Below are 402,030 nucleotides of genomic sequence, written 5' to 3' on the forward strand. Positions count from 1 at the left end.
GGGAGCCCAAGTCATGGCGAAGATCATTCTCACCACCGACGTGGCAAACCTCGGCGGCCCCGGCGACATCGTCGAGGTCAAGGACGGTTACGCCCGTAACTACCTGCTCCCGCGCGGCTACGCCATCGTGGCCAGCAAGGGTGCGGAGAAGAACGTGCGCACGATCCAGCGCGCACAGGAGTCCCGCCGCATCCGCGACCTCGACCACGCCAAGGAGATCAAGGCGACGCTCGAGGGCCTCGGCCCGATCCAGGTGACCGGCAAGGCGGCGGGGAGCTCGAAGAAGCTCTTCGGCTCCATCACCGCAGCCGAGATCGTCGACGCGATCAAGGCGCAGGGCGGCCCGCTGCTCGACAAGCGCGTCCTCGAACTGCGTGAGCACATCAAGACGGTCGGCAAGCACTCGGTCAACGCCCGTCTGCACCCGGACGTGAAGGTGGACGTACGCCTGGAGGTCAAGGCCGCCTCGGCCTGAGCACCTCCCGAACCACCGGAAGCCGGTGCCTGCCCCCTGCGCGGGGCGGGCACCGGCTTCCGGCTTTTCCGGGTACGCCGCTGATCGCGCCCTGACCTGCGCTAACCTACTCGGACGACAACGGGGTCAGCTCCTCGTGCGCACCAGCCTGGAAGGTTCCGAACATCGAGCGGGAACCAACCGCGGTGCGTTACCATCCAAGCTGCTGATCTCGCCGGAAGAGGAGCGAGAACGGGTTCAAGGGGGTCTTGCGCGATGTCCGATATCCCACCGGTCGCACCGATCATGGTAGGCGGCTACGGGAAAGCCGGCGGCTACCAGTTCAGCGAGGACGAGGTCGACGGGGTCATCAAGCAGTGGGAAGATCTGCGCGATGAGCTGATCAAGGACAAAGCGGACGCGGACATAATCGCAGGTGTGCTGCCACCAGCAGACGAAGTGGCCAGCCACACCTTCGTCGAACAGGGAGCCAACCCATCGGGTAAATCCTTGCAGGACGAGCACCAGAACATGGTCGACTATGCGACCAACTACATCACGGCGCTCCGGGCGGCAAAGAACAAGATCAGTGTCAATGAGCAGGAACAGCGCGAAAAGATGGACACCAAGAGTGGAGCCTGAGCAGCACATGCCGTACCGCACTGCCCGGCTCGCCGCCGGAGCCGTCGCCGTCCTCGGTTTACTCACCGCTTGCAGTGGGGAGACCGGAGGCACTGCCGAGCCGCCCGCAAGCACCAGCGCCTCACCGGGCGGAAACTCGGGTGCACCGAAGGTTCCCGCGTCGCTGCCGACGCAGCAACTGATCAGCGACCCGTGCAGTGCACTCGGACCCGATGACGCCACCAAGGTGGGCTTCAAATCGCCAGGCGAGCTAGACACTTCGCAGCAGTTGCCCATTTGCCACTGGACGTCCCCTAGGACCAGCGGGAATCAGGTAGCTATCGGGCCGCTGACGCCGAACAAGAACGGGCTGAGCGACACCTACGCGTTGAAGCCCAAGCAGGCGTATTTCGAGCCGACCACTGTCGAGGGCTACCCGGGCGTTTACGCATCCCAATCCGACGCCCGGACGAGAGGATCTTGCGCCCTCACCGTAGGCGTCACCGACCAGCTTGCCGTTGTGGTCACCCTGACGATCACGGAAGGACCGAACAAGGCTGATCCGTGCACTCTGACCGCGCGCGTCGCAGCCGCAATGATCGACCATCTCAAGACAGCGTCATGACCTCTACATATCGGTAGCAGGCCCGGAAGGAAGAGTCTCATCATGGGGAATGGGGACAGCGGCGGCGGCATGCTGAAAGAGACAGCCAAGGGCGCGGCAACGGGTGCCACGATCGGTGCCATTGCCGGGCCGGAGGGCGCTCTCATCGGTGGTGCGGTCGGTGGATTGGTCGGCGCGGCGACCAGCTTCTTCAGCGGCGGGCCGAGTGCTCAGCACCTGCAGGCCAACGTGGGCGGTGGGTCGATCGATGCCCACACGATCTACGCGAAGATCAGCCAGGGTCGCACCGACTCGCTCGACAATGGCAAGTCATCCGCGGAAACTCTCCAGCGCACGCACACCGACCGGGCCAACCAGATCGATGCGCTGAACAAGAAAATGGGCGGCGCCTGGCAAGGCAGCAGTGCCGAAGCCGCCACAGGCGGTGCGAACGCGCTCAAGATGTGGCACGACGACTCCGCCAAGAACCTCGGCACGAGCCGGTCGTTCATCACCAACCAGATCGACGCGTTCCACGACGTGCACGGCAAGGTGCAGAAGCTGCCTGACGATCCGCCGTCGATGGGGTGGTCCGACCACTTCCCGTGGAGCGACAAAGACGACGAGATCAACAAGTACAACCAGGACAGCCAGACCAACGTCCAGGCGTACACCGCGTACTACGGTTCCAGTAACCAGAACGCCGGTGGTATGCCGCAGTACAACAACTGGCAGGGCAACAACATCTCCGACGGCGGTGGCAACCCCGGCGGCCCCGGTGGCAGCGGTATCGGCAGTGGGCCCGGCGGGGCCGGCATCGGCGGTGGCGGCGGGGGTGGCTTCTCGCCCAGCGCGAACACGCCCAAGTTCAATACGCCCAGTACGAACACGCCCAAGGTCGATACACCGACGGCCAACAACCCCAAGTTCAACACGCCCAAGACCGACACTCCGAGCTTCACCCCGCCCAACGACAACACCTCGGCGTCGAGCTACGTGCCGCCGTCGATGGACCATGAGTTCGGGCCGGGCGGTGGTGGCTTCGGTCCCGGTGGCGTCGGCGGCGGCGGTTTCGGGCCCGGTGGCAGTGGCAGCGGCAGTGGTTCCGGATCCGGGGCAGGCGGGATCGGCTCGGCCGGGTTCGGTCCGGGCGGGTTCGGGGCCGCAGGCGGCATGGGCTCCGGTGCGGCCGCCGAAGGCGCCGGTGGCGGTGCAGGCAGCGGCATGCGTGGTTCCGGGATGAGCGCCGCCGGCGCAGCGGGCAAGGCCGGATCGTCCGGGATGGGCGGGATGGGCGGAGCCCGCGGCGGTGGCAAGAAGGGCGAGGACGACCAGGAGCACCAGACGAAGTACCTGGTGGAAGAGGACAACAACGAACTCTTCGGGTCCGACCAGCTGACCGTGCCCCCCGTGATCGGTGAATGAGGCCCACACAGTGATCACTCTCGACCGGCCGGTGACGTTCACGGCCTACACGCTGTGCAACCTCATCCGGCGACGCGGCGCGGAACCACACCAGGCCATCGGTGAAACCGCGGCGTTCTACGTGCCGGAAGACCAGCGCAAGCTCGACGAGCAGGTCAACGCCGGGCTGATGCAGGCAGGACTGATGGGCCCCCGGGGGATGGACCGCGATCTGCTCGCGCTGATCGATTCCATCTCCCATCCGCACTTCGAGTACTACGGATGGTTCAACGGCCAGTTCGAGGACGGCAGCCCGGCCAACTTCTCCGCGCTGGTGGGCAGCGGAAACGGTGGTGGCTTCGGGCTCGTGCGCGTCGGCGGCCAGTCGAACATCGCGGTCACCCGGCAGCGACCGGAACTGCTGCTCGAAACCTTCCTCGACATCGTCCCTGCCGCACGGACTCCCTCCGGACAGACACTCGTCACGAGCCGGGCGGAGTACGAGAGCGGAAAGGTCGCGGGAGGCGACGAACCGCGGGGCTCGATCATGCAGTCCGCGCCGAACCGCAACCAGCAGGCGTCTCCGCTGAAGGAGATCCAGCGAATCATGAAGGCGGAACACACCGGTGCCGGTGCGCTGTACGTAGCGGTCCGTCCGCCCAACGGGACCCGCAGGCGGATTCCCAAACCGGTCAACTTCGTCGACACCGCCGAAGGCCGGTGGCTGATGGAGGAGCGTCCTGGCCGGGAATCACTGATCGTCTTCACCCCAGGGTCCCGGCAAGCGATCGCGGAACGGTTGCGGGCAGCGCAGAGCGCGCTGGGCTGATCGTCGAACACTCACTCCGGGTGGAGTTCCCGGCACGGCATCGCGAGATGACCGGCCGGTGAACTCCACCCGGATTTTTTCGTTCCAGCCGTTAACCTGCGCTTTTCCGCTGCCGCTCACGGAGCGCAGCGACACACGGCCACGAAGGCCATCCCATCCTTCGTTCAGCCCATCGGGGTCTCCCTCTACCGTCGGTAGCAACCATCCACAGGCACCGACACCGAGTGCCACGCGACACGCCGAAGAACTCGTTCCACGCGACACGCCGAACGAGTTTTGGCGAAGTTCTCCACAGTCTCTGCACAAGGTCTGACCTGGGGTTTCTTTGGGACTTATGCATACTGTCCCCACTTTGTCCACAGGCTGACGGGCACCTGTGATTGATTGCCCCCAGTCATCCACAGGGTGTCCACAGGACGGTCAACAGCCGGAATTGCGCTCGTCCTTCCGGGGGATCTAGCGTGCGTCCTCGGCCAGTACGCACGGTGGCCTTCGGCGTGGCGATCCGCCGCCGCGCACGGGCCGGTCCATCATCGGGAGAGACCGGGCCTACGACTGGGAAAGCCGGGTCGAGTCCGGCATACTCGAACAGGTGTTCGTACTGCCGGACCCGCTGGCCGGACCGGCACCGGGCGCAGTTCGACGACACGACGAGCGCACGACGAGAGGGGCCGGCCGGTTCTCCGGCCGGGCGAGGAGGTGTCCGGGGCGGTGGCGCTGACCGACGACCGCGGTCCGGTGTACGCGGAGTCCGATCCGGGCCCGAGCGATCCCGGTCCCGGCGGGTTCGACCGGCAACCGCCGCAGGACATCGCCGCCGAACAGTCGGTGCTCGGCGGCATGCTGCTGTCGAAGGACGCGATCGCGGACGTGATCGAGGCACTCGGCCCTGGCGACTTCTACCGGCCCGCGCACCAGGCCGTGTACGACTGCGTCCTCGACCTCTACGGCCGCGGCGAGCCTGCCGACCCGATCACCGTGTCGGCCGAACTGGAACGCCGGGGCGAACTGGGCCGGGTGGGCGGCGCACCATACCTGCACACGCTCATCGCGACCGTCCCGACCGCGGCCAATGCCGGCTACTACGCCGAGATCGTGGCGGAGAAGGCCGTGCTGCGGCGGCTCGTGGAGGCAGGCACCCGGATCGTGCAGTACGGCTACGGTGCGGCCGCGGCCGACGGTGCGAACATCGACGAGGTCGTCGACCGCGCGCAGGCCGCGATCTACGACGTGACCGAGCGGCGTACCAGCGAGGACTACGTGGCGCTGGAGGATCTGCTCCAGCCGACCATGGACGAGATCGACGCGATCGCCTCGCGCGGCGGTCAGTCGCAGGGCATTCCGACCGGGTTCGCCGACTTCGACGAGCTGACCAACGGCCTGCACCCAGGGCAGATGATCATCGTCGCAGCCCGCCCCGGTGTCGGTAAGTCGACACTCGGACTGGACTTCGTCCGCTCTGCGTCCATCAAGCACGGCCTGACCAGCGTCATCTTCTCGCTGGAAATGAGCCGCACCGAGATCGTGATGCGCATGCTCTCGGCAGAGGCCAAGATCCGCCTCGCCGACATGCGTGGCGGCAAGATGTCCGACGACGACTGGACCCGGCTCGCCCGCCGGATGAGCGAGGTGTCCGAGGCACCGCTGTTCGTCGACGATTCGCCGAACATGACGATGATGGAGATCCGCGCCAAGGCCCGCAGGCTCAAGCAGCGGCATGACCTCAAGCTCGTGGTCGTCGACTACCTCCAGCTGATGACGTCCGGCAAACGCGTCGAATCGCGGCAGCAGGAGGTCTCGGAGTTCTCCCGGCAGCTGAAGCTGCTCGCGAAGGAGATCGAGGTACCGGTGATCGCGATCTCCCAGCTCAACCGTGGTCCGGAACAACGCACCGACAAGAAACCGATGCTGTCCGACCTGCGTGAATCCGGTTCACTGGAGCAGGACGCCGACATCGTCATCCTGATCAACCGCCCGGACGCCTGGGAACGCGACGACCCCCGCGCCGGCGAAGCGGACCTCATCCTGGCCAAACACCGAGCAGGCCCGACGAACACGATCGTGGTCGCCCATCAGCTGCACTACAGCCGGTTCGCCGACCTGGCCCACGAATAGGGCCGCAAGGCTTCCCACGATCCGGCCCGGGACGGCCGACGCGGGGGTGGCGGATCCGCCATTTGCTGCCGCAGCGAGTAGCAGCAGGGCGGTGGCGATCCGGACCAGGGTGGATGGTGGTCGAGTCCCCCGCTTATGCGTGCCGACAGGACGCCGCCTGGCAGCTCGTGAGCCGGCAAGGACTCACGTGAACATGTCCACGCGGCTGGCGGACGCACGCCGACGACGCCGAGAGCGCGCGGGCTCTCGGCCGTCAGACGGATCCGCCGCGGCTAGCACTGGACCAGCACCCGCGAACTTCAGGAGATCCAGGAAGCACCTGGCGGGCACGGCGAACCCTGACGCACAATCCACAGCTGTCCACGGCCGTGTGAGCTGCACCGTTCGGTTACACGCACCACCGCGCCGAGCAGGTCGCGCGCCAGGTAAGCAGTACAGCGCTGCCAACGTTCGAGTGTCTTCGCCAACCCGGCTGTGCACTCGTGACCGCGTTGGTCCGCTTCACAACTCCGACCGCACACGCCTGCGCTCCTGATAGTGCAGCTATTCGTGCCGGTGTGGCGCGTGGTTAGCGCAGGTTCTCGTCTCGTGGCTTCCGAGGAATGTGGGATGACGGCGTCGACGCACATCCCTCGTCGTTCGCAGGTTGCGGTACCCGGCCGCGCTCAGACGGACCGCGACCGAGGTGGCCGTGCTGGAAGTGCTCGCGGACGGGCCGACAGAGGTCGAGGTTGAACCCAGCGAAGCCGTTCGGCAACTCGCGGACCTGCTGCGATCAGGGAAGGTGCGCCCGGACCGGCTGGGAACTGCTGCCCGAACGGAACCGGGACAAGCCCGTGCACGGTTGAAGTAGCTGTTGGCGGTGGCCGACATGCCTCATCTGGCTGCTCCCTGTGGACCGTCGGGACGGAGGCTGCCGCGGCGTCGATGCTGAAACTGGATGACGGACCCGGCTGTGCAAGGGCGTCACGGCCCCGGTCCTCAGCTGAGGGTCGTGGGCAAGTCGGTCCCGCCGTGTCCCTTTTGCCGCGTTGCCTATTTGCGGATGAGGAGTGCGGCCAGGGTGATCAGGAGTGCAACGGTGGGGATGATGTGTTCCTTGGTGACGTCCCAGGGGGAGCGGCCACGCATGGGGTCGAGGTAGCGGATGTCGTGTTCGGCAAGGTCAGGGGCGCGGAGGTGGAGCCGGTGGTTGTAGTGCTGGCGGATCCGCGGCAGCAGGTCCGGGCGGCCGGCGATGATGAGGTAAGCGGCGTCGGCCACGAACTCGGCCAGGGCTTGCCGGTAGACGGCGCTGCTGCGTAGGTCGATGTCGTCGGGCATGGTGATGTTCATCAGCGGTAGCGCGAGCTGCGCGGCGCGTTCGGACACCGCCGGCGGCACAGTCCAGGCGAAACTGCCGCCGCGCACGATCGTGAAAACCGACTTCGCCGCCACGCCCAGCCGGGCAAGGATCCATCCTGCGGGGCGTGGTCTGCGGATGGCGTGCTCGTCGAACCGCAGACTCTGCAGGAGTAGTCCGCAGGCGCGTGCGCCGCGTTGCACGGCCATGCTTCGGCCCCACCACATGACGCGGAAGAGCACCGCAGGTCCGACGACGACCGCCACCAGGATCCCGGCGAGCGCGACCAGCCCTCGCGCCAGGGGCCGGGAGTGGCGTCGATGATCGCGCCATCCGCGGCGAGAATCAACAAGGCCAGGACCGGGTAGGCGAACACCACGAAGGCCTCCAAACTGGCAAACACCCACCGGTTCCGCACCGATCGGCGTTGATCGGCAGCAAGGGCTTGCGCTTCTTCCGACGGCATATCGAGCCTGCCGACCAGGCCGCCGACGAACTCGTCATCGAAGCGCGAGTAGGGCGGCCACAGCCGGTTGACCTGTACCCCAGGCACGACATCACTGCCGCGGGCGCGACTCCTCCCGGCCTTGACCACCGGCAACTGTGTTGGTGCCTCGCGGGTGGTCATGAATCCAGCGCCCGAGCAGCGATCTGCATAGTGCGCCCGCCAGGGCCAAGCCATCCGCAGAAGCGGTTGATCACGTCCGGACAGGACAGCGGATCTTCCAGCAGCAGGTGCCGCAACGCACGCGCGGCCGCGAGATCGTCACCGCTGCGATAATGCCGCAGCGCCTGATGCAGCACGCGAGCCACGAACAACGCTCGCTCGTCGATGTCGAGACCGTCGGTGTTGTGTGGGTGCGGAAGTCCGCCCTGTGTGGTGGTGATCATCGTGAGCCTCCCCAGCCTCACGGGCCCAGCAGGGATTCGCCGGGCAGGAACTGTGCCACCAAGGCCTAGTAGGTCGGCCTAGGTGCAGGTGCGCCACGCTTCTTGGCTTCGGCAGTCAGGTGACATCCGGTGCGCAGCAAAAGGGTCGTGTTGACGGCGGGACCGAAGTTGAGCTCGGCCTCGTACTGGTCGTGGAAAACAACCTCGTGATCGCTGGGTCGATTGACCGTGGTCGCCGTGGTGCCGAAGCCGTAATCAGCAGCGATCGCATGGACAGCGTCAACGACTTGCAGCCATTTGCCGTCCGGAATGTTGCCCGCGGCTGTCCAATTGTTGAGGCCCTTGATGACCGCGTCATCCCTGCGAAGGTCGGCGTCGACCGCCGCGAAGTCGTTGCCGCAGGCAGACCCACCGGCCGGGTTCGTGATCTGCCACGCCTTCAGCGACGGAACCGCGGCTGCGACGGCATCACGGATGCGGCCGTACATCTGTTCGTAACGCGCGGTGGCTTGGTCGATGTCAGGGCGCTGCATGAGCTGGCTGAACTGCTGAGCTTGTTCATCCACGGTCGTGTTCTCCGGAGGGGTGTCTGGCCCGGCGCATGCGGTCAGCACCAGCAGCGCCAGTGCCAGTCCTGCGGTGATCGGGCCGCGGATGCGTGTCATGGGTGTTGCAGGTTTCCTTGTCATCGCGGGGGCGGCTGAGGGTCACGACCTGGTGGCGCGGGAATCGGCTGTCCCGACGTCGGCGGGGGCACCGGTGCTTCCCACGGTTGCACGTGCCGTACCGCCAGGTCTGGACGTCCTGCGACGACACTGGCCATGTTGTACTGGCTGGTCGACTTGTCGTCGAGGTACTGGCCGTGTTCGTGGGTGATGTGGTGCGGCCCGTCGACGCCGGTGGCGTCCCCGGTGGACAGCTGCTGGATGTCGTTCAGTTCGCCGCCGAAGATGCCTTGATAGGGCGAGGTGCCGAAGTTGTGGGCGATGTCGAGATGAGGGACCGGGTCCCGATCCGACCACTCGGAGAACATGTGCCCTTCCGGCACCTTCAGATCACTGCGGCTGTTGATGTCGAGGCCGGGCGACCCGAACACCACCGCGTCCTTGACGGGCGTGTCGTGCTGGAGGGCGATGCCGGTGGTCAGACTGCCGTTGGAGTGCCCGAGTGCGGTGAGGTGGAGCTGCTGACCGGAGGCGTTGTGCGCGGCGCCGATGCCGTTGAGGAAGCCGTCCAGCTTCTGCGCACCGATCTTCGCCAGCCCGTCGGACGCGACCGACTTGTCCGGGTTCAGCACATCGGCGGTCTGCGGCGCTTCGTACCCGATCCACGTCACCGCGGCGGCTTGGCCTTGGTCACCGTATCGGGCCGAGAGGTTCTGACTGTGCTGCTGCAAGTTGTACATGTCCTGGTCGTAGCCTTTGAGGCTGCCGTCCACCGTCGAGGTGAACCCCGGCGTGAATACCGCGACCTGCTCGGCAGTGTCGACGTTGCCCACCGCGACGGCTGCCTTCACCCGCTCCCCGGACGTGTCCAGGGTGAGCAACTGCCGGCCGCCTTGCGCCATCGCGGCGTCGATCGCATCCGGCGAGTGCAGTTTCCTGTCGACCTGGTCAAGGTTTCGCAGAGCGTTCGCCAGGACGTTGCCACTCGGGTCGTACAGGTATTTCGCCTGCGCGGCCGTGTGCTGGTCCTCCAAGGCCGCACGTTCACCGGGCAAACGCGCCATGTTGGCCCGGGAACGGACTGCTGCGGGAAGACCGTCGCGGTTGCCGAGCCAGTCCGGGTGGTCGTGCAGGAGAATCGCTTGCCCGGATGGGGAAAGACTCGCCCGCCAGGCCGCGTTCTGCGAGGGTGTTGCGTTCGCGGGAGGCTCCGGGAGTGTGAGACCGGGGTCAGCGACGTCGGCGGCCGCAGCCACGGTTCCCTCGTCACCGGTGCCAAATTCGCCGTGGCTGGCGCGTTGGAACATCGACGTGAGGCCGTTGTCGATGTCCTCGGCGGTGCGCATCGCCTGCGCGAGGTCGTCGACGACTTGCTGGCAGGCACGCCTGCATCAAGGCCTTGTGCACCACGGCCGCCCCGGCTGCCATCTTGTCGATGCGGAACCTCAGATCATCCTGAGCCGACGCCGCGTTGTCGGCCGCCGGACCGGACCAGCCCTCCACCGGGATGATCTTGAGGAAATCGTCTCCCGAATGGACCAGAACCTGCTCACGCTGTTGCATCGTGGTCGCAGTCTTGTTCAACGCGCCCGGATTCCACCGTTTCACGTCCCCGAGCGACACCATCAGCGCGGCCCGGTCATCTTGTGCCCATCCGGCAACGGTTCCCGCGCATGCTCATCACCAGCGACATAAGCGTCAGCCGCGGTGGACAAGGCCTTGGCCTGCGCCTCGACGTCCGCGCACCACGCCTTCAACGTCGCGCCCCACGTATCCGCATGCGTCCGCGCGGCACCAGCAGCGTTCGATCCCGGAAGCGCGCCCGGCACGCCCTCAAGCGCCTGATCACAGTCAGCGCCACGGACCGCACCCACCGCCGAATCACCACTGCGGCCCGCCGCCCGCAACGCATCCGGCACCGTCGTGAACCCCATCAAGGCCTCCCCAGGCCCCGCAAGGTCATCGCTTTCTGTGCTCAGCGAAACACCCGACGCTACAACACAAGGGGCGTGCGATGTCCACTAACAGCTGCTCAGACGACCCAGGTAGCGAAATGAGACTGGGACCCGATGGAGACAACATGAGAAATCCATGATCGACATATCCCGGATTGCGAGACCGGTTCAGGGCTGGTCGCCCGCGCGGGCGATGGCGCGCGTCTCGGGAACTCCCAGCATCAGCAGGCTTGTGATCGCCGCTGCGCGGGCGCCGCGGGTCCCGTTCGACAGGTCGCTCTCCGCGATGGCGAACACGACGCCGTAGGCGACCTGGCTGAGAACGCCTGCCGGCAGGTGCTGTGCGAACACGTCGCTGTCCTGGCCACGTTTCACGAGGTCGGCGAGGAGTTCGTCGACTGGCCCGAGCAGATTGTGGATCGCCTCGCCGTACTCGCCACGGCGCAACGCCAACAGCACTCGGTATCGGTGCGCCACCGGCCAGACGCGGGCGATGAATTCGGCCCACGCCGCGTCCGCTTCCGCGTCGGAGGCGTTGATTTCGGTAAGCATGGCCGTCATTTCGGCGACCGCCCGTTCCGTGAGCGTGCGAACCAGGTCGGGGCGCGAGGGGAAATGACCGTAGACCGTGCGACGGACGACGCCCGCAGCGGAGGCGATCTCGCCCATGCCTGCGTCGGGGTTCTCTCCCAGCACATCGAGGGCGACGTCGAGGATGCGATCGCGTGTCTCGTTCATCGAGCGCACACGGGAGGACTCGGTGGGCACGACACCATCGTTGCACATCGGTGTGCAACGAGGTAGATTGCACATCGGTGTGCAACGAAGAGTTGCGCTGTGCTTCGAAGCTCAGGAGAAGGCAATGACCGCACCGACGGCCTCGACCCTCGTCCGCCCGTTCACCGTCTCGATCCCGGATTCGGAGGTCGACGACGTGAAGCAGCGGCTGGCCAGAACTCGATGGCCGGATCCGGAAACGGTGGGCGACTGGTCGCAAGGGGTTCGCGTGCAGAACGCCAGATCCCTGGTCGACCACTGGGAGCACGGCTACGACTGGCGGCGCTTCGAGTCCGAGCTCAATCGCTTCCCCCAATTCCTGACCGAGATCGACGGGCTGGACATCCATTTCATCCACGTCAGGTCCAAGAACCCGCACGCGATGCCGCTGATACTCACGCACGGATGGCCGGGCTCGATCGTCGAATTCCTGAAGCTGATCGGCCCGCTGACCGATCCGGTTTCGTTCGGCGGAGACGCCGCCGACTCATTCGACGTCGTCGTCCCGTCGCTCCCCGGGTTCGGGTTCTCCCAGAAGCCCACGGAGACCGGGTGGACCGTATCGCGTGTCGCAAGCGCGTGGGTGGAGCTGATGAAGCGTCTCGGCTACTCGAGATGGACCGCGCAGGGCGGTGATTGGGGCGCCGTCGTCACCACCGCCCTCGGAGTCATGCAACCTGAGGGGCTTCTCGGAATTCATCTGAACACCCAGTACGCCTTTCCCGCACAGATACCCGACACCTTGTCGCCCGAACAGCGCTACGCCGTGGAAACCCTCGCCTCCTACACCGATGATCTCGGCGGGTCGAACCACCTGCAGCGCACGAAGCCGGAGACGGTCGGATTCGCCCTGGCGGACTCTCCCGTTGGTCAGGCAGCCTGGATCTACGAGAAGTTCCAGTCCAAGACCGACAACCACGGGCTCGCCGAGGACGTCCTCAGCATGGACGACATGCTCGACGTGATATCCCTCTACTGGTTCACCAACAGCGCAGCGTCGTCCGGCCGCATCTACTGGGAGAACAAGTCGGGCACCCTCGCCGGCCCGAAGCTGACGCTTCCGGTCGCGGTGACCGTCTTCCCGAAGGACATCCCACTCCCGCCACGAAGCTGGATCGAAGACACCTACAGCAATCTGATCCACTACGGCGAGGCCGACAAGGGCGGGCACTTCGCGGCCTTGGAACAGCCCGAGATCCTCGTCCGCGAAATCCGCACCGGCTTGCGCACCCTTCGTTCCTGACGGTGAGACAGCCAAGATCGACATCTCACGGATTGCGAGGACCTACACGCACGCTCCGCGTACAAGGCGGCGCACGTGCTCGGCTTGGTCATCCGGCTGTCCACGCTGCCCGGCGAGTTCTGCCCCACGGCGTCAGGTCGGTTCGGGGGCCGGGACGTATGCGGGTAGCGCTTCGAGGCTCGTGCGCACTGCTTCGGCGCCGTACTCCAGCATCTGTCGCTCGTAGTTGCCGACCGCGGTAAGGAGGTTCTGGCGGCCTTCGGCGGCTTCGAGCAGGCAGCGGCTCAGTAGATCGGCATCGCGCAGGGCGGTGTTCGCACCGTTGCCGCCGGTCGGGGAGGTGGCGTGGATGGCGTCGCCGAGCAGCGTGACCGGACCGGGTGCCCAGCGCTCGCCGGGCTCGATCACGCGGATGGACAGCAGCGCGGCGTTGTCCGGATCGGACTGTTCGATGAGCGCCTGCAGGTCAGGGTGCCAGCCCTGCATCCTGGACAGCGCGGCCTCCGGTGGGCTCAGGTCGGTGCGTGAGCCGTCCGGCGGGAGGATCATCGCCCAGCGCACGTAGTCGTGGATATCGGGGAGGACCACCTCGGGGGCCAGTTGCCCGGCCGCCTCCTTCGGCGGGGTGCGGAAACGCATCGCTCCGAGCAGCAGGCTCACCCCGTCGCCGGCGATCTTCGAGCCGAAGGCCCGCGACAGTCCGGCAAACTCCTCGGTCAGCGGGGTGCGGCCGAGGACGAACCGGACGCCGGTGTCGGTCGGGACGGTCTGCGGCGACAGCGTCGAACGGACGGTGGAACCGACCCCGTCAGCCCCGACGAGCAGGTCGGCAGTGGCCGGGTCCCGGTGCGCGAAGCGGGCTTCGACCTTGCCGTCGGCCAGCACGTCGTAGCCGGTCAGCCCGGCCCCGGTGTGCACCGTGAGCCCGGTCAGCAGCAGGTGCCGGAGCACCTGCCGGTCGACCACGATCCCGCTCCTGCCGGGGCCGAGCGAGCCGATCTCGTTCAGCTGCGGATCCAGGACCAGCCGCTCGACGTAGCTGTCACTGACGACCTCGTCCAGCAGCGGATGCCAACGTGCCGGCAAACAACTGCGCAGCGCCTCGAACCCCGTCGGGTGCAGCACGAGCCGGTACCCCTGGAACCGCGCGGTGATCTCCGGGTCCCGCTCGTACACCTCGGCCTCGATCCCGGCACCACGCAGGCCCTGCGCCAGGCACAGCCCGCCCAGGCCGGCTCCGGCAACGGAAACTCGCATCACAACCTCCAGCACAGACCTGGCGAACACCGCTCAGACACCTGGTGACACGCAGCGAACGAACTTAGTTCGTATAGAACGAACAATGTACCCATAGACGAACTTAGTTCGCCTCGCGGTACGGTATCCACCGTGCCTTCCGGTCCCCGACAACGCCGAGCAGCTCGTCACGCGCAACCGGCCGCCGAAGCCGCAGCGTCCTCAACGCGCAAGACACCCATCACGGTCGGCCGGATCGCGGACGCCGCACTGCAAGTCGTAGCCACCGAGGGGTACGACGCGTTGACCATCCGCCGGGTCGCCGCAGTGCTCGGCACCGGGCCGTCGTCGCTGTACGCGCACATCGTCAACAAGGACGACCTCGACGATCTGCTCGTCGGCAGGCTCTACTCCGAGGTCGTGTTGCCCGAACCAGACCCGGCCAGGTGGCGCGAGCAGATTCTCGACGTGTACGAGCAGATCCGCGACCAGTACCTGAAATATCCCGGAGTCTCGCGTGCCGTGCTGGCCACGGTCCCTACCAACCTCGACACGCTGCGGGTCGGCGAAGGGATGTTGGCGATCCTGCTCGCCGGCGGGATAGAACCGCAGACTGCCGCCTGGGCGCTCGACGCCCTGTCCCTCTACGTCGGCGCGTACGCCATGGAGCAGGCACTGGTCCAGCAGCAGCGCAAACACCCGGACCAGCAATGGGTCCTCGGCCGCGAGGAACTGCTACGCCGATTCACCGCACTGCCTGCCGACACGTTCCCGCAGACCCGGCGCTACGCCGCGGAGCTGACCTCCGGCACCGGACACGACCGGTTCGAGTTCACCCTCGGCCTGATCATGGACAACCTCACCCGGCCCTAGCTGTGTTCGGCCAGGACGTTGGTGGTGGTCGGCCTGGTTGACCCGGGGGAGGGCCGCTGGGTGGTGTGTCCAGGGACCGCTACCAATCGAGGGTGGCGGCCAGTTTCTTGGTCGCGCGGTGGCGCCAGGCTTGGGTGATGAGGTACTGGAGGCGGTTGATCGGGATACGGGCCAGGTCGGCGTCGATCCCGATCAGGGTGGGGCCGCGACGCAGTTCCTGGTAGGTCTGCGGATCGTCGGTTACTGCGGAGGCCACTTCGTCGGCGCTCGTGTGCAGGAACACCCGGGTGCCGTCCTTCGTGACGGTTACGAAACCCTTGTCCTGCACGCGGAAACCCGGCATGCCGAAGTGCGGCTTCTCCACGGTTTCGGGTAGAGCCAGCGCGAGACGCCGGACATCGGCAAGGCTGGGCACGAAGCAACTCCTCCACGGGAACAGGTCAGGACTGCAGTGGCACTCGGCGGGGGCGGATCACCCGGTGGGTGATCTGCCAGCCTTCGGCGCCGCGTTGCACCGTGTCTTCGTAGGTCACGCTGCGGACGGAGCCGTCCATCTGTATGCCGAAACCCTTGGACAGTGCGTGGACTGCGCCGTTCGGTGCCTCGGTCAGCACGATGTTCGTGACGTGGTGGGCGGTCGGGTTCCCCTCGCCCAACGCCAGCGCGGCCGCTCGGACAGCCGCGAGCCCGACTAGCGCCGTGCCGCCCATCGGGCCGACGTCGTAAACGACGTCCTCGGCGAACAGCGCGGACAACCCGTCCAGGTCGCCGCGGTCGACGATGTGCCCGTGCAGGTTGATCAGGTCCTCGATGGCGAACCGGTCCTCAGTGGTCAGCGCCATGTGTACCCCCTTCCGGCCGCAACCGGGGAGCAGGCCGGTCGCGTGCCGTACACTATGTGGGGATGTCCCCGAATAGCAAGCGCGCGCCACGGGCCGACGCGTCCCGCAATGCGCGGCTGTTGCTCGCCGCGGCCCGCGAACTGGTCGCCGAGGTGGGCAACGAGGTCGCATTCGATGAGGTCGCCCGCCGTGCCGGCGTCGGCAACGCCACGCTGTACCGGCACTTCCCCACCCGCGCGGACCTGCTCGTCGCCGTCTACGCCGACGAGGTGGCGACGCTGTGCCGGCACGGCGCGGACCTGCTCGACGCGCAATCCCCGCTGGACGCGCTCTTCTCCTGGCTGGACGAGTTCGTCGTGCACGTGGCCACGAAACGGCCACTCGCGCTGGCCGCGACCGAGGGTCCGGGCGAGCGCCGCACGCCGCTGTTCGACAAATGGCACGCCTCGATCATCGCCAGCGCCGCCGAGCTGGTGCGGCGGGCACAGCTGAGCCTGCGCCCGGACGTCACCACCATCGACGTGGTGGCGCTGGCGAGCGGCGCCGCCCTTGCCACCGACAGCACGCACGCCCGCCGCCTGGTCGCGTTGATGCGCACCGGTCTGGCAGCCGAGGACGAGCAGCCGCCGCAATCGTCCTGACACTGGCCGGGCCGCCACCACGGTCGATAAGGTGCTGGCTCCGGATGAACTGCCGCCGGTCGGCTCGGAGTATCGGGGGAAGTGTGGCCAGGTCTGCCCAAGCGCTGGCTCGGCTGCGACCGCCGGGTGGCGCACCGGCGTGGGCTCGTTTCGGGGTGGCGGCAGCAGGCGTCGCACTGCTCGTGGCGGGCGCGGTAGCGGTCTTCGTGACCACCAATTCCGCAGGCGCGGCTGCTCTGGTGGCGGCGGGAACCGTGCTGATCGCGCTCGCCTTGTTCGCCAACCAGCTCGAAAGCGTCGAGGGTGGCGGGTTCAAGCTCCAGCTCGGTGCGGTGGCCGCGAAGCTGCGGGAGGCCGACGAGGCGGAGGAGGCGGGAGACGCGGAGGGCGCCGGGCAACTGCGCCAAGAAGCCCGGCTGCTGTTCGCCGCGATGGAGCCGATCGCAAACCAGTACGAAGCCATCCGGGAGAGCAGTCCGTATGGACGGGATCGTACGCACGCCATGGGAGACCTGGTCGAACAGGCGAAGAAGATGGCCGAGTTCGACTTCGTCAGCACGGAGGCGGTGGAAGAACTGTTCCGGTCCGGACAGGACGGGAACCGCATCACCGCACTCGGACTGATGCAGGCCAACCCCGAACTCGCTTCGGTTCCCCTGCTGACCGAAACGATCAGACGGCCACGTTCGAGTTTCGAGCAGTGGCACGCACTGCGGATCTCACTGGAGGTGGTTCGCCGGGGCTCCGCGACCGCACAGCACGAGGACATCCGGCAGGCCATCGCGCTGGCGCGAGCCAACGGAACGCTCGGGACCCGGCGCGACCAGTCACGAGTCAGGCTGGCGCAGCGCATCGCGAACGCGATGGAGCAGGACGGCGACCGGCGCACCGAATAGCGGGCTCGCCGTTGCGGCGGTGACGATCAGGGAATATCTCCGGGACCGGGGACGTCACCTACTCTGGTAGTTGAAGTTTCAAACACCTGGAGGCTGCCATGGCGACCCGTACCCCGGTTCTCTACCTCAGTCACGGGGCACCGCCGCTCGCGGACGACGTGACGTGGACCCGGCAGCTCGCCGAATGGTCGGCCGGGCTGGCCGAGCCGAAGGCGATCCTGGTTGTTTCGGCGCATTGGGAAGAGGCACCGCTGACCCTCGGCGCGACCACGACGGTGCCACTGGTCTACGACTTCTGGGGTTTCCCCGAGCGCTACTACCAAGTGCGCTACGCCGCGCCGGGGGCTCCGGAGCTGGCCACGCGCGTGCGCAAGCTGCTGCAGTCCACCGCAACGCCGGTACGCGACGCCCCGGAGCGCGGGCTCGACCACGGCGCGTATGTACCGCTCGTGGAGATGTACCCGGCCGCGAATGTGCCGGTATTGCAGATTTCATTGCCCTCGCTCGATCCTCGGGTGCTCTACGACCTCGGCCGGAAGCTGGCGCCGTTGCGCGACGAGGGAGTGCTGATCATCGGCAGCGGTTTCTTCACCCACAACCTCCACGCGATGCGACAGGTCGACGGAAGCGACGGCGTACCTCCGCAGTGGTCCGCGGAATTCGACCACTGGGGCGAGGAAGTGCTCCGCACCGGGGACCTCGACGCCCTGCTCGACTTCCAGCACAAGGCGCCGGCCGCGGGCATCGCACATCCGAAGATCGAGCACTTCGCGCCGCTGTTCGTGTCGCTCGGCGCGAGTTCGGCCGAAGGGCAGGGCCGCACGGTGATCGACGGGTTCTGGTACGGCCTGGCGAAACGCTCGCTCGAATTTTCCTGACCGGACGGGAAACGGGCCCGGAAGCAGCTGGCTTCCGGGCCCGTTCGGGTTATCCCTGACTCACTTCTTGAAGAAGCCGGTCACCTTCGCGACCAGCGCCTGCACCGCGTTCGCCGGGCCCTGCACCCCGGCGGCCGGAGCCGTCGGCAGCTGGGTCGGCAGCGTGGTCGGCACGCCCGGCAGCGTCGGCAGCGCAGTCGCGGCCGGCAGCTGCTCCAGCGTCGGCAGCGAGGCCTTCACCGGAAGGGCGGGCAGCGCCGGAGCGTCCGAACGCGCACCGTCGGTCGGCAGGGCGGGCACGCCCGGCAGCGCCGGAACCGAGGGCAGCTGCACGCCGTCCTTCAGGCCGGAGATCGACGGCAGCACCGAGGCACCGTTCAGCTGGTTCAGCTGAACGAGCTCGGACAGGCCGCTGATCTGCGGCACGTCGGCACGCTCAGCACCGGGCAGCGCGGGCAGGCCCGGCAGCGACGGGGTGGGCAGTGCACCGGTGGGCAGTGCACCAGTGGGCAGAGCCGGAGCCGGCAGCGTCGTGGCGGTCGGCAGCGACGGCAGGTCCGCACCCGTCGGGAGGGCAGGCAGGGCCGCACCGCTCGGCAGGGCCGGGAGGGCCGCACCGGTCGGGAGGCCGGCACCCGCGGGCAGCGCGGGCGTGCTCGGCAGCGCGGGCAGCTGGTCGGCCCCCATCTCGCCACCGATCGGCACGTTGATCTGCGGCTCGTCCACGATCTGCGAGGCGTTGGTCGCCTCCGCGGTCGCCCGCCCGATCACCTCGAGCGGCACCCCGAAGACCTGCACCACGGCGCCGAGCGGGTGGTAGTAGTTGTAGCCGGACAGTGCGTCACCGGGACCGTCGGTGGTGGGGGTTCCGCCGTTGGTCGCGCTGAGCTGGTTGTCCGCCACCGCGTTCGCCACGCCGCCGACGGCGACCGCGTCGCCGAACACCTGCGCCACCGCGGTGGCCGGGATGTCCAGGATGTCGCCGGAAAGCGCACCCTCCACACCCGAGGTGGTGTCGTCGCCGCCGTTGGTCACCACGGTGCTGTTCGCACCGTCGCCGCCCGAAACACCGGCGGCCGACACTGCGTCGCCGAACACCTGCGCGACCGCGAGCGGGTCCGCACCGATGATGTTGCCCGCGATCGCACCCGCGTCACCGGCGGTCTCCGCGCTGCCGCCTGCGGTCGAGACGATGTCGTTGGTGCCGCTGCCGTTGCCGAGCGCGCCACCGGCGATGCCGTCGGAGAAGATCGTGGCCGCACCGGCGACCGGCGCCTTCACGATGTTGCCTGCGATGGCACCCGCGGTGCCGTCGGTCGAGGCGTCGCCACCGGCGGTCGAGTCGGTCACGTTGTCGGCCGAGCCGGTGCCGATGCCGGCGAGCGCGCCGCCGACGCCGTGGCCCTGCACGGGCAGCGAGACCGGAGCCTCGATGAGGTTGCCCGCGCCCGCGCCGCTCGGACCGGTCGCGTGCACGTCCGAACCGGCACCCGAGGTGGTGTCGTTGGTGGCCGTGCCGTGGCCCTGGCCGACGAACGCACCGCCGATGCCGAACAGCTGCACCGGGGCCGACACCGGGACGGTGCCGAGGTTCGAGCTCAGGAAACCGTTGTCGTCGGCGGTGTTCCCGCCGCCGCCAGCCTGCACGACCTTGGTCTCGCTGGCGTCCGCCGAGCCCTGGCCGATGAACGAGCCGCCCACGCCGAAGACCTCGGCGGGCACGCCGACCGGCACCTGCACGATGTTGCCGGAGCCGGACGAGTCCTCGCCCTGGCTGCCGTCGTAGCCACCGGCGGTGACGGTCTTGTCCTCGGTCGAGGTGCCGGACGCGTTGCCGATGTGGCTGCCGCCGATGCCGTGCACCTCGGGGGCGCCTGCGATCTGGCTGTTGACGACGTTGCCCGCGAGGGTCGAGTCGTTGCCACGGGTGTAGCTGCCGTTGCCGGCGTTCGCGTTGGTGGTGTTGTCGCACGCGGCGTGCGCGTTGCCGATGTAGGTGCCACCGACGCCGCAGGCCTCGACGGGCAGCGCAAGGGCCGGGTCGACCACGTTGCCCGCGCCTGCCGCCTGCTCACCGGTGGTCTTGACGAAACCGCCGGAGTCCACCGTGCTGGAGTGGCTGGAGGACGCACGGTCGAGCGCCTTGCCGGTGGTGGCGTTGCCGATCCACGAACCGGCCACCGACGCCACGTTGGCGACCGGGCTCAGCTGCGCCGCGGCGGCGTTGCCACCGAGGAACGAGCCGTCGCCGTCGGTCTCGAGGTAGGTCGGGGTGTCGGCGAGGCTGCCCGGACGCTTGTCGCCCGCCTTGGCGTCGGCCACGGAGCTGGAGTTTGCGTCCGCGTCCGAGCCCCACACGCCACCGGCGTTGCCGTTGAACTTGACCGGCAGCGCGATCGGCGCGCCGACCGTGTTTCCGCTGGCCGCGGAGCCCTTGCCGCTGGTCAGTGCCGATCCACCGGAGGTGGCGGAGCTGTCCGCGGAGTACTCGCTGTAGGCGTTGCCGAGGATCCAGGACGCGGCGTTGCCGGTCACCTGGACCGGGGTGGCGAACTGGCCCGCGACGACGTTGCCGGAGAGGCCGGAGCCCTTGCCGGTGGTGTCGATGTTGCCGGTTTCGGTCGCAGTCTGCGAGGCCGAGCCCCCGTGCACCGCGCCGCTGCCGCCGGCGAGGCCGACGCCGTTGCCGGCGATCTGCACCGGCAGTGCCCAGTCGAGGGCCACGACGTTGCCTGCCAGGCCGGAGTCCTTGCCCGACGTCGCGATGTCCTGGTTGTGGCTGGCGCTCTGGTCGTGCGAGGTGCCCTCGACGTGCGCGTCGCCGAGCACCCCGACGGCGTTGTCGACGACCTGGACCGGAACCACCAGGTCGCCGGAGACCTTGTTGCCCTTGAGCGCGTCGTTGGTCGGCTTGACCTGTCGCGGGGCTTCGGTCTTCGGCAGCTTGGCGGACTTCGGCAGCTTGTCGGTCACGGCGCTCGCGGCGCCGGTGGGGGCCTTCGCCGAGGACAGCACCTTCTTTGCCGCGGAGGTGACCGGTTTGGTGCTGATCTCGCCCTGGTAACCGGGGACGTCCACCTGGCCGAGCGGGGTGCCGATGGCGTTGTTGTCGACGTCGACCGGAACGGTCACGTTCAGGTCGAGCGGGGAGGCAGGGGTGTCCGGGTTGACGTTCTCGTCTGCCGAGGCGATGCCGGTACCCAGCATCAGCAACCCACCCGTGACCAACGCGGTCTGGAGTCCGCGCTTTGCCCAGGTCTGCATGGGGTTTTTCTCCTTCATTTCGGGTTCCCTTGCGGGCTGGTGGAGTGCGTCGAACGCACTGCGGGTGCGAGCGCAAAAGTGCGCATCGCGGGAAAACCCGCGGAAATGGCCGGTGCTGCCGGAAAATGAGCACAGACAAGTGCTCGCGGCAGATCAACGACCCCGCGGGTGAAGTGAGTCAGTCAGGGGTGACGCCGGGCTGTGCGCCCGGGGTGAACGACGTGTGCCGCACGCCGGCGCGGGCCATGCCCGCCACGGCGTTGTCGACGGCTGCGGCGACCCACGTGGGCACGCCGAAGTTCAGACCGTCGAGGTGACCGCCAGGCGTGGTGGCACCGCCGCCGGGCGCAGTCGGGATGGAAGGGGGCGCGATCGGAAGCTGCGCAGGGGAGAACGGGGTACCGGGCGCATCGCCGTGGTGCTGGTCGTCCGACGGCACACCGGTGCTGTCGGACGGGACGTGGGTGCGTGCGCCGTCGACGGCCGGGAAGACCGAGCGCAGTGCGTCCGAAGTGGACATTGCAGCGGCGCCGAGGTTCTGCTGCGCATCAGCGGGGGCCACGGTGGCATCGGGCGCGGAATCGCCCGGCTGGACCGGAACCACCGGCACGTCGGGAAGCTTCACCAGTCCGCCGGTCTGGCCGGGGTCGAGCAGCGCCCAGATCTTGCGGCCGAATTCCTGCGCCTCCGGCGACGGCGTGGTCGCCTCGGTGATCACCTGCTTGGTGTCCGAAGGCTTGCGCGCGATGTGCTCGAGCGAGCCGAGGCCGCGCTGCACCGGCCGCAGCACCGCGTTCTGCCCGAGGTCGGTCACCGCCTCGCTGACCCGGCCGGACACCTCGTGTTCGGCAGTGCTGCGCGAGTGGTCGCGGTGCCCGTGCAGGTCCGGCGAGCAGCCCGGACGGGACGCGCCCGGCTCGGACCACGTGGTGGCGCTCTGACCGCACTCCGACAGTTTCTGGGTCGCACCTGCCGCCGTGCCCGCGACGTCGCCGGTGAACTTGGACGCACCGTGCGTCACGTCGCGGAGACCGGCGACGGTCGCATCGGTGACCGGGGTGACGCTCGCGTTCAGGCTGTTGTCGGAACCCGCGTCCGGCTGCGGGTCGGCGGATGCGGCGGCGGAGGAGACCGTCCATGCGGCTGCGGTCGCCGCGACCGCGCCACCGAGGACGAACAGTGCACGCGACGCGAGCCGACGGGCGCGGGTGGCGCCTCGCCTCTCGTGCGCAGCAGCGTTCGTCACAGGTATTTCTCCTCGGGCTGAAAATGCATTCGGTTTTGCTGCGGCGGGAACGTCACAAGCAATTCCGCTCGCCGCGCCAAAACCGAGAGAACCAGGCTTACCGCCCGTCGCGCACCTTTGACACGACTTGATGCCACCATCGTGTGAACAACACAGAGTGTGTCCGGGTCTCACCGCGGGTCATCACCGGAGGAGACAGGCGGTTACTCCCGGGTCGGTCGACGGCTTGCTGTCAAGAGTCGATTCAGGCGAATTTCGGCCGCTGCGTCCCGGAACCGCCCGGTTTCCGGCGGCGAGCCCGATCCGGACCGATACGGTGAACCGGTGAGCCAGCCTTGGCGCGAACGGCGCGATCAACCGTTCCTCCCCGATTCCGCCGACGTCACCCCCGTCATCCCCCGCGGGCTGCGGGTGGCCGCGGCACTGTCGTGGCGGTTCATCGTGGTGATCGCCGCGTTGTGGGCGATCCTGTGGCTGCTCGGGTACCTGTCCTCGGTGGTCGTGCCGGTGTCCATCGCGCTGCTGTTGTCCGCGCTGCTCGCCCCGGCGGTGGCCAAGCTGGTGCGGTGGCACGTCCCGCGCGGGCTGGCCACGGCGATCATGCTGTTCGCCGCGATCGTCGTGCTCGGCGGACTGCTCACCTTCGTGGTCACCCAGATCTCGAGCGGCCTTCCACAGTTGCAGGCACAGCTCACCAACAGCCTGAACCAGATCAGGGACTGGCTGATCAACGATCTGCACCTGCGCCAGGAACAGATCCAGGACTTCATCAACCAGGCCATCGGGTTCCTGCAGAACAACCAGTCCTGGATCACCAGCACCGCGCTCACCACGGCGAGCACGGTCGGCGAAATCCTCACCGGGTTCGTGCTCGCGCTGTTCGTCACCATCTTCTTCCTCGCCGGCGGGGAGCACATCTGGTCGTTCCTGGTCCGCGGCGTCCCGCACCAGGTGCGGGCGCGGGTGAACGTGGCCGGGCGGCGCGGATTCGCCTCGCTGGTCAGCTACATCCGCGCGACCGCAGCGGTGGCCGTGGTCGACGCGGTCGGCATCGGCATCGGACTGTGGATCGTCGGGGTGCCGCTCGTGGTGCCGCTCGCCACGCTGGTGTTCCTCGGCGCGTTCATCCCGATCATCGGTGCGGTGGTCGCCGGTGGCGTCGCGGTGCTGATCGCGCTGGTGACCAAGGGGCTGATCGGCGCGGTGATCGTGCTGGCCATCGTGATCGGCGTGATGCAGCTGGAAAGCCACATCCTGCAGCCGCTGCTGCTCGGCCGCGCGGTGAAGCTGCACCCGCTCGCCGTGGTGCTCGCGATCGCCATCGGACTGGTCGCGGCCGGGATCGCAGGTGCACTGCTCGCGGTGCCGCTGCTGGCCGTGCTGAACGCGGGGATCCGCTCGCTGCTGCACGACCCCGACCTCGACCCCGCGGCGATCGACTCACTGCACGGGCGTGTCCCGGAGGTGAAGGAGGACGCCGCGGAGCCGCCGGCGGACGGACAAGACGACGAAGAGGAGAAGTGAGCACCCCGCTCACCCGTGATCCGGCGACGCCACTGTGGCGCGGAGTCGTCCTGCTCCGCGTGCTCACCTGGACGTTCGCGCTCGGAGTGGTGCTCGCGCACCGCACGGATTTCCACCGGCCGTGGCTGGCCTTGACCGTGGTCGGCGTGATGGGGGCGTGGACGGCCTGTTCGAGCCTCGCCTACGCCAGGGAAACCGGCAGGCCCCGATGGCTCGTGGTGCTCGACGTCGTGCTCACGACCGCACTGATGCTCACGTCCCCGTGGATCCTTACCGACGCGCAGTACGCGGCCGCCGCACCGTTGATCACCACGGTGTGGGCGGCGGTCGGGCCGCTCGCCGCGGCCATCCGGTTCGGCGCGCGGGGCGGGGTCGTTGCCGGTCTCGTGGTCGCCGTCGGGACCGGGCTCGCCAGGGAAAGCTTCGACCTCGATGTGTTCCGCGACGGTGTGCTGTTGTGCGCCAGCGGTCTGCTCGTCGGGATGGCGGCCACGCTCGCACGGAGTTCCGCGGAGGCACTTGCCCGCGCGTTGCGCACCGAAGCGGCCACGGCGGAACGGGAACGGCTCGCGCGCTCGATCCACGACAGCGTGCTCCAGGTCCTGGCACGGGTACGGCGGCGGGGGCTCGAGGTGGACGGTGAGGCCGCGGAGCTGGCGAAGCTGGCCGGTGAACAGGAAATCGCGTTGCGCGCGTTGGTGAGCACCGAGCCGGGCGGTGCGGGGGACGGTGGCACCGCCGACCTCCGTTCCGCGCTGCAGCTGCTCGCCACCACGTCGGTGCAGGTGTCCGCGCCGGCCAGTACCGTCGACCTGCCTGCGCAGCTGACCGCCGAACTCGTCGCGGTCACCAGGGAGGCACTGTCCAATGTGGAGAAACATGCCGGAAAGGGCGCGCGGGCCTGGGTGCTGCTGGAGGACCTGGGCACCGAGGTGGTGGTGAGCATCCGGGACGACGGCCCCGGCATCGAGGCCGGCCGGCTGGCCCGCGCCGCGGCCGAGGGCAGGCTCGGTGTGGTGGAGTCGATTCGCGGCCGGATGGCCGATCTCGGCGGGACCGCGGTGCTGGACAGCGCGCCCGGACGTGGCACGGAGTGGGAGGTTCGGGTGCCGAAGGACGGCGGCGGATGACGGAGCGGACGATCTCGGTGATGGTCGTGGACGACCATCCGATCTGGCGCGACGGCGTGGCCCGTGACCTCGCCGAAAACGGTTTCGACGTACGGGCCACCGCGCCGGACGCGCCGTCGGCGGTGCGCATCGCGCGGACGGTGCGCCCGGACGTGGTGCTGATGGACCTCAACCTCGGCGGTACGTCCGGGGTCGAGGCGACCAGGGAGCTCACCTCCGCGGTACCGGACACCAGGGTGCTGGTGCTTTCGGCCAGCGGCGAGCACCGCGACGTGCTGGAAGCGGTGAAGGCCGGCGCGTCCGGCTACCTGGTGAAATCGGCGTCGGCCGCCGAGCTGGTGGACGCCGTGCGCCGCACCGCCGATGGCGATCCGGTGTTCACCGCCGGGCTGGCCGGTCTCGTACTCGGCGAGTACCGGCGGATGGCCGACGCTCCCGCGGGTACACCGGAACCACCGCGGCTCACCGAGCGCGAGACCGACGTGCTGCGCCTGGTCGCGAAGGGGCTCACCGCACGGCAGATCGCCGAACGGCTGGTGCTCTCGCACCGCACGGTGGAAAACCACGTGCAGTCCACGCTGCGGAAACTCCAGCTGCACAACCGCGTGGAGCTGGCCCGCTACGCGATCGAGCACGGACTCGACCAGGAGTGAACCAGGGGAGCACGCCGGGTACCTGCGGAGTCGTCCCGGCGCAGGCCTCGGGCAGTGCGGCCACCGCGCGAAAGTACGGGACCGTTCAGGGTTTTTCCCCGATCTGCCGGTGCAGAACGAGACCTACCATCGATGTCATGAGCGAGGAAGAGACGCACGCCGCGGAGACCAAGACGTTGACCGCGCGCGACATCCGGGTGTCCGATGACGAACGCGAGCACGTGGTCGGCGTCCTGCAGAAGGCGATCGGGCAGGGCATGCTCACCCTCGACGAATTCACCGAACGCACCGACCAGGCGCTGTCGGCGCGCACCCGCGGCGAGCTGAACACGGTGCTCTCCGACCTGCCGGGGCTGGTGCACCCGGAGGCCGCCCCGGCGTACCAGCCGGTCGGCGAGGTGCCCGCGTACGGGCCCGGTCAGCGGCTCGAGCTCAACGCCAAGTACTCCTCGCTGCAGCGCAGCGGCCCGTGGATCGTGCCGCCCGCGCTGGTGGTGCGCAACAAGTACGGCAGCACCAAGCTCGATTTCACGCAGGCAAGGGTGGCCACGCCGGTGGTGCAGATCGAGCTCGACGCGAAGTGGGGTTCGGTCGAACTGGTCATCCCGCGCGAGGCGGCGGTGGACTACAACGCGATCACCGAGATCAAGTTCGGCTCGCTCGACGACAAGACCGGCACCAACGGCGGACCCGGCACCCCGCGGTACGTCATCACCGGCCGGATCACCGGGGGCTCGCTGGTCATCCGTCACCCTCGGCGGGGCCTCTTCGGCTGACCAGCGCCAGGCGCCGGATCCGGTCTCCCTCTTCTCGACCGGGTCCGGCGCTGTGGTGCGTCAGCGGGCCAGCGCGTCCGCCACGGCCTTGCGGGCCGCGGCCGGGTCGGCGGTGCCGAGCGCGGCGGCGGCCAGCTCGCCTGCCTCGGCCAGCGAGACGGCGGCCAGCGTGGCCCCGACGGTGCGGATCGCCGGTGCGTTCATCGACAGGCTGGTCAGTCCGAGACCGGCCAGCACCAGCGCGAGCCGCGGGTCGGCCGCGGCCTCACCGCAGACGCCGGCCGGTTTGCCGGTCGCGGTCGCCGCGTCGCCGATCAGCTTCAGCAGCCGCAGCAGACCCGGCTGCCACGGATCGTTCAGCTTCGCCACCGCGCCGAGCTGCCGGTCCGCGGCGAAGGTGTACTGGGCGAGATCGTTCGTGCCGACGGACACGAAGTCGACCGCCTCCAGGATCTCCCGTGCGGACAACGCGGCGGCGGGAATCTCGATCATCACGCCTGCCCGCGCGATCCCGGCCGCGCGGACGCGTTCGGCGAACCACGCGGCCTCCTCGACGGTGGCCACCATCGGGGCCATCACGGAGACCTGCGCGCCGGATTCCTCCGCCGCGCCTGCGATCGCCGCCAGCTGCCGGTCGAGCACCTCCGGCCGGTCGAACGCCACCCGCAGGCCACGTACCCCGAGCGCGGGATTGGGTTCGGCCTCGGGCGACAGGAAGGCGAGCGGCTTGTCCGCGCCCGCGTCGAGGGTGCGCACGATGACCGGTTTGCCGCGGAACGGCGAAAGCACTGCCGTGTAAGCACTTTGCTGCTCTTCGACGGACGGTTCGGAAGGTGCGTCCAGGTAGCAGAATTCGGTGCGGAACAGGCCGACTCCCTCGGCACCCGCGTCGGCCGCGGCCTTGGCGTCGGCGGGGGAGCCGACGTTGCCGTACACCTTCACCGGATGTCCGTCGGAGGTCGCGCCGACGCCGTTCCACTCGGCCGGGCCGGACGCGACGGCGGTGACGATCGGCGCCGACGGGTCGGCGACCTCGACCACGCCGGTGTCGCCGTCCACGGCGAGCGCCTTGGCGTCGAACGCGAGCAGCCCGCGTACCGCGACCACGGCGGGGATGCCGAGCGCCCGCGCCAGAATCGCGGTGTGGCTGGTCGGCCCGCCCTCCTCGGTGACGAGGGCGAGGACCTTGTCCGGGTCGAGCCCGGCGGTGTCCGCCGGGGCGAGATCACGGGCGACGAGCACGCTCGGTGAGGTCAGCTCGGGCACGCCCGGCGGTGCGACGCCGAGCAGTTCGGCCACGAGCCGGTCGCGCACGTCCCGTACGTCGCGGACCCGCTCGGCCATGTACCCGCCTGCGGCGGCGAGTGCCTCGGCGAACCCTTCGGCAGCCTGGTAGACGGCGCGGGCCGCGGGAAGTTTCCGCGCCGTCACCAGCTGGTGAGCCTGAGTGGCCAGCGCCGGGTCGGCGGCCATCGCGGCGGTCGTGACGAGGATCGTCGCGGCCTCTCCGGTCGCGGTCGCGGCCTGCGCCTCGAGCCGCGCGGCGACGGCCTGCGCGGCCGGCTCGATCCGGGCCGCCTCGGCGTCCGGATCAGCGGGCTCCGGCGTGCTCGCGGGTTCCCCGAGCGGTTCCGCGACCCGCACGACGGGCCCGCTCGCCCGCCCGGGGCTCACCGCGACCCCGGTCAACGGCGAACTGTGCGGACTCGACTCGGCGCTCTCAGACATGGTCTAGACCATATCCCACATAGGCGGCGATATCACGGGCCGCTGCCGGAAGCCCGCGTTCCCGCAGTGCTGTCACGACCGGACTCACCTCCTCGTGCCACCAGGCTTGCGCCAGCGCCGCCCGGTCACCGAGGACGCGGCCCCGCAGAGTCTGCCGGAATCCCCACGCCTCCGCCGAATCCGCGAGCCGGAACCACTCGCCCGGATCGTCCAGCCACAGATCGGTGCGGAGGTCGTCGGCCAGTGGCACCCGTTCGAGGAACATCCGCTCTGCCGTCTTCACCGCCAGGTCCGCGAGAGTGAGGCACCGCATCGCGAAGGCCACCGTGCAGACCGCCCGCACCTCGGCGCGGATGGTCGCTGCGCCGCGCGCCCTTGCCAGCGCCACCCGGTGGTGACCGTCCTCGACGAAGTACATCTCACCCAGCCGCACCAGCCGGACCGGCGGCAGCTCCCCGGCGGTCGCGGCGAGCGCGCACCAGCGGTCCCGCAGGGCGCGGTTGCGCGGCCGGAAGTAGCGGTCGAAGTCGGCCGCTCGCGCGAGCGTCCCCACCACGCCGTCGAGGGGTACTGCACGCAAGCCTTCGTCCGATTCGGTGGTCCGGCCGAGCGCGGAAATGGCTTCGTCGAGCGGGATCAACGCCAGTGCGTCGGTGCCCCGAGCCGCCGCGAGCGACCTCAGCCGCGTGGCGTAGCCCTGCCACCAGGCCGCACCGAACGAATCGCGCATGTGCGGCACAACACAGCACGGCCGTGGGTCATTCCAGTTCGCCGGCAGTGGGATAGGACGGCTGCGCACCGTGCCGGGTCACGCTCACCGCGGCCACCCGCACCGCCCGCTCGGCGGCTTCGACCAGGCCGGCACCGTCGGCGAGCGAGGCGGCCAGCGCACCCGCGAACGCGTCACCCGCGCCGGTCGTGTCCACTGCCTCGACCCGTGGCGATTCGACCGTGGTCGACTTGTCGGCTTCGACCACCACGGCACCCGCGGCACCCCGCGTGACCACGGCAGAGCGGGGGCCGAGGCCGAGCAGCTCGCGCGGGTCGGCGTCGGACGCGCCGAGCAAGTAGCCGGCCTCGTGCTCGTTGACCAGCAGCACGTCCACGGCGGCGAGCATGTCCGCGGACAGCTCGGCAGCAGGCGAGAGGTTCAGCAACGCCGGCACCCCCTTCTCCCGCGCTCGCAGCACCGCGCGTTCGACCGTGGACAGCGGCACTTCCAGCGACGTGACCAGGACGCGGACCCCGTCGAGTGCGTCGTCGGTCAGATCGGCGGGCTGCACCGCCGAGTTGGCACCGGGGGAGACGAGGATCGAGTTCTCGCCGTCCGGGGTGAGCGTGATGTAGGCGATGCCGGTGGGCCGGTCGACGGTGCGCAGGTGCTGCGTGCCGACGCCGGCGCCGGCCAGCGACTCGCGCAGGAGCCGACCGTATGGATCGTCGCCGACCGCGCCGAGCAGGGCGACGTCGGCGCCGAGCCGGCCCGCCGCGACCGCGGTGTTCGCCCCTTTGCCGCCGGGCGACAGGACGGTGTCGCCGCCGAGCACCGTCTCACCACCCGCCGGACGACGGTCGACCGGGACCACCAGATCGGCATTCGCGGACCCCACGACCAGCACAGCACTCATGACGATCACTCTGCCACGCGTCCGGCTGACCCGGTTCGGCCCATTTCCGTGGCCGAAAGTGAAGAACTTTGTAACTTTGCACCCGTTCGGTGCGACAATCAGGCGAGCAGTGGCCGCCCGTCACTCGATCGGGGGATACTTATCCCCCACGCGTCACTTCTGACACGGGCTCCGCTCTCGTCCAGCGTCACTGACTTCAAGCCGGTGGCGTTGCCCGGACCGGAAGCGCACCGGAAAGGGCATCGGGTCGCCGGCGCCGATCACGTAGCCCCCCGAGTGATCGGCGTCGGCGGCGCCCCGGTCCGCGTACGAACCTCGAAACCGGCGGTGGTGCTGTTCCCCCGGTGCGGACCGGCGGATGGGGGATTTCCCTACCCGATTCGACGGCTTCCCCGGTGTTTCCGCTGGTCAGGCTTCTCTAGCGTGCATCGCATGACAACACTGGACTGGCGGCGCGCGGTTTATGCGGTGCTCGCCCTCCCCGCTTACCTCGGTGGTGCGCGGGCGCAGCGGTGGCTCGCGTGGCGGGTACTGGGGGTTCCGCCACGCGAGGGCAGGCCGCGCCTGGCCGCGGCATTGGGGACCTCCGTGCTCGCCTTCGTGCTCGCCATGCTGATCTGGTACCTGGTCGGGCGGATCGCCACCTACGGGCTGTTCTGGGATCCGGCGACGGCAGGCGAATCCTGGGGTGGCCCCGGCCTCGCCGGTGCCTGGATCGTGCACTTCTTCTGCGCGTTCGGCATGACCGTGCCGGCGATGTGGCTGCTGCGGCCGCTCACCGAGGTGCAGCTCCGGTTACTGCCCGGCCGCACCGTTGCCGAAAAGAGGACCGTCGCCACCTAGAATGTCCGGATGAGCAGCCCCACACGCAGGGGTCGCGCGCGAGCGGCTACCGAGCAGGACATCCGCCGTACTGCCCGGAAACTGCTGGTCGACCAGGGTCCGGAGGCGGTGACGCTGCGGGCCATCGCCCGCGAGCTGGGGATCACCGCACCAGCGCTGTACCGGTATTACGAATCCCGGGACGACCTGCTCGAGAACCTCCGTCTCGACGTGTGTGTTGACCTGGCCGCCGAGCTGGCCGAGGACATCGCGGATCTGCCTGCCGAGGGCATGCTGCAGCTGTTCGGGATCTGCAAGGGCTTCCGGCGCTGGGCGCTCACCCACACCAAGGAGTTCACGCTGGTGTTCGCGTCGCCGACCGGCGGGGTCGGCACCACCGCGAGCAGCGCACTGCACCGCCTCGACGAGCCGTTCGGCCGGATCTTCCTCGCCGCCGCCGGGCACGTGCTGGCCCAGCACGAACTGGTGATGCCGCCGAACGACGTGGTCCCGCCCGAACTGCGCGACGACCTCGCCGCGTTCCAGCGTGACCTGCTGGCCGTGCTGGCCGAGTCCGGACGCGAGATCCCGCCGGAAAAGCTGGACGTGGGGCTGACCTACCTGATGATCCAGTTCTGGGCCCGGTTGTACGGCCACGTCACGCTCGAGGTGTTCGGCAACTACCCGATCCCGGTGTCCAAACCGGATGTGCTGTTCGAGGCGATGCTGACCGACCTCGCACGCGACGTGGGCCTGTACTCCGGCTAGTGCCTGTGTCAACCCGTTGATCGCGGCGATATGGACCCGTTGTCCTCGTAGCGAACCGGATGGTCACGCCCCGGATGCGCGTGCGGCGGTGGCCAGGCAACGGCTCAGATCACCACGACCCGGCGCCCGCGGGTGTGGCCTGCCTGGCTGTCGATGTGTGCTGCGGCTGCTTCGCCGAGTGAGTACGACTTCTCGACCGGGATGTGCAGCTTTCCGCGCGAGATGAGGTCGGCCGCCTCGGCGAGTGCGTCCGGCATGCTCCCGGCCACGCCGGAGAATCGGACGCCCAGATCCGGCGCACCGAGATCGGCGATGGAGAGCACCTTGTGCGGATTCCCGGTCAGCTCGACGAGTTCCCGGACCACGCCCGAGCCCGCCAGATCGAGTGCCGCGTCGACCTGGCCGAGCCGGCGGACCCGCGCGACCCAGCCCTCGCCGTACGTCGTGGCGACGGCACCCAGGCTGCGCAGGTAGTCCTGGTTCGCGACCCCGGCCGTGCCGATCACCGTGATGCCGCGGTCGCGGGCGATCTGCAGCACCGCCGAGCCGACCCCGCCGGACGCCCCGCTGACCAGCAGGGTCTGCCCCGGCTGCACGCCGACCTCGCGGATGACGCGCAGCGCGGTCTCCACCACGGAGGGGTAGCCTGCCGCCTCTTCGAACGTCAGTCCCTCGGGCATCCGGGCCCAGGCCGACAGCACAGCGTGTTCGGCGTAGGTGCTCGAACCTTCGCCGAACACGCGATCGCCGGCCGAAACCCCGTCGACGCCCTCGCCGACCTCGTCCACCACCCCGGAAGCGTCGAGCCCGACTCCGGCGGGCAACTCGATCGGATGGGCCTTCAGGACCTGCCCCTCCCGGACCCGCCAGTCGACGGGGTTCACTCCTGCCGCCCGTACCGCGATGCGTATCTGGCCTGGGCCTGCGTGCGGCTCCTCGGCGTCGACGAGTCGCAGCACGTCCGGACCGCCGAACTCGGCGAAACTCACTCTCTTCATACGATCGACCGTAACACTAACGGTTAGCTTTTACTAACTGATATGTATTCATAACTGATAGCATCAATGGATGACCGCCCCGCCTGGACGCCGTGCGCGCAAGAAGGCCGCGACCCGTCAGAAGATCGCCGACACCGCCCTGCGGCTCTTCCTGGAACGCGGGTACGACGCGGTGGGCATCCGGGATGTGGCCGCGGCCGCCGACGTGGCCGTCACCACGGTCTTCGCCCACTTCGCCTCGAAAGAGGCGCTGGTGTTCGAGCAGGACGAAGACTTCGAGCAGCGCTTCACGCAGGCGGTCACCGGCCGCGCCCCGCACGAACCGCTCATCCCGGCGTTGCGCCGCGAAGTGCTGGCACTGGTACGACATTGCACCGCCGAGGGCGCCGCCCCGATCTGGCGGATGATCGACGGATCACCTGCGCTGCGGCAGTACGAGGAGTCGATGCGGCTGCGCCACGCGGAGTCACTGGCCGTCGCGATGGCCGCCGACCCCGGACTGGCCAGGACCACCATGGCCTGCCGGACGATCGCGAGATTCGCGATCGACGCCTACTCGCTGGCCCGCGCGGCGGCCGATCCGGACGCCGCGGTGGACGAGATCTTCCGGATGATCGAGGCGGCTTGGGAGGTCACCGGGCCCGGCGAGTGACCCACCGGGCCCGGAATGCGCCGAGGCACTGCCGTCCGGCTCGCTAGGCGGCGTGCCCGCCGTCGACCGACAGCGTTGCGGCGGTGACGTAGGAGCTCGCCGAGGAAGCGAGGAATGCGACCGTGGCAGCGACTTCATCCGGGCGGCCGTAACGGCCGAGCGCGGTCATCGACGCCTGATCCGCCGCGGATGGGCCGTCGGCCGGATTCATGTCCGTGTCGGTGGGTCCGGGGTGCACCAAGTTCACGGTGACACCGCGCGGTGCCAGTTCCCGCGCCAACGCCTTGGTGAAGCCGGTCAGCGCGGACTTGCTCACCGCGTACAGCACCATCCCCGGTCCCGGTACGCGGTCACTGACGCAGCTGCCGATCGTGATCACCCGCCCGCCTTCGCCGAGGTGCACCGCGGCGGCCTGGGTGATCGCGAAGACGCCGTGCACGTTCGCCGTGAGCACGCGGCTCACGTCCGCCGGCTCGGTTTCCGCGAACGGTGCGACGTGCCCGACACCCGCGTTGTTGACCAGGATGTCGAGCCGCCCGAATTCGGCGACCGCCGCTTCGACCGCCGCGGTGACCGCAGCCGAGTCGGCGTGGTCGGCCGCGACCGCGAGGGCCCGCCGGCCCAAGGCCTTGATGCGATCGACGATTTCGTCCGCCCGCTGCGCGTTGGCCACGTACGTGAGCACCACGTCCGCGCCGTCCTCGGCGAGCCGCAACGCGGTGGCCGCGCCGATCCCCCTGCTGCCGCCGGTCACCAGCGCCACCTTGCCGTCGAGAGTCATGTCCGTCCTTCCCTGGAACCTGTTCTGGTTCCAGGGAAGCGGATCCGGCGGGCACGAGCTGGCGCGTTTCGGCCGTCGCGCTCACCCGACAGTCCACAACCGACGGTGCTACAGCACGATGTTGACCAGCCTGCCCGGCACCACGATCACCTTGCGCGGCGCCTTGTCGCCGACCAGCGCGGCGATCTTCTCGTCGGCAAGCGCGGCGGCCTGCACCGCGTCGTTCGCCGCATCCGCGGGAACCGTGATGCGGGAACGGACCTTGCCGTTGACCTGGATCGGGTACTCCGCCGAGTCCTCCACCAGGTACTTCTCGTCGACCACCGGGAACGGGCCGTGCACCAGGGAATCCGCGTGCCCCAGCCGGTGCCACAGCTCCTCGGCGATGTGCGGGGCCAGCGGCGCCAGCAGCAGCACCAGCGGTTCGGCTACCTCGCGCGGGGTGGCCGCGGCCGAACCGTAGGCCTTGGTCAGGTGGTTGTTCAGTTCGATCAGCTTCGCGCCCGCGGTGTTGAACCGCATTTCCGCGTAGTCCTCGCGCACGCCGGCGATGGTGCGGTGCAGCAGCTTCCGGTCGGCCTCGGTCGCCTCGTCCGCGCCGACCCGCAGCTGCCCGGTCTGCTCGTCCACGACGAGCCGCCACAGCCGTTGCAGGAACCGGTGCGCACCGACGACGTCCTTGGTCGCCCACGGCCGGGACATGTCCAGCGGGCCCATGGACATCTCGTACAGCCGGAAGGTGTCCGCGCCGTAGGTCTGCGACATCTCGTCCGGCGTGACGACATTTTTCAGGCTCTTGCCCATTTTCCCGTACTCCTGGTTGACCTCCTCGTCACCCAGGAAGAACTTGCCGTCGCGTTCCACGACCTCGTCCGCCGGCACGTAGACGCCGCGCTGGTCGGTGTAGGCGTAGGCCTCGATGTAGCCCTGGTTGAACAGCCGCCGGTAGGGCTCCTTCGACGACACGTGGCCCAGGTCGTACAGCACCTTGTGCCAGAACCGCGAGTACAGCAGGTGCAGCACCGCGTGCTCCACGCCGCCGACGTACAGATCGACACCGCCAGGGTCGTCCACGCCGTGCTCGGCCGGACGCGGCCCCAGCCAGTAGGCCTCGTTCTCCGGCGCGCAGAACACGTCCTGGCTCGACGGGTCCACGTAGCGCAGCTGGTACCAGCAGGAGCCCGCCCACTGCGGCATGACGTTGGTGTCGCGGCGGTACTTCTTCGGCCCGTCACCCAGGTCAAGGGTGACCTCGACCCAGTCGGTGGCCCGCGACAGCGGCGGCGACGGTTCGGAATCGGCGTCGTCCGGGTCGAAGGTCCTCGGCGAGTAGTCGTCGACCTCGGGCAGCACCACCGGCAGCTGGTCCTCCGGCAGCGCGATCGGCAGGCCGTCCTCGTCGTAGACGATCGGGAACGGCTCGCCCCAGTACCGCTGCCGGGCGAACAGCCAGTCGCGCAGCTTGTACTGCACGGTGCCCTCGCCGTGGCCGTGTTCCTCCAGCCACTCGATGATCGTCTTCTTGGCGTCGGTCACGCCCATGCCGTCCAGGCTCACCGAATCGTTGGCCGAGTTGATCGCCGGACCGTCGCCGGTGAACGCCTCGCCGTCGAAGCCTTCGCCAGGGTCGACCGTGCGCACGATGTCCAGCTCGAACTTCTTCGCGAAGTCGTAGTCACGCTGGTCCTGTGCGGGCACCGCCATGATCGCGCCGGTGCCGTAGCCCATCAGCACGTAGTCGCCGATGAAGACCGGGATTTCCTTGCCGTTGACCGGGTTCACCGCGTATGTGCCGGTGAAGACGCCCGTCTTGTCCTTGTTCTCCTGGCGATCGAGGTCGGACTTGCGCGCGGCGGCCGCGCGGTACTCGGCAATCGCGTCGGCAGGCGTCTTCGCACCACCGGTCCAGACCTGCGGGTGCTCGTCCGGCCACTGCGCGGCGGTCAGCTTCTCCACCAGCGGGTGCTCCGGCGCGATCACCATGTAGGTGGCGCCGAACAGGGTGTCCGGGCGGGTGGTGAAGACCTCGATCTTCTCCTCGCCTGCCGCGAACGACACCCGCGCACCCTGCGAGCGGCCGACCCAGTTGCGCTGCATCGACTTGACCTTGTCCGGCCAGTCCAGCAGGTCCAGGTCGTCGACCAGCCGGTCGGCGTAGGCGGTGATCCGCATCATCCACTGCCGCAGGCTCTTGCGGAACACCGGGAAGTTGCCGCGGTCGCTGCGTCCGTCCGCGGTCACCTCCTCGTTGGCCACGACGGTGCCCAGCCCCGGCGCCCAGTTCACCGGCGCCTCGGAGATGTAGACCAGCCGGTGCTCGTCGATGACCTTGCGCTGTTCGACGCCGCTCAGCTCGCTCCACGCCCGCCCGTCCGGCGTCGCGCGCGCACCCGCGGCGTAGGCCTTCTCCAGCTCCTCGATCGGACGGGCCTTGCCCGCCTCCTCGTCGTAGTAGGAGTTGAAGATCTGCAGGAAGATCCACTGCGTCCACTTGTAGTAGTCCGGGTCGATGGTCTCGATCGAGCGGCGCTCGTCGTGGCCGAGCCCCAGCCGCCGCAACTGGGCGCGCATGGTGGCGATGTTCTGCTCGGTGGTGGTGCGCGGATGCGTGCCGGTCTGCACCGCGTACTGCTCGGCAGGCAGGCCGAATGCGTCGTAGCCCAGCGTGTGCAGCACGTTCCGGCCGATCATCCGGTGGTAACGGGCGTACACGTCGGTGCCGATGTACCCCAGCGGATGCCCGACGTGCAGACCGGACCCGGACGGGTAGGGGAACATGTCCTGCACGAACAGCTTGTCCGAGGGAACCGGCTCACCTTCGGCGGCGAGCGGACCGACCGGGTTCGGCGCGTGGTAGGTGCCGTGGTCGGACCAGTGGTCCTGCCAGCGCTGCTCGATCTGCCCGGCCAGCTCCGCGGTGTAGCGGAACGGCGGGATGTGCTCGTCGTCGGTCCGGCTGCCCGCCGCGCCGATCTCGCCTGCCCCTGTCATCGCTGTCTTCCTCCGTGTCGAGCCACTCCAGAAACAACTCGACCCCTCAAGCCCGAGGGCATGAGGGGTCCGCCGCGCCGGCCGGGTCGCTGTACCCAGCTCAGCGCGGCCGGCCAAGGAGCAGCCGAGCCAAGTTCACACGGTCAGTCTAACGCCCTGGTCAAAGCCGTTCCGACGGGACCGCCACTGCGATGAGCTGGGTCACCTGGGAGGCGGAGAAGTTGTTGTCGCTCACGAACACCAGGCTGCGCTCGCCACCGGGCAGCGGCGGCCCCCAGGTCAGCCCCTCCACGTTGTCCACGGTGGACACCGGGAGGTCGGAGAGGTCGAGCAGGAGCTTCTTCTTCACCGGCTTGACCTGCTTCGCGTCCGCCAGCGACGGCGTGTGCAGCACGTTGGTGGCGCCCGAGGTGTCGACCTCGAAGACGCGCACCTTGTTGCCGACGCCGGTCACGAAGGAACGCTCCAACATGAGGAATTTGGTCGGGTCGGCCTGGTCCACGGCGAGCATCGAGGACACCCCGGTGTCGGCGAACCCGTCGGCGGGCACCGGCGTGGCGAACAGCTTCTCCTGCGGGTAGGCGTACTGCGCGAGCACCTGGCCGCCACGGGTCTGCAGCGTCATCCGCGACAGCGCACCCGACGCAGGCGTCGGCGGCGGGCCGTCCTGCAGCAGCGGCGCCTCCACCTCGCTGGCCAGCACCGTGCCGAAACCGGTGTAGGCGAGGCCTTCGAGCACGTAGTTGCGCCGTGGCCCGGCATCCGGGGTCATCCGCTCATTCGACGGCAGCGGCAGGTCACGTACGTAGTGGCCATCGCGGGTGGCGTCGCGGATGGACGGCTGGATGAGACTCGGCGGATCCGTCAGCCGATCGCCCTCCTGCGACCAGACGTAGTGCCCGGTCCACGGATCGACACGCAGCTCTTCCGGATCGATGGTCTGCTCGTTCTGCGGAGCCGAGGGATCGTTCTGCTCGAGCGGCGGGTACGGCGTGCGATCCGGACGCAGCAACGGGTGCGTGCCGGTGAACGACACCGGGCCGACGCCGTGGCCGTCGACGGAGAACTTCGCGGTGTAGAAGCGGGCGGGGTTGATCGCCGACCGGTCGTCGCAGACGAACACGTACCCGCCGGTGCGCGGGTCGTAGTCGATCGACGACAGGCCACCGACCGTCGTGCCCGCGAACTGCAAACCGTTCGGCACGAGCTGCTCGCCGAGGAACCGGACCGGCCGTTCGGCGGCGGTCGCGGCGGGAGCCGCGAGCAGAGACAGGGACAGGAGCCCGGCCGTGACAAGCGCCCGGCGACGCGTGGAGGACATGGTCTGCAGCACAGCCGACGAGGGTATCCAGCACATTGCCAAGAGGTCACGCTTATCCTCTTGGAGTGTTCGCAATCGCGCTCGTCCCGATCGTGCTCGGTGCCGTCGTCGGCTGGGGTGGTTTCCTCGGCGTCCGCGAACGGCTGACCAGGGCCGGTGGAACCGGAGTCCGCACGGCGGCTTCGCTGCGCAGCGAAGCCGCGTTCAAGCTGGCGAACCGGGTGGCCGGGATCCCGACCCTGGCCGGAGGCGCGGCCTCGATCGTCGCCGGGCTCGCCGGACTCGCGATGCCGACCACCGCTGGCCTCATCGCCGCGTCCGTGGTGGGCCTGCTCGGTCTGCTCGCGATGGTGCTCGCCGGCGCACGGCTCGGTGCCCGCGCGGCGCTGACCGTGCCCGCTCCCGCCCCGGCGGCGCCGGCCGGGTGCAGCGGCTGTGCGTGCGGTGCCGGTGGCTGCGGCGTGCTCCAGAAGGCCGAAGAGGGCTGAGCCGCACCCCTATCGGTCCACTTCCGGCGACCCGCTAGTTCCGTTGCAGGTCACCGGGATGCGTGGCCAGCAACGCCAGCGGCACGCCCTGCCTGCGCAACACCTGACCCCACAGATCACGCTCCGGCGACGCCAGGATGTCGCTCGGCAAGGCAGGCACGATCACCCAGTCCTCCCGCTCGATCTCACCGGCCAGCTGCCCCGAATCCCAACCCGCGTACCCGGCGAACACCCGCACCCCACGCACCTTCGGCACCAGCACGTCGGGATCGGTGTCCAGATCGACCAGCGCCACCGGACCGCGCACCGCGATCACCCCCGGCACGCTCGCCGCGGTCTCCCCGGTCCGCAACGCGGCAAGGCACAATGCGGTCTTCTTCTCGACCGGCCCGCCGACGAACACCGACTGCGGATCCGCGACGTGCCCACCCCAACCGGGCAGCACGTCGTGCACCGGAACATCGCTCGGACGGTTCAGCACCACCCCGAGCGTGCCCTCCGCACGGTGATCGATCACGAACACCACGGTCCGCTTGAAGTTCGGGTCGAACATCGTGGGTGCGGCGACCAGGAGCGTTCCCGGTTCAACCTCGGCGTCCGCTGGCACGCCGACAATGATCCCATCTCCGGCGAGAAGAAAGCCTCCCGGCACGGGAACACCAGTCACACCGGCCCCGTTGAGAACAGTAGACCGGCGCACTCCGTGTCCCCCGGGCTCACTGAAGAACCGCCTTTGTGGAATACCGTCCGGCTGGAGCCACACTGCGCATAGCCGCCGAGAGGCGACCAAGTGCGCCGGTCGCCCCTGTTCGGCGTCCCCTCCGGGGGCGCCTTCCCTGTGTGGCGCGCTTGGGTGGTACCCGGGGGGCCGAGCCCCCCGGACCCCCACGGTGCGGTTGGTTGCTGACCCAGCATGGTGGCTGTCGGTGCGTGCGGGTGGCTGTCGGTGCGTGCGGGTCGCTGTCGGTGCGTGCGGGTCGCTGTCGGTGCGTGCGGGTCGCTGTCGGTGCGTGCGGGTGACTGCGGGTGCGTGGGGGATGCGCGGTGAGTGTGGTGGGGCTGTTCGACGTCGGTGAGTGGCGGGGTGTGCTGCTTGGCCTCGGTGAGCGTTGGTGGGGGCTGCTTGGCGCCGTTGGGGGCTGCTCGACGTTGGTGGGGACTGCTTGGTCTTGATGGGGACTGCTTGGTCTTGATGGTGGGGGATTCGCTGGCGCAAAGCGTTCGGGATGGTTCGGGGCGTGGCTGGGGGTCGGGCATTAGGGTGATTGTGTAACTCGACCGAGTGAGAATCAGCTCAGTCAACGACACGGGGGGCCACCGTGACTGCTGCCGGCGACGACCGTATCCGGCTCGACGGCGCGGCTGCCGTGCTGACTTCGCCGGACGGGCTGGTCCGGGCGACCGCCGGAATGGCAGGCACGCTCGGACGGCTCGAGTTCGCCCCGGACACCTTCGAGCGCACCACCCCTGCGCAGCTGGCCTTCACCGTCCAGGCGCTGGTGCAGCAGCTGGACGAGGCGCCGGAACGGCCGGAGAGCCCTTCGCAGCAAATGCCCGCTCCCCGGCCGACGCCGCGCCGCGTGCGCCCGCGTGGTGCAGTGCCGCAGAACCGCCGCCGCGGCTGCTGAACGCGTCCCGATTCACGTGGAACCGACCCTCACCGAGAGCGAGCAGCAGGCTCTGCTCATCGAGATCGGACGGCTCATCCGTGCCGGACGAGCCGATCCGGCAAACCCGGCGGGGATCGGGTTCGCCCAGGTCGGCGACCACCTCGAGGTCCGGCCGGGCAACACCGCGGCGGACCACGAGGTCATCGAACGGCTCACCGCACTGCGGGCCGGGATGTACCAGCACGGCAGAGGCACCTGGCTCCAGGCGCGCTATCTGCTGGCCCCGGACGACTCGTTCGACTTCGACTTCTTCACCGACGCCGACCCGCCCTGGACGACCCCGCCCCCGCCGGAGGCCTACCGCGACGAGCTCGCCACCTTCCCCCGCGACGACAAGCACATCCCGGACTGGTGGCGGCTGCGCGCCGGCCTCCCGCTCGGTCTCGAATTCCGGTACGCCCGCCCCGCCGCGGACGGAGAGCAGCGCCGGCCGTTACCGGAGGACGAACTGCCCCTCGTCCTCCAATACCTGGAACGCGAAGCGGAAATCGGTGACGAGCACCGGACCGACGGCACGTGGATCTGGCCGGTCGCGGTGGCCGAGCAGTTGCGCCACGACGGCGTCCCACCGGAAACCGGACTGCTGGCACACATCCGAGACCTGGGTTTCCAGCCCCCACACGTAGCGCACCTGGTGCGCCGCACCGCGGAAGCCGATCTCGCCGGGCGGCCACGGCCCCGCCCGGAACCGGCCGAGCTGGCACCGACCCGCGCCGATCTGGCCGCCGAACTGGAGACGAACCCCGACCCCGGCCTCGACGACGACCGGCTGCTGGCGGTACTCGAAGACCGGTTCGAGTCGTTCGGCGTGTGGCCGGCGGCCTACCGGATCGGCGGCCGCGCACCCGGCGTCTGGAGCCTCGAGCAGGGAACCTCCGGCTGGACGGTGGTGTCTCCGGACGGCGGCGAACAGGTCTTCCCGGACCTCCCCGCCGCCGCGCACCAGCTGCTCGGTGCGCTGCTGCTGCATCCGGCCCGGACGACCGGCGGGCACGAGACCCCGCTGGAAACGGCGAAGGAAGTCGGCGACTGGCCCATCCAGCCGGTCCCGGGTGACCCTCCCCTCACGCTATTGCGGAACAAGAGACTCACCCGGTTGGCGCAAGGTACCGTCGTCCTGCGATTCGGGGAGGAACCCGGAAACCTGGTTCACCGGCGGGAGGTACGGTTCGCCACGACGTCACTGCCACTCGAACGGGAACGAGTGACCACCACTTTTCGGCTCCGAAGGTCACTGTATGTGATCACCGGGGTCACGGTGCCGTGGGCAAATCTGCCCGGCGGCGCGGTGGCGTACGTACTGCCCAAGCCGATCGCGGAGCACGAGTCCGACGGGAGCCTGGAGAGGATCGAGTAGGTGGAAGCGGCGGAAGCGATGGAGAAGGTCGGGAATTGGTTGCGCGCCGTGCACGGCCCGACGGTCGCCGGCCCCGGCGGCCTGCGCGTCGACCACGACCGCGTGCTGCGGGTCCCGGAGGGCTGGTCCATCCCCTACAACACCGTCGCGTTCCTGGACGACGGCCGGCCGGACAAGGAGCTCTTCCCGCCGCCGTCGGTGGTCGTGCGCGAGCCCGACGGCGAGCTGCGCCAGGCACATCCGAACCCCGGCGGGCTCAGCACCCCGGTGGCCTACCCCGGGCAGGAGAGCTGGCGCGAGGTCGTCGACCCGGAGTACGTGAAGGCCGGTCTCGGCGAGCTCGGCGTGCCACTGCCCGCCGTCGCCGGCTGGGTGAAGGTGGACAACGACGGCCAGCAGACCGGTGAGGAGCGGGAGAACCCGGAGTACCGGGCCGGGCCGATCCGCCGCGGCTATCCGAAGCCGGAGAACCTGCTGGAGACACTGCTCGCCTTCGCCAGCGTCGGCTGGCTCTCCCGCGAGCAGCTGCTGATCGGGCTGCTGCGCTGCGAGGTGTTCGTCCCGCTCGACGTCGAGACCGGCTCCACGGACCGGTTCTACTTCTCCGAGGACCGCAACGAGCTGCGTGTGTTCAGCTCGACCAGGAACCTGCCTGCCCGTGAACACGCCTGGTGGCAGGTCGACCTCGCCACCCTCGCCGAGTTCGAGCACCCGCCGAACCTGGTGATCAACGGTGGTCCGGCGACGTTCGAGGACGTCACCGGCGACGAACTCGCCGACGCCGCCAAACGGTTCCCGCGCCACGACGCGCGGATCGACCGGCACGGCCGCAGCCCGGAGGCGGAGCAGGAGCTGGCGCAGCTCGCCGCGGACACCGCGACCAGGATGGGCCTCGCCGCACCGGTGGAACTGCCCCGAACGGCTGCGGAACGGGCCCGGCGCAACGGGTTCGAGCTCACCGCGGAGGAATGCCGCAAGACCGTCCTCGGCCAGTCCTGGTTGCGCCGTCTCGAACAGCCCGAACCGCCGCGCAGCAAGCCGAACGACCTCGGCGCCAACGGGCTCGCCCCGTCCTGGGACAACGAAGGCCGGATCGTGCCGCGGCTGGACACCTTCGGCAAGTACCCGCTGCCGGATCTGGAGAACTTCCGCTACGGCTGGCAACGGGTCGTCGGCGCGTACGTCGGCTTCGCACTCGGCGAAGCGCTCGGCACCGCGGTGGACCGGCTGCGGCTCGACGAGATCGTCGCGCGGTTCGGCCCGGACGGCGTCACCGGCCTGCCGATCGCGTTCGACCAGCCCGGCCGTATCGGTTCACTGACCCAGCGGATGCTGTTCTACACCGAGGCGGTGATCCGCAGCCCGCACCGGGAACAGCCGGAGTCGCGCGACGTCGAACAGCTCTTCCCCGGCGTGGTCCGCGGTGCGCTGCTGCGCTGGCTGCACACCCAGGGCGCACCGCTGGACAACACGGACGGCTGGCTCGTGCAGGTGCCCGATCTGCGCATCCGGCGCGGGGCCGACGACGCCGAGCTCAACGCGTACCACGCGCTGGTCACCCGTGCCCCGCAAGCGACGGCGATGACCGGGCCGACGGCGTTGCTCGGCGCGCTGCCCGCGGTACTCACCGCGGCCGGGCCGGGCACCGGCTTCAGCGGCGGCATCCGCCAGGTGGTGCGGGATCTGGTCACCGTGACGCACCGGCAGGAGGAAGACCTGGCCGCAGCCACCTACCTGAGCTGGCTGTTCGAGCACGCGCTGACGAAGGACTCGTTCAGCTATCCGGTGTGGAACCTGTCGCGCGAGGTGCTGGAGGAACATCCGGAGTCCGGCCCGGAATGGGCCGCGGTGCAGGCGATGGTGAACGAGTCGGTGCCGTTCTTCGGCGAGCACGGCCTGCCGGACCTGCGGATGCCCGAGCTGATCGGCGACGGGCAGAGCACCCTGGCGGTGCTCGGCCGCGCGTTCGCCGCGCTGTCCGGCTTCGAGAACTACCCGGAACAGGCACTGCTGCGCGGCGTGAACCACTCCGGCCGCAGTGCGTTGACCGGCGCGCTCACCGGGGCGCTGCTCGGTGCCAGGGTCGGGATGCCCGGTCTGCCCGCCAAGTGGGTCGAACAGCTGGAGCTGCACCACCTGATCGAACAGCTCGCCACCGACGCGCTGTGGCACTTCGACCGCCGTTCGGCACTGCACCAGCTCGGCACGACCTGGACCGAGCGTTATCCCAGGCACTGAACCGCGGTGCTGACCGACGGTCACCCGAGCGGGTGCTTGTAGGCAGGCACGTGCGCGGGTGGGCGCCGGCGCGACGAGCGCACCGGAACGGGCAGCTGCGTTGCCCGGACCGCCCGCTCCCGAGCCGCAGGCGGCCGGCGGCACGGGCGGCGAAGCGCTGCCGCCGATGTCCGGCCATGTCGCGCTGACCACCCGAAATGCCGCCGACGGCCGGTTGGCCCCACCGGTGCGCGGTGGATCATGGTGGGCACACCGATTCGACCGATTCGGGGTGTGGCAACCTCATCGGTGCGATCCACGGCGACGCGGCTCGGCGCGGCGCCCGGCCGGACCGCTGGGAACTACGCGAGGTGATCACCGGTCTCGCCGACGAGGCGCTCGTCGACTTCGGTACCGACCCGCAGGGTGACGACCGATGGTTCGAGTGTTTCCGGTCGGCTAAGTTCGGTGCCGCTCACACGGGGGATTCCGGGGAGGAAGCAGAGAGTGCGCTACCGGGTAGAGGCAAGCGAACGCCCTGACGGTCTGTACGCGACGCTCGACGACCGCACGTTCGCGGCCGAGCGTTCGACCACCGACGGCACGCTGTTGCTCACCGTGCTGCCGGACGAGGAAGTACCGGAAGGTTTCGACCGCGAGCACGAGGGCCGCCCGGCCCGCGTCGTGCTCGCGAGCGAGGTACCGGCGACGTTCGACCTGCGCAGCCACGGCGAGTACGAGGACGAGCTGTTCGAGGTCGCGCCCGGCGACGGGAGCGACCTGACGCTGCGCTGGACCCGGAGCGATCCGGTGCCCGCCGCGCAGCTCGGTCTCACCGATTTCTCGGTCACGGTGCCGTCGAAGCTGCTCACCGGGCTGTGGCAGACCCGGCACGACTACGCGGAGCCGCAGCCGGAAACCGGCGACGGCGACCACAGCAGGCTGCTGCGGGGGATCGGCCGCACACTGCGCACAGTGCCCGGCGGGTGGTCCAAGGTGGCCGCGCAGTTCCGGCAGATCGGCGACTACTCCGAGCTCGAACTGCGCGCGGTCGGCGACGAGAACGGCCCGGTGTCGGTCGCACTGCCCGCCCCGCCGCGGCTCAGCTCGCTGTTCGCGCAGCTGCGGGCCGCGATGTACCAGCCGGAGACCGGCACCTGGTTCCAGGGCACGTTCACGCTCGACAGCGAATCGCAGTTCGACTTCGACTTCGACGCCGATCGGGAGCCGGACTGGCGGCTGCCGCCGAACGACGGCGGACAGCCCGCACCGCAGTCCTACCGGATCGAACTGACCCGTTTCCCGCGTCCGCCGAAGCAACTGCCGGACTGGCTCGCGACGAAGGCCGGGCTCCCGCTCGATCTCACCTTCCGCCAGGCCCGCGTGGTCGACGGGCACGCCGAGGGGGAGCGGCCGGTGGTCCAGCGCCCGCCGGTGCCGCCGGACCAGATCCGCGGGGTGCTCGACTACCTGTTCCGCTCGCAGGTCGTGTTGCACCGGCCCGTACCGCAGCCGGATCTGTTCGCGCCACCCGGCACTCAGCCGGACGTACCGCAGGCGTTCCACACCGACGGCACCTGGATCTGGCCTGCCGCGGTGCCGCACTACCTGCGCAAGTACGGCGTGCCACCGGAACCGGAGCTGGTGGAGCACATCCGCGCGGCAGGCTTCCGCCCGCCGCCGGTACGGGAACTGGTGCGTGCCACCGCCGAGGCGGACGTGCTCGGCCGGCCGCGGCCGCCGCGGTCGGAAGCCGACCTGCCGGACGACAGTCCGCTCGCTCGCACGCTGCGGGACGGCGACCCGACCCGCGCGCTGCGCGCGGCGGAGACGTTGAAAGTGCTGCAGCAGCGGCTCGCCGAGCACGGCGTGCCGCCGTCGGCGTACCGGATCGGCGCGAACGAGGTGCCCGCGGAGGGCGTGTGGACGTTGCGGCGGGCGGACAACCGCTGGGAGGTCTCGCGTCCACCCTCGGTGGAGCCGGTGCCGTTCGGTGCTCTCGCGGACGCGGCGCGGTACCTGCTCGGGACGTTGCTGATGCTGCCGACGCCCTCGGCCGAGGACACGGATCAACCCGCGGACTGGCCGATCCTGCCGTTGCGTGGCGAGCCACCGCTGTCGTTCTACCGCGGCAAGCGGCTCGTCGCGCTGCCCGCCGGGTCGACTGTGGTCCGGTTCGGCGGCGAGACCGGAAACCTGGTGCACGCCGCGGGCACGCGGTTCGTGGAGACCTCGCTGACCGCCGACCGGGAACGCGATCGGCACGAGTACCGCGTGCAGCGCACCATCCGGGTGCTCACCGGGGTGACCGCGCCGTGGGGACCGCAGCCCGGTGGCGGCACCGCGTACCTGTTGCCACGGCCGATCGGCCAGCACGTGGAAGCGGGAGCGTTATCCCGGATGTGAGCCACGCGCGGTGATCAGCACCGCGGGGGACCACCAGTAGTCGACGAGCGGCGTCACGGTCACGTCGGTGAAACCGGCGGCTTCGAGCTGGGCAACCCAGTCCGTCGCCGGGTGTTCCCAGTTCGTGCGGGCCGCACCGGCCGCGACGCCGAGCAGCACCGGCAGCAGGAACCCTTGCGCGACAAGGGAAGCCTGCTCGCCGTATTCGGCGATACCGCGTTCGTACCGCGCCGCCAGCGACCGGAGGTGCGCGGGCGAACCCTCGTCGTGGGCTGGGACGTCGAACTCGGCCAGCAGCAACCGGCCGGTGCGCGGGCACAGTGCACGCAGCACCTCGGCCCGGTCGGCCGGTGGAATCGACTGCAGTGCGAACGTCGACTCGACAAGGTTCCACGTGGAACCAACCGTCGCGAGGAAGTCCTGCGCGGTCAGCGGGAATCGTTGTGCACCAGGCACTTCGACCGTGGACAACAACGCCGCCGACGGTTCGACCAGGTCGATCCGCTCCGGATGGAAACGTGCGCGAGCGAGTGCGGGGGCCACCGCCAGTCCGTCGCCACAGCCGAGATCGAGCAACGCTGCCGGACGCAGTGTGTCGTATCGTTCGGCCAGTTCGTCGCTCAACCGCCGGTACAGCGGCACATTGCCGCCGCCGCGGATGAAGGCGGTGAACGCGGCCGGCTGGTCGTACACCGGAGCGGAGCCTGCCGACGCGAGGTACGTCGCGAGTTCGGCCCCGAGCCGGGTCCCGGACTGCTCGGCAAGCCCGGCTGCCCCGGCGGGATCCCCGGCGCGATAGGCGGCCAGCGCGCCGACGACCCCGGCATCCTGGTCGCCCCGATTCGATTCCACTCGTGCGACACCCCTTCCCGTTCCTCTGCCGGCGCCGCGCCGTGGTAGCAGGACCGACACGCCCACTGCCGTTCCCGCAATCGGAAGCTCCCCGGCGACCGGGTCAGTCTGCCGAGGTGATGCCCTCGGCCGCAGCCCACTTCTTCAGCTCGGCCACCGCCTCGTCGTGCTCCAGCGGGCCACGGTCGAGGCGCAGTTCCTTGAGGAACTTCCAGGCCCGGCCGATCTGCGGACCCGGCGGCAGGCCGAGCAGCCGCATGATCTCGTTGCCGTCGAGGTCGGGGCGGACCCGGTTCAGGTCCTCCTGTTCCTTGATCCGCGCGATGCGGGCCTCGAGGTCGTCGTAGGTCGCCTGCAACGCGGCCGCCTTGCGCCGGTTGCGCGTGGTGCAGTCGGCCCGCACCAGCTTGTGCAGCCGGGTCAGCAACTCACCGGCGTCGGTCACGTAGCGGCGCACCGCCGAATCGGTCCACTCGCCACTGCCGTAGCCGTGGAACCGCAGGTGCAGGAACACCAGCTGGGAGACCGCCTCGACGACCTCCTTCGGGTACTTCAGCGCCCGCAACCGCTTGCGCGCCATCCGCGCGCCGACCACCTCGTGATGGTGAAAGCTGACCCCGCCGCCCGGCTGGAACTCGCGCGTGGCCGGTTTGCCCGCGTCGTGCAGCAGTGCCGCGAGCCGCAGCACGAGATCCGGTTCGGAGGTCGGCTCGTGCCGCTGTTCGAGGTCGATCGCCTGCGCCAGCACGGTCAGCGAATGCTGGTAGACGTCCTTGTGCTGGTGGTGTTCGTCGATCGCGAGCCGCATCCCCGGCAGCTCGGGCAGCATGTGCTCGGCCAGCCCGGTGTCCACCAGCAGCTCGAGACCCGGCCGTGGATCACCGGAGAGCAGCAGCTTGGACAGTTCGGCCTGCACCCGCTCGGCGGTGACCCGCTCGATCTCTCCCGCCATCGACGTCATCGCCTCGACCACCCGAGGGGCCGCGGTGAACCCCAGCTGGGCGGCGAACCGGGCGGCCCGCATCATCCGGAGCGGGTCGTCGGCGAAGGACTCCTGCGGCGTCGCGGGGGTGTCGAGCGCCTTGAGCCGCAGTGCGTCCATCCCGTCGTGCGGATCGATGAACGTCTTCGTGACCAGATCGATGGCCATCGCGTTGACGGTGAAGTCGCGGCGGAGCAGATCGCCCTCGATGGTGTCGCCGAAGGTGACCTCGGGGTTGCGGCCGACCCGGTCGTAGCTGTCCGCGCGAAACGTGGTGATCTCGAGCGTCTTGCCCTTCTTGGTGACGCCGACCGTGCCGAAGGCGATGCCGACGTCCCAGACCGCATCGCCCCATTCGTTGACGATCGCCAGCACCCGGTCCGGCCTGGCGTCGGTGGTGAAGTCGAGGTCACTCGACATCCTGCCGAGCAGCGCGTCGCGCACGCTGCCACCGACCAGGTACAGACTGTGGCCGGCGCGCGCGAACCGCTCCGCCAGCTCGTCGGCAAGAGGGGACACTCGCATCAGTTCCGTCACCGCGTTCTGCTGGGCGACCAGGTTGCTCACTTGAATCCCACCACGAAATGGGCACCACTACTACGGGCACCGCCGGACACGGACACGGAGAGCCAGAGTACCCGGGCAACCGTTTGCTCTAGCATCGCAGCATGTCTGGATCTGCCGGCCGCGCCGGAGCGCCGAAGCCGCGCAGGCGGCGCCGGCACCGGCGCGACCGGCGGCTGACCACGGTCGACGAGACCTCGGCAGGCGGGCTGGTGCTCGATCCGGAGCGGGAACATGCGGCGCTGATCGGCCGGCTGGACCGACACGGCAAACTGCTCTGGTCATTGCCGAAGGGGCACATCGAGGACGGTGAGACGGTGGAGCAGACCGCGGTGCGCGAGGTGCGGGAGGAGACCGGCATCTCCGCCCGGGTGCTGCGCCCGCTCGGCACCATCGACTACTGGTTCGTGGCGCAGCAACGACGGGTGCACAAGACCGTGCACCACTTCGTGCTCGAGGCCACCGGCGGTGCGCTGTCCGATGAGGACGTCGAGGTCACCGAGGTGGCCTGGGTGCCGCTGACCGAGATGGAGACCACCCTCGCCTACGCGGACGAGCGCAAGCTGGTCCGCAGGGCGGGAGAACTGTTCGCGCCCGACGAGCTCGCCTGAGAGGGAGCGCCCCGAGTGAAGCGGCCCGCCGCCTTCTTGCTGTCCCTGCTGGTCCTCGCAGCGGCCGCGCTGTTCGGCGCGCCCGCCTGGGCGCAGGACGAACCGTCCGCCGAACAGCCACGGCTGCGGGTCGAACTCGACCGGTTCACCCCCCGCGTGCTCACCACTGCCACGACGACGCTCTCGGTGTCCGGCACGGTGACCAACACCGGCGACCGGCGGATCGACCGCCCGCAGGCCCGGCTGCAGGTAGGCGACCGGCTCGGCGGGACGAGGGAGATGTCCGGCGTGCTGGCGGGGGAGCCGATCCAGGACAGCCCGCTCACCGACTTCAGCACGCTCGCCGAAGCACTGGAACCGGGGCAGAGCGCCCGGCTGGACATCACCGTCCCGCTCGCCGGCGAGCGGGCCGCACTGTTCGGCCGCCCCGGTGTCTACCCGCTGCTGGTGAACGTGAACGGGACCCCGGAGTTCGGCGGCACCGCCCGGCTCGCCGCGGTGAGCCTGCTGATGCCGGTGGTGTCGACGCCGGGCCGCGAGGGTTCGGCGACAGCGCGGAATGCGAAGGTCACCGTGCTGTGGCCGATCACCGACAGCACGGTGCACGTTTCGTCGGCCGCCTACGGGGCGCAGATCAGTCTCACGGACGATTCACTCGCGCGGGATCTGAGCCCGAACGGGCGGCTGTACGCGCTGGTCTCCGCGGCGCGTGCGGCGCAGCAATCGAACCCGCAGGTCGGTGATTCGCTGTGCTTCGCCATCGACCCCGACCTGCTGCGCACGGTGGAGGCGATGACCCACGGCTACCGCGCCGGCGGTGCGCCTGGCAAGGGTGCGGGCGCGGCGGAGGACTGGCTGAGCTCGCTGCGTGCGCTGGTCAAGGACCGCTGCGTGGTGCCGATGCCGTTCGCCGACGCCGATCTGAGCACGCTCGGCACAGTGCGTGGTGCGGACGGCAATCCCGACGCCGGACTGATGACCACCGCGCTCAGCGGCACCACGACGATCCGCGACCTGCTCGGCGTCGAACCGCGCCCGGGTGTGCTGTGGCCGGGCGGCACGCTCGACGAGCAGGCGCTTTCGACCGCGTCCGCGGCCGGCTACCGCACGGTGCTCACGGACGGATCGCGGCTGCGGGCGAACCGGGACGCCGAGACGATCACCGGTGCGGTGACACTGCCCGACGGTGTGCGGGCGCAGCCGAGCGACGGGATCATCTCCAGCGCACTGGCCGGGTTCAGCCCCGGTCCGCAGGCGCCGACCACGGTCAGCGGCGCGGCACAGCGAGCCGTCGCCACCCAGAACGGGCTCGCCGCGATCGCGTTCGAGGCCGGTCTCGGCCGCACCGAGGCGGCCAACGGCGCCGAGCTGCTGGTCGCCCCGCCGCGGCGCTGGAACGTCTCGACCGGCGAGCTGACCGCCTTCCTGGACGGACTCGGTGAGCTGAACGATCACCAGCTCACCACCGGATCCTCGCTCACCGAGCTGCTGCAGACCGAAGCGAACGGCTCGGCGGCGTTCACCAAGGACGGCCGCACCCCGCCGGTCGGGGACAGCACCGGGATCGCCGAGCAGCTGTCCGACCTCGACCGCAGGACCACCGGATTGCTGTCGGCGATGCGGATGGACATCACCCAGCGGGTCACGCCGGAAGCGGTCGTCGCGCCGGTGCGGAACGCGCTGGTGCGGGGCAGTTCGACCGCGTTCCGGCCGCCGTCGCCCGAGGCGTCCGCGAACGCGGATTCCGAGCTCGCCGCCATCCGCGACCAGGTCACCGTCGAACAGCCGCGGCAGACGATCGCGCTCGCCTCCGGTGCCTCGCCGCTGCCGGTGTTCGTGAGCAACGAGCTTCCGGTCAGCGTCAGCGCGCAGATCTCGCTGACCAACAACGTGGGTGTCCGGCCGGAGGCGGACCGCGCGCCGAACCTGTTCTTCCCGGCCAAGGCGGGCAAGAACGAGTACCTGCAGATCGAAGCGCTGCGGGCGGGCCGGCTCAGCGTCGATGTGTCGTTGACCACGCCTGCCGGTACTTCGCTCGGCTCGACCGCGCGTTTCGAGCTGACGTCGACCGAGTACGGCCCGATCACGATCATCGTCACCGTCGTCGCTGGTTGTGCGCTGCTCCTGCTGTCCTCCCGGCGGATCTACCGGCGGGTCAAGGAGGGCAGGGCGGCACGCGGCCGTTCCAGCTGACCGACCGGCGGACCGGGTGCGTCCGCCCGTTCCCGATTACCCTGGGTCGACGCTGCCACAATGGCAGGGGACCAGGGGCAGTCGAGGATTGGGCACGCGTTGGACAGAGAGCCGGGCCAACCACCCGAGCGTGCGAACCGTCCTCGGCGGGACGGTGCGCCACCTCGGCGGGATGAGCGAGCCGAACAGCCCCGGCGCGCGGTCCGCGACGCCCGGCATCAGCCACCGCCGCCACCACCGGGCCAGCCGCCGGTGGAGCGCCGTCAGCCACCGCCGAACGGCACGCGCCGGATGCCGGTGCCCCCCGACCGGCAGCCACCCGCGGACCGTCCCCAGCGCAGCGAACGACCGCAGCGTCGCCAGCCACCGCCGAACGGCCAGCCGCGCCCGGCCCGGAACGGGACACCGCAAGCCGCGCCGCCGCGCCGCCAGCCACCGCCGGCCAAGCCACCCCAGGGCCCCCCGCCTGGTACGGCACAGGGCCCGCCACCCGGTACGCCGCCGGCCGGCCGGCCGGTTCTGCCGCAGCCGGGCACGCCGCCTCCGCCACCGGGACCGGTCTCCGGACCGCAGCAGGTGCCGCCGGTGCACCGCGGCCGCGGTGCCCGCCCCGGCACGCCGATCCGGCCGTGGCAGGAAGAGGCGATGCGGGACCCGGACGCCACCCGGTTCATCCCGCGCACCGCCGGAGTGCCGATGGCCGCCTCGCGCTGGCCGACCGCCGACCCGGACGTGCTGCGCCCGTACGACGCGCTGGCCACCCAGGTCATGCCGCGGATCAAGGACGCGCCGACGGCCCGTCCCGCCGAGCCGAGCGCACCGGAGCAGCCGGCTCCCGCGAAGCCGCCGTCCGTGGCGAAGGCCAGCGGACGGATGGCAATCGCGTCGCTGATCAGCCGGGTCACCGGCTTCCTGTGGAAGCTGCTGCTGGCGGCGGCGATCGGCACCGGCGTGGCGAACGACTCGTTCAACGTCGCCAACACGATGCCGAACATCATCTTCGAGCTGCTCATCGGCGGCGTGCTCACCAGTGTGGTGGTGCCGCTGCTGGTGCGTTCGCAGGACGATCCGGACCACGGCCAGGCGTACGCGCAACGGCTGCTGACCGTCGGGTTGACCGTGCTGTTCGGCGGCACCGTGATCGCGGTTCTCGCCGCGCCTGCGTTCACCTCGCTCTACGTCGACTCGTCCGGGCAGGCCAGCTCCGGACTGACCACCTCGTTCGCCTACCTGCTGCTGCCGGAGATCTTCTTCTACGGCGTGTTCGCGCTGCTGTCGGCGATGCTCAACGCGAAGCACATCTTCGGGCCGACCGCGTGGGCACCGGTGGTCAACAACATGGTGGTCATCTTCACCATCCTGGTCGTCTGGCTGGTGCCCGGTTCGATCAACGTCGACCAGCCGTCGATCACCGATCCGAAGGTGCTCATGCTGGGCCTCGGCGTGACCGGCGGCATCGTGGCGCAAGCGGTCATGCTCGTGCCGCCGTTGCTGCGCAGCGGCTTCCGGCCGCGCTGGCGCTGGGGCCTCGACCGGCGGATGAAGGAGTTCGGCGGGCTCGCACTGTGGGTCGTCGGCTACGTCGCGGTGAGCCAGCTCGGCTACACGATCACCACCCGCGTGCTGACCAAGGGCACCCCCGGCGGCGTCACCGCCTACAGCAACGCGTGGCTGCTGTTCCAGCTGCCCTACGGCGTGCTCGGGGTGTCGCTGCTGACCGCGATCATGCCGAGGCTGAGCCGGGCGGCCGCGGACGGCGACACCAAGAAACTGATCGGCGACCTGTCCTATGCGTCGCGGATCTCCACGGTGACGCTCGTGCCGATTTCGGCGGTGATGACGATCGTCGGATCGTCCATCGGCGTCGCGCTGTTCACCCTCGGCAAGGGGTCGCTGGACAACGCGGAGCGGATGGGGCAGGCGCTGGCCATCTCGTCGTTCGCACTGCTGCCGTACGCGCTGGTGATGCTGCAGATGCGGGTGTTCTACGCGATGAAGGACGCACGCACCCCCACCTTGATCATGGTCGTGATGACCGTGGTCAAGGTGCCGCTGCTGTTCCTGTGCCCGGCGCTGCTCTCGCCGGACAACATCGTGCTCGGCGTGATGATGGTCAACGGGCTGACGTACGTGATCGGCGCGATGCTCGGCCAGGTGTGGCTCTGGGTGACGCTGGGCAACCTGCGCAGCAAACGGGTGATCGGCGTGATCCTGTTCACCGTGGTCGCGAGCGTGCTCGGGGTCCTCGCGGCGTGGCTGGTCGGCCTGATCGTGCCGAGCTCGCTCGGGATCACGCTGCACTCCTGGATCAAGCTCATCCTGCAGGGGATCGTCGGGATCGCGGTCTCGTTCGGGGTACTCATCGCGCTGAAGGTCGAAGAGCTCAAGCCTGCGACGTCGCGACTCACCCGGTTGATCAAGCGCGGGTAACGATTGATTCACGACTCACGACGCTTCCCGCGAGGCTGATCCGGGTACCCTCGGTTTCGGGATCGCGACGCAGGAGAGAATCGGTGGACACGAGACGAAGCGTTCAGGCGGGGGAGGCAGATCGCGCGGGCATTCGTGCCCGCGGCGGTTCGCTGGCCCCCGGGCGGGTCGTGGGGGACGGCCGCTACCGCCTGCTCGCGCAGTTCGGGGTGGACGAACGTGCTGCCGCGCACCTGTGGCGAGCACGCGACGGTCAGCTGAAACGGGATGTTGCGCTGACCCTGCTGGTCGGTGATCCGGCGGATCCGGAGGCGGCCCGGCTCGCCCGGCGCACGCTGGAACGGGCCGCGCACGCGTCGAAGTTCGGCCACGGTGGGGTCGCCCGCGTACTGGACGTACTGAGCCTCGGCAGCGGAGTCACCTCGAGCGAGGGTCTGCTCGGCGTCGTGGTCGCGGAATGGACCAAAGGCAGCGATCTGGTCGATCTGGTCGCGCAGCGTCCGGTCGCTCCGGCGGCGGCCGCACGGATGGTGCAGGCGCTCGCCGAAGCGGTCGACCACGCCCATCAGAACGGTCTGGTCCTCGGTCTCGATCATCCGCAGCGGCTGCGGCTCACCCCGGGTGGTGCGCTGAAACTCGCGTTCCCCGGCCCGTTGCCGGAGGCCACGCTGCGCGACGACGTCAAGGCGCTCGGCGCGGTGCTCTACCTGTTGCTCACCGGCCGCTGGGCGCTGCCGGGCGGACCGCCCGCGGTCCCGGCCGCGCCGCTGACCCCGCAGGGGCACGTCGTGCCGCCGCGGTCACTGGTGCCTGCCGTGCCCGCGGAGCTGTCTTCGCTGGCCGTCCGCACGATCGAGGACGGCGGCAGCGGCGGCATCCGCACCAGTTCGGCCATCCTCCGCGTGCTCGACCAGGTGGCCGAGAACGAGGAGCGCACCCAGCTGATCCAGTCCGTTGGCCAGCCCGAAGGCGAGGCCGACGGCACGATCTGGACCACGAAGAAGCCGGTCAAGGACGTCGCACGGCGGCGGAAGCTGGCCTTCGGCGTCACCGTGCTGGTGGTGGCGACCGTGGTGATCCTGGCCTGGGGCGGGCTGATGCTGATCAACCTGTTCCAGGGCGACAACAAGGCCAGCGGTCCCGCGATCAACGTCGCGGCCCCGCCGTCGAACAGCGCTCCGCCGCAGAACTCGGCGGCGCCACCACCGAGTTCGGCACCCGCCGGGCCGAAGGTGGGCGATCCCGCGAAGCCGGACTCCGCGTCGATCTACAACCCGCAAGGTTCCGGTGACAACGCCGGCCGGGTGAAGAACACCATCGACGGCGATCCGGGCACGATCTGGCGCACCGACGAGTACCAGCAGCAGCTGCCCGCGTTGAAGCCCGGCGTCGGGTTCACCGTGGCGTTCAACGATCCGGTGAAACTCGCCCAGGTGAAGATCACCGCGGACAGCCCCGGTACGAAGGTCGAGATCCGCAGCGCGGACAAGAAGAACCCGCAGCTCGACGACACGAAGGTGGTCGGCGCCGGCGATCTGAACGGCACCGACACCACAATCACCCTGCAGCAGCCGACGGAGAGCAAGTACTTCATCGTCTGGATCACTCAGCTGGGCGATAACGACGGCGGTGGCTTCATCAGCGAGATCGGAGACGCGAGCTTCCTGCCTGCGCAGTGAGCGGCTATCCGGACTCAGTAGGCTCTGCCGGGTGACGGCTGCAGCTCCCACGGATGCCGATCTCATAGCGGCGCACGCCGCCGGTGATCCGCACGCGTTCAGTGAACTGGTCCGGCGACATCGTGACCGCATGTGGGCGGTCGCGATGCGGACCCTGCGTGATCCGGAGGAGGCGGCGGACGCCCTGCAGGAGGCCTTCATCTCGGCCTTCCGCGCGGCCTCGAAGTTCCGCGCCGAATCGCAGGTCACCACCTGGCTGCACCGGATCGTGGTGAACGCCTGCCTCGACCGGATCCGCCGCCGCCAGGCCCGCCCGACCGTGCCGCTGCCGGAGTCCGGGCTGAACGAGCCGGTCGCCCCCGGTGATTCGATGGCGGAGCGGGAGACCAGCCTGCTCGTGCGGCAGGCGCTCGACCAGCTGCCGGAGGACCAGCGCGCACCGATCGTGCTCGTCGACGTCGAGGGCTACTCGGTGGCGGAGACGGCGAAGCTGCTGGGCATCGCAGAGGGCACGGTCAAGAGCCGGTGTGCGCGGGGACGGGGGAAACTCGCGAAGGTTCTCGGACATCTGCGGAACCCGGACGCCCATACCGACGTCCCAACTCACGAAAGCAAACGCAAGCACGCCACTTCGGAGGGGTCCCGAAGTGCCGGGCGGGCCCAGCGCCCGCCGGGGAACGGGGAGGGACGATGACGGACGAGAGCCGGGGGGCTGGTGGCACCGTGGGTCCGCCCTGGTCTGTCGACGTACTTGCCGACCTCCACGCAGGGGTGCTGGCCGAGGACGAGGCCGCACGGCTGTGGCCGCAGGTGGACGCCGATCCCGAAGCACGATCGATCATCGAGGCGCTGGAAGCGACCACCACGGACCTGTCGGCGCTGGCCGCCGAGCCCGCACCGCCGATGCCTGCCGAGTACGCAGCACGCCTCGACGCCGCACTGGCCGCGGAGTCCGCTGCGCGGCAGGCGGAAACCGGTGCCGGGCAGGGAGCCGCGTTTCCGGCCGGTCAGGTGGCGAACGAGCCCTCGCAGTCCGCGCCGGTGGTGGACCTGTCGGCGGCCCGGCGGCGGCGCAACCGGCGGCTCGGCTGGGCAGGCGGGATCCTGACCGCGGCCGCCGCTGCCGTGGTGGCGGTTGCGGTCACCGTGCCCGGCACGTCCACGACCGGCGGCACTCCGAACGTGGCCGGTCCGGCACCGTCCGGCCCGGCGGTGTCCGGCGACGGCGGTGGCGCGGAGGCGCTGATCGGCGGCACTTCCGGGGTGCGCGACTTCGGCCCGTTGCAGGATGAACAGCGCCTCGACCAGTGTGTCGCGGCAGCCGGGATGGACCCGAAGGTGCGGCCGGAGGGCATCCGTCCGGTGAACGTCGCGGGCAAGGCCGGCGTGCTCGTCCTCTACACCACCGGCAAGCTCGCCCAGTTCCGCCTGGTCGCGTTCGGCGCGGACTGCGGGCCGGGTAATCCGGACAAGCTGTTCGACAAGGTCGTCGGCGGGCGGTAACCGCGGGTCGAGTAGCGGGCGTCACCACCGGGAACACCGGCACCTACGATCGTGTTGAGCCAGAAGCACTGGTCGCTACGAGCGGAGGTTGACGGGTGGCGGGCGAGGAAATCAGGAACCTGATCGTCGTCGGATCGGGTCCTGCCGGGTACACCGCCGCGGTCTACGCGGCGCGCGCACAGCTCGAACCGCTGGTGTTCGAGGGCACCCAGTTCGGCGGCGCGTTGATGACCACCACCGAGGTCGAGAACTTCCCCGGCTTCCGGGACGGCATCCAGGGGCCGGACCTGATGGAGGAGATGCGCAAGCAGGCCGAGCGCTTCGGTGCCGAGCTGCGCGCGGAGGACGTCGAGTCGCTGGAGCTGACCGGCGACGTGAAGTACGTCGTGGCGAACGGCAAGCGCTACGCGGCGCGTGCGGTGATCCTCGCGATGGGCGCCGCCGCGCGGTACCTGAACGTGCCGGGTGAGCAGAACCTGCTCGGTCACGGCGTGTCGGCGTGCGCGACCTGTGACGGCTTCTTCTTCCGCGACCACGACATCGCGGTGGCCGGCGGTGGCGATTCGGCGATGGAGGAGGCGACCTTCCTGACCAAGTTCGCCAAGTCGGTCACGATCGTGCACCGGCGGGACGAGTTCCGGGCTTCGAAGATCATGCTCGAGCGGGCCCGTGAGAACGCCAAGATCAAGTGGCAGCTGAACTCGCGGATCACCGGGGTCGACGGCGAGGGCACGGTGCGTGGCCTGCAGGTCGAGGACACCCTGACCGGTGAGCAGAAGACGCTCGACGTCACCGGCTTCTTCCTGGCGATCGGCCACGATCCGCGCAGCGAGCTGGTGCGCGGGCAGGTCGACGTGGACGAGGACGGGTACGTGCGCACGCAGGGCCGCACCTCTTATACGAACGTGCCCGGCGTGTTCGCGGCGGGCGACCTGGTTGACCGCACCTACCGGCAGGCCATCACGGCCGCGGGGTCCGGGTGCAGCGCGGCCATCGACGCGGAGCGATGGCTGGCAGAGCACGGTGACTCGGCAGCGCACGAGGCACCCGAACTGGTCGGCGGCGGCTACGGCGCCGGCGAGCACTGACCTTTCCCCACTCACCGAAGGAGACGACCATGGCCAACAACACCGTGAAGGTGACCGACAAGTCGTTCGCGGACGACGTGCTGACCAGCGAGAAGCCGGTACTGGTCGATTTCTGGGCGACCTGGTGCGGACCGTGCAAGATGGTTGCGCCGGTGCTGGAGGAGATCGCGGAGGAGAACGGCGAGAAGCTGACCGTCGCGAAGCTCGACATCGACGAGAACCCGAACACAGCGCGTGACTACCAGGTGATGTCGATCCCGACGCTGATCCTGTTCCAGGGTGGCAAGCCGGTCAAGCAGATCGTGGGCGCGAAGGCGAAGGCGGCGCTGCTGTCCGACCTGTCCGACGTGCTCTGAACGGGACGGCCGGGACGAACCCGGGCCTGCGGGAATCGCCCCGCGGGCCCGGGTTTTTACACGTTCGAGTGACCCGTACGTGGCGGTGATCACGCAGGTGCACCAGGCGTGTCTCCCCCGTGGAGGCTCCCCCACCAGAGCGGCATACCGGCCGGGCCTGCGTACTCACCGAGAGTTCACAGGGCACAATGGGTGCCTGGGCTTACCCCCTACCCCTAGGTTTCTGTTTTGCATCGAGCAGGTTTCGGTGCCTGAGGAAGAGCGAGGAGTGCATGCGGGTACTCCGCCGCGGTGACGCCGGTCCGGATGTCGCCGAGATCAGGTCGATTCTCGCCGGGATGAACCTGCTCCCGCCGGTGGCGGGGACCGAGCAGTACACGACCTTCGACGTTGCGGTGGAGCAGGCCGTACGGGCCTTCCAGCAGCGGCGTGGGCTCATCACCGACGGGGTCGTGGGTCCGGCGACCTTTCAGGCGCTCAAGGGCGCCAGCTACCACCTGGGCAGCCGCCCGCTGCAGTTCCTGCTGTCGTCGCCGGTTCAGGGCGACGACGTCTTCACGTTGCAGGAGCGGCTCACCGAACTCGGCTTCGACGCCGGCCGCCCGGACGGGTACTTCGGCCCGCAGACCGAACGTGCCCTGCGCACGTTCCAGCGCGACATGCGGTTGAACGCGGACGGAATCTGCGGTCCGGCCACCATCCGCGAACTGCACCGCCTGTCGTCGCCTCGCGCCCGCGGCGGCCGCCCGGTCTTCCTGCGGGAGCAGGAGCAGGTCCGGCGTGCCGGCCCCCGGCTGCGCGGCAAGCGCATCGTCATCGACCCCGGCCACGGCGGTGAGGACCTGGGCGTGGTCGCCGACGGCCTGCGTGAGGCCGACATCGCCTGGGACCTGGCCCGCAGGCTGGAAGGCCGGATGCAGGCAACCGGCATGGAAGCGCTGATCTCGCGGGGCCCCAACCACAGCCCCACGGATTTCGAACGCGCCCGCTTCGCCAACGACGCCGGCGCGGACCTGTTCCTGTCCCTGCACAACGACAGCAACCCGTCGCCCCGAGCCCAGGGCCTGGCGAGCTTCCACTTCGGCACCGGCAACGGCACGACGTCCACCGTGGGCGAGCTGCTGGCCGGCTTCATCCAACGCGAGGTAGCGGCACGCACGGGCCTACTGGACTGCCGTACGCACTACAAGACGTGGGAGATCTTCACCCGCACCCGCTGCCCGGCCGTCCGCGTGGAAATCGGCTACCTGACCAACCCGGACGACTCCCGGCGCCTGGCCGACCCGGCATTCCGCGACATAGTGGCCGAAGGCATCCTGATCGCAGTAAAGCGCCTGTACCTCCTGGGCGAAGGCGACCAGCCAACCGGCACATTCACCTTCGCCGACGTCCTGGCCCACGAACTCGCCCGCGCCGAATAACCCCCTCCCCGGTTTGGCCCTTCCCCGGTTTGGCCCTTCCCCGGTTTGGCCCTCCCTGGTGTGCGCCCGGGTTTCGGTTGGGTCCGCGCTGATCCGCTGGTACTCGGTCGGTGCGCTGGATGTCCCTGCGCCTGATTGCATCGGTCGGCTGATGCGCGGCTGGGTTGTTGCCGAGGCAACCCGGTGGTGAATGTGGCCAGCCCGCGGCCGGCTTGCACCGAACCCGTCGGGCGGGCGTCAGCCGGTTCGGCCCGCTCGTTGTGCAGCCCACTTGCTGGCCAGGCTCGTGTGCTGCAGTGACCCCGACCCGTTTGCACGCTCCGCGTACAAGAATCCCCGGGTTGGTCTTCGGCCTGGGATTGGTCTGGTCGGCCGTTGGTCTGGCCGGTCATCGGTCCGGTCGGCCGTCATCCCGGCGAGTCGTTATCCCAGCCCGCCCGTTGACCTAGCCGGCCGTTTGTCCGGCCAGCCGTTGCGCAGGCCGACCCGTTGGCCTGGCCAGCCGTTCTTCCGGGCAGTCATTATCCCAGCCAGCCCGTTGACCCCCGCCGGCCCGTTGACCCGGCCAGCCCGTTGACCCAGCCAGCCGTTGCGCAGCCGGCCGTTGTCCCGGTCTCGGTCCCTGACCCAGCCCGATCGCTGTCCCGGCTCAGTCGGTCGGCCAATCCGACCGCCGCATTGGCCGGTTCCGTGCTTCCTGTCCAGCGCATTGCTGTCCGGTCCGGCTGGCCTGAGGCTTCCGATGTGATTGCCTGTCTTGTTGGATCCAGCCAGGTGACTGAGCCACCCCGCCCAGCCACCTGGCCTCGGCCGATGCCCCAGCCGAGCCGTCCGATTCACCACCAGACCAATCGCGAGACCTCGACCAACCGCCGGTTGACCCCGTCGACCGACCACCTTGGTCAACTCCACCCAACCAACTCAGCCGACCCGACCCCAACCCCGCAGATTCCCAAGATCGTCACCGCAGTCGACCGGATACCCACCCCCACCACCGGCTCCCGCGCAATCACGCCTCCCGACGAACCCACGAACACGCCACCAACCAGCCCCGCTCGCCTCGACGACCACAACCTCAACGCCCCACAACGCGAACCCCCAACCCGGTTACCGACCCAACCCAGCCCCATGCACCCCGCCAACCCAGATTTCGACGCCACCCACGCTCCGCATACAACGCCACCCCGCCCCCGACAGCCTCCACAGGTAAACCCGCACCCCTCCGCCACAGTCACCCGCACAACGAGCCCAACCAACGCCCGCCACCCACGCCAGTCGAACTCCCACCCCACCTCACGCCAACACCAACCAAGCAGAAAAACCTCCCACCTCCACAACGCCCCTGCGTAAACACACACCTCTCCCGCTCCACGAAATAGCCGCCCTCGCCCTCCCAAACAGACGACAGCCCTACTCCTCCGCCCCCTCTGGCCATCAACCCCACCCACAACGCCCCAACACCACCCCAGCCAACTACCCGGAGTAACAAAACCCCGATCCGCAGCCATCACACCACCCAACCCACCACCCTCGCCCCTGAAGCATCCACACCCCCACCAGAAGCCCAAGCCCAAGACCCCTCCCCCTCACAACTGGAGCGCCAACCCCACTTAACAACCCCTCACCAACCAGCCACAACCACTTGCGCCGCCCGGCACGAATACCCACCACACCTGGGGGCAGCCCCCGCCCTCCTCCGGGGGGCGTCCCCGAATCCAGTCTAGTCGTCCACAGGTTTTCCACGGGCTCTATCAGCAATCTGTGGATAACTTCGGGGTTCATCCACAGTTGTGCACAGGGGCGGAAAAGGGGATGGCGGGAGGGGTGGGTCGGCGGGGTGGGGTGCGGGAGGTGGGGTTGATGGGGAGAGGTGAGGTGTACCGGTGGCGGTGGGTTGACCTCGGTTGATGGGCTGAGTGGCGGGGGTGCATGGGGAGGTGCTCGACTTGCGGAGGCGGGTGTGGTGGCTGGCAGAGACGGAGGACGTTAGGGGCGTGGGAAACCCGGGTGACAGGCACAGAGAGTGATTGTTTTGTGGGTTGTTGGGGTGAGGGGAGCGGCTGGGCGGGGTGGGCTGATTTCGGGTTCCGGTGGTGGTTGCGGGCACTTGGGTTGTGGTGTGGTTGGCGGGTGGATCGGGTGTGTGGTGGCGGGATGGTGGGTTGGCGGGGAGGGTCGTGCGGGTTTGGGGTCGGGGTTGGATGGTGTTGGCGGTGGGCGGGGACGACACGGCTGGGTCGGACAAGGCCCAGGCGAGGCGGGTCAGAGCAGGGCGGGTCAGAGCAGGGCAAGTCGGGGGGGCAAGGCAGAGCGGCAAGGCGGGATAGACATGCAAGTCGGGGCGGGGCAGGGCACACGGGGCAGGGGCTAGCACGCCGGGCAAGTCGGGTGGGTAGGGGTGAGGTCGGGAGCGGGAAGGGCTGAAGCGGCGTGGTGTGAGTGGGTCGAGTGGTGAACGAGCGTCGGCAACTCACGATGAGGGGCGGCTGGGCTCGGGTGTGGGTCGTCGACGTGCCTGATGTGGCGTTCGCGGGCGGGGCCTGTGCGGCCGCGGGGGAGGGCACGACGGGGTAGGGGCACGGCGCGGGTAGCCGCGACGCCCGCCGAGTGGGGCGAGAACCGATGCCAGCCGAGCGGTGCAAGGGGACCGACGCCAGCCGGAGTGGGCGGAGGACCGGAGCCACGATCCAGGGCCGAGGAGTCAAGCGCCAAGGCCTGCCAAGCCAAGCGCTAGGGCCGATGAGTCGGGAACCGCGAATCGGGGAGCGTGCCGCGAATCGGGAACGGTTAGATCAGGCTCGGCCCAGGCTTGGTTCGGCGGTGGTGATCGTGACCTGGCCCAGTAAGCGTTCCAGGGCGGCCTCGACGTCTTCCTTCCAGGTGATCGCCGAGCGCAGTTCCAGGCGCAGGCGAGGGTACTTCTGGTGCTGGCGCACCGTCTTGAAACCGACGCCCTGCAGGAACGCGGCCGGCAGTACGCAGGCGTGCTGGTCGAAGGGGTCTGCGTCGTCCGGTTGGGCGTCGCCGAAGGCTTCGATGGCGCGGACGCCTCGTTTGGTCAGGTCCTTGGCCACGGCCTGGACGAGCATCCGGCCGAGACCGCCGCCGCGAAATTCGGGCAGTACGTGGAACGCGGTGAGCAGTACGGCGTCGGCGCTGGGCGGCGAGGTGGGGAAGGCGAGCGAGCGCGGGACCGCGTTCGGCGGTGCGTACAGCACGAACCCGACCGGCAACGTGTCGCTGTAGACGATCCGGCCGCAGGACCCCCACTCCAACAGCACGCTGGAGACCCAGGCTTCCTTCTCGACCTCGGTGGAGCCGAATTCCTCCGCCTGCGCCTTCAGATGCGGCGCGAGTTCCCAGTACACGCACTGCCGGCAGTTCTTCGGCAGGTGCTCCAGGTTATCCAGTGTGACGCCCACCACACGACGTGACACCCGAAACCTCCCTGGACCCCTCGTTCGCGGCGTGAATCCGGCCTCGACGCCTGCAAGAGCGCAGGCGGCACCGGAAGAACCACCCCGAGGATAGGCCGATGTGACAAGGGTCGGAAGAGCGGGGAGCCGGAAGAGGCCATGGTTACACTCGATGGATCTACCAGCAGGTACCAGCGAACCCTCAGGTGTCCGATGACCGAGAACCGCCCCGCCAAGCCGCAGACTGGCCGCCACAATCTCGACCCGCACCTCGAACGGTACGCAGCGCGTACCACCGGGATGACCGCATCCGAGATCCGCGCGCTCTTCGCAGTGGCAAGCCGGCCGGAGGTCGTCTCGCTCGCGGGCGGGATGCCGAACCTGGCCGCGCTGCCGCTCGACACGCTGTCCGCGCAGGTCGGCGAGATCATCGCCGAGGAGGGGCTCGTCGCGCTGCAGTACGGCTCGGCACACGGAGTACCCGCGCTGCGTGACCAGATCTGCGAAATCATGGCGCTGGAAGGCATCAAGGCGCACCCGGACGACGTCGTCGTCACCGTCGGTTCCCAGATGGGCCTGGACATGGTGACGCGGCTGTTCTGCGACCCGGGTGACGTCGTGATCGCGGAGGGCCCGTCGTACGTGGGTGCGCTCGGCTCGTTCGCCGCGTACCAGGCCAAGGTCGTGCACGTGGCGATGGACGACCAGGGTCTCGTGCCGGAAGGGTTGCGGGAGGCGTTGCAGCAGGCGGAAAAGGCCGGCCAGCGCGTTAAATTCCTTTACACCATCCCGAATTTCCACAACCCGGCCGGGGTCACCCTCGCCGTCGAGCGACGCGCGGAGATCGTGGAGATCTGTCGCGAACACGGGGTGCTGATCGTCGAGGACAACCCGTACGGCCTGCTCGGTTTCGACGGCCAGACCTACCCCGCGCTGCGGTCGCTCGACCCGGACAACGTGGTGTACCTCGGCTCGTTCTCGAAGACGTTCGCCTCCGGGCTGCGGGTCGGCTGGGTGCTCGCGCCACATGCGGTGCGGGAAAAGCTCGTGCTGGCCGCGGAATCGGCGACGCTGTGCCCGCCGACGTTCAACCAGATGATCGTGTCCCGCTATCTCGCGACACACGATTGGAAGGGCCAGATCAAGAAGTTCCGGGAGAACTACCGCGAACGCCGCGATGCGATGCTGTCGGCGCTGCAACAGCATCTGCCCCCCGGCTGCTCGTGGACGCACCCGGACGGCGGCTTCTACGTGTGGGTCACTGTGCCGGAAGGTGTTGACACCAAAGCAATGTTGCCGCGAGCGGTCACCGCGCGCGTGGCGTACGCATCGGGCACCGGTTTCTACGCAGACGGGTTCGGCTCGCGCCAGATGCGGCTGTCGTACTGCTATCCGACGCCGGAACGCATCCGGGAGGGCGTGCGGCGGCTGGCCGCGGTGCTGGAGTCCGAAATGGACCTCGGCCGCACCTTCGGTAGCGTGAAGGCACGCACCATCCCGGGGCCCGAGACCCCGTCTCCGGACACGGTCTGATCGCCCCAGCAACACTAAGGAGTTCCCACGGTGGTCGACCGTACCGTTGCCGTGCTCGCCGGCGGGCTTTCCCACGAGCGGGACGTCTCGCTCCGATCCGGACGGCGGCTGTCAGCTGCATTGCGCGCCGAAGGGCTCACCGTGGACGAGTGGGACACCGATGCCGGCCTGCTGGAACGGCTGCGCACCCAGCGGCCGGACGCGGTGGTCGTGGCGTTGCACGGCGGCGAGGGCGAAAACGGTTCGGTGCAGACTGTGCTGGAAATGCTGGACGTACCGTTCGTCGGCACCAATTCGCAGGGCTGCCGGCGGGCGTGGGACAAGCCGACCGCGAAGGCGTTCGTGCAGCAGGCCGGGTTCGCCACGCCGGAGTGGATTGTGTTGCCGCACAGCACCTTTCGGGAGCTGGGCGCACAATCCGTGCTGGACGCGATGGTGGAGCAGCTCGGGCTGCCGCTGATCCTCAAGCCGGATCAGGGTGGTTCCGCGCTGGGCACGCAGGTGGTGCGCGAGGCCGCGGAGCTGCCCGCGGCGATGGTCGGCTGCTTCGCCTACGGAGACACCGTGCTCGCGGAACGCTTCGTCGACGGCGTCGAGGTCGCCGTCACGGTCATCGAGGGGGAGAACGGGGCCGAAGCCCTGCCCGCAGTCGAAATCGTGCCGGAGAACGGCGTCTACGACTACACCGCGCGGTACACGGCCGGCCTTACCGACTTCTTCACACCGGCCAGGATCTCCGACGAGGCAGCGAAGGCCGTCGGCGAGCTCGCGGTCGCGGCGCACCAATGGCTCGGACTCCGCGATATCTCCCGGACAGATGCCGTGATCACCACGGACGGCACTGTGCACTTCCTCGAGGTGAACCTGTCCCCGGGCCTGACCGAGACGTCCACGGTCCCGATGGCGGTCGAAGCCGCGGGCAAGTCGCTCGGCTCGGTGTTCTCGGACCTCGTGGTGCGGGCAGTCACCCGCGCCAAGTGATCAGTGCCCGCCGTCATCCCGGGGACCGAGGGACGGCGACGGTGACCACGTGACGGTCACGATGCGGAGAACCGATGGGTGCCAAGGCCGCGGTGGGCGTTCGCAAGCGAAGTTGAGCTGACACCGGCACAAAGCCGGCGGCCGGGTCGCGAGGCCCCTGGATGGACGGACGAGTTCCCGCGCGGCCGCCGATTTCTCGGCGGCCGAGGCGGCCACTCAGAGTGCTGACTGGTACGTCGGTGCGCAATCATCACCGTGACGAAACGACCGTGGGTGATCCCTAGTCGGTTTCCTCGGTCGGATTTGCCGGTTTTTCGCCCGAGTTGGCATCGATGATCCCCACGATGCGCTCGAGGTCGTCAACCGAGCCGAACTCGAGCACGATGCGCCCTTTGCGGCGACCGAGGTCCACCTTCACGCGGGTGTCGAAGCGATCCGACAGTCGGTTCGCGAGATCCTGCAACCCGGGCGCCTGGATCGGCTTGCGGGGAGCGGGCTTCGGCTTCGCCGGCTTCTCGCTCTTTTTCAGGGTGACGGCTTCCTCGGTGGCCCGCACCGACATGCCTTCCGCGATGATCCGGGCGGCCAGCTCCTCCTGGGTGTCCGGATCTTCAAGGGAAAGCAGGGCTCGGGCGTGCCCGGCGGAAAGTACGCCGACGGCCACCCGCCGCTGCACAGGCAACGGGAGTTTGAGCAACCGGATCGTGTTGGTGATGACCGGACGGCTACGTCCGATGCGGCCGGCCAATTCCTCGTGCGTCACAGCGAACTCGTCGAGCAGCTGCTGGTATGCGGCCGCCTCTTCGAGGGGGTTCAGCTGAACCCGGTGGATGTTCTCCAGCAACGCGTCACGCAACATCGACTCGTCGGCGGTCTGCCGGACGATCGCAGGGATCGCTTCGAGCTCTGCCTGCTGTGAGGCGCGTAGCCGACGCTCGCCCATGACGAGCTCGTACTCGTCACCACCGAGCTCGCGCACGACGATCGGCTGCATGAGCCCGAACTCCCGGATGGAGTGTTCGAGCTCGGCGAGCGCTTCCTCGTCGAAGACCTGACGAGGCTGCTTCGGGTTCGGCTTGATGGCGCTGACCGGGATCTCGCGGTAGACCGCACCGGCGACCTCGCCACCGACCGGGGTGGCCGCGCCGTTCGCCGCAAACCAACCCTTGTCCGCAGGAGTGGTCGTCTCGTCGGTCGCACCGCCTTCACCGACGGAGGGGGCCGGGGCAGTCGGCCCGGTCGGGATCAGGGCCGCGAGCCCACGCCCCAGCCCTCCTCTGCGCTCAGTCATGCGCTGTTGCTCCTCTTCTGGTTCGCGCCATGCTCCGCGATTTCCTTCGCCGCGTCGAGATAACTCATGGCTCCACGTGACCCCGGGTCGTACGCGAGAACTGTTTGACCGTAACCGGGCGCCTCGGACACCTTCACGCTGCGCGGGATGACGGTCTTCAGCACGGTGTCGCCGAAGTGGTTCCGGACCTCGTTCGTCACCTGGTCGGCCAGCTTCGTGCGGCCGTCGTACATGGTGAGCAGGATCGTGGACACGCTGAGTTCGCGGTTGAGGTGCTGCTGCACGAGCTCGATGTTGCTGAGCAGCTGCCCCAGCCCTTCCAGCGCGTAGTACTCACACTGGATCGGGATCAGCACCTCCTGGGCCGCCACCATCGCGTTGACGGTGAGGAGACCCAGCGAAGGCGGGCAGTCGATGAAGACGTAGTCGACCCCGATCTGGTCGAGAGCCTCAGCCGACAGCGCCTCCTTCAGCCGCGTCTCCCGGTTCGCCATGGAGACGAGTTCGATCTCGGCACCGGCGAGATCGATCGTCGCGGGCACACAGAAGAGGTTGGGGGACTGCTCACTGACGGCCGCCGCCTCGGCGATGGAGACCTCACCGATCAGCACCTCGTAGATCGACGGCGTCCCCGAGCGGTGGTCTACATCGAGTGCGGTACTGGCGTTGCCCTGAGGGTCCAGGTCGATCACGAGCGTCTTCAACCCGTGTACCGCCAATGCGGCGGCGAGGTTGACCGTGCTCGTCGTCTTACCGACGCCGCCCTTCTGGTTGGCGACCGTGAGTACCCGCCGTCGCGTGGGCCGGGGGAGTGCGCCTTCCTTGGGGTGCAGCACGCTCGCGGCTCGGACGGCTTCTTCGGCGATCGGCGTCCAACCCAGCTCCTGGCCGGTCGCCGCGGAGTCGGACGGTGGGGGATTCACCGGTCTCGACACCTCCTCCTGGTAGACGATTCGTGGGCGTTCGAACCGCGTTGTTTCACGTGGAACTTCGCGGCTGTTCTCGTTCGTTAGCGTCGCCTGCCGCGTGGCCGGGCTGGCTTCGGCGGCAGACGGCGGATGAGCACCACCGTGCTGGGAACCTCGAGCACCGCCTTCCCGCACTCAGCGAGTTCAGGTTCGGCACCGCCGGCCTTGCGCACCGCAGCACGGTCACGCTCGATTTCCTCGGCGGCGCTGGCCCCCTTGAGGGCAACCAGTCGACCTTCAGGGCGAACCAGGGGGAGGCACCAGCCCGCGAGCCGAGCCAGGGGAGCGACCGCACGAGCGGTGACGACGTCGGCGCCGTCCAGCTGCTCGCGCACGGATCGTTCCTCCGCGCGTCCACGGACGATGGTGATCGGGAGTTCCAGCTTCTCGGCGACCTCGGCCAGCCAGTCAACCCGGCGAGCCATCGGTTCAAGAAGAACGATAGCGAGGTCCGGCCGAGCGATCGCGAGCGGTACACCTGGAAGCCCGGCGCCGGACCCGACGTCGACCACGCGAGCACCGTGCGGGATCTGCTCACCGATCACTGCCGAGTTCAGTACGTGCCGTTCCCACAGCCGTTCCACCTCACGCGGTCCGATCAAACCGCGCTCCACACCGTGGGTGGTAAGCAGCTCGACGTACCGGTCGGCTTGGTCGACGCGCTCCCCGAATATCTGCACCGCTGCGGTCCGGGCCGTCCCGGTGGCGCCGTCCAAGCTCACTACGTCCACTCCTCACTCCGCCCGTTTCACGTGAAACGGGCTCAGTTGATTGTCCCTGATGCCGGACCCAAATCGAGCCGACAGACCGCATCTGTGGACAAGTCCACTCGGCGAGCCGATCTGTCCACACCGGTTTCACGTGAAACGCCACGCTTGTAATTCGTTCGCACCGCTACCCGGAGCCACGAGCCAAGCGACGCGGACGGCAGGCCCACAAAGAAAGCGGCCCACCGGATCAACCGGTGGGCCGCCTCGGCTCAGTGCTCGTCCGTGAGGCTCAGTCCTCGGGGAAGATCACCACGCGACGCTTCGGGTCCTCGCCCTCGCTCTCGCTCGTCACGCCCTCGACCGTGGCGACCGCGTCGTGCACGACCTTCCGCTCGAACGGGCTCATCGGCTGCAACCGCACACGCTCACCGTTGGAACGAACCGACTCGGCTGTCGACCGACCGAGCTCGCGAAGCTCCTCCCGACGGTCGGACCGCCAGCCCGCGATGTCCAGCATCAGTCGACTCCGCGAACCGGTCTCCTGCTGGACCGCCAGCCGAGTCAGTTCCTGCAGCGACTCGAGCACCGTGCCCCGCTGACCGACGAGCTTCTCCAGATCCTCGCCGCCATCGATGCTCACCACCGCACGACCAGCTTCGACGTCGAGGTCGATGTCCCCGTCGTAGTCGAGCAGATCCAGCAGCCGCTCCAGGTAGTCGCCGGCGATGTCGCCCTCCCGCACGAGGGTCTCGTCGTCACCACCCGTCCTCGTCGCACCCGATTCATCCGTCGCAACCGACTCCGACGCCTCAACCGACTCGGCCGGCTCGGCCGCGTCGTTCTGATCGGCGTCGATCGTGTCGACCGTCTCCGACATCTTTCGTCTCCTCTCCGGACCGGAACGGCGTCAGCGACGCTTCCGGCCCGACTTCCTGGTCGAGTCTTTGAGGAGCCCGGGCACCCCGGTGCCGTTTCCCTTGGCTCCGTTTTCGGTCTGCTGTGCGGCGGGCTCGTCCGCGGCCTTCGCCGTCGCCTTGTCGCTGGACGCGCTCTCCGCCGAAGTGTTGTTGCCGGACTTGGCCCCGGCAGACTTGCTCCCAGTGGACTTACCTCCGGCAGGTTTGCCTCCGGAAGGTTTGTCGCCCGAGGTCTTCTCGCTCGCCTTGTCGCCCGCCGATGCGGTCTGCGCGAAGCCGTGCGCCGAACCCGCCTTGGTCACCTTGCGCTGCTGACCGGACTGCTGGTTCTTCTTCTGCTGTACCGGCTTCTGGCCGACCTTCGGAGCGGCCGGCTTCTGTCCCGGCTTCGGGCCCAGCGAGGCGCGCTTCTCCGCGGCCTCCTCCTTGCGAGCGGCTTCTTCCTTGTCGATCTTCGTGTAGACGAGGCGCTGCTGCATAAGCGTCCAGCCGTTGTTCGCCAGCCAGTAGAAGAGCAGTCCGAGCGGGAAGAAGGCGCCGAAGACGAGCACACCGAACGGGAAGATGTACATCGTCAGCTTGTTCATGATCGCCGTCTGCGGGTTACCGGTGGCCGAGGCGTTCTGCCGGGCGACCGAGTGCCGCGCGGTGAGGTGCGTCGCGATCGAGGCAATGATCATCAACGGCAGTGCGACCGGGAGCACGTTCCAGTGCCAACCACCGTTCGCGACATTGCCGGCAACCGCACCGACCCCGTTGTTGACCGCTTCGCCGAGGTTGACACCGAACAGCTTGGCGTTCACGTACGAGCTGACGTCGTGCTGGCTGAAGAAGTAGTTCTCGGTCTTCGCCCCGCCACCGGGCGGCGGGAAGGTGAACGCACGCAGCACGTGGTTCAGGCCGATGAACACCGGAATCTGCAGGACCATCGGAAGGCAGCTGCCGAGCGGGTTCACGCCGTGTTCGCGCTGGAGCTTCTGCATCTCCTGCGCCTGGCGCTGCCGGTCGTTCGCGTACTTCTTCTGGAGCTTCTTCATCTCCGGCGCGAAGTCCTGCATCTTCTTCATCGACCGGACCTGGTTCACGAACGGCTTGAACATGATGCCGCGGACGGTGAACGTCAGGAAGATGATGCCGAGGATCCAGGCGACCGCCGACGATTCCCCGAAGACGAACCCGAAGACCTTGTGCCAACACCACAGGATGAAGGACACGGGGTAGTAGATGAAATCGAGCACTGAGCTACTCCTCGATCGGTGTTTCAGGCATGCGGTGGTGTCGCCACGAGAACTTCTCGGGGACCGGATCGCGGCCGGGCGGGGTCCACGGGCCGCAACGCAGGAGCCGGCGCAGCGCGAGGTAGGAGCCGCGGGCCGCACCGTGGCGGGTCAGGGCTTCGACTGCGTACGCGCTGCAGCTCGGGTAGAACCGGCAAGCCGGCGGGAAGAAAGGCGAGATCGCCTTGCGGTAGAACTTGACGGGCAGGAGCAGTACCCACGCGACCGGTCCGGGACGGGGAGGCTTCGCTTCCGCGGTGACTTCAGTGGCGTCGTGCTCGGGGGTGGCTTGCATGGCCGTTTACACCGCTGATCCGTGATCGTGGCCCGCGCCCTGCTGACGCGGCTGCCGGGGAGCACCATCCCCGGCCTGTCGATCGGCCGGTGCAAGATCGAGCCGACGCAATGCCGCGTCGAGATCGGCGCCCAGTTCCGCACTTGACGCGGACGCTGCCGGAGGTAATGCCCGTACCACCAACGAGCTGCCGGGGGGCAGTGTTCCGAGCCGGGCCGAAACGAGGTGCCGCAGCCGCCGGGTCACGCGGTGCCGGACGACCGAATTGCCGACCGCCTTGCTCACCACAAAACCCGCCCTGGCCACAGCAGGTGTGGCCACGGGCGGGTCCGTGGTCAACGCATGGACGACGAGACGGCGCCTGCCTGCCCGGGACCCTCGGCGGAGGACGACCCGGAAGTCCTCACTCCGCCGCAGACGTGCAGCAGCGGGCAGCACGGCGCGTCTCGGCGAGCCGGATCAGGCGGACAGCGCGGCGCGGCCCTTGCGACGGCGGCCCGCCAGGATGGCCCGGCCCGCGCGAGTGCGCATGCGCAGACGGAAACCGTGGGTCCGCGCGCGACGACGGTTGTTCGGCTGGAAGGTGCGCTTGCCCTTGCTCACTGCTTCTCCTGTGTCTCGGCCGTCGAGCGACGGTCAGTTTCCCGGCGCCCGGCATGTCGTGCGGGTCGCACGGCAGTCTCTGGTGTCTCCTACCAACGTGTGGCCTCGTCACGACGAGCGACGACAACGTGGGCACGCGAAACGCACCCGTCGCTTACGGGAGACCTTACGAGGGTACGCACCCCGGTCGTGAGACGTGCAGCCACCCCCTCCGCACACGCACCGCGACCAGCGGCTCAGGCTGGGCACCGGCACGCACGACACCGAATGGCAACACGCCGTACACCGTGAAATGCTTGCGCGACACCACGCCTTGTGGCAATGACCGGGGCTTGTTAGCGTGCCTCTCTCAGGCTGCCGGACGGGGTGGACGCCAGGTCATCGTCGCCGCTCGGCGCCACGGGGTGTGGAGGCGCCCGGCGAGAAGATCGAGCCCGCAGGTGGCGTGGCTGCGGACCGCCGTACATTAGTACACAGCTGTGGACAACTATGTGGATATCGCTGTGCCGTCGTGCGGATCGGTCCAGTATGACGCTCGAGGGAGTGGTCGGGGCGTGCTTGGGTGATCTCGCCGTACACGCCGACGAGGGGAGGGGAGCCAGACCGGTGTCCGAGCACCAGCACAATCTAGGCGTCATCTGGGAGCAGGTGGTGCGGGAGCTGTCCGACGGCACCCTGTCCCCGCAGCAGCGGGCCTGGATGCGCGTCACCCGGCCGATCGGCCTGCTGGACGGGACCGCGCTGCTGGCAGCCCCGAGTGATTTCGCGAAGGAAGCGATCGAACGTGCGCTGCGCACCTCGATCACCGACGCACTCTCCCGTCGCCTCGGTCGTCCGGTGTCGCTCGCGGTGAAGGTGGACAGCGCGGAGGCCGTTTCACCCGCACCCCGTTATGTGCCGTCCCCCTCGCGGGTGGAAAACGACACCAACGGCCACTTCGACGGCTCCGCCGCGGAGGCCGTCCACCCCGATGGCGCACGCTCGGACAACGGTCGGGCGGAGGCCGTGCGCTCGGAGAACCAGTCGCAGGTGGTCTCGCCGCGGCCGCCCGCCGACGGCAATGGTCTACCGCCGTCGCGACCCGAGACGTCTCAGGAAGACTCTGACGACGCCGAGGAAGAGGTCGACGAGGAGGGCGAGGCCCTCGCCGCGGTGCACGAGATCTGGCCCACGTTCTCCGGTCAGCCGATCGCCGGGCAGCCCTACACCGCACCCGCACAACCACAGACATCGAAGACGAAATTGAACGAGAAGTACACCCTCGACACGTTCGTCATCGGCGCGTCGAACCGGTTCGCGCACGCCGCCGCGGTCGCCGTCGCGGAGGCGCCGGCGCGCGCGTACAACCCACTGTTCATCTGGGGTGAGTCCGGACTCGGCAAGACGCACCTGCTGCACGCGGTCGGGCACTACGCACAACGGCTGTTCCCCGGGATGCGCGTGCGGTACGTGTCCACCGAAGAGTTCACCAACGACTTCATCAACTCGCTGCGTGACGACCGCAAGGTCGCCTTCCAGCGGCGCTACCGCGACATCGACATCCTGCTCGTCGACGACATCCAGTTCCTGGAGGGCAAGGAAGGGACGCAGGAGGAGTTCTTCCACACGTTCAACACCCTCCACAACGCGAACAAGCAGATCGTCGTGTCCTCCGACCGGCCGCCCAAGCGGCTGGAGACACTGGAGGACCGGCTGCGCACGCGGTTCGAGTGGGGCCTGATCACCGACATCCAGCCGCCTGATCTGGAGACCCGCATCGCGATCCTGCGGAAGAAGGCAGCACAGGATCGGCTCGCGGTCCCCGGCGACGTACTGGAGTTCATCGCCTCCCGGGTCGAGGCGAACATCCGCGAGTTGGAAGGCGCGCTGATCCGCGTCACCGCCTTCGCCTCGCTCAACCAGCAGCCGGTGGACGTCGGCCTCTCCGAGGTCGTGCTGCGCGAGCTGATTCCCGACTCGCATGCCCCGGAGATCACCGCGCCGACGATCATGGGCGTCACCGCCGAGTTCTTCGACGTGACCCTCGAGGACCTGTGCGGCCCCGGCAAGACGAAAGCGCTGGCGACCGCCCGGCAGATCGCGATGTACCTGTGCCGCGAACTGACCGACATGTCACTACCCAAGATCGGCCAGACCTTCGGCGGCCGCGACCACACCACGGTGATGCACGCGGACAAGAAGATCCGCAAGGAAATGGCCGAACGCCGCCGGATTTACGACCAGGTCCAGGAACTGACCTCGCGCATCAAGCAGCGGGCTCGGCAGTAGTTGCGGTAGCCGCAGTCCCTCAGCCCGACTGGCTCCGCGGCTCCTCAGTCCGTGCGGCTCCACGGCACTGCAGCCCCCTCAGCCCACGGCCCTGCAGCCCACGGCCCCCTCAGCCCACGGCCCTGCAGCCCACGCGGCCCGCGGCTCCGCGGAGTCATCGGAACCACCGGGACAGCTGCGGCCCGCCCGAGCAATCCCGGGAGCACCATCGGAGCCGGCGGAGAGGCACCGGCATTTCGGTGAGCGTTGCCAGATCGGCAACGTTGCCGAAGTAGCACTGCCTCAGCATCACGAGCGTCTCGAAAACGCAGCCTCGGTAGTCTCGCCGGATCAGTAGTCCCGCTGGATCGGCACCGCTGTCGGATCGGCAACGCCGCAGTGGCATCGTCCAACGACACCGTCAGCGAGCGACACCGGCAGCGAGCGACACCGGCAGCGAGCGACACCGGCAGCGAGCGGCTCCGGGGCGGGTAGTACCGGCATCGACGGAACGGCACCAGAGTCGGCGGAGGTGTCGACTTGGCGTCAAAGCCAGGTAGCGCTGTCGACATGGCGTCACACGCTCCGAGTACAAGAGGAGCCGGGGTGGGCCGTTGGCGGGCGCTAGGCCCAGCGGTGAGCGGCGTGGCCGGGCCGACCACGCCCGGCAGTCAGCGACCTTGCCGAGGCACCCCGCTCAGCGATCAGTGACGTTGCCGGAACACCGCGCCCGGCGGTCTGCGGCGTTGCCGGACCAACCACGCCCGGCAGTGAGCGGCGTTGCCGGACCAACCACGCCCGGCAGTGAGCGGCGTTGCCGGGCCACCGCGCCCGGCGGTCTGCGGCGTTGCCGGGCCGACCACGCCCGGCAGTCAGCGGCGTTGCCGGGCCGACCACGCCCAGCGGTCAGCGGCATTGCCGAGGCGTCACGCCTGCCGGTCAGCGGGTGCGTTGCTCTGCAGGTGCGGCGCCCACCGAGCCTGTGAGGTGCGCGGGCCGGCGGGAGTACCTCAGTTTCCGGGTGATCTCCAGCGGCCGGTAAAGCCGGCCGGCGGCCTCGTGGGGGCCGGGGTCAGTGACATCTCCCATGGATGGGGACGGGCCGCATCCACGAAAGCGTCGGTCGCGCCAATGCCGGCCGGTTGGCGAAGTCCGTTCCGGTCGTAGTGCGTGCATCGGCTTGCCAAGCGGTGGCATCACGGCCGTAGAACCCACGCGTCACCGCCGTAGAACCCACGCGTCACCGTCGCAGAACCCACGCGTCACCGTCGCAAAGGCTGACGCGTCACTGTCGCAACTCGACTCGCTGCGAAGGCGCTTTTCTTTCCTCGCAACGCCTTCGCGACCGCTGTGTGCGCGAAGCTGCGTACACGCCCGTACGCGACCAAACGACACGCGCCGAAACTCATTGATACACAAGGAGATTTCCCCAGGGTGTGGGTAGTTTGCCCACAGCGCCAACGGATCGATCAACAGGCCGAACAGATTTTCATCCACATTGCACCCACACCGAATCCACAGGTTGTCCCCAACGCTGTCCACGTGGATTCCACAGGTTGCCCACAATTTGTCCCCAGTTGTGGTCCGTCACTCACCAGGGCGATTCGGACCGCTCCGGAGACCCACATCGCCTGGGTACAACTCGCCTCACAGCTGGGGACAACCATGGGGACAACTAGGCCCGGCTGTGGACGAATCGACGAGGGGCGGAAACCATCCACGGACGGCCCGATCTGTCCACCGATCCACCACCAGGGCTCTCCACATCCCCGCGACCGGGACGACCAGCGCGAACGAGCTCTATCCACACAACCCACAGCCCCTATTACTGCTACTGCTCTTCAATCTTTTAAGAGGGAGAACAGAACAAAAACAGGCGATGGACGAAGTTGGGGACAAGCCGGAAGCGCTGTCGCCTTGTCGACAAAGTCAAGGGGAGGCCGAGGTGACGGGACCCCTGGCGACGGCCTAACGTGGATGCCTGCACCTGGTCCGTCCCACTCGTGGGGCAGGCCGGACCGGTGGGGACCCGGTCTCGCTCGTCTCACGACGCGCACTCCAGGCCGAAGCCCCGCCGACCCCTTCACGAGCCGCGGGGCTCGGTTGCCGAAAGGATGCGCGCATGAAGATCCGCGTCGAGCGCGACGGGCTCGCCGACGCCGTCGCGTGGGTGGCCAGAAGCCTCCCGTCCCGGCCGCCGGTGCCGGTGCTGGGCGGAGTCCTGCTCGACGCGGGTGCCGACGGCGAATCCGACGCGCTCACCGTCTCCGGCTTCGACTACGAGGTGTCTGCAACCGTCGGCGTCCCCGCGACCATCGCCGACGGCGGGCGGCTGCTCGTCTCCGGCCGTCTGCTCGCCGACATCACCAAGGCGCTGCCCGCACAGCCGGTCGAGATCTCCGTCGACGGCGCCCGCGCCACCATCACCTGCGGCAGTGCCCGGTTCAGCCTGCCGACCATGCCGGTGGAGGACTACCCGCAGCTGCCGTCCCAGCCTGCCTACGCGGGCGAACTGCCCGGCGACGTCTTCGGCCAGGCGGTGACCCAGGTGGTCACCGCGGCGGGCAAGGACGACACGCTGCCCATGCTCACCGGCATGCGGTTGGAGATCTCCGGCGAATCGCTCACGCTGGTCGCCACCGACCGGTTCCGGCTCGCCATGCGCGAGTTCACCTGGAAGCCCGCCGAGGGTCTGTCCGATGCCGCGGTGCTCGTCCCGGCACGCACCCTCGCCGAGGCCGCGAAGACGCTCGGCAGCTCCGGCGCCACCGTGAAGCTCGCACTGGCCAGCGGGGACGGCCTGCTCGGCCTGTCCGGGGCCGGCCGGTACACCACCACGCGGCTGCTCGACGCCGAGTTCCCGCCGTATCGCCAGTTGCTGCCCGCGAACCACACCTCGCGCGCGGTGATCGAGGTCGGCGCGCTCACCGAGTCGATCAAGCGTGTGTCGCTGGTTGCCGAGCGCGGCACCCAGGTGCGGCTGGAGTTCGGGGACGGCAGCCTCCGGCTGTCCGCGGGCGGCGACGACGAGGGCAGCGCCGAGGAAGAGCTGCAGGTCGGCTACGAGGGCGAGCCGGTCACCATCGCGTTCAACCCGGGTTATCTCGTCGACGGGCTCGGCGCACTGCACAGCGACCGGGCCGAGCTGACCTTCACCACCCCCAACCGTCCCGCGCTGATCAAGCCCGCGGACGCCGAGGGCAACGTCGTCCCCGGGTACCTCTACCTGCTCATGCCGGTGCGGCTGCCGGGCTGACCGGTCGCCAACCGCCGCGGATTTCGTTACTACCTAAGGGGATCTCATGGTTCAGCTGGGTCTGGTCGGCCTGGGCAAGATGGGTTTCAACATGCGCGAGCGGCTGCGCGCCGCCGGGCACGAGGTGGTCGGTTACGACCGCAACCCGGATGTGAGCGACTCCGAGTCGCTGGCCGATCTGGTGTCCAAGCTGGACGGTCCGCGGATTGTCTGGATCATGGTGCCCGCCGGTGATCCGACCCGGCAGACCATCGTCGAGCTGGGGCAGTTGCTGGCCGAGGGTGACCTGGTGATCGACGGCGGCAACTCGAAGTTCAGCGACGACAAGCTGAACGCCGAGCTGCTCGAAGCAAACAAGGTCGGCTACCTCGACTGCGGTGTGTCCGGCGGTGTGTGGGGCAAGGACAACGGTTACGGCCTGATGGTCGGTGGCGGCGCGTCCGAGGTCGCGCGCGCGATGCCGATCTTTGACGCGCTGCGTCCGGAAGGTCCGCGCGAAGAAGGCTTCTCGCACGCCGGTTCCGTCGGGGCCGGGCACTACGCGAAGATGATCCACAACGGCATCGAGTACGGCATCATGCAGGCCTACGCGGAGGGCTTCGAACTGCTCGAAGCGTCGAACGTGGTCGACGACGTGCCTGCCGTGATCAAGGGCTGGCAGCGCGGCACCGTGGTCCGCTCGTGGCTGCTCGACCTGCTGGTCCGCGCGCTCGACGAGGACCCGGACCTGGACGACCTCGAGGGTTACGTCGAGGACTCCGGCGAGGGCCGGTGGACGCTCGAGGAGGCGGTCAACCACGCGGTGCCCGCCCCGGTGCTTTCGGCCGCGCTGTTCGCCCGGTTCTCCTCGCGGCAGAAGGATTCGGCCGCGATGCGGGCGGTCGCCGCGCTGCGCAACCAGTTCGGCGGGCACTCGGTGAAGAAGGCCGGGAGCTAGCCTCCCGCGGTCCTCGCCCGTGTATCTGCGACATCTTCAGGTCACCGACTTCCGGTCCTGGCCACAGGCCGACCTCGCCCTCGAACCGGGCCCGGTCGTGCTCGTCGGCCAGAACGGCCGGGGGAAGACGAACCTGCTCGAAGCGGTCGGCTACGTCGCGACCCTGGGCTCGCACCGGGTCGCGACGGATGCGCCGCTCGTGCGTCATGGGTGTGAGCGCGCGCTCGTTCGCGTCGCGGTGGTCAACGACGACCGCGAGCTGACGGTCGAGCTCGAAATCACTTCCGGTCGCGCCAACCGTGCCCGGGTCAACCGTGGCGCGGTCGGCAAGCCACGCGACGTGCTCGGCATTCTGCGTACCGTGCTGTTCGCTCCGGAGGACCTCGCGCTCGTCCGCGGAGATCCGAGTGAACGCCGTCGGTTCATGGACGAACTGCTGGTGCTTCGTGCACCTCGGTATGCCGGGGTTCGCGCGGACTACGAGAAGGTGCTGAAGCAGCGCAACGCGCTTCTCAAGACCGCAGGCAAACGCCGTACGGGCCGCGAAGACCCGTACGCACTGTCGACGCTCGACGTGTGGGATGACCACCTGTCGGTCGCGGGTGCGCAACTGCTCGCGGCACGGTTGAACCTGATCGCTGACCTCGCGCCGTACACCGCCGACGCGTACATGGGCGTTGCCCCGGACTCGCGTCCGGTGAAGATCGCGTACCGCTCTTCGCTGGGTGAAGCACTGCCGCCTTCCTACGGTGTGCCGGGGGGCGAGCGCGCGGAGCCGGAAATGCTACGTGAGCTGCTGCTGAAGGCGATGGCCGACGTACGACGCAACGAGCTGGAGCGCGGGATCAGCCTGGTCGGCCCGCACCGTGACGAGCTGGAGCTGATCCTCGGCGAAGCGCCGGCGAAGGGATACGCGAGTCACGGCGAGTCCTGGTCGTTCGCACTCGCACTGCGGCTCGGGAGTTACGAACTTCTGCGTGCCGAAGCCGGGGAACCGGTCCTCTTGCTGGACGATGTGTTTGCCGAGCTCGACCGCAAACGGCGGGCGCGGCTCGCGGAGGTCGCCGCGGGCGCCGAACAGGTGCTCATCACAGCGGCGGTCGACGAGGACGTACCCGGGGAGCTGACCGGAGTCCGGTTCACGGTGGCAGACGGTGAGGTGAAGCGTGACTGAACAACCAGCGCAACCACGTCGGGTGACCAGCGCCACACCGACCACCCACCAATCTGGGGACAAACCTGTGGACAGTGTGGATAAACCTGTGGCCGCGTTATCGCCGCGGGTGACCAACCGGCCGGATGGACGTCTTGACACTTCCCGAGCCGAACGACGTCCAGGCACTTCGCCGCGCGTGGTCACCGACCGTGACAACGCCGCTGGGCCGAACGGGACAGCCGCTGGGGACAACCGCGGAGACCGACCCCGGAACCAGTCGGGAGGAAATCCGCCGGGAGACCGCCCCCGGCCTCAGTCCGGGGAGCAATCCGGCGGACAGCCCGGGGACCAGCAGTCCGGACGGGACCTCGCGCACGCCGCACTCGAAGCGGCCAAGGCGAAGGCAAAGGAACGCGGCGGCCCGCCCAATCTGCGCCGTGGCCGGATCGGTGGCGGGGGCGCGGCACAGCACCCACGCCGTCGCCGCTGGTCCGGCCCGGGTGCCGACCAGCGCGACCCACAGCCGCTCGGTCGCCTGGTCTCCCGGCTGATCACCGACAGCGGCTGGCGGGACACGATGACGAACGCGCGCGTCTTCGGGCAGTGGGCCCGCCTCGTGGGCGAGGAAGTGGCCGAACACGCCCAGCCGGTGGCACTCAAAGACGGCGAGCTGACCGTGCGAGCGAGTTCCACCGCGTGGGCCACGCAGCTGCGGTTGCTGCAGGGGAAGCTGCTCGCGAAGATCGCCGCGGGCGTCGGGCACGGCGTGGTGAAGCGGATGCGGATCCAGGGTCCGACCGCCCCGAGCTGGCGAAAAGGGCCGCGACACGTCCCCGGCCGGGGGCCCCGTGACACGTACGGTTGACCTGGGTTGCGAGCGGCCGGGTGATTTCCCCGAGGACCGCGTGACGATGAGCCGGTTACGAGATGAGTCGGTCGAGGGTGATTTCGCGCCTCTGTGACCCACTGAGAGGTGTCCTTGCCGCATGTGAGCGCGGGTGGGCAAGTACACTGGTGAAGTAGCGAGCGTCCGCTCGGGCGAGACGAGGAGAAGCAACGCCGGTGACAGAGAACAAGAGCGAGTACAACGCGTCGTCGATCACCGTGCTCGAAGGCCTCGAAGCGGTCCGCAAGCGTCCCGGTATGTACATCGGTTCCACCGGTGAACGCGGTCTGCACCACCTCGTCCAGGAGGTGGTGGACAATTCCGTGGACGAAGCGATGGCGGGGTACGCCACCAAGGTCGAGGTTACCCTGCTCGCGGACGGCGGGGTGCGGGTCGTGGACGACGGCCGTGGCATCCCGGTCGATCTGCACCCGAAGGAGCAGAAGCCGACCCTCGAGGTCGTGCTCACCATCCTGCACGCGGGCGGCAAGTTCGACAGCGACTCCTACGCGGTTTCCGGCGGCCTGCACGGCGTCGGGGTGTCCGTGGTGAACGCGCTGTCCACGAAACTGCTGGCCGAGATCAAAGTCGGCGGCCGCAGCTGGCGTCAGGAGTACACCGACCAGATCCCCGGTCCGCTGGAGGACCTCGGCCCGGCCACCGAGACCGGTACCACGATCACCTTCTGGGCCGATTCGGAGATCTTCGAGACCACCACCTACAACTTCGAGAACATCTCGCGCCGGCTGCAGGAGATGGCGTTCCTCAACAAGGGCCTCACCCTGTCGCTGCGCGACGAGCGGGTGGCCGACGAGGAGGCCGAGCAGGACGCCGAGGGCAAGCAGGCCAGGGTCAAGGAGAAGGTCTACTGCTACCCGGGTGGGCTCGAGGACTTCGTCAAGCACATCAACGGCAGCAAGGATCCGATCCACGCCAGCGTGATCTCCTTCGACGCGAAGGGCACCGGCCTCGAGGTCGAGGTCGCGATGCAGTGGAACACCGGGTTCACGCCGTCGGTGTACACCTTCGCCAACACGATCAACACGCACGAGGGCGGCACCCACGAAGAGGGCTTCCGGGCCGCGCTCACCCGCGTGGTCAACGCGTACGCGCGCGAGAAGAAGCTGCTCAAGGAGAAAGACGCCAACCTGACCGGCGACGACGTGCGTGAGGGGCTCGCCGCGATCGTGTCGATCAAGCTGTCCGAGCCGCAGTTCGAGGGACAGACCAAGACCAAGCTCGGCAACAGCGAGGCCAAGACGTTCGTGCAGCAGCAGTCCAACGAATGGCTCACGGACTGGTTCGAGCGCAATCCCGCCGAGGCGAAGACGATCATCAACAAGTCGATCTCCTCGTCGCAGGCCCGGCTCGCTGCGCGCAAGGCGCGGGATCTGGTCCGCCGCAAGGGTGCGCTGGAGATCGGCGGCCTTCCCGGCAAGCTCAAGGACTGCCGCTCCAACGATCCTGGCGAATGCGAGCTCTACATCGTGGAGGGCGATTCGGCAGGTGGCTCGGCCAAGGAAGGCCGCGACTCGATGTACCAGGCGATCCTGCCGATCCGCGGCAAGATCATCAACGTCGAGAAGGCGCGCATCGACCGGGTGCTGAAGAACACCGAGGTCCAGTCGCTGATCACCGCGCTCGGCACCGGCATCCACGATGATTTCGACCTTGCGAAGCTGCGCTACCACAAGATCGTGCTGATGGCCGACGCCGACGTCGACGGCCAGCACATCACCACGCTGCTGCTCACCCTGCTGTTCCGGTTCATGCCGCAGCTGGTCGAGCACGGCCACGTGTTCCTGTCGCGGCCGCCGCTGTACAAGATCAAGTGGCCGCGGGCCGATCCGGAGTACGCCTACTCCGACAAGGAACGGGACGCGGTCATCCAGGCCGGCGTCGAGGCAGGCAAGAAGCTGCCGAAGGACGACGCGATCCAGCGCTACAAGGGTCTCGGCGAGATGAACGCCGAGGAGCTGTGGGAGACCACGATGGACCCGGCGAACCGGCTGCTGGGCCAGGTCACGCTCGACGACGCGGCACAGGCGGACGAGCTGTTCTCCGTGCTGATGGGCGAGGACGTCGAGTCCCGCCGGTCGTTCATCACCCGCAACGCCAAGGACGTGCGGTTCCTGGACGTGTAGGCGTCCCCCGAAACCGATCTGCCAGGACTGCTCACCGAGAAGGACCCCATGACGGATACCTTGCCGCCTGCTCCGGAAAACGATCGGATCGAACCGGTCGACATCCAGCAGGAGATGCAGCGCTCCTACATCGACTACGCGATGAGCGTGATCGTGTCGCGGGCGCTGCCGGACGTGCGCGACGGTCTCAAGCCGGTGCACCGCCGGGTGCTCTATTCCATGTTCGACTCCGGGTTCCGTCCCGACCGCGGGTACAACAAGTGCTCCCGCGTCGTCGGCGACGTCATGGGCAACTACCACCCGCACGGCGACTCGGCGATCTACGACGCGCTCGTGCGGCTCGCCCAGCACTGGTCGATGCGTTACCGGCTGATCGACGGACAGGGCAACTTCGGCTCGCCCGGCAACGACCCCGCCGCGGCGATGCGGTACACGGAGTCCCGGCTGGCGCCGTTGGCCATGCAGATGCTGGCCGACATCGAAGAGGACACCGTCGACTTCCGCGACAACTACGACGGTCGTACCCAGGAACCCGACGTGCTGCCGTCGCGGTTCCCCAACCTGCTGGTCAACGGCAGTTCCGGGATTGCGGTCGGGATGGCGACCAACATCCCGCCGCACAACCTGCGCGAGGTCTCCGCAGGCGTCGTGTGGGCGCTGGAGAACCCCGATGCGACCGATGACGAGCTGCTGGCCGCGCTGCTCGTGCGGGTCAAGGGCCCGGATTTCCCGACCAAGGCGATGATCCTCGGCACCTCCGGGATCGAGGACGCCTACCGCACCGGCCGCGGTTCGATCCGGATGCGCGCGGTCGTCGAGGTCGAGGAAGACGCGAAGGGGCGCACCACGCTCGTCGTGTCCGAGCTGCCTTACCAGGTGAACCCGGACAACCTGGTGGAGAACATCGCGCACCTGGTGCGCGACGGCAAGCTCACCGGTATTGCGGACATCGCCGACGAGTCCAACAGCCGTTCCGGTATGCGGATCGTCGTCACGCTCAAGCGGGACGCGGTGGCGAAGGTGGTGCTGAACAACCTGTTCAAGCACACCCAGCTGCAGCAGAACTTCGGCGTGAACATGCTGGCCCTCGTCGACGGCGTGCCCCGCACGCTGCGGCTGGACCAGGTGATCCGGCACTACGTCCGGCACCAGATCGAAGTGATCGTGCGGCGGACCCGGTACCGGCTGCGCAAGGCCGAGGAACGGGCCCACATCCTGCGTGGTCTGGTCAAGGCGCTGGACGCACTCGACGAGGTGATCGCCTTGATCCGGCGATCGCCATCGGCCGACGAGGCCCGTCCCGGCCTGATGGAGCTGCTGGACATCGACGAGATCCAGGCCACCGCGATCCTGGACATGCAGCTGCGCCGGCTGGCCGCCCTCGAACGGCAGCGGATCGTCGACACGCTGGCCGAGATCGAGCTGGAGATCGCCGACCTCAAGGACATTCTCGAAAAGCCGGAGCGGCAGCGCACCATCGTCCGCGACGAGCTGATGGGCATCGTCGACAAGTACGGCGACGACCGGCGTACCCAGATCATCCCGTTCGACGGGGACGTGTCGGTCGAGGATCTGATCGCGCAGGAGGACGTGGTGGTCACCATCACGCGCACCGGCTACGCGAAACGGACCAAGACCGACCTGTACCGGTCGCAGAAGCGCGGCGGCAAGGGGGTGCAGGGCGCCACGCTGCGCCAGGACGACATCGTCCAGCACTTCTTCGTGTGCTCCACGCACGACTGGATCCTGTTCTTCACGAACAAGGGCCGCGTCTACCGGACCAAGGCCTACGACCTGCCCGAGGCGAACCGGAACGCGCGTGGCCAGCACGTGGCCAACCTGATGGCGTTCCAGCCGGACGAGCAGATCGCCCAGGTGATCGAGATCGCGAACTACGAGGTGGCGCCGTACCTGGTGCTCGCCACGCAGCGCGGGCTGGTGAAGAAGACCAAGCTCACCGACTTCGACTCCAACCGCGCAGGCGGCCTGATCGCGATCAACCTGCGGGAGGGCGACGAGCTGATGGGCGCGGTGCTCGCCGCGGCCGAGGACGACCTGCTGCTGGTGTCCGCTGCCGGCCAGTCGATCCGGTTCCACGCGACCGACGAGGCACTGCGTCCGATGGGCCGTCCCACGTCCGGTGTGCTGGGCATGCGCTTCAACGACGGTGACGAACTGCTTGCCATCGGCGTGGTCAAGGAGGACAAGTACCTGCTGGTCGCGACGGACGGCGCGTATGCGAAGCGCACTCCGATCGAGGACTACCCGGTGCAGGGCCGGGGCGGCAAGGGCGTGCTCACCATCCAGCACGACAGCAAACGTGGCAGGCTGGTGGGGGCACTCATCGTCGACGTGGACGACGAGCTGTTCGCCATCACGTCCAGCGGCGGCGTCATCCGCACGCCGGCGCGCGACGTGCGCAAGGCCGGTCGGCAGACCAAGGGCGTGCGGCTGATGAACCTGGGCGAGGGCACCACCCTTCTCGCCGTCGCACGCAACGCAGACGAGGCCTCGGACGTCGTCGAAGGTGGCGAAGAAGGCACCGCGGACGACGGCGAATCTCCTGCCGTCGCGGTCGAGGAGCCTTCGGCCGACAATGGGTCCACAGCAGAAGACGACGGTACGGCGCCGGAGCAGTGAGCGGCGCCCCACGCACGGGTAAGGACTGACTCAACGTGGCACCATCCGACAAGTCCGACGGCACGTCGGCCAATCCGCCCTGGCAGCGCACCGCCAAGGACGGCGGCGACTCCGAGGCCACGGTCTCGACCGGGATCGCCACCGAGGATGTGGTCTACTCGGAGCATGAGCAGGACGGTCCGCGTGTGAGCGACAGCGACTATCCGGTGAGTGGCAGCGCGGCCCCCCGGCTTTTCGGGGCCGAGGCGCCGCCTCCTGCCGAGGTGCCCCAGGCCGGCCGCACCCGGCCCACGCCGAGCGCACTGCGCCGCCCCGGCCGTGGTCCCCGGCGAGCGAGCCTGCAGATCAAGCGGTTCGACCCGTGGTCGGTGCTGAAGCTGGCGCTCGTGCTGGGTGTCGCGCTGTTCTTCGTGTGGCTGGTCGCCGTCGGCGTGCTGTACACGGTGCTCGACGGCATGGGCGTGTGGGACAAGTTGAACGGCACGTACTCGTCGCTGGTCGGCGGTGAGGGTGCGAACGCGTCCTCGGAGCCGCTGATCAGTGCCGGCCGGGTGTTCGGTATCGCGGCCATCGTCGGTGCCATCAACATCGTGCTGATTTCCGCGCTGGCCACGGTGAGCGCGTTCATCTACAACGTGTCGGCCGACCTGGCAGGTGGCCTGGAGGTCACCCTGTCCGAACGGGAGTAACCCCGTTGCAGGTCGGGTTCGGGGGTCCGGTAGAGTTCTCCCCGTTCGACGGGCCCATAGCTCAGGCGGTTAGAGCGCTTCGCTGATAACGAAGAGGTCCCAGGTTCAAGTCCTGGTGGGCCCACCCGATTAGCCCGATCCTGCTTGTTGCTTCGCAACTTCGCCGGGATCGGGTGGTGATGATTCCCGGGGGATAACCCCCCGGACCCCAGTCGAGTTGCATCGTCCCGTTTGTTGGCGAGTGCTGGATGTCGTGGTGACTCAGGTTGCTGCGGTGGGTCTGCTGACCTGCGTCGAAGGGCCTGGGTGTGGTAGCAGTTCGGCCCGGTACTCGAGGTGGCGTTCGGTCCGAACACGACCGTCCGGACCTGGCCGGTACCGGCGCTCGGCTGGGGACAAGTCAGCCCTGCCGGGAAGAGAATGACCGGCAGGGCTGAGCTCTGCGTTGACCGCCCTTGCTCCGGCCGCTTTTTCCAACCATGTACCGGCCGTCGGTATTCCGGCTGGTTCCACGTGGAACCTCAGACCGCACCGGCCGGACCAGTCGCAGAGCGGGTGCAGTAGCATCAGTAGGTAGCTCAGGGAGAGTCGCAGAAGGGGGCTTCACGTGAAGAAGCTATTGGCACTCGCAGTCGTTGCGGGCGGCGTCTTGTTCGTCGTCAAGCGCAACAAGGCCGCCAAGGCCGAGGCCGACCTCTGGCGCGAGGCCACCGCTCCCACCGGCCCGATCTCGGCGAACGGCAACGCCCCCGCCAAGACCGCGGACGCCTCCCGCAACTGAAGTGACTCACCCGCGGACCCAGTCCGCACCGGGCCTGTAGCTCAATTGGTAGAGCACCGCCTTTGCAAGGCGGGGGTCAGGGGTTCGATTCCCCTCAGGTCCACCGATACGAAGACATGACAAAGGCCAGGTCAGAGGTCGTTCCCTCAGGCCTGGCCTTCGTCGTATCAGGTAGCCGTTTCGCCCTCCGTGCCCCCGCGTGCTGGAGTCGTGGCCCATGCGGGCCATTAGTTCCTGGAACAGAGGGGCAGGTGACCGGCGCCCGGTCCGGCTTGTTCGGCGGCGACTACGCAACGGTGGAGTTCTCCAACGACTACCCCGAAGTGGTCCCGACCTCGGAACGGAAGCGCGAGACCGGGCTGGTCCTGGCAGGCTCGTCAGCCGGCCGGCCACGCCGAGGTGAAGCAGCGCATGGCCGCCACTTGCAGGGGCTCACGGCTGACTCCATTTTCTCAGCAGCGTTTTCACGGCGGTTTCATTTGTGCGGCGTGGTTGAGACCGGACCGTCTGGGTGGTGCTGGCGACACACCGGACAGGCCTGGAGGCCATTGACGAGCAGGTCCAGCTGCCGTCCGGCTTGGGCGCGGTCGTCGGTGGCGAGAAAAATGCCGACCAGCGTGGCGACGACGTCCTCGGCCGGCACGTCCTCTCGCAGCGTGCCAGCTCGCGCACCCGCGGTGATCAAAGTGGTTACCGCGGTAACGAGGGCGTCTTTCGAGTCGCCGGCCGGGATGGTGCCCGCGCGGCCTCCGCGGGACGCAGGCCGATGATGTCCACCAGTTCCACGACCTCGCGGTCAAGGGCGGACAGCGTGGCCAGCTGCTCGATCAGTTCCCGGCCGGCGCGTTCGGCGTCGATCCGCTCCGCCAGCTCGGCCATCTCGCCGGAGTCGAGCGTCCGGCGGTTGGCCAGGCGGCGCACTTTCTCCTGGTCCTGGCGGTAGGTGTCGCAGTACCGGGCGTACACCCGGCCGGCGATGCCGAACACCCAGGCACGCGCGGCGCCCTTGGCCGGGTCGTAGCTGCCGAAGGACGTGATCACCTGGACGAACGTGTCCGAGGTGAGGTCGGCGACCACCTGCGGTTCCACCGTGCGCCGCGCGAAAAACGCGGTCACCGCACCCACGTGGGACCGGTAGAGCTTCGCGAACTCGGCCGCCACGCCGTGGTCCGCCTGACTATCGGGTTCTGGTGGGGGGAGCGATTCGGCCACCGCCCATCTCACTGTTTGGCTCACACTCCCAGTTGCGGAGTGGACGCCGATGCGTCACACGTACTCGGATTCGTCCAGCATGACGGACTGGGCGGCCAGTGGGACCGATCGTGGATAGCAGATCTTGATCGCCCGAAGTTCGGGGATTCGGAAGATCTTCACCGTCGAGGCGTACCCGGTAGATGTCGATCGGCACCGAGAACGGTCCGGCGTTCTTGGACCGGATGCGCGATGCGAGCGAGCCGAGCGTCCTGCCGTGTGGGGGCATTTCAACGCACCTCGTCGAGCGTGGTCCGGAACAGTTCGGTGGGGTCGTCGACCCGCACGGCGTGCTGGAGGACGAACGAGTAGAGCGTGGCTGCGCTCCATCCCGGGGGTGAGGACATGAACGACCGGCTCGGCACCGACCCCGCACCGGGCAGCGGATGGCGCAGCAGGTGGGGATTGGCGAATTTCGCGATCGCGGTCTGCTGGTCCTCCGCGGTTGCGCAGAAAACGCCCCCGACCTCGCGGGCCGGGGTGGGGTCCGGATCGGCGTCGCCGAGCACGGCGTTCCAGCCGCAGCGGCGCAGGTCGACGTCGTAGCTGTCGGCCGGGATGCCGAGGGTGGCGGGAATGCGGTCAGCGAGGTGAGCCATTCGCCGATCCGGCTCAGCACTTCGGGTTCGCGGATGCCGACGATACTGACGGTCTGCGCGCCCGCCGGTGCCGCGCCTTCCAGCTTTGTGGAGCGAGCGGCGGAGAACTCGAACGCCGAGCCGCGGACCAGTACCCGCCGCTCATCGAAAGCGGTGTACTCGGCGTCCGTCGTGATCAGGGTGCCGGCGGGTTCCGCTAGCCGGTCAGGGTCGACGTTCTCGTAGAGCATGTGCGCGGCGACGCTGCCGGGCCCGCCGCTGCGCACCGAACACCGACACGCTTGCGATCAGGCCGTCGAGCACGGCGTTCCCGGTGGTTTCCGCCAGTACCTCGTCAAACCGGTGTGCCAGCCGTTGCTGGGCGGCCGGATCCTCCTGCGTCGGGTTCGCGATCTCGTCCACGATCGCCGACAGCCGATCGAGCGTGGCATCGTCCACCCGGGTGGCGGCGAACCGCGCCTGGGTGGCCCGACGATCGTCATCACCAGCGAGGTGAGGACTGCCCACGGCAGGCCTTTGCGCTGAAGATCGCCGAGACTGATGTTCAGCCTGCCGACCAGCAGGTGTAGTTGACCAAGACGGCGATTGCGAAGGCAGTTGCGAACAGCACCGGCAGCGGCCACGCTTCGAGTACCACTGCGGTCATCAGCCCGACGGTGAGCAGTGCGTTGAACCAGATGATCTTCCGGTGCCGCTGCGCCCGTTCTGGGGCCACCTCGGATCTGTCATGACTGTTGGGATCCCGGATTTGCCGGCGCCGTCGCAAGCATGGAGACGCCCGTCGTTGGAAGCAGCTGGGCGAAAGACCCCATAGCAAACCTACAACGGCAACGGATGCTGCTCGGCTCGGCAGGCGTGGTGCACGTAGGGTCTCGACACTGACCGTTCGCGGTCCGATGCCGGACCGATTACCGGGGGAGGCCGTCGTATGTCCATGGCTGAGCTGGTCGGGCTGACCGTCCACGTCGATACCGGGCGGTGGAGTGAGACGGTCCTCGAAGCGGTGGACCTCGTCGTGCCGGAGGGGCAGATCACCGCACTTCTCGGCGAGTCCGGATGCGGGAAGTCCATGGTCGCCGCGGCCTTGACCGGCTCGTTGCCCGCGGTTGCGCACAGCACCGGGGAAGTGCGCATCGACGGTGCGGCGGTGCGGGACCGGCGGGCGTGGCAGCAGTTGCGCGGGAACACCGTCGGGCTGGTGCCACAGTCCGGCGTCACGGCGTTCGCCGCGGACAAAACCGTTGGTGCGCAACTAGATGAGTTGCACCGTCGCCATCAGGCCTGGAGTGTGGAGGACGCGTGTGCGGCGGCCCAGTACCCGACTGACGTGTTCGATCTGTACCCGCATCAGCATTCCTCCGGGCAAATCCAGCGGGCTGCATTGGCCGCAGCGCTCCTTCCGGCGCCCGACCTGCTCGTCGTCGACGAGCCCTCCGCTTCACTCGACCCGGACACCGGCTACGAGGTGTGGGTCAGCCTGCGGAAATACGCCACCGCCGGGGCTGCGGTCCTCACCATCACCCACGACGGGCCCTTCTTGATCGACACCCGCGTCGCCGACCGGATGGTCGTCATGCGCGACGGCCGGGTCGTCGTCACGGGGTCGGCGACCGAGGTACCCGCCCTCGCGGACCCGTACGTGCAGGGATTCTTCCGGCGCGTCGGGGAGTGACGGCTGGGCCGGCCGGCAGCCGACCGATCCGTTCAAGACGAAGTCCGCGCCCGCGTGCGACGGTGTGCAGATGACTGTGCACATCGCCGCCGCCGCGTCCTTCCTCGCCGGGCACGCCCGGGTGCTCGATCGCAGGCGGTTCGAACTGGGGCAGGGGACCGGGCGGGCGGAGGACGTACTGTCCGCCGTGGCCGGCTACCGCAACGCCGACGGCGGGTTCGGCTGGGGCATGGAACCGGATTTGCGCGCTCCGGAAAGCCAACCGGGCGGGGCGTTGCACGCTCTCGAGGTCTTCGCGGAGGTCGCGCCGGTGACCACTCCGCTCGCGGTCGAACTGTGTGACTGGCTGGACGCGGTCTCGTTGCCCGATGGCGGATTGCCGTTCGCGTTCCCGGTCGCCGATCCGGTGGCCTGCGCACCGTTCTGGACATCCGCCGATCCGACCCGGTTTTCCTTGCAGAGCACGGCCTTCGTCGCGAGTACCGGATTGCGGGTCGCCGAGCACGATCCGGCCGTGGCGCAGCACCCGTGGCTGATCCGGGCCGTCGAAACGTGTCTGCGCGCGATTCGTGGGGTCACCGAGCAGCCGCACGCGATCGAGCTGTCGTTCGCGATCCGTTTCCTCGACGCCGTGTACGACCGGCACCCGGAGGCAGCCGGGCTGCTGGCCAACCTGGGGAAGTTCCTGCCGGAAAACGGGATTGTGCCGGTCGCCGGCGGTTCCGAGGGGGAAGTGCTGCGGCCACTGGACTTCGCTCCGCTTCCCGGACCGGCGCGAGATCTGTTCGCACCGGAGGTGATCGAAGCGGATCTCACCCGGCTGGCCACCGGACAGCAGCCGGACGGTGGCTGGCAGCTCGACTTCGCCAGCTACTCACCGGCCGCCGCGCTGGAATGGCGTGGTTACGCGACCGTCGGCGCAATCTCCTTGCTGCGAGCCAATTCCTGGCTGTCCTGATCGGACTCACGGCCAGAGGCGCTCGCGGACCCAGGAGCTACCGTCGCGGCGGTAGCGCAGCCGAAGGTGCCGTCGGTCGTGCGCGGCCTGCCAGAACTCGACCGTCGAAGGCTGGATCAGGTAGCGGGTCCACGTTTCCGGTGCGGTGTCCGGGTGTTGTGCCACCCAGCGCTCGGCTTCGGCGGCGGCGTCGGTGAGCTGCCCGGGGTCCGGCAGCACCTGCGACTGGTGGCCTACGTAGGCCTCGACCTTGGATGCGGGCGGCCGCGCCAGGAAATCGTCCGCGGACACCTCGGCCGACGCGGGCATCACGACACCACGTGCCCGCACCTGACGCCCCCGGCCGGGCCAGAAGAAGGTGAGCGCGGCACGCGGGTTCGCACCCAGCTGTCGTCCCTTCGGGCTCTCCGAGCTGGTCGCGACGGCCCATCCGTCCGGTCCGACGTCCTTCAGTATCACCACGCGGGCGTCCGGTGCGCCGTCGTCGTCCACTGTGGACAGTGTGACGGCGTGTGGAGCCAGCACGTGCTCGCCTGCCTCGGTGAGCCAGGCGAGAAACAGGTCATCGGGCCGTTCCGGGGCCGCGCCGGGGTCGAAGTCCGGAAGCTGTTCGGGGAACGAGGGCCAGCCACGCAGAGAAACCATGGCATCGACGATAGGCCGACCGGCCGGGTGACCGGAACCCGGTCCAGCAGCCGGGCCGGGTCAGACCGCGGCCAGTGCCAGGGACTCGTGCACCACCGGTACGCCGATCTCGATGACGAGCCCACCGCCTTCCCTCGCACGGGCTTCGAGAGTGCCGTTGTGCGCCGTGACGATCGCGTGCACGATCGACAGGCCCAGCCCCGCTCCGCTCGGCGCGGCCGTGCGTTCGACGCCGCGGCGGAACGGTTCGAACAGCGCAGCGACCTCGGATTGCTCGACCACCGGGCCGGTGTTGCTGACCCGAAGCAGCCCGTTCGGGTAGACCTCGACCAGTACCTGCCCGCCGGGCACGTTGTAGCGGATCGCGTTCTCCACCAGGTTGCGCGTCAACTGGCCCAGCAACAAGGAATCTCCCGAGACGGTGCACCGGTCGGACGCGGCCAGCGTGATCCGCGGTCCGCCGTCGGCACCACCTGCCGGATACTCATCGACCGCTTGCCGGACCACCGCGTCCAACTCCACGGCGTCCCGCTCGCGCAGACCCTGTTCGCAGTGCGCGAGAGTGAGCATGCCGTTGATCAGCGCGATGCACCGGTCGTTGTTGCGCAACAGGTCTTCGCGAACCTGCTGCACCCGCTTCGGATCGGCGCCGGCGAGCCCGATCTGGATCGTGGTGCGCGCGACCGCGAGCGGCGTGCGCAGCTCGTGCGATGCGTTGGCGATGAACCTTCCCTGTGTGTGGAACGCGTTGTCCAGCCTGGTCAGCAGTTCGTCGAAGGTGTCACCGAGCTCGTTGATCTCGTCGCGGGGGCCGTGCACCCCGATCCGTTCGTGCAGGTTGTCGCTGGAGATCCGGCGGGCCTGCGCGGTCATCTGCCGCACCGGGTTCAGTACCCGGCCGGTGACCCACCAGGTCAGCAGCCCGGTGAGCACGGTCATCACGGCGAACGCGACGATCCATTGCGTGAGCAGCGTGGACAGCGTGTCATTGCGCCAGACTGCGACGCCTTCGTTCGAGGTCGGCTCGGCATGGCGGGAGAAGTCCCTGCTCACCTCGACGGGCATGATCACGACTTGGTTCTGGAAATAGATCACGGTGACGACGGCGCATCCCGCGACGAAGATGACCGCGGTGTGCAGCAGGGTCAGTTTCGCGCGGATTCCGAGTCTGCTCAGCACGACGGATCCACCACCCGGTAGCCGACTCCCGGCAGTGTTTCGATGATGCCGGGTTCACCCAGTTTCGAGCGCAGCCGGTGCATGGTCATCCGGACGGCGTTGGTGAACGGATCCGCGTTCTCGTCCCATACCGACCGGAGCAGCTCCTCGGCGCTGACCACCGCACCCGCCGCGGCCAGCAACTCGGCCAGTACGGCGAATTCCTTGTTCGTCAACGAAAGGTACCGCCCGCCCCGCGACACCCGCCGGTGTGCGGAGTCGAGTACAACGTCGGCCTTGCGCAGCACCGGTGGGGCGGCTTCACGGGGACGCCGGGCCAGCGCGTCGAGCCGCGCGACCAGTTCGTCGAAGTCGAAGGGTTTGCCGAGGTAGTCGTCGGCGCCGAGGCGCAGGCCCGCGATCCGTTCGCGGACATCGGACATCGCGGTGAGCATCAGAACCCTGGTCCGGCCGCCAGCGGAAACCAGGTGCCGGCAGATCTCGTCGCCGTGGGTTCCCGGCAGGTCCCGGTCCAGTACGACGACGTCGTAACAGCCGATGCCGAGCTTTTCCAGCGCGGTGGTCCCGTCGTGCGCAAGATCGACCGACATCGCGCTCTCCCGCAGGCCTTCGGCGATGTATCCGGCGAGTGTTTTCTCGTCTTCGGCAACTAGTACGCGCACGACCATCTCCGTCGCCCCGATTATCCGGCTTTCGTCCCACGGTAGCAGCGCCGGTGTTTCGGCAACGTAACGCGATCCTGTGCGGTTGATCTTAGTTTCGTGAAAGCACCGTGATACCCGTGCCCGAGTAGACCTGATGGGGCAAGGCCACGAAGTTGGCATCGCAGCCAGAGAATGGAGAAACACCGTGAGCAAGCTCGTTGGCGGCCGTACCCACCCGCTTCCCCTTCCGGTCCGGCGGCCCGGCTCAGTGGACATCGTCCGCAACCCGGACGGCAGCATCTCGGTCCGGCGTTCGGACGGGGCGGGCGGCCCCGGCCGGCCGACGCACCCGCGCGGCTGACCGGGTCCGACGGAGTGGGGGCGCCGGGGCCGGATGGCCGCGGCGCCCCGCCGCGGGAGGAGGACGACAGTGCCGATCCAAGACGAGCAATCCCTGGACCAGCAACGAAAAGGCGCGCCCGTATTGGCCCCGGTGCTGTCCGCGCGGACGGTGTTGCGCCGGTTCTGGCCGATCGCACGGCGGGAACGCCGATGGCTGATCCTCGGTGCACTGCTGATGATCGTGGCCGCCGGCTGCGACACGGCGGCGGTCTGGATGTTCTCGGTCATCACCGATCAGGCGCTCACGACGGGAAATCTTGCCGCGTTCTGGACTCCCGCGCTGGAATGGGTGGCGCTGGTGACCGTGTCCGGCGGACTGGTTTTCGGCGGTCAGTACCTGATCGCCCGCGCGGGCGAGCGGTTTCTGTTGCGCCTGCGGGATCGGGTCTTCGCGCACGTTCAGCAGCTTTCCCCGGATTTCCTGGAAAAACGCAAGCACGGCGATCTGGTGGCCCGGTTGACCGCCGATGTCGAATCGGTGGAAGCGTTGGTCAATTCGGGTATTGTGGAGACCGCGATATCGTTGCTCACCATTGTGTTCTTCGTGGCCGGGGCACTGTTGCTGCGGTGGGAACTCGCGCTGGCCGCATTCGTTGCGGTACCGGTGTTCGCGTTGGTGGCCAAGAAATTCTCCCGCCGCATCGGTGTCGTCGCGCGGCAGGAACGTGCCTACCACGGGGAACTCGTGGCGGCGGTGGAAGAAGACCTGGCCAACGTCGCGGCAACGCGCGTGTACAACCGGCAGGCCACCGAGGAGAAGCGGTTGCACGCGCACGGCCTGCGCTGGATGCGCACCAAGCTGTCGCTGGCCAAACTGGGCGCGCTGTACGCACCGTCGGTGCATTTGCTGGAAACCGTGTGCGTGCTGAGCGTCATCGGCCTGGGCACCTGGGAAATCGCGCAGCACCGGATGACCTTGGGCGAACTGTTCGCTTTTGCGGCTTTCCTCGGTTACCTGTACCCGCCGGTGCAGAGTCTCGGCACGCTCACCCTGACCGTCGCCGCGGCATCGACGGGGTCGGCCCGGCTGATCGAACTGCTCGACGCGAAGCCGACGGTGACCGATGCGCCGGGGGCACGGGCGTTGCACGGCGTCCGTGGCGAACTACGCCTGGAACGGGTGTCCTACCACTATCCGGATACACCGCAGTGGGTGTTGCGGGACTTCTCGCTGGCGGTGCACCCGGGCGAACTGGTGGCGGTGACCGGCGTCAGCGGCGCGGGCAAATCGACCATCGCGAAACTGCTGTTGCGGTTCGCCGACCCGGATTGTGGTGCTGTCCGGCTCGACGGAATCGATGTCCGTGCGCTGACCCAACACTCGCTGCGGTCCGCGGTTGCGTTGCTGCCACAGGAAACGCCGATCTTCCACGCGACGATCGCGGACAACATCGGTTACGGACGGCACGGCGCCACAATGGACCAGATCGTCGCGGCGGCCGAAGCGGCGGACGCGCACGCGTTCATCGCCGCACTTCCCGACGGGTACGACACGGTGATCGGCCGCAACGGGTACGGCGTTTCCGGCGGACAGCGGCAGCGCATCGGCATCGCCCGTGCACTGGTCGCGGAGGCGCCGGTGCTCGTGCTCGACGAGCCAACGGCCAACCTCGACGAACTCTCGGCACGGCGGGTGGTCGAACCGCTGCGCCGGCTCGCGGGTGGCCGCACCACGATCCTGATCACCCACGACCCCGCATTGGTGGCCATCGCCGACCGGACCGTCGTGGTGTCGGAGGGCCAGGCAGTGACCGGGACGGTCGCGCCGGCCAAGCCGCCCCAGTGGCGAACGGAGACCCTCTGGATGCCGCGGGCCGGACAGCTGTGGTGAGTCGGGCCGGCGGCTCGGTCAGCGACCGTACGGGGGCAGCCCCGGCGGGGGATAGTGCGGTGGCTGCGGCCCACTCGGCCCGGCAGCAGGCGGCGGCCCGGTCTGCGGCTGCTGCCCCGGCGGGATGGGCTGACCGGGAAACCCGCCAGGTCCCGGCGTGGGCGGCGGGGCTGGGGTTCCGGAGGGTGGCGCGGCGGGCGGCTGGCCGGGGGTTCCGTAGGGCTGGCCGGGTATGCCGCCAGGTCCCGGCGTGGGCGGCGGGGCTGGAGTTCCGGAGGGTGGCTCGGCGGGTGGCTGGGCTGGGGTTCCGGAGGGTGGCGCGGCGGGCGGTTGGCCGGGGGTTCCGTAGGGCTGGCCGGGTATGCCGCCAGGTCCCGGCGTGGGCGGCGGGGCTGGAGTTCCGGAGGGTGGCTCGGCGGGTGGCTGGGCTGGGGTTCCGGAGGGCGGCGCGGCGGGCGGCTGGCTGGGAGTTCCGTAGGGCTGGCCGGGGCTGTTCGGTGGGTGAGCTGGCGACCCTGAGTACGGCTGCCCGGTGGTGCCGGGGCCGTGCTCGGGGGTGCCGTAGCCGTTCTGTTGTTGTTGCCACTGCATCTGCTGGTAGGCCTCGCCGGGTTGGGGGAAGCAGAACAGCAGTCTCGCGTTCACCGAGCCCTGTACTGCGGCTCCCCAGAATTTTCCGCCGACCCAGGCGTAGGTCATGCCCGCGTGCGGGTCGACCGCGACCATCCGGGTTTCGCCGCCGAACTGGTTGCTCGATTTGGCGCTCGCCAGCTGGGCGGCGTCCGGGTGGACGCGGCCGACCAGTCCGGCGATCACCACCGAGGCCGCGGTCCAGCCGACGGTGCCCTGCACGTTGGCGCGGGCGTGCTGGGTGGCAAGGCCGGTGAACTGGTGCAACGTCTGCGCGTCGATCTCCGGGTACGCCGCGGCCACCACGCAGTAGTTCATTGTGGACAGCATGATCGACTCGGTGAACAGGCCGACCGCGGCGTTCACCGGGCCGATCCGCACCGTGTTCAGCCTGCCGCCGCTGCGTGCCACGCGTTCGGCGACCACCTGCAGGTACTGCTCCGGTGTGAGCACGCGACCTCCCGGCTGAACGGCACTTCCCGCACATCGTCGCACGGTGCAGCCGTCGCGATGACTTCGCCGGGCATGGTTGACTGTGCCCGCCATGCGACGAATCCTCGTGCTCGCTCCCGTCCTGGTCCTGCTCGCCGGTTGTGGCGCGGCCACCCCGGTCGCCGGGACTCCGGAGCCTTCCCCGACGTCCGCGAACTCGTCCGCGGGGCTGCCGCCGGATCCGCAGCCCGCGCGTACCGCGCAATGTCCGTACCTGTCGGAGGAAACCGTGCAGGACGCGAACGGACAGCACGTGACCAAGGTGGAGGTGTCCGACGACCAGCCGCATCCGGCGTGCTTCTTCTACCGTCCGGACGGTGGTCTCCAGCTGAGCGTGCGCGTGTACGTGGGCAGCACTGACGTCGCGACGAAGCTGGTGGACAAGGCGGCGCCGGTGGACACTTCCAACCCCGCGTCCGAGCCCGCCGGATGGAAGGGTGGCTACCAGCCTTCCGGTGACGGCGTGGTGTACGCGGTCTCGAAGGGGGACGCGGCGGTCATCGTTCTGAGTAACCAAAAGCAGAGCATCAAAGCACGCACAGTGGCGAAAAAGGCTATCGCCGCGTTGCAGCTCTGAGTAGTGGCCTCCGCACGGGTGAGTGAAGTTGATCTTGTATTACCCTGTGCGGCACGCGCAGGCGACGAGCACTCGCGCGGGCGGGTGCCCGTCCGGCACCACCAGCACTTCACCATCCAGATGACAAGGACAGATTCGTGGCTGACACCCTCAAGGAAATCCTGCTCGACTCGAGCCGTCGCCCGTCCGTGGTCACCGACCTCGAGGGCCTCGTGGACGCCGAGGTCTCCGACAAGGGCGGGGTCTCGGGCGCGGTCGTGAAGACCGGTTTCGCGGCCGTCAAGAAGATCAAGCCGGGCATCATCCCCTCCGCCGTCGACAGCCTGCTCGACGAGTTCGCCGGTGCACTCGAGCCGTTCTACGGCGACTACCGGGCACAGGGTGGCAACGACTTCGGTGCGTACCTCACCGGCCGCTCGGACGAGGCCTCGGACGCGCTGCTCGGCGTCACCGACAGCCGCGCCGACAAGAGCAGCCGGGACAGCATCAAGAAGGTCTACTCGAAGCTGCGCCCGAACGGCAAGAAGAACGTGGCCGAGGCACTGCCGCGGCTCGGCCAGCTGATCGACAAGCACGCCGCGACCGCCTGAACCGGCTGAGTGAGCTACGAGCAAGGGCCCCGGGACGCACATCCCGGGGCCCTTGCTCGTAGGTGATCAGTTCTTCTTCTCCGCAGGCGAGGTGTTCGGTGCCTTGCCGTTGGTCTTCGGCTCCCCGGCCGAGGCAGGCGGAGCAGGCGGCGCGGGCGGCGTCGCCTTCGGCGGGGCCGGTGCGACCGGCGGCTCCTGCTGCTTCGACTTGAGCGCAACCGCGGTGCCCGCGGCAACGGCAGCAAGGCCGAGCAGCCACGGCCAGCGGCGACGCTTGCGCGTGCCCTTCGCCGCCGACTTCGCCTCCACCAGCGCGGCGCGGAACTCCTTCTTCGCCGCCTTGAAGTCCTTCTTGCCACGGCGCTTGGACTCGCCCGTGGAGGTGGCTGCCTTGATCGCGGCCTTCTTGGCCTTGCGGCCGGGCTTCTTCAGCTCGGCGATCCGGGCGAGCGCCTCCTTGCGGGCAGCGGCGGAGCTCTTCTTCAGTTCCTTGCGGGTCAGCTCGGTCTTCTTCGCCAGCTTCCGCTGTGCCCGGCGGCTCTTCTTCGCCAACTCCTCGGCGCCGGCTTCGGCGGCCTTCGCTGCGGCCTCCGCGCCTGCCTTGCCGGCGTCGCTGGCTCGCTTGCGGAGGCCGAGTGCGCCGGACTTGACCGACTCGTCGACCGAATCCACGGCCCGGGTCATGGCCTTCACCTCATCAATCGTTTTGAAACAGCTCTGTTGCCTGTAATCTATCCTGCCCTTTTTCGTCGCGTGCCGCTGCGGCTTCCCCGGACGAGAACGCGGCAAACCTCTGGAAATGGCCGTTTTCCTGGGGTTGCTCCAGTCACAGTTGCACCGGCGAACCCCCTGAACCCCCCAAATGTGCGAAGGGATGGCACCATGGCGGCGTGACTGAAAGCGCCCGCAAGGCCACCCTGCACACCAATCAGGGTGACATCCACGTGAACCTGCTGCCCGACCATGCGCCGAAGACGGTGGCGAACTTCGTGGGGCTGGCCACCGGCTCCAAGGAGTACACCCAGCCCAACGCGCAGGGCGGCAAATCCGGTCCGTTCTACGACGGCTCGATCTTCCACCGGATCATCGACGGCTTCATGATCCAGGGCGGTGACCCGACGGGCACCGGCCGTGGCGGTCCCGGCTACAAGTTCGGCGACGAGTTCCACCCGGAACTGCAGTTCAACAAGCCGTACCTGCTGGCCATGGCGAATGCGGGGCCGGGTACCAACGGCTCGCAGTTCTTCATCACCGTCGCGCCGACCGCGCACCTGAACTTCAAGCACACGATCTTCGGTGAGGTGGCGGACCAGGACTCCCGCGGCGTCGTCGACACGATCGCGCGTGCCGCGACCGGACCGGCGGACCGTCCGCTGTCCGACGTGGTCATCGAGAAGGTCACCGTCGAGGAGTGAGCCCGCAGGGCCGGGGTGGATTTCGGTAGGTTGGGGACATCGTGAACCAACCGCCGAATTCCCCTGGGTACCCGCAGTCCGCGCTCCCCGGTTGCTGGTGGCATCCGAACCGCCCGACCGGACTCAGCTGTGCGCGCTGCGGGCGACCGGCCTGTCCGGACTGCCTGCGTGAGGCACCGGTCGGGTTCCAGTGCACCGACTGCGTGCACGGTGCCGCACAGCAGCAGCGTCAGCAGCACCGCGGCTACCGCCGTTCGGACCTGGGAGCGCGCACCATCGCCGGGGCGCGTCCGTCCAGTTCGGTGACCGTGACCGCGACGCTGCTCGCGGTCAACGTCGTCATCTTCTTGATCACCGTGGTCCAGGCGAAGAGCCTGTTCGACAACGGCAGCGCCCAGCTGCAGCAGCTCGGCGAGCTCTGGACCTATCCCACGCTCGGCGGCGGTGAGTGGTGGCGCATCTTCACCTCGGGCTTCCTGCACTACGGCCCGATCCACATCGCGGCGAACATGTTCTCGCTGTGGATGATCGGCCGTGCGCTGGAGCAGGTCTTCGGCAAGGTCCGGTTCCTGGCGCTGTACTTCGTGTCGATGCTCGGCGCGTCCACCGCGGTGCTGCTGTTCGACGCGGCCAACCGGCCGTCCGCGGGTGCCTCCGGGGCCCTGTTCGGGCTGATGGGCTGCTACGCGGTGATCGTGTTCAAGCTCCGGCTGAACCCCACCGGCCTGATCATCACGCTGGTGATCAACGCCTACATCACGTTCTCGATCGCCAACATCTCGATCCTCGCGCACGTGGGCGGGCTGGTCACCGGTGCGCTGGTGGCCGCCGCGATGCTGTACGCCCCGGAACGCGATCGGGTCCGCTGGCAGACCATCGGGATGGCGATCATCGTGGTCGCGCTGATCGGGCTGTTGATCTGGCGAAGCACGCAGGTCCCGTCGCTGGAGTGCCAGTTCGGGATGCTGCGCGGCGCGCAGTCCTACGTCTGCGGCCGGTGACCCCAGCCCGCTCGTACCGCGTCCAGCACCTCCAGTACGTCGCGCGGGTCCTCGCCGAGGTCCAGCTGCCCGAAGACGAACAGCTGGTCCCCGTGCTCCACTTCCAGCGTGACGCCGTCGCGGCCGAGCCTGCGGGTGCTGCGTAGCCGGGTCGTGGTGCCCGGCCACGGGAGCCGGTGCGTGCCGCCGAGGGTGCGGGCGGCGAGACCTCCGGTGTCCGCGGTCAGCCGGGGCCGCACGATGCTCCAGTGCCCGGCGAACGCGCCCACCGCGACGGCGGCCAGCGCCAGCAGCACCGCGCCCTTGCCGTCGCCGAAAACGCCGTCCGCCACGGCCCCGGCCAGCAACAGCGCGGTCAGGCCCCAGGCCACTACCACAACGTTGCGCCGGGGTGCCCACGAGGTGGGGTGGTTATCCACAGGGGTTATCCACACTGGGGATGAGTCACACCGGTGTGATTCGCTGTCAAGCGGCCGTCCGGGCTAATGATCAGCGCCACCGCATCGTCATGAGCAGGCCGACGATCATCGCGGCGAAACCGATGGCGAAATTCCAGTTGCCGAGGTCGCTGAGGAACGAAACCTTGTCGCCTGCGATGTAGTTGACGATGAGCCACAGCAGACCGAGCAGCATGAGGCCGAACATGACGATCTTGTAGAACAGGTTCGACGGGCCCGCGGCCTTGACCTTCACCGGCGTCCGGCGGTCGGCAGGCGGGGTGTACGCGGTCTTCTTGCGGACCTTGGACTTCGGCATCGTGTTCCTCGCGTGCTCTCGGCTCTTCTGGTGGCGCATCCTGGACGAGGTCCCGCTGTCGGGGTGCGCAACCAGCGCCACGGGGACACGTTAACGTAAACGACGGCTCCGCAGCACCGGGCGGGAGCGGTCGGGGTTTCAGCGACTGTGACATGAGCGCCACCAGGAGTTCCGAGCAGGGGCCGGGGCGGGCGCGGGAGGAGCTTGCGTGACGCCACAGGATTGGCCGGGAGAGGACGACCGCAGACCTCCCGGCGCAGGTGCCGAAGGTCCGCGTCGCCGTCAGCCACCGCCCGCAGCGCCGGCCCCCGGAGATCCCGGACACCTGGCCACGCCACCACCGCGAAGAGCCGGTGACGGACCTCGGCGGCCGCGGCGAGACCGGCCACCGGAAGGATCACCCGAACCGCCCAGGCCGATCGACCGGGGGGAACCCGGCGGCCCGGTCGACCCGGATGCCGGGCGCCCGCGCCGTCCTGCGCCCACCGAGCAGTACCGCACCGGCGGTCCGCGGCGCCGGTCCGACGATCCCCGCCGGACCGGCGACCAGAGCACCGAGCGGCGCAGGCGGGCCGATCCCGGCACCGGACGGCGCACCGGCAGCCTCGGCGGCGATCTGAGCCCGAGCAGCGGCACCGAGCCCGGCGGCGGCCCCGGTACCAGTCGTCGGCCAGGTGACGGTCGAGGTCCCGGTAGTGCCGGGGAGTTCGGCGGCGGTCGTAAGCCAGGTGGTGGCCGGGGTCCCGGTGGCGTCGGGGAACCCGTCGACGGGCCAGGCCCCGGCCGGGAGCCCGGTGGTGGTCGGCGTTCCGGTGGTGATCGGCGTTCGGCGGTCAATCGCCGGTTGGACGGCGAGCTGGGTTCGGACGCGGAGCGGCCCCGGTCGGCGGAGGATGCTCCGCGGCGTGCGGGTGGCCAGCGCCCCGCTGGTGGCTCGCGGCGGCGGGAAGCGGCGGCTGCACGGGCGGAGCGTCCGAGTGCCGCCGGTGAGTCCCGGCGTTCAAATGACGTCGGTGAACCGTGGGGTGCCGCTGACGAGCCGCGGCGTTCGAGTGCTGCCGGCGGGCCGCGGCGGCGGATGACCGGGCCGGGGTTCGGCGATCAGCCGACCGAGGTCTTCGCGGCGGTCGGGGACTCCGCGGCCGCCGGGGACACCGCGGTGCGGGAGAAGCCCGCCCTTGCGCCGCTCGGTAAGGGTGGCGTTGCGATTCGCACCGCCGGGGAAGTGTTCATCACGCTCGGCGTGGTCGTGTTGCTGTTCATGGTTTACGAGGTCTGGGTGACCGACCTGTTCTCCGCCGAAAAGCAGTCCGTCGCCAGTGACCAGCTCGACGGCGACTGGGCCAAGGACCGCACGCTGCACCCGGAACTGGTGGACGGCAAGGCGTTCGCCCGCATCCACATCCCGTCGTTCGGGGCGGACTTCAACTTCACCGTCCAGGAGGGCACCGGCGAGAACGCGCTCGCCGTCGGGCCCGGCCACTACAAGGGAACCGCGCTGCCGGGGGAGCCCGGCAACTTCGGCATCGCCGGGCACCGGGTCGGCAAGGGCGCCCCGTTCAACGACCTGGACAACCTGAGTTCCTGCGACGAGATCGTGATCGAAACGCAGACCGACTTCTACCTCTACAAGGTGCTGCCCTACGACGACGAGATCGACGGCTGGTCGAGCGGCAAGGGTGCCGAACCGGCGTGCAAGGGCGTTTCGACGTTGCGCGATTCGAGCGTTGCCGGTGGCGGACCGTACGAGAAGACGTTCGGCCGCAAGGTCGTGCTGCCGAGTCAGGGTGACGCGGTGAACCCGGTGCCGTACCAGCCTGCCGGCGTGCTGCCGAAGGCGCAGCAGGCCGCGCTGCTCACGCTCACCACCTGTCACCCGCAGTTCTCCGCCAAGCAGCGGCTGATCATCACGTCCGTGCTCACCCAGCAGGTGCCGAAGTCCCAGGCGAAGGACTACCCGACCCTGCTGACCAAGATCGGTGGTGCCTCCTGATGTACGGCTGGCTCTGGCGGCATCTGCCGGGTCCGTTCGCGGCGAAGCTGGTGATCGCGATCGTGCTGGTGCTCGGGATCGTCGCGTTGCTGATGTTCGTGGTGTTCCCGTGGCTCGATCCGTTGCTGCCGTTCAACGACGTATCGGTGGACAACTGAGGCGGTTCGGCGTCTTCCTGGTCTCCGCGCGGTTTCCCGGTCAGGAAGACGCCGACGTGCTGCGTCGCACCGTGCGGGCGGCCGAGGCCGCGGAGGCGGCGGGCTTCGACGACGTCTGGCTCGCCGAGCACCACTTCATGCCCTACGGGGTGTGCCCGTCGGCGATCACGCTCGCTGCGCACCTCCTCGGGCGCACGGAACGGATCGACGTGGCCACGGCGGTGAGTGTGCTGTCCACAACGCATCCGGTGGCGCTCGCCGAACAGTGGTCGATGCTCGACGCGGTGTCCGGCGGACGGCTGCGCCTCGGCGTCGGCCGCGGTGGGCCGTGGCAGGACCTGGAGGTGTTCGGCACCGGCCTCTCGCGGTACGAGCGGGGATTCGCGGAGTCGCTCGACCTGCTGCTGGCCGCGACCACCGGCACGGTGTCCGCAGGCGGCGAGCAGTTCGCCTTCCGCGAGGTACCGGTGACCCCGGCGCCGCGCCGCCGGCCGCGGGTCGTGGTGGCCTGCGGCAGCGCGGGCTCCGGCTCGGTGCGGCTGGCCGCGGACCGTGGCTTGCCGCTGTTGCTCGGGATGCACGCGGACGACGAGGGGAAAGCCGCGACGGTGGCTTCTTACGGTGCGCCGGCCGCGCACGTGTCGACGGTGCTGTGCCAGGTCGGCGAAGGCGCGGCGGATCTGGTGCGGCGGACGTTGCCGGGCTGGCTCGCACCCGGCCTTCGCGCGCACGTGACGGTGGACGGCAGGCCCGGTCCTTCGCGAGACCCCGTCCAGTACACCGAACGGCTGTGCGCGATCCACCCGGTCGGCCCGGCCGGGTACTGCGTGGAGACGCTGGAAACGAGCCTCCGGCGCACCGGCGTCTCCCACGTGATCATGTTCGTGGAGGCGTCCGGTACGCCGGAGGGCACGGTGGAGAACATCGCGCGGATCGGCGCCGAGGTGCTGCCCGCGCTGAAGGGTTAGCAGTCGCGCAGTTCCGGGCTCTGGTTGAGCAGCTGCCCGCGCACCGACACGAACGCCCGGTACCGGTCACCGTCCACTTCGGACGTACGGAACACGGCGACCCGGTGGCAGTTCTGGAATGCCAGCTTCACGCCGAAGTGCCGTTCCAGCCCGCCGCGGATCGCGTCGGAGGCGAGTGCGCGCAGCAACTGCCCGCGGGCCGCCTCGCTCGGTGGCGGGGTTTCGTTGTCCGCGAAGCCGTCCGCCGCGCCCTCGGCCTCGGCAATGACCCCGGTGATGACGTCCCACGCGTACGGCAGCGATTCCCGCACGCAGGTCACAAACTCCGCGTCGGAGACCTCCCCGCGCTCGGCCTTCTCCAGCAACGCGGGCGATACGTCCAGCGACAAGACAACCTCCATGGTGAGTGGTTCTCTTCCTGGCTACCGGGCGCACCGGACCCGGACAAGGGAAAACGAGTTTCATCACCACTTCGGTGGATCACTCCCACCGGAACAGCCGTACCGCCAGCGCCGTACCGCCCAGCGCGAACGCGGCCAGTACGACGAACTGCAGCGGTTGCACACCGGCGCCGACCCAGGCGTCCTGCAGTGGCTGGGTGCCGGGCGGGGTGTATGCGCCGATCTCGCGGATCACCTGCGGCAGCAGTGGTCGCGGGAGGTAGACCCCGCCGAGGAACATGATCGGGAAGAACACGATCATGGCCAGTCCACCCGCACCCCTGCTGGTCCTGGCCACCGAGGCGGCGATCAGGCCGAGGGCGAACACCGAGACCAGGCCGAGCAGCAGCGTGAGCACGAACGACAGCGGATGCCGGGGCATCGGCACGTGGAACGCCACCCGTGCGGCCGTGAGCATCAACCCGGTCCCGGTCAGTGCCACCACGGCATGCACCAGCACCTGGGCGAGCAACAGGTACGCGGGAGGCACCGGGGTGGTCGCGAGCCGGCGCAGCACGCCCTGTTCCCGGTAGCCGGCCACGGCCGCCGGGATCGCCTGCAGGCCGAGCATCGCCAGCGCGATCACCACCAGCGACGGAACCCACAAGTCGATGAAGCGATATCCGCCGGTGCTGTCTCGTGGCTGGTCCATCCCGGGAATGAAGCCGACGCCGAGCAGCACGACGGTGGGCAGCAGTACGCCGAAGGCGACCCAGACCGGCGTGCGCAGGAGCAGTTTCGCTTCGGTGGCGGCGAGTTTGCCGAAGGTGGTCATCGTGGCGGGTCCCCTCAGTCGCGTCCGGTCAGCGTGACGAATGCATCGTCCAAAGTGGATTTCTCGGTGGTGGCGATGAGCTCGGCCGGGGTGCCGGTGGCGATGACGCGTCCGGCGTCGAAGATCGCCACCCGGTCGCACAGCCGTTGTGCCTCGTCCATGAAGTGGGTGACCAGCACGACTGTCACGCCGGCGGCGCGCACGCCCTCGACGAGTTTCCAGGTGTCTCGGCGAGCGTGCGGGTCGAGGCCGGTGGTCAGCTCGTCGAGGATGGCGATCTCCGGATCGCCGACCAGCGCGAGCGCGATGGACAGCCGCTGCTTGAGCCCGCCGGAGAGCTTGCCGAAGCCGGTGTCCCGGTGCTGCTCGAGGCCGAGCCGGTGCAGCAGGTCCCCGATGTCGGCAGGATGCGGGTAGAACGTGGCGAACAGTTCCAGCGCCTCGCGCACCCGGAGCTTGTCCGGCAGCCGGGCGTCCTGCAGCTGGGTGCCGACGCGGCGGCGCAGTTCGGCGGAGGCGCGTGCCGGATTCAGCCCGAGCACGGACAGCACGCCGGAATCCGGGGTGCGCAGGCCCTGGAGGCATTCGACGGTGGTGGTCTTCCCGGCGCCGTTGGTGCCGAGGATGCCGAAGATCTCGCCGCGCTCGACGGTGAACGAAACGCCGTCGACCACCGTCCGGCCGGCGTAGGCCTTGCGGAGTTCGGTGACTTCGATAATGGACATGGAAAACACGCTAGAAGTCCGCGAAGTCCGGCAGAATGACCCGGAAACCCCAGTTCAGGTGGGATTTCGCTGACCCGGGGGTGGGGCTGGACCCACCTCGCCCCTGGGGCTGCGGGCAGTGCCCGCAGCGGGGTGGCGGTCCAGACTCGGGCGCGGGAGGAATGGCCATGGGATCTGTCCGGCGGGCCGGGAAGCTGGCCGGTCTCGCTCTGCTGAGCTGGGTCGACGTGGTCATCGAGCTGGCTGCCTTCGTGTTGCTCTGCGTCGGGATCGTGTTCTGCTACGCCCCGGCGCTCGAATGGGCGCGTGCCCGCTCGCGGCGTACCCGCGAGCTGGTCGGACTCTGGACCGGCGAGGAGATCCCGAGTCCGTACCTACCTGCCCCGGCCGAGCCGGAACGCGAGCGGGACGGCTGGTACCGCGACGGCAATCAGCTCTACCGGCGAGCCTGGTGGATCCGCTGGAGCCGACGTTTCACGTGGATCAGGGAGGATCCGGCAACCGGACGGGAACTCGCCTGGCAGCTGATCAACCCGGTGGTCGCCGTGGTGTTCGCCGCGTTCTCACTGGTCGCGGGGCCGGCTGCGCTGCGCGGGTACGCGCGCTGGACGCGTTACTGGCTCGGCCCGCGACCGGCGCGGAAGCGGACCCGGCTGGCCAGGCGGTCCGAGCTGCTCGGGCAGCTGTTCGGTCTGTACCTGATCTCCCTCGCGCTCCTGACGACCGCACTGGTCCAGCTCGTGGTGCTGATCGGGGCGCCGGCCCTGTTCCCCGGCGCGGTGCAGCACGGCCGCACGATCGCGGACACCTTCCGTCGCGAGGCGGAGAACTGGACCGGGCTGCGGATCGCCCGGCCGTACCTGCCGCAACCGGCACCGCCGGTTGCTCGCGCCGACGGCTACTACCAGTACGGCAAGCGGCTCTACGACCAGCCCTGGGCGCCACTGCGCCGGAACCGTGCGCGCTGGATCCTGCGGGACCGGGCGACCTGGCGCGATATGGCCGCCGGACTGGTGCTGCCGGTGGCGTTGCTGGTGCTCTGGGTGCCGTCGGTCGCACTGGTGATCTGGGGCCTGTTCGGGATCGTCTCGCTGTGGATCGGTCGGATGTTCACGGACCTGTCGGTGCTTTCCGGCTGGTTCGAGATGGTCGGCCTGCCTGCGGTGACCGGTGTCTGGTCCGCGGTGGCGATGACGTTCGTGGCGCTGGCCGCGGTGCTGCTGGCCCTGTTACCGACGCCGTGGCAGCTTCGGCTGGCGGCGCGACTTGGCAGGCTGCTGCTCGGGCCCACCGAGGCAGCTCAGCTCGCGCAGCGGGTGCGCCAGCTGGACCAGACGCGTACCGACGTGACCGTTGCGCAGGCCGCCGAGCTGCGGCGGATCGAACGCGACCTGCACGACGGAATCCAGTCCCGGCTCGTCGCGATGGGTATGCAGCTCGGCGCGGTCGAGGCGTTGATCGACCAGGATCCCGCAGCGGCGAAGGAGCTGGCGGCGCAGCTGCGCACGGCGTCGTCGGAGGCGCTCACCGAACTGCGCTCGCTGGTGCGGGGCATCCACCCGCCGGTGTTGGTCGAACGCGGGCTGACCGATGCGGTGCGTGCGGTGGCGCTCGACAGTCCGTTGAAGGTCGAGGTCACCGGCACGGTGGCGGGACGGGTGCAGGAGCAGGTGGAGGCATGCGCCTACTTCGCCGTGTGCGAATTGCTGGGCAACGCCGCGAAACACGGCGAGGCGCGACGCGTGACGGTCGGGTTCGAGTACCTCGACGGCCTCCTGCGCATCACGGTGACCGACGACGGAAAGGGTGGTGCTGAGGCCGCGCGCGGCTCGGGGATTCGGGGTATCGAACGCAGGCTGGGTGGTTTCGACGGTAGGTTGACGCTCGTCAGCCCACCAGGCGGACCGACCGAGGCGATCGTGGAGGTGCCGTGTCAGCTCGATCCTCCGCGCGCCCCCGTACCGTCATCGCCGAAGACCAGTACCTGCTCCGAGACGGTCTGACCCACCTGCTCACCGCACACGGCTTCGACGTGGTCGCGGCCGTGGCCTCCGGTCCGGAACTGGCCGCGGCACTGCGCGAGCACCGGCCGGAAGTGTCGATTGTGGACGTTCGAATGCCGCCGACCAACACCGACGAGGGTCTGCAGGTCGCGCTCGCCGCCCGGCGGGAGATTCCCGGCCTGCCGATCCTGGTGCTGTCGCAGCACGTGGAGCAGCTCTACGCCCGCGAGCTGCTTGCCGACGGTGCCGGTGCGATCGGCTACCTGCTCAAGGACCGGGTGTTCGACGCGGGCCAGTTCATCGACGCGGTCCGTCGCGTCGCCGAAGGGGGTACCGCAATGGACCCCAAGGTGATCGCGAAACTGTTGGCAGGCAACGCTTCCGACCCGCTGGCCGGGCTGACCCCGCGGGAACGCGAGGTGCTCGGCCTGATGGCGGAAGGCTGCTCCAACGCCGCGATCGCCACCCGTCTGCACTTCAGCGAGGGCGCGGTCGGCAAGCACACCGCGAACATCTTCGCGAAGCTGGATATCGGTGCCTCCGACGACACCAACCGGCGGGTGCTCGCCGTGCTGGCCTACCTCGGTGCCGGCTGAGCTTCCTCCCGAGCACCCGCTGCCGGTCAGTCCCGGGAGACCCGCACCATTTCCTCGCGTTCCACGACCTTGATTCGTTCCCGGCCGTGTGGTTGGCCGAGTGCCTTCTCGTGCGTGTCGAGTTTGCCCCAGCCTGCCCAGGTGGTGAACGGGATGCCGCGGGAGGTGAGGAAGTCCAAGATGGCGTCCGGGGAAGTGTGTTTCGGCGCGGCGAGGGTGTCCGCGTCGGCCAGCAGGCTCGCCACCGTCTCGGCGGCGTCGCCCTTCGTGTGGCCGATCAGTCCGACCGGACCCCGTTTGATCCAGCCGGTCACGTACACGCCGGCCAGCTGGTTCTCGTCGAGGTCCAGCACCCGGCCCGCGTCGTTCGGGATCACGCCTGCCAGATGGTCGAACGGGATCTCCGGCAGGTGCGACGAGAGGTAGCCCACCGCGCGGTACACCGCCTGCACGTCCCAGTCGCGGAATTCGCCGGTGCCGCGCACCGAACCGTCGCCTGCGTACTCGGTGCGTTCGGTGCGCAGTCCGGTCACCCGGCCGTGCTCGCCGAGCACTTCCGCCGGTGCGTGGAAGAAGTGCAGGTGCAGCCGCCGCGGACGGGCGCCGGGGTCGCGGATCGCCCACTCCTGCAGTGTCTTCACCACCATCTCCACCTGCTTGGACGCGCGCAGCTGGGCGACGCTGGCCTCGTCGAACTCCATGTCCTCCGGGTCGACGAGCACCTCGACGTTCGGCGAGTGGTCCAGCTCCCGCAGCTCCATCGGGGTGAACTTGGCCTGCGCCGGACCGCGGCGGCCGAACACGTGCACGTCGGTGACCGGGCTGGCCTTCAGTCCCTGGTAGACGTTCGCCGGGATTTCCGTGCTCAGCAGTTCGTCCGCGGTCTTGGCGAGGATGCGGGCGACGTCGAGCGCGACGTTGCCGACCCCGAGCACGGCGACCGAGCTCGCGGTCAACGGCCAGTCACGCGGGACGTCGGGGTGGCCGTCGTACCAGGACACGAAGTCGGCCGCGCCGTGGCTGCCGTCGAGGTCGATGCCGGGCATCTCGAGCGCGCGGTCGGCCATCGCGCCGGTCGCGAAGATCACCGCGTCGTAGAACTCGCGCAGGTTGTCGAGCTTGATGTCGGTGCCGTAGTCGATGTTGCCGAGCAACCGGATGTTCGGCCGGTCCAGCACCTTGTGCAGTGCGGTCACGATGCCCTTGATCCGCGGGTGGTCGGGCGCGACGCCGTAGCGGATCAGCCCGAACGGCGCGGGCATCCGCTCGAGCAGGTCGATCTCCACGTCAGCGTCGGACTTGTCCAGCAGGTCGGCGGCGTAGATGCCGGCGGGACCGGCACCCACCACGGCGACACGAAGAATTCGGCTCACCCAACCCACGGTAAGTTAGGTAAGGCTAACTTACACTGTGATGTGGACTACGGTTCACTTCGTGGGAGCCGTTAAGCTGACCGCATGCGTGTTCTCGTCGTCGACAACTACGACAGCTTCGTCTACAACCTCGTGCAGTACCTGGCCCAGCTCGGTGCCGACTGCACGGTGTGGCGCAACGACGTCGTCGAGGTCGAGCGCGTGCCGGAGTTCGACGCGGTGCTCGTGTCGCCCGGCCCCGGCACCCCGGAGCGGGCGGGCCAGAGCATCGAGGTGATCGCGAAGTGCGCCGAAACGCGTACGCCGATGCTGGGGGTCTGCCTCGGTCACCAGGCGCTCGGCGTGCACTTCGGTGCCACCGTCGACCGCGCGCCGGAGCTGCTGCACGGCAAGACCAGCCAGGTGCAGCACACCGGAGCGGGCGTGCTCGCCGGGCTGCCGGAGGACTTCACCGCTACCCGCTACCACTCGCTCACCGTGCTGCCGGAGACCATCGACGAGACCGTCTTCGAGATCACCGGGCGCACCGAGAGCGGTGTCGTGATGGGCATGCGGCACCGCGCACTCCCGTTGGAAGGCGTGCAGTTCCACCCCGAATCGGTGCTCACCGAGGGCGGGCACCGGATGCTGGCGAACTGGCTGGCCTCGGCCGGGCACCCGGTGCCTGCGGAACTGGTGGACGACCTGGAGCGGACCACCCGCGCGTTGCAGAAGGCCGCCGCTGCGTGAGTCCGCTGCTCCGGCTCGCCGGCGTCGGCAAGCGGTACGGCGGCGGTGAACCGGTGCTCACGCACGTCGATCTCGCGGTACCGGCGGGCAGGGTGATCGGCGTACTCGGTACGAACGGCTCGGGCAAGTCCACCCTGCTGCGGATCATGGCGGGCGTTTCCACCGCGACACACGGTGTCCTGGAGGGCAGTCCGGCCATCGGCTACCTCCCCGACCGGTTCCCCGGCGGGCAGCGGCTCAGCGCACGGTCCTATCTGCGCCACCTGGCCCGGATCCGCGGGCTGTCCGAGCTGTCGATGATCGATCCGCTGCTGGCGCGGCTCGGGCTGGTCGGCGATCCGGATGCGCAGCTGCGCACGCTGTCGAAGGGCAACGCGCAGAAGGTCGGTCTGGCACAGGCTGTGCTCGCCCGGCCGGAGCTGCTGATCCTCGACGAACCGTGGTCCGGCCTCGACGCCGGTACCCACGCCGTGCTCGGCGAACTGGTCGCGGAGACCCGGGAACGCGGCGCGAGCGTGGTGTTCACCGACCACCGCCCTGCCGTCGTGCGGGAGTACGCCGACGAGGTTTACCGCCTGGATTCCGGACGGCTCGGCACCTTCGAGGCAGATTCGGAGACCACGCGGATCACCCTGTCGGCGGCAGCGGCACCGGTGCACGACTGGGCGGGCGAGCCCGGCGTGCGGACGGTGGCCGATGAGGCCGGCTCCGTGGTGCTGACCGTGGACGCGGCCAGCGCCGACGCCGTACTGCTGCGCGCGTTGTCGGCTGGCTGGTCGGTGCGGGAGGTGGCGCCGTGCTCGCCGTGAGCCGCTACTATCTGGCGCTGCTCGGACATTCCCAGCGGTACCTGCCCGCCGCGCTCGCGTATCTCGCGCTGTGCGCGATCCTTTACGCCGACCCGAATTCGCCGGTGCTCCCGCTGTATGGCGTGAGTGGCGGCGGTTTGCTGGCCGTCGGGTGCTGGCTGACCATCGCGGTGCTCGACATCGAGGATCCGGTGCAACGGCTCATCACACTCAGCCATGCGCGAAGTCGTCGCCGCACCATCGGCGGGGCGGTACTGGCGGTGTTCGGCTGCGCGGGCGTACTGACCGTGATCACCGTCGGCTGGTCGGTGCTGCGAGCCGGTGATCCGCGCTGGTCGCTCGCCGGCACCGGACTGCTCACGCACCTGGTGTGCGCGCTGCTCGGCATCGCGATCGGGCTGCCGTGCTCCCGGCTGCTCATCGCGCGGATCGGCTGGACGGTCCTCGTCGCGGTGCTGGCGCTGGGCGTGGTGCTGCTCGGCAAGTGGGTCCCGCTCGTGCACCCGTTGCTGCAGGCACTCATGTCCGGCACGGCCTACGGCGCGCCACTCGCCCTCGCTGCCGGTACTGCGGTGGCCGGGCTCGCGCTGAGCGCAGGCGTTGTCGGGTTCGTCAGCGCCCGCCGCGCTTGAACGCATCCGGTGGCGTTCCGCCTCGGCTGAACGCGTACCGAGTCGCGACCAGCCGATCTGCACTTTGCAGTCCGCAATTTCCGGACAGGGGTTCCCGCCCGGCCGGGTGTCCGGCTACCCTCTCGCCGTCTGTACGGCGCGTGAGGGGAGAACCTGTGACGGCAGGGATAGCCGCGATCACCGTCGACGGATCGGTGGACGAGCTGCGGCACCTGGCGTCCTGGCTCGGCGCCGAGGACGAACTGGCCGGAAGGGTGCGGCTGTCCGAGGAGGCAGGGCCCGCCGGTGACACGGTCGTGGTCGTGCTGAGCAGCGGTTCGGTCGGCACGCTCTGCCGTTCGCTGTTCGGCTGGCTGCGCCGACGGTGCGAGGAGAGACGGGTGTCGCTCACCGTGAAGCGGTCCGGGGCGGTGGAGGAACTCGATCTCGACTGCGGCGCCGGCACTGATGCGGACGAGGTGCTCACCAGTGTCCGGACGTTCCTCGACGGACGCTGAGCCCAGGTACGACAGCTCGGTGACGCAACGGGCCCGCACGGTGTCTACCGTGCGGGCCCGTTGTCCGGTCTGGCTCAGGGGGTGTTGCGTCCCGGCGTGAAGAACCCGCCAGGACCACCGTTGCCGGAGCTACTCGGCGGCGGGATGATGCCGCCGTCCTCCAGGATCGTCAGCGTGATCGTCTGATCCTTGGAGATCGTGCTCCCCGACGTCGGGTTCTGCTTCACCACGGTGTCCGGTTGCCCAGTGCCGACGTGCGTGGACTGCGTGTTGATCTTGCCCGACCAGCCGAGGCCCTGCAGCGTCTGCGTCGCCTCGTCCTGGGTCATCCCGGTCAGGTCGGGGATCTGGATCTCCTCCTGGCCCTTCGACACGATCAGCGTCACCGTGCCGTTCGGTTCCAGGTTGCCGCCGTTGGGCCGCTGGTCGATCACCTGGTCCTTCGGCTTGTCCGAATCCTGGTCCTGGCGCTGCACCTGGAATCCGGCGTCCTCGATCTCCTGCTTCGCCGTGGTGTAGTCCTTGCCGACGGTGTTGGGCACCTGCTTGTACGCCACCTGCGAGCCGACGGTGATGTCCACCGTCGAGCCCTCGGCCGCCGAGGAGTTCGCGGTCGGGTTCTGCGACACGACCTTGCCGACGTCGCTCTCCTTGTCCACGGTCTGCTGGTTGGTGTCGCCGATCTTCAGCTTGTTCTGCTCCAGCAGCGCCTTGGCCTCGTCCGGGCTCTTGCCGTTCAGGTCGGGCACGGTGACCGAACCCGGCCGCACGCCGACGGTGAGCGTGATCTGGGTCGTGGTCGCCACGGTCGTGCCCGCCGCGGGATCGATCGCGATCACCTTGTCGATCTGATCCTCGGTGCACGACGGGTCACCCGGGTTGGCCGGGGTGACCCCGCAGACGATCTGCTTGTTCGGCCCGAACGACGAGAAGCCGGCGGACTGCAGCTGGTCCTTCGCCGACACCACGGTCTGGTTCACGACCGACGGGATCTGCGCGCTCTTGTCGGTGTTGCGGAACGCATCGGTGCCGAGCCACAGCGCCATCAGGACCGCGCCGGCCACGAGCACCGCGGCCACCACCGCGAAGATGATCCGCCGCCGTCGCTTCGCCCGCGGATCCTCTTCCGGTTCGTCGCCGTAGTCGTCGTAGCGCTGGGCGGGACGACGGTCGGCGTCCATCACCTGGGTGCGCTCGTCCTCGGACATCACCATCGGCGCGGACGGCCGCTGCCCGGACAGCGTGCGCACCAGGTCCGAACGCATTTCGGCGGCCGACTGGTAGCGGTTCGCCGGGCCCTTGGCCAGCGCCTTCAGCACGACCGCGTCCAGCTCCGGCGACACCGCCGGGTTCACCGACGACGGCGGGTGCGGATCCTCCCGCACGTGCTGGTAGGCGACCGCGACCGGCGAGTCACCGGTGAACGGCGGCTCCCCGGTGATCAGCTCGTAGAGCACGCAACCTGCCGCGTAGACGTCGGAACGGGCGTCCACCGACTCACCGCGCGCCTGCTCCGGCGAGAGGTACTGCGCGGTGCCGATCACCGCGGCGGTCTGGGTCATCGCGGACTGGCCGTCGTGCATCGCCCGCGCGATGCCGAAGTCCATCACCTTGACCGCGCCGTTCTTCGTGATCATCACGTTGGCGGGTTTGACGTCCCGGTGCACGATGCCGTGCCGGTGCGAGAAGTCGAGTGCGGCGCAGACGTCGGCCATGACCTCCATCGCCCGCTTCTGCGACATCGGGCCCTCGGTCTTCACGATGTCGCGCAGCGTCCGGCCCTCGACGTACTCCATCACGATGTAGGGCAGCGCCCCGACGTCGGTGTTGGCCTCACCGGTGTCGTACACGGCCACGATCGCCGGATGGTTCAGCGCGGCCGCGTTCTGGGCTTCCCTGCGGAACCGCTCCTGGAATTGGGGATCCCTGGCGAGGTCCGCGCGCAGGACCTTGATCGCCACCTCCCGGCCCAGACGCACGTCGTGTCCGTGGTGGACCTCGGACATACCTCCGTAGCCGAGCGTGTCGCCCAGCTCGTACCGATTGGAGAGCAGTCTGGGTGTGCTCATCTCTGTGTGCCGTTCCATTCCGTCCAAGGTGTGGTCATCATGCCCTGAAGGTCGTCGTGCTCGCTTGGTCCGGTCCGGGCCGGGTGCTGTCTGACCGTGTTCGGTCTGGCTGCGGTCGGCCCGCTACTGGTGTCCACGCTTCGTGGGTTCCCGCCGTTGCCGACCGCTCTCGCGATCACGAAGGCCGCGGCGGCCAGCACCACGACGATGATCACCGCGAGCAGTACCCACCATCCCCATTGGGCCCGCCTGCGTGGCACCGGCGGGGGCGGAACCGCCGGCGGCCGGAAGGCGGGGTTGGTGCCGGGCCCGGCAGGCCCGGCCGCAGGCGGGAGCACCGGAGACGGGGGTGGTGGTACCGCCGCGAAACCGACGTTGGCCAGTCCGAGCGGGGTCGGCAGCGGCCGGCCGGCGCGGATTGCGGCGACCGCCGCGGCGAACTCACCCCCGCTGGCGTAGCGCTGCCGGGGATCCTTCACCAGGGTCGCCGCGATCACCGCACGTGGTCCCGGCGGCACGTCCGGCGGCAACGGCGGTGCGACGTCGCGGATGTGCATCATGGCGACCGTCACGGCGTTTTCGGACAGGAACGGCCGGTGCCCCGCCAGGCATTCGTAGCCGCACACGGCGAGTGAGTACACATCGCTGGCAGGCTCCGCGTCGTGCCCGAGCGCCTGCTCCGGCGCGATGTAGTGCGCGGTGCCCATGACCATGCCCGAGCGGGTGACCGGCGCCGCGTCCGCGGCCTTCGCCACGCCGAAATCGGTGATCTTCACCTGGCCCGACGGCGTGACCAGGATGTTGCCCGGTTTCACGTCGCGGTGCACCAGTCCCTGTTCGTGCGCGGCCTGCAGTGCGTTGCCTGCCTGCTCCAGGATGTCCAGCGTGTAGTCGGCGGTCAGCCTGCCGTGCCGGGCGAGGATGCCGGCCAGCGGATCACCTTCGACGAACTCCATCACCAGGTAGGCGACGGACAGATCCTCGTTCACCGTCTCGCCGTAGTCGTGCACCGCGGCGATCCCGGCGTGGTTGAGCGACGCCGTCATCCGCGCCTCGGTACGGAACCGGTGCAGGAACTCCGCGTCGCCGGAGAGTTCGGCCTTCAGCACCTTGACCGCGACGACCCGGTCGAGCCGGGTGTCGCTGGCCTGCCAGACCTCGCCCATCCCGCCGACGGCGATCCGGTTCGTCAGCTTGTAGCGCTCGGCCAGCAGCTGACCCGAGGACAGCATCGGCTATCCACCCCCGAGATGGGCGGCGATCGCGGCGCGGCCGATCTCGGCGGCCACCGAGCCACCGGTCGCGGCAAGACCGCGGTTACCGCCGTTCTCGACGATCACCGAGACCGCGATCTGCGGATCGTCCGACGGTGCGAACCCGGTGTACCACGCGTGCGGCGGGGTGTTCTTGGAATCGGAGCCGTGCTCGGCGGTGCCGGTCTTGGACGCGATCTTCAGCGCCGGATCCTTGCCCGCGCCCGCGGTGAAGCTCTCCGACGCGATCATCATGTCGGTGAGGATCTTGTCGTTCGACTCGGACAGTGCCGCCTTGCCGGTGAGCTCCTCCGGCTGGACGTCCTCGATGGTCGACAGGTCCGGGGCCAGGATCGACTGCACCAGCTGCGGCTTCATCGCCCTGCCGCCGTTCGCGACGGTGGCCGAGAGCAGACAGTCCTGCAGCGGGGTGAGCCGAACGTCGCGCTGGCCGATGCCGCTCTGGTACAGCGCGCCCTGCGAGTCGAGCTCGCCGACGGTGGACGGGGCCACCTTCAGCGGCACGGTCAGATCGGGCTGGCCGATGCCGAAGTTCGTCGCGGCCGCCTTCATCTTGTCCGCGCCGAGCTCGCCGGAGAACGTCGCGAACGGCACGTTGCACGAGTGTGCGAGTGCGTCGGAGAAGGTATTGCCGGGGCAGGCCTCGCCCGCGTAGTTCTCCAGCGTCTGGCTGGTGCCGGGCAGCTGCACGTTCGGCGCGGTGTTGATCTGCGTGTCCGGCCCGATCCCGCTCTCCAGCGCGGCGGTCGCGGTGACCAGCTTGAACGTGGACCCCGGCGGATAGTTCTCCGAGATCGCCCGGTTCAGCATCGGGTTCGCCGGGTCCTTGTCGTACTTGGTCCACGCGGTGTTCTGGTCCTTGCCGTGCGTGGCAAGGGTGTTCGGGTCGTACGACGGGGTGGACACCATGGCGAGGATGCGCCCGGTCTTCGGCTCCATCGCCACCACGGCGCCGGTGTAACCGCGCTTGGTCATCAGGTCGTAGGCGGCCTTCTGCACCTTCGGGTCGATGGTCAGCTTCACGTTGCCGCCACGCGGGTCGCGGCCGGTGACCATGTCCGACAGCCTGCGCACGAACAGCCGCGGGTCCGAGCCGTTGAGCACGTCGTCCTCGGCACGCTCCATGCCGCCCGCGCCGTAGTTGATCGAGTAGTACCCGGTGACCGGGGCGTACATCGCGCCGTCGGTGTAGGTGCGGGTGAACTTGAACTTGTCGTTGGAGGCCTGCACCCCGGCGAGCACGGTGCCGTCCGGTGCGACGATCTGGCCGCGCTGGCGCGAGTACTCGTCGTAGAGCACCCGCTGGTTGCGCGAGTCGGTGCGGTAGGCGTCGGCCTTGATCACCTGGACGTAGGTGTCGGTGCCGAGCAGCAGGACGATCATCACGAGCATCGCCATACCGACCTTGCGCAGCGGGGTGTTCACGCCGTCCTCCCGTTCGTCTCGTCACCGGCGGACGGGCGCTGCACCATCACGGTGTGCGCCTCGGCGAGCGGGGCCTGGCGTGGCTGGGGCTTCGGGCGGGTGGCCGGCCTGCGGGCCGCGTCGGAAATGCGCAGCAGCAGTGCGACGAGGATGTAGTTCGCCAGCAGCGACGAACCACCCTGGGACAGGAACGGTGCGGTGATGCCGGTCTCCGGGATCAGGGCCGTGACGCCGCCGACGACCACGAAGATCTGCATCACGATGGTGAACGCGAGCCCACCGCCGAGCAGTTTGCCGAAGGTGTCGCGCACGGCCAGCGCGCTGCGCATACCGCGCATCGCGATCAGCAGGTACAGCATCAGCACCGCGGCCAGTCCGACGAAGCCCAGCTCCTCACCGATCGAAGCGGTGATGAAGTCGGTGCTGGCCGCGGGCACGATGTCCGGCCTGCCCGCGCCGAGGCCGGTGCCGCCGACCCCGCCGGTGCCGAGCCCGAACAGTCCCTGCGCGAGCTGGTAGGACCCGCCGAGCTCGTCGTAACGCGGGCCGAGCGGGTTGAGCCAGTTCTCCACCCGCTGCTGTACGTGCGTGAAGAGGTTGTAGGCGATGAGACAGCCTGCCACGAAGAAGCTCAGCCCCACCACGACCCAGATCACGCGCTCGGTCGCGACGTACAGCATCACCAGGATGATGCTGAAGTAGAGCAGCGAGGTGCCCAGGTCCTTTTCCAGCACCAGGATGCCGATCGAGGCGGCCGCGGCGATCAGGATCGGGCCGAGATCGCGGGCGCGCGGCAGCTCGACCCCGAGGAACTTCTTGCCCGCCACCATGAACAGATCGCGCTTCGACACGAGGAAGGAGGCGAAGAAGATCATCAGCAGGATCTTCGCGAACTCACCTGGCTGGATCGAGAAGAACGGCAGCTTCAGCCACACCTTCGCGCCGTTGACCTCGGAAAGGCTCGACGGCAGCACCGCGGGCAGCGCCAGCGCGATGATGCCGATCAGGCCGAAGGTGTAGCCGTAGCGGGTCAGCGTGCGGTGGTCGTTCACCACGAGCAGCACGACCACGAACAGCACCAGCGACACGACGGTGAACAGCACCTGCTTCGTGACTTCCGGGCTGTACTCATCGCCCGCCTGCAGCGCCTTTTCCGCCTTGGCCAGGTCGATCCGGTGGATCATCACCAACCCGATGCCGTTCAGCAGTGCGACACACGGCAGCAGCACCGGGTCCGCGTACGGCGCCCAGCGGCGCACGGCCAGGTGCGCGACGGTGAGCACACCGAGGTAGGCGAGCCCGAGCCACAGGATCGAAAGCGTCAGCTCCTGCTCCTGGTTGGCCTCGACCAGCACCAGAGCAATGGTGACGAGACCGGCGACGAACGCGAGCAGCAGCAGCTCGGTGTTCCGGCGGGTGGGCAGTTCCCGTGGCGGATTGGTGGTGAACTGGGCGGAGACCGGGTCGGCCAGCGGCTGGCCCATCAGTTACCGCCTCCTGTCGTCGGCGTCGTACCCGACGTCGCGCAGTCCCTCCCCGGAGGCTGGTTCGCCGATGAAGGCGCGCCGCCGGACGGAGGCGGCGAAACGACGCTGCTGGACGGAGTACCGGTCGGGACGGTCGGCGTGCCGGAGGCCGACGGCCCGGTGGGCTTGCAGTCCGCGAGCTGCTTGTTCAGGCGGAGAAAGTCGTCGATGTACTTGCGGGCGTCGTCAAGGCTGTCACGCTTCACGCCGTTGCGCACCGCGACCCTGGCGTCCTCCTGCAGTGCGGGGAGACGCAGTTTGTCCGTGCACAACTGCCCCGGCGGGCACGAGCCCTGCTCCAGGGTGTGCAGCTGGATACCGAGGATGCTGCCGGGGACACCCCGGTAGATCACCACCTCGTCGTCCGGCCCCTCGCCGACGTAGTACTGGCTGAGCACGAAGTAGCGGGTAGCGATCGCGGCCGCGGCCAGTACCACCAGCACCACGACCGCGCCCACGAGCCAGCGGAACCGCTTTCGTCGTTTGGCCTTCGGATCCTCCTCGAGGACCTGCGGTTCCGCCCGTGGCGTCGGTGCCGGCTGGGTCAGCGCGCGGGCCCGCGCGGCGGGGGAATCGCCCTGGTGCAGCTCGTCGCTGCCGTCACCGGCCGCACCGCCGACGATCGGGGCGTCGTCGCCGAAGTCGACGTCGACCACGTCCGCGATGATCACCGTGACGTTGTCCGTGCCGCCGCCCTTGAGCGCCAGTTCGATCATCCGGTCCGCGCAGTCCTGCGGATCCGCGATCTGCACGGCCTCGGCCAGTGTTTCGTCGCTGACCATGCCGGACAGGCCGTCGGAACAGATCAGGTAGCGGTCACCGGGGCGTGCCTCGCGCACGGTCAGGCTCGGCTCCACCTCGTGCCCGGTGAGCGCCTTGAGCAGCAGCGACCGTTGCGGGTGCACGGCCGCCTCCTCCGGCGTGATGCGGCCCTGCTCGAGCAGCTCGTTGACGAAACTGTCGTCCCGGGTGATCTGCGCGAACTGGCCGCCGCGCAGCAGGTAGGCACGCGAGTCGCCGACGTGCACCAGCCCGAGCCGGTTGCCCGCGAACAGCACCGCGGTGAGCGTGGTGCCCATACCGTCGAGGTCGGGGTCTTGGGCGACCAGCTCGGCGATCGCCGCGTTGCCGTTCTGCACGGCGTCGCGGAGCTGGGCGAGCAGGTCGTCGCCGGGCTCGTCGTCGTCGAGCGGGGCGAGCGAGGCGATGACGACCTTGCTGGCCACCTCACCGGCAGCGTGCCCGCCCATTCCATCGGCGAGCGCGAGCAGGCGGGGGCCGGCATATACGGAGTCCTGGTTGTTCGAACGCACCAGGCCCCGGTCACTGCGGGCCGCGTAGCGGAGGACGAGAGTCATGGGCGAAGCTCGATCACCGTCTTGCCGATCCGGATGGGGACTCCGAGCGGGACCCGGAGTGGTGCAGTGACCTTAGCCCGGTCGAGGTAGGTCCCGTTCGTCGAACCCAGATCTTCCACGTACCAGTCCTCACCGCGCAGGGCGATCCGGGCATGGCGGGTCGACGCGTAGTCGTCGTCGAGGACCAGCGTCGAGTCGTCGGCCCGGCCGATCAGGATCGGCCTGCCGTCGAGCGCGATGCGGGTGCCCGCCAGTGCACCGTGGGTCACCAGCAATTGCTGCGGAGCCTTGCTGCCCCGCGGCTTCTTCTCTTTGTTGCGGCGGAAGGATGGCACCTGTACCCGAAGGCCGGACGCGGCGTAAAGGTCCGAACGCACGACCCGCAACGCGGCGAACACGAAGAGCCAGAGCAGCACGAGAAAGCCCACTCTGGTGAGTTGAACGACCAGCTCTGGCACTTGTTGTGTCCGCTCCCGCCTCTGCCTGCAAGCCGCGGTGCGCGCGCACCGCGGATCCCCCCGCACGCCAATTCTGCGGGAACCCGGTAGACGAGCTGCGCTCAGCCCTGGGTTCGGAACACCAGAGACGAATGCCCCACCCTGATCACGTCGCCGTCGGCGAGCTGCCAGGTCTGCACCGGGGTGCCGTTCACCGTGGTGCCGTTGGTCGATCCGATGTCGGCGAGCGTGGCGCTCTGGCCGTCCCAGGTGATCTCCAGGTGCCGACGGGACACCCCGGTGTCCGGCAGCCGGAAGTCGGCGTCCTGACCACGGCCAACCACGTTGCCGCCCTGCTTGAGCGAGTAAGTGCGGTTGGAGCCGTCGTCGAGCTGCAGGCTCGCGGCGAGCTGGCGCCCGCCCGCGGGCGGGCCGGGCGGGGCGTAACCACCCTGCTGGGCGTACGGGTCCTGGCCCGGCTGGCCGTAACCACCCTGGCCGCCGTACTGGTCGTAGCCGCCCTGCGGGGCGCCGTAGCCCTGGTCGTAGGCGGGCTGGCCACCCGGCGGGGTGCCGTAGCCGCCTTGCGGGGCGCCGTAACCCTGGTCGTATCCCTGCTGCGGCTGACCGTACTGGTCGTAGCCGCCCTGCTGGGGCTGACCGTACTGGTCGTAACCACCCTGGGGGGCGCCGTAGCCCTGGTCGTAGGCGGGCTGGCCACCCTGGCCGCCGTACTGGTCGTAGCCGCCCTGCGGGGCGCCGTAACCCTGGTCGTAACCGCCCTGCTGGCCATAACCCTGGTCGTACCCGGGCTGCTGGCCACCCTGCTGTCCGTAGCCGTACTGGCCCTGCTGGCCGTACGGGTCACCCTGGTCGTATTGGCCGTAGCCGGGGGGCTGGCTCATTGCTGGGTCTCCTGCGTTGCTGGGTCGTGCCGACCGTGACGAGCCACCACCCGCGCTGGCGCGGGCGTCGGGATCGACGGACGAACGGGTCTTGAACTGTCCAGTATGCAGCGCCTCGTTGCGCTCGAGTGATACGACGACGTCACCATAGGTGTCCCAGCCGTGCTCGGCGAGGTGTTCCGCCACGGCTTTCGCGAGAACCCCGGTGACCCGTTGCTCGTCGCCGGCCATGCGTTCGTGGTCAGCTGTCCCCAACGACACGATGTAGTGATTCGGGGCGAGCTGCCGACCGCCTGCCAGCTCACGAACGTTTTCCTCGCCTTCCCTCTCGAGCGCCACCGCCACTTCCTGCGTGACGACGTTGCCACCGAACATGCGCGCGAAGGTGTTCCCCACAAGGTTCTCGAGACGCCTGTCGAAGCGCTCTACGCGGCCCACTGGGGATGACCTCCTCACACCTGTGCTTGCGCACCGATCCTATCCGGGATCCGAAGGGTTCAGCAGGCCCCCGGTGAAACCGGTGCAATCCCCCTGCTAAGCTTTGCGGGCTGTCAGAGAGAAGCACTCGGGCGAGTGGCGGAATGGCAGACGCGCACGGTTCAGGTCCGTGTGTCCGAAAGGACGTGAGGGTTCAACTCCCTCCTCGCCCACCCTGTTCAGAGCCCCAGCCGCTTGTGCGACTGGGGCTCTTTTCCGTTGTCGGTCGTCGTTTTTCCCGGGGGCCGAGCCCCCCGGAGCCGCACGGTGCGGGTGGGGGCATGACTCGTGTCATGGCGGGGTGGTGAGGTTTGGGTCTGCCGGTGCGGGGGTGCGGCGGCGGACGATCCTCGTATGGGAAGTACACCGATCATTCAGGTGGACGAGCTGCGGGTTCGGTATGGGGGGTTCGCGGCCGTTCAGGGGATCAGTTTCAGCGTGCGGCCTGGGGAAGTCTTCGGATTGCTCGGGACCAACGGGGCAGGCAAGACGTCCACGATGGACGTGCTCGAAGGGTTCCGGCGGCCCGGTGGGGGCAGTGCGCGGGTGTTCGGGGTCGATCCGTTCGCTGACCGCGAACGCATCGCGCACCGGATGGGGATCATGCTCCAGGAGGCCGGGTTCTTCGACGACCTCACGGTGACCGAGACGGTGCGGGCCTGGCGAAGGTTCACCGCGGATCCGCTCGGTCTCGACGAGGCGCTCGAGCTGGTCGACCTCGGCAAGGTTGCGCACACCCGGGTCGGCAAGCTCTCCGGTGGGGAGCGCCGTCGGCTGGATCTGGCGCTCGCCGTGCTGGGCCGGCCGGAGCTGCTGTTCCTCGACGAGCCGACCACCGGGCTCGACCCGCAGGCGCGCCGCCGGACCTGGGCGGTGCTGGAGAACATGGTCGCCGGAGGGATGGCGATCCTGCTCACCACCCACTACATGGAAGAGGCGCAGTACCTCGCCGACCAGGTCGCGATCATGGACCGCGGGCGGATCGTGCGGCACGGGTCGGTCGCCGAGGTGATCGGTGCCGACCACGGCTCCACGATCACCTTCTCGAGCGATGTGCCGGTGCCGGTCGAGGTGGCCGGCGTCGCCGAGGACGGCCGCCACCACGAGCTGACCAGCGTCGATCCGCAGGCCGATCTGCGCAGGCTGATCGGCTGGGCGGACGACGCCGGTGCCCGGCTGCGGGATCTCGAAGTCCGGCGCAACTCGCTGGAGGATGTCTTCCTCCGCGTTGCCGGCGACGAAGACGAGGCCGCGCTGACTGCGGCCGGCAAGGAGCGGTAGATGACTGCCTTGACCCCGGCGCTGAACCGGCCGAGCCGTTCGCTCGGCTGGTGGCGCTACACCTGGTCGCAATTCCTCTTGTCGCAGAAGGTGCACTGGCGGGATCTCGGTTTCGCGCTGACCGGAGTGCTCATTCCGCTCGGGCTCGGTATCGGATTGCCCGCGAGCCAGCACGGCAAGAACTCCATCGCCGGTATCGACGGCGGGGTTTACCTGCTGCCCGGAATGATGGGCTTCGTCCTCGTCTGGATCGTCTACAACGTGGTCAACTCGGCCACCAGCCGACGCGGGAAACTCATTTACAAAAGGCTGCGCGGCACCCCGCTGCCGGACACCGCGATCATGACCGGCGAGGCGATGAGCGGGTCGGTCACCAGCGTGGTGCAGGTCGTCGTGCTCGGCGTCTTCGGGCTGGTATACCTCGGTGCACCTGCCCCGGCGAACCCGTTGTTGCTGCTGGTCGGAGTGCTGCTCGGCGCGTTCACCTTCGCGCTGCTCGCGGTCGGCGTGTCCGGGCTGCTGCCCACGAGCGAGGTGTCCACCTGGATCGTCACGCCATTTCTGTTCCTCATGATGTTCGCCTCCGGAATCGTTTTCCCGCTGTCCGAGATGCCACATTTCCTGCAGGTGCCGGTGCAGTACCTGCCGTCCAGTTCGGTCGTGGAAATTCTGCGCACCGCGTATCTCGGCCGGGATTTCGCGTCGAATCCGGCCACCGCGCAGTTGCCGCACCAGGTCGGATTCCTGCAGTCCTTCCGGGCCTGCCTAATGCCGCTGGGACTACTCTGTGCCTGGATCGGCGTTTCCCTCGGCCTGGGCAAGCGCTTCTTCAAGTGGGATCCGAAGCGGTCGAGCTGAGCAGGAGGGCACGTGGACCGGTGGCACCCGGGGACAGTGGGCCGCGTCGTTGCGCTCCTGATCCTCGGTACCGCGGTCGCGTTCGTCGCCGAGGCCTTCTTCCTGTGGCTCGGCAGTGGCCCGGCAGTGGTCGACGTGGTGTTCGCCGTGCTGGCCGCGGCCGGGGTGCTGACCGGGATCGGCCGGATCGTCTGGGCGGTGGTGCGCCGCTCGGCGGCCAGCGGCGAACACCTGGTGGACGTGGCGATCGGCACCAGCCTGTCGTATGCGTTGCTGCTGGTTTTCGGTCCGGCCTGGCTGGCGCTGCCTGCACTGGTCGCGGGCGTCGCCGCGATCAGCCTCACCGGGCTCAAGCGCTGGCTCTTCCCGCTGGCGGTGCTGATCTGCACGACCGGGCTCGCGTTGCTGAACGGACTCTCCGTGGCCGCCGCAGCCGAGGCGCTGCTGCGTTCGGTGGTGACGGTCGCGGTGTTCGCCGGGATGGGGCTGCTGGTCGCCTACGCCGCCGAGGTGCACGCCAACCGGGACGAGCTGGCCAGGATGGCCGTGGTCGAGGAACGGCTGCGGTTCGCCCGCGATCTGCACGACGTGCTCGGCCGCGGACTGTCGGTGGTGCGGCTCAAGGCCGAACTGGGGCTGCGGCTGCTCGACACCGACCGCGAGGCCGCGCGGGCGCACCTGGTCCAGATCGCCGAGCTGGCCGGCGGCTCGGTCACCGAACTGCGCAAGGTCATCGCGGGCTACCGCCAGCCGAGCCTTGCCGGGGAACTGCACAACACCTCGTCGATCCTCAATCTCGCCGGGGTGGAGGTGGTCGCCGACCCGGTACCGGACGGGCTGCCCGCACCGGTCGCCGAGGTGATCGGCTCGACCATCCGCGAGGGCGGCACCAACATCCTGCGGCACAGCGCCGCCGAACACTGCCGGGTGGAATTCGTCCGGGAACCCGGTGCGCTGACCGTGCGGATCCGCAACGACCGGCCGCATGCGGGCGGCGGACGGGCAGGGCACGGGCTGACCGGATTGGCCGAGCGGCTGGCCACGGTGCGCGGCACCCTGGAACACGGTGCCCGGGAAGGGGATTTCGTCCTCACCGCCCGGGTGCCACTGGAGCGACCGAGGGGGAGCTGATGACGTTGCGGATCGTGCTGGCCGAGGACCACGCGCTGCTGCGGGAATCGCTGCAAACGGTGTTCGGGCTCGCCGACGACATCGACGTGGTCGCCGCGGCCGACAACGGGGCGGACGCGCTGGACGCGATCCGCAGCCGGCGGCCGGACGGGGCGATGGTGGACATCGACATGCCGCGGATGTCCGGTCTCGAGGTCGCCGAGGCGGTACGGGACGAGCGGCTCGACTGCGCGCTGCTCGTGGTCACCAGCTACGGCAAACCCGGTTACCTGCAGCGGGCCATGCGCGCCGGGGTGCGCGGGTTCGTGACCAAGAACGTCTCCCCGGACACCCTGGTCGAGGCGGTGCGCAAGGTGTGCGCGGGTGGCCGGTTCGTCGATCCGGAGATCGCCGCCGACGCGCTCGCCGTCGGCGAGACGCCGTTGACCGACCGGGAGCTGGAGGTGCTGCGGCTGTCCGGCGCCGGGCTGCGCCCCGCCGAGATCGGTACGCGGCTCTCGCTCGCCGAAGGAACCGTGCGCAACTACCTGTCCAGCACGCTGACCAAGCTGCAGGTGGACAACCGGGTGGCCGCCTACCGAGTCGCCGAGGAAGCCGGCTGGCTGTGAACGACCTGGTCGAGTTCTACCGGCAGCTGCACCGCGATCCCGAGCTCTCCGGTGCGGAGGAGCGGACCGCGGCGGCGTTCGCCGAGCGGTTGACCGCCCTTGGCTGCACCGTGCGCACCGGGATCGGTGGCCACGGCGTGGTCGCGTTGCTGGACAACGGCGCCGGCCGCACCGTCGGGCTGCGCACCGAACTCGACGCGTTGCCGATGGCGGAGGAAACCGGTCTGCCCTACGCCAGCACGGGGCAGGCGATGCACGCCTGCGGGCACGATCTGCACCTGGCCGCCGTGGTCGGCACGATCGCCCGGCTCGCAGCCAACCGGGCGGACTGGAGCGGGCGCGTTCTGGTGCTCGGGCAGCCCGCCGAGGAGACGCTGGACGGGGCGCTGGCCATGCAGAGCGCCGGTGTGCACGACGTGTTCGGCGCACCCGACGTGCTGCTGGCCCAGCACGCGGTACCCGGTCCGGTCGGCCGGATCGGACATTCGCCGGGGCCGATCACCGCGCCGTGCGCAGAGCTGGCGATCACCGTGCACGGTACGGGCGGGCACGCCGCGGTGCCGTTCCTCGCGGTGGATCCGGTCGTGCTGGCGGCGCACCTGGTGGTGCGGCTGCAGTCGGTGGTGGCGAGGGAGACCAACCCGGCCGAGCCGGTGGTGATCACGGTCGGCTCGGTGCACGCGGGGGAGGCGGCCAACGTCATCCCGGACCGGGTCGAGCTCGGGGTCAGCGTGCGTGCCGCGAGTGCGGGCGCGTTGTCCGGTGCGCTCGCCGCGATCGAACGGGTGTGCCAAGCCGAGGCCGCGGCTTCCGGGGCACCGGTGCCACCCGAGGTCGCCACGGTGCGTTCGGCCCCGGCCACGGTGAACGACCGGCAGCTGGTGCTCGCGGTGCGTGCCGCGCACGCGGCCGAATGGGGCGCGGACCGGGTCGGCTGGACGCCCCCGGTGGCCGCGGCGGAGGACGTCGGCCATCTCCTCGCGCGAGCGGACGGCACATCGATCCCGCTCTGCTACTGGACGATCGGGGTCGGTTCGCGAGGTACGAACCATTCACCCGGTTTCGCCCCTGAGCCGTCTGCGTTGCAGGCTGCCGTGGCGGCACTTACCATCGCCGCCCGGTCAGCACTGACTGTAACCGCCGGGTGAGCGTCCCGGCACCGTCGGTTGATCTTGGTCCAGGTTAGCTGTCAGTTAACTACTCCACCTGGGTGATATAGCGAACTTTTGCTCTCTATTGGCCCGGATGGTGTATAGCGTTTTAGCTGTGGGTAGGGGTTGACACCCCGATTCACAAATGTCTGGGGAATCGAAGCCTGGGGGGCTTTGTAATGGTGAAAACTGCCATTGTCGCGACAGCTGTCGCTTTGCTCGGTATGTCCGATATGACCGCTAGTGCCGCCGAGATCCCGGCGCCGCCGAAATGTGAACCACATACGCAATTCGGCTCGGTCGGCTTCGAAACGGTGCAGTGGGAATACCTCGGCTCCGAGCACGGCGAATATGTGTATCGATACCACTTCAACAGCTGGTCGCCCGGCACCGTCACCTGCTCGCCCACGGCCTGATTCCGGCCGGGTCTTCCCCGTCGCCGGGGGAGCGCAGCACTGGGAGGAGGTGAACAGCAATGCAGGAAGACACCGTCATCGACGCAGTGGAGGAGCTGCAGGTCGAGGAGCTGGTGGAGACGACCGCGGCAGGTACCGCGTTCAGCGTCGGCTCCGCGGGCTGCCCGTCCAGCGTCGGTACCGCATCCAGCTTCGGCTGAGCGCGCACCGCACCGCACACACATCGAGGAGATCGAGATGAACGAGTTCGACACGCAGGCCGAGCCCGCGTTCGCCGAGGACATCACGGTGGAGGAGCTGGGGGAGGTCGCCGGTGCCGGTACCACCAACACCGGCGGCACGCTCAGCTCCACCACCTGCCCGGCCTGCGTCGGCACCGCTTTCAGCTGGTCATAAGGAGTTCGGCATGGACATCCAGGAAACCGAGTTCACCGAGGAACTGACCGTCGAGGAGCTGTCGGATGCGACCGGCGCCGGATGGTGCGTCGGTTCGGCAGGCACCTTCGGCTGCCCGTCTAGTGCCGGCAGCTACGGCACGGTCAGCTCGCACTGAGCGAAAGGGAGAAGACGATGAACGACGAAATCAGCGAGCCGGCGACGTCCGAGCTCACGATCGAGCAGCTGTCCGATGCTCAGGCAGGCAGTTTCTGCGTCGGCACCGTGGGCACCGCGGGGTGCCCGAGCTCGGCGGGCTCGGTGGGCACCGCGAGCTCGAGCTGACACTCCCCTTCGACATCCGCGGCGAAACGAACCTTCGAAAGGAGGGATGTCATGGAGAACGCTACCACGCCGAATGCCCAGGTCGAGGAGCTCGTGATCGAGGAGCTGACCGACGCCGGAGCGGCGAACTGCTTCGGCACCGCGGGCAGCGTCGGCTGTCCGGTGTGCTTCGGCACCTTCGGCAGCGCCACCTGATCGGCGTGCAGTAAGAGCAGCGAAATCGCATTGACCGCGTGGTCGCCGTCCATAAGTGAAACATTTTCGGCGGCGACCACGCGGTGCGGACGAGCACGTGCCTGAAAGGACTGGGGGATGGCAGAAATCGTCCAGCGTCTGCGGGAGCATTTCATGCGGCAGGAGCCGTTCGGAATGGCTGCCCCGACGTTCTTCGCCGAACTGGTGACCAGGGCACCGGTGGTGCACTTCGACGGGATGTGGGTGATTTCCGCGTATGAGCTGGTGACCCGGCTGTGCACGCACCCCGACGTCCCGATGGCCGCGCCGGTCTTCACCGAGGCAGTGCATCGAGATAACCCACAGTTTGTCCGGTTCTTCCGCAACACGCTGTCCGTCCGGGCTCCTGAGGAGCACATGCGGTTACGCAGCGTGCTGACCGGGGCGTTTTCCGGCCGTCACCTGGCCACCTTGCGGACCCGTATCGACGAGGTGGTCGCCGAGCTGCTGGCGGACCCGCTGCGCGCGGGCGGTACCGAGTTCGTCAGCGCACTGGCCGTCCCGCTGCCGGCCAGGGTCACCGCGGTGCTGCTGGGCATTCCGCCTGCCGATCGCGACCTGGTGGCCGCGCGGGCCACCGGCATGATGCACCAGTTGTCCGCCGGCTTCCTGACCGAATCCCACCCGGAGGCGGGCACCCCGATCACCGCTGCCGAGTTCGCCGAGCTGCGCGACTACGTGGCCGGGCTGCTGGTCCGGCGCGAGGCCGAACCGGCCGACGACCTGATCGGGCACCTCGCGCAGGTGCGGCAGGCGGGCAAGCTGACCGTGGACGAAGCGGTGGACATGGTGCTGCTGCTGTTCATGACCGGCCTGGACACGGTCACCGCGGCGCTGACCAACACACTGGTGGTCCTGCAGGAGTGGCCGGAGGTCGCCGCCGCGCTCGCCGCCGACCCGAGTTGCGCGGACCGGGTGTTCGCCGAGGCGATCCGGCTGCGTACCCCGGTGGCGTTCGGCTCCCGGCAGGTGGCACGCGACGTGCGGGTGGGTTCCCTCGAGTTCAACGCGGGCGACACGGTCATCCTGACCTTCGCTGCGGCCAACCTCGACCCGCGCAAGTTCGCCGATCCGATGGAGTTCCGCTGGGACCGGCCGATCACCGGCAACGTCGCGTTCGGCCACGGCAGCTACTACTGCCTCGGCAGCGCACTCGCCGGGATGACCGCGCAGTCGCTGCTGCGCGCTCTGCACGACTGTCTGCCGCGGATCGACCGCCCGCTCGCCGACCTGCCCTGGCGGGCGTCGCTGGCGTTCCCGACCCCGCGGCTGCTCCCGGTCACCTTCGCACCCGCAGCTGCCGAGAGCGGTGCGCGATGAGTACGAGCTATCGCTCCCGGGCAGGCACCGAGTTCCGGCAGGTCGAGGAAGCCGACTGCGGTGCGGCCTGTCTCGGCATCGTGCTCGCCGGGTTCGGCAAGTACATGCCGTGGGCGATGCTGTCCCGGGTGTGCGGTGGCGGCCGGGACGGCATCAGCGCCGCGACCCTGGCCCGCCGTGGCCAGCAGCTCGGCCTCACGGTCAGCGCCAAGCGGGTCCGGCTTTCCGGCACTGCCACCGACCTCGCCACGCTCCGCGCGCTGCCGGTGCCCGGCGTGGTGTTCCTGGACCAGCGGCATTTCGCGGTGCTGGAACGGGTCGGCCGCGGCGGGCGGGTGCGGATGCACGATCCGGCGCTCGGCAGGCACACCTTGTCTGCCGCCGAGTTCCGCACGCGGTTCTCCGGACTGTTCCTGGGATTGCGGCCGGGGCCGGAGTTCCTGCCCGGTGGTGCGCCGGAGCCGGCCGCCTCGCGGGCGCTGGGCTGGCTCGGCCGCGGTGCGGTACCTGCGGTCGGTGCGGTGCTGGCCGGGGTGTGCACGGCGCTGCTGACCGTGGTCGCCGCGTTGCTGGCTCGTTCCCTCATCGGGTCCACAATGGACGCTTCGGTCGGCTGGCTGCTCGGTGCGCTGGCCGCGGGGGTGGCGGTGGCCGCATGGACCCAGCAGCGGCTGATCTCCGCGACCCTGCTCCGCACCTCGCTCGCCCGGTCGACCGAGCTGGTCGAGCACCTGCTGCGGTTACCCGGCAGCTACTTCCACCGCCGGTTCACCGGCGGGGTGGCCGCACGGGTGCAGATCGCGGACACCATCGCCCAGCAGCTGACGTCGGTCATCCTGCCGATCGGCGTGCATCTCGCCGCGGTGCTGGGACTGCTCGTGGTGCTGGCCTTGTTCGCGCCGGGCGCGGCCGCGGTGCTGCTGGCAGGCACCCTGCTGACGGCGCTGCTGGCCCGCGTAGGACGGCATTCCGGTACCGAGCGGCAGTCCACGCTGATGACCGAGCAGTCGGCTCGCGACGGTCTGACGCTCAACGTGCTTTCGGCCATCGACACGGTGAAAGCCGAGGGCAGCGGCGCGCAGGCGTTCGCGCGCTGGTCCGCGGCGCAACGGAAAACACTCGCCGCCCAGCGCCGGGCCGCGTTGGGGGAGCAGCGGATCGGGCTCGGCGTCACCGCGGCGCACGCACTGACCTTCGCCGCCGGTCTCGCGCTGACCGGACTGTGGGAGCCGCGCGAGGTGATCACCGTGGCGGTACTGGCCGGGGTGTGGCAGGTGCACGCCGGTGGCCTGGTCACCGGGCTGCACCGGATCGGCGGCCTGCGCAGCAGCTTCGCCGGGTACGACGACGTCGCGCAGGCCGAGCCGGACCGGTTCGACGCGGACGCGCCGGTGCTGCTCGGCCCTGGCCGGATTTCCGTGCGTGGCTTGCGTTACGGCTACGACAAGAACTCCACGCCACTGCTGAAGGGGCTGGAGCTGGACGTGCCGCCGGGGACCAGGGTGACCGTGGTCGGTGCGAGCGGCAGCGGCAAGTCCACCATGGCGAAACTGCTTGCCGGGTTGATCCGGCCGTGGTCGGGTGCGGTACTGGTGGACGGCAGGCGCAGTGCGGACCTGCCGCCGAAGGCCCGGTCCTTCGTGGTCGGGTACGTCGCGCAGCGGCCGGCGTTCTTCGAGGGCAGTGTGCGGGAAAACCTGGAGCTGGGCACCCCGCTGGCCGACGAGGCGATCACCGCGGCACTGGCGGATGCCCAGCTCACCGAGACGATCGCATTGCGCGGCGGGGTGGACGGCGCGTCCGTCGCACAGCACGCGCGCAACTTCTCCGGCGGTGAACGGCAGCGGCTCGCGCTGGCACGGGCGCTGGCCCGCAATCCGCGGGTGCTGGTGCTGGACGAGGCCACGAGCGCGGTCGAAACGGCGCTGGCCACGCGGATCGACGCGGCGCTGCGGGCAAGGCGAACCACCACGGTGGTGGTGGCGCACCGGCTTTCCGCGGTCCGCCCGGACGATCTCGTGCTGCTGATGGACCGCGGCCGCGTGCTGGTGCGCGGACGGCACGGTGACCTCGTCGAGCACGGCGGCGGATACCGGGACCTGGTGGAGGTGGCCGGATGACCACGCTGCCCCACGAAGGCACCACCGGCCGCGGACTGCTGTCGTTCGCGGTACGCGGACAGCGGGTACGGCTCGCGCTGGCCGCGGTGACCGGACTGCTGGCGACCGTGTTCGGCTTCATCGTGCCGCTCGCCGGGATGGTGCTGGCGATCACGATCAGTGCCGGAAACCGCGCCGCCGTGCCGTATCTCGCCGGGGTGCTGTTCGGGGTGCTGGCGGTGCAGCTGCTGACCACCGCCGCGGTCGAACGCGGTCTGCTGACCTTGACCGACCGGGTGCAGGACCGGGTGGAATCGGCGCTGTGGCACCGGTTGCTGAGCCTGCCCGCGCCGTTTTTCCGGCAGTACCCGCTGCGCAGGCTGATGGGGTTCGCCGGTGGCGTCGGGCAGTTGCGCAGCCTGCTCGGCAGCGGAGGTCTGACCGCCGCACTGCACGCCGGGTTCGCGCTGGTCGCGGTCGCATTGCTGGCGCTGCTCGACCCGTGGCTCGCGGTCGCGGCGGTCGGGTTGTTCGGCCTGGTACTGGCCGCGATGCTGTGGCTGTCCGTGCGTCAGCAGCGGCACGACACCGAGGTGCTCGCCGCGGTGGACGACGTGCAGGCGGCGGTGTATCCGGCGATGCTGGGCATCGACGACGTACGCGCGGTCGGTGCACAGTCCTATGTGGCCGGTCGGTGGCGGGCGGCCTTCCTCGCGCAGAAGCGCTCCGACGACGCCGGTCTGCGTTACGCGGAACCGGCCAGTGCGCTCGCGGTGGCCTGCTACCCGGCGTTGCTCGCACTGCTGCTGCCGCTCTCGGCCGGACTCGGCTTCACCGGCCAGTGGACCGTGGTGATGGTTGCGATGACGTTGAATCTCACCGCGGCCCGGTTGCAGCAGGCGCTGGTCGGGTTGTTCTCGATCGGCCCGGTGCACGCCCGGCTCGCGCCGGTGCTGACCACCCGCCCGGAAACCCCGGTCGTGGCGCGCCGGCTGCCGCCGCCGCGCGGCGCGATCGAGCTGGACCGCGTGCACTTCCGCTACCAAGGACAGGCCCGTGACCTGCTGTCCGGGATCTCCTTGCGGATCGCGCCGGGCGAGTTCGTCGCGGTGGTCGGCGCGTCCGGCGCGGGCAAGTCCACCCTGCTGCGGATCCTGCTCGGGCTCGACCGGCCGGACCACGGCCGGGTGCTCGTCGACGGTGCCGACCTCACGGAGTCCGATGTGGACGAACTGCGCACGCGGATCGGTTACGTGGCACAGGATGCCACTCTCGTACGCGGGACGATTGCCGAGGTCATCTGCGGTGCCACCGGGCAGGTCGAGCTGGGCCTCGCCTGGCGGGCTGCCGAATCGGCCCAGCTCGCCGATGTCGTCGCCGGGCTGCCGATGGGCATGCAGACCCAGGTCACCGACGGCGACTGCGGGTTGTCCGGTGGCCAGATCCAACGCCTGCTGCTGGCGCGTGCGCTGGCAAAACAGCCCGCGGTGCTGCTCTTGGACGAGGCGACCAGCGCACTCGACGCGGCGGCGCAGGAACTCGTCCGGTGTGCGGTCGACCGGTTGCGGCTGACCCGCGTCGTGGTGGCACACCGGCTCTCCACGATCCGCTCGGCCGATCGGATCGTCGTACTGGAACACGGACGGATCGCGGACATCGGCACGTTCGCCGAGCTGTCCCGCCATTCGAAAGCCTTCGCCCGGCTCGCGGGCCCCGCCCGCCGGAACGACTGAGGGGATGAACCCATGACGGAAATCGAGCGGATCACCAGGTTCAACCGGTCACTGCGGGTACTCGCGGTGCCAGGGGACGCGGTGTACCTGACCAGCGAACGGACCACGCAGACCCGGCTGGCCGGCAGGCTCGTCGAGCAGCTGGCCCCGTTGCTGGCAGGCGGCCACAGCCGGGACGACATCAAGGCGGCGCTCGGCGTCGACGATCCGACCCGCATCGACGGCGCACTGGACCAGCTGCGCCGTGGTGGTTACGTGGTCGAGGTCGATCCCGGCGTCGACCCGCGGGTCGGTGGTTACTGGGAGGCCACCGGCGTGGACGGCGACGTCGCGGTGCGGCGGCTGGCCGGGGCGAGCGTGCGGGTGCGCACCGCGGGCGAGGTCGACGCGACCGGGTTCACCGAGGCGTTGCGCGGTCTCGGCGTCGGCGTGGTGACCGACGCCGGTGCTCCTGCCGAATTCACCGTCGTGCTCACCGACGACTACCTGCGCCCCGAGCTGGCCGAATGGGGCAAGCAGTTCTACGCGGCAGGCATGCCGTGGCTGCCGGTGAAGCCGGCGGGCAGCATGATCTGGGTCGGTCCGGTGTTCGAACGCGACGTGACCGGTTGCTACGAATGCCTGCGGGTGCGGCTGGCCAACAAGAACGTGCTGGCGTCGTACCTGCGCCAGCGCGGTGTACTGGACAGCCCGGCGCTGGTCAACTCGGTGACCGGCACGGACGTCACGCGGGACCTGGCGCACCGGCTGGCCGCACTGCACGTGGCCAAGTGGCTCACCGGGGCGTTCGCCGCAGGCAGGGCCGCGCAGCCGGAGCCGCCGGGCGGGGTGGCCGCCGAGTACGGCATGCCGTGGCAGTCCGAGGTGCTCACCCTCGACACGATCAGTCTCACCCAGGAGCACCACCCGTTCCAGCGGCGCCCGCAGTGCCCGCAGTGCGGTGAACCGGATCTGCAGGCCCGGCGCCAGGAACAGCCGGTGCGGGTGCAGTCCCGCCCGCGCACCGGCAGCAGCGACGGCGGGTACCGGGCCGGACCACCGGAGCAGTTCATCGCCAGTTACCAGCACCTGATCAGCCCGGTGACCGGGCCGATCAGCAACCTGGTGAAGGTGCCGCTGGAGGTCGAGGGGCTGCACACCTACACCGCCGGGCAGAATTTCGCGATCCCGATGGCCAACGCGAACGACCTGCGGGCGGGCCTGCGCAGTTGCAGTGCGGGCAAGGGGATGAGCGACGCGCAGGCCAAGGCGTCCGCAATCGGCGAGGCCATCGAGCGGTACTCCGGGTTGCACCACGGCGACGAGGCCCGGCGCACAGCGCGGTTCGCCGACCTGGACCCGGCCGAGGTCGTCCACCCGAACGCGGTGCACCTCTACAGCGAGGCGCAGTTCCGTGACCGTGCCGAGTGGAACGCCCGCCCGTCGCACTTCCACTGGGTGGCCGACGACCTCGACCCGAAGCAGACGATCGAGTGGTCGCCGCTGTGGTCGCTGACCGAGCAGCGCAGCAAGCTGTTCCCCACCTCGGGGCTGTACTTCGCTTACCACAACCCGGGAAACCCCTACCAGGCCGGCGCGAACTCCAACGGCTGCGCGGCAGGCACCAGCCTGGAGGACGCTGTCCTGCAGGGCTTCATGGAACTGGTGGAACGCGACACCGTGGCCATGTGGTGGTATCACCGGCTGCGCCGTCCGGCGATCGATCTGTCCACTTTCGACGTTCCGTACTTCGAGCAGTGGCAGCAGCGCTACGACGAGCTGAACCGGGACACCTGGGTGCTGGACCTGACCAACGACCTCGGCATCCCGTCGGTGGCCGCGGTGTCCGTGCGCAGGGACAAGCCGGCGCAGGACATCCTGTTCGCCCTCGGGGCGCACTTCGACGTGGAGGTCGCGATCGGCAGGGCGCTGTCGGAGATGAACCAGTTCCTGCCCGCGGTGATCGGCATGAAGGCCGACGGGTCCGGCAGCTACGCCTACAACGATCCGGACCAGCTGCACTGGTGGCGCAACGCCACGCTGGAAAACCAGCCGTACGTGCTGCCCGCGGATGGTGCCAAGCGGACGGCAGCGGACTTCCCGCGGCACGACACCACCGATGTTCGTGACGACGTGCTCCGTGCGGAGCGGACCGTGGCCGAGCGCGGTATGGAGATGCTGGTGCTCGACCAGACCCGGGTGGACATCGGCCTGCCCGTGGTGCGCGTGATGGTGCCCGGTATGCGGCACTTCTGGCCCCGCTTCGCACCCGGCCGTCTCTACGACGTGCCGCGCAAGCTCGGCTGGATCGACCACACCTCGTCCGAGGACGACCTCAACCCGATTGCGATGTTCCTATGACCACTCTCGAACGCACTGCCGAGTGCACCGTCACCTTCCGCCGCGACGTCGCCCTGCAGACCCGGGACGACCAGGTGCTGCTCGGGCTCGCCGATCGGGCGGGTTACCGGCTGCGCAACGTGTCCGCCGCGATGCGCGAAGCGCTGGCCGGGGTCGAGGCGGGGATGCACACCGCCGAGGAGCTGGCACAGCAGTACCCGGGCTCCCCGGTGGCCGGAGTGCTGGCGAAGATCGAACCGTTCCTGGCCACCGGGATCCGGCTGGCGGGCTGCCGGGCGGCGGTGCTGGAGCGCACCGGGATCACCGAGCTGCGGCCGCCGTCGCCGGATCTCACCGGCACGACCTGGTTGCGGCTGGGCAAGTTCAGCCTGCTGCGCCGTCGTGGCGACGACCTCGTGCTCGAGTCTCCGCTGTCGAAGTACCGCGCGGTGCTGCTCGACGACGCGATTGCCGGTGCACTCGGCGTGGTCGCGCGTCCGGTGTCCGAAGTGGACGAAGAGCTGGTGCCGGTGCTGGCGTTGCTGGCCGGTGCCGGATTCCTGGACATCGGCACCGAGGACGGCTTCGCGGTGGATTCGGACGAGGTGCTGCGCCAGTGGGACGTGCACGATCTGTACTTCCACAGCCGCAGCCGGATCGGCCGCACCGACGAACCGTTCGGCGGCCGGTTCCCCTACGTCGGGCAGATCGAGCCGTTGCCCGCGGTGAAACCTGCTCCGGAGGGGCCGCGGATCGAGTTGCCGCGTCCGGAGTTCGACCGGGTGCGGGACGGCGATCCGGGGTTGCAGGAGACGATCGAGGCCCGTCAGTCGATCCGCGCATACGGCGACGAGCCGATCACCGTTGCCCAGCTCGGCGAATTCCTCTACCGCACGGCGCGGGTGCGGGGCACCTACGGCCCGCGGCCGGAGGCGCGGATGCCGTACGAGGGGTCCAGCCGGCCGTATCCGTGCGGCGGCGCGGGCTACGAACTGGAGCTGTACCTGACCGTGCGCCGGTGCGCCGGGCTGGAGCCGGGGATCTACCACTACGACGCCGGTGAACACGCCCTCCGGCTGATCAACACCGGTGTAGCTGACCGGGAGGAACTGCTGCGGGTGGCCACGCTGTCCACCGGTGGGCAGGCAGTGCCGGACCTGCTGGTCACCATGACTTCGAGGTTCCAGCGGCTGGCCTGGAAGTACCAGTCGATCGCGTACGCGGTCACGCTCAAGCACGCCGGTGCGCTGTACCAGACCATGTACCTCGTGGCCACCGCGATGGGACTGGCCGGCTGCGGGCTCGGCAGCGGGGACGCGGACGCCGCGGCCCGTGCGTTCGGACTGGACTACCTGCGGGAATCGTCGGTCGGTGAGTTCATCCTCGGCAGCGCGCCGGACGAGCTGCCCGCACCGGTGAGCGGTGACGGCGCGCTCGATTGGCGGCCGGGCAACGATCCCGGCTGGCAGGCCGAGGCGCTGGCCGCGCGGAGGGGGTGACCCCGATGGCCGAGCTGGTCGTGTCCAGGGTCTGTGGCCTGCCTGCGGACGTGCTGTCCGGCCTGCGGGCGGCGGAGACCGTCGCACTGCTGGACGAGATCGACGCCGTTTCCGCGTCGCGTGCCGAGCTGCGTGATCCGGTGTGCGACGCACTGCACGCGGCCATCGGCCGCGATGGGCTGTCCAAGGACCAGCGGCGTGGGCTGATCCGGCTGCGCCGGTCGGTGTTCAACGGCCGCACCGACGCGGCCGGGCTCCGGCTGGGCCGCGACGTGCTGGAGCGGGCCGACGCGGAGCGGCTCGGCGAGTGGCACCAGGCGCTGGTCCGGGAACGGGAACTGCTGGAGAAGGCGGCGCGGGCGCTGACCTCGGAACTGGCGGCAGCACAGCACGGGGTGGCGACCGCGTTGCGTCGTCCGCACGTGCTGGCCGGGCTGGCGTTGGCGAGCCCGGAGTTCGTCACCTCGTTCGGCGAGCGCAGCGAGCTCGGCTCGCCGCGTGGCCGGTTGAGCCGCTCCGCGGTGTCGTACCTGGTCCGGACCGCGCTGAAGCCCAGCCCGTTCGGGTCGCTGACCACGGTCGGGGTCGGGACCTTCGCCGGTGCGGCCGATCCCGGCGCGGATGCCCGGCTGGTCAGCTCCTCCCGGGTCGCCGCGCGGCTGGCGCTCGCCGCGACCGAGGACGATCCGCTCGTGGTGCCCAATGTGGACACTCGGGCTGCCGGGGAGGAGTGGCTCGCGCCGTTGCCTGCGTACCTGCACCGGCACGGCGTGTACTTCCGGGAGGACGAGGTCACCGCGTTGGCCGGCCCGGTGCCGCTCGATCCGCGGCCCCGGCGGCTCAGTGCACTGGCCCGGGAACTGCGTTGTCCGGTCACCAGCCTGCGCCGGCTGCTGGACCAGGGTGTTTTCCTGCTGTGTCCACCGTGGACGCTGGACGAGCCCCGGCACTTCACCGCGTGGGGGCGGTCCCCGGTGGCCGAGGCGGGCAGACAGGCCGAGCAGATCGTGACCGAGTCCGCCGACGGCCGCCGTCGTGCCGAGGCGGTGCTGGCGTTGCGCGGCCGGTTGCGCGCGACGCTGGCCGAACGCGATCCGGCGCGGGCCGGCTGGACGGCGGGTCTCGGGCTGGTGCACGAGACGGTGGCACACGGTCCGGAACCGGAGACTGCGCTGCCGGAGTGGGCGCCCGGTGAACTGGACCGGATGGCTCGGCTGCTGCGGGGCACCGGCCATCCGCGCGCCGGTTATCACGACCTGGTGCGGTTCTTCGTCCGGCAGCACGGACGGGGCGGCGTCGGCGGGCTGGCCGGATTCGCCTTCCACGCGGCTCGTGAACTCGACCCGATGGCGTGGTTGTCGCGGTGCGCGATCCCCGCCCCGGGAGCCCTCGACGGACCCAGCATCGGCGCACCGGTACACGCGGTGTTCTGGCAGCCGGCCGGGGAATCGTTGGTGGTGAACCAGATCCAGCCGGGTTACCTCGGTGCGGTGGCCCGCTGGGCTGCGGTGGACGGACTGCGCGAGCGGGTGGAATCGGCGGTGGCCGAGCTGCACGCGCGGCGTTTTCCCGGCTGCGTGGTGTACCAGGTGACGGCGCACGCGGACTGGACCGACACCCAGCGTCCGGCCGTGCGTTCGGCGCCGTGGCTGTCCTGGGGCGCGGAACGGCCGCTCGCCGGAACCGGTGGGGTGCCGATCGACGGCTTCCGTGTGCGGCACGACCCGGCCACGGACACGCTGGAAGTCCTCGACCCGGTCGGCCGGACCGCCGCGCTCAGTTACCTCGGCGCGGTACCGGCACATCTGCTGCGCGGGGTGCCACGAGTGCTGCAGCTGCTCTCGGATCCGTGGCTGTGCCAAGGCCCGTGGGACGCACCGCGTCCGCCGGGGCGCAGACTGCGCGACGGCAGGCTCGTGCTGAGCCGGGCCCGCTGGACGCTGCCGGTGTCGGCATTGCCGAACGTCGGCGACGGGCCCACCGTGGACTTCGTGCGTGCCGGGCGCCGGCTGTGTGCGGAGCACGGTCTGCCGGACGAGACCTTCGTGCGCGGACTCGCCGCGAACGGCACGCCGTCGGGCAAACCGCAATGGCTGAGTTTCGCGCATCCGCTCGCGGCATGGACCGCACTGAAAGGCCTCGGCGACGCGGTCACCGCGGAGTTCACCGAGGCGCTGCCCGCGCTCGGCGAGGCCGGAGCTGCCCGCCGGGTCACCGAGTTCCTGACGGTGTTCACCCATGATTGACACACTGCTCTACCCGGAATGGCAGTACTGGCGCGTGTACGTGTCGGATCTGGCAGAGGTCACACGGTTGCTCGACGAGGTCGTGCGTCCGGCGCTGGACCGGCACCGGGATGCCGTGCGCCGCTGGTTCTACCTGCAGTACATGGATCTGTCCGGGCTCCAGCTGCGGTTGCGGGTGCGGGCCGAGCCGGCGCAGGGCGTCGCGGACGAACTGGAGCGGCGCTTCGCCGAGCGGGGTGCCGAGGTGCTGCCGCGCCGGTACGAGCCGGAGCTGGCGAAGTTCCGCGGCCGCGCCGGCGTCGAACTGGCCGAGCAGATCGCGCACCTCGGCAGCGAGACCGCGTTGAAACTGCTGCCCGGCCGGGCTTCGTCGCGCCGGGTCACCCAGGCCGCTGCGCACACCTCGCTGGTCGTGGCAGGCCTGCCGGCCGCACAGCGGGTGAGTTTCCTGCACCAGTACGCCTGGTACTGGTCGGGTAAGGGCGCCCGCACCACGGTGTGGCGGCCGCCGATGGCGGCCGCCCGCCCGGACGACCCCTCGGCGGTCACCAAAGCGACCCGGCTCCAGGACGGCGTTTCCCGATTGCTGGAGGTCGACGAGATCGGTATTCCACTGCGCCGTTATGCCGGTCTTTTCTGGCGGTTGTACCACGAATCGCCACGTCCTGTCCTCCCTTATCGAGCTGCTTTCCAGCACATCCACCTGATGAACAACCGCCTCGGTGTGGTACCCGGAGAGGAGGCGCAAATCGCGCGGTTGTTGTGGTTGCGGCACCTGCCGTAGCCTGGCGGTACGCCCAACGGCACCGGGAAATTCGGAAAAAACCAATTCAGCAGGAGGAAATCATGGACTCGGGATCCAGCGGCGCGGCCAGCTCGGTCGGCGATCCGGACGACAACCATCCGAACCCGGTAGGCGATGCCGTGGTCAACGGGGTACGGGGGGTACTGAACAAACTGGGCCCGGCCGGGAAGAAAGCCGCCGACCAGCTGCCGAAGAAAAAAGACAAATAACCCACGGGAAATAGCCGGACGGACCCGACACGGATCGTGATGGGTCCGGTACCCTGGGCGGACGCGCGACGTCCAGGGGTGGGCGAGCATGAGTGACGGCAATTTCTTCGACGGTGCGGCGCACACCGTCTTCCAGGGCCGCGATGTCTACGGCGGGGTGCACTTCCACCAGCAGGCCAGGCCGGTGGTGCCGCCGTTGCAAGTGCTGGAGCCCGCGGCACTACCGCAACAACGAGGACCAGCTGGCTGAGCTGAGCCGGATCCACGACGCGGCCGCGGGCGGCGTCGGGCTCGCAATCGTGCTCGGCGCACCCGGCAGCGGGCGTAGCACGTTGTGCGAGTGCTGGGGGTTCGGCAACCGGGATCGGTTCCCCGGCGGGGTGTACTCGGTCCGGCTCGGCCGGCGGCCGGTCACCGACGTGCTCGCCGAACTGCTCGGGTTCGCCGGGGTACAGCGTGGAGCAGCTGCCCGGTCCGCGATGTGGCGGGCCTGGACTGCCGACAAGAAGCTCGCGCTGCTGATCGACGACGCGATGAGTGCCGCGCAGGTCCGTGCGTTGCTGCCGGCCGGCCCCGGCTCGATGGTGCTGGTGGTCGAGGCGGACCGGCTCACCGAGCTGCGCACCCGGCATTCCGCAGGCGACGCGCGGCTGGATCCGTTGAGCGACGAAGCCGCCCGAGGCGTGCTCACCGAGCTGGCCGGATCCGGTCGGCTCGCCGCGGAACCGCAGCAGCCGGCCGAGTTGCTCCCAGATCTGTGCCAGCTCGGCGGCCGAGCTGACGGTCGCGGGTGCGCTGCCCGCGGAATCGCCGGAGTGGCCGATCGAGTACCTGATCGGCCGGATCAAGCGCAGGGTCGGCGGTACCCGTGCACGGTACTCACTTGGCGTTCGAGGCGATCCACTCCGCGAGCACGTCCACGCGCGAGGTCGTCTCCACGCTCGTGTGCGGGCAGTCCGGGCCGTTGGTCTCCACCGAGATCAGCTGGCCGCCGGAACCGGACGGTACGAAGTACGGAGCGCCCGAATCGTAGGTGCAGGCGCTGGTCGTGGTTGCCGGTGAGACGCCGCGGACGCCGATGGTCGTGGCGCCGACGGTGCTCACCTGCACCGTGCCCTGCTGGAGTTTCGTGGACGGTGCCGAGTCCTTCGCGGTGAGGCTGCCCCAGCCCGCCAGCGTGAGGCGCTGGCCGACTCCGGGGACCAGCCGGTTCACCGTGAGCGGGGTGACGTCGGTGACCGGGCTGTCGAGCTGGACCAGTGCGACGTCGTTCGGTTCCGCCTGTAGCACCTGCGTCGCCTTGCGGGTGGTGGCCTTTTCCTTCGTCTCGTCGACCAGCCCGAGCGTGACCGTGGTCGGGTACGGCACCGGTCCGGCCACCCGGTTGCGGTTGGCGTCGTGGAAGCAGTGGCCGGTGGTGAGGATCCATTGTGGAGCGACGAGCGAGCCCGAACAGTAGCTCGGGTAGGAGCTTCCGTTCGGGCTCGGGATCCCGGTCATGGACAGCTTGGCGGTGAAGCCGAACTGTCCGGGTGAGACGTCGGAACCGTCGGCGACGGCGAGTGCCGGGCCTGCGGTCAGGATGGGCAGGAGGACTGCTGCGGAGACGGCGGCGCGAACGCGCATTCTCCTCCCTTCGTCCGGGTCACCGGCGGCGCCGATGCTCGGCCATCCACGCTAACCAGCCTGCGTGCCGCGCGGAATTCCCTTGTCGGGCGAAGGAGTTTGGCCGTTCGGGTACTTGACCCGCAGGCCTCACGCGGTGTGGGTGGCGATCCAGTCCGCGATCACGTCGACCCGTGAGGTGGTCTCGGCGTCGGTGTGCGGGCAGTCCGGTCCGGTCGATTCGACCGAAACGAGCTTGCCGCCGTCACCGTTCGCGTCCGGGGTGAAGTAGGGCGCGCCCGAGTCGTAGGTGCAGGCGCTCGTCGAGTTCTGCGGCGAAACGCCCTGCACGCCCACCGTGGTGTCGGCGATCTCGGACACCTTCATGCCGCCCTGCTGCAGCTTCGTGGACGGTGCCGGGTCGGTCGCGGTGAGGCTGCCCCAGCCGGCGAGGGTGATCTCCTGTCCGACCTTCGGCGCCGCGGTGTCGACCGACAGCGGGGTGATGTCGGTGACCGGGCTGTCGAGCTTCGCGAGTGCGACGTCGTTGGTGCCCGCCTGCAGTACGTCGGTGACCTTGCGGGTCTCGCCTGCCCCGTCCTTCTGCACGGTCGTGCCGAGCAGCACCGAGGTCGGGTACGGCACCGGGCCGGAGATCGGGTTGCGGTCCACGTCGTGGAAGCAGTGCCCCGCGGTGATGATCCACTGCGGTGCGATCAGCGCACCGGAGCAGCCGCTGTCGTACTTGCTGCCGTCCGGCTTGGGGATGTCGGTCGAGGTCAGCTTGGCAGCGAACTTGAACTGTCCGTCCGGCACGTCCGAGCCGTTGGCGACGGCGGCTGCCGGCATCGCGGAGACCAGTGCGGCTCCGGCGGCGAGCAGAGCGGCGGACAGTGCGGTGCGAAGACGCATGGAGGATCCTCCGAGAAAGCGGACTGTGATCGCTTCTCGAGGCTATCGGGTGACTTACTACTCCGAAAGTGTGGGACAGCCAGGGTGCCCGAACGGTCACCCCGGCTGCCCGTACACCGTGGGTATGGGTCAGCGCACGCCGACCAGATCGACGACGAAAACCAACGTTTCGTTGGGCTTGATCACGCCGCCGGCGCCGCGTTCGCCGTAGGCGAGGTGCGGCGGGATCACGAGTTTGCGCCTGCCGCCGATTTTCATCCCGGTCACGCCCTGGTCCCAGCCGGGGATGACCTGGCCGGCGCCGAGCGAGAACTGCAGCGGCTCACCGCGGTTGTAGGACGCGTCGAACTCCGCGCCGGTCGAATGCGAGACCCCGACGTAGTGCACGGAGACGGCACTGCCCTGGCGGGCTTCGGCACCGTCACCGACGGTGAGGTCGGTGATCTCGAGGTCGGCCGGCGGTGGGCCGTCCGGGGGGTCGATTTCGGGCTTTTCCAAGGTCATGCGCTGACCGTACCGAGGCATGTGGTGCTGCGCCGAACGGACTACTCCCAACGGTGGGATGAACGCGAAAAGTCTTCACAATTGCTTTACTCGCAAGTAGCGTGCGCTGGGTCACCTGGGGAAACATCGTTGACGGGAGCACCGGGCATGCGACGACGCATCCGTTTCCTGGCCGTTTCGGCGCTGGTCGCGCTGGCGGCGGGTCTGACGCAGGTGGTCACCACTTCGCCTGCCGCCGCGGCGCTGCCCGGCAACGACTACTGCGCCGGGCAGTGCAACGACATCCTGCCGCCGGGTGAGAACGGCAGCGCGACGCTCGCGGAGATCCTGGCCAACAAGACGCTCGGCGCCCAGCCCGGCCACGCCGACGACCAGCTCGGCAAGTACGCCGACCTCGCGGGCGGGTACCCGACGCTGACCACGGACACGATCGGCAAGTTCTTCAACGACTCGTCCTTCGGCGTCCCCGCCGACCAGGTGGCCAGCACCGACAAACCGCGCGACGACGTGACGATCACCCGCGACAAGGCCACCGGGGTCCCGCACATCCAGGGCAGCACGCGTTCCGGCACGGAGTTCGGCGCCGGGTACGCCGCCGGACAGGACCGGTTGTGGCTGATGGACATCATGCGCCGGGTCGGGCGCGGTGAACTGACCTCCTACGCCGGCGGCGCACCCGCGAACCGGGAGCTGGAGCAGTCCTTCTTCGCCGCCGCTCCCTACACCGAGGACGAGCTGCAGCAGCAGATCGACTCGGCCGCGGCCAGCGGGCCACGCGGCAAGCAGGGCCTCGCCGACGCACAGGCCTACCTCGACGGGATCAACAAGTACATCACCGATTCGCACAACGGCCGGTACTTCCCCGGCGAGTACGTGCTGACCGGGCACGTGGACGCGGTCACCAACTCGGGCACCATCGAACCGTTCAAGTTGACCGACCTCGTGGTGCTCGCCTCGGTGGTCGGTGCGCAGTTCGGCGCCGGTGGCGGCGGTGAGGTGCAGAACGCCGTCGCGAAGCTGGCGCTGCAGGAGAAGTACGGCGTCGAGCAGGGCGAGCAGGTCTGGCAGAGCCTGCGTGCCGAGAGCGATCCGGAAGCCGTGAAGACCTTGCACGACGGCCAGAAGTTCCCCTACGGCAACACTCCGGCCAACCCGCAGGGAGCGGCGATGCCGGATCCGGGCTCGGTGACCAACCAGCAGATGGTCTACGACCCGACCGGTTCCGCGAGCGACTCGACCCCGGCAAAGGTCGACGTCCCGGCGCCGAAGGACCAGGAACCCGCGCGCGGTATGTACGACAACGGCGTGCTGCCCGGGAACATGCTCAAGGACAAACACGGTATGTCCAACGCGCTCGTGGTGTCCGGCGCCAAGACCGCCAGCGGGCATCCGGTCGCCGTGTTCGGTCCGCAGACCGGGTACTTCGCGCCGCAGCTGCTGATGCTGCAGGAACTGCAGGGCCCCGGCATCAGCGCGCGCGGTGCGTCGTTCGCCGGGCTGGGCATGTACGTGCTGCTCGGCCGTGGCCAGGACTACTCGTGGAGTGCGACGACGTCCGCGCAGGACATCATCGACAGCTACGCACTGCCGCTGTGCGACCCCAGTGGTCAACCGGCCACAAAGGACTCGAACTATTACCTGTACCAGGGCAAATGCATTCCGATGGACACTGTGGAACGCAAGAACGCCTGGTCCCCGACGGTGGCCGACGGCACCGCGGAAGGTTCGTACACGCTGCGCAGCTATCGCACGAAGTACGGTCCGGTCACCGCGCGGGCGATGGTCGGCGGCAAGCCGGTGGCCTACTCCACATTGCGCTCGTCGTACTTCCACGAGGTGGACTCGCTGATCGGGTTCCAGGAGTTCAACGACCCGGACTTCATCCACTCCGCGGCGGACTTCCAGAAGGCCGCGCACGACGTCAACTTCACCTTCAACTGGTTCTACGCCGACGCCAAGGACGTCGCGTACTTCAACTCCGGCGCGAACCCGGTGCGCAATCCGGCCGTCGACCCGATGATGCCGACCTGGGGTGACCGCGGTTTCGACTGGCAGGGCTGGGATCCGGCGGGGAACAAGGCCGCGTACACGCCGATGGCGCAGCATCCGCAGTCGGTCAACCAGGACTACTACGTCAGCTGGAACAACGCACAGGCGGACGGTTACGCCTCCGGCGGCGCGGACAAATCCGCCGTGCACCGCGCCGATCTGCTCGATTCGCGGGTGAAGGCGCTGATCTCCGGCGGGACCAAGGTGACCAGGGTGAACCTCGCCAAGGCCATGGAGGATGCGGCACTCGCCGATCTGCGCGCGGAGAAGATCCTGCCGCTGCTGCTGCAGATCCTGGACAAGGCCCCGCTGACCGGAGCGGCTGCGGACGCCGAAGCGAAGCTGAAGACCTGGATGGACCACGGCCACCAGCGCGTGGAATCCGAACCGGGTGGCAAGACCTACCGCGACGCGGACGCGATCCGGATCATGGATGCCTGGTGGCCGCAGCTGGTCACCGCGGAGTTCAAGCCGGGCATGGGCGACGACGCGTTCACCGCGATGACGAACGTGTTGCAGATCAACGAAAGCCCGTCCGGTTTCCAGAACGAAACGCCGGACAAGCACGTCGGGCAGCCGCACCAGGGTTCCTCGTACCAGCACGGCTGGTGGGGTTACGTGAGCAAGGATCTGCGGAGCGTGCTCGGGCAGCCGGTGGCCGGGCCGCTGGGTGCGAAGTTCTGCGGCGACGGTGCGCTGGACGCCTGCCGGACCGCGCTCGTCGACTCGCTGACCAAGGCCGCAGACCAGCCCGCGGACACCGTGTACCCGGGTGACGACGACTGCTCGGCCGGTGACCAGTGGTGTGCCGACACGGTGATCCAGCGTCCGCTCGGCGGCATCACGCACGACAAGATCAGCACGCAGAACCGGCCGACCTTCCAGCAGGTGGTGGAGTACCCGGCGCACCGCGGGGACAACGTCGCGAACCTCGCCGCGGGCAAACCGGTGAACGCGACGAGCGCGGAGACCGGGCTCTACAGCTCCCCGGCCTCGAACGCGGTGGACGGCAACCCCGGCACCCGCTGGGCCAGCGACTGGAACGACAACCAGTCGATCACCGTGGACCTCGGCTCGGTGCAGCAGGTCGGGCGTGCGGTCCTGTCGTGGGAGAAGGCCTACGCCAAGGGGTACCGGATCCAGCTGTCCACCGACGGCACGAACTGGCAAGACGCGACCACGGTTACCGACGGAAACGGCGGTACGGACAACGTCTCCTTCGCCCCATCGGACGCCCGCTTCGTCCGCCTGCTCGGCACCGAACGGGGAACGAAGTACGGGTACTCACTGTACGAGTTCGAGGTGTACGCACACTGACTCTCGCTCCCATCCCGACGGTGCCGACGATGAGCCCGGCCCCGACCAGCACCGCACCGCCGCTCAGCAGCTGGATCGCGGTGGTGGCTACCGGGCCTGGCAGGTGCGTGGTGCGGGACATCGCCACCGTGCCGATGGCCCAGGCGATTCCGGCGCCGGCCACCACGAACGTCCAGCTCGAGCCTGGTGCAACGACGCTCAGAACCGTTGCCACGCCGGTAAAACCGAGCAGCAACCGGACAGTGCTGCCGACGGTCGGCCGCGCGCCGAGCAGGCAGCTTCCGGTGCCCGCGGCGACGGCAACCTGGCGACCGGTCAGCCTACGCAGCGCCGCCGGACGGCACAGGACCGGCACCAGACCGGCAGCCAGGAACGCGAGCCCGGACCCGGACAGCGGCGGCAGCGTCCGCGCCATCACCAGCATCGCGGGAAACGACGAGCCCCAGCACAGCCACAGTCCGACCAGAGCGAATGCTCGGACCATCCGTGTGTTGCTTGCCCTGCGTGAGCAAGGTTCCTTCACTCGCGCGGGTCGGGCGCTGGGGCGGACGGTCGTCGAACGCGCGGCTGCGGTGCTGGCGGAGCTGCAGGCGATCGAGCGGTTTGCTGCGGACGTCCGTGCGCCTGGGCTGCGGTGGGTGCGGTGTCCAGCGCGTTGGTGCGGTTCGTGCCGGCGGTGCTCGCGCGGCTGCGCCGGGATCGGCCGCGAAGTGCCGTGCTCACCCTCGAAGGCGACGACGACGAGCTGACCGCATAGCTGGCCGAGGACACCATCGATCTCGCCGTGACGACCCGGCCGGCAGCGGCTCCCGGACGGTCGAGGACGAGTTCCTTGCCGTTGCGCCGAAGGCGCACCCGCTCGGCAGACAGGGCCGGATCGGGCTGGCCGAGCTGGTCCGCGCCGGCGTCGCGTATCCCGGCGGTACGTGCGGGCCCGCGCTGGCCGAGGGGGCTGCCGCGCACGGCGTCGACCGGCGTCCGGGTCACGTCGTGCGCGATGTCGGCACCGCGGTTGCCATGGCGGCTGCCGGGATCGCCGCGGGCGTGGCCCCGCCGTGGCACTGCCGGATCCGGTGCCGTCCACAGTGGCGTTCTTGCCGCTTGAGCCGCGGTTGACGCGGACCATCCACATTTACCACCGCGACGGCGACCGCGATGCCGGATACTTCGCCGAGCTGCTCGCCGGTCGGTGATTTTCGTCGCTGCGGTCGGGAATCGGCGGAGCTACCGTGGCCGGATGGATGACTGGACTCCGCGGACCCGGGCGATCGCGGCGGGGCGCCCGCACGGCCCGGGAGAACCGTTGAACACCCCGATCGTGGCCACGAGCACCTTCGAGGCCGGTGGGGACGCGGTGTACGCGCGCTCGGACGGTACCGAGACCTGGGCCGCGCTGGAGGAGGTCGTCGGATCGCTCGAAGGCGGATTCGCCACCGCGTTCGGGTCTGGAGTCGCGACGTTGTCCGCAGTGCTGGACTCGCTGCCGGTCGGTTCGACAGTGGCGGTGCCGACGTTCAGCTACGCCGTCACGCGCGGAGTGCTGCGGCACGCCCAGGAGCTCGGCCGGCTGACGGTCACCGAGCTGGCGCCCACGGACACCCAGGCGTGGCTCGACTGCGACGCCGACCTGCTGTGGCTGGAGTCGCCGACCAACCCGACGCTCGACGTGATGGAGATCGAGACCATTGCACGGGGTACGCGCGGCCGGGTCGTCGTGGACAACACCTTCGCCACACCGCTGCATCAGCAGCCGTTGTCGTTGGGTGCGGACATCGTGGTGCACAGCGCGACGAAACTCATCGGCGGGCACAGCGACCTCCTGCTGGGCGTCACAGTCGCACGGGACGAAGCGGTGGCCGGAGAACTGCGCGCGGCGCGCACTCGGATCGGTTCCACCCCCGGCGCCCTCGAAGCGTGGCTCGCGTTGCGCGGATTGCGGACGCTGTCCGTGCGGTTGGCGGAGCAATCGCGGACCGCGGAATTATTGGCGTCCCGGTTGGCGGACCACCCGAAGGTGACGAAGGTGCGTTACCCGGGTTTCGGGATGATGGTGGCGTTCGAGCTGCCGGATGCCGAGGCGGCGGGCAAGGTGTGCGCGGCGGTCCGGCTGATCCGCCCGGCGACGAGCCTCGGCGGGGTGGAAAGCCTGGTGGAGCGGCGAGCCTGGCTGCCGGGCGAGGAACGCGTGCCATCCGGGCTGATCCGGTTTTCGGTCGGACTGGAGGATCCCGAGGACCTGTGGCGGGATCTGCTGAGCGCGCTCGGGTGAGACGGGGGGTTCAGGTCAGCAACGGCAGCAGCTGCGCCCGCTCTTCCTCCGGTACGTACTCCGCGTAGTTGTCGTACAGCGCCTGCCGCGCGAGTTGTGCCGCCGATTCGCCGTCGCCTGCTCGGATCGCGTCGCGTACCTGTTCGTGGTGCCCCAGCCAGGTGCGCATCAGGGTGGCCTGGTCACGGGCGTGCGCGAGCTTGTCCTCGATCAGCTCCAGCACCACGCCACGGACCACTTCGCCACTCATCACGAGCAGCTGGTTCCGTGCCGCGCGGGCGACCGTCTCGTGGAATGCCACGTCGGCCCGGCTGAATTCGGCGTATCCCTTCGCCGCGGACATCGTGGCGAGTGCTTCGTCCAAAGCGGACAGATCAGGGCCGGTACGCAGGTGTGCGGCCAGCAGGTGCGCCGAACCGTCCAGCACCATCCGGAACTGCAGCAGTTCGCCGAGCCCGACGTGTTCGGCCCTGGCGAGCCGGTGCATCGAACGCTGCAATGCCACCGGCGAAGCGGCCAGCACCTCCGGCCCCCGCGGATCTCCCGGCCGGGACCGGATCAGCTCGGCGGCCTGCAGCACCCGCAACGCCTCCCGCACGGTTGAACGGCCGACCTCGAACTGGGTCATCAGCTCGCGCTCGCCGGGCAGCCGCGCACCGGGTTTGAGCCTGCCGCTGACCACGGCCTCCTCGATTTGCTCCACGATCCGCTCGTATGCGCGGACCGGGGCCACCGGTTCGAACTGCATACCTTGACCTCGGCGTCGTCTGGTGCGAACCTGCTGGTGCTACTGGTCAGACCAGTGTACCGGGTTGGAGGCTGTGTGGGCAGACCATCGCGACAGCTCACCCACGCAGCCGACCGGGCGCGGGTATTCCGCAAGACCGGCAGAACGAAAGCCATCGCCGCGGCGCTGGCGCTGCTGCTCCTGGCGACCGGCTGCTCCGCCGGGTCCAGCGCGAGCGTTTCACCTGGTCCGGACACGCTTTCGGTGGGGATCACCGCGGAACCGTCGAGTTTCGACTTCACCAGCTCCGACGGTGCGGCCATCCCGCAGGCGCTGCTGTACAACGTGTACGAGGGCCTGGTGAAGCTCGATCCCCAGGGCCGGGTGGTGCCGTTGCTCGCGAAGTCCTGGACGATCAGCCCGGACCGGCGGACCTACGATTTCCGGCTCCAGCCGGGAGTGCGGTTCGCCAACGGGGCACCGTTCACCGCCGAGGACGTCAAATTCTCGCTGATGCGCGTGAAGACCGACTGGACGATCTCGCTCAAGTCGGCAATGGACGTGGTCGACCACGTGGACGCGGTCGCACCGGACCACGCACGGGTGGTGCTGTCGAAACCGAGCAACGGCTGGCTGTTCAGCCTCACCGGCCGGGTCGGCGCGATGTTCAGCCCGACCGGCGTTGCCGACCTCGCGAACCACCCGGTCGGCACCGGACCGTACGAGATCGCCTCCCGGCGGCGGGGCGATTCCATCGTGCTGAAGGAGAATCCACGGTACTGGGGCCGCAAACCCGCGTACCGCACGGTCGTGCTGAAGTACTACACCGATCCGACCGCGCTGAACAACGCACTGCTGTCCAACAGCATCGACGTGATCTCGGCACTCACCTCGGCCGATTCGATCCCGCAGTTCCAGGGTGACGACCGGTTCACGGTGCTGCAGGGCACCACCAACAGCGAGGTCACGCTGGCATTCAACAACCGGCGCGCCCCGCTGAACGACGTGCGGGTACGCCAAGCGCTCAGTTACGCGATCGATCGGAAAGCCGTGCTGGACCTGGTGTTCAACGGCCGTGGCACGCTGATCGGCAGCATGGTCCCGCCCACCGACCCTTGGTACGAGGACCTGTCCAAGGCGTACTCATACGACCCGGCGAAGGCGAAGCAGCTGCTCGCCGAGGCAGGCGTGCACGATCTGCAGCTACGGCTGCGGATCCCGAACCTGCCCTACGCGGTGTCGGCCGCGCAGGTGGTGCAGTCGCAGCTCGCCGACGTCGGCGTGCGCACCACGATCGAACCGCTCGACTTCCCGGCGGTGTGGCTCAAGCAGGTGTTCACCGACCACGATTACGACCTGTCGATCATCCAGCACGTGGAAGCCCGTGACATCACCACGTTCGGCAAACCCACGTACTACTGGGGTTACGACGGCAAGCGGGTGCAGCAGCTGCTCGCGTCGGCCGACAGCGGCACTCCGCAGCAGCAGGTGACGGACATGAAACAGGTCGCGCGGCAGCTCTCCGCGGACGCCGCGGCGGACTGGCTTTTCCTGTTCCCCAACGTGATCGTGGCCAAGAAGAAGGTCACCGGCTTCGTGCGCAACCAGGTCAGCGAGTCGTTCGACCTGACCGGGGTGAGGCCGGCATGACTGCGCGGGTGGCCCGGCGCCTTGCCGTGTTCGTGGTGAGCCTGTTCGTGGCGTCGATCGTGGTGTTCCTGTTCATGGCGGTGCTGCCGGGCGATCCGGCACAGGTGGCGCTCGGCGTGAATGCGACGCCGGAGCTGCTGGCGAGGACACGAGCCGAGTTCGGTATCGACCGATCGCTGGTCACGCAGTACCTGAGCTGGATCGGCGGCGTGCTGCACGGTGACTTCGGCCGCTCCTACGTCACGCGGGAGGCGATCACGCCGCAGCTTCTCGACCGGCTCGGCGTCACGTTGTGGCTGGTCGCCGCGGGCATGGTGGTGGCGCTGGTGATCGCGGTGCCGGTGGGTACGTTCGCCGCGGTGCGGCACCGGAAGGCCAGTGGTGCCACGGTTTCCGGGCTGGCGCAGATCGGGATCGCGATCCCGGCGTTCCTCGCCGGCATCATCCTGGTGCAGATCTTCGCGGTGCAGCTGCACTGGTTGCCCAGCGGCGGGTGGACGCCACCGGACCAGGGCGCGGGCGAGTTCCTGCGGGGTCTCGTGCTGCCCGCGTTGTCGTTGGGGCTGGTGCAGGGCGCGGTGCTCACGCGGTACGTCCGCTCCGCGGTGCTCGACACGCTCGGCCAGGACTACCTGCGCACGGCGAGGTCCAAAGGCCTGCTGCCCGGCCAGGCGCTGTACCGGCACGGGCTGCGCAACGCGTCGGTCCCGGTGGTCACGGTGCTCGGCCTGCAGCTCACCACCCTGCTGATCGGCGCGGTGGTGGTGGAGCGGGTGTTCGTGCTGCCGGGGCTCGGCAGCATGCTGCTGGACGCGGTGTCGCAGCGCGATCTGCTGACCGTGCAGGGCATCGTGCTGGTGCTCGTGGCGGGTGTGCTGCTGGTGAACTTCGTGGTCGACGTGCTCTACACGGTGCTCGATCCGAGACTGCGGGGGTCCTGATGCGCCGCAACGGAAACCTCCTGCTCGGCGGCGTGCTGGTCGCGCTCGTGGTGCTGGCGGCGCTGGTGTCGTTCGTCTGGACGCCATATGACCCGGTGCAGGTGAACGCGCCGGACCGGTTGGTCGGCTTCTCCGGCGAGCACCTGTTCGGCACCGACAAGTTCGGCCGCGACGTGTTCAGCCAGATCCTCGTCGGCGCGCGGACCACGTTGTACGTCGGCGTGATCGCGGTCGGCATCGCCGCGGTGCTCGGTACCCCGCTCGGCGTGCTGGCCGCGATGGCACCGCGGTGGCTGGGTGAGTTCGTGATGCGGGTGAACGACCTGGTGCTCGCGTTTCCCGCGCTGCTGCTGGCGATCATGTTCGGGGCGGTGTTCGGGGCGGACACGGTGACCGCGATGACCGCGATCGGCATCGCCACCATCCCGTCCTTCGCGCGGATCGCCCGTTCCGGCGCGTTGCAGGTGCTGAGCAGCGAATACGTGCTGGCCGCGCGGGCCGGCGGCCGGTCGCGCACGCAGATCGCGGCACGACACGTGCTGCCGAACATCTCCGGGCTGCTGATCGTGCAGGCGTCGGTGTCGTTCGCGATTGCCGTGCTGGCCGAGGCGGCGTTGTCCTTCCTCGGGTTCGGCACCCGGCCGCCGACGCCGTCATGGGGACGGATGCTGCAGGAATCGCAGGAGCTGCTCACCGTGCATGCGCGGCTGGCGCTCGTTCCCGGGATCGCGATCGCGGTGGCCGTGCTCGGCTTCAACCTCCTCGGCGACGGGCTGCGCGACCGTCTCGACCCCCGATTGGCGGCGCGGGTATGACGCTGGAAGTGGAACACCTGAGCGTCGCGGACCTCGTGCGCGACGTGTCGTTCGAGGTCGGCGCAGGCGAACGGGTGGGGCTGATCGGGGAGTCGGGCTCGGGGAAATCGCTGACCGCGTTGTCGGTGCTCGGCCTGCTGCCGGACGAGCTGCGTGCCACGGGTTCGGTGCGGCTGGACGGGCAGGAGCTGCTGACCGCGTCCGAGCGGGAGCTCTCCCGGTTGCGTGGCAACGAGATGGCGATGGTGTTCCAGGAGCCGATGACCGCGTTGAACCCGGCGATGCGGATCGGACGGCAGGTCACCGAGCCGTTCCGGGCGCACCGGCCGCCTGGCCGTCCCGCGGCGGAGCTGCTGGACGCGGTCGGGCTGCCCGGCACCGCACGGGCGTATCCGCATCAGCTTTCCGGCGGGCAGCGGCAGCGGGTGGTGCTGGCGATGGCGCTGGCGAACGACCCGTCCCTGCTGATCTGCGACGAGCCGACCACCGCACTGGACGTGACCGTGCAGGCGCAGATCCTTTCGCTGATCAAGACTTCGTTGTCCGCGGAGAGTTCGCTGCTGTTCATCACGCACGACCTGGCCGTGGTCGCGTCGGTGTGTGACCGGGTACTGGTGATGCACGAGGGCGAGATCGTGGAACACGGCTCGACCAGGGACGTGCTGACTTCGCCGCAGCATTCCTACACCCGGCGGTTGCTGGCGGCTTCGGATCTGGAGGCGACACGGTGATCGAGGTCCGGGAACTGGAGCGGCGCTACGCCCGGCGTGCCGTGCACGCGTTGCGTGGCGTCAGCTTCGACGTGTCCGAGGGGCAGCGGTTCGGCATCGTCGGCGAGTCCGGCTCCGGCAAGTCCACTTTGGTCCGGTTGCTTGCCGCGCTCGACCGGCCCAGCGCCGGCACGATCACGTTCCGGGGCAAGCGGATCGACCACCTGCCGGAGCGGAAGCTGCGCTTTCTCCGCGAGCAGGTGCAGATCGTGTTCCAGGATCCGATGGGCTCGCTGGACCCGCGGATGCGGGTGCGGGACATCGTGTCCGAACCACTCGGCCGGCGGGCTCCGGAGCGGGTGTCGGAACTGCTGGCGGCCGTCGGGCTGCCGCCGGATGCGGCCACCCGGTACCCGCACCAGTTCTCCGGCGGGCAGCGGCAGCGGATCTCCCTCGCGCGGGCACTCGCGCCGCGGCCGAGCGTGTTGATCGCCGACGAGCCGGTGAGCGCGCTGGACGTCTCGGTACGTGCACAGATCCTCGACCTGCTCGCCCGGCTGGTCGACGAATTCTCGCTCACGTTGATCTTCGTGTCGCACGACCTCGGCGTGGTGCGGCACGTGTGCGACCGCGTCGCGGTGATGCGGCGCGGCGAGATCGTGGAACTCGGCGACGTCGAGCAGGTCTACTCGGCGCCGGAGCACGCCTACACCCGTGAGCTGCTGGCGGCCGCGCCGAACCTGCGCGGTGAGCTGGCCCGGTTGAAGGGAGAAGCGGATGCCTGAGTACCCCGACGGCCTGCCGATCGGCTCCGGTTGGCTGTCCACAGTGGATTCAACGGACGTGGTTTTCCCCTACGACGGTTCGGTGATCGGCCGTGTGCCGGTCGGCACCGCCGAGCTGGCGACGCGTGCGGTCGACGAGGCGGTGGCGGTGGCTCGCGAAGTGGCGGCACTGCCGTCCCGGACACGGCGTGCGTTGCTCAACGACGTCGCAGCTTCGCTTCGCGAGCATCGGGCCGAATTCGAACGGCTGCTCGTGCTGGAGACTGAGAAGCCGCTCGTCGACTGCCGGGTGGAAGTCGCGCGCGCGATCGTCACCTGGGAGGCTGCGGCCGAGGAGGTGTCGCGGCTGCACGGCGAGACCGTGCCGCTGGACCTGCTGCCCTCCGGCGACGGCTTGGTCGGGTTCTGGAAGCGCAAGCCGATCGGCGTGGTGGTCGGCATCGCCGGGTTCAACTACCCGCTGCTGCTGGCGTCGCACAAGATCGCGCCGGCGCTCGCGGCTGGGTGCCCGGTGGTGGTGAAGCCCGCGCCGCAGACACCGCTCGCGACGTTGTGGCTGGTGCACCTGGTGCGCACGCACACCGAGCTGCCCGCGGCGGTGCAGCTGGTCACCGGTGACGCGTCGGTCGGCTCGGCGCTGGTCACCGACCGGCGGGTCGGCGCGGTCTCGTTCACCGGCTCCGCCGCGGTCGGTCACCGGATCGCCCGGGATGCCGCGCCCACGAAAACGTTGCTGGAGCTGGGTTCCAACGCCGCGTTGGTGGTCGCCGCCGATGCCGACCTCGACGCGGCTGCCGATGCCGTGCTGCGCGGCGGGTTCTACGCGTCCGGGCAGGCGTGCATTTCCGTGCAGCGGGTGCTGGTCGATTCGTCGGTGGCGGCGCAGTTCACCGACCGGGTGCTCGCGCGGCTCGCCTCGGTCTCCGTCGGCGATCCGCGCGAGGAAACCACGAGGGTGTCGAAGCTGATCGATGCACGGTCCACTGCCCGGGTCGCGGAGTGGGTCGACAAAGCGACTGCAGCCGGTGCGCGGGTGCTGGCGGGCGGTTCGCTGCAGGACGGCGTGCTGGAGCCGACGGTGCTCGCGGACGTGCCCGACGGTGTCGAATGCTGGGACGAGGAGATCTTCGGTCCGGTCGTCTGCCTGCGCACGGTGTCCGGTGTGGACGAAGCGTTCGCCGCGGTCAACGCCTCGCGCTACGGGCTGCACGCGAGCGTGTACAGCCGCTCGCTGGAGACCGCGTTCCGGGCGCTGGACGAGCTGGAGGTGGGCGGCGTCGTGGTGAACGAAGTGCCCGGCTTCCGCTCCGACACCATGCCCTACGGCGGGGTGAAGGATTCTGGCATCGGCCGTGAAGGACCGCGGTTCGCCGTGGAGGAACTGACCGTGACGAGGATGGCGGTGCTGCGCCCGTGAACTACGCCGATCTGTTCCGGATGGACGGCCGCCGCGCCGTGGTGCTCGGCGGCGGAAGCGGCATCGGCCGGGAGGCGGCGCGGGCGTTGGCTGCGCACGGTGCTTCGGTGGTCTGCGCGGACCGTGACGTGGCGGCCGCGCAGGAGACCGGCGTCGGCGAGGCGTACGAGATCGACCTGCTCGAACCCGGTGCGGTGGCGCGTGCGGCGGCGGACCTCGGCGATCTCGACGCGGTGGTGCTGACCGCCGGGGTGAACGTGCGCAAGCGGCTGCTGGACTACACGCGGGAGGAATTCGACCGGGTAGTCGCGCTGAACCTCGGCGTCGCGTTCGAAGTGTTGCGGGCATTCGGTGAGCCGATGGTCGCGCGCGGGCGCGGAAGCATCATTGGGTTCTCGTCGATCCGCGGCACCACGGTGGAGCCTGGGCAAGGTCCGTACGCGGCCACGAAGGGCGGTTTGGTGCAGCTGTTCCGCACGGCCGCTGCCGAGTTCGGGCCTGCCGGTGTACGCGTGAACGCGATCGCACCTGGCGTCGTGGAGACACCGTTGACCGCGCAGATCAAGGCTCAGCCGGACTGGTACGCGGCGTACGCGGAGAAGGGCGCACTCGGCCGTTGGGCGCGCGCGGACGAGCTGGCCGGCGCCGTCGTGTACCTCGCTTCGGGCGCTTCGACGTTCGTGACCGGCTCCGTGCTGGCTGTGGACGGTGGTTGGACTGCAGTCGACGGACGGTTCGAACCACCTGCTTCGTGAATTGGAGGTTGCGATGACCGAATTGGCTGACCTCACCGCCGGTGAGCTGGTGGCGGGGTATCGCGAGGGGACGTTCTCGCCGGTCGAAGTGACCGAAGCGGTACTCACGCGGGTCGATGCCCGCGAACCAGAGCTGCACGCGCTGTATGCCTACGACGCTGCTTCGGCTCGCGAAGACGCGAAGGCGTCCGAAGTGCGTTGGCAGGCGGGCGAACCGGCAGGGCCGATCGACGGTGTGCCGTTGACGCTGAAGGAGAACATCGCAACGCGCGGCACGCCTGTCCCGTTGGGTACTGCTGCGACAGCCCTGACGCCAGCTGTTGCCGATGCACCGGCTGCAGCCCGCGTACGCGAGTCAGGCGCGGTACTGCTGGCGAAGACGACGATGCCGGACTACGGCATGCTCACGTCGGGACTGTCGAGCTTTCACGTCGCTTCGCGCAACCCGTGGGACCGCACGCGCACGCCAGGTGGTTCGAGCGCCGGAGCAGCGGCGGCTGCCGCGGCGGGCTACGGACCCCTGCACGTCGGCACCGACATCGGTGGCTCGATCCGGCTGCCGGCCGGCTGGTGCGGTCTCGTCGGCCTGAAGCCGAGTTTCGGCCGGGTGCCGGTGGATCCGCCGTTCCTCGGCCGCGTGATCGGACCGCTGACCAGGACCGTCGCCGACACCGCGCGGCTGATGAGCGTGCTCGCACTGCCGGACGAGCGGGACCATCTGAGCCTGCCGCCGGAAACCATCGAGTGGTCAGCGCTGGAAAGCTCACTGTCCGGCCTGCGCGTCGGACTGCAACTGTCCGCCGGGGTCGGGCTGGACGTGGAACCGGCGGTGGCCGAGGCCGTGACGGAAGCCGCCCGGCGCTGCGAGGCCGCCGGCGCCGTGGTCGAGCCCGTGGAACCGTTCCTGACCCGCGAACTGCTGTCCGGTCTCGACCGCTTCTGGCGGGTACGGGCGTGGTCGGACATGGCGGCGCTACCGGCCGACCGCCGGGCGCGCATCCTGCCCTACATCGCCGAATGGGCCGCCGGCGCGGAATCCGTGTCCGGAGTGGACGCCTACCTCGGCTTCGCCGCCATCGACCGGCTCAGCGCGGCAACCCTGCGCGCCACCGCCGCCTACGACCTCGTGCTGTCGCCGACCTGTCCGGTGTCCGCCCCGCCAGCGGACTGGCCTTCCCCGACGAACGACCCGGCACGCCCGTTCGAGCACATCGGGTTCACCGTCCCGTACAACATGTCGGGCCAGCCGTCGGTCTCGCTGAACTGCGGCTACACCCCGGAAAACCAGCCGATCGGCTTGCAGATCACCGGCCGCCGCTTCGCCGACCTGAAGGTCCTGCAGGCCGCCGCGGCGTTCGAACAACTACGCGGCCCGCAACGCCCATGGCCGATCACCGCAGCGGGTTCCCGCTGAGCACAGCCAGCTCCTCGGCGACTTCGGAGATCGACAACCGCACCTTGCCGAGGTCGGCGCGGAGCCGACCGTGCAACTCCCAGCCGAGTTCGTGGTCGCGACTGCCGATCCCGGGTGGACGGAGTTCGTGGTGCTGGTCGAGCCGGGTGTGCCAGTAGGTGAGGAACGGGCCGAGGATCTCGTCCTGCAGCCGCCGGATGAGCGTCGCCAGGCCGGGCCGCACCGGAGTCGACGGCCGGAGCGCGTCCGGGTCCACCGCGTCCCCGACCAGGCGGATCCGGTCGAACAACGTGTGCAGGGAACTCAACGCGCTGCGCAGCAACCCCTCCCCGGCAGGGAGTTCCCGCAACGGGACCCGGCTGGTGAGCTCGTTCAGGATCCGGTGCGCGGCCCGGCGCTCCTCGTCGTCCAGCGCCGAGCGGACCCGGGCACGCAGCACCCCGTGCCCCGGCCGTGCGCGGTTCGCCAGCACGCCCAGCGCCGCCTCGCGGAGCCGTTCCGTGCGAGCCGGTCGCGGATCGGACCGGCGAAGTGCGAGCTGGAACGATTTCGGCAGTACGAATTCCTCACCCTGCGGTGATCCGGCGAGCAGCCCCGCGCTCACCAGGCCGGTGACCACCTCTGCCACCGCGCCGTACCGTTCTCCCCTGGTGCCGCCGTCCACTTCGGAAAGCACATCGGCGAGCAGTGCGGCGGTGAGCGGCGCGGGCGCGGCCGACCAGCAGATCCGGAGCGCGTCCCAGGCCGGCTCACCGAGTTTGCCGACCGCTGCGACCACGCGTTCGGCCACCGGTTCCAGCAGCGGCGACCGCAGGCCGTGCAGCCGATCGAGCATTGTCGTCTCGGAACCGGAGAACTGCTCGACGAGCCCACGCGCGAGGCCGGTACTGCCCTCGGCGACCTGCCGAAGCGCGGGGGTCAGCGGCAGCTCGTGCTCCCGCAGGTCGGTCAGTTCGATCGCGGTGCCCAATGCGGCAAGCCGCTGATCACGGGTCAGCACCAGACAGGCAACCCCGTCCGGCAACCCGACGGCCGTCGCCGGTACGTCGTCGAGCACCACGAGGTCCCCGGGCTCCGCGGTGCCCGGAGCATCCCAGTGCACCGTCCGGTGAGTCCGCCCGAACAACTGCACGTACTCGCGGGCGAGTGAGGTTTTGCCGATCCCGATGACTCCGTGCACCACCGCCACTCCACCAGCACCGAGCACCGCGTGCAGCTGCCACAGCTCGGCCCACCGCCCGGCGAACTTTCCCGGTCCGACCAGCCGTTTCGACGAGGGGGTGAGTCCGATGGTGCCCTCGGTGCCGGCAACGCGTTCCCGTACCGCCTCGACCAGAGCTTCGAGTGCGGTGCTCGTCGCGGGGTGCCCTGGCAACAGCATGTCGAGCACCTGCCGAGGAGCCAGGTGATCGGTCCCCGGCTCGGGATTCACCACGAGGAGCCGCTCGAAGGGCTGCCGCCCGGCGAGAAACGCGGTGGTGAACTCCTCCTGGCAGGCGACCCGGGTGCCGTAACTGCGGCTGTAGTAGGCGAGCAACAGCCGGGAGCCGCTCAGCGCGATCCGCACCCGGTCCGAAATGGACTCGAACTGCCGGATGCTCTCGGTGTCCAGGAACACCCGCACGCCCGCGGCGGTGAGCGCGTCCGCGATGCGGCCCACCGCAGCCGCGTCCGCTCGGTCGTAACTGACGAAGACATCCCAATCCGGCACGCGGCCCTCCCTCCGCGGCGGCTGCCGAGCACACCGCCGCCACCTAGAATGCCGAACATGAGCACGTCCGAGCGAGTTGAGCAGTCACTGGCCTGGGAACTGCACGTCGAACTGGCCAGCCGGATCACCTCGGTCACCCTTGGCCCGGAAGAGGGGCTGCTGTCGGAAGCACTCGACAGCCTCTACTGCGTCTTCGAGACCGCCCGGCACGCGCTGGCGGCGCACCCACCGCAACGGGCGCTCGTCGAGGATTCCCTGCACCAGGTCGTGTTCCGGCTGCTCAACCAGGGATTGCGACCGTTCCTGAGCCGGTGGCATCCACGGCTGGACGCCTACCACGCCCGCCGTCCCCAGCACGTCTCCCGGCTGGACCACGAGCTGGCCTGGGCACAGGCCGGGCAGCTGCGTGCGGAACTCGCCGAACTGCAGGTCCTGCTCCGCGACGTGACCGAACGGCTGGCCGAACTCGCCGGTGCGGGCTCTCTTCTGCCGGCGGTGCGCTGATGGCCCGGCGCGTGCCCCGTGAGATCGGGATCAAGCTGAAGCTGCCGTTCGTCGGCGAGGTGAGCGGCAACTGGGCTCCGGAACAGGCGGAGCGGAAAGCTGCGTGGGAGCTGTACGTCGAGCTGTCGACCCGGATTTCGGTCGTCCCGCTCGGCCGTGACGAGGGACTCGCCAGGGGTGCACTGACCAGCCTGTACACCCTCTTCGGCAGCACCCGCGAGATCCTGCGCAAGCACGGTCCGGCGACCAGCCCGCGCAAAGGCCCTGATGAGTTCACCCTGGGGAAGCTGGCGCTCACCGTCCTCACCGTGGTGCGCCCGGTGACGGCCTACTGGCATCCGCAGCTGGAGGCGTGGGAAGTCAAGCGTGCCACGGACGCCGGCCCGATCGACCACGAGAACGCGTGGGAGCGCATCGACGAACTCCGCGCGGCAATCGAGACGGTCCGGCAGGGACTGCAGGAAGTGGCCGAAGCGCTCGCCGAAGTGGCCGGCGCGGCACCGCTCACTCCGGACTCCCGGCTCCTGGGTAACCTCCGAAAACAGCGGGGGGGGGGTGAGCGCCTGAAGGCCTTGTGCCACAGCGCTCAGCGGCCGTCGCTCGCCGCCTGATCCGGGTCTACTTCGGACTGATCGCCTCCGCCAGTGCTAGTACTCGGCGGGCGTTGTCCACGTGCAGGTTTTCGATCATCCGGCCGTCCACGGTCACCACGCCGCGGCCTTCTGCGCTGGCCTGTTCGAACGCGGTGATCACCCGGCGGGCGTGGTCGATTTCCTCGGCCGACGGGGCGAAGATGCGGTTGCTCGGTGCCACCTGCGACGGGTGGATCAGCGTCTTCCCGTCGAACCCGAATTCCCTTCCCTGACGGCATTCCGCTTCGAAACCGGGGACGTCCTTCACGTCGTTGTACACACCGTCGAGGATCACCTTCCCGGTTGCGCGGGCGGCCAGCAGGCACAGGGACAGACCGCCGAGCAAGGGGGCCCGGCCGGGGACGAATTCCGCGTGCAGTTCCTTCGCCAGGTCGTTCGTGCCCAGCACCAGTACGGTCAGCCGGTCGGACGCGGCGGCGATCGACTCCGCGTGCAGCATCGCGACCGGGGTTTCGAGCATTGCCCAGATCTTCGTGTGCTCGGGGGCTCCGCCGAGTTCCAGTGCGCGCTCGATGTTGTGCACTTCCGCCGCGGAATTCACCTTCGGCACCACCACCGCGGCCGGGCCGGCGGCAGCCGCCGCGCGCAGGTCGGCGTCGTGCCATTCGGTGTCCAGACCGTTGACCCGGATGGTCACCTCGCGGCTGCCGTACGAATCCACCGCGGCACACACGCGTTCCCGCGCGGCTTCCTTCGCGTCCGGGGCGACGGCGTCCTCCAAGTCGAGGATCAACGCGTCCGCAGGCAGCGTTTTCGCCTTCTCCAACGCACGTTCGTTCGCACCGGGCATGTACAGCACCGAGCGCCGCGGGCGCAGCTCCGTCATGACTGGATCTCCTTTGTCGCGGCGTCGTACGCGGCAGCCAGTTCCGGATCGTCCGCGGCCAGCTCTTCGGCCAGTTCGACGACCACCCGGCACTGCTTCACCGAAGCGTCGTCCTGCATCTTCCCGTCGATCATCACCGCGCCCGTGCCGTCACCCATTTCGGCGATCACGCGGCGGGACCACGCCACGTCCTCGGGAGCGGGCGAGAACACCTTCTTCGCGATGTCGATCTGCACCGGGTGCAGGCTCCACGCACCGACGCAGCCGAGCAGGAACGCGTTGCGGAACTGGTCCTCGCACGCCACCACGTCGCGGATGTCCCCGAACGGCCCGTAGTACGGCAGGATGCCGTGCATCGCGCACGCGTCGACCATCCGCGCGACCGTGTAGTGCCACAGGTCCTGCTGGTAGGTCGTGCGGCCCTCGGCGAGGTCCTCGCCGACCGGGTCGGTGCGCACCAGGTAACCCGGGTGCCCGCCGCCGACGCGAGTGGTCTTCATCCGGCGGCTCGCGGCCAGATCCGCCGGGCCCAGCGAAATGCCCTGCATGCGCGGGCTGGCACCGGCGATCTCCTCGACGTTGGCCACCCCGCTCGCGGTCTCCAGGATCGCGTGCACCAGCAGCGGCTTCGTCAGCCCGGCACGTGCCTCGAGCTGGGCCAGCAGCCGGTCGACGTAGTGGATGTCCTGCGCGCCCTCGACCTTCGGCACCATGATCACGTCCAGCCGGTCGCCGACCTCGGTGACCAGCGTGCTCAGGTCGTCGAGCACCCACGGCGAATCGAGGCTGTTCACCCGGGTCCACAGCTGCGTACGGCCGAAGTCGGTGGCCTTGGCGACGGAAACCAGCCCGGCCCGCGCGGCCTCCTTGCGGTCGGCGCGCACGGCGTCCTCGAGGTTGCCGAGCAGCACGTCGACCTTGCCCGCGAGGGACGGGATCTTCGCCGCCATCTTCTCGTTGCCGGGATCGAAGAAGTGGATCATCCGGGACGGCCGGACCGGGATCTGCCGCAGTGGCTGCGGCGCCCCCACGGCGAGCGGGGCGAAGAAGTCCTTCGGCGAACGCATGCTGGCCCTCCCGGCAGGTGTGCAACTGATGGGTAACCCTAATCCGGCGCGTCCGGACCCGGCTGCGGTGAAGCTCACCGCCACTCGGGTGACGGCGCTGACCTGCGAAGTCCACAGTGGATACGGCACGGATTGCACCGAACGGTCTAACCTGCTGCTCCGTTCGCCGAGCTCGCCACCGGTCCCCGGGTAACCCCCCGAGGGCATTCCGTAACACCACTCAACCCCTGCTCACTCGGTTGGCGGCACGGTCGGGCTGAAGTCGAACTACCGCCCACCGACCGGTCACCGACCGCTGAGCGCCGCCGATCGCAGACGCTTCCGCTACCTGCAGATCCTGCGCCGCCGCGCTGGTAGGCAGGTCATGTGCCGGTTTTCAGCAGGCACCCCGGGGTACAGGTGAATGAAGGAGGCGGAGTCGTGGCGGCTACACCACAGAACACCGAGCGCTCGACGGTGGCTGGTGGCGCGAAGCGCAGCCGGTCGATGCCGAGCCGGGTGCTGCCGCCGATCGAGCTCCCCGCGAGCGCCGACGAGCTGGCGCGCAAGGCCGCCGCCCTGCTGGGCTGGAACGGCGTTGTGCTGCCGGTGACGACACTGCTCGGCCGCAAGGTCGCCGTCGTCGCCAAGCTTCGTACCGACGTGCACGCGGAGCGGATCGCGATGGGTGTCGGTCCCGTCGCCGATCGCGCCACCGTCGACACCTGGACCTGGCCAGAGCTGGCTGCGACCGCACCCGCGCCGGCCGCCGAGATCATCGGCGTCCTCGCGGTCGCCCGGCACTGGCGCACCGCGATGGCCTCCGCGGTTCCGTTCGCACGCTACGGCGAGGCCGCGATGGTGCTGCCATCGCTCGCCGTACTGTCCGAGGACTACGTCGCCAACTGCCTGCCGCGGGCCCGTGCCTACGGCCTCGCGGTGGTCTCCGCCGACCCGAACGCGACGACCGACCTCGACCTCGAGGGGCGCACCGAGCGCATCCTCCTGCCGGAGGACCCGGTGTCGCGCTGGGTCAACGAGATCGCCTACGACCAGCTGCTGCACGCCGATCTGGCGGCAACCGAGACGGACTGACCCGGGCGGCGGCCCGCGCTCGGCACTACAGTCGGACGTATGCGAGTCGTCATTGCCGGAGGACACGGTCAGATCGCCCTGCACCTGGAGAAGCTGCTCGCGCAGCGACACGACGAGCCGGTCGGCATCGTGCGCAACCAAGACCACGAACCGGACCTCACCGCGGTCGGCGCCGAGACCGTGCTGCTCGACCTCGAGAAGTCCGATGTGGACTCGGTGGCGAAGGTGCTGGAGGGTGCGGACGCCGCGGTGTTCGCCGCGGGTGCGGGTCCCGGTAGCGGCGAGGCCCGCAAGGACACCGTCGACCGAGCGGCTGCGGTGCTCTTCGCCGATGCCGCCGGACGGGCTGGGGTACGCCGGTTCGTGCAGGTCGGCTCCATGGGCGCGGACAACCCGGACGCGCCCGGTCTCGACCCGGTGTTCGCCAAGTACCTTCAGGCTAAGCAGGCCGCGGAAGAGGATCTGAAGAGCCGCGATCTCGAATGGACGATCCTGCGGCCCGGCGCGCTCACCAACGAGTCCGGTACCGGGCGGGTGAAAATCGCCGAGAAGACCGGTCGTGCGAGCGTGCCGCGCGAGGACGTCGCCGCTGTGCTGCTCGCCCTGCTCGACACCCCCGCCACGGCCGGGCGCACGCTCGAACTGATTTCCGGCGACGACTCGATCGAGGACGCGCTCTCGGCCCTCTAGGATCGCCGTCGTGCGGGACATCGCGGTTTTCAGTGGTAGTGCCCATCCGGAACTGGCGACGGAAATCTGTGCTCAGCTCGGCGTGCCGTTGCTGCCGGTGCAGATCGACCGGTTCGCCAACGACTGCCTCCAGGTCCAGCTGCAGGCCAACTGTCGCGAGCGCGACGTCTTCCTGATCCAGCCGCTGGTCACGCCGGTGCAGGAGCATCTGGTCGAACTGCTGCTGATGCTCGACGCGGCCCGCGGCGCCTCGGCCGCCCGCACCACCGCGGTGATGCCGCACTACTCCTATGCGCGTTCGGACAAGAAGGACGCGCCGCGGATCTCCATCGGTGGCAGGCTGGTGGCCGACCTGATGGTCACCGCAGGTGCGAGCCGCGTGCTGACCATGACTCTGCACTCGCCACAGGTACACGGGTTCTTCAGCGTGCCCGTCGACCACCTGCACGCACTGCACGAGCTGGCCAAGCACTTCCGGGAGTACGACCTGTCGCACACCACCGTCGTGTCGCCCGACCTCGGCAATGCGAAGGAGGCGGCGCACTTCGCGCGGCTGCTCGGCGCGAAGGTCGCGGCGGGGGCGAAACAGCGCTACGCCGACGACCGGGTGCAGATCACGTCGGTGATCGGCGAGATCACCGGACGCGACGTGATCGTGCTCGACGACGAGATCGCCCGCGGCAGCACCGTGCTGGAGCTGCTCGACCGGCTCCGCGAGCTGGCGCCCCGGTCGATCAGGGTGGCTTGTACACACGGGTTGTTCGCGGACAAGGCACTGGACCGGATCGGCAGCCAGGAGGACGTGCTGGAGATCGTGTGCACCAACACGGTCCCGATCCCGGTCGAGGAACGCACGGAGAAGCTGCGGATCCTGTCCATCGCACCGGCGATGGCCGAGGCGATGCGGCGGATCCACGACGGGCAGTCGGTCAGCTCGCTGTTCGAACCCGCCTGAAGTCCTTACCGGGCACCGAGAACGCGATCCAGATAGGTGTTGGTGAACGTACCGGCCGGGTCGCATTCCTTTCGTACCCGCAGAAAATCGTCGAAGTGCGGGTATCGCGTTCGCAGTGCGTGCACGTCCAGGTCGTGCATCTTGCCCCAGTGCGGGCGGCCGCCGACCTGGTCGACGATCGCGGCGAAGCCGGCGAAGTACTCGCGGTAGGGCATACCGACGAACTGGTGGATGGCCAGGTACGCGGTGTCGCGGCCGTTCGCGGTGGACAGCCAGATGTCGTCGCCCGCGGCCACCCGCACCTCCACCGGGAACATCACCGGATCGGCCAGCCGCGGCACCAGCGCCCGCAGTTCGGCGAGCACGTCGTGCAGGGCTTCGCGCGGGATGGCGTACTCGGATTCGACGAACCGGACCCCGCGATGGGTCACGAACACCCGGTGCGACAGATCGGAGTATTCGCGGGCGGACAGCACCTGCGCGGCGAACCCGCCGAGCGGCCGCACCAGCTTCGGGAACACCCGACCGATCCGGCAGATCCCGCCGAACGCCACGTTCTCCGTCAGTTCGTAGTCCACGAACTGACGCATCCGGGACAGTGGTGTGCGCGCGGCGTCCAGTGGCAGCCGATTGTTGCGCTTGACCAGTGCGTTGCGCCCGTAGGGGAACCAGTAGAACTCGAAGTGGTCGTTGGCTGCCGCGGATTCGTCGAAGCCCTCGAGTACCTGTTCCAGCGGCTCGGGCCGCTCCTGTGCGGACAGCACGAACGACGGTTCGCACTGCAGTGTCACGGTGCTCAGCACACCCAGCGCGCCGAGGCCGACGCGGGCGGCGTGGAACAGGTCCGGGCGCTCGTCGGCCGAGCAGCTGACCACCGATCCGTCGGCGAGCACCAGCTGCAGCGCGACGATCTGGGTGGAGATACCGCCGAAGCGGGCGCCGGTGCCGTGCGTGCCGGTGGAGATCGCGCCGGCGACGGTCTGCGCGTCGATGTCGCCGAGGTTCGTCATGGCGAGGCCGATGCCGTCGAGTGCGGCGTTGAGCTGCCGCAGCGTTGTGCCCGCGCGGACGGTGACCTGCTGAGTTTCCAGGTCGGCCTGTTCGATCCCGGTCCAGCCGGACAGGTCCAGTGCGTCCGAATCGGTGGCCGCGATGGCGGTGAACGAGTGGCCGCTGCCCAGCGGGCGCACCCGGTGCCCGGCGGCGGACACCGTACGCACGACGTCGGAGATCTCCGCCGTGCTGCGTGGCCGGTGCACCCGGCTCGGCGTGGCCTTCACCGTCCCGGCCCAGTTGGTCCACGGAGTCATGCGGGTACCCGTTCGTCGCGTCGGCAGTGTGGTCTTCACGGTAGTTCGTCGCAGCAGGTCCCAGCACCGTAAGTGAATAGTATTCGCGTTTCAAGCGGTGTTGTCGTACCGTGAGTGCGTGACCACCAGTGCGCACGGGTACGACCTCGCGACCAAGGACCTGGATCCGCCGTTCGCGGTCGTCGACCTGGACGCATTCGACGCGAACGCCGACGACCTCCGGCGCCGGGCCGCGGGCAAGCGGATCCGGGTGGTCAGCAAGTCGGTGCGGTGCCGTGCGCTGCTGGAGCGGGTGCTCGCGCGCGACGGCTTCGAGGGCCTGATGTGCTACTCGCTCGCGGAGGCGGTGTGGCACGTCGAGCAGGGCACCACCGACGACATCGTGGTCGCCTATCCGACCGCCGACCACGAAGCGTTGCGCCGGCTGGCTGCGAACGACCGCGCGCGGGCGGCAATCACCATCATGGTCGATTCGACCGACCATCTCGACCTGGTGGACGCCGCGCTCGGACACGGACATCCGGACATCCGGGTGTGCCTCGAACTCGACGCGTCGTGGCGGCCGCTGCCGGGAGTGCACGTGGGCACGCGGCGGTCGCCGGTGTTCACCGCGCGCGATGCGGTCAGCTTCGCCCGCGAGATCGTGGCGAGGCCGGGGTTCACGCTGACCGGGGTGATGGCCTACGAGGGCCAGATCGCCGGACTCGGCGACGCTGCGGGCAGCGGCCTGCAGAACCGGGTGATCCGGTGGATGCAACGGCGTTCGGCGGCCGAACTGGCTCGCCGCCGCGGTGCGGTGGTGCGTGCCGTGCGGAATCTGGCCGACCTGGAATTCGTCAACGGCGGCGGCACCGGGAGCATCGAGACGACCGGTGCGGAGGACGTGGTCACGGAGATCGCGGCCGGTTCGGGACTGCTCGCGCCCACGCTGTTCGACGGCTATTCGCGCTTCCACCTGACCCCTGCGGCGTTGTTCGCACTGCCCGTGGTGCGCCGTCCGTCCCGCAATGTCGCGACGTTGTTTTCCGGTGGGTACATCGCTTCGGGCCCGGCCGGCCAGTCACGCGTGCCGTCCCCGTACCTGCCGGAAGGGTTGCGGCTACTCGGTTTCGAGGGCGCCGGAGAGGTGCAGACACCGGTCACCGGCACCGCCGCCCGCGCACTGCGGCTCGGCGACCGAGTCTGGCTCCGCCACGCGAAAGCAGGCGAACTGGCCGAACGGTTCACCGAATACCACCTGCTGAGCGGTGGTCAGCGCGACCGCACCGTCCCGACGTACCGCGGCGAGGGGCAGAACTTCGGCTGACCGGCCGTGCGGAGACACCGCCGGGCCGCGCAGAAGCCGGGTGGCTTCGGAAGCCGGGCTGAGCGGAAAGCGGGCGGCTCCGGAAGCGGTCTACTCGCCGAATCGGCTCGCCAGGTACCCCTTCACCACGTCCTTCGCCTCGGCGACGATGCGCTCGTCGCCCTGCGGGTCGCGGCGGAAGGCGAACTTCAGCAGCGCGTCCGCGGTTTCGTTGGCGATCGCGATGGCGAAACGGAGCTCGTCGGCAGGGCGTTCGACGTGCACCCGCAGGATCTCCACCAGCGAATCGACGATCACCGAGTTGTTGTCGCGCTCTTCGTCCAGCAGCTGCAGGTCGATCACGTCGCCGAAGTGGACCTTCGAAAAGCCCGGGACCTCGCGGTGCATCTGCAGGTAGATGTCGAGCACCGAGTCCACGATGTGCCACCAGTGCTCCGGGCTGAGCTCCTGCAGCCGCTCGTTCACCGCGGCCACGAAACGTTCCAGGTTCCGCTGCGTCAGCGCCTGCACGACCGCGCGTTTGTCCGGGAAGAACTGGTACAGCGAACCCACCGCGACACCGGCGCGCTTGGCGATCAGCGTGGTGGTGAGCGCGTCGTACCCGAGCTCGTCGATGAGTTGCGCGCTGGCGTCCAGCATCTGCTCCACCCGGCGCGCACTGCGCTGCTGCATGGGCTTGCGCCGGAGCGGGGTGGGCTCAGCCTGGGTGTCGGCCACTTGGTTCCTCGGACTTTCTCCCGAAACACTCATCCGGTGCGGGACTTTAGCGCCCTTGATGGCTTCCCCCTCGTCGAGTGACGGCCTAGTATATGAGAACTTTTCACGTTCGCCCGTCCGGGTGGCCGACGGAGAAGGCCCGGTGCTTTCGCCGCCACCACCCTCAACGCCGGCGGCCGCGCCGTGCAGAAAGGTGATCAACGTGGACCACCCGACCTTCCCGCCCGGCTTCCTGTGGGGTGTCTCGACCTCGGCGTTCCAGATCGAGGGGGCCACTGCCGACGGCGGCCGCGGACCGTCCATCTGGGACACCTTCACCGCGGCTGAGGGCAAGATCGCACGTGGTGAGGACGCCAAGGTAGCGGCCGACCACTATCACCGCTACCCGGAGGACGTCGCCTTGATGGCGGAACTCGGCGTCGGTGCGTACCGGATGTCCTTCGCATGGCCACGGATCCAGCCGGACGGGACGGGACGGCCGAACGCCGAGGGTCTTGCCTTCTACGACAAGCTGCTCGACGAGGTCTGCGCGGCCGGTATCGCCCCGGTCGGCACGCTGTACCACTGGGACACCCCGCAGGCGATCGAGGACGCGGGCGGCTGGCTCTCCCGTGACACCGCGGACCGGTTCGCCGACTACGCCGCGATCCTCGCCGAGCACTTCGCCGACCGGGTGCAGCAGTGGATCCCGCTCAACGAGCCGATGGTCATGTCGATTTACGGTTACGGCATCGGCGAGTACGCACCCGGGCAGCTCCTGCTGCTCGACGCCCTGCCGACCGCGCACCACCAGAACCTCGCGCACGGCCGGGCCGTGCAGGCCCTGCGCGCGGCTGGTGCGACCGGCATCGGCACCGCCAACAACCACTCGCCGATCTGGCCCGCCCGCGATACCCCGGGCGACCTCGCCGCCGCCGACTGGCTCGATGCACTGCTCAACCGCACGTTCGCGGACCCGGTGCTGCTGGGCAGTTACCCCGAGCAGGTCCACCCGCACCTGCCGGAGAACTTCGCCGACGACCTGGCCGTGATCGCGCAGCCGCTGGACTTCTACGGCGTCAACTACTACGAACCCCAGGGCGTCACCGCACCCGTCGAGGGCAATCCGCTGCCGTTCCAGCTGCGGGCGGTCGAGGGGTACCCGATGACCACCAACGATTCGCCGGTCGTGCCGGAGGGATTGCGCGAACTGCTGGTGTCCTTCCACGAGCGCTACCGCGAGCACCTGCCGCCGATCCAGATCACCGAGAACGGCTGCAGCTTCGCCGACGAGCCCGGCCCGGACGGCCGGGTGCACGATCCGGAGCGCATCGACTTCCTCGCGAACCACTTGCGGGCCGTGCGGGAAGCCATGGATGCCGGGGTGGACGTGCGCGGATACTTCGTCTGGTCGTTGCTGGACAACTTCGAATGGTCCAAGGGGTACGCGCCGCGGTTCGGGCTCGTGCACGTGGACTACGAGACACAGCGCCGCACGCCGAAGGATTCCTTCGCCTGGTACCGGAAGCTGGTGCGCGATGAGTGAAACCACTGCGGCCGGCCTGCCTGCCGCGCTTGCCGAACCGGTCGAGCGCGTGCGGGCCGGGTGGATGAGCCTGCTGTTCTTCGCGAACATCGCACTCTGGCTCGGCGTCTACGCGCCGATCCAGGTGCTGCTGCCGCAGCAGGCCGAGCTGCTCGACGGTGCGCACAAGGAGGCTGTCTTCGGCGTGGTCACCGGGGTCGGCGCCGCGGTCGCGCTGGTCGCGAACCCGGCGATCGGGCTGCTGTCGGACCGCACGTGCTCGCGGTTCGGCCGGCGGCACCCGTGGACGGTGGCCGGCGCGCTGCTCGGGGCGGCCGGGCTGCTGGTGCTCGCGGAGGCGCCGAACGTGCTGCTGATGACCGTCGGCTGGTGCCTGGTCCAGGCCGGGCTCAACGGGATGCTCGCGACGCTGATGTCCGGCATCGCCGACCGGGTGCCGGTACGGCAGCGCGCCCAGGTGGGCGGGCTGGTCGGGATCGCGCAGATGCTCGGCACCGTGCTGGGTGCAGTGGTCGTGGTGGTGATGCTGGATCTGGCCGGTCTGCCACTGGGCTACGCGGCGTGTGCGGCGATCGTGCTCGTCGGCGCCGCTGCATTCGTGCTGCGCACCCCGGACGCCCGGCTCCCGGTGCAGTTCCGGCCGAGCGGACGGCTCCGCGAGGTGCTGGCGAACCTGTGGGTTTCCCCGCGCAGGCATCCGGACTTCGCGTGGGCATGGGGTTGTCACTTCATGATCAACCTCGGCAACGCGTTCGGCACGCTGTACCTGCTGTTCTTCCTCAAGGACGCGGTGCACTACCCGGATCCGGACTCCGGGCTGTTGATCATGATGGGGCTCTACGGCGTGGCACTGGTGATCGGTGCCCTGCTGGCCGGGCACTTCTCCGATGCCTCCGGACGGCGTAAACCGTACGTGCTGGTCTCGGCCGCGGTGATGGCGTTGGCCGCGTTGCTGCTGGTGGGGTGGCAGACGTGGCCGGTCGCGCTCGTCGCGTCGCCGTTGCTGGGGGTGGGGTTCGGCATCTACATGGCGGTCGCGCTCGCGATGCTGACCCAGGTGCTGCCCGCCGCGCAGGACCGGGCGAAGGACCTCGGCGTGGTGAACATCGCGAACTCCCTGCCGCAGGTGGTCGCGCCGCTGCTGACCACGCTGATCCTGCGCTGGCTCGGCGGCTATCCCGGACTGTTCGCGGCTTCCGCAGTCGCCACCCTGCTCGCCGCGGTCTTGGTCACGCGGGTGCGGGCGGTGCGCTGAACGTGGAACCGCGGGCCGGTGCCGGTCGGGGGAGGGGAGTGCAACGGCACCGGCCCGCGGAGCTCAGGTTCGCTACCCGCGGGTAGCGCGGGTGCGATGATCTTCAACCTAGCGTCGGATTACTGCGTTCGCTAGGTGTTCCGCCGAAAATTTTAGATTAATCGCAGAAGGTGGGGTCGCCGAGAGCAGATTTCGTCGCGCTCGGGGGTGCGGACGGAATCTGCCCTCGGCGAGGCAAGGTGCCGGGCAGTCACCGGAAGGGGGCGTCCAGGTGCCGCGCACTCTCCTGCCCTGGGTGAAACGCGAACCGATCAGCGGGTCGGACGATGATCGGCCGGGGGTCGGGCGCCGACCGGTCGGGGGTCAGCCGGCGCCCGAGTCTCGGGGTCCTGCGGGTGACCGGTCGCGCTGACCGGTCACCGGTGCCGGATGGCGGTGCGTTCTCCGGCACCGGTGGTGCGGGGGGCCGGTCGGCTGGGCGGGGGGACCAGCCGACCGGCCGGGGAACCGGTGGTTCAGGCGGTGACCGGTCGCGGGGTGACCAGTGCGTGCCTGCCGGTGGTCTCGGCGGGGGACGGCCGTTCGGCTCGCCGGGTCTGGCCGGGGACTCCGGGGACGAGGCCTCGGCGGTGGGCCGGGTTGGGTCCGGTGGACACGGCCTGCGGGGAGAGGCCGCCCGCGACGAGGTGCTCGTGCGCCACCTGCCACACCGAGCACGGCGCCTTGCAGCGGTGCCACCTGGTCGAGCAGGTGGGGCAGTCACCACGTTCGTCCGGTTCGTGGGCCTGCAGCATCGCCCGCCAGCCCTCGGCGAGCCGGGGCAGTTCCGAGCGGGCGACTGAGACGAGTGACGGTGCATCGGCACGCTCCGCCAGCTCGGTCAGCATGTCGAGGCGTTCCCAGACCGCGTTGCGGAGGACCTGCCCGAGTACCTGATCCATGGAGAAGCTCACCGTTACCTTTCCGCCAGTTTGGCGGCTTCGTTGAGCGCGGCGCGGAGTTGGCCGAGCTGACCGGAGGTGAGGCGCGCGGTCTCCCCTGGCGGGGACACCACCACGACCTCGTCGTCCTCGACGAACACTGTGACGGCCCGTTCCCGGCTGATGAGGTCGCCGCACTGCACGCGCCACACCAGCTGGCCACCTTCGTAGTGCCGGACCCCCGAGGTGCGGGGATCGGCGGTGGGCGGAACCGAGCGGGACGCCGTGGCGATTCCCTGGGCACCCGGGGCGGTCGGCCGGACGGACCGCACCGCGGTCCCGGCTTGTCCTCCACCGAGCGAGTCCACGAACTCCACTGGCCCTCCACGCTCTCTCGTTCCGGGTGCACCTTGCGGGATGCACATCCGTCGGCAGATCTGTGTTGTCGGGTTCATCGCTCTCCGTGATCGCTGCCGGTGTCCGGGCGGTGACGGAGATCTGACAACTACAGTGAAGTGAAACCGGGTGCGAGAGAAGGTCGAAACTGCGTCATAGCGGTGACCGGGCGGGGTTCCACGGTAAGCGGTCAGTGGAGTTCGGCTGGGCCGATCAGACCCGCTGTCCGCTCGTTTCACAAGGTTCTCGCAGAGTGCTTAGGGTGCCAGCAGACGCCCGAAAGACGGTGAGGGTGCGCAATGGACGCCAGTACTGGCAGTGGATCCGGGTTCCCCGGCGCTGAGGTCCGGCCGGGCAACCCGGTCCCGCCCGAGGCATGGGAACAACCCGAGATGCGGGAGGCACTTGCCGCCCGCGAGGTCAGTGCCGTGTACCGCCTGTTGCGCAAGCACGGAGTGTCGCAGCGCCAGATCGCCGCGATGACCGGCCAGTCGCAGTCCGAGGTGTCGGAGATCCTCAAGGGTCGCCAGGTCATGGCCTACGACGTCCTCACGAGAATCGCCGACGGCCTGGGTGTCCCCCGTGGATACATGGGTCTCGCCTATGACGAGACCACGGCGATACGGGTCGTCGGCGCTGCCGACGGCCGGCAGGCTGAGGAGGACGAGTCCGTGAAGCGACGGAGGTTCCTCGCGCACGCCGCCCAGGTCACGATGGGTGCGGCGGTGTTCGGTCCGGAATCAGGGACGTGGTCGGAAGCTCCCGCGCGGACGCCCGCACCGGGGCGCATCGGGATGACCGACGTGCGCCAGGTGGAGGCGGCGACCAGAGCCCTGCGCTCGCTCGACTACCAGTACGGCGGCGGGTTCTGCCGCGACGCCGTCGTCGCGCAGCTGACCTGGGGTCAGCAGATGCTCGACTCCAGTGCCGCCGACCCGGTGAAGCAGCGCCTGTTCACCGCGATCGCCGACCTGCACAGCCTCGCCGGCTGGACGTCCTTCGACACCGGGCTGATGGACTCCGCGCGCGGGCACTTCGCGCAGGCGCTCGACCTGGCCAAACAGGGTGAGAGCCATCCGCTGGTCGCCAACGTGCTGTACCGGATGGGCCGCGTCTACCTGCACCAGGAAGCGCCGAACGACGCGCTCAAGCTCTTCCAGCTCGGTCAGATCGCAGCCCAGGAATCCGGTTCGGAGCTCGCCGTCGCGGTGCTGTGCGCCAACGAGGCGTGGGCCTACGCGATGATGGGCAACGAGGACCAGGCGGTGAAGCTGCTCGGCCGCAGCAAGGACGAGTTCACCCGCGCCGACGTCGCCAACGCAGAGTCCTGGGTGAAGTTCTTCAACGAGACCGACGTCTACGCGATGACCGGCACCGTGCACACCGTGCTGGCGCAGAAGAACCCCGAGCACACCAAGTACGCGATTCCCGCGCTGACCAGGGCGGTCGACGCCTACACCGACGATATGGCGCGCAGCAAGACGTTCATGCTCAGCGCGCTGGCCACCAACCACCTGCTCGACGGCGACATCGACCACGGCGTGCGGATCGGCGGCAAGGCGATCGAGACCGCGGAGAGCATCAAGTCCGAGCGGGTCAAGGACCGGATGCGCCCGATGCAGGTGGAGGCCGAACGGCGGCGCAACAACGCGGACGCCAGGGACCTCGCCGACCGGCTCAAGATCTTCTACGCCGCCTGAACGAATCAGCCGACCCCGCCGCTGCGGTGCCCGACGGCCGGTTCACCCCAGGGAAACTGCACCGGGTGCTGTCCTCGACGTGCGCCCGGCTCGGCTTGGATCCAACCGGTGCGCGGTTGCTGCGGTTCACCAACAACGCGGTGTACGCGCTGGTCCACGACCCGGTGGTGGTGCGGATCGTCGGATCCACCCGGCTGCGTGATCGCGTCGGCACGGTGGTGCGGGTGGCCGAGCACTTCGCCAGGCACGGCATCCCCGCGGTCCGCCTGCTCGAGGGCGTCGACCAGCCGATGCACGTGGACGGGCACCTGGTCACGGTGTGGCACCAGGTCCCGGTCACCGGGCCGCCCGCCTCGCCTGCCGACCTGGCCGACCTGTTGCGCCGGGTGCACGCGCTGCCGCCGCCGGACGGGCTCGGCGAGTGGACGCCGCTGCGCACGGTGCGGGCCAGGGTGCAGGACGCGGAGGAGCTCAGCGCGGTCGATCGGCGGTTCCTGCTGACGCGCTGCGCCGAGGTGGAAGACCGGCTTGCCACCCTGGAATTCCCGCTGGCCACGGGGTTCGTGCACGGGGACGCGTACCCGGGCAACGTGATCCCCGGGCCGGCCGGTCCGGTGCTGTGCGATTTCGACTCGTCCTGCGTCGGCCCGCCGGAATGGGACCTGACGCCGCTCGCGGTCGGCCGTGAGCGGTTCGGGGACCCGCCGGAGCACTACCGGGAGTTCGCCAGCGCGTACGGCTTCGACGTGACGGCGTGGTCCGGGTTCGCCGTGCTGCGAGCGGTGCGCGAGCTGAAGCTCACCACCAGCGTGCTGCCGATCCTGCGCAGCCATCCGCCGGTGCGGCCCGAGCTGCACCGACGGCTCGACGACCTGCGCCGGGGGCGGGCGGACACCCAGTGGACGCGGTACCGGTGAGCGAGCTTCTGCACGTGCATTCGCAGACTGCAGACGACCGTTCGTCGCTTCCCCGTCGATGGCTGACGAGGTATCACTCCGGGCGGAAAATTCAGTCCGGCAGATCGCCCCATCCGGGCTACGGCTAGTCCCACAGTGCAATTTGCAGCTACCAGCTGTGACAACCGCCGGTCAGGACACGGTGACCGGGGCCCGCGTGAGCACCACGGCGAAGCCGAACGCCAGGCCCATCACGGTCAGCTCCAGCGTTGCCCACGAGGCGATCGCGGTCCGCTGGTGCCGCACGATCTGCGGCATCAGCCGCCACCGCAGGTTGGCCGCCAGCAGTGCGATCACGCTGGTGCACAGCACCTTGAGCAGCATCAGCTGTCCGTAGGGCGTGGTGCACAGCCCGGCCCAGAAGCCGATGGTCGGATTGGCCAGGATCTCCACGACGCCGTTGAACAGGCCGGTCACCGCGGAGAGCACCAGGCACAGCGTGGCCAGTTTGGAAAACCGCGGCAGCGCGTACCCGAGCAGCGTGCGGTTGGCAGCGAGCAGCACGGTCATCGCGCCGAGGCCGCCGCACCAGGCGACCGCGCTCATCACGTGCAGCTCCATCGAGATCATCGTGTAGTCGTGGTAGGCCCAGTTCGACGCGTGGCCGGTGACCGGCAACGGCAACAACGCGAACATCCCCACGCCCACCCGCACCTCGGCGGGTACTTTCTCGCCCTTGCGCAGTGCGAAGAACCCGAGCCCGGCGTGCAGCAGCGCGAGCACCGCGACGATCACCAGAGCCTTGCCCGCGCCGACCTCGGAGATGTAGGTGCCGATGTCGCTCGCGGTGAGCGTGGGTGAGCCCGGCTTGTACTCCGCGGTCTGCAGGATCAGCGCGACCACCGAACTCGCGGCCCACACCAGTGCCGCGGCGACCGCGGCCGGACGGGCCCTGCGCAGCACGGGCTCGGTGAGCTTCGGCCGGTCGTAGCCGACCAGCACGGACAGCAGGGCGAGCCCGATCGTGGCAACCGCGGACAGGTCCATCAGCACCCGCACGATCGGGATGGCGGCCGAGACCACCTCGCTGGGCTCCACCACGCCGGGAATGGGCGTGGACGCGGTCAGCGCGACGCCGATCAGCGCGGCCAGCAGTCCCGCGGTGACCACGCACAGCAGCGTGGCCCATCGGACTTGCGAGGTGGTCTCGGCCTGTGTCACTGGTCCGCCTTGTCCGACTTGGGTTCCCGGCCGGTGCGCAGTGCGACGGTCAGCCCGAGTGCCAGCAGCACGACCGCGCCCGCGATCCACACCCAGATCGGCACCCCGGTCGACGACGAGGAGCCGGTCGACGAGGAAGCCGCCGGTGCGCCTGCCGCCTTCGCCGCGTCGACGCTCGCCGGCGTGCCGGTGCCCGCGGTGGTCAGGGTGAACGGAATCTCACCGGAGACCGGATGCCCGTCGGCGGACAGGATGCGATAGCCGATCGTGTACTTGCCCGCCGGACCGAGTGGCCGCAGCGGGGCGCTGAGCACGTTGTTCTCCACGGTGACCGGCCCCTCGGCCCACTGCCCGCCGTTCGGCCCGGTCACCGCGATCTGGTTGACGTCCGCGTTCTGCACGTACTGGTCGAAGGTGAGCGTGACCTTCGCCGGGCCCTTTGCCACCGACGCTGCGTTGCCGGGGTCGGAGTTGATCAGCACGTTGTGCGCCAGCGCGGGAGTGGCCGTGGCGAGCAGGGCCACCCCGGTGACCGCCAGCGCGAGCAAGGTCTTGCGCATTACTCGGTTCCTTCGGTTTTCGTCGCGGCAGGTTTCGTCGCGGCAGGACGGCGGGAACGCAGCACCGCACCCGCACCGGCGCCGAGTCCGAGCGCACCGACCACGAGGCCGGCGCCGCCGAGCCAGCGGGCGGTGGTGTCCGAGGACGCCGCGGCCGCGGTGTCCGTGCCGGATTCGGTGGTCGCGGCGTGCCCGCCCTCGGTCTCCTCCGCGGCGAGCTGCACCGTGGGTGCCGGGTGCTCCGGCTCTTCACCGCTGGGCGGGGTCTGCTCGTTCCACGACACCACCTTGCCACCCTCGTAGGTCTGGATGGCCGGGAATTCGAGCTGGCCGACATCGGCGGGCAGCGGGCCGCCGCTGATCTCGAACTCCTGGAACTCGTTCAGCCCGATCTTGGTGCCTGCCTGCGCGGTCCAGACGACCTTGGTGACCGCCTCGGTGATCTTGGTACCGGAGGCGGTGGTCACCGGCTGCGCCAGCGGCGATTTGGTGATCTCGGCGGTCCAGCCGGGGATCGGCTTGGTGCGCAGGCTGCCGATGCCGTACTCCGGCTTGAGGTCGACCTCGAGCTTGACCGTGCCGAGTTTCGCGTCCTCGTTGGGGACGCGGAAGAAGATCGTGCCGTAGCCGCCCTTGCTCGGCTGCTCGCCGTAGACGTTGGCGGTGACGTGCGCGGACGCGATGCCCGCACCGAGCAGACCGGTGGCGGCGACGGTGGCGGCGAGCACGCCGGCACGACGGAAGACGTGAAGGGACACAACTGCTCCTGAACAGGAATGAGCCGACAGCGGGCGACACCCGCGTCGGAGGGGGAAGAGGAACGGGGTTCAGGAGTGCCGGGGTGGCCCGCGACGGCGACGGACGCGGCGCAGGTCGATCTGCAGGAGAGTGGCCGCCGCAGCGGGCCGGGACGGCAGTGGCGCGCCCGCGGCGGACCGCACCGGCAGCGGCCGGGTCAACGCGGGCAGGATCGCGCGGAGCACCCGCAGGACGCTGAGCAGCATTGCGTCCGCGCGGGCGAGCAGCAGTGCGGTGACCAGGGTGGCGATCGCGTGCGCGGCGGTCATCGTCCAGCCGTCCGGGCGACCGGCCGCGGCACCGTGCTCGTGCCCGGACAGCGTGGTGAGCACCAGGTGCATCACGAGCTGGCCCGCGCCCAGCACGGCGATCGTGGCGAGCGGTCCACGGGCGCGTCCGGCGAGCGCGGTGGCGGTCCAGCCGAACAACGCGGTGAGCAACAGCGTGAGTGCGGTATCCGGCAGACCGCCGTCGGCAACCGCATGCGCAGTGACAGCGAGTGAAGCCGAACTGACCGCAAGCAGTCCTCCGCGCGCGGCCGCAAGTGCGCCGCGATACCTGGCCGGAGTGCTCACCGGGGCAGCGTATCGGCACTCCGCTGGGTGACCGAAGCGTCTCGAATGGTGAACGTCGACCGGAAAAGTACAGGTGAGCCCATTTCGATCGGATAAAGACCGCTCGGCAGAGGCGGTCGCGTCGGTTGCCGTACGCGCGTCTATACGAAACGGTAAGAGCCCAAAGTCAACAGGAGGGTTTCGAACGCAGCCGTAATGAGTAGTCACCCACTTGGTTGACGGGCTACTCCGAACGGGCGCGGTCCGAGGTCTCAGACGCAGCGGGAGAACGAATACGGATGAACCTCTTCGAGTACATCTCGGACCGCTGGGACCGGTTGCTGCTGCAGGCCTACCTGCACACCAGCCTGGTCGTGCAGTGCACGATCCTCGCCGCGGTGCTCGGCGTGCTGATCGGCATCGCCGTTTACCGCAGTCCCATCGGTTCCGCTGTCGCCACGGCGCTGGCCAGCACGATCCTCACCGTCCCGTCCTTCGCCCTCCTGGGTCTGCTGATCCCGCTGTCCGGCCTCGGCTCGACGACCGCGGTCATCGCGCTGGTGCTCTACGGGCTGCTGCCGATCGTGCGCAACACGATCGTCGGGCTCGACGGCGTCGATCCGGCGATCACCGATGCCGCACGCGGCATCGGGATGAGCCGGTTCTCCGTGCTCACCAGGGTGGAGCTGCGGCTGGCCTGGCCCGCGGTGCTCGCGGGAATGCGGGTCGCGACCCAGATGCTGATGGGCATCGCGGTGATCTCGGCCTACGCGAAAGGTCCCGGTCTCGGTTCGGAGGTCTTCTCCGGCCTGACCAACGCGGGCAGCACGAACTCACTCAACCAGGCCCTCACGGGCACTCTCGGCGTGGTCATCCTCGCCCTCGTGCTCGACGGCATCTATGTCCTGATCAAGCGATTCACCGTCTCGAGGGGTGTCCGTGTCTGAGCAGACCGTTTCCGACGAAGTGTCCGGCGTCGAGATCGAGCTGGACCACGTCACCAAACGCTATTCCGGAACAAGGGCCCCCGCCGTCGACGATTTCTCGATGGTCGTGCCCGCGGGCAAGATCGTCGTGTTCGTCGGCCCGTCGGGCTGTGGCAAGACCACCACGATGCGGATGATCAACCGCTTGATCGAGCCGTCCTCGGGGCGGATCACCATCGGCGGCGACGACGCGCTGAAGCTCGACGTCGACACGCTGCGCAGGCGGATCGGGTACGCGATCCAGCAGGCCGGGTTGTTCCCGCACTTCACCGTGGCGCAGAACATCGGCGTGGTGCCCGGCCTGCTCGGCTGGGACAAGAAGCGGGTCACCTCGCGGGTCGAGGAGATGATGGACCTGGTCGGCCTCGACCCCGCCGACTTCCGCGACCGCTACCCGCGCCAGCTCTCCGGCGGTCAGCAGCAGCGTGTCGGCGTGGCCCGTGCGCTCGCCGCGGACCCGCCGGTGCTGCTGATGGACGAGCCGTTCGGCGCGGTCGACCCGATCACCCGCGGCAACCTGCAGGACGAGCTGCTGCGGCTGCAGACCGACCTGAAGAAGACGATCGTGTTCGTCACGCACGACTTCGACGAGGCGGTGAAGCTCGGCGACCGGATCGCGGTGCTCGGTAACCAGTCGAAGATCCTGCAGTACGACACGCCGGAGTCGATCCTGGCGAACCCGGCGGACGACACCGTGGCCGGTTTCGTCGGTGCCGGCGCTTCGCTCAAGCAGCTGACCCTGATGCGCGTGCGGGACGTCGAGCTGGAGCAGGACGCGCTCACCATCACCGCCGACGAATCGCCCGCGGCGGTGCGCGAGAAGCTCACCACGCAGCGCAAGCAGTTCGCCCTGGTGCTCGACCAGCGGCGCCGGCCGGTCCGCTGGGTGCACGTGCGGGAACTGGCCAACGCCAGCTCGGTGAGCTCGGTCGGCAAGCCGCTGCGGGACGTGGTGAGTGTGCAGTCGACCCTGCAGGACGCGCTCGAGGCGATGCTCGCCGAGGGCGGTTCGGTGCCGGTCACCGGTTCGCGCGGGGAGTACGCCGGCACGATCAAGCTGGACACGGTCATCTCGACCATCCAGCAGATCCGCGACGAGCACGCGGACGACGCGACCGCCGACGCCGCCGACGAGGGGGCACCGGCATGACCGCAGCCGTCGATACCGGATTCAGTACCGAATCGGGTTCCCGCCGGGCCGAACGCGTCCGGCTGTTCGCCCAGCCTGCCGTGGTACTGGTGATTGTCGCGGTCACGCTCGGCGTGGTCTTCGGCACCGGGCTGACCGCCACCGAGGCGGAAACGCTCAACGCGACGTCGCTGCTCACCGCGCTGCGTGACCACGTGCTGATGACCATCGTGGTCACCGCGATCGTGGTGCTGGTGGCGGTGCCGCTCGGCGTGATGGTCACCCGGTCGTGGGCCCGCTGGCTCGCCCCGTTCTTCCTGGCCATCGCGAACGTCGGACAGGCCGCGCCCGCACTGGGTGTGCTGGTGCTGTGGTTCATCTTCACCGGTGCGACCGGTGGGCTGTGGGTCGCGTCGCTGCCACTGGCCTTCTATTCGCTGCTGCCGGTGCTGCGCAACACCATGGTCGGCCTGCAGCAGGTGGACCCGTCGCTGGTGGACGCCGGCCGCGGCATCGGGATGTCCTCGGCGAAGGTGCTGTGGCGGGTGGAGTTCCCGCTCGCCATCCCGCTGGTGCTTGCCGGCCTGCGCACGTCGCTGGTGCTGGCGGTCGGCACCGCGACGTTCGGCATGTTCGTCAACGCGGGTGGTTTCGGGCTGCTCATCGACACCGGTTACAAGCTGAACCTGACGAAGGTGCTGATCACCGGTTCGGTGCTGGCCGTCGCGCTGGCGCTGCTCGTCGACTGGCTGGGTGCGCTGGCCGAACAGTACTTCGGACCGAAGGGGTTGCGCTGATGAACGTCCTGAAGAAGGCGGGCGCCCTGGTCGGCGCCGCGCTGCTCGCCGGGACGCTGTCGGCGTGCGGGCTCGACCTGAACACCTCGCTGCCGTACTCGATCCAGCCCGGTTCGATCCAGCCGATCCCGCAGCTGCAGGGCCAGCGGGTGGTGGTCGGGTCGAAGGACTTCACCGAGAACATCATCCTCGGCTACATGGCCGAGATGGCGCTGTCCGCGGCCGGTGCGGACGTCATCGACCTGACCGACATCAAGGGTTCGAACTCCTCCCGTCAGGCGCTGCTCAACGGGCAGAGCGACCTGGCGTGGGAGTACACCGGCACCGGGTGGATCAACTACCAGGGCAATGAGTTGCCGGTACCCGGCGGGGAACAGGCGCAGTACGACGCCACGGCGAAGGCCGACGCGAAGGATTACGGCGTCACCTGGCTCAAGTACTCCCCGCTCAACGACCAGTACGCCTTCGCCACCACGGAGGCCTACGCCGCCAAGAACGGCCTCAAGACCACCACGGACATGGCGAACTTCCTGCAGAAGAACCCGGATCAGGCGCGGTTCTGCCTGGAGACGGAGTTCACCAGCAGGCAGGACGGGTTCCCTGCCGCGGTCAAGGCGTACGGCCTGAAGAATCCGAAGGTCGAGAACTTCGGTATCGGCACCATCTACTCCGCGGTGGCCAACGGCACCTGCCCGATCGGCGAGGTGTTCACCACCGACGGCCGGATCCAGGGGCTCAACCTGCGGGTGCTCGAGGACGACAAGAAGGCGTTCCCGCAGTACAACGCCGCGGTGACGTTGCGCACCGACTTCCTGAACCAGCATCCGCAGCTGCGTGGCCCGCTGGAGAAGGTGACTGCGGCGATCGACAACGAGCAGATGGTCGAGCTGTGCAAGCAGGTGGACGTGGACGGCAAGGATGCCGGCACCGTCGCGCACGACTGGATGCTTTCGAAGGGCTTCATCAAGTAGCGCCCGCCGAGCGGCCTGCCCCGGCGGCGAACTGCTGAGCAATGCTAAGTTGTTTTGCGTTCGCCGTCGGGTAATGCAGGAGGCTGGTCGTGTCCAAACTGGAAATCGTCGTGGCGAGCACCCGCCCCGGGCGGATCGGGTTGCCGGTCGGCCAGTGGGTGGCGCGCGAGGCACAGGCGCACGGCGGTTTCGCCGAGGTCGAGCTGGTCGACCTCGCCGAGGTGAACCTGCCGTTCTTCAACGAACCGAAGCATCCGCGCCTCGGTGAGTACGAGCACCAGCACACCAAGGACTGGAGCGCGAAGGTCGCCGAGGCGGACGCCTTCGTGTTCGTGCTGCCGGAGTACAACTACGGCTTCAACGCCGAGCTGAAGAACGCACTGGACTACCTGCACCAGGAGTGGCTGTACAAGGCGGTCGGCCTGGTCAGCTACGGCGGGGTGGCCGCGGGCACGCGTGCCGCGCAGATGCTCAAGCAGGTGCTTTCGGCGTTCCGGATGTCGGTCGTCGCCGAGGCCGTGTCGATCCCCTTCGTGCAGCAGTTCCTTGCCGACGGCACGATCGAGCCGAACGACGTGATGACCACGTCCGCGAAGGCGATGTTCGACGAACTGGCGCGGGTCACCACCACGCTCGCCCCGTTGCGCACGGGCGACTGACCTGCGTCAGACCCCCAGCCGGTGCAGGAGCTGGTCCTCCAGCCGTTCCAGCTCGCCGGTCACCGCGCGGTGCGCGGCCTTGCGACGGGCCGCGGGCATCCGCTCGGCGGCCCGTACGGTCGCCGAAAGCTGCTCCAGCGTGGACTGCGCCTCGTCGGCGAACTTCCGGTCCGCGTCGGTGGCCTTCGCCGACTTCCGCAGCTCGCCGAGCCCCTGCACGACGCCCGCGATCCGCGCGTGCAGTCCGGCGCCGCGGCCGGTGTACTCGGCAAGCCGGTCGACCGCCACGCCGAGCTTGCGTGCCTGGTAGCGGTCGTACAGCTCGCGTGCGGCTCCCGCTGCGCGTACCGCGTACGGCGCGACCACCGGGATCACCGCCGGGCCGAGCACCTTGGCCACCGCGACCGCGTTCTTCGCCTTCTTCGGGGTGATCCGGGCTTCACCCACGTCCTGCTTGGCCTTGTTCTGCTTGGCCTTGCGCGCCATGGCCCTACCTCCAACACCGTGTCGGGCTCGAACTTACTGGTCCCGATGGTGGCGGGCATGTCGGCTCGCGGCGGATAGAGTGATCGTCATGGGAGAAGAGGTGCTGCTCGACGCGGGCGCGGTCAGCCGGTGCCGCCGCCGGGTGCACCTTGAACACGATCCGGCCATGCGCGGCGTGCCGTTGCCCCCACCGGATCCCACCGCGCAGCAACGTATCGACGACGCCACGGCGCACCGCGAGGAGATCGTCCGCCGGCTCGCCGACGCCACCGGCCCGGCGGCGACCTGGGTGCACGTCCCGCGCACGCTGCCTGCCGCGGAACGCGTGCTGCGCACCGAAGAGGCCTTCGCCGACGGGGCGCACTACATCTGGGGCGCGCTGCTGCCCGCCGACGCGGTGGGACACCGCCGTGGCGGCGTGGACCTGCTGGTCCGCACCGAGACCGGCTACGTGCCGGTGCTCGTCGTGCGGCACCGGATCACCGACCGTGGCCAGGGCGCGTCGACCACGGGCCTGACCGACCTCGACCCGGCGCACCGTCGGCCGGACGAGGCGCGCAAGGTCCGTTCGCAGCCGCGCGACCAGCTGCGGCTCGCACACCTGCGCCGGATGCTGCAGACCTACGGCAAGGCCGAGATCGGCAGGGCGGTCGGCGGCGTGATCGGGCTGGACGCCGACGTCGTGCTCTGGCACGACCTCTCCGCGGGCACCTGGCCGGGCGGACGCAGTGCGCTGGACGAGTACGACGCCCGGTTCGCCGACCGGCTCGCCGTGGCCACCGCGGCCGCGACCGGCGGTGCCGCGCTGGCCGAGCCGTCGCGGGTGCTGGAGTGCAGGCGGTGCCCGTTCTGGCCCACCTGCGAGGTGGCGCTCACCGAGAGCCGCGACGTGAGCCTCGTGGTGCGCGGCGAGGACGCGAGCGAGCTGCGCAGGGCCGGTGTGTCCACTGTGGATGAACTCGCCGCACTCGACCCGGCCGCCGAGCCGCCGTCGATGAACTGGACCGGCGGTACCTTCACCGACGCGATCATGCTCGCCAGGGCGTGGCTGGCCGACCTCACCGTGGTCCGCCGCACGCCCGAGATCGAGGTGTCCCGCGGGGACGTCGAGGTCGACGTTGACATGGAGAGCTTCGGCGACGCCGGCGCGTACCTGTGGGGCACCCTGCTGTCCGGGGTGGACATCGGGGAACCGCACGGCTACCGGGCTTTCGCCACCTGGGAACCGTTGCCGACCGAGGACGAGGCGCGTTCGTTCGCGCAGTTCTGGGCATGGTTCACCGACATCCGCGAACGCACGCACGCCGCGGGGCTGACGTTCCGGGCGTACTGCTACAACGCGCTGGCCGAGAACCGCTGGCTGTTCGGTTCGGCGGAGCGTTTCGCCGAGCACCCCGGCGTGCCGGGCAAGGCGGAAATCCAGTCCTTTGTGGATTCCGAAGAGTGGGTGGACCTGTTCCGCAGTGTCACCGACCAGTTCCTGTGCTCCCGCGGCAAAGGGCTCAAGGTGATCGCCCCGGTCGCCGGGTTCTCCTGGCGGGATCCGGAGGCCGGCGGCGAGGCGTCCATGCGGTGGTACCGCGACGCGGTCGGTATGGATGGTTCGGTGCCGGACCGCGAGCAGCGCGAGCGGTTGTTGCGCTACAACGAGGACGACGTGCAGGCCACCCGGGTGCTGCGCGAGTGGATGACCGACCGCGCCGGCACCGAAGTGCCGTACGTACTCGACCTCTGATCCCGGTCCCGGCGGCAGCTCGGGATCAAGCCGTCGCCGGGACGCGTGGCGATCAGCGCGGAGCCATCCGCAGCGAACCGTCCATGCGGACGACCTCGCCGTTGAGGTAGTCGTGGTCGATCAGGGACAGCGCGAGCTGGGCGTACTCGTCCGGGCGGGCGAGACGCTTCGGGAACGGCACCCCGGCCGAAAGCGTCGCGCGGAATTCGTCGCTCACCGTCGCCAGCATCGGGGTGTCCACGATGCCGGGTGCGATGGTCAGCACGCGGATGCCGTGCGAAGCGAGGTCACGGGCGGAGGGCAGGGTCAGGCCGACCACACCACCCTTCGACGACGCATAGGCGACCTGTCCGATCTGGCCGTCATACGCGGCGATGGACGCGGTGTTGATGACGACGCCGCGGGCGTCGTCGGCGAGCGGCTCGGTCTTCGCGATCGCCTCCGAGGCGATGGTGAGCACGTTGAAGGTGCCGATCAGGTTGATCTGGATGACCTTCGCGTACAGGGCGAGGTCGTGCCTGCCCTTCTTCGACAGGATCCGGGCGGACGGGCCGATGCCGGCACAGTTCACCACCGTGCGCAGCGGCACTCCCGAGCCTGCCGCGGTGTCCACGGCGGTCTGTACCTGGTCCGGGTCGGTCACGTCGGCCTCGACGTAGGTGATGCCCTCGATCTGCTCGGCTTTGTCGATGGACGCGGCGAGGTCGAGCGCGAACACCCGTGCGCCCTTGGCGGCCAGCGCCTTGGCGGTGGCACCGCCAAGACCTGAGGCGCCGCCGGTGACGAGCGCTGCGGTGTCGGTGATCTGCATCTTCTGCCTTCCTCCTGCTCCGGGCTCCTGCGGAGAAGGTTAACGCTCGTTCGCGCCGGACAGGCGTGTGCCGCCTCACCCGCTTCTCGTCGCGAGGAGTATTCGGCCCTGCCCACTTCCGTTAGCGCCCTGGTCAACTCCGGCTGTCACCTTCTTGCGGTATGAGCGCTGCTCGGATCGTCGTGGTGGGGACCGGATACGTCGGATTGACCACGGGGGCATGTCTCGCGAGCCTTGGGCATCGCGTCACCTGCGTGGACGTGGACGAGGCGAAGGTGGCCAGGCTGTCGGCAGGCCGGGTGGACATCCTCGAACCAGGGTTGGCCGAACTCGTCGAGCGGGGGCGCGGCACCGGCAGGCTGTCGTTCGTGGTCGGCGCCGGGGACGCGGTACGGGACGCGGAAGGCGTGTTCCTGTGCGTGCCGACCCCGATGGGCGCGGGTGGGTCGGCCGACCTGCGCGCGGTGGAGGCGGTGACCGCCGAGATCGGCGACGTGCTGCCTGCCGGATGTGTGCTGATCACCAAATCGACCGTGCCGGTCGGCACTGCCGAGCGGATCCGCACGATGGTCGGCCGCCGCGACGTGCCGGTGGTGGCCAATCCGGAATTCCTGCGTGAGGGCACCGCGGTCCGCGACTTCCTCAACCCGGACCGGATCGTGGTCGGCTCGGATTCGCTCGTCGCGGCCCGCTGGGTCGGTGACCTCTACGCCGAGCTCACCGCACCGGTCGTGGTCGCCGACGCGGCGAGCGCGGAACTGGTCAAGTACGCGGCCAACTGCTTCCTCGCACTGAAACTGTCCTATGTGAACTCGATGGCCGAGCTGTGCGAACGGCTCGGCGCGGACATCGACCTGGTCACCGAAGGGATGGGGTACGACCGGCGGATCGGCCGCACCTTCCTCAAGCCCGGTCCCGGCTGGGGTGGCTCGTGCCTGCCGAAGGACACCAGCGCACTGGTCAGGGTCGCCGAATCGGTCGACTACGACTTCCGCATGCTGACCTCGGCGATCGACGAGAACATCGCGCAGCGCGACCGCGTGGTGGCCAAGATCGCCGGCGCCTGCGGCGGCACGCTCGCCGGCGCCAGGGTCGGCGTGCTCGGTCTCGCGTTCAAGGCAGGCACCAACGACCTGCGGGATTCGCCCGCGCTGGCGGTGTCCTCGGTGCTCGGCGCGCTGGGTGCGGAGCTGACCGCCTACGACCCGGCGGTGTCCGGCGGGATCGACGGGATGACCGTGGTCGACGATCCGTACCAGGTGGCCAAGGACGCGGACGTGGTCGTGGTGCTCACCGAATGGGCCGAGTTCCGCAACCTCGACTGGGTCGCGATGGCCGAGGCGATGGAGGGCGACGACGTGGTGGACACCCGTAACCTGCTCGACCCGCGGATGATCCTGGACGCCGGCCTGTCCTGGCAGGGCGTCGGCCGCCCCCGCGCGGCGCGGCGGCAAGTGGCGGTTTCCTGACGTTCTTCTGGCATCCTGATCCGGCAGGAACCGGACAGGAGGCATGCGGTGGAGTTTCCCTACGTGGTGGTCGCAGTGGTGCTCGCGGTGGTGCTCGTCGGCTCCGGCGCGGGCAAGCTCGCGCGTGCCAAGCAGGTCGTGGAGAACATGACCAAGGTCGACGTGCCGGACAAGCTGTACCCGCTGATGGCCGGGTGCGAGTTCGCCGGCGCGGTGGGTCTCGTCGTGGGGATCTGGTGGCCGCCACTCGGCATCGCGGCTGCGATCGGTGTGCTGCTGTACTTCCTGCTCGCGGTGGGCAGGCACGTGCAGAAGAAGGACGCGAACGGGATGACCCCGGCCGCGGTCCTGCTGATCCTCGCGGTGGCCGCGCTCGTGCTGCGGATCTCGCTCGGGTGAAGGGGTTGGCGCGTGGACCTCGCCGGGAAATCGGTGCTGGGCCCCGGATCGCGCTCGGGTGACCGGGCCGTGCTGCGGGCCTCGCTCGGATGATCGGGGCCGGGCTCGTGCCGCGGTGGGGTAAAGGGGTTGCCACCCCGGTTAACCTGGATCCGGCATCGCGTGCCGGTCACCGGCCGGGTGAGGCATGGAGGTGCCGGAATGCCTTCTGGAGGCATTGTTCGTGTCCGTTTCCGTTGAATTGAATCATCTGATCGTCCCTTCCCGGGACAACCGGGAGTCCGCCGAGTTCCTCGCGCACCTGCTGGGGCTCGAGGTCGGCACCGAGTGGGGACACTTCGTCCCGGTCGTCACCGGCAATGGTGTCCGGCTCGATTTCACCACCATTCCGGTCGAGGACCTGCGGCTGCAGCACTACTGTTTCCTCGTCCCGGAAGACGATTTCGACGCGTTCTTCGCGCGGCTGACCGAAACCGGGGTGCCCTACTTCGGCGCTCCCGGCGGCGGGCTGCCCGGCGAGATCAACCACAACCACGGCGGCAGGGGCGTCTACTTCCTCGACCCGGGCGGCAACGGGATCGAGGTAATCACCCAGCCCTACGAGCCGGAAAAGCGGCGGCCGGCGCGTTGGTGACAGGTAGTTAGCAACGCGTACGATCCCGGGCATGTTCACGACCCGGCCGGAGCTGACCGGCACGCACGGCATGGTGGCGTCCACGCACTGGCTGGCCTCGGCCACCGGGATGGCGGTGCTGGAGAACGGTGGCAACGCCTTCGACGCCGCGGTGGCCGCGGGGTTCGTGCTGCAGGTGGCCGAACCGCATCTCAACGGTCCGGGCGGGCAGGTGCCGGGGATTTTCGTGACCGCGGACGATCGCACGCCGCGGGTGCTGGCCGGACAAGGGCCTGCGCCCGCGGCGGCGACCATCGAGCACGTCGCGGGGCTGGGCCTCGACCTGATCCCCGGCAGCGGGCTGCTGTGCGCCACGGTGCCCGCGGCCTGGGATGCGTGGCTGCTCCTGCTGCGTGATCACGGCACGAAGTCGTTGCGCGAGGTGCTGGGTTACGCGATCGGGTACGCCCGCAACGGAGTGCCGCTGGTCGGGCGGGTCGGCGACACCGTGCGGGCCGTGCAGGAGCTGTTCACCGAGCACTGGCCCACCTCGGCCGCGCTGTGGCTGCCGGACGGGAAACCACCGGCAGACGGGCAGGTGCACCGCAATCCCGCGCTCGCCGATACCTGGGAGCGGCTGCTCGACGAGGCGGAAGCCGCGTCCGGGCGGGAGGCGCAGATCGACGCGGCGCGCCGTGCGTGGTCGCAGGGCTTCGTTGCCGAGGCGATTGAAGCCTTCTGCCGCAACGCTTTCCGTGATTCTTCCGGCCGGGACCACGCGGGTCTGCTGACCGCACAGGACCTCGCGTCCTGGAGTGCGTCCTATGAGGACGCGCTGATCACCGACCTCGGCGACTGGAGCCTGGTCAAGTGCGGCGGCTGGACGCAGGGTCCGGTACTTGCGCAGCAAGCGTTGCTGCTGAACGGTTTCCGCGATGAGTTGTGCTATGTGGACGGTATTCCGTCAGCCCGCACGGTGCACCTGGCGGTGGAGGCCGGGAAGCTGGCGTTCGCCGATCGCGAGGCTTGGTACGGCGACACCGACGTGCCGCTCGACGTGCTGCTCTCCCCGGAGTACACGCAGGCGCGGCGGGCGTTGATCGGTGCCGAGGCGAGTGGCGAGCTGCGCCCAGGGGCGGCAGCGGGTGCGCCGAAGCTGCCCGCGATCCTCGACGCGCTGCGTGGTGCCACCGCGGGCGACGGCGCCACCGGTGAGCCCACCGTCGGCCCGCAGGGGCAGGTCCGCGGCGACACCGTGCACCTCGACGTGGTGGACGCGGCGGGCAACCTGATCTCGCTGACCCCGTCCGGCGGCTGGCTCCAGTCCAGCCCGACGATCCCGCAGCTCGGCTTCTGCCTCGATTCGCGGGCGCAGATGTTCTGGCTCGAACCGGGTCTGCCCAACTCGCTCGCACCGGGAAAACGCCCGCGCAGCACGCTGTCGCCGTCCATGGCGCTGCGCGACGGCGAGCCCGTGCTGGCCTTCGGCACCCCGGGTGGTGACCAGCAGGACCAGTGGCAGCTGTGCTTCTGGCTGGCGCACACCGTCGGCGGCCTGAACCTGCAGGAGGCCATCGACGCGCCGGCCTGGCACACCACTGCGTTCCCCAGCTCGTTCTACCCGCGGTCGTGGCACCCGCGTGAGGTGGTCGCCGAATCCCGGCTCGGCCGGGCCACCCTCGGCGAGCTGGCCGAGCGTGGCCACCGGGTGGTCGAGGCGGGGGACTGGGCACTGGGCAGGCTCTCCGCGGTCTCCCGCCGCGGTGGCCTGCTGCGTGCCGCGGCCAACGCGCGCGGCATGCAGGGCTACGCAGTGGGCCGCTGACCTCAGATCGGCAGCGAAGCCCAGCCACCACCGGTGGCGAGGATGGCGCGCACGCTCTCCGCGTGGTCGGCGAATCCGGAAAGGTCGGCGTGCAGCAACGCGGCCCGTTCCTCGTCCAGCGGGCTCGTGTCGTCGCGCCAGAGTTCCAGCGTCCAGTTCGCGGCGAGGATCACCGAGCGGACCAGGCCTGCCACCGCGGCGTCGGCCGGACCGCCGCCCCGGTGGTAGCCGGCGAGGATCTCGTCACAGGCGGCGAAGCACCGGTCCAGACCACGCACTGCCTCGGCAGGCGTGCCGTCCCAGTCCGGGCCCGGCCACGCGCACGAACCCAGCTCCAGCCACAGTCGCCAGCCTGCGGCCAGCTCCGCGTCGTCGAGGGGCTTCCAGTGCCCAGTCATCTCCCGAGTGTGCGCCCGTGCGGCGCGGATGCTGCCCGCGAGTTGACCGATCTCACTCGGCGGGCCGCTCCCACAACCAGAATTCGATGCCCTGATCGTCGACGCAGTCCGCGGTCCGGCCGTACGGGTGGTGCTCCACTTCGCCTGCGGTACCGCCGCGCTCGCGCACCGTGGCGCGCGCGGCCGCGAGATCGTCCACGGCGTACATCAGCTTCCAGCCGGTCTGCCGCTCCGGTCCGCCCCAGAGGCCACCGGTCAGCCCGTGGCCCTGGATTCCCCAGGCGTCCGGCACGCTGCCGGGCGAGAACTGCCAGCCGAGGACCGCGCCGTAGAACGCTTTCGCCCTCTCCGCATCGGGTACCTGGAAGGTGAAATAGATCGCCTCGCCGTGCTTCTCCTGTCCGGTGACCGCGGCAGCTGCAGCGGCCTGCCCGACCAGCCAGCGCTGGCCGTACGGGTCCTTGATCGTGCCGCCGAGCCCGTAGCCGCGGTCCTCGACCGGGCGCAGCAGTTCGGCACCCAGCTCCACAGCCCGCTGCACGCTGCGCCGGACGTCCGGGACTTCCACCCGGACCAGCGCGCCGCCTTCCGGCGCCACGACGTTGCCCATTTCCGGGAATTCCTCGGCCAGCATCAGCACCGCGTCGCCGATGGCGAGTTCGGCGTGCCCGATCCGGCCGTCGTCCATCACGATCGGCTCGGACCGGCGGCGGGCACCGAACACCTCGACGTAGAAATCGAGTGCGGCGCGCGCGTCGGTCACCGCGATGTACGGCGTGAGCGCGCGTATCTCGGCGGTGCCGGTGGTGGTTTCGGTAGTGGTCATCTCTGCTCCGTTCAGGATCAGGCGGCGTAGGTCGTCCCGCAGCTGCTCGGCGAAGGCCGGATCGGGGTCGACCGGCGACGAGGGCAGCGCGAGTGCGTCGAACGGCTCAGTCATCGCGCCCCTCCTTCCCCTGGTAGCTACGACGGAACGCGGCTTTGGCCCGCGTCAGCAACCCCTCCGTCGCATGTACGGTCCGGCCGAGGTGAGCGGCGACGTCGCCAACCGGAAGACCGTCGACATAACGAAGGGTGAGCACGGCGCGGTGCGCCGTCGTGAGCGACGCGAGCACCTGCCGTGCCCGCAGGGCGTCGATCCGCTCGTCCCAGGGGTCCTCGACACCCGCGTCGGGGACGAGCCGCAGCCCTCGTTGCTCGCGTTCGGTGCGCCGCCAGTGGTCGGCCAGCTTGTGCCTGGCCACTCCGATCAGCCAGGCCGTGCTCACCGGTGGTGCGTTCTCCTTGCGGCAGGCGGCGACCGCGCCGAGGAACGTCTCCGAGGTCAGTTCCTCGGCGAGCACGCGGTCGCCGCAGCGGGCAAGCAGGTAGCCGTAGACCTCCGGCAGGGCCGTCTCGTAACAGCCGAGCAACGCGAAGGCCGGGTCTTCCTGTACCCGAGGTTCCGTCACATCCCCATCGTCGTCCGGGAGCGGGGTTTTCCGCCGGGTGAATTTTCAGCGCGGGTCCGGCAGCTTCCGCGCGAGCAGGCTCACGAGTACCGCCAGTGCCGCCAGCAGGCCGATGACCAGCACGAATGCCTCCTTGAAGCCGAGTGCGCCCGGCAGGCTCAGACTCGCGAACAGGCTGCCGAACACCGCGACGCCGAGCGCCAGTGACGTCTGCTGGGTCGTGGTGAGCACACCGCCGCCGACTCCCGCGAGGTCCGTCGGCACCCGGGAGAGCACCACCCGGAACAGCGTGCTCATGATCATCCCGTTGCCGACGCCGACCAGCACCATGGCGGGCGCGAGCTGCCAGAGCGACACTTCCGGCCAGGCCAGCAGTGCGGATCCGGCGAGCACGGCCAGCCCCAGCGCGAGGACGGCACCGCCGATCGGCACGATCTTCCGCCCGAAGCGAGCGACCAGGTGGCTGCTGACCAGCGATGTCGTGAAGTACGCGACGGCCATCGGCGTCAGTGCGAGCCCGGCGCCGAGCGGTCCGAGGTGCAGGCCGTCCTGCAGCGTGACCGCGTAGACGAACATGAACGAGCCGAAGCCGCAGAAGTACGGCACGGCCACCGTCAGCCCGTGCCGGACGCTGGCCGTGCGCAGCAGCGCGGGCGGCAGGAGTGCAGTGCCGCCCGCCCGTTCGAGACTCGTTTCGACGCGGACGAACCCGTATGCGGCGAACGGGAAGAGCGCGAGCAGTGCGATCGTCCACCACGGCCAGCCGAGCGCGTGGCCTTCCATGATCGGGATCAGCAGGGACAGCAGGGAGACGGCGAGCAGCGCGGTACCCCAGCGGTCCACGCCGAGCGGGTTCGCCGCGCGGCTGTCCGGCACCGTGCGCCGCGCGAGCAGCAGCCCGACGATGCCGATCGGCACGTTGACCAGGAAGATCGGCCGCCAGCTCGACCCGAAGAGGTCGGCTGCCACGAGCGCGCCGCCGAGCAGCTGGCCGATCACGGTGGAGATCCCGCCGGTTGCGCCGAACAGACCGAGCGCACGCGAACGTCGTTCGCCGGTGGTGCCTGCCTGGATGATCGACAGCACCTGCGGCAGCAGCATTGCCGAGGCGGCTCCCTGCGCGGCCCTGGCCAGTACCAGTGTCGTGGCGTTCGGGGCGAGACCGCAGGCGAGCGACGTGAGCGTGAACAGGGTGAGCCCGACGAGGAACAGCCGCCGCCTGCCGAAGGTGTCGCCGAGGCGGCCGCCGAGTACGAGCAGCACCGCGTAGGCGATGCCGTAGGCGGCCACGACGAGCTCGAGCGTGGCGGTGGATGCGTGCAGGTCGGCGTTGATGGTGGGCAGGGCGACGTTGACGATGAAGAAGTCGATGATCGGCAGTGCCGCCCCCAGCAGCACGGTGACCAGTCCGGCAGAGGTGAGTGCCGGACCGGCCGGTGCTCCGGTGGCGACGGTGGCCGACGCCGGAGCGGTGGTGGTGTTCGTCGTCATGACTACTACGTTCCGGGCATTTCGAACCTGGTACCAGGTGCGGGTTCATCCTGGTACTGGGACTACCTGGTAACAGGTTCCGCGATGTGTTTACCTGGTACTCGTGACCTCCGTTGCCGAACCGGCCGGCGAACAGCGGCTCCGCCGGGACGAGCTGGGTGCGTTCCTGCGCAGCAGGCGCGCCCGGATCTCCCCCGAGCAGGTCGGCCTCCCGCTCGGCGGACGGCGGCGCACCCCCGGCCTGCGCCGCGAGGAGGTCGCGCAGCTCGCCGGGGTCGGCGTCACCTGGTACACCTGGCTCGAACAAGGCCGGGACATCAATGCTTCCGAACAGGTGCTCGGCGCCATCGCGCGCACGCTGCGCCTGGACCCGCACGAGCACGTCCACCTGTTCACCCTCGCCGGTGCGCCGGAGCCGCCGACCGCGGAGAAGGAGTGCTCCGTGGTCACCGACTCGATGCGGGCGATGATGACGAAGCTCGAGCCGTTCCCCGCCGCCGTCCGCAACGCGCGCTACGACCTGCTCGGCTACAACCGTGGCTACACCTGGCTGATGGGCGAGGTCGACACGATCCCGTTCGAGGAACGCAACACCCTCGTGCAGTGCCTGCTCAACCCGCAGTGGCGGGAGCGGACGCTGGACTGGGAGGAGAACCTGCCGCGGATGATCGCAGCCTTCCGCGCGGCGATGGCCGAACACGTCGCGGAGCCCGCGTGGAAGTCGCTGGTCAAGCGGCTCAAGGCGGAGTCGCCGCTGTTCGCGGACCTGTGGAGCCGGCACGACGTCAACTCCGAGCCGATCCCGATCAAGCGCTACCGGCACCCCGAGGCCGGGCTGCTCACCTTCCGCTTCACCTACCTCTACACCGGCCGCCGTTCGGAAGTACTGGTGTCCACCTACACCCCGGCGGACGAGGAAACCGCGGCGAAGCTGCCGAAGACGTTCGATTGATTCACCGGACGAGGTATCTGCTCGGCTCGTCGGCGCTCATGTAGCACATGTTCAGCATCATCGTCGTCCCCTCGGCCGGTGATCACACCAACGAACAACTCCGCCTCGGCCCCGGCGAGTCACTGGAGTTCGGCCGTGAACCGGCCGTGTCCGGAGACGGCCACCTGCGGATCGCGCACGGCGGGGTGTCCCGCCGGGCGGGCACGATCTCGGCGGCGGGCACGCACTGGACGCTGACCAATCGCAGCCGGACCCAGACCTACGTCGTCGAGAACCCGGAAGGGGCAGGCGAGCACATCAAGGTCGGTCCCGGCCGGATCGCGGCGCCGGTGCCGTTCGAGTTCTCGCGGGTCGTGCTGCCGGCAGGCGGCGACCTGCTCAGCTTCGACGTGTGGGCGCCCCGGCACGAGTACCTGGACGAGGACGTCGAGACCGCGGGGGAACCGACGGCCGCGGCGTTCCCGCTCGACCGGACCAAGCGGTACTTCCTGGTGCTCGCCGCGCTGAGCGAGCCCCGTCTGCGCGGACTGCCACTGGCCCCGCTGCCCACCGTCGACCAGCTCGTCGAGCGGTTGCGTCCGGTGTGGCCGTGCGTCACCAGGGCCACCGTCCAGTGGAACATCGACTACCTGGCGGTGAAGATGCGCCTCAAACCACGTCCGGACGAGGCCGATCTCGGTCCGAGGGTGAACGGCAAGAAGACGTCGCTGGTGTCGCTGGCAGTGCGGTTCGACCTCGTCGGCGAGCACGATCTCCGCCACCTGGACCCTCGATGAGCAGTGCCACCGGGTTGCGGGTGGGTCGCTGGGAGGTGCGCGACGTCCTCGCCACCGGCTCGTTCAGCAGCGTCCACATCGCACACCGGGTCACCGCGGACCGGGAGTTCCCCCTCGTTGCCGCACTGAAGATCCTGCCCACCGGCACGCACACCCCGCGCCAGGCAGCGCACCTGCGCGAGCTCGTCGCCGCCGAAGTGCAGTTGCTGAGCAAGCTGCGCAGCTCTCGTCTGATCCGGATGTACGAAGTACTCACCGTCGATGCGCCCGATCGCCCGGAACTGGACGGTGCGACCGCCGTCGTGCTCGAGCGCGCCGAGGGTTCGCTGGACACCCTGCTGGCCCGCAACACCCGGCCGCCGTCCGGGCCTGCGCTACTGGCCCAGGTCTGCGAAGGGATGCACCACCTGCACCACGCCGGGTGGGTGCACGGCGATCTCAAACCGGCCAACGTCCTGGTGATGAAAGACGGTACGGTCCGGCTCGCGGACTTCAACCTCGCAGCCGAGCTGACCGGAACGCACGCCTACGGTCCTGCCTTCGCCACTTTGGACTACACGCCGCCCGAGCTGGTGTGGTCGGAGATCAGCGAACGGGGCCGGGCCATCCGGCCGAGCACCGACGTGTGGGCCTTCGGCGTGCTCGCCCACCTGGTGCTCACCGGCACACTGCCGCTGCCAGGCGGTACGGCCGCAGCACGCCGGGACGCGACCGTGCGCTACGCACGCGGAACGGAGGAGCTGCGGCTTTCTCCCGATCTGCCGGAGGCCTGGCGGCCGATCGTCACCGACTGTCTCTCCCGCACCCACGAAGAACGTGCCGCGCACGACGCGGGCTCGCTGCTGCGCCGGATCGAAGCGATCACCGGGACCACTCGTGCCGCTCGCCTGCCGCGGCTGCGTCCGCTCCGATGGCAGCGGCCCGCGATGGCCGCTTCGGTCGTGGCCGCGATGCTTGGCGTTGCCGCGATGTACCTGACGGGCGACGACGAACCGGACTACGGCTACCACCGTTGCGAGGCGGGTTCGGTGTGCTTCTTCAGCGGACCGGACGGAACCGGGGAGATCTGCAGCTGGACCGGTGACGATCCGGACTGGCTGGCCGGCGCCGAGACCTGCGGATGGGCCGCGCAGCGCCCGGTCCGGTCGGTCTTCAACAACAACCAGGAGCGGACCAGGCTCCACGACGTGGCCTACTACCGTGGCGAGGGTTTCACCCCGGTCGGCGACGACCTCGCCCGCGTGACGCACCGGACCGGGTGCACCGGCGTGAACCAACAGGGGAACCTGCAGGGCACCTACGCGCCGATGTCGCACCGGTGGGTCGAGCGCTGCTGATCGCAACCTCTGAAGTCTGAGGTACCGCCTGCCGTGCGGCCCGAGCACGCTGATGCGCATGGGGATTTTCCGGGGGAGCGCCGCTCTGGTCGCCACGGTGCTGGCAGCCGGTTGCGCCGCATCGACGGTCGGGGACCGTGCCGCGGGGGCCGCGCTCATCGAGCGGGCGGAGGGCACTTTTGTCGTCCAGTGCATGGCGAAACAGGGGTTCCGGTACTGGCCGCCTGCCCCCGCCACTGCCGACGAACGGCGAGAATTCCCTTACGTCGTCGACGATCCGGCCTGGGCACGCGCGCACGGTTACGGTGGCGACCTCGTCGCGCAGCGGGAACGCAGGCAGGCCGAGGACCCGAACCGCCGGTACCTGGATGCACTGAGCGAGGACCGGCGTGCTGCGGTTGCGGCGGCCTACGGCGGCACCGGTTCCAGCGCGGTCGAGGTCGTTGTGCCCGGCGGTGCGACGATCGGGCAGAGCGATACGGGCTGCCTCGCCGAGGCACAGCGAACGCTTTACGGCGACTTCGCCGCCTGGGTACGGGCCAGCACGGTGACAGGCAACCTCTCGTCGCTCTACCAGCCCAAGGTGACCGGCGATCCACGGTTCCAGAAGGCCGTCACGGCCTGGTCCGGCTGCATGCACTCGGCCGGGCTGTCCTACGCGAGCCCGCAGCAGATCCAGCAGAAGCTTCCCGAGCTCACGGACGGCCAGAGCCCTTCGCGAGCGCACCGGACCGAGGTGGAACTGGCGGTCGCCGAAGCGGACTGCGCACTGGCCACGCCGCTGTCGAAAGTGGCACGGGACCTCGACCGGCAATACGGCGACGAGATCCGGCAGCAGTACCGCGCCGAGGTCGAAACCACCGAGCGCCTCCGGCGCGACGCGCTGGGCCGGGCCGAAGAACTCCTCGCCCGGAATTCCTGAGGACTTGCCGCGGAATCGCCGTGGCTGAAAAGGAGAGGGAAAAATGAGAAGCAAGGTTGTTACCGGAGTGTTCGCAGGTGCCCTGTTCGGACTGGCCGCGCTGCCCGGTCTGGCCAGCGCCGAGCCGACGGCCGCGGCCGGGCCTGCCGGTGCCCATTCCGCCGGTGCCAAGGCCGATGTGTGCGCAGGCAAGACCGCCAACAGCGGGTACGTGCACATCTATTCGGGCACCGGCTGCGACGGAAAGCCGATCTGCAGCATGCTGGGCAACGACTCCAACTACGGAAACACGAAGGGGTGCTCCGGAAAGGACGACAACAGCGCGTCCTCGCTGCTGAACAACGGCACCGCCGGCGGTGGTGACACCAGCGTGCGGTTCTACCGGCTGGCCGACTACCAAGGCGGCTCGATCTGCCTCGGGTATCACCAGTACGCAACGAATCTGGCCAACTGGACGTTCACCAACGGCACCAACGCCGACAACCGGATCAGCTCGCACAAATGGGTGGCCGGCTGCTGATCGGTGTCCGAGGGGAGGGAAAGTGAAACGGAGCCGCATCTGTCTCGTGGGGGCATTGGCCGCGGCCGCGGCATTGGCGCCGGCGACCGCGCAGGCCGCGACCGAACGGGTCTACTTGCAGTTCAACCTGGCGGGCAACACACAGCACGGCGGGGATACCGGGGTCGCCGACGCGGTGGCGAACAGCGTCGAGGACCGGAAGCCGTCCGTGGTCACGCTCAACGAGGTGTGCGGGTCGCAGTACACCCGGTTGACGCAGCGGCTGGCGGACGAGGGATACCACTCCGCTGCCGGGGCCACCGGGCCGACCTGCGACAACGGCACCAAGTACGGCAACGCGATCTTCGTGCACAATTCGGTGCGCGAATACGCGGACTACCGGCTGCCGAAGACCTCGGACCAGTCGGAACCACGGCGGATGCTGTGCGTGGCAGCCACCGAGGGCAAGTCCATGGCCTGTGTCACCCATCTGTCCAAAGGGGAATTCAAGGAGGAACGCAAGAAGCAGGTCGAGTTCGTCGCGGGCAAAGCGCAGGAATTCGAGGCGGCGGGTTACCGGGTGATCATCGGCGGTGATTTCAACACCGAACCGCGGGCGGACATCATCGATCCGATGTTCGCCTCCTGCTACCGCCCCAACGGCTCAGGCAAGCTCTACGAAGCAGCCAGTGAACGTTGCGGTCGCCGCGCAGGCGAGGCGACGACCGATCACGGCGGGACCGACGGTGCGGGGAAGATCGACTACCTGTTCTTCTCCGGCGAATACCGTGCGCTGAGCGCGGACGCGGTCCCGGTCGGGGTGTCCGATCACCACCTGCTGTGGGCGAAAGCCAGCCGGTGAGCTGAGTGGGCGGGCAGCCGTCCGGTCCGGCTGACCGGAGCGGCTCGGCCGGCTTCGGCCCGACGAGATCCCGGATGAACCGGACCGGTTCCGGACTCCGGGATCTCGCCGCGGGCGGAAAGCGCATCCCGGTACCACGCCGGGCGTAGCGCGGCTCTCCGCTTCTGAGCGGACGCGCGGGCCCGTTTTGCCGGGTAGTTTTCAGCCTCATGCAGGAGTGGTGGCGGCAGCGGAACCCGTGGTTCGGGCGGGTGTTCCGGACTGTCGTGGTGCTCGCGTTCGTGCTGGCCACGACCAGCGCGGCCGGCCGGTGGCAGCACCAGGGGCAGGTGCTGAGCCCGCTCGGCGCACTGTGGCTGGCGGCCACGGTGCTCACGCTGCTGCTGGTCCACCGCTACCCGCTGCCGATCTTCGTGCTCACCGCTGCCTCGGCGTACGCCTATTACGCGTCGGCGGCGGAACCCGGCGGACCGGTCATCGTGGTCCCCACGATCGCGCTGTTCCTGCTCACCCGGCGGACGGGGCCGGTGGTCGCCGGCAGCGTGGGCACGGCCGTGCTGGTGGCCGGTTACGTCGCGCACGTCGTGCCGACGCAATCGTTTGCGATCAGCGCTTCGGCCGGTTTCGTCGTGCTGTGGGCCGCGGCCGTGATCGGCATCGCGACGGCTGTCCGGTACCAGTTCGCGGCGGCCGCGGCCCGTCGTGAACAGGCCGACGAGCGACGGCACCGGATGGCCGAGCAGGAGCGGCTGCGGATCGCCCGCGAGGTGCACGACGTGGTCGCGCACAGTCTCGCGATGATCAACGTGCAGGCCGGGGTCGCCGCGCACGTCGCGGACCGGCGGCCGGAGCAGGCGAAAGAGGCGCTGCTGAACATCAAGTCGGCCAGTGCGTCGGCGCTCAACGATCTGCGTGCCACGCTCGCCGTGCTGCGTTCCGGCGAGAACCGCGCGCCCGCGCCCAGCCTGGCGCAGATCGGCGATCTGCTCGACCACGCGCGCGCCGCCGGACTGACCGTCACCGTGCACGGTGCGGCCGGTGAGCTGCCGGCCCCGGTCGACGGTGCGGCCTACCGGATCCTGCAGGAATCGCTCACCAACGTCGTCCGGCACGCGGACGGCGCCCGCGAGGTGGACATCCGGCTCGAGCGCCACCAGGGCACCCTCTCGCTGACCGTGCGCGACGACGGACACGGCGCCGAGCAGCCGGTCCCCGGCCACGGGCTGCGCGGGATGGCGGAACGCGCGGCGGCACTCGGCGGCACTGCCGAGGCCGGCGTCACCGAACGAGGCTTCGAGGTGCACGCCGAGCTGCCCGTGGAAGGGGAGACATGACGATTCGCGTGGTACTGGCTGACGACCAGGCACTGGTCCGCGCCGGGTTCCGGGTGCTGCTGGAGACCGAAGACGGTTTCGAGGTGGCCGGCGAAGCGGGTGACGGCGAACAGGCCGTGGCGGTCGCGCTCGAACACCGGCCGGACATCGTGGTGATGGACGTGCGCATGCCCGGTACCGACGGCCTCGAGGCGACCAGGCGGATCACCGGCCACCCCGAACTCGCCGGGGTGAAGGTACTGGTGCTGACCACTTTCGACGTCGACGAGTACGTCTACGAAGCACTGCGCGCCGGAGCCAGCGGATTTCTGCTCAAGGACACCGAGCCGGTCGAGCTGCTGCGTGCGTTGCGCGTGGTCGCCGACGGCGAGGCACTGCTCGCGCCCACGGTCACCCGTCGGCTGATCGCCGAGTTCGTCGGCCGTCCCGAGCACCGGCGTATCGACACCTCCGCGGTATCCGCGGTGACCGAGCGGGAACGGGAGGTGCTCGCGCTCGTCGCGGGCGGCCTGTCGAACGACGAAATCGCCGCTCACCTGGTGATCTCCACGGCCACCGCGCGCACGCACGTGAGCCGCATCATGACGAAGATCGGTGCCCGCGACCGCGCTCAGCTGGTGGTGCTGGCCTACGAATCCGGCCTGGTCACCCCACGCCGTGGCGGGCAGTGACGAGACCGAGCGCCCGGCACCGCGGACGCCGTTCTCCGTGCTGATCCCGGGCTCGCCCGAAGGTGTGAGTTGCGCCGTGTCGGTGAACGTCCTCCCCGCCCGGACGCCTTGTCGAGGAGAGCATCAGTACTCAGCGAGGGGTCCGGCGGAAGGAGTTCCGATGGCCTGGGAGATCGTCGTGGTCGCCGCGCTGGCCGTGGTTTTCCTGGTCCGGCTGGTGGTGCGGCTCCGGCGGAGCTGACGGCCGCCGCCGTGGCGTGGCCCGGCGCACCGGCGGTTCCGCGGTGCGGTCCGGTCCCGGTTCCGGCAGTGGCGGCCGCGCCCGGTGCGCGCCACCGGCCGGCCTGGCCACCACGGTGCGTTGTTCACCGCGTGCCGGTGGCTGTGCGGTGCGGTTCTCACCGCGGGCTCGCGGTTGTGCGGCGCGCTGTTCAGTTCGCGGCTGCGGTTGCGAGGTGCGCTGTTCACCCCGAGCCGGTGACTGCGAGGTGCGGCGCTGTTCACCACGAGTCTGCGGCTGTGGCCGTCCGTTGGCCCGCGGTGCCCGGCCGTTCGCCGCCGGACGGGGCGGACGAGATGGTCCCGGCCGCGCGGCGGGCACCCTGGGGATTTCCATGGTGACGTCGGTGTCTTCGGTGTCTTCGGTGTCTTCGGTGGGTTCCGGTGCCGGTTTCGGTTTCGGCCGGTGCGAAAGACGGCGGGCCAGTGCATGGCTCGGCCGCTCCACGAACCGGTAGCTGACCTCGACCACGCCGAACACCGCCAGGATCACGATCACCAGCGCGATCGGCAGCGGCACCGCCGGGCGCAGCAGCTGCAGCAGCACGAAGGTGACCAGCATGTGCAGCAGGTAGATCGAGTAACTGCGTTCGGACAGCGTGGTCCAGATCTTCCGCTGCTTCAGCTTGTCCTCGGCGAACATCCCCAGCAGGAAGCACGCCACCGCGAACGCCATCGACAGGTTGTACGAAGAGTCGACGCGGCCGACGTCGATGATGTCGGCAAGCACGTACAGCGACCACGCGCAGGCGCCGAAGAGGGCACCGGTCCACAGCGGGATCTTCTTCGAGGTGGTGGCCCAGATCGTCTGCCCGATGACCATCACCGGCAGGTACGACACGTTCACCGCGAACAGCGACCAGGACGGACCGAGCTGGGACCGGCTCATCATCACCACGAAGATGAACGTCAGCTCGATCGCGATCGCCAGCCAGGTCCAGCGGCGCAGCAGCGGAAGCACGGCCACCAGCAGGGCGTAGAAGATGACCTCGATGATCATCGTCCACGCCACCGGCACCAGCACCACCTGCGGGTAGATCAGGTAGTTCACCAGCGCCGTGTTGGTGAGCACGGTCAGCGGCGTCAGCTCCTGCGACTGCCCGGTCGCGGGCGGGTGCAGGTTCACCACCAGCAGGAACGCGGTGAGCAGCACGACGAACAGCATCGGCGCGTACACCCGGATCAACCGGTTCAGCGCGAACCGTCCGGTGCCCTGGCGCAGCGCGATCGGTGTCACCACGAACCCGCTCACCAGGAAGAAGAAGGGCACCGCGATCTGCCCGATGCCCTGGGTCGACATGTGCATCGGGTCGCTGGTGAGCGCCTCGATGAAGGTGACGTACGGCGCGCTGTCGTGCTTCGCGATCACCCACGGGTGTGCGATGTGGCTGTAGAACACGAGCAGAGCGCCGAGGCCACGGCCGATGTCGATGAAGACGATCCGGGTTTTCTTGGGCTCTGCGGGCAGCTGCTCGGCCAGCGCGGCAGGTGGCTGCTCGGCCAGCGCGACCACCCCCGTCTTTCCGGCCCGACTGCTTCGAGCAGGGTAGCGCCTCGTCCGCGCGTGCGGACTACTCCCCGGGGATGACCGGATCGTGCGTTTGCGGCACGGCACCCGTTCTGGCCTCGCAATATGTGGTTCACCGGTACGATCGGGAAGGAAATCGTCCGATTTTGCGCGAGTAGTTCAGGAGCCCGGGGAGCGTGCCGCAGTCCACCCTCGACGACACCGTCGAGCGCCCGTCCCCGTTGCCGACCGCGGTCCGGAAGGCGCTGCCGTCGATCGGGCTCTACCTGCTCTTCCAGCTGGTTTCCTTCGGGGTGCTGTGGCTGATGAGCTGGAAGGCCGACGTGTCGCCCGGCCGGTTCGTCGAGGGCTTCGACGCGAACTGGTTCCTCTCCGTCGCGCAGAACGGTTACGACCAACCGGTCGTCATCGGCGCGGACGGGGCTCCGGGCGAGAACAGCATGGTGTTCTTCCCGTTCTACCCGGGACTCGTGGCAATTCTCACGCTGGTGGGCATTCCGGCGCTGCCTGCCGGGCTCGTGGTGTCGCTGCTGGCCGGATGTGCCGCGGCGTGCGGGCTGTTCGTGCTCGGCCGCGACTTCGCAGGCCCGCGGGTGGGTTTGCTGATGGCGGTGCTGTGGTCGGTCGGTCCCGGGTCCGCGGCACTGCACCTGGCCTACTCCGAGTCGGTGCTGATGGCGTTGGTGGCCTGGACGCTCGTCGCGGTGGCCCGCCGCCAGTGGCTGCTCGCGGGGGCGCTCACCCTGCTGGCCGGCCTGACCCGGGCGAGCGCGGGCGCACTGGTCGCCGCCGTCGGCGTGGCCGCGCTGGTGGCGGTCTTCCGCCGCCGCGACGGCTGGCGGCCGTGGGCAGGCGGGCTGCTCGCGCCGTTGGGACTGCTGGGTTACCTGGCCTACGTGTGGATCCGCACCGGCCGCCCGGACGGCTGGTTCTGGCTGCAGAACGCCTGGCAGATGCACTTCGACTTCGGCCGGTTCACGCTGGCCCAGATCGGCGAAGGGCTCACCGTCGACCGGGCAGGCTGGGTCACCGTGACCGCGCTGATCGTGCTGGTCGCGGTGGCGTTGCAGCTGTGGACGTGGGCCACCAGGCTGCCGCTGCCGTGGCAGATCTACGGCACGCTGACCGTGGTGATCGCGCTGTGCTCGTCGAACTACTTCCAGTCGCGCGCCCGGTTTCTGCTGCCTGCCTTCGTACTCACCGTGCCGCTGGCACTCGTACTGGCGAAACTGCCGAACCGCGTGCTGGCTGTCCTGCTTCCCGCAGCTGCGGTGCTCAGCGGTTGGTACGGCGCGTACCTGATGACGATCGCGCACCTGGCACCGTGAACCCGGCGCCAGGTGCGTGCGGAGTCAGGGCGCCAGCCAGAGCGTGACGAACTCCTTCTCGTCCGCCTTCGCTGCCGCGATCAGCGCCGCGTCGTCAAGGGTCTCGCTCGCCGGGCCGTCGTCGGTGACGATCTTCGGCGTGTAGCCGAGTGCCCGGTAGCCGGACAGGACCGCCACCGGATCGTCGCCGAGTTCGGTGATCGCGCCCGGGTCGAACTCGCACACCACGTGCGGCCGGTCGCGGCGCAGCACCTCGGTGAGGCCGTCGAGCGCCCGGTGGTCGCGGCCCTGCAGGTCGACCTTCACCAGCCCGATCCGCTGCCCGGTCACCTCGGCCACGGTGTCCAGCCGGACCGCGGGGACCGCCACACCCGGTCCGTCCGCGTTCACCCGGTTGTCTCCGCTGTTGCCCGGTGACGCCTGCGCGAGATGCACCGTGCCCGGAGCGTCCCACGCGGCCGATTCGACCACGGTCACCTGCTCGGCCACCGTGGCAGGCAGGTTGACCGCGACGTTGCGGCGCAGGAACCCGGCGTTGACCGGATCGGCCTCCACGGCGATCACCCCGGTCACGTCCGGCGTGGACCGCAGCAGCCGCAGTGTGTGGTAGCCGACGTGCGCGCCGACGTCGAGGAACGTGCCGGTGGCCAGCTCCGCCATCAGCTCGGCCTCGCTGTCCTCCCACGACCGGTGGAACACGATCCACGGCAGCATGACCTCGTCCACCGGCATGAGCAGCGCGCCGACGTCGCACGGGACCACGTCGGCCCCGCGCGGCACCGGGGCGTGCGCCAGCCGGGCGGCGTCGCGCATCGCGCTGACGTCGAGGGTCACCCGCTGGATGGCCTTCTCGTCGGCGTCGAGCCGCTCGTCGCGGGAGGAGAACATCCGGTGCACGGTGGCCGTGCTCGCCTCGATCTCGGAGCCGATGCCGCCGTACCCCTCGCGGAGCTTCGCCACGTCGCCTTCGAGGTTGCGCAGCGCCAGATCGGTGTCCGGTGCGCGGTGGCGCAGCTCTTCGACGGTGTTGCGCAGCCCCTCGAACCGTTCGCCGATGCCGTGCATGATCGCCGCGGAGCGACGCGTCTCGGTGAGGTCGCGCTCCAGGCCTTCGACGCGGTCGAGCAGCCGCCGGTTGCTCTCTTCGGTCGCGGCCAGCAGCGCACCCATGACGTTGCGCTGGTGCACGTCGTAGTGGTCGATTGCGCGCAGCACAGCCTTGCGCAACGCGGGGGCGAGCGGCAGCCGTGACGCGGTGCCCGCCTCCGGCCGCCAGCGCAACGCCTCGGTGGCCTGCTGCAACGGCGTGAGCGGATGCGCGGGGGCAGGCGCGCCGGCAGTGGTGTGCTTGCGCTCCTGCCAGGTGCGGTAGGCCTGCTCCACCTCGGTGCGCATCCATTCGGCGGCGGTGGCCATCGAACGGTCGCGCAGGATCGTGTCGCGGGCCCGGAGCCCGCGTTTCACGGCTTCGTCCGGATCGTCGGCGACCTGGCGCATCGCTGCCGCGGCCGCGGCAAGATCGGGCTCGGCCCAGGTCGCGCCCGCCTGGTAGGGGTGGCTGTCCGGGCCGACCGCCACCAGCCGGTACGGCACCGGCCAACCGGTGCTCGCGTCGAGGAATTCGGTGGTGCTGGAGTAGTCCGTGGAGATCACCGGCATCGCTCGTGCCATCGCCTCGGCGACGGTGAGGCCGAAGCCCTCGCTGCGGTGCAGCGACACGTAGCAGGTGCTGCGCTCGTACAGCTCGTGCAGCTCGGAGACCGCCAGGTACCGCTCCACCAGCTCGATCCGGTCGTCGCCGCGCACCGCCGTACGCAGCCGTTCGGCGGTGTTCGGGTGCAGCTTCGCGTTGATCGTCTTGATGGTCAGCCGTACGTCGTCGCGGCCGGGGAACGCGCGCTGGAACGCCTCGACGGTGCCCCACGGGTTCTTCCGCTCGGCCACGCTGTTGAAGTCGAAGGCGAAGAGGAACCGCACCGGTTCACCCTGTTCCCGCGCGGGCGGGGACGGTTCGCCCGGATCGCGCACCGGCACCGGGATCGTCTTCACCGGGATCGGCGAATGCGCGGCGATCGCGCGGCGGCAGAAGTCGCTGACCGTCCACACCTCGTCGAGCATCCCGAACGCCTCGTGCTGCCACTGCGGGAAATCCTCGAGCTCCCACGCCCACAGCCCGATCCGATAGCGGCCGGCGCCGACCTCGGGGTGGTTGGTGAGGATCACCCGGGTCTGGTCGGCGTTCACCGCGAACACGCTGATCGGGAAGCGCGGATCGCCGACCGTGGCAGGCCGTTCGATACCGGTCCGGTTCGAGACCGCCTTCTCCTCCAGCACCGAAGCCACCGGCACGCCGCCGGTTTCGATGGCCTCCAGCACGATCCGGCCCATCTCGCCGAGACCCAGCTCGGCGGTCAGGTAGCCGAGCAGGTTCACGCCGAACTCGTCGTGCGGGGGATGGGTGTCCACCGGATCGCCGGGCAGCGCCCACTCCGGCAACCCGGCCTCGGCCACGCCGGAGCCGGTGCACCAGTGGCGGAAGCTGTCCGCGTCGTCGCCGTACGGGTGCGGGAACGCCATCTGCAGGTCGATCCGCGACGTCCAGATCGCGTGCGTCAGCCGGTTCAGCCCGGCTGCGGCCTGCCCTTGGTCCTCGGGCGTGGCGAGCCACTCGCGCAGCGCCTGTCCGCCGTCCTCGCCGTACGCGTGCGGCGGCGCGGGCTTGTCCTTGCGCTCGGCCTTGATCCAGCCTTCGCGGAACACGCGCCGGGCGAGCTTCGGCACCGGCGTGCCGTCGCGGAAGTCCTTGAAGCCGTAGGGGATCGAGTCCAGTGATTCGGCGTACCCCGCTTCGCGCAGCTTCGCGCCGTACGCGTCGCAGATCGCGCGAAGGTCATCGTTGTGCGACAGCAGTACGCGCGGCTTGCGCGCGCAGTGGAAGCTGAGCAGCCACGGCTTCTCCGGCCGGTAACCGCTGAAGTGGAAGAAGCGCAGCTTCGCGCCCCCCGCGGTGAGCGCGCCGTCGGCTTCGCGTGCGATCGGGCGCTCGTGCAGGTTCCAGTACGCGACGTCGTAACCCGGGTCGGTCACCACGTGGTGGCGGAACAGCGAAGGTACCTGGTCGACCCACCGCTGGTCGGTGAACAGCTGCTGTTCGGGCGCCACGATCGCGTCGTGGCGCAGCCGTCCCGCCCAGAAGTCGAGGAACGGCCCGGCGCCCCGGCCAACCCCGATGAAGCCGAGGTTGAACATGCCGGTGCCCATGATCACCGCGTCGTCCGGCTCGAGGCCGTCCTGCGGCAGCGGGGTGAGAAAGTGCGGCGCGAGCACGATGTCGTGCTCGTCGGCCAGCTCGCCGACCTCGGTGATCGGGGCGAACAGCTCGATGTCCGGGTCGAGGTAGATTGCCGCCGCCGACTCCCGGAGCAGCTCCCGCAGCAGGTACGGCTTCACCGACGTGGCGAGCTCGGTGACCGAGTACGCCGTGGCCATCCGCAGGTAGTCGTCCTCGTCGATGCCGAACGCCGCCGGCCCGACGACGTCCGCCCCGGTGTCGTCGCGGCGCACCTCGTCACGCGGTGCGTCGATCACCGCGATGACGAACCGGCCGCCCGGATGCTGCTCGAGGTAGGAACGGGCCAGTACCCGCGCCGCCGGAAGGTAGTTGCGGGCGACGATGGTGCAGGCAGTGGTCCCCGGCTCAGGCATCGGCGGGCAGGGCGGTGAGCTGCTGGTTCAGTGCCGAGGTGAAGTCGGACTTCGCCGTGGCGCCTGCCGTGCCGGACACCTCGACGCGGACGAGCACGTTGCCGCGCGCGTAGTGCCCGCGCAGCTGGGCGGGCTGGCCGTCCTTCGCGTCGATCGAGGTGGCGTACACCCCGTTCGGTGCGGTGGTGTCGCGCTTGGCCCCGTTGGTGACCTGGACCTCCATCAGCTTCTCGGCCGCATTGCGTGCTGCGGTCGGGCTGGTGGTCTGGGTGAGCAGCAGGGTGATCTGGTTGCCGTCCTCCAGGTGGTACACGACGAACTTGACCTTGCTCGCACTCGCCGACTGGTAGGCCGACAGCTCCTGCGGGTTGAGGTACTTGAGCGTGTCGACCTGCGTGAACGACGTGATGTCGTCGTGCGTCTCGGCCTGTCCGGGCATGCTCGCCACGGGCAGCGGGTCGGGCGGCTTCGGCGCCTGGGAATTCTGCTGCGAAGGCTGGGCGTTCTGCTGCTCGTTGCCGCCACCGCTGTCACGACCCCACAGCCAGTAGGCGCCGAACGCGATCGCGGCCAGTACCACCACGGCGCCGACGATCGCGCCGATCTTCTTCCCGTTGTTGTTCTTGGGCTTGTCGTTGAAGTACTCCGGGCCCTGGCGGACCCACTCGGAATCGCCACCGGACGGGCCGAGCGGCGGCAGATCGCCACCGCCCCACGGCGGGGTCTGGTCGCTTTCCGCGGCGTTCCACGGCTGCTGCGCCTGCGGGAAACCACTCGCCGGAGACGACGGTGCCTGCTGGAAACCACCGGGAGGGGAGTACGGGGTCTGCGGCGGCTGCTGGTTCGGCCGCACGTATTCGGTGCGGCCACCGGGGTCGGCGCTCGGCTGCTGCGTCTGCCACGACTGCACGGCCTGGGTGCGCTCGGCACTGTCGTCGGCAGGGGGCTGTTGCGGCGGAGTCGGCTGCGGCTGCCCACCGGGCGGACTGACCGGTGAGATCACCTGGGTCGAGTCCGCGTTCGACGGCTGCTGCGGAGCGGGCTGGTCCTGCTGGCCGACGGCCGAGGACAGCACCTGATCACGGCGGATGCGGTAGTCGTCCGCGGACAGCCGCCCTGACGCGAGCTCCTCGTCCAGCCGGCGCAGCTCCTCCTGCCAGGACACCAGGGTCCCCCTTATCTGTCGGCATGGCGACGGTTTGGTGCGTCACCGCGACCCGATGTGTGTGACGACGTGGACATTGTGCACGGTCACGACCCCGCCTGACCTCGCGGGTCGGCTTCGGCGGCGGCCGTCGTTCAGCGGGCGGGCAGTGTGGCCGCGACCTTCGCCCGGATCTGCTCGATCCGGGACCGCAGCGCCGCCGGATCCGCGTCGAGCGGCGCCGACACGCCGACGCCGACGGCGACCGAGCCGGAGGTGTACCAGAACGCCACGACCCGACCGGCCGGGCTGCTGCCGGAGTAGAGCAGGTCGGTGGCCGCGGGCCCGAGCGGAGTGCTGTCGAACCCGCCGGTGACCAGGTTCTGCCGCAGTCCCTGCACCAGCTGCCCTGCCTGTGCGGGCGAGCCGGCGGGCACCGCGATCATCAGCGTGCCGTTGGCCGCTTCGGCGTAGGCGTGGTAGACGAGTTCGTCGGCGCCTGCCGCGCGCATCAGGTCCGCGTCGGCCTGGGAAACGGCCCTGACCTGCACGGCCTTGTCGAGTGCCATCGTCGAGTTGTCCTGGCCGGGCTTACCGGACAGCGCAGGCAGCTTGTCCTCGAGCGAGGCTGGCTGGTTGGAGGTCGGCACCGGCGGCGGGGAGACCTGGTCGGCGTCGTTCGAGGTGTCGGACTTGCCGCCGAAGTACCAGATGCCACCCACGACCAGCGCGAGCACGACCAGCACCCCGAGCGACAGGAACAACCAGGTCGGCCGCGACTTCCGCGGAGTCGGCTCTTCCTCCCACAGCCGCCGCGGTTCCGGTTGCCCGACCGCCGCGAACGTGTCGGTCTGGGCGAGATCCGCCGGACTGGGCGCGGTCGTCGGCCGATCGGCGGAACCGGGCTGACCCGGATCCCACCGCGGCACCCGGGTGATCGGCGACCGCGGCGCCCGCTCGGCCGAGCCGGGCTGCCCGCCGGCCGCAGGCCAAGTGCCGGCCTGCGGGTTCGGCAACGACTGGGCGGGCTGTTGCGACTGGTACTGCTGCGGCTGGTTCGGCGGTTGCTGGTACGGCTGGTTCGGCGGTTGCTGACCCGGCTGGTTCGGTTGCTGGTTCGGCAGGTGCGGCTGGTTTGCTGACTGCTGGTGCGGCTGGTTCTGCTGGGGCATCGCGGGGTTGGCACTGGCCCAGCCGCCCGTTCCCGGCGCGGATCCGGCCGTGCCCCACTGCGCCGGAGCCGTGCCCGGCCAGCCACCGGAAGGCCCGGCCGACGTGCCGGAAGCGGCAGCCGGCGCCGTCGAACCAGGCGCCGGAGCAGCGGACGTGCCAGAGGGGCCAACCGTCGGCGCCCCGGGCGTGGGGACCACCGGATTGGCTGGCGCGGCACCGGACCCCGACGCCGCCGGATTGTCCGCCGGCCCGGACGGAGCGGCCGGGCCTTCAGACGGATCGGCAGCCGCTGCCGGATTAACCGAGACCCCAGACGGATCGGCCGCCGCCCCGGCCGCGGTGCCTGCCGAGCTGGTGGCACCTCCGGCCGCGGAACCCGTCGGGCTGACCGGTGCTCCGGACATGGGGCTTGCCGAGCCGGTGGTGGTCGCTGCCGGATTGTCCGTGGCACCGGATGCAGGTGCGCTCGCACTGCCCGTCGGCGCCCCGGACACGGGGCCAGTCGAGGCGCCGCCCGCACCGGTGGCCGGCGCCGACGTGCTCGTGCCGGTGTCTCCCCGCGTTCCGGTCACGTCGCTCCCGGCCGTACCCGCCGGACCAGCGCCTTTGGGTGTACCCGCGGTTGGGGCGCTGGCAGCCGCTACGCCGGAGCCTTCGGGCGTACTTGCCGATGGAGCACCGGGACTCGTCGAGCCGGCACCTTCCGGCGCATTTACGGGCGCGGCGCTAGGACTCGCCGGACCAGCACCTTCAGACGTACCTGCGGAAGACGCCCCGGCGCTCGTCGGACCGACACCTTCTGGTGCGGCGCTGGGAGCTGCCGCACTGGCGCTTGCGGGAGTCGCAACGGCACCTTCGGGAGACGCGCTGGAAGTTGCCGTGGCTCCACCGCCCTCCGTCGTGGCGGAGGTGGCTGGTGCTGTCTCGCCATTACCTGCCACGGCGGCGTTCGGTGGCGAGCCTGGCTCCGCGCTCGTTGCCGCGGCGCCCTCCGTCGTTGCGGTCTCGGTGGTGCCTTCCGCCGTACCGGTGGGCGCCGGTGAATCGGTGCTCGGGTGCGACTCGGCGGGGGTTTGTGCCGGTCCCGCCGCAGCTCCTTCGGCCGGAGCCGGGTCCGGTGCGCGTGTGTCGTCCGGTGTTCCGGTCGTGCCGGGGGCCGCGCTCGTGTCCTGCGTCCAGGACGGGTTCGCCTGCGGGGTCGTGCCGCCTGCCCATGGCGTGCCCGCGATCGATTCGGCGTCCGGGGTCCACGGGGCGCTCGCGGGGGCCGTCCCGGGTGCCCAGGGGGTGCCCGCCACGGACGGCGGTGCTGCCTGACCACCGGTCGAGCGCTGCGGGGACGCCACCGGGGAGGCCGCGGCGCCACCGGAGGCTTCGGCGAGCAGTTCGTCGCGTTTGCGCCGGTGTTCGGCGTGCCCGAGGCGGCCGGCGGCCAATTCGGCGTCCATTCGCCGGAGCTCTTCCTGCCAGCTCATTGCGCAACTCCCTGTCACCGGTTCGGGCGATAGTGTTTCACGCGCCCGGCCCTGGGGAGGTTCCGGTTCGCTCGTCGGGCGCGATCCTTCCGCGCGGCGCGCGCGGCGTCCAGGGTGCCGTGGTATCCGTAGGATCGGGGTATGTCCTGCGCGCGCGGTGTGCTCGCCGCACTGGCCGTGGACCGGCTGGCCGGCCTCGACGTACCTTCCGGCGATCTCGTGGCGGCCGGGGTGCGCGCAGTGGTCGAAGGGCTGGACTCACCGTCGTTGCCGGAGCTGGCGGGCAGTGACGATCGCGCTGCCGTGGATCTCTTCACCCAGGTCATCGACGAGCTCGGCATCGAGCTGCCTGCCGACGCCGAGTCCGCGCGGTGGCAGCTGCTCGGCCGCTGCCTCGGCGTCATGGTGCGCGGCGAAGTGCCGCTGGGCGAGGCGGCCACGTCGTTCGACGAACTGGACGGCAGGCTCGGCCGTCCGGACGCGCTGGCCGAACTCCGCCGGTGGTTCGCGCTGCTCGCCGCCTGGATCCCCACCGACGTCACCCCGCTCAGCTTCTGTGCGCAGCAGATCCGGCAACAGGCCCGCCAGCTGCTCGCCGGGCCGTGGCCGCCTGTCACCCGTTGAGCGTAAAAAACTGTCGTACACATGTTCTAAAATTGGCCGTGTTCTGGGGAAACAACTCCACGATCGGAAGGCGGCCCGCCATGTCCTCGTCCTCGCCTGCCTACGTCACGCTGCCCACCTTCGTCGGGTACAGCGCAAGCACCGGCCCGTCGCGGTCGTCGTTCGTCCGGCGGCAGCGCCGGCTGTACGAGGACCCGGCGCGAGCCGCGTTCAACTACTACCGCCGAGCGGCCAACGCGGTACGTGCCGGCCGCGCGGCGAGGCAGGACGAGCAGGCCATGCGTGCGCTGGTCGAGCACGCCGACGAGCGCACCCGGCCGCACTACGCCGCGGTCGCCGATGGCTGGCTGCGCTATCTCGGCCGGCGTGACCCGCAGCTGCTGGACGTCGGGCGCACACGCTGCTCGCTGGGGGAGTTGGCGGTGGGGGTCAGTCCGCAGCTCGGGCTGCGCAAGTCCACCGGCCGCCGGTTCGCCACCTGGCTGTACTTCAAGGAGGAGCCGTTGCACCGTGACGCGGCGCGGCTCGCGTTGTGGCTGCTCAGCGAGGGGATGCCGGACCTGCTGCCGGGCGGCGAGGCACTGGTGGTCGACGTGCGCAGGGCCAAGGAGTTCACCCTGTCCGCCAGGGATCGGGGGCGGCTGCGGCCGTGGGCGTTCAGCGAGGCGTCGGCGTTCGTCACCCTGTGGTATGCGGCCTGATGGGCGGATCAGCGGCTCCACTCGGTCGAGTGACACCTCTGCCGCTCAGCCCCGGTGGACTGGACAATCCCGGCCCCAAACACGAAGCTTTGCGCAGATTCGAGCCCGGCCGATGACTTCGAGGTCGACAAGTGAATGCTGCTGCAGCATGGGAACCACTCTCCCGAGTGGCCGACGAACCCGCCTGGTACTGGGTCTACGACAAGCTCGGCTTCTGGCCGAGCACCTTCGCGCACGACTGGCCGGGGTTCCGCGAACCGGCACCGTCGGCCACGTGGGATCTCTCCACCGGCGAATACGACCGGGCGTCCGCGGAGTTCCGGCTCGGCCCGTACGCGGTGGAGGAACACGACCTCGCGCGGGTCGTGCTGGCGGCGCTGCGGGAGACGGTCGCCGAGGACGAGTGGCTGTGGGTGCTGCACTGGCAGCACCAGTCGTTCAAGTTCTGGCCGCACCGGATGGCGGACAACGCGGTGTGGCCGGTGCCGGTGTTCCCGCGCGGCGACTACCACCTGTTCCTGGCCGCGGACTTCCGCTTCGGCACCCTCGGGCACCCGTGGGAACGCACCTTCTGCGCGTTCGGCGAACAACTCCTGCCCGCTGTGGAAAAGCACGGCGACGGGGTGCTGAACGCCGTGCTCCGCCGGGACGGCAGACCGTCGGCGCTGACCCGCTGATCACGGCGCTGCTACCGTCTCCAGCGTGTTCGAATATCACGGCTGGGTGACCATCGCCGCCACCGCGAGCGGTGACGACGACGCGGCGCTGCTCGAGCGCCTCGTCGACCGCGTGCACCGCACCCTCCGCGACGCCGGCACACTCGATCTCGTCGATCTCCGCTGGAGTTCCGGGCTGCCGATGCTGCACCTCGGTGGTCTGGACAAGCACGGCGGAGCCATCGCACCGGAGTTGCTCGAGACGTTCGCCAGGGTCGGCGAACTCGCCCCCGGTTCCTACGGTCTGCTGCACGTGTGGGACGACCAGGACCCGGAGCACGACAACGATTTCCGCGTGTACCGGATGGCTCGCGGCCAGGTCAGCGAGCACGTCGACCCGCATCTCACGCCGGTCGCGCCGACCGTGCTGGACTCCTACGAACTGTGACGGTCCGCCGCTGCCCACCGGGGTTTCCGGCGGGCAGCGGCGTTCCGGTGCGGCTCAGCGCCGCGGCGTCTGCGGGCGGTTGCCCGGCTCCTGGTGCGGCGGCTTCTGGTCGTTGCCGGGGAAGGTCGGCGCAGGCAGGGCGGCCGCCTCGTAGCGGGAAAGCGTCAGCGGCCCGGAGGTGTCGGGCAGCGTCGGCGGGTTCGACTTGTCGTCCTGGAACCGGAACGCCGAGGTGAGGTCGCCGAACGTGCTGCGCCGCCAGTCGGAGATGTTGGGCTCGGGCACGCCGGTGACCTGCTCCAGGAACTGCAACGTCGAGGTGTGGTCGAAGTTCTCCCCGCACACCCAGCCACCCGCGGTCCACGGCGAGATGATGATGCACGGCACGCGGTAGCCCGCGCCGACGGAGAGTCCGTTGCCCTTGGTCCCGCCGGGTGAGGTCTTCGTGACGAACTCGTGCGGTGTGCCCGGCTTCGGCGTCGGCGGGATGACGTGGTCGAACAGGCCGTCGTTCTCGTCGTAGTTGAGGATGAACGCGGTCTTGGCCCATACGTCCGGGTTGGACGCGATGGCGTCGATCTTGGATGCGACGAACGCGGCGCCCTCGGCCGGCGTGTAGTCCGGGTGTTCGGATGCTGTCGAGGTGCAGATGATCCACGAGACGGTGGGCAGTTTGTCGTTGCGCGCGTCGTATTCGAACTGGCCTTCCGGACGATGCGTGAGGCCGTTGACCGCGAGCGGCGAATCGGCGGACGCCTTCTGGAAGTTCGCGAAGTTCTCCAGCATGTTGCAGCCGTAGGTGTCGTCCTGCTCGTAGACCTTCCAGCTGACGCCTGCCGCCTGGAGCCGCTCCGCGTAGGTGGTCCAGGTGTAGCCGCCGGTGGGCGCCTTGTTGTCCAGGATCGGCCCGCCGTGCTCGCCGTCGGGGTCGATGGTCCCGGTCATCCACATCATCCGGTTGGGCCAGGTCGGTCCGAGCACCGAGCAGTGGTAGGCGTCGCAGACGGTGAACGATTCCGCGAGCGCGAACTGGAACGGCAGGTCGGCGCGGGTGTGGTAGCCCATCACGTACGGGCCGTTCTTGCCGTCGGCCTTGCGGTGCGCGGGTAGCCAGCTGTCCATCTTCCCGCCGTTGAGGGCGTCGTGCTGTACCTGCCAGGCGTGCGAGGTGGACGGGATCTTCTGCGCGTTCGTGGCGTGCGTGTCGAGGTGGAACGGCAGCGCGTAGCCCGCCGGGTTCTCGGTGTCCGGCTGGTAGAAGACGGAGCGCCCGTTGGGCAGTTTCGCCGCGTGCGGGTCGTTGAACCCGCGGACACCGGACAGCGTGCCGAAGTAGTGGTCGAACGACCGGTTCTCCTGCATCAGCAGAACGACGTGCTCGATGTCCTTGAGCGAGCCGTGTTTTGGCGCCCCTTGCGCGAGCGCGGCCTGGACGCTGGGCGGCAGCAGGGTGGCGGCGGTGGCGGCAGCCGCGGCCCCGGCCGCGGATCCGAGGAGACGGCGACGAGTCAGTTCGGTCATAGCCAGACACCCTGACTCCCGCGGGTCACTCACAAAGGCGACCAACCGCAAACACCATCAGAACACCACATGAAAACGCCCCCCGAACCCCCACACAAAAGGCATTCCCCCGCCCTTGGCGAGCCCGCCTGCCCTTCGCGATGCCGCCTGGCCTTGGCGAGGCCGCCTGGCCTTGGCGAGGCCGCCTGGCCTTGGCGAGCCCACCTGGCCTTGGCGAGCCCACCTGCCCTTCGCGAGGCCGCCCCCGCCGACCAACCGCCCACCCCTGCCAACACCAAGCCCCGCCAGTCGCCACCACACCGACCGGCCGCCCGAGGCCCCATCCCCCTGATACCGCTGGCCGCGCACAGCCGTCACCACTGTGATTCGGCAACCGCCAGAACCACAGCGCCCAAATACCAAGACCGCCCCAACGTCACCATGCCGGAACAGAACCGCCAGCACCGTGGGGGTCCGGGGGCTCGGCCCCCGGGAGAAATGGCGAGAGGCCCGGGTCCACGCTCTCCGTGGACACACGGACCCCAGCCGCGAGCGGATGACGGGATTCGAACCCGCGACCCTCACCTTGGCAAGGTGATGCGCTACCAGCTGCGCTACATCCGCGTTAACCGTGTGGTGCTCGGTGTTGCAGACACACTATACCCAGGCCGGACTGACCCTTTCGGGGCCCCCGCGCCATGTACCGACGTGCACTGACGCGGTACTCCCGTGTCACATCGGGCGTACAAGGGGTGACGAGGGGCTTTCGGCTCCGTATGGTGTCCCCATTCGACCGAATGGTGAGTCCTTCGGGGGAGGAGGTGCCTGCCGGATGACCGAGCTGGGCACGGCGCCGCCACCAGCGGCCTCGGAATCCGATGAGCAGGCACTTCTGAAGCGGCTCCGCGCGGGTGAGGACGCCGCGTTCGGGGAGCTGTTCGAACTCCACGCGGCAGCCGTGCGCAGACTCTCGCAGAGCCTTGCCTCGGACCGGTCCGAGGCCGAGGACATCACCGCGGAGACCTTCTTCCGGGTGCTGCAGGCGTTGCGCCGCGGTGCCGGTCCGCGGAACTACATCAGGGCGTACCTGCTCACCGTGGCTCGCCGGGTGTCCTGGGAATGGCACGGTGCGCGCCGCGACGTGCCGGTCACCGACGACGAACTCACCTTCCGCGCCGGCGCGGGTGCCGACACGCACGCCAAGACCGCGGAGCGCACGTTGATCACCACGGCGTTCACCAGCCTTCCCGAGCGGTGGCGGACGGTGCTGTGGCAGACCGAGGTCGAGGGCGAACAGCCGGCCATGGTCGCGCCGAACTTCGGGCTTTCCGCGAACGCGACCGCCGCGCTGGCCCGCCGGGCCCGGCAGGGGTTGCGTGCGGCGTATCTGCAGGCGCACCTGTCGGTGAACCGCGGGCCGGAGACGTGCCGTGCGGTGGTGGAGAAGCTGGGCGGGTTCACCGTCGGCAGCGTCACCGGCGCCGAGGCGGAGCGGATCAAGGCGCATCTGGTGGGCTGCCCGCCGTGCCGGGCGACGCAGGACGAACTGCGTGACGTGTGTTCCTCGCTGCGGGCGCACGCCGAGGTGCTGGTCGTCGCGATGCCTGCGCTGATCGGGATCGGCAAGGCCGGCGGCGGTGTCGCGGCGACGGTGAAGAGCGTGCTGTTCGGCTCGAAGGTGAAGGTCGGGCTGGCGCTGGCGTCGACGGTCGCGGCGGGCGCGGCCAGTGTCACCGCCGGGCCGCTCGTGTTCGGTTCGCATCCGGTGCAGGACGTCGGCCTCGGTGGCGGTGCGCCGGAGCTGGCGCTGCAGCCGCCGCAGCCGCACCAGCCACCGCCGCAGATTCAGCAGGGTCCGCGGATCGTGACCGGGATGCTGCACGGGGCTCGCCGGGTGGACCCGAAGCCCGAAGCCGAGCGCTCGCACCTCGGCGCGACGGACGTGCCGAACCTGCCTGCCGAACGGTCGCATGGGCCTGCCGAGCAGCCGTCGTCGGCATCCGATGGTTCGCCACGGGACGATCTGCCGGACGGCACACCGGTCACCCAGTCGTCGATGTCGAGCAGCAGCACCTCGACCGAGTCGCGGATCGACACGGATCCCTCCGGTTCGGGTGACCCGGACGACGATCCGTCGCCGGAGTCGACCGACTCGACGTACGAGAGCACCGAGGTGCCCACGTCGTCGGACTATCTGCCGCCGTCCTCGGACTACGTGCCGTCGCCGGAGTCGTACCTGCCGCCGTCGGTCACGACGACGCCGACCGGGCCGTCGTCGAGTTCCGGCACGTCGAAGTCCGGCTTTTCCCGCCAGTACGAGGGGACCACGTCCGATTCGGACGTCACCGGTTCGGCCGATTCCGGTTCGAGCTCGACGCGCTGAACAGCCAGAACCGGACGAAGCGGTAAACACGTTGCGTGAGCACCTCGCGCTGTGCGGTGTCGGCACGGTAACGTTGACCGAGCTCCAGCGTCGCCCGGGAGGCAACAGATGAACCGGCTGGTACGCGGCGAAGACGGCCGCGACTGGGTGGTCCGTGCCCAGATGGAATGGCGTGCGCCCGCCACGGCGGACGATTTCGAGCACGACGTGGCAGGCAGTTACGGCCCTGGCATCGCGATGATCGTCGTCACGGCGGTGCTCGCGGTCGCGCTGGTGGTGTGGACGCCGGAAGAGGTGCGGGTGCCTGCCTGGGTGTTCCTCGCGATCGTGCTGGTGCTGTTGTTCTTCCCGTTGCGTTGGATCCTGCGCAGGCCGTGGACGGTGGTCGCGGAGACCGAGGGCGATGTGACCGGCGACCGGCCTTCGGAGCGCTGGGTCGGCACGATCCGCGGCATGTTCAGCGTGTCCGGCGAGGTCAAGCGGATCTCGAAGACCATCCAGAAGCATTCGCTGCCGGACTTCGACGGGCCGCTGCATCCCGTCGAGTAGGTCTGGCCGGAACGCACCCGGCGCGCGAGACTGGTGGCATGCCCGAGTTGCCCGAGGTCGAAGCACTGGCCCACCACCTGCGCGAACACGCGGTGGGTGGCACCGTGTTCCGGCTCGACGTCGCGTCGCTGAGCGTGCTGAAGACCGCGGATCCGCCGTACACCGCGCTGCACGGCCGGGAGATCACCGCCGCCACCCGGCACGGCAAGCACCTGGACGTGGTCCTCGGTGATCTGCACCTGGTGGTGCACCTGGCGCGCGCAGGCTGGCTGCGCTGGTCGGACGCGCTGGCCCCGGCGCCGTTGAAGCCGGGGAAGGGCCCGATTTCGCTGCGCGTGCACCTGGAGTCCGCGTCCGGTCCCGGGTTCGATCTGACCGAGGCAGGCACGAAGAAGGGCTTGGCAGTGTGGATCGTGCGCGATCCCGCGGAGGTGGCGAGCGTGGCCCGGCTGGGTCCGGACGCACTGGCCCTCGACCCGACGCAGCTGCGCAACCTGTTCGCGGGCAAGGGAACCCGGCTGAAGTGGGCGCTGACCGACCAGTCCTTGATTGCCGGCATCGGAAACGCCTACTCCGACGAGATCATGCACCGCGCGAAACTCTCCCCGTACGCGACGGTCGGCAAACTGGACGAGGCCGCGTTGGAGACCCTGGCCGAGGCCATCCACGAAATCGAAGCGGACGCCGTCGAACGCTCGGTGGGCCAAAAGGCAGCCCGGCTCAAGGGAGAGAAACGCTCCGGCCTCCGAGTCCACGCCCGCACCGGCCTGCCCTGCCCAGTCTGCGGCGACACGATCCGCGAGATCTCCTTCGCGGACAAGTCCTTCCAGTACTGCCCCACCTGCCAAACCGGCGGCAAACCCTTGGCCGACCGGCGAATGTCCCGCCTGCTGAAGTAACCGCCGCCGCTGACACCATCGCCGCCCGGACTCGAACGACGATGTCTCAGCGGATACGCACGGGCAGTCGGCTCGGCCTGCGGCCAGGTGCAGCGGCACCGCCCGACCCGTCGGCGCCCGACCGAGACACACCCGACGACGCCTCCGGCCGCAACGTCCGACCGACTGACACGCCCCGGCGAACCGGACCAGGCCCACCGGCGGATTGAGTTGCCCGCGGTGTTCGCCCCGGTGTGTCCGTCGTGTGGGGGCTGTTCGCGCTGTCTGCTGTGAGAGGGCCGCCCGATGTGTCCGCTGTGCGAGGACTATTCACGCTGACCGCCGCGAGAAGGTCGTCTGACCTGCCCGCCATGCGAGGACCGTCCAGGGTGTCGGCCCGCCGCGAGAGGGTTGCCCGTGCCCGCCATGTGACGGCTGTCCAAGGTACCCGGACCCGTGGCCCCTTCGGATGCGGTGATGTCACGTCGTGCCGGCCAACCCCACCACCCCAAGCAGTCGTCACTCTTCGCCCGCTACCCAGCCTTCCCTCCCGTACGCCGGTGCGTGCCCAAGGCTCCGGTACGCGGAGCGTGCCGACCCCTGAACCGCTCCACCTCTGCCCGCATCGAGGGTTCTCGGTTCCACTCGCCCTGGTCTCTGCCCAACCCCCAGCTCCTCCGCCGCCTCGCCCCAGCCCAGCCTGGCCCTGCCGGCCGAGCCCGCCCAGCCGATCCAGGCCCGGCCAGCCTCAGCCGGTCCTGCCAGCCCGATCCCGGCCAGCCCAGCCCGCCAATCCATCCTCAGCTGTTCCAGCCAAGTCGAGCCCGCCCAGTCCACCCCGGCCCCTGCCTGCCACAGCCCCGCCTCGCCAGCCCCACCTCTCAGCCAACCGAGCCCGGCCAATCGAGCCCGGTCGGCCCACTCCGGCCCGGTGCTGCCGGCCCTCGGCCAGACAGGCCCACCTCTGCCCTGCCAGCCCCATCCCGGCTTCTGCTCTGCCCCGCTCAGCTGTCAGCCGGGCTTGGCCCGCTCTGCCGGTCCAGCCCAACCCACCCGGCTCCGTCGCGAACCCCGCCCACGCCCAACCGCCCGGCTGCTTCCCAGGCCACCCCAAAACCCGCCCGCGCCGGCTCTCCGACTCGCGTACTCCGCTCCGATCCCGGCCGACCGAAGCCGCGACCCCTCGTCCGCAGTAGCCAAGTCGTGAAGGTCCCCCTCGCCCCTTACGTACCGTCGTCACCAGGGGGACCGCGACATCCCCAAACTGTGACTCAACGCCAGGTCGGTCACCCGGACGGCGCAAGGTCGTCACACTCACCGGGAGTGACGGTAGGGTTTGTCCACCCTCGGTCGTCGTACCCGGACAGAAAGTGGGGAGCAAACCTTGCACCCGCTCGGTCGAGCGCAGAGCATGGACGTCGTGTCCGACTTCCCCTACGCGCAGGTCGTCCCCTGGACTCTGGTCGGCGTCCTGGTGATCGTGGTGCTGGCGCTCGCCTTCCGGGCGCGCCGGCCCAAGGGAGTCATCCAGGACGCCGTGCTGCAGGCCGTCCACCGGATGTCCAAGGCCACGCCGAACCTGCGGGCCGGGCTCGGTGAGGAGGCCGCCAACCGGATGACGGCGGAGCTGCTCGAGGTGCTCGACTGCCTCGCCGTCGGCATCACCGACAGTGAGGGCACGTTGTTGTCCTGGGCGGGCGAGGCGACCGACCACTATCTGGACCTCGTGGAGGACATCGGCACCGCGCTGCGCAAACACCGCCGTGCCGTCGCCAACCACAACCAGATGCCGTGCAACCACCGCGGCACCTGCAAGATGAAGACCGCCGCGATCGTGCCGATCCTTGTCGAGGGCGAGGCGGAGGCCACGCTCATCGTGGTCGGGCGCACCCGCGGCAAACTGGTGCAGATGGCCGAGGCGGTCGGCCAGTTCGTGTGCACGCAGTTCGAGCTCGCGCGGCTGGAGGAATCGCGCAACCAGCTACAGCAGGCCGAAATCAAGGCGTTGCGCGCGCAGATCTCACCGCACTTCGTTTACAACGCGCTCAACACCATCTCCGCGCTCATCCGCACCGATCCGGAGGAGGCCCGCGAACTGCTGCAGGATTTCGCGGACTTCACGCGCTACTCGTTCCGCAGCTCCGGCATGTACACCACGCTCGCCGAGGAACTGCGCAACATCGACCGCTACCTGACAATCGAGAACGCCCGGTTCGGCGGCAGGCTCGAGGTGCGGATGAAGATCGCGCCGGAGGTGCTCAGCGTCGTGGTGCCGTTCCTGATCATCCAGCCGTTGGTGGAGAACGCGGTCAAGCACGGCCTGGCCAGCAAGCCCAGCGGCGGATGCGTCACGGTGATCGCGCAGGACTACAGCCACGAGGCGGTGATCAGCGTCGAGGACGACGGCATCGGCATGGACCCACGCCAGCTCACCGATCTGAAGAACGCGCACCGCACCGGAGCACACGTCGGGCTCGGCAACATCAACCAGCGCATGCGCCAGGTGTTCGGCGAGGACTACGCGCTCACCGTGGACACCGCGCCGGGCGCCGGGATGAAGGTCACCCTGCGGGTACCGAAGTTCAAGCTCGGCGTGCGGCCGAACATGCCGGACTACTCCGCGGACGTGCCGGCGCAGCAGGCTCCGGTGGACGACCAGCCGGAGCAGGACGCCGTGCACGGGTCACGTTCGGGCATGCTGCCCGCGCACTGAACTGGTTAGCCTGGGCAGATGAGCGTTACCGACAAGCTGACCTCCCGCCTGCCCGTGCTCGGCGACCGCGGCGAACGCAAGGACGTGGTCGCCGTCGTGAAGTTGCACGGCGTGATCACCCCGACCCCGTCCCCGCTGGCGCGCGGTTCGATCAACCTGGCCACTGTCGAGTCGGCGCTCACCCGTGCCTTCGACCACGACCGGCTCAAGGCGGTCGCGTTGCAGATCAACTCGCCTGGTGGCGCGCCGACCCAGTCCGGCCTCGTCGCCGAACGCATCCGTCAGCTCGCCGACGAGAACCAGGTGCCGGTACTGGCGTTCGCCGAGGACGTCGCGGCGTCCGGCGGGTACTGGCTGGCCTGCGCGGCCGACGAAATCTACGCGCACCGCACGTCCATGGTCGGGTCGATCGGCGTGATCAGCGGCGGATTCGGGTTCACCGGCCTGCTCGAACGCTTCGGCATCGAGCGCAGGCTGCACACGGCCGGGTCGAACAAGTCCCGGCTCGACCCGTTCAGCCCGGAGAAGCCGGAGGACGTTGCGTGGCTGGAGAAGATGCACAGCCAGCTCCACGAACTGTTCGTCGGCTGGGTCAAGCAGCGCCGCGGCGACCGGCTCACCGATGCCGAGGATCTCTTCACCGGCGACGTCTGGCTCGGCCAGAAGGCACTCGAGCTGGGACTGATCGACGGGGTCGGTTCGCTGCGCCAGGTCGTCGGGAAACGGTTCCCGGACGCGGAGATCTCGATCGCGGAGCCGAAGAAGCCGTTGCTCGCGAGGCTCGGGCTCAGCGCCCCGGCGGCTGCCGGGGCGCTGCTCGACGCGGTCAGCACCAAGGCGGCGTGGTCCCGGTACGGCCTCTGAGCCCACGCTGAGTCATCGCGACCCAGCATCGTGGTACGCCGGGTAACCCGCTTGGCCGTGTGCCGCATACGGGTCCGTGATCGGTCGGCGGCAAAAGGGGAACATCCCGTTTACGGTCGGGCGGAGCGGGCTCCGAGGGCTGGACATCGCACCCGGCAATCGGCAGGATGCAGTTCACTGTGAGTGCTCACGAAGACACCCGCCAGCTCGTCGTCCTCGCTGTGGACGACGAGCTGAACGGGCTGGACGAACTAACCCACGGCTTGCGGAACAACCCGCACATCCACCGCGTGTTCAAGGCGTCCGACGCGTCCGACGCGCTGCGGTTGTTCTCCCACGACGACCCGGAGCTGGCGGCCCGGCGTGCCCGCGGCCTGCCGACGGTCGACGCGGTTTTCGCCGACATCGACATGCCGGGGCTGTCCGGGATGGAGATGTCCCGCGTGATCGCGGCGATGAACCCGTCGCCCATCCTGGTCTTCGTCACCGGCCACGCCGAGGAGGCGGTCAACGCCTTCGACCTCGGTGCCGTCGACTACGTGCTCAAACCGTTCCAGCAGGACCGGCTCGACCGGTCGGTGGCGCGAGTGCGCGAGAAACTCGCCACCGCCGCCAGCCCGGCCGCCGCGCCGGGGGCCGGGCCGGAGGCGGTGAAGAACGACGACGAGGTGATCCCGGTCGAGCTCGCGGGCACCACGAAGCTGATCCCGCGTTCGTCGGTGCGATGGGTGGAGGCGCAGGGCGACTACGCGCGGCTGTTCACCACCGAGGGCAGCCATCTGGTCCGCATCCCGCTCGCCCAGCTCGAGGAACGCTGGGAGAAGGCCGGGTTCGTGCGGATCCACCGATCGTTCCTGGTCGCGCTGCAGCTGATCACCGAACTGCGCATGGGACAGGGCGGCTACCAGGTGGTGATCGGCAACGAGGAGAAGGTGCTGCCGGTCAGCCGCCGCCACACCCGCGCGCTGAAGGACCGGCTGGTCGGTTCCGGCCGAGCAGGCTGACCTGCCATGACGTCTCCCGAAGACCCCTACCACCGCCTCGAGAACGGCGTCCGCAAACCGGACCCGACGCTGGGCAGCAGGCCCGAGGACCAGGCGGTGGTCGAGCCGGTGCCGCCGGCTCCGGAGCCGTTGCGGGCCGGTGAACCCGCGCACGTGCGGCCCAAACGCGAACGGGTGGTGCTTGCCGATTCCCGGCAGGCGACGGGCCGGATGCGCGGCCGGGTGGAGCTGGAGGAGCAGACCAGCTGGGGAAAACTGCTGGTCCGGGACCTGGTGAAGGTCCAGTTGCGCACCGCCGTGCTGTTGGCGGTGTTCGTGCTGGTGGTGCTCGGGGTGCTACCGGTGCTGTTCTACCTGCTGCCGGCGGTCTCGCGGTGCACCGTGATCGGCATCCCGATCCCGTGGATCGTGCTCGGACTGCTGCCGTTTCCGTTCCTCTTCGCCATCGGCATCTGGTACAACCGGCTGGCCGAACGACACGAACGGGACTTCGTGGACATGATCGAGAACTGACCGCGTGCGGCGAAAAGCCCCCGGTGGCGGGGCATCGCCGAACCGCGCGGTCATGCGAGGATTCCAGCCGTGGAGCTGAACCCGTGGGCGCTGGCCGGCATTGCGCTGGTCGCTGCGGCGACCTACTACCTCGGCCACCGCTCGTCGCGTTCGGCCACCAGCACGCACGATTTCCTGGTCGCCCGCCGCACCGTGCGGTCGCGGCGCAATGCCGCGGCGATCTCGGGTGAGTACCTTTCGGCCGCTTCGTTCCTCGGGGTCGCGGGCATCGTGCTCAAGGACGGCGCGGACGCGACCTGGTATCCGATCGGCTTCACCGCCGGCTACCTCGCGTTGATGCTGTTCGTCGCCGCGCCGCTGCGCCGGTCCGGCGCCTATACGCTGCCGGACTTCGTGGAGGCCCGGCTCGGCTCGATCGGGCTGCGCCGGTTCGCGACGGCGTTCGCGGTGTTCATCGGAATCCTCTACATGGTCCCGCAGCTGCAGGGCGCCGGTCTCACGCTCAGTGAAATCCTGCCCGGCGTGCCCGCCTGGATGGGGGCGGCGGCGGTGACGGTGCTCGTCAGCGCCAACGTGATGTTCGGCGGGATGCGTGCGATCACCGTGGTGCAGGCGTTCCAGTACTGGCTGAAGCTGTTCGCGATCGCGGTGCCCACGTTCGTGCTGTGCATGGTCTTCTTCGCCGGCGGCGGACCGCACGGCGTGCGTGGGCTGGGCGAGCCGGCGCCACCGGTGTTCCCGCACGACACGACGGTGTCGGTGAAGGCGAACGTGACGGTGAAGGTCACCACCGAGACCTACTTCTACGCCTACGGCGAGATCGACGACGGCCCGGCGCGCGGCGCGGCGCACTGGTCGCCGGCCGTGCCGCACAAGGTTTCCCAGGGCACCACGCTGAACTTCGCGGCAGGTACGCCGGTGCCGGTGGTGAGCAACGTCCCGGCGACCACCGACGTGCCCGCGACGAACGACGACTGGCTGCACCCGGCGTCCGGCAAGGTCACCGACCTGCTGCAGATCTATTCGCTGATCTTCGCGCTGTTCCTCGGCACGATGGGTCTGCCGCACGTGCTCGTACGCTTCTACACGAACCCGGACGGCAAGGCCGCGCGCCGCACCACCGTGCACGTGCTGCTGCTGCTCGGGCTGTTCTACCTGTTCCCGACGATGCTGGGCGCGCTCGCCCGGATGTACGTGCCGCAGCTGCTGGTCACCGGCAACACGGACGCGGCCGTGCTCATGCTGCCCAGCGCGTTGCTGCCGGGGTGGCCGGGGCAGATCCTCGGTGCGGTGGTGGCGGCGGGCGCGTTCGCGGCGTTCCTGTCGAGTTCGTCGGGCTTGCTGGTGAGCGTGGCCGGTGTGGTGTCCACCGACCTGCTACCGGGGCGGATCCGGGATTTCCGGGTGGCAACGGCAATCGTCGCGGTGTGCCCGCTGGGGCTGACGCTCCTGCTGCGCACCGAGGACATCTCGATCTCGATCGGCATGACGTTCGCGCTCGCCGCCTCGACGTTCAGCCCGCTGCTGTTGCTGGGTATCTGGTGGCGCAAGCTCAGCTGGCCGGGCGCACTGTCCGGGATGATCGTCGGCGGCGGCATGGTGCTGGCGGCACTCGCCTTCAACATCGTGTGCGGGTACACCGGAGTGGTGCCGCCGTGGTGGACCGTGCAGCCGGCGTTGATCTCGGTGCCGTCCGCGTTCCTGGTGACCTACCTGGTGAGCAGGCTGACCCGGTACGGGCGTCCGGAGCTGGTGAACGACATCATGCTGCGGCTGCACGCCCCGGATCCGCTCGGCCTGATGCACGACCGGGCGGTCGCGCGGTTCGGCCAGGTGGAGGACAAGCCCCGCAACGGCCGTGGACGGCACCGGAAACCGTGACTCCGGGTGGCCGTAACTGGTGTCGTCTCGCCTGCTCGTGCGGCGGCTGGACCTGGCCGGACAATCGCGGACGGAGTACCAAGGCTAGCGTTCCTCACACGCGCACAACGTCTCGACATGGGAGCATGGAACTGTGGTGAGCCCAGCTGAACTTCCGACCGCCGAGGTCCGTGACCTGCCCAAGGACGGCCTCGCCCTGCTCGACGTCCGCGAGGACGACGAATGGGCCGCAGGGCACGCCCCCGCGGCACTGCACATCCCGCTCGGCGAACTACCCGCCCGAGTGGGCGAACTGGCCGAACTGCCGGACGACCAGCCGGTCCACGTCATCTGCCGAAGTGGCGGCCGCTCGGCGCGCGCAACGGCCTGGCTGAACGCCAGCGGCTGGGACGCGGTCAACGTCGCAGGCGGCATGGGCTCCTGGGCCCGCGAAGGCCGCCCGATGGTGACCGAAAACCCAGGCGCAACCCCCGAGGTCCTCTGACGGATGTCCTCGCCCCACCCCCCGCCCGACCAGCCCGCCGCCGACCCCGGCCCGGCGGACGCGCCCGACAACGCGGCCACCCCCGCGCCACCGTCGGGCGCCAACCCGGGTGCACCGCCCGCCAAACCCGGCACCGGGCGCGGGGACACGGCCGACGCCGCACCAGGCACCCCACCCACCACCGCCCCCAGCGGCGAGGGCGGGGCCGCCCAACCGACCGATGTCGCGTCGGCTTCGCCCACCGCCCCGTCGGGCGAGGCCGCGGGGACGGCCGCTGCGTCGGGAGTTTCGCGTTCCACCCCCGACGGTGGTTCGTCGGGTTCGGTCGGCGCGGCGGGTGTTTCGTCTGCTGATGTGCCCGGAAGCGACCCCTCGGGCCCGGCCGACGATGTGTCGGGCGTTTCGCCTGCGGTATCTCGCAGCGCACCGTCGGGCCCGGCCGACAGCACGTCGGCTACTTCATCTGCCAAGGTGACCGATAGTGGTTCCTCAGGTTCGGCTGCTGCACAGGGCGTTTCGCCTGCTGTACCCGGCGGTGGGTCCGCGGGCCCGGTCGGCAGTGCGGCGGGTGTTTCGTCTGCCAGCGTGACCGATAGTGGTTCCTCAGGTTCGGCTGCTGCACAGGGCGTTTCGCCTGCTGTACCGGGCGGTGGGTCCTCGGGCCCGGCCGACAGCACGTCGGCTACTTCGTCTGCCAGCGTGCCGGATGGTCGTTCCGCGGGCTCGGGCGATGCTGGGTCGGGGGTTTCGTCTGCTGCTGCGGCCAGCGGTGGATCCTCGGGTTCGGTTGGCGGTGCGTCGGGTGCTTCGTCCACCGCTGCCCCCGGCGGCGAGATCGTCCAACCGATCGATGTCGCGTCGGCTTCGCCCACCGCCCCGGCGGGCGAGGCCGCGGGGACGGCCGCTGCGTCGGGGGTTTCGCCTGCCGCACCGGGCGGTGGATCCGCGGGCTCGGTCGGCAGTGCGCCGGCCAACGCACCCGGTAGCGGACCTCCGGGTCCGGAGGGCGGTGCTCCGGGCGTCGGGCAGCCGCATCACCCCACGGCGGCTGGTTCCGGTGCCTGGTCCGGTGATGCTGGCCAGCCCGGTTTCGTCGGCCGGTCTTCTCCTCAGCCGCAACCGACCCTCGGCGCGCAGCCAGGGCCGCCCCCGTACCCCGCTGGAGCTCCAAGCCACGCCGGGTCCCCTGCGTTCGCGCCCTACCCCGCGCAGCCCGTCCATCCCCAGCAGGCCGCCTACTCCGCCCATCCCCAGCGGCCCGGTCACCCCGCTTACCCGCCGCACCCTGCACTGCCGTTCACCGCCGCCCCGCAGGGTCCGATCCACCGCACCGTTGCGCCTCGCGCGCCGCAACGACGGCCGGCGCGGTTGCGGTGGGTCGCCGCGCCACCTCCAGGAGTGGTTCGCCACCGCCGTGCGGTTCCGGCGACGCCGTACACCGGCCCACCGTCATATCCGGTGCCGCCACGCTGGGGATTTCCGAACCTCGTCTGGCGCCGCCCGACCACCGTGCCCGGCACGGTCTCCGGCGCGATCCGCCCGATCGATCGCATCCCAGTCCTTGCGCAGAGCCTCCGCACGATCCTGTGGACGTTCGCGGTCTTCGCCGTTGCCGCCGCCGGTGCGGAGATCTGGCGGTACGTGCTCCTCGTGCAGAGCCGTAATTCCGCGCTGAACACCGGGGTGGTCGCGTTCTCCGACGCGTTCGTCGTCACGGCCGGCCTGCTCACCACGATCCTGTCGCTGCTGCCGGCGGGACTGTCACTGTGGTGGCTGCTCGTCGCCCGACAGGCTGCCGCGGACCAGGTCGGCGAGGAACCCGCGCGCCCGATTTGGCAGGTGCTCGTGGGAATCCTGGTGCCGATCGCGAACCTGCCCCTCGCACTCTCCGTCGTCGGCGAACTGGAACACGCGATCCTCGGCCGCCCCCGCGCGGACCGTCCGAAACCGACGCGGCTGGTGCTCGTCTGGTGGGGTGCGTGGCTGGTGAACTGGATCCTGCTCGCCGTCACGATCATCTGGCGAACCCGCACCGGCGCACAGGCAATGGCCGACAGCGTGGTCCTGGTCGCACTCACCGACCTGGCCGCGGCAACGCTCGCGATCGTCACGGCACTGGTCATCAGCCGTTTCTCGAGCCTGCTGGTCCCGATCGCCGCCGACCGCCTGCGTGAGCTGCGCGTACTCAAGGTCACCGGCGCCCCCGACCCGGAACTCCGCACCGCACGCCCGGTCGGCGCCGCCCGCTGACACCCCGGCAGCGCCGAAACCCGCCGACGCCGCGGTCGCGCCGAAACCTGCTGCCGCCGCGGTAGGGCTGCCGCCCCGCCGAGCGCAGCCGTAGCGCAACGGCTCGCCGACGCCGCTGCAGGGCACAAGCTTGCCGAACGCGCGACAGTGCGAGAGCTTGCCGAACCCGCAGCAGCGCGAGAACCCGCGGCAGCGCGAATATCCGCCGAGCCCGCGGCAGTGCGAACGCCCTGCCGAGCCGGTGGCAGTGCGAGTGCTCTGCCGAGCCCGCGGCAGTGCGAACGCCCTGCCGAGCCGGTGGCAGTGCGAGTGCTCTGCCGAGCCCGCGGCAGTGCGAACGCCCTGCCGAGCCGGTGGCAGCGCGAGTGCGCCGCCGAGCTCGTGGCAGTGCGAACGCCCTGCCGAGCCCGCGGCAGTGCGAGTGCCCCGCCGAGCCCGACAGTGCGAGAGCCCGCAGTAGCACGAGTGCCCGCCGAACCTACTGCAGTGTGAACGCCCGCAGCAGTGCGAGCGCCCGCTGACGTTGCCGCGGCGCTGGCCTGCCGATTGTCGCGCCCGCGCTATAGCTTGCCGAGCGCCGGTTCCAGCTGCCCGAATGCCAGGTTCGCCGAATCCCGCACCCGCGCCACGAGGTCGTCCTCCGGGACATCGGCCCAGGTCAAGTCCCAGACGTCCTCGAAAAGCAAGCGCAGCACCGACGTGAGGTGCGCGCCCGCGGCCCGCGACAGCATTTCCTGCCTCGGGTTGCGGTCGAGTATCTCGGCGACGAGTTGACGTTCCCGATCGAGGTGCATTTCCGTGAGGGCGGACTGCAGCGTCTCGCTCTGCCGGACCATCCGCACGAACGGCAGCTCTGCGAACCCGAGCAGCGCACTCCGTTCGTCGAGCTCCGCGAGGAACCCGTCCCGCACGGCCACCAGTGCCGGCTTCGACGGTGCACCACTCACGAGGTTCGTCGGCCAGTCCACGAAGTCGTTGCGGATGTCGAAGACCAGATCCTCCTTCCTGCCGAAGTGATTGGTCACGGTCATCTTGGCCACGCGCGCCGCCTCCGCGACGTCCGCGATGGTCACCTGCTCGAACCCGCGGTCGATGAACAGCCGCGTGGCCACGTTCGAGATGGTGCGCCGGGTCTCCAGCTTCTTCTGCTCTCTGAGGCTCACCCGGCAAGCTTACTAGGTCCATCATAATTTTGTACTTGACCCATTGGATGGGTTGAACCTAATCTGAGGCTCGACCTAATGAATGGGGGCCTGATGCTCACGCATGCGCCGGCCACCGACGCCGCGCTCCGTCGTCTCGGTGGAGTCCTGATCATGGGCGCGGTGTTGTCAGTCCTCGACGCGACGATCGTGTCGGTCGGCATCGGCGTCATCGCTCGTGACCTGGACAGTTCGCTTCCGACCGTGCAGTGGGTGGCCAGCGTGTACCTGCTGGCCGCTTCGCTCACGATCCCGCTGTCCGGCTGGCTCACCGACCGGTTCGGCGGTCGCCGGGTGTGGATCGCGGCCGTCGGGTTGTTCACACTCGGCACGGTCCTGTGTGGATTCGCTTGGTCGGCCCCGGCGTTGATCGCGTTCCGGGTACTGCACGGCCTCGGCGGCGGACTGATGCAACCGGTGGGCCAAGCGATCTTCGCGCAGGCGGCCGGTCCACGGCTGGGCCGAATGATCGGCGTCGTCACGCTGCCGGCCACCGTCGCCCCGGTGCTCGGACCGATGCTGGGCGGCGCTCTGGTCCAGAACCTGGGCTGGCGTTGGCTGTTCTTCGGCGTTGTGCCGCTGGGCGTCGCCACGCTGGTGCTCGCTTGCCTGCTGTTGCCGCGCGACGAGTCCGCGGGCGCGCGTGACCGGCTGGACGTGCGCGGGCTCCTGCTGCTTCCGACGGGTCTCGGCGCGCTGGGGTACGGCCTTGGTGAGGGTGCCGGCTTCCTCGCTGTCGTCGGCGCCGCGCTGCTGGTGGCGTACGGATTTCACGCCCGTCGCGTGAATTCTCCATTGCTGGATCTGAAGTTGTTCTCGCACAAGGCATTTACTGTTGCGAGTGCGAGCACCTTCCTGCTCGGCGCGTCGCTCTACAGCTCGATGCTCTTGCTGCCGCTGTACTACGAGCAGGTCGAACGCGCTTCCGCGTTGACTGCCGGACTGCTGTTGGCACCGCAGGCTCTCGGCTCGGCGGCGGTACTGGTCGCGGGCGGGCGGTTGCTCGAACGGTTCGGCCCGCGCGCCGTGCTGCTCAGCGGAATCGGACTGTCCTTTGTGGGCACTGTCGCCTTCGCTTGCCTAGGCGCCGCACCGAGTCCGGTGCTGTTGACCGCGTCGTTGCTCGTGCGAGGGATCGGTCTCGGCGCCACGACCACCCCCGGTATGACGATGCTGTACACATCCCTCGAACGCAGCCACATTCCACGGGCGGCCAGCGCGATCAACGTCATCAACCGCATCGGCGGCTCGCTCGGAACCGCGCTGCTTGTGTCCGTCCTACACAGTTGTCCACCGGGTGCCGGTGCGTTCGGGACCACGTTCACCTGGGCTCTCGGACTCTCTGTGCTGAGCCTCGTACCCGCCGTCTTCTTCCCGAAAGGAGCTCGCGCATGAACCTGCGCCTACTGGCTGTCCACGCCCACCCCGACGACGAGTCGAGCAAGGGAGCCGCCACTCTCGCACGTTATGCGGAAGAGGGCGTCGACGTCCTGGTGGCCACGTGCACCGGCGGTGAGCGCGGCGATGTGCTCAACCCAGCGCTCGACCAACCTGAAGTGCGACAGGAACTTCCCGCCATCCGGCGCCGCGAGATGGCCGAGGCAGCAAGGATTCTCGGTGTGCGGCAGCAATTCCTGGGTCACGTCGACTCCGGCCTGTCCGAACCGCTGCCCGACGGCTGCTTCGCACGGCTCACCCTGCGGGACGCGATGCAGCCGTTGCTGGAGCTGATGCAGGAATTCCGTCCACAGGTTGTGGTCACCTACGACGAGTCTGGCGGCTATCCACATCCCGACCACATCCGAACCCACGAAATCACCCGCGCTGCCTTCGACGCTGTGGACAACGGCGAGCCTCGCAAGCTCTACTACCTGGCCACCCTCAGCCGAGCCTGGTTCCAGACCATGCACGACGCGACAATCGCCGCCGGACAGGAATCACGCATGGGACCGGTACTCGAAGAACTACCACCGGTCGACCTCCTGACCGTGACCACCCGCATCCGCTGCGAGCAGTACTTCGCCACCCGCGACGAGGCACTACACGCGCACGGCACACAGACAAACCCGGCACACCCGTTCTTCGCGCACTCCCGGGACATCGAACGAACCGCCTGGCCCTGGGAGGACTACCACCTGGCCCGCACGACAGTCCCCAACGCACCCGGAACGTCCGGCACGCCCAGCCTGGAAGACGACCTGTTCGCCGGCCTACGTTGACGCCCGAACGCGGACCCGTTGGCGCCGCCCGGCTTGGGCCCGCCGAGGCTGGCTGGCGAGGCTGGCTTCCGGTCGGCTCGCGCTGGGTTGGCTGGCTTCCGGTGGGCTGGCCCTTTGCCGAGGCTGACTTGGGCTGACCTGCACGGGCCTCCGGCACGCGGAGCGCGCCCGATCTGTTGGGCTGGCGGCTTGCGTGCGCTCGCGTGAGTTGGTCCGTATGGGCGGACCCGCTGGGTCCGGCCGGCGTTGGCCGATCCGCCTCCGCCGGCTTGCTCGGGCGACCTGCCTGGGCTGACTCGCCGCTGCCGGTGCAGCCGCGGCGCGGCCTTCCGGACCTCAGGCCGTCACCGGCAGCGTTCGCAGGCCGCGGATGACGAATTCCGGCCGCTGCTCCGGCTTTGCGGCCAGGCGGAGGCCGGGCAGCCGAGTCGTCAGTGCGGTGAGTGCCGCGGCGATTTCGACGCGGGCCAGCGGTGCGCCGACGCAATAGTGGATGCCCATGCCGAAGCCGAGATGCGCGTTCGGTGAGCGGCCGACGTCGAGGCGGCCCGGGTCCTCGAACACCTGTGGATCACGCGCCGCGGCGCCGAGCAACGCGCCGATCTTCTCGCCTTTCGCCACTGGGAAACCGGCGATTTCCACATCGTCGGTCGCGGTGCGCTCGAACAGTTGCAGCGGTGCGTCGAAACGGATCAGTTCTTCCACAGCCGGTTCGAGCAACGTTGGGTCGGACCTAAGACGTTCCCACTGGTCACGGTGGGTGAGCAGGGCGGTCACGCCGTTGCCGATCACGTTCACGGTCGCCTCGTGGCCGGCCATCAACAGCAGCACCGCCGTGGCGACCACTTCGTCGGCAGTCAACTCACTGGCCATCAGGTCGCGCACGATGCCGCCGGGCGCGCTGCGGACGACGTCGCGCAGGTAAGCGACGAAGTCGGCAGCAGCCTCTTCGGCGGCGTCCTGCCCGGCTGCCGGCAAGTCGTACTCGTACATCTTCACGATGGCGTTGCTCCAGGACACGAGCTGCGGCCCGGCTTCGGCCGGCACCCCGAGCAGCTCCGCGATGACCGCGACGGGCAGCGGCTGCGCAAGGTGTTCCAGCAGGTCGGCGCTGCCGTCTGTGGTGATCTTGCCGGCCAGCTCGTCGACCATCGACTCGGCGAAGCGTGCCACCATCGGTCGTAACCGCTGCACGTGGCCACGGCCGAACTCGCCGGCGATAACCCGCCGCAACCGGGTATGCGCGGGTGGTTCGTTTTCCAGCAGTGAGTTGCGGTGCAGCAGGTTGAACGACGCGAACCGCTCCAATGGCTGCGCGTCCTGCCAAATCCGGCCGAGCGCACGGTGCCGCAATACGGCGGCCGAAGCGGCGTGCGACACCGCCACGGCAATGCCGAGGCCGTCATGACGATGCACTTCACCGGTTTCCCGGAGAGCGGCGAAAGCGGGATAGGGATCGGCGAGGAAGGCAGGATCGCGAGGGTCGAACACCTGCTGACCTTAACCCTCTGTCACAGCAGTAAGCCTGTTACTGCCGCTCGAGCAGAAAGACCCCTCGCCGAAAGCACCCGCGTGCTGTGTGACCGTGAAGCGATCGACCACCCAGCCGGCACTCTCGACCGCGGCAGACCACTGCTCCCCGTAGTAGAACTTCCGTCCCCATCCAGCCGGATGCACGCCATGAATCGCTGGCGTCCGGCGTCGTGCTCAGCCTTCGCTTTCGCCGCGAGTTCGTCGAAAGAGGCTTTCCACGGGATTCCCATGCGGGCGATTCGACCGGCCCGCACGCCTCGGGTAAAGACGTGCGCCACTGACCGACTGCAACCCGGGCGCCTCCGCACCTGGCTGCTTCGATAGCGTCGTGCGTCGAGCTTGGAGGAGGCTGAAGTGGGCAAGGGCGCGCGTAAGAAGGGGCCGAAGCAGGACCGCAAGCCGAAGGTGCGCGACGTCTTCGTCGGCCAGCCGTTCGAAGGTCTGACGGCCGAGCCGGAGCTGATCGCGTTGCGCGAGTTCGTTCCGTCGGCCACGGCGAAGCTGACGCTCGCCGACGGTGGTGACATCACTCTCGGCACCGTGCTGCCCATGGCCGCGGCGGCTTTCGTCCGGTCGGACGGCGAGCGCTACCTCGGGCTTCAGGTGCAGACCCGCTCGTCGGACGTCAGCCGGGACCTCGGCCGTTCGCTGCGCTGGTTGCAGGATGCCAAGCCGGGCGACGTGCTGTCCGTCCCCGACACCACGACGCCGACCGAGCCGGACGAGCACAACCGGCTGCAGGACCTGCTCGTGCCGGGTGCGGAGCTGGACGTCACGCTGCACAACGACTTCGCGTGGTGGCTGCCCGAGGACACCGACGCGACGGGTGACGTCGCGGTGTCGCTTGAGCGCGCGAACGCGGCGATCATGCCGACCGAGCGGCTCGGCGCCGGCGCCTACTGGGTGCTCGCCGGCGAGAAGGCACACCTGCGCTGGGTTCGACCCGAACCGGAGAACCTGCTGTTGCAAGCGCTTGCGCGACTGTCCGGCGCGGGCACCCTCGGGCTGGGGGAGGGCACCCGGTACGCCGGTTCGTTCCGGGCGCACGGACTGCTGGTCCCGGTGTGGGACCTCGACCCCGAGGCGCACGCACGAGAGTGGGCCGAACCCAAGGAACAGCTCGGCGCCCGTCTCGAGGAGGCACTCAAGTCACTCGACGCCGAGCCGCTGAACGCCGCCGAGCGCCGGGCTCGCGATGGGCTGATCGGGCGGCAGCTCACCATCCGCTGATCCGGGTTGTCCACTTGTGGACAGGCTCAGAGCCATCCACAAGTGGACAACTCGATGGGACGATCACACCGTGATCATCCACATCTGCAGCCGTGCCGAGTGGGACGCAGTGCCCGCCGAAGGCCAATACCGCGCCGCCTCCCTCGACGACGTCGGGTTCATCCACTGTTCGGATCCGGGCACCGTCGCATTGCCTGCCAACAGTCTCTACCGGGACCGCGCCGATCTCGTCCTGCTCGAGGTCGACCCGACCAGGGTGAATGCCCAGGTCCGCTGGGAGGACGGCGTACCTGCGCACCCGGACGGAATCTGGTTTCCGCACGTCTACGGACCGATCCCGCGAAACGCTGTGGTCGCGGTACACGATTTCCCAGCTGAGCCGGACGGCTCGCGGAAGCTGCCCGCGGCACTTTCGGTGCGCTGAGAGTTGTCCACAGTGCACGAAAAGTAGCGAGCACGGCCGGACAACCTGCGGGGGCGCTCATGCGTGCTGGGGATGACGGGGAACCGCGTTCCGGTGAGGCCATCCGGGAAGGGGGCGACGGGGTGACGGCAGCGGCACCTCTCGTCGCGGGTGACGCCAAGGCGTGGGCGGCGGGTGAGCAGGTCGAAGCTGTCCGGCACGCCGATTTCGCTGACTTCGTGCGTGCCGCGTTGCCCGGGTTGCTTCGCTACGGACACGCGCTCACCGGCAATCCGCACGACGGCGCGGACCTCGTTCAGACCGTGCTCGAAAAGATCGGCACACGCTGGTCCTACGTGTGCGAGAAGACCGGCGACCCGATCGCGTACGTGCGGCGATCCATGGCGAATGCGCATATCAGTCGATGGCGGCGGACTCGGCGGGAGAACCTCGTCGCAGACCCGCCGGAGACGAGCTCGTGCGCGCCGAAAGACCCGTTCGAGCACGAGCCGTTGTGGCAGGCACTACGGGCTCTGCCGCCGCGGCAACGCACGGTGATGGTGTTGCGCTACTACGAGGGACTGTCCGAAGTGGAGATTGCCGACACGCTGGGAATCAGCCGGGGAACGGTGAAGAGCCAGGCCAGCAAGGCGATCGCGTCGTTGCGGGTGAAGCTCAAGCAGCAGGACGGGAGCGAGGCCGGGTGAGCGGGTCCGAGGACGAGCTGGAGCAGCAGCTGCGCGCTCTCTTCGCCGATGACCGGCTCGCTGTCGAGCCACCTGACGATGCTGCGTCGGCGATCGTGGCGGGCGCGAGTCGGCGGCGCCGTCGGCGAAGGGTGCTGAATTCGGCTGCCGGGGCAGTGTGCGTACTGACGGTTGCCGCGGGTGGGGTCGTGGCGTTTCAGCTGCGTGCGCACGACGAGGGGACTGCGGTGTCCGCTCAGCCTGTCACGGAGAGTGGTGCTCCGGCTGTTCCACCGTCGTCAGAGTCCCCGTCGAGCACCGCGGACTTGCCCGTCCCGCATCCGAACGTTCCGCCGCCGTCGTCGGTTGAGATGCACTCGTCTACCGAGTCTCCTGAGCCGCGGACTTCGAAGTCTCCATCCGGCCGGTCGAGTGCACAGGTGACGTCCGGAGCCCTGTTGACAGCCGAGGGTCTCGGCGGCGTGAAGCTGGGGATGACTGAACAGGAGCTGACCGCCGAGGGGATCACGCTCACGCCGCTGAAGGAGTCGTCCGGCTGCAAGTATTACGACGTCGCCGGTGCGGGGACCCCCGCAGCGACCGCCGTGGTGTCGCCCGAGCGCAGGGTGGTTGCTGTGAAGCCGGCCGGCTCCGCACACACCCCGGAGGGCGTCGGCGACGGCTCGACCAAGGACGAGGTCACGGCGACCTACCCCGGCACATCGGAGACCGCGAGCGGCCTGGTTTCCCCGGCCGGCGACCAGGGCACCTACCGATTCAGCCTCAGCAAGGACGGCGCGGTGCGAAGCGTCGAGGTCCACACCGCGAGTCACGACTGCGCGGGCTGACCGCTGGATAACGTTCGGTTCGGAGTCGGTTAGGTCGAACCCAAGGCCCGCGTTCGCGGTCTGTGGACAGGTCTGGCCCGTCGACGCCACCTGTGGACACACCGTCACCGCGAACTGATTCGGCGTACCCAGGGCCAGCGGGCCAGCGGGCCAGCGGACCAGCGGCAGGTCCGGCGGATTCGGCTCGACAGGACCGACCTGCCGGCGGGACACCTGAACCACTTCCTCCTGGCGCCGACGGAGCCTGACGTACCCCGGTCGGTACCGGCGGTGCCAGGCGTCGCTGGTGGCGGGGTGTCGGCTGGCTCGGCTGGTGCGGGTTGTGACTCGGCGTGCCCAGGTGGTATCGGCGTGCCCGGCTGGCGTTGGCGGGGGTGCTGGTGGGTTTGGGTGCTTTGGGTTGAGGTCTGGTGTCACTGTCTGGCGTGCGCGGGGCCCGACATCCACTGGGGCAAGCGACGCCGAGTGTCACTTCTGGCGGCGATGGGCTTCGAGCGACTTCGCTGCTGTGGGTTGGGGCTTGGCGTGCCCAGGTGGTGTCGGCATGCCCAGGTGGTGTCGGCGTGCCCGACTGGTGTTGGCGGGGGTGCTGGTGGGTTTGGGTGTTTGGGTTGAGATTTGGTGCGGCCGAACTGTGTCGGCGGGGTCCGCGTGTCCCGTTGGTGTTGCTGGCGTCAGGTGTCGTTGCGGGAGTGTTGGTGGGGCTTCGGGGGCTCCGGGAGCTTCGGCTGCTGTGGGCTCGGACTCTTGTACTCGGAGCGTGCCTCTTGTGGGCTGATGTTCAGGGTGTCCGGCTGGGTTGGTGGAGAGGGCTGTGTGACAGTTGCTCTTGCCGTAAGTTTGCTCGTCGCCGTCGCCGTCGCCGTCGCCGTCGCTGGTTGGCTGTGGTTGCTGCTTTGGGCGTCGCCGCGGCTGTGGTCAGTGGTGGTGCGCAGGTTGTGCACGGCTTGCGCGGCCGGGGTGTCTTGGACGGGCCTGACGGCGCCTATTGTTAGGTTCAACCTACTTTTAGGTTGATGCTATCGGCGGGGATATCCCCAGGTGGATAGTTGCGACAAGACGAAAGCCCGAGTTGTCCACCTGGGGACAACTCGGGCTCTGGGATCTGGCTCCGGGCTCCAGGGCCTGCCGACGGCGGTTACAGCGCGCCGCCTGCGACCGGGGGCATGTTGGCGTCTGCGGCGTCGTCGCCGACGGACTCGCGGTGCAGGAACTTCTCGATCTCGTACACGTTGTCCCCGGCACGGCGTGCGACGGTGAGCAGCGTGGACATCTGCGAGATCTCCTCGACCTGCTCCTTGAGGAACCACTGCGTGAACTGCTCGCTGATGTAGTCCTCCTCGGCCCGCGCGGCCTTTGCCATCGTGGAGATGTCAACGGCCACCTCCTTCTCCTGCGCCAGTGCGAGCTCGATCAGCTCGATCGGGGAGGAGAAGTCGTTGCGGACGTCGCCGGAGCTGGGGATCTCGATGTGGTGGTCACGGTCGAGCATGTACTGGACGAGCGCCATCGCGTGATTGCGCTCCTCGACCGACTGCTTGTAGAAGTGCTTCGCGAGCTGCGGCAGGTCCTCGTTGTCGAACCAGACCGCCAGCGCGATGTATTGCTGGGAGGCGTTGAACTCGTTGTGGATCTGCGCCTGCAGCAGTTCGTAGAACTTCGAGCGCGGTTCTTTCTTGGTGACGGCCATGCTCATCACGGTACGACAAGACGCCATTGTTTTCCACTTTTAGCTGGTGATCTCCACCCTATTAGGGTTACCATTCCTAACGAAAGAACTGCTTATTTTGGTTAGCCTCCCCTTAATGGAAGACGGGTTATTAGGAAAGGCTAACTTCGGCATGTGTGGTGTCGCGACGCACCGGGCACGACATGCACCGGGGCCCGCCGCGGCCGGAGCCGAGTTCGGAGCCGGTGATCGGCAGCACCTCGATACCCGCCGCGGTCAGCCGTTCGTTCGTCTCCACGTTTCGTTCATAACCGACGACCACGCCGGGGGCGAGGGCAAGCGTGTTGTTTCCGTCGTCCCACTGTTCACGTTCGGCGGTGACCGGGTCGAGTCCGGTGTCGATCACGCGCAGCCGCTCGATGCCCATGGCTTCCGCCGCGGCGTCGAGAAACGGAGTCGGGCCTGCCACCTTTACACCGCCGTCACCGGTTGGCCGGAGGGTGAAAGCGGTAAGGGAATCGCGGGCAAGTGGATACATCACAACCGCGTCGACGTCGACCATCGTGCAGACGGTGTCGAGGTGCATAGTCGCGCGCGATTGTTCTATCGGCACGGCGACGACGGTGTGTGCGAGACCGTCGGCGAAAACGGAGCGGGCGAGCGACTCGGCGCCAGCCGGGGTGGTGCGCTCGCCGACTCCGATGGCCAGTACGCCGGGCGCCAGCAGCATCACGTCGCCGCCTTCGATCGGTGCGGAATGCGCGCCGTACGCGCGTGCCGCGTGCCGAAACCGCGGGTGGTAGGCGTACACGAGGTCGAGTACTGCGGTCTCCCGTCGCCGGGCCGGCATGGTCAGCGACGAAATGGCCACCCGGTCACCGATCCATGCCGAAGAATCACGCGTGAACAGCAGGTTCGGCAGTGGGTCGACGGCGAAGTCGCCTGGGTCGTGCATCATCCGCACCAGCGACGCACCTTCGGCCGAAGGCAGCTCTTCGAAGGTCATACCGGCCATCAACACCTCGGCGAGGGTGTGCGCGTCGGTGCTCGCTAGGTGCGACCTAAGCGAATCCGCAAGGTCGGTGCCAAGGCGTCGATCATCCACAGCTGCGTGCACACCGGCGGCGTGCGCCCGGGAGTCCTCGAGCGCGATACGGAGAGTGTCGGCGAGGAGTAGTACTTCGACGCCCCGGCTGCGCAGGACGTCCGCGAACGCGTCGTGTTCCTGCTGGGCTCGGTCCACCCACGGGATGGAGTCGAAGAGCAGCTGGTCGTTGTTGCGGGGCGTGAGCCTTTTGAGCTCGTTTCCCGGTCGGTGCAGGAGAACCGCGCGCAGGGCCCCGACTTCACTGTCCACCCTTGGTGGTGCCGTCATGTCGCTCACCAGACGAGCCTAATAAGCGTGCGTCAGGGGAGCCAGGAAACGTGGCCTTTCAACAGCGAATATCCGACGAAAGACACCACATCGAACAGGGTGTGCGCAGCGACCAGCGGCCACAGCCGGTTGGTGCGCTGCCACACCCGGCCGAACACCAGGCCCATCACCAGGTTGCCGACGAACCCGCCGAAGCCTTGGTACAGGTGGTACGAACCGCGGAGAACGGCCGCGCCGAACAGCGCGGTGTTCTCCCGGACGCCCAGCTGGCGCAGCCTGGTCAGCAGGTAGCCGATGACCAGGATTTCCTCGGCGAAGGCGTTGCCGAAAGCGGAAAGCGTCAACGCAATGGGCCGCCACCAGGTGTCGTCCAAAGTGGATGGTTGGATCGCGAGGCTGATGCCGAGGTGGTAGGCCAAAAAGTACAGTCCGAGGCCGGGAATGCCGATCAGTGCGGCGATGCCGATCGTCACCAGCGTGTCGAAGCGCGGCTTGCGCCGGTCGAGGCCGAGGTCGCGCAGCTTCAGTCCGGCCCGCCACAGCAGGTACAGGCCGAGGCCGCCCCAGCCGATCAGCTGTGCCGCGCTCAGCAGCTGCTGGAGCAGGTCCAGCACACTCGCGGCCGCCTGTGGAACGTTGAGCTGGGCTTGCTGCTGCGCCAGCGGTACCGGTCGCAGCAGGGAGTCCACAAGGGACAGCAGACTGCGCGCCCCGGAGAGGCCGAGGGTGATGCCGAAGACGAGCACCAGCTCGAACTTGATCGCGCGCCGTTCGCCGGGGTCGGTGATCTGCCGCGGGAATTCCGGCTGAACGGGTCGCAGCCATGCCCGCGGGCCCGATCGCGCTGTGGTGCTCATGAACGCACGCTACCGTCGGGGTATGCCGAGGACTATCGCCACCAACACGAAGGTCGACCGGGCCGAGCTGATCGAGTTCCTGAAGCCCCGCCATCACGCGATCCTGGTCACCACCCGTTCGGACGGACGGCCGCAGCTGTCGCCGAACTCCTGCGGGGTCGACGACGAGGGCCGCATCGTCATCGCGACCTACCCGAAACGGGCGAAGGTCGTGAACCTCCGTCGTGAGCCGAAGGTTTCGGTCTGTGTGCTCTCGGACGAGTGGAACGGGCCGTGGGTCCAGGTCGACGGCACCGCGGAGGTGATCGACCTCCCGGAGTCGGTGGAACCGCTTGTGGACTACTTCCGAGCCATCTCGGGTGAGCACCCGGACTGGGACGAGTACCGCGAGGCGATGCGCAAACAGGGCAAGAGCCTGATCCGCGTCACCATCGAACGCTGGGGCCCGCTCGCCACCGGCGGCTTCCCGCCGGAGCTGGCCGACGACTGATCCACCGCGCCCAGGGTTGTCCCCATGAGGACAACTGATCCACGGTTTCGCTGGGGACTGCGGGCCCACCGCTCGCGGGTTGTCCACGTGGGGATGACTGATCCACGACGTCCCTGGGGACTGCTGATCCACCGCTCGTAGGTTGTCCACCTGGGGACTACTGATTCGCGACGCTCGGGTTGTCCACGTGGGGATGATTTATCCCACGGCGCCCCGGCTATCCCCATGGGGACAACCGGGCGCGCTCAGCGGACTGGTGTGCGGTGACCGGTGGTCAGCGTTCTAGGTGCTGGTTGTGCAGGAAAGGGCAGCCGACCAAGCGGCGGAGTTCGGCGGCCAGCTCGGGTGGGCCGTCGACCGGGCGGGAGAATGCCAGTCGTACGTCGTGGTCGCCGGTGTCGGACTCGACGCGCAGGCGGAGGCCGAACCGGTCGAGGCCGAGCGGGCGGATGCGGCCGCCGCGTAGCTCGGACGGCAGGTGCCGGGCGAGCTGTTCCACGACGTCCGGATGATCGCTTTCCAGGTGCCGCAACCACTCGGCCTCGTAATCGTGGAACGGATCTGGCGGCGCGGCGCTGAACATGTGTGGCCGCAGGGAGTGCGTGCCCTCCGCGTCGGCCAGCACGAGTGACGCCGGGGTGAGGCGCAGCAGGGTGAGGCCGTGCCCGACGTCCAGGAGGCGGTGGTCCGGCCGCTCACCGGCGATCGCGATTGCGCGAGCTCGCGCCGAGACCGCGGTCAACGGCCGGAGCCACCCGGTTATCCACAGCAGGCCGCGGATGGGCTCCCGAAGCGGCACGGGAGCGTGGTCGGCGAGCTCGACCATGACGGCGAGCTCGCCGCGTTGAGTCTGCCGGGATGCGCGCACCATCGGGTGCTCGTCCGGCAGAAGAATGCTGACGCTGCCGCTGTGGTGCACGTGGTGCATCACGGGCTCGACGCGTTCGGCGTCGCAGTCGGCGCGTTCGACGGTCGGCATGATCGTCGCCGGCCCGTTCCGCGTCGCGATCGTCTTGGCCCGTTCGGCGGGATTCGGCGCGGGCGGGCGGCGGACGGATGTCGTTGCCTCGGTCACGGCTCACCTCCTACTTAGGTGAGCCTAACCTGATCTCGCGGGCCTTGGGAAGAGCCGGACCAGGATCATGTGGATGGATTCATCACGGCGTGCGGCATCCCGCCTGCCGCACGCCGGACCCCGGCGGCTATCTGTGGCGACGGCCGCCATCGCACACTCCGCGTACAGCGGGCAGGCGACCTTGCCTCGAACCAGTCATGAAGCGCTCAACGCACCCGAACCGGCGCGAACGTGCTTGAGTGGCGTTGCTGCCCGAACTGACGCTGCTGCCAGCGCCGGAGCCGGCACGACTGGGCCGGTGCTAGCGCGCTCGAACCGACGTTGCTGTGTCGAACTAGCGCTGAACTCGCCCGAGCTCGCGTTGCTGCGCCGAACCGACGTTGCTGCGCCGAACCGACGTTGCTGCGCCGGGCTGGCGTTGTTGTGCTGGGTCGACGTTGCTGTGCTGGGCTGGCGTCGCTGTGCTGGGCTGGCGTTGTTGTGCTGGGTCGACGTTGCTGTGCTGGGCTGGTTCTGCTGTGTCGAACTTGCCCGAACTGGCGCTAGACACACCCGAATCAGTGCTGCTGTGCCCCGGACCGCTGGCGCGGCCGGTCGACGCTGCTGCGTCGGCGCCGGGCCCAATGCGCCCGAAAGGCGCCCGCGCGCGAACTGGCGCCAGCGCGGGCGAACTGGCGCGGCTGGGCCGAACCGGTACGTGCCGAACCCGGCATCCAACGCGCTCGACCTGGCGCGGTTGTCGGCCTGGCACGGCTCCTGGACCTGCGCCAGTGTGCCTGGATTCGTGCTCTACGCATTCGAGTCAGCTTGTGCCCGGGCTGCCATTAGCACTCAACGCGGCCCGAATCGGTGCCAGTGCGGCCGACCCGAACCCGGCGCCGATGCGTCAGTGCGTTGAACCCGCTGCCAATGCGCCCTCGGTGCCAACGTGCCGAAACCGGCGCGCTACCCCTGCGGGCCCCGTTTCGACCAGGTCCAGGCGTACCCCGGATCCTCTGCTGCGTCGGCGGCTTCGCCCAGGTCCAGTGGGGTGAAGGTGTCGACCATGACTGCCGTTTCGTCGAAGAACTCTGCGCCGATCGAGGCCTCCGCCGCGCCGGGCTGTGGGCCGTGGGTGAAGCCGGACGGGTGCAGGGACAGTGAGCCGATGCCGATGCCCGAACCGCGGCGGGCCTCGTAGTTGCCGCGGACGTAGAACATCAGCTCGTCGGAGTCGACGTTCGCGTGGTTGTACGGCACCGGGATCGAGTCCTCGTGGTAATCGACCTTCCGCGGGCAGAACGAGCACACCACGAAGTTCGGCCCTTCGAACGTCTGGTGCACCGGCGGCGGCTGGTGCACCCGGCCGGTGATCGGCTCGAAGTCGTCGATGTTGAACGCCCAGGGGTACAGGCACCCGTCCCAGCCGACGACGTCGAACGGGTGCGTCGCGTACGTGTAGCGGGTCAGTCCGGCGCGGTGTCGTACCAAGACCTCGACGTCCGAGCCTTCGGCCAACAGCGGAGCGACAGGCCCGCGTACGTCGCGCTCACAGTATGGCGAGTGTTCGAGGAACTGCCCCTTCGCCGACAGATACCGCTTCGGTGGGCCGACGTGGCCGCGCGCCTCCAGGATGAACAGCCGTACCTCGTCGTGCGGCACCACGCGGTACGTACACGACGTCGGGAGCACGACGTAGTCGCCGTCGCCGACCTCCAACGCCCCGTAGATGGTCTCCACCGTCGCGGAGCCGCCCTGGACGTAGAAGAGCTCGTCGCCTGCCGCGTTGCGGTACAGCGGGCTGGGCGCGGTAGCGACGGCGAAGCAGATGGTGACGTCGTTGTTGCCGAACAGTCGTCGCCGGTCGGTGACGGCGTCTGCGGAGGCGCCGTACTTCAGCTCAGGTGTCTTGAAGTGCCGCGGCTTGAGCGGGTGGTTCGGCGTGAGCGCGCCCCGCTCTTCCTGCACCGCTTCGGCGTTGACGATCGCCGTGGGCATACCGACGTGGTACAGCAGGGCTGAATCGGCGGAGAAGCCCTCGACGCCCATCAGCTCCTCGGCGTACAGGCCTCCGTCCGGCTTTCGGAACGCAGTGTGCCGCTTGTGCGGAATCTCGCCTACTTGCCGGTAGTAAGGCATCGGTGCCTCCTCGGGAAACCGCCCCAGCAGCGTCCGCTGAGCGAACGATTTTGTCCTCTTGTCGTACGCTACTAGCGTGTCAGTCGTGTCAAGCGCTGTGGAACTCACGCCCCCCGGCCCTCGTGGAATTCCTCCCCTGTTCGCGCGGCTCGTCGACGACTCGGCTCTCTTCCCGCCCGCCGACGCCGCCATGCCCGCCGCACTCCGTACGCACTTCGAATCGCGCACCGGAGAACACGCCGGTGTGCTCGGGGTCTTCCTCTGCCAGGCTTCGCGGCTGCCCGAGCTCATCACCGAGCTGATCAAGGTCAAGCCGAAGGAGCCGTTGCCGCTGTCGCTGATCATCGACACCGGTCTCGGCGGCGTACCGAAGGCGATCTCGATCGTCGAATCGCGCAGCGAGCTGCTGTCGTTGCGGATGGTGGAGATGCCCGCGCCGTCCGATGTCGACGAGGTGTGGCTGGAGCGGGTCTCGGAGTTCGTACCCGAGGACGTGATCCGCGTGGTGGAGCCACGGCGCGGCGTCGGCTGGCTGGACGGTGTGCGCAAGGTGATCGAGCACGGCAGCTGGCCGAAGATCCGGTGCGGCGGTCAGGCCGGCGAGAACTTCCCCAGCGTGGACGAGGTCGCCGACTTCCTGTCGGTGGTCAGCGCCTCGCCAGGTGCCTCGTTCAAGGCGACGAACAGCCTGCACCGCGCGGTCCGCCACGTCGATCCGGACACCGGCTTCACGCACCACGGCTTCCTCAATCTCCTGGTCGCGGCGGCACGCTGCCTGTCCGGTGGTGACGTCCGCGCGGCGCTGGAATCCACAGACGGAACGGCGCTCGCTGACGAGGCGCGCGCGCTGGCGGAACCGGCTGCGAAGGCGGTTCGGGAGCTCTTCGCGTCCTACGCGGCGGCGTCGTTCGCCGAGCCGGTGGCCGACCTGGGCGAACTCGAGTTGTTGTGAGCAGCGAGGGGTCGCTGACTCTCGACCGAGGCCTCGCGCTGCTACAGGCAGTGGCTGATTCGGGCGAGCAGGCGGCGACCATCTCCGAGCTCGCGGTCACCATCGGCGCGAGCCGCGCGGCGGTGTACCGGCTGCTGGTGCCGCTGGTCGAGCGCGGCCTGATCTGGCGTGACGGCGCGAAGGTGCGGCTGGGTGTCGGCGTGCTGCGGCTGGCCGGGCAGGTGCTGCCGCAGCTGCGGGAGGCCGCCCGGCCGGTGTTGCGGGAGCTGGCGGAGACGGTGGGAGCCACGGCGCACCTGACGGTTGCGCAGGGTGACCAGGCACAGGCCGTGGCGGTGGTCGAACCGTCGTGGACGAACTACCACGTCGCCTATCGCGTGGGCAGCCGTCATTCGCTGAACGCGGGCGCGGCGGGGCGGGCGATGGGCCTGCGGCCCGGCGGTGACGCCTGGGCCAGCTCCACCGGAGAGCTCGAGGCGGGTGCGTCGGGAGTGGCCGCGCCGGTGCGTGGGGTGCCGGGCCTGCGGGCGAGCGTCGGGGTCGTCTCGCTGGAACCGTTCGACGCCCGTGAGGTCGGGCCCCGGGTTGCGGTCGCCGCGAGCCGGCTCGCCGAGGTGCTGCGGGCGGCGGTTTAGCCGCGCAGCTGCGTGGACGCGGTCAGCAGTGGCCGGACCATGGTGAGCAGCAGTGCGAGGTCGACGGTGAACAACAGGCGCTCGAACAACCCGAGCGTCACCTCTTGGTGGGTTGGTCCGGTGAGCAAGGTGAGGACGAACCCACCGAGAACGACCGCGACGCTGGCGAAACTACCCACAGCCAGCCGGCGGATCGCCGTGCGGCGAGGTTCCCACGGGCAGGTCGCGCGGCCGCGCCGGGTGAGCAGCCAAGCCGCCGTTGGCAACGCCAGGAACGCGACGAGCGCAGCTACGTTGTGTAGCTGGCCGTGGAAGGAGCGCGCTTGTCCATCCGGGTCGACCGGGACTGTCGCGCACACCGTCAGACCCGCGCACCACACACCGAGCAGGGCCACCACGGCCGGCGAGCGCCGCGCGCGCAGCAGCCCGGCCAGCAGTGCGAGCGAACCCAGTGCGAGCGCGAGGCACATGGCACCGAACAGCGGTGCGGCCGAGCGGTCACCGAGCCGGCCGTAGACGTATTCGGACAACGTCTGCCACACCGGGCTGACCTGTGCCGACAGTCTCAGGTGCAAGTCAGCTGCGAGGACGACGGCCACACCGATGCCCATGAGTGCGAGCCTGCCGTGCACCGGGGACACGGCAGTGCGCGCAATCGCGGATGTCGGCACCGGTACTCCTCTGCAGTCATGGCAGAGGGCAAGGTCCCCGACTCCACCGCCGGTTCACCTTGCCCTCATCCACCGGATCTGCAGAGGTTACCCACCGTTGGGGTGAAGTCGCTGTAGAGCGCTCACCAGAGCAGCTGGGCGAGGGCGAACACGGCGAAGCCGGCGAACACGAACCCGGCGACGCGTTGGATCAGCTTCGGCCGGATGCGATCGCGGATCTTGGCGCCGATGAACACCGCGAGCCCGGCGACGGCCACCAGCGCGGCGAACGCACCCACGCCGACCGCGACCGGGTTGCCGATGCGCGCGGCCAGCCCGGCCGTCGCCAGCTGTGAAGCGTCGCCCCACTCCGCGGCGAACAGCACGCCGAACGACGTGAGCGCGGAACGCAGGAACGACAGCGGCACGGGACCGGAGCGCGACGCGTCATCACCCGCGTCGTCACCTTCGCGGAAGCCTTCCCGAAGCAGCATGAACGAACCGATGCCGAACATGGCGGCGACCAACAGGGAAACCAAGGTGTCCGGCAGCAGGGTGAGCACGCTGCCGAATGCCACCGCGATAACGCATTGCACGGCGAATGCCGCGCACACTCCGGCGAATACCGGCCAGGCGCGGAAACGGGTGGTCAGCACGAGGGTCGCGACGAGCGTCTTGTCCGGCAGTTCAACTGCGAGGACCAGGCCGAACGCGGTGGCGAGAGCTACAAGAGCGGTAGACATGTGCTGGTGGCACCCCTTTCGCTGCAACGATAAAGGAGCGATCAAGAAAGGGGCAAGCTGATGGGTTTCTCGAATTGCCGGATACGGGCTTGTGAATAGCCGTGGCCGGATTGGCTGATTATTTTTTTCGGCGTACCGAAATCCGGATTCCGGCTGCGGTACGGTGCGGGCCATGTCTGCTGACCACGTCGTCGTCATCACGACGGTCGACTCCGAGGCCGCCGCCCGCACGCTCGCCGCGAGCGCTGTCGAGGCCCGGCTGACCGCGTGCGCCCAGATCGTGGGCCCAATCACCAGCGTCTTCCGGTGGGAGGGCGAGGTGCAGACCGCGGCCGAATGGCGCATCGAGTGCAAAACGGCGGCGGACCGGGCCGGCGCGCTGGAAGAGTTCTTGAACGTGCGGCACACCTACGACGTGCCCGAGGTCGTCGTCATGCCGATCACCGGCGGGAGCCCGCGGTACCTGGAGTGGCTGGTGGAGGAGACCCGCTGACGCGGCCGGGAGTGTCTGCCACCTGATCGGGCGTACCGCAGGGTTGTCCCCAGCCGGTCGCAGTTGTGGACCGGGCACGGGGTTCGTCCTGGTCGGACCGCATGCCCGAGTCCTGCCGCGGGGAGCGGTGCGGGACGTTGGTCCCGGCTTGTTCAGGACGTGTTGAACTGGCTGGTGACCGCGGCCGCGCGGAGTATCGAACTCGTGGATGTCCTTGAGCTCGCGCGGTGGCAGTTCGGCATCACCACCGTCTACCACTTCCTGATGGTCCCGCTGACCATCGGACTCTCGGTGCTCGTCGCGGCCATGCAGACCGCGTGGGTGCGCACCGGGAACCCACGGCATCTCAAGATGACCAAGTTCTGGGGCAAGCTGCTGCTGGTCAACTTCGCCATGGGCGTGGTCACCGGCATCGTGCAGGAGTTCCAGTTCGGGATGAGCTGGAGCGCTTATTCGCGCTTCGTCGGGGACGTCTTCGGTGCGCCGCTGGCGATGGAGGGGCTGGTCGCGTTCTTCGTCGAGTCGACCTTCCTCGGCCTGTGGATATTCGGCTGGGACCGGCTGCCGAAGAAGGTCCACCTGGCGTGCGCGTGGGCGTTTTCGCTCGCCACGGTGGCCTCGGCCTACTTCATCCTCGCGGCCAACTCGTGGATGCAGCACCCGGTCGGCGTCGAGTTCGTGGACGGCAAGCCGACGATGAACTCGATCGGCTCGGTGCTCACGAACAACACGGCGCTGGCTGCGATCCCGCACACGCTGGCTGGGGCGTTCTCCGTGGCGGCGGCGTTCCTGGTCGGCGTGGCGGGCTGGCACCTGTGGCGCAAACGTGGTTCGTCGGACGAGCACCGCGAGGTCTGGCGCTCCTCGTTGCGCCTCGGTGGCTGGGTCGGCGTGGTGGCGTTCGCCGTGCTCGCGATCACCGGCGACACCCAGGGAAAGCTGATGTTCGAGCAGCAGCCGATGAAGATGGCCTCGGCCGAAGCGTTGTGCCACACGGAAAAGCCGGCGAGTTTCTCGATCATGGCGATCGGCGACGTGCGCGGCGCCAACTGCGAGGATGTGAAGACCTTCACCGTGCCGGCGCTGCTGTCGTTCCTGGCGCACAACGACTTCTCCACCGAGGTCAAGGGTGTGGAAAACCTGGTGGGCGAGTACCAGGCGAAGTACGGCACGAACTACCCGGACGACCCGGCACTGGGTCCGCTCGCCGGACAGCCGATCGACTACGTCCCGAACCTGCCGGTCACGTACTGGGGTTTCCGCGTGATGATCGGTTTCGGCGCGATCTCCGCCGGCATCGGGGTACTGGCCCTGTGGCTGACCCGCCGCGGCCGCATCCCGAACGGCCACTGGTTCCCGCTGCTCGTCCTCGGTGGCATTGCGACCCCGTTCATCGGCAACAGCGCGGGCTGGATCTTCACCGAGATGGGCAGGCAGCCGTTCGTGGTGGCCCCCAACCCGACCGGTGTGGAAGGCATGTGGATGTTCACTGCGCAGGCAGTGTCGAAGCTGTCGGTGGGTGAGGTGTGGACGTCGCTGATCACCCTGACGTTGCTGTACCTGGTGCTGGGCGTGGTCGAGCTGTACCTGATGCGCAAGTACGTCCGAGGCGGCATCGAAGCGGTCATGCCACCCGCCCCGCCATCCCCGAAGGAAGGCTCCGATGACGAAGCCCTTTCGTTCGCCTACTGACCCGGTGAGGCGGGCCTGGGTGCAACCCGCCTCACCGGCCCGTGCCGGCGTCCTGGCCGCTACTGCGGGTGAACCGGACGACCTGGCACCGGCCCCGATGGTGCGCACTCCTCGGCCAGCGGCGGTCGCGGCTGTTGGACGTGCGGTGGTTGCTGGTCGTGCCGTGGTCGCCGGGCGTGCGGTGGTCGCTGGTCGTGCGGTGGTTGCCGGGCGTGCGGTGGTCGCTGGTCGTGGGGTGGTTGCTGGTCGTGGGGTGGCTGCCGGGCGTGCGGTGGTCGCCGCTCGTTCGGTGGTTGCTGATTGTGCGGCGGCGCCGGTTGTTGACTGGTTGGCGGCGCTGGTCGCCGCCGGTGGGGTGGTTCCGGCTGTGCACACCCGCTGTAGTCGGTGGATCGCTCTCCCGGGTTACCCACAGCGGGTCTGTGGACAACTCGATCAGTTGTGGATAACTCAGGGAGCTTGCGTGGACAAACCGGCTGAACCGGGAGGTGCGGGGCGATGACACTCGAAACGGTCTGGTTCGCGATCATCGCGGCGTTCTGGCTGGGCTACCTGTTCCTCGAGGGGTTCGACTTCGGGGTGGGCATGCTGCTGCCGGTGCTCGGGCGGGACAACACCGAGCGACGCGTCATGGTCAACACCATCGGACCGGTCTGGGACGGCAACGAGGTCTGGCTGATCGTCGCGGCGGGCGCGACCTTCGCGGCGTTCCCCGGCTGGTACGCGTCGTTGTTCTCCGGTGCCTACCTTCCTCTGCTGGTCGTGCTGCTCGCGCTCATCGGACGTGGTGTCGCGTTCGAGTACCGCGGCAAGGTCGACTCCGAGCGTTGGCGGAAGACCTGGGACCGCGTGATCATGATCGGTTCCTGGGTGCCACCGCTCGGCGTCGGGATCGTGCTGGCCACGACTGTGCTCGGCCTACCGCTCGATCCACAGGGCAACCGCGTGGGTTCGGCCTTCGAAGCGGTGCGATGGGACACGCTGCTGGGCGCGCTCGCCATCGTCGGGTTCGCACTGGTGCACGGCGCGACGTTCCTCGCTCTCAAGACCGACGGTGACCTGCGGGAACGTGCCCGGGTGCTGGCCATGCGGATGCTTCCGGTCGCGCTGTTGCCGATGGTTGCGTTCCTCGTCGTGGTCCAGATGCGCGAGGGCGAGCTGTGGACACTCATCTCGCTGGTGGTCTGCGTCCTCGCCGGCGTCGTGGCCTGGCTGCGGTTGTACGTCGATCGGGACGGTCAGGCTTTCGCCGCGCTGGGGATCGTGATCGCCGCCGCTGCGGTGACGTTCTTCGGTGCGCTCTACCCGAACGTCCTTCCGTCCACCGGTGATCCGGCGAACTCGCTGAGCATCGCGCAGGCGGCGGCGAGCCCGTACGCGCTGAAAGTGATCACCTGGGTCGCTGCGTTCGGCGCGCCGGCAGTGGTGATCTACCAGGGTTGGACCTACTGGGTTTTCCGCAAGCGCATCGGTGTGCAACACATCCCGGCGGTGCATGCACCGTGACCACGCTTCCCGGCCGCGCACCCCTTTCCGCCACGCGGTCCACAGTGGACCCGGTGCGGCCGGGCAAGGGTCCGCTCGGCGCGCTCCCGGCGTTAGGGCCGGCCGCGCGCCGAGCGTTGATCCTGGTTGCGATGTTGTCGCTGGTGAACGCAGTTTTACTGGTGGCACAGGCTTTTCTGCTGGCGGACGTGCTCGCGTCCATCGTCTCCACCGGCGTCGGAGGCCGCACCGCCCAGCTGGCCGCTCTGTTCGCGATCGTCGTGGGCCGGGCCTTCGCCGGCTGGGCGGTGCGGGTGGTCTCCGCCCGCGCTGCGGCGACCGCACAACGAGACCTGCGTGCTCGCGTTGTGGACCACGCGTTGAAGCTCGGCCCGGAGTGGCTGGCCCGGCGTGGGCACGGTGCACTCACCGCACTCGTCACCCGCGGCCTCGACGCTCTTGATTCCTACTTCCGCGAGTACCTGCCGGCTCTCGTGACGGCTGTGGTGGTCCCGCTCGCGGCGGGGGTGGCGATCCTGTGGACAGATTGGCCGTCGGCGGTCATCGTCGCCGGGACGGTCCCGCTTTTGCCGCTTTTTGCGGTTTTGGTCGGCAAGTTCACCGCCGACCGGGTGTCCGGCGCGACGGACGCGCTGCATCGGATGTCCGGCCTGTTGCTCGAACTGGTGCGGGCGTTGCCGGTCCTCGCTGCGTTCCGCCGGGCCGATGCGCAGGCGGAGACGGTCCGGAAGCTCTCCGAACGCCACCGCCGCGCAACGCTGAAGACGCTGCGGGTGGCCTTCTCCTCGGCATTTGTGCTGGAACTGGCGGCCACCCTGTCGGTGGCGCTCGTCGCCGTGGTGATCGGGGTCCGGCTCGTTTCGGGATCGCTGCCGCTGGCGATCGGCCTTGGCGTGCTGATCCTCGTCCCCGAGTGCTACCAGCCGATCCGCGCGGTCGGCGCCGCCTTCCACGCGAGCGAGGACGGGGTGGAAGCGGTAGGCCGGGTGCGCGCTGTCCTCGCGGAGCCGGTGCCGGAACCAGGCACGCGGATCGCGCCTTGTGGATCGTTGGTTGTATCCGACCTAAAAGTAGCCCGACGCCAAGGTTTTGCCCCCGACGGTGAGAGCTTCTCCGTCCGTCGTGGGGAAACGGTGTGGTTGCGCGCGCCCAGCGGCGGGGGCAAGTCGACCACTCTGGCCACGTTGCTGGGTTTCGTGCCGTCGTATGACGGCTCTGTGCTGGCCGGCGACGTTCCGCTCGCCGAGGCGGATCTCGCCCGATGGCGCACCGATGTCGCATGGGTCCCGCAGTCGCCGGTCTTCAGCGGTGGCACGGTGCGTGCGGAACTGGCCGTTGCGGCCGGCGAAATCGTTGGGGCGCTTGACGACGTGGTCGACGAGGTGGGTGACGATGTGGTCGACGAGGTGCTTGGCGAACTGGGTTTGCTCGGCCTCGCCGACCGGCCCGTTGACCGGCTTTCCCTCGGACAGCGACAGCGCGTCGCGGTGGCGCGAGCGTTGCTGCGGGTGCGTTCAGGGGCGTGGCTGCTCCTGCTTGACGAACCGACCGCGCACCTCGACGAGGCCAACGCCCGGCGTGTGCTGGACGCTGTGGATCGTGCGGTCGCGAACGGTGCCGCCGCGGTGATCGCAGCGCACGAACGTTCCACAGCCGTCGCCATTGGGGATGAAAAGCCCGTTCCTGGAAGGGAATCCCCTGTGGATGAAACGAGCATCCGGGCGCCGTTGCCGTGGCGGTTGGTTCTGGACCGCCGGTTGTTCGCCGGTGCGGTCCTCGGCGCGTTGGCGTTGTTGGCCGGGGTTGCGCTTACTGCGACGTCCGGCTGGCTGATTGCCAAAGCGTCGCTGCAGCCGCCGATCCTGACCTTGACCGTCGCGGTGGTCGGCGTGCGTGCGTTCGGCCTCGGACGCGCCGGGCTCCGTTACGCGGAACGGCTCGTGACGCATGACGCCGCGTTCCGGATCGCCGGACGGCTGCGAGTGCGGCTGTGGAACGCACTGGTGCGGCGGGGCCCGGCGCGGAGCCTTGAGGCGGGCGAGAGCCAACGGCGGCTCGTGACCGATGTCGACACCGTGCGTGACCTCTTGCCGCGTGTGGTGTCTCCGCCGATCGTGGTGGGGCTGAGCGCGATCGGGGCGATCGCGGTACAGACGGTCGTCCTGCCGTCGGCGGGGCTGGTGCTTGCTTTGGCGGTGCTGGTGGGGTTGGCGGCGCCCGTGGTCGCATTGCGCGTGGAACGTCGTGCGACCTCGGCGCTCGCGGCAGGGCGGCGGGACGTCGGCGCGCAGGTGCTGGTGCTGTTCTCGTCGGCGGCGGAGTTGCTCGCATACGGGGCGGCTGGCGCGCGTCGCCGAGCGTTGGCCGACGCGGACACCGGACTGGCGGCGGCGGCACGGCGGCAGGCTTTCGGCGCTGGTTCTGGGGACGCGTTGATCACCCTGGTGACCGGCGCGGCGGCGGTGGTGAGCGCGATGCTGGCCGCACGGGCAGTCGCCGCGGGTGAACTGGCCGGGGTGATGGCGCCGTTGCTGGCATTGGTGCCGTTGGCGTTGGCAGAGGTGCTGGCGTTGTTGCCGCAATCGGCAGCGCACTGGGACACGCTGCGCGCCGCCCGCCTCCGACTGGCGGCGATCGGATCACCTGGGGATGGTTCGGCCGCGCGTCCACAGGTGGATAACCCGGAGCCGGGACTGCCTGTGGATATCTCGGCTGTGGATGGTTTGGCTGTGGATGGTTTGGCGACGGCACCGTCCACAGCCGCCTCGGCGGGGCGAGAGGTGTCGACAACGAGGACATCGGTGGCGCGGAATGTGCCGGCGGAATTCGAGGCAGCGTCGACGCTGGATATGTCGGTGAAACAGGAGCCAGTGCCGGAGCGCGGCGTTGTCGTCGGGCGAGGGCGAGGGCCAGTGCCGGAGCGGGACGTTGCCGCGGGGCGGGAGCCAGTAGCGGAACGAAGCGCTTTCGTGGGGCGGGGGACAGTAGCGGAACGAGGCGCTTTCGTGGGGCGGGGGACAGTAGCGGGGCGGGGCGTTGTCGCAGGGCGAGGGACAACGTCGGAGCGGGGAGTTTTCGCGGGGCCGGAGCCGGAACGAGGGGTTTTCGCGAGGCGGCGGTCGGTGCCGGATGTGTCGGTGGAGCGGGGAGCGGCGCTGGAGCGGGCTGTTTCGGTGGGTCGGGAGGACCGCCCCACGGCGGTTCGGGTCGTTGGGGGCGAGTTCGGGTGGCCTGGTGGGCCGGCGGTGTTGACGGGGGTCGATTTGGAGTTGCCGGTCGGGGCGTATGCGGTGGTGGTCGGGGCCAGCGGGGCGGGGAAGTCGACGTTGGTGGCGGCTTTGCTGGGGTTTCTCCCGCCTCGGGTGGGGGAGGTCCTCGTGCCGGAGAGGGTTGCGTGGGCGCCGCAGGAGCCGATGCTGGTGTCGACCACGGTTGCGGAGAACTTGCGGCTCGCGGATCCGCTCGCGGACGCCGACGATCTGCGGCGGGTTCTCGACCAGGCGCAGCTGCCCGAACTCGACCCGGCGACGTTGCTCGACAGCGCGGGTACCGGACTGTCCGGTGGGCAGGCGCAGCGGGTGGCGCTCGCGCGGGCGTTGCTGGCGGCGCCGTCCGCGGACCTGGTGCTGCTCGACGAGCCGACGGCACATCTCGACGAGCCGACAGCCCGCGCGTTGCGAGAGACGCTGCGTTCCGAGTTGGCCGGCCGCACAGTGCTCCACGTAACGCACAGTGTGGAGGAGGAAGTGCAGGCTGACGTGGTGTTCGAGGTTCGCGACGGGCGGGTCGTGCGTCGGGTTGCGCCGCTCGTCACGGTCTGACGGGGGTTTTGGTGACGGTCACGGTTGCGGGTGCAGCGTGGAAACCCGCGCTAAGGTCGAGGTTGCTCATGGACCCGACACTCGCCGCGCGCGCCCTGTCCGCCGCTACGGAAATCACCAGCACCGCGTTGTCCGGGGACGACCCGGAAGGGGTGCTGGAAACGGTCGTGGCAAGGGCCGCCGAACTGGCCGACGCCGACCTGGGCCTGGCAATGGTGAGTGCCGACGACGGGCGAGTTGTGGTCGAGGCCGCTTACGGAATGGACGTCGACACGGAAGCCGATCTTCGACCGGGCGTGAACGACCGAGCCGGTGGAGATCGCCCGGACGTCGCCGTCACCGCTGAGCGGCCGAACGGCCCTGGGCAGGACCACGGAACCGAACGGGCTGACGCATCTGCGCCGGCCAGGGACGCTGGGTCGGCAGGCACCGATGAACGGAACCGCGCGGCCGGGCGGGCGGATGATGCTGACCACCTCGACGGTGCGGAACAGCACGACGAGGCGTCTTCTGGCGGTCCGGGTCCGGTATCGGCTGACGGGGCGGGGCCGGGCGAGGCGTCCGATGGCGGAGTGGGGTCGTTCGATCCCGCGGCAATTGCGGGTGGATCTGGCGGTAGCGCAGGAGCGGCGGACCATGGCGCGAGTCCTGCTGACCGTGGCGCGAGCTTTGCTGATGGTGGCGCCAGTGCGGCTGGTGGCGAGGCAGCGGCAGCTCACCGCGGGACGGGCGCAGTCCCCAGCGGGACGGCTGACGTCGGGGCAAGTGCGGCTGGCGGTCAGGTGAGCGCGGTTGGTGCCGAGACGCGGGCGGCCGACGGTGGCGCGCACCAGGCTGGCGACAGGCCACATGCCGTTCGCGGCGAGGGAACGACCGCTGACGTTGAGGCGAGCGCAGCCACCGGCGGGGCAGCTGACGGCGGGGCAGCTGACGGCGAGGCGGGTGCGGCTGAGGGTGGTGCGGTGAGCGCAGCTGATGGTGGGGCGCGCGCGGCTGAGGGTGGGGCGGTTCTGGCTGGCGACGGGGCGGGTGGTGCGGTGAGCGCGGCTGACGGTGTGGCGGGCACTGCTGGTGGTGGTGCGGTGAGCGCGGCTGACGGTGTGGCGGGCACCGCTGGCGGTGGTGCGGCTAGCGCGGCTGATGGTGTGGCGGGTGTGGCTGATGGTGGGGCGGGTGCGGCGGACGGGGTGGTGAGTGCAGCGGGTTATGGGACGGGTCCGGCGGACCGTGTGGTCGGTGCGGGGATCAGTGCGGCTGACGGTGAAGCGGCTGTCGGTGGGGTGAGTGCGGGCGGCGGCCAAGCGGTGGGGGCTGATGGTGAGGTGGGCGTAGCGGGCTGTGGGGCGGTGGAGCGTCCGGCGGGTCCGGCAGATGGTGGTGCGGGGGGTCGGGAGCCGGCGTCGGCTGATGGTGGGGTGGGCGCAGCAGACTGTAGGGAGGTTGACCGTCCGGTAGATGGTGGTGCGAGGGGTTGGCTGGTGGAGTCGGCTGATGGTGGTGCTAGGGGGCGCGCGGAGGAGTCGGTGGATGGTGCCGTGAGCCGCGCGGAGGAGTCAGTAGACGGTGGCGCGAGCCGCGCGGAGGGGTTGGTAGACGGTGGCGTGAGCCGCGCGGAGGAGTCAGTAGACGGTGGCGCGAGCCGCGCGGAGGGGTTGGTAGGCCGTGCGGAGGGGGTGGTGGATGGTGGGGTGGGCTGTGAGGCGGACTCGGTTGATGGTGGGGTGGGCGTGGCAGGGGGCAGCTCAGGTGAAGCGGCAGGTGGTTGGTCGCCGGTGGGGTGGGAACGAGGTGCGGGGGGTGGGGCTCGTGGTGGAGGGCCGGTGCGGGAGTTGCGTGGGTTGACGTTGCGGGCGGAGTCTGCGGCTGGGCGGGTGGCTCGGGGTGGGGAGCCGGTGTCGTCGGAGGACTTTCGGGTTGATCCCCGGACTGCGCCGTTTGTGCCGGACGAGTTGCGGGGGTACGGGCCGTTCGCGGCGGCTCCGTTTGGGTCCGGGGGGCGTGTGCTCGGTGCGCTTACGGTGTATCGGCGGCACGGGCGCGAGCCGTTCTCGGCGGGCACGGTGGAGATGCTTGCGGCGTTCGCTGCGCAGGCCGGGGTCGTGCTCGCGCTTGCCGAGGGGGCCAACGCGCGCCATCGGGTGACGCTTTACCAGGAGCGCGAGCGCATTGCCCGTGAACTGCACGACGTGATCGTGCAGCGGCTCTACGGCACCGGCATGCAGCTGGACCGCGTGCGCCGCAACATGCGCAAGCGGTTCGCGCAGGCCGACGGTGCACGGCTGTCCGACGCCATTGACCAGCTGGACCAGACCATCGAGGAGATCCGCGGCACGGTGCGCGCGCTTCGCTCACCGGAACCGCGGCACGATCCCGGGGTGCCGACCGACCTGGCCGAGTCCGCGCGTGGCGAGGTGCGCATTGCCGGGGAACTGCTCGGATATCCACCCACGCTCGAACTGTCCGGCGAGTTCGCGGACATTCCGGCGGAATGCGGCGACCACATCCGCGCCGCCCTGCGGGAGGCACTGTCCAATGTGGTCCGGCATTCGGGTGCGAGCGAGACACGCGTGACGCTCACGCGCGATATGGAGGGCGTAAAGCTCCGCGTGCGCGACAACGGATCTGGTGTGCCCCAAGGGGTTGCGACCCGCGGGCTGCGCCACCTCGCCGAGCGCGCCGACACCGCCGGTGGCCGGTTCTACATCAACTCCTCACCCAGTCTGGGTACGCTCGTCGCGTTCGATCTCCCCCTGGATTGAGCCGGATCTCCCGAAGAATCAGCCTTCACGGGTCATCTGCGACACTCCTTTCTCGGGTCGCGTCCAATGATATCGACAGATCGAACATCCATTCGACTCTCGATGGGGTGAATTTGAAAAGCGCCTGCCGAACGGCCCGTGACGGATCATGGAACTGGATCGGCCACCCGGTTGGTTTCCCCGCTTCTGTTCACGGATCGTGACGCCCCCCGTGCCCGCTGCTAGCGTGGACGGCGAGCACCAGCACGAGGGGGCAGTACGTGAGCGAGGAGCTGCAGGCAGAGCTCGTCAAACAGTGCGTCGCGATGGCGTTCACCGCGGGCGGGAAGTTCGCCGAGCACCTGTGGAAACGGTTCACCAACCGGGTGCCTCTGGAGCCGGCCGCAGTCGAGCGCGCGCTTCGCCGGCTGCTCGAGGAGAACCCGGAAGCAGCCCGTGACCTGCGCGAACTCCTCGACAACGAGCTGCCCTCCGGTAGGGCCACACCGCGGATCGCCGACCATCGGGGCCCGTTCGTCGACCGGCAGGGTCCCTGGGCGCAGCTGGCCGGGCGAACCGGTACCGCCACCATCTCCGGCCCGCCCGGGATCGGGAAGACCTCGCTGATCAGGCGGTTCGCGGCAGGTGGGACGAGCCCCGGCGGCGCTTACCCGGACGGTGCGTTGCTGATCGACCTGGCCGATTACCGCGAGGGCGCGGGAATGCCGTTGGCGCGCACGAGAATCAAGACGTACGTGCTGTCCCGGCTCGGTATCGACACGGTCGGCACCACCGACGAAGAGCTGGCCGCGCAGTACGAGGCTGCCCTCGAACCGTTGCGGTTGCTGCTGGTGTTCGACAACGCGGAAAGCGCCGAGGAGCTGCACAATCTGGTCCCGCCCGCGCCGATGAGCCTGGTCCTCGCACTCACGTCCGGCCCGGCCGACGACTTCGTCTTCGAGTTCTCCCCGCACGTCCCGCTCGGCCAGCTCGAACCGGGCGCCGATCGGCAGCTGCTCGAACTGCTCTGCCCGCCCGAACTGCTCGCGCGGGATCCGCAGGGTGCCGAAGCACTGCTGGCGCAGTGTGACCGGCTCCCCGGTGCGCTGCTGGCCGCGGGGCATGCGGTGCGGCAGCGGGAAAGCTTTACGCCACAACCGTTTGGTGCCCTCGCGCGGGATCTGGCCGGTGGCCGTGCACTGGGCAAGGTGAGCCGGGCGTACGACGAGATGCTCGCCGGACTCGCTCCGGAAACGGCCGAACTGTGCCGGCTGCTCACGGTATTTCCGGGACCCAGCTTCACCCCGGAGATCGCGGCCGTCCTTTCCGGACAGTCCGAAGACCGGGTCGGGGAATCGCTTTCGGAGCTGCAGTCACAGGTGCTGGTCACCGCCGACCCGGACGGACGGCTGCGGCTGGGCAGCCAAGCACGCCAGGCCGTGCAGCGGGCCGGGGACACGAGCGGTACCGACGAGGCGTTCGCCCGGCTGATCCGGTTCTACACCTCGCGCGCGGTAACGGCCGATCTGCGCCGTGAAAGGCTGCGGCTCTACGACCAGAACGTGCCGCCCGGCCCGGAAATCGTCGTCGACCCGGCCACCGAAGTCGACTGGCTCGCCGCCGAGATGCCGGTGCTACGGGCGCTCGCCGCGGCCGCCTACCAGCGCGGGTTCCACCGAGAACTCACCCAGCTCTGCGGCGCACTCGAGATCGTGCCGCTGCACCGCAACGTGCACCGCGAGTTCGAGGAAGTCCTGCGGCACGGCATCGCCGCGACCACCGATCCGGCGCTGCTGGCGCGGATGACGAGCCAGCACGGCCGGGTGCTGTCGTTACTGGGTGAGTTCGGCCTCGCGGCAACGGATTTCGAGCGCGCCGAGGCGGAGCTACGCCGGATTCCCGATCCCGACACGGTCCTCCATCAGCAGCTCACCGCGTCGGTACTGGAATTCCGCGGCCTCTTCCACCGCGAACAGAACCAGCTCACCGCGGCGGAGGAGTGCTACCGGGTCGCGCTCGACATCACCCGCAGGCTCAGCACGCCCGGACGGCCGTACCGCGGCCGTGGACTGTGCGCACGCATGCTGGCCAACGTGCTCGTCGGCCTCCACCGGCCGGCTGAAGCACTCGCGCTGCTCCAGGAAGCCGAGCAGCACACGGTCGAGCGCGACGACCGCAATCTCGCGCAGGTGTGGCTCGTGCGGGCCAAGGCATTCGCCGAAACCGAACAGGCGTCGGACGCGCTCGCCTTGCTGCCGGAGGTCTGGCGGATGGCGAACAAGGCGCGCAGTGACCAGTACGACCTGGAGATCGGTGAAGCACTCGGCGACGCGGCTTGGCGCGCAGGCGGTTACGACCAGGCCCGGCAATACTGGTCGGGAGTCTGGCAGCGGTACGAGATCGCGCGGCACCCGCGGCGGGAGCGGCTGTATCACAAACTCCGTTACGGCCGCTGATCAGCTGTCAACGGAAGGCGGCGTACCGCCCGCCAGTGCGCCTGCGAGGCGAGGAGCAGCGGATCTTCGCCGGGTGCGGCAGTCAACTCGGTCACCGACCCGTCCGTCCACACCCGGCACAGTCCGGGGGTGACTTCCGCGAGCAGCCGGGCATGTGGCCGATGCCGAGCGGTTTCTCGTGCCCAGGAAGCGAAATCCGCGGCGGCTTCCCGGTAGACGACGTCGGCGCCCTCCAGTTCGGACAGTGTGGCGAGTTCGGCGTGCGCCACCACGTGCTGTCCCCGCATCGGCGGGCCGGGAATCGCCGCCGGGAAACGGGTCACCGTCAGCGCATCGCCGTCGGCGGTGACCCCGACGCGGAATGCGGCGACCGGTTGACGTTCCGGGGTCGGATCCGCGACGGGCGGGAACACCGCAGGCCAGGCCGGCGCCGGTAAGCCGAGCAGGTCATACAGCAGCGGGCGCAGGACTTCGGCGCACTTGCCGGGGTATTCCACCGCCTGTTCGGCCACATCGGCGATCGGTCCCGCGGCGATCGCGGCGGCGAGCTGGTCCGGCAAGGGTGAACCGTCGAGCCGAGGTGCGGCGTCGATCAGGTTCGCCAACGGAGATCCGGGCACCACGGTGTCGGCGACCGGGCTGCCGAGCAGGACGGGTACCTGCGCGGCCGTCGCATAAAGCGGCATGGACCCGCAGTCGGCGATGACGACGTCGGCCGCCAGGATCGCTGCCTGCCAGCCGTGCTGTGGCGGGATCACGGTGAGCCCCGCGCGCATCGCGGTGGCGAGGTTCGCGCGGACCTGATGGGGACTGTGCGCCGACCAGACGCCCGGGTGCAGGACCAGGCTCACGCGGTAGTCCTCGAGCGGCAGTTCGGACAGGAGCCGTTGTGGCAGAAGCGGATTCGCGCCGATCAGGGACTGCGGTCCCCAGGTCGAGGCGAGCACCACGTGCTTGCGGGCACCGACGTCCAGTACCCGCCGGAAATGCGGCGCCCGGTGTGCGCTTGCGAGCATGCGGTCGTGACAAGGGTCGCCGATCACCACGGCCCGGGTGGCCGTCTCGGGTTCGAGCCGGCCGAGCTGGTTCGCATGCGACAGTCCGACGTGGACGCGGTCGCCGCGCAGCCGGTCCGGGTTGAGGCCGGAGATCGTCGTGCTGTCCGGGTAGTACTTCTGGTGACCGATCCCGTGCGGCACGAGCAGGACCGGGCAGGGCAGCTCGTCCAGCGCGTCGTTCTCGCTCGCGGCCACGGCCAGGTCGAACGGCATGCGCACGGCCTGTTCCCACGCCACGACGACGGCGTCCAGGCTCGACAGGAACTCCTCCAGCCCGGCACCGAAGTACGCCCGGTTGCGTTCGTCGAAGGTGAACGCGACCTGCACCCGGTGGTCGTCGTCGAACAGCGAGCGGATGTCGAGCAGCCGGGTCAGCGTGGTGACCGTGCGCGCCACCACCAGGATCCGCCGTTCGACGCGGTAGGTGAGCCAGCGGTCGTAACCGGGATCAATCGGGACCTTCCGCCATAACGACGGGGGGGGGGTGCGCTTTTCGGCCATCACTTGCCGCGGCGGGCGATCCACGCGGCGGCCTGCGTGCGACGCTGCATGCCGAGCTTGGCCAGCACCGAGGTGACGTAGTTCTTGACCGTCTTCTCGGCAAGGAAAAGCTGTTCGGCGATCTCCCGGTTCGACAGGCCCTGCCCGATCAGCTCCAGCACGTCGCGTTCGCGATCGGTGAGCGTGGACAGCTCGTCCGTCGGCGGATGGCGCAGCTTGTCGAGTACCCGGGCGGTGCTGACCGGGTCGAGCAGCGAATGCCCGGCGGCCACCTCCCGCACCGCGTTGACCACGGCCTGGCCGCGGACCTGTTTCAGCAGGTAGCCGGACGCGCCGGCCATGATCGCGCCGACCATCGCCTCCTCGTCGTCGAACGCGGTGAGCATCAGGCAGGCGGGCGGGTTCGGCTTGGAACGCAGCTCACGGCACAACGTGATGCCGTTACCGTCCCCGAGCCGCACGTCGACCACGGCGACGTCGGGCTCCACGTGCATCGCGACCGCGAGCGCCTCCTCGACGCTCCCGGCCTCCGCGACGACTTCGACGTCCGCCTCGTCGCCGAGGAGGTCGCGCAGCCCCCTCCGGACCAGTTCGTGATCATCGACGAGCAGCACCTGGATCGGCATATGTCCAGGTTACGGCGCCGCGGGCGGGCCGTCCGCCGGTGGTGCCGCAGGACACGCGGCTCACCGCGGCAACGGTGGGAACCGCTTCTCGTTGCGGTCCACCTTGGCGTTCGCCGCGGCCAGCAGGTCGATGCCGAGTACGTCGGCGAGCCGGATCAGGTACAGGGTCACGTCGGCGATCTCGTCCTGGACGTTGAATTCGCGGGTCGGGTCGGTGCGCCATTGGGTGGCTTCCTCCGGGGTCAGCCACTGGAACAGCGCGATCAGTTCGCCCACCTCTCCGGACAGGGCCATGGTCAGGTTCTTCGGGGTGTGGAAGGGCTCCCAGTCGCGGGCGGCGGCGAAGTCGCGCAGGCGCTGGGTCAGATCGTCCAGTGTCACCGGACCTGATTACCACGGGTGCGTGACTGGGCCGAAAAGACTACGCCGTTGGCCCACACGCGCGTTCCCGTCGATGCGGCAGACTGTGCCCGTGAGTGGTCCCCCGGATCTGTGTTCCTACCTGCGCAGCTTGGACGCGGAGACGCTCGCCGATCTGCTGCACGCCCAGGCGCGGCGTGACCCGGAACTGCGGCATTCGCTCGAGTTGCGGGCGGCGACCCAGTCCGGCGACGTCAGCGAGGCGCATCGGCTGCTGGACACCGCGGTGTCCGACGGGAACGCGGACTACGTGGCCAAGATCGGCGCCGTGCTGGACACCGTGCAGCGGCTGCTCGACGCGGGCAGCCGCGCGGACCTCGCACCGCTCGCCCGGCGCGCGGTCGACGACATCGCCGGGATGCTCGACCGGCACGGCGATCCGGCAGGGGACCTCGGCGAACGGCTCGACCGCGCGGTGACCGTCTACGCACGGGCGTGCGTCGCGCGGCCGCCGGATCCGCAACGGCTCGCCGACTGGATCCTCGAGGTCGCGTTCGACGGACGGCCGGTGATCGAGCTGGCGGACTTCGCCGAGGCGCTCGGCGAACGCGGTACCGAGCGGATCAAGTCCACTGTGGACGAAGTGCTGGCGGGGGCACCCACCGGCCGTCGGTTGGCGGTCGCGCAGCGGCTGCAGGAGGAGGTCGCGGAGGTGCGCGGCGACGTCGACGGGCTCGTTGCGATCCTTGCGGCCAAACCGCCACGGGTGGACGTCAGCCTCAAGATCGTGCGGGTACTGCGTGCCGCCGGACGGCACAGCGAGGCCATCGCACACGCCGCCCGCGCCCTCACCCCGCACAAGACGGAGCCGGCAGGTGCGGCGGTCGCCTTGCGGCGCAAGGAATTCGACGATGAGCCAGGGGCGGGCACGTACGCCGCGCTGCGGATGGCGGCGATCGACGCCGGCGTGTGGAGCGCGCAGCGGGTTTCGGCGGTTGCGCGGCTGCGGGAACGGGCTGCGGAGAATGCGGAAAACGCCGAAGAACTCGTCCGTGCTCTGCTCGCCGAGGAACGGCCGGATGAAGCCTGGCGAGCGTGCCAGCGGTTCGGCGGCTCGGATGCGGCCCGCCTCGAACTGGCGGCCGCGCGGGAAACAACGCATCCGGACGAGGTGATCCCGGTGTACCGGCACCAGGTCGAGCAGCTCATCGAGCAGAAGGACGCGCACGCCTACCGCGAGGCCGCGAAGCAGCTGAAGAAGCTGCGGACGCTGCACAAGCGCACAGGGACGGCGGAGGAGTTCACCGGGTACGTGGCCGAGCTGGTGAACGTCCACCGCCGTAAGACGCGGCTGGTCGCGGAGATCCGGGCCGCGCGGATCGCGCTGCCGAAGGCGAAGGCCCAGGCCTGACCGCGCCGGGCGCCGGGAGCGGTGCGCCTGCCGAGCGGGAGCGACGGTGCGCCTGCCGAGCGCGAAGGCCGTGTGCGGTGCTGGGTGCGAAGGCAGTGCGCCGTGCGAGATGCGAAGGCGGTTTGTCGTGCGGGATGGGGCGCCTGCTGGGTGCGAAGGCAGCGTGGCGGGGGTGAGGCGGTGTGCAGCGGGGGAGGTCTGTGCGGGGCGTCGAGTGCGAAGGGGGTCGGGGAGCACGCTCCGCGGTGCAAGAAGTGTGCCGTGTTGGCTGCGGAGGCGGTGTGCCCGTGCCGGGAACAGGGACGTGTGCGGTGCGGGAGGGAGAGCAGCGTGTCATGCGGGGGTGCGGGCAGTGTGCTGCGCGGTGCGGAAGTGGTGCGCCGTCGAGATGTGAGTGCGGGGGGATGAAGAGCCCGGCCCGTCGCCGGGGGTGGTGAGGGGTCCGGGCTGGTCATCCGGTGGTCGGGTCGAACGGCTCAGACCTGGCGGAGTGCCTCGCAGTAACCGTCGAGGTCGTAGTCGAGGCGGTCGTCTTCCTCGGTTTCGGTGAGCTGGCTCTCCAGGACGGACACCAGGCGTTCCAGTACCGACTCGCGGGTGAGGCCCTGTTCGGTCAGGCGCTCCGCGGCCTGCCACACCTCGGCCGGTTCGTTGTCCCACAGCTGGTCGACCACCGACGTTTCCAGTGCGAGGCGCAGGCCGTCGGTGCCGTCGAACTCGTCGGCGGCCAGTGATTCGTGGTACTCCGGGTGCATGCCGATCACCAGCAGGCGGCGCTGTTCGGGGTCGCCGGGGTCGAGGTCGGTCAGTTCCTCGTCGCCGATCACGGTGTCGGTCTCCGGGACCGCGAACCGGCGGCGTTCCACCACCGCCAGCACGTCGTCGCCTGCCTCGGTGCCGTCGAGGTAGGCGCTGAGGTCCTCGTCCTCCTCCTCGTCCGACAGGTACTCGGCCAGGTACTCCGTGACGTCCTCGACGAGCGCGCTCGCGGCGACCTCCGACAGTCCGGCCCGGCGCGCGCCCCATGCCGCCCATGCCAGCACGACCGGGGCGACCGCGTCCTCGTCCTCCAGTTCGGTTTCGCCGTCCAGCAGGGATTCCAGGAACCGCGCCAGCTTCTCCGGGCCGACGCGCAGCGGATCCGCGGGTTCGGTCCGGCAGCCGTGTGCCACCAGCCGCCGCGCGATTTCGCGGCCGGATTCGGCGTCGCCGAGGTTCGCTTCGGCGAGGAACCGGTCAACGGCCTCGGTGCGCTGCGCCGGCGACCATTCGGGCACCACCGAGGCCGCGGACGGTTCCGGCAGGGACCGGCACCAGGCCAGTGCCACCGCGTGGAAGCGCGCGTAGTCCTCGCCGACGTCCGGTTCGGTCATCGCGTCGGTGGCGGTGATGCCCATGGTCAGCAGCCGGTGCGCGTCGGCCGGGTCGATCTTGTCGAGGACGATCAGCTCGCCGTCCTCCTCGATCTGCCCGCGCATCTCGGCGAGCACCTCGTGCGGCTGCTCGATCACGACCAGGTCGCGCACTCGTCCGCCCTCGGTGAAATCGAGCAGCGCGAGCAGGCCCAGCGTCGCCTCCCCGCGGGAGAACACGCACAGCAGGGACGATTCGTCGCCGTAGACGTCGCCGGTGCGCCAGCACTCGCCGACGGTGACCCGGCCGATTTCGCTTGCCCACTCCGGTTCCGGAATGCCGCGGCCGAGCACCACGGCGAGCGCGTCTGCCGCCGCGGTGCGCTCCTCGTCGGTCTCGGCGAGCACTTCGAGCGCGGCCAGCAGTGCGGCCGCCCCCGGGGTGATCTTGCGCTGCGCGAAGGCGATCAGCTCCAGCCCGAGCTGGTCTTCGGGGTCGGCCTCGGCCCACTGCCCGATCACCTCGGACGCGAGCAGCTCGACGTCGAACGGGCCCGGCTCCGCGGCCACGGCGGAGAAGTCCCGCAACACGTCCTTGAACAGGCCGTTGACGCTGGGACTGGCGGGCGGGGAACTCTTCTTGCGGGCGCGGCTGACCGGACTCATGCCGGACATCGTCGTCCATCCCCCACCGGACGTTGCCGGGGGTCTGTGCTTGCGGCGCTCAGCCGGCCGGGTGCGCTTGGTCCGGCACCGGTTCCGGCGACCGCCGCCGCCGCTCGCGCAGCGCCTCGTCGACGTCGACGACGAACGTGCCTGCCGCCATCGCCACCAGCAACGTCAAGCCGAGTACCGCGCCGACCCAGGTCAGGACAATCGTGAGCATCGTGGCCTCCTCCGCAGGTCGGTGAAGCACTTCCTGCTTTGTTCAGGGTCGCTTTTCCCGAGGTCTGCCCGGTATCGGCCAAGTGGTTACGAACGCAGTGGCCGATCGGCGGAGGAGGACGTGCGGAGCTTGCGGAACGTGCTGCCTGGGGCGGAGGGGAGGCGTGTGGGTGATGCGGCCACCCCGGCTTCGGAGCGTCCGGTCAGTGGGTGCCCTGCTCGGCGGTCAGAGCTTGCGCAGGCGCACCCGGTTGATCGCGTGGTCGGCGTCCTTGCGCAGCACGAGCGTCGCCCGCGGGCGGGTGGGCTTGATGTTCTCCATCAGGTTCGGCTCGTTGATCGTGCGCCACAGGTGCCTGGCCTCTTCGCGGGCCTCGTCGTCCGGCAGTCCGGCGAAGTGGTGGAAGTGCGACGCCGGATCGGCGAACGCGGTGTGCCGCAGCTTCAGGAACCGCTCGATGTACCAGTGTTCGATGTCGCCGGTGTGCGCGTCCACGTAGATGGAGAAGTCGAACAGATCGGAGACGGTCAGCCGGGGACCGGGCTGCAGCACGTTCAGGCCCTCGACGATCAGGATGTCCGGCCGCTCCACCACCTGCTCCTGGCCGGGCAGGATGTCGTAGGCCAGGTGCGAGTACACCGGCGCGGCGACGCGCTCGGCGCCGGACTTCACCTCGGTGACGAACCGCAGCAGTCCGCGCCGGTCGTAGCTCTCCGGGAAACCCTTGCGGTGCATGATGCCGCGCCGGTTCAGCTCATCGCGCGAGTAGAGGAACCCGTCGGTGGTCACCAGGTCGACGCGCGGGTGATCGGGCCAGCGGGCGAGCAGCGTGCGCAGGATGCGGGCGGTGGTCGACTTGCCGACCGCGACGCTGCCCGCGATGCCGATCACGTACGGCACCTTCGTGCCCCGGCAGTCCTCGCCGAGGAAGGTCGTGGTCGCCTCGTACAGCTGTTGGCGGGCTTTCACCTGCAGGTTGATCATCCGGGAGAGCGGAAGGTAGACGTCGGCGACCTCGGCGAGGTCGATCTGTTCGCCCAGCCCGCGCAGCCGGACCAGTTCGTCCGCGGTCAATGGCAACGGGGTGGAGCTGCGCAGCTCCCGCCACTGTTCCCGGTGCAGCTCGACGTAAGGGCTGAGTTCACGGACCCGGGTCATCGCACACTCCTCGGCCGTCGCCTGCGCTGGCTCCGTACAACTTGCGTAACGCGGCTCCAACGGTAGGGCTTACCGAGCGTGAAAGCGCTGTGATGTGTTGCACGCGGGCCGGACGGGCTCGGCTGCGGTCACTGAACGTGACCGGTTCGGCCGAACACCTCCTGCCACGCCGCGGCGACCTGGCGGGCGCAGGTGGCCGGTTCGACGCCGCCGACGCCGGTGCCGAGGCCCGGCATCGCGATGGTGCCCACGAACTCGCGTACCGGCCCGTCCTCCAGCTTGCCGTCGCGCCACTGCAGGAACACCGCCCGCGCGGCGAGGTAGGGGTGCACGGTGTCGGCAGGCAGCCGTTCACCCGGCTCCCGCATGGTCGGCGCGCTGATCAGCCAGGCCGGTTCGGTTTCCCCGGTCGGCACGATCACCGACTCGCCGAGCGGCAGCTCACCGCCGTAGGAGGCCAGTACCGCACTGCGCACGCTCTGCTCGACGCCGGGGAACGCCCGTGCGTACACCGCGTCGATCCCGCCGCGCATCCAGCCGTAGGAGTTGGCCGGGCTGACCACGGCCTGCGCGACGACGTCGAGTACCGACCCGCGGTGTACCCGCACCGGGTCACCAAGGTCCGCCACGGCGGCAGTCCACGCCGTGGCCAATGGTTCATCGACGGCGCACAACACCAGTTCCGGCGTCCGGGACGAATCGGGCAAGGCGTCTTCCCCATGCCCGGCGTGTGTGTCCGATTCGGCGGTCACGCGTCCAGCATGGCAAAAAACGCCACCCGGCGTAACTGGTTTCGGTACCGGCTGTCCGAGTGAAAACCGCCACTCGCGCGGTCAGTAGCCTGACGTCCGTGCGGATCGCGTATTTCGGCCCACAGGGCACGTTCACCGAACAGGCCGCTCGCGCGCTCGCGCCGGGCGAGGACCTCACCCCATTCGAAACCGTCCGGCTCGCGCTCGCCGCGGTACGGGACGGCGCTGCGGATGCCGCGTGCATCCCCATCGAGAACTCGGTGGAGGGCGTGGTGCCTGCCACCCTCGACGGGCTCAGCGACGACGCGCCGCTGGTCGCCGTTGCCGAGGCCATCCTGCCCATCCAGTTCAGCGTGCTCACCCGGCCAGGGGGCGGCGATCTGCGCACCGTGGCGAGTCATCCGCATGCGCTCGCCCAGGTCCGCGAGTGGCTCGAGGCGAACCTGCCGGACGCCACGCCGGTGGCCGCGTCCTCCACCGCGGCCGCCGCGGTCGCAGTGGTGGCCGGCGAGTTCGACGCGGCGGTGTGCGCGCCGGTGGCGATCGAGCACTACCCGCTGGCCGAGCTGGCCACCGGAATCGCCGACGTCGGTGAGGCGCAGACCCGGTTCCTGCTGGTCCGCCGTCCGGGCGAGCTGCCTGCGCCGACCGGTGCCGATCGCACGTCGATCGTCGCCGCGGCGGAGAACCGGACCGGCACGCTGGCCCAGCTGCTCTCCGAACTCGCGAACCGCGCGATCAACCTGATCCGGCTCGACGCGCGGCCGGTCCGCGACAGCTTCGGCGAGTACCGGTTCTTCATCGACTTCGAGGGGCACGTCACCGAACCCCGCATCGTCGACGCACTGACCGGTCTGCGCCGCCGCTGTCACCTGCGGTTCCTCGGTTCGCACCCGCGGGCGGACCGGCTGCCCGCCACGATCGAGGCGGGCGCGGGAAACCAGGACTTCCTGGACGCACAGTCCTGGGTCGACGCGGTGCTGAAGGGGACGGACGCATGAGGCTTCTGCTGGTCCGGCACGGGCAGACCGAGGGCAACGTGCGGGGCGCGCTGGACACCGCGCTGCCGGGACCGCCGCTCACCGACCTCGGCCGGGAACAGGCGCAGGCACTCGCCGAGCGGCTCGGCGCCGACCCGATCGTGGCGGTGTACGCGTCGCAGGCCACGCGCGCACAGCAGACCGCGGCGCCGCTGGCCGAATCGTTCGGCCTCGACGTGCAGGTGATCGAGGGCGTGAAGGAGGTTGACGCGGGGGAGCTGGAGAACCGGACCGACCGGCCCGCGATCGAGACTTACCTGCGTGCGGTGGCGGCGTGGACCCGGGGCGAGCTGGCGGTGGCGATCCCCGGCGGCGAGACCGGTGCGCAGGTGCGCGAGCGGATGCTGCGGGCGGCCACCCAACTGCGGGACAAGCACGAGGAGACCGAGCCGGACGGGGTGGTCGTGCTGGTCAGCCACGGTGGTGCGATCCGGCTCGCCGGGGAATGGCTGGCCCCGAACGTACCTGCCGAAGTGGCGGCCGCGGCACTCATCCCGAACACCGCGTCCATCGAACTGCTGGCCGAACCGGACGGCTGGCGGTGCCTGCGGTGGGTCGACACGGCGCTGTGAACGGCCAGCCGTGCACACCATGCGGTGAAGGCAAGCGCGGTGAACACCCGGTAAGACTCGATGTGGGGAATTGACCGGACATGCAGCAACCCGGTCCGTGCTTCGCACGTCCTCTGGGTACGTTCCACCCAGGATGGCTTTCCCTGCACAGCGAGGCGAATGAGATGGCAAGCACGAAGAAGTCGCGGATTTCTCAGGTCGTGATGGCCGCGGTCGGCGCGTCCGGCGCGCTGCTGCTGTCCGCGTGCGGCAACGGGACCCAGCCGGCCGCGAGCAGCCCCCCGCCGACCACCGACAGTGTTTCCGAGACGTCCCCTGCCAGTTCGGCCACGTCCCCGCCGTCCGAATCGGACAGCCCATCGACGACGCAGGCGCCGCCGGCGGGCAACGGGTTGTGCAAGGCTGCCGACGTCACGCTGTCGCTCGGCAACGGTGACGCGGGCGCGGGTTCGTCGTACCGGTCGCTGCTGATCAAGAACACCAGCGGCAAGACCTGCACCATCCAGGGCTATCCCGGGGTGTCCTACGTCGGCGGCAGCGGTGGCGACCAGATCGGTCAGGACGCCTACCGCGAGGGCACGAAGGGTCCGGCGGTCAAGCTGGAGCCGGGCCAGTCCGCCGCCGCGGACATCCAGTTCGTGCAGGCGCACAACTTCGACCCGGCCGCCTGCCAGCCGACCGCGGTTAAGGGCCTGCGCGTCTACCTGCCGCAGGAAACCGCGTCCAAGTTCGTCCCCGACGAAGGCACCGGCTGTGCCGGGAAGCAGATCCCCGGCCACCAGCTCAGTGTGAAGACGGTGCACCGCGCCTGAGCGTCAGCCACGCGCGCAGAGCTGCTGCACCCGGATCACGTCGTGCTGTGCGGCGGGGTTGTCGAAGCGGCCGCTCAGCACCATGCGGTTCACGTTCTCGAGGCTCTGCGCGAGTGGCTGGTAGCTGTCGTTGAATGCCGCGGCCGCCTTGGCCAGTTCCCTCGCGGCCGTGACGCGGTGGATGGTGTCGTCGGACAAGCGGGTGAACTGGGCCGGGTCGTATCCGCCGGTAGTGTCCGGCAGCCGGCCCGCCCGGTAGAAGGATTCGCAGGCGGCAACCGCGTCCTCGTCGGCGCCGCCGCGCTGGCCGGCCAGCCCCCACAACAGGCCGAGCACGCAGGCGCCGAGCACGAAGCCGGCGATGGCGGCGAGCACCACCGGGCGGCGGGAGGCGGGCGCCGGGTGGCCGGGTTTGTCGTCAGCCGGCGGCGGGATGTCGATGGCGGACATGACGAACCTCCCGGCGGCCGGGGCGAGCTGCTATTCCAGCACCAAAACCGCGAACGCTTCCCCGGCTGAGGCCGATTCGTCACCGAAGCGGATGCCGGCGCAGCGCGAGCGCCGCGTACCCGGCCACGATCAGCAGCATCACCCCGGACGCGGTGAACGTCCGGCCTGCCGAACCGAGCAGCTTCGTGAGCAGGCCGCCGAGCAGCGCGCCGACCGGGATCGCACCCCAGACCACGGTCCGCCAGACGCCGAGCACCCGGCCGAGCAGCTCGCCGGGCACCAGGGTGTGCCGCACGGTCGCGAGTACCACGTTCACCGCCACCACTGCCGCCGCGAACAGCCCGAACAGCACCGCGGAGAGCACCGGCAGGCTGGTCAGCCCCATCCCGCCGAAGCCGAGTGCGCAGCACAGCACCCCGCCGATCAGCACCGGCCTGCGCCCGGTGCGCCGGACGAGCCGTGGCGCGAGCCCGGCGCCGGCGAGGCCACCGATCCCGCCGACGAACGCGAACAGCCCGAAGGTGGCGTCGGACAGCCGCAGGTCCTCCAGCGCGTAGAGCACCAGCTGCGCCTGGGCGAGTTCGCTGACCAGGCTGAGCAGGCCCGCCACCGCGAGCAGGCGCGGCACCACCGGGTTGCCGCGCAACCAGCGGAACCCCTCGGTGAAGTCGGTCCGGATGTGGGCCGGATGCTCCTGCCGTGGCCGGTAGCTGCCTGCCATGCCGATCAGCACCGCGGCGGCGACCGCGAACCCGGCCGAGGTGAGCAGGAAGGGGAACGCCGCGAAGAGGGCGAACGTGGCACTGCCGACCGGTCCGCCGAGGAACGTCTGCCCGACGATCTCACAGGCCTGTAGCTTGCTGTTCGCGTTCTCCAGCCGGTCGGCGGGGACGAGCGCGGGGGGCAGTACGTTCGCCGCGCTGTCGGCCACGGTTTCCGCGGTGCCGATGAGCAGCGCGGACACGTAGATGGTCCAGATGTCCACCGTGTGCAGTGCGACGAGCACGGTGATCGCGGCGACCACCACCGCCCGTGCCGCGTTCGCGATGATCATTGCGCGTTTCCGGTCGACCCGGTCCACGAGCGTTCCGGCGAGTGCGGCGAACAGCAGCCATGGCAGGAACTGCACCGCGGACAGCGCGGCGATCTGCACCGGATCGCGGGTGAGCGTGCTGGCCAGCAGCGGGAACGCGACCTTGCTGACGCCGTCGCCGAGGTTCGAGGTGGCGCTGGAGGCGATCAGCCAGCGAAACCGGCTGGCGGAAGGATCAGAGGGAGTGCGCGCCACTGGTCACCTCACGCCGAAAGTGCTCCTCGGACGAGTCTAAGCGCCCATGAGGCAGAGCGTGACCATTTGATGACTTCAGGTGATTTCCGCAGTTCTCCTCGGCGTGGCGGAGGGGAACAGCAGGTGAGTACGGTTAGGGCTGGGGTTTCCGCGGTCAGCCCCAGCCGAGCTCGTGCAGCCGCTCATCGTCGAGGCCGAAGTGATGGCCCAGTTCGTGCATCACGGTGATCAGCACTTCTTCGACGACCTCGTCCTCGTCCTCGCACATGGCCAGCAGCGGACGGCGGTAGAGCGAGATCCGGTCCGGCAGCACCCCGCCGTAGTTGCTCGTGCGCTCGGTGAGCGCGACGCCGTGGTAGAGGCCGAGGATGTCGGGTGCCTCGTCGTTGTACTCCTCGACCAGCACGACGACGTTGTCCATTGCGGCCGCGAACTGCTCCGGGATCTGGTCCAGCGCCTGCGAGACCAGCTCCTCGAACCGGCCGCGGGTCATCTCCACCGGCACGATCAGCGGTTCCCGGTGGAGCTCGGCGGGGTGCTCGACGACGGCGCCGCGGGCTGGTCCTTCACGCTGCCGGTCACCGCCTGGAACCCGCTGCCGTCCGACAGGGTGGCCGCGACCTTGCAGTTGACCTTGGTGGAGCCGGTGTCCCAGCTCTCCTGTTCCCGCAGGTCCCAGCCGAGGATCAGCTTCTTCGCGCCGAGGTCGGCCCCGCCGGTGTAGTCCTTCGCGGCCTTGGTGCATTCGGTGTCGAGCCAGGTCTTCTGGTCGTCCTGCTTCGGGTAGCCGTCCTTGAAGTGGGTCGCCAGATCGAGCGTCGCGATGATCTCGTAGGAGTGCGCGCGGCCGCAGTCGACCGGGTCGCCGACCCCCTTGCCCACCAGCGCCAGACAGGTCCCCGGCTGCCACACCAGCGACTGGTCCTGGTCCTTCGCGGCGCCGGTGGTCGGCTGCAGCCCGCCACCGGGACCGGCCCACTGCAGTCCGCAGCGCAACTGCCGGTCCCCGTCGGACCACTGCGCGGAGGTGGGCCGCAGCAGGTTGGTGGTGAGCTTGCCGTACGGGTCGAGCGAATGGCCGAGGTAGGGCCGCACGTCGCCGTTGCACTTCTCCTGGGCGATCTGCTGCCACTGGTCGAGGCCGGGGAACGGCGCGTCGGAGTTGAACTGGGCGCCGAGGTCCACCATGCCGGTCACCTCGAACAGGTGCGGCTGCGTGCAGGGCACCTGGTGCGCGTCGGAGGCGTCCGGTGCACCCCAGGTCAGGCAGGTGCCGGGTGGGGAGTGGAAGGCCTGCTCGGCGGCCTCGCTGAGCTCGCCCTCGCCGCCGCCTGCCAGCGTGTCGGTCCAGGAGAACGTGACGCTCAGCGCGAGCGCGATCAGGGCGCCGACGAACACCCCGGCCATCACCACGCGGGTGGTCAGGGTCTGCATCTGCGGAGGGAACCGCTCGGCACCTCGGGACATCGGTACCCATGATGCCCGCGCCGCGTGAGCCGTGCGTGTGGCGGGTGGTTACTGTGGAGGGGGGTTTCGCCGTGTCGGGGGATTACGGAGCGCAGATGACGCAGGACGACAACACCGGGGGCCAGCCGGACGAGCAGCGCGGCTCGATGCGTTTCCAGGACGGCAGCACTCAGCCGCGCGAACCTTCGCTCGCTGAGCAGCGGGCTCGCCGGCAGGCGCTGCGCGACCAGGAGATCCAGGAGCAGGAGGCCGCTGCGGCGCGCGCGGTCGCGGTGAAGAAGGCCGACACCAAACGCAAGATCCTCATCGGCGGCGGGGTCACGGTCGGGCTCGCCGGGCTCATCTCGACCTACTACACGGTGGCCAAGCCGGCCGAAACCACCGCCGTGTGCACCGACGACAAGGGCATCGTCCAGAACGACGAGTTCTGCGACGAGGAGTACGCGGCCAGTCACGGCGGGCACTACAGCGGCGGTTTCTGGATCATCCCGCTGGCCACCGGCGGGGTTTCGCAGTACCGCTACAACTACGGCGGCACCGGCACGATCGGCCAGCGGGTGTCCGGCGGCTCGTTCACCGCGCCGTCCGGCAACACCAACGTCTCGACCAAGACCGGCAAGAGCGTGCAGCGCGGTGGGTTCGGCATCTCCGGCAAGTCCGGCGGGATCGGCGGCACCGGCAAGAGCGGGGGCTCGTAGGTGTACCGCGACCGCAAGCCGCCGCGCCGGGACTGGCAGCGGATCGTCGAGGAGCAGGGCCTGGTCTACGGCACGCCCGCCCGTGACGGTGCCGGGAAGGCACGGCCGTACTGGGACGAGTCGGTGCACTACGTGTTCGACATGGACGAGGTGCTGTCCATCGAGGCCGACGTCGAACTGTTGCATTCGATGTGCCTCGAAGCGGTCGACAACGTGGTGACCACCGAGGGATACCGGCGCTTCGGCATCCCGGAGTGGGTGTGGCCGCACATCGCCGAATCGTGGAAGCGGCAGGATCCGCACGTCTACGGCCGGTTCGACCTGCGCTACGACGGCCGCTCGCCGGCCAAGCTGCTGGAGTACAACGCGGACACCCCGACCACGCTGCTCGAGGCGTCGGTGCTGCAGTGGCACTGGAAGACCGAGGTCTTCCCGGACGACGACCAGTGGAACTCGGTGCACGAGAAGCTGGTGGAGCGCTGGGGCGAGATCGGCGCCAAACTTCCGTCGAAGGAGTTGCACTTCACCTGGTCCACCGCCGATCCCTCCGGCGAGGACCACGTGACCACCGCGTACCTGCAGGAGACCGCGGCCGAGGCCGGGCTCGACACGGTGGGCCTCGCGATCGAGGAGATCGGCTGGGACCCGGTGCTCAAGCGGTTCGTGGACCTCGAAGAGGCGCAGATGGCCACGGTCGTGAAGCTCTACCCGTGGGAATGGGTGGTCGACGAGGAGTTCGGCCGCTACGCGGTGGAGACCATGCCGCGCACGCTGTGGGTCGAACCGCTGTGGAAGATGCTGCTGTCGAACAAGGCGCTGCTGGCGGTGCTGTGGGAGAACTACCCCGGGCACCCGAACCTGCTGCCCGCCTTCACCGACGACCCCGGCCTGCTCACCGAGTACGTGCGCAAGCCGAAACTGGGCCGGGAGGGTGCGAACGTGCAGATCGTGGCCACCGGCTACGAAACCCAGACCGACGGGGTCTACGGCGCGGAGGGCTTCGTCTACCAGGCGTTCGATCCGCTGCCGGAGTTCGACGGCTACCGCCCCGCACTGGGTGCGTGGATCGTCGGCGACTCGTCGGCCGGGCTCGGCATCAGGGAGACCAGCGGGCTGGTCACCGACGACGGTGCGGCGTTCGTCCCCCACCGGATCCGCGAGTCGTGATAAAACCTCTGCCTGATCCGTCCGAATCGCACTGATCGTTCAGGGAGAACCCGGTGACCTCGACTCTTGCGCTGTCCGACACGTTCGGGTCCGATCTGGTCCGCGGGATCGGCGCGATCCTGTTGTACGGCGTGATCGGCCTGCTGCTGATGTTCGCCGGGTTCTACGCGATCGACTTCACCACGCCGGGCAAGCTGTCCAAGCTGGTCACCCGCGGCCTGCCGAACGCGGTGATCGTGACCGCGTCCGGACTGCTGTCGATGGCGTTCATCGTGGTCGTGGCGATCTTCAACTCGGCGAGCGACCTCACCGAGGGCCTGATCACCTCGCTGGTCTACGGCCTGATCGGGGTGATCGTGCAGGTGCTCGCGGTGCGCCTGCTGGAGTGGGCGACCAGGATCGACGTGGGCTCGACCATCGAGAGCGAGAAGTTCGCCCCGGCGAGCATCGTGGTCGCGGCAGCGCACCTCGGCCTCGGTCTCGTGGTCGCCGTGGCGATTTCGTGACTCGCGCGCACTGCCCGAAAGGTGCGGTCCCACTAACGTGGGACTCGTGCGACTGCTCAGGACGCCGGAAGACCGGTTCGCGGATCTGCCCGATTTCGCCTTCGCCCCGAAGTACACCGATCTCACCGACCCCCACGGCGGCCTGATCAGAGTCGGCTACGTCGAGGCCGGCCCCGAGGACGGCCCGCCGGTGTTACTGCTGCACGGTGAGCCCAGCTGGTCCTACCTGTACCGGAAGATGCTGCCGGTACTGGCCGACGCCGGTCTGCGCGCGATCGCGCCGGACCTGATCGGATTCGGCCGCTCGGACAAGCCTGCCGAGATCGCCGACCACAGCTACGCGCGGCACGTCGAGTGGGTGCGCCGGTTCGCCTTCGACGACCTGGGGCTGCAGGACGTGACCCTGGTCGGACAGGACTGGGGCGGGCTGCTCGGGCTGCGCCTGGTGGCCGAGCACCCCGGCCGTTTCGCCGGCGTCGTGGCGGCCAACACCGGCCTGCCCACCGGGGACACGGACATGCCTGCGGTGTGGCACAAGTTCCGCGAGGCGGTGGAGAACGCGCAGGTGCTGGACGTCGGCCGGTCGATCCAGTCCGGCTGCCGCACATCGCTGCCGGACGAGGTGAAGGCCGCCTACGACGCACCGTTCCCGAACGAGATGTACAAGGCCGGTCCGCGAGCGATGCCCGGCCTGGTGCCGACGCGCCCGGACGATCCGGCCTCGGAAGCCAACCGCGCGGCGTGGCGGACGCTGGCCGAACTGGACGTGCCGCTGCTGTGCGCGTTCTCCGACGGCGATCCGATCACCGGCGGGATGGCGCCGGTTCTGCAGCGCACCGTCAAGGGCGCTTCTGGTCTGGACCACCCCACGATCACCGGGGCAGGGCACTTCCTGCAGGAGGACGCGGGCGAGGTGCTGGCCGAGCACGTGGCCCGGTTCGTGCGGCGCTGAAGCCCGGGAACCGGGCACCACGCGGGGCGTCGTCTTCCGCGCGAGCGCCCGGACCCGGTCCGCGGCACCTGCCCGGTCCCGAGCTCCCGGCCGCCTGATCAGTGCACGGCGGCCAGTGAGTCCAGCAGAATGCCCAATCCCTCGGCGGCCTCGGCTTCGGTCAAGGTCATCGGCGGGCCGATGCGCAGCACGTTCTTGTGCAGGCCGCCCTTGCCGATCAGCAGACCGCGCTTCTTCGTCTCCTCCAGCATTTGCTTCGCGGCACGCACGCTGGGGGTGCGGGTGCCCGGCTCGACCAGTTCGACGCCGATCATCAGGCCCTTTCCGCGAACCTCGCCGATGAACGGGTGCTCCGCCGCGCGCAGGCCGTCGATCAGCTGCCTGCCGCGGGCCGCGCAGTTGGCCTGCAGATCGTGGTCGTCGATGTAGTCGAGCACGGCCAGTGCGCCCTGCATCGACACCGGGTTGCCGCCGAAGGTGGAGAACGATTCGGCCTGGAAGCTGTCCAGCACGTCGCCGCGGGCGACCACCCCGCCGACCGTGAGTCCGTTGCCGAGGCCCTTGGCGAAGGTCATCATGTCCGGCACCACGTCGTGTGCCTGGATACCCCAGAAGTGCTCGCCGGTCCGGCCCCATCCGGTCTGGACCTCGTCCGAGACGAAGAGGATGCCGTAGGAGTCGAGTACCTCCTTCATCGCCTTGAACAGTCCGTCCGGCGGCAGGCTGAAGCCGCCGACGCCCTGGATCGGCTCGGCGATCAGGCAGGCGACGTCGCCCGCGGTGGCGATTTCCAGCACGTCCACGAGATCGGCAACGCAGGCGTCGATGTAGGCGGCGTCGGGCAGATCGCGGAACGGGCTGCGGTAGCGGTAACCGCCGTGCACATAGTCGACCTTGATCGGGCTGAGCGCGGACGCCGACCAGCCGCGGTTGCCGGTGATCGCGACGGTGCCGAAGGAACGGCCGTGGTAGGAGTTGCGCATGGCCAGCACCTGGTTGCTGCGCCGGTACTGGGTGGCGAGCATCAGCGCGGTGTCGTTGGCCTCGCTGCCGGAGTTGGTGAAGAACACCTTGGCGTCCGGGATGCCGGAGCGCTGCGCGATCCGCTCGGCCAGCTCGATCTGCGAGCGGATCAGGTACAGCGTGGACGTGTGCAGCACGCCGGTGTCGAGCTGCTTGCGGACCGCGTCGCTGATCTCGGCGACGTCGTAGCCCATCGAGTTGGTCAGCACGCCCGCGAAGAAGTCGAGGTAGCTGCGGCCTTGGGAGTCGGTGATCCGGCGGTCCTGCGCGTGCACGATCTCGATCGGCTCGTCGTACAGCAGCGACATCCAGGACGGGAGCACCGCGCGGTGGCGCTTGAGCAGGTCGTCGGTCATGGCGTTCTCCTCGCTCGGGGTCATGGCGAGTATGCGGAGCGCGGGAATCGGGCGACAACGATCAGACTGTCGGGTTGTCCGCGGGCGGCCGCACAGTCTGTACGGGAAACCGAGTCGAGCGCACGTCCGGCCTGCGACTACCCTTTTGCCCGTGATTGACCCCAGGACTCTGCGTGAAGACCCGGAAGCCGTGCGCGCGTCGCAGCGAGCCCGTGGCGAGGACGAAGGAGTGGTCGACAAGCTCCTCGGTCTCGACACCCGCCGCCGCTCCGCGATCGCGAACGCCGATCGGTTGCGGGCCGAGCAGAAGTCCGTGAGCAAGCAGGTGCCGAAGGCCTCCGCGGACGACCGGCCGGCGTTGCTCACCCGCGCCAAGGAGCTCGCCGCGCAGGTGAAGGCCGCCGAGACCGAGCAGAATTCGGCGTCCGAGGAGTTCGACCAGCTGTTCCGCACCGTGCCGAACCTGGTGCACCCGGACGTCCCGGTCGGCGGTGAGGACGACTTCACCGTGCTCAAGACGGTCGGCGAGCCGCGGTCGTTCGACTTCACCCCGCGCGATCACCTCGAGCTGATGGAGGGCCTCGGCGCGGTCGACATGGAGCGCGGCGCGAAGGTGTCCGGCTCGCGGTTCTACTTCCTGTCCGGCGTCGGTGCGCAGCTGCAGCTCGGACTGCTGAACATGGCCGTGGCACAGGCGATGGCGAGCGGCTTCACGCCGATGATCACCCCGTCGCTGGTGCGTCCGGAGATCATGGCGGGCACCGGGTTCCTCGGTGCGCACTCGTCGGAGGTCTACCGGCTGCGCGACGACGACCTGTACCTCGTCGGCACCTCGGAGGTCCCGCTGGCCGGCTTCCACTCCGACGAGATCCTCGACCTGTCCGACGGCGCGCGCCGGTACGCCGGCTGGTCGTCGTGCTACCGCCGCGAGGCCGGTTCGTATGGCAAGGACACCCGCGGCATCATCCGCGTGCACCAGTTCGACAAGGTCGAGATGTTCGTCTACACCAAGCCGGAGGACGCGGAGGCCGAGCACGAGCGGCTGCTCGGCTGGGAGGAGCAGATGCTCGCCGCGATCGAGGTGCCCTACCGGGTGATCGACACCGCGACCGGCGACCTCGGCACGTCCGCGCACCGGAAGTTCGACTGCGAGGCATGGGTGCCGACGCAGGAGACCTACCGCGAGCTGACGTCGACGTCCAACTGCACCACGTTCCAGGCCCGCCGCCTGTCGGTCCGCTACCGCGGGGAGAACGGCAAGCCGCAGATCGCCGCCACGCTCAACGGCACGCTCGCCACCACTCGCTGGATCGTGGCGATCGTGGAGAACCACCAGCAGCCGGACGGATCGGTGCGGGTGCCGGAGGCGCTGCGGCCGTTCCTCGGCGGACGTGCGGTGCTGGAACCGATCGGCTGAGCCGGAGCGTTCCTCCTCGTTCCGCGGGTGCCGGGCGCCGGCGGTCAGTAGGGTGCGGGCCGAGGAGGAACGCTGATGGGGTTCAGGGGAATGCGGCTCGTGGCGGTTGTTGCCGGGGTCGTGGTGTTGCTGGCCGGATGTACCGAACGGGTGCCGGGTGTGGCCGCGCCGGTGCCGGGGCAGGGGCCGGTGGTGCCGGTGGTCGATGCGTGTTCGTTGCTGGACGCGCAGCAGCTCGCCGGGCTGGGGTACCAGGCGAAGGGCCGGTCGGTCAAGGCCAGCAAGGAGCAGCGCGCGCCCGCGATGTGCACGTGGAGCGACGCGGGCGAAGCCGCGGTGCCGATCATCATGTCCGTCGGCTGGGCGGTCGACCAGTCACTCGACGACTTCCTCCAGGGCGCCCTCCAGAAGGAGGCGCCGGTGCAGCTCGGTGGGTTCGCCTGGACCCGCTACGGCTCGATCGTCCCCGGTACCTGTGACCTCTACACCACGCTCGGGGAGAAGTCGTTCGCCTTCGTCAGCGTGTCCTACCCCGAAGACGCGAAGGCCTGTGAGCTGGCGAAGACAGCCGTTCCGCAGGTCGCCTCCCACCTGCCGGGCGGGCAGCCTGCCCCGCCGCTCGGCCCGCCGTCCTCCTCGACGAGCACCGCACCGTCCGGGCCGCTCGCCTCGCTCGACCCGTGCACATTGCTGAAGCCGGAACAGGCGCAGCAGCTCAAGGTGGAGCCACAGGGCACGAAGGAAACGTCCAGCTCGGTGCACAACGCCACCTACTGTCTGTGGAAGGACACCGACGGCGATCGCGGGCAGAAGCCGTTCGAGGTGTGGCTCGGCCCGGACCTGCCGATGACCGGATGGCCCGGGATGGACGTGACGCCGGTGCAGCAGATCGACGCGGGTGGCCGGAAGTGGTCGCTGTTCGCCGACTTCAACGACTCCGACGGCGTGAACTGCGGTGCCGGGCTGGCCGTTTCACCCACCTCGTCGGTCCAGATCGTCAGCGGAAACCTCGACGACCCGAACCAGTCCTGCGCTTCGGTGACGGCCGGAATCCCGATGGTGAGCGGAAACCTGCCCAGCTGAACCGTCCATTGGAGACAGTCAGGCGGACACCCGGTCGGCCACGTGCTTCGCAATCTCCAGCGCGCTGGTGGCTGCGGGGCTGGGTGCGTTGAGCACGTGCACCTGATCGCGGGCCGATTCGATGAGGAAGTCGTCCACCAGTGAGCCGTCCGGCCGCAGTGCCTGTGCCCGCACCCCGGAGCCGTGCCGGACGAGATCGTCTTCGGTCACCGCGGGCACGAGCCCGGCGAGGCTCGCGGCGAACCGCTTCTTCGAGAACGACCGCAGCACCTCCTCGATCCCGGTGGGGTAGGCGTACTTGCGTGCCAGCCGCCAGGCGCCGGAGAAGCGGGCGACGTCCGCGAGGTCCTTTATCGACACGTCGGACCAGCGGTACCCCTCGCGGCGCAACGCGAGCACGGCGTTCGGGCCGGCGTGCACGCTGCCGTCGAGCATCCGCGTGAGGTGCACGCCGAGGAACGGCAGCGCGGGGTCCGGCACCGGGTAGATCAGGCCGCGCACCAGGTGGCGGCGGTCCGGTTTGAGCTCGTAGTACTCACCGCGGAACGGCACGATCCGCGCGCTCGGCGTGAGCCCGGCCAGTTCGGCCACCCGGTCGGCGTGCAGGCCCGCGCAGTTGACCAGTGCGTCCGCCCGCAGTACCTCGGAGCCGGTGGCCACCTCGACCCCACCACCGCGGGCCGCGCGGATGCCGAGCGCGGGGGTGCCGAGTCGCAGGTCGGCGTCGGCCTCGTCGAGCAGCCGGACGAGAGCCGTGCACACCGCGGGGAAATCGATGATCCCGGTGGACTCCACCCGCAGTGCCGCCACGCAGGCGACCTCCGGTTCGTGCGCGCGGGCCTCGGCGGGGGAGATCCGCTTGGCCGGTACGCCGTTGCGCTCGGCCCGCTCGGCGAGCGTGTCCAGTGCGGGGATCTCCGATTCGCGGGTGGCCACCACGAGCTTGCCGCACACCTGCACCGGCACCCCGTACTGCCGTGCGAAATCCACAATGGATCGGTTGCCCGCCACCGACATCCGCGCTTTGAACGAGCCCGGCCGGTAGTACAGTCCGGCGTGCACCACGTTCGAATTGTGCCCGGTCTGGTGTCCGGCCCAGTGGTTCTCCTTCTCGAGCACGGTCACGTCCTGACCACGCTGCGACAGCTCCCAGGCGACGGCCAGCCCGACGATTCCCCCACCGACGACCACGACATTCCGCACGGCTGCGAAGGCTACGCGCTTCCGTGTGCCGGTGCGTAGCCCCCGACCGCGTGGTCATCCGGGGTGGAGCAGTCCGTCGAGGGAGAGTGGTTTCTGCCGCCCCAGTTCCCGGCCGGCCTTGTGAGCTGCGACGAAGCCCTCGCCCAGCGCCGCCTCGGCGGCCTCGACGACCCACGCGACGTCCGGCTGGCCGGGCACCGCGGCACCGCGCACACCCGCGGCAGCGCCGAGCACCGTTGCCGCGTCGGTGAACCGCTCCTGTTCGGCGAGCACACCGGCGACCCCTTCCAACGCAGACGCCAGCGCGTAGTTGTTGTGCCACTGGTACGCGGTTCGCACGGCCTCGTCCATCAGGCGACGTGCGTCCTCCGGCCGGTGCTCGGCCACCGCGACCCACCCCAGTTCGACCCACGCGGCGGCCCGCGCGATGGAGACCGCGAACGAACCCGAGGTGCATTCGGCCAGCGCACGTTCCGCGAGCGCCCGCGCCTCGACGAACTCACCTGCTCGCCGGGCAAGTCCGGACAACCCGAGGTGACCGGCGGCCCGCGTCTCCGGCATCCCGGTGCGCTGGGCCAGTGCGACGGCCTGTTCGTAGTCCGCGCGAGCACCTTCGACGTCCCCGCGCAGCGCACGACTCTCACCTCGGCGGCACAGCAGGTCGGCGTAATCGTCGGTGGCGCCGATCTCGAGCATGAGCGCCATCGACTCGGTCATCGCCGCGACGGCTTCCTCGTGCCGGCCGCGCCAGGTGAGCAGCTGTGACAGGTGGTCCAGCGCCATCGAACTACCCCAGCGTTCCCCGAGTGCCTGGTACCGGGCGTGCCCTTCCCGCAAGCCGCGTTCGGCCGTGTCCACATCACCGGTCAGCATCGCGCGCAGTCCGTCACCCATCGGCACGATGGCGGTGAGCCACGGATCGGAGTGCTGCGCGAGGCGGGTCTGTGCGAGCTGCACCGCCTGGTCCTCCGGCGGGCCGAGCACCACGGCAGCCAGCATCAGCAGCATCGGATGTTCCGGTGCCCAGCCGCTTTCCGCGGGGTATCGATCCACAACGGACTGGTACCGCCGGACCACCTCGTGCTCCGGTTCGCCTGCCATCGCGGTCATCAAGCACATCAGGAACGGTTCGCCGTAGTCCGCCGGCGGCTCGTCGTCGCAGTGCTGCAGGACTTCCAAGGACAGCACCGAAGCCTCGTAACGACGTCCGCGCATCCACCAGTACGACGTGAGCGCCGCGACGAGCCGGAACGCGCTGCGCTGATCTTCGGTGGCCGACCAGCGCAACGCGGCCACGAGGTTGTCGTACTCCGCGTCGAGCCGTTCGAGCCACGGCAGCTGCTCGGCGGTGCGCAGCATCGGGTCGGCTTCTTCGGCCAGCCGCAGGAACGCCCGCGCGTGCGCTCGTTGCAGCTGTTCCGTTTCGCCGGCACCGGCCAGTTTCTCCGCGCAGAACGCCCGGATCGTCTCCAGCATCCGGTATCGCCCGCCGGAATGCTCCACAAGGGATTTGTCCGCCAGTTCCGGGAGCAGGTCGACGGAGATCCCGCAGACCTCTTCGGCGAAGGCCAGCGTCGCACCGCCGGGGAACACGGTCAGCCTCCTGGCGAGGCGGCGTTCGTCGTCGTCGAGCAGCTCCCAGCTCCACTCCACGGCGCCGCGCAACGACCGGTGCCGGGCTTCCGCGGTCCGGCTGCCGCGGGCGAGCAGCCGGAACCGGTCGTCGAGCCGGGCCGCGATCTGCGCGACCGGCAAGGTGCGCACGCGCGCCGCGGCCAGTTCCAGCGCGAGCGGCAGACCGTCGAGCGCGGTGCAGATCCGGACGACGTCACCGGCGGTGGTGTCGTCCACCCGGAACGCCGGATCGCTCGCCAGCGCCCGGTCGGCGAAGAGGCGCACCGCGGGGTAGCCGAGCGTCTCGGCCGCGGGTGTGCCGGCTGGCGGCACGGTGAGCCGTGGGATCGGGGCGAGCTGTTCGCCGGTGATACCGAGCGGTTCCCTGCTCGTGGCCAGCACCCGCAGACCTGGGCAGGCAGGCAGCAGCCGGGCCGCCAATCCGGCAGCGGCGGTCACCACGTGTTCGCAGTTGTCCAACACCAGCAACATCTTCTGGTCCCGCAACGCGGACACGATCCGGTCGACCGGCGACGGTCCGCCGGTACCGCGCAGCGGCGATGCGCCCTCCCGCAACCCGAGTGCGCCGAGCACCACCGTCTCGACATCCTCGGCGACGTGCGACGCCAGTTCCACGAACACGCACGGACCCGCGTTCGCCGCGACCTCCACGGCCAGCCGGGTCTTGCCGGTGCCGCCGGGGCCGAGCAGCGTCACCAGCCTGGCGTGCCGGAGCAGGTCGGCGACCTGGTGCAACTCCCCGTCGCGGCCGACGAAGCTGGTCAGCTGTGCGGGCAGCGGCGCCACTGTGGTACCCGGTTCGGCACGCAGTACCGCCAGATGCGCTTCGGCCAGTTCGGGTCCGGGGTCCGTGCCCAGCTCTTCGGCCAGCGTTCGGCGAGCATCTTCGAACGCCTTCAGCGCTTCGGTGCCCCGGCCGGCCGCGTGCAGCGCGCGTACCAGCTGGGCACGCGGCCGTTCCCACATCGGCTCGGTGGCGACGGTGGTCCGCAGTTCGTCGAGTACGGCCTTGGCCCGGCCGAGTGAGATTTCCGCGTCGACCCGGTCGGCGGCCGCTTCGACGCGCAGCTCCGCCAGCCGGACGGCCTGCGTGGCCGCTGCGGGGACGTCTGCGAACGCCGGGCCGCGCCACAGCGCGAGCGCCTCGCCGAGCAGATCGCTCGCCCTCCTCGGATCGCCCGCGGCCAGCGCATGCCGTCCTTCGCCGGAGAGCCGTTCGAACCGGTGCGCGTCGACCTCCTCCGGCTCCACCACGATGCGGTACCCCGCGGAGGTGAATTCCACCGGCAGTTTCACGGCGCCTCGCAGCCGCGAGATCTGGGACTGCAGGGCGTTCGCCGCCCCCTCCGGCGGCTCTTCGCCGTACAGGCCGTCGATGAGCCGTTCCGCGGAGACGAACCTCCCCGGCTCCGCCGCGAGCAGCGCGAGCAGTGTCCGGCCCCTCGGCCCGCCGACCGCGACCGGCTTGCCTGCGGTGTCCCACGCCGTGACCGCCCCCAGCACCCCGATCCGCATGCGGAGAGCCTAGGTGCTGCGCAGCTCGTTACCGGCAGGTTTTGTCCCCCGGACGGTTGGGGCGAGGTGCGTATATACACTTCGGCGCGACCCCGTGCAACGCGGAGCCAGCGATTCACAGGAGATGGACAGTGGGCGAACCGGTGCTGCTCGGCCGGCCGACGGTCGGCGACGAGGAGCTGGCCGCGGTGGCCGAGGTGTTCCGTTCCGGCTGGCTGGCCGGTGCCGGACCCGCGTGCCGGCGGTTCGAGGAACGCTTCGCCGAGGTCACCGGTACCGCGCATGCGCTGAGCACCAGCAGCTGTGGTGCCGCGCTGTTCCTCGGCCTGCGGGTGCTCGGCGTCCGGCCGGGCGACGAGGTCATCGTCGGCGACTACACCTTCCCCGCGACCGGCCACGCCGTGCTGCAGGCCGGTGCCAAACCGGTCTTCGCCGACATCCGCCCGGACATCTTCAGCGCCGACCCGGCCGCGGTCGAGGCGCTGATCACCCCCCGCACGGTCGGCATCCTCGCGGTCGACGTCGCCGGGCAGCCGGGCGACTTCGACGAGTACCGGGCCATCGCGGACAAACACGGTCTGTGGCTGTTCGAGGACGCCGCCTGCTCCTCGGGCGCCACCTACCGCAACCGCCCGGCGGGCAGCCTCGCCGATCTGGCCGCGTTCTCCTTCCACGGCCGCAAGGGCATCACCGCGGGAGAGGGCGGCGCGCTCGTCTCCGACCGGGCGGACCTGCTCACCGCGGCCCGCAAACTGCACACCTACGGTATCGAGCCGGCGATCAGCCGTGAGGGCTCCGACGTGCTGCCCGTGCCGGAATTCCACGAACTGGGCTGGAACTTCCGGCTGTCGGACATCCAGGCCGCGATCATGGGTGTGCAGCTCGACCGGCTGCCCGATCTGCTCGCCGCCCGGCGTGCGGTCGCCAAGCGCTACCACGACGGGTTCTCCGGCGTCGACGCGCTGACCGTGCCGGTCGAACTGCCCGACCGCGAACACCCGTGGCAGGCGTACCTGCTCACGGTGGCGCCGGAAATCAGCCGGGACGCGCTGGCGCTGCGCATCCGGGCACAGGGCGTGCAGTGCAACTTCGGCACCTACGCCTCGCACCTGCAGCCGGTGTACGGCGAGCAGGAGCCGTTGCCGGTGTCCGCGGACGCGTTCCGGCGCCAGCTGGCGATCCCGATGCACGCCGAACTCACTGACTCCGAGGTGGAGCGCGTGGTCACCACCGTGCGCGAAGCCGTCCACTCCGTTTCCTGACTTCCGAGGAGAACCACGCCCATGTCCGAGAAGAAGGTGTTCTTCACCGGCGGCGGTGGGTTCATTGCCGCGCACGTGATCCCGCTGCTGCTCGAGGGTGGCTACACGGTCCGGATCTTCGACAACATGACCCGCGGCGACCGGGCCAGGGTCAACGAGTTCGTGGCCACCGGCAAGGTCGAGCTGGTGGAGCAGGACGTGCGCTACGGCGGTGCGGTGCGCGAGGCGATCCGCGGCTGCACGCACGTGATCCACTTCGCCACGGTGTCGATCAACAAGTCGATCGCCGATCCGCACGAGTCGATCGACATCAATATGACCGGCAACCACAACGTGTTCGCCGCGGCCGCGGACGAGGGCGTGCAGCGGCTGGTGTTCGCCTCCACCGCCTCGGTCTACGGCGAGCCGAAACGGCTGCCCATGCACGAGGACGACGAGCTGCGCCCGCTCACGCCGTACTGCATCGCCAAACGCGCCGGTGAGGACCTGCTCGGCTTCTACGAGCGCACCAAGGGCCTGTCCTGGAATGCGTTGCGGTTCTTCAACGTCTACGGCCCCGGGCAGCGGATCGAGGCGTACTACACGTCGGTGATCAACCACTTCATCCAGCGCCTGCGTGGTGGCCGGGCCCCGGTCATCGACGGCCGCGGCGACCAGTCGATGGACTTCGTGCACGTGTCCGACCTCGCCCGTGCGGTGGTTGCCGCGCTGGAGTCGGAGCAGGCGAACCTGCCGATCAACATCGGCACCGGGGTCGACACCTCGATCGCGACGCTGGCGAAGATCCTCATCGAGGCGGTCGGCGTGGACGTGCAGCCGGAGTTCAACGAGCGGGACGTGCTCGTTTCGCGCCGGGCCGCGGACATCAGCCGGGCCCGCGAGGTACTGGGCTGGGAACCGCAGATCACCGTCGAAGAGGGCATGCGGGCCTTGGTGCGGGAAAGCGAGTGACTGCCCCCACCGGCCCGCTCGTCCCCGCGGAGGCGGCATGAGTCCCGTCGACGTGCTTTTTCCCGCGGAGGCGGCATGAGCCCCGTCGACGTGCTTTTTCCCGCGGAGGCGGCATGAGCCCCGTCGACGTGCTTTTTCCCGCGGAGGCGGCATGAGCACAGCGGGCCCGGCCGAAGGACATCCGATGCGCATCGCGGTGATCAACAACTTCTTCCCGCCACGGGTGGGCGGGAGCGCGCACATGGCTGCCTCGCTGGCTGCCGAGTACGCCGCGGCCGGGCACCAGGTGCTGGCGGTCACCGCGGCTTATGCGGACGCGCCCGCCGATGAGCAGCGGGACGGTTACCGCGTGGTCCGCCTGCCCGCCGCGAAAATGCCGCAGCTGGGCCTGTCCATCGACTTCGACATGACGTTCGCGTCGCTGCGGCCCGGCAACTGGCGGCGGTTGTGGAAGCTGCTGGACGAGTTCAAGCCGGACGCGGTGCACCTGCACGGCCAGTTCTTCGACCTGTCGTGGATGGCCGGGATCTACGCCCGACGGCACCACCTGCCGGTGCTGCTCACCATCCACACGCTGCTGATCAGCGACAACAAGCTCTACGGGCGCGTGTTCCGGATGCTCGACGCGGTGCTGGTGAAACCGGTGCTGAACTACCTGCGGCCGCGCTACGTCATCCTCGACAAACTGGGCGTGGACTACTGCGTGCAGCGCTACGGCACCAGCGACGAGAACTCCGAGTACTTCCCGATCGCAGTGGACACCGGGCACTTCGCCAAGCCGGTGACCAAGGACGTGCGCGCGGAACTGGAAATCGGGGACGCACCGCTCATCGTGTCGCTCGGGCACGTGATCCCGCTGCGCAACCGGCTGCCGCTGGTGGAAGCGCTGCCCACGGTGCTGGCACGGCACCCGGCGGTGCGCGTGGTGGTCGTCGGCCGGGTCTATCACGACGCGTTCCTGCGCCGGGCCGAGGAACTCGGCGTTGCCGACGCGGTGATCGTGACCGGTGCGGTGCCGAAGGAGGACGTGCCCGCGTACTTCGCGGCGGCGGACGTCGTGACCCACGACCTCAACGGCGGCTGCGGAACCGCGTCGCTGGAGGCGATGCTGTCCGGCACCGCGACCATCGCGTCGGTGACCGAGGACAACTACCCGGGCATCGAACTGCGCAATGGCGAGAACATCCTGCTGGTGCGCCCGGACGACGCCGAGGCGGTGGGCGAGACCGTCCTGTCGCTGCTGGACGATCCGGAGTGGCGCAGCCGGATCGCGGAGCGGGAAAGCTCGATGGTCCGGGGTAACTTCGGGCTGGACGTGGTGGCCGAAGAGCACCTGCGGGTGTTCGCGAAACTGGTGGCGGACAACGATGTTCTTCGATGACGAACGCTCGAACCGGCTGCGCCCGCAGATCCTCACCGACGTCGTTTCGCAGTACCTGAACGACGCCGAGCGGGCCACGTTCTACGGTCTGCCCGAGACGTGCCGGGTGCGGGAGCGGGTGAAGATCATCAGCCCGGAGAACCTCCGGATGGGCGAGCACTGCTGGATCGGCGAGGGTGCCGCACTGGACGCCAGCGGCGGCCTGGAGATCGGCGAGCACACCAGCATCGGGCTGAACACCCTGGTGTTCACGCATTCCAGCTGGCTGGCGAACATGGCACTGCAGAACCACTCCGGCAGTGACCTGATCGAACGCAAGCCGGTGAAGATCGGCAAGGGCTGCTTCATCGGCGGCCTGGTGGTGATCATGCCCGGCGTGACCATCGGCGATTTCGCCACGGTGCAGCCGAATTCGGTGGTCGCGAAGGATGTTCCGCCGCGCACCCTCGTCGCGGGCAACCCGGCACGGGTGTTCCAGCGCTACGACGAGGAGTACATCGAATCGGAGGTGCAGCGGGTCCGCGAGGAGAACGCGCGCCGCCGGGCCCGCTCGGACGATCCTTCCGGCTGGGGCTCGCCCGCGGGTGACTTCATCGAGTAGTCCGACGGCCACGTGCGGTATGGCCCCAGCGGACGCGCTGGGTAACATAGGACCCTGATTCCGGTCACTGAACGTGAAGGAGATCTCTGAGTGCCCTCGAGCGGCCTCAGCACCAGCTCCTGACCCTCGACGACTGGGCGGAATTCCCGGAGACCTCGGAGTTCCACATGGAGGTCGTCGAAGGGGTTCTTTCAGTGGCGCCGCGTCCGCTCCCGTTGCACCAGATCGTGCTGGGCCGGTTGGTCTACCTGATCACCAGAGGGCTGCCGATGGACTTGGTGGCGGTGAACGAAATGGAGATGGTGATCAGCACGGTGCCGCTGACCGTGCGGTCGCCGGACGTCCTGGTCGCGCCGACCTCGGTCATCCAGGCGAACCCACCACGGATCGGCGCCAAGGATGTTTCCCTGGTGATCGAGGTGCTTTGCGAGGGCAGCAAGCGCACTGACGAGAACGACAAGTACTTCGAATACGCCGATGCCGGGATCGAGCACTACTGGATCGTCGACCTCGCACCGCCGATCAGCCTGCTCGCGTACCGGCTCGTCGACGGTGACTACGAGAACTTCGGCGAGCACACCGGTAGCGCCGCGCTCGCGTTCGCGTTCGCGGACACGACGGTGAAGCTCGACCTCGACGCGTTGATCGACGTACGCGCCCAACGGTCGTAATCTGGCCGGGTGCGCAGTGACGACGAGTTCGCCGAATTCGTTCGCGCTTGTTCGCACCGCCTGACGCACGCGGCGTACCTGCTCACCGGTGACCGGCACCAGGCCGAAGACGCCGCGCAAACTGCGTTCACCCGCACCTACGCCGCCTGGTCGCGGGTGCGGCGGAAGGATCCCTACGCCTATGCGCGGCGGGTGCTGACCAACCACGTCATCGACGCCTGGCGCAGGCCGATCCGGGAGTACGCCACCGAACAGCTGCCGGAGCGGGAAGCGATGCCGGACGTTGCGCAGGCCGTCGCGCAGCGGGAGTGGCTTTCCACGGCGTTGGCGAGGCTCACCGTCCGGGAACGCGCGGTCATCGTCCTCCGGCACTTCTTCGACCTGCCGGAACACCAGGTCGCCACCGAGCTGGGCGTCTCGGTCGGCACGGTGAAGAGCACCAATTCGCGGGCGCTCGCGAAGCTGCGGGTCGACGCCGGGACACTGGTCGGGGGGTGACGCGTGGCTGACGAAACCGAACGGTTGCGGGCCGTGCTCCACGAAACACCGCCGGAGCGGTTCGCCGAACCCGACCTGACCCGGATCATGGCCGACGGCAAGCGGTTGCGACGCCGGCGGCGGGTACTGAGCGGCACCGGTGCGGCGGCCGCGGTGGTGGCCGTGCTGGCGGTTGTCTTCGGCACGGTGTGGCTGCGTTCGCCCGGTCCCGCACCGCAGCAGGTGCCGGCCGCTGCGCCACCGGGCACCACCGCACCGTCGATGGTCACCAGCACCCCTGCGCCGCCGACGCCGCAGAACTCGGTCCCGGCGGGCGGTGTGCTCGACACCGGCATCCGCGCCGAGGACGGGCAGCTCGTGTTCTACCTGGCGAAGCTCGACCAGCCGCCCGGCGCCACCTTCGGGGTGATGGCGGGCGTGCGCACGGCGGATCGGCTGCGTCCGCTCTACCTGGCCAACGAGATCAAGGGCTCGGACCGGTCGTTCGGCTTCCACGCCACCTCGGGTGGTATGACCGTGGGGACGACCTGGGTGCCGGTGTTCGGCTACTTCAGCGGCCCCGCCGATCGCGTCACGACCACGGTGGGCGGCCGGGTGATTGCCGCGCACGCCGGGAAGCTGAGCGAGGACCCCGAGGTGCTCGTGTTCTGGTTCGACCAGGCGGAGGTGCCGTCCGCGGCACGGCTGACCCCGCTGACGGCCTACACCGCGGCAGGCAAACGGCTCACCCGCTGACTCAGGCGGCGGCCTGGGTCAGCACCTGCGACACCACGTGGTGCGAGGGCAGGATCAGCTCACGTTCGGTGGCCGGGTCGAGCTTGCCCTCGAGCAGGTCGAGGAAGCGGTCCAGCTGCGTGGCCAGCGGTTCGCGGGCGGTCACCAGTTCCGGGATCTCGATCACCGTCTGCTGCCGGTAGCCGAGGCCGTCCGGGGTGACCGAATCGTGCGAAACGTGCCGGTAGATGGTCACGTCGCGGCGCAGCAGGTCGATCTCCACCATCCGGTCCAGTTCGGACACCACGAGCGAACGCACCTTGCGCTGCCCCAGTCGGGACGCGGACACGGTGGCCAGTCCGGTGGTGAAGGACAGCACCGTCTCGATGGTGTCCTCCGCGCCGTCCACCGACTGCGGGTGGAAGTACCCGGCGCCGGAGGTGACCCGGGAAGGCGTTGCCCCGCCGAAGAACTGGATCGCCAGGTCGACGTCGTGCACCAGCAGGTCCCACGCCACACCGGTCTTGATCCGCGGTGCGTACGGACCGTGCCTGCGGGCCATCAGGTGCACCGGTTCGCTCACCAGCGCCCGCGCGGTCATCACCGCGGGGTTGTAGCGCTCCAGCAGCCCGCACATCAGCGGGACGTCCTTCTTCGCCGACAGCGCGACGATCTCCTGCGACAGCTCGAGGCTGTTGCACACCGGCTTTTCCACCAGCATCGGCTTGTCCTGGCCGAGGATCTCCTGTGCGAGCTCGTAGTGCGCCTCGGTGGCCGAGGCGAGCACCACAGCGTCCACATCGGACAGTGAGCCGATTTCCGGTGTCCACTGGGTTTCGTAGCGCTCCGCGACGGCGCGGCCGGCTTCCTCGCGGGGGTCGATCACACGGGCCAGCTGCACCCGCTCGTTGCCCGCGAGCACTCGCGCGTGCAGTGAACCCATGTTGCCGGTGCCGATGAGTGCGATCCGGTGTGTCATGCGCCAAGCACCTCTCGCACGGTTTCGATGACCCGGTCCAGTTCGGACTCGCTCAGGTGCGGGTGCACCGGAAGCGACAGTGCCTGGTCGGCGACCGACTTGGCCACCGGGAAGTCCGCCACCTCGGCGCCAGGGATCAGCGGGTGCCCGCGGTAGCAGTCGTAGTCGAAGACGACCTTCGGGTAGTAGATGCCGTTGCCGACGCCCCGTTCGGTGAGCGCGGCGGCCAGCTCGTCGCGCGAGAGCATCGCGTGCGGGCCGACCAGCACGGTGTACTGGTGCCACACGTGCTCCCGGCCGGGCAGCACCTGCGGGGCGTCCAGGCCCGGCGTGCCCGCCAGCCCCTCGGTCAGCCGCTTCGCGTTGGACTGCCGGGCCGCGGTGAGCTGATCGAGCTTCTCCAGCTGCGGGATGCCGACGGCCGCGTGCAGATCGGTCATCCGGTAGTTGTGCCCGGCCATCTCGTACTGGTAGCGGGCGCGCATGCCCTGGTTGCGCAGCACGCGCAGCTTCTCGGCCAGCTTGTCGTCGTCGGTGGTGATCACGCCGCCCTCGGCGGTGGTCACGTTCTTGGTGGCGTACAGCGAGAAGCAACCGATCCCGAAGGAGCCGGCCGCACGTCCCTCGAACGACGCGCCGACCGCCTGCGCCGAGTCCTCGATGATCTGCAGCTCGCGTTCGGCAGCGAACGGGGCGAGCTTGCCCATGTCTGCGGTCTGCCCGTAGAGGTGCACCGGCATCAGCACCTTGGTCCGGCCGGTGACCGCCTCGGTGACCGCGTCCGGGTCGATGGCGAAGTCGTCCCTGCGGATGTCGGCGAACCGGACCGTGGCACCGGCCTCCAGGATGGCGTTCAGCGTCGCGACGAAGGTGAACGGGGAGGTGATCACCTCGTCCCCCGGCTGCAGGTCCAGCGACTGCAGCGAGGCGACCAGCGCCGTCGTGCCGTTGTTCACGGCGATGGCGTGCTTCGTGCCCGCGACGTGCGCGAAGGCGTCCTCGAAGCGCTTGACCATCGGCCCCTGAGCGATCGCGCCGGATCGCAGCACCTCGACGACCAGGTCCTCTGCGTCGCGGACGTCGACCACGGTAATGGGGATCATCGGCAGTCTCTCTCGGCAGGTGATTTCGATGCGTCCGGTACAGTGAGCCGCCGGTTCTGCGCCCGGCCGCCCTGCGTGCACGCGGGCGACACGTTACCGGGCGCCGCCGCCCGCCCTTGACCCCAGGCCATCCCGGCCGGACGCGACGAACGGATCAGCACTGTGCCTGACGCGGCAGCCAACCGGATCCATCCGACCGCCGTGCTCGGCGAAGGCGTCGAGCTCGGCGAAGGCAATGTGATCGGGCCGTACACGGTGATCGTCGGGCCGGCCAGGATCGGCGACGGCAACTGGATCGGCCCGCACGTGAGCATCGGCACGCCGGGCGAGGACCGCGGCCGCGAGCACCCGGCGGCGTGGGAGACCGCGCCGACCGGCGACCCCGACCACGACGGGCACGGCGTGCTGATCGGCGACCGCAACCGGATCCGCGAGTACGTGAGCGTGCACCAGGGCACCTGGCGCACCACCACGCTCGGCAGCGACGGCTACTACCTGCGTGGCAGCCACATCGCGCACGACTGCCTGGTCGGCTCGGGCGTCACCATTGCCTCGAACGTCGTCACCGGCGGGCACTGCCACATCTGGGACGGCGCGAACCTCGGCATGGGCACGGTGCTGCACCAGCACGTGGTGGTCGGCCCCGGCGCGATGGTCGGCATGGGCTCGGCGGTGCGCCGGGAAGTGGGCGCGTTCACCATCGCGGTGGGCAACCCGGCCAGGGTGACCGGCGTCAACGTCGTGGGGCTTTCCCGGCGCGGCCTCGACGAGCCCGCGATCGAGGCGCTGTCGCCGTGGCTGAAGGGCAAGGCGGACCTGCCGGAGGGCGGGCTGGCCGACCGGCTCCCCGGCGACCTCTCTACCTTGGTCAAGGCGTGGGACGCCCGCCCGCGCGAGGAACACTAGGAGCTGTGCATATGTCTGAAGTCGCGCCCAAACTGCGTGAGGTCTTCGTCGAGGCGCTGGACCTGGACGGCGACGTGAACGTGGAGAACCTGAAGTACCGCGACCTCGAGGCGTGGGACTCGGTCGGGCACATGGCGCTGGTCGCGGCGATCGAGGACGAGTTCGACGTCGAATTCGACACCGACCAGGTGATCGACATGTCGAGCTTCAAGGTCGCGGTCGACATGGTGACCGAGCTGACGGCGAAGAATGACTGATCTGGCCGGCCGCGTCGCGCTCGTCACCGGCGGGACCCGCGGGATCGGCCTTGCCACCGTCGGGGCGCTGGTCGAGGCCGGGGCCACGGTGGTGCTGACCGGGCGGGACGAGTCCACGGCGAAGGAGGCGGCCGCCGCGGCGGGGGCCGCCGCAGGGCTCGGGCTCGACGTCACCGACGCCAAGGCGGTGTCCACGCTGGTCCGTGGGGTGGCGAAGGAACACGGCAAGCTCGACGTCGTGGTGGCCAACGCCGGGATCATGGAGGACGCGCTCCTCGGCATGATCCGTGCGGAGAGCGTCTCCGCGACGCTGGACACCAACGTCGCAGGCACGCTGCACACCGTGCAGGCCGCGGCGCGCGCGATGCTGCGGAAGAAGACCGGCGCCATCGTAGTGCTCGCCTCGATCGTCGGTGAGCACGGAAGTGCGGGTCAGACGGTGTATGCGGCATCGAAGGCGGCAGTGGCGAACATCGCCCGCTCGGCCGCGAAGGAACTCGGCCGCTCCGGTATCCGCGTGAACGCAGTGGCGCCGGGCGTGATCGAAACGGACCTCACCGCGGGCCTGTCCGACGAGGCGAAGGCGGAGAACGCCGGCCGTACGCCGCTCGGCAGGCTCGGTACGCCGGAAGACGTGGCGAAGGTGATCCGCTTCCTGGTCAGCGACGACGCGGCGTACGTGACGGGGCAGGTGCTCGGCGTCGACGGCGGCCTGGTGCTGTGATCCGCCGTCCCCTCCGTCGTGCTCGATGGAGCGGGTCCGCCGCACTGTTCGAACACACGAGCCAGGAGGAGATCCGGTGAGTCTGGTTGGCGAAGGCGCTCGGCTGGTCGACGTGGCAGGCGGCGGTGAGCTTTCGGGTGCGGAGCTGACCGAGCAGGTCGAGCGGGCCGCGGCCGAGGTCGCCGACCTGCCGGACGGTGTGCTGTTCGCGCGGATGTCGGTGGACCTGGCGAGCGTGCTGCGGTATCTGGGCGCGTTCGAGGCCGGGCGTGCGATCGCGCTGATCGACCCGGCGCTGGACGCCGATGTGCTCGCCGATCTGATCGGCCGGTTCCGGCCGGCCGCGGTGCTCGCCGCGCCGGAGGTCGCGCCGCCGCCGGGCTACCGCGCCGCGGACGGGCACTGGACCCGGGAATCCGCCGACGGCGTCACCCCGCACCCCGATCTCGCGGTGCTGCTGCCGACCAGCGGTTCCACCGGCAATCCGAAACTCGTCCGGCTCTCCCGCCAGGCCGTGCTCGCCAACGCCGAGGCGATTGCCGAGGTGCTGCACATCGATTCCGCCGAGGTTGCGCCGACCTGCCTGCCGCTGCACTACAGCTACGGGGTGTCGGTGCTGAATTCGCATCTCGTGCGGGGTGCGACCGTGGTGATCGAGCCGTCCGGCGTGCTCGGCCGCGGATTCTGGCAGGCGGTCACGGAACACGGCGTGACGTCGTTGTCCGGCGTGCCCTACCACTACGAAATGCTGCGGCGGCTCAAGTTCGATCCGGCGAAGTACCCGACCCTGCGCACACTCACCCAGGCGGGTGGCAAGCTGCGGGATGAGCTGATCGTGGAGTTCAACGACAAGATGCTCGCGGTCGGCGGCCGGATGTACGTGATGTACGGGCAGACCGAGGCCGCACCGCGGATGACCACGGTGCCCGCCGAGCGGCTGGCGGACCGGATCGGCTCGGCCGGTCCCGCGCTGCCCGGCGGGGCGTTCGCGATCCGCCGGGACGACGGTGCGGAGACCACGCACCCGAAAATCGTCGGTGAGGTCGTCTACCGTGGACCCAACGTGATGATGGGTTATGCGGACGACGAGGCCGGGCTGGCTGCGGGCGACGAATGCGGCGGAATGCTGGCCACCGGCGACCTCGGGTACCTCGACCAGGAGGGGTACCTGTACATCACCGGGCGCCTCAAGCGGATCGGCAAGGTGTTCGGCAACCGGGTCAGCCTCGACGATCTGGAGCAGGCCGTGCGGTCCGCCGCGGTGGGCATCGACGTGGTCGCCGCGGTATCGGCGGGGGACAAGGTCGTGCTGTTCGCCGAACTGCCCGAGGGCGAGGCCGCGCCGGCGATCTGCAAGGACGCCGCGCGGGCCCTTTCGGACCGGCTGCACCTGCACACCAGCGGGTTCGACGTACGCCCGATCGACACGGTGCCGCTGCTGGCCAGCGGCAAGATCGACTACCGGTCGCTGGAAGGACGGGTATGAGTGTGTTCACGCGCTCGCAGGCGCAGCGGGAAGCGACGCTGCTGCCGGAGCTGGCGGAGCTGACCGCGCACCACCGCGCGAACTCCGCCGGGTACGAGCGGATCCTGGCCTCGCTGGGTTTCGCGCCGGATGCCTCGTTCGGCGCGATCGCCGAGCTGCCCTGGCTGCCGGTGCGCATGTTCAAGACCCACGACCTGAAATCGATCCCGGACGACGAGGTGTTCAAGACGCTCACCTCCTCCGGCACCACCGGAGCCGGCGCGTCGCGGATCTACCTGGACAAGGCGGCGGCGGGCGCGCAGACCAAACAGCTCGGCGCCACGCTGCAGGAGGTCCTCGGCGGCGAACGGCTGCCGATGCTGATGGTCGACACCATCGGCATCATCAAGAACCGCCGGTCGTTCTCCGCGCGCGGCGCGGGCGTGCTGGGCATGGCGAACTTCGGCCGCAAGCACACCTACGTGCTGGACGAGAACGACAAGCCGGACGTCGAGGCGGTGAAGAAGTTCCTCGCCGAGTACGGGGACAAGCCCTTCTTGATCTTCGGGTTCACCTTCATGGTGTGGCAGTACCTGTACGAGGTCGCCCGGGAGCACCGGCTCGACCTGTCCAACGGCATCCTCATCCACTCCGGCGGCTGGAAGAAGCTGATCGACCGCGCGGTGGACAACCGCGAGTTCCGCCGCCGGTTCGCCGCGGACACCGGGCTCACCCGGATCCACAACTACTACGGGATGATCGAGCAGATCGGCACCGTGTTCCTGGAGGGCCCGTCGGGAAACTCCCTGTACTGTCCCGATTTCGCGGATGTGGTGATCCGGGATCCGCAGACCTGGGCAGAGCAGCCGGTCGGCGAGCCGGGGGTGATCGAGGTGGTGAGCACGCTGCCGCGGTCCTACCCCGGGCACGTACTGCTCACCGAGGATCTGGGCGTGTACCGCGGAATCGACGACGGTGACTGGCCGGGCAAGCACTTCTCGGTGCTCGGGCGGCTGCCGAAGGCCGAGGTGCGGGGCTGCTCGGACACGTTCTCCGGAGCGGCGGCATGAGCGAGCTGACACTGCGGTTCCCGCTCGGCGAAGCGGTGCCGGCCGGCGATCTGGTCGACGAACTGCGCAGCGAGCCACCGGGTGGACGGCTGAGGTTCGGCGATCCGCGGATCGTCGAATTCGTCACGAAGTTCGCACGCAAGCTGCTCGCGCCCGCGCTTGCCCGGCGGTTCCCGGAGCTGGCCTCGCTGGGTTTCTTCCTGCGCAAGGGCGAGCTGGCCAAGGCGTTGTCCACTGTGGAAACGTCAGGAGACACCCTGCGGTTCCCGCGCGGGCTGGTGTTCCACGTGCCACCGGCCAATGTGGACACCATCTTCGTGTACTCGTGGGCGCTGTCCGCGCTGGCGGGCAATCACAACGTGGTGCGCGTGTCGTCGCGGTCGGCGGGTGCCGCCGAGGCGGTGCTGGAAGCGCTCAACGCGGCGCTCGGCGAGGTATCGCCGGAGGCCGCGGCCACGATCCGCGCGACCCAGCGGATGATCACCTACGACCGCAGCGACGAGATCAGCGGTGCCTTGTCGCTGGCCGCCGACCTGCGGGTGATCTGGGGTGGCGACGCCTCCGTCGCGGCGCTGCGCAAGTATCCGCTGGCACCGCACGCGCGGGACCTCACGTTCCCGGACCGCTCGTCGTTCGCGATCGCGTCGGTGCGCGGCTGGCAGGAGGCCACTCCGCAGGCCCGGCGAAGCGCGGCCGAAGGGTTCTACAACGACTCCTACTGGTTCGACCAGGCCGCCTGTTCGTCGCCGCGCGCGGTGTTCTGGGTGGGCGACGCCGCGGGCGCGCGGGCCGCGGGCGAGGAGTTCCGGCAGTTGCTGGCGGCGGTGCTGGCGGCAAAGCAGCACGTCACCGAGCCCGCCATGGCGGTGCAGAAGCGGGTGTCGGCCTACGGCGCCGCGGTCGACGGGCTGGTGTCCTCGATCCGGTTCGACGGCAACGCGCTGGCCACCTTGGAGCTCGCGGACGCCGGCGTGCTGCCGCGGGAGTGGCTGGGCGCGGGCACGTTTGCGAACGCCGCTCTCGGGTCACTCGATGAGCTGGTCCCGATCGTGCAGCGCAAGGACCAGACGGTGAGCCAATTCGGGTTCACCGCAGAAGAGCTGACCGGATTCGTCACGGCGCTGGCCGGGCGTGGGGTCGACCGGGTGGTGCCGTTCGGCTCGGCGTTGACCTTCGCGGGCGTGTGGGACGGTTACGATCTGCTCGCCGAGTTCAGCCGCCTGGTCACCGTGCAGGCTTGAGGAGCAGCGTCGATGACGACCGTTCGGGAGGACGAAGTCCCGGCAGCCGGGAAGCCCCGCAAGTCCACCAAGGCGCGGGTGCTCGACGTGGTGCGCTGGGTCGCCATCCTGCTGGTCGTCGGCTTCGCCGCGAAGCAACTGGCCGAGAACTGGGACGAGTTCTGGCACACGCTCTCCGATGTCGCATGGCAGTCGTCGGTGCTCAGCCTGCTCGCGCTCGTGGCGGCCATCCTGGTGTCCACCTGGGGCTGGCAGGTGCTGGTCGACCACCTCGGCCGGCCGATCGGATACGCCCGCGGCGCGCAGATCTGCCTGGTCGGCTCGCTTGGCAAATACGTGCCGGGTTCGGTGTGGGCGTACCTGCTGCAGATGGAGCTCGGTCGTAAAGCAGGCCTCGCCCGTGCGCGGATCTTCACCGGCTCGCTGATCCAGCTCGGCGTGAGCGTGGTGTCCGCGCTGGTGGTGTCGCTGCTGGCAGCGCCTGCGGTGTTCAGCCACAGCCCGCGTGCGGTGTGGCTGTTCGTGCTGATCCCGGTGGGCCTGGCGCTGCTGCACCCCCGCGTGCTGACCTGGGGCACGTCACTGGTGCTGCGGATCCTGCGCCGCCCAGCACTGAAGGAGCCGCTGGGCTGGGGCGTGGTGCTGAAGACGTTCGGCGCGTCCACGCTGGCCTGGGCGTTGCAGGGGGTGCACCTGTGGCTGCTGGCGAACTCGGTCGGCGCGCCGGGCGTCAACGGCTTCGTGCTGTGTGTGGGCGCGATGGCGGTGGCGATGACCGTCGGCACCTTCGCGTTCATCCTCCCGAGCGGCGTGGGCGTGCGCGAGGTGGCCCAGGTCGCGGTCCTCACCGCGAGCGGACTGACGGTCGGCCAAGCCACCGCCTTCGCAGTGGCTTCGCGGGTGATGTTCACCGTGGCGGACCTGCTGACCGCCGGGGTCGCCGCGGTCGCGGCACGATTGTCGGGCGCACACCGCCCCGCTCCGAACGCGGTTTAACGCTTCAGCTCGTAGATCACCGCGTCCTCGTTGCGGTACACCTCGTGCAGGAACGGCAGCCCGTCCAGCCGGTTCAGGCCGGCGGACGAGTACGCCCAGTGTGGTGGCTGCCGCGGCCTGCCGAGAATCACCCAGTGGATGTTCAGCCGGGCCACCGCGGCGCGCACCTCCGGATCGGTTCCGTAGCTCCGGAAACGCGCGGCCAGCAGCTTCGCGTCCGAGGGCGGCGCGGTGCCGTCGTCGTGGGCGGCGACGGTTCGGACGCCGCTCAGTGCGTAGGTCCACGGCGTGCCGTCGTAGCGGTCGTTCATCGCCCATTCGCCGGGGCGGGACAGGCGGCCCAGCTCCACCATCGCGCGTTCCTCGCCGGGCGTGATGTTCAGCGTCTCCGGGTTGCTCGCCCGGTAACCGCTCGCCACGTTGTCGCCGTTGGTGCGCAGGTAGAGGTTGTTGGTGATCGCCACGAAACCCAGCAACACCACCGCCGCGGTCGCGAAAGCGGGTACTCGCGCCGGCAACCGCTCGGCCAGCCACGCCTGCAGCGACGCCACGCCGTGGCCCGCGATGAACGCCAGCGGCACGGTCGCCATCGAGATGAACCGGTACGGGTCGTCCCACCACGGCCTGGAAAGCGCCATCACCCACGGTGCGTCCGACGACGACACGGCGAGGTAGCCGAAGCCCGCGATCAGCGCGGTCAACCCGATCCAGCGCAGTGCCCGCAGCCGTGCGAAGAACACGAACCCGAGCAGCAACGCCACCGAAAGCCAGATCTGCGGGTTCGCTTCGAAGTGCTGGAAGCCGAGCAGTGCACCGAGTGCGGTCGTCGCCCGCCATTCGATCGGCCAGCCGAGGTAGGGCATCGAGCTGTTGGCCAGCCCGAGCGCGCCGAACAGCTGCAGCCACGCCACCAGTACCGAAACCGCCGCGATCGGCAGCAGGGCGAGCAGGTCCCGGCCGATCAGCCGCCACCGCGAGAACCAGCGCGGGACCAGCAGCGGACCGGCGAACAGGATCGCACCGAACAATGTGGACGAATGCACGCACAACAGCCCGACGGCCGACACCATCAGCACGAACCCGGTGTCCGGAGCGATCCGGCCGAGATACCGGCGCAGCACCACCGCGGCCAGCGGCGTGAGCGCCAGCCCCAGCAGGAACGGGTACAGCGGCCCGCGGTTCATCGACTCGTACGTGCTCGTCACCGGTGCGACCGACGCCAGCGCCACCGCACCTGCCAGCACCGCCCTGCCGCCGAACTCGCGCACCAGCACCACGAGCGAAAGCGCTAGCAGACCCGGCAGCAGTGCGGTGTTCGTGTCGAGCGTGAGCGGGATCGAGGCACCGCTGAGCGTGTACTGTTCGGCCGCCAGCAAGTGGTAGGCGTTGGGATAGAAGGGCGGCGACCCGTCCCCGTACCAGTTCAGGGTGCCCATGCCGAAAAGGCTTCCGTCGCCGGTCGAGGCGATGTAGCGCACGCCGTTGGCCGCGTACGGCGCGTCCCCGCCCTGCGCGATCGCGCCGAGGTGCCCCATTCCGCGCACTGCGGCGTAGAAACCGACCACAGTGGCGAGCACCAGGCACGCGCCCACCGCCCAGTGCGCACGCGGGGCCCAGACCCGAGGCTCCGGCTGTGGCGGCCACTTGTGCACGGTGAGCCGTCTCAGTCCGAATGCGACACTCGCGAACAGCACCGTGGTCACCGCGAACGTCCAGGTGGTGAACGGCAAACCGAGCGCAGCCGTCCACGGTCCGGCCAGTCCGCCGATGGCGTAGCTCAGCAACGGCGCGAGACCGGCGAGCCGCCATCCGCGCAGGCCCGCGGCGAGACCGGTGACCAGGCCGGGGAGTCCGAGGACGAGCAGGCAGACAGCAATGCTCGACACAACGGGCAGCAGCGTGGGTTCGCTCGGCAACAGGCTTCCTCGGCTGGTCACGGATCCGCTCGGGCCCCCGCAGGGCGGATCGGAATCGGGAGCACAGCGTAACCGGCACCACATACACCCGAACGGCTTATGTCCGGGAGCCTAGGCGCGCGATTGACTGGACGCGGTGAAGTGCGGTCCGGGCGGGTTGCCCGGAGGGGTTGCGGGACGGCGGGAGGGGACCTGCCGTGCCGCAGGACGCAGGGGAGTCGCGTGGTCTACGCGGTCGTGGGGGGATGGCTGGCGCTCGCCGCGCTGGTCGTTTCCTGCTGGCGGCTGATCGCGTCCCACCGGCGGTGGCGCGTGGTGGTACTGCTGCTCACCCTCGGGTTTTCCCTCCTGCACCAACTGTTGTTCGCGGCGGCAACAGAGGATGCATTCGTCAGCTTCCGTTACGCGCACAACATCGCCGACGGCAACGGCCCGGTGTTCAATCCCGGCGACCGCACCGAGGGGTACTCGAACTTCCTGTGGCTGGTGGTCATCGCCCTGCCCCGTGCCGCGTTCGGGACCGCGGTGTCGACGTCGGCCATGGTGCTCGGCGTCGTCGCGACGCTGGGCTGCGTACTGCTGGCCTACTTCCTGGCCGACCGCATCACCGAGCTCGCGCTGCCGCCCGGCGCCGAACCCCGCCGGGCGGTCGGCGTGGCCGCGGCGGTGCTCACCGCGGGTGCCAGCGGGCTGGCCGTGTACGGCGCGTCCGGCACTGAGCTGCCGATGTTCGTGCTGCTGGTGCTGTCGGTCGGGTACGCGCTTGTCGTGCGGCGTCCGGTGGTGGCGGGGGTGCTCGTCGCCGGTGCGGTGATGACCCGGCCGGAAGGGCTGGTGCTGGCCGTCGTCGCCGGTGCGTGGCTGGTCGTGGCGGCCGCACGGGCACGGCACACCTGGTGGGCGCCGGTCGGCTACGTGCTGGGTGCGCTGGTCTTCCTGGTCCCGTGGACGGCCTGGCGTGCCACTTACTACCACCACTTCCTGCCCGAACCGCTGCACGTATCCGGTCCGGGCTGGTCGTACCTCGCCGGGTTCGCCTTGGCGCATTTGGCTTTCCTGGTGCCCGCGGTCGGGTCGGCGGGTGCGCTGCTGCGGGCCCGGAACGGGGCCGGCGAAGCGCGTTCCGCGCTCTGGTTCCTGCTCACGGTCGCGGTGGGCAGCACCGCGTTCGTGGTGGTGCTGGTCGGTGACCCCGACCCGGCGTGGCGGCTGCTCGCGCCGGTACCGCCGTTGCTGGCGGTCGCCTCTGTCGGCACGTACGGCTTGCTCACGGCTGCGCGCCCCTCGCCGCGGCCGCGCACCGTTTCGCGGCTGGTCCCGGCCGCAGCGGCCGTGTTGGCCGGTGTCGCGGTGGCGGTCTCCGTGCTGAACCCCGAGGTGCTGGCCCGGGTACGCACCTGGCAGACGAGCAGCGCCCAGCTGGCGGAGATCGGTTCGTGGCTGAGCCGCTATCTGCCGCCGGGATCCGTGGTGAGCGCCGGAGCCCCCGGCGCACTGGCGAGCAGCGCCGGCAACGGACTGCTGGTGGTCGGCCCGGACGCAGGCGGTACGACGCTCGCCGTCCCCGATCGCATGGGCTACGCCGAGCGTCAGGACTGCTCCGACGACCTGTCGGTCTGGTACCGCGTGGCCACGTTCCACCGCACCGGCACACCGTTCTGGATCTCGGTCTACCCGCGTGCGGACGAGGAGAGTCAGCTGGTGGACGACCTCGATCAGGCACCGGGTTTCGAGTACGTGTTCTGCCCCTGAGGGCTGCGGCCGGTGTGGTGGAGCCGACCTACCGGACCGTAGGGTGCCGGACCTACGGTCCCGTAGCCTGGATTGCATGGCTGATTTCGTGTACCCGCCCGTGCTGGCCACCGCGCGGCTGATGTTCCGGTTGCTGGACAACCGCATCCGGATCGAGGGTGCGGAGCACGTGCCTGCCGCCGGTGGTGCGGTCATTGCCTGCACGCATGTCAGCTACCTCGACTTCATCTACTGCGGGCTGGGTGCCCGGCCGTCGAAGCGGCTGGTGCGGTTCATGGCCAAGCACGAGATCTTCGACCACCGGGTGGCCGGGCCGCTGATGCGCGGGATGCACCACATCCCGGTCGACCGGTCCGCCGGGCAGGCCTCCTACGAGAAGGCGGTCGACCGGTTGCGGGCAGGCGAGGTGGTCGGCGTGTTCCCCGAGGCCACGATCAGCCGTTCGTTCACGGTCAAGCAGATCAAGACCGGCGCCGTCCGGATGGCCGCGGCCGCCGGGGTGCCGGTGGTCCCGATGGCGCTGTGGGGCACCCAACGGCTGTGGACGAAGGGCAGGCCCAAGGACCTGACCCGACGGCACGTGCCGATTTCCGTGGTGGTCGGCGAGCCGATGACCCCGCAGCCGGACGACGACTGCGAGGTCCTTTCGAAGGACCTGCGTGCCCGCATGACCACCTTGCTGGAGCACGCGCAGGCGGAGTACCCGGAAGAACCCGCGTCGGATGCCGAACGCTGGTGGCTGCCCGCGCACTTCGGCGGCTCCGCGCCGACGCCGGAGGAGGCGGCCGCGCTCGACCGCCGTCCGGACGGCGGCGACTGACCTCAGAACCAGCGTTCCAGCACCTGGGCCACGCCGTCCTCGGTGACCGGCCCGGTCACCTCGTCCGCGGCGGCCAGTGCCTCGGGGTGCCCGTTCGCCATCGCGACGCCGTGCCCGGCCCACCGGAGCATCTCCACGTCGTTGGGCATGTCGCCGAAGGCGATCACGGATTCGGCCGGCACCCCGAAACGGGCTGCCACGTCGGCAAGGCCGAGTGCCTTGGTGACCCCGTGCGCGGACAGTTCGATCAGCCCGCCGGACGACGAATAGGTCACGTCGACCGCGTCGTCCAGCACCGCGCGGACCGCCCCGGCCATTTCCTCCGAGGTCATCCCGCGGCGGCTGACCAGCAGTTTGATCGCGGGTTTGCCGAGCACCTCACCGCGCATCGCGACACGGCCCTCGCCGTCCCCCCACGGGTTGTGGTAATCCGGCTCGATCACGAAATTGCGCAGGTCGTGGTCCGGCGGGCCCTGCTCGACCCGCTCGGCGGCCAGCCGGCATCCGGGCAGTGCCTTGTCGAGCGTGCCTGCCAGGTCGTACAGCAGCGTGGGCTCGAGCAGACCGTGCACCTCGACCACGGAGTCCCGGCCGATGTCGAGCAGCACGGCGCCGTTCGCGCACACCGCGTAGCCGGTGAGCCCGAGCGGACCGGCGATCGGGGCGATCCAACGGGGCGGGCGGCCGGTGCACAGCACGAACGGCGCCTGGTCCGCGAGCACCCGCTGCACCACCGACACGGTGCGCTCGGTCACGGTTTCGCTGGGGCCGAGCAGGGTGCCGTCGACGTCAGAGGCGATCAAGCGGGGTTTCTCCACATCCGCATTGTCCTGGGTGCCGCCCGTTCGAGCGAACGTCGGTGGCGGACGTTACGGTCGGCCGCGTGCGAGCAGGAATCGTGATCCTTCCGGAAGATCGTTGGTGGGCGGCCGAGCCGAAGTGGCGGGCCGCCGAGGAATACGGCTTCGACCACGCGTGGACCTACGACCACCTCGGCTGGAAATCCCTGGTGGACGGTCCGTGGTTCTCCGCGGTACCCACGCTGACCGCGGCCGCGCTCGTCACTTCGCGAATCCGCCTCGGCACCTTCGTTGCGTCGCCGATCGCGCGGCATCCGGTGCCGTTCGCGCGGGAGCTGATCACCCTCGACGACGTCTCCGACGGCCGGTTCCTGCTCGGCGTCGGCGCCGGTGTGGACAACGAAGACTACGACCCGCAGGTCATCGACGCGCCGAAACTCACCGCGCGGCAGCGCGCGGACCGGTTCACCGAGTTCGTCGAAGCACTCGACGGACTGCTGATGACCGACCGGTTCGACTACTCCGGCGAGTACTACACCGCGGTCGGCGCGCGGAACCTGCCGGGAACGGTGCAGCGGCCGCGGCTGCCGTTCGTGGTGGCGGCCAACGGCCCGCGCACGATGACCTTGGCCGCCCGCTTCGGCGCAGGCTGGGTCACCACCGGCCGCGGCGGCAGCACTGCGGACGAATGGTGGCAGGGCGTCGCCGACCAGGTGCGGGTGTTCGGCGAACGGCTGGACGCAGCAGGCCGCGACGGCTCCACCGTCGAGCGGTACCTCGCCCTCGACGGCGGACCGAGGTATTCGCTGAGCAGCGCGGCCACCTTCCGCGAGAGTGCCGAACGAGCCCGCGAGCTGGGCTTCACCGACGTGATCACGCATTGGCCGCGCTCCAGCGGCCCGTACGAGGGCCACGAATCGGTGCTGGAGCAGGTGGCCGAGACCGTGCTGCCGGAGCTGCGGGAAAACTAGTCCGTTCGGGTGGGTTCGGCGGCTGCGGGAACCGCGGTCCGCGGCCCGCGCGTCAATGGCGGTGGGAAGAGGGGGAACGGCCGGAGGGGAGGCCGTCTTCCCGGTCAGCGGGGGGAACCTGAGGAAGCTCCTCGTGGTCGCGGTCGTGGGGGCGCCGCGAGCACGGGGAGCCGGGTCACTTCACGATCGTGTAGATCGACGCGCCGGGGTTGCGGTACTCGAGGCGCAGGAAGTCCCGTCCGTCCAGCCCGAGCAGGCCGGGAGCGATCGGCGTGTCCTTGCGGATGGTGCCGCTGCCGATCAGCACATGGTGCACGTCCAGCCGGCGGATCGCGGCACGGACCTGCGGATCGGTGTCGTAGTCGCGGAAGTGCACGGCCAGGTACAGCGCGTCCGGCGCCACCCGGCCGCCGCCGTCGTAGTGGCCGGCCACCGGATGCACGCCGCTGAGCGCGTACATCCAGGCGGTGCCGTCCAACCGGTCGTTGAGCACCTTCTCCCGCGGCGGGATGCCCATGGTGCCCAGGTGCATGATGGCGGCGATCTCATCCGCGCTCACCGGCGGCGTGACCTCGCCCTCCGGGCCGTTGTAGTACAGATACGACACCGCGGTGGCGTTTGCGCTGCGGTAGAACCCGCCGGTCAGCACGGCCGTCGCGGCGACAACGACGACGGCGGTCCCCATTCCGAGCCGGGCCAGCACCTGCGGCCGGGAGCGCGCCCACGCACCGTTGCGGACCCGTCGCGCGATCCACCGTTGCAGTTCCGCCATGCCGTGGCCGGCGAGCAGGCACAGCGGGATCGCGGCGAGCGCCATCAGCCGGTAGCGGTCGTTCCACCACGGCCGCGAGAGCGACACCACCCACGGCAGGTAGCCGAAGGACGCCACGAGCACGAAGAACGCGGAAAGCCCGAGCGCGGACAGCGACACCCAGCGCATCCGGCCGAGCCTGCGGAAGGTCAGCACACCGATCAGGAGCAGCACGGTGAGCCAGATCTGCGGCCGGTTCAGCACCTGCTGGAACGTGGCCAGCAACTTCAGCGACACCGGGACCGACAGGTCGGAATTCCACCCGTAGTACGGGTAGGACCCGGCGGTGAACCCGATTGCGCCGAAGATCTCCGGCGCCGCCAGCAGCACACTGGCCACCATCACCGGCACCATGCGCAGGAGGTCCCCGCCGATCACCCGGCCCGCGGAGCGTCCGTCCGGTACGCCGTCCAGCGGCAGCCGCCGCAGCGACCGGTACCAGCGCTGCAGCGCCAGCGGCAAGGCGAACAGCACCGCGCCGAACAGCGCGCTGGAATGCGCGGTGAGCAGCCCGTCCGCGGTGAACGCGAGGATCAGTCCGGTGTCCACGCCCGGCCGGAGGAGGAAGCGTTGCAGCGCGACCACCGCCAGCGGCGTCAGCACGATGGCCAGTGCGTAGGGCAGCAGGCCGCTCGACACCGACTCGTACGCGCCCGTCGTCGCGGCCGCGGCGACGAGGGCGGTGCAGCCCGCGTACACCGCACGCCCGCCGAGCTGCCGGATCATCGCGACCATCGACAGTGCGAAGAGACCGGCGACCGGCATCGTGATCGCGTTGAGCGTGACCGGCACGCTCGTGCCGGAGATCTGATAAACCAGCGCGCCGACCAGGTGATAACCGTTCGGGTAGAACGAGCCGTCCGGGTACCAGTTGATGGTCCCCATGCCGGTGAGCGAGCCGTCGCCGGTTTCGGCGATGTAGCGGATGCCGTTCGCGTGGAACACCGTGTCCCAGCGCTGGAAGACCGCGGTGGTCCCGCCGCGCGCGGAGAGCACCACCGCGATCGACAAGCCGGTCGCCACCACGACGCACGCCGCGACCGCCCAGTGCTCGCGCCGGGTCCAGCGGTTCTGCGGCTCCTCCGCGCCCTCGGTGAGCCATCCGCGTGCGATGAGCAGCCGTCTGGCGCCGTACGCGAGAGCGGCCACCAGCACCGTGCAGACGGCGGTGGTGAGCACGTTGTAGGGCAGGCCGGCTTTCGCCAGCCACGGGCCGGCCAGGCCGGTGACGGCGTAGCTGAGCAGCGGCGCGAGACCGGCCAGTGTCCAGCCGCGCAGCCCGGCCGCCCGGCCGATCAGGCCGCCGGGGACCGCCAGCACGGCCAGGTAGGTCGCGATCCCGGCGGCGTAGCTCCAGAAGGTGTCCGGTGCAGGCATGCTTCTCTGTGTGTGGTGTGGGTGAAGCCCGGCGGTATGCCGGAGGTCGGTTCGGGCCGCGGTGGCAGGACTGCGTACCCTGGGCGCCCGTGAGCGAGCACACGAACCCCGCCAAGATTACTGAAGACGAGTTCGGCGGTTACGACCTCGTCGTCGTCGGGTCCGGATTCTTCGGGCTGACCGTCGCCGAGCGGGCCGCGGCCGAGCTCGGCAAGAAGGTACTGGTGCTCGAGCGGCGCAGCCACCTCGGTGGCAACGCCTACTCCGAGCCAGACCCCGAGACCGGTATCGAGGTGCACCGTTACGGTGCGCACCTGTTCCACACCTCGAACAAGCGCGTGTGGGAGTACGTCAACCGCTTCACCGAGTTCACCGGCTACCAGCACCGGGTGTTCGCGCGGGTCAAGGACCAGGTCTACTCGTTCCCGATGAACCTCGGCCTGATCAACCAGTTCTTCGGCAAGTCGCACACCCCGGACGAGGCCCGCGAGCTCATCGCCAAGCAGTCGTCGGAGTTCGAGACGGACAAGGCGCAGAACCTCGAAGAGAAGGCCATCTCGCTGATCGGCCGTCCGCTCTACGAGGCGTTCATCCGCGGCTACACCGCGAAGCAGTGGGAGAACGACCCCAAGAACCTCGGCGAGAACATCATCACCCGGCTGCCGGTCCGCTACACGTTCGACAACCGGTACTTCAACGACACCTACGAGGGACTGCCCGTCAACGGGTACACCGCGTGGCTGGAGAAGATGGCCGAGCACGAGAACATCGAGATCCGGCTGAACGTCGACTACTTCGACGTGCGTCAGCACATCCCGGCGGGCACGCCGACCGTCTACACCGGTCCGCTCGACCGGTACTTCGACTACTCGGCGGGCCGGTTCACCTGGCGCACCGTCGACTTCGAGTCCGAGGTCGCGGAAACCGGCGACTTCCAGGGCACCTCGGTCGTCAACTACAACGACCAGGAAGTCCCCTACACCCGCATCATCGAGTTCCGGCACTTCCACCCGGAGCGGAACTACCCCAAGGACAAAACGGTCATCTTCCGCGAGTTCTCGCGCTTCGCCAAGGAGGACGACGAGCCGTACTACCCGATCAACACGCCGGACAACCGCGAGAAGCTCGAGGCCTACCGCGAACTGGCCAAGACCGAGGCCCGCGAGCGCAACGTGCTGTTCGGCGGACGGCTCGGCACGTACAAGTACCTCGACATGCACATGGCGATCGGCTCGGCGTTGTCGGCATTCGACAACAAGATCGCCCCGCACCTGGCCGACGGTGCGCCGCTCGACGGGTCGCTCGATGCTTGAGAAGGACACGCCGCACGGTGAGGTGGCGGTCCTCGCGAAGGCGCAGGGCTTCCTGAAGAAGCCCGGTACGGTGCAGGTCGCGCGGGGTATGTCGCTGTTCGGCGAGCACAGCGCGGGATGGTTCGCGCTGGGTCTGCTCGGCGCGGCGCTCGACCGCAAACGACGCAAGGACTGGCTGACCGCCTCGGCAGGCGTCCTCGGCGCGCACGCCGCCTCGATCGCGGTGAAACGCGTGGTCCGGCGGCCGCGACCGGACCACCCCAGCGTCGAGGTACTGGTCGGCACGCCGAGCAGGCTGAGCTTCCCCTCGTCGCACGCGACGTCCACCACGGCGGCGGCGGTGCTCTACTCCGGACTGACCGGGCGTAACCTGGTTCCCGCCCTCGTACCGCCGATGCTGGCCTCGCGGCTGCTGCTCGGTGTCCACTATCCGACCGATGTGCTGGCCGGAGCCGCCTTCGGGGGCGTCATCGGCGGTCTGATCCGACGGAAACTGGACAAGAAGCGATGAGCGAAACGACCGACGAGCGAGCCGAGAAAGCGGCCGAGGAGGCCACGGCGGAGGAGTCCGCCGAGGTCAACGAGCCGACCGCGGAATCGCCCGCAGAGCCGGTCGCCGCTGCTGGCTCTGCGCAGCCGCCCGTGCCATCGGACGGCTCCGCGACCGGTACCAGCCTGGTCAAGCTGGTGCTCGGCGTGGTCAAGACGGCAAGGCCGAAGCAGTGGGTCAAGAACGTCCTGGTGTTCGCCGCGCCGTTCTTCGCGTTCTCGAAGGCGACGAACCGCACTGAACTGATCATCGACGCGCTGATCGCGTTCGTGGCCTTCTCGCTCACCGCCTCGTCGGTCTACCTCATCAACGACGCGAACGACGTCGAGGCCGACCGTGCGCACCCGACCAAGCGCAACCGGCCGATCGCGGCCGGGATCGTGCCGGTGCCGGTGGCGTACGTGGCCTCGGTGGTGTTCTTCCTCGCCGGGCTCGCGGTGTCGTTCGCCGCGGACTGGCGGCTGGCCATCGTGCTCGCGGTGTACGAAGCCGTGCAGCTGGGCTACTGCTTCGGGCTCAAGCACCAGCCGGTGGTCGACCTCGCGATCGTCGGCTCGGGCTTCCTGATGCGCTCGATCGCCGGCGGTGTCGCCGGCGGTATCTCGATGTCGCAGTGGTTCCTGCTGGTCACCGCGTTCGGCTCGCTGTTCATGGTGGCGGGCAAGCGGTACGCGGAGATCATGTTGTTCGAGCGCACGGGCGCGAAGATCCGCTCGTCGCTGAAGAAGTACTCGGCCAGCTACCTGCGGTTCGTGTGGGCCACGTCGGCGGCGATCCTGATCATGTCGTACTGCCTGTGGGCGTTCGAGATCCGCCAGACCGAGCACGATTCGGTGTGGGCGGTGGTGTCCATGGTCCCGTTCGTGATCGCGGTGCTGCGCTACGCAGTGGACGTCGACGGCGGCAACGCAGGCGCGCCCGACGAGATCGCCCTGCGTGACCGGGTACTGCAGGTCCTCGGCGCGAGCTGGGTGGTCACCCTGTTCCTGTCGTTCTACCTGTGAACTCGCGCTGATTTAGACAGCTGGGTTTCAGGCTGCACACAGCATCGGCGGTCATCCTCGGGGTGCGACCGTGCCCACTGCCGAGCCGGAGGAACCGCAGATGAACGACCAGGCCCCCGACCCGAACCCACCTCGCGACGCCGCGGTTTCCCCCTCGGCTTCCGCCCCCGGCGGTCCGCCCGACGAGTCTGCGCAGGCCGTCTCCCCGGCCGACCACGGCCAGGACACCGCCCTGGCCGCGGCCGCCCAGCCCGCCCCGTCCGACCAGGACGGCGGTGCGCAACAGCAACTCACCGGACAGACGGGCGGTGGGGGTGAGCAGCCCGCTGGACAGGCCAGTGGCGGGAGTGAACAGTCTGCTGGACAGGTCAGCGGCGGGGGTGGGCAGTCCGCTTCGGCCGTCGCTGGGCAGGTGGGTGGTGCGGGCCAGCAGCCCGCGGCTGGTCCGCCGGTGCCGCAGCTCCAGTGGGGAGTGCCGCTGCCTCCGCGGCGTCGTGGCGGGTTTCGGCGGTTCGTCGGTAACCGGGCGACCCAGCTGGTCGGGGTGGGCGTGCTGGGGTTGCTGGTCGGCGGAGGGGTGGTCGGCGGCGTCATGGTCGCCACGCAGCATTCCGACCACCCGACGATGAGCCAGTACGGTGGCCGCCACTTCCGTGGCAGCGAGGGGCCGGGACAGGGCTTCGGCACTCCAGGCAACCCGGGCGCCCCGGGCCGGAACTTCGGTGGCCAGGCCCCGAACGGCGGGTACGGGACCGGCATCTGACCAATGCCCTCGAGCCGGAAGCCGATTTCACGACGGCCGGCTCAGCGCTACGGCGGGGGTCGGAAAGGCTCCGCCCGCCGTCACCCGGCCGACGCCGGCGGCCACTTCTGGCGACAGATAATCCGGTGCCGAACCATTTCTCCGTGCCCGCCGGCCGAGGGTGTCGTACCTTTTGTGAGGGATGAGTCGGAGTATCGGACTTCCGCGACGATTCGCTGTCTGGGATCGGCGCGGCTGGAAACGTGGTGGCGTAACCGAAAGGTGCGTACCCCGGCCGCCGCTCGGCGCCGCGTTTCTCGCAGGGACCGGGCGGTGACATGATCTTCTTCGCGGCCGCTGATCGCCTGGCCGGGTTCGCGGGCTTGGCGCTAGCACCGCGGTCGGCAACGTGTCTTCTATACCTCGGCGTTGATCAGCATCCGGTGCTGCCGGGAGTCCCGTCGCCTCTATGACCACCAGAGGGCACCGGGTAAACGCCACACCCTGGCAGTCCTCGCACCGGCCCACCGGCGCGTTAACGTTCTGCGGACACTTCTACGTGAAAAACGCAGCTACCAGGCAACATCACCGAGCGCCACAGCTGCTTGACAACGAGATTTGAAAGTGTCTCATGTGGATGGTGGTCGAGGTGCAGGCAAGATCGTGGCTGGTGACGGGTGAGTTGTCGCGGCGGTTGGTGCCGGACGGGTTGCGGGACCACGGCGCAGAAGACCGGCCAAACTGCACGCCGTAGGGCGTACGACCTCCCCGCCCTGCGCGACTGGCTCCGCCAGCACCGGATCTTCCCGCGTATCGCCCGCAAAGGCATCGAATCCGCCGAGAAACTCGGCAAACACCGGTGGGTCATCGAATGCACGATCGCTTGGACGACCGGCTATCGACGCCTGACCATCCGCTACGAGCGTAACCCCAGCCACTACCTCGCTTTCCGCACCCTCGGCGCCGCCATCACCCGCTACAAAAACTCGCCAAGTGAGACACGGTCTAAGACACACATGCTCTGAGTACACACCATCTGATCATTTCTGCTCTGGTGTTACCTGCTGTGGATGTGTGTGATTAACCGACGATGGCCAGAGCACCCCTTTCCCCGGCAACGCGGACCCTTGGCGAGCGGGTTCGCGAGCGTCGGCACGTGCTCGGGGTGAGCCAGGAGCAGCTGGCCGATCGTGCAGGGGTGCACTGGACGTTCGTCAGCCAGGTGGAGCGCGGACTGCGCAATGTGAACCTGCACAACCTTCTCAAGTTCGCCGAAGGCCTCGACGTGGACGCCGGCGCACTCATCGAAGGGCTACGGCCACCACGCGAACAGCCGTGACGGCACCCGGCGCGCTCCGCGGCGGCCCTCGCCGGGGCTGCCCGACCCTGGCCGGACATCGGCCGGCCGGGCGGTACTGAAGCGCACCGGCAGGCTGGTGGTAACGCTCATAGGTCAGTTTCTCACTTCCGGCCCGGATCAACCCCGTCGTAGGGTGAACTCGGCATCGACGCCGAGGGCCATATTCACTCTGACTTCGTCGGCCATCCGCCTGGGGGTGCCAACCAATGGATTTGTGCAACCCGCACACACTGATCGCTTTTCACCATGCCGGTGGTTCGCCGGCAACATTTCTGCCCTGGCGGAGGATGCTCTCTCCGCGGGTGCAACTGGTCTCCGCCACCTTGCCGGCACAGCCGGAATCCGAACCCTGCACCGAGCGGGAAATTGAATTACTGGTTTCCCGAATTGGCCAGGAAATCGCGCCGTGGACTTCGGCTCCCTACACCATCTACGGGCACAGCATGGGGGCCACCGTCGGGCTGGCCCTCAGTCTCCACCAGGCTGCCAACGGTCTGCCTGCTCCCCGAGAACTACTGGTGGGTGCGGCCGCGGCGCCGGACTCGCCGATCGACGGTTTGACCGCGGCGGTCATCGCCCGCTCGGGCCGGGCGGCCGCCGAATTCGCCGGATCGGCGGTCGCCGAAATCAAACAGCGGCAGCTCGACGCGGACCTCCGGACGCTGGCTGCGTTGCGGAACTATTGCACAAAAAAATTCCGGTCACCGGTCGACTTCCCGATCCATGTCTTTGTGGGGGACCGCGACCCCCTGCGCCATCTGGCCATCGCAAACCGCTGGAGTAAGTACACCTCGAACAGCTGTACCGCGGAAACCGTCGAAGGTGATCACTACTTCCACCGAGAGCCCGGATTTGTGCGGAGAATCAACGGATTCTTCGCTGAACTCACGGCTGCCGATCGATAATTTTCGGAGAAATCGATCGATCGGCTCTTCAACGCTCATTGAGAAAGGGTCGAAAGGTATGAATTCTGATCGTATCGACTTCGGCGTCTTCATGTCGCCAATGCACCCGATCGGCGAGGATCTCACCCTGCTTTACGAGCGCGACCTCGAGCTGGCCGAGCTGCTCGACCAGCTGAATTACCGGGAGTACTGGCTCGGTGAGCACCATTCCATGGGCTGGAACACCATCGGTGCTCCGGAACTGCTCATCGCTGCCGCAGCGCAGCGCACCTCGCGGCTGACGCTGGCGACCGGTGTCGCCACACTGCCGTACCACCACCCCTTCATGGTGGCCAGCCGAGCACTTCATCTCGACCACCTCACCCGTGGCCGGTTCGTCCTCGGCGTCGGCGCCGGTTCGATCCCGGTCGACGCCCGTACGCTCGGGGTCGAGATGAGCGACATCCGCTCGATGATGGGCGAGTCGCTCGACACGGTGGTGCGGCTGATCAACAGCGAAGAACGAATCACAAGGAAGACCTCGTGGTTCACGCTCAACGACGCGCGAATGCAGATCGCACCGTATCGCGAACCGATCGAAGTCGTCGCGGCGAGCGTCGGCTCGCCGAACAGCATGCGACTGGCCGGACAGCACGGAATCAGCGTGGTTTCCTTCGGCGCCCCGCGACCCGGTCATCCACCGGTCGACCTGCGCAAGCAGTGGGCCTACGCGGAGGAATCCGCAGCCGCACACGGAAACACGATGGACCGCAGCAAGTGGCGGATCACGTTGCCGGTCTACGTTGGCGAAACCCGCAGGCAAGCCATCGAGGACGTCCGTGCAGGCTACAACCGCTGGACCCAGGAGTACTGGCGTGATGTGCGCGGGCTGAACATCAGCATCGACGGCGTTGCAGACGATCAGCTGCTGGACCGCTCGATCGACCTCGGCGGTGTTCTCGTGGGATCCGTCGAGGACGTGGTGGCCGGCATCCGCCACCTGCAGGAAGTCACCGGCGGTTTCGGCACGCTCCTGGTCTATGCACAGGACTGGGCCGGCTGGGACAAGACCAAGCGCAGCTACGAGCGCCTCGCCCGGTACGTCGCCCCCCATTTCAACGGCTCGACCAGGCGGCTGAACGACTCGATCGACTGGTTCAAGCAGAACCGGCACACCTTCAGCCAGCTCACTCCCTAGTCCCTTCGAGCGAATCCGCGGAGGCGCAGAATGACAATTGCCCCGACCACCTCGACGTTGAGTTTGGAAACTCGGCAGGAATTGGTCGATCTGATCGTCCGTATGGCGTGGTACCTCGACCACGAACAGTGGGCGGAAATGCCGAACCTCTTCACCGACCGAGTGTTGCTCGACTACACCAACCTCAACGGCGGCGAACCCAGCCTGGTTCCGCGTGCCGAGATGATCACGAAATGGAAGACGAACCGGACGCCGCTGAAGGCCACCCAACATCTGCTCGGCAACCACCTCGTCTCGCTCACCGGTGACGGCACCGCTGTCGCCACCGCCATGTTCCAGGCCACCCACCTGCTGCCCAATGACCAGGGCGGACCGCTCTGGACGCTCGGTGGTGAATACGCCTATTCGTTCGTTCAAGTGGACGGCGCATGGCGTATCGACGGCCTCACCATGAAGCTGCTGTGGGCCGACGGAAATCGAAACATCCGGGACCTCCGGTGACCGGAGAAAGGAAAAGCACTGTGCAGAATTCGAATTCGCCGGTTCTTGCCATCCTCGGCGTGGGTGGAATCGGACTTCCTATTGCCCGATTGTGGAGCGAGGCAGGACACGAGATCGCGCTGGGGTCGCGCGATCCCGGCCGGCTTCGTACGCGGCTCGCGCCGCACCGGATCAAGGGAGAGGTGAGCACTCTCGTCGACGCCGCTGCTTCGGCCGACGTGGTCCTCCTCTCGGTTCCCTACCCTGCGCTGGAAGAGGTGATCGAGCAGGTGGGTCCCGCGCTGGCCGACACGATCGTCATCGACGCGACCAACCCGATGGGGTTGTCCGACGAGGGGCACATCCGGTCCACTCTCGGCAGCACCAAGACCTCGGGCGAAACAACGGCCGAACTGCTGCCCGAGAGTCATGTCGTACGAGCGTTCAGTCACGTCATGGAAGAACTGCTGTGGCCCCGCGGCACGACCCAGCGTCATTTCTGGGGGATGGCACTCTCCGGTGACGACACCGAAAGCAAGAAGACCGTCGCCGCCCTGATCAACGACGCCGGGTTCACCCCGGTCGACATCGGAACACTTGCCGAATCACAGCCACTCGATCCGGGCGGCGTGCTGTTCCCGCACATGTTCACCCCCGCCGATCTCGCTCGAACCGTCGGCGCCGGTACTCCGGTGGCCGTCAGGTGACCGGGGTGAGGGAACGGGATCTCGCCCCGCCGGGCGGAACCGCAGCGCTGCAGAACCGATTCGATGCGGCAGGCCTGCACCTGCGCAACCGGATCGTCATGGCGCCGATGACCCGCGCCATGTCGCCGGGCGGGATTCCCGGTCCCGACGTCGCCGAGTACTACGCCCGTCGGGCTACCGGTGGGGTGGGTTTGATCATTACCGAGGGCACCGTAGTCGGTCATCCCACTTCGAGCAGCCGGGAGGACATACCTCGTTTCCACGGCGACGCTCTTCCCGCTTGGCAAGCGGTCGTGAATGCGGTGCATGCCGAGAACACGGCCATTGTTCCGCAACTGTGGCATGTCGGCTGGGATCCGTTGCACTGGGGACGCGATCCCGCCGAAGTCCCCGGGCCGGCACCGAGCAGTCCCTCCGGTATCGATCCGGGCAGTGGAAACCGGCTTACGCCGATGTCGGTCCATGACATCGAGAACGTGATCCACGCGTTCGCCGATGCCGCGCTCGCCGCCAGGCGGATCGGGTTCGACGGCATCGAACTACATGCGGCGCACGGATATCTGATCGATCAGTTCCTGTGGAACGAAACTAATCACCGCACCGACTGGTACGGTGGCAGCACGGTCCGGGAGCGAACGCGGTTTGCCTGCGAGGTCATCGCCGCTTGCCGACGAGCAGTCGGGCCGAAATTTCCCATCGTCGTGCGGATCTCGCAGTGGAAAGTCGGGCACTACCGGGCTCGCCTCGCGCACGGGCCTGCGGAGCTGGCCGAACTCCTGGAACCGCTCGTGGCGGCAGGCGCCGATGTCTTCCACTGTTCGCAACGCCGGTTCTGGCAGCCCGAATTCGACGGATCGCCGCTCAATCTGGCGGGATGGGCGAAGAAGGTCACCGGCAAGCCGACCATCACCGTCGGGTCCGTCGGTTTGGCCGACAGTGACTTCCTCGGCTACCTCGACGGCAAGGGTGCCGCCACCGCCGACGTCGACGAGGTGTGTGCCCGGCTCGAGGAAGGCGAATTCGACCTGGTCGCGGTCGGGCGTGCCCTGATCGCCGATCCCGAATGGCCCAACCGCGTGCGCAGCGGTCACCCGACCCGCGCGTTCGATGCGGCCATGCTGCACGCATTGCAGTGACACGTCCGAAACGAGATCGTCATGGCAGAATCCACGAGACTGTTGTTGCCGTCGATTGACCAGTACCTCGGCCCGGCGGAAACCAGGTTCTTCGGCGCCGGATATCGGCGGCCCGAGCATACGCTTTCCGATATTTCTGTCACCGCGTTGCCGGACGGTACCGGTTCGATATCGGCGACCGCCGCTGTCGATTACCCGAAAGACTGGTCCCGCAAGGGTGCAACCGATCAACCGCCGCATCTGAGCACGGTCGATGTCATCGTGCTCGGCGAAAAACTCGCTTCCCTGTATATACAAGCTGCCTTTGGTTTTTCTCCGGAAGACCCGGGTATCGAGGCATTGGGTACCATTCGCATTTCGGCCGGATCGTCCCCGGTCGAAGAAGAGCTGACCGGCTTCCCGGTCGAGGCGCGTGCGGCGTCCACCACGGACATCTCCACGTCGGCGGGTGTGTGCACGACTTTCGACTGCACCATTGCCAATCTCCGGCTGGTCATCTCCGTGCGACACCCACCGGCCGCGCAGCAGCACGCAACCACTGCTGTGCCGGACGTGACCGGATCACCAAGCGGCCGGCGCCTCGTTGCGACCGGTTGGGCCGAGCGCAGCAACAGCACGTCCGAAGTGATCATCGACCGCGCGACCTCGACCGCGGCTGCGCAGGCCCGGTTCACCCCGGCGCCTGCCGAACGGGTCGGTCCGCAGGATCTGGTCATCGACGCGTTCGTCGTAGCATTGCAGCTCGGCCAGATCCTGCTCTACGAGCTGGACCGGTTCGACCGCGCCGACAGCAACACGCTGTGGATGCGGCAGACGGAGATCCAATGGTCGCCGCAGCGACGAGACGTCGCGGACCGGCGGGCTGCCACGACAGGGATCGTCAGTCCGCGGATCCTTAACCGCGGAACTGACCGCTGGCGAGTGGCGGACATCCGTGGCGACGTCTACGGCGTCTCCGTGAGATGTGCAATCACGCACCGTGTTCCCTGAACTTCTGACTGAAGGAGTACTCATGCGACTGGCAATTTCAGGAACCTATTCCGTCGGTAAGACCTTGACCACGATGGCGGTTTCGCATCTGACCGGGCTGCCGCGTAGTGCGGCGCTGACGATGCGCGAGCTGCTGCCGATTTCGGTGCCGGGGAAAACGCTCGAGGAATGCACCGCGGCGGAGATCATCATGCTGATCACCCGCCGGAACCAGGGCCGGGCCGTCAACGAGAGCCACCTCCAGGACGGCTTCGTCTCCGACGGCTCGTCCTTGCACGAGTGGTGCTACGGAACCGTTCGGGTTCTGGTCGGGATCAACCCGAACGAGTCGATCGACCTGCAGAATGTCGAGCTGACCGACGAGTTGTCGTTCTACGCCGAGGTGATGCGGCAGATCGGTGTTCCGGCGAAGCAGCACGCGAAGCAGTCCTACGACTCGTTCGTGCACCTGCCGATCGAGTTCCCGCTGGTCGAGGACGGCCACCGGCCGGTCAACGAACGGTTCCGCGCACTGGCCGATGAGATGCTGCTGGCGAACGTCGAAGAAGTCGGCATTCCGGTGCACATTGTCGGCGGGACCATCCCGGAACGCCTGCAGAAGATTCTCGACCTCTACGAATTTACCCCGAAGATGTCGATCGATGAGGCGATCGAACGTGCCAAGTCCGACTACGCACTGATCGACACCACCTCGGAAGCGGATCGGACCCCGGCCGGGGCGCTGCGATGACCGAGGTGGTGGTCGCGGGTATCGGGGGTGCATTGCCGGACAACCGGGTTACCAATGCCGAGCTCGCCGAGATGATGGATACCTCGGACGAGTGGATCCGCGGCCGGACCGGGATTGCCGGCCGGTATTGGTCACGCACGACCTCCACCGGCGACGTGGCGGTGGCAGCCGGGCGGCGCGCACTCGATTCCGCCCAGCGAGACCAGGTCGACCTGGTCGTCCTCGCCACCACCACACCCGATCACCCTTGTCCGGCCACCGCGCCGGCCGTGGCCGCACGGCTGGGTCTCGGACCGGTGGGCGCGTTCGATGTGGCCGCCGTCTGCAGCGGCTTCATTTACGCACTGGCGGTGGCGAAGGGATTCATCGCCGGTGGGCTGGTGCGGTCTGCACTGGTGATCGGTGCCGAGACGTACTCGACGATTCTGGATCGCACGGACCGATCCACCGCGGTCATCTTCGGTGACGGCGCCGGTGCGGTCGTGCTGTGCGCTGCCGAGCCGGGAACTCCGGCAGCGCTGGAGCACATCGATCTCGGCAGCAACGGCGATGACCGGCAGCTGGTCTGCGTTCCCGGTGGCGGTTCGTACCAACGTACTCGTCCCGAAGCGGACCGCAGCACGCACTTCTCGATGCTCGGCAGGGAAGTCTTCCGCACTGCGGTCACCGAGATGGCCCGATCCTCGCAAACCGTATTGCAACGATCGCGATGGACCGTGCGGGAAGTCGACTGGATCGTCGGGCACCAGGCGAACGAGCGGATCCTCGGTGCCCTCGCCGATCGGCTCGAAGCCGACCGGGAAAAGCTGATCATGAATCTCGATCGAGTGGGCAACACCTCGGCTGCGTCCATTCCGCTCGCCTTGCTCGAAGGAATCACTTCGGGACGCCTCAGAGGTGGCGACCGGTTGCTGCTCACCGCATTCGGTGGTGGCACGACCTGGGGGTCCGCCACCTTGGTGTGGCCAGAGCTGAAGGCCGAGCCTGCCGATTTGATCCCAACCTGAGCAACGGACAGGAGTTGTGATGAACGCGCAAGCACAGCAGGCCGTCGTCCGCTATCTCGTCGATGCGATCACCACTCGCCTGGAGAACGTCGACCTGCCTGCGGACCCGATCACCGAGGACAGCCGGTTCGAGGACCTCGGCCTTGACTCCATCAACCTCGTCGAGCTTGCCCTGCTGGTCGAACGGGAGCTGCACGTCGTCGTTACCGATGCACAACTGGCGGACTGGGGGACGGTCGGGGCGGCAGGTGAGCACATCGCCGGGTCCGTCACCGACAGTTCGACGTTGCCCCAGGTGGCTCATCGAGGAGGTGGCTCATGAAGGTCGCGGTGATCGGGGCGTACGGGAACGGCAAGACCACGCTGTCCAAGTCGCTGTCGGCAGAACTCGGGTTGCCTCGGGTGCACGCGACGCCGATGGCGCTGCAACAGGGAGCGGTACGAACCTCGCTTGAGGAATGCACTGACCTGGAACTCGTGCAACTGGTCGCGCGCCGCCTCGTCGAGCGCGTGAACGCGGAGGCTGCGGCGGGCGCCGGCTTCGTCTCCGACGGATCGGTTTTGCATGAATTCGTCTACGCGGCAACACGATATCGTTATGGCCTGCATCCGCGCGAGGCTGTGGCGGAGGAGCGATCCGGGCTGCCGAAGGAAGCCGAGATAGTGGAACGTATCTCGGTGGAAGCCGGAATGTACGCGGCGCAGACGTATCGCGCGTTCATCTACGTTCCGAATGAACGGCCGCTCGTGAACGAACCGCCGCCGATCAGTGAGGCGTTCCGGGACCTCCTCGACGGCCGTATGTCGGCTGTCGTCGAGGGCCTCGGGGTGCCGGTGATCCGGGTCAAGGGCGACGAGCGGCAACGTCTTTCGCTGGCTGTCCGGCTGCTCGGAGAAATCGGTGCAGGGCACCTGGAGGTCGGCACATGACCTGGCCATCCGGAAAGAGTCGGCGACGGGGCGACTGGTGCGCACTGCGTCGACGTGGGCGTGAGCGTGCTGTCCGAGCTGCAGGGCGAAATGGCCTTCCGGATAGCGGGAAGGCCGTCGTCCGCTCGGCTCAGCGACGTTCCGGTCGCGGTCGCAGCAGACGAAACCGCGGTGCACGTGCTTGTCGCCGCGCTGCATTACCGCTGCCGGCTGGGCACGACGAGCGAGGTCGGCGACCACTGGCTGGTCACCCTGCCCGTCCTGACCTCCACGAGTCACGACGACGTGGAGCCGATGGTGTTCCGGTCCCGATCCGGCGGGGCGCCGCGCGGATAGCGAAACACCGCTCGGCTGCGGGGCCGGCGGCGCTAGCGCCGGCCGGGGGCCGCAGCGGTGTGCCGGCGAGCGGTCTCCGGTAACGCGAGAATCGCGTCGATCAGGCCCGGGGCAACGGATTCCAGATCCGTTCGCCGCAGGGTGTTCATCTTCGAGGTACCGACGTAGTACTGGCGGATGACACCGGCTTGCCTGAGCACCTTGAAGTGGTGGGTGCCGGTCGACCGGCTGACGTTGATGTCGAAGTGGCCGCACGCGATGTCGGAACCGGACGCGGACAGCTGGCGGACGATACTGCGCCGGACCGGGTCGACGAGCGCGTCGAGCAGGCCTTGTGCGGTGATCTCATCCGCCTCGATGTGATCGGTGACACGCTCGTCGGTAGCCGTCTGCACAGGTGTCTCCTTTCCCAGCCGATAGTACCACCGTCATCATAGTTTGACAGCCATAGTACTTTGAGCTCGGTGATACGTTGATGGCGGTCATAGTTTGACAGTGATCAACGTATGTGCTTGCCTGATCTCGCACGCCGGTCCGCTACGGACAACCGAACTTCAGGGGGTTTCATCGAGATGAGTCGTACAGGCAGTCCCGTGGCGCCGGACGTGCCGGCGCCGGCGGTCACCACTCGTCCTGCGGTCAAGATCGTTGCGCTGGCGGCCGGCTTCGTGATGGCTTCGCTCGACACCACTGTCGTCAACGTCGCCGGCGCGCGTATCCAGCAGGAGCTGGCCGTGTCGGTCACCGAGCTGACCTGGATCGTGGACGGATACGTGCTGACGTTCGCCGCCTTGTTGCTGCTGGCCGGTGGGATCGCCAACCGGCTCGGCAGTCTCCGTGTCTATATGTGGGGGATGGCGGTCTTCGTCGCGGCGTCCCTTGCCTGCGCGGTGGCGCCGAACGGGGTGTTGCTGATCGGTGCGCGGCTGGTGCAAGGCGCGGGCGCCGCGCTTTTCATGCCCAGCTCGCTGGCATTGCTCGTGCAGTCGTTTCCCGACACCCGCCAGCGAACGAAGATACTGGGTCTCTGGTCGGCCATCGTTGCGACGGCGTCGGGTATCGGTCCCACGGTCGGCGGCATCATGGTCTCCGCTTTCGGCTGGCCGAGCATCTTCCTGGTCAATCTGCCGATCGGCCTGCTCGGCGCGGTGTTGACCTGGCGCTACATCACGCCGACGGCGCGCAAGGATGCGGCGGTTCCGTTCGGCGGACATCTGCTCGCCATTGCCGTGGTGGCCGCGATGTGCTTTGCGCTCATCGAAGGTCCCGCGCAGGGGTGGCTTGCCCCATCCGTACTGGCCGCGTATGTGATCGCGATTGTGGCCACGGTTGCCTTGGCGCTGCGGGAGCGGCGGGCGACAGCCCGGGTCATGCCCTGGGAGCTTTTCCGGCTGTCGGCGTTCGCCGGCGGCAACGTGATCGGGTTCCTGTTCAACTTCGCGCTGTTCGGGGGAATCTTCGTTCTCGGGTTGTTCCTGCAGGAGGCGCGCGGGGTCGCACCGTTTACCGCCGGACTCCAGCTGTTGCCGATGACGGTGTTCTTCCCGATTTCGAACATTGTGTACTCGAAGATCTCCGGCCGGTACTCCAATGGAGTGCTCCTGACCGTGTTCCTCGGGATCGCTGCGGCGTCGACGGCAGGCCTGGTGTTCATCTCGTCCACGACGCCGTATTGGCAGCTGGCTTTGGCGATGGGCCTGGCGAACATCGGGGCGGGGATCATTTCCCCGGCGATGACCGCCGTACTCGTCGACGCGGCGGGGGTCGAGCATGCCGCGGTAGCAGGTTCGGTGCTGAATGCCAACCGCCAGCTCGGTTCTCTCTTCGGTATTGCGGCAATGGGAGTCGTGATCAGCGTGAATCACAACTGGTACGCACGCGCGTCGGTGGCATTCGCGGCGATCACGATTGCCTACGTGCTGGGTGCATTGTGCGCCTGGCGCATGGTGTGGAAGCCCCGATTGGAATCTGCGGACCGGTGACCTTTTTCACAAGCGAGTAGATCCGTTTTGCGAGGTTCAAAAATGGTGTACCACATGATGAGTTGACGTTGCGCGCAATGGCTCGCTACCCTTGGATCCTGTCTTGTCATAGCTGGCATTGACACCAATGGGGGCCTCGATGACGTCACAGCAGCGCGTTGCCGATCGCAGAGATCAACTCAGTGATTTCCTCAGGGTCAGGCGGGCGAGGGTAAAACCGGCGGATGCCGGACTTCCGGAAGTGGGGCGGCGCAATACTCCTGGACTTCGCCGGGAGGAAGTTGCGATCCTGGCCGGGGTGAGCGCCTCCTGGTACACCTGGCTTGAACAAGGACGTAAAATCCGAGTGTCGACAGCGGTACTCGACTCCATTTCATCGGCGCTCGCGCTCGATCCGGTCGACCGCGCGCACCTCTACAGCCTAGCGGACATGAATCCACCGAAGATCGAATTTGTGGCAACCGAAAGCGAGCGCCGCGTGCTCGAGCATTTTGCGCGTGCGGTACGTCATCCGGCGTTTATTGTCGACAAGTACTGGAGAATTCTGTACGTAAACCCGTCGGCGAGCCGAATCATACGGCTGGATGAGAGCTCAGCTAATTTCCTGGAGATCTTCTTCCTGGATCGCCAGTATCGCGACATATATGTGAACTGGGACGAGGTTGCCGAATGCTTCGTCGGTAGCCTTCGTATCCGGGCCGGAACCGAGTCGGACGATTCCGAACTGGCCGGGCTGATCGGCCGGTTGAGCAGTGATCGGACCTTCCGGTCACTGTGGCAGCGACACTCCACGGCGCACCGCAAGGCGCGTGTCGTGACCCTGCGGACCCCGGACGCCGGTGCGCAGAACTTCGACGCGACCTCGCTCGATCTCAGCGGATGCGACGACATCCACCTCATCGGTTACCTGCCGCGGGATTGACCGGAAGATCGCCGGATCGGACGACGTGGGCACGACAAGGCCCCCGGGCAACGGACGCTCGGGGGCCTGTCGAACCGGTGGGGCCGGCCGGTCAGATCGGGAGCTTGCGGAAGATCGGCCGTGGCACGTGTCGCAGTACCGACATCATCAGCCGCATCGGGGCCGGTGCCCAGACCAGTTCCTTGCCGCGACGAGCGGCGTCCACGGCGATTTCCGCGACCTGTTCGGCGGTCTGCGCCAGCGGGGCCGGCTTGATCCCGTCGGTCATCTTGGTCTTCACGTGGCCCGGCCGGACCACCGTTGTCTGCACCCCGTACGGCGTCAGCGCTTCGCCGAGTCCGAGGTAGAAGCCGTCGAAGCCGGCCTTGCTCGAGCCGTACAGGAAGTTCGACCGGCGCACACGCTCGCCCGCCACCGAGGACAGCGCGATGACCTTGCCGTGGCCCTGCGTCTTGAGCTTCTCCGACAGCGCGACGCCGACCGATACCGCGGACGCGTAGTTCACCGTGGCCAGCTCGACTGCCTTGGCGTGGTCCTGCCAGACTTCTTCGGCGTCGCCGAGCAGGCCGAACGCGACCACGGTCACGTCGATGTCCCCGCCCGCGAACGCTTCGTCGAGCACCTTCGGGTGCGACGCGGTGTCCGTTGCGTCGAAGGACACCGTGGACACCTCGGCGCCGCGGTCCTTGAGCCGCTGCGCGGCGGCCTCCAGCCGGGACGACGGACGCGCGGCGAGCACCACCCGCAGCGGCTTCTCCGCGAGGTACTTCTCCGCGATCGCCAGCGCGATGTCGGACGTGCCACCGAGCAGCAGCAGGGACTGGGGGTTACCGACCGCGTCGATCACAGTGCGAGCCTCCGGCTCATGTCAGAGGCGAAAACGCCTTCGGGGTCAATCCCGGCGCGGATCTTGCGCCATTCTTCGAGCCGCGGGTACATCTTCGCGAACGTCTCCGGGGACGTGCGCGAGTCCTTCGCGGTGTAGAGCCGTCCGCCCGCGGACAGGACCATTTCGTCGAGCTCCTGGCACAACGCGCTCAGCCCGGACTTGATCGGGAAGTCGAGGCAGACCATCCAACCGGGACTGGGGAACGACAGCGGCGCCCGGTTGCCCTTGCCCATCTGCTTGAAGACGTTGAGCGCGGAGTACTGCCCGGAATGGGCGACCTTTTCCACGATCGCGCGAAGGCTTTCGTTCGCCCCGAGCGGGGTGCTGAACTGGTACTGGAGGAAACCGTTGGTGCCGTACCCGCGGTTCCACTCGCCGATCAGGTCGAGCATGTGGTAAAAGGCGGTGATGTTCTGGATCGAGCCTCGGCCGTGCTTCGGGGTCGAACGGTAGTAGAACTCGCCGATCGCGCTGAGCGAAAGCTTGTTCATCAGTCCGTTCGGGAACACGTCCGGCACGGTCAGCAGCTTCGGCGCGGAGAATTTCAGCGGTTCGGCACGCAGCTTCGGCGGCAGGTCGTCCAGCTTGGCCAGTGAGCCACGGGCGAACGCGCCGCGGCCGAGTTTGCGGCCCTGGGAAATCGTGTCGAACCAGACCGACGAGTAGGTGTAGTTGTCGTCGGAGCCGTCGCTGATCAGCGCGAGCGTGCCGTCGAGATCGTCGGTGCGATCGTTGTCGACGATGAAGTAGGCGGTCTCGGTCTTGGTCATCCGGATGGTCGCGCGCAGGATGATCCCGGTCAGCCCGATTCCGGCCACGGTTGCCCAGAACAGGTCCGACTCCCGGCCGTCCGGGGTGAGCGTGCGGACCGAGCCGTCCGCGGTGAGCAGGTCCATCGACACCACGTGGTTGCCGAAGCTGCCTGCCGAGTGGTGGTTCTTGCCGTGGATGTCGTTGGCGATCGCCCCGCCGACGGTGACCTGGCGGGTGCCCGGCAGCACCGGGACCCAGAGGCCGTACGGCAGCGCCTCGCGCATCAGCTTGTCGAGGCTGACCCCGGCGTCGAGGTCGACCAGCGCGGAGTCCGGGTCGATCGAGTGGATCCGGTCGAGCACGGTCAGGTCGACCACGAGCCCGCCCGCATTCTGCGCGGGGTCGCCGTAGGAGCGGCCGAGGCCGCGGGCGATCACCCCGCGGGGGCCGGCGGAGGTGACCGCGCGGGCGATGGCCTCGACGTCGCGCGTCTGCAGCACGTCGGCCACGGTCCCGGCGGTGCGGGCCCAGCCGGTGAGCGTGCGGCGCTGTGTCTCGGGAGCTTGGGTCACCCACCCATTAAAACAGCGGGGTAGCCCACCTCCGTGGAGGGTGGCGGTAGCCGTGCGGACCGGGACGGGCCACGCCGAACACCGCCCGGAACGTGGCGGGCAAGTGAGCGCTTCTACACTTTGCGAATCAAGGCACAAGCGTCCGGGCGTCAAGTGGACTCGGTACGGACACAGACGCAAGTAGGCCGAGAAGGTATTCCAGTGGTGGCTACAGAACCGCAGAGTGATTCGGTGCAGGCCGGTCCCGGCCTGCTGGGCCAGCTGATCCGCTTCGGCGTGATCGGCGGGTTCTGCGCCCTGCTCGACCTGGGCACGTACTCGCTGCTGCGGGCGATCGGGATGGACGCGACCCCGTGGGTGGACCTCGCCCGCGCGATCAGCTTCGTCGTGGGCACGACCACCGCGTTCTTCCTCAACCGCAGGTTCACCTTCGCCGGTGGACGGCGCGACGGAAACGCCCAGGTCGGCGCTTTTGTCCTGCTTTACGTAGTCACGTTCTTCGTCGCGGTCGGCGTGAACCAGCTGATGCTGCACGTGCTGCCGGAATCGGCGTGGAAGGCGACGCTCGCCTGGGTGGTGTCACAGGCGACGGCTACCGTGATCAATTTCGTCATGCTCAAGTGGGTCGTGTTCCGTGAACGGCCGGTAAAGGAGAACTGAGTTCGATGCCCGGTAAAGCAGCCCCGGTCGCCGAGGCGGCCCCCGCAGGCGAGACCCGGTTCGCCGAGCACGCACCGCAGGGCCGGCTGACGGCCCAGCGGTGGCTGTTCGCAGGCCCGGCGCCGATCGTCAGCAAGGATCTCTACGCCGAGGTCGAGCAGGGCAACGCACTGCGTGAGCGCGGGAGCGTGTCCCTCGAGCCATCCGCGAAGATCACCGGCAACACCTACTTCGGCCGGTTCCCGGCCAGCTACTGGCAGCGCTGGACCACCGCGACCGAGGTCGAGGTGGAGGCCGTGGTGACCGGTGACGGACTGCTCTCGATCGGCGCGTCCGACCTGGTGGGGGACGCCCGCGTGGTGGCCGCCGAGCAGGTGGCCGGCGCGAAGGGCCGCAAGGTCACGCTCACCGCGGCGCTGGACAAGTTCCACGACGGCGGTGCGCTGTGGCTCGACCTGGAGACCGAGGGCGGCCAGACGCTGCGGGCCGAGCAGGTCCGCTGGACCGTCGACGCCCCGGAGAAGATCCGCCCGACCGCGGTCACCATCTGCACCATGAACCGCGCCGACGACTGCCTGAAGAACCTCCAGGCGCTGGCCGCGGACGTCAACTCGCTCGACACCCTGGACGCCATCTACGTCGCCGACCAGGGCACCGACCTGGTCGAATCGCGGGACGGCTTCGAGCAGGTCGCGAAGGACCTCGGCGCCAAGCTGCACTACATCAAGCAGCCCAACCTCGGCGGTGCAGGCGGCTTCACCCGTGGTCTGTACGAGGTCGCGGGACACACCGCCACCGAACACGCCAACGTGCTGTTCATGGACGACGACGTGCTGCTCGAGCCGGACCTCGTCGTGCGGATGACCGCGTTCTCCAACCGCACCGCCAACCCGGTCATCGTCGGCGGCCAGATGCTCAACCTGCTGCACCCGAACCAGCTGCACGTCGGCGCCGAGTACGCCCGGCTGAACACGCTGGAGCCGGGCCAGCCGGTGCAGCACTCGCTGTCCACCGCGGACCTGCTCGGCGTGGACGAGGAGACCGGGAACCCGAACCGCCAGGAGCGCCGTCTCGACGCCGGGTACAACGGCTGGTGGTCGTGCCTGATCCCGTACGAGGTCGTGAAGGCCATCGGCTACCCGCTGCCGTTCTTCTTCCAGTGGGATGACGCGGAGTACTCCTACCGCGCCCGCGAGTACGGCTTCCCGACGGTGACCCTGCCGGGCGCAGGCGTGTGGCACGCGGACTTCCACTGGAAGGACTGGGACGAGTGGCACCGGTACTTCAACCTGCGCAACTCGATCATCACCGCGGCACTGCACTCGCCGTTCAACCTGAACCTGCTGTCCCGGGTGCTGATGGCGCAGCTGGTGCGTTACCTGCTCGGGATGCAGTACGGGCTGTCGGCCACGCTGATCAAGGCCGTCGAGGACTTCCTGGAGGGCCCGGAGGTCCTGCGTGACGGCGGCGTGGCGGCGATGAAGGAGATCCGCCGGGTCCGCGACCAGTACCCGGAGACGAAGCGGCACAAGGCCACCGACGTGCCGGGGATCGCGTCCAACGACATCGGCATCATCAACAGCGCCCCGCGCCCGAGCATGCAGCGGCTCGTGCTGATCAAGCGCGTGCTCGACCGGGTGCTCGGCCGCAGCCGGTTCGGCCTCGGCGCGGTACCGGTCGACGAGGCGCACTGGTGGCACATCGCGCTGTTCGACACGGTCGTGGTCACCGACGCCTCGCAGGAGGGCGTGCGGGTGCGCAGTTACGACAAGATCAAGATGTTCGACCTCGCCAAGCGGGGCGCGAAGGTCATCCAGCGGCTGCGCAAGGAGGGAACGGCCGTGCAGGAGCAGTACAAGAGCGCGATGCCGGAGCTCACCTCGCGGGACAATTGGAAGCGCCTCTACGAGCTGTGACGCCGTGACACCGGCGAAGGCCACCGCGAAACTGTTCGCGGTGGCCTTCGCCGTCTCCGGGCCGTCCCGCCAGGATTCGGTAGCGTGATTGCCGTGCCGGACCTTGTCGCCCGTGCTCGGGCTCTCGCCGATGACCTGCTGTTTCCCGCTGCCGCCGAGGTGGACCGCCGCGGTGCCGTACCGCGTTCGCACTTCGACGCACTCGCCGCGGAGGGTCTTTACGGCCTTGCCGCACCACCCGGGGTCGGTGGTGCCGGTGTCGGCATGGACGGGATCATCCTGGTGCTGGAGGCGATCACCGGCGGCTGCCTGAGCACCGGGTTCACCTGGCTGCAGCACCACGGCCTGGTGGCCGGGCTGTCCGGTTCGGACCGCGCCGACGTGCGGGAGCGTTACCTGCCGGACCTGGTCAGCGGGGTGCTGCGGGGCGGTTCGGCCTACGCCGGGGTGATCCCGACCCCGCCGCGCGTGCGGGCCCGCCGGGTGAACGGGGGTTACCGGTTCGACGGGGACGCGCCGTTCGTGAGTGGCTGGGGTGGGATCGACCTGCTCCAGCTTTCCGGGCGCGAGGACGACACCGTGGTCAATGCCGTGGTGGATGCGGTCGAAGGGGACGGCCTTGCCGCCACGCCGCTGGAGCTCAACGCGGCGCAGGCCACCGCCACGGTCCGGCTGGCCCTGACGGACTACTTCGTGCCCGACGAGCGGGTGTTCGCCACGGTGGACCACGCACAGTTCGTCGGCGCCAACACCATCGGCTCGCGGTTCAACGGCTGTGCGCCGCTCGGCCATGCCGAACGCTGTGCGCGGCTGATCGAGGAGGCGGGCCAGCCGGACACCGCGAGCGCGCTGCGCGCCGAGCAGAACGAAATCCGCAAACGGCTCGACGCCGGGCTCGCCGACCCGGCCTCGCTGCCGTCGGCCCGCGCGGCAGGTGCCGACCTCGCGTACCGCAGCGCGGGCGCGCTTGCGGCGGCCACCGGCAGCCGTGCGGTACTCGCCGGCGAGCACGCGGGCAGGCTCGTCCGGGAGGCGACGTTCCTGCTCGTGGCGGCCAGCAGGCCGGAGATCAAGGACGGGCTGCTCGCGCTGGCCCGCCGTTAGCCCGATCTGCCACCCCGACGGGGCGTCGTCAGCCGCCGGCCAGTGCCAATTCCGCCACGGCGGCGAACAGATCGCACAGGAACGTCGAGCCCCCGGCATTCTCGTCCACCACGCCGCCAAGGGGGCCTGGGCAGGAGCCGCCGAACTGACGGAGGGCGACTTCGACCGTGAACGTGCGCTCGCCCTTCTTTCGCCACCTGGTGAGCGCTGCCGCGCCTGCGGGACGGTGGCCGGATCATCCACGCTTCCAGCCTGGCGGCACGCCTGGCCCAGCCGGACATGATCGCCTACGAAAGCCACCAAGGCCGCGCTGGACAACCGTACCGGCAACGCTCGGTCACCACGGCATCATCGTCAACCCGGGGTCGCCCGCGCACCGACGTCTGAGAGCAGGCGCTCCAGGGCGACCCGAAGGTCGAGGCGCAGCTGGCGGCCCGCGTCGCACCCGGCCGGGTCGGTGAACCGGAGGAGGTAGCCACCTCTCGGACACGCCGCGACACCCCGTGCCGGTCTGCCGCTACCCGGTCCGCCGCTACACGGACAGGCCGAACTTGCCCTTGCGGCTCAGGTCGTCGACGTAGGCGGCGGCCACGTGCGCGAAGTTCACCGACACCGTGTTGCCGTCGCGGGTCTGCACCGAGTGCACCCCGCCGTGCTTCAGCAGGTCGGCGATCTTTTCTTGCACGGTGGGCGATTCGTCCGCGGTGAGGGGGAACAGCAACGGTTCGCCGCCGGCGGCGAGGTGCAGCACGAGTGCCGGTTTGGGATCTGCCATGTCTCCATCGCAGCAGCGGCGGAGCACCACGGCAAGCGGGTTCGCGCACAGCGGAGCGGTTGCCGGCCGGGATCGGGGGTGCACTACGGTTTCGCCGGAAACCGAACCAGGGATGGGCAGGGTGAGCCGTGCCGTACTCGTTTTCGCTGTCACCGGCGGCAGTCGACCTCCTGCTGACCGAATTGGGTCTGGGCAGGGCGCCGACACCGTTCGTGGTTCCGCACGTGGGCATCACCGCCGGGGAACGCGCGGCGATCAGGGACGCGGTGTTCCGTGACCTCGACGGCCGCGGCCTGCTGCGCCGCGGCACGCTCGACGACGACGTGGCACTGGCGCTGAACACCTTCGTCCGCCCCGGCGTCGCGGTGTCGGCCGCCGCCCGGCTCGGCGACGACCAGCTGTTCGCCAGGGTCGCGGCGACCGGCCAGTACGCGGTCCTCGTGCGCCAGGACGGCGGCATGTTCGACTTCGAGGAGGTCCGGCCGACCGGGATCGTCCCGGCAATCGTCGACCTGCTGCCGCTCACCCCGGCGGCCCCCGGGCAGTCGGTCACGGTCGCGCGTCCGGCGAAGCAGCCCCGGCGCGGCGACAGTTACGACCCGTTCGCCGGCGTGAGTGCTCCCCGCGCGCACAACCCGCAGCTGCGCGCTGTGCAGCGGATCTTCGAGAGGCCTCGGCTGGGCGTCGGCGAATTCGCGGCGCAGGTGCGGGACGGGAGCGGCCACGAGACGGCGTTGCCGCCGTTGGTCTGGTTCGACACCGACGCGGGCCGATACCTGCTCAGCACCCGTGATTCGAGCGATGGCAGCCGCTGGCTGACCTACGCGCCTGCCGACAATGCCCGTATTGCCCAGCAGTTGTTCACCCAGCTGGAAGGGTCTCGGGCAAACCACTGACCCGAGCGCCGCCGGTCAGTAGACTTCGGCGCATGAGCTCTGATCCGGGTACCGACGCGCTCGCGGCCGGCGGACTGGACGCCAAGGGCGTCGCCGAGGCCGCGACCGAAACGCGCAAACTGGTCGACTCCGCGAAGGCCGGTGGGTTCACCATCGAGGGTGACGCGCTCGGCGACCTGCGCAAGGCGCTCACCGACATGGCCACGCGGCTCGACGGGCTGCGCCCGAAGCTGCAGGTGCTGTCGTCCGCGCCGCAGCTGGGGAGTCACCCGTACGGGCACACGGTGGCTGCGCACGACCGCAAGAGCGGGGCCGAGGCTGCCGGGTCCGCCACCGACGTGCTCGACCAGTTCGGCAGGCTCCTGCGCGACGCCGACGAGGCGCTCGCGCGGGCCGGTGGCGTCTACACCGAGAACGAGAGCCAGGCCATCGACTCGCACCGCGCCGTGAAGGGTGCCGAATGACCACGCAGATCCCGCAGCACCAGCAGGTCCCGCAGCACGAACTGGCCCCGTCCGACGCGGACTACCTCGGCCACGACCACCAGCAGCTCAAGGCGTTCGTGGAGACGAACCTCGACGTCGAGCAGGTGTCCTCGGTTTCGCAGGCATACACCGAGCTGCAGAAGGCGTTCGAAGACTTCGCCACGCAGCTGGGCGACGCCGTACGCAAGGCGAAGGGCGCGTGGGACGGCGAAGCGGCGGTCGGTGCGCAGGCGTACTTCTCGAACCTCGGCGAGTGGGCCGAGGTGAACGCGCAGAACGCCAAGCTGGCCGCGCAGACCATCGAGGAGCAGGCCACCGCGGCACAGACCGCGAAGAACACGATGCCGGACGCGGTGCCCTTCGATTGGTCCGACGAGTTCGACAAGTGGACCCAGGCAGGCCCGCTCGACCTCGGCGACTCGGTCGGCTCGACGCTGCAGAAGCAGGACCAGAGCCAGACTGCGCACGAGCAGGCCGCCGAGACGATGTCCAACTACGACGCTTCGCTGCACCAGGCCGCCTCGAAGCAGCCGACGTTCGCCGAGCCGCCGAAGTTCGGTCCGGCCGCGGCCGGACCGAACACGCCGGTGCTGCCCTCCGGGGACCAGCACCAGGACAACTCCGGTTCGGGTGCACCGCCGGCCACCGCGGTCGGCGGACACGAGGTCGGTGGCGGTGGAGCCGGCGGGGCCGGCGCGCCGAACGTCAGCGCGCCCAACCAGTACACCGGTGCGGTCCAGACGCCGTTGCCGGACAGTTCCACCACCGCGGCCGGTTACGCGCCGCAGGCGGCGAACCCGGGGGGCAACCAGGGGTCGTCCTCGTCCGGGATGGGCATGGGCGCGATGCCGATGGGCGGCATGGGCATGGGCGGCGGCGGTGGTTTCGGCGGCGACGAGGAGTACCAGTCGAAGATCGGCCGGGGCAGCGGTTTCGGTCCGGGTCAGGACGCGGTGGCACCGGGAGCGGCCGAGGCAGCCGCCGGAGGCGGGATGGGCGGCGCTCCGGCGCGTCCCGGGATGGGCAGCTTCGGTGCTCGTCCGTCCTATGACGACGATCCGCACTCCGGTTTCCAGCTGGAAATGGACGAGCCGGAGGAGGACAGCGTCTTCGGTGGGGGCAGCGCCGCTCCGCCGGTGATCGGGGAGTAGGGCCGGGCTTCCGGGTCCGCGGGCCGGGCTCAGTAGCGGTAGAACCGCTCCGCCCGGCCCTGGCGGACCAGCTTCAGCCACTGCCGGAACGCCTTCGGATCGCGCTTCACGCCCACGAAGTACAGCCCGAAGCGCAGCACCTCCAGTGCGCCGATCTTGCGCATGCCCGGCTGGGACAGCAGGTAGCCGCGGTTGCGGTAGGTGTAGTAGCGCTTGACCTCGTTCTCCGGGTCCTGCGCGTGGAACTTCCCGCCCAGCATCGGTTTGAACTCGTCCGAACCGTCCGGGTGCAGGTAGGTGGTGCGCAGCGACGTGCCGAACGGCAGACCGGAGCGGACCAGCCTGCGGTGCAGTTCGACCTCGTCGCCGCGAAAGAACAGGCGCAGGTCCGGCACCCCGGTCACGTCCAAAGTGGACGAACGGAACAGTGCGCCGTTCATCAGCGACGCGATGCCGGGCAGGAAATCCGTGCCCAGTTCGGCAGGCGAGCGCTTCCACGTGAGCCCGCGGCGCAGCGGGAACGCCAGCTTCGCCGGTGCGTCGATGTTGGCCACCACCGGCGAAACCTCGGCCAGCCCGCGTTTCTCCGCCTCCTCCAGCAGGACCTCGAGCACGTGCTCGTCCGCGGGGCGGCCGTCGTCGTCGGCGAGCCACACCCACTCCGCGCCAAGCGCGAGTGCGTGCAGCATGCCGAGTGCGAATCCGCCCGCACCGCCGAGGTTCCGGTGCGAGGGCAGGTAGGTGGCAGCCAGCGGATAGCCCGCCACCACGTCCCGCGCGGACTGGTCCGGGCCGTTGTCCACCACCACGAGGTGGTCGACCGGACGGGTCTGCGCGGCGATGATCTTCAGCGAGTCCGCGAGCAGCTCACGCCGGTGTCGCGTGACCACCACGCCGACGACGGCGCCCTCGGGCAGCTCTCGCGTCTCGCTGCTCATCATTCCCCGCCGTTCTTAACCGTTGCCGGCTCGATGCCGAGGCGTTCGAGACCCTCCTGGCTCATGTTCTCGAACGGATCGCGACCCTTGTACGCGGTGAGCACCTCCCGCAGCGAACCCTGCTGCTTCAGGTGCCCCTCGTCCATCCAGATGGCCGAATTGCACAGCTCGAAGAGGAATTCGTCGGAGTGGCTCGCGAACACCAGGATGCCGGAGCGCTTCACCAGGTCCTTGAGCCGGTCCCGTGCCTTGTTGAGGAACGCCGCGTCGACCGCGCCGATCCCCTCGTCGAGGATCAGGATCTCCGGGTCGATCGAGGTGACCACGCCCAGCGCGAGCCGCACCCGCATACCGGTGGAGTACGTGCGCAACGGCATCTGCAGGTAGTCGCCGAGTTCGGTGAACTCCGCGATGTCGTCGACCCGCATCTGCATTTCCTTGGCGCTCATGCCGAGGAACAGACCGCGGATGATGATGTTCTCGACGCCGGAGATCTCCGGGTCCATGCCGATGCCGAGGTCGAAGACCGGCGCGATCTTGCCGTGGATGCGCGAGGAACCACGGGTGGGCTCGTAGATCCCGGCGAGCAGGCGGAGCAACGTGGACTTGCCGGCACCGTTGTGGCCGACCAGCCCGACGCGGTCGCCCTCGCTGAGCTTGAGCGTGACATCGTGCAGCGCCTCGATGATCGGCACCTTCTGCTCGGTGCCGATCTTGCCGCCGACCTTGCCGAGCACGCGCTTTTTCATCGACCGCGATTTCGCGTCGAAGATCGGGAAATCCACAAACGCGTTGTAGACGTCAATGCTGACCATGTGTCACACCCAATACGAGACGCGAGAGCGGTAGTTGCGCATGGCGACCAGCGCGAGTGCCCAGCCGACGATCGTGATCGCACCGACCACGACCCAGCTCGTCCAGCCGACCGCCTGTCCGAGCAGCGGGGACCGGGTCACCTGCATGAAGTGGTACAGCGGGTTGGCCTTGATGAACGGCAGCGCCCAGGACACCCCGTCGCGCACGCCACCTGCCAGCAGCTGGTCGACCGGCCAGACGATCGGCGTGCCGTAGAACAGCAGCTGGATCAGCGAGTTGATCACCTGGGGGATGTCGCGGAAACGGGTCGAGATGATGCCGAGCAGCAGTGCGGCCCAGCACGCGGTGAGGCCCAGCAGGATGAAGCCGGGGATGGCGAGGAAGATGTTCCAGCTCAGACCCGGATGGCAGAACTTTTCGGGCATACAGGCCCCGTCCGGCGAACCGAGCGAGTACTGGTTGTCCAGTGCCGAGAAGAAGATGATCAGCAGCACGACGTAGACGATCATGTTGTGCGCCAGCAACAGGGTCTGCCGCCACACCGTGCGGAGCACGTACACGCTCAGCGGCGCGGGGAGCTGTTTGATCATCCCCTCGTTCGCGATGAACGTCTCCATGCCCTCGGACAGGCAGCCCTGGATGAAGCCCCAGATGATGAACCCGGTGGAGATATAGGGCAGGAACACCTGGATCGGCAGGTTGAACAGCTGTGAGTAGAGCAGGCCGAGTCCGAGCGCGATGACGCCCTGGCTGATGGTGATCCAGAACGGGCCGATGACCGACCGGCGGTAGCGCTGTTTGATGTCCTGCCAGCCGAGGTGGCTCCACAGCTCGCGAGCTGCGAGGCCCTCCTTGATGTCGGCGATTGCCCTGGAGAACGTCTTGCGGTCCGAGGCGGGCGGTGCCGGCATCGAGACCTCGGGTTCGGCTGCGTGAACCGTGCTGGTGGCATGCACGTGGACGAGGGTACCGATGGGATGTGCCGCGCTCGGGCCGCCCCGGCCGGAACCGGGGCCCGCTCAGGCCGATACCAGACCGGCCGTTCCTTGTGTCCTGGTATTTTCTTGCGCTATGACTGCTGCTCTCGGTGCGGCGAGCCTCATGGTCGAGCTGCTTTCGGCGTACGCCGATCACCCGGACCCGCGATCGATCGCGGTCGTCGGGAACCAGCCGCTGGCACCGGACCCGGGCCGGGCCAAGGCGGTGGACGACTGTGATCTCGTGATCCGCGTCAACGGTTTCGTCACCGACGAACCCGGCGAGCCGGAGACCACCGGCAGCAAGGTGCACGCAGTCGTGTTCAACCGCGCCGTACGGGCGACCCGGCACGTTTTCCGGGATTACCGCCGTCGGCTCTACCTGCTGGTCGAGCCGGGCAGGCTGCACTGGGAGCCGGAGGCGCTGCCCGGCTGGTGGCCCGCCGACCTCGGGTTCGTGCCGGTACCGAACCGCGAGGTCGTGCTGCCGCTGTCGGACGCGCTCGGCCTGCCCTCGCGCACCGAATCGACCTGGTCGACCACCGGCACGCTGGCCGCCTGGATCGCGCGCACGTCGTTCCCCGAGGCGCAGCTCGTGCTCACCGGGTTCTCGTTCATCGACAACCCGCACCAGACCGCGTGGGAGCACGCCGCCGGGGATTCGTGCATCGTGGGGCCGGAACACCAGATCGCCGCGGAAGGGCGGCTGCTGGAGTCCTGGACCCGCACCGGCGACACCGTCCTGCTGCGCTGAACCCCACTCTGCGAAGGAACCGACCCATGGCCGTCCAGAAGATCAGAACCGGGCTGATCGCCCGGTTCGCCCGGTTGATCGACTTCCGCATCGACGAGCGGATGCGCGAGACCATCCACGAGCTCACCAACCGGGTCAACGACCTGGAGCACGCCACCGCCGACCACCGCAGGCGGCTCGACGCAGCCGAGTCCGGCCTCGGTGACGCCATCGGTGACCTGCGCTGGACCCGGGCCGAGCTGGACCGGATGATCCCGCACATCGCCGCACAGGAGGCGCAGCTGGAGACGCTGCGCGAGTCGCTGGTGATGACCCCGCGGAGCGAACCGGCCGAGGTCGCCGAGTCCCGCTCGCTGATCGAGGAGATTCAGCGGCAGCATTCGCAGATCCGGATCCGCCTCGCCGGGATCGCCAGGTACGAGGACCGGCTGCGCAGGCTCGAGGACGCGCAGCTCGCGCCGGCCACCCCGCAGTGACCTCGCCGGCGGTCGCCGCCCGCGACGCGACGGAGGCGGACGCCGAGCTGCTGCTGGCCTGGCGCAACGATCCGCGTGCCCGGATGGCCTCCCATGCCACCGGCGTGATCGGATTCGAACATCACCTGCACTGGTTGCGCGGGGTGCTCTCGGACGCGGCACGGCTGCTGCTCGTGGTGGAGGAGGTCGGGGTGCCGGTGGGCACCGTGCGGTTCGACCACGAGGGAGCCGGCGAGTGGGAGGTCAGCATCACGCTGGCGCCGGAGAGCCGTGGCCGGGGGCTGTCGCGGGTGGTGCTGGCAGCGGGTGAGCGATTGCTCGCGCAGCGGCACGAAGCGGTGGCCGTGCTGGCCGCAGTGCACCGGGACAACGCGGCGTCGGCGGCGTTGTTCGAGCATTCCGGGTACCTGGAGGTGGCGCCCGCCGAGAACGGGTTCCGGCGGCTGCGCAAGACTCTGGCCTGACCGCACGCACCACCGGGAGGACACCCACCCATGTCCGAAGTCCGCATCGGCGCCCATCTGCTCGGCCCTGCGCACCCGCCGTTCGTGATCGCCGAGATGTCCGGCAACCACAACGGCGATCTCGATCGCGCGCTGGCGATCGTGGACGCGATCGCGGACGCCGGAGCGCACGCGGTCAAGCTGCAGACCTACCGGCCGGACACGATCACCATCGACGTCGACGGCCCGGCGTTCCGCATCGGCGACTCGCATTCCCTGTGGGGCGGCGAGAATCTGTACCAGTTGTACGAAAAGGCGCATACGCCGTGGGAGTGGCACGAGCCGGTGTTCGTCCGGGCCAGGCAGCGGGGGCTGGAAGTGTTCTCCAGCCCGTTCGACCCGACCGCGGTGGAGCTGCTGGAATCGCTGGACGCGCCCGCGTACAAGATCGCCTCGTCGGAAATCGTCGACCTCCCGCTGATCGACCGGTGCGCGCGCACCGGCAAGCCATTGATCATCTCGACCGGGATGGCGAACGTCGCGGAGATCGACGCGGCGGTGCGCACTGCCCGCGCGGCAGGCAACGACCAGCTCGTCGTGCTCGGCTGTACGGCGAGCTACCCCGCTTCGCCTGCGGAGAGCAACCTCCGCGGGCTGCCGGTGCTTGCCGGGCTCACCGGCACGTTGGTCGGGCTTTCCGATCACACGCCGGGAATCGGTGCACCGCTGGCCGCGGTGGCGCTGGGTGCGGTGGCGATCGAGAAGCACGTGACGCTGGCCCGTGCGGACGGCGGCGTCGACTCGGACTTCTCGCTCGAACCGGCCGAATTGTCCGCGCTGGTGGTGGAAAGCCACCGCGCGTGGGAAGCGCTCGGCCGTCCGGTGCTCGGCCCGCGGGAGAGCGAAAAGGAGGGGCTGCGCCTGCGCCGCTCGCTGTACGTCGTGGCGGACGTCCGCGCCGGCGACGAGGTGACCGCGCAGAACGTCCGCTCGATCCGGCCGGCCGGTGGCCTGGCTCCGGCGGAGATCACCACCGTGCTCGGCCGGACGTTTCGCGTGGACGCGGCCAAGGGCACGGCGCTGACCTGGGACCTGATCTGAGCCGTCCGGGCAGGCGTCAGGGTGAGATGACCGGGAAGTAGGTCAGCACTTCCCGCTCGGCCGGCTCGTAGCAGCCGGCGATCTCCAGGTTCCGCCACATTCCCGACCACACTCCGGTCTGCTCGTCGAGCACGACGTCCGGCGAGGCCCATGCGCCGTCCGCGGCGGCGCGGACCTCGTCGGCCGACCACGAGGACGGGAAGTAGGTCTGGTCCACCAGGTAGTGTTTACCGCTGTCTTCTGCGGTGTGGCCGAAGGTGTAGCGCAGCGCCTCCGGGTAGTCCGCGGGCCGGGTGAGCAGTGGCTGCCCCGCGTTGTCGACGAGGTACCGGCGGAAACCGTTGAGCGCGGCCCAGAAGTCCCGCTGTGGCAGTACTGCACGCGGCCAGAGGTCGTAGCGGCTTTCCAGCAGCACCAGGTCGTTGACGAAGTCGACGAGGCAGCTGTTGCCGATCAGCGTCAGCTCCGCACCCCGGCACTGTTCGAGCAGCTGCCCGAGCCCGTCGAGCGCGGCGAGGTTGGGCTGCGCGTCGGTGTAGAGCCAGGCGGCGAGCGGCAGGTACTCGCGGGGTGCCCGGATCCGCAGCCTGCGGTGTTCGTCGAACGACAGCGACAAGTCGTCGCCAACCTGCAACGGTGTGCTCATGTGGTGGCGTTACCCCGGGAAGTAGGTGGCTGGGTCCGTGTCCAGCTTGGGCGGCGCGGGATTGTGCAGGGGGTCTGCCGGATCGACGTAGCCCGGCTGCGCGCTCGGCGGGGGCACCGAACTACCCGACGGGTAGCTCGGGTTCGCGTACCCGTTCACGTCGACCGTCTGGCCGGCGTAGGGGTTCTCGGTGTGCGGCGGGGCGGCACCGTGGTTGGCGCCGCCCGGATTCCAGACTGGGGTGTAGGGGATCTGGCCCTGGCCCTGCCAGGTGTAGCTGCCGGGGTGACCGTGCGGGTTGACCTGGGTGCCTGCCGGGGTGAAGCCGCCGCTGGGGTGGCCGCCGTTCCACGCCTGCCCGGCGACGTTCCCGGTCAGCCCGGTGTGCGTGTTGGGCGGGAACATCGTGCTTTGCCCCGGTTTGCCGCCGCCGGTCAGCTTGGTCACCGGATTGCCCGCCGCGTCGTAGGTCTGCGGTGCGTGCAGGTTGTAGACGCCGTTCGGCTTGCTGGGCCCGAACACCGGTGTCCCGCCGTGGATCCCGCTGCCGAGCGAGGAGGTCGGCGTGGTCCCCGGCGGGAGGTCGTTGTTCGCGATGTGCCCGCCGCTGAACGTCGCAGGCTTCGATTTCTTCGGGTTCTTGTGCGGTTTCGCCGGTTTGAGGTTGCCGAGGTTCACGTGGTCGTGCGTGTGCTGGGGGATCGTCCCGCCGCCGTGCGGGTGCTGGTTCGGCGCGCCCGGTGAGGTGGACGTCTTGCCGTCGCCGTCGTACTTGTCTTTCCATTCCTGCTCGGGGTTGCGCAGGTCGTCCGGGTCGAACGCCCGGCTGCTGGTGGTGGAATCGCCACCGGAACGCGGGCGGCCACCGGAGCCGCCCGGCGACTTGCCACCGACATGCGGCGCACCGGGCTTGCCTGCCTTGCCCGGTTTGATCCCCTTCATCGCGTCGTCGACGTGGCTGAGCACGCCGCGCGTTTTGCCGAGCAGACCGCCCAGCGTCTTCAACGCCTTCACCAGGCGCTGGACCAGGCTGGAGATCTTGGACGCGGTCTTCGCGACGAGATTGACCACCTGCGGTACGACCCAGGTGAGGCCGACGCCGAGGCTGAAGACCACCTGCAGCGCCCACGACACCAGATGGGCCACGACCTCGGCGATCGTGTCGCGGACCAGGCCGCGCACCGCGGCGACGATCTCACCGGCGGTCTGCACGCCACCGGCTGCGCCGTCACTCGCCTCGCCCGCCGCGGAGACCAGCGCGGCCACGTCCTCGGCACGCTTGCGGTAGGCGTCGGCTGCCTCGCCGTTCCAGTTCTGCAGGTCGGCCTTGACCTGGTCGGCGAGGTCCTGGCTGACCGAGGCGAGCTCCTTCGCGACGTTCTGCCAGGTCTGGGAGTACGAGGTGATCTGGTCGGGGTCGCCCGCGAGTGCGTCGAGTGCCTTCTTGAGCGGGCCGACGTGCTCCATGAGCCAGCCGACGCCTGCGGCGAGAATCGCACCGAAAGGATCGGTCACGAACTCGAGCGCATCCATCGCGGTACCGGCGGCCCCGAGCACGGCCGAAGCCCAGTCGCCGCTCTCGATACTGCTCTTGACGTCCTGGGCGTCCTCGAGCAGCGGGACGCCGGACACCGCGGTCGTGCTGCTTTCCGGGGCAGCCACCAATGGATTGCTCAACAGGGCCCCGCCTCTCCTCGTACCCGACGCGCGACTTTACCGTCTGCTCCAGCCAACAGTCGCCGTGAGTCTGGCCGTGCGTACCGAAGATCAACCCGAAAGGCCACCCGCCGGTACTGCACGGGCGGCGTGCCGGAGTTCCGCTGGACAGCGCATCTAGGCTCGGCCGTATGGCAGGTGAGAAGTCCCGCAAGGCCTTGCTGGGCACCATCGGCGCGCTCGGTGTGATTCCCGTCGCGTCCGGAGTCGCCGGCATTCTCGGCGGGCCGGAACGGGCGCCGGGCGGGGCTGCGACCACGCCCAGCGTCGACAGCGAATACCGGTTCGTGAACACGTTCTGGGCCGCCGCCGGGCCCGTGCTGTGGTGGTCGATCCGCCGTCCGGAGAAACGTGCGGCGGTGACCAGGCTCGTGCTCGGCACCGCTGCCGCGGGCGGCCTGCCGCGGCTCCTCTCGGCGAAGCGGGCCGGGGCGCCGCATCCGGTGTTTCGTGCCGCGACCGTACTGGAGTTGCTCGTGGTGCCGTTGGTGCTGGCGTGGCATGCGAGCGTGGTTCAGGGCGACAGTCAGGCGTGGAAGAAGCTGCGCACCCCGTCCACTACGCGGTCGACGTCCGCGTCGGTCAGCGAGGGGAACAGCGGTAGGGACAGTTCCTGCTCGTAGTACGCCTCGGCGTTCGGGCACAGTCCGCGGCGGTAGCCGAGATCCTCGAACACCGGGTGCCAGTACACCGGGATGTAGTTGACCTGCACGCCGATGCCCAGCCCGCGCAGGTGGTCGAACAGGGCGCGGCGGCGGTTCTCCAGCACCCGCAGCGGGTAGAGATGCCACGCCGGGTCGGCGCCGTCGCGGGCCGGTGGGGTCAGCACGCCTTCGACGTCGGCGAGGGCGGTGTTGTAGCGCGCGTGGATTTCCGTGCGGCGCTTCTTGAACTTGGCCAGCCGCTTGAGCTGGCTGCTGCCCAGTGCGCACAGCACGTCGGGCAGCCGGTAGTTCAGGCCGAACTCGTGGACTTCCTGGTGCCAGCCGCCCTCGTCCGGGTGCCGCTGCACAGCCTTGTCGCGGACCAGCCCGTGATTGCGGAAGCCCTTGGCACGGCGCAGCAGGTCCGCGTCCGCGGTCACCACGGCCCCGCCCTCGGCGGTGGTGAGGTTCTTGGTGGGAAAGAAGGAAAACGTGGTGAGGTCCGCGATCGACCCGACTGCACGGCCCTGCCAGCTCCCGCCGACGGAGTGCGCGGCGTCCTCCAGCAGCAGCGCGCCCGCGTCGTGCGCGAGCTTCGCCAGTGCATCCAGTTCGGCCGGGTGCCCGGCGTAGTCGACGGCGGCGACCACCTTCGTGCGCTCGGTGACCGCGGCCGCGGCGGCATCGACGGAGAGGTTGCCGGTGTCCGGTTCGACGTCGGCGAACACCACCTTGGCGCCGTGCAGGGCGGCAGTGGCGGCGGTGGCGACGAACGTCATCGGAGAGGTCACGACCTCGTCGCCCGGCTTGATCCCGGCCGCGGCGTAGGCGACGTGCAGCGCGGCCGTGCCGGACGTGACCGCGACGGCAGGCACTCCGCCGGTGTGCTCGGCGAGGTCGGCCTCGAACTGCGTGACGGCAGGGCCGGTGGTGAGCCAGTCCCCGCGCAGCACCGCGGTGACCGCGGCGATGTCCTCGTCGGTGACCGATTGGCGGCCATAGGGGAGGAAAGCCGGTGAAGTGCTCTTTCCGGCGGCGGCGGCGGATTCAGGCAGGTCGGCTTCAGGCATACTGCTCGACCAGTTCGCGCAGTTCGTCGGCTTCGAGCCACAGGTTGTTGGTGTCCGAGCGGTAGGCGAACCCGTCCGGCATGGGCTTCCCCTCGGCAGGCGGTTCGTAGCCCCAGCCCGCCAGATGCGGCTGGACCACGTACCGGTCGGGCAGCTGCACCGTCCGGCGGGCGTCGTCCGGCGCGATCATCTCCTCGTGCAGCTTCTCGCCCGGCCGTACGCCCACCTCGTGCATCGGCGAACCTGGTGCGATCGCCTGCGCCAGGTCGACCAGCCGCATGCTCGGGATCCGCGGTACGTACAGCTCACCGCCGCGCATCCGGTCGAACGAATCGACCACGAACCGCACCGCCTGCGGCAGCGTGATCCAGAACCGGGTCATGCCCTTGTGCGTGATCGGCAGTGACTCGCCCTGTTCGGCGAGCTTGCGGAAGAACGGGATCACGCTGCCGCGCGAGCCCATCACGTTGCCGTAGCGCACGACCGAGAACCGGGTCGGATGCGCGGCCGCGTAGTGGTTGCCGCTGATGAACATCCGGTCGGCGCACAGCTTGGTGGCGCCGTAGAGGTTGATCGGGCTGGAGGCCTTGTCGGTGGAGAGCGCGACGACCTTGCGCACCCCGGTGTCGATGGCGGCCTCGATCACGTTCTGCGAGCCCATCACGTTGGTCTGCACGAACTCGAACGGGTTGTACTCGCCGGTGTCGACCTGCTTGAGCGCCGCGGCGTGCACCACGTAATCGACCCCGTGCATGGCGCGTTCGAGCCTGCGGCGGTCGCGGACGTCCCCGATGAACCAGCGCAGCCGCGGGTCGTCGGCGAACAGCTGGCGTGCCTCGTACTGCTTGAGCTCGTCGCGGGAGAGCACCACGAGCCGGCTGGGGTTCAGCTCGGCGAGTGCGTGCGCGATGAACGCTTTGCCGAACGAGCCGGTCCCGCCGGTGAGCAGGATGCTGGAGCCATCCAGCTCGGACATCGGTGACCTCCGCGGTTCGGGTTCCTTGGCTGAGGCCATCATGTCACCCATGCGTGCAGGCCCCGGCGTCAACGCCGTGATCCAGGCCCGGTCGTCGTCCACCCGGCTGCCGGGCAAGGTGCTGCGGCCGCTCGCCGGACGGAGCGTGCTCGGCTGGGTGGTGCGTGCGGCGGCCGTCGCACCCGGGATCGACGAGGTGGTCGTGGCCACCTCGGACGCGGCAGACGACGACGAGGTGGCTGCCGAGGCGAAGCAGTGCGGGGCGCAGGTCGTGCGCGGTCCACTGGACGACGTGGTGGCGCGGTTCGGGCTCGCGCTTTCGCGGTACCCCGCCGACGCGGTGGTCCGGCTCACGGCCGACTGCCCGTTGCTCGACCCCGCGCTGATCGGACGGCTGGCCGCGGTGTGGCGTGCCGAGCCGTCGCTGGACTACGTGTCCACCACGCTGGTGCGGACGCTGCCACGGGGATTCGACGCCGAACTGGTGCGTGCGGAGGTGCTGGCGGAGCAGGTCACGACGGCTTCGGGGGCGGACCGCGAACACGTCACGTCGGCGATCTACCGGCAGCCCGCCCGCTACGCCTGCACCGGGGTCGTGGTCAGCCCTGCGGCCGACGACCTGCGCGTGACTCTCGACACTGCCGAGGACTGGAAGCTGATTTCGGCCGTGGTGGACGAACTGGGCGATCGGCCGGGCGAATGGCGTTCCGTCGTGGCGCTCCTGCGGGCACGGCCCGACCTGGTGGCGTTGAACGCACACGTCGAGCAGAAGAAGCTCGGCCAGTGAAGCTCCTGCTGCGAGCCGATGCGTCGCCGACGATCGGTGCCGGGCACGTGGCCCGCGCGGTGGCGTACGCGGAGCGTGCGGTGGCGCGCGGCTGGCAGGTGAGCTTCGCGGGGACGACGGCCAACGCGGAGTGGCTGGCCGTGCGCTTGGCCGAGTTGTCCGTTCCGGTTCTGCCGGGTTCCTCCCTCGGTGCACTGGCTTCCGGCTTCGACGCAGTGCTCCTGGACCACTACGCGATCGGTGACGTCCGGGCGGAGGTCAACGCGGCGGGGGCGCGCCTGGTGTCCATCGAGGACGACGCTTTCGGCCGTCGTCCCGCGGATGTCGTGGTGGATTGCGGATTCGCGCCCGGCCCCCGCCCCGCGGACGGTTCGGACGTGCTCCTGCGCGGCGTCGAGTACACCGCGCTTCGCGACGTCGTGTTGCGCGCGCGGGCTCGCCGGGCTTCGCAGGGACCGTCGAATCCTCCGCATGTCACGGTTGTCCTCGGCGGCGGCGCCGAGTGGACGTCGACGGTGGCTCTTCTCTTGCGCGCGCTGCGTGACACCGGCCTGCCGTTCACCGCCGACGCGCTCGTCCGCGGTACCCCGGAACTGCCGTCCCTTGTCGACGGGCAGGAGATCCGCGTCGCTGCCCCGCACGCCGGTCTGCTGGAGGTTCTGACCACGACCGACGTCGCGATCAGCGCTTCCGGGGTCACCTTCCTGGAGCTGTGCTGTCTCGGCGTGCCCACCGCCGCGGTGCAGCTCGTGGACAACCAGGCAGCCGGTTACCGTGCCGCGCTGGACCTCGGCCTCGCCAGCCCGCTCGGCGAGGCGGCCACCGTGGCGGACCGGCTGCCGGAGGTCACGGCCACGCTGCGCGAACTGCTGTCGGACACGGCGTTGCGATCCCGGCTCAGCCGGACCACCGGCGCCACGGTGGACGGCGGCGGGGCGGATCGTGTGCTGGATGTCCTCGCCTCGTACTGAGGTGCTGCGGAGGGAGATCCGATCGAGGAACGGGGCTGTCCGCAATCACGGTTAGCGTCCGGCACATGACACTCACCCCGTTCCACATCCACGTCCCACCGGCCGCCCTCGACGATCTGCACGATCGTCTCGCCCGGACCCGTTGGCCCGATCAGCCCGAGGACGCCGGCTGGGAGCTGGGGATCCCGGTCGAGCAGGTGCGGGAGCTGGCCGAGCACTGGCGGCTCCGCTTCGACTGGCGCGCCGCCGAGCAGCGATTGAACGGCTTTCCCCAGTTCACCACCGAAATCGACGGAACCCGGGTGCACTTCCTGCACGTCCGCTCGCCGGAGGCGGGGGCCACCCCGCTGTTGCTGACACACGGCTGGCCGGGGTCGGTCGTGGAATTCCTGGACGTGCTCGGGCCGCTCACGGATCCTCGCGCTTACGGCGGGGATGCCGGCGACGCGTTCCACGTCGTGGTGCCTTCGATCCCCGGCTTCGGTTTCTCCGGGCCGACCCGCGACCGTGGCTGGGGCCCGGCGCGCGGGGCGCGTGCCTGGGCGGAGCTGATGACGCGGCTGGGCTACGAGCACTTCGGCACGCACGGCGGTGACTGGGGCGCGTTGATCTCCCGCGAGCTGGGTGTGCAGTTTCCCGAGCGGGTACGGGGAGTGCACGTGACGATGCTGCCCACCGCGGTCGCGCGGGACGAAACGGACCTCGCGGGGCTGAGCGGTACCGAGCTGGCCGTGGCCGAGCGGTCGCTGGCGAAATCGCAGGCGTTCCAGTACGCCGGTACCGGATACGCAGCGATCCAGGCCACCAAGCCGCAAACGCTTGCCTACGGCCTCACCGACTCACCCGCAGGCCAGCTGGCCTGGATCGCCGAGAAGTTCCGCTCGTTCTCGAACACCGGCCACGACCTGGTGGACCGCGAGGATCTGCTCACCGACGTGTCGATCTACTGGTTCACCGGCACCGCGGGTTCGTCGGCCCGGATCTACGCCGCGCTGGAAACGCCGTGGGGCGCGCCGCTGCCGGAGTGCCGGGTGCCCACCGGCGTCGCGGTGTTCCCCGACGACATCGGACTGCCGGTGCGCGCGCTGGCCGAGCGCACCACCAACGTCGTCCACTGGTCCGAATTCCCGGCAGGCGGCCACTTTCCGGCACTCGAACAGCCGGACGCGCTGATCGGAGACCTGCGCGCCTTCTTCGCCGGCCGGTAGCGGCCGGGCCTCAGAGGTACTGCCCGGTCCCGCTGATGCCAGGAGCGGGCGCCTCTCCCGGCGCGGCGGACGAGCCGGCCGGCAGCCCGCGCCGTATCTGCTCCAGCTGGACGCGCGCGGCCATCTGCTGGGCGAACAGCGCGGTCTGGATGCCGTGGAACAGGCCCTCCAGCCAGCCGACCAGCTGGGCCTGGGCAATGCGCAGTTCGGCGTCCGAGGGCGTGCGGTCCGCGGTGAACGGGTGCACCAGCCGTTCCAGTTCCTCGCGCAGTTCGGGGGCGAGGGCCTGCTCCAGTTCGCGCACCGAGGTCTCGTGGATCTCGCGCACCCGGTCGCGGCTGGCGTCGTCGAGCGGAGCGGCCCGGACTTCCTCCAGCAGCTGCTTGATCATGGTGCCGATCCGCATCACCTTGGCCGGTTCCTCGACCAGATCGCCGACCGATTCGGTTTCCTCGCCGTCCGGCGACACCGGGGCGGTACCGACCGGGACCCCGTCCGGCCCCACGACCAGCACGTGCGGTGCAGACTCGTCACCAGTGGTGCCCGATCCCCGGAAGTTCGGCTCGCTCATGTGTTCCATCCCCGTAGCTGGCTCGTGGTTCGTGTCCGAGCGTAGCGGCAACCGGATACCCGGGTCGTGTTCTGCCCAACCCCGCGGTGACCCGGGAAACCGCCCGTCCGTACGGTGTCCACCATGGCGTTCGACGTCGCTCGTATCCGTGGGTTGTTCCCCGCGCTGGGTGATGGCTGGATTCACTTCGACGGCGCCGCCGGAATGCTGGTCCCGGAACAGGTCGCTTCGGCCGTGTCGACGGCCATGCGGGCGCCGGTTTCCGGGCCGGGCGGAGCGTTTCCGGCCTCCCAGCGTGCGGAGAGCATTGTCACTGCTGCCCGCAGGGCGGTGGCCGATCTGGTCGGCGCGGACCCGGCCGCGGTCGTGCTCGGGCCGAGTTCGTCGGTGCTGTTGTGGCGCCTTGTCGACGCGCTTGCCGAACGCTGGACGATCGGCGACGAGCTCGTGGTGTCGCGGCTCGACGAGGAAGCCAACATCGCGCCGTGGCGCCGGGCCGCGAAGCGCGTCGGTGCCGTGGTGCGCTGGGGCGAGATCGACATCGAGACCTGCGAGCTGCCGGCCTGGCAGTACGAGAACCTGGTGTCGGCGCGGACGAAAGCCGTCGCGATCACGCTGGCGTCGGGATCCGTCGGTACCCGCCCGGACGTGCCGACGGTCATCGAGTTCGCCAAGCGGGTCGGCGCGCTCGTGGTGGTGGACGCGACCTACGCGGCCCCTTTCGTGCCACTGGACCTGGAGGAACTCGGCGCCGACGTGCTGGTCGTGTCGGCGCAGGCGTGGGGCGGGCCGTCGGTCGGTGCGCTGGTGTTCCGCGATCCGGAGCTGCTCGAACGCATCTCCTCGGTGTCGCTCGATCCGAACGCGCGCGGCGCGGCCAGGATGGAGCTGGGCCCGCACCCCTATCCGATGCTCGCGGGCCTCATCGCATCCGTCGACTACCTCGCAGGCCTCGACGACGCCGCGACCGGTTCCCGCCGGGAACGCCTGGTGACCTCGCTCGGCTCTGCCAAGTCGTACCATGCGGGCCTGCTTGCGCAGCTGTCCACGGAGCTGCGTTCCCTGCGGCACGTGATGGTGATCGGCGGTGCCATGCGCCGGATCCCGTCACTGGCCTTCACCATCGCCGACAAGAAGGCGCCGGAGATCGCGGAGTACCTCGCTTCGCAGGGGCTGTGCGCGTTCGCCGACGACGGCTCCGGCGGGGTGTTCGCGTCACTGGGTGTCGCCGAGGTCGGCGGTGCGGTGCGGATCGGGCTGGCGCACTACTCCAACGTCTTCGAGATCAACCAGCTGGTGCGGGTGCTCGAAGAGCTGCGCTGAGGGCCTACTTCGCGGCCAGCAGCACCTTGCCGAACACGGTGCCCTCCTCGAGCATCCGGTGCGCGGAGGCGGCCTCTGCCATCGGCACGACCTGTCCGACCACCGGCGCCACCGAGCCCTGCTCGACCAGCGGCCACAGCCGTTCCCGCACGTCGGCCACGATCGCGGCCTTCTGCTCCAGCGGACGGAACCGCAGGCCCGCCGCGTACACGTCGGCGCGCTTGCCGAGCAGCTTGCCGATGTTCAGCTCGCCCTTCACTCCGCCCTGCATGCCGATGATCACCAGCCTGCCGTCCGCGGCGAGTGCGTCGACGTTGCGGTCGAGGTACTTCGCACCCATGTTGTCGAGGATGACGTCCGCGCCGTTCATCTCGGCCCGCAGCACCTCGACGAAGTCCTGCTCCTTGTAGTTGATCGTGATGTCCGCGCCAAGCTGACGGCAGCTCTCCAGCCGCTCCGGCGAACCCGCAGTGACCGCGACCGTGGCGCCGAGCGCCTTGCCGACCTGGATCGCGTGCGTGCCGATGCCGCCCGCGCCACCGTGCACCAGCAGCACCTCCCCCTCGGCGAGGCCCGCGTGCATCACGACGTTGGCCCACACCGTGCACGCCACCTCGGGCAGCCCGGCCGCGGCGACCGTCTCGACCTCGGCTGGTACCGGCAGCAGCTGGCCTGCCGGTACCACGACGCGTTCGGCGTAGCCGCCGCCGGACAGCAGCGCGCACACCTCGTCGCCGACCTGCCAGCCTTCGGTGCCCTCGCCGAGTTCCGCGACCACGCCGGAACATTCGAGCCCGAGCACCTCGCTGGCGCCCCGCGGCGGCGGGTAGTTCCCTTGGCGCTGCAGGAGGTCGGCGCGGTTCACCGCACCGGCCACCACGTCCAGCAGCACCTCGCCGGGGCCGGGGCTCGGATCGGGTACCTCGGTCCACTCGAGTACGTCGGGGCCACCGGGTTCGCGGATTGTGATCGCGTGCATGGCCCGACTGTAGCCCCGCAGTGCGCCTGCTCGCGTTCAGCCGAGGTTGCCGGTGCCGAAGGTGTTGCAGCGAGCGGGTTGTCCGGTCTGGAACCCGGTGGTGAACCACTTCTCGCGCTGCGCCGACGTGCCGTGGGTGAAACTCGACGAATCGACGTCGCCGCCGCCGAGCCGCGACTGAATGTAGTCGTCACCGATCCGGGAGGCGGTGTCGAGTGCACGGAAGATGTCGTCCTGCGTGACGTCCTGGACCAGTGGTTTGCCGGATTCGGCCGGCGTGCTGGTGGCGTGGTTGGCCCACACCCCGGCGTAACAGTCGGCCTGCAGTTCCAGCCGGACCGAACCGGAGGCAGGCCCGGAACCGGTGCCGCGGTTGGACGTGCCGGTGAGGTTCTGCACGTGGTGGCCGTACTCGTGGGACAGCACATACGCCTCGGTGAACAGCCCGCCCTGCGCGCCGAAGCGGGACTTCAGCTCGTCGAAGAACGAGAGGTCGATGTACACGTGTGAATCGGCGGGGCAGTAGAACGGGCCGGTGTCCGATGTGGCGCTGCCGCAGCCGGTGCGCACGCCGCCGTTGAAAAACCGGGTGGTGGCCGTGCGGTAGGTCTGGCCGGAGCGGGCGAATTCACCGCTCCAGTAGTCCTGGATCGAGTTGACGATCGCGACGATCGCGCAGTCGTGGTCGCGGTTCGCGTCCGCGCCGGTGCGGCACTTCTGTGCGAGCGTGGTGGCGTCCAGCTGCCTGCCGGAACTCACGTCGCCGAGTCCGACGCCGTCCGCCGCGTGCGGCGCGGTGCTCGTGCCGCCGAACTGGGCCATCAGGAAGTAGATGAGGAGTCCGACCAGCCCGACCCCGCCGCCGCCGAGTGCCACCCGGCCGCCGACCCCACCGCCATCGCTGCCTCGCAGGTCCTGGACCTCGGAGGTGTCCAGCCCCGCACCGTCGTCGAATCGCACCGCGAAAGCGTAACCGCGGACCGGGAAACAGGACTGGGTGCGGCCCAGCGCTTGGACCGCACCCAGGTACTACCGAGGTTTCGTTTGTGGCGGTTGGCCACCGGCCGGGTCGGCGTCCGGCGGTGCCTTCGCGGTACCGAGGCCGCGAAGAGAATGCAGCGCCAGAGCGACGCCGGGTGCGCGTGGTCGATGCCTGCGCACCGGTACTACCCGCTCGTGCTGTTCGCAGTCGCGATCGATTCGGATCGAGGCCGTGCCGATCGCGGGGACACAGCGGGCGGTCAACCGCGGGGATCACCTGCCATGCCACCACCTGGCCTCTCCACGAGGGAGAACGGGCCGGCGTGCCCCTGCGGCGCGCTCGCTACCCGAATCACCTTCCGCTGACAAGAAGGATGCGCTTCTTTGCGCCGAGTCTCAACCTTTTCGTAACCCCTCCTTCGGGCGATGTTCGGCCCAAGGAGCCGCCCCGGCTTGCCTGCCGCCTGCCACCTACCCTGCGTGGATGACCGACGACCACGGCGTGCGCTGGCTGGACGGGTCGGAACAGCACGCCTGGCAGGCCTACATCGTCGCCTCGTTGCGGCTGCGCCAGCGCCTGCATCGCGAGCTGACCGAGGGGCACGGAATTTCGCTCGTCGACTACGAGGTGCTGGTGTGCCTCGACCTCCTCGCGGACGCGACGGCCAGGATGTCGGACCTGGCGAGCCGGCTCGGCTCGACGAAAAGCAGGCTGTCGCACCAGATCAGCAAGCTGGAGGCGGCAGGTCTCGTCCGCCGTCGCGCGGATCCGGAGGACAAACGCGGCGTGCTCACCGAGCTGACCGATGCCGGGCGCGGTCTGCTGGCCGAAGCGGCGCCAACGCATGTGCGCGGTGCCCGTGAGCACCTGATCGACCTGCTCACCCCGCAGGAGCAGGCCACCGTCGGCACGGTCTTCACCCGCGTCCTCGAACACCTGGCCGACCTCGAATAGCGGCGCGATACGCTGACCGGGAAGGAAGCGTGGCAGAGCGGCCGAATGCAGACGCCTTGAAAGCGTCCGTAGGGAAACCTACCGGGGGTTCAAATCCCTCCGCTTCCGCACCGCCGACCCCGGTTCGCTTTTCGCGGGCCGGGGTTGTTCGGGTCGTGGCCGGTTAACGTGAGGTGTGCGCCGTGCACCGGTCAAGTCCTCCGTGCTCCGCGACGTCGGGTACGACCCGGATCGTCGCGTGCTCGAGGTCGGCTTCCACGATGACGCGGTCTACCAGTACTTCCTGGTGCCCAAGCGGGTGTACCGGGAATTGCTGGCCGCGCCGAGCCACGGCCGGTACCTGAACCTGGAGATCAAGCCGCGCTACCCGGTGCGCCGGGTCGAGTGAATGCGGATCAGGGATTTTTCAGTTCCCGCAACGCCATTCGCGCGCGCACCTCGGGGCGGCGCAACGGCGGCACGGTGGCAGGCGGCTGACGCCGCTGCGGCAGCTCGTCGAGCAGCCGGGTGGTGATCGCGGCGATTTCCGCGACCGCCTCCTCGAACGGGTCACGGGTGGCGTCGGAAAGGGACTGCACGCCGGTCACCTTGCGCACGTACTGGCGTGCCGCGGCTTCGATCTCTTCCGTGGTAGCGGCGGGCTGCAGGCCGCGGAGGGTGGTGATGTTTCGGCACATGCGGTTCAGGGTACGGCGCTACGGAAGCGGCTATCACACTCTCGGGCCATCCTCGTTGACGTCGTGGCCGAGCGCCCGGCACCCTCGATGAAGTGCCCCTCAGACCTCGGTCCCGCCGTCCCGTCCGCCCTGCCGACGTCTCCGGTGACACCCCCATTCCCGAACAGGCGTGGCAACGGGTTCCGGCCGACGAACTGGTCACCCTCGTCTCGCTTGTACTGGTGGCACGCGGCTTTCCGGAGATCCGCGCCAGGATGGCCGCGGAGGCGTTGTGCCACGGCGACCTCACCGGCGCCCCGGACACCGGGGTCGTCCAGCTGACCGAGGTCCACCTGCCGGCCGTGGAAAGCGGTTTCGTGAGCCCGCGTGCGGAACCACTGCTGATCGCCGACCGCGGAGCGGCCGCACTGATCGACTACCGGCGTGCCTGCGGGCTGTGGGCGGTCGGCGACGCGATGGACCGCGCCGTCACGCGGGCAGGCCGGTTCGGGGTCGGCCTCGTGTCGATGCGCGGGGCAGGCCCGTTCGGCCGTGCCGGGCACCACGCGGCGAGGGCGTTGCCACACGGCATGATCGGGCTGGTGCTGGCCGCGGGCGGGGTGGAGGACCACCCGGCGCACCCGCTCGGTATGGCCGCTCCCGGCGGGGCCTACCCGGAGTTCATGCTCGACGTGGATCTCGGCGACGCGGCGCGGAACCCGCAGTTCGCCGGATTCGCGTTGATGGTGGACGTGCTGGCAGGGGTGCTCTCCGGCGTCGCCGACCACGAGCACGACACCGGACTGCTGGTCATCGCCATTGCCCCGACCACGCTCCGCAGCGCGGACGGTTTCTACCGCGCGGCGAGCGCCCTGTTCGGCAGCATGCTCGGCTGGGAGGGCGGCGCGCCGATCCGCTACCCGGGCTGGCGGGAGGCGCAGTACCTGGAACAGTGCCGGGCGCTGGGCGTGCCGCTGTCCGCCCCGGTCCGGCGGCAGCTGGATTCGCTGGCCCGCGGTCTCGGCCTGCCCCCGCTGACCACGGTCGGGTAGTGGTTCTGGTCTGCTTCGCCGGCCACGGTCGAGGTAGCGGGCCTGTCCGATCCCGTTGACCACGGTCGGGCAGCAGTCCTGTCTGCCGCCGCTGGCCATGGTCCTGTCTGCCGCTATCCGATCGCGGTCGGGACAGCGCCGGGGTCAGTGCGCCAGGCTCACCCGGCCGCGCTCCCGGCCGACCGTCACCACGTCGCCCGCGGAGAGCTGGCGGCCGCGGCGGGTTTCCACCTCGCCGTTCACGGTCACCTCTTCCGCCTCGATGAGGTCCTTCGCATGTGCACCGTCCTCGGCGAGTCCGGCCAGTTTCAGGAACTGGCCCAGCCGGATCGGTTCGCCGGTGATCGGGACGTCGCGCACAGGCTCGCTCATGCGCCGCATCATGTCACGGGCAGCTCTGCGCTCAGCGCCGGTCTGCCGGGTGGCGCCTGGTGGCGTCGTCGAAGCAGCTCGGACGAAGGCGCCGCCTGCGAGCTCCCGCTGCCACGGCTACCGCTCGTCGCACGCACCTCCCACCGGTCTCTTCCGCCGCTAGGATCTCGATCTTCGGACCACGCGAGGGCGAGGAGCCACGATGAGGGACTTCACGGACAAGGTCGCGGCGATCACCGGCGCAGGGTCGGGGATCGGCCGTGCGCTGGCCTTCGAACTGGCGGTGTGTGGCGGCAGGCTCGCGTTGTCCGATGTAGACGAAGAAGGCCTCGCGGGCACCGTTGCGGAGGTTCGCGCCCGCGGTGCCGAGGTCCGCGGCTATCCGCTCGACGTCGCGGACCGGGCAGCGGTACTGGCGCACGCCGAGGACGTGGTGCGTGATTTCGGCCGGGTCAACCTGGTGGTGAACAACGCAGGGGTGGCGCTGGGGGCGACCGTGGCGGAGATGAGCTTCGAGGACTTCGACTGGCTGCTCGGGATCAACCTCGGCGGGGTGGTGAACGGCACCAAGGCATTCCTGCCGCATCTCATCGCTTCCGGCGACGGGTACGTTGTCAATATCTCGAGCGCGTTCGGATTTGTCGGAGTGCCCACGCAGAGCGCATACAACGCGGCGAAGTTCGCCGTTCGCGGATTCACCGAGTCGTTGCGGGAGGAAATGTTGGCCATCGGCCATCCGGTCGGTGTCAGCTGCGTGCACCCCGGCGGGATCAAGACCGACATCGTCCGCCACGCGCGTGGCGGCAGCGGCGACGACCACGAGGCCGTCGTGTCAGGTTTTGAGAAAATTGCCCTGACCACACCAAAGAAGGCCGCCGAGACGATCCTGCGCGGCGTGCGCAGGCGGTCCGCCCGGATCCTCATCGGGCCGGACGCGCACGTGATCGACGCGATCCCGCGGGTGCTGGGCTCGGCCTATCAGCGCCCGCTTGCCGTGTTGGCAAGGCCCGGATTGAAACGGCTTGGCCGGAACTGATATTCGGTGCGGCCACCGAAAGCGGTGTTCACCCGATGGAGTTGAATTCCCAACGGTCTCGTCGGAAATGCTCCAGAATGCGGAGGTCTGTCCGCATGCCCGTATCCCGGAGGTAACCTCGATGCTGCGCTTCGCCGAGCTGCGACCGGCTGCACCCGCCGACCGCTCCGCAGCGGAGCTGGCAGACCGGACCGGGATCATCGCCGCGAGCGTGCCCCGCACCCGGCGGAGCCCGGAGGGCGGCGAGGTGACCAGCGGCGAGCGGACACAGCCCATGCCGGCCGTCTTGGGCAGTGCGGAAGCCGTGACGCGGACTGCGGTGGTTGCGCGTCGGCGTCGGCGGGCCTTCGCCACTGGCGGGGTGGCACTCGCGCTGGTGCTGTTCGGCTGGCTCGCCGGCGGCCTCGTCGTCGGCGGGCTACTGGGGAACCCCGGCACCGACGCGGCGGTCGTAGGCGACCAGCGCGAGCCGGTCGCCGCGAAGCCGACTCCGCCCCCGGCACCCGCACCCGCACCGGCCCCGGCGGCGGCTCCGGTCACCGTTTACGTGCCGGTACCGACCACGGCGCCGTCGAGCCACAAGAGCGCGTCCGCTCCGCACACCTCAGCTCCGAAGAAGGTCCAGCCGCGGGAGGACACCCCGGCGCCGGCCACGAGCAGTGCGCCGGGGAGCGAACTGAAGCAGTTCGTCGACCAGCAGTGGAAGCCGTGGGCGGACTTCGCCCACCAGGTCGCCACCGGCCGCTGAAAGCCCAGCCGAGTCACCTCGGCACGCTCCACATACCAGACGGCGCGACCTCGGTGCGGCCATTCGAGCCGAGGTCGCCTCGGTGGGGTGATCTTGGTGGGGCCTGTTTCGGCGGGGCTGGCTCGGTGGGGTGATCTTGGTGGGGCCCGTTCCGGCCGGGCTGCCTTGGTGGGGTGATCCCGGCCGGGCCAGCCCAGCGAGCCATCCCAGCCGGGCCATCTCAGTCGAGTCGTCCCGGCCGAGGTCATACCAGCGGGGGCGTCTCAGCTGAGTCGCCCCTGCTGAGGCCACCCCATCCGGGAACGCCTCAGCCGAGCCACACGTACTCGTGTTCCGGGCGTCCCGTTGCGCCGTAGCGTAGTCGCATTTCCACCGCTCCCGATTCGGTCAGCGCGGTGAGGTAGCGCTGTGCGGTGGCTCGGGCCATGCCCAGTTCGCGGGCCACCTCGGCGGCCGAGAGCGGGGCAGGTGAGCCACGCAGCCGTTCGGAAACCAGCCTGGCGGTCGCGCTCGACTGGCCCTTCGGTGTTGCGGCGCGGTCCTGGTCGTGCAGTGCGCGGAAGGCACGGTCCACGTCGTCCTGGTTGAGCGGACGTTCGCTGGTCACGAGGCCGCGGTAGCGGGCGTAGGAGGTGAGCCGTTCGGACAGTTGCCGGGTCGTGAACGGCTTGATCAGGTAGTTCAGCGCGCCGGCGCGGATCGCTGCGGACACCGATGCGGTGTCCGTGGCAGCGGAGAGCACGATCGTGTCGGTCTGCAGCTCCGGCAGCACCGTCAGACCGGGTTCGTCGGGCAGGTACACGTCGAGCAGCACGAGGTCCGGCGCCAGTTCGCGCACGCGGGCGCGGGCTTCGGCCGCGGTGTGCGCGACCCCGGCAACGGTGAACCCCGGTACCTCCGAGACGAATCCGGCGTGCACCCCGGCCACGCGGAAGTCGTCGTCGACGATGAGAGTGCGGATCATCGGGTGACCTCCAGTGTTCACGGTTCCTGCCCGCTCAGCAGATCGGGGAGTCTGGCCACGAACAGCGCGCCGGACGTGCTGTCGCCGGGGTCGGCGAGCCACACGTCACCACCGCGGGCGCGGGCGGCGTGCCGGGCCAGTGCGAGACCGAGCCCGTGGCCCGGCGCGAGCTTGGTGGACACGCCTTCGTCGAACAGCTTGTCCCGCAACGGTTCCGGCACTCCCGACCCGCTGTCGGCAACGGACACGTGCAGGGTGGTCCCATCGGCGAGCAGCCCGACTTCGACCGACGCCGGACGGCGGGCACCCATCCGGGCGGCGTGTAGTGCGTTGTCCACCAGGTTGCCGATCACCGTGCCTGCCGCCACCGGATCGGTCACCGAAGTGGGCACCCAGGAATCGTCGGCCAGCCGTAGTTCCATGCCTTTTTCTTGCGCCTGCTCGGTTTTCGCCACGAGCAGCGCCTGCAGGTAGGGGTCGGACACCTGGTCGCCGAGCGGCTCCGCCGGTGAGCCGGTGGTCTCGGTGAGCGTCTGCAGGTACTCCTCGGCCTCGGTGCGGTGGCCGAGCTGCAGCAGTCCGGACAGTGTGTGCAGACGGTTCGCGAACTCGTGCCGTTGCGCCCGCAGCCCGTCGGACAGCGAGCGGATGCCGTCGAGTTCGCGAGTGAGCGTGTCGAGGTCGGTGCGATCACGGAAGGTCAGCACGGTGCCCAACGGCCGATCGTCGCGCCGTACCGCGCGAGAGTTGACCACGAGCACCCGGTTTCCGGCCACGGCAAGGAGATTGTCCACCGGCAGCCCTTCGGCCACCGCCTTGTGCACGCGCGGCGACAGGTCCAGTTCGGCCAGCGGCGCACCCACCGGAATGGACGTGCCGAGCAGCCGTTCCGCCTCGTCGTTGCGCACCGTCACCCGTTGCTGCCCGTCGACGGCGAGCACACCCTCGCCGATGCCGTGCAGCACTGCCTCGCGTTCGTAGAGCAGCTCGGTCAGCTCGTGCGGCTCGAGGCCGTGGGTCACCCGGCGCAGCCGCCGGTTGAGCAACGCGGACGCGCCGGCGCCGAGCAGCAACGCCCCACCGGCGAACACCGAGGTCAACGCGATGAGCCGGTTGACGTGCCCGGTCACATCGCTGACGTCGAAGCCGACGCTGACCTCGCCGACCACCCGATTGCCTTGTCTGATCGGGGTTTTGCTGCGGACGGAGAGGACCAGCGTGCCCTTCTGCACCGCGCTCACCACGTCGGCGCCCGCGAGCGCCTCCTCGGCGGACGTACTGACCTGCTTGCCGATCTCGCTCGGCGTCGGGTGCGCGAGCCGGATCTGCTTGTCGTCGGTGATCACCACGAACAACGCACCGGTTGCTTTGCCCACGGCCAGCGACCGGTCCTCAAGCGGACCGCCCTGCTGCCGTGCCACGGCCCCGGCGACCACCACCGGATCGGCGGCCACCGACTTCGCGATGGCCAGCGCCCGCTGACCGTACTGTTCGGTCAGCTCACTGCGCAGCAGGGAGCTGACCAGCGCGACGCCGAGGCCCACCACGAGCACCACCACGCCGATCTGCAACAGCAGGACCTGACGGGTGAACCGCATCCGCGGAAAGAGCGCCCACTTCGGCATGCCAGGCAACATACCCCCAGCTCAGCGCCGTGCGCTAAATGAGCAAAACGTGGAGAACGAGCAGTACGCACGCAGAACGTCGACAAGCTTCTCCGCCGCGAACCGCGCTCCTAACCTGCCTGACAACCACGCGCGTCCCCATCGTGACGAAGGAGTCACCTCGATGGCACCACCACTCATCGAACTCGTCGGAGCCACGAAAAGGTTCCCGAACGGCTCGGGTGCTGTGCACACCGCGGTCCGTGACCTGAGCATGTCCGTCGACCCGGGGCAGTTCGTCGCCGTGGTCGGCCCCACCGGATGCGGCAAGTCGACCACGTTGTCGCTGGTCTCCGGTCTGCAGCCGGCGTCTGCGGGGCGGGTGCTGGTGCACGGCACGGACGTGCAGTCCATTCCGGACGGCGTCGGCTACATGTTCCAGACCGACGCGGTGATGCCGTGGCGCTCGGTGCTGGAGAACGTGGCGTCCGGGCCGCGGTTCCGCGGGGCGGGCAAGGCGCAGGCGCGGGCGAAGGCCGCGGACTGGATCGAGCGGGTCGGCCTCGCCGGGTTCGAGAAGTACTACCCGCACCAGCTTTCCGGCGGGATGCGCAAGCGGGTCGCGCTGGCGCAGACGCTGGTCACCGATCCGAAGATCCTGCTGATGGACGAGCCGTTCTCCGCGCTCGACGTGCAGACCCGTGCGCTCATGCAGGACGAGCTGCTGCGCCTGTGGTCCGGTTCGGGTGCCGCGGTGATCTTCGTGACGCACGACCTCGACGAGGCGATCGCGCTCGCGGACAAGGTGGTCGTGCTGACCACGAGCCCGGCCACCGTGAAGGACGTTTTCGACATCCCGTTGCAACGCCCGCGGAAGGTCGAAGAGCTGCGGCTCACCGAGGAGTTCCGCGCGCTGTACTCGAACATCTGGGAATCGCTGCGCGGCGAGGTCGACAAGGCCCGCCAGAAGGGGGCGAGCAATGTCGCTTGAGACTCCGGCCGTGTCGTCGGCCTCGGTGCCGGTCCTCGAGACCGAACAGGACGTGCTTGCCAAGGCGAAGCGCAACGCCGGGCGGCACAAGCGGAACGTGTGGTTGCTGCGGCTGGCGATCGTGGTGGCGTGGCTGGGCAGCTGGGAGCTGGCCGGCCGGTACTGGATCGACCCGTTCTTCTACTCGATGCCGTCGAAGATCTGGCAGCGGCTCACCGAATGGTTCACCGGCGGAACCGATTTCGGGTCCATCTGGTACCAGATACTGGTGACCGTCGAGGAGGCGTTCATCGGGTTCGTGATCGGTGCCATCGCCGGCGTGATCTGCGGTGTGGTGCTCGGGCGCAGCAGTTACCTCTCCGAGGTACTGGCGCCGTTCATCAAGGCCGCCAACGCGATGCCGCGCATCGTGCTCGCCGCGCTGTTCGTGATCTGGTTCGGGCTCGGGCTTTCGTCGAAGATCGCGACGGTGTTCGTGCTGGTGTTCTTCGCGGTGTTCTTCAACGCCTTCACCGGTGCCCGCGAGGTGGACCGGAACCTGATCGACAACGCCCGCATCCTCGGTGCGACGAGGTGGCAGGTGCTGCGCTCGATCGTGCTGCCCAGCGCGACCTCGTGGATCCTCTCCTCGCTGCACGTCGCGTTCGGGTTCGCGCTGATCGGCGCCGTGGTCGGCGAGTACACCGGGGCCAAGGCGGGGATGGGCTTCCTCATCTCCAACGCACAGGGCACCTTCGACACCGCCGGGGTGTACGCGGGCATGTTGATCATCATGGTGGTCGCGCTGTTCGCCGAATGGCTCATCGGCGGTGCGGAACGCAGACTGCTGCGGTGGCGACCGCAGATGTCCGCCGACGACGGCCGCCGGGACATCTGATGCGTCTCAAAAGGACACTCGCGATCGCGGCCGCGGCGTTGGTCACGCTCGCCGGGGTCACCGCGTGCCGCGATTCCCGGTACATCGACCTCGGTTCCGGCGGCACCCCGCACGTCAAGATCATGGTGGGCGGACTGTCCAAAGTGATCTACCTGCCGGGGCAGCTCGCGGAACAGCTCGGCGAGTACCGGAAGCAGGGCCTCGACGTCGAGCTGTACGACCAGCCGTCCGGGGCGACCGCGGAAACGTCGTTGCTCGCCGGTGAGGTGCAGGGCGTGATCGGGTTCTACGACCACACCATCGACCTGCAGGCCAAGGACCAGTGCCTCACGAGCGTGGTGCAGTTCTCGAACGTGCCGGGCGAGGCGGAGATGATCGGCGCCGGCAAGGCCTCGGAAATCCGCTCCGGTGCGGACTTCCGCGGCAAGAACCTCGGGGTGACGTCGCTGGGCTCCTCGACCGACTTCCTCACCAAGGCGCTGGCCGCCCGCGGCGGTGTGGGCGGCAAGGACTACACGCCGGTGAAGGTCGGTGCCGGGCAGACGTTCATCTCGTCGCTGCAGCAGGGCCAGATCGACGGCGGGATGACCACCGATCCGACGATCGCGCAGCTCACCAACACCAAGCAGGCCAAGATCCTCTACGATCTGCGCACCGTCGAGGGCACCAGGGCCGCGCTCGGCGGCCTCTATCCGGCCAGCTCGTTGTACATGAGCTGCGAGATCGTGAAGCGCTATCCGGACGTGGTGCAGAAGCTGGCGAACGCCTACGTCGACTCGCTGAAGTGGCTTTCCTCGCACACCGCGGAGCAGGTTGCCGACTTGATGCCGCCGTCGTTCGCGGGCGGGGACAAGGCGCTGTACGTGAAATCGCTCAAGGACAGCCTGCCGATGTTCACCGAGGACGGGCGGATGGACGCGGCAGGCGCGCGGAACGTGCTGGACGTACTCGGTTCGTCGTCGAGCAACGTGAAGCCGAGGAAGGACGACATCGACCTTTCGCAGACTTACACCACCCGGTTCGTGGACGCTGCGCACTCGCGCTCAGCGCAGTAGTCCACTCGTGAGGTCCGTGCCGGGGCCGTCGCCTTCCCCGCGGCCCCGCACGGACTTCTTTGCACACAAGGGAAATTCAGGACATTTGGGGAAGAATCAGCAGGATATGAATACCCTTCGAAAGTAGCTACCTTCCGACCCCCGCGAATCCAACACTGGTACCGCCGGCACCTCGAGTCCCCGCGATCAGATTGGATTCGCATGCACGCACGTCTATCCGCCCGGACGGTCCGGCTACTCGCCGTCACCGCGGCCGCGGCGGCGAGCCTCGCGGCTGCCGCAGGCACTGCCGGTGCGGCCACCCCGGGATTCGGCTCGCATTTCCACGGGCAGAACTACTCCGGCGGAAACTGGGGCGGCTACGTCAGCTTCGGTGATTTCACCACCGCGACCGCGAGCTGGACCGAACCGTCGGTGACCTGCAACTCCAGCAACGACCTGTTCGCGCCGTGGGTGGGCATCGACGGTGACGGATCGTCCACAGTGGAGCAGACCGGGGTGGCGACGGACTGCTCCAGCGGCAGCCCGGTGTACCAGGCGTGGTACGAGATGTTCCCGGACGCGCCGGTGTACTACTCGACCTCGGAAGCCCCGGTCGCGGCAGGCGACCAGATCAGCGCGACCGTGACGCGTACCGGGGACAACACCTACAAGCTGGACATCAGTGACACCACGAAGGGCTGGTCGAAGACCATCACCAAGTCGCTGGACTCGAAGCACGCCTCGGCCGAGGCGATCATCGAATCCCCGAGCGACTCCTACCCCTCGATCGACGGCGGGGTCAAGTTCAGCGGCGTGAAGTTCGACGACAAGAACCTCGCCGACACCAGTCCCCAGGGCCTCGACGCGGACGACAACGGCAGCGCCACGTTCAGCCCTGGTGACATCGGCTCGGACGGCCAGAGCTTCACCATGACGCGACACTGACGCGACACTGACGCAGCACCGACGCCCGGAACGGACCGCACCGGAGGTTCGTTCCGGGCGTCCGGCATGCGTGCCGGGGAAGTGACGGCGGTGGGCGGGACCGTGGCGGCGTGCGGTTCGCCCGCCCAGCCGGTGCGGTTCAGCTCTGCAGGTCACCGACCGCCCAGGCGAACACCATCAACGCGAGCAGCAGGGAGATCCCGGCCTGGACCATCATCGTCATCTTCGCCCAGATCCGCAGCGGCATCACGTCGGTGGGGCTGAACGCGCTGGCGTTGGTGAACGACAGGTAGAGGTAGTCCAGGTACCGCGGCTCCCAGTCGGGTTTCGCGGTCGCCGGATTGTCCATCTGCGGGAACTGCAGGTCCGGGTAGCTGGCCCGGCCGGCCGCCCGGCGGGCCGGGCCGCCGCGGTCGAACTCCCAGTACCAGAGCGAAAAGACGACGATGTTCGTCCAGTACACGACGGCACCGCTGATCAGCACCTGCACGGCGCGGCCGTGGAACGAGCCCTCGGCGATGCCGAGCACCAGCTGTACCGCGGAAATCCCGTTGAGCACGCTCACCACGGCCAGCGCGACCAGCGAGAGCACCCGCTCGACGGTGTTGAACTCGCTGATCCGGCCAGGGTTGAGCAGGAGCAGCGTGACGATCAGCAACGCGGTCAGCGCGGGCAGCAGCCACCACGGCTGCAGCACCATCCGGTCCGGCAGCGCCAGCTGCAGCGCGAGCGTCGCCACCACCACGGCGGCCGCGCTCCAGCGGGTCTCGCCGTCGGTGACCCGGCGCCAGGCCGGCAGTCGGTTATCCACCACCCGCCCACGGTAGGGCGGGCGCGCAGGTTCGTCGGGTCGGCACGCTGGGCGGGTTTCGAGCTACGTCGCGTGGTGCGAGGCTGCCGTGCACGCCCATTCCGGTGCCTTCGCGGCCGGTCGTGAGTGCGTGCGCCGATTTCGATCGGCGCAGGCACCCACGAGCCTCCGGTTCACGCCGGGTCGGCGAGGATCCCGTTGATCCGGGTGCCCGGATGCGTGGCGCCGTCCTGGCGGACGATCGCGATGTCCGAGGGCCAGCTCGCGTGCAGTGCCTTGGTCTGGCCCGGCGGGATGGTCGTGACGCCGGTCGGGGTCCAGCCCGGCGAACCCGCGGAAGCCTTGAGCGTGGTGATGGTCGCGGTCGCGGTCCGACCCGGCTCGACGACGTTGTGGCGAACACCGTTGTCCTGGCGCGGCAGATGGTAGACGTTGCCGTAGGTCGGGTCGTCCGGGCCGTTGAGGTCGACCCCGGGAACACCGTAGAGAGCGCAGTTGTGCGAAGAGGTGTTCTTGAACGACAAGGGCAGGTCGATCTGGTCGACGCCGCCACCAGGACTCTGCTTCGGTTTGCCCAACGCTGCCGACAGATCGTCGGTGGTGCAGCGCGGGGTGGTGTCCTTGGCGGGCTTCGTCGCGGAAGGCGTGCTTCCGGAACCGGGGTCGGCGTCCGAGGCGTCCGTCGGATCGTCGGTGGGTGCATCGGTGGCGGGTGACGACACGGAGGACGAGGCAGTGGCCGCTTCGGAAGTGGACGGTGCGGCGGCTCCGGATGTCGAGCCGCAGGCCGCGAGGGTGAACGCGCCCGCGACGACTGCGGCGCCGAGCGACACTCGCTTGAGCTGGTTTGGGGACATCCGAAAGTTCTCCTCTTCCCGGTGATGGCGAGCACGTGGTTCGCGAACATTCCGAAGATGCCCAGGACGCCCCGAAGTATGCGCCGGAGTGAGGTTGTTCCCCCGAAAGCAACCCTATGCGGTGAGCGGCGTCCACCGTGGCAGCGGCGGAAACGGAAAAGAGCGGCTCCAGTGCCTCCAGCGCACTCGAACCGCTCTTTCCCTTGTGTGCCGCGGGATCGGCAGGTCTCACACGTTGCTGATCTCCTCGATCAGCCGGTCGACGTCGAAGTGCTCGCTCTCCGCGCCGAGCGGCACCAGGTCGTAGGAGGACTCCAGGAACGTGCGGATGTCCTCGCGCTCCAGTTCGAACGAGGCGTAGCCGTCCGGGGATTCGATTTCCAGCGTCAGCATTTCCTCGTCATCGGACAGGTCAGGACGGATGCGCACGTCGCCGATGCCGCACGGCTCGTCGAGTCCGGTCGCGAGCAGTTCCCGCGCGAAGGTCCACTCGATCCACCGCCCGCGCTCGGTCCGGAACGCCACGGTGGCCGCGAACGGCTCGGCGGCGTCGTAGGACAGCCGGGACAGCACCGGGGTGGTGCTCTCGTTCAGCAACACGAACTGCGTCTGGTGTACGGCTTCGGTGTCCACGGCTGCTCCTGGTTTCCTCCGGTCGTTCGCGCCTTGCGAACTGGTCGGCAAGGAGATGTCCGGACCACCGGGCCGTGACGGCATGGGGCCGACGTTCACGCGATCGGCTGCATCTGTCCTCTGTGGCGTAATGACGGACACATATCCCTTGCGCACGCGCGGGCTCACGCGAGCGGCAACGTGAGCCCGACCTTGACCCGGTCCATCGCGACGCTCGTGGTGAAGTGCCGGACGTCCGGGTTGTCGACGAACATCCGCCTGCTGAACGCCTCGAAGGCGGTCATGTCCCGGCAGGTGACCACGAGGGCGAAATCCGCCGTGCCGGTCACGTAGTAGCACTGCTGCACACAGGACTCCGCGAGCACCTGGCGGCGGAAGACGTCGAGCACCCCGAGGCTCTCCCGTTCCATCTCGACCATGACGACGAAAGTCATGTTCAGCCCGAGCGCGGCAGGGGAGAGCACCGCGATCTCCTTCTCGATCACGCCTGCCTCCCGCAGCCGCTTGATCCGGCGCTGCACGGCCGCCGCGGAGAGACCGACCTTCGCGCCGATCACCTCGGCGATGGTGCGGGCGTCGGCCTGCAGGCAGGCGAGGATGGCGAGGTCGAGCTGATCGAGGTCGGGAGTGCGCACGCCCCAGGCTAACCGGACCGGACGGCCGGACGCCTCGTCTTTCCGGCCGCCCGGCTGCGGAACCGGCCGGCTCGGCCGCAATACCTCCTATCGAGCGAATGTGGAAGAGGTCTCTCCGTGACGTGGAACACAACTGACCGGTCTACCCAGGGGTAGGCCATAAAAGAGAGGCAGCCGGGGAAACCGCCGCCCGCCGGCTGGGGAGGTTCCGCCGTGAGTGCCACAGGAGTGTCGCCGAGAGTGCTGCCTGGCCACGCCGCCGTGGTCGCCGGATGGGGTGGTGCGGTGCCGGAGCGGGTGGTGACCAACCACGAGATCGCCGCCCGGCTCGACACCACCGACGAGTGGATCCGCACCCGCACCGGCATCCGCGAGCGCCGTCAGGTCGCACCCGGGCAGTCCACAGTGGATCTCGCGGTCGAGGCGGGCAGAGCTGCGCTGCGCGGGGGTCATGCGGACGCGCTGGTGCTGGCCACCTCAACCCCGGACCAGGTCTGCCCGGCCAGTGCGCCGCAGGTGGCCGCGCGGCTCGGCCTCGGAACGGTGCCCGCGTTCGACGTGAACGCGGTGTGCAGTGGGTTCGTCTACGCGCTGGCCACCGCATGCGGGTTCCTCGCCGGTGGCATCGCACGCCGGGTGCTGGTGATCGGCGCGGACGTGTTCACCTCGCTCGTCGACCCGGGCGATCGCACCACGGTGCCGATCTTCGGCGACGGTGCGGGTGCGCTGCTGCTGCGTGCGGGCGAGCCGGGGGAGCCGGGCGCAGTGGGCCCGTTCGATCTGCACAGCGAGGGTGAGCTGGCGGAGCTGCTGTGGGTCGAGGCGGGCGGCTCCCGGCACCGCGTGCCGGACGACCCGCACGAGAAGTTCCTCGTCATGCAGGGCACCGCGGTGTTCCGGCAGGCCTGCGCGCGGATGGCCGAATCGTCGCGTGCGGTGCTGGACCAGGCGGGCTGGATGGTCGGCGATGTCGACCGGTTCGTCGGGCACCAGGCCAACATCCGGATCCTCCAGACGACCGCGAAGCACCTCGGACTGCCTTCGGACGCGGTGGTCGCCAACATCGACCGGGTCGGCAACACCAGTGCCGCGTCGATCCCGCTGGCACTGGCCGACGCGGATGCGGACGGCACCTTGGCGCCCGGCCATCGGGTGCTGCTCAGTGCCTTCGGGGCAGGCCTCACCTGGGGTTCGACCGTGCTGACCTGGCCGGAGCTTTCCTAGCGCGGTGCCGCTTACCGGCGGGGCAGCGTGCCTGCTCGTACCAGGGTTCGCGCCAGGTCGGTGCTTTCGGTGAGGGTGTCGAGCGAGAGCGGCTGCGTGGCGAGCGCACCCTCGTGCAGTACGAGGAGCCGGATGGCGAGGACGCCCGGGTCCGGGCAGCCCGCTGCGGTGGCGAGTTCCTCGAAGAGGTTCAGCAGCCAGCGTTTCTGGTCCGTGGCCACGCGGTAGGCGGGATGCGAGGGGTCCGGGAGTTCGGCCAGTGCGTTGACGAATGCGCATCCTCGGGTGTTGTGCTCGCTCCAGGTCCGCAGTGCGTCGAAGGGTGCCGTGACGGCCTCGGCGGAGTCGGCGCAGGCGGCAACCGCAGCGCGGACGGCTGACCGCCAGCGCCGGTCGCGCTCGGCGAGGTAGATCGCGACGAGCTGGTCTTTCGAGCCGAACTGGTTGTACAGCGTTCGCTTGGTCACGCCGGAGTGCTCAGCGATCAGATCCACGCCGACCGCGGTGATCCCACGGTGGTAGAACAGCTCCTCGGCCGCCGCCACGATGCGATGACCTGCCGGAGTTCTGGGCGGCACGTCGTCCACGACACCTCTTCACAGATCGGTGTACCTTGGGTGGAGTTTACAGATCAGTATACCTGTGAAGGAGGATGCGATGGGTGTGCCCGAGACCATGCGCGCGATGCGGATCGCAGTGCACGGCGGACCGGAGGTTCTCGAGCCGGCGGAGGTGCCGGTGCCCGCCCCGAAGTCAGGGGAGGTGCTGGTCAGGGTCAGCGCGACAGCACTCAACAACACCGATCTGTGGACCAGGGAGGGCGCTTACGGCCGTCCGGGCGAGCCGAAGGCGTTGTCCGGCTGGCGAGGTCCGATCGACTTCCCGCGTATCCAGGGTGCCGACGTCGCCGGCCGCGTCGTGGCAACCGGCGCCGACGTGGCCGAGAGCTTCCTCGATCGCCGGGTGGTCGTCGACCCGGCGATCTACGACTCCGCAGGGCCGGATGCGAACCCGGTCGGCCTGATGGGGAGCGAACGCGACGGCGGCTACGCCGAGTACGTGACCGCACCGGCGGAGCGGGTGCACGACGTGACGGAATCTCCGCTCACCGACGATCAGCTCGCGACGTTGCCGACTGCCTACGGCACGGCGTTGGGCATGATCGAGCGCGGACGGCTTCAGCCAGGCGAGACCGTGCTGGTCTCGGGAGCCTCGGGCGGGGTCGGTCTCGCGCTGGTGCAGCTCGCCCGTGCGCGCGGTGCGAGGGTGCTGGGGATCAGCAGCGGAGCCAAGATCGATTCGGTGCGCGAGGCGGGCGCACACGAAGTCGTCGACCGCGCACGAGATGTCGGCCGGCAGATCCGCGCTGCCGCTTCGGAGGGCATCGACGTCGCACTCGACGTCGTCGCCGGAGACCTGGTCACCGAGGGGCTGCCGCTGCTGCGCGAAGGCGGCCGATGGGTCATCGCCGGAGCACTCGGCGGGTACGACGTGAGCTTCGACGTACGCCGGCTCTACCTGCACAACGCACAGGTGATCGGCTCCGCGATGCACACCCCGACGCACTTCGCGCTCCTCATGGACCTGGCGCGCCGGTCCGAGATCCGGCCCGTGATCGCCGCGACGTTCCCCCTGGACCAAGCTGCGCGGGCGCAGGAGGAACTCGCCCGAAGGCAGCACGTGGGAAAGATCGTGCTGCACCCTTAGGTCTGGTTCGTCCAGGCGCGGGTGGACTGGTGGCGGCCGCGCAGCAGCAGTTCACCGTGTAGCCGCCAGTGTTCGCGTTCCCCGCCGAGTGCGGCTTTCACGGTCATCTCGGCGGCCAGGATGCGGGACGGCGCTGCCTTGGCGTGTTCGGTGAGCCGCGCGGCTTCGTTGACCGCGTCACCGATCACGGTGTACTCGAGACGGCTCGACGTGCCGAGCTGTCCGGCGAACACCGAACCCGTCGCGACACCGATTCCCAGGTCCAGTTCGCCGGCGGAGAGCACCGCGTCGCGGATCGCGCGGGCTGCCGCGAGTGCCATGGTGGGTCCGTCGGACAGCTTCGTCGGCGCGCCGAAGACGCAGAGCGCGGCGTCGCCCTGGAACTTGTTGACCAGTCCGCCCCGCGCGTCGACCGCGGAGACGACGCCGGCGAAGAACCGGTTCAGCTTGTCCACCAGTTCCTGCGGCGGGGTGCGTGCGGCCAGTGCGGTGGAATCGACGACGTCCACGAACAGTGCGGTGACCTCGCGGACGTCGCCGGAGAGGGAAGCGCCGTACTCGAGTGCGTGCCGGGCGACGTCCGCGCCGACGTGCCTGCCGAACAGGTCGCGCATGCGGTCCTGTTCGCGCAGTCCGGCGGCGAGATCGTTGACCGAGGTCTGCAGCATGCCGATCTCACTGGAATCGTCCACGTCCACGCGCACCTCGGTGCTGCCGCGGGCGATCCGGTCCAGCGCCACCCGCAGCCGGTGCAGGGGTGCGGCGACGGCGCGGGCGAGCAGTGCGGTGCCGATCGCCCCGGTCGCCAGTCCGGTCACGGACAGCACGACGAGGCTGGGGGTCGGGTCCGCCTTGCCGAGGTCCGGCGGGGTGGCCACCAGCAGCACACCGATCAGCGGCACCCCGCACGCCAGCGCCCACGTGACGATCAGCCGGGTCAGCACGGTGACCGGCAGCGAACCCCGCGGCGGGAGCACGTCGAGCGCCATCGTCATCACCGGCCGGGCCACCCACTCCGCGGCCAGGTAGGTCAGGCCGACCGTGGTGAGCCCGCCGAGCCCGATGGTGAGCGCCATACCTGCCGCGTCCTCGAGCGAGCCGAGTACGCCGGCGAGCGTGCCCAGCGCCAGCGCGCCGAGCAGCCACAACGTCCCGCTCACCACGGCCATGTCCACCGGCAGCCGCAACGCCCGGCGCGCTTCGTCCTCGGTCGGTGGCCTGCCGAGGGTGAACCACACCACGGTGCGCCGTTGCAGGTAGGCCGTCCACAACGTGCCGACGACCAGGCTCACGGCGACGACTCCGGCCGCGGTGACCCCGAGCACCCAGCCGCGGTCGCCGACGTCGCCGGGCAGCCCCTGCAGGAGCAGCAGCAGCGCGACGACCCCGGCACCGGCGACACTCGAGCCGACGCCGAGTCCGGCGAAGCCCAGGCTGGTGCGTAGAACCAGCCGGAACCGCCCCGCCGTTTTCCCGCGCACGCCGCCGATCGTATGGGTTCGTGCCTCCCGGAGCGAGAAAAGCTTTGGTCCGCGCGCCGCACCGGTGATTACGGTGTGGATATGCAGCCGCTCGACGTCGACGAGATCCGCGCTTCGTTCGTCAACTGTTCCCGTGGTGAGGCCAAGTCCCTCACCGTGCCCACCGATGTGCCGTGGGCCACGCGCGACTTCCTCGGCTGGCGCGACCCGAAGGCGCCGGGGCGGGCCTACCTCGTGGTGGCGCACCGCGACGAGCTGATCGGGCTGTCCCTGCGTGCCGCGCCGCCGGCGAAATCGCGGCTGCGCAGCAACATGTGCGGTTTCTGCGGGACCACCCACACGCTGGCGGACATCACGCTGTTCAGCGGCCGTCGCGCGGGGAAGGCGGGCAGGGAGGGGAACACGCTGGGCACGTACCTGTGCGCTGATCTGGCGTGCGACGCGTATGTACGTGGCGAACGGCGTCCGGCCGTGCCGCAGCCACACGAATCGCTCACCGTGGAGCAGCGGCTCGAGCGGATGCGCGGCAAGGTTGGCCTGTTCGTGGAGCGGGTGCTGGAAACCCGGTAGCCGCAACAAGGGGATGCCGTCTTCCGGCGGGTCCGAAGTGGAGGGTCAGAACCGCCACTCGCCGATCCGGCCCATCCGCCGCAGCGCCGGAATGAGCGCACTCGCGCGCAGTGCCAGCCTTGACGCCACCGGCAGCCGGGCGACCACGTCACCGGCGGCCCAGTCCGTGGCGTCCAAACAGGACACCAAGTGCAGGCCGTATCGCTCGAGTTCGTGCGGATCGTCGATGCCCCAGTGGAGTTTCGCGTTCGCCCTGCGGACAACCGGATTGAGCAGCTGGGCCCTGATCCCGAGCGTGCTGAAGAAATCGCAGACCAGCAGGCCGGACGGGAACCGGCCGACGAGCCGGCGCATCAGTTCCGCACCGTCGGCCGGGGTGAGGTACATGGTCAGGCCTTCGGCGACGATCAACGCCGGGTGCTCCGCCGGAATCCTTTCCAGCCATGTGAAATCGGTGACCGACGAACCGATCGTCGAGTATCCGGGGCGCTGCGGGTAGAGCCGCTCGCGCAGGGCGATCACGTCCGGGTAGTCCACATCGAACCAGTGGACGGTCGGCGGCGGATCGAGGCGGAACACCCGGGTGTCCATCCCGCAGCCGAGGTGCAGCACCACCGCGTCCGGGTGCTCCGCCAGCCATGCGCAGGCGAGTTCGTCCATCGCACGCGCCCGGCTCACCACCGACATCGCGGTGTCCTGGTTCACGCCGAGCCGGGCGAAGTCGTAGTCGATCCGCCGTACCGCCTCGTCCGCCGCGGTGTCGCCCAGGACCGGATCCGATCGCCGGGCGTCGAGGGCACGTCCGTAGAGCGTGCCGAGCATCGTCTCCCGTTCCTCGGTGAACTGCACCTTCTCCATCCGCCGGCCCCCCTGGGTACAAAGTTTTCACAAATTTGTGAACAGAGTAGCGCAGGTTGCCGGGGGTGGCATCATTTCCGGTATGGCGAGGCAGCTGCAGATTGCGATCGACTGCGCGGAGCCGGACCGCCTTGCCGGTTTCTGGGCGGCGGCACTCGGCTACGTGCCCGAACCTCCCCCGGCGGGCCATGCGTCGTGGGCCGAGTTCTCCCGAGCGGTCGGCGACCGCAGCGAGGCCTGGTCGGCGCTGGTGGACCCGGACGGCTTCGGCCCGCGGCTGCTCTTCCACCGCGTGCCCGAGCCGAAGGTCGCGAAGAACCGCATGCACCTGGACGTACTGACCGGCGGGCCGCGGGGCACTCCGAAGGAGCACCGTCGAGCACTGGTGGCCGCGGAAGTCGCCCGGCTGACCGAGCGCGGTGCCCGGCACCTGCAGACCGTGGACGACGAGGCCGACCACTTCGCCGTGCTGCAGGATCCGGAGGGGAACGAGTTCTGCGTCTGCTGAGCGGGCGGCCGAACCGGCCGGGGCCGGGACGAGCCCGTCCGAGTGTCGGTCCGGCCACATCGCGTCGCCGTCATCGGGCCGGATGCCTAGGGTCCCCCTATGACCTGGTGGCACGCCGTGATCATCTTCGTCGCCGGGGTATGGGCAGGCGGCATCAATGCGGTGGTCGGATCCGGCACGCTGGTGACCTTTCCGGTGCTGGTGGCGCTCGGGTACCCGCCGGTCACCGCGACCACGTCGAACGCGGTCGGGCTTGCACCGGGCACGATCAGCGGGGCCTACGGGTACCGGGCCGAGCTCGCCGGATACTGGCCGCAGGTGGTGCGGTTCGCGGTCGCTTCGTTCTTCGGGGCCATCGGCGGCACGGTTCTGCTGCTGACGTTGCCGCGGGACGCCTTCGAGACCATCGTGCCGGTGCTCGTCGGACTTGCCGTGGTGCTCGTGATCGTGCAGCCGAAGGTCTCGAAGTGGGTGCAGAAACGCCGCGAAGTCAACGGTGGCGAGCACAAGCCCGGCCCGCTGCTGTTCGGACTGCTGTTCGTGATCGGCATCTACGGCGGCTACTTCACCGCGGCGCAGGGCGTGATGATGATGGCCGTGATGGGCATGCTGCTGTCGGAGTCCATGCAGCGGCTCAACGGCGTGAAGAACGCGCTTTCCGCGGTCGTCAACGTGGTCGCCGGCGTGATCTACGCGTGCACCGCACCGGTCAACTGGGCGGTGATCGGGCTGCTTGCACTCGGCTCCACGCTCGGTGGGCAACTCGGCGCGAAGATCGGCCGCAAGCTGTCGCCCACCGTACTGCGCGGCGTGATCGTGGTGATCGGCCTCGCCGCCGTGGTGCAGCTGCTGCTCAAATAGCGGCGAACTCCCGTGCCGCGGCCAGGAACTGGTCGTTCTCCTCCGCCGTCCCGATGGTCACCCGTGCGCCCTCGCCCGCGAACGGCCGCACGACCAGCTTCCGGTCCAGCATGTGCTCGGCGAAGGCGACGGTGCGCTCCCCGAGCGGGAACCACACGAAGTTGGCCTGCGTCGGCGGAATCTCGTATCCCATGTCCAGCAACGCGTTCCGCACCCGTTCGCGTTCGGCGACGATGTCCCGGCAGCGCGCCAACAACTCCTCGGCGGCGTCGAGCGAGGCGATCGCGGCGGTCTGTGCCAGCGAGTTCACCGAGAAGGCCACGTACACCTGCTGCACGGCCTGCGCGATCGCCGCGGGGGCAACGGCATAGCCGACTCGCAGTCCGGCCAGCCCGTATGCCTTGGAGAACGTGCGCAGCACCGCCACGTTGTCGCGCGTGCGGGTGAACTCCACGCCGTCCGGGACCTCCGGGTCGGTCACGAACTCCTTGTACGCCTCGTCGAGCACCACCAGCACGTGCGGTGGCACGGCGTCGAGGAAGCGCTCGATCTCGTCCCGGTGCAGCGCGGTGCCGCTGGGGTTGTTCGGGTTGCAGACGAAGACCAGCTTGGTCCGCTCGGTGACGGCCGCCAGCATCGCGTCGAGATCGAGACCGTGCTCGGGGGTGAGCGGGACCTGCACGCTCGTCGCATGCGCCACCTGGGCCACGATCGGGTAGGCCTCGAACGAGCGCCACGGGAACAGCGCCTCGTCGCCGGGCCCGCACACCGCCTGGATCAGCTGCTGGCACAACGACACCGAGCCGCAGCCGACGGCGAGCTGCTCCTGCGGCACGTCCAGCTCCTGCGAGAGCCGCTCCCGCAACGCCTGCGCGCCGTTGTCCGGATAGCGGTTCACGGTGGTCAGCGCCTCGGTGATCGCCTCCCGCACGCTCGGCAGCGGGCCGCCCGGTACCTCGTTGCTGGCAAGCTTGATCGCGCCTTGGATTGTCCGGCCGGGGACGTACTTCGGCAACGATTCGAGGTCGGATCGCGGGGTGAGAGACGGCATCGTCGGTCTCCTGGAGTCTCGCTGGGACAGCGCGGTCACCGTATCTCGCCCGGACGGATCCGCAAAGGTTCCCAACCTTCACCTGGAGGTGATTGCATGAGGCGATGACGTCGACGACCACCGTGGATTACCAGCGTACCGACGGCGCCACCCTGCGCCTGACCTTCGCGGAGCCCGAGCGAGCCCTACGTGGTGGCCTGATCGTCCTGCACGAGGGCCACGGCGTCACCGATGGCGTGCTGCTGCTGGTCACCAGCCTCGCCGGAGAGGGCTGGCTCACCGTCACACCGCACCTCGAGCCGGATGCGGAGCTGACCCAGCAGGACCTGCTCGATGCGACGGACATCACGCTCGAATGGCTCGTCGACCGCGGTGTCGATGCGGATCTGCGTGGCGTCGTCGGCTTCGACCTCGGTGGCACGGCCGCATTGGTGGTCGCCTCGCACCGCAAGCTCGGCGCGGCGGTGAGCGTCGGCGGGCAGGCGGTCGCCGAACTGCCCCGGCTGCTGGAGATCGCGGGCCGGGTCACCAGCCCGTGGCTCGGGATGTACGGCGACGCCGGGGACGCGGCGGGGGAGGCGGAGGTGGAGCGGCTGCGCGACGCCGCCGCGGCCGCGAAGGTGGCCACCAACGTCGTCCGCTACCCGGGCGCGAACCACCGTTTCGACGCCGACCCCGGTGCCGCGCAGGAGGCATGGCAGCGCACGCTGGACTGGTTCGACGCGCACCTGCGGTGACCCTTGCCGGGGGTATCGGCCGCGGCTAGCTTCGGTGCGTGACGCTGAACGCCGATGTTCCCGAAGTGCTGTGGCGGCCGGAACCCGAGCAGGTCGCCGACACGAAGATCGAGGCCTTCCGTCGCTGGCTGCGCGCGCACCACGACGTGGACTTGGCCGATTACCAGGACCTGTGGCACTACTCGGTCGAGCACGTGCCGCAGTTCTGGGCGGCGGTCGCGGAATTCCTGGAGGTGCGCTGGCACGACCGCCCGCGTGCGGTGCTGTCCGGCGCGATGCCCTCGGCGAAGTGGTTCGAGGGCAGCACGCTCAACTACGCGGAGCACTCGCTCAGCCCCGGGGTCGCGGGAGCAGCGAAGGCCGACGACGAACTCGCCGTGCTCTTCCACCGTGAGGACGGGCTCACCGAGCAGCTGACGTTCGGCGAGCTCCGTGCCCAGGTAGCTGCCGCGCGGGCCGCGCTCGTGGCGCTCGGCGTCGGCAAGGGCGACCGGGTGGTGGCGCTCGCGCCGAACTGCCCGCAGACGCTGATCGCCTTCCTCGCCACGGCCGCGCTCGGCGCGATCTGGTCGTCGTGCTCGCCGGACTTCGGCATCCGCGCGACCTCCGACCGGTTCACCCAGATCGGGCCGAAGGTGCTCGTCGCGGTGAACGGATACGCCTACAACGGCCGTTCGTTCGACGTACGCGGCACGGTCCGGCAGCTGCAGGAACAGATCCCGTCGCTGGAAGCCACCGTGCTGGTGAACTACGTCGGCGAGGGGACCATCGAGGGCACGCTCGACTGGGCCGAGCTGCTCGCCGAACACCGCGGTGCCGAACTCGCTTACGAGCCGGTGGACTTCGCGCATCCGCTGTGGGTGCTGTACTCCTCGGGCACGACCGGTCTGCCGAAGGGGATCGTGCAGGGGCACGGCGGCATCGTCGTCGAACACCTCAAGGCGCTGAGCCTGCAGAGCGGGCTCGGGCCGGGCGACCGGTTCTTCTGGTTCACCACCACCGGCTGGATGATGTGGAACTTCCTCGTCTCCGGTCTCACCGTCGGTGCCACGATCGTGTTGTTCGACGGCAGCCCCGGCCATCCCGACCTGAATGTGTTGTGGCGCTTGGCCGAACAACACCGGATCAGTTACTTCGGCACCTCCGCGCCGTTCATCCAGAGCTGCCTCAAGGCGGGATTGAAACCCGCCGCCGGGCACGATCTGAGTGCCCTGCGTGCGCTCGGCTCGACCGGTGCACCGCTTTCGGTGGAGGGCTTCCGGTGGATCGCCGACGAGATCGGCCGGTCCGTGCAGATCTGCTCGGTCTCCGGGGGCACCGACCTGTGCGCGGCTTTCGTCGCCGCGGCGCCGGACGTGCCGGTGTGGCTCGGCGAGCTGTCCTGTCCGGCGCTGGGTGCCGCGCTGGCGGCGTTCGACGAGAAGGGCGAGCCGGTCATCGAGGAGGTCGGCGAACTGGTGATCACCGAGCCGATGCCGTCGATGCCGGTGTTCTTCTGGAACGACCCGGACGGCTCCCGGCTGCGCGAGGCGTACTTCGAGATGTACCCGGGGGTGTGGCGGCACGGGGACTGGATCAAGATCACCCGGCGTGGCTCCGCGGTGATCTACGGCCGCAGCGACTCCACGCTCAACCGCGGCGGTGTGCGGATGGGCACTGCCGAGTTCTACCGCGTCGTCGAGGGCTTCGACGAGGTCGCCGACTCGCTGGTGGTGGACACCTCGGCGGTGGGCAACGAGGACGGGCAGTTGCTCTGCTTCCTGGTCCTCGCCGACGGTGCTGCGCTCGCCGACATCGAGCCGGGCCTGCGGAAGGAACTCCGCGGAGCGCTGTCGCCTCGACACGTGCCGGACCGCTTCGTGGTGGTCGCCGAGATCCCCCGTACGTTGAACGGTAAGAAGTGTGAGGTACCAGTGAAGAAGATACTCTCCGGAGTCGCGCCGGAGAGGGCGGTGAGCAGGGACGCGCTGGCCAACCCGGCCGCGCTGACGCCATTCGTGGAGCTCGCCGTGGAGTGACGAAAACGGGGGAAGCATGGCTGGGCCGTACGTGTTGCACGCGTGGTGACGGGGACTCGCGCGCAGCACACCTGGCAGGTGGCGGGGGTCACGTCGGTCGTTGCGATCACCTGGGTGACCAGGTTGACCGGTCTGCTGACGCTGGTGAGCGTGGTGGTCCCGGTCGGGCACCGGATGCGCGGGCACCTGTCGGAGTGGCTGGAATTACCGCAGGAGGCCACCACCGCGGCCGCCGCGGTGGCGATCGTCACCGGGGTGGTGTTGATCATGCTCGCGGCCGGGCTGCGCCGGCGCAAACGCCGGGCATGGCAGCTCGCGGTGGCCTTCAGTGCGCTGCTGACGGTGTCGCACCTCGGGCTGCGGCACGTGGTCGGCGCCGGGCTGGTTTCGGTGATCCTGCTCGCGGGTCTGCTCGCCACACGGCCGTACTTCATCGCCCGCCCGGACCCGACGGTCGGGCGCTGGCGGGCGGCGCGGGTGTTCCTGCAGATGGTGCTGGCCGGGTTCGTGATCAACGTGGCGCTGCTGTCGGTGGCACCGGCGCGGATGCTTGAACCGCTTGCCTTCTCGCAGCGGCTCGAACAGTCGACGTTCGCGCTGGCCGGGGTGAGCGGGCCGGCGGTGTTCCACGAGGAGTGGCTGGACGACCTTTCCGCCACGCTCGGGCTGTTGTTCAGCATCGCAGGCGTGCTGCTGGCGACGTACTTCCTGCTGCGCTCGGCAGAGCCGGCCCCGGAGCTGAGTGACGAGGAGCTGGGGCGGCTGCACGCGCTGCTGAAGCAGCACGGTGACCGTGACTCGCTGGGGTATTTCGCGCTGCGCCGGGACAAGTTCGCGGTCTTCTCGAAGTCCGGCAAGGCGGCCGTGACGTTCCGGGTGATCGCCGGGGTCGCGCTGACCTCGGCCGACCCGCTCGGCGACCACGAGGCGTGGCCCGGCGCGATCGAGGAGTACCTGGAGATCTGCCGCCGCAACGCGTGGGTGCCTGCGGCGATGGGTGCGTCCGAGCTCGGCGCGACGGTGTGGGCGAGGTTCGGCCTGGAGGTGCTGGAGATCGGTGACGAGGCCGTCGTCGACACCCAGACCTTCACCCTCGACGGCCGCAGCATGCGCGGAGTGCGCCAAGCCGCGTCGCGCACCAAACGGGCCGGCTACAAGGTCCTGGTGCGGCATGCGGAGGATCTGCGCCCCGGCGAGCTGTCCGAACTGGCCGACCTGGCGGCCACTTGGCGCGGCACGGAGACCGAACGCGGTTTCTCCATGGCGCTGGGGCGGCTGGGCGATCCCGGTTCGATGATCGTCACCGCGGAGCAGGACGGACGGGTACGCGGCGTGTTGCAGTTCGTGCCGTGGGGCGAGAAGGGCCTGTCGCTGGACGTGATGCGCCGCGACCGCAGCGTGGACAACGGCGTGAACGAGCTGATGATCTCGGAGCTGCTGCTGCACTCGCGCGAGCACGGGATCGACCACGTGTCCCTCAACTTCGCCGCCTTCCGCGCCCTGATGGAGCAGGGCCAGCGGATCGGGGCGGGCCCGGTCGCCAGGCTGTCGGCGAAAGTGCTGCACTTCTTTTCCCGCTGGATCCAGATCGAAAGCCTCTACCGGTTCAACGCCAAGTTCCAGCCCCGGTGGGTCCCGCGCTACCTGGTGTACCCCGGCGTGGGTTCCCTGCCGAGAGTCGGCATCGCCACCTTCGAGGCCGAGGGGCTGGGCGGCCGTTCCCCCTGGATGCGCCGGCTGCTGCATCGTTGAGGGGGGTGCCTTCGTGCGAAGCCGCCGAGGTGTGTAACCTATCTGAGCAGTGGTCGTTCGGGCCCAGGAGGCTTCGCCTAGTCTGGTCTATGGCGCCGCACTGCTAATGCGGTTGGGGGTAACCCCCCCTCCCGGGTTCAAATCCCGGAGCCTCCGCTGGTACCTGTTCCGGCAGGTGCTAGGTTACAACTGAACACGCGCCCGTAGCTCAGCTGGATAGAGCATCTGACTACGGATCAGAAGGTCAGGGGTTCGAATCCCTTCGGGCGCACGTCTGGTCGAGACAGTAGGAAACCCCCTCTTAGCAGGGGGTTTCCTTTTTTTGCCTGCCCGCCCGCTCGCGGTTCAGGCTCACTCAGTTGATCTTGGTCCACAGTCTGGTCCACCAACGTTGCTACCGTGATCACATGGCGACCACGGGGGCGGGAGAAGGGGCACGGCAACGCGGAAGCATCCGCCGACACCGTGACAAGTTCCAGGTTCGGATTTCCGCCGGGAAGGACCCCGCAACCGGCGAACGGATCGTGCTGACCGACTCGGTGATCATCGAGCGGCCAGGCAACGAACGGTCCGAGCGGGCGGCGTGGAAGGAAGCAGAGAAGCTCCGCACGCGGCTACAGGGCGAAGCGGATTCCCTTAAGGTCGCGCGGACGAAGGCAACCTTCGGCGCACTCCTCGACCAGTGGCTGCCCCAGGCCGAGATCGACGCCACAACGCGGATGAACTACGAGTGGATGATCCGCGACCACATTCGCCCGGTGCTCGGTGACGTGCCGCTTGTGCTGTTGCTACGCGACGCATCCTCGCGGCTGGAGGCGTTCTACGCCGATCTCCGGCGTTGCCGGAAGCGGTGTGACGGGAAACCGTTCATCGAGCATCGTGTCGATGGTCCGCACCAATGCCGCACAGTGCGGCACCGTCGGCCCGCAGGCCGGCCACGGCCAGATTGGGCGACGTCGCACAACTGCGATTCCGCCGGGTGCGTGGTAACCGAATGCCAGCCGCACAAGTGCAACCCCTATGCGGCCTCTTCGGTTCGGTCGATGCACGCGATCATCAGCGGCGCGCTTAGCGCCGCCGTCCGCTGGAACCGCATCCCCTACAATCCAGCGCCAGCGGTGAAGTTGCCCGCGAAGCGCAAGCCGCAGCCGCGACCACCGTCCAGCGCGGACATGGCGCGGATTATCGAGGCTGCGCACGAGAACAGCCCGGAGTGGGGGACCTACGTCTGGCTGTCAGCTGTGACCGGAGCGCGCCGAGGCGAAGTCGTTGCGCTCCAATGGGAGGATATCGACATGGACGCCGCCGTGGTGATCCTGGATGAGAACTACGTTCGCGGGCCGGACGGCATGATTCTCAAGGATACGAAGACGCACCAGGGGCGACGGCTTTCCTTGGACCCGGAAACCGTGACCCTGCTTCGACAGCATCGGGAGGCCGCCATCGACCAGTTGGCTGGCCTGGGACTCGTTTTGACGGGCAAGACGTGGCTGTTCTCTGCCAAGCCCGATCTCAGCAAACCGCGGGATCCGAGCTCGCTCACACGTAAGTACGCGCGGCTCGCCGCAAAGCTTTCCATCGAGACGCAGCTCAAAGAGTTGCGGCACTACTCGGCGACGGAGCTCCTCACTTCTGGCACCGACCTCCGAACGGTCGCCGGCAGGCTGGGACATGGCGACGGCACGACAACGCTGCGACACTATGCGGCTTGGCGCGGTGCGGCAGACAGGGCTGCAGCCGAGGCGATCGGCAGCCGTATGCCTAAGCTTGTGCGACGTGCCGCGGCGAGTGTGGAATAGCGTCCTACAGGACGGCGCAAGCCAACGCTTTGTCGTCGCTGACCTTCGCTCGAGGGAGCAATCGACCGTCAGGATCAACCTCGTGTTCCCATCTCGCGCACTCTGCAAGCGTCCGTTCAAGCGTTGGCGCGGGCTGGCGGGCGAGTAATGCCCAGTTCGCAAGTCCTAAGTGGAGCATGGGTCCGTACGCGCCGTCCGTCGCGAGCACGGCCCAGGTGATGTCCTTTCTCGGCACCGTTCTCGTGTATCCGTGCCGGGCGGCGTCGGGGTCGGTTTCCGCGATCCAGTAGCCGCCGGGTCGGTTTCGACATTTGCGTTGCTCTCGCTGTAGTTCCGAGAGCAGCTCTCGATGCCTCGCGTCGTAACCGTGGCCCGCGGCGATGCGCTCGCGGTATGCCCGATGTTGGGTTATGCCAAGGTTTGCGAGCCGGAGGTCGATCAGCTCGATCGGCTCGCCATCATCGGCACCGTAGTAGATCGCACTGTCGCCCAAGCAAAATATGTCGACGCTGTCGTCGCGCTCCCGCAACAAGCTAACGGTGCTCGACGGTGCGTTCCCTGCCTTCAGATCCAGCTCGCGGGCGGTCTCCTCGATAGCCGCCGCGACCGACTCGGCCAGCGCGACCTCCGGCCCCTCCTTCAGGTTTGCACTGATTTCATTCGCCAGGTGGTTGACGTAAGTGCTGGTTGACACGTCGACGGGTTCGAAAGCGCTTGCGCCGTCAAGAACGAGCGCGATCTGGTCGTCAGCCACAACGCGGTCCTGGCTGCTTTCGGGTGCTGGCGTCTGCGCTACGGCTACCTGCACGGATGTCACCACCTATAGGGGCCGGCTACGAGTTCGCTCCCCGTGATCGTCGTATCACTGGTGAAGCTGCACTTAACGACCATGCTGAACGACACGTCGCCCTCGGACGTGAACAACTCCCGGACGTTCGTCTGCAAGTAGTGCAGGACACCGCTGGACCCGACCGCCGTGATGCCGGCGACGTGAATGATCACCCGGTCGTCCTGGCGATGGCGAGCGAAGTAGCCGAACTCTTCGTCCCGCGGTGGGGTGTCCAGCCGGGGGGAGAAGTATTTCACGCCCGAGTTGTGGTCGTCGATGCGCCAACGCTCGTCCTCGCGAGTGAAGCCGAGGTGCGTATCCGCAGCGAGAAGGCTTGCGCCGACCGGAGCTGACCGCGGCCCGCAAATGACAATCGCGTCGCCTACCGGCACGGATTCGAGGTCCGGCTCGATGTTGAACGGCTCAGCGGCTAGCGAAAGGCTGGCGAGGACTCCCTCAGCCTGAGTCTGGGCGGTCATGTCCGCAGCGTCCACGTAGGTTCGCATGCGGTGGTCCGTCCCGCGTCGGAGCGGCACACCGACTGCCACGGGGCCGACACCGAAGAAGGCACGTTCGCGTGCCGGTGCGCTGCCTCTGATCTGTGTGATCCGGCCCTTCGAGATGCCCAGCGCTGTGGCGATCTCCGTGTAGCTCATGTCCAGGTCGCGATGCGCCTCTTCGATGGCGGCTTTCCTCAGTCGCGACAGTTCTGTGGCTCGCTGCTGGTAGTGCGTCTGCAGCTCGGCGGCGCGGCGCGCGCGCCGCAACGGGTCTCTGTCGTCGCGTACCGCGTCGAAGTCGTCCGGATCCGCCATGGCGGTCAGTTTAGAGGGGGTTGACACCTCTCGCCTAGGGGGCCTACTCTGCCGTTTATCCCCCCTAAACAACTCAAAGCCAAACATACGCGGCCAAGGAGTTTAGGGGCTATAAACACCGCTTGGACGGTCCGGCGGTGAAGAGAAGGGCTTTCCGATGGGCAACGCGATGAGCGCGGGTGGGGCGGCAAGGATGTCGCTCTCACCTGCAGTTATGCGACCTGAACCGACGTTCTACAACGTGGAAGAGGCGGCAGGGGTGTTCCGCCTCGATCCGTCGACGATGTATCGACACCTGCGGTCCGGTCGATTCCCGGGCCTCAAGATCGGCGGCCGCTACGTCGTGCCGCGAGTCGTCGTCGAGCGGCTGCTCAACGACATCCTCGCCGCCGGCGGCTGCCTCGACATCTCCGAGTGGACCGCGCGCTGGAGCGAGCAGGCGGCTGGGGGTGTTGCGTGATGCGTACGTTCGGTGCCGTCGTGGTGGCGGGTGTGTTGATTTTTCTGGGTGCGGCGTTGGCTGGCTGGGATGTGAAGTTCGCGGTGGTGTGGCCGTGGTTTGTGGTCGCGGGTGCCGCGGTGTTGGTGTTCCGGTTGGTGGAGCTGGCGCGGGGCAACAGTGCGCGTTTGGTGATGGCGGCGGCTGGGTTGGTGGGTGTTGCGGTGTGGTTTGCGGTGACCGCGCCGGCCGAGACTCCGGGGTACGGCCTGTGGATGTGGGGCCTGGTCGGGGTGCCTGTGTTGGTGATCGCGGCCGGGGTCGGGATGCGCCGGCACGGTGGTTCGCGTGGCCTGATTGGGCGGTGGTCGCGGCGGTCGCGGCGGAATGAGGGTGTGGCGTCGCGGTGGCAGATCTTTTGGGTGGCGTCGCGGTTCGCGATGCGCCGGAAGGCGAAGGTGCTGTCCCCGAGCCTGCGGACGGTGTCGGCGCTGCGGCGGTGGCGGACCCCGGTGAGGGAGTACGCGACGCGGATCGCGCGGGTCGGTGGCCAGGGTGTGTGGTCGCCGGTGGAAGACGTCACGCTGCGGATGGGTGGTCCCCGCACGGGCAAGACTGGCGAGCTGGCGTGCCGGATCCTGGACGCGCCGGGCGCGGTGATCGCCACTTCCACCCGTACCGACCTGATCGATCTGACCGCGGGTGTGCGCCGCGGCGAGGGCCCGGTGTACGTGTTCAATCCTTCCGGTTTGGGCGGGCTTGAATCGACGATCAGTTTCGACCCGCTGGCGGGGTGTGAGAACCCGGTGATGGCGACCTACCGGGCCGGTGACCTGGTGCCCTCGGCGGAGGACGCGGAGCGGGAGCACTGGGGGTCGCTGGCGAGGCAGGCCCTCGCTGCGTTGCTGCACGCCGCCGCGCTGGGTGGGCTGGACATGGCCAAGGTGCAGGCGTGGGTCGCTGACCCCGAGGCAGCGGCGGACGAGGTGCTGCGGCTGCTGCGCCGCTCCAGCGAGCCGACGTTCGCGACCGCGGCGCAGCAGTTCCTGACCACCAATGAGCGGACCCGGTCGTCGATCACCACGACGATCATGCCCGCGCTGGGGTGGTTGACCGATCCGACGGCGAGGGCCGCGGCGGCCGGGGGCGGTTTCGATGTGGAGGCGTTGCTGGCCGAGTCCGGCACGGTGTACATGCTGGGTGCGGAGGAAGGGCACACGGCCCCGTTGGTGACGGCGTTGACCGCGCACATCGCCCGGGAAGCCCGGCGGATCGCGGCGCAGCGCCCGGGTGGCCGGCTGGACCCGGCGTTGACGCTGGCTCTTGATGAGGCGGCGCTGATCTGCCAGATCCCGCTGCACCTGTGGACTGCGGACATGGGTGGCCGCAACATCACCATTCACATCGGTGCCCAGTCCCGGGCGCAGCTGATCGCCCGGTGGGGCGCCACCGGTGCCGCGTCGATCATGACCAACAGCGCGACGGTGCTGATCCTCGGTGGCTCCCGCGACGAGAGCGACCTCAATGCCTACTCGCTGCTGACGTCGGATCGGGACGAGCGCGTCGAGAACGAGGACGCCGACGGGAAGGTGACCGGGCGCTCGCCGCGGAAGGTGCCGGTGCTTTCGCCCGGCCAGATTTCGCAGCTGCCGCCGAAAACCGCGGTGATCGTGCGCCGGGGCATGCCGGCTTCGGTCGGGAAGCTGCAGATGGCGTGGAAACGCCGCGATGTGAAGGCCGCTGCTCGTGCCGAGCGTCGTGCCCTCGCGGTGGAGCGGTGGATCCGGCGTCGGGACGAGTTCGCGATCCGGGTGGGTGCGTTCGTGGACGGGCTGGCCGACCGGATCGAGCCGTGGCTGACCCAGGTGGAGGAGTGGTTCACCGCTGGTGCCGAGGCGCGTCGTGAGGCCCGCCGGGCTGCTCGGACCGAGGTGCGGGTTCCGGTGCAGGACCGCACCGAGCCGGTGCACGCCGAGGTCGTGCGCCTCGACACCGTGCGCACCGACACCGTGCGCGGCGAGGCCGACGAGCAGGGGGAGGGGGAGCAGCGATGAACGCGATCACTGTGCCGCTGCCCGCGTTGCTGGAGTCCGGTCACACGACGCTGGCGGCCAGTTACCGCAGCGACGACCCTTACGCGGTCACGGTGGGGTTCGACGCGGTGCAGCCCGGTCTGGAATGGACGTTGTCGCGGGAACTGCTGGCCGATGCCCTGATCTACGGCCGCGCCGGTGTCGGGGATGTGACGCTCACCGCCCGCGGTGACCTGATCGTGCTGGGCCTGTCCTCGCCGTGCGGGTCGGCCGTGGTGGTGTTCCGCCGCGACGACGTCGCCGAGCTGGTGCACCGCACCCACGAGATGGTGCCGCCCGGCACCGAACACACCTGCCTGGACTGGTCCGACACCGCCGAGTTCCCGGGGGTGGCGCTGTGAACCCGATTTCCGATGAGTTGTTCGGCGAGGTGACTCCTGCCGTGCGGCGAAGGGGACAGCAACGCGCACATGCGGTCCTCGCCGCGGTGCTCGACCGGGCCAACGACGCGGACCTGCCGCCGGTGACCTGGACCCTCACCACGCGTGGTTCGGCCGTCGCCGACGTCGACACCGATGGATTGTCCCGCGAAGAGATCCGCGCTCGGTTCGCCGACTGGAAGCGGTTCCTTGATCTGGCCGAGCTGCCTTTTCCCGGTGAAGCCCTGACCATGCGTGCCGTTGGCGTAGTACCCGGACAGGCCGGTGACGCACTCCTTGTCGCCCTCACTGCGTGGCTCGACGACGCCGAACACGACGGCGCGGCCGGGTTCGATCCGGCCGTCGAGGAGTGCTGAGCCATGCCGGCACCGGAGGACCCGTGGGAGCTGCACGAGCACATCACCCGCGAACACGACCGTATCGCCCGTGAACGTCGGGAGGGGAAGCGATGAGCACCAGCACTGTGCCGCGGGTGTGGCTCGCGGCCGGCCTGGGGGCCTGCCCGGCGCCGACTGATGGGCCGACCGTGCGCGACGACCTGATGCGGCAGTGGTGTCCCGGCCCGGACGGCCGCTGGCACACCCGCGACGGACGGCATCACGCCGACTGGCGCGAACTGCACACCCGATTCGACCTCGTGGAGGTAACCCGATGAACACCGCGATCTACGCCGACACCGAGACCCTGGTCCAGGAGTTCCGGCAGCACGAGATGGGCAGCGACGGCTACACCGTCGACTTCCGCGGCATGCGGGTCGAGGCCGATGTGTCGGAGCTGAAGCCCTGGCTGGCCGGCTTTGGTAGCAGCGAATCCGCGGTGATCGAGCTGCACGCGACGATGCTGCGTTTCGCCACCAGCCACCTGGTGAACGTTCCGGCGGACATGACCGTGCCGGCGGCGGTCGTGTTCGCTCTGGCCCGCGCGATCCAGCATGCCGCTGCGGTCCGGCGGGCGGTGCCGGATGCTGTGGTGCTGCCCTGCGTGGCCCACGTGCTGGCCGCGGTCCACAGCCCCGCCTACCTGCCGGACCGCTCGCGGCACCTGGACATGGCGCGCTCCTGGGTGGCGCAAGTTCACCTGCTCGCCGGGGTCGGGGACGGTGCGCGATGACCACCGGGCAGAACGACCCGGCGGTGCAGCGGATCACGTTGTCCCGCAGCGCGATGCGGCAACTGGTGCGTGAGGCGCGCGCCCGCGGGTACGTCCGGGGACGCCGCGATGAACATCAGGACACCGTGCGGCGCCTCGCCGGGCGGACGGTCGGGGAAGTCGAGTTCGTCCAGGAAGCCATGGCACGCCAGGGCGAGACGTTCACCGTGATCTGGAACGTGCTGGGGGACCGACGAGCCAACGAGGGAGGCGACCGCTGATGAGCACGGAGAACACCCCGAACGGCGGCTCCGCGACCGGGCCGGAGGACACGATGCGGGCGGTCGCCGGGTTGGCTCGGGAGGTTGAGGGCTTGCGGATGGCGTTGGAGGCGGTGACGCCGTTGCCGGAGCAGGTCACGTCCCTGGCCGAGCAGGTGGAGCCGTTGCCTGCGCAGGTGACGAAGCTGGCGCGGGTGGTGAAGACCTTGGTGGATCAGGCCAGCCCGGACGACAGCGGCGGCAAGACGCGTCCGGTGTCGTGGCTGGATCTGCGCGACGGTGGGAACGCTGACGGTGATCCGGTCGGGGCGGCGCAGCAGGTGCTGGAGGATTTGTCGTTCTGGCTGGTGCGGGTGTTGCTGCGTTACCCGGATGCCGCCGCGGCGGTGCCGGAATGTTGGTGGTGGCACCCGGATGTGGTCGAGGAACTGGTGTGCCTGATGCGTACCTGGCTGGCGGCCTATGTGGACAAGGACGCCACCGTCGGGCGTGCGGCGGACTGGCACGACCGGTACCGGCCGGGTGCGGTGCGCCGGATCAGGTCGGCGACGGCGAACTGTTCGCTGGAGATGCACCAGGACAGCGGCGCGCTGCACCGGCCGGGTCCGATCGTGCCCGCGGGGTTGGCGTTGGCGCCGATCGCGGTGTGGTGGGGCAGTGACCGCACCGGCACCGCACCCGAACCCGACGCCGAGGTGGTCGCGGACGCTCGTGCCGCCGAGGCCGCGCACCGCCGCAGTGGGGGTGGCCGGTGATGGGCATTGTCGACAGGTTCCGCAGGCGTGCCCAGCGTCGGCGCGTGGAAGAGCAGTTCGTGGACGGTGTGCGCCAGCTCGCCGATACGGCGATCGGCCGGGTGTTGGAGCTGCGGGATCAGGGCCGCCCCGACCGGGTGGCGCTCGCGGAGGTTGAGCACCTGATGGGCCGGGACGCGCGCGATATCGCCGCGTCGTTCGTGGCGTCCCTGAATGCGGGCGCCGGCGTCGAACTGGCCCGGGGGCGCGCGATCGACAGCCGGAAAGCCCTGGGACTTGGTCACCTGGTGTCGCAGGTGGAGCCGGAACCGGGCAGCTGGATCGCGCGGAACCTCCCCTCCGGGGCGGCGACCGCGGCCGATGCTGCCGCACTGCGTGACTACCACACCGTCGGCGACGCGTTGCGCGAGTTCGATCGCCAGCTGGAGCGGTTCGGCCTCGATCTGGACAACGTGCACTACGCGGTGCGCAGCCAGTTCACGCGTGCCCGCGAGGAGGCACTGGGTGGCTGCACCGAGGCACGCGAGCGCGATCTGGCCGAGCAGGCGTTCGGGATGTATGAGCGATTGGTCAGCGACGGCGACGACCCGGACACGGCCCGGGGCAAGACCGCCGCATACCTCGCGACGGTCCACACACCCGGTACACGGGTCGAACCCGACGGGCACGTCCGGGAAGCGCAGCCAGGAGAACCCATCACCGTTCCCGAATCCGACGCGCTGCTTGACGAGCAGGTCGACGAAGCACCCGCCGCGGGTGTCGGCGAGGCCGACGTGAACGACGCCGGCTGGCGGTGGAACCCACCACCAGCGCCGGAAGTGCCGGAACGGGCACCGGAACCGGGCAGCTGGATCGCCCGCAACCTTGGCGCTGCTCCGCAGCAGTTCGACCGGCGGGCCGACGAGGATGACGACGACGGTCTTGCGCAGCATGAGGCGGAACTGCGTGCGGAACGCGAAGCCAACGCCGCGTGGTCGGCGCAGCTGGATATCGAGGTTGCGCAGCATGAGGCGGAACTGCGTGCAGAACGCGAAGCCAACGCCGCGTGGGTGGCGCAGCTGGATATCGAGCAGGTCCGTGAGGTCGTGCAGCAGGCCGAGGAGATCGACCGGCATCTCGCGGGCTGCAACCTCGACGTCGGCCAATGCGCAACCTGCAGCGCACAGGAACACGACGACGGATCGTTGCGGGATCTCGCCGCGGCGGCCCGAACCCGGCTCGTCGGCATGAACACCGGGCGGGTCGACACCCTGGGCGCCGAGGACACACACCAGCAGACCGACGACCACCGCGGCGAACGGGACACCGGCCATGGCACCGATGACGTGCTGGACCGGATCGACGAGGTGCTCGCCGACGAGCCCGATCCACCGCCACTGCGAGCCACGGTCGAGGACTGCGGACGCGCGGTCGCGCAGGCCGAGCAGGCAGTGCAGCAGGCCGAGGTCGAGCAGGAAGACAGCTGCCGGGCCGAGCGGTGCGCCCGATGGAACAGCGACGACCGGGTGTGCGCCGCGACCGACGTGACGAGTGACGAGTGGGGATCGCGATGAGCGGGGACGATGTGACGACACGGCGGGAGGAAGCCCGGGCGGACCGGGCTGCGGTCGCGGACCAGCGTCGGGCGGACAAGGCTGCAGAGCGTGCCGAGCAGCGTGAGGACCGCCGCCTGGAGTTCGAGCAGCAGCGGGCCGCGGAGATCGCCATGCGGCAGGCTCGTGAGGTGCGGACTGCTGCGCGGCAGGCGGCGCGAACCCGTTTCCTGAAAACTGCCGCGGCTGCGTCGCGCAAGCATGCACTGGATCTGCTGTTCGTGCCGGTGATCCTGGTTCCGGCGGTGCTGGCATGGTCGGCGATGGCCGCCTATGGGCAGCAGGTGTTCGGCCCGGTCGGGACATTGCTGCCGTTGTTCAGCGAGGCGGCGATGTGGGCGTTCGCGTTCGCGGTGACGCTCGCGACGGGCCGTGGTGAGCCGACCGGATGGTTGAAGGCCGGGGTGTGGGTGTTCGCCGCGGTCGCGGCCGGGCTGAACTTCCTGCACGGCTACTCGACCGGTCACCACTGGGACACCGGCGTGGTGATGGCGGTGGTGTCCATCGGCGGCGTCGTCGTCCACCAGTTGATCACCGCGCGGTCCCCGGTTCCGCACCCGAGGCCGGGCTCCGAGCCCGCCGACTCCCACCCGGCCGTTCAGCCGGAGCCCGTCCAGTCGACCACTCCGGAACCGCCGTACGTTCAACCGGGGCCTGTACAGCCTCCGGCGTTGAACCCGTCCAGTGGGCCGGAGGCGGCTGAACGTACAACGCCGGAGCCGGAATCCGTCCGGTCGAGCGAGCCGGGAGCCGAGGCGCCGTCGGAGGAAACCCCGGAGCGTCCAGCCGCGGCACCGTCGTCACCGAAGAAGGACCGGGCGCGTGCGGCGGCGCGCAGACACCAAGCCCACCACGGGCGCCTCCCGACCGTCGACGAACTGATGAACCTCGCCGGGGTCTCCCGCGGCACCGCCGGAACCGCCCTGCAGGACCTCCGCAACCAGCCCGCACCACTGCAGCTCATCACCGAACTCACCACCAACCAAGCCAACTCATGACCATCACAAGCCTCACCACCACAGCACTCACCACCAACACACTCACGAAGCCCATCACCCAGTCCCACAACTCACTACCCAGCTCAACACCAAAGCCAAAGAACGATGCACACCTATGCATCACGATCTGTCGGGCCGGTGCGCCCTGGCGGGCGCCCGGGACCGCACCACACTTTGTTGATCTTGAAAGTCGCTTATTGATCTTGTTCGGGGGTGCGGAATGCTGACGGTGTCGAACGGTTACTCGGTTAAGTACCTCACCGACGAGGTGGCGAAGGGGCGGGAGAACTACTACACGGACGCGGTGGCGGAGGGGGAGCCGCCGGGTCGTTGGTATGGCGCTGGGGCGGAAAAACTCGGCCTTATCGGGTTGGTCGATGAGCAGGACATGCGCGCGGTGTATGAGCAGTTCGTGGATCCGCGCGACGAGGCGTTCAGGGATCCGAAGCGGTGGGCCGGGGCGTCCACTCTCGGGCACACGGGCCGGAACTATCCAACGGCGGACGAGTTGTACGCCGCGGCGTTGGACGCCGAACCGGGCGCGACGGCTGAACGCCGGGAGGAACTTCGGTTGGAGGCGAACAAGTCCGCGCGGCAGAACGTGGCGTTTTTGGACGCGACGTTCAGCGTTCAGAAGTCGGTGACGGTGCTGCATACGGCGTTCGAGGCGCAGCAGGTTCAGGCTGAACGGACGGCACGGCGGCTGTCGGACACGCTGTCCGCGGCAGCCGGTTCCGGTGCGGACGCGGGCGAGTTGGCGGAGCTGGCGCACCAGCGCGACGACGCGATCGCGGCCGCGACTGCGTGGCGCGAGCATCGGGACGCGGTCGAGGACGCGATCTGGGCGGGGAACCGCGCGGCGCTGGATTACCTGTCCGAGCACGCCGGCTACTCGCGGGTCGGGCACCACGGGGGTGCCGCGGGCCGGTTTATCGACGCCCACGACCTCGTGGTGGCCTCGTTTTTCCAGCACGATTCGCGCAACCATGATCCGCAGCTGCATATTCACAACGCGATCCTCAACCGTGTCGAAGGTGCCGATGGGCAGTGGCGCACGATCGACGGCCGGGCCTTGTACGCCCACCGCGGCGCCGCGGCGGCGGTGGGGGAGCGCACCACCGAGGAACACCTCGCGACAGCGCTCGGCGTGCGCTTCGCCGCCCGCCCGGACGGTAAGTCCCGCGAGGTCGTGGGGATCGATCAGCAGGTGATGGACCTGTTTTCTTCGCGTCGGCGAGCGATCACGAAGAAGACCGCGACCCTGGTCGAGGCGTTCGAGGCGAAGTTCGGCCGCGAGCCGAACTCGCTGGAGCTGGACCGGTTGCAGCGCCAGGCCACGTTCGCGACCCGTAGGGCCAAGTCCCACGACGGGGAAACGACCGAGGCCCGGCTGGAACGCTGGGACCGGGAGTTGCGTGCAGAGGTCGCCGACGGGCTTGCCGGTGTCGCCCGTGACGTGCTGACGCTGTCGCGCGAGGCCCGGGAGGAGGCGACCTGGTCGCCGGAGGAGGTCCTCAAGACCGCGCTCGCCGATGTGCAGTCGACGAAAGCCGGGTGGACCGCGCCCGATCTGACCCGGGCGATCAGCGATGCCCTGCCCGATCAGCTTGGCGACCTGTCCGGCGCGGACGTGACCCGCTTGCTCGACACGTTGACCGCCGAGGGTGTGAAGCTGGCGACGCCGCTGCACGCGGCACGGCCGGGCACGGCGGTGCTGCCGGCCGAGCTGAAACTGGCCAACGGCCAGTCCGTCTACGAGGCGCCGGGCCGGAAGCTGTACGCGACACCGGAACATGTGCACACCGAGCGGGCGTTGGCCTCGGCTGCGGCGGGCGGCGGCGCGCCCGCACTGGACCACGCGGCCGTCGAGGCGTTCGTTGAGGCGCTCGCCGACGGCGGTGTGGTGCTCGGCGCTGATCAGGCCGCGGCAGTGCGTGGCGTGCTGTGCTCGGGTGCGGCGATGGAATCGCTGGTCGGCCCGGCCGGGACCGGCAAGTCCTTTGTGGTCGGCGCGCTGGCGAAAGCCTGGCAGGACCCCGAACTGTGGGACGGGACGCGCCGCGCCGTGGTCGGGCTCGCCTCCAGCCAGGTCGCCACCGACGTGCTGGCCGGTGAAGGCCTCACCGCCCGCAACATCGCCCGCTGGCTGGGCGCGCAGGACAAACTCGCCGAGGGCTCCACCCACCCCGACCACGCCGCATGGAAACTCGACCCCGGTGACCTGGTCGTCGTCGACGAGTCGGCGATGGCCAACACCGCCGACCTCGCCCGCATCCACCACCACGTGCAGCAGGCCGGGGCGAAACTGCTGCTGACCGGGGACCACCGGCAGCTGGCCGCGGTCGGCGCCGGTGGCGGCATGGAATTGATTGCCGACGCCGGCGCGGTCTACGAACTGACCGACGTACGCCGTTTCCGTGCCGAGTGGGAGCGCGCCGCGTCGCTGCGGCTGCGCGACGGCGACGCGAGCGTGCTGGGTGACTACCACAAGAACGGGCGCCTGCTGGATGCCGGAACCCGCGAGCAGGCCGAGACCAGCGCGGCGAAAGCCTGGCTCGGCGACACCCTCGCCGGGAAACGCTCCCTGCTGATCGTGGACACCAACGAGCAGGCCGCGCACCTGTGCGCAGAACTGCGCCGTGACCTCGTGCGCCTCGGCCAGGTCGCCGAGGACGGCGTGCCGCTGGGGATGCAGGGCACCTACGCCGGGATCGGGGACCTCGTGCAGGCCCGCCGCAACGGCTGGGACCTCGCCGGAGTCGAGGGCAACCGGGAAGTCCCGATCAACCGCAAGCAATACCGGGTCCTCGACACCCGCGACGACGGCGGGCTGGTCGTCGCCCCGGTCCTCGGCCGTGAAGACGGGATCGGTGAAGTACTGGGCGGGCGGATCGCTCTGCCCGCCGATTACGTCGGCGAACACGTGGTGCTCGGCTACGCCTCTACCGTCCACAGTGCACAAGGACTCACCGTGGACACCAGCCACGCAGTGGCGACGGAGAACACCGGACAGGAAGCCCTCTACGTCGGGCTCACCCGCGGCCGGGAGAACAACACCGCCCACGTCACCACCCTCGCCGTGCCCAAAGACGCCCCCGAGGGCGCGGCTCTCAAGGCGGTGAAACGCACCCCGTCGGCTGTCCTGGCGGGCGCGTTCGACGGTGCCGGGCCGCAGCGCTCCGCGCTCGCGGAGGCAGCCGAATCCGCTGCCGAGACCGATGCGATCCGTACCCCGGCCGAACTGCTCGCCGACGCGACCGAACTGGCCACCGCCGGGCGCACCGCCCGCTGGCTGGACGACCTCACCACCACCGGGACCCTGACCGCCGATCAGCGGGCCCGGATCGCCGCCGAGGACGGCGGGCCGACCCTCGCGCGGCTGCTGCGCCGTGCCGAACTGGCCGGGCACGACCCGCAGCAGGTGCTCGCTGACGCGATCACCGCCCGGTCGCTGTCCGGGTCGCGGCAGCTGACCAACGTCATCCACCACCGCATCACCGACACTGTTGCCCTCGACCCGGTCGGCGACAGCTACGCCGACTGGGTTCCGCGGGTCGAGGACCCGCAGTGGGCCGCGTATCTGGCGACGCTGGCCGACACCGCCGACCAGCGTCGCCACGAGCTCGGCCGGCAGCTGGCCGAGCATCCGCAGCAGTGGGCGCTTGAAGCGTTCGGCCCGGTGCCGGAACAGCCCGAGCAGCAGCACCGCTGGATCGAACGGGCCGGGACCGTCGCTGCGCACCGCGAACTGACCGCGCACGAGGACCCCGATACCGCGCTCGGGCCCGCGCCGAAGGCCGGGCAGGTCGAGACCTATGCGTCGTGGCGCTCCGCGTGGCGGGCGCTCGGACGCCCGGAATCCGGCCGCGACGAGCTGGAAATGAGTGACGGTCAGCTGCTGGTGCGGGTGCGCTCGTGGGAACGGGAGAAAGCATGGGGACCGGAATTCGTCGGGAACGAACTCGCCGGCACCCACGAAGCCGCCGCCGCTCGCCGCCGCGAGGCCGAGCTGCACCGCGCCGAGGCCAAGGCCACCACCAACCCCGAGGTCCGGGAACGGCTCCTGGCCGAGGCCGACGAGGCCGACGCGCTGGCCGAGATCCTCGGCCAGCGGACGGCGCAACTGCACGACGCCGACGAGGCACGGGCGGCGTGGTACGCCCACACCGCCGAAACCCGCGCCGCCGGTGACCGCGCACGGCTCGAACTGGCCGCACGCAACATCGCCGCCACACCACCGGAAACGGTCACCGCAGCGGAATGGCTCGACGTCCACCGCGAGCACGAGGCCGCCGAGGACAGCCACCGCGAGGTCACCGGCGAGCACGACCTCACCGACATCGTCGACCAGCGCACCGCCGACACCGCGTCGGTCGCCGACGCTCACGAGGAGGACACGATGCCCGAAACCGAGATCGATGACCTGCGCGACACCGCCGCGACAGAACCGGCCGCAGCGGATTCGGAGGAGGTCCGGGTGCCCTCCGCTGACGAAACAGCGGACACGATCGAGCGCGCGCAACGCGCCCTACGGGAGATCGAAACCCGCCAGGCAACCGAAACCCAGCACGCCGCCGAGGAGGCACAGGCGGCCGAGCTGCACCGCCGCCACACCGTCGACGCCGAGCAACAGCGCGCCGACGAGGCGGCAGACACGCTGCAGTGATGAACAGTCAGCCCTGGACGTGGGCGGGGACGTCGATCGGCGGGCAGCCGCTGCGACGCCACGCCCACGCCAGGGTCTGCACCACCGCCAGCAACCAGCCCGGCCGCTCAGACAGCCACGGAGCCACCGGACGACGGAACAACAACACCTCCGCCGCCAGAGACTCCGCCTCGATCGTCTCCTCGTGGGCCTGCCCGAACCGGTTCGTCACCGGCGCCTCGGCCAGGTACCACGGGCCCTGCGCCGGCCGGACCGTCGCGGTGGCCAGCCAGCGGCACGTCTGCACCACACCGAAATTCGCCCACGTGGGCTCCGCCTCATAGCGCTGCTCGGCGGCGAGCCACAGACGCGCGAACTCGACCACCGGCACACGCACATTCCCCTTCGGGATGCCATCGAAATCGTGCCCGGTCAACTCCATACCCCCAGAGTGACACGGCAGACCGACAAAAAGCACCAGCCCGAACGGTGCCAGCCACACGCACAACCGGTCGCCGCTACCGAAGCCGCCCTCTGCGGGCGGAACAAGGTCCGCGCAAGCGCGGCCTGTGTCTTCGAGCTTCGCAGCCCGGCTTAGCACGGCCCCACCTCACGATCAAGGGGTCCGAAAAACTTTTGAACCCACCAAAAGCGCGTGGCTTCAAAACTTTTTCGGCCTGATCCCTTGACCGCGAGCCTCCGGGGCCGTGCGTGGCGCCTCTAAGGGCGACGGGGTGAAGCCGTCGCCCGCCCTACGGGCAGCGAAGAAACCCACCCGACCCCAGCAACCCAGCACTCACGAACGGGAGATCACGATGACCAGCGACGACGCCACCACCCGCGACGCGATCGCCGACGCGGCCGTGCGCGAGATTGCCCAGACCTGCCGGATCGAGTACATCCCTGCGGCCACCCGCCACCCCGATGACCCCGACGCGATCATCCCCGCCGGCTGGTACCTGCACGCCGGGGAGAACTACCACGAAGGCGGCAGCCAGGTCGTGCTCCACATCGACGAAGCCTCCGACGACGAGGGCAACGACATTGCCGACCGGTTCGCGGCGTTCCTCGCGACAGCGCTGAAAACCGCTGCCCGCAACCCGATCGGCGATGAGAAAGACCCCGCCGAGTACGACGAGCCGTCCCGGACGTTGGAGCAGCAACTCGCCGACGCCCTCGGCGCGGTGTTCCCGACGGACCTGCACGAGATCGCCAGCTCCGAGGCGTACGGCGCGCTCAAGTACAAGACGCTGCAGCGTTGCCAGGACACCGGCGAAACCCCACGCCAGGTGCTCGACAGCATCAGCGCGCGCGACCGGGCGTTCGTGCCCGACGCCAACGACCCCGCCGCGTTCCTCGCCTCCCGCATCGACTCCTGACCGACCACAAAGGATGGATCACCATGGCCACCACCAACGGCAGCAGCATCCCATCGCCGGGAGGCGAGCTGCGAATGAACCTCGGCGATGCGGTACGGCGCATGACCGCACTCCGCCAGCAGTACTCGGACAACGCCGACCGGCTCGGGCTTGACCATGACCGAGGCGTCGTCACCGGCCTGGAGCTGGCACTGCACGCCTTGTACGTGTGGACCGACGGCCAGTTCGGCGCCAACTACGTCTCCACGGGCGGTGGGGCATGAGCACGCAGGCGAAAGCCCGTCGCGCTACCGCCCGGACCAGGACCGCTACGCATCGGCCCGCGGCTCGTCGTCGCCGATTCCGTCATGACGATCTGGTCGCGGTCGATCTGTTTTCCGGGTTCGGGGGACTGACGCAGGGGATCAAGCAGGCCGGGTTCACCACGATCATGGCCGCGAACCACAACTCGTACAAGGTCGAGGTGCACGAGGCCAACCATCCCGACGCTGAGCACTGGATCGCCGACCTGGTCGACCCGGACTCGGCCGACTACCACTCCGCCCGTGACTTGCCTGCCGCGGATCTGCTGGTCGCCGGGGTGTCGTGCGTCAACCATTCCCAGGCCAACACGCAGAAGGCCTATGAGCAGGGCCTGTCGCTGTTCGACCTCGACGACCCGGACTTCGACGCCCGTGTCACCCGCTCCGAGCGGGACCGGGCGACCGCGAACTGCGTGCTGCACTACGCCGCCCGCCACCACCCGCGGCTGATCCTCATCGAGTGCACCACCGAACTCACCTCCTGGGGACCGGCGCTGCCCGGCCGTCCGAAGGTCGGCGACGGCACGACGTTCAAGTGGTGGCTCAAGCAGTTCACGAACCTCGGCTACCGGCACCGGGTGTTGTATCTGAACTCGATGTTCTTCGGGGTGCCGCAGTCCCGCGACCGCCTCTACATCGCCTTCTGGGACCGGCACTTGCCGACCCCGGACCTCGCCCACCGGCCCGAGGCTCGTTGCCCGCGCTGCGACCGTGCCGTGCAGGCCGTGTGGAGCTGGAAGACCGGGGTCCCCGCCTCGGGATCGGTGCGCTACGGCACGCAGTACCACTACACCTGCCCGTCCTGCCGGGGGCCGGTCGTGCCGCCGATGACGCCGTCGCTGGCCGCGCTCGACCTGAGCAACCTCGGTACCCGCATCGGGGACAAGCCGATCAAGAAGCAGCGCGACGGCAGCATCGGGCCGCTCGCGGCGGCGACGATGGCACGCGCCGAACGCTGCCGCCGCCGGTTCGCCGAGTTCCCCGCGGTGCTCATGCCCGCGAAAGCCGTGCACGGCACCGAGAAACACCTGTGGCAGCCGTTGGCGACCCAGACCAGCCAGCAGGAAACCGCGATCCTCACCACCGGCACCGTGCTGGCCGCGCACCGGATCGTCTCGGCCGGGATCGTGCCCTTCCGACAGAACACCATCCCCACCGTGCACGCCGAAGCGATGCCGACCGTGACCTCCGACCAGATCCCCGGCCTGCTCACCGCCACCGGCGCGCCTCAGCCGGCCGCGGCGTGGCAGACGATGCTGGCCGAGATTCCGTTGCTGGACTGCTTCTTCCGGATGATGAGCGCCCCTGAGATCGGGGTCGGGTGTGGATTCGACGTCACCCGACCCGGACACCCTGGCAGCTTCCAGGTGTGGGGCTCGGCCCGTGACCAGACCGACGGGTTCGGCAACGCCGTCTCCCCAGCCGTCGGCGCCTGGATCGGGCAACGCCTGCGCGCCATCCTCACCGCCCCCGAAGCCATCACCCACCAAGGACGAACAGCAGCGGAAGGAGGTGAGCAGTGATGCGTGAACGATTGCGCACCATGATCCGGACCGCCGCATTCCTCAACGTGTGCGCCGAGGGTTGCTACAAGCACTACGTCAAAGGCATGGGCTGGGTCTGCTGCAAGTGCGGCAACTGAACCCACGATCGAAGGGTGCGGGGCCAGCGGCTATCTGGCCCCGCACCCGCGCCCAGCGTACGGCCCTGCCGTTCGACTACGGCCGCTGGATCACCTCGAACGGGGCTTTTTCGAAAAACGGATATCTTCTTCATTGCGTGCGCGCTCCATCTGGGGATGCTGCCTTGAATCGAACGTGTGTTCTACTCTTCTGGTGTGCCGGGGCGAGTGGGGGAAGCACTCGCCCCGGCCTCGTCATCAGGAGGAGCGCGTCATGGTCACCAAGTACGAGCGGCAACTGGAGCGCGCCGCGGTTGCGCAGCGCGCACAGGCAGGCAACGCCGGCGCGACACGGGGTCCACCAACTCAATGTCGGTGATCTTGGTCCACAACCTGGTCCACGAACTGTTGCCCACCGATGCCGAATACGCCCAGTTTCGCGCAACTGCTGCCTACCGTGACCAGGCGCTCCGGCCATCCCCACACCAGCGTCCGAACTACGGATCAGAAGGTCAGGGGTTCGAATCCCTTCGGGCGCACGTCTGGTCGAGACAGTAAAAGCAGGTCAGGGGCCTTGTTTCTCTTGGGAGACAGGGTCCCTGCTTGTGTCTTGCGGGGAAATCATCTCACCATTTGTCACGTACGCTTGTACTGTTGGCTCACGCTGAGGTCCCCTCGTCGCGTCGGTTGGGGCTTGCTCGGTGGTTGCTTGTACCTGGGGTTCGGGTTGTAGTGCCTCGGGGGATGGCGGACGGTGGCGGCGGTGTTGTGGCGCTGCAGATACAGAAAACCCCCTGTTGCCAGGGGGTTTTCTGCTGTTCGGCGGTGGGGCGTGTTGGTCGGAGCGCTGGGCTTGGGGGGTCAGTTCAGTACCGGGCGGCCCAGCGGCAACGGCTTGCCGCCGGTTGCGGCGGATGTTGCGCTGACGAACAGGTAGACCCCGACTGCGGTGAAGGCGAACGTGACGTACCCGCCGGCGGTGGTGGCGCCGGTGGAGCCGCCCACGGTGCCGTACAGGACCAGGGCGAGTGCGATGTCGATCAACACGAACAGCACCGTGAAGGCAGCGGGCAGTCGCAGCGTGGTCAGCGTCAGCAGGACGATCGTGACCAGCCAGGCGATCAGGAACAGGCCCTGCGTCGAGATCGCCGCGTCGCCGACGCCGAACCAGTTGTGGGTGAGGCCGAGCACGAGCACCGCGTAGCTGATCCAGAATCCGGCGAAGATGCCGAACACGGAGGCGACGGCGTTCTGGCCGAGCGACGCCGCCCATATCGCGGCGATGAGCTGGCCAAGGCCGGTCGCGGGCAGGATGATCGCAATCGACGCGCCGACGGCGTCGGCCGGGACGTACCCGGTCAGCACCAGGCCGAGCGCGATCGCGCCGACGATGAAGGTGGGCACGCCGATCAGGGCCGGGTCGCCCTCCGGTGTGGTTCGGACGGGGGCCTCGGTGGCTTCGGTGGCTACGGCAGTGGTCATCGTGTACTCCTCGTTGAGCTGCGAATGATCCTCGAGTGCGGTCGGGCTGGGCGGCGGCCCGGGATCGGCCGGTCGCCATGGAAGCGGGAGACGCGGTGGCACCACCCGCTTTCCACACCGAGCCCGGTCACCGGTGCCTGGTCGAGACGGCGGACCTTGCCGTCGCCCGTGTCGCGAACCTCCTCGAGCTGCGACGTGAGGACCACCTGCGACCGAGCGGGCCGCGTTGGGCGAGGTATTCGGCGGCAACATCGTTGCCGTGGTCACGATCGACTGTCTCGCCGGGATGTTTTCCCTGAAGGGAGATAGTCGCCTGAACAAATCCGAGATTTCGGGCGAGGCCCATCGGTCATCGACACCTGACCGGCGGACCACACCGGGGCCGGTTCTCCTTTCGTCACCGGGTTTCCTCGCCCGTTGACGCACGCGATCGTGACAGGCCCTCGCGATCACCTGTGCACAGTTGTGCTCAACGGGGTGGCCGGTGCAACCCGCGACCGGTCATCTGGCCCTTGGCCACATTCCGGACAGCTCCGGATTGTCGTCGTCAATCAGTCGGTGTGCCAAGGCGATCGCTTCCTTGGGGTCGATCTGGTCGAAGTCCGGAGAACCCTCGGCGAGACCCTCGAAGACGGTTGCCAGCTCTTCTGCCGCGGCTGGGGACAGGCCGGCGTCTCGGGTGCACCGCACGTAGCGCAATCGCAGCACGCCCGCGGCCTGCAGCAGCAAGGCGCAGTAGGTGTCGTGTGCCGCTGCTGCCCGGTTGGACCGAGCACCTGACTTTTGGTCTTGCACGCCGAATCCCTTCTCTCTTCGAGTCTCCCGACGCGGCTCACCGGATTCTCATGAGCCACCACACTTTTTCCGTCCAGTGGTGGCCGGACGACTGGTCCGGCGTCGCGCTCACTTGCCGCGGCCAGGTCCGGAACACCACTGGATTGTTCGGTCAGCGCCGGGTTTGTGTGTGGTCAGGCAGTGGCGCGCTTTTTGAGTTCTTTGGCTGCGGCGGCGGGGTCGGTGGCGTTGTAGATGGCGCCGCCGGCGACGGCGACGGTCGCGCCGGCCTCACGCACCGAGCCGATGGTGTCGATCTTCACGCCACCG

381 protein-coding genes, 7 tRNA genes and 3 pseudogenes are annotated in these 402,030 nt (G+C 69.3%); 251 read left to right on the forward strand and 140 right to left on the reverse strand.

Annotated features, from left to right (window positions below; all coding sequences use genetic code 11):
* Positions 1-13: 13 nt before the first annotated feature.
* The 6 genes from rplI (at position 14) to dnaB (ending at position 6,027) form a co-directional block, all read left to right on the forward strand.
* Positions 14-475, forward strand: coding sequence for a 50S ribosomal protein L9 (gene rplI, locus ABD793_RS08510; protein ID WP_344857335.1), 462 nt, complete (start codon positions 14-16; stop codon positions 473-475).
* Positions 476-730: 255 nt separating this feature from the next.
* A complete protein-coding gene (locus ABD793_RS08515) occupies positions 731-1,096 on the forward strand; it encodes a hypothetical protein (RefSeq protein ID WP_344857337.1) in 366 nt (121 codons plus the stop codon).
* Positions 1,086-1,700, forward strand: coding sequence for a DUF3558 domain-containing protein (locus ABD793_RS08520; RefSeq protein ID WP_344857339.1), 615 nt, complete (start codon positions 1,086-1,088; stop codon positions 1,698-1,700). The genes ABD793_RS08515 and ABD793_RS08520 overlap by 11 nt, the downstream gene beginning before the upstream one ends.
* Before the next feature lie 42 nt (positions 1,701-1,742).
* Entirely contained in the window at positions 1,743-3,104 is a 1,362-nt protein-coding gene (locus ABD793_RS08525) for a hypothetical protein (RefSeq protein WP_344857341.1), read from the forward strand.
* A gap of 10 nt (positions 3,105-3,114) precedes the next feature.
* On the forward strand, positions 3,115-3,912 hold the full coding sequence (locus ABD793_RS08530) for an ESX secretion-associated protein EspG (protein ID WP_344857343.1): 798 nt from the start codon (positions 3,115-3,117) through the stop codon (positions 3,910-3,912).
* 711 nt (positions 3,913-4,623) lie between these two features.
* The gene (gene dnaB, locus ABD793_RS08535) at positions 4,624-6,027 is read left to right on the forward strand and encodes a replicative DNA helicase (RefSeq protein WP_344857345.1); all 1,404 of its coding nucleotides are present in this window, start codon (positions 4,624-4,626) and stop codon (positions 6,025-6,027) included.
* A 1,035-nt stretch (positions 6,028-7,062) separates the two neighbouring features.
* Here the strand turns inward: dnaB and ABD793_RS08540 are convergent.
* The 7 genes from ABD793_RS08540 to ABD793_RS08570 form a co-directional block, all read right to left on the reverse strand.
* Entirely contained in the window at positions 7,063-7,578 is a 516-nt protein-coding gene (locus tag ABD793_RS08540; RefSeq protein ID WP_344857347.1) for a hypothetical protein, read from the reverse strand.
* Between the two features lie 415 nt (positions 7,579-7,993).
* Positions 7,994-8,260, reverse strand: coding sequence for a hypothetical protein (locus tag ABD793_RS08545; RefSeq protein WP_344857349.1), 267 nt, complete (start codon positions 8,258-8,260; stop codon positions 7,994-7,996).
* 65 nt (positions 8,261-8,325) lie between these two features.
* On the reverse strand, positions 8,326-8,925 hold the full coding sequence (locus ABD793_RS08550) for an LppA family lipoprotein (RefSeq protein WP_344857351.1): 600 nt from the start codon (positions 8,923-8,925) through the stop codon (positions 8,326-8,328).
* A 20-nt stretch (positions 8,926-8,945) separates the two neighbouring features.
* The gene (locus ABD793_RS08555; RefSeq protein WP_344857353.1) at positions 8,946-9,980 is read right to left on the reverse strand and encodes an alpha/beta hydrolase; all 1,035 of its coding nucleotides are present in this window, start codon (positions 9,978-9,980) and stop codon (positions 8,946-8,948) included.
* A gap of 211 nt (positions 9,981-10,191) precedes the next feature.
* Positions 10,192-10,551, reverse strand: a complete 360-nt coding sequence (locus tag ABD793_RS08560) for a hypothetical protein (RefSeq protein WP_344857355.1) — start codon at positions 10,549-10,551, stop codon at positions 10,192-10,194.
* Positions 10,551-10,859 (reverse strand): hypothetical protein, encoded by a 309-nt coding sequence (locus ABD793_RS08565; RefSeq protein WP_344857357.1) that lies wholly within the window; start codon positions 10,857-10,859, stop codon positions 10,551-10,553. The genes ABD793_RS08560 and ABD793_RS08565 overlap by 1 nt, the downstream gene beginning before the upstream one ends.
* Positions 10,860-11,048: 189 nt before the next feature.
* Positions 11,049-11,648 (reverse strand): TetR/AcrR family transcriptional regulator, encoded by a 600-nt coding sequence (locus ABD793_RS08570; protein ID WP_344857359.1) that lies wholly within the window; start codon positions 11,646-11,648, stop codon positions 11,049-11,051.
* 94 nt (positions 11,649-11,742) lie between these two features.
* Between ABD793_RS08570 and ABD793_RS08575 the strand changes: the two genes are divergently transcribed.
* Positions 11,743-12,900 (forward strand): epoxide hydrolase family protein, encoded by a 1,158-nt coding sequence (locus tag ABD793_RS08575; RefSeq protein ID WP_344858083.1) that lies wholly within the window; start codon positions 11,743-11,745, stop codon positions 12,898-12,900.
* A 132-nt stretch (positions 12,901-13,032) separates the two neighbouring features.
* Here ABD793_RS08575 and ABD793_RS08580 read toward each other — a convergent pair whose 3' ends face one another.
* Entirely contained in the window at positions 13,033-14,157 is a 1,125-nt protein-coding gene (locus tag ABD793_RS08580) for an FAD-dependent oxidoreductase (RefSeq protein WP_344857361.1), read from the reverse strand.
* 132 nt (positions 14,158-14,289) lie between these two features.
* Here ABD793_RS08580 and ABD793_RS08585 point away from each other — a divergent pair, with 132 nt between their 5' ends.
* A complete protein-coding gene (locus ABD793_RS08585) occupies positions 14,290-15,009 on the forward strand; it encodes a TetR/AcrR family transcriptional regulator (protein WP_344857363.1) in 720 nt (239 codons plus the stop codon).
* Positions 15,010-15,088: 79 nt separating this feature from the next.
* Here the strand turns inward: ABD793_RS08585 and ABD793_RS08590 are convergent, their stop codons facing one another.
* The gene (locus ABD793_RS08590; RefSeq protein WP_344857365.1) at positions 15,089-15,424 is read right to left on the reverse strand and encodes an MmcQ/YjbR family DNA-binding protein; all 336 of its coding nucleotides are present in this window, start codon (positions 15,422-15,424) and stop codon (positions 15,089-15,091) included.
* A 25-nt stretch (positions 15,425-15,449) separates the two neighbouring features.
* Complete coding sequence (locus ABD793_RS08595) at positions 15,450-15,851, reverse strand: nuclear transport factor 2 family protein (protein WP_344857367.1); 402 nt, start codon at positions 15,849-15,851, stop codon at positions 15,450-15,452.
* Positions 15,852-15,913: 62 nt separating this feature from the next.
* Between ABD793_RS08595 and ABD793_RS08600 the strand changes: the two genes are divergently transcribed.
* The 3 genes from ABD793_RS08600 to ABD793_RS08610 all read left to right on the forward strand — a co-directional run bounded on the left by ABD793_RS08600 (position 15,914) and on the right by ABD793_RS08610 (position 18,266).
* Entirely contained in the window at positions 15,914-16,492 is a 579-nt protein-coding gene (locus ABD793_RS08600) for a TetR/AcrR family transcriptional regulator (RefSeq protein WP_344857369.1), read from the forward strand.
* An 83-nt stretch (positions 16,493-16,575) separates the two neighbouring features.
* Positions 16,576-17,388 carry a hypothetical protein gene (locus tag ABD793_RS08605; RefSeq protein ID WP_344857371.1) on the forward strand — a complete coding sequence of 271 codons (813 nt, stop codon included), beginning with the start codon at positions 16,576-16,578 and terminating at the stop codon, positions 17,386-17,388.
* A 98-nt stretch (positions 17,389-17,486) separates the two neighbouring features.
* A complete protein-coding gene (locus tag ABD793_RS08610) occupies positions 17,487-18,266 on the forward strand; it encodes a dioxygenase family protein (protein ID WP_344857373.1) in 780 nt (259 codons plus the stop codon).
* A gap of 60 nt (positions 18,267-18,326) precedes the next feature.
* On the opposite strand, the gene ABD793_RS08615 is transcribed toward ABD793_RS08610, so the two are convergent.
* A complete protein-coding gene (locus ABD793_RS08615) occupies positions 18,327-21,548 on the reverse strand; it encodes a beta strand repeat-containing protein (protein WP_344857375.1) in 3,222 nt (1,073 codons plus the stop codon).
* A 160-nt stretch (positions 21,549-21,708) separates the two neighbouring features.
* Complete coding sequence (locus ABD793_RS08620) at positions 21,709-22,776, reverse strand: hypothetical protein (RefSeq protein ID WP_344857377.1); 1,068 nt, start codon at positions 22,774-22,776, stop codon at positions 21,709-21,711.
* A 324-nt stretch (positions 22,777-23,100) separates the two neighbouring features.
* Here ABD793_RS08620 and ABD793_RS08625 point away from each other — a divergent pair, with 324 nt between their 5' ends.
* From ABD793_RS08625 to ABD793_RS08640, 4 genes are all read left to right on the forward strand, one after another.
* On the forward strand, positions 23,101-24,300 hold the full coding sequence (locus tag ABD793_RS08625; protein WP_344857379.1) for an AI-2E family transporter: 1,200 nt from the start codon (positions 23,101-23,103) through the stop codon (positions 24,298-24,300).
* Positions 24,297-25,430 (forward strand): MacS family sensor histidine kinase, encoded by a 1,134-nt coding sequence (gene macS, locus ABD793_RS08630; RefSeq protein WP_344857381.1) that lies wholly within the window; start codon positions 24,297-24,299, stop codon positions 25,428-25,430. The genes ABD793_RS08625 and macS overlap by 4 nt, the downstream gene beginning before the upstream one ends.
* Complete coding sequence (locus tag ABD793_RS08635) at positions 25,427-26,083, forward strand: response regulator (protein ID WP_344857383.1); 657 nt, start codon at positions 25,427-25,429, stop codon at positions 26,081-26,083. Before macS ends, ABD793_RS08635 begins: the two co-directional genes overlap by 4 nt.
* A gap of 137 nt (positions 26,084-26,220) precedes the next feature.
* Positions 26,221-26,859 (forward strand): DUF1707 SHOCT-like domain-containing protein, encoded by a 639-nt coding sequence (locus ABD793_RS08640; protein WP_344857385.1) that lies wholly within the window; start codon positions 26,221-26,223, stop codon positions 26,857-26,859.
* A 60-nt stretch (positions 26,860-26,919) separates the two neighbouring features.
* Here ABD793_RS08640 and ptsP read toward each other — a convergent pair whose 3' ends face one another.
* The 3 genes from ptsP to ABD793_RS08655 are packed head-to-tail and all read right to left on the reverse strand — an operon-like array spanning position 26,920 to position 30,215.
* Complete coding sequence (gene ptsP / locus ABD793_RS08645; RefSeq protein ID WP_344857387.1) at positions 26,920-28,587, reverse strand: phosphoenolpyruvate--protein phosphotransferase; 1,668 nt, start codon at positions 28,585-28,587, stop codon at positions 26,920-26,922.
* The gene (locus ABD793_RS08650) at positions 28,580-29,317 is read right to left on the reverse strand and encodes a hypothetical protein (RefSeq protein WP_344857389.1); all 738 of its coding nucleotides are present in this window, start codon (positions 29,315-29,317) and stop codon (positions 28,580-28,582) included. Before ABD793_RS08650 ends, ptsP begins: the two co-directional genes overlap by 8 nt.
* 28 nt (positions 29,318-29,345) lie before the next feature.
* The gene (locus tag ABD793_RS08655) at positions 29,346-30,215 is read right to left on the reverse strand and encodes a ribokinase (protein WP_344857391.1); all 870 of its coding nucleotides are present in this window, start codon (positions 30,213-30,215) and stop codon (positions 29,346-29,348) included.
* 432 nt (positions 30,216-30,647) lie between these two features.
* Here ABD793_RS08655 and ABD793_RS08660 point away from each other — a divergent pair, with 432 nt between their 5' ends.
* Together ABD793_RS08660 and ABD793_RS08665 are read left to right on the forward strand one after the other, a co-directional pair.
* Complete coding sequence (locus ABD793_RS08660) at positions 30,648-31,058, forward strand: hypothetical protein (RefSeq protein WP_344857393.1); 411 nt, start codon at positions 30,648-30,650, stop codon at positions 31,056-31,058.
* A gap of 9 nt (positions 31,059-31,067) precedes the next feature.
* Entirely contained in the window at positions 31,068-31,805 is a 738-nt protein-coding gene (locus ABD793_RS08665) for a TetR/AcrR family transcriptional regulator (protein ID WP_344857395.1), read from the forward strand.
* 104 nt (positions 31,806-31,909) lie between these two features.
* Here ABD793_RS08665 and ABD793_RS08670 read toward each other — a convergent pair whose 3' ends face one another.
* Positions 31,910-32,803 (reverse strand): NADP-dependent oxidoreductase, encoded by an 894-nt coding sequence (locus tag ABD793_RS08670; RefSeq protein WP_344857397.1) that lies wholly within the window; start codon positions 32,801-32,803, stop codon positions 31,910-31,912.
* Positions 32,804-32,873: 70 nt separating this feature from the next.
* Here ABD793_RS08670 and ABD793_RS08675 point away from each other — a divergent pair, with 70 nt between their 5' ends.
* A complete protein-coding gene (locus tag ABD793_RS08675) occupies positions 32,874-33,455 on the forward strand; it encodes a TetR/AcrR family transcriptional regulator (protein ID WP_344857399.1) in 582 nt (193 codons plus the stop codon).
* Positions 33,456-33,498: 43 nt separating this feature from the next.
* Here ABD793_RS08675 and ABD793_RS08680 read toward each other — a convergent pair whose 3' ends face one another.
* The 3 genes from ABD793_RS08680 to ABD793_RS08690 form a co-directional block, all read right to left on the reverse strand.
* On the reverse strand, positions 33,499-34,236 hold the full coding sequence (locus tag ABD793_RS08680) for a 3-oxoacyl-ACP reductase family protein (protein WP_344857401.1): 738 nt from the start codon (positions 34,234-34,236) through the stop codon (positions 33,499-33,501).
* A gap of 108 nt (positions 34,237-34,344) precedes the next feature.
* Complete coding sequence (gene leuS / locus ABD793_RS08685; RefSeq protein ID WP_344857403.1) at positions 34,345-37,227, reverse strand: leucine--tRNA ligase; 2,883 nt, start codon at positions 37,225-37,227, stop codon at positions 34,345-34,347.
* A 160-nt stretch (positions 37,228-37,387) separates the two neighbouring features.
* Positions 37,388-38,548 carry an esterase-like activity of phytase family protein gene (locus ABD793_RS08690; RefSeq protein WP_344857405.1) on the reverse strand — a complete coding sequence of 387 codons (1,161 nt, stop codon included), beginning with the start codon at positions 38,546-38,548 and terminating at the stop codon, positions 37,388-37,390.
* 65 nt (positions 38,549-38,613) lie between these two features.
* On the opposite strand from ABD793_RS08690, the gene ABD793_RS08695 reads away from it, so the two are divergent.
* Entirely contained in the window at positions 38,614-39,036 is a 423-nt protein-coding gene (locus tag ABD793_RS08695; protein WP_344857407.1) for an SdpI family protein, read from the forward strand.
* 34 nt (positions 39,037-39,070) lie between these two features.
* On the opposite strand, the gene ABD793_RS08700 is transcribed toward ABD793_RS08695, so the two are convergent.
* On the reverse strand, positions 39,071-39,652 hold the full coding sequence (locus ABD793_RS08700; RefSeq protein WP_344858085.1) for a YqgE/AlgH family protein: 582 nt from the start codon (positions 39,650-39,652) through the stop codon (positions 39,071-39,073).
* Between the two features lie 703 nt (positions 39,653-40,355).
* Here ABD793_RS08700 and ABD793_RS08705 point away from each other — a divergent pair.
* From ABD793_RS08705 to ABD793_RS08720, 4 genes are all read left to right on the forward strand, one after another.
* Positions 40,356-40,664, forward strand: coding sequence for a hypothetical protein (locus ABD793_RS08705; RefSeq protein ID WP_344857409.1), 309 nt, complete (start codon positions 40,356-40,358; stop codon positions 40,662-40,664).
* Positions 40,665-40,680: 16 nt separating this feature from the next.
* Positions 40,681-42,063: a TNT domain-containing protein gene (locus ABD793_RS08710; protein ID WP_344857411.1), complete on the forward strand. Its 1,383-nt coding sequence runs from the start codon at positions 40,681-40,683 to the stop codon at positions 42,061-42,063.
* The gene (locus ABD793_RS08715) at positions 42,064-44,301 is read left to right on the forward strand and encodes an ADP-ribosylglycohydrolase family protein (RefSeq protein WP_344857413.1); all 2,238 of its coding nucleotides are present in this window, start codon (positions 42,064-42,066) and stop codon (positions 44,299-44,301) included. It begins immediately after the preceding gene.
* A 486-nt stretch (positions 44,302-44,787) separates the two neighbouring features.
* Positions 44,788-46,686 carry a TNT domain-containing protein gene (locus tag ABD793_RS08720; protein ID WP_344857415.1) on the forward strand — a complete coding sequence of 633 codons (1,899 nt, stop codon included), beginning with the start codon at positions 44,788-44,790 and terminating at the stop codon, positions 46,684-46,686.
* Here ABD793_RS08720 and ABD793_RS08725 read toward each other — a convergent pair.
* Both ABD793_RS08725 and ABD793_RS08730 read right to left on the reverse strand, forming a co-directional pair.
* On the reverse strand, positions 46,672-47,538 hold the full coding sequence (locus ABD793_RS08725; protein WP_344857417.1) for a small ribosomal subunit Rsm22 family protein: 867 nt from the start codon (positions 47,536-47,538) through the stop codon (positions 46,672-46,674). The two genes, ABD793_RS08720 and ABD793_RS08725, sit on opposite strands and share 15 nt — an antisense overlap.
* A 103-nt stretch (positions 47,539-47,641) precedes the next feature.
* Entirely contained in the window at positions 47,642-49,087 is a 1,446-nt protein-coding gene (locus ABD793_RS08730; RefSeq protein WP_344857419.1) for a CCA tRNA nucleotidyltransferase, read from the reverse strand.
* Between the two features lie 101 nt (positions 49,088-49,188).
* Between ABD793_RS08730 and ABD793_RS08735 the strand changes: the two genes are divergently transcribed.
* From ABD793_RS08735 to ABD793_RS08775, 9 genes are all read left to right on the forward strand, one after another.
* Positions 49,189-49,695, forward strand: coding sequence for an NUDIX hydrolase (locus tag ABD793_RS08735; protein WP_344857421.1), 507 nt, complete (start codon positions 49,189-49,191; stop codon positions 49,693-49,695).
* Positions 49,696-49,710: 15 nt separating this feature from the next.
* Positions 49,711-51,888 (forward strand): DUF6049 family protein, encoded by a 2,178-nt coding sequence (locus ABD793_RS08740; protein WP_344857423.1) that lies wholly within the window; start codon positions 49,711-49,713, stop codon positions 51,886-51,888.
* A 645-nt stretch (positions 51,889-52,533) separates the two neighbouring features.
* On the forward strand, positions 52,534-54,318 hold the full coding sequence (gene murJ / locus ABD793_RS08745) for a murein biosynthesis integral membrane protein MurJ (RefSeq protein ID WP_344858087.1): 1,785 nt from the start codon (positions 52,534-52,536) through the stop codon (positions 54,316-54,318).
* A gap of 83 nt (positions 54,319-54,401) precedes the next feature.
* Complete coding sequence (locus tag ABD793_RS08750; protein WP_344857425.1) at positions 54,402-55,997, forward strand: protein kinase family protein; 1,596 nt, start codon at positions 54,402-54,404, stop codon at positions 55,995-55,997.
* 31 nt (positions 55,998-56,028) lie between these two features.
* Positions 56,029-56,691, forward strand: coding sequence for an RNA polymerase sigma factor SigM (sigM, locus tag ABD793_RS08755; protein ID WP_344857427.1), 663 nt, complete (start codon positions 56,029-56,031; stop codon positions 56,689-56,691).
* Positions 56,688-57,500 (forward strand): hypothetical protein, encoded by an 813-nt coding sequence (locus ABD793_RS08760; RefSeq protein WP_344857429.1) that lies wholly within the window; start codon positions 56,688-56,690, stop codon positions 57,498-57,500. Before sigM ends, ABD793_RS08760 begins: the two co-directional genes overlap by 4 nt.
* Before the next feature lie 95 nt (positions 57,501-57,595).
* The gene (trxB, locus tag ABD793_RS08765) at positions 57,596-58,588 is read left to right on the forward strand and encodes a thioredoxin-disulfide reductase (RefSeq protein ID WP_344857431.1); all 993 of its coding nucleotides are present in this window, start codon (positions 57,596-57,598) and stop codon (positions 58,586-58,588) included.
* Positions 58,589-58,617: 29 nt separating this feature from the next.
* Positions 58,618-58,944: a thioredoxin gene (gene trxA / locus ABD793_RS08770; RefSeq protein WP_344857433.1), complete on the forward strand. Its 327-nt coding sequence runs from the start codon at positions 58,618-58,620 to the stop codon at positions 58,942-58,944.
* Between the two features lie 272 nt (positions 58,945-59,216).
* A complete protein-coding gene (locus tag ABD793_RS08775; protein WP_344857435.1) occupies positions 59,217-60,365 on the forward strand; it encodes an N-acetylmuramoyl-L-alanine amidase in 1,149 nt (382 codons plus the stop codon).
* A 2,792-nt stretch (positions 60,366-63,157) separates the two neighbouring features.
* On the opposite strand, the gene ABD793_RS08780 is transcribed toward ABD793_RS08775, so the two are convergent.
* Positions 63,158-63,802 (reverse strand): GNAT family N-acetyltransferase, encoded by a 645-nt coding sequence (locus tag ABD793_RS08780; protein ID WP_344857437.1) that lies wholly within the window; start codon positions 63,800-63,802, stop codon positions 63,158-63,160.
* A 192-nt stretch (positions 63,803-63,994) separates the two neighbouring features.
* Between ABD793_RS08780 and ABD793_RS08785 the strand changes: the two genes are divergently transcribed.
* Together ABD793_RS08785 and ABD793_RS08790 are read left to right on the forward strand one after the other, a co-directional pair.
* Positions 63,995-65,314: an aminotransferase-like domain-containing protein gene (locus tag ABD793_RS08785; RefSeq protein ID WP_344857439.1), complete on the forward strand. Its 1,320-nt coding sequence runs from the start codon at positions 63,995-63,997 to the stop codon at positions 65,312-65,314.
* A 30-nt stretch (positions 65,315-65,344) separates the two neighbouring features.
* Positions 65,345-66,295 carry a D-alanine--D-alanine ligase family protein gene (locus ABD793_RS08790; RefSeq protein WP_344857441.1) on the forward strand — a complete coding sequence of 317 codons (951 nt, stop codon included), beginning with the start codon at positions 65,345-65,347 and terminating at the stop codon, positions 66,293-66,295.
* A 280-nt stretch (positions 66,296-66,575) separates the two neighbouring features.
* Here ABD793_RS08790 and ABD793_RS08795 read toward each other — a convergent pair whose 3' ends face one another.
* The 8 genes from ABD793_RS08795 to rpmH all read right to left on the reverse strand — a co-directional run bounded on the left by ABD793_RS08795 (position 66,576) and on the right by rpmH (position 72,356).
* Positions 66,576-67,586: a ParB/RepB/Spo0J family partition protein gene (locus tag ABD793_RS08795; protein WP_344857443.1), complete on the reverse strand. Its 1,011-nt coding sequence runs from the start codon at positions 67,584-67,586 to the stop codon at positions 66,576-66,578.
* Positions 67,583-68,509: a ParA family protein gene (locus ABD793_RS08800; RefSeq protein ID WP_344857445.1), complete on the reverse strand. Its 927-nt coding sequence runs from the start codon at positions 68,507-68,509 to the stop codon at positions 67,583-67,585. Before ABD793_RS08800 ends, ABD793_RS08795 begins: the two co-directional genes overlap by 4 nt.
* 86 nt (positions 68,510-68,595) lie before the next feature.
* Positions 68,596-69,276 carry a 16S rRNA (guanine(527)-N(7))-methyltransferase RsmG gene (gene rsmG / locus ABD793_RS08805; protein ID WP_344857448.1) on the reverse strand — a complete coding sequence of 227 codons (681 nt, stop codon included), beginning with the start codon at positions 69,274-69,276 and terminating at the stop codon, positions 68,596-68,598.
* 277 nt (positions 69,277-69,553) lie between these two features.
* Positions 69,554-70,141, reverse strand: a complete 588-nt coding sequence (locus tag ABD793_RS08810) for a Jag family protein (RefSeq protein WP_344857450.1) — start codon at positions 70,139-70,141, stop codon at positions 69,554-69,556.
* A 30-nt stretch (positions 70,142-70,171) separates the two neighbouring features.
* Entirely contained in the window at positions 70,172-71,419 is a 1,248-nt protein-coding gene (yidC, locus tag ABD793_RS08815; protein ID WP_344857452.1) for a membrane protein insertase YidC, read from the reverse strand.
* A gap of 4 nt (positions 71,420-71,423) precedes the next feature.
* Complete coding sequence (yidD, locus tag ABD793_RS08820; RefSeq protein ID WP_344857454.1) at positions 71,424-71,753, reverse strand: membrane protein insertion efficiency factor YidD; 330 nt, start codon at positions 71,751-71,753, stop codon at positions 71,424-71,426.
* Positions 71,754-71,759: 6 nt separating this feature from the next.
* A complete protein-coding gene (gene rnpA, locus ABD793_RS08825) occupies positions 71,760-72,191 on the reverse strand; it encodes a ribonuclease P protein component (protein WP_344857456.1) in 432 nt (143 codons plus the stop codon).
* A gap of 21 nt (positions 72,192-72,212) precedes the next feature.
* Positions 72,213-72,356 carry a 50S ribosomal protein L34 gene (rpmH, locus tag ABD793_RS08830; protein ID WP_344857458.1) on the reverse strand — a complete coding sequence of 48 codons (144 nt, stop codon included), beginning with the start codon at positions 72,354-72,356 and terminating at the stop codon, positions 72,213-72,215.
* A 606-nt stretch (positions 72,357-72,962) separates the two neighbouring features.
* Between rpmH and dnaA the strand changes: the two genes are divergently transcribed.
* The 11 genes from dnaA (at position 72,963) to ABD793_RS08885 (ending at position 87,195) form a co-directional block, all read left to right on the forward strand.
* Positions 72,963-74,624, forward strand: coding sequence for a chromosomal replication initiator protein DnaA (gene dnaA, locus ABD793_RS08835; protein ID WP_344857460.1), 1,662 nt, complete (start codon positions 72,963-72,965; stop codon positions 74,622-74,624).
* 2,101 nt (positions 74,625-76,725) lie between these two features.
* Positions 76,726-77,859 carry a DNA polymerase III subunit beta gene (gene dnaN, locus ABD793_RS08840; protein WP_344857462.1) on the forward strand — a complete coding sequence of 378 codons (1,134 nt, stop codon included), beginning with the start codon at positions 76,726-76,728 and terminating at the stop codon, positions 77,857-77,859.
* A 46-nt stretch (positions 77,860-77,905) separates the two neighbouring features.
* Entirely contained in the window at positions 77,906-78,796 is an 891-nt protein-coding gene (gene gnd, locus ABD793_RS08845) for a phosphogluconate dehydrogenase (NAD(+)-dependent, decarboxylating) (RefSeq protein ID WP_344857464.1), read from the forward strand.
* A 19-nt stretch (positions 78,797-78,815) separates the two neighbouring features.
* The gene (recF, locus tag ABD793_RS08850; RefSeq protein ID WP_344857466.1) at positions 78,816-79,970 is read left to right on the forward strand and encodes a DNA replication/repair protein RecF; all 1,155 of its coding nucleotides are present in this window, start codon (positions 78,816-78,818) and stop codon (positions 79,968-79,970) included.
* Positions 79,971-80,382: 412 nt separating this feature from the next.
* Positions 80,383-80,817, forward strand: coding sequence for a DciA family protein (locus ABD793_RS08855; protein WP_425548675.1), 435 nt, complete (start codon positions 80,383-80,385; stop codon positions 80,815-80,817).
* A gap of 197 nt (positions 80,818-81,014) precedes the next feature.
* Complete coding sequence (gene gyrB, locus ABD793_RS08860) at positions 81,015-82,982, forward strand: DNA topoisomerase (ATP-hydrolyzing) subunit B (protein WP_344857468.1); 1,968 nt, start codon at positions 81,015-81,017, stop codon at positions 82,980-82,982.
* Between the two features lie 48 nt (positions 82,983-83,030).
* The gene (gyrA, locus tag ABD793_RS08865) at positions 83,031-85,622 is read left to right on the forward strand and encodes a DNA gyrase subunit A (RefSeq protein WP_344857470.1); all 2,592 of its coding nucleotides are present in this window, start codon (positions 83,031-83,033) and stop codon (positions 85,620-85,622) included.
* A gap of 35 nt (positions 85,623-85,657) precedes the next feature.
* Complete coding sequence (locus tag ABD793_RS08870) at positions 85,658-86,311, forward strand: DUF3566 domain-containing protein (RefSeq protein WP_344857472.1); 654 nt, start codon at positions 85,658-85,660, stop codon at positions 86,309-86,311.
* A 50-nt stretch (positions 86,312-86,361) separates the two neighbouring features.
* A tRNA-Ile gene (locus tag ABD793_RS08875) sits at positions 86,362-86,435 on the forward strand.
* A gap of 483 nt (positions 86,436-86,918) precedes the next feature.
* Positions 86,919-87,092, forward strand: a complete 174-nt coding sequence (locus ABD793_RS08880; protein WP_344857474.1) for a DLW-39 family protein — start codon at positions 86,919-86,921, stop codon at positions 87,090-87,092.
* A 30-nt stretch (positions 87,093-87,122) separates the two neighbouring features.
* Positions 87,123-87,195, forward strand: a tRNA-Ala gene (locus ABD793_RS08885).
* Between the two features lie 372 nt (positions 87,196-87,567).
* On the opposite strand, the gene ABD793_RS08890 is transcribed toward ABD793_RS08885, so the two are convergent.
* The 5 genes from ABD793_RS08890 to ABD793_RS08910 form a co-directional block, all read right to left on the reverse strand.
* The gene (locus tag ABD793_RS08890; protein WP_344857476.1) at positions 87,568-87,777 is read right to left on the reverse strand and encodes an SbtR family transcriptional regulator; all 210 of its coding nucleotides are present in this window, start codon (positions 87,775-87,777) and stop codon (positions 87,568-87,570) included.
* Between the two features lie 5 nt (positions 87,778-87,782).
* Positions 87,783-88,253, reverse strand: a complete 471-nt coding sequence (locus ABD793_RS08895; protein WP_344857478.1) for an RNA polymerase sigma factor — start codon at positions 88,251-88,253, stop codon at positions 87,783-87,785.
* Positions 88,254-88,573: 320 nt separating this feature from the next.
* Positions 88,574-88,942: a hypothetical protein gene (locus ABD793_RS08900; protein ID WP_344857480.1), complete on the reverse strand. Its 369-nt coding sequence runs from the start codon at positions 88,940-88,942 to the stop codon at positions 88,574-88,576.
* A gap of 204 nt (positions 88,943-89,146) precedes the next feature.
* Positions 89,147-89,449, reverse strand: a complete 303-nt coding sequence (locus ABD793_RS08905; protein ID WP_344857482.1) for an FCD domain-containing protein — start codon at positions 89,447-89,449, stop codon at positions 89,147-89,149.
* A gap of 37 nt (positions 89,450-89,486) precedes the next feature.
* Positions 89,487-89,657: a hypothetical protein gene (locus ABD793_RS08910; RefSeq protein ID WP_344857484.1), complete on the reverse strand. Its 171-nt coding sequence runs from the start codon at positions 89,655-89,657 to the stop codon at positions 89,487-89,489.
* A 213-nt stretch (positions 89,658-89,870) separates the two neighbouring features.
* Between ABD793_RS08910 and ABD793_RS08915 the strand changes: the two genes are divergently transcribed.
* Positions 89,871-90,614: an ATP-binding cassette domain-containing protein gene (locus tag ABD793_RS08915; RefSeq protein ID WP_344857486.1), complete on the forward strand. Its 744-nt coding sequence runs from the start codon at positions 89,871-89,873 to the stop codon at positions 90,612-90,614.
* Positions 90,615-90,684: 70 nt separating this feature from the next.
* The gene (locus ABD793_RS08920) at positions 90,685-91,572 is read left to right on the forward strand and encodes a hypothetical protein (protein WP_344857488.1); all 888 of its coding nucleotides are present in this window, start codon (positions 90,685-90,687) and stop codon (positions 91,570-91,572) included.
* 6 nt (positions 91,573-91,578) lie between these two features.
* Here the strand turns inward: ABD793_RS08920 and ABD793_RS08925 are convergent, their stop codons facing one another.
* From ABD793_RS08925 to ABD793_RS08935, 3 genes are read right to left on the reverse strand one after another with little or no spacing between them, the layout of a single operon-like run.
* Positions 91,579-92,217: a pyridoxine/pyridoxamine 5'-phosphate oxidase gene (locus ABD793_RS08925; RefSeq protein WP_344857490.1), complete on the reverse strand. Its 639-nt coding sequence runs from the start codon at positions 92,215-92,217 to the stop codon at positions 91,579-91,581.
* Between the two features lie 60 nt (positions 92,218-92,277).
* Positions 92,278-93,396: a sensor histidine kinase gene (locus ABD793_RS08930; protein WP_344857492.1), complete on the reverse strand. Its 1,119-nt coding sequence runs from the start codon at positions 93,394-93,396 to the stop codon at positions 92,278-92,280.
* Positions 93,390-94,058, reverse strand: a complete 669-nt coding sequence (locus tag ABD793_RS08935; protein WP_344857494.1) for a response regulator transcription factor — start codon at positions 94,056-94,058, stop codon at positions 93,390-93,392. Before ABD793_RS08935 ends, ABD793_RS08930 begins: the two co-directional genes overlap by 7 nt.
* 187 nt (positions 94,059-94,245) lie before the next feature.
* Here ABD793_RS08935 and ABD793_RS08940 point away from each other — a divergent pair, with 187 nt between their 5' ends.
* A complete protein-coding gene (locus ABD793_RS08940; RefSeq protein WP_344857496.1) occupies positions 94,246-94,401 on the forward strand; it encodes a hypothetical protein in 156 nt (51 codons plus the stop codon).
* Between the two features lie 69 nt (positions 94,402-94,470).
* A complete protein-coding gene (locus tag ABD793_RS08945) occupies positions 94,471-96,273 on the forward strand; it encodes an ABC transporter ATP-binding protein (protein ID WP_344857498.1) in 1,803 nt (600 codons plus the stop codon).
* 18 nt (positions 96,274-96,291) lie between these two features.
* Here ABD793_RS08945 and ABD793_RS08950 read toward each other — a convergent pair whose 3' ends face one another.
* On the reverse strand, positions 96,292-97,356 hold the full coding sequence (locus ABD793_RS08950) for a hypothetical protein (RefSeq protein WP_344857500.1): 1,065 nt from the start codon (positions 97,354-97,356) through the stop codon (positions 96,292-96,294).
* A 91-nt stretch (positions 97,357-97,447) separates the two neighbouring features.
* On the opposite strand from ABD793_RS08950, the gene ABD793_RS08955 reads away from it, so the two are divergent.
* Together ABD793_RS08955 and ABD793_RS08960 are read left to right on the forward strand one after the other, a co-directional pair.
* Positions 97,448-97,972, forward strand: a complete 525-nt coding sequence (locus ABD793_RS08955) for a DUF2020 domain-containing protein (RefSeq protein ID WP_344857502.1) — start codon at positions 97,448-97,450, stop codon at positions 97,970-97,972.
* Positions 97,973-98,109: 137 nt separating this feature from the next.
* The gene (locus ABD793_RS08960) at positions 98,110-98,562 is read left to right on the forward strand and encodes a DUF6918 family protein (protein WP_344857504.1); all 453 of its coding nucleotides are present in this window, start codon (positions 98,110-98,112) and stop codon (positions 98,560-98,562) included.
* A 66-nt stretch (positions 98,563-98,628) separates the two neighbouring features.
* Here the strand turns inward: ABD793_RS08960 and ABD793_RS08965 are convergent, their stop codons facing one another.
* The gene (locus ABD793_RS08965; RefSeq protein WP_344857506.1) at positions 98,629-99,246 is read right to left on the reverse strand and encodes a hypothetical protein; all 618 of its coding nucleotides are present in this window, start codon (positions 99,244-99,246) and stop codon (positions 98,629-98,631) included.
* A 206-nt stretch (positions 99,247-99,452) separates the two neighbouring features.
* Between ABD793_RS08965 and ABD793_RS08970 the strand changes: the two genes are divergently transcribed.
* Positions 99,453-99,977 (forward strand): peptidylprolyl isomerase, encoded by a 525-nt coding sequence (locus tag ABD793_RS08970; RefSeq protein WP_344857508.1) that lies wholly within the window; start codon positions 99,453-99,455, stop codon positions 99,975-99,977.
* Positions 99,978-100,180: 203 nt separating this feature from the next.
* Positions 100,181-100,978, forward strand: coding sequence for a rhomboid family intramembrane serine protease (locus tag ABD793_RS08975; RefSeq protein WP_425548671.1), 798 nt, complete (start codon positions 100,181-100,183; stop codon positions 100,976-100,978).
* Here the strand turns inward: ABD793_RS08975 and ABD793_RS08980 are convergent.
* Positions 100,960-101,349 carry a PH domain-containing protein gene (locus ABD793_RS08980; protein ID WP_344857512.1) on the reverse strand — a complete coding sequence of 130 codons (390 nt, stop codon included), beginning with the start codon at positions 101,347-101,349 and terminating at the stop codon, positions 100,960-100,962. The two genes, ABD793_RS08975 and ABD793_RS08980, sit on opposite strands and share 19 nt — an antisense overlap.
* 118 nt (positions 101,350-101,467) lie before the next feature.
* On the reverse strand, positions 101,468-101,734 hold the full coding sequence (gene crgA, locus ABD793_RS08985) for a cell division protein CrgA (RefSeq protein WP_344857514.1): 267 nt from the start codon (positions 101,732-101,734) through the stop codon (positions 101,468-101,470).
* A gap of 1,078 nt (positions 101,735-102,812) precedes the next feature.
* On the opposite strand from crgA, the gene ABD793_RS08990 reads away from it, so the two are divergent.
* Genes ABD793_RS08990 through ABD793_RS09000 form a run of 3 tightly spaced genes read left to right on the forward strand, consistent with a single transcriptional unit; the run spans position 102,813 to position 104,853 of the window.
* On the forward strand, positions 102,813-103,727 hold the full coding sequence (locus tag ABD793_RS08990; RefSeq protein WP_344857516.1) for a class E sortase: 915 nt from the start codon (positions 102,813-102,815) through the stop codon (positions 103,725-103,727).
* Positions 103,727-103,885 carry a hypothetical protein gene (locus tag ABD793_RS08995; protein WP_344857518.1) on the forward strand — a complete coding sequence of 53 codons (159 nt, stop codon included), beginning with the start codon at positions 103,727-103,729 and terminating at the stop codon, positions 103,883-103,885. The genes ABD793_RS08990 and ABD793_RS08995 overlap by 1 nt, the downstream gene beginning before the upstream one ends.
* A 56-nt stretch (positions 103,886-103,941) precedes the next feature.
* A complete protein-coding gene (locus ABD793_RS09000) occupies positions 103,942-104,853 on the forward strand; it encodes an LLM class flavin-dependent oxidoreductase (protein WP_344857520.1) in 912 nt (303 codons plus the stop codon).
* Here the strand turns inward: ABD793_RS09000 and ABD793_RS09005 are convergent.
* The 3 genes from ABD793_RS09005 to ABD793_RS09015 form a co-directional block, all read right to left on the reverse strand.
* On the reverse strand, positions 104,850-105,242 hold the full coding sequence (locus tag ABD793_RS09005; RefSeq protein ID WP_344858090.1) for an SCO5389 family protein: 393 nt from the start codon (positions 105,240-105,242) through the stop codon (positions 104,850-104,852). The two genes, ABD793_RS09000 and ABD793_RS09005, sit on opposite strands and share 4 nt — an antisense overlap.
* Positions 105,243-105,333: 91 nt before the next feature.
* Positions 105,334-106,068, reverse strand: coding sequence for an ABC transporter permease (locus ABD793_RS09010; protein WP_344857522.1), 735 nt, complete (start codon positions 106,066-106,068; stop codon positions 105,334-105,336).
* A 14-nt stretch (positions 106,069-106,082) separates the two neighbouring features.
* Positions 106,083-106,793, reverse strand: a complete 711-nt coding sequence (locus ABD793_RS09015) for an ABC transporter ATP-binding protein (protein WP_344857524.1) — start codon at positions 106,791-106,793, stop codon at positions 106,083-106,085.
* A 167-nt stretch (positions 106,794-106,960) separates the two neighbouring features.
* Between ABD793_RS09015 and ABD793_RS09020 the strand changes: the two genes are divergently transcribed.
* Together ABD793_RS09020 and ABD793_RS09025 are read left to right on the forward strand one after the other, a co-directional pair.
* The gene (locus tag ABD793_RS09020) at positions 106,961-108,796 is read left to right on the forward strand and encodes a sensor histidine kinase (RefSeq protein ID WP_344857526.1); all 1,836 of its coding nucleotides are present in this window, start codon (positions 106,961-106,963) and stop codon (positions 108,794-108,796) included.
* Positions 108,793-109,392, forward strand: a complete 600-nt coding sequence (locus tag ABD793_RS09025) for a LuxR C-terminal-related transcriptional regulator (protein ID WP_344858092.1) — start codon at positions 108,793-108,795, stop codon at positions 109,390-109,392. Before ABD793_RS09020 ends, ABD793_RS09025 begins: the two co-directional genes overlap by 4 nt.
* Before the next feature lie 26 nt (positions 109,393-109,418).
* Here ABD793_RS09025 and ABD793_RS09030 read toward each other — a convergent pair whose 3' ends face one another.
* Positions 109,419-110,738: an FAD-dependent oxidoreductase gene (locus ABD793_RS09030; protein ID WP_344858095.1), complete on the reverse strand. Its 1,320-nt coding sequence runs from the start codon at positions 110,736-110,738 to the stop codon at positions 109,419-109,421.
* Positions 110,739-110,849: 111 nt separating this feature from the next.
* Between ABD793_RS09030 and ABD793_RS09035 the strand changes: the two genes are divergently transcribed.
* From ABD793_RS09035 to ABD793_RS09050, 4 genes are all read left to right on the forward strand, one after another.
* Positions 110,850-111,494 (forward strand): aminodeoxychorismate/anthranilate synthase component II, encoded by a 645-nt coding sequence (locus ABD793_RS09035; RefSeq protein WP_344857527.1) that lies wholly within the window; start codon positions 110,850-110,852, stop codon positions 111,492-111,494.
* Between the two features lie 5 nt (positions 111,495-111,499).
* Entirely contained in the window at positions 111,500-112,303 is an 804-nt protein-coding gene (locus ABD793_RS09040; protein ID WP_344858097.1) for an ATP-binding cassette domain-containing protein, read from the forward strand.
* Positions 112,291-112,935: a hypothetical protein gene (locus tag ABD793_RS09045; RefSeq protein WP_344857528.1), complete on the forward strand. Its 645-nt coding sequence runs from the start codon at positions 112,291-112,293 to the stop codon at positions 112,933-112,935. Before ABD793_RS09040 ends, ABD793_RS09045 begins: the two co-directional genes overlap by 13 nt.
* Before the next feature lie 155 nt (positions 112,936-113,090).
* The gene (locus ABD793_RS09050; RefSeq protein ID WP_344857530.1) at positions 113,091-113,432 is read left to right on the forward strand and encodes an effector-associated constant component EACC1; all 342 of its coding nucleotides are present in this window, start codon (positions 113,091-113,093) and stop codon (positions 113,430-113,432) included.
* Positions 113,433-113,506: 74 nt separating this feature from the next.
* Here the strand turns inward: ABD793_RS09050 and pknB are convergent, their stop codons facing one another.
* From pknB to ABD793_RS09085, 7 genes are all read right to left on the reverse strand, one after another.
* Positions 113,507-115,501, reverse strand: coding sequence for a Stk1 family PASTA domain-containing Ser/Thr kinase (gene pknB / locus ABD793_RS09055; RefSeq protein WP_344857532.1), 1,995 nt, complete (start codon positions 115,499-115,501; stop codon positions 113,507-113,509).
* Entirely contained in the window at positions 115,498-116,733 is a 1,236-nt protein-coding gene (locus ABD793_RS09060; protein WP_344857534.1) for a serine/threonine-protein kinase, read from the reverse strand. Before ABD793_RS09060 ends, pknB begins: the two co-directional genes overlap by 4 nt.
* Positions 116,734-116,736: 3 nt before the next feature.
* Positions 116,737-118,200: a peptidoglycan D,D-transpeptidase FtsI family protein gene (locus ABD793_RS09065; RefSeq protein ID WP_344857536.1), complete on the reverse strand. Its 1,464-nt coding sequence runs from the start codon at positions 118,198-118,200 to the stop codon at positions 116,737-116,739.
* Positions 118,197-119,684, reverse strand: coding sequence for an FtsW/RodA/SpoVE family cell cycle protein (locus tag ABD793_RS09070; protein ID WP_344857538.1), 1,488 nt, complete (start codon positions 119,682-119,684; stop codon positions 118,197-118,199). Before ABD793_RS09070 ends, ABD793_RS09065 begins: the two co-directional genes overlap by 4 nt.
* Positions 119,684-121,084 carry a PP2C family protein-serine/threonine phosphatase gene (locus ABD793_RS09075; protein WP_344857540.1) on the reverse strand — a complete coding sequence of 467 codons (1,401 nt, stop codon included), beginning with the start codon at positions 121,082-121,084 and terminating at the stop codon, positions 119,684-119,686. Before ABD793_RS09075 ends, ABD793_RS09070 begins: the two co-directional genes overlap by 1 nt.
* Positions 121,081-121,542, reverse strand: a complete 462-nt coding sequence (locus tag ABD793_RS09080; RefSeq protein ID WP_037718919.1) for an FHA domain-containing protein FhaB/FipA — start codon at positions 121,540-121,542, stop codon at positions 121,081-121,083. The genes ABD793_RS09075 and ABD793_RS09080 overlap by 4 nt, the downstream gene beginning before the upstream one ends.
* A 101-nt stretch (positions 121,543-121,643) precedes the next feature.
* A complete protein-coding gene (locus tag ABD793_RS09085; RefSeq protein ID WP_344857542.1) occupies positions 121,644-122,864 on the reverse strand; it encodes an FHA domain-containing protein in 1,221 nt (406 codons plus the stop codon).
* Between the two features lie 129 nt (positions 122,865-122,993).
* Between ABD793_RS09085 and ABD793_RS09090 the strand changes: the two genes are divergently transcribed.
* From ABD793_RS09090 to ABD793_RS09190, 21 genes are all read left to right on the forward strand, one after another.
* Positions 122,994-123,076 (forward strand) — tRNA-Leu (locus tag ABD793_RS09090).
* A gap of 181 nt (positions 123,077-123,257) precedes the next feature.
* A complete protein-coding gene (locus tag ABD793_RS09095) occupies positions 123,258-124,184 on the forward strand; it encodes an ABC transporter ATP-binding protein (RefSeq protein WP_344857544.1) in 927 nt (308 codons plus the stop codon).
* The gene (locus ABD793_RS09100) at positions 124,185-125,042 is read left to right on the forward strand and encodes an ABC transporter permease (protein WP_344857546.1); all 858 of its coding nucleotides are present in this window, start codon (positions 124,185-124,187) and stop codon (positions 125,040-125,042) included.
* 12 nt (positions 125,043-125,054) lie between these two features.
* Positions 125,055-126,173, forward strand: a complete 1,119-nt coding sequence (locus ABD793_RS09105) for a sensor histidine kinase (protein ID WP_344857548.1) — start codon at positions 125,055-125,057, stop codon at positions 126,171-126,173.
* Positions 126,173-126,781, forward strand: coding sequence for a response regulator (locus ABD793_RS09110; protein ID WP_344857550.1), 609 nt, complete (start codon positions 126,173-126,175; stop codon positions 126,779-126,781). The genes ABD793_RS09105 and ABD793_RS09110 overlap by 1 nt, the downstream gene beginning before the upstream one ends.
* Positions 126,778-127,929 (forward strand): M20 metallopeptidase family protein, encoded by a 1,152-nt coding sequence (locus ABD793_RS09115; RefSeq protein ID WP_344857552.1) that lies wholly within the window; start codon positions 126,778-126,780, stop codon positions 127,927-127,929. The genes ABD793_RS09110 and ABD793_RS09115 overlap by 4 nt, the downstream gene beginning before the upstream one ends.
* 182 nt (positions 127,930-128,111) lie before the next feature.
* A complete protein-coding gene (locus ABD793_RS09120) occupies positions 128,112-128,348 on the forward strand; it encodes a hypothetical protein (RefSeq protein ID WP_344857554.1) in 237 nt (78 codons plus the stop codon).
* Positions 128,349-128,407: 59 nt separating this feature from the next.
* The gene (locus tag ABD793_RS09125; protein WP_344857556.1) at positions 128,408-128,548 is read left to right on the forward strand and encodes a thiocillin family RiPP; all 141 of its coding nucleotides are present in this window, start codon (positions 128,408-128,410) and stop codon (positions 128,546-128,548) included.
* Positions 128,549-128,585: 37 nt separating this feature from the next.
* Entirely contained in the window at positions 128,586-128,744 is a 159-nt protein-coding gene (locus ABD793_RS09130; protein ID WP_344857558.1) for a RiPP peptide, read from the forward strand.
* 10 nt (positions 128,745-128,754) lie between these two features.
* The gene (locus tag ABD793_RS09135; protein ID WP_344857560.1) at positions 128,755-128,901 is read left to right on the forward strand and encodes a thiocillin family RiPP; all 147 of its coding nucleotides are present in this window, start codon (positions 128,755-128,757) and stop codon (positions 128,899-128,901) included.
* Positions 128,902-128,918: 17 nt separating this feature from the next.
* On the forward strand, positions 128,919-129,068 hold the full coding sequence (locus tag ABD793_RS09140) for a thiocillin family RiPP (RefSeq protein ID WP_344857562.1): 150 nt from the start codon (positions 128,919-128,921) through the stop codon (positions 129,066-129,068).
* Positions 129,069-129,119: 51 nt separating this feature from the next.
* Entirely contained in the window at positions 129,120-129,263 is a 144-nt protein-coding gene (locus tag ABD793_RS09145; RefSeq protein ID WP_344857564.1) for a thiocillin family RiPP, read from the forward strand.
* Positions 129,264-129,380: 117 nt separating this feature from the next.
* Positions 129,381-130,622 (forward strand): cytochrome P450, encoded by a 1,242-nt coding sequence (locus tag ABD793_RS09150; protein ID WP_344857566.1) that lies wholly within the window; start codon positions 129,381-129,383, stop codon positions 130,620-130,622.
* Entirely contained in the window at positions 130,619-132,742 is a 2,124-nt protein-coding gene (locus tag ABD793_RS09155; protein WP_344857568.1) for an ATP-binding cassette domain-containing protein, read from the forward strand. The genes ABD793_RS09150 and ABD793_RS09155 overlap by 4 nt, the downstream gene beginning before the upstream one ends.
* A complete protein-coding gene (locus ABD793_RS09160) occupies positions 132,739-134,454 on the forward strand; it encodes an ATP-binding cassette domain-containing protein (RefSeq protein WP_344857570.1) in 1,716 nt (571 codons plus the stop codon). Before ABD793_RS09155 ends, ABD793_RS09160 begins: the two co-directional genes overlap by 4 nt.
* Before the next feature lie 12 nt (positions 134,455-134,466).
* Positions 134,467-136,794, forward strand: coding sequence for a TOMM precursor leader peptide-binding protein (locus tag ABD793_RS09165; protein WP_344857572.1), 2,328 nt, complete (start codon positions 134,467-134,469; stop codon positions 136,792-136,794).
* The gene (locus ABD793_RS09170; protein WP_344857574.1) at positions 136,791-138,272 is read left to right on the forward strand and encodes a SagB/ThcOx family dehydrogenase; all 1,482 of its coding nucleotides are present in this window, start codon (positions 136,791-136,793) and stop codon (positions 138,270-138,272) included. The genes ABD793_RS09165 and ABD793_RS09170 overlap by 4 nt, the downstream gene beginning before the upstream one ends.
* A gap of 5 nt (positions 138,273-138,277) precedes the next feature.
* Complete coding sequence (locus tag ABD793_RS09175) at positions 138,278-140,518, forward strand: hypothetical protein (RefSeq protein ID WP_344857576.1); 2,241 nt, start codon at positions 138,278-138,280, stop codon at positions 140,516-140,518.
* On the forward strand, positions 140,511-141,302 hold the full coding sequence (locus ABD793_RS09180; RefSeq protein WP_344857578.1) for a thiopeptide-type bacteriocin biosynthesis protein: 792 nt from the start codon (positions 140,511-140,513) through the stop codon (positions 141,300-141,302). The genes ABD793_RS09175 and ABD793_RS09180 overlap by 8 nt, the downstream gene beginning before the upstream one ends.
* A gap of 62 nt (positions 141,303-141,364) precedes the next feature.
* On the forward strand, positions 141,365-141,532 hold the full coding sequence (locus ABD793_RS09185; RefSeq protein ID WP_344857580.1) for a hypothetical protein: 168 nt from the start codon (positions 141,365-141,367) through the stop codon (positions 141,530-141,532).
* An 88-nt stretch (positions 141,533-141,620) separates the two neighbouring features.
* Positions 141,621-141,782 carry a hypothetical protein gene (locus ABD793_RS09190; RefSeq protein WP_344857582.1) on the forward strand — a complete coding sequence of 54 codons (162 nt, stop codon included), beginning with the start codon at positions 141,621-141,623 and terminating at the stop codon, positions 141,780-141,782.
* A 629-nt stretch (positions 141,783-142,411) separates the two neighbouring features.
* Here the strand turns inward: ABD793_RS09190 and ABD793_RS09195 are convergent.
* The 3 genes from ABD793_RS09195 to ABD793_RS09205 all read right to left on the reverse strand — a co-directional run bounded on the left by ABD793_RS09195 (position 142,412) and on the right by ABD793_RS09205 (position 144,553).
* A complete protein-coding gene (locus ABD793_RS09195; protein ID WP_344857584.1) occupies positions 142,412-143,158 on the reverse strand; it encodes a S1 family peptidase in 747 nt (248 codons plus the stop codon).
* 129 nt (positions 143,159-143,287) lie between these two features.
* Positions 143,288-144,049, reverse strand: coding sequence for a S1 family peptidase (locus ABD793_RS09200; protein WP_344857586.1), 762 nt, complete (start codon positions 144,047-144,049; stop codon positions 143,288-143,290).
* 129 nt (positions 144,050-144,178) lie between these two features.
* The gene (locus ABD793_RS09205) at positions 144,179-144,553 is read right to left on the reverse strand and encodes an FKBP-type peptidyl-prolyl cis-trans isomerase (RefSeq protein WP_344857588.1); all 375 of its coding nucleotides are present in this window, start codon (positions 144,551-144,553) and stop codon (positions 144,179-144,181) included.
* A gap of 147 nt (positions 144,554-144,700) precedes the next feature.
* On the opposite strand from ABD793_RS09205, the gene ABD793_RS09210 reads away from it, so the two are divergent.
* From ABD793_RS09210 to ABD793_RS09215, 3 genes are all read left to right on the forward strand, one after another.
* Positions 144,701-147,919 (forward strand): penicillin acylase family protein, encoded by a 3,219-nt coding sequence (locus ABD793_RS09210; protein ID WP_344857590.1) that lies wholly within the window; start codon positions 144,701-144,703, stop codon positions 147,917-147,919.
* 753 nt (positions 147,920-148,672) lie between these two features.
* Positions 148,673-149,035 carry a LysR substrate-binding domain-containing protein gene (locus tag ABD793_RS42660; protein WP_425548676.1) on the forward strand — a complete coding sequence of 121 codons (363 nt, stop codon included), beginning with the start codon at positions 148,673-148,675 and terminating at the stop codon, positions 149,033-149,035.
* Between the two features lie 121 nt (positions 149,036-149,156).
* Positions 149,157-150,188: a trans-sulfuration enzyme family protein gene (locus ABD793_RS09215; protein WP_344857592.1), complete on the forward strand. Its 1,032-nt coding sequence runs from the start codon at positions 149,157-149,159 to the stop codon at positions 150,186-150,188.
* A gap of 10 nt (positions 150,189-150,198) precedes the next feature.
* On the opposite strand, the gene ABD793_RS09220 is transcribed toward ABD793_RS09215, so the two are convergent.
* Positions 150,199-150,936, reverse strand: a complete 738-nt coding sequence (locus ABD793_RS09220) for a FadR/GntR family transcriptional regulator (protein ID WP_344857594.1) — start codon at positions 150,934-150,936, stop codon at positions 150,199-150,201.
* 153 nt (positions 150,937-151,089) lie between these two features.
* On the opposite strand from ABD793_RS09220, the gene ABD793_RS09225 reads away from it, so the two are divergent.
* From ABD793_RS09225 to ABD793_RS09260, 8 genes are read left to right on the forward strand one after another with little or no spacing between them, the layout of a single operon-like run.
* Entirely contained in the window at positions 151,090-152,565 is a 1,476-nt protein-coding gene (locus tag ABD793_RS09225; protein WP_425548677.1) for an ABC transporter substrate-binding protein, read from the forward strand.
* On the forward strand, positions 152,562-153,506 hold the full coding sequence (locus ABD793_RS09230; RefSeq protein WP_344857596.1) for an ABC transporter permease: 945 nt from the start codon (positions 152,562-152,564) through the stop codon (positions 153,504-153,506). The genes ABD793_RS09225 and ABD793_RS09230 overlap by 4 nt, the downstream gene beginning before the upstream one ends.
* Positions 153,506-154,321 (forward strand): ABC transporter permease, encoded by an 816-nt coding sequence (locus ABD793_RS09235; RefSeq protein WP_344857598.1) that lies wholly within the window; start codon positions 153,506-153,508, stop codon positions 154,319-154,321. Before ABD793_RS09230 ends, ABD793_RS09235 begins: the two co-directional genes overlap by 1 nt.
* Complete coding sequence (locus tag ABD793_RS09240; protein ID WP_344857600.1) at positions 154,318-155,052, forward strand: ATP-binding cassette domain-containing protein; 735 nt, start codon at positions 154,318-154,320, stop codon at positions 155,050-155,052. The genes ABD793_RS09235 and ABD793_RS09240 overlap by 4 nt, the downstream gene beginning before the upstream one ends.
* The gene (locus tag ABD793_RS09245) at positions 155,049-155,816 is read left to right on the forward strand and encodes an ABC transporter ATP-binding protein (RefSeq protein WP_344857602.1); all 768 of its coding nucleotides are present in this window, start codon (positions 155,049-155,051) and stop codon (positions 155,814-155,816) included. Before ABD793_RS09240 ends, ABD793_RS09245 begins: the two co-directional genes overlap by 4 nt.
* The gene (locus tag ABD793_RS09250) at positions 155,809-157,233 is read left to right on the forward strand and encodes an aldehyde dehydrogenase family protein (RefSeq protein ID WP_344857604.1); all 1,425 of its coding nucleotides are present in this window, start codon (positions 155,809-155,811) and stop codon (positions 157,231-157,233) included. The genes ABD793_RS09245 and ABD793_RS09250 overlap by 8 nt, the downstream gene beginning before the upstream one ends.
* On the forward strand, positions 157,230-157,988 hold the full coding sequence (locus tag ABD793_RS09255; protein ID WP_344857605.1) for an SDR family NAD(P)-dependent oxidoreductase: 759 nt from the start codon (positions 157,230-157,232) through the stop codon (positions 157,986-157,988). Before ABD793_RS09250 ends, ABD793_RS09255 begins: the two co-directional genes overlap by 4 nt.
* A gap of 13 nt (positions 157,989-158,001) precedes the next feature.
* Positions 158,002-159,402, forward strand: a complete 1,401-nt coding sequence (locus ABD793_RS09260) for an amidase (RefSeq protein WP_344857607.1) — start codon at positions 158,002-158,004, stop codon at positions 159,400-159,402.
* Here ABD793_RS09260 and ABD793_RS09265 read toward each other — a convergent pair.
* Complete coding sequence (locus ABD793_RS09265) at positions 159,380-161,113, reverse strand: TIR domain-containing protein (protein ID WP_344857609.1); 1,734 nt, start codon at positions 161,111-161,113, stop codon at positions 159,380-159,382. The two genes, ABD793_RS09260 and ABD793_RS09265, sit on opposite strands and share 23 nt — an antisense overlap.
* Positions 161,114-161,170: 57 nt before the next feature.
* Here ABD793_RS09265 and ABD793_RS09270 point away from each other — a divergent pair, with 57 nt between their 5' ends.
* Positions 161,171-161,617, forward strand: coding sequence for a hypothetical protein (locus ABD793_RS09270; protein ID WP_344857611.1), 447 nt, complete (start codon positions 161,171-161,173; stop codon positions 161,615-161,617).
* Complete coding sequence (locus ABD793_RS09275) at positions 161,617-162,228, forward strand: hypothetical protein (protein WP_344857613.1); 612 nt, start codon at positions 161,617-161,619, stop codon at positions 162,226-162,228. Before ABD793_RS09270 ends, ABD793_RS09275 begins: the two co-directional genes overlap by 1 nt.
* Positions 162,229-162,235: 7 nt before the next feature.
* Here ABD793_RS09275 and ABD793_RS09280 read toward each other — a convergent pair whose 3' ends face one another.
* Together ABD793_RS09280 and ABD793_RS09285 are read right to left on the reverse strand one after the other, a co-directional pair.
* Positions 162,236-163,096, reverse strand: coding sequence for an HpcH/HpaI aldolase/citrate lyase family protein (locus ABD793_RS09280; protein WP_344857615.1), 861 nt, complete (start codon positions 163,094-163,096; stop codon positions 162,236-162,238).
* Positions 163,093-164,163, reverse strand: a complete 1,071-nt coding sequence (locus ABD793_RS09285; RefSeq protein WP_344857617.1) for an HpcH/HpaI aldolase/citrate lyase family protein — start codon at positions 164,161-164,163, stop codon at positions 163,093-163,095. The genes ABD793_RS09280 and ABD793_RS09285 overlap by 4 nt, the downstream gene beginning before the upstream one ends.
* Positions 164,164-164,583: 420 nt before the next feature.
* Here ABD793_RS09285 and ABD793_RS09290 point away from each other — a divergent pair, with 420 nt between their 5' ends.
* The 3 genes from ABD793_RS09290 to ABD793_RS09300 are packed head-to-tail and all read left to right on the forward strand — an operon-like array spanning position 164,584 to position 166,882.
* On the forward strand, positions 164,584-165,237 hold the full coding sequence (locus ABD793_RS09290) for a hypothetical protein (protein WP_344857619.1): 654 nt from the start codon (positions 164,584-164,586) through the stop codon (positions 165,235-165,237).
* 39 nt (positions 165,238-165,276) lie between these two features.
* On the forward strand, positions 165,277-165,927 hold the full coding sequence (locus ABD793_RS09295) for an NAD(P)H-binding protein (protein ID WP_344857621.1): 651 nt from the start codon (positions 165,277-165,279) through the stop codon (positions 165,925-165,927).
* 10 nt (positions 165,928-165,937) lie between these two features.
* A complete protein-coding gene (locus ABD793_RS09300; RefSeq protein WP_344857623.1) occupies positions 165,938-166,882 on the forward strand; it encodes a ribose-phosphate diphosphokinase in 945 nt (314 codons plus the stop codon).
* Positions 166,883-166,887: 5 nt separating this feature from the next.
* On the opposite strand, the gene ABD793_RS09305 is transcribed toward ABD793_RS09300, so the two are convergent.
* Positions 166,888-168,192 carry a D-arabinono-1,4-lactone oxidase gene (locus tag ABD793_RS09305; RefSeq protein WP_344857625.1) on the reverse strand — a complete coding sequence of 435 codons (1,305 nt, stop codon included), beginning with the start codon at positions 168,190-168,192 and terminating at the stop codon, positions 166,888-166,890.
* Positions 168,193-168,310: 118 nt separating this feature from the next.
* Between ABD793_RS09305 and ABD793_RS09310 the strand changes: the two genes are divergently transcribed.
* Positions 168,311-169,498 (forward strand): amino acid deaminase/aldolase, encoded by a 1,188-nt coding sequence (locus ABD793_RS09310; RefSeq protein WP_344857627.1) that lies wholly within the window; start codon positions 168,311-168,313, stop codon positions 169,496-169,498.
* Between the two features lie 90 nt (positions 169,499-169,588).
* On the opposite strand, the gene ABD793_RS09315 is transcribed toward ABD793_RS09310, so the two are convergent.
* Complete coding sequence (locus tag ABD793_RS09315) at positions 169,589-170,248, reverse strand: TetR/AcrR family transcriptional regulator (RefSeq protein WP_344858102.1); 660 nt, start codon at positions 170,246-170,248, stop codon at positions 169,589-169,591.
* A gap of 169 nt (positions 170,249-170,417) precedes the next feature.
* Here ABD793_RS09315 and ABD793_RS09320 point away from each other — a divergent pair, with 169 nt between their 5' ends.
* Both ABD793_RS09320 and ABD793_RS09325 read left to right on the forward strand, forming a co-directional pair.
* Positions 170,418-171,740 (forward strand): GH1 family beta-glucosidase, encoded by a 1,323-nt coding sequence (locus tag ABD793_RS09320; RefSeq protein ID WP_344857628.1) that lies wholly within the window; start codon positions 170,418-170,420, stop codon positions 171,738-171,740.
* Positions 171,733-172,995 carry an MFS transporter gene (locus tag ABD793_RS09325; protein ID WP_344857630.1) on the forward strand — a complete coding sequence of 421 codons (1,263 nt, stop codon included), beginning with the start codon at positions 171,733-171,735 and terminating at the stop codon, positions 172,993-172,995. Before ABD793_RS09320 ends, ABD793_RS09325 begins: the two co-directional genes overlap by 8 nt.
* A 515-nt stretch (positions 172,996-173,510) precedes the next feature.
* Here the strand turns inward: ABD793_RS09325 and ABD793_RS09330 are convergent.
* Together ABD793_RS09330 and ABD793_RS09335 are read right to left on the reverse strand one after the other, a co-directional pair.
* Complete coding sequence (locus ABD793_RS09330) at positions 173,511-173,936, reverse strand: hypothetical protein (RefSeq protein WP_344857632.1); 426 nt, start codon at positions 173,934-173,936, stop codon at positions 173,511-173,513.
* A gap of 14 nt (positions 173,937-173,950) precedes the next feature.
* On the reverse strand, positions 173,951-174,292 hold the full coding sequence (locus ABD793_RS09335; RefSeq protein WP_344857634.1) for a hypothetical protein: 342 nt from the start codon (positions 174,290-174,292) through the stop codon (positions 173,951-173,953).
* Between the two features lie 318 nt (positions 174,293-174,610).
* On the opposite strand from ABD793_RS09335, the gene ABD793_RS09340 reads away from it, so the two are divergent.
* Positions 174,611-176,011, forward strand: a complete 1,401-nt coding sequence (locus ABD793_RS09340; RefSeq protein ID WP_425548672.1) for an NsdA family TPR-like regulatory protein — start codon at positions 174,611-174,613, stop codon at positions 176,009-176,011.
* A 26-nt stretch (positions 176,012-176,037) separates the two neighbouring features.
* Positions 176,038-176,928, forward strand: a complete 891-nt coding sequence (locus tag ABD793_RS09345) for a phosphotransferase family protein (RefSeq protein WP_344857636.1) — start codon at positions 176,038-176,040, stop codon at positions 176,926-176,928.
* A 171-nt stretch (positions 176,929-177,099) separates the two neighbouring features.
* Here the strand turns inward: ABD793_RS09345 and ABD793_RS09350 are convergent, their stop codons facing one another.
* From ABD793_RS09350 to ABD793_RS09365, 4 genes are all read right to left on the reverse strand, one after another.
* Positions 177,100-178,128: a copper resistance D family protein gene (locus ABD793_RS09350; protein WP_344857638.1), complete on the reverse strand. Its 1,029-nt coding sequence runs from the start codon at positions 178,126-178,128 to the stop codon at positions 177,100-177,102.
* Entirely contained in the window at positions 178,125-178,688 is a 564-nt protein-coding gene (locus tag ABD793_RS09355; RefSeq protein WP_344857640.1) for a copper resistance CopC family protein, read from the reverse strand. The genes ABD793_RS09350 and ABD793_RS09355 overlap by 4 nt, the downstream gene beginning before the upstream one ends.
* Positions 178,688-179,446, reverse strand: a complete 759-nt coding sequence (locus tag ABD793_RS09360; protein WP_344857642.1) for a YcnI family copper-binding membrane protein — start codon at positions 179,444-179,446, stop codon at positions 178,688-178,690. Before ABD793_RS09360 ends, ABD793_RS09355 begins: the two co-directional genes overlap by 1 nt.
* A 69-nt stretch (positions 179,447-179,515) precedes the next feature.
* The gene (locus ABD793_RS09365; protein ID WP_344858106.1) at positions 179,516-180,010 is read right to left on the reverse strand and encodes a hypothetical protein; all 495 of its coding nucleotides are present in this window, start codon (positions 180,008-180,010) and stop codon (positions 179,516-179,518) included.
* 329 nt (positions 180,011-180,339) lie between these two features.
* On the opposite strand from ABD793_RS09365, the gene ABD793_RS09370 reads away from it, so the two are divergent.
* The 5 genes from ABD793_RS09370 to ABD793_RS09390 all read left to right on the forward strand — a co-directional run bounded on the left by ABD793_RS09370 (position 180,340) and on the right by ABD793_RS09390 (position 184,582).
* A complete protein-coding gene (locus ABD793_RS09370; RefSeq protein WP_344857644.1) occupies positions 180,340-180,987 on the forward strand; it encodes an ABC transporter permease in 648 nt (215 codons plus the stop codon).
* Positions 180,980-182,176, forward strand: a complete 1,197-nt coding sequence (locus tag ABD793_RS09375; protein WP_425548673.1) for an ABC transporter ATP-binding protein — start codon at positions 180,980-180,982, stop codon at positions 182,174-182,176. The genes ABD793_RS09370 and ABD793_RS09375 overlap by 8 nt, the downstream gene beginning before the upstream one ends.
* Positions 182,173-182,952 (forward strand): ABC transporter permease, encoded by a 780-nt coding sequence (locus tag ABD793_RS09380; RefSeq protein WP_344857648.1) that lies wholly within the window; start codon positions 182,173-182,175, stop codon positions 182,950-182,952. Before ABD793_RS09375 ends, ABD793_RS09380 begins: the two co-directional genes overlap by 4 nt.
* Positions 182,952-183,923: a glycine betaine ABC transporter substrate-binding protein gene (locus ABD793_RS09385; protein ID WP_344857650.1), complete on the forward strand. Its 972-nt coding sequence runs from the start codon at positions 182,952-182,954 to the stop codon at positions 183,921-183,923. Before ABD793_RS09380 ends, ABD793_RS09385 begins: the two co-directional genes overlap by 1 nt.
* Positions 183,924-184,012: 89 nt before the next feature.
* Positions 184,013-184,582 carry an NADPH-dependent FMN reductase gene (locus tag ABD793_RS09390; protein WP_344857652.1) on the forward strand — a complete coding sequence of 190 codons (570 nt, stop codon included), beginning with the start codon at positions 184,013-184,015 and terminating at the stop codon, positions 184,580-184,582.
* Between the two features lie 6 nt (positions 184,583-184,588).
* Here the strand turns inward: ABD793_RS09390 and ABD793_RS09395 are convergent, their stop codons facing one another.
* Positions 184,589-185,068 carry a DUF6474 family protein gene (locus ABD793_RS09395; RefSeq protein ID WP_344857654.1) on the reverse strand — a complete coding sequence of 160 codons (480 nt, stop codon included), beginning with the start codon at positions 185,066-185,068 and terminating at the stop codon, positions 184,589-184,591.
* Between the two features lie 88 nt (positions 185,069-185,156).
* On the opposite strand from ABD793_RS09395, the gene ABD793_RS09400 reads away from it, so the two are divergent.
* Entirely contained in the window at positions 185,157-186,803 is a 1,647-nt protein-coding gene (locus ABD793_RS09400; RefSeq protein WP_344857656.1) for a TM0106 family RecB-like putative nuclease, read from the forward strand.
* A 52-nt stretch (positions 186,804-186,855) separates the two neighbouring features.
* Here the strand turns inward: ABD793_RS09400 and ABD793_RS09405 are convergent, their stop codons facing one another.
* Complete coding sequence (locus ABD793_RS09405) at positions 186,856-187,614, reverse strand: SDR family NAD(P)-dependent oxidoreductase (protein ID WP_344857658.1); 759 nt, start codon at positions 187,612-187,614, stop codon at positions 186,856-186,858.
* Positions 187,615-187,775: 161 nt separating this feature from the next.
* Here ABD793_RS09405 and ABD793_RS09410 point away from each other — a divergent pair, with 161 nt between their 5' ends.
* The 4 genes from ABD793_RS09410 (at position 187,776) to ABD793_RS09425 (ending at position 191,920) form a co-directional block, all read left to right on the forward strand.
* Positions 187,776-189,083, forward strand: coding sequence for a UDP-glucose dehydrogenase family protein (locus ABD793_RS09410; protein ID WP_344857660.1), 1,308 nt, complete (start codon positions 187,776-187,778; stop codon positions 189,081-189,083).
* Positions 189,084-189,131: 48 nt separating this feature from the next.
* Positions 189,132-189,482 carry a DoxX family protein gene (locus tag ABD793_RS09415; protein ID WP_344857662.1) on the forward strand — a complete coding sequence of 117 codons (351 nt, stop codon included), beginning with the start codon at positions 189,132-189,134 and terminating at the stop codon, positions 189,480-189,482.
* Positions 189,483-189,705: 223 nt separating this feature from the next.
* Complete coding sequence (locus ABD793_RS09420) at positions 189,706-190,116, forward strand: VOC family protein (protein WP_344857664.1); 411 nt, start codon at positions 189,706-189,708, stop codon at positions 190,114-190,116.
* 31 nt (positions 190,117-190,147) lie between these two features.
* Positions 190,148-191,920: a gamma-glutamyltransferase family protein gene (locus ABD793_RS09425; protein ID WP_344857665.1), complete on the forward strand. Its 1,773-nt coding sequence runs from the start codon at positions 190,148-190,150 to the stop codon at positions 191,918-191,920.
* Positions 191,921-191,922: 2 nt separating this feature from the next.
* Here the strand turns inward: ABD793_RS09425 and ABD793_RS09430 are convergent, their stop codons facing one another.
* The 4 genes from ABD793_RS09430 to ABD793_RS09445 are packed head-to-tail and all read right to left on the reverse strand — an operon-like array spanning position 191,923 to position 195,260.
* Complete coding sequence (locus ABD793_RS09430; RefSeq protein WP_344857666.1) at positions 191,923-192,318, reverse strand: hypothetical protein; 396 nt, start codon at positions 192,316-192,318, stop codon at positions 191,923-191,925.
* A gap of 52 nt (positions 192,319-192,370) precedes the next feature.
* Positions 192,371-193,258, reverse strand: coding sequence for a VOC family protein (locus tag ABD793_RS09435; RefSeq protein ID WP_344857667.1), 888 nt, complete (start codon positions 193,256-193,258; stop codon positions 192,371-192,373).
* Positions 193,251-193,769 carry an RNA polymerase sigma factor gene (locus ABD793_RS09440; protein WP_344857668.1) on the reverse strand — a complete coding sequence of 173 codons (519 nt, stop codon included), beginning with the start codon at positions 193,767-193,769 and terminating at the stop codon, positions 193,251-193,253. The genes ABD793_RS09435 and ABD793_RS09440 overlap by 8 nt, the downstream gene beginning before the upstream one ends.
* A gap of 45 nt (positions 193,770-193,814) precedes the next feature.
* Entirely contained in the window at positions 193,815-195,260 is a 1,446-nt protein-coding gene (locus ABD793_RS09445) for an MFS transporter (protein WP_344857670.1), read from the reverse strand.
* Positions 195,261-195,363: 103 nt separating this feature from the next.
* On the opposite strand from ABD793_RS09445, the gene ABD793_RS09450 reads away from it, so the two are divergent.
* The 8 genes from ABD793_RS09450 (at position 195,364) to ABD793_RS09485 (ending at position 202,613) form a co-directional block, all read left to right on the forward strand.
* Positions 195,364-196,212 (forward strand): helix-turn-helix transcriptional regulator, encoded by an 849-nt coding sequence (locus ABD793_RS09450; RefSeq protein ID WP_344857672.1) that lies wholly within the window; start codon positions 195,364-195,366, stop codon positions 196,210-196,212.
* Between the two features lie 47 nt (positions 196,213-196,259).
* Complete coding sequence (locus ABD793_RS09455) at positions 196,260-196,988, forward strand: FHA domain-containing protein (protein WP_344857674.1); 729 nt, start codon at positions 196,260-196,262, stop codon at positions 196,986-196,988.
* A complete protein-coding gene (locus tag ABD793_RS09460) occupies positions 196,985-198,325 on the forward strand; it encodes a protein kinase domain-containing protein (protein ID WP_344857676.1) in 1,341 nt (446 codons plus the stop codon). Before ABD793_RS09455 ends, ABD793_RS09460 begins: the two co-directional genes overlap by 4 nt.
* A 58-nt stretch (positions 198,326-198,383) precedes the next feature.
* A complete protein-coding gene (locus tag ABD793_RS09465) occupies positions 198,384-199,247 on the forward strand; it encodes a hypothetical protein (RefSeq protein WP_344857678.1) in 864 nt (287 codons plus the stop codon).
* A gap of 43 nt (positions 199,248-199,290) precedes the next feature.
* The gene (locus ABD793_RS09470) at positions 199,291-199,767 is read left to right on the forward strand and encodes a peptidase inhibitor family I36 protein (RefSeq protein WP_344857680.1); all 477 of its coding nucleotides are present in this window, start codon (positions 199,291-199,293) and stop codon (positions 199,765-199,767) included.
* A gap of 22 nt (positions 199,768-199,789) precedes the next feature.
* The gene (locus ABD793_RS09475; protein WP_344857682.1) at positions 199,790-200,608 is read left to right on the forward strand and encodes an endonuclease/exonuclease/phosphatase family protein; all 819 of its coding nucleotides are present in this window, start codon (positions 199,790-199,792) and stop codon (positions 200,606-200,608) included.
* Between the two features lie 209 nt (positions 200,609-200,817).
* Positions 200,818-201,942, forward strand: a complete 1,125-nt coding sequence (locus tag ABD793_RS09480) for a sensor histidine kinase (protein WP_344857684.1) — start codon at positions 200,818-200,820, stop codon at positions 201,940-201,942.
* Positions 201,939-202,613 carry a response regulator gene (locus ABD793_RS09485; RefSeq protein ID WP_344857686.1) on the forward strand — a complete coding sequence of 225 codons (675 nt, stop codon included), beginning with the start codon at positions 201,939-201,941 and terminating at the stop codon, positions 202,611-202,613. The genes ABD793_RS09480 and ABD793_RS09485 overlap by 4 nt, the downstream gene beginning before the upstream one ends.
* A gap of 130 nt (positions 202,614-202,743) precedes the next feature.
* Here ABD793_RS09485 and ABD793_RS09490 read toward each other — a convergent pair whose 3' ends face one another.
* Positions 202,744-204,405: an acyltransferase family protein gene (locus ABD793_RS09490; protein ID WP_344857688.1), complete on the reverse strand. Its 1,662-nt coding sequence runs from the start codon at positions 204,403-204,405 to the stop codon at positions 202,744-202,746.
* 191 nt (positions 204,406-204,596) lie between these two features.
* On the opposite strand from ABD793_RS09490, the gene ABD793_RS09495 reads away from it, so the two are divergent.
* Positions 204,597-205,748 (forward strand): hypothetical protein, encoded by a 1,152-nt coding sequence (locus ABD793_RS09495; protein ID WP_344857690.1) that lies wholly within the window; start codon positions 204,597-204,599, stop codon positions 205,746-205,748.
* A gap of 24 nt (positions 205,749-205,772) precedes the next feature.
* On the opposite strand, the gene ABD793_RS09500 is transcribed toward ABD793_RS09495, so the two are convergent.
* The 3 genes from ABD793_RS09500 to ABD793_RS09510 all read right to left on the reverse strand — a co-directional run bounded on the left by ABD793_RS09500 (position 205,773) and on the right by ABD793_RS09510 (position 211,769).
* Positions 205,773-209,453 carry an FkbM family methyltransferase gene (locus ABD793_RS09500; protein ID WP_344857692.1) on the reverse strand — a complete coding sequence of 1,227 codons (3,681 nt, stop codon included), beginning with the start codon at positions 209,451-209,453 and terminating at the stop codon, positions 205,773-205,775.
* Positions 209,446-210,618 carry a hypothetical protein gene (locus ABD793_RS09505; RefSeq protein ID WP_344857694.1) on the reverse strand — a complete coding sequence of 391 codons (1,173 nt, stop codon included), beginning with the start codon at positions 210,616-210,618 and terminating at the stop codon, positions 209,446-209,448. Before ABD793_RS09505 ends, ABD793_RS09500 begins: the two co-directional genes overlap by 8 nt.
* A gap of 134 nt (positions 210,619-210,752) precedes the next feature.
* The gene (locus ABD793_RS09510; RefSeq protein WP_344857696.1) at positions 210,753-211,769 is read right to left on the reverse strand and encodes a hypothetical protein; all 1,017 of its coding nucleotides are present in this window, start codon (positions 211,767-211,769) and stop codon (positions 210,753-210,755) included.
* A 1,126-nt stretch (positions 211,770-212,895) separates the two neighbouring features.
* On the opposite strand from ABD793_RS09510, the gene ABD793_RS09515 reads away from it, so the two are divergent.
* From ABD793_RS09515 to ABD793_RS09535, 5 genes are all read left to right on the forward strand, one after another.
* On the forward strand, positions 212,896-213,087 hold the full coding sequence (locus tag ABD793_RS09515) for a hypothetical protein (RefSeq protein WP_344857698.1): 192 nt from the start codon (positions 212,896-212,898) through the stop codon (positions 213,085-213,087).
* Positions 213,088-213,386: 299 nt separating this feature from the next.
* Positions 213,387-213,869 carry a hypothetical protein gene (locus tag ABD793_RS09520; protein WP_344857700.1) on the forward strand — a complete coding sequence of 161 codons (483 nt, stop codon included), beginning with the start codon at positions 213,387-213,389 and terminating at the stop codon, positions 213,867-213,869.
* A gap of 80 nt (positions 213,870-213,949) precedes the next feature.
* Entirely contained in the window at positions 213,950-214,570 is a 621-nt protein-coding gene (locus tag ABD793_RS09525; protein ID WP_344857702.1) for a hypothetical protein, read from the forward strand.
* A gap of 167 nt (positions 214,571-214,737) precedes the next feature.
* Entirely contained in the window at positions 214,738-215,247 is a 510-nt protein-coding gene (locus ABD793_RS09530) for a DUF2716 domain-containing protein (protein WP_344857704.1), read from the forward strand.
* 25 nt (positions 215,248-215,272) lie between these two features.
* The gene (locus ABD793_RS09535; protein WP_344857705.1) at positions 215,273-215,674 is read left to right on the forward strand and encodes an immunity 7 family protein; all 402 of its coding nucleotides are present in this window, start codon (positions 215,273-215,275) and stop codon (positions 215,672-215,674) included.
* A 54-nt stretch (positions 215,675-215,728) separates the two neighbouring features.
* Here the strand turns inward: ABD793_RS09535 and ABD793_RS09540 are convergent, their stop codons facing one another.
* Both ABD793_RS09540 and ABD793_RS09545 read right to left on the reverse strand, forming a co-directional pair.
* Positions 215,729-217,195: an alkaline phosphatase family protein gene (locus ABD793_RS09540; RefSeq protein WP_344857706.1), complete on the reverse strand. Its 1,467-nt coding sequence runs from the start codon at positions 217,193-217,195 to the stop codon at positions 215,729-215,731.
* Positions 217,196-217,725: 530 nt separating this feature from the next.
* A tRNA-Gly gene (locus tag ABD793_RS09545) sits at positions 217,726-217,798 on the reverse strand.
* A gap of 208 nt (positions 217,799-218,006) precedes the next feature.
* On the opposite strand from ABD793_RS09545, the gene ABD793_RS09550 reads away from it, so the two are divergent.
* The 10 genes from ABD793_RS09550 (at position 218,007) to ABD793_RS09595 (ending at position 230,693) form a co-directional block, all read left to right on the forward strand.
* Positions 218,007-219,557: a zf-HC2 domain-containing protein gene (locus ABD793_RS09550; protein ID WP_344857707.1), complete on the forward strand. Its 1,551-nt coding sequence runs from the start codon at positions 218,007-218,009 to the stop codon at positions 219,555-219,557.
* 108 nt (positions 219,558-219,665) lie between these two features.
* The gene (locus ABD793_RS09555) at positions 219,666-220,106 is read left to right on the forward strand and encodes a DUF983 domain-containing protein (RefSeq protein WP_344857709.1); all 441 of its coding nucleotides are present in this window, start codon (positions 219,666-219,668) and stop codon (positions 220,104-220,106) included.
* Positions 220,107-220,144: 38 nt separating this feature from the next.
* Positions 220,145-221,005 (forward strand): Fpg/Nei family DNA glycosylase, encoded by an 861-nt coding sequence (locus ABD793_RS09560; protein ID WP_344857711.1) that lies wholly within the window; start codon positions 220,145-220,147, stop codon positions 221,003-221,005.
* 1,390 nt (positions 221,006-222,395) lie between these two features.
* Positions 222,396-223,697 carry a sensor histidine kinase gene (locus ABD793_RS09565; RefSeq protein ID WP_344857713.1) on the forward strand — a complete coding sequence of 434 codons (1,302 nt, stop codon included), beginning with the start codon at positions 222,396-222,398 and terminating at the stop codon, positions 223,695-223,697.
* 18 nt (positions 223,698-223,715) lie between these two features.
* Positions 223,716-224,561 (forward strand): S49 family peptidase, encoded by an 846-nt coding sequence (locus tag ABD793_RS09570; RefSeq protein WP_344857715.1) that lies wholly within the window; start codon positions 223,716-223,718, stop codon positions 224,559-224,561.
* Positions 224,562-224,728: 167 nt separating this feature from the next.
* Positions 224,729-225,565, forward strand: a complete 837-nt coding sequence (locus ABD793_RS09575) for a LytR/AlgR family response regulator transcription factor (protein WP_344857717.1) — start codon at positions 224,729-224,731, stop codon at positions 225,563-225,565.
* Positions 225,566-225,571: 6 nt separating this feature from the next.
* The gene (locus ABD793_RS09580; RefSeq protein WP_344857719.1) at positions 225,572-226,078 is read left to right on the forward strand and encodes a hypothetical protein; all 507 of its coding nucleotides are present in this window, start codon (positions 225,572-225,574) and stop codon (positions 226,076-226,078) included.
* A 69-nt stretch (positions 226,079-226,147) separates the two neighbouring features.
* A complete protein-coding gene (locus tag ABD793_RS09585; RefSeq protein ID WP_344857721.1) occupies positions 226,148-227,959 on the forward strand; it encodes a sodium/solute symporter in 1,812 nt (603 codons plus the stop codon).
* Positions 227,960-228,092: 133 nt separating this feature from the next.
* On the forward strand, positions 228,093-228,443 hold the full coding sequence (locus ABD793_RS09590) for a rhodanese-like domain-containing protein (protein WP_344857723.1): 351 nt from the start codon (positions 228,093-228,095) through the stop codon (positions 228,441-228,443).
* Positions 228,444-229,763: 1,320 nt separating this feature from the next.
* On the forward strand, positions 229,764-230,693 hold the full coding sequence (locus ABD793_RS09595; protein ID WP_425548678.1) for a DUF4328 domain-containing protein: 930 nt from the start codon (positions 229,764-229,766) through the stop codon (positions 230,691-230,693).
* A 560-nt stretch (positions 230,694-231,253) separates the two neighbouring features.
* Here the strand turns inward: ABD793_RS09595 and ABD793_RS09600 are convergent.
* Positions 231,254-231,856, reverse strand: a complete 603-nt coding sequence (locus tag ABD793_RS09600; RefSeq protein WP_344857727.1) for a TetR/AcrR family transcriptional regulator — start codon at positions 231,854-231,856, stop codon at positions 231,254-231,256.
* A gap of 93 nt (positions 231,857-231,949) precedes the next feature.
* Here ABD793_RS09600 and ABD793_RS09605 point away from each other — a divergent pair, with 93 nt between their 5' ends.
* A complete protein-coding gene (locus ABD793_RS09605) occupies positions 231,950-233,290 on the forward strand; it encodes an MDR family MFS transporter (RefSeq protein WP_344857729.1) in 1,341 nt (446 codons plus the stop codon).
* A complete protein-coding gene (gene mca, locus ABD793_RS09610) occupies positions 233,287-234,114 on the forward strand; it encodes a mycothiol conjugate amidase Mca (protein WP_344857731.1) in 828 nt (275 codons plus the stop codon). The genes ABD793_RS09605 and mca overlap by 4 nt, the downstream gene beginning before the upstream one ends.
* Positions 234,115-234,450: 336 nt before the next feature.
* Here mca and ABD793_RS09615 read toward each other — a convergent pair whose 3' ends face one another.
* Entirely contained in the window at positions 234,451-235,605 is a 1,155-nt protein-coding gene (locus ABD793_RS09615; protein WP_344857733.1) for a cytochrome P450, read from the reverse strand.
* Positions 235,606-236,001: 396 nt separating this feature from the next.
* Between ABD793_RS09615 and ABD793_RS09620 the strand changes: the two genes are divergently transcribed.
* The 4 genes from ABD793_RS09620 to ABD793_RS09635 all read left to right on the forward strand — a co-directional run bounded on the left by ABD793_RS09620 (position 236,002) and on the right by ABD793_RS09635 (position 238,814).
* Complete coding sequence (locus ABD793_RS09620; RefSeq protein WP_344857735.1) at positions 236,002-236,877, forward strand: DUF5926 family protein; 876 nt, start codon at positions 236,002-236,004, stop codon at positions 236,875-236,877.
* Positions 236,878-236,947: 70 nt separating this feature from the next.
* Positions 236,948-237,301, forward strand: coding sequence for a DUF952 domain-containing protein (locus ABD793_RS09625; protein WP_344857737.1), 354 nt, complete (start codon positions 236,948-236,950; stop codon positions 237,299-237,301).
* Positions 237,302-237,423: 122 nt separating this feature from the next.
* Complete coding sequence (locus ABD793_RS09630; RefSeq protein ID WP_425548679.1) at positions 237,424-237,987, forward strand: SigE family RNA polymerase sigma factor; 564 nt, start codon at positions 237,424-237,426, stop codon at positions 237,985-237,987.
* Positions 237,988-238,460: 473 nt separating this feature from the next.
* A complete protein-coding gene (locus ABD793_RS09635; RefSeq protein ID WP_344857741.1) occupies positions 238,461-238,814 on the forward strand; it encodes a hypothetical protein in 354 nt (117 codons plus the stop codon).
* A 1,138-nt stretch (positions 238,815-239,952) separates the two neighbouring features.
* Here ABD793_RS09635 and ABD793_RS09640 read toward each other — a convergent pair.
* From ABD793_RS09640 to ABD793_RS09650, 3 genes are all read right to left on the reverse strand, one after another.
* Positions 239,953-240,504, reverse strand: coding sequence for a ferritin (locus ABD793_RS09640; protein WP_344857743.1), 552 nt, complete (start codon positions 240,502-240,504; stop codon positions 239,953-239,955).
* Positions 240,505-240,634: 130 nt separating this feature from the next.
* Positions 240,635-241,840, reverse strand: a complete 1,206-nt coding sequence (locus ABD793_RS09645) for an arginine deiminase (RefSeq protein WP_344858108.1) — start codon at positions 241,838-241,840, stop codon at positions 240,635-240,637.
* Positions 241,841-241,890: 50 nt separating this feature from the next.
* Positions 241,891-242,715, reverse strand: coding sequence for a CPBP family intramembrane glutamic endopeptidase (locus ABD793_RS09650; protein ID WP_344857745.1), 825 nt, complete (start codon positions 242,713-242,715; stop codon positions 241,891-241,893).
* Positions 242,716-242,737: 22 nt separating this feature from the next.
* On the opposite strand from ABD793_RS09650, the gene ABD793_RS09655 reads away from it, so the two are divergent.
* Positions 242,738-243,205, forward strand: coding sequence for a PPOX class F420-dependent oxidoreductase (locus tag ABD793_RS09655; RefSeq protein WP_344857747.1), 468 nt, complete (start codon positions 242,738-242,740; stop codon positions 243,203-243,205).
* Between the two features lie 274 nt (positions 243,206-243,479).
* Here the strand turns inward: ABD793_RS09655 and ABD793_RS09660 are convergent, their stop codons facing one another.
* Positions 243,480-244,280 carry a DUF2470 domain-containing protein gene (locus ABD793_RS09660; protein WP_344857749.1) on the reverse strand — a complete coding sequence of 267 codons (801 nt, stop codon included), beginning with the start codon at positions 244,278-244,280 and terminating at the stop codon, positions 243,480-243,482.
* A gap of 945 nt (positions 244,281-245,225) precedes the next feature.
* Positions 245,226-246,398 (reverse strand): homogentisate 1,2-dioxygenase, encoded by a 1,173-nt coding sequence (locus tag ABD793_RS09665; RefSeq protein WP_344857751.1) that lies wholly within the window; start codon positions 246,396-246,398, stop codon positions 245,226-245,228.
* Between the two features lie 97 nt (positions 246,399-246,495).
* On the opposite strand from ABD793_RS09665, the gene ABD793_RS09670 reads away from it, so the two are divergent.
* Together ABD793_RS09670 and ABD793_RS09675 are read left to right on the forward strand one after the other, a co-directional pair.
* Positions 246,496-247,350 (forward strand): hypothetical protein, encoded by an 855-nt coding sequence (locus ABD793_RS09670; RefSeq protein WP_344858111.1) that lies wholly within the window; start codon positions 246,496-246,498, stop codon positions 247,348-247,350.
* Entirely contained in the window at positions 247,347-247,985 is a 639-nt protein-coding gene (locus ABD793_RS09675; protein WP_344857753.1) for an IclR family transcriptional regulator, read from the forward strand. Before ABD793_RS09670 ends, ABD793_RS09675 begins: the two co-directional genes overlap by 4 nt.
* Here the strand turns inward: ABD793_RS09675 and ABD793_RS09680 are convergent.
* Together ABD793_RS09680 and ABD793_RS09685 are read right to left on the reverse strand one after the other, a co-directional pair.
* Positions 247,982-248,596, reverse strand: a complete 615-nt coding sequence (locus tag ABD793_RS09680; RefSeq protein ID WP_344858113.1) for a DUF998 domain-containing protein — start codon at positions 248,594-248,596, stop codon at positions 247,982-247,984. The genes ABD793_RS09675 and ABD793_RS09680 overlap by 4 nt on opposite strands.
* A gap of 182 nt (positions 248,597-248,778) precedes the next feature.
* Positions 248,779-249,378 carry a TMEM165/GDT1 family protein gene (locus tag ABD793_RS09685; protein ID WP_344857755.1) on the reverse strand — a complete coding sequence of 200 codons (600 nt, stop codon included), beginning with the start codon at positions 249,376-249,378 and terminating at the stop codon, positions 248,779-248,781.
* Positions 249,379-249,550: 172 nt separating this feature from the next.
* Here ABD793_RS09685 and cutA point away from each other — a divergent pair, with 172 nt between their 5' ends.
* From cutA to ABD793_RS09725, 8 genes and pseudogenes are all read left to right on the forward strand, one after another.
* Positions 249,551-249,871: a divalent-cation tolerance protein CutA gene (cutA, locus tag ABD793_RS09690; protein ID WP_344857757.1), complete on the forward strand. Its 321-nt coding sequence runs from the start codon at positions 249,551-249,553 to the stop codon at positions 249,869-249,871.
* 204 nt (positions 249,872-250,075) lie between these two features.
* A complete protein-coding gene (locus ABD793_RS09695) occupies positions 250,076-251,563 on the forward strand; it encodes a cytochrome ubiquinol oxidase subunit I (protein WP_344857759.1) in 1,488 nt (495 codons plus the stop codon).
* A gap of 498 nt (positions 251,564-252,061) precedes the next feature.
* A complete protein-coding gene (gene cydB, locus ABD793_RS09700; RefSeq protein ID WP_344857761.1) occupies positions 252,062-253,069 on the forward strand; it encodes a cytochrome d ubiquinol oxidase subunit II in 1,008 nt (335 codons plus the stop codon).
* A gap of 44 nt (positions 253,070-253,113) precedes the next feature.
* Positions 253,114-256,890: a thiol reductant ABC exporter subunit CydD gene (gene cydD, locus ABD793_RS09705; protein ID WP_344858115.1), complete on the forward strand. Its 3,777-nt coding sequence runs from the start codon at positions 253,114-253,116 to the stop codon at positions 256,888-256,890.
* Between the two features lie 68 nt (positions 256,891-256,958).
* Positions 256,959-257,150, forward strand: a pseudogene (locus ABD793_RS09710) (GAF domain-containing sensor histidine kinase); the annotation flags it as partial.
* Positions 257,151-257,454: 304 nt separating this feature from the next.
* Complete coding sequence (locus tag ABD793_RS09715; protein WP_344858138.1) at positions 257,455-257,676, forward strand: hypothetical protein; 222 nt, start codon at positions 257,455-257,457, stop codon at positions 257,674-257,676.
* 1,040 nt (positions 257,677-258,716) lie between these two features.
* Positions 258,717-259,649 (forward strand): annotated as a pseudogene (locus ABD793_RS09720) (GAF domain-containing sensor histidine kinase); the annotation flags it as partial.
* Between the two features lie 260 nt (positions 259,650-259,909).
* Positions 259,910-262,084, forward strand: coding sequence for a hypothetical protein (locus ABD793_RS09725; RefSeq protein ID WP_344857763.1), 2,175 nt, complete (start codon positions 259,910-259,912; stop codon positions 262,082-262,084).
* On the opposite strand, the gene ABD793_RS09730 is transcribed toward ABD793_RS09725, so the two are convergent.
* From ABD793_RS09730 to ABD793_RS09740, 3 genes are read right to left on the reverse strand one after another with little or no spacing between them, the layout of a single operon-like run.
* On the reverse strand, positions 262,072-263,667 hold the full coding sequence (locus ABD793_RS09730) for a hypothetical protein (protein WP_344857765.1): 1,596 nt from the start codon (positions 263,665-263,667) through the stop codon (positions 262,072-262,074). The two genes, ABD793_RS09725 and ABD793_RS09730, sit on opposite strands and share 13 nt — an antisense overlap.
* Positions 263,643-264,269, reverse strand: coding sequence for a response regulator (locus ABD793_RS09735; protein WP_344857767.1), 627 nt, complete (start codon positions 264,267-264,269; stop codon positions 263,643-263,645). Before ABD793_RS09735 ends, ABD793_RS09730 begins: the two co-directional genes overlap by 25 nt.
* A 60-nt stretch (positions 264,270-264,329) precedes the next feature.
* Entirely contained in the window at positions 264,330-264,650 is a 321-nt protein-coding gene (locus ABD793_RS09740) for a nucleotide pyrophosphohydrolase (protein WP_344857769.1), read from the reverse strand.
* 91 nt (positions 264,651-264,741) lie between these two features.
* On the opposite strand from ABD793_RS09740, the gene ABD793_RS09745 reads away from it, so the two are divergent.
* A complete protein-coding gene (locus ABD793_RS09745; RefSeq protein ID WP_344857771.1) occupies positions 264,742-266,040 on the forward strand; it encodes a hypothetical protein in 1,299 nt (432 codons plus the stop codon).
* A gap of 476 nt (positions 266,041-266,516) precedes the next feature.
* Here the strand turns inward: ABD793_RS09745 and ABD793_RS09750 are convergent, their stop codons facing one another.
* From ABD793_RS09750 to ABD793_RS09765, 4 genes are all read right to left on the reverse strand, one after another.
* Positions 266,517-268,058, reverse strand: a complete 1,542-nt coding sequence (locus ABD793_RS09750; protein ID WP_344857773.1) for a hypothetical protein — start codon at positions 268,056-268,058, stop codon at positions 266,517-266,519.
* Positions 268,059-268,116: 58 nt separating this feature from the next.
* Positions 268,117-268,278: a hypothetical protein gene (locus tag ABD793_RS09755; protein WP_344857775.1), complete on the reverse strand. Its 162-nt coding sequence runs from the start codon at positions 268,276-268,278 to the stop codon at positions 268,117-268,119.
* A gap of 225 nt (positions 268,279-268,503) precedes the next feature.
* Complete coding sequence (gene coaA / locus ABD793_RS09760; RefSeq protein WP_344857777.1) at positions 268,504-269,436, reverse strand: type I pantothenate kinase; 933 nt, start codon at positions 269,434-269,436, stop codon at positions 268,504-268,506.
* Between the two features lie 128 nt (positions 269,437-269,564).
* The gene (locus ABD793_RS09765) at positions 269,565-270,188 is read right to left on the reverse strand and encodes a macro domain-containing protein (protein ID WP_344857781.1); all 624 of its coding nucleotides are present in this window, start codon (positions 270,186-270,188) and stop codon (positions 269,565-269,567) included.
* A gap of 98 nt (positions 270,189-270,286) precedes the next feature.
* Here ABD793_RS09765 and pheA point away from each other — a divergent pair, with 98 nt between their 5' ends.
* From pheA to ABD793_RS09780, 3 genes are all read left to right on the forward strand, one after another.
* Positions 270,287-271,189 (forward strand): prephenate dehydratase, encoded by a 903-nt coding sequence (pheA, locus tag ABD793_RS09770; RefSeq protein WP_344857785.1) that lies wholly within the window; start codon positions 270,287-270,289, stop codon positions 271,187-271,189.
* Positions 271,186-271,800: a histidine phosphatase family protein gene (locus tag ABD793_RS09775; protein WP_344857788.1), complete on the forward strand. Its 615-nt coding sequence runs from the start codon at positions 271,186-271,188 to the stop codon at positions 271,798-271,800. Before pheA ends, ABD793_RS09775 begins: the two co-directional genes overlap by 4 nt.
* 164 nt (positions 271,801-271,964) lie before the next feature.
* On the forward strand, positions 271,965-272,612 hold the full coding sequence (locus ABD793_RS09780; protein WP_344857792.1) for a DUF4232 domain-containing protein: 648 nt from the start codon (positions 271,965-271,967) through the stop codon (positions 272,610-272,612).
* A gap of 3 nt (positions 272,613-272,615) precedes the next feature.
* Here the strand turns inward: ABD793_RS09780 and ABD793_RS09785 are convergent, their stop codons facing one another.
* The 4 genes from ABD793_RS09785 to ABD793_RS09800 all read right to left on the reverse strand — a co-directional run bounded on the left by ABD793_RS09785 (position 272,616) and on the right by ABD793_RS09800 (position 275,817).
* The gene (locus ABD793_RS09785) at positions 272,616-273,062 is read right to left on the reverse strand and encodes a hypothetical protein (RefSeq protein ID WP_344857795.1); all 447 of its coding nucleotides are present in this window, start codon (positions 273,060-273,062) and stop codon (positions 272,616-272,618) included.
* A gap of 79 nt (positions 273,063-273,141) precedes the next feature.
* On the reverse strand, positions 273,142-274,350 hold the full coding sequence (locus tag ABD793_RS09790; protein ID WP_344857798.1) for an MFS transporter: 1,209 nt from the start codon (positions 274,348-274,350) through the stop codon (positions 273,142-273,144).
* A 154-nt stretch (positions 274,351-274,504) separates the two neighbouring features.
* The gene (locus tag ABD793_RS09795) at positions 274,505-274,855 is read right to left on the reverse strand and encodes a metallopeptidase family protein (protein WP_344857801.1); all 351 of its coding nucleotides are present in this window, start codon (positions 274,853-274,855) and stop codon (positions 274,505-274,507) included.
* A gap of 2 nt (positions 274,856-274,857) precedes the next feature.
* A complete protein-coding gene (locus tag ABD793_RS09800; protein WP_344857803.1) occupies positions 274,858-275,817 on the reverse strand; it encodes a septum formation family protein in 960 nt (319 codons plus the stop codon).
* Between the two features lie 95 nt (positions 275,818-275,912).
* Between ABD793_RS09800 and ABD793_RS09805 the strand changes: the two genes are divergently transcribed.
* The 4 genes from ABD793_RS09805 to ABD793_RS09820 are packed head-to-tail and all read left to right on the forward strand — an operon-like array spanning position 275,913 to position 279,140.
* Entirely contained in the window at positions 275,913-276,515 is a 603-nt protein-coding gene (locus tag ABD793_RS09805) for a hypothetical protein (protein WP_344857805.1), read from the forward strand.
* Positions 276,516-277,682 carry a glutathionylspermidine synthase family protein gene (locus tag ABD793_RS09810; protein WP_344857807.1) on the forward strand — a complete coding sequence of 389 codons (1,167 nt, stop codon included), beginning with the start codon at positions 276,516-276,518 and terminating at the stop codon, positions 277,680-277,682.
* Positions 277,683-277,735: 53 nt separating this feature from the next.
* On the forward strand, positions 277,736-278,188 hold the full coding sequence (locus tag ABD793_RS09815; protein ID WP_344857808.1) for a DUF350 domain-containing protein: 453 nt from the start codon (positions 277,736-277,738) through the stop codon (positions 278,186-278,188).
* A gap of 37 nt (positions 278,189-278,225) precedes the next feature.
* Positions 278,226-279,140, forward strand: a complete 915-nt coding sequence (locus ABD793_RS09820; RefSeq protein WP_344857809.1) for a haloalkane dehalogenase — start codon at positions 278,226-278,228, stop codon at positions 279,138-279,140.
* 98 nt (positions 279,141-279,238) lie between these two features.
* On the opposite strand, the gene ABD793_RS09825 is transcribed toward ABD793_RS09820, so the two are convergent.
* Positions 279,239-280,519 (reverse strand): aspartate aminotransferase family protein, encoded by a 1,281-nt coding sequence (locus ABD793_RS09825; protein ID WP_344857811.1) that lies wholly within the window; start codon positions 280,517-280,519, stop codon positions 279,239-279,241.
* A 151-nt stretch (positions 280,520-280,670) separates the two neighbouring features.
* Between ABD793_RS09825 and serS the strand changes: the two genes are divergently transcribed.
* Together serS and ABD793_RS09835 are read left to right on the forward strand one after the other, a co-directional pair.
* Positions 280,671-281,936: a serine--tRNA ligase gene (gene serS, locus ABD793_RS09830; protein WP_344857813.1), complete on the forward strand. Its 1,266-nt coding sequence runs from the start codon at positions 280,671-280,673 to the stop codon at positions 281,934-281,936.
* Positions 281,937-282,011: 75 nt separating this feature from the next.
* A complete protein-coding gene (locus tag ABD793_RS09835; RefSeq protein WP_344857815.1) occupies positions 282,012-283,019 on the forward strand; it encodes a DUF3558 family protein in 1,008 nt (335 codons plus the stop codon).
* A gap of 18 nt (positions 283,020-283,037) precedes the next feature.
* On the opposite strand, the gene lhgO is transcribed toward ABD793_RS09835, so the two are convergent.
* Complete coding sequence (lhgO, locus tag ABD793_RS09840) at positions 283,038-284,222, reverse strand: L-2-hydroxyglutarate oxidase (protein ID WP_344857817.1); 1,185 nt, start codon at positions 284,220-284,222, stop codon at positions 283,038-283,040.
* A 54-nt stretch (positions 284,223-284,276) separates the two neighbouring features.
* Positions 284,277-287,372, reverse strand: coding sequence for an AfsR/SARP family transcriptional regulator (locus ABD793_RS09845; protein ID WP_344857819.1), 3,096 nt, complete (start codon positions 287,370-287,372; stop codon positions 284,277-284,279).
* Positions 287,373-287,503: 131 nt separating this feature from the next.
* Here ABD793_RS09845 and ABD793_RS09850 point away from each other — a divergent pair, with 131 nt between their 5' ends.
* From ABD793_RS09850 to ABD793_RS09880, 7 genes are all read left to right on the forward strand, one after another.
* On the forward strand, positions 287,504-288,634 hold the full coding sequence (locus ABD793_RS09850) for a DegT/DnrJ/EryC1/StrS family aminotransferase (RefSeq protein WP_344857821.1): 1,131 nt from the start codon (positions 287,504-287,506) through the stop codon (positions 288,632-288,634).
* Positions 288,635-288,655: 21 nt separating this feature from the next.
* On the forward strand, positions 288,656-289,585 hold the full coding sequence (locus ABD793_RS09855) for an NAD-dependent epimerase/dehydratase family protein (protein WP_344857823.1): 930 nt from the start codon (positions 288,656-288,658) through the stop codon (positions 289,583-289,585).
* A gap of 184 nt (positions 289,586-289,769) precedes the next feature.
* The gene (locus ABD793_RS09860; RefSeq protein WP_344858118.1) at positions 289,770-290,966 is read left to right on the forward strand and encodes a glycosyltransferase family 4 protein; all 1,197 of its coding nucleotides are present in this window, start codon (positions 289,770-289,772) and stop codon (positions 290,964-290,966) included.
* Positions 290,953-291,567: an acyltransferase gene (locus ABD793_RS09865; RefSeq protein WP_344857825.1), complete on the forward strand. Its 615-nt coding sequence runs from the start codon at positions 290,953-290,955 to the stop codon at positions 291,565-291,567. The genes ABD793_RS09860 and ABD793_RS09865 overlap by 14 nt, the downstream gene beginning before the upstream one ends.
* 119 nt (positions 291,568-291,686) lie before the next feature.
* Positions 291,687-292,238, forward strand: coding sequence for a Uma2 family endonuclease (locus ABD793_RS09870; RefSeq protein ID WP_344858120.1), 552 nt, complete (start codon positions 291,687-291,689; stop codon positions 292,236-292,238).
* 9 nt (positions 292,239-292,247) lie between these two features.
* Positions 292,248-292,736, forward strand: coding sequence for a SigE family RNA polymerase sigma factor (locus tag ABD793_RS09875; RefSeq protein WP_344857827.1), 489 nt, complete (start codon positions 292,248-292,250; stop codon positions 292,734-292,736).
* Between the two features lie 3 nt (positions 292,737-292,739).
* Positions 292,740-293,471 carry a hypothetical protein gene (locus ABD793_RS09880; RefSeq protein ID WP_344857829.1) on the forward strand — a complete coding sequence of 244 codons (732 nt, stop codon included), beginning with the start codon at positions 292,740-292,742 and terminating at the stop codon, positions 293,469-293,471.
* A gap of 1 nt (position 293,472) precedes the next feature.
* Here ABD793_RS09880 and ABD793_RS09885 read toward each other — a convergent pair whose 3' ends face one another.
* Together ABD793_RS09885 and ABD793_RS09890 are read right to left on the reverse strand one after the other, a co-directional pair.
* The gene (locus ABD793_RS09885; protein ID WP_344857830.1) at positions 293,473-294,429 is read right to left on the reverse strand and encodes a Gfo/Idh/MocA family protein; all 957 of its coding nucleotides are present in this window, start codon (positions 294,427-294,429) and stop codon (positions 293,473-293,475) included.
* Entirely contained in the window at positions 294,426-295,532 is a 1,107-nt protein-coding gene (locus ABD793_RS09890) for a DegT/DnrJ/EryC1/StrS family aminotransferase (protein ID WP_344857831.1), read from the reverse strand. Before ABD793_RS09890 ends, ABD793_RS09885 begins: the two co-directional genes overlap by 4 nt.
* 162 nt (positions 295,533-295,694) lie before the next feature.
* On the opposite strand from ABD793_RS09890, the gene ABD793_RS09895 reads away from it, so the two are divergent.
* From ABD793_RS09895 to ABD793_RS09925, 7 genes are all read left to right on the forward strand, one after another.
* Positions 295,695-296,438 carry an acyl-ACP--UDP-N-acetylglucosamine O-acyltransferase family protein gene (locus tag ABD793_RS09895; RefSeq protein WP_344857833.1) on the forward strand — a complete coding sequence of 248 codons (744 nt, stop codon included), beginning with the start codon at positions 295,695-295,697 and terminating at the stop codon, positions 296,436-296,438.
* A gap of 11 nt (positions 296,439-296,449) precedes the next feature.
* Complete coding sequence (locus ABD793_RS09900; RefSeq protein WP_344857835.1) at positions 296,450-296,695, forward strand: acyl carrier protein; 246 nt, start codon at positions 296,450-296,452, stop codon at positions 296,693-296,695.
* Entirely contained in the window at positions 296,688-297,419 is a 732-nt protein-coding gene (locus tag ABD793_RS09905; RefSeq protein WP_344857837.1) for an SDR family NAD(P)-dependent oxidoreductase, read from the forward strand. The genes ABD793_RS09900 and ABD793_RS09905 overlap by 8 nt, the downstream gene beginning before the upstream one ends.
* Positions 297,420-297,495: 76 nt before the next feature.
* Complete coding sequence (locus tag ABD793_RS09910; protein ID WP_344857839.1) at positions 297,496-298,905, forward strand: AMP-binding protein; 1,410 nt, start codon at positions 297,496-297,498, stop codon at positions 298,903-298,905.
* Entirely contained in the window at positions 298,902-299,954 is a 1,053-nt protein-coding gene (locus ABD793_RS09915) for a LuxE/PaaK family acyltransferase (RefSeq protein ID WP_344857842.1), read from the forward strand. Before ABD793_RS09910 ends, ABD793_RS09915 begins: the two co-directional genes overlap by 4 nt.
* The gene (locus tag ABD793_RS09920) at positions 299,951-301,195 is read left to right on the forward strand and encodes an acyl-CoA reductase (RefSeq protein ID WP_344857844.1); all 1,245 of its coding nucleotides are present in this window, start codon (positions 299,951-299,953) and stop codon (positions 301,193-301,195) included. The genes ABD793_RS09915 and ABD793_RS09920 overlap by 4 nt, the downstream gene beginning before the upstream one ends.
* Positions 301,196-301,207: 12 nt before the next feature.
* On the forward strand, positions 301,208-302,191 hold the full coding sequence (locus ABD793_RS09925; RefSeq protein WP_344857846.1) for a lysylphosphatidylglycerol synthase transmembrane domain-containing protein: 984 nt from the start codon (positions 301,208-301,210) through the stop codon (positions 302,189-302,191).
* Here ABD793_RS09925 and ABD793_RS09930 read toward each other — a convergent pair.
* Positions 302,188-304,107 (reverse strand): DUF6541 family protein, encoded by a 1,920-nt coding sequence (locus ABD793_RS09930; protein ID WP_344857848.1) that lies wholly within the window; start codon positions 304,105-304,107, stop codon positions 302,188-302,190. The two genes, ABD793_RS09925 and ABD793_RS09930, sit on opposite strands and share 4 nt — an antisense overlap.
* Before the next feature lie 222 nt (positions 304,108-304,329).
* On the opposite strand from ABD793_RS09930, the gene ABD793_RS09935 reads away from it, so the two are divergent.
* Positions 304,330-305,859 carry a hypothetical protein gene (locus ABD793_RS09935; RefSeq protein ID WP_344857850.1) on the forward strand — a complete coding sequence of 510 codons (1,530 nt, stop codon included), beginning with the start codon at positions 304,330-304,332 and terminating at the stop codon, positions 305,857-305,859.
* A gap of 76 nt (positions 305,860-305,935) precedes the next feature.
* Entirely contained in the window at positions 305,936-306,679 is a 744-nt protein-coding gene (locus tag ABD793_RS09940; RefSeq protein ID WP_344857852.1) for a lysophospholipid acyltransferase family protein, read from the forward strand.
* A gap of 2 nt (positions 306,680-306,681) precedes the next feature.
* On the opposite strand, the gene ABD793_RS09945 is transcribed toward ABD793_RS09940, so the two are convergent.
* Positions 306,682-307,482, reverse strand: a complete 801-nt coding sequence (locus ABD793_RS09945; RefSeq protein ID WP_344858122.1) for an HAD family hydrolase — start codon at positions 307,480-307,482, stop codon at positions 306,682-306,684.
* Positions 307,483-307,562: 80 nt separating this feature from the next.
* Here ABD793_RS09945 and ABD793_RS09950 point away from each other — a divergent pair, with 80 nt between their 5' ends.
* Positions 307,563-308,450, forward strand: coding sequence for an LLM class flavin-dependent oxidoreductase (locus tag ABD793_RS09950; RefSeq protein WP_344857854.1), 888 nt, complete (start codon positions 307,563-307,565; stop codon positions 308,448-308,450).
* Between the two features lie 175 nt (positions 308,451-308,625).
* Here ABD793_RS09950 and ABD793_RS09955 read toward each other — a convergent pair whose 3' ends face one another.
* Positions 308,626-310,638: a DUF6541 family protein gene (locus ABD793_RS09955; protein ID WP_344857856.1), complete on the reverse strand. Its 2,013-nt coding sequence runs from the start codon at positions 310,636-310,638 to the stop codon at positions 308,626-308,628.
* A gap of 89 nt (positions 310,639-310,727) precedes the next feature.
* Between ABD793_RS09955 and glf the strand changes: the two genes are divergently transcribed.
* The 17 genes and pseudogenes from glf to ABD793_RS10045 all read left to right on the forward strand — a co-directional run bounded on the left by glf (position 310,728) and on the right by ABD793_RS10045 (position 324,005).
* On the forward strand, positions 310,728-311,951 hold the full coding sequence (gene glf / locus ABD793_RS09960; RefSeq protein WP_344857858.1) for a UDP-galactopyranose mutase: 1,224 nt from the start codon (positions 310,728-310,730) through the stop codon (positions 311,949-311,951).
* Positions 311,944-312,462, forward strand: a complete 519-nt coding sequence (locus tag ABD793_RS09965) for a phosphatase PAP2 family protein (protein WP_344857860.1) — start codon at positions 311,944-311,946, stop codon at positions 312,460-312,462. The genes glf and ABD793_RS09965 overlap by 8 nt, the downstream gene beginning before the upstream one ends.
* Complete coding sequence (locus ABD793_RS09970; RefSeq protein WP_344857862.1) at positions 312,459-313,505, forward strand: decaprenyl-phosphate phosphoribosyltransferase; 1,047 nt, start codon at positions 312,459-312,461, stop codon at positions 313,503-313,505. Before ABD793_RS09965 ends, ABD793_RS09970 begins: the two co-directional genes overlap by 4 nt.
* A gap of 100 nt (positions 313,506-313,605) precedes the next feature.
* Entirely contained in the window at positions 313,606-314,268 is a 663-nt protein-coding gene (locus ABD793_RS09975) for a hypothetical protein (protein ID WP_344857864.1), read from the forward strand.
* 693 nt (positions 314,269-314,961) lie between these two features.
* Positions 314,962-315,272: pseudogene (locus ABD793_RS09985) on the forward strand (hypothetical protein); the annotation flags it as partial.
* 65 nt (positions 315,273-315,337) lie between these two features.
* Complete coding sequence (locus ABD793_RS09990) at positions 315,338-315,586, forward strand: helix-turn-helix domain-containing protein (protein WP_344857866.1); 249 nt, start codon at positions 315,338-315,340, stop codon at positions 315,584-315,586.
* A 227-nt stretch (positions 315,587-315,813) separates the two neighbouring features.
* Complete coding sequence (locus ABD793_RS09995; RefSeq protein WP_344857868.1) at positions 315,814-316,512, forward strand: thioesterase II family protein; 699 nt, start codon at positions 315,814-315,816, stop codon at positions 316,510-316,512.
* Positions 316,430-317,689, forward strand: a complete 1,260-nt coding sequence (locus tag ABD793_RS10000; RefSeq protein ID WP_344857870.1) for an LLM class flavin-dependent oxidoreductase — start codon at positions 316,430-316,432, stop codon at positions 317,687-317,689. The genes ABD793_RS09995 and ABD793_RS10000 overlap by 83 nt, the downstream gene beginning before the upstream one ends.
* Positions 317,690-317,719: 30 nt before the next feature.
* Entirely contained in the window at positions 317,720-318,190 is a 471-nt protein-coding gene (locus ABD793_RS10005; protein WP_344857872.1) for a nuclear transport factor 2 family protein, read from the forward strand.
* Positions 318,191-318,210: 20 nt separating this feature from the next.
* On the forward strand, positions 318,211-318,876 hold the full coding sequence (locus ABD793_RS10010; protein ID WP_344857874.1) for an NADPH-dependent F420 reductase: 666 nt from the start codon (positions 318,211-318,213) through the stop codon (positions 318,874-318,876).
* A gap of 5 nt (positions 318,877-318,881) precedes the next feature.
* Positions 318,882-320,012 carry an NADH:flavin oxidoreductase gene (locus ABD793_RS10015; RefSeq protein WP_344857876.1) on the forward strand — a complete coding sequence of 377 codons (1,131 nt, stop codon included), beginning with the start codon at positions 318,882-318,884 and terminating at the stop codon, positions 320,010-320,012.
* A gap of 21 nt (positions 320,013-320,033) precedes the next feature.
* Positions 320,034-321,002, forward strand: a complete 969-nt coding sequence (locus ABD793_RS10020) for an AvrD family protein (RefSeq protein WP_344857878.1) — start codon at positions 320,034-320,036, stop codon at positions 321,000-321,002.
* Between the two features lie 22 nt (positions 321,003-321,024).
* Positions 321,025-321,732 (forward strand): AAA family ATPase, encoded by a 708-nt coding sequence (locus tag ABD793_RS10025; RefSeq protein ID WP_344857880.1) that lies wholly within the window; start codon positions 321,025-321,027, stop codon positions 321,730-321,732.
* Positions 321,729-322,739 (forward strand): beta-ketoacyl-ACP synthase III, encoded by a 1,011-nt coding sequence (locus tag ABD793_RS10030; RefSeq protein ID WP_344857882.1) that lies wholly within the window; start codon positions 321,729-321,731, stop codon positions 322,737-322,739. Before ABD793_RS10025 ends, ABD793_RS10030 begins: the two co-directional genes overlap by 4 nt.
* 19 nt (positions 322,740-322,758) lie before the next feature.
* A complete protein-coding gene (locus ABD793_RS10035) occupies positions 322,759-323,061 on the forward strand; it encodes an acyl carrier protein (RefSeq protein ID WP_344857884.1) in 303 nt (100 codons plus the stop codon).
* Positions 323,058-323,669, forward strand: a complete 612-nt coding sequence (locus tag ABD793_RS10040; protein ID WP_344857886.1) for an AAA family ATPase — start codon at positions 323,058-323,060, stop codon at positions 323,667-323,669. Before ABD793_RS10035 ends, ABD793_RS10040 begins: the two co-directional genes overlap by 4 nt.
* A 60-nt stretch (positions 323,670-323,729) precedes the next feature.
* The gene (locus ABD793_RS10045; protein ID WP_344857888.1) at positions 323,730-324,005 is read left to right on the forward strand and encodes a flavin reductase family protein; all 276 of its coding nucleotides are present in this window, start codon (positions 323,730-323,732) and stop codon (positions 324,003-324,005) included.
* Positions 324,006-324,037: 32 nt separating this feature from the next.
* On the opposite strand, the gene ABD793_RS10050 is transcribed toward ABD793_RS10045, so the two are convergent.
* Complete coding sequence (locus tag ABD793_RS10050) at positions 324,038-324,400, reverse strand: ArsR/SmtB family transcription factor (protein WP_344857890.1); 363 nt, start codon at positions 324,398-324,400, stop codon at positions 324,038-324,040.
* 198 nt (positions 324,401-324,598) lie between these two features.
* On the opposite strand from ABD793_RS10050, the gene ABD793_RS10055 reads away from it, so the two are divergent.
* Both ABD793_RS10055 and ABD793_RS10060 read left to right on the forward strand, forming a co-directional pair.
* Positions 324,599-325,987 carry an MFS transporter gene (locus ABD793_RS10055; RefSeq protein WP_344857893.1) on the forward strand — a complete coding sequence of 463 codons (1,389 nt, stop codon included), beginning with the start codon at positions 324,599-324,601 and terminating at the stop codon, positions 325,985-325,987.
* Positions 325,988-326,126: 139 nt separating this feature from the next.
* A complete protein-coding gene (locus ABD793_RS10060) occupies positions 326,127-326,909 on the forward strand; it encodes a helix-turn-helix transcriptional regulator (RefSeq protein WP_344857895.1) in 783 nt (260 codons plus the stop codon).
* Between the two features lie 91 nt (positions 326,910-327,000).
* Here the strand turns inward: ABD793_RS10060 and dprE2 are convergent, their stop codons facing one another.
* Positions 327,001-327,756, reverse strand: a complete 756-nt coding sequence (gene dprE2 / locus ABD793_RS10065) for a decaprenylphospho-beta-D-erythro-pentofuranosid-2-ulose 2-reductase (protein WP_344857897.1) — start codon at positions 327,754-327,756, stop codon at positions 327,001-327,003.
* On the reverse strand, positions 327,753-329,123 hold the full coding sequence (dprE1, locus tag ABD793_RS10070) for a decaprenylphosphoryl-beta-D-ribose oxidase (protein ID WP_344857900.1): 1,371 nt from the start codon (positions 329,121-329,123) through the stop codon (positions 327,753-327,755). Before dprE1 ends, dprE2 begins: the two co-directional genes overlap by 4 nt.
* Before the next feature lie 201 nt (positions 329,124-329,324).
* Between dprE1 and ABD793_RS10075 the strand changes: the two genes are divergently transcribed.
* The 3 genes from ABD793_RS10075 (at position 329,325) to ABD793_RS10085 (ending at position 332,803) form a co-directional block, all read left to right on the forward strand.
* Positions 329,325-329,783 carry a GtrA family protein gene (locus ABD793_RS10075; RefSeq protein ID WP_344857902.1) on the forward strand — a complete coding sequence of 153 codons (459 nt, stop codon included), beginning with the start codon at positions 329,325-329,327 and terminating at the stop codon, positions 329,781-329,783.
* Positions 329,784-329,788: 5 nt separating this feature from the next.
* Positions 329,789-331,699 carry a glycosyltransferase gene (locus ABD793_RS10080; RefSeq protein WP_344857904.1) on the forward strand — a complete coding sequence of 637 codons (1,911 nt, stop codon included), beginning with the start codon at positions 329,789-329,791 and terminating at the stop codon, positions 331,697-331,699.
* Positions 331,700-331,792: 93 nt separating this feature from the next.
* Complete coding sequence (locus ABD793_RS10085; RefSeq protein ID WP_344857906.1) at positions 331,793-332,803, forward strand: acyl-CoA dehydrogenase family protein; 1,011 nt, start codon at positions 331,793-331,795, stop codon at positions 332,801-332,803.
* 532 nt (positions 332,804-333,335) lie between these two features.
* Here the strand turns inward: ABD793_RS10085 and ABD793_RS10090 are convergent.
* On the reverse strand, positions 333,336-333,578 hold the full coding sequence (locus tag ABD793_RS10090) for a hypothetical protein (protein ID WP_344857908.1): 243 nt from the start codon (positions 333,576-333,578) through the stop codon (positions 333,336-333,338).
* Between the two features lie 128 nt (positions 333,579-333,706).
* Here ABD793_RS10090 and ABD793_RS10095 point away from each other — a divergent pair, with 128 nt between their 5' ends.
* The 3 genes from ABD793_RS10095 to ABD793_RS10105 are packed head-to-tail and all read left to right on the forward strand — an operon-like array spanning position 333,707 to position 336,110.
* Positions 333,707-334,474 carry an ESX secretion-associated protein EspG gene (locus ABD793_RS10095; protein ID WP_344857910.1) on the forward strand — a complete coding sequence of 256 codons (768 nt, stop codon included), beginning with the start codon at positions 333,707-333,709 and terminating at the stop codon, positions 334,472-334,474.
* A gap of 32 nt (positions 334,475-334,506) precedes the next feature.
* Positions 334,507-334,938 (forward strand): hypothetical protein, encoded by a 432-nt coding sequence (locus ABD793_RS10100; protein ID WP_344857913.1) that lies wholly within the window; start codon positions 334,507-334,509, stop codon positions 334,936-334,938.
* The gene (locus ABD793_RS10105; protein WP_344857915.1) at positions 334,935-336,110 is read left to right on the forward strand and encodes a hypothetical protein; all 1,176 of its coding nucleotides are present in this window, start codon (positions 334,935-334,937) and stop codon (positions 336,108-336,110) included. Before ABD793_RS10100 ends, ABD793_RS10105 begins: the two co-directional genes overlap by 4 nt.
* A 29-nt stretch (positions 336,111-336,139) precedes the next feature.
* Here the strand turns inward: ABD793_RS10105 and glfT1 are convergent, their stop codons facing one another.
* The 3 genes from glfT1 to wzm are packed head-to-tail and all read right to left on the reverse strand — an operon-like array spanning position 336,140 to position 338,820.
* Positions 336,140-337,048 carry a galactofuranosyltransferase GlfT1 gene (gene glfT1 / locus ABD793_RS10110; protein WP_344857917.1) on the reverse strand — a complete coding sequence of 303 codons (909 nt, stop codon included), beginning with the start codon at positions 337,046-337,048 and terminating at the stop codon, positions 336,140-336,142.
* A complete protein-coding gene (gene wzt / locus ABD793_RS10115) occupies positions 337,048-337,863 on the reverse strand; it encodes a galactan export ABC transporter ATP-binding subunit Wzt/RfbE (RefSeq protein WP_344857919.1) in 816 nt (271 codons plus the stop codon). The genes glfT1 and wzt overlap by 1 nt, the downstream gene beginning before the upstream one ends.
* Before the next feature lie 3 nt (positions 337,864-337,866).
* Complete coding sequence (gene wzm, locus ABD793_RS10120) at positions 337,867-338,820, reverse strand: galactan export ABC transporter permease subunit Wzm/RfbD (RefSeq protein WP_344857922.1); 954 nt, start codon at positions 338,818-338,820, stop codon at positions 337,867-337,869.
* A gap of 145 nt (positions 338,821-338,965) precedes the next feature.
* Here wzm and ABD793_RS10125 point away from each other — a divergent pair, with 145 nt between their 5' ends.
* Genes ABD793_RS10125 through pseI form a run of 4 tightly spaced genes read left to right on the forward strand, consistent with a single transcriptional unit; the run spans position 338,966 to position 341,615 of the window.
* Positions 338,966-339,595 (forward strand): hypothetical protein, encoded by a 630-nt coding sequence (locus ABD793_RS10125; RefSeq protein WP_344858125.1) that lies wholly within the window; start codon positions 338,966-338,968, stop codon positions 339,593-339,595.
* 26 nt (positions 339,596-339,621) lie between these two features.
* Entirely contained in the window at positions 339,622-340,071 is a 450-nt protein-coding gene (locus ABD793_RS10130) for a hypothetical protein (protein WP_344857924.1), read from the forward strand.
* Positions 340,068-340,535 (forward strand): GNAT family N-acetyltransferase, encoded by a 468-nt coding sequence (locus ABD793_RS10135; protein ID WP_344857927.1) that lies wholly within the window; start codon positions 340,068-340,070, stop codon positions 340,533-340,535. The genes ABD793_RS10130 and ABD793_RS10135 overlap by 4 nt, the downstream gene beginning before the upstream one ends.
* 30 nt (positions 340,536-340,565) lie before the next feature.
* Complete coding sequence (gene pseI / locus ABD793_RS10140) at positions 340,566-341,615, forward strand: pseudaminic acid synthase (RefSeq protein WP_344857929.1); 1,050 nt, start codon at positions 340,566-340,568, stop codon at positions 341,613-341,615.
* Positions 341,616-341,631: 16 nt separating this feature from the next.
* Here pseI and ABD793_RS10145 read toward each other — a convergent pair whose 3' ends face one another.
* Together ABD793_RS10145 and ABD793_RS10150 are read right to left on the reverse strand one after the other, a co-directional pair.
* Positions 341,632-342,261, reverse strand: a complete 630-nt coding sequence (locus tag ABD793_RS10145; RefSeq protein ID WP_344857931.1) for a hypothetical protein — start codon at positions 342,259-342,261, stop codon at positions 341,632-341,634.
* A gap of 9 nt (positions 342,262-342,270) precedes the next feature.
* Positions 342,271-343,938: a WXG100 family type VII secretion target gene (locus tag ABD793_RS10150; protein ID WP_344857933.1), complete on the reverse strand. Its 1,668-nt coding sequence runs from the start codon at positions 343,936-343,938 to the stop codon at positions 342,271-342,273.
* A 170-nt stretch (positions 343,939-344,108) separates the two neighbouring features.
* Here ABD793_RS10150 and ABD793_RS10155 point away from each other — a divergent pair, with 170 nt between their 5' ends.
* Positions 344,109-344,600, forward strand: coding sequence for a DUF4345 domain-containing protein (locus ABD793_RS10155; RefSeq protein WP_344857936.1), 492 nt, complete (start codon positions 344,109-344,111; stop codon positions 344,598-344,600).
* On the opposite strand, the gene pseC is transcribed toward ABD793_RS10155, so the two are convergent.
* Both pseC and pseB read right to left on the reverse strand, forming a co-directional pair.
* Positions 344,504-345,691: a UDP-4-amino-4,6-dideoxy-N-acetyl-beta-L-altrosamine transaminase gene (gene pseC, locus ABD793_RS10160; protein WP_344857939.1), complete on the reverse strand. Its 1,188-nt coding sequence runs from the start codon at positions 345,689-345,691 to the stop codon at positions 344,504-344,506. The genes ABD793_RS10155 and pseC overlap by 97 nt on opposite strands.
* Positions 345,684-346,667 carry a UDP-N-acetylglucosamine 4,6-dehydratase (inverting) gene (gene pseB / locus ABD793_RS10165; RefSeq protein ID WP_344857941.1) on the reverse strand — a complete coding sequence of 328 codons (984 nt, stop codon included), beginning with the start codon at positions 346,665-346,667 and terminating at the stop codon, positions 345,684-345,686. Before pseB ends, pseC begins: the two co-directional genes overlap by 8 nt.
* A 49-nt stretch (positions 346,668-346,716) precedes the next feature.
* On the opposite strand from pseB, the gene ABD793_RS10170 reads away from it, so the two are divergent.
* The 3 genes from ABD793_RS10170 to ABD793_RS10180 all read left to right on the forward strand — a co-directional run bounded on the left by ABD793_RS10170 (position 346,717) and on the right by ABD793_RS10180 (position 349,633).
* Positions 346,717-347,454, forward strand: coding sequence for a cytidylyltransferase domain-containing protein (locus ABD793_RS10170; protein WP_344857944.1), 738 nt, complete (start codon positions 346,717-346,719; stop codon positions 347,452-347,454).
* Positions 347,451-348,425 carry a spore coat protein gene (locus ABD793_RS10175; RefSeq protein WP_344857946.1) on the forward strand — a complete coding sequence of 325 codons (975 nt, stop codon included), beginning with the start codon at positions 347,451-347,453 and terminating at the stop codon, positions 348,423-348,425. The genes ABD793_RS10170 and ABD793_RS10175 overlap by 4 nt, the downstream gene beginning before the upstream one ends.
* A 65-nt stretch (positions 348,426-348,490) precedes the next feature.
* Positions 348,491-349,633, forward strand: a complete 1,143-nt coding sequence (locus ABD793_RS10180; RefSeq protein WP_344857948.1) for an epoxide hydrolase family protein — start codon at positions 348,491-348,493, stop codon at positions 349,631-349,633.
* A gap of 10 nt (positions 349,634-349,643) precedes the next feature.
* Here the strand turns inward: ABD793_RS10180 and ABD793_RS10185 are convergent, their stop codons facing one another.
* The gene (locus ABD793_RS10185; RefSeq protein WP_344857951.1) at positions 349,644-350,213 is read right to left on the reverse strand and encodes a bacterial proteasome activator family protein; all 570 of its coding nucleotides are present in this window, start codon (positions 350,211-350,213) and stop codon (positions 349,644-349,646) included.
* A gap of 114 nt (positions 350,214-350,327) precedes the next feature.
* Here ABD793_RS10185 and ABD793_RS10190 point away from each other — a divergent pair, with 114 nt between their 5' ends.
* On the forward strand, positions 350,328-351,527 hold the full coding sequence (locus ABD793_RS10190; protein WP_344857953.1) for a cysteine desulfurase-like protein: 1,200 nt from the start codon (positions 350,328-350,330) through the stop codon (positions 351,525-351,527).
* A 4-nt stretch (positions 351,528-351,531) separates the two neighbouring features.
* Here the strand turns inward: ABD793_RS10190 and ABD793_RS10195 are convergent, their stop codons facing one another.
* Positions 351,532-352,506, reverse strand: coding sequence for an NAD(P)H-quinone oxidoreductase (locus tag ABD793_RS10195; protein ID WP_344857955.1), 975 nt, complete (start codon positions 352,504-352,506; stop codon positions 351,532-351,534).
* Positions 352,507-352,542: 36 nt separating this feature from the next.
* A complete protein-coding gene (ypfJ, locus tag ABD793_RS10200; protein ID WP_344857958.1) occupies positions 352,543-353,466 on the reverse strand; it encodes a KPN_02809 family neutral zinc metallopeptidase in 924 nt (307 codons plus the stop codon).
* Positions 353,467-353,971: 505 nt separating this feature from the next.
* On the opposite strand from ypfJ, the gene ABD793_RS10205 reads away from it, so the two are divergent.
* The 3 genes from ABD793_RS10205 to ABD793_RS10215 all read left to right on the forward strand — a co-directional run bounded on the left by ABD793_RS10205 (position 353,972) and on the right by ABD793_RS10215 (position 354,830).
* A complete protein-coding gene (locus tag ABD793_RS10205; protein ID WP_344857960.1) occupies positions 353,972-354,442 on the forward strand; it encodes a MarR family winged helix-turn-helix transcriptional regulator in 471 nt (156 codons plus the stop codon).
* A gap of 23 nt (positions 354,443-354,465) precedes the next feature.
* Positions 354,466-354,550 (forward strand) — tRNA-Ser (locus ABD793_RS10210).
* A 67-nt stretch (positions 354,551-354,617) separates the two neighbouring features.
* Positions 354,618-354,830, forward strand: coding sequence for a KTSC domain-containing protein (locus ABD793_RS10215; RefSeq protein WP_344857963.1), 213 nt, complete (start codon positions 354,618-354,620; stop codon positions 354,828-354,830).
* A 7-nt stretch (positions 354,831-354,837) separates the two neighbouring features.
* On the opposite strand, the gene ABD793_RS10220 is transcribed toward ABD793_RS10215, so the two are convergent.
* Entirely contained in the window at positions 354,838-355,119 is a 282-nt protein-coding gene (locus ABD793_RS10220; RefSeq protein WP_344857965.1) for a DUF2277 domain-containing protein, read from the reverse strand.
* Positions 355,120-355,211: 92 nt separating this feature from the next.
* Between ABD793_RS10220 and ABD793_RS10225 the strand changes: the two genes are divergently transcribed.
* Positions 355,212-356,150: an Ldh family oxidoreductase gene (locus tag ABD793_RS10225; protein ID WP_344857967.1), complete on the forward strand. Its 939-nt coding sequence runs from the start codon at positions 355,212-355,214 to the stop codon at positions 356,148-356,150.
* Positions 356,151-356,294: 144 nt separating this feature from the next.
* Here ABD793_RS10225 and ABD793_RS10230 read toward each other — a convergent pair whose 3' ends face one another.
* On the reverse strand, positions 356,295-356,522 hold the full coding sequence (locus ABD793_RS10230) for an RNA-binding S4 domain-containing protein (RefSeq protein WP_344857970.1): 228 nt from the start codon (positions 356,520-356,522) through the stop codon (positions 356,295-356,297).
* Positions 356,523-356,724: 202 nt separating this feature from the next.
* Between ABD793_RS10230 and ABD793_RS10235 the strand changes: the two genes are divergently transcribed.
* Together ABD793_RS10235 and ABD793_RS10240 are read left to right on the forward strand one after the other, a co-directional pair.
* Entirely contained in the window at positions 356,725-357,558 is an 834-nt protein-coding gene (locus ABD793_RS10235; RefSeq protein WP_344857973.1) for an SDR family NAD(P)-dependent oxidoreductase, read from the forward strand.
* Positions 357,559-357,679: 121 nt separating this feature from the next.
* Entirely contained in the window at positions 357,680-358,306 is a 627-nt protein-coding gene (locus tag ABD793_RS10240; protein ID WP_344857975.1) for a hypothetical protein, read from the forward strand.
* A gap of 307 nt (positions 358,307-358,613) precedes the next feature.
* On the opposite strand, the gene ABD793_RS10245 is transcribed toward ABD793_RS10240, so the two are convergent.
* Together ABD793_RS10245 and ABD793_RS10250 are read right to left on the reverse strand one after the other, a co-directional pair.
* Positions 358,614-359,270 (reverse strand): response regulator, encoded by a 657-nt coding sequence (locus tag ABD793_RS10245; protein WP_344857978.1) that lies wholly within the window; start codon positions 359,268-359,270, stop codon positions 358,614-358,616.
* A gap of 17 nt (positions 359,271-359,287) precedes the next feature.
* Positions 359,288-360,868 carry a sensor histidine kinase gene (locus ABD793_RS10250; protein ID WP_344858127.1) on the reverse strand — a complete coding sequence of 527 codons (1,581 nt, stop codon included), beginning with the start codon at positions 360,866-360,868 and terminating at the stop codon, positions 359,288-359,290.
* 190 nt (positions 360,869-361,058) lie between these two features.
* Between ABD793_RS10250 and ABD793_RS10255 the strand changes: the two genes are divergently transcribed.
* The 4 genes from ABD793_RS10255 to ABD793_RS10270 all read left to right on the forward strand — a co-directional run bounded on the left by ABD793_RS10255 (position 361,059) and on the right by ABD793_RS10270 (position 364,724).
* Positions 361,059-361,865 (forward strand): ABC transporter ATP-binding protein, encoded by an 807-nt coding sequence (locus ABD793_RS10255; RefSeq protein ID WP_344857980.1) that lies wholly within the window; start codon positions 361,059-361,061, stop codon positions 361,863-361,865.
* On the forward strand, positions 361,855-362,742 hold the full coding sequence (locus ABD793_RS10260) for an ABC transporter permease (RefSeq protein WP_344857983.1): 888 nt from the start codon (positions 361,855-361,857) through the stop codon (positions 362,740-362,742). Before ABD793_RS10255 ends, ABD793_RS10260 begins: the two co-directional genes overlap by 11 nt.
* Positions 362,742-363,797: an ABC transporter substrate-binding protein gene (locus tag ABD793_RS10265; RefSeq protein WP_344857985.1), complete on the forward strand. Its 1,056-nt coding sequence runs from the start codon at positions 362,742-362,744 to the stop codon at positions 363,795-363,797. Before ABD793_RS10260 ends, ABD793_RS10265 begins: the two co-directional genes overlap by 1 nt.
* A 201-nt stretch (positions 363,798-363,998) precedes the next feature.
* Positions 363,999-364,724, forward strand: coding sequence for a G1 family glutamic endopeptidase (locus ABD793_RS10270; protein ID WP_344857987.1), 726 nt, complete (start codon positions 363,999-364,001; stop codon positions 364,722-364,724).
* Positions 364,725-364,863: 139 nt separating this feature from the next.
* Here the strand turns inward: ABD793_RS10270 and ABD793_RS10275 are convergent, their stop codons facing one another.
* The 4 genes from ABD793_RS10275 to ABD793_RS10290 form a co-directional block, all read right to left on the reverse strand.
* Positions 364,864-365,538, reverse strand: a complete 675-nt coding sequence (locus tag ABD793_RS10275; protein ID WP_344857989.1) for a hypothetical protein — start codon at positions 365,536-365,538, stop codon at positions 364,864-364,866.
* 170 nt (positions 365,539-365,708) lie between these two features.
* A complete protein-coding gene (locus ABD793_RS10280; protein ID WP_344857991.1) occupies positions 365,709-366,392 on the reverse strand; it encodes a DUF4232 domain-containing protein in 684 nt (227 codons plus the stop codon).
* 228 nt (positions 366,393-366,620) lie between these two features.
* On the reverse strand, positions 366,621-367,025 hold the full coding sequence (locus ABD793_RS10285; protein WP_344857993.1) for an SsgA family sporulation/cell division regulator: 405 nt from the start codon (positions 367,023-367,025) through the stop codon (positions 366,621-366,623).
* Positions 367,026-367,189: 164 nt separating this feature from the next.
* Entirely contained in the window at positions 367,190-367,660 is a 471-nt protein-coding gene (locus ABD793_RS10290) for an Lrp/AsnC family transcriptional regulator (RefSeq protein ID WP_344857995.1), read from the reverse strand.
* A 243-nt stretch (positions 367,661-367,903) separates the two neighbouring features.
* Here ABD793_RS10290 and ABD793_RS10295 point away from each other — a divergent pair, with 243 nt between their 5' ends.
* Positions 367,904-368,884, forward strand: a complete 981-nt coding sequence (locus tag ABD793_RS10295) for a beta-ketoacyl-ACP synthase III (protein ID WP_344858130.1) — start codon at positions 367,904-367,906, stop codon at positions 368,882-368,884.
* Between the two features lie 11 nt (positions 368,885-368,895).
* Here the strand turns inward: ABD793_RS10295 and ABD793_RS10300 are convergent, their stop codons facing one another.
* On the reverse strand, positions 368,896-369,471 hold the full coding sequence (locus ABD793_RS10300) for a TetR/AcrR family transcriptional regulator (RefSeq protein WP_344857997.1): 576 nt from the start codon (positions 369,469-369,471) through the stop codon (positions 368,896-368,898).
* A gap of 70 nt (positions 369,472-369,541) precedes the next feature.
* Between ABD793_RS10300 and ABD793_RS10305 the strand changes: the two genes are divergently transcribed.
* Positions 369,542-370,591, forward strand: coding sequence for a zinc-binding dehydrogenase (locus tag ABD793_RS10305; RefSeq protein WP_344857999.1), 1,050 nt, complete (start codon positions 369,542-369,544; stop codon positions 370,589-370,591).
* Here ABD793_RS10305 and ABD793_RS10310 read toward each other — a convergent pair.
* The gene (locus tag ABD793_RS10310; protein WP_344858001.1) at positions 370,588-372,072 is read right to left on the reverse strand and encodes an adenylate/guanylate cyclase domain-containing protein; all 1,485 of its coding nucleotides are present in this window, start codon (positions 372,070-372,072) and stop codon (positions 370,588-370,590) included. The two genes, ABD793_RS10305 and ABD793_RS10310, sit on opposite strands and share 4 nt — an antisense overlap.
* A gap of 81 nt (positions 372,073-372,153) precedes the next feature.
* On the opposite strand from ABD793_RS10310, the gene ABD793_RS10315 reads away from it, so the two are divergent.
* A complete protein-coding gene (locus tag ABD793_RS10315; protein ID WP_344858003.1) occupies positions 372,154-372,642 on the forward strand; it encodes an FBP domain-containing protein in 489 nt (162 codons plus the stop codon).
* A gap of 45 nt (positions 372,643-372,687) precedes the next feature.
* Here ABD793_RS10315 and ABD793_RS10320 read toward each other — a convergent pair whose 3' ends face one another.
* Entirely contained in the window at positions 372,688-373,500 is an 813-nt protein-coding gene (locus ABD793_RS10320) for a class I SAM-dependent methyltransferase (RefSeq protein WP_344858005.1), read from the reverse strand.
* An 82-nt stretch (positions 373,501-373,582) separates the two neighbouring features.
* Between ABD793_RS10320 and ABD793_RS10325 the strand changes: the two genes are divergently transcribed.
* Positions 373,583-374,008 (forward strand): VOC family protein, encoded by a 426-nt coding sequence (locus ABD793_RS10325; protein WP_344858007.1) that lies wholly within the window; start codon positions 373,583-373,585, stop codon positions 374,006-374,008.
* 99 nt (positions 374,009-374,107) lie between these two features.
* Entirely contained in the window at positions 374,108-374,869 is a 762-nt protein-coding gene (locus tag ABD793_RS10330) for a sulfite exporter TauE/SafE family protein (RefSeq protein ID WP_344858009.1), read from the forward strand.
* On the opposite strand, the gene hisC is transcribed toward ABD793_RS10330, so the two are convergent.
* Positions 374,862-375,920, reverse strand: a complete 1,059-nt coding sequence (gene hisC, locus ABD793_RS10335) for a histidinol-phosphate transaminase (RefSeq protein ID WP_344858012.1) — start codon at positions 375,918-375,920, stop codon at positions 374,862-374,864. The genes ABD793_RS10330 and hisC overlap by 8 nt on opposite strands.
* A 104-nt stretch (positions 375,921-376,024) precedes the next feature.
* Here hisC and ABD793_RS10340 point away from each other — a divergent pair, with 104 nt between their 5' ends.
* The 6 genes from ABD793_RS10340 to ABD793_RS10365 all read left to right on the forward strand — a co-directional run bounded on the left by ABD793_RS10340 (position 376,025) and on the right by ABD793_RS10365 (position 382,226).
* Positions 376,025-376,657, forward strand: coding sequence for a dienelactone hydrolase family protein (locus ABD793_RS10340; RefSeq protein ID WP_344858014.1), 633 nt, complete (start codon positions 376,025-376,027; stop codon positions 376,655-376,657).
* Between the two features lie 38 nt (positions 376,658-376,695).
* Positions 376,696-378,675 carry an acetoacetate--CoA ligase gene (locus ABD793_RS10345; protein WP_344858016.1) on the forward strand — a complete coding sequence of 660 codons (1,980 nt, stop codon included), beginning with the start codon at positions 376,696-376,698 and terminating at the stop codon, positions 378,673-378,675.
* 42 nt (positions 378,676-378,717) lie between these two features.
* Positions 378,718-380,427, forward strand: a complete 1,710-nt coding sequence (locus ABD793_RS10350; RefSeq protein ID WP_344858018.1) for a phosphatidylglycerol lysyltransferase domain-containing protein — start codon at positions 378,718-378,720, stop codon at positions 380,425-380,427.
* 66 nt (positions 380,428-380,493) lie between these two features.
* A tRNA-Ser gene (locus tag ABD793_RS10355) sits at positions 380,494-380,583 on the forward strand.
* A 41-nt stretch (positions 380,584-380,624) separates the two neighbouring features.
* Positions 380,625-380,698: transfer RNA gene (locus ABD793_RS10360), tRNA-Arg, on the forward strand.
* 136 nt (positions 380,699-380,834) lie between these two features.
* Positions 380,835-382,226 (forward strand): tyrosine-type recombinase/integrase, encoded by a 1,392-nt coding sequence (locus ABD793_RS10365; RefSeq protein WP_344858020.1) that lies wholly within the window; start codon positions 380,835-380,837, stop codon positions 382,224-382,226.
* A gap of 4 nt (positions 382,227-382,230) precedes the next feature.
* Here ABD793_RS10365 and ABD793_RS10370 read toward each other — a convergent pair whose 3' ends face one another.
* On the reverse strand, positions 382,231-382,980 hold the full coding sequence (locus ABD793_RS10370) for a protein phosphatase 2C domain-containing protein (protein WP_344858022.1): 750 nt from the start codon (positions 382,978-382,980) through the stop codon (positions 382,231-382,233).
* A 59-nt stretch (positions 382,981-383,039) separates the two neighbouring features.
* Positions 383,040-383,870 (reverse strand): sigma-70 family RNA polymerase sigma factor, encoded by an 831-nt coding sequence (locus ABD793_RS10375; RefSeq protein WP_344858024.1) that lies wholly within the window; start codon positions 383,868-383,870, stop codon positions 383,040-383,042.
* 214 nt (positions 383,871-384,084) lie between these two features.
* Between ABD793_RS10375 and ABD793_RS10380 the strand changes: the two genes are divergently transcribed.
* The 11 genes from ABD793_RS10380 (at position 384,085) to mobF (ending at position 396,163) form a co-directional block, all read left to right on the forward strand.
* Complete coding sequence (locus ABD793_RS10380) at positions 384,085-384,330, forward strand: helix-turn-helix domain-containing protein (protein WP_344858026.1); 246 nt, start codon at positions 384,085-384,087, stop codon at positions 384,328-384,330.
* Positions 384,330-386,363 (forward strand): TraM recognition domain-containing protein, encoded by a 2,034-nt coding sequence (locus tag ABD793_RS10385; protein ID WP_344858029.1) that lies wholly within the window; start codon positions 384,330-384,332, stop codon positions 386,361-386,363. The genes ABD793_RS10380 and ABD793_RS10385 overlap by 1 nt, the downstream gene beginning before the upstream one ends.
* Positions 386,360-386,743, forward strand: coding sequence for an SsgA family sporulation/cell division regulator (locus tag ABD793_RS10390; RefSeq protein WP_344858031.1), 384 nt, complete (start codon positions 386,360-386,362; stop codon positions 386,741-386,743). The genes ABD793_RS10385 and ABD793_RS10390 overlap by 4 nt, the downstream gene beginning before the upstream one ends.
* Positions 386,740-387,138, forward strand: coding sequence for a hypothetical protein (locus ABD793_RS10395; RefSeq protein WP_344858033.1), 399 nt, complete (start codon positions 386,740-386,742; stop codon positions 387,136-387,138). The genes ABD793_RS10390 and ABD793_RS10395 overlap by 4 nt, the downstream gene beginning before the upstream one ends.
* A gap of 92 nt (positions 387,139-387,230) precedes the next feature.
* Positions 387,231-387,437, forward strand: coding sequence for a hypothetical protein (locus tag ABD793_RS10400; RefSeq protein WP_344858035.1), 207 nt, complete (start codon positions 387,231-387,233; stop codon positions 387,435-387,437).
* Complete coding sequence (locus ABD793_RS10405; protein ID WP_344858037.1) at positions 387,434-387,892, forward strand: hypothetical protein; 459 nt, start codon at positions 387,434-387,436, stop codon at positions 387,890-387,892. The genes ABD793_RS10400 and ABD793_RS10405 overlap by 4 nt, the downstream gene beginning before the upstream one ends.
* On the forward strand, positions 387,889-388,152 hold the full coding sequence (locus tag ABD793_RS10410; RefSeq protein WP_344858039.1) for a hypothetical protein: 264 nt from the start codon (positions 387,889-387,891) through the stop codon (positions 388,150-388,152). Before ABD793_RS10405 ends, ABD793_RS10410 begins: the two co-directional genes overlap by 4 nt.
* A complete protein-coding gene (locus ABD793_RS10415; RefSeq protein ID WP_344858041.1) occupies positions 388,152-388,907 on the forward strand; it encodes a hypothetical protein in 756 nt (251 codons plus the stop codon). The genes ABD793_RS10410 and ABD793_RS10415 overlap by 1 nt, the downstream gene beginning before the upstream one ends.
* 44 nt (positions 388,908-388,951) lie before the next feature.
* Positions 388,952-390,460 carry a hypothetical protein gene (locus ABD793_RS10420; protein ID WP_344858043.1) on the forward strand — a complete coding sequence of 503 codons (1,509 nt, stop codon included), beginning with the start codon at positions 388,952-388,954 and terminating at the stop codon, positions 390,458-390,460.
* Positions 390,457-391,497: a DUF2637 domain-containing protein gene (locus ABD793_RS10425; protein ID WP_344858045.1), complete on the forward strand. Its 1,041-nt coding sequence runs from the start codon at positions 390,457-390,459 to the stop codon at positions 391,495-391,497. The genes ABD793_RS10420 and ABD793_RS10425 overlap by 4 nt, the downstream gene beginning before the upstream one ends.
* Before the next feature lie 220 nt (positions 391,498-391,717).
* The gene (gene mobF, locus ABD793_RS10430; RefSeq protein WP_344858047.1) at positions 391,718-396,163 is read left to right on the forward strand and encodes a MobF family relaxase; all 4,446 of its coding nucleotides are present in this window, start codon (positions 391,718-391,720) and stop codon (positions 396,161-396,163) included.
* A gap of 7 nt (positions 396,164-396,170) precedes the next feature.
* On the opposite strand, the gene ABD793_RS10435 is transcribed toward mobF, so the two are convergent.
* Complete coding sequence (locus ABD793_RS10435) at positions 396,171-396,584, reverse strand: hypothetical protein (protein WP_344858048.1); 414 nt, start codon at positions 396,582-396,584, stop codon at positions 396,171-396,173.
* Positions 396,585-396,957: 373 nt separating this feature from the next.
* Between ABD793_RS10435 and ABD793_RS10440 the strand changes: the two genes are divergently transcribed.
* From ABD793_RS10440 to ABD793_RS10450, 3 genes are read left to right on the forward strand one after another with little or no spacing between them, the layout of a single operon-like run.
* Positions 396,958-397,521 carry a hypothetical protein gene (locus tag ABD793_RS10440; protein WP_344858050.1) on the forward strand — a complete coding sequence of 188 codons (564 nt, stop codon included), beginning with the start codon at positions 396,958-396,960 and terminating at the stop codon, positions 397,519-397,521.
* A gap of 23 nt (positions 397,522-397,544) precedes the next feature.
* Positions 397,545-397,784, forward strand: a complete 240-nt coding sequence (locus ABD793_RS10445; protein WP_344858052.1) for a hypothetical protein — start codon at positions 397,545-397,547, stop codon at positions 397,782-397,784.
* Positions 397,781-399,346, forward strand: a complete 1,566-nt coding sequence (locus ABD793_RS10450; RefSeq protein WP_344858054.1) for a DNA cytosine methyltransferase — start codon at positions 397,781-397,783, stop codon at positions 399,344-399,346. Before ABD793_RS10445 ends, ABD793_RS10450 begins: the two co-directional genes overlap by 4 nt.
* Before the next feature lie 959 nt (positions 399,347-400,305).
* On the opposite strand, the gene ABD793_RS10455 is transcribed toward ABD793_RS10450, so the two are convergent.
* A complete protein-coding gene (locus ABD793_RS10455; RefSeq protein ID WP_344858057.1) occupies positions 400,306-400,926 on the reverse strand; it encodes a GPR1/FUN34/YaaH family transporter in 621 nt (206 codons plus the stop codon).
* A 501-nt stretch (positions 400,927-401,427) separates the two neighbouring features.
* Positions 401,428-401,721 (reverse strand): hypothetical protein, encoded by a 294-nt coding sequence (locus ABD793_RS10460; protein ID WP_344858059.1) that lies wholly within the window; start codon positions 401,719-401,721, stop codon positions 401,428-401,430.
* Positions 401,722-402,030 lie beyond the last annotated feature (309 nt).

The organism is Amycolatopsis ultiminotia, from assembly GCF_039536925.1.
GTDB lineage: Bacteria > Actinomycetota > Actinomycetes > Mycobacteriales > Pseudonocardiaceae > Amycolatopsis > Amycolatopsis ultiminotia.

Excerpts from the sequence above, each read along its gene's own strand:
- ABD793_RS09570 (WP_344857715.1), top strand. The coding sequence starts at position 223,716 with ATGAGCGTTACCGACAAGCTGACCTCCCGCCTGCCCGTGCTCGGCGAC.
- ABD793_RS09800 (WP_344857803.1), bottom strand. The coding sequence starts at position 275,817 with ATGTCCCGAGGTGCCGAGCGGTTCCCTCCGCAGATGCAGACCCTGACC.
- ABD793_RS09920 (WP_344857844.1), top strand. The coding sequence starts at position 299,951 with ATGAGCGAGCTGACACTGCGGTTCCCGCTCGGCGAAGCGGTGCCGGCC.
- ABD793_RS09380 (WP_344857648.1), top strand. The coding sequence starts at position 182,173 with ATGACCGCAGCCGTCGATACCGGATTCAGTACCGAATCGGGTTCCCGC.
- ABD793_RS08580 (WP_344857361.1), bottom strand. The coding sequence starts at position 14,157 with ATGCGAGTTTCCGTTGCCGGAGCCGGCCTGGGCGGGCTGTGCCTGGCG.
- ABD793_RS08920 (WP_344857488.1), top strand. The coding sequence starts at position 90,685 with ATGACTGTGCACATCGCCGCCGCCGCGTCCTTCCTCGCCGGGCACGCC.
- ABD793_RS09165 (WP_344857572.1), top strand. The coding sequence starts at position 134,467 with ATGACGGAAATCGAGCGGATCACCAGGTTCAACCGGTCACTGCGGGTA.
- ABD793_RS09860 (WP_344858118.1), top strand. The coding sequence starts at position 289,770 with ATGCGCATCGCGGTGATCAACAACTTCTTCCCGCCACGGGTGGGCGGG.
- yidD (WP_344857454.1), bottom strand. The coding sequence starts at position 71,753 with ATGCAAGCCACCCCCGAGCACGACGCCACTGAAGTCACCGCGGAAGCG.
- pseC (WP_344857939.1), bottom strand. The coding sequence starts at position 345,691 with ATGCCTGAAGCCGACCTGCCTGAATCCGCCGCCGCCGCCGGAAAGAGC.
- ABD793_RS09650 (WP_344857745.1), bottom strand. The coding sequence starts at position 242,715 with ATGAGCACCACAGCGCGATCGGGCCCGCGGGCATGGCTGCGACCCGTT.
- ABD793_RS09755 (WP_344857775.1), bottom strand. The coding sequence starts at position 268,278 with ATGCTCACGATTGTCCTGACCTGGGTCGGCGCGGTACTCGGCTTGACG.
- ABD793_RS10415 (WP_344858041.1), top strand. The coding sequence starts at position 388,152 with ATGAGCACGGAGAACACCCCGAACGGCGGCTCCGCGACCGGGCCGGAG.
- ABD793_RS08600 (WP_344857369.1), top strand. The coding sequence starts at position 15,914 with ATGTCCCCGAATAGCAAGCGCGCGCCACGGGCCGACGCGTCCCGCAAT.
- ABD793_RS09395 (WP_344857654.1), bottom strand. The coding sequence starts at position 185,068 with ATGGCGCGCAAGGCCAAGCAGAACAAGGCCAAGCAGGACGTGGGTGAA.
- ABD793_RS09890 (WP_344857831.1), bottom strand. The coding sequence starts at position 295,532 with ATGATCCCCATTACCGTGGTCGACGTCCGCGACGCAGAGGACCTGGTC.
- ABD793_RS09140 (WP_344857562.1), top strand. The coding sequence starts at position 128,919 with ATGAACGACGAAATCAGCGAGCCGGCGACGTCCGAGCTCACGATCGAG.
- ABD793_RS10255 (WP_344857980.1), top strand. The coding sequence starts at position 361,059 with ATGGCACCACCACTCATCGAACTCGTCGGAGCCACGAAAAGGTTCCCG.
- ABD793_RS09905 (WP_344857837.1), top strand. The coding sequence starts at position 296,688 with ATGACTGATCTGGCCGGCCGCGTCGCGCTCGTCACCGGCGGGACCCGC.
- ABD793_RS09965 (WP_344857860.1), top strand. The coding sequence starts at position 311,944 with ATGCTTGAGAAGGACACGCCGCACGGTGAGGTGGCGGTCCTCGCGAAG.
- ABD793_RS09370 (WP_344857644.1), top strand. The coding sequence starts at position 180,340 with ATGAACCTCTTCGAGTACATCTCGGACCGCTGGGACCGGTTGCTGCTG.
- gyrA (WP_344857470.1), top strand. The coding sequence starts at position 83,031 with ATGACGGATACCTTGCCGCCTGCTCCGGAAAACGATCGGATCGAACCG.
- ABD793_RS08955 (WP_344857502.1), top strand. The coding sequence starts at position 97,448 with ATGCGACGAATCCTCGTGCTCGCTCCCGTCCTGGTCCTGCTCGCCGGT.
- ABD793_RS09100 (WP_344857546.1), top strand. The coding sequence starts at position 124,185 with ATGACTGCCTTGACCCCGGCGCTGAACCGGCCGAGCCGTTCGCTCGGC.
- ABD793_RS09015 (WP_344857524.1), bottom strand. The coding sequence starts at position 106,793 with ATGTCCATTATCGAAGTCACCGAACTCCGCAAGGCCTACGCCGGCCGG.
- ABD793_RS09925 (WP_344857846.1), top strand. The coding sequence starts at position 301,208 with ATGACGACCGTTCGGGAGGACGAAGTCCCGGCAGCCGGGAAGCCCCGC.
- ABD793_RS08595 (WP_344857367.1), bottom strand. The coding sequence starts at position 15,851 with ATGGCGCTGACCACTGAGGACCGGTTCGCCATCGAGGACCTGATCAAC.
- ABD793_RS09285 (WP_344857617.1), bottom strand. The coding sequence starts at position 164,163 with ATGCGTTCGCCGAAGGACTTCTTCGCCCCGCTCGCCGTGGGGGCGCCG.
- ABD793_RS08565 (WP_344857357.1), bottom strand. The coding sequence starts at position 10,859 with ATGGGGTTCACGACGGTGCCGGATGCGTTGCGGGCGGCGGGCCGCAGT.
- ABD793_RS09425 (WP_344857665.1), top strand. The coding sequence starts at position 190,148 with ATGTTCACGACCCGGCCGGAGCTGACCGGCACGCACGGCATGGTGGCG.
- ABD793_RS09205 (WP_344857588.1), bottom strand. The coding sequence starts at position 144,553 with ATGACCTTGGAAAAGCCCGAAATCGACCCCCCGGACGGCCCACCGCCG.
- ABD793_RS10125 (WP_344858125.1), top strand. The coding sequence starts at position 338,966 with ATGGTCGAGCTGCTTTCGGCGTACGCCGATCACCCGGACCCGCGATCG.
- ABD793_RS08915 (WP_344857486.1), top strand. The coding sequence starts at position 89,871 with ATGTCCATGGCTGAGCTGGTCGGGCTGACCGTCCACGTCGATACCGGG.
- ABD793_RS08900 (WP_344857480.1), bottom strand. The coding sequence starts at position 88,942 with ATGGCTCACCTCGCTGACCGCATTCCCGCCACCCTCGGCATCCCGGCC.
- ABD793_RS09775 (WP_344857788.1), top strand. The coding sequence starts at position 271,186 with ATGAGGCTTCTGCTGGTCCGGCACGGGCAGACCGAGGGCAACGTGCGG.
- ABD793_RS09655 (WP_344857747.1), top strand. The coding sequence starts at position 242,738 with ATGCCGAGGACTATCGCCACCAACACGAAGGTCGACCGGGCCGAGCTG.
- ABD793_RS10365 (WP_344858020.1), top strand. The coding sequence starts at position 380,835 with ATGGCGACCACGGGGGCGGGAGAAGGGGCACGGCAACGCGGAAGCATC.
- ABD793_RS09155 (WP_344857568.1), top strand. The coding sequence starts at position 130,619 with ATGAGTACGAGCTATCGCTCCCGGGCAGGCACCGAGTTCCGGCAGGTC.
- ABD793_RS08760 (WP_344857429.1), top strand. The coding sequence starts at position 56,688 with ATGACGGACGAGAGCCGGGGGGCTGGTGGCACCGTGGGTCCGCCCTGG.
- ABD793_RS09825 (WP_344857811.1), bottom strand. The coding sequence starts at position 280,519 with ATGACCGACGACCTGCTCAAGCGCCACCGCGCGGTGCTCCCGTCCTGG.
- ABD793_RS10040 (WP_344857886.1), top strand. The coding sequence starts at position 323,058 with ATGAAGGTCGCGGTGATCGGGGCGTACGGGAACGGCAAGACCACGCTG.
- ABD793_RS09110 (WP_344857550.1), top strand. The coding sequence starts at position 126,173 with ATGACGTTGCGGATCGTGCTGGCCGAGGACCACGCGCTGCTGCGGGAA.
- ABD793_RS09865 (WP_344857825.1), top strand. The coding sequence starts at position 290,953 with ATGTTCTTCGATGACGAACGCTCGAACCGGCTGCGCCCGCAGATCCTC.
- ABD793_RS10390 (WP_344858031.1), top strand. The coding sequence starts at position 386,360 with ATGAACGCGATCACTGTGCCGCTGCCCGCGTTGCTGGAGTCCGGTCAC.
- ABD793_RS10260 (WP_344857983.1), top strand. The coding sequence starts at position 361,855 with ATGTCGCTTGAGACTCCGGCCGTGTCGTCGGCCTCGGTGCCGGTCCTC.
- crgA (WP_344857514.1), bottom strand. The coding sequence starts at position 101,734 with ATGCCGAAGTCCAAGGTCCGCAAGAAGACCGCGTACACCCCGCCTGCC.
- ABD793_RS09190 (WP_344857582.1), top strand. The coding sequence starts at position 141,621 with ATGAGTGACGGCAATTTCTTCGACGGTGCGGCGCACACCGTCTTCCAG.
- ABD793_RS09330 (WP_344857632.1), bottom strand. The coding sequence starts at position 173,936 with ATGGATCAGGTACTCGGGCAGGTCCTCCGCAACGCGGTCTGGGAACGC.
- ABD793_RS10025 (WP_344857880.1), top strand. The coding sequence starts at position 321,025 with ATGCGACTGGCAATTTCAGGAACCTATTCCGTCGGTAAGACCTTGACC.
- ABD793_RS09340 (WP_425548672.1), top strand. The coding sequence starts at position 174,611 with ATGGACGCCAGTACTGGCAGTGGATCCGGGTTCCCCGGCGCTGAGGTC.
- ABD793_RS10100 (WP_344857913.1), top strand. The coding sequence starts at position 334,507 with ATGAGCTCTGATCCGGGTACCGACGCGCTCGCGGCCGGCGGACTGGAC.
- ABD793_RS09500 (WP_344857692.1), bottom strand. The coding sequence starts at position 209,453 with ATGCCTGAGCCGGGGACCACTGCCTGCACCATCGTCGCCCGCAACTAC.
- ABD793_RS10425 (WP_344858045.1), top strand. The coding sequence starts at position 390,457 with ATGAGCGGGGACGATGTGACGACACGGCGGGAGGAAGCCCGGGCGGAC.
- ABD793_RS09280 (WP_344857615.1), bottom strand. The coding sequence starts at position 163,096 with ATGACGGAGCTGCGCCCGCGGCGCTCGGTGCTGTACATGCCCGGTGCG.
- ABD793_RS10080 (WP_344857904.1), top strand. The coding sequence starts at position 329,789 with ATGCCCGGTAAAGCAGCCCCGGTCGCCGAGGCGGCCCCCGCAGGCGAG.
- ABD793_RS09060 (WP_344857534.1), bottom strand. The coding sequence starts at position 116,733 with ATGCTGTCCTCGGGTCAGCTGCTGGCCGAGCGCTACAAGCTGACGAAC.
- mca (WP_344857731.1), top strand. The coding sequence starts at position 233,287 with ATGAACCTGCGCCTACTGGCTGTCCACGCCCACCCCGACGACGAGTCG.
- ABD793_RS09145 (WP_344857564.1), top strand. The coding sequence starts at position 129,120 with ATGGAGAACGCTACCACGCCGAATGCCCAGGTCGAGGAGCTCGTGATC.
- ABD793_RS09185 (WP_344857580.1), top strand. The coding sequence starts at position 141,365 with ATGGACTCGGGATCCAGCGGCGCGGCCAGCTCGGTCGGCGATCCGGAC.
- ABD793_RS09405 (WP_344857658.1), bottom strand. The coding sequence starts at position 187,614 with ATGCAGATCACCGACACCGCAGCGCTCGTCACCGGCGGCGCCTCAGGT.
- ABD793_RS09805 (WP_344857805.1), top strand. The coding sequence starts at position 275,913 with ATGACGCAGGACGACAACACCGGGGGCCAGCCGGACGAGCAGCGCGGC.
- ABD793_RS10240 (WP_344857975.1), top strand. The coding sequence starts at position 357,680 with ATGCTGCGCTTCGCCGAGCTGCGACCGGCTGCACCCGCCGACCGCTCC.
- ABD793_RS09215 (WP_344857592.1), top strand. The coding sequence starts at position 149,157 with ATGGATGACTGGACTCCGCGGACCCGGGCGATCGCGGCGGGGCGCCCG.
- ABD793_RS10325 (WP_344858007.1), top strand. The coding sequence starts at position 373,583 with ATGGCGAGGCAGCTGCAGATTGCGATCGACTGCGCGGAGCCGGACCGC.
- ABD793_RS08650 (WP_344857389.1), bottom strand. The coding sequence starts at position 29,317 with ATGCGCGATTCGTTCGGTGCGGCCTGGTGGCAGGGCTACGCCACGCGG.
- ABD793_RS09020 (WP_344857526.1), top strand. The coding sequence starts at position 106,961 with ATGGGATCTGTCCGGCGGGCCGGGAAGCTGGCCGGTCTCGCTCTGCTG.
- ABD793_RS10440 (WP_344858050.1), top strand. The coding sequence starts at position 396,958 with ATGACCAGCGACGACGCCACCACCCGCGACGCGATCGCCGACGCGGCC.
- ABD793_RS10185 (WP_344857951.1), bottom strand. The coding sequence starts at position 350,213 with ATGGAACACATGAGCGAGCCGAACTTCCGGGGATCGGGCACCACTGGT.
- ABD793_RS09915 (WP_344857842.1), top strand. The coding sequence starts at position 298,902 with ATGAGTGTGTTCACGCGCTCGCAGGCGCAGCGGGAAGCGACGCTGCTG.
- ABD793_RS10330 (WP_344858009.1), top strand. The coding sequence starts at position 374,108 with ATGACCTGGTGGCACGCCGTGATCATCTTCGTCGCCGGGGTATGGGCA.
- ABD793_RS09685 (WP_344857755.1), bottom strand. The coding sequence starts at position 249,378 with ATGTCTACCGCTCTTGTAGCTCTCGCCACCGCGTTCGGCCTGGTCCTC.
- ABD793_RS09835 (WP_344857815.1), top strand. The coding sequence starts at position 282,012 with ATGGGGTTCAGGGGAATGCGGCTCGTGGCGGTTGTTGCCGGGGTCGTG.
- ABD793_RS10105 (WP_344857915.1), top strand. The coding sequence starts at position 334,935 with ATGACCACGCAGATCCCGCAGCACCAGCAGGTCCCGCAGCACGAACTG.
- ABD793_RS08540 (WP_344857347.1), bottom strand. The coding sequence starts at position 7,578 with ATGGCCGTGCAACGCGGCGCACGCGCCTGCGGACTACTCCTGCAGAGT.
- ABD793_RS09150 (WP_344857566.1), top strand. The coding sequence starts at position 129,381 with ATGGCAGAAATCGTCCAGCGTCTGCGGGAGCATTTCATGCGGCAGGAG.
- ABD793_RS09385 (WP_344857650.1), top strand. The coding sequence starts at position 182,952 with ATGAACGTCCTGAAGAAGGCGGGCGCCCTGGTCGGCGCCGCGCTGCTC.
- ABD793_RS10190 (WP_344857953.1), top strand. The coding sequence starts at position 350,328 with ATGGCGTTCGACGTCGCTCGTATCCGTGGGTTGTTCCCCGCGCTGGGT.
- ABD793_RS10435 (WP_344858048.1), bottom strand. The coding sequence starts at position 396,584 with ATGGAGTTGACCGGGCACGATTTCGATGGCATCCCGAAGGGGAATGTG.
- ABD793_RS08965 (WP_344857506.1), bottom strand. The coding sequence starts at position 99,246 with ATGACCCGGGCCGTGGATTCGGTCGACGAGTCGGTCAAGTCCGGCGCA.
- ABD793_RS10155 (WP_344857936.1), top strand. The coding sequence starts at position 344,109 with ATGGCAGGTGAGAAGTCCCGCAAGGCCTTGCTGGGCACCATCGGCGCG.
- ABD793_RS10340 (WP_344858014.1), top strand. The coding sequence starts at position 376,025 with ATGACGTCGACGACCACCGTGGATTACCAGCGTACCGACGGCGCCACC.
- ABD793_RS09270 (WP_344857611.1), top strand. The coding sequence starts at position 161,171 with ATGAGCACGTCCGAGCGAGTTGAGCAGTCACTGGCCTGGGAACTGCAC.
- pseI (WP_344857929.1), top strand. The coding sequence starts at position 340,566 with ATGTCCGAAGTCCGCATCGGCGCCCATCTGCTCGGCCCTGCGCACCCG.
- ABD793_RS09785 (WP_344857795.1), bottom strand. The coding sequence starts at position 273,062 with ATGTCCGCCATCGACATCCCGCCGCCGGCTGACGACAAACCCGGCCAC.
- ABD793_RS09120 (WP_344857554.1), top strand. The coding sequence starts at position 128,112 with ATGGTGAAAACTGCCATTGTCGCGACAGCTGTCGCTTTGCTCGGTATG.
- ABD793_RS10195 (WP_344857955.1), bottom strand. The coding sequence starts at position 352,506 with ATGCACGCGATCACAATCCGCGAACCCGGTGGCCCCGACGTACTCGAG.
- ABD793_RS08670 (WP_344857397.1), bottom strand. The coding sequence starts at position 32,803 with ATGAAGAGAGTGAGTTTCGCCGAGTTCGGCGGTCCGGACGTGCTGCGA.
- ABD793_RS08635 (WP_344857383.1), top strand. The coding sequence starts at position 25,427 with ATGACGGAGCGGACGATCTCGGTGATGGTCGTGGACGACCATCCGATC.
- ABD793_RS09735 (WP_344857767.1), bottom strand. The coding sequence starts at position 264,269 with ATGCCGATCCAGGTGCTGCTCGTCGATGATCACGAACTGGTCCGGAGG.
- ABD793_RS09240 (WP_344857600.1), top strand. The coding sequence starts at position 154,318 with ATGACGCTGGAAGTGGAACACCTGAGCGTCGCGGACCTCGTGCGCGAC.
- ABD793_RS08560 (WP_344857355.1), bottom strand. The coding sequence starts at position 10,551 with ATGGTGTCGCTCGGGGACGTGAAACGGTGGAATCCGGGCGCGTTGAAC.
- ABD793_RS09995 (WP_344857868.1), top strand. The coding sequence starts at position 315,814 with ATGGATTTGTGCAACCCGCACACACTGATCGCTTTTCACCATGCCGGT.
- ABD793_RS09125 (WP_344857556.1), top strand. The coding sequence starts at position 128,408 with ATGCAGGAAGACACCGTCATCGACGCAGTGGAGGAGCTGCAGGTCGAG.
- ABD793_RS08775 (WP_344857435.1), top strand. The coding sequence starts at position 59,217 with ATGCGGGTACTCCGCCGCGGTGACGCCGGTCCGGATGTCGCCGAGATC.
- ABD793_RS09070 (WP_344857538.1), bottom strand. The coding sequence starts at position 119,684 with ATGGGCCAGCCGCTGGCCGACCCGGTCTCCGCCCAGTTCACCACCAAT.
- ABD793_RS09470 (WP_344857680.1), top strand. The coding sequence starts at position 199,291 with ATGAGAAGCAAGGTTGTTACCGGAGTGTTCGCAGGTGCCCTGTTCGGA.
- ABD793_RS09560 (WP_344857711.1), top strand. The coding sequence starts at position 220,145 with ATGCCCGAGTTGCCCGAGGTCGAAGCACTGGCCCACCACCTGCGCGAA.
- ABD793_RS09575 (WP_344857717.1), top strand. The coding sequence starts at position 224,729 with ATGCAGTTCACTGTGAGTGCTCACGAAGACACCCGCCAGCTCGTCGTC.
- ABD793_RS08795 (WP_344857443.1), bottom strand. The coding sequence starts at position 67,586 with ATGACTGAGCGCAGAGGAGGGCTGGGGCGTGGGCTCGCGGCCCTGATC.
- ABD793_RS09410 (WP_344857660.1), top strand. The coding sequence starts at position 187,776 with ATGAGCGCTGCTCGGATCGTCGTGGTGGGGACCGGATACGTCGGATTG.
- ABD793_RS10005 (WP_344857872.1), top strand. The coding sequence starts at position 317,720 with ATGACAATTGCCCCGACCACCTCGACGTTGAGTTTGGAAACTCGGCAG.
- ABD793_RS09780 (WP_344857792.1), top strand. The coding sequence starts at position 271,965 with ATGGCAAGCACGAAGAAGTCGCGGATTTCTCAGGTCGTGATGGCCGCG.
- ABD793_RS08690 (WP_344857405.1), bottom strand. The coding sequence starts at position 38,548 with ATGTCCTCCACGCGTCGCCGGGCGCTTGTCACGGCCGGGCTCCTGTCC.
- ABD793_RS09250 (WP_344857604.1), top strand. The coding sequence starts at position 155,809 with ATGCCTGAGTACCCCGACGGCCTGCCGATCGGCTCCGGTTGGCTGTCC.
- ABD793_RS10265 (WP_344857985.1), top strand. The coding sequence starts at position 362,742 with ATGCGTCTCAAAAGGACACTCGCGATCGCGGCCGCGGCGTTGGTCACG.
- ABD793_RS09010 (WP_344857522.1), bottom strand. The coding sequence starts at position 106,068 with ATGACCACCTTCGGCAAACTCGCCGCCACCGAAGCGAAACTGCTCCTG.
- ABD793_RS09355 (WP_344857640.1), bottom strand. The coding sequence starts at position 178,688 with ATGCGCAAGACCTTGCTCGCGCTGGCGGTCACCGGGGTGGCCCTGCTC.
- ABD793_RS09180 (WP_344857578.1), top strand. The coding sequence starts at position 140,511 with ATGATTGACACACTGCTCTACCCGGAATGGCAGTACTGGCGCGTGTAC.
- ABD793_RS10230 (WP_344857970.1), bottom strand. The coding sequence starts at position 356,522 with ATGAGCGAGCCTGTGCGCGACGTCCCGATCACCGGCGAACCGATCCGG.
- ABD793_RS10060 (WP_344857895.1), top strand. The coding sequence starts at position 326,127 with ATGACGTCACAGCAGCGCGTTGCCGATCGCAGAGATCAACTCAGTGAT.
- ABD793_RS10400 (WP_344858035.1), top strand. The coding sequence starts at position 387,231 with ATGAGCACCAGCACTGTGCCGCGGGTGTGGCTCGCGGCCGGCCTGGGG.
- trxA (WP_344857433.1), top strand. The coding sequence starts at position 58,618 with ATGGCCAACAACACCGTGAAGGTGACCGACAAGTCGTTCGCGGACGAC.
- ABD793_RS09715 (WP_344858138.1), top strand. The coding sequence starts at position 257,455 with ATGGCGGAGTGGGGTCGTTCGATCCCGCGGCAATTGCGGGTGGATCTG.
- ABD793_RS08785 (WP_344857439.1), top strand. The coding sequence starts at position 63,995 with ATGACCGAGAACCGCCCCGCCAAGCCGCAGACTGGCCGCCACAATCTC.
- mobF (WP_344858047.1), top strand. The coding sequence starts at position 391,718 with ATGCTGACGGTGTCGAACGGTTACTCGGTTAAGTACCTCACCGACGAG.
- ABD793_RS09130 (WP_344857558.1), top strand. The coding sequence starts at position 128,586 with ATGAACGAGTTCGACACGCAGGCCGAGCCCGCGTTCGCCGAGGACATC.
- ABD793_RS10320 (WP_344858005.1), bottom strand. The coding sequence starts at position 373,500 with ATGGAGAAGGTGCAGTTCACCGAGGAACGGGAGACGATGCTCGGCACG.
- ABD793_RS09260 (WP_344857607.1), top strand. The coding sequence starts at position 158,002 with ATGACCGAATTGGCTGACCTCACCGCCGGTGAGCTGGTGGCGGGGTAT.
- ABD793_RS09430 (WP_344857666.1), bottom strand. The coding sequence starts at position 192,318 with ATGACTGGGCACTGGAAGCCCCTCGACGACGCGGAGCTGGCCGCAGGC.
- ABD793_RS10130 (WP_344857924.1), top strand. The coding sequence starts at position 339,622 with ATGGCCGTCCAGAAGATCAGAACCGGGCTGATCGCCCGGTTCGCCCGG.
- ABD793_RS10280 (WP_344857991.1), bottom strand. The coding sequence starts at position 366,392 with ATGTCCCCAAACCAGCTCAAGCGAGTGTCGCTCGGCGCCGCAGTCGTC.
- ABD793_RS09220 (WP_344857594.1), bottom strand. The coding sequence starts at position 150,936 with ATGCAGTTCGAACCGGTGGCCCCGGTCCGCGCATACGAGCGGATCGTG.
- ABD793_RS08660 (WP_344857393.1), top strand. The coding sequence starts at position 30,648 with ATGACAACACTGGACTGGCGGCGCGCGGTTTATGCGGTGCTCGCCCTC.
- ABD793_RS09460 (WP_344857676.1), top strand. The coding sequence starts at position 196,985 with ATGAGCAGTGCCACCGGGTTGCGGGTGGGTCGCTGGGAGGTGCGCGAC.
- ABD793_RS09195 (WP_344857584.1), bottom strand. The coding sequence starts at position 143,158 with ATGCGCGTTCGCGCCGCCGTCTCCGCAGCAGTCCTCCTGCCCATCCTG.
- ABD793_RS10090 (WP_344857908.1), bottom strand. The coding sequence starts at position 333,578 with ATGGCAGATCCCAAACCGGCACTCGTGCTGCACCTCGCCGCCGGCGGC.
- pknB (WP_344857532.1), bottom strand. The coding sequence starts at position 115,501 with ATGAGCACACCCAGACTGCTCTCCAATCGGTACGAGCTGGGCGACACG.
- ABD793_RS08610 (WP_344857373.1), top strand. The coding sequence starts at position 17,487 with ATGGCGACCCGTACCCCGGTTCTCTACCTCAGTCACGGGGCACCGCCG.
- ABD793_RS09990 (WP_344857866.1), top strand. The coding sequence starts at position 315,338 with ATGGCCAGAGCACCCCTTTCCCCGGCAACGCGGACCCTTGGCGAGCGG.
- cutA (WP_344857757.1), top strand. The coding sequence starts at position 249,551 with ATGTCTGCTGACCACGTCGTCGTCATCACGACGGTCGACTCCGAGGCC.
- ABD793_RS08735 (WP_344857421.1), top strand. The coding sequence starts at position 49,189 with ATGTCTGGATCTGCCGGCCGCGCCGGAGCGCCGAAGCCGCGCAGGCGG.
- ABD793_RS08995 (WP_344857518.1), top strand. The coding sequence starts at position 103,727 with ATGTACGGCTGGCTCTGGCGGCATCTGCCGGGTCCGTTCGCGGCGAAG.
- ABD793_RS09455 (WP_344857674.1), top strand. The coding sequence starts at position 196,260 with ATGTTCAGCATCATCGTCGTCCCCTCGGCCGGTGATCACACCAACGAA.
- ABD793_RS10375 (WP_344858024.1), bottom strand. The coding sequence starts at position 383,870 with ATGGCGGATCCGGACGACTTCGACGCGGTACGCGACGACAGAGACCCG.
- ABD793_RS08990 (WP_344857516.1), top strand. The coding sequence starts at position 102,813 with ATGACCGGGCCGGGGTTCGGCGATCAGCCGACCGAGGTCTTCGCGGCG.
- ABD793_RS09525 (WP_344857702.1), top strand. The coding sequence starts at position 213,950 with ATGTCCTCGTCCTCGCCTGCCTACGTCACGCTGCCCACCTTCGTCGGG.
- ABD793_RS10170 (WP_344857944.1), top strand. The coding sequence starts at position 346,717 with ATGCGTGCAGGCCCCGGCGTCAACGCCGTGATCCAGGCCCGGTCGTCG.
- ABD793_RS08575 (WP_344858083.1), top strand. The coding sequence starts at position 11,743 with ATGACCGCACCGACGGCCTCGACCCTCGTCCGCCCGTTCACCGTCTCG.
- ABD793_RS09855 (WP_344857823.1), top strand. The coding sequence starts at position 288,656 with ATGTCCGAGAAGAAGGTGTTCTTCACCGGCGGCGGTGGGTTCATTGCC.
- hisC (WP_344858012.1), bottom strand. The coding sequence starts at position 375,920 with ATGCCGTCTCTCACCCCGCGATCCGACCTCGAATCGTTGCCGAAGTAC.
- ABD793_RS09665 (WP_344857751.1), bottom strand. The coding sequence starts at position 246,398 with ATGCCTTACTACCGGCAAGTAGGCGAGATTCCGCACAAGCGGCACACT.
- ABD793_RS09640 (WP_344857743.1), bottom strand. The coding sequence starts at position 240,504 with ATGGCCGTCACCAAGAAAGAACCGCGCTCGAAGTTCTACGAACTGCTG.
- ABD793_RS09680 (WP_344858113.1), bottom strand. The coding sequence starts at position 248,596 with ATGGGCATCGGTGTGGCCGTCGTCCTCGCAGCTGACTTGCACCTGAGA.
- murJ (WP_344858087.1), top strand. The coding sequence starts at position 52,534 with ATGCGGGACCCGGACGCCACCCGGTTCATCCCGCGCACCGCCGGAGTG.
- ABD793_RS09975 (WP_344857864.1), top strand. The coding sequence starts at position 313,606 with ATGAACGACCAGGCCCCCGACCCGAACCCACCTCGCGACGCCGCGGTT.
- ABD793_RS09565 (WP_344857713.1), top strand. The coding sequence starts at position 222,396 with ATGGACGTCGTGTCCGACTTCCCCTACGCGCAGGTCGTCCCCTGGACT.
- ABD793_RS09485 (WP_344857686.1), top strand. The coding sequence starts at position 201,939 with ATGACGATTCGCGTGGTACTGGCTGACGACCAGGCACTGGTCCGCGCC.
- ABD793_RS09550 (WP_344857707.1), top strand. The coding sequence starts at position 218,007 with ATGACCGAGCTGGGCACGGCGCCGCCACCAGCGGCCTCGGAATCCGAT.
- ABD793_RS10020 (WP_344857878.1), top strand. The coding sequence starts at position 320,034 with ATGGCAGAATCCACGAGACTGTTGTTGCCGTCGATTGACCAGTACCTC.
- ABD793_RS08675 (WP_344857399.1), top strand. The coding sequence starts at position 32,874 with ATGACCGCCCCGCCTGGACGCCGTGCGCGCAAGAAGGCCGCGACCCGT.
- dnaN (WP_344857462.1), top strand. The coding sequence starts at position 76,726 with ATGAAGATCCGCGTCGAGCGCGACGGGCTCGCCGACGCCGTCGCGTGG.
- ABD793_RS09635 (WP_344857741.1), top strand. The coding sequence starts at position 238,461 with ATGACTGAACAGGAGCTGACCGCCGAGGGGATCACGCTCACGCCGCTG.
- ABD793_RS08640 (WP_344857385.1), top strand. The coding sequence starts at position 26,221 with ATGAGCGAGGAAGAGACGCACGCCGCGGAGACCAAGACGTTGACCGCG.
- ABD793_RS08545 (WP_344857349.1), bottom strand. The coding sequence starts at position 8,260 with ATGATCACCACCACACAGGGCGGACTTCCGCACCCACACAACACCGAC.
- ABD793_RS09175 (WP_344857576.1), top strand. The coding sequence starts at position 138,278 with ATGGCCGAGCTGGTCGTGTCCAGGGTCTGTGGCCTGCCTGCGGACGTG.
- ABD793_RS09400 (WP_344857656.1), top strand. The coding sequence starts at position 185,157 with ATGGGAGAAGAGGTGCTGCTCGACGCGGGCGCGGTCAGCCGGTGCCGC.
- ABD793_RS09940 (WP_344857852.1), top strand. The coding sequence starts at position 305,936 with ATGGCTGATTTCGTGTACCCGCCCGTGCTGGCCACCGCGCGGCTGATG.
- ABD793_RS10445 (WP_344858052.1), top strand. The coding sequence starts at position 397,545 with ATGGCCACCACCAACGGCAGCAGCATCCCATCGCCGGGAGGCGAGCTG.
- ABD793_RS09885 (WP_344857830.1), bottom strand. The coding sequence starts at position 294,429 with ATGACACACCGGATCGCACTCATCGGCACCGGCAACATGGGTTCACTG.
- ABD793_RS10455 (WP_344858057.1), bottom strand. The coding sequence starts at position 400,926 with ATGACCACTGCCGTAGCCACCGAAGCCACCGAGGCCCCCGTCCGAACC.
- ABD793_RS09465 (WP_344857678.1), top strand. The coding sequence starts at position 198,384 with ATGGGGATTTTCCGGGGGAGCGCCGCTCTGGTCGCCACGGTGCTGGCA.
- ABD793_RS10030 (WP_344857882.1), top strand. The coding sequence starts at position 321,729 with ATGACCGAGGTGGTGGTCGCGGGTATCGGGGGTGCATTGCCGGACAAC.
- ABD793_RS09075 (WP_344857540.1), bottom strand. The coding sequence starts at position 121,084 with ATGACTCTCGTCCTCCGCTACGCGGCCCGCAGTGACCGGGGCCTGGTG.
- ABD793_RS10235 (WP_344857973.1), top strand. The coding sequence starts at position 356,725 with ATGAGGGACTTCACGGACAAGGTCGCGGCGATCACCGGCGCAGGGTCG.
- ABD793_RS09445 (WP_344857670.1), bottom strand. The coding sequence starts at position 195,260 with ATGACGACGAACACCACCACCGCTCCGGCGTCGGCCACCGTCGCCACC.
- ABD793_RS10245 (WP_344857978.1), bottom strand. The coding sequence starts at position 359,270 with ATGATCCGCACTCTCATCGTCGACGACGACTTCCGCGTGGCCGGGGTG.
- ptsP (WP_344857387.1), bottom strand. The coding sequence starts at position 28,587 with ATGTCTGAGAGCGCCGAGTCGAGTCCGCACAGTTCGCCGTTGACCGGG.
- ABD793_RS10385 (WP_344858029.1), top strand. The coding sequence starts at position 384,330 with ATGCGTACGTTCGGTGCCGTCGTGGTGGCGGGTGTGTTGATTTTTCTG.
- ABD793_RS10220 (WP_344857965.1), bottom strand. The coding sequence starts at position 355,119 with ATGTGCCGAAACATCACCACCCTCCGCGGCCTGCAGCCCGCCGCTACC.
- ABD793_RS09235 (WP_344857598.1), top strand. The coding sequence starts at position 153,506 with ATGCGCCGCAACGGAAACCTCCTGCTCGGCGGCGTGCTGGTCGCGCTC.
- ABD793_RS10180 (WP_344857948.1), top strand. The coding sequence starts at position 348,491 with ATGACACTCACCCCGTTCCACATCCACGTCCCACCGGCCGCCCTCGAC.
- cydB (WP_344857761.1), top strand. The coding sequence starts at position 252,062 with ATGACACTCGAAACGGTCTGGTTCGCGATCATCGCGGCGTTCTGGCTG.
- ABD793_RS09095 (WP_344857544.1), top strand. The coding sequence starts at position 123,258 with ATGGGAAGTACACCGATCATTCAGGTGGACGAGCTGCGGGTTCGGTAT.
- ABD793_RS09170 (WP_344857574.1), top strand. The coding sequence starts at position 136,791 with ATGACCACTCTCGAACGCACTGCCGAGTGCACCGTCACCTTCCGCCGC.
- ABD793_RS09970 (WP_344857862.1), top strand. The coding sequence starts at position 312,459 with ATGAGCGAAACGACCGACGAGCGAGCCGAGAAAGCGGCCGAGGAGGCC.
- ABD793_RS10145 (WP_344857931.1), bottom strand. The coding sequence starts at position 342,261 with ATGAGCACACCGTTGCAGGTTGGCGACGACTTGTCGCTGTCGTTCGAC.
- ABD793_RS10380 (WP_344858026.1), top strand. The coding sequence starts at position 384,085 with ATGCGACCTGAACCGACGTTCTACAACGTGGAAGAGGCGGCAGGGGTG.
- ABD793_RS10250 (WP_344858127.1), bottom strand. The coding sequence starts at position 360,868 with ATGCGGTTCACCCGTCAGGTCCTGCTGTTGCAGATCGGCGTGGTGGTG.
- ABD793_RS09845 (WP_344857819.1), bottom strand. The coding sequence starts at position 287,372 with ATGCGGATCGGGGTGCTGGGGGCGGTCACGGCGTGGGACACCGCAGGC.
- ABD793_RS09480 (WP_344857684.1), top strand. The coding sequence starts at position 200,818 with ATGCAGGAGTGGTGGCGGCAGCGGAACCCGTGGTTCGGGCGGGTGTTC.
- ABD793_RS09160 (WP_344857570.1), top strand. The coding sequence starts at position 132,739 with ATGACCACGCTGCCCCACGAAGGCACCACCGGCCGCGGACTGCTGTCG.
- ABD793_RS08680 (WP_344857401.1), bottom strand. The coding sequence starts at position 34,236 with ATGACTCTCGACGGCAAGGTGGCGCTGGTGACCGGCGGCAGCAGGGGG.
- coaA (WP_344857777.1), bottom strand. The coding sequence starts at position 269,436 with ATGACCCGGGTCCGTGAACTCAGCCCTTACGTCGAGCTGCACCGGGAA.
- ABD793_RS10035 (WP_344857884.1), top strand. The coding sequence starts at position 322,759 with ATGAACGCGCAAGCACAGCAGGCCGTCGTCCGCTATCTCGTCGATGCG.
- ABD793_RS09580 (WP_344857719.1), top strand. The coding sequence starts at position 225,572 with ATGACGTCTCCCGAAGACCCCTACCACCGCCTCGAGAACGGCGTCCGC.
- ABD793_RS08615 (WP_344857375.1), bottom strand. The coding sequence starts at position 21,548 with ATGAAGGAGAAAAACCCCATGCAGACCTGGGCAAAGCGCGGACTCCAG.
- ABD793_RS09540 (WP_344857706.1), bottom strand. The coding sequence starts at position 217,195 with ATGACCGAACTGACTCGTCGCCGTCTCCTCGGATCCGCGGCCGGGGCC.
- leuS (WP_344857403.1), bottom strand. The coding sequence starts at position 37,227 with ATGACAGGGGCAGGCGAGATCGGCGCGGCGGGCAGCCGGACCGACGAC.
- ABD793_RS09305 (WP_344857625.1), bottom strand. The coding sequence starts at position 168,192 with ATGACTCCGTGGACCAACTGGGCCGGGACGGTGAAGGCCACGCCGAGC.
- ABD793_RS08550 (WP_344857351.1), bottom strand. The coding sequence starts at position 8,925 with ATGACACGCATCCGCGGCCCGATCACCGCAGGACTGGCACTGGCGCTG.
- ABD793_RS09200 (WP_344857586.1), bottom strand. The coding sequence starts at position 144,049 with ATGCGTCTTCGCACCGCACTGTCCGCCGCTCTGCTCGCCGCCGGAGCC.
- gnd (WP_344857464.1), top strand. The coding sequence starts at position 77,906 with ATGGTTCAGCTGGGTCTGGTCGGCCTGGGCAAGATGGGTTTCAACATG.
- ABD793_RS09900 (WP_344857835.1), top strand. The coding sequence starts at position 296,450 with ATGTCTGAAGTCGCGCCCAAACTGCGTGAGGTCTTCGTCGAGGCGCTG.
- ABD793_RS08665 (WP_344857395.1), top strand. The coding sequence starts at position 31,068 with ATGAGCAGCCCCACACGCAGGGGTCGCGCGCGAGCGGCTACCGAGCAG.
- ABD793_RS10405 (WP_344858037.1), top strand. The coding sequence starts at position 387,434 with ATGAACACCGCGATCTACGCCGACACCGAGACCCTGGTCCAGGAGTTC.
- wzt (WP_344857919.1), bottom strand. The coding sequence starts at position 337,863 with ATGGTCAGCATTGACGTCTACAACGCGTTTGTGGATTTCCCGATCTTC.
- ABD793_RS09605 (WP_344857729.1), top strand. The coding sequence starts at position 231,950 with ATGCTCACGCATGCGCCGGCCACCGACGCCGCGCTCCGTCGTCTCGGT.
- ABD793_RS08525 (WP_344857341.1), top strand. The coding sequence starts at position 1,743 with ATGGGGAATGGGGACAGCGGCGGCGGCATGCTGAAAGAGACAGCCAAG.
- ABD793_RS09750 (WP_344857773.1), bottom strand. The coding sequence starts at position 268,058 with ATGAGTCCGGTCAGCCGCGCCCGCAAGAAGAGTTCCCCGCCCGCCAGT.
- ABD793_RS09135 (WP_344857560.1), top strand. The coding sequence starts at position 128,755 with ATGGACATCCAGGAAACCGAGTTCACCGAGGAACTGACCGTCGAGGAG.
- ABD793_RS09210 (WP_344857590.1), top strand. The coding sequence starts at position 144,701 with ATGCGACGACGCATCCGTTTCCTGGCCGTTTCGGCGCTGGTCGCGCTG.
- ABD793_RS09520 (WP_344857700.1), top strand. The coding sequence starts at position 213,387 with ATGTCCTGCGCGCGCGGTGTGCTCGCCGCACTGGCCGTGGACCGGCTG.
- ABD793_RS10450 (WP_344858054.1), top strand. The coding sequence starts at position 397,781 with ATGAGCACGCAGGCGAAAGCCCGTCGCGCTACCGCCCGGACCAGGACC.
- ABD793_RS10410 (WP_344858039.1), top strand. The coding sequence starts at position 387,889 with ATGACCACCGGGCAGAACGACCCGGCGGTGCAGCGGATCACGTTGTCC.
- ABD793_RS09435 (WP_344857667.1), bottom strand. The coding sequence starts at position 193,258 with ATGACTGAGCCGTTCGACGCACTCGCGCTGCCCTCGTCGCCGGTCGAC.
- ABD793_RS09230 (WP_344857596.1), top strand. The coding sequence starts at position 152,562 with ATGACTGCGCGGGTGGCCCGGCGCCTTGCCGTGTTCGTGGTGAGCCTG.
- ABD793_RS08810 (WP_344857450.1), bottom strand. The coding sequence starts at position 70,141 with ATGTCGGAGACGGTCGACACGATCGACGCCGATCAGAACGACGCGGCC.
- ABD793_RS08925 (WP_344857490.1), bottom strand. The coding sequence starts at position 92,217 with ATGGTTTCTCTGCGTGGCTGGCCCTCGTTCCCCGAACAGCTTCCGGAC.
- rplI (WP_344857335.1), top strand. The coding sequence starts at position 14 with ATGGCGAAGATCATTCTCACCACCGACGTGGCAAACCTCGGCGGCCCC.
- pseB (WP_344857941.1), bottom strand. The coding sequence starts at position 346,667 with ATGTCCGAGCTGGATGGCTCCAGCATCCTGCTCACCGGCGGGACCGGC.
- ABD793_RS08515 (WP_344857337.1), top strand. The coding sequence starts at position 731 with ATGTCCGATATCCCACCGGTCGCACCGATCATGGTAGGCGGCTACGGG.
- glfT1 (WP_344857917.1), bottom strand. The coding sequence starts at position 337,048 with ATGAGCAGCGAGACGCGAGAGCTGCCCGAGGGCGCCGTCGTCGGCGTG.
- ABD793_RS09955 (WP_344857856.1), bottom strand. The coding sequence starts at position 310,638 with ATGCCTGCACCGGACACCTTCTGGAGCTACGCCGCCGGGATCGCGACC.
- ABD793_RS09295 (WP_344857621.1), top strand. The coding sequence starts at position 165,277 with ATGCGAGTCGTCATTGCCGGAGGACACGGTCAGATCGCCCTGCACCTG.
- ABD793_RS09325 (WP_344857630.1), top strand. The coding sequence starts at position 171,733 with ATGAGTGAAACCACTGCGGCCGGCCTGCCTGCCGCGCTTGCCGAACCG.
- ABD793_RS10315 (WP_344858003.1), top strand. The coding sequence starts at position 372,154 with ATGCAGCCGCTCGACGTCGACGAGATCCGCGCTTCGTTCGTCAACTGT.
- ABD793_RS09275 (WP_344857613.1), top strand. The coding sequence starts at position 161,617 with ATGGCCCGGCGCGTGCCCCGTGAGATCGGGATCAAGCTGAAGCTGCCG.
- ABD793_RS09510 (WP_344857696.1), bottom strand. The coding sequence starts at position 211,769 with ATGCCCCAGCAGAACCAGCCGCACCAGCAGTCAGCAAACCAGCCGCAC.
- ABD793_RS10305 (WP_344857999.1), top strand. The coding sequence starts at position 369,542 with ATGGGTGTGCCCGAGACCATGCGCGCGATGCGGATCGCAGTGCACGGC.
- ABD793_RS09555 (WP_344857709.1), top strand. The coding sequence starts at position 219,666 with ATGAACCGGCTGGTACGCGGCGAAGACGGCCGCGACTGGGTGGTCCGT.
- ABD793_RS10270 (WP_344857987.1), top strand. The coding sequence starts at position 363,999 with ATGCACGCACGTCTATCCGCCCGGACGGTCCGGCTACTCGCCGTCACC.
- ABD793_RS08655 (WP_344857391.1), bottom strand. The coding sequence starts at position 30,215 with ATGAGTGCTGTGCTGGTCGTGGGGTCCGCGAATGCCGATCTGGTGGTC.
- ABD793_RS09035 (WP_344857527.1), top strand. The coding sequence starts at position 110,850 with ATGCGTGTTCTCGTCGTCGACAACTACGACAGCTTCGTCTACAACCTC.
- ABD793_RS10205 (WP_344857960.1), top strand. The coding sequence starts at position 353,972 with ATGACCGACGACCACGGCGTGCGCTGGCTGGACGGGTCGGAACAGCAC.
- ABD793_RS09315 (WP_344858102.1), bottom strand. The coding sequence starts at position 170,248 with ATGAGTGTTTCGGGAGAAAGTCCGAGGAACCAAGTGGCCGACACCCAG.